Here is a 446834-nt window from a genome sequence, read left to right on the forward strand (position 1 = left end):
TGTGGCCGGCTCAAAAATCGATCTCGAGCTTGTAGCGCCCACTCTGGCCCTGCCGGTCGAGCTCGAGCTTGAAGCGCTCGGCCCCCCGCCGGTACTCGGCCTCGAGTTTGCTTGCGGGGCCTTTGTACTCGAGGCGGGTGCGCACCCAGCCCCGGTTGGTGAGCCAGTTGTGGAAGAAGGCGTAGACCTGCTCGAGGGGGTCGCGGGTCTCGAACTCGGCCTCGCTCGAGCCGCCCCGCTCCTCGCGCTTGAGGGCCACGCTGTCGGGATAGGGCGGCAGGCCCAGCCGGGCGTTCAGCACGAAACCGGAGCTTGAGCGCACCGGCGGGGGAGGGGCGGGTTCGGGCCGCACGCCCACCACACAGGCCGAAAGCAGCAAGGGTAAGAGCCAGAGCAAAGCACGCATACCTTAGCTAGCTTAAACCGCCCGGATAAGTAAATTGAGACATGGAAATGAAGGTCGGCTATAAAAAGCTGCTCGAGCAGGCCCTGGCCGAGATCGAGACCATCTCGGTGGAGGAGGCCAAAGGCTACCTGGGCCACCCCGACTACGTGTTTGTGGACTTGCGGGATATCCGCGAGCTCCAGCGCGAGGGTAAAATCCCCGGCGCTTTTCACGCCCCCAGGGGCATGCTGGAGTTCTGGATAGACCCCGAAAGCCCCTACCACAAGCCCATCTTTGCCTCGGGGAAAAAGTTCGTCTTTTACTGCGCGGGGGGCTGGCGCTCGGCTTTGGCCGCCCAGACTGCCCAGCGGATGGGCCTGGAGCCGGTCTGTCACATCGAGGGCGGCTTCAAGGCCTGGGCCTGTGCCGGGGGGGCGGTCGAGCGGCTCGAGGGGCCCAAAAATCAAACCTAAGGGAGCGGCCGGGATGCCAACCCTACGAGAGCTTTTTGGACTATTCGGTGTGGCCGCCCCAGCCCTGGAGGTGCGGGGGGTGACCCACGACTCGCGCCTCGTGCAGCCCGGTTTTGTGTTTGTGGCGATGCCCGGTGTGCCCCTGCCGAGCCGCAGGCCTCTCGATGGGCACGAGTACATCCCCCAGGCCCTGGCGAACGGGGCGGTGGCGGTGGTGGGGATGCGCGAGCTGCACCTGAACGTGCCCTACCTGCGGGTTGCGGATGCGCGCGCGGCCCTGGCCGATCTCGCGGCGGCCTTCTGGGGGTATCCGGCTAAGCGGCTGGAGCTTTTTGGGGTGACCGGCTCCAAGGGCAAGACCACCGTTGCGGTGCTGCTCCACCACCTGCTGCAAAGGGCCCGTCCGCCGGTGGGGCGGCTCTCCACGGTGGGCATCAAAATCGGCGAGGAAGAGCTTTTCTTGCCCGGCCACTTCACCACCCCCGAGGCCCCGCAGGTGCAGGAGATGCTGCACCGCTTCGTACAGGCGGGCTGCCGGCAGGCGGTGCTCGAGGTCAGCAGCCACGCCCTGGCCCTGGATCGGGTGCGGGGGCTGGAGTACCGGGTGGGCATCTTCACCAACCTCTACCAAGACCACCTCGACCTGCACGGGAGCATGGAGAACTACTTTGCCGAGAAAAAGAAGCTCCTGGAGCGCTCGAGCTTCGCCATCGTGAACAGCGACAACCCCTGGACCCAGACCCTGCTGGGCCGCCCCAACACCTGGAGCTACGGCCAGAGGGGGGAGTGGCAGGCCCAGAACCTGGTGGAAAGCCCCACGGGCCTCGAGTTTGAGGTGGCCTCGCCCCTCGGCCGCTTTGAGGTGCGGCTTCCCATGGTGGGCCGCTTCAACGCCGAGAACGCCCTGGCCGCCATGGCCGCTGCGGCACGGGCGGGCCTCTCGGTGGAGCAGCTCCAGGAGGGCCTGGCCAGCTTCCCGGGCGTGCCGGGCCGGATGCAGCTTGTACAGAGCGAGCCCTTCCGGGTGGTGGTGGACTTTGCCCACACCGGGGCCAGCCTCGAGGCCGCCCTGCAGACCCTGCGCCCCACCACCCAGGGCCGCCTGGTGGTGGTGATCGGGGCGGCCGGGAATCAGGATCCCAGCCGGCGGGTGGGCATCGGCCAGGTGGCGGCGCGGCTGGCCGATCTGGCCATCTTTACCGAGGAGGACCACCGCACCGAGCCGCTGGAGGCCATTTTGGAGACCATGGCCCAGGCCCACGGCGACCCCCGCCGCTACGTCCTGGTGCCGGACCGGCGCGAGGCCATCCGCTTTGCCATCCAACAAGCCCGGCCGGGCGATACCCTGCTCTTTAGCGGCAAGGGCCACGAGCGGACGCTCGAGCGGGGTACGGAGGCCATTCCCTGGAACGAAGTAGAAGAGGTGCGCAAGGCCCTGGCCCGTTAGACTAGGGCCATGCGGCGCGATGATCTGGTTCGCTGGCTGGATGAGTACCTAAAGATACGGGAGTTCAAAGACCCCTCGCTCAATGGGTTGCAGGTGGAAGGCCGGGAGGAGGTGCGCCGGGTGGGGGCCGCGGTGGACGCCGCCCAGGCCATCTTCGATAAAGCCGCCGAGGCCGGGGTGGATTTTCTTATCACCCACCACGGGCTTTTCTGGGGGCAGCCCTTTGCCATCGTGGGGTATCAGAAGAAGCGCCTCGAGCGGCTTTTCTCGGCGGGTATCAGCCTCTACACGGCCCATCTTCCCCTCGACGCCCACCCCGAGGTGGGCAACAACGCCGTCCTGGCCCGCGAGCTGGGGCTGCAAAGCCTGGAGCCTTTCCCACACCCCAAGTACGGCCACATCGGCTACATCGGCTACTTTGCCGAACCCACGCCGCTGGCCCTGGTGGAAGACCGCATCGGCGAGCTGACCGGTATGCAGCCCCTGGTGGTGCGGGCTGGGCTGGACGAGGTGCGCCGGGTGGGCATTGTCTCGGGGGGCGGGGCCGGGGATGTGGGGCTGGCCAAAGCCCTGGGCTGCGACCTTTTCATCACCGGCGAGCCCTCGCACGCCCACTATCACGAGCCCTTCGAGCTGGGCCTGAACGTGATCTACGCCGGCCACTACGACAGCGAGACCTTCGGGGTCAAGGCCCTGGCCGCCCGGCTGGAGCGCGAGTTTGGCCTGCCCTGGGTGTTTATTGAGCATCCGACCGGGCTGTAGCATGAAAGGTCTTTTTATAACCTTTGAAGGCCCCGAGGGGGCCGGCAAGTCGACCCAGGCCCGGCTTTTGGCGGACTGGTACCGCCAGAAAGGGCGCGAAGTTGTGCTAACCCGAGAGCCAGGAGGTACCGAGCTGGGTGTAGAGCTTCGTCGATTAATTCTGACCCGTCCCATGCAGGCGGAGACGGAGTTTTTGCTTTACAGCGCCGATCGCGCTGAACACGCGGCTACCGTTATACGGCCTGCTCTTGCCAGGGGTGCGGTGGTTATCTGTGATCGTTGGTTGGACTCTTCGCTGGCCTATCAAGGGTATGGTCGGGGATTGCCCTTAAGGTGGCTCGAGGAAGTCTCACGGGGTTTTCTTGGGGAACTGCGGCCCGACCTGACCTTCCTCCTGAGTCTCCCCCCTCGACTGGGGTTATGGCGGGCCAAACATCGGCGGGCCTCGAGTGAACCTGACCGTTTTGAGGCCGAAGAACTGGCCTTTCATCAGAGGGTACTCGATGGATTTCTGGAGCTAGCAGCCAGAGAGCCGCAGCGCTTTGTGGTGATGGATGTTGAGAAGCCTTTTGAAGAGGTGGTTCAGCGGCAAATACGCCGTGAGCTGGAAAGCAGAGGGCTGGTCTGATACCGGATTCAAAAAGATAATCATCCAAAGCAAATATCTCCAGAGGCTATCTTTTTGAATCCTAGAGCACTCCCTTCGGTCGGGTTAGTTCGTCACCATTCGGTGACGAACTAACCGAATCTGGTATGAGCGGGTCTCATTCATCTTTGGGGCCATGCGGTAAGGTAAAGGCGTGGCTCGAGCGTTCCTTGCCCTTTTGGCCCTGCTGGGCCTGGCCCTGGCCCAGCCTTCGGTTCCGGTCTGGGGTTTTCGCATTCTAAACACCTACCCCCACGACCCCCAGGCCTTTACCCAGGGGCTCATCTACCACAACGGTTTTCTCTACGAAGGCACCGGCCTCTACGGCCAGTCCAGCCTGCGCAAGGTGGAGCTCCAGACCGGGCGGGTGCTGCAAAGCCGGTCTTTGCCGCAGAAATACTTTGGCGAGGGTATTACCCTCTTCCAGAACCGCTTGTACCAGCTCACCTGGCAGAACCAGGAGGGCTTTATCTACGACCTGGGCTTCAACCTGGTGGGGCGCTTCACCTACCAGACCGAGGGCTGGGGCCTCACCCACGACGGCCAGCGCCTGATCATGTCGGACGGCTCGGCCCAGCTATTTTTCCTCAACCCCCGCACCCTGCGGCCCGAGCGCACCCTGGTGGTGCGGGCGGCTGGACAACCGGTGCAGCGGCTCAACGAGCTCGAGTACATCCAGGGCCGCATCTGGGCCAATGTCTGGCAGACCAGCCGCATCGCCATCATCAACCCCCAGAGCGGCAACGTGGAGGCCTGGCTCGACCTGAGCGGTCTTTCGCTTTTGGCCCAGGCCCGCAACCCCAACCCCGATGCCGTGCTCAACGGCATCGCCTACGACAGCCAGAACCGGCGTATCTTTGTTACCGGCAAGCTCTGGCCCTTCTTGTTCGAAATTGCAGTGGTAAGCAATCCATGAACCCTTCTGGACATCTGCGTGGCTACGGTCTGGGGCTCATTGCCCTGGCGGTGGCGCTCTCCACCACGGGCTATTTTTGGGCGGGACAGATTCTGAACCGCTCATCGCAACGCACCCCGTCCACACCCAGCGCGGTGGTGAGCATCTCGAGCCCCAAAGGAACGGTGGAGCTGCCAGTGCACAGGCTGTCCAACCCCCGGGCGCTCGACCTACTTACCCGAAAAGCCCACCAGGGCATTCTTTATAGCTTTTTGCAACCCCGCGATCATGCTTGGACAGGAATGGGGCTCGAGAAGCCCGTCTCGGTAGCTTTTCTGGATAGCCGCGGCACCATTCTAGCCATTATGGACATTGAACCCTGCCCCGCTCCCTCCCAGGGTAAAGGCTGCCGCAGCTATGCGCCGGGGGTGGTCTACCGGCAGGTGCTCGAGGTGGGGCAGGGCTGGTTTGCGAAGCGCCAGATCAGGCCCGGTGCTGTGGTGCGGGTGCGGCCGCTCGGGGCCCCCCTCAACTAGCTACCGCGCGGGCTGTGCCGGCTGGGCCTGCTGCAGGCTGCGCAGGTCGAGCAAGAAGTTGCCGGTGGTGGGCACCATGATGGTCTGGATGTTGGGGGCCAGCTTCTCGGCCACCGTGAGCTGGATGACCTGGGGGCTTTGCCGCAGGGCCTCGCCGCGCAGGCGGATGGCCTGGGCCTCGCCCTCGGCCCGCAGGATGGCGGCGTCGCGCTCGCCCTTGGCCTGCACCACCGCCCGCTGGGCGGCGATCTCGGCCTGCTGCCGGCGGTTGATCTCCACCTGCACCTGCTGCTCGGCGGTCTGCTTCTCCTCGATCACCTTGGCCACCGAGGGCGGAATGTCAATCCGGCGCAACAGCACCGAGATGAGCTCGATATGCTGCGCGCCGAGGTCTTCGCGCAGCTCCTTGGTGACGGCGGCCTCGAGCTGGGTTCTTTGGGTACTGATGAGTTCGGCGGCGTTGAACAAACCCACCGCGTCGCGCACCTTGCTACGAATCTGGGGCACGATCAGGGTCTCGAGGTAGCCCGGCCCCAGGTTGCGGTGAAGCTGGGGGGCCTCCTCGCGCTTGATGCGGTACTGCACGGTGACATCCACCCCAATGTCCAGCCCCTCCTTGCTGCGGGCGGTAATGGCATCCTCGCCGGGGGTGCTGGTGCCTGCGGGGGCCGGTCCCTTGGCCAGGGTTACTTCCTTCAGCCGGGCATCGTACAGAACAACGCTTTGAATACCCGGTATCACGATACGAAAGCCCTCGCCCAGCGGGGTGGGCTGCACACCGCCAAACACGTTGAACACCACCCCCACGTGGCCCGCCGGAACCACCACAAAGCTCTGGGAGATGGCCACTATGGCCAGCCCAACGAGCAGGAGCGGCGCGCCCAGCGCCCGCCGCCCACCGGGCTGCGCAAGCAGGACGATGCCCAGGATAGCCACCACGATACCTAAGAGCAGGAACATACACACCTCGTTTCTATGGTCATAGAACCCCAGTATGTAGGATAGAGGCAAAACTAAAAACAAAGAAGCCCGGCCATTGATAAGCCAAGGCCGCGTGCTCTATAGGTTTATTTTTGAGGCTGTCCCCGAAGTTAATCGGCTGCTGCGCTCCCGCTGTCCTTGCTGCCGGACTCGGACTTGTTGTTGGATCCAGCCTTGGAGTCTTTGATGTACCAGCCCGAGCCCTTGAACACCACCGCCGGAGCAAAAATCAGACGCTTGATGGGGGCGCCGGTCTCGGGGTGATGGGTGTAGGCGGGATCGTGAAAACCCTGCTCGAACTCGTATTGTTCACCGGTCTCGAGGTTCTGGTAAACGTATCTGGGCATAGCTGACTCCTATGGGACAAAGGTGTCTCGAGGGGTCACCTCCCTCACCTAAAGGATTTTGACAAACGACACCCTAGACTGTCAACCGGCCCTCCAGTTATACCCCTGATAACTTGCAGTCCCGCCCTGGAATGGAATACTGACGGGTATGGACAAGGCCGAACTCCGGCGCTGGGCCAAGGAGGTGCGCAAAAACCTTCCCACCGGAACGCTATCGCAGGCGGTAAGCCAGCACCTGGCCCGCTTTTTGCAAGAGCATGGGGCCCGGCATATCCTGCTCTACAGTGCTTTTGGCTCCGAGCTCGACCCTGCCCCAGTGCAAGGTCTATACCCTGCTGCCTACTACCTGCCCCGGGCCCGCACCTACCAGCTCGAGGTGCACCCCCTGCCCTGCCGGTTGGTCAAGCACAGGTACGGCTTCTGGGAGCCGGCCCCCGAGACACCCAGGGTGGCGCTCGAGGTGCTGGACGCCGTGCTGGTGCCGGGCCTGGCCTTCGACCCCTGGGGCCACCGGCTGGGCTATGGGCAGGGCTTCTACGACCGCTTTCTGGCCCAGCTACCCCCGCGCACCCTCACGCTGGGCCTGGTGGCCGAGGCGCTGGTGGTGCCCGAGCTGCCCCACGACCCCTGGGACGTGCCGGTGCGGTTTCTGGCCACCGAGCGGGGGGTTCGGCCCGCGCTTTCTTAGGGGGCGTAGAGGAACCAGGGGGCGGGGTTGGTGGGGATGCCCCGCACCCGGATCTCGAAGTGCAGGTGGGGCCCGTTGGACAGGCCGGTGTTGCCCGAGTAGCCGAGCAGGTCGCCGGCCTGCACGGTCTGGCCCGGCTTTACTGCAATGCGCGAGAGGTGCCAGTAGCCGCTGCACACCCCCAGCCCGTGGTCGAGGGTGACGGCGTTCCCTCGCACATCAAGCCGCTCGGCCAGGCCCACCACGCCGGGGGCTGGGGCGTATACCGGGGTGCCTTCGGGTACCCCGTAGTCGAGCCCCTCGTGGTAGGAGTAAGTGCGCCCACCGTCGTAGCTGCGGCGGGTGCCGAAGGGGTCGGTGATGCGGTTGGTCTGGACGGGCTTTCGGAAGGGGCCCCGCCACTGCTGGGGCCGGTTGAAGTCGCAGGAGCCCACCACCTTGAGCCGCTCGGCCCGTAGCCGCTCCGGCACCAGCAGGGCCCGGCGGTCGGGGGGCAGTTGCAGCACAAAGCGCCCAAAGCTTCCGGCCACCACCCGCACCTCGAGGCCCACCTCCGCACCCCCCACCCGCAGCCGGGCGGGGTAGACCCCAGGGGCCTGCAGGGCCGGTACGGGCAGCAGCACGCGGTTTTGCTGGATGGGGTAGGTGCCACCCAGGAAGCGCACCTCGCCCTGTACCGGCACTGGGGCCGTGATGCGAATCACCGCCAGGTGGCCCTGGATGGTCTCCTGGGGCCACTCGAGGGCCTCGATGGGGGCCGGGGCCTGGGTCAGCCGGCGCAGGGCTGGACTGGGCTGCCCCGTTACCCGCAGCACCTGCCCCACCCGAAGCTTGGTGGGGTCTGCGATGTTATTCAGCACCTGCAGGGCTTCCACGGTGGTGTTGTACTGCCGGGCGATGCGGTAGAGGGTCTCGCCGGGCCCGACGGTGTGGGTGGTCTGGGCCAGGGCGAGGGAACACAGGACAAGCAACATAGAAAGCACGCGGCGCATAGGGCCAGTTTATCGCTGTCAGGGGTGTGAGCTGGCCACTGATAGCCAAAGACTCCTTCCGGCAGCGAATGAAGGGATACGCTTTCTTCGCCGAGCGTGGCGAGGGGTCTGCTCTAGGATGCAAAAAGCTAGCTCTGGAGGTTTTTGCTGTGGATGACTGTCTTTTTGAATCCGCTATCGGGAGGTGCCTTTCTGAGGAATTTCCCAGAGGTGTGGTAAAATTTACCAGTGGTAAACACCTACTTTAAACTGGAACCCCTCTTACGCCAGCACAAGAAAACCCCCCTGGCGCTGGCCGAGGCCAGCGGACTGTCCAAAACCACCGTCTATAACCTGGTCAACAACAAGGCCAAGGCGGTGGAACTCGAGACCCTCGACAAGCTGATGGCGGGCCTCGAGCAGCTCCTGGGCAGGCCCGTGCGCTTCGACGAAATTATCGAGAAGCGTCCGGCCCCCAAAGAGGCGCGGCTGGCCCGACTGCTAAAGGGTGCCAGGCCCTTCCGCTGGGAGGAGGTACAAAAAGCCCTGCCGCCCCTGACCCCGGAAGAAAAGGCCGAGGGTGAGGCATTCTTGCGGGTGCTCGAGGAGGCCCGCCAGACCGACCTCGAGCAAAGCCCGGCGCGCGACCGGCGGCTGCTCGAGCTGTTTGAGGAGCCCCGGCCCCAAAAACCCCGCAAGAAGGGCCCGGTGACCCGATGAACCTGCTGGTGGACACCAACATCATCGGCTACGCCTACAACGAGCACAGCCTGTGGGGGGTCTACCAGCCGCTTCTGGAGGGCCACCAACTGCTGGTTGCCGCTCAGACCGTAGCCGAGCTGCGCTTTGGGGCTTTGGTCAAGAACTGGGGTGAGCGCAGGCTGCGCCGTCTCGAGGTCTTGCTCTCGCGCTGCACGGTGGTGCATACCGACGACGAGATCTGCACCGCCTGGGCCAGGGTTCGCAGCGAAGCCCTGATCAAGGGCCGGCCCATTAGCGCGGGCGATGCCTGGATTGCCGCTACCGCCCGGGCCCTGGAGATTCCCTTGGTAACCCACAACCGCCGCGATTTCGAGTTTTTGGAGGGCCTCATCCTCATTTCGCGGGGCGGGTGAATGAGGGAGACCCTGGGGCTCGGATAACGATTCCTGGTCTGGGGTGTCTTGCTGAACCCAATTGCTTCCAGCAATTGTGCGGTTAAATGGAGGCATGAAAATCTACACCAAAACCGGCGACGCAGGGGAGACCGGCCTGTACGGCGCCGACCGGGTGGGCAAGGACCACCCCAGGGTGGAGGCCTACGGCACGGTGGACGAGGCTAACAGCGCCATTGGGCTGGCCCGCGCAGCCCTGGGCGCGGCCCATGTCGACATTGAAGCCGACCTCGAGTACCTCCAGAACGCCCTCTTCGACCTGGGGGCCGATCTCGCCACCCGCGCCGGCGGCCCTTACGAGCGCAACCTGGCCCGCATGGACGCCTCGGACGTGGAGCGGCTCGAGGCCCTGATCGACCGCTACCAGGAGGAAGCCCCCCGCTTCACCGGCTTTATCCACCCCGGCGGCCACCCAGCGGCGGCGGCTTTGCACCTGGCCCGCACCATCGTCCGCCGGGCCGAGCGCCGGGTGGTGGAGCTGATGCGCCACGAGGCGGTGAATCCGGAGGCCCTGCGCTACCTCAACCGGCTCTCGGATCTGCTTTTTACCCTGGCCCGGGTGGTCAATAAGCGCGAAGGCTTCGCCGAGGAGAAGTGGCTGGTCAAAAAACGCCGCTGAAGGAGGGCTGGTATGCGCCTGGTGAGCCTTACCTGCTCCAACACCGAGATCGTCTGGGCCCTGGGCTGCTTAGACCGGCTGGTGGGGGTGGACAGCAACTCCGACTTCCCCCCCGAAGTGGCCCGCCTGCCCCGGGTGGGGCCCGACCTGCAGATTGACCTGGACAGGGTAGAGGCCCTGAAGCCCGACCTGGTGCTGGCCAGCCTGAGCGTGCCGGGCATGGAGCGGGTGGTGGAGGGTCTGGAGCGGCGGCAGATCCCCCATGTGGTGCTCGACCCGCAAAGCCTGCAGGACGTCTACAACGATATTATCCGGGTGGCAGATCTGCTGGGGGTGGCCCCGCAGGGCCGGCATGTGGTGCGGGCCATGCAATGGATGATCGCCCAGGCCCGGGGCTCGCTGCCCAACTGGGTGCGCCCGCCCAGGGTGATGGTGGAGTGGTGGCCCCGGCCCATGATTGCCGCCGGAAAGCACAGCTGGGTAACGCAGATGTTGGAGGCGCTGGGGGCGCAAAACGCCTTTGCCCACCTGCCGGTGCGCTCCCAGCCCCTCACCCCCGCCCTGGTGGAGGAGGCCCAGCCCGACCTGATTACGGTCTCGTGGTGCGGGGCGAAAAAACTGCGCCCAGAGGTGGTTTTGCGCCGTAAGCTGGATATCCCCGCCCTGAGGCATAAGCAGGTCTTCGCCCTCGAGGAGGCCTACCTGGGCCGTCCGGGGCCGCGCCTGGCCGAGGGGGTCAAAAAACTCGCCGATCTACTGCGGCAGGTGCCGGTCTGGCAGCATGGAGGCCGGCCATGACCCCCCTCAAGGTGGTGACCTTCTGGGTGCGCCCGCTGGAGGGGCAGCCCCTGCCCGAGGCCAGGGCCTTGCTGGAGGGCCTGCTGGCTATTTTTTACGAGGCTTTTCCGGAATACACCGGGGTGCTCACCTTCAGCCAGTCGCCCCGCCCGCCCGGTTATGTGTTTGTTTACGTGAACCAGGGCTGCACCGGCCTGCTTCCCAGCGCGGGACGGTTCTTGCAGGAACTCTTGCAGCAGGCCTTCCCCCAGGGTGAGGTGCGCCCCTATGGGCGGGTCTGGCTTGAGCTAGGGTCTGAATAAAGCCACGGTTCCAGCCTGCCGCAGGGTGCCGCTGCCCACGGCCAGCCGGCCATCGGGCGCCCAGGCCACCGCGTAGAGGGGCCGCACAAACCCCGAGGTGGTCTGTAAAAGCGGCCCCTGTACGCTCCACAGGCGCAGGGTTTTGTCCCAGCCCACGCTGGCCAGCCGTCGACCGTCGGGCGAGAAGGCCAGGGCCTGGGCGGCCTCGGTGTGCCCTTGCAGGGTTCGGAGCAGCTTACCGGACTGGGCATCCCAGAGCTTGAGGGTCTGGTCGTGGCTGGCGGTGGCCAGGAGGCGTCCGTTGGGGCTCAGGGCCAGGCCATAGATGCCCCTGGCGTGGGCCATGATGCGGCGCTCGAGGCCTACCCCTTCGGGCCGCAGGGCCCACCAGGCCAGGCTCTCGTCGCTGCTGCTGCTGTATAGGGTGCGCCCCTCGGGGCTAAAGGCCAGGCCGGTTACGTGCGACTCGTGGGCGCGGAACTCGAGCACCTTCCGCCCACCCTGCCAGTCCCAGACCCGGATCAAGCGGTCGCGCCCGCCGGTGGCCAGCGCCCGCCCGTTGGGGGTGAAGGCCAGGGCTCCTACCCCGTTGCCGTGGGCCTCGAGGCTCTGCACCAGCCGTCCACTGGTTGTCTGATAGACGCGGGTCAGGCCGTCGCGGCTACCGGCGGCCAGGTGCTGCCCATCCGGGCTGAAGGCCAGGGCGGTAATTTCCAGGGTGGCCTCGCTCAGTCTTCGCACGGGCTGGCCCCGGCGGTTCCACAGCCAGACCTCCCCGTCCCAGCCCCCGCTGGCCAGAAGGCTTCCGTCGGGGCTGTAGGCCAGGGCGCTCACCGAGGCCGCGGGGGGCTCGAGGGTGCGCAACAGCGCCCCTTGCAGGCTCCACAGCCGGGCCCGCCCATCGTCGTGCCCGCTCAGGAGCCGGTTTTCGCTTACGGCCAGGGCCAGCACCGAGGCGGTCTGGAGGGTTTTCTGGGGCCGGCCTGCGTCCCAGAAGATAATCTGGCCGTCCTGCCCCCCGCTGATGAGCTGTTCCTGGCGAGGCCAGACCAGGGCGCTTACTGCGAGGCGGTGGGCGTTCCATTGCTGCACATAACGCCCCTCTGGGCTCCATAGCTGTATCTGTCCTTCGCGGTCACCGGTGGCCAGGAGGCCGTCCGGCCCCCAGGCCAGCGCCCGCACCGAGAAGGGCCCCAAAAGAGGCAGCCGGTGGTCGCGCTGGGGGTTCCATAACAGCACCCCATCCTGGCCCCCCGCTGCCCAGATACGGCCCGCTGGGGAGAGCCCAATGCTGTACACCCAGCCGCGCCCCGCATAAATCGATCGAGATGATCCCAGATCCGACAGATCCCAAAGGTGCAACTCGCCGTCGGCGCTGCCGCTGAGCACCTGACGCGCATCCGGGCGGATCCGGGCCGACCAGACCTGATCGCGGTGGCCCTGCAGCACGCCCTTTAGCAGGCCGTTTCGGGGATTCCAGAGCCGGAGGGTGGTATCGGAGGATGCGCTGAGCAGGGTGCCATCCGACGCGAAATCCAGCGCCCGCACCGTGTCAGCGTGCCCGCTCAGGGTACGTAAAAAACGCCCATCGGCCTGGTAGAGCTGAATATAGGCATCCGCGCCCAGGGCCAGGGTGCCCCCAGGGCCGATCGCCACAGCCCCGACCGGGGCCCGGTGACCTGCAAGAAGCTGTGCCGGTTGCTGGGCTGCCGCCAGCGACAAACATACAATCCAGCCGATCCACCTGTGCACCCCATTAGACTACCGGAGGAACTTGGGCCCAAGGATGAATAGTCCGGCCACCGCCCCCGGGCGTTTTTCTGTTTAGCGGAAATCTTTTCAGCAGTAAAGTGAGGCCATGCCAAACGCATACCAGGTTTATCAACGGGTACTGCAGGCGGGACGGGCGTTCTTGAATTGGCCAGAAGCCGACGACTCACAGATCGCCTCGAGCCTGCTGGAGCTGGACGAGGCCAGGTTTAAGATCTTTACCCACCAGGTGGGGATGAACAGCACCAAGCACCTGCGCTACACGGTGCTGGCGCTGGCCCGTGTGGAGCCGCCGGTGGGCCCGCTTTTGCGGGAACTTCTGGCGGTGGGGGCTAGTTTTGTTGAGGTTCACAAGCTTTTGAGCCTGTATCGAAAAAAGCGACTGGAGCTTGCTCAACTGCAAAAAGCCACCCAGGAGTGCTCCTGGCGAGCGCTATTGACAACGCGCCGGGCCCCGGTGGACTGGGTCAATCGGCCGGTTTGGATATTTCCTGCCGATAAGCGGAACCGTCGGCTCGAGGGCCTTAATCCAGCCATTGCAGAGGTGCTGATCCAGCGCTACAGCGAGCCAGGGGGCCTGGTGGTGGATCCTATGGCGGGCCAGGGAACGGTGGTGCAGAAGGCCCTGGAGCTGGGGCGTAAGGCCTGGGGTAGCGATATTGCCGGGGATGGCCGGCTGGTGCAAAAGATGGAGATCGCCGGTTTGGTGGATGCCCTGGGGGAGGAGGTGGCCGACCTACTGGTGCTGCATCCCCCTACCTTTTCCTGGTTTGCCCGCAACGTCTTCGACCCCAGGATCCACGAGCACCCCGAGACGGATTACACCAACTGGCTCTCGAGGCACCTGGAGTGTGCCCTGCCGGTGCTCAAACCGCGCGGTCGCTTGGTGCTGATTGTGCGGCCCGAGCACAAACCCCGGCGCTTCATCCGGCACCAAGGGCTGGTGCGCTGGGCCTTTGTGGCGCCGCTGGAGCTTTTGCTGAGTGAACAGGATCTCGAGCCCCTGCACTATCACCTGGCTGTGTCGGAGGACGGCGAAGAGGATTGGAGCATTTTTGTGGGCCTGAAGCCCTGAGCCGCCGGAAGCTGGCAAAACCTCCAAGGGCTACCGTTTGGATGGGTGGTTGCGCAGCCGGATCTGGGCCTGGGTCACAGCCGTGGCCTCTGGCTGGCTGTGCAAGGCCAGCTCGAGCCCCTCCACTTCGGGCAGCTCCTCAACCAGGCGCGAAACCCGCAGCAGCAGATCCTGAAGGCTCTCGAGGTGGGCTTTACCAGCCAGGGGCTGTAGCATCTCGAGGGCCTCCCGATCGGTGAGGGGGGTGATGCGCAGGCCCAGCAGCTGCTCTCCGAGGGGCAGCCCGGTAAGGGACAGGCTCAGCACCGGCCCAAACAGGGCATCGTGCCGGATTCGCATGACCATGTGGATGCCCGGGCCGGAGGCTGCTTGCAGTGTAATGCCGAAGTACCCCAGCAGTTCCTGGGTTTGTTTCGGGCTAAGCTGGCCCCGAACTTTCCCGATCAGGGCCCGGGCGGCATCCTCCTGCACCCCGTGGTCGGGGATCTCCCCGGGTGGGGTGGTGCGCCACTGGGCGTACGCATAGGCCGCGGCCAGGGCGCGCCCAGCCGACTCGGGGAAGCGGTACGAAGGCACCAGCTCGCTTCCCAGCCGCACCCGTGGCCGCCCGGCGGTCATAAAGCAGGTGAGCACCGGAATCTGGATGCCCTGGGCTCGAGCTTCACGAAAAGCAGTTTGCAGGGCCTCGGCGACCTCTTCCAGGGTGGCATAGCCCAGCGGTACAAAGAGCGCGATAAAGGCGTGGTAGCCGCCCGAAAGGAGCTCCCGTGCGGCTGCTAGGTACTCTTCGGCGGAAGCCCTCGAGCCTAGGTCGCGGATCTCGGCCTGTAACCCCTCAGCCTCGAGGGCGTCCTTGGCCAGGTCTGCAGGCCCCGAGGCGTTGGTCAGCAGGGCCACGCGGGGGCCTTCGGGCAGGGGTTGGTGGGCCAGAATGGCCGCGATATCGAACATTTCCTCCAGGTTTTCGGCCCGCACCACCCCGGTCTGTTTGAAGAGGGCCTCCACCACCGGATCGCGACCCGGTCGGACGGCCAGGATGGGTTTTTTACGGCCCACCCGCCGGGCCAGCCGGGCGAAGCGCCGGGGGTTGCCGAACGACTCTACGTAAAGCAGGATCAGCCCGGTCTCGGGGTCTTCCTCCCAGTACTGAATCAGATCGTTGGAGGAGATGTCGACTTTGGCCCCCAGTGAAACAAAGTTGGAAAACCCCATGCCCATCTCCCGGGCGTACTCCAGCACCGCCAGGCCCACGGCCCCGCTCTGGCTGGACATGGCGATCCGTCCCCGCAGGGGGAGCCGTGGGGCCAGGCCGGCGCAGAGCTGCACCTCGGGGCTGGTGCTCATCAAGGCCAGTGAACCCGGCCCCAGCAACCGCATACCGTAGTGGCGGCAGGTTTTCACCAGGGCCTTGATTTGCAGTTCTTCCATGTCGGTGGTAACCACCATCAGGGCCCTAACCCCCCGCTGCCCACAGGCTTCGGCGGCTTCCAGCACCTTGTCGCGGGGGGTGGTGATGATTGCCAGGTCGATCGGGCCTGGCACGGCCTTAACCGAGGTGTAGGCCAGCATCGAGCCCACCACCGGTACCTCCCCTGCAGCGGGGGTGGCGGCCGGGTTGACCGGATAGACCGGGCCCTGGAAGCGGTTGAGCACCAGGTGTTCCAGAATTTGGTAGCCAACGCTGCTAGGGTCTCGAGAAGCGCCCACCACGGCCACCCCCCGGGGACGCAAAACCGGCAGCAGCGAGGCCACCGTAGCCACCCGCTCGCGCAACTCAAACCGGGCCACCATCTCCGGGTTGGGCTCGATATCGAAGCTGACCTCTACTTCGCCGGATTCCGCGTGCGACTCCACCCGAAAGCCGCTGGCCTTGAACACGTCCAGCATCTGCTTGTTTTCGGCCAGGGTGAAGGCATGGAACCGCCGGATGCCCCGCTGAACCCCAATCAGGGCCAGCCGCTCGAGCAGCAGCGAGCCCAGGCCCCGCCCCTGATACCAGTCATCCACCAAAAAAGCCACCTCCGCCGAGGTCGATCCGGGCCCCTCCTGCACGTACTCACCGGTGGCGATGATGCGCTCGGGGTCGCCGGTGAGCACCACCAAGGTTACTTTGTCTTCGTCGGGGGGTTTGCGTAAGAGCAGATCGGCAGCGGTTTCGGGGTCAACCTCAGAGAAAAAGCGGAAGGTGCGGGCCTGAGGGGATAGGCGTTGGAGAAACTCCACAAACAAGGCCCGATCCTCGGGCTGGGCCGGGCGCAAGGTGGCGGTTCGGCCATCCTTGAGGAGGATGGGGCCGGACTCGAGGGCGTACTGCGGGGTAGGGGGTGGGATATAGCGCTGCGGCATAACAACCGTCCTAACCAATAGCATATTCGCCATTGGTCAGGAATACCGATCCCTTAAGGTGTACCCACGGCCAGGAACCCCTCCAGCAGTAATTCGGTTGGTTCGGCGCCGGAAGGCGGCCAACCAACCCGTCCGAGGGGATACGCTTTCTTCGCCAAGCGTAGCGAGGGGTGTGCACCAGGATTCAAAAAGATGGCCTCAGGAGGTCTTTGCTTTGGATGATTATCTTTTTGAATCCGCTGTAACCCGGGCCTAGGCCTGGATGCGCACGGGGGGTGCGGTTGGTATCGGTTCGCTACGAGCGCCCTGCTGTACGCCGATTAAGAAGCCCATTTTTATGATGGCGATGATCTGCTCCGTCTGGCCTGTGCGCACCAGCTCCTCTACGTACTCGGCCATCCCAGGTGGGAAGGGCATCTGCCGAAGGGCCTCGCGGTTGGCTTCGACCATTTGTTGAATCCACTCAACCGGTGTCATACCTACTTGCTAATATAGCACTCAACTTTTCTAACATTCGGTCTTTTGACACTATCTGCGGGTGGCGGCACCCGGCCCGGGCCTAGCGGTTTTCTTGGCGCTCATTGGCGGATAGCTCGCTCTGCAGCCAGGCCAGCACGGCTTCAGCAGCGGTGAGGTTGGTGGCCAGGGGGACGTTATGCACATCGCATACCCGCATCAGGGCTTGCACGTCGGGTTCGTGTGGCTGGGCCTGTAAGGGGTCACGCAGGAAAATGACCGCCAGCACCTTGTCCTCTGCTACCATAGCCCCGATCTGCTGATCGCCGCCCAGAGGCCCTGAAAGCAGGCGGGTGACGGCCAGGCCGGCTTTTTCCTGTAGCATGCGTCCGGTTGTGCCGGTGGCTACCAGCGGAAAGCGCGCCAGGAGGTCTTTGTGATCCTTGGCAAACGAGACCATATCGGCTTTCTTGCCGTCGTGTGCAATAAGGGCCAGTGCTTTCATCGGCTTTATATTAGCCCGCCCCGATCAGCCGCTGTCATACCGGATTTGAAGATAGCCACCCGAAGCAAAGCCTCCTTCGATCGGGCTGGTTCGCTGCCGGAAGGCGGCGAACCAAGAGAATCGGGTATCAGGTGGCACGGACGAGTGCTTAGGGGTTGGTGCTAGTTGAGCGTCCGGCTACCGTCCATCAGGTTTCGGGCGCGCTCGAGGTAGCTGCTCAGGGTGTGGTGCCATTCATCGGCAGGGTGCAGGTAGGGCAGCACAGCCTCGCTGCGGCGGATGATCTCGCTGGGACGGCGAAAGCCTAGCTGGGCTAGGGTATCCACCACCATTTGCTGGGCTGTGACCCAGTCGCGGCTGCCTTCGGCGGCCGTCTCGCAGGCCCGGGTGTAGTGTTCGAGGGCCTCTTCCAGGTGCAGCAGGTCGTAGGCCAGGTTGCCCAGGATCAGGTATCCGGCGCTTGGGCTTCCTTGCTGGATGGCCTCGCGGGCGGCCAGATCGGCTTCATCGTAGCGGCCCAGGCGGTAGAGCACCTCGGCCAGGTCGCCGTAGGCATCGCCCAGGTGGCCGTACTCGGGGTCGCGCAGCACCTCCCGCAAGGTGGCCTCGGCCTCGGCCAGCTCACCGGCCTCGAGGTATGCAACGGCCAGCTCATGCAAAGCGTAGCTTTTGTCCTGTTCCTCAGCCCGCCGCACCGCCTCCCGGAAGGCCTCGATGGCCTCGTGGGGCTGGCCAAGCTGCATGAGCGCTTGCCCCTGCACCAGGGGTGTGCCGTGGGCCGGCTCTGCGCCCTCACGTTCGATCTTCAAGGCCCGCTGGATGGCCTCGAGGGCCAGGTTGGGGTTGCCGAGCAGGAGGTGGCTGCGTGCGATCAGATAGTAGCGGGTGGCGGCCTCCTCGGGGTCTTCCAGCTCCGGGGCCTCGAGCTCGGCTTCTTGCAGGGCTTGCAGGGCCTCCAGGCCCATGCCCGCTTCTACAAACATCGCCGCAGCGTCGATCAGGTTCCAGTAATGCTCCATACCCACCGCCAGCCGCGAAGCTTCTTTGTAAGCCGCGGCGGCCTCGGCGGGTTGTCCGAGGCGTTCCAGGGCCTTGCCGCGCAAGGTATGCGCTCGCCAGGCCAGAAAAGCGGGGAGCTCGAGGGGGCGGTTTAAGATTTCCAGGGCCTCTTCCGGCAGGCCCAGGTACATCAGCGCCTGGGCCTGGTGGTAGAGGGCGCGAGGGTCGGTGGTGCGGGGCAGTATCTGGCGCACCTCGTCTTCTGAAGCGCCTTCCAGTGCACGCATCTCGCCTAGGATGGAGCGATAGCGTGGGTGGGCCTCGAGGGAAGGCACGCTGCTCAGCCCCTCTTCCAGGGCCCGGTTGGCACCCTCGATGCCCCCCTCGCCGTACAGTGAGTAGGCCTCGGCCAATAGCAGGGCGGCCTCTGCCGCTTCCTGCCCTTGCGCCAGTGCCAAGGTGCGTATCAGCGTTTCGAACGCCGTGTCGTAGTCGCCTTGGTGGAGGGCCTCGAGTACCACTTGCATTACCCCCTATCATAAGGCCCAAAGCTTAGAGCGATAAGAACCAGGCTGGTTTGGTTGGTGGGGCGGGTGATGGCAGCGGCCGGGCTTGCGTTTCGACCCTAGGACTCATTCATTGCGCCAGGATTGAGTACCATAATCTAGTGCACCGCGCTGCCGTTATATAATCGGCAGAATGTGGGCTGCCTGCACCACAGGCACTCAATGGAGGTTCTGGTTTGCCTACGCGTATCAATCCTTGGAGCTTGCTTGTTGTCTTCATCCTGGCCTACTGGCTCTTCACTCTATTTGGTGGTGGTAACAACGCCCGCACCAGCATTCCGTACAGCGACTTCATCACCTACATTGAACAGGGCAAGGTGGCCCGGGTTATTTTGCAGGAAGGCCGGATCAACGGTTTTTTCAAGGCACCTGAGCGCATCCGGGTGGGCAACAACACCGAGACCACCGATCGCTTCACTGTGATTGCCCTTCCGGCGGGCTACAGCGATCCCCAGTTCACCAACCTCCTCCGCCAGAATGGCGTGGTCATCGAAAACCGGCTGCCCAGTATCTGGCCCCAGCTGCTCTACACCCTGCTGCCCATCGCGGCCCTGATTGGTTTCTGGTGGTTTTTTTTCATGCGTTCGCAGGGGGGGGCGGGGCAGGTTATGCAGTTCGGCCAGAGCCGGGCGCGCCAGTATGGCAAGGAGCGCCGGGTCAATACCACTTTCAAGGATGTGGCCGGCCACCACGAGGCCAAACGCGAGCTGATGGAAGTGGTGGACTTCCTTAAGAACCCCCAAAAATACATCGCCATCGGGGCCGAGATTCCCAAAGGGGTGCTTCTGGTGGGGCCGCCCGGTACCGGTAAGACCCTGCTGACCCGTGCGGTGGCCGGGGAAGCTGGGGTGCCGTTTTTCTCGGTATCGGCCTCAGAGTTTATGGAGATGTTTGTGGGTGTGGGGGCCAGCCGGGTACGCACCCTGTTTGACGAGGCCCGCCGCAATGCGCCGGCCATTATCTTTATTGACGAGCTCGACTCGATTGGCCGCAAGCGTGGGGCTGGTATTGGGGGCGGCCACGACGAGCGGGAGCAGACCCTCAACCAGATCCTCTCCGAGATGGACGGTTTTGAGAAGGATACCAGCGTCATCGTACTGGCTGCGACCAACCGCCCGGATATCCTCGACCCCGCCCTTCTGCGCCCCGGACGCTTTGACCGGCAGGTGGTAATTGGGCTGCCCACCCTGGAGGAGCGCAAGGAAATCCTGCAGGTGCACATGCGGGGTAAGAAATTCGCCCCGGACGTTGACGTAAACAACCTGGCCCGCCTGACCCCGCAGTTCAGCGGAGCCGACCTGAAAAACCTGGTCAACGAGGCCGCCTTGCAGGCAGCCCGGGAGAACGCCAGCGAAATTACCAATGCCCACTTCCAGGCAGCGCTCGACAAAATCATGCTGGGCCTGGAGCGCGGAACCCTCAAGCTCAACGAACAGGAGAAGCGCGCTGTAGCCTACCACGAGGCCGGCCATGCCATTGTGGGTGAAGAGCTACCTTATGCCGATAAAACCGAAAAGGTTTCGATTGTGCCGCGCGGCATGGCCCTGGGGGTGCGTTGGAGCAGACCAGAGGAGCGCATCCTGATGAGTAAGGAGCACCTCGAGGACACCCTGGCCATGACCCTGGCCGGTCGGGCTGCTGAAGAGCTGTTTGTGGGCACCATCACCACCGGGGCTGCCAACGATTTCAAGCAGGCCACCAGCCTGGCTAAGCAGATGGTGCTGGACTGGGGGATGGGCGACCACTTTAAAAACGTGGCCTGGGGTTCCAACACGGGCCCCATCTTCCTAGGCGAGGAAATCGCCAAAAAGCAAGACCACTCCGAGGAGACCAGCCGCCTGATCGATGCGGACATCCGGGCCATCCTGGATCGGGCCTACGAGCGGGCTAAACAGGTTCTGTCCGAAAACGCCAAGGCCGTGCATCAACTGGCCGCTGAACTTCTGGATACCGAAATTGTACAGGGCGAGCGCGTGCTGGAAATTATCGCTCAGAGCAAGCAGCCCGAAGCTGTTGCCCCCACCGCTTTCAAGCCCGAGGTCTGAACCACGGGCGCTGGGTGCTGGGTTTGAAATCTTCCCGAAGCGTTGTTCCCAACCCCGAAGGGGGATCTGGTGGGTAGAGCGTTTGTGGTAAACGCGATAAAAACCAACACCCATGACGCAACCGGAGTGCCCGCCGGTACAACCTCGGGCGGGGAGGGGCGCGGTGTGGGCCATCCGATGAGAATTTGAAACACCCCATTCTAGATGAATGGGGTGTTGTCATGCCATGTTCGGTTAGTTATACCGGATTCAAAAAGATAACCTTCAAACAAAAAACATTCAGAGGCTATCTTTTTGAATCCAAGAGCACTCCCTTCGGTCGGGTTGGTTCGGCGCCGGAAGGCGGCTAGATGCCTAGGCTTGACTAATACCGCCGCTTACGCTGGGGCAGTAGTAGCAGAAATGCACCCACCACCACGCATGCGTCGGCCAGGTTCCAGATGGGGAAGTTGTCCAAAATAGACAGCCCCGTGCGGTTGATGTCCACGTAGTCAACCACCCAGCCGTGCCCCAGCCGATCGATTGCGTTGCCCAGGGCACCCGCAGCGATCAGAGATAAGGCCAGCTGTTGCGACAGCGGGGTTCGGCGGTGATGTAGGCTCAGATATGCGAGGATGCCGAGGCCTATTAGCAGGCTTATCCAGACCAAGATGCGAGCCCCACCCTGGAATATGCCAAAGGCTGCACCGGTATTTTTCACGAAGGTGGCATCCACAACCCAAAACAAGTTGCTCAAAAAAACCGCGCCCACCTCACCTTCGAAAACACGCGGCCCGACCGCCCATAGCACCGTAAGTTTGATGGCCTGATCGGCAACCAGCAGGGCAGGAACCAGCCAGGTGGCGATATTCATAACCGCTGGAAGTCTAGCATGCTCCCATGAAGGTATGCTATACTCCTTGCTGTTGCCCTGAAGCAAGGGGGGCAGCCCCTTGCATTGGCAGTTAGGAGTCCTGCAATGTCGAAGATTTGCGAAATTAGCGGCAAGCGCCCCACGGTGGCCTACAGCATCATTACCCGTGGTAAGGCCAAACGTGAAGGTGGGGTGGGTAAGAAGATCACCGGCTATACCAAGCGCTGGCAGGAACCCAACCTACGCAAGGTGACCGTTACCGTTGCCGGACAGGCCATTACCTTTCGCGTAGCCACCAGCCATGTCCACAAGGTGTACGAACTGGTGGAGCGCTCCAAAGGTATGAAGCTCGAGGGCCTCACCGCCAAGCAGATCAAAGCCCGTCTGCTGAGCTTGCTCTAGGTAACTACCACAGGCCGAGGCACAGCCCGCTGTGCCTCTTTACTTTTGGCATAAAATAGGCCCATGCCGATCAAGCCCGGCTGGATTGTGCTCGCCCTGGTAACCCTGCTGGCCTTGTGGCAGAGTGCGCAACTGACCGGCGCGCGTCGGCAGATTGCGCTTCTGCAATCGGAAATTTCCCAACTCAAAGAGCGCCTCGAGCAAGGCCCTGGGGGCTTTATGCTGCCCCTGCCCGGTGCTTGCCTGCCCAAAACCGATGGCAACCTGCCCGGTGCCCCCCGTGCGTACCGCAAGGGCACCAACCCCGGTTTTGTCTTTATCAACGGGGATGCTTGCGTACCGGTGCAGTATGGCATGGGGGTGGTGGCCGCCGCCGGGGGCGAGGTGATCAAAGCCGAGACCAGCTACAAAGAGTTGACCCGCGCCGAGTTCGAGGCCCTGGTGCGGGCGGTGGCCGATGGGGCCGGGCCCGAGCAGATGGACAAACTGCGGGGGCGCGAGGTCTGGATTCGCCACCCAGGTGGTTTTACCACTGTGTACGCCCACCTTTCCGAGATTGCGCCGGGTTTGAAGGTGGGTAGCAGGGTGCACAAGGGCCAGTGGATTGGCCGGGTGGGCAACAGCGGAACCGAGGCCGCCTTGCGAGGCACCCGTGAAGGTGCGCGACTGCTGTTCGAATTGTGGGATGGTGAGCCCGATCGGGACAGGTACTTTGGTCAGGGGCTCGTACCCGAGGCGCTGCGGGCTAGGGCCAGGCTCGAGTTCGCCCTTCCCTGAAGGGTGCGGTATTGTAATCCCCATGCGCCGTGACCTTGCCGAGATCTGGAAGCTATTGTGGGTTCGAATCGCTGTCTATGCGGTTGCCATATACCTGCTACTCCAGCTTTTGGGAATGGTGCTGGGGGGGGCCCGGGGGGCGCTGGGTACGCTGGCCCTGGCCTTTATTTTTGCCTATCTAACCTCCCCCATCGTGCGGGCTTTGGAAAAGCGCCGGGTGCCGCGCTTTGTGGGGGTGCTTCTGGTATACCTGGGGCTGGGGCTGTTTTTGGGGCTGGCCTCGTTTCTGATTGCCGAGATGGTGAATGTGCTGGCCCGCTATGCGACCGAACTCCCCCGCATCCTGACACCACTATTAACCTGGATTGAGAACCTACCTTCGCAGGTGGGGCAGATTGAAATTCCCCCGGCCTTCGAAGGGGCCTTTGCCCAGGCGGCCCAGGCTTTGCAGACCTTGCTCGAGGGCTTTACCCAGACCCTTTTGCAGGGTTTGCGTGCGCTGCTGGCCCAGGGGGGGAGCCTGGTGGGCTTCTTTGCCTCGCTGGTGGGGGGGGTGCTGCAGCTTTTTGCCGCGCTGATCATCTCGATCTACCTGCTCTACGACCTGCCCCAGATATCCAAAACCCTTTTCCAGGCGGTTCCCTTGCCTTACCAACCCTTTGTTGCCGATATGGCCGCCAAGCTGGATCGGGCGGTGGGAGGGTACATCCGGGGGCAGCTTCTGGTGGCTATCGGTGTAGGTCTGATTGTGACCGTGGGCTTTTGGATATCTGGAGTGCCGCTGGCGGGTTCGTTGGGGTTCCTGGCAGCGGTGTTCAACTTAATTCCATATGTAGGGGTGATTGTTTCGACGGTGCCGGCCCTGCTCCTGGCCCTCACCGTGGGCTGGCCGCAGGTGCTGGCGGTCTTGGGGGTGGTGGTGCTAGCCAACCAGGTGGAGGCACATCTCCTGAGCCCGCGCATCCTGGGACAGACCACCAGCCTGCACCCGGTGAGCGTGATTGCAGCCATTCTGGTGGGCTCGAGCCTCTACGGGCTGGTGGGGGCTTTGCTGGCGGTGCCGCTCTTGGCCTTTTTCAAAGTGCTCTATGTCGAGTTTTATTTGAACAGCCGGTTCTACCGTGAGGGATGAAAGTATGAGCGCAACCCTGAGCTGGGCCTGGCAGAATCCCTGGGTGCGGATTGCAGTATACGCACTGCTGGCGGGGCTGGTGTTTGGGCTGTTGAGCAGGGTGCTGAACGGTGCGCGCACGGCCATCGGGATTGTTTTGGCGGCGTTTGTGTTTTCGTATTTGGCAGGCCCGGTGGTGCGCTGGTTTGAGCAACGGCGCCTGACAAGGGCCTTGGGTGTGGTGGTGGTGTTCGTGGGTATGCTCTTTTTCCTGGGGCTGGCCACGGTGCTGCTGGCCGGCATGACCGCGCAGCTCGCCCGTTTTCTCAACAACCTGCCCAGTCTGTTGGAGCCCCTGGTGGGCTGGGCGCGGGGCCTGCCTGAGCAGATTGGGCGGATTGAGCTACCGCCGGTTCTGCTCGAGGCCCTCAACCAGGCCACCCTTAACCTGCAAACCCTGCTACAGGCCTTCACCCAGACCCTGTTGCGTGGCCTGCAAAGCTTGCTGGCGCAGGGAGGCAACCTGCTGGGTTTTTTCACAGGGCTTTTGGGCGGTGTCTTTCAGCTTTTGACGGTCATAACCATCTCGATCTACCTGCTCTACGACCTGCCCCGCGTGGGGGCGGCGCTGTTCCGTGCGGTTCCACTGCCCTACCAGCCCAGGGTGCGGGAGCTGGCCCAAAAAGCCGATGCCGCTTTTGGGGGATATGTGCGCGGTACCATCCTGGGCGCCTTGTTCAACGGGGTGCTGGTCGGCCTGGCCATGTACCTGTCGTTCGGAGCTTTCCAGGGCTTTGGGGTGGGGGTACTCACCCAGGCCATGTCGCTGGGCTTTCTGGCCTTCATTTTTAGCTTTGTGCCGGTGCTGGGGGTGATCATCTCGGCCATACCGGCCCTGCTGCTGGCTTTGCCACTGGGCTGGCTGGCTTTTGCGGTGGTGGCGTTGGTGCTTTGGGTCTGCAATCAGATCCAGGGGGTGGTCTGGCCGATCATTATGGGCCACACTACCAGCCTGCACCCGGTTACGGGCATTGCCGCGGTGCTGATCGGAGCCTCGCTGTTTGGGGTGGCCGGGGCCTTGCTGGCCGTGCCCCTGATGGCCTTCGTCAAAATCCTGTACACCGACTATTACCTGAATAGCCGCTTCTACCGGGAAGGCTAAAGCTGTAGTAATACCAAACCACTCAAGATAGTTTCACTTCGGCAGCCACTGGAAACCCGCCCGACCCCGCACCACCTCCGGATGCTCCATCAGGTACGCACACCGCCGCACCAGCACCTCCTCCAGCTCATCCAGCCCCTCAAAGCTCCGGTTGGCCACCGCCTCCCGGATCAGCGGTATTACCGGCTCTGCAGGTGAAAGCTCCGGCGTATAGGCCGGCAGGTGCATGAGCACCAGCCCCGGTGGTACTTGAAGGTTCTTCGCACGGTGCCACCCCGCGTTGTCCAAAAGCAGCACCACCACCTTCCTTCCCTCCGGTCTACCTCCCGCTGGAACTCCTGCAGGGCCAGGCTCATCAGCTCAGTATTCACCGTGGGCAGGATCAGAAAGGTGCTCCGCCCGCTTTTCGGATGCACGAAGAGGTAGACGTAGAGCCACTCGTAGCGGGTGTGATGAAAGGCCAGAGGCCGCTTTCCCTTGAGCGACCAGACCCGACGCACGATCGGCTTCAACCCCAGGCGGGCCTCTCGGTGCACGGGCTTCTGCCCGTCCCGATAGGGGATCGTCCGTGTCCTGGGCCCAGACCTCCACCTGTTTATCTGGGTGCTGCCGCTGTAGCTCGGCTACCGTCTCCTGAACTTTTTTTTGAAGGCGGCCTGTTCTTCTGGATCGGCTGCCTTCTGGTGCCGGGGCCTTGGTCTTTGCAGGGTGAAGCCCAGGCGGTAGAGGTAGCGCAGAGCGGAGTAGTCGCACAGGGTCTTGCCGGTATTTGCCTGAATCCAGGCCGCCACCTTGGGGGCGGTCCATACGCCACCGTCTGAGGGTGGGTTTTGCAAGGCTTGCCAGAGGGCCTGTTGTTCTTCTTGGGTCAGGAGGGGTTTCTGGCCGCCGGGGTTGGTTTTGTGTCCATCCTCCAGTCCGGCTAGGCCCTGTTGGTTGTAGCGGTGAATCAGCTCACGCACCCAGGCCCCGCTGAAGCTTGTGGCCTCGGCGGCCTCCTGGGCCTTGCGGCCCTGGGCTATGAGCCAGATGGCCTGGATGCGGGTCTTCTGCTTGGCGTCTTAGCAGGTGCGGTAGGCCTGTTCCAGTTCCTGCAGGGTGTGGTGGGGTTCGAGGGCGAGTCTTGGCCTTGGCATGGGTGCATTGTAAAAGAAACCAACTAGGGTGGTTTGGTATTACTTGTTTAGTACTACCAGACAAGAGCCCCGGAGGGCACCTCCGGGGCTGTCCAGGTTTAGAAGCTAGGGCGAGACTCTTTGAAGCTCGAGGCGGTACTTGTTGAAGGGGCTGTTGTCCTGCCCGCCTTGGGCAATGGTGTAGCTGGTTACTACCAGATAGTACGTTCCATTGGCGGGCAGAGTGTAGACGATCTCGGAGTCCGTGATCTGCCCGCTCACCATGTCATCGTTCTCGGCTAGCACGGTGCCGCTTCCGTCCAGAAGATAGAGGTAAGAGTCCAAAGTGCCCCCCAGGCTTGAGCGGGCGTGCACCCGGGCCCGAATTTGGTCGCCTGCACTCCCCGTGAAGGTGAAGAAATCGCGATCCTGGGGCTGGCCGAAGATGTAGGCCACCTGGGTGGTCTGACCGTAGGTGATGGGTTTAGCCTGCGCCAAGACGTCGTTGGGCTCATAGGGATCCGTGGGGTTGAGGTTCACTTCCGTGGCCAGGAGTCGCACCAGCTTGTAGTCCGGCTGCCCTGCGCTGGAACCAGGGCTAGCCACCAGGGTTCCCACAAAGGTCCCCCGCTCCTCAGGCCGCCCACCGGTCAGGGCCAGGTCGGCCCCCGCCACGTATATCTCGTAGGTACCAGGGGTGATTTCGTAGAACCAGGCCTCCCCGCTGGCGTCCGTCCGGGCCCAGTACATAGGGGTGGAATCGGTGGGATCCCCAGGGCGGAGGCCCTGGCCCCGGAGGATGACGTCCGCAAAGAGCCCCGGGAAGGTGCCCCGCTCATTCTGGTACTCTACCTTCACCTGCACCACCGAGCCCTTTTGGGGCAGGGCGCTACACCCCTGGGCTAGGAGATCGGCCAGCTTCCGGGCGTTCAGGTGGCCCCAGCCCTTCTCACGGGTGAAACTTCTCTCCCAGGTGGTGGTTTCCAGAGCCCGGCGAACCTGGTAAGGGGTGGCTGCGGGACAGGCGGACTTAACCAGGGCTGCGGCGGCGGCGGTGTAGGGGCCAGAAAAGGAGGTGCCGGAGATCAGGCCGTACCCACCCCCAAGCCAGGTGGGGTTGGCTAGAAGGACGTCCAGGCCAGGGGCGGCGCTGGAGATGTGGCGGCCATAGGTGGAGAAGTCCGTCTTGTTGCGGTTGCCGTCTGCGGCCGCGGAGGCGATGATGCCAGGGTAGCCGGCGGGGGTGCGTATCTCGTCCTTGTAGGAGTTCCCGGCGCTGGCCACCACCACCACGCCGTTGGCCAGGGCATAATCAAAGGCCTCCTTAACCAGGTTGCCGTACCCCAGACCGCCCCAGGAGTTATTGAGTACCTGGGCCCCTTGATTGACCGCCCAGACCACACCCCGGGCCACATAAAAGTCGCCCACATAGTTTGGCTGGAAAATCGCCACCGGTAGGAACGCAGTCTTGGGGGCCAGGCCAGCAATCCCCCGGCCGTCCCTGGGCGCACTCACAGTGGAAGCCACGAAAGTGCCGTGGGAGATGTTGCTCGGTGCTCCCAAGCCCTGGATAAAGTTCAGCCAATCCTGGGCTGAGGTGTAGGTGGTGCCGGTTACCGGGTTGTAGGCCTTCCCTGCCCAGTTGGCTGCCAGATCGGGGTGGGTGACGTCTGCGGGATCATCGATGATGGCCACGGTCACTCCCTCCCCCATGAACCCCCGATCCCAGGCCCCCTTGGCGTCTAGGTGCCGGGGGTCAAGGGCATACTGCGGAAGCTCATCAAAAATCTGATCGGCAGGGTTGCCTAAGGACGCCAAACCCCCGCCAAGCCGTTCTACTGGGTCATCTTTAGGAGCCTGAACCATCGCGAAGTTGGGCTCAGCATAGCGGAGGCCAGGAAGCCCCTTGAGAGCCTGGCTGGCCTTCAGGGCATCCCCAGGTACCTGGAGCAGGGCTGCCTTGAGCTCAGGGATCCGGGCCATCTCCTTGGCCCCCAGCCTGCGAATGGCTTCTTGAAGGGCTTCCTCCCCCTGATAGGCCACCACCACCTGGCCCTGAACGTAGGTCACGTTCTCGCGGGAAGCAAGCTCAGGCGGCTGGGCCGGCCCCTGTGGGGCCTGAACGGCAGGCTGGGTGCAGGCCCCAAGAAGAACTGACAGGCTGAGGGTTAGGAGCCAAGTCCACCCGTTAGGGCGAAGATTCAACTTCCTCATCGTCTCACTCTCCCGTGGTGAACTCAAAGACCTGGGTTCCAGGACGGCTCAAGCGAATGAAAGAGGTGGAGCTGGGCCAGGTCTGGACGCTGTACGCAGCAATTCGATTTTCGGAAAGGTTGTACTTGTAGGCGTAGCTTACATAGAGCTGCCAGGCGTAGGTTCTAAGGGCTTGAAGTTCTGCTAGGCTAGCATAGCCATCAAAGTTGTAGGGTAGGGTCACGTTCCCCTGGGTCACGTTTACGGGCACGCGGTTGGGGCGGCTGGGATCCAGAAGCCCCGCGGTGTCGGTGTAAACAACCAGGTTGTTTCCCGGAAAACCGTACACCAGCGACTCGCCCTGGGGGATTCCATTCCCTTCATTGCCGGTGCCAAGCTCTACGAAGATCAACCCGCCGCCCAGGGTCTGCCAGGCCACATTATCCCCCGTAAGAGTGTCCCAAAGGACGATATTGTAGGCTGCTCCGTCCGCCCCGAGGCTCAACTGTGGATGTCCAATGACAAAGTCCGGCTTCTTGGAAACGTTCTTGATCTCATCCGCAGGGGCCTGGAGGGGGGCGGAGAAAGACGGCAGGGGTGTGGTGGAGCTTGAGGCGCTCTCCGCCCGGTTGGCTCCCCGGGCCACCACCCGGTAGAAGTAGGTCTGGCCGGGGGTAAGGTCTGGAGAAGCATCCCTGAAGAAGAAGGGGCGGTCAAAGGTGCTGGTCGGACAGCTAGCGCTTCGATTCCCGCCCACCGTGCCCACCCGAACCCAATTCTGGCCGTCTGTGGAGCGTTCTATGTCAAAGGCAAAGGGGACAGCGGTAGCCGTGTAGCACCAGCGCACCTCCACATAGAGGTTGCTCCCCTCAGGGGCGGCCAGGGGCATATCCCCCACCCGGCCCTTGCCCAGGGGCACGGTGAGGGTGAAGGGGGTCTTGATGTCGTAGAAGCCCACGGCCTGGGTCAGGGTGATGGCTGTAGCTGCCACCTGGGTGGGGGCGCTTACCGTGTTGTTCTGGGTAGAAGCGGTGTTCAAAAAGGTCACGGGGAGGATGTAGTGGCTACGGTTGTTATTGAAGTCGTAGGCCACGACCTCCAGGTAAACCCTCTCCCCATCGGTGTCTCCCAAGCCCGCCACTTGGGAGCCGGTAAGGGTCTGGTTACCGGTATCCTCTGTGTTGGCAAATAATCTCCGGCTGGAAGTGGTTGTTTGACTCAGGAAGGCTGAACCTGGGGTGCGGCCCAGAGCCACATATATAAAGCGCATGGGCTTCACGTAGTCCTTGGAGGTGTCCACCTGCACCCGGAAGGGAATAGTATCGGTGAAGGTCTGGCCCTCCAGGGAAGCAGTGCCGTTTTGGGTGATTATCAGCGTAGGAGGTGTGGTAGTGGCGCTCTGGTCAAAGGCTGGCCTTTGGATCACGGTGACGCTGGGCATGTCCGGTACGCGGATGCCCTCCAACACACTCCCCGCCATACCGGGCTTTTGAACCTCGAGGCGGTAGACCCCCTCAGGAAGCCGATCCAGGGCAAAGCGACCTTCTGCATTTGAGGTAGCAGTGTGTATCAGGGTACCCTGGAAGTAAAGGCGTAGGGTGGCCCCTTGCACCGGAGCCCCGGCCCCCTCGCTCAGAATTATCCCGCTCAGGTTATGAGATCCCGTAGGAAGCACTTCTAGCGTAAAGTTCACCGACTTGATGATGGAACCTGCAGTCCCCTTGAGCGTGATGGGGTAGTTCCTCGCTTCGACCGAACTACCCACAGCGATGGTCAGGGTTTGGGTTACCGGAACCGTCCCCGTCACCCGCACGCTGGTAGGGGAAAGGCTGATACCCTCTGGGGCACCCTCCAGGGAGAGGCCAACCTCCCCTGTGAAGCCGTTTTTCGGGGTAATGGTGAGCTGGAGGGTTTTGCTACCTCCCTGCTGCGCCACCAGGGTGGGGGTGGTGGAATCCAAGCTCAGGGTAAAGTCAGAGGAAAGGTCATTCCTCGGGCCCGAGCACGCCGCAAGTAGCAAGACCAACCCCATCAGAAGGGGGAAAAACAGATCTCTCACAAGAAAACCTCCCCAAACGAACTGGGCTTACCCAAGCTGTTACACTTCTGTCCTTCTCTCTAGCCTCTGAAAGAACCTTACCCGGGTTCAGCGTTACGCCCTGGCCAGCCAATAGGTTCACTTCCACAGCTCGAGGATCCACCTCCTGGCGGACGACACAAGATCAGGCCTGGGCTTATTTGGAAGCAGGCCTCCAGGCAGCATTTGCCCTGGTGTTAGCACCCTGCCATCGTGATGCGGAGATGTGTGGAGACGGTAGGAAGCAGGCTCCACACCTGACTCTCCTAGCAGATCCACAGGGTGACCATGGAGGGACTTGCCTTGAAGATCCGCTTCTTTGCTCTGGCCCACAACCTGATGCTCTTGCCGAAGGACGCCATTTAGGCAACAACTCGGGTTCGCATAGCTCTCGGCCATTACTGAGCCTCTCTGTTTGGCGTATTCGCCGGACGCTTTGTACCATCACTTTAGTCTTCTTGTCAAGGCTCTGTAATCGGTCAATACATTTGAGACTCCAGGGGAACCGACACCTCCTGTAGCTTAGCCAGGTACTCCACCGGCGCCAACCCCCCCAGGGCCATGTGCGGCCGGTGCAGGTTGTAGTGCTCCAGATAACCCTCCAGCTCCCCTTGAATAGCCTCTATCCCCAGCGGTAAAGCCCGCGTGTAAAACTCATCCCGAAACGTCCGCTGCAGCCGCTCTACCATCCCGTTCAGCTTCGGACTCCTCGGCGGCAAAACAAAAAGCTCTATCCCCAATACCCGACAACCCTCCTCAAACTCCGCCATGAACTCGCTGCCCCCATCCACCTGGATCGCACGGATGACACAAGGACATCGCCGCACCAGCTGCTGCAGAAAATCCAGCGCCGTCTTAGCACTCGCCCGGCTGTACACCCCCGCCGTCCCCCAGCGGCTTACCGTGTCCACCGCCGTAAACTGCCGCAGACCCGTCCCGTCCCCCAGATCCACCCACAGCGTATCCACCTGTACCAGATCCCCAGGCCGCAGCGCCGTGTACTCCGCGGGCTTCCTCCGGGCATAGGGCCGCTGGCTCTTCCTGCGCAAACGGGCCTTACGGTTTCTGGCCAGGAAAGCGCTCACCGGCTCCACCCGGCCGCTTCGCTCCAGGTAGCTCAGGATGCGTCCTACCGTGCGTTCGCTTAGGGTGTAGCCCTCTCTGTGCAGTCTCTGCCCGATGCGCCAGCGGCCCCAGGTGGGGTTTTGTTTGCGCAGCCGCTCTATGCGTATGAGGACATCGGGTTTCCAGTGTACCTTCCGGCGCAGCTTCCTGGGTTTGCGGCTTTTGGGTTTGAGGCCGGCAAGGTCTTGTTCTTCGAGTCTTTTTTTCCAGCGGTGGTAGGTGGCCTTGCTGATGCCTACCAGCTTTTGGACTTCGTCCCAGGGAACTTTCTTTTTTCTGAGGGTCTCTACCAGTTTGAGCTTCCGCAGGCGCTCGGCCACGACGGGGTCGCCGGCGCCTGCTTGTTCGAGCTGGCTGGCTTGGTTGGCGGCTTTGAGCAGGGGTTTTCCAACTGTAGTAAGCTGCATCTGGGGGAACCTCCTTTCCAGAGTCGGTTCCCCCTATTCTCTTTCGCTCAGAGTCTCACATGTATCCGGCCGAGCACAGGCTCTGTAATTGATTAACTATTCGCTACATGCTGTAGCTCTACTTGAAAATTACGCTACCACCCTGCCTTCCTGAACCGGAAACAGGCTGTAACGTCGGATCATCTCCGGCAGGCTCGAGGTGTTTTAGATCGAGCTACAACGATTACTTGTGGCGCGGGATTTCAACCACACATAACCCGATGTACTTCAAGGCTTCTACAGCGAATTTTAGCGCTCGATAACCGGTGAAAACCCATCTGTTGCAGCACTTTGCTGTGCTGTGTTGCTTCGCGCGACTGTCAGCAGCTTCTCCTCGAATGATCGCAGGGTGCAGACGGTCATTGAAAACAGCGCTGAGAGTGCCTCGCAGCGATCATCGGGTACATCTGCCAGCACCATGAAGCAATGATCGGTATCAAGCCCCAGAAGGCGTGCAAACTTCGAATACTTGGCTACATGCTGCTGGTAGTCACCAGACTTGGCCTCAATCCAGTAGATGGCCGATCCCATGGCGGCCAGGATGTCGAGTTCGAAGTCGTCGCCGTTGGGTAGGATGATCTGGGGATTGATAAGATACTCGAATGCCAGTTTCCCACTGACCTCCGAGCTAACCTGGGCATAAACAGCTTTGACTTTCTGCAGAATAAAGCGCTCGAGCCATTGTCCACCGAAAAAGCGCTGGGCTTTTGGCAGGGTGGTGGTCTTTGCCTTAATCAGGTAAGTGGGCGATCGGAAGTATTGATATTGCTCTAGGAAGGCAACCTCGTAAAGCCGTGTGCAGAATTGGCAAGCGGAACTGATATCCTGCTGCGGGCGATCTTTCAGGCTTTCGGTGATTTGCGCCCCAGTCTGCATGGCCCGTTTGATCTTGCCAAGAAGACCTGCAAGGGCGTCGTAGCGTTCCCCGAGGAACAGCGACAGACTATCAATAACCTGGTCAGCTGCATCTTCGGCAGGGCGAACTTTGATCTGGATTCCTCGAGCCTTAAGGAAAGGCTCCAGGATTGGGAGCGATGGGGCATTGGAGTTACGGCTCGGTGGTTCCAGGCTACCCTTTTCTATGTCGCTGTGACTCTGGGAGTAAGCAAGGTTAGTGGTGCGCTGTTGACTAGCCTGCGCGACCATTTGTTCCAGTGCAAGGGCAATCCGTTCAAGCAGAGCCTCGATTCGATCGTTGTTCATTGTTCTATCTGCAAAACGACGACTTTGCGACTGGTGTCTGAAACGCTACTCGCAAAGCCGCCAAACCTCGTCTTTCTCGAGCCGGATGGTTTTGAAAAGCGCGGGGCTGTTGCCCAGCACCGGTGTGGCCTTGAAGTCGGCACTACTGGCAGGCAGCGAGAGGAAGGTGCGGGGTTCGCCCTGTACCTGGCCCAGGATTACGTTGTTGCGGTAGACGTATACCGTGCGGTAGGTGCCCTGGCAGCGGCTGTTATCCACCGTCAGGTTGAAGGTGGCCGGGCGCAGGGCGTTGGGGGCGCAGGCGCAGAGCAAAGCCGTGAGGGTCAGCAGGGCGTACACTCCAGTGGTTCGCATCGCTCCTAGTATGGCACAGGCCGGTTTGTCAGGGGCACGGGGGCAAGCGTACACTGAGCCCATGTTGTTTGAACGCAGCCGCCTCGAGGCCCTCGAGGCCCAGAACCTTGCACCCTATGCGGTTAAGTCGGGCCAGAGCCGGGGCCGTGAATACCCCGAGCCCGAGTCGCGCTACCGCACCCCCTTCCAGAAAGACCGCGACCGGGTCAACCACACCACCGCCTTCCGGCGCTTGCAGTACAAGACCCAGGTGTTTGTGAACTTCGAGGGGGATTACTACCGCACCCGCCTCACCCACACCCTCGAGGTAGCCCAGGTGGCCCGCTCCATTGCCCGCGCCCTGGGGCTGAACCCCGAACTCACCGAGACCATCGCCTTTGCCCACGACCTCGGCCATCCGCCCTTTGGACACTCCGGCGAGGCGGTGCTGGACGGCCTGATGCAAGGGCACGGCGGCTTCGACCACAACAAGCAGTCCATGCGCATCGTGACCTACCTCGAGCAGCGCTACCCCGGTTTTCGCGGTCTGAATCTGTGCTGGGAGACCCGCGAGGGCATCGTCAAGCACGAGACCCGCTACGACCTGCCCGATGCCGAGGGCTACGAGCCGCACCTGCGCCCCAGCCTCGAGGCCCAGATTGTGAACCTTGCCGACGAGATCGCCTACAACGCCCACGACCTCGACGACGGCCTGCGCTCGGGGCTTTTAGTGCCCGGCCAGCTCTGGGAGGTCGAGCTTCTGCGGGACTTGCTGGGGGAACTGAGTATGCACCCCGACCGCTTCGACGAGATGAGCCGCCGAATTTTTATCCGCGAGCTGCTGGGCCTGATCATCACCGACACCATCACCGCCACCCATGCCCTGCTCGAGCAGCACCGGATCGATAGCCTCGAGGCCGTTCGCCAGCACCCGGCCCCCCTGGCGGTTTATTCCCAGACCCTCACCCGGCAACTGGAGGAGCTGCGCGACTTCCTGTATGCCAACCTGTACCACCACTACTACGTGGTACGGCAGGTGGGCAAGTCGCGCTTTGTGCTGGAAAAGCTCTTTGAGGCCTACACCCAGGATCCCCGCCTCCTGCCTCCCCAGGTGCAAAAAGCCGCCGAGAGCGAGGGCATCCACCGCGCCGCCTGCGACTACATCGCCGGCATGACCGACCGCTTTGCCCTGGACGAGTACGCCCGGCTCTTCGAGCCGGAGTTTCACCGCTGAGCTTTTCTAACGCCTTTGCGGCACGAGCTATACAAAACGTCATATGTGCGGGGTAGACTGGAAGGGTGGAAAACCTAGAAGCCAGCTTTGAAGACCGCTTTGCGGCCCGCACTCAGCGCATCCAGGCCTCGACCATCCGCGAGATTCTGAAGCTCACCACCCAGCCGGGTTTCATCAGCTTTGCCGGGGGGCTGCCGGCGGCCGACCTGTTCCCCATAGATCGCATCGGCGAGGCCACCCAGCGCATCCTGCGCGAGCAGGGGGCCCAGGCTTTGCAGTACAGCACCACCGAGGGCTACCTACCCCTGCGGGAGTGGATTGCCAGCCGCGTGCCCGGGGCCACCCCCGAGAATGTGCAGATTGTCTCGGGCTCCCAGCAGGGCCTCGACCTCATCGGCAAGGTTCTGATTGACCCCGGCTCGAGGGTGCTGGTGGAGGCCCCCACCTACCTGGGGGCGCTGAGCGCTTTCAACCCCTACGAGCCCGAGTATGTCTCGGTTTCCATGGACGACGAGGGGCTGGAGCTGGGGGCGCTCGAGGCCGCCCTCAAGGCCCGCCCCGTCAAGTTTATGTACGTGCTGCCCACCTTCCAGAACCCCTCGGGCCGGCTGATGGGCCTGGAGCGGCGCAGGGCCCTCGTCGAACTGGCCCGCAAGTACCAGACCCCCATCCTGGAAGACGACGCCTACGCCGAGCTGTACTTCGACGGGAAGCCCCTGCCCACCCTGTATGCCCTCGACCACGCGCTGGGCGGCGGCAACGTGATCTATCTCAGCACCACCTCCAAGACCCTGGCCCCCGGCCTGCGGGTGGCCTGGGTGGTGGGGCCCCGGCCGCTGATTCAAAAAATCACCTTTGCCAAGCAGGGCGCCGACCTGCACTCGCCCACCCTGAACCAGATGCTGGTTTACGAACTGGTGCGGGATGGGGCCTGGTACGGGGCGCAGATTGATAGAATCCGCCAGACCTACCAGACCCGCTGCCACTGGATGCTTGAGGCCCTGCAACAGTACATGCCCGAGGACATCGGCTGGATTGTGCCCAGAGGGGGGATGTTCTTCTGGCTCACGGCCCCCGCGGGGCTGGATAGCCTCGAGCTTCTCAAAAGGGCTGTGGAGGAGAAGACGGCCTTTGTGCCGGGGCAGCCCTTCTTTGCCGATGGCAGCGGCAAGAACACCCTGCGGCTTTCGTACTCGAGCGCCTCGCGCGAACAGATCGAGGAAGGCCTCCAGCGCCTGGGCCGGGCCATCCACCGGATGCTGGGCCGGGCCCCGGTGTAGCCCAGGCTGCATTTGACCGGCGTGGGCCAGCCCGGCCCCACCCGGTATAATGCGCCCTGGAAAACCAAAGCTGCCTGCAGGCGGCGTTTTATGGTGGAGACTGTCAAAGGTCTCTGCCGTTTGTTATGTTGTGGGGGGGTTTATACCGGAGCAATCTATGGTGGTCGCTATCATCGTCGCTTTTGTGGGAGCTCTTACCGCACCCTGGCTCCACCGCTGGCTGGGCCATGCGGCGGGCTGGGTGCTGGCCCTGCTGCCGCTGGGCCTTGCGTTCTACTTTGCCAGCCTGCTGCCGGAGGTGGTGGGGGGCCAGACCCTGCGGCACAGCCTGGCCTGGGTGCCCAGCCTGGGGGTCAACTTTTCCTTCTACCTGGATGGGCTTTCGCTGCTGTTCGCCCTGCTCATCACCGGCATCGGCACCTTTATTGTGATCTACTCGGGCGGTTACCTGAAGGGCCATCCCGACCTGGGCCGGTTCTACCTGGTCATCCTGCTCTTCATGGCCTCCATGCTGGGGCTGGTGCTGGCCGACAACATCGTGACCCTGTTTGTGATGTGGGAGCTGACCAGCCTCACCTCGTACCTGCTGATCGGCTTCCACCATAGCGAGTTCAGGTCGCGCCGGGCCGCCACCCAGGCTTTGCTGGTGACGGCGGGTGGGGGGCTGGCCCTGCTGGCCGGGCTGATTCTTCTGGCCCTCATGGGCGGTTCGCTGGAGATCTCCGAGCTGCTGGGGCAGGGCCAGCTCCTGCGCGAGCATCCGCTCTATCTGCCCGCCCTCATCCTGGTACTTTTGGGGGCCTTTACCAAGTCGGCGCAGTTCCCCTTCCACTTCTGGCTGCCCAATGCCATGGAGGCCCCCACCCCGGTCTCGGCCTACCTGCACTCGGCCACCATGGTCAAGGCCGGGGTCTACCTGCTGGCCCGGCTGCAGCCGGCCCTGGGCGGCAGCGAGGTCTGGAGCAGTACCCTGATGCTCTTCGGGCTGGCCACCCTGCTCACCGGGGCCACCCTCACCTTCCGCCACACCGACCTCAAGCGCCTGCTGGCCTACTCCACGGTGGCCGCGCTGGGGGCGCTGGTCTTCCTGATCGGGCTGGTGCCGCTTACCGACTACTACGCGGCCATGGGCTTTGCCACCTTTTTGCTGGCCCACTCGCTCTACAAGGGCGGGCTCTTTATGGCCGCGGGCGCGGTGGACCACGAGGCCGGCACCCGCGACATCACCCAGCTCGGGGGCCTTTTCCGGGTGATGCCCCTTACCGGGGTGGCGGTGGTGCTGGCCGGGCTTTCGCTGGCCGGGCTGCCGCCGGTGCTGGGCTTTATCGGCAAGGAAGTGCTGTATGTGGCCGCGCTGCAGGCGGCCCCGGCCTGGGTGGTGGGGCTGGCGGTGCTGGGCTTTGCCGTGGGGGCCATGCTGGCGCTGCTGCTGGTGGTGCCTTTCTTCCGCGGCCAGCCGCCGCAAAAGGTGCACGAGGGGCCACCCAGCCTGTGGCTGGGGCCCTTGGTGCTGGCGGGCCTGGGGCTGTTGCTGGGCTTGTTTCCGGGGCTCTACAACCCCCTGGCCGATGCGGTCGCCAGCGCGGTCAAGGGAAAGACCGTGGCCTACCACCTGAAGCTCTGGCCCGGCTTCAATCTGGCCTTGCTGCTGAGCCTCCTGACGGTGCTCTTAGGGGTGGGGTTTTACTTCCTCTACCCCCGCTTGCAGGCCTGGATGGCACAGGAGCCCATCCCTGGCCCGGAAAACGCCTATGTGGCCCTCCTGCGCGGGCTGATGCGGCTGGCGGCAGGGGTCGAGCGCCTGCTGCAGAGCGGTTCGCTGCGGGCTTACCTGGCCTGGATCTTTGCGGGGCTGGTGGGCCTGGTGGGGCTGGCCCTCTTTCGCGGCGGCGCGCTCTTCTGGCCGGCGGGGGCCTCGAGCCCCAGGCTCGAGCAGGTGCTGCTATTAGCCCTGATGTTCCTGGGGGCCATCGGGGCGCTGCGGCTGCGCTCGCACCTGGCCATGGTGGTGGTGCTGGGCCTGGTAGGGGCGGGGGTGGCCCTGGTCTTTTTGCTGCAAAACGCCCCCGACCTCTCCATCACCCAGTTTTTGGTGGAGACCCTGACCGCCATCCTGATCGCTTTGGTGCTGTTGCAGATCCGAAGCATCGGGCCGGTGCCCCGTGGGCGCTGGCTGGACAAGGGGCTGGCCCTGGGCCTGGGGGGGGTGGTGACCCTGCTGATGCTGGGGATGCTGGCCCAGCCGTTTGAACCCCACCTGAGCCAGTTTTTTGCCCAGAAAAGCCTGCCCGAAGGCTTTGGGCGCAACATCGTGAACGTGATTCTGGTAGATTTCCGTGGCCTGGACACCTTCGGCGAGATTACCGTGGTGGGGCTGGCCGGCCTGGGGGTCTGGGCTCTTTTGAAACGCCGGCGGCGGGAGGAGCAGCCATGAACACCCTGATACTCAAGACCACCTCGAGGTTCCTCTTCACCCTTCTGCTTCTGCTCTCGGTCTTTTTGCTCCTGCGCGGCCACAACGAGCCGGGTGGGGGCTTTATCGGGGCCCTGGTAGCGGTGGGGGCCTATGCGCTGTTTGCCCTGGCGCATGGGGTTTCGGCCGCCCGTAAGCTTCTGCCCCTGCCCCCTTTGCGGCTGGTGGGCTGGGGTCTGCTGGTGGCCCTTCTGAGCGCCTTGCCGGCCTTGCTGCTGGGCCGCCCCCTCATGACCGGGCAGTGGTTCAGCCTGCTGGGTGTGAAGCTGGGCACCCCGATCCTCTTCGACATCGGGGTCTACCTGACCGTGTTTGGGGCGCTGCTCTCGGCCATTTTTGGGCTCGAGGAGGCTGCACACCATCCTTCGGAGGATGCCTGATGGAGATCTTGCTGGCATTTTTGGTGGGGGGCCTGGCTGCGGTAGGGGTTTATCTGATGCTCCGGCCCCACCTGATACAGTTTCTGATCGGTTTTCTGGTGCTGGGCAACGCCGCCAACCTGCTGATCTTTACCGCAGGCCGCTTGGGCAGCCAGTTCCCGCCCTTGGTGCAGCCCAGCGGTGCGGTGCTGGAGCCCTACGCCAACCCCCTGCCCCAGGCCCTGATCCTCACCGCCATCGTGATCGGCTTTGCCCTGGCGGCCTTTGGCATCGTGCTGTTCTACCGGGCCCAGCAGGCCCTGGGCACCCTGAACGCCGAGACCATCCTCGAGGCACCTGATGTGTCCCCGGCCCCCTCACCGGTGGACGAGCTGCCCACAGAGGGGGTGCGCCGATGAGCTGGCTCCTGGTGCTGCCCTTGCTGGTGCCGCTCACCACCGGCATCCTGTGCCTGGTGCTGCCGGGCCGCACCGCCCAGCGGGTGCTGGGCCTGGCGGGGGCCCTGGGCCTGCTGGCTGCGGGCCTGGCCCTGCTGGCCCAGGTTCAGCGCCAGGGCATCCAGGCCGTACAGATTGGCAACTGGCCCGCCCCCTTCGGCATCACCTTTGTGGCCGACCACCTCTCGGCTTTGATGGTGCTGATCAGCGGGGTGGTGGCGGTGGCGGTGGCCCTTTTTGCCCTGGCCGAAAACGACCAGGCGCGTGAGGGGCTGGGCTACTACGCCCTGGGCCATCTGCTATTGTTTGGGGTGAACGGGGCCTTCCTGACCGGCGACCTATTTAACCTCTACGTATGGTTCGAGGTGCTTTTGCTGGCCTCCTTTGTGCTGATGATTCTGGGGGGCAGCAAGGCCCAGCTCGCGGGCGGGGTCAAGTACTTCGCGGTCTCGCTTCTGTCCTCGATCCTCTTCCTGGTGGCGGTGGGCCTGCTGTACGGGGCGACCGGGGCCCTGAACATGGCCGACCTGGCCCTCCGGGTGGAAAGGGTTCATCCGGGGCTGCTCACGGCTTTGTCCATGCTGTTTTTGGTGGCCTTTGGGCTGAAAGCCGCGGTTTTCCCCTTTTTCTTCTGGCTACCGGCCTCCTATCCGGCCCCACCCGCCATGATCTCGGCCCTTTTTGCCGGGCTTCTGACCAAGGTGGGGGTGTACGCCCTGATCCGGGTCTTCACCCTTATCTTTACCCACGACACCGGGTTTACCCATAGCCTGATCCTCTGGGTTGCCGGTTTTACCTTGCTCCTGGGGGCGCTGATGGCGCTGGCCCAGGGGGAGCTAAGGCGGCTTTTGTCGTTCCAGCTGGTGAGCCACATCGGCTACATGCTGATGGGCCTGGGTATTCTGACCCCGCTGGCCCTGGCCGGCTCGGTGTTTTATGCGCTCAACCACATGATTGTGATTGCCGCGCTCTTTTTGTTAGCGGGCCTCTTGCAGCGCTTGCAGGGCACCACGGTGCTGGTGCGGATGGGCGGGCTGTACGGGCCTTATCCCTGGCTGGCGGTCTTGTTCTTGCTGCCGGGGCTCTCGCTGGCCGGGCTGCCGCCTTTTTCCGGCTTCTGGGCCAAATATACGCTGGTGGCCGCCGGACTGCAGGCCGGGCAGTACGGGATTGTGGCGGTGGCCCTGCTGGTGGGCCTGCTGACCCTGCTCTCGATGGGGCTGGTCTTCGCCGAGGTGTTTTGGAAGAAGGCCCCGGAGGGGGCCAGGGCGGCCCCAGGGGGCCTGGGTGGGCGGGTGCTGCCGGTGGGCCTGCTGGCGGTTCTGACCCTGGCGATTGGGCTGTGGGCCGAGCCGCTTCTGAGCCTCTCGCAGGCCGCCGCGCGAGAACTTCTGGAGCCGGCCGGGTACATCCAGGCGGTGCTGGGGGTGAGCCGATGAGGGCTTTTGTCTACAACGTGGTGCTGACCATCTTCTGGATGGCCGTGACCGAAGCCTTTACCCTCGAGAACTTTCTGGTGGGCTTTGTCATTAGCTTTCTGATCCTGCTCCTGGCCCGCCCGCTCTTCGATGCCCCCTCGAGGCGCTACTTCACCCTGGCCTGGAAGCTGCCCCGCTTCGTCCTCCTGATGCTGTGGGAGATCGTGCTCTCGAGCCTGCGGGTGGCCCAGGCGGTGCTCTCACCCCGGATGCCCATCCAGCCCGGCATTATCGCCTACCCGCTGGAAGTCAAAAGCGACCTCGAGATCACCCTGCTGGCCAACCTGATCACCCTCACCCCGGGCACCCTGAGCCTGGACGTCTCCTCCGACCGCAAGGTGCTCTATGTGCACGGGATGTTTGTGGACGATGCGCAAAAGGTGATCGAGTCTACCCGCGAGAGCCTGGAAAAAGCTGTCCTGGAGGTGACCCGATGAGTTTTCTGGAGGTCATGCTGCTGGCCCTGATGCTAACCCTGCCCTTCGCTCTGTACCGCCTGGTGAAAGGGCCGACCCTGCCCGACCGGGTGGTGGGCCTCGACCTGATCACCACACTATCGGTGGCGCTGGCTGCGCTGTATGCCCTGGTGAGCGGCCAGACCGCTTTTTTGGACGTGGCCATTGCGCTGGCCCTGTTTGCCTTTTTAGCCACATTGGGGCTGGCCCGCTACATCGAGTACCGGGGCCACAAGGGGGACTGAGATGCTTGAATGGCTGGTGTATATCCTTGTGCTGGTTGGGGTGTTCTTTCTGTTCATCGCGGCCATCGGGGTGGTGCGGATGCCCGACCTCTACAACCGTATGCACGCCACCTCCAAGGCCGGCACCCTGGGGGTGGGCCTGATTCTGGTGGCGGTGGCGGTGTTCTATCAGGAGCTTTCAGTGGCGGCCCGCGCGCTTTCGACCCTGGCCTTTATTGTCCTGACCGCGCCGGTGGCCGCCCACGCCCTGGGCCGCGCGGCCTACCTCTCGGGGGTCAAGCCCTGTGAGGACACCTACATCGACGAGCTGGCCGGGCACTACCAGGCCAACCACAAGCTCGAGTCGGTGGATACGGAGGCTACGCAGAGAAGGATCTAGTCTCCCCGCCCCGGGTGGGAACGGGATGTGACTGATTGGCAAGCCCTCATGCAATTTGGGGTGGCTCGAGGTATCACGGTCTGGATGATGCGCGTTCTATTCTGCTGCCTGGTGGCCTTGCTGGCCCTGTCGGCCTGTGCGCCCAGCCTTACCGAGGTGCGGCGCTTCGATTTGATCGTGCAGAACCAGTGCACCGGCCCCAACCAGACGGTGTTTTTTTACATCAACGGAGAGTTTATCGGAACCGTGCGAGGCTCAAAGCTCTTTCCCAGTCTGCGCGAAGGCCGCTACGAGCTACGGGCCGAGGGCACCCAGCCCGGCCAGCCCGGCCATCTGCGCTTCAGCCGCACGCTGGTGCTCAACAAAGACACCGTCTGGACGCTGTGCCCGTAGCGCCGGTTCAGTCCTATTGCGTTTCCAACAACTGCCTGCCCCATGATGGCATGGCAATTTACCCAGTACAGCAAAACACGCTGTACCGGGTATTCGCGCGAAACGCTCTACACCCGAATAAAGGCAGCCACCTGGGGGTTCGTGCGGAGCCGCTCCAGATCTTCTGGGCCGGGCAGCTCGGGTCGGTCGCGCTCGGCGTTGACCAGGCATAAAAAGCCCAGCGGCTCCTCCCCAGTGGCACGGAACTGGTGCCAGGTAAGGGGTGGCACATAAACCAGATCGTGCAGCGCAATGGAAAACACCTCGTTCCCCACCAGGCAGGCCCCCCGCCCCCGGATGACCATCACCGCGTGTACGTGCCGGTGGCGCTCGAGGGTGGTATGACCGCCCGGTGCTACCTCGAAGTAACGCCACTGGGCGGCCAGGTGGGGGTCGTCAAACAGCACCTGGCGGGTCACGTCCTTGAAGGGGGCTGTTCCTTCCGATTTGTAGGCCCGCACCTCCACACCCTCCCAGGTGTATTGCTGCGCGGCTCGTTTGGTTTTGCTCGAGGCCATACCGCCTCATTCTAACGGCTATACCTTCCCCGCACCGACCGCTACTTTTTGCACAAACTGGCGGGTGCGCTCCAGCAGATTATCCTTGGCGGCCAGCAGATCACCGCCAATCAAGAGCATGGTGTCGGGCCCATATAATTCCAGCATTTCCTCCACCCGCTCCACGGTCATACCCCCCGCCGGCACCGGCAGGGCCGGGCGGATGTGGGCCCAGGGGGCTCGAGCGGCCTGGGCCAGCGCCAGGCAGGTCTGCGGGCTGTAGGCAAAGCGCCCGCCGTGGTTGGGAAAGATCACCGCGTCGGCGCCTAAGAGCCTAAAGAGCTTGCCAAACATCAAAGGCGGACTAATACGAAGTCCAGCAAAAGCCGGGTGGGCCAGTACCGCCAGGCCCAGGTCGTCAACCAGCTCCTGAAAGGTCGCCAGGCCCAGCAGCATGGGGGCGGTGAGGATCACCCTAACCCCGGCTTGGCGGGCGATGTCCAGATGGCGATGCAGGGTTTTGGGGCTGCCGGTCAGCATGGGGGCGTACAGGGTCTGGCCGCCGGTCTCGGCGTTGGCCCGGGCAATGGCCTCTTGAATGACCCGCACCCGCTCGGCAAAAGGCGCGGTGGGCTGGTTGGTGAGGCCGTGGTCGTCCTTGACGATGTCAATGCCCCCCAGGGCAAAGGTATAGGCCAGTTCGGCGAGCTGGGCAGGGGAGAGGCCCTGGGGCTTGAGGGCGGTGCAGGTCAGGGGGCGGCCTTCTACCTGGGCCAGCCGACGCAGCCCGGCGATGCCAAAGCGCGGCCCCGCAAACACCGAGAGCAGGCCGGGCGGCAGTTTTAGGTCTAGCAGCTCGATATCTTCCTGCAAAGCACAGTTGCCAAAAAGCACGTTGAGCAGGCCGGTTGTCTCAAACGCCGTGGTTTGTTCGGCAAAATGCAGCACAACCTGGAAATACCCCGCCCCGGCCTCCTGGATGGCAGCCACCCGGGCCAGCACCTTTTGCAGCAGCTCGGGCTGGCGCACGGCGCTGGGGGGCATCTCGATGCTTTGTTCGATGGCCAGGGCCTGGGCCCTGGCTTCGATCTGTGCTTTGGTGGATTTGATGCGGTAGGTGGCCTCGAGTCCGTACATTGCACAGGATTGTAAACAAAAAACACCCCGCCAGCACGGCGGGGTGTGGTGTGCTTATGACTATAAAGCCTCGCCGTTATAGGTGACGGTTACGTTGCCACAGCCGTTATATACCACATCCAGGCGGTTGCCCTGGCTATCGGTCAGGCTAAAGCTGCCACCCACAAAGGTGGAGGTGCAGCTCCGAAGGTACCTCAGGTTGGTGGCGAGGCCCTGGAGCAGGTAGTAGCGGCTGGGGGTGCGGTACTCGAGCGCCCCGCGGTAGTTGAAGGTACCACCCACAAAAGGACGCTCTGGATCGTCGGGCACGTATTCAGCGGTGTAGTTGTAGCGCTGGCTGTAGCGCTTGCCTGGTTTGTAGGCTTCAAAGTAGAAGTTGTAGCGAATATCGTAGTTTGGGTTTCTCCAGTTGAGATCAACGTCTAGATCGAGCTTGAGGCCCGACTGGTTGGCCGTACCGGTATTGAAGCTCAGCTCGTACTGGTCGGTATCTAGGGCGTAGCCACTTTTGCGGTTGTTGTCGTCCTGGTCCCGTAGCGTTATTTTTCCCTTCAAATAAGTGCTTTCGACCCTGCAATCCACCGAAAAAGTAGCCTGTAAGGGGATGCCATCGCCATCTAGATCCTGTGGATTGGAAGGAGAGGTGCTGGCGTTGCAGCTGATGCTTTGCGCATCGAGCCCCGAGGCTAGAATCAGACTGGCCACAGGAGCAGGGAAGACCTGGCCCCCAACTGTGCTGGTGGTTACTATGTTGGTGGGATTGCCAAGGGCGGCTACCAAGTACTTATTGGCTTCTAGGATATTGCTTTTGAGCTCCTGGGCGTCTTCTCGGCTGAGGGGTTCGCGGGTGGGCTGGTCGCCGCAAGCGGTAAGCACGGCCAGTAGGCTTAACAGCAGCAAAGGTCTGAGCAATGCTTTGTGCATACGGTAGCTCCTCGAGTGGTAACCAATCACCACATCAACAAAATGATAGCTCAATCATTTATTGGCCGCCAACCGGTTCAGTATTACGTTAAACGTATATTAAGATTGAACCGTTGTATGACGGTGCCACGTAAAAAACGCCAAAAACGCCCTCATGGCGAGGCCACCCGCGAAAAGCTGATCGAGGCCACGGTGCGTATTTTGAGCCAGGAAGGTCTGGACGCGCTCTCTACGGCCCGGTTGGCCCGTGAGGTGGGTATTGTGCAGTCGGGCTTTTATGCTCACTTCGATAGCCTCGAGGCTTGCATCTCGGTGGCAGCTGAGCGAATAGGAGAGAAGATATGGGCCAGTCTGGCCGAGGGCTTAGAGGTGCTGGGTTCCCAGGGCGCTGGTGATTACCACCTGGTAAAGGCGCAGTACCATAGGCTGCTCACCGAACTGCAGCAGCAGTGGGTGTTTGTGGAACTGCTGATCCGCTACTTCCGCGATCCCTCACCCCTGGGCCGGGCGCTGTCTCGTGTGCAGCAAGGTTTACGCAACGACCTTGTTAACTATCTCACACGGTTTGTTGAGCCGCTTAATTGGCCCAAAGGCGGACGCCCCCAGGCCGGCTTCATGGCCGACCTAATGGTCAGTATGACCCTCAGCGCAGTGGAAAGCCTTCGCTGGGAGCCCGACCTGGATCAGGAGCTGGTAGCCCATCTTTTGGCCCTGCAAACCTTGAATACGGGTAAACACCTGGTGGAGTGGATGATGATAAATAAAACACCCCCCTCACATGAGTGAGGGGGTTTTACAGGTGGAGCGGGAAACGGGACTCGAACCCGCGACCCCAACCTTGGCAAGGTTGTGCTCTACCAACTGAGCTATTCCCGCAAAGAAAAAAACCTCTGCGCTGCCCTACTCTCCCAGGCCCCTTCGAGCCAAGTACCATCGGCGCAGGCACGTTTCACTTCCGTGTTCGGAATGGGAACGGGTGGTACCATGCCGCTATGAGCACAGAGGTTTCCAATGTTTTACTTTTCAAAGTTGGATTGAAAAAGGGGTAGAGGAGGGAAGGGGTATCCAGATCAGTGCATAAAGGTCAAGACCTCGGACGATTCGCACGGGTCGGCTCAACGCATCGCTGCGCGTACACCTCCCGCCGATCCACCCGGTATTCTACCGGGGTCCTTACCGGATTGACTCCGTGAGAAGGCTCATCTTGGGGCAAGTTTCCCGCTTAGATGCTTTCAGCGGTTATCTCTCCCGTACTTGGCTACCCTGCTTATGCCCTTGGAAGAACAGCAGGAAAACCAGCGGTACGTCCACTCCGGTCCTCTCGTACTAGGAGCAGCCCCCCTCAACCTTCTTGCGCTCGTGACGGATAGAGACCGAACTGTCTCACGACGTTCTGAACCCAGCTCGCGTGCCACTTTAATGGGCGAACAGCCCAACCCTTGGGACCTTCTTCAGCCCCAGGATGTGACGAGCCGACATCGAGGTGCCAAACGATTCCGCCGCTATGGACGCTCGGGAATCATCAGCCTGTTATCCCCAGGGTAACTTTTATCCGTTGATCTATGGCCCTTCCACACAGAACCACAGGTTCACTAGGCCCCGCTTTCGCGTCTGCTCGGCTTGCAGGCCTCACAGTCAGGCTCCCTTCTACCCTTGCGCTCTCTGGTGGGTTTCCGTCCCACCTGAGGGAACCTTTGGGCGCCTCCGTTACCTTTTGGGAGGCGACCACCCCAGTCAAACTGCCCATCAAGCCCTGTCCCCGTCAACGGGTTAGAAATCCAGACGTCTCAGGGTGGTATCTCACCGTCGCCTCCACCGAGACCAAAGCCCCGGCTTCATAGGCTCCCACCTATCCTGCGCAGAAACGGCCGAATCTCAAGGCCAGACTACAGTAAAGCTCCATGGGGTCTTTTCGTCCTGCCACGAGTAGGCTGCATCTTCACAGCCAGTTCAATTTCACCGGGTCCCTCGCTGAGACAGCGCGCTGATCGTTACGCTTTTCGTGCAGGTCGGAACTTACCCGACAAGGAATTTCGCTACCTTAGGACCGTTATAGTTACGGCCGCCGTTCACTGGGGCTTCGGATCAGGGCTTGCACCCCTCCCCTTGACCTTCCAGCACCGGGCAAGCGTCGCTCCGTATACTTCCACTTACGTGTTCGCACAGAGCTGAGTTTTTGGTAAACAGTCGCCAGCGCCTATTCACTGCGGCTCGCTCATCGCGAGCACCCCTTCTCCCGAAGTTACGGGGCTAGATTGCAAAGTTCCTTAGCGAGGGTTCTCCCGCGCGCCTTGGTGCATTCACACCCACCCACCTGTGTCGGTTTACGGTACGGGTACTGCGCAGTTATGCTTAGAGGCTTTTCTCGGCTCCATGGCTTCAGCGAGTTGTCACCTTGCGGCTTCCACACCACCCACCGGTAACGGACTACGGATTTGCCTGTAGTCCCCTTTGGGCTTCTGTCCGGGCTCGTCCATGGCTCCGGTTCGCCTAGCCTAAAGCGTCCCCCCATCGCACTGCGCAGTAGGACTGGAATATTAACCAGTTGTCCGTCGGCCTCGCCTCTCGGCTTATCCTTAGGCCCCGCCTAACCCTACGATGACGACCATCGCGTAGGAAACCTTGGGTTTACGGCGAAGGGGATTCCCACCCCTTTTATCGTTACTCATGCTGGCATTCGCACTTCCCGTACCTCCACCACTCCTCACGGTATGGCTTCATCGGCATAGGGAACGCTCCTCTACCACTCAACCAGGCAAAGCCCGGCTAAGTCCGCGAATTCGGTGACAGGTTTAAGCCCCGATCATTTTCAGCGCAGGGTCACTCGACTAGTGAGCTATTACGCACTCTTTAAAGGATGGCTGCTTCTAAGCCAACCTCCTAGCTGTCTGGGCAACCCCACATCTTTATCCACTTAACCTGTACTTGGGGACCTTATTCGGCGGTCTCTGTTGTTCCAGCGCTCGGACACGGATGTTAGCACTCGTGCCCTCACTCCCGGACTCCATTTCGGACCCTTCAGAGTTTGAAAGGGTTTGGTAGGCTGGTAGGCCCCCTAGCCCTATCAGTGCTTTACAGGCCCAAATAAGCATCCGAGGCTGACCCTAAAGTCATTTCGAGGAGAACCAGCTATCTCCCAGATCGGTTAGCTTTTCACTCCTAACCCCAGCTCATCCGAAGGATTTGCATCTCCCACCGGTTCGGCCCTCCACGCGGTGTCACCCGCGCTTCAGCCTGGCCAGGACTAGCTCTCTGGGTTTCGGGTCTACGGCAGCCGACTATGCGCCCTGTTCGGACTCGCTTTCGCTACGCCTCCGCCTTCCGGCTTAAGCTCGCCGACTACCGTAAGTCGCCAGCTCATGCTTCAATAGGCACACCAAAAGACCGCTACTCGCGTAGATAGTCCTTTGATTGCTTGTAAGCACACGGTTTCAGGTTCTATTTCACTCCCCTCCCGGGGTTCTTTTCACCTTTCCCTCACGGTACTGGTCCGCTATCGGTCACCTAGAGTATTTAGCCTTACGCGGTGGGCCGCGCAGATTCACCCATAGCTCCACGAACCACAGGCTACTCGGGTACTGGCTACTAGCCTCCGCCTTTCGTCTACAGGACTTTCACCTTCTCTGGTGGGCTTTCCCAAAACCCTTCGACTAGACTTCCGCTTCGATATCGCCAGCCCCACAACCCCGCTGAGCACGCTCAACGGTTTAGGCTCCTCCCCTTTCGCTCGCCGCTACTCAGGGAATCGATTCCTCTTTCTTCTCCTCTGGGTACTTAGATGTTTCAGTTCCCCAGGTTCCCCCCACCCGTAGGTGGTGACCTGTGTTCCCACAGGCCGGGTTCCCCCATTCGGACATCCCGGTATCAACGCTTACTACCAGCTCCACCGGGCTTTTCGCAGGTAATCACGTCCTTCATCGGCTTAGGTGCCAGGGCATCCACCGTGTGCCCGTTCTATCTTGACCTTACTCTCCTCCTCAGGGATTCCCCCCGAAGATAAAGGCCTATTCACACCACCCTGCAACGCCCCCATCGCTCACGCATATGAAAGCGCCCAGAATGGACTTCCTTCCTACTCCTTACTACCCCTTTTTCATGATCCTCGCGCCTGCTTCCTATCGCGGCGCAACGAAGAGAGTACCGAATACCCTGAAATCTGTCAACACCCCTGGGTAAAAAAAGCAGGGGGCGGCCGGCCCCCTGCGGGAGAAAAACCCGTCTAGCTGCCCAAAGCGGCTTTTAGCTGGGGCATTTGCTTTAGTACCAGGTAGCGAATGACGCCCGTCCCGCCGGTTCCGCGTAGCAAGAGCACCAGCGAGGCCTTATCGCTGATGCGGCTGACAATGACGGTTTTGCCCAGGTACTCGAGGTTCAGGCTTTGCACCGTGGAGAGGTGGTATTTTTCACCCATGACGCTGCTGATGGAGAGCAGGGTGTGTATGTAGGTGGCTAGCAGATCGGCTTCATCCAGGGTTTGCCCCAGCCAGGCCAGCAGCTGGCCGCCGTTGCCCACAACAAACACACTCTCAATCTCCGGTTTATCCAGAAAAGGCTGCAGTTCGTTGAGCAGGGTTTGCGGCGAAGAGGTGGGCTGTGGGTCTGTTTGTACCGCTGGTGTCGGCGATGGGGGAGAGGATACGGGAGCCTGGCTGACTGCTGCAGTGATGGGTGGCGGCGGTGTTGAAGGCTCGCTGACAACCGGGACGACCTCGTCTTTAGCTTGCTGTGACTGCTTGGCAGCGTTAAGGGCGCGCTCAATTTTGGGAAAGAGGTCGTCGGGTGTAAAAGGCTTAGAGACCACGTCGAAGGCCCCTGCTTGTTGGGCTTGGGTGACAACACCTTCGTTGATGATGCCGGAGATTAGGATGACTGGGATGCTTTTAGTTGAGGCCTGCGTTTTGAGCATCTGGCATAGCTCAAAGCCGCTCATGCCGGGCATTACCACATCGGCGATAACCAGGTTAGGGGCGTGGTGATTGATTGCATCAAGGCCTTGCTCGGCCGACTCGCTGGTGGTGACCACCAGGCCACGCGACGATAAAAGCTTCTCAAGCACCTTTCGCACGCTGGTGCTGTCGTCAACAACTAGGACTTTGGCTCCTTGCATAACTAACCTAATGGTAGAGCTATCTGGAATGGGGTTTGGTGATGTGTGACCATCACGCCGCGCTTAGGGTAAGCCGTTTGGTGTACCGGCATGGTGAGTTCTAGAGGAGGCTACCCGGCCAATTTATGGTGTTTCCCACAATTGCCTGCCCCATGATGTTGGGCAATTTGCCCAGTACAGTAAAATACGCCCGTACTGGGTATTCGCGGGAAACGCCCTATTGCAGTTTTGCTCATTTTGCCGCAGCGCGAAAATGCCCCTAGGCCGTTCCTTAACTTGATCCGGTATCAGAGGGCTCGAGCCCCCGGCAAAAGCGCCTGCTCGAAGGCGGGCACCGGGCTGGCCTTTATGCAGCAATCAGTTGATGCCTTGCTGGCGGTGATCCATCTCGACGGCCATTGAGAGCAGCAGTTGGTCGGTGCTTTTGCGAATGGTGATGGGTTCCAAGAAAAAATCGGCTTCGGTGAGGGGTTCGAAGTGGAAGTGGCCGCTGGGCCGGTTTTCAACCTGAAGCAGCAGGTGCAGCACAGCATCTTCGCCGCTCTTGCCGGCGTACTCGGCGTGGATGAGCTGTCCTTTGCTGAAGAGCCAACTGGCACTCTCCCCCTCGACTTCGACCCGAAGCCGGCCGGTTTTGGCCGATTTAGCCAGCCATTGGGCCAGTTCAAACAGGCTCATGTCCCCCAGACGTCCCTGTATACCTTGTTGGGCGGCTGGGTTGGTGGCTTCGGGGGCGTGAGTTTTACGGGTTAGCTCGAGGATAAGCTTGTAGGCGCTGCGCACCACTTCAGCCGCCGGTGTGTCGGGGGGCAGCACCAGGTCGAGGTCGCCCACTTTGGCTGGGGTGGTGTGATCGAGCAACACAAAAGGAACCAAAGCAAGCTGTGGGTCGGAGCGCACCATCTCGAAGAACTCTGCACCTGCCAGGTCGCTCAGCGAGGCTGTGCTGACAATAACGTCGGGGCGGTGGCGTTCCAGAAGGGTCATGGCGTAGAGGGCGCTGTCCTCAACCTGGACATCAAACCCCGACAGCACAAAGCTGTCTTTGAGCGCGACACCACGCTTGGGTTGACCGGTCAGGATCAGGGCTTTCATCGATAAATCTCCTTTTTCAAACGAGCCTCTTGGAGCATATGACTATATCTCTTGCAAGAACCGGCCCAATTCTACCTCGTCGGCAGGCTTGGTTAGATAGGCATTTGCACCGAGTTCAACGGCCAGATCGCGGTGTTTAGTGGAGGCTCGAGTGGTCAGCACCGCAATGGGCAGGTGGGCCAGGTTGGGGCGGCGTCGCACCTCTTCTAGCAGCTCGAAACCCGACATGCGGGGCATCTCGAGGTCGGTTACCACGGCCTGGAAGGGTTGTTGCTCCAGAAGCTCGAGGGCTTCCTGCCCGTCCGCAGCCGTGACCACCTGATGGCCGGCCTTGCGCAGCATCTGAGCCACCACTTTCCGCACCGAGAGTGAGTCATCAACCAGCAGAACCGGCAGGCGCCGGCTGGCCGAGGCTTTGATGGGGGTTTGGGTGGGCAGGGTGGTGTTCAGGCTGAGGAGACCGCTGGGGCTCAGCACCAGAATCACCTGACCGGTAGGCGAGACGGTGGCACCGATGAGGTGGGGTAGTTCGGAAAGAGGGCCTGGGAGGGGTTTGACCAGGGCCTGTTGCAGGCCTATAAAACGCTCAGCGGCCAGGGCAACCAAGTTGCCACCGCGGCTCTCCACCACGGCCAGCGCGTACTCTTCCGATTCAGCCGGGGATAGCCGCAGCAGCTCGTTCAGGTGCTTGATGGGAACAGCCTTCCCTTCGTAGGCCACCTCATCCTGGCCAGCAGGCGCGGTGAGCAGGGTGACCAGGCTTTCGCGGGGCAGGGCGAGGGTCTGCCCACCGGTTTGCAGCAGCAGGATGTCCGAGACCACCAGGCTTTGCGGTATGCGTAGGCGAAAGGTCGTGCCCAGGCCGCTGTGGGTTTCTACGCTTAGGTCGCCACGCAAGCGACGGATGGTGGTTGCGACCACGTCCATGCCTACCCCGCGTCCAGCCACATCCGAAACCACCGGAGCAGTAGAAAGACCGGGGAGGAAGATGAGCTCCAGGGCTTCCTCTGGGCGCATGTTCTCTACCTGGGCCTGTGTGCGCAGGCCCTTTTCCACAGCTTTTTGCTTGACGGCCTCGAGGTCGATACCCCGTCCGTCGTCGCTAATCTCCAGCACCAGGGCACCGCGCTGCGGCTGGGTGCGGATGGTGAGGGTGCCCTTGGGTGTTTTGCCAGCGGCCAGGCGTTCTGTGGGGCTTTCTATCCCGTGAATGACGGCGTTGTTGATCAGGTGAAGCAGCGCTTCCGAAAGGCCATCGAGCAGCACGGAGTCGATCTCGACCTGTTCGCCTTGAAAGAGGAGCTGCACCTGTTTTTCACCGGCAATTTGTTGTACCTGGCGGGTGAGGCGCTGGTAAAAGCGGCCGATGGGGATCAGCCGGGCCCGGCCCACCTCGTTGCGCAGCTCTTGCGAGAGTTTAGCGAATGTCTCGGTTTCCTGGCGGAAGGCTTTGATCTGCTCACTGAGGCTGTTGCGCACCTCGGCCAGGTCGCTGGTCATCTCTTGGATGGAGCGGGCCAGGATGTTGAGGTCGTCGTAGCGGTCGAACTCGAGCTCGGTAAACAGCTCCTGAACGGTTTTGCCCAGGGTGCTCTGGGGCTGGGGTGCCTGGGTTTCCTGGGCCAGCGAGAGCCGGGGGTTGAGGTAGCGGGCTTCGAAGTCGCTGGTGGTGCGCACCAGCCGCTGCCGGGCCATTTCAAGGAGCTGATCCATCTCCTCGAAGCGCTGGGCCAGCAGCTCCAAACGCGACCGGGCGACCAGGGTCTCACCGGCCAGATTGAGCAGGGCGTCGAGGCGCTCGAGGCTCACCCGCACCGATGTCGTGTTGCTAGGACGGGTTTGCGGAGCGGGGGTGCTGGGTGGGGTTGGCGGGGCCGGGGCCGGGGTGGGGGTGGGAGGTTCCCGGTTCAGCAGCAGGGCCAGCCGGTTTTGCAGGTCGGTAAGCTGTTGGTGGAGGGTTAGGGCGGCCTGGGGATCTTTGCCCTCGGCCACCGCGAGCATCTGGCTCAGCACCTGCGAGCCTTCCAGTACCAGGTGGGCGATTCTTTCGCTCCAAGCGGTCTGGCCTTCGCGCACCGCCACCAAGAGATCCTCGAGCTGGTGGGCCAGGGCCCCAATCGGTTTGCAGCCCACCGAGTAGGCCGCTCCTTTGACGGTGTGCATGGCCCTGAACAAGGCGCGCAGGTGCTCGCCGCTTTCGTCGCCGACTTGCAGGCTGGCCAGCGCATTGGTTACGTGGTCGAGGTTCTCGAGGGTTTCGGGAGCAAAGAACTCCCAGAACTCGGCGTTTTGCCGATAGAATTGCTGCAACTCTTCCACCACCCCCCCGGGGGTCTGGGGAGGGGCTGGCGGGGCCTCCTCAGGCTCATCGCTAGCAAAGGCCTCGGGGTTGAGCGCGGCAAGCTCCTGGATCAGAGCAGCCGCTCCTAGACGACCGAGCTCGAGGCCCACGCGACCTTCCTGGCCGTGAATGGCAATGTTCTCCAGCGCAGTGGTGAGCACCGCCGTAAGCTGGCTTACAAACTCGATGACCTTGGCCTGCTGCTGCTCGGTATAGCGGGGGGCGGCCTCCAGGATGCGTTCGGCCAGGGCGCCCAGGTTGGCGATCTGGGGAAAACCGTACAACCCCGCCGAGCCTTTGAGGCGATGGGCCATAACCATCAGGGGTTCGTGGCGCTTAATGGCCAGAAACTCGGCGGCCTGCTCGAAGACTGCTACAGTCTCCCAGGCCTCTTCCAGAAAGCTTTGCAGCAGATCGGGTACGGTTGCGGCAGACATGGCAGCTCCTAGTCGGGCAGGCGGAAGCGGCCCAGGCTTCTAGAGAGTTCCTGGGCCAACACCCGCATGGCCTCCGCGGATTGGCGGCCTTCCTGGCTTTCGATCCCGGTTTTTTGTGCAGTCTGGGTGATTTTTTGCACGGCCTGATCGACCCGTTCCACCACGGCCACCTGGTTCTGGGCCAGGCCCGAGATTTCCTGGGCCAGGCTGGCCGATTGCTCAGCCAGTCGGGCGATTTCCTCGAGGCGGCTCCCGGCGCTGTTGGCCGTGTCATAGCCGGTCTCCACCTCGCGCACCCCTTCACGCACCAGCTCCACCACCCGGCTGATATCGGCCTGCACCTGCTGCACCAGGTTGTTGACCCGGCTGGTCTCGCGGGCGGAGTCTTCGGCCAGTTTACGGATTTCTTCGGCTACGATGGCGAAGCGGCGGCCAGCGGCCCCGGCCCCTGCGGCCTCGAAGGCAGCGTTGAGGGCCAGCAGGTTGGTTTGCGAGGCAAAGTCCTCGAGCACCCTGGTGATGCTTTCGATCTCGGCCGAGCGTGCGGCCAGCGCGGCGATGTTCTCGGCGATGGCCTGCATCTCCCTGCGGATATCGCTCATGCCTGAGAGGGTCTGGGTCACGGCCTGGCGGCCCAGCTGGGCTGACTCGAGGGTGCGAAGGGCAGCCTCCGCGGTGATGCTTGCGCTTTGGGCCATCTGTCGGATGTTTTTGGCGGCAATCTGGGTCTGTTGCTGTACCTGGCTTACCTCCTGGGCTTGTAAGAGGGCCCCGGAAGCGATAGAAGCCGTTAGCTGATCCATCTGCATGGCGCTCTGGCTGACCGATTCGGCTGCTTGCTTGACCTCCTTGAGCAGGTGCGCAATTTCCTCAACGGTCAGGTTTACCGCATCCACCACGTTGCCCAGCACATCGTCGGTGACCTCGCCGCGCTCGGTAAGATCGCCCTGGGCGATTTTGGTAGCCACATCCAAGAAGCGTTGCACGTTTTCCTGAAGCCGCAAGCCGCGCTGGCGCTCTGCTTCTTGCTGCTCCAGCAGGGTGCGCAGGGTAAGGATGGACTGGTTCAGGGTTCTACTGACCAGCCCCAGCTCGTCGTTGGAGCGCAGATGGGCCAGGGTGGAGAGGTTGCCCTGTCCGATGTGCTGGGCGACCCGTGTGAGCTCCTGTACCGGGGCCAGAATCGAGCGCAAAACCCCAATGATCAGCCAGAGGGATAGCATCAGGGTGGCGACCACGATGAACAGGCTCAACACCTGCCGGTTGACCAGCTGCCCCAAGCGATTATCGAGCAGGTTGTTGAGCTGGTTCAGAGCAGCGGTCTGCACGGTAAAGTAGGCCTCGATGGGGCGGCTTAGCTGGTCGAAGTAAAAGGCGGGCTCGAGGCTAAAGCGCCTGCTTAGCACCTCCCGGCGGGTAAGCTCTACTGCCGACTCGGTGATGGCCCGGGCCGTGCCTACCTGCTCCTGCAGGCTTTCGCTCAGCGAGGGGTTGGTGGCCAGGGCGTTCTGCACCGAACGCTCGAGGGCCGCGGTTACCGAGGCCACCTCGCCAAAGCCGGTGCCCCGATTGACCAGCGAGGCCAGAAGCCCGCTCAGCCGCCTTTCTTGCTCTGCGGTGAGCTGCTTGGACTGCAACGCCGCGACCCCAATGCCCTGTATCTGGCTCAGGGTTTCCATGACCGGCGGCAGGCGGTAGACCACCGAATCCACCAGCCAGTAGCTCTGCACGGTTGGATCCAGAATCAGGTTGGAGCCAATGGCCATTTGTTCGTATAGCTCCAGTAGCTGCCCAATGAGCTGGGTATGTGCCTGAAAGCTTTGTGCGGGGCTATAGCGCACGGCTAGCAGGGTGTCCCAATTGGTTCGGATGGCCGCAAGCCTTTCTCCAACGCCGTAAGGGTCGCCCTCGGTGCGGTTTAACCTGTCGAGCAACTGCAGGCTGCGACTGATCTCCTCTGCTTTCTGAGAACGTGGCAAGACCAGTTCCTGGTTGCCCGAGAGGGTGGCTGTGCTCATGTTGCGGTGCTCGGCCATGGCTTTGATCAGGCTGCCCGTGCTTTGCAGGAAGAGCACCCCTTGTTTTTCGGCTCGCACAAAGTTGATGTCGTTGCGCTGCTCAAACATCAGGGCGAACAGCAGATAGAAAATGGGCAGCAGCAGAGGAACGACCAGCAGCGCCAGCTTATAAGGGACGCGAAGGTTGCCAAAGAACCCGGTGTAGGGGGCCTCGAGGGCCTCCGCATCCACCCGCACCTTGCGGCTATGGGCACCTAGGAGGCCCACCTGCTTGATTTCTACCTCGCGGAGCTCGCGTTGAAGCGCCATAGTGCATCCCTTTAGGCAGGCAGCCGGAAGCGGGTCAGGCTTTGGCTGAGCCGCTGGGCCAGGGCCTGTAGTTCCTCGGCGGTCTGACGGCCTTTACGGCTTTCCTGGTCGGTTTGCAGGGCGGTGTCGTAGATGTCCTGCACCACACTGGTTACTTCTTCCACGCGGGCCACCTGTTCTTGGGCGGCCTGGGCTACGTAGCGGGCTGCTTCGGCGGATTGCTGGGCCAGGGCTGCGATCTGCTCGAGCTTGCTCCCGGCCTCGGTCGCGATGCGGTAGCCTTGCTCCACCTCGCGGGTACCACCTTCTACCGAGATCACCACGCCCTGAATCTCGGTTTGAATACCCTTGACCAGCAGGCCTACCCGCTGGGCGGCCCGGGCTGAGTCCTCTGCCAGCTTGCGCACCTGGTCGGCCACCACCGCGAAACGGGCCCCGGCCTCGCCTGCGCCGGCGGCCTCGATGGCGGCGTTAAGGGCCAGCAGGTTGGTTTGCTTGGCGATGCGCGAAATGGTATCCACCACCTCGGAAATCTCCAACGAGCGGTCGGAAAGAGCCTTAATGCTCTTGGAAATGCTCTGCACCTCACGCCGGATGTTTTGCATACCGCTGAGGGTGTTTTGCACAGCTCCCTGACCCTCCAGGGCGGCTTCTTTAGCCTGCATAACCAGCTCGGAACCCTGCACAATCTGCTCGGCCATGCTGCGGATGGATTCGGTGGTATCGAGCGCCTCGATGCGGGCCCGGGCCGAAAGCTCGGCCTGTGACTCGGCTTTTTCCTGCACACTTGCGGAACTCTGGGCCATCTGGGCAGCGCCCTGGTTAACCATCTCGGCAGCGGCCTGCACCTGCTTGAGCAGATAGGCGATCTCCTCGACCGTCAGGTTTACCGCGTCGACCACGTTGCCCAGCACATCCTCGGTAACCCGTCCGCGCTTGGTCAGGTCGCCCTGGGCAATGTCCATGGCTACGTTGAGGAAAGCGGCGATGTTTTCTTGCAGGAGCTGGCTCTGGCGGAGCTGCTCGGCGTCGGCCTCGGCTTTGGCTTTAAGCTGCAACACCGTGTCGTTAAAGGTGCGGGCCAGTGAGCCCAGCTCGTCGGAGGAGAGCACGGGTACCTGCACCCCCAGGTCGCCCTTGCGCAGGCGCATAGAGGCATTGAACAACTGCCCCAACGGGCGGGTGATAGAACGCACCACAGCCCCCACAATCCCCAGCACCAGTGTTACGGCCAGCGCAATGGTCACGAACAGCAGGGTTTGTTCATGTTGGAGCTCTTGCCAGGTTCGCAGGGTGTTGTTTTGCAGCACCTGCAGGGCGTTTTGCTGGAGCTGTGCCACGTTGGCATCGATCTGGTTGAAGGTGCTGGCGTACTCGCTGGGGCGCAGGGTGGGCCGGGCGGTGGCCAGAATTGCGTTGGTTACAAAGGAGTTAATGAAGCCGGTCTCGGTGAAAACCTGTTCAATCTCCTGGGTGATGGTTTCCATGCCCCGCACCTGCCCTGACCGGCTCTGGGCCAGGCTGAGCAGGGTGTTTTCAGTTTGCTTGGATATCTGCTCGAGCAGGTTGATGATCTGCTCCCGCTCGTAGATGAGCGCGGAGCCTCGAGCCAGCACCTCCATACCCAGGAAACGCAGCTCGGCCAGGGTCTCGCGCAACTCGGGCAGGTGTCGTAGGGCAGTTTCCGCCAGGAGGAAGGACTCCTCCCCAATGTTAAGCAGCATCCCAGAGGATAGGCTCAGTTTTTCGAGGGTCTGCTGTAGTTGCAGCACCATCTGGTGATGCATATCAAAGATAGCGTTGTTGCCGGCCGCCTGGCTCTGGTTTTTAATTGCTGCCCATCTCTGATTGAGCTCGGCGATTGACTCGCCAATACCAAAGCGATCCCGCATGGTCTCATTGAGCTGAGCCAGTTGGGCCAGGGCGTCATCCACGTCGGCGGCTTCTTTGGCCAGGTTGCCTCTGAGGCCCAGGCGCCGGTCGTCCAGGAGGTAGCGCCGGTGTTCGTGTACTTGCTGGAATACCGCATCAAGGGCCTGCGCAAGCTGGTAACCCTGTAGCTGGCTATACAGCCTTTCGTTTTGGCGTTGCTCGAGGGAAAAAATGATGACGACGGGCACAGCACCCACCGATGTGAAAGCCAGCACGATCAGGAACAGCTTTTGCCAGATTTTGAGCGAACCCAGCAATCCACCGGTTGGCAGGAACTGTGTGGGGGCGGCCGGCCTGGGGCGGCGCGCGGGACGCACAGCAGCTTTTGAGCCACGCTGGGTCATGCTTCAGCCTCCTGGGCCTGCTCTGTGGGGGCCTCGAGCAGGGATGAGATAAACACTGGCAGCCCTAGGACTGCTACCGCAAACAGCACAAAAATGTTGAGCGTGACCAGACTGCCGCTAGCGATCATGTTGTGGATTTGGGTGGTGCCGGTGTCGGTGAATCGCACGGCCAGCATGGCGGTGTAGTGCATGAAGGGGATGGCCAGGCCGGTGACGGTGGCGGTGGCCAGATTGCTGAATGGAACCTGGCTCAAGACCGGGCTGACCAGCATCCACATACCGAAGGCACCCAGAACCATTGCTACCAGAACCGAAAGCACCACCAGGGGCGGGCTGAAGGTGAGCTGGGCATCGAGGCGCATGGCAAGCATGCCCACGTAGTGCATGGTTCCGATACCCGCTCCCAGGAAAAAGCCGGAGCCCAGGATCTGAAGCGGGCCCACGTTGGGCCGGCTGACCATCTGGAACGCGGCGGCAGCCCCCAGGACGGCAAAAAACCAGGAGACTAGAGTGATGAGCGGGTCGTAGGATACCAGCTTGTTGATCTGCAGGGCGGTCATGGCGGTGAAGTGCATGGCCCAGACCCCCAGCCCATAGGTAGCGGCCCCCAGCCACAGCCAATTCTTGCTGCTGCTGCTTTGCCGCAGACGACTGATAATAGTCAGTGCCGCATACGATGCGAAGATCGCGATAAGGAACGAGGCCCCGACCAGCCAGGGGTCGTGGCTTATGGGAAGGTGGGTTTGTTCCATATGGGACTCCTTTAGTAGGTGCTCTCAGGGGATGGCCGGTTTAGGTGAACGGGGTGGTTCGAATTGCAGAGGTGGGTGCGGGGGCTGTGGCCGATATCCGGGCGGTGAGGTGGGCCAGCAGGCTGCTGGGGTTCAGGATGCGGATGTTTTTACCAGCGTCCTCCAGCACTGCGCTGAACAGGGGTTCTTGGCTTGGGGTGGCCCAGACACCACCCAGGTTGGTGCGAAGCCCGCTCACCTCGTCGATTGTAAAAGCAATGGACTGACCCTCGACCTCGAGCAAAGCCGCCAGATCCGAACCTGTGGGCGGAAGCTGCAACACCTGGCTCAGATCAAACACCGACACAATCTGGCCCTGTTTGCTCAGGAGTCCCAGCAGGGGTGGAGGAGCCAACGGAATGGGCGTGAGCTGCGTTATTTCCAGCACTTCTTTCAGGGCTTTGGGCTCAACACCCAAAAAGACGCTACCAAGCCGCAGCACCCAGATTTTGTCGATGCTGATCTTACTCATAACGCAAGCCGTTCGCAGATAGCTGCAGATGCCATTTCAACTGGAACCAGCAGGCCGGCTAGAGGATTTCCTGGACAGCTTTGCGCAGGTCTTCAGGGGTATAGGGCTTGGTCAGATAGCCACTGGCTCCCTGGCGCTTGCCCCATTCGATATCGGTGGGGGCGCTCTTGGAGCTGATGATCAAGACCGGAATGTGCTTGGTGGACTCATTGCGCCGGAGGGCGCGAAGCACCTCGTAGCCGTTGCGGCCAGGCATGACCACATCGAGCAGAACCGCATCAGGTTTTTCGGCTTCGATGCGTTGTTCGACATTCTCGCTGCCCTGGTACAAGATCACCTGGTGGTAGGGTGCAAGCGACTGCTCGATGAGCTTAAGGTCTGCCATGGAATCGTCTACGGCTATAAGCTTTGCCATTTTTACCTCCAGATTTGCGGGCAAGGTGGCGATGACAGGATGAATACTACCACCCGCAACATAACCTAAAGTTACGTGAAGCGTAACCCCCTGGATGTGACGAATGCACAAGCGTAAAGCAAGCGGGCGTTACGCTGGCATGTTTTTGCGATAACACCGGAGACATTTGATTAAATTTAGGTCGTCCAGTCAACCTGTTGGGGTGGAGGAGGAGATTATGTTCAAAAACATCCTGCTGGCCTTTGACGGCTCAGTTCATGCTCAGAAGGCAGCCCAGATGGCTGCCGACCTGGCCCGGCAGCACCGCGCTTCGCTGTGCCTGGTTCATACCTACGACCCTGTACCCGATTATCTGGGGGAACCCTTTTTGCAAGAGGCCATCTCCAGGCGAACCCAGGCAGCCGACCAGGTAGTAGCCCAGGCCCGGGCTTTGCTGGGTGAGGTGCCCGAGCTCGAGACCGAGGTGCTAGAAGGGCCGCCGGCAGAGGCCATTTTGCGGGTGGCCGAGGTTCGCCAGGTAGACCTGATCGTAATGGGCACCCGGGGCTTGAGCCAGCTGCAGGGCCTGCTGCTGGGCAGCCAGAGCCAGAAGGTGCTCATGCATGCCCGGTGTCCGGTGCTGCTGGTGCGCTGATGACGGATCGGTCGGCTTGCATCCCTCAACTTTGATTGCGCATGGTGGTGAGGGATGCAAGCGGAAACGATCTGATGCCGGTTTCAAAAAGATAGCCTCTCAATGTTTTTTGTTTGAAGATTATCTTTTTGAATCCGGGATTAGTTCAGACGGGTACGCAGCTCGAGCGCCCTTTGTTTTAGCTCCTCAACCTTTAGCAGGTTGGCCAGGGTGGCCTCGCGGGTGCTTTCCAGGCGCGTGCAAGGGGCGCGGTACAGGCTGTTGAAGCGCTCGCGGGTGAGGCGCATCTCGGTATTTAGGGTTTCGTTGAGGGCTTGCTCGAGGGTATCTTTGAGCTCGTTTAATCGCTCGCGCAGACGGGTTTTAGCTAGCTCTTTGCGGCGGGGGAGGATGGAGGTGGCCAGGATGGCCCCAAACACTGTAGCAAAGATGCCCAGGATATCGAAGGCGATTTTCTGAGCTACCAGCAGGATGGTCAGGCCCAGGCCCATGACCCCTACCTCCGCCAGGGCGGTGCCGCGCAGGCTCTCTTGGATAAAGTCGCGTAGCTGGTTGGCCTCGGCCTCGGCGTCAAAGGAGCGCAGGGCTTCCTCCAGGTTGCCTGCAATGGTACGCTCTTCGGGGCCAGCTTGCTCAGCATGCCGGAGGCCAGGAGCCTCCCGTAGCAGCACGAGGGCGTCTTCCAGCAACTCGCGGTCGCGCCTGGCCAGCCAGTTCATGGCCTCGAGCACCCGGCGTTCGATTTCCTGGTTGGCTCCTCTGACCACCTCGTCTATAAAGCTTTGCTTGAGCTTGCTGGACTGCATGAGCTCGAGGAACCTGGAGAATCGCACCTTTTCGTCCAGCCAGCGCTCGCCCCGGGCGCGCACCTCGTCGATGGCCCGGAGGGCCAGGGCGACCTGCCCGTTGAAGTCGCGGCGGGTGCGCTCTTCGTGCCGCTGGAGCAGGTGATCCAGCTCGCGGCAGGTGGCAAGCTGCTTCTCAGTTTCCTCAAGCCGGGCCTCCAAAGCAGGCCTGGCTCCATCGACAAGATGGATCAGCACACCCAAAGGGGAACCGAGTTTAATGGAGGCCGCCTCGTGATTGAGCACCTGCCGGATATGGGCTTCTAGCTCGGGAATGCGGCTGGCATCAACCTGGCCCTGTCTGGCCCGGCGGGCCGAGACTGCAAAGAGCGGGGGGGTCTGCCCCAGGGTTTGATCGGCTGCTTTCTTGACAAACTCGAGCACCTGCTGCAGCTCGGGCTCGCTGAGCAGGTCAATTTTGTTTATGACCAGTACTACCTTTTTCCCCCAGGCGCGGATTAGACGAAGAAAATCGGCCTCGGACTGGGTGAAGGGCCGGTCGGCGCTGGTGACGAACAAAATAAGATCGGCGCGGGGGAGAAACTGCTCGGTCAAGACCTGGTGATGCTGCAAAATAGCATTGGTACCGGGGGTGTCGACCAGGTGCAAGTCCTTGAGCAGGGGGTGTGGCAGTTGAACCAACACCAGTTCCGGCGACTGGGGCTGTAGTTTGGGTTCAGGGCCATAGCCGATCAGGTTGATGCGATCGGTGGTGGGGGTGACCCCCTCCTTTAGAAAGTCTTCGCCCAGCAAGGCATTGAGCAGCGAAGACTTCCCGCTGTTGTACTCACCGATAACCACTAGCAAAAATGGGCCTTCCAGATCCAACAAAGCCTGCTTGAGCGCTTCGGTGTCGAGGCCCACTCGAGCCAGGGCATCCAGCCCTTGGGTGAGCAGTGCGCGCACGTCCTGGGCCAGGGCTTGGGTTTTTGAATCCAGCATACGGAGATTGTATCGCAGGGTTTTACAAACGCTTTTTTGCTAAACAAAGCCAGGCGGCGATCCTCGGGGTGTTTTGATTAAGATGGGCCGGCTGGGTTTGGGCAGCGGAAAAGTGCCGATAAGAAAGGGAAAAGCTGGCAATGGCGATCCGGCTCGCGCCGATTGGCAATTCAACAACTGGTTGTATTACGCGTATCAAAAGCATACAAGATGTTGTATAGTGAGGTTTAGTGGAGAAACAATCTAAAAGCACCGCTCGCCTGCAGTGCACAAGATGCTTTTGGGTTTTGTGCAACGGGCGAATCATCCGCTGGATAGCGCATGGTTTGGGAGCTGGGGCCTAGATATCTCCACACTGGACTGCGAGGAGGTATACACATGCCCGAAAAAGCCAAATCCGAAACAAGCAAAAAGCCCGCTGCCAAGACCACGGAGAAGAAGTCCGCGAGCAAAACTGCTAGCAAGGCTCCAGCCAAGAAAACTACGGCCAAGGCAGCAGAAAAACCCACGGCTAAAGCCACCGCTAAACCTGCTGAAAAGAAGGCTGCTAAGACCACTACCAGGAAGACTGCTAGCAAAACCGCCGCGAAAACCACCGAGACCGCAGCTAGAGCCACGGCCAAATCGGCGGCTAAAAAGACCGCCGCTACCAAAAAGTCGACGGCCAAGAAGTAGGGGTTTCTGGGTTGACCGGCCTCGTTATGGGGCCGGTTTTTGTGGGTTGTGCCAGGCTTGCAACGACCTGACCGGCAGGCTGGAGTTGCGTGCGCGCAGGATGGCCTCGAGGCTCCACCTAGCCCCCTCGAGCGTGGTGATGAAGGGCTTGCCGCTCTCCACAGCGCGGCGCAGCTCGGGGTGGGGGGTGAGGGCAATCAGCAGGTCGTAGTCCTCTTCAGAGACCGCAAAACCCGCGGCCTCCCAGTCGGGCTTGAGTTGCTCGGCCTCGATGAAACGCACCTTGCCGGAAAGCGGCAGCCGCTGGCCCACCCCCAGCTCGGCCCGGTAGTAGGCCAGGTAGGGGTCGGTGTCTATGCCCATGCTCTCGCCGGTCGAGCGCATCTCGGGCCCCAGCACCGGGATGACCCCAGGGAACTTGAGCCAGGGAATCAAGACCTCCTTGACCGAGTAGAAGCCGGGGGTGGGATCCTCGGTGAAGCCCAGCTCCTCCAGGGTGCGGCCCACTGCAATCAGGGCCGCGTACTTGGCCAGGGGATGGCCGATGGCCTTGGAAACGAACGGCACCGTGCGGGAGGCGCGGGGGTTGGCCTCCAGGATGTAGACCGCGCCGTCTTTGATGGCGTACTGCACATTGATCAGGCCCTTGACCCCCACCGCCAGGGCCAGCTTGCGGGTGTAGGCCTTGACGGTCTCGAGCTGCTCGGGGGTGAGGGAGATGGGGGGCAGGATGGTGGCCGAGTCGCCGGAGTGCACCCCGGCCCGCTCGATGTGCTCCATGATGCCGGCCACCACCACCCGCTCTCCATCGCAGAGCGCGTCTACGTCTAGCTCGAGGGCGTTTTCCAGGTACTGATCCAGCAGAATCGAGGGCCGCTCGGCCAGGGCTGCGTAGATGCCGCTCAGATACCAGCGCAGCTCCTCGGGGTTGCGCACCACCTGCATGGCCCGCCCCCCCAGCACGTAGCTGGGCCGCACCATCAGGGGATAGCCCAGGGCCTCGGCCAGCTTGAGGGCTTCCTCGGGGGTGCGGGCCACTGCGCCTTTGGGCTGGGGGATGCCCAGCGCGGCGCAGAGCTGGTTGAACTCGGCCCGGTCTTCGGCTTTGTGGATGGCTTCCCAGCTTGTCCCCAGCAGCGGGACACCGGCCTCGGCCAGCTTTCTAGCGAGCTTTAGGGGGGTCTGGCCGCCCAGGGTGGCGATGGCCCCGATGGGTTTCTCGTGCTCGGCCAGGTTGAGCACATCCTCCAGGGTCAGGGGCTCGAAGTAGAGCCGGTCGGCGGTGTCGTAGTCGGTGGAGACGGTCTCGGGGTTGGAGTTGACCATGATGGTCTCGTAGCCTGCCGCCCTAAGGGCCCAGACTGCGTGCACGGTGGCATAGTCGAACTCCACCCCCTGCCCGATGCGGATGGGGCCGCTACCCAGAATGACCACCTTGGGCTTGGCCGTCTGGCGCACCTCGTCCTCTAGCTCGTAGGTGCTGTAGTGGTAGGGGGTGTAGGCCTCGAACTCGGCGGCGCAGGTGTCCACGGTCTTATAAACCGGTCTGCAACCCGCTGCCAGGCGTTGTTTGCGGGCCGCAGCCTCGGAAACCCCCAGCAGCTCGCCCACTCGAGCGTCCGAAAGGCCCAGGCCCTTGACGTAGCGCCAGTCCTCGAGGTCTTCCAGGCGGTGCGGCTCGGTCTCGAGGTCGTGTTCGGCCTCCACCACCTCCTTGAGCTGGGTCAGGAACCAGGGCTCAATTCGGGTCTTTTCGTACAGACGATCCACGGGCGCACCCCGCCGCAGCAATTCCAGGACTGCATAAATTCGCGTGGGGTTGGGGTAGAGCCGGGCCTCCAGCTCCTCGGTGGTAAGCCCCGAGAACTCTGCGCGCACATCGGCCTCGAGGCTCCGGAGGGCCTTGCCAAAAGATTCCTTGAAGGTGCGGCCAATGGCCATCACCTCGCCCACGCTTTTCATCTGGGTGCCCAGCCGGTCGGAGAAGCCGCCGGGGTTGGTGTTGGGCAGGGTGCTGAACTTCTCAAAGGCGAAGCGGGGGATCTTGGTCACCACGTAGTCGATGGTGGGCTCAAAGCTGGCCGGGGTCTTCTGGGTGATGTCGTTGGGGATCTCGTCCAGGGTGTAGCCCACCGCCAGCAGGGCGGCAATTTTGGCGATGGGGAAGCCGGTGGCCTTGGAAGCCAGGGCGCTGGAGCGAGAAACCCGCGGGTTCATCTCGATCACGATCATCCGCCCGCTTCTGGGGTCGATGGCGAACTGGATGTTGGAGCCCCCGGTCTCCACCCCAATCTCGCGGATGATAGCGATGGCCGCGTCGCGCATTTTCTGGTACTCCACGTCCGAGAGGGTCTGGGCCGGGGCCACGGTGATGGAGTCGCCGGTATGCACGCCCATGGGATCCACGTTCTCGATGGAGGTAATGATCACCACGGTGTCGTTCTTGTCGCGCATGACCTCGAGCTCGTACTCCTTCCAGCCCACGATGCTCTCCTCCACCAGGGCGGAGTGGGTGGGGGAGAGGGAGAGCCCGCGGGTCAGGATTTCCACGAACTCGGCCTCGTTTTCAGCAATCCCACCCCCGGTGCCCCCCAGGGTGAAGCTGGGCCGCACCACCACCGGATAGCCGGTCACCTCGCGGGCGAAGGCCAGCCCCTCTTCCAGGCTGTGCACCATCTTGCCCCTGGGCACGTCCACGCCAATCTTGAGCATGGCTCTCTGGAACTCCTCGCGGTCTTCGCCTTTTTTGATGGCGGCGGCGTTGGCCCCAATCAGCTCGACACCGTACTTTTCCAGAATGCCCTGCTCGTAGAGGGCCATCGAGAGGTTGAGCGCGGTCTGGCCGCCCAGGGTGGGCAGGAGGGCATCCGGGCGTTCAGCAGCGATAATTTTTTCCAGGAACTCCACCGTGAGGGGCTCCAGGTAGGTGCCCTCCGCGAGCTCGGGGTCGGTCATGATGGTGGCCGGGTTGGAATTCACCAGCACCACCTGGTAGCCCACGCTGCGCAGGGCCTTGACAGCCTGGGTTCCCGAGTAATCGAATTCTGCCGCCTGGCCGATGGTGATAGGGCCGGAGCCGATAATCATAATCTTTTTCAGGTCGGTGCGAGCAGGCATACCAAGGGGAGAGCATAACACTTATTGGGGCCGGTGACTACCCGGTTTTTGCATAGTGTTGCGTGATTTGAGTATAAACACGCAAAGGCCCGGCCTGGGGGTTGGCTTACTTTAGAACCCGGCAAGCGTGCTAAGCTCGAACTGGGTAGTTGCGTACAGCAAAACTACTGTCGGGCCATCTCAAACAAAAGGAGTCGAACATGCCAAAGGCCGTGCAAACCATGATCTCGAGCAAGCTCGCCCAGAAACTCCAGGAGCAGGTCGGCCACGAACTCGGTGCGCACCAGCAGTACCTGGCCATCGGCACCTACTTCGCCCAGCAAAACCTGGACAAGTGGGCCGCACTCTTTTACCAGCAGGCCGCGGAGGAAAAAGAGCATGCCATGAAGATTGTGCGCTTTCTGACCGATGTGGGGGAGGTGGTGCACTTCCCGGCCATCCCGGCAGCCTCCACCGGCTTCAAGAGTGCGGCCGATGCGGTGGCGCAGGCCCTCAAGTGGGAACGCACCGTGACCGAGCAGTTCCAGACCATGGCCAAAATAGCCCTGGCTGAAAGCGACTACGTGGGCTTTCAGTTCTTGCAGTGGTTCTTAGAAGAGCAGGTCGAGGAAGTGAGCAGCATGGAGAAGTACCTGGCCCTGGTTGAGAGCGGCATCAACCTCTTCCAGGCCGAGGCGCTGCTGGAAATCGAGGACTAGGAGGCCGCTCCGTCCTTGGGCTGGGGTGGTGCGCATTTTGCTTTGATAAGCCGAAGCGGTACTGGCGAAATGCTGTTCCCCTCCCTTCGGTCGGGCTGGTTCGCCGCCGGAAGGCTGCAAACCAGCCGAGTCTGGCATGAGAGCCCCAGCCTTTTGTTTTATTGTGGAAGCCATGCGGACCCTCAAGCCCGAGCTGCTCAAAAGCTTTCTTCAGGAGAACCCGGTGGTGGTGGATGTGCGGCCGCCTGGGCAGTACAAACCAGGTGACCTCGAGGGTGCCTTGCATATTCCTCTGTCCGAGATCCAGCAGGGCAGCCACAACCTGCCCAAAGACCGCCCCCTGCTGCTCGTCTGCGAGCGGGGGGTGCTGAGCGAGCTGGCCGGGCTCTACCTGGAAGCGGCGGGTTATGAGCAGGTCTACAACCTCGAGGGCGGGCTGCAAAAGCTGCGCAAGGTGGCCGAAGGGCAGTAGCCCAGACCGGGCAGCCGTGTTTATCGCGTCTCCCACAATTGCCTGCCCCACGGTGGCAGGCAATTTGCCCAGTACAGCAAAATACGCTGTACTGGGTATTCGTGGGAAACGCTCTATTCGGTGCGCCTGGGTAGCTCATCCAGCCGCAGGCCGTGCCAGGTTTCCAGGTGTTCTTTGTGGGTTTGCAAATAGGCCCCCGGCTCGAAGAAGCGGTCGTAGTACTCGGGGTCGAGGTGGTGGGTTTGCAAAAACATCAGGCTGTAGATGGTGGGGACAGTGGCGGGGAACTTCCCAAAGGTATCGAAGAGGTACTGGGCCTGGGTAGCCACCACCTCTACCAGCCATTCTTCATGTGGGAAAGCCCGGGCGCGTACCGCCGGGGTGTCTTTCCAGGGGCCGGGGGTTTCGGGGTTGAAGGGGCCGCCTGGCTGGTATTTGCGGGCCACCACGGCCTCCACTGCCTGGCGCATGCTGGGGTAGTGCCCCTCAAAAACGCCCTCAAGGCCGGTGAGGTTGGGCCGCGACCAGCCGGGCTTGAAATCGTAGCGGAAGGCCTCAGCAGCGCCTCGAGGGCCCTTCGCTCGTGCGGGTGAATGATGGGCTCAGACTCGGCGTGTGGCATTTTCTCCAGTCTATCCCGGATTTGCAAAGCAAAACCCCCTGCTCGAGACTCGGCAGGGGGCATCCAGTGCTCCAGGCTACTTTTCCGGGCCTTTCTCGATGGGCACCCCCACCGCATTGCCCCACTCGGTCCAGCTCCCGTCGTAGTTTTTGACGTTGGGGAAGCCCAGCAGGTGCTTGAGCACGAACCAGCTATGGCTGCTGCGCTCGGCGATGCGGCAGTAGGCGATCACCTCCTTATCGGGGGTGATGCCCTTGGTTTCGTAGATGGCCCGCAGCTCTTCGGCGCTTTTGAAGGTGCCGTCGGGGTTCACGGTGGTGGCCCAGGGGATGTTCTTGGCGCCGGGGATGTGGCCGCCGCGCAGCACCCCTTCCTGGGGGTACTCGGGCATGTGGGTCTTCTCACCGGTGAACTCGGCGGGGCTGCGCACGTCCACCAGGGCACCCTTGCCGGCCTTGACCTTTTCCAGGTGGGCCAGCACCTCATCGCGGAAGGCCCGCAGATTGGGGTCGCGCCGGCCGGGGGTATAGGAGCCTTTGGGGTAGCTGGGTACCTCGGTGGTGAGGGGCTTGTTCTCCTGAATCCACTTAATGCGCCCCCCGTTCATCAGCTTGAGTTTCTGGTGGCCGTTGTAGCTAAAAAACCAGAAGGCATAGGCCGCCCACCAGTTGTTCTTGTCCCCATACAGCACAATGGTGGTGTCGTTGGAGATGCCCAGCCGCTCGAACAGGGCGGCCAGCTCGTGGGGTTGGATGAACTCGCGGATGGTGTCGTCCCACAGGTCGGCCTGCCAGTCTATTTTTTGGCTGCCGGGAATATGGCCGGTGTCGTAGAGCAGGATATCTTCGTTGACCTCGAGGATGCGCACCTCGGGGTTGTTAAGGTTTTCCAGCACCCAGTCGGTTGAAACCAGCACGTCGGGGTTGGCGTAGCTCATATTAGGTTCCTCCTTTGCACGGCATCAGTTAACCCAAAACAGCTTAGGGTAAAGATGTTCGAGGTTACGCTGATATAGATTACAAAAAATGTAATCTATAAGCGGCATCATACCCAAGACCAGCGGTTGATTCAAGCTTTTTGCTCTGCTGGGCTATTTTTGAGTCTACCCCGTCTTCGCTCGAGGGCCGGCGCCGGCCTTGCTGGGGCGGCGGGTGAGCAGCTCGCTCGAGGGCAGCAGGTGCCCCAGGCACTCGGTGTAATCCACCCCTTGTCGGAAATCGGCGGCCAGGTCGGCCACGCTCACCTGGCTCAGGATTTGCAACGCTGCATCCCGCACCTTGAGCCAGACCACGCTGCGCGCGTGGCAGCGGCGCTCCTCCGTGCAGGCTTTGGGCCAGTTGAGGCTCACGCAGGCCAGGGGGGCGATGGGGCCATCCACCGCCCGGATCACGTCGCGCAGATTGATCTCTTCAGGGGGGCGCGGGAGGGCATACCCCCCACCCTGGCCTTTTTTGGAAAGCACCAGGTTGTGTCCTACCAAGGCGGCCAGAATGCGTGCTAGGTAGGTGTGCGGTACGCCGGTGGCCTTGCTGAGTTCCTCGCTTCCAACAAGGCGATCTGGGGCCTGGGCACCGAGATAACCCAGGATTTTAAAGGCGTAGATATCGGTTTTGGAGAGGCGCATGGCCCCAATTTAGCCCAACGTCCGTGCCTCTGGCAGTTCTACCACCGCGTGCACGAAAGCATGGCCCACCGCACGATCGGCCAAGGCCAGCGGGCCACCGGCCTGATAGACGCCGCTTCGGCCCTCGAAGTACAGGTCGTAGAGGTGTCCGTTGAGCATGGGGTTAAGGCCAAAGCGTAGGTGCTCCCGGTTTTGCAGCTTTTTGCCCAGCCCTTCGCGCAGCCAGACCTGCCCCTCTACCTGGTTTGGGTCGGTGCTCCAGGGGCCATCCCAGCGGGCGGCGTTGGCCGAGGGCTGTACCACCAGCCAGGCCCCGGCGGCATCGGCCTGCTCGAGCAGGCTTTCATGAAAGGCATCCAGGCAGATCAGGTTGGCGATAACGCCCAGGCGGGTTTTTAGGATCTGTCTACCGGGCCATCCCCCCGACAAAAAAGCCCTGCGTTCGTGGGCGGTGAGATGAACCTTGGGCACCCGCCCCAGGATGGTACCCTGGGGTGAAACAACCAGTGACAGGTTGTACACCCGTCGGCCCAGGGCGTGTAGTTGCTGTGCGGGTTCCCAGTCCATGAAGGGGCTGAAGATGCTGCCAGCTACCACATAAGCCCCGGCGGCCTGGGCGGCCTCTCGGAAAGCCTGTTCGTACACCGGCCAGACCTTCCGGGCCCGCAGATGATAGAACGCGGCAGGGCTCAAAACCCCCAGCCCCAGGGCCGCTCGCCACTCTTCCCGTAGCAGCACCAGCGCTGCTTGTAGACTGGTTCTGGCCTCACGAATGGCCCTGGGTGTGCCCATCCAGAACAACAGCGGCAGCGCGAAAGCCTCGGGGAAGGCAATGAGGCGGGGTTCGTGTTCCGGGAGCCCGTGGATGGCGGCTTGAGCGAGCTCCCGCACGTACTGCCTGAAGCCCTCGGGGCTGGTGTAGGGCTGGGGGTGTAGCTCAGTTTGCACCGCAAGCAGGTGTACCTGCATGGAGCCCACCTTACTACAGGCGGATCATAAAAGAGGCCTTAACGTCCCTCACACACAGCCGCGGATACCCGGGGTTAGGGTAACGGCATGCGTGGTGTGATGGTTTTGCTGGTTTTAAGTTCTATGGCCTTTGCCCAGATCAGGGTGACGCTCGAGGCCCCGCCCCCACCCACCCTCACCATCAGTGCCGACATCCGCATTGCCTTGGTTCCGGGCCTTGTGGTGGTGGAGCGGGTGCCAGAACCCCAGGGGATTGTGGTGGTGTACCGCAGCAGCCGGGCGGCTGAGGTGTACGCCCACCACCACCGCGACCTGGTGGCCCGCGGCTGGACAAGGGTCAAGTATCAAGCCGGCGGGGGTCATTACAAGTCCGAGTACCGCAAGGGCCGGGCAAAAGCCAAGCTGGAAGTGCGCGACCGCCGGGGCCGGATTGAGGTGCGGGTCAAGGAAGGCTAGACAGCCGAACGGCTCCGGGCTACACTAAACAACGCTTGGGGCCGTGGCGCAGTTGGGAGCGCGCTTGAATCGCACTCAAGAGGTCGGGGGTTCGAGTCCCCTCGGCTCCACCAGGCTATAATCCGAGGGTATACACCCTCGGATTCTGTTTTGACAGCGGTTATCCAGGGTTCCATCAAGCGATTTCTACCGCTTGTGCAGTTGTGGGAACCTGTGCCTGGTTTGCTGGAACGGGGTTCGATCGCCCAGGGCGTTTGCCGTTCAAAAGCAGTGCGATGTTTAGCCCACCACCCAAGCGCTCCACAATGTGCCACCCAGCCCGAAAATCCCCAGTAAGGGAATAAGGGGAAATTGGCGTAGCAGGAGCCCAAGTGCCAGCAATGCCGCAAGTAGCTCTGCCCAGCCCACCAGGGTTTCGCGTCCCAATAGCCACAAGGCCCAGGCGATGAGGCCTAGGGCTGCTCCAGAGGCTCCCTGAAAAATAGCTTCGGCAATGGGATGCTCCTGCCAGCGGTGCAGGAGGCCGGCCACAAAAAAGGCAAATATGAACGAGGGTAAAAAAATGCCAACGGTTGAGAGTACCGCTCCAGGAATGCCTGCTGCTGTGGCTGTGGTTAGCAGGGGCCCCGGTGTGATCTGACCCAGGGCCAGGGTGTTCAGGAGGTCGCCTGGACTTAGCCAGCTCCGACTCACCATCTCCTGCATCAGCCCAATCAACACATAGCCCGAGCCGAACAAAGTGGAGCCCACCAGCAAAAAAACCAGAACAGACCGAGGGGTTCCACGCTCAGCATTTTTGTGCTTTTGCCCAGCACCATCAGTAAGCCCACCAGCAACACCACCGCCCACTCCACCACACCCAGCCCCGCCATCGCCAGCCCGGCCAGGGCCAGCGTCCAGGTCTGGGGCTGTTTTTTGGGGTGGGGCAGCAGATCCCATAAAGCCTGGGCGATCAAGGCCGCCAAGGCCAGCTTGAGTCCTAGAAAGGTCCCCTGTACCAAGGGCAGCGCGGCCACCTCCCGGTAGAGGGCCACCAAGGCCAGCGTGACTGCCGCTGCCGGAACGATAAACCCCAGCCCTGCCAGCAGCAGCCCCCAGTGGCCCGCTCTTGCGTACCCCAAAAGCATGGCTGTCTCGGTGGAGTTGGGGCCCGGAATCAGATTGACGGCGGCCAGCATCCTCAAGTACTGCGCTTTACTCACCCACTTTCCTTCTCCCACCAGCAGCCGCTGGAAAATGGCAAAGTGGGCTGCCGGGCCGCCAAAAGCGGTCAGACCCAGCCAGAAAAAGGTTTTCAGTACTTGCCAGGACATCGGGCGTAGTATATGCCCGTACGTCATTGCAATGTCTTGACCTGCCGTGTGTTTATCGGTATTGTTTCGACGTATCGAAAGGAGGCTTCATGAGGCTAGTAAAAGCAGTTGGGCTCATTGCGGCTTTGAGCCTTGGGGGTGCCCTGGCCCAAGACCGCACCCAGACCCTGATTTACGGTGGGGACTGGTCCGACCTGATCACCCTGGATCCCCAGGTTTCCTACGAGTTTTCTGGTGGCCTGATCACCGACAACCTGTACGAGACCCTGGTCAAGTACGAGGGCACCGATCTCTCAACCCTAAAGCCGGGTCTGGCCGAGAGCTGGAAGGTGGAGCGGGGCCGGGATACCTGGGAGATCACCTTCCGCCTGCGCCGGGGTAGCAAGTTCTCCAGCGGCAACGAGGTGACCGCCAAAGATGTGGTCTATACCTTTGAACGGGCGCTGGCCATCAAGGGGCCGGGTTCTTTCTTGTTCACCGAGATTGCCCAGCTTAAGCCGGGGGCCACCAAGGCCGTGGATAACTACACGGTGGTGGTGAGCCTTCCCAAAACCGCCTCTCCGGGCTCCTTCCTTTCGATTCTGACCTTTAACATCGGCGGCATTGTGGACTCCGAGACCGTGCAGAAAAACGCCAAGGGCAACGACTTTGGCAAAGAATGGCTCACCAACAACTCGGCTGGCTCGGGGCCCTTCCGGCTGGTGCGCTGGGATCGGGGTTCGCAGGTGTTGCTGGAGGCCAACCCCAACGCCCGCGTCAAGCCCAAACTGCAGCGCGTCATTTTGCGCGAGATCAAAGAACCGGCGGTGCTGCGCACGGCCCTCGAGTCGGGCGAGATTGACATCGCCGAGGGGCTTACCCCAGAAGCCTTGCGGGCGTTGGCTGGCAACCCCCGCTTCAAGACCCTCAAGGCCGACAGCCTGCGCCTGAACTACCTGGGCATGAACGTCAAGGAAGGCAGCCCCTTCGCCAACAAGCTGGTGCGCGATGCGGTGCGTTACAGCATCAACCAGGACGAGCTGGTGAGCGGGCTGGTGCAGGGCAACGGCACCAAGATCCAGACCCTCATCCCTAAAGGGCTGCTGGGCTACGACCCCCGCACCCCCTACACCTTTGACCCGGCCCGGGCCCGGCGCCTGCTGGCCCAGGCGGGGTATCCGAACGGCCTCGAGTTCGAACTTCTGGTAAGCACCGGGATCTGCGGCGGGGGTATCCCCTGCGCAGACATTGCCGCCAAGATCCAGTCCGACCTGGCCAAGGGCGGCTTCAAAGCCAACGTCAAGGCCATCGCCAACGCCGAGGTGCTGCGCACCTACCGCGCCCAGAACCACCAGATGGTCTTGGTGGGTTGGAGCCCCGACTTCCCCGACCCTGATGGCAACGCCACCCCCTGGGCCAACTTCGAGGCCCGCAGCCTGGCCTGGCGCAACGTCTGGAACGATCCCACCGCCATTCGGCTGACCAACCAGGCGGCCCTCGAGACCGACCCCGCCAAGCGGGTGGCACTGTACCGGATTCTCACCGATTATGTGCTGAAAAATGGCCCCTACGCCGTGCTCTACCAGCCGGCGGTGCCCATCGGCCTGTCGGCCAAGGTGGAAGGCTACGTGCGCAACGCCCAGGGCCAGGTGCGCTTCGAGAACATCAGCAAACTTCCATAAGCAGCCCAGGGTTCGGGGCTCAGGGTATGGCCTAGGACACCCTGGGCTCCGAACCCTAAATCATGACTATGTTTCCTTACCTTTTACGACGACTTTTTTTTGTGATTTTTGTGGTCTGGGGGGTTACCTTTGCCACCTTCTTCATCGCCAATGTGGTGCCGATTGACCCTGCCATTGCGGCCCTGGGGGATAACGCCCGCGAGGAGCAGATTAGGGAATTCCGGGAGCGCTACGGTTTGGACAAACCCATCTGGCAGCAGTACCTGATTTACATGGGCCGCCTGCTCTCCGGCGATCTGGGCAACTCGCTGCGCACCCAGCGGGCCGTGGCTGAAGACCTGAAGGAGTTTTTCCCCGCGACCCTCGAGCTCTCGGTAGCGGCCTTTTTGGTGACGCTCTTGCTGGGTGTGCCGGCCGGCATTCTGGCCGCTTTGCGACAGAACAAGGCCACCGACGTTACGGTGCGCATCCTGGCCCTCATCGGCGGGGCCACCCCGGTGTTTTTTCTGGCGGTTCTGCTGCAGTACGTGTTTGCCCGGCAGCTAGATCTGTTACCTGTGCAGGGGCGCCTAGACGGATTTACCTTTCCACCGCCCAGGGTTACCGGTATGGTGGGCGTTGATGCCCTGCTGGCCAGGGACTGGGGGGTCTTCCTGGACTCGCTGCGCCACCTGGTGCTGCCGGCGTTTGTGCTGGGCTTGTTTTCGGCAGCCATTCTGGCCCGCATGACCCGTGCCGCCATGCTCGAGGTGCTCTCGCAGGACTACATCCGCACCGCTCGAGCCAAGGGGGTGCCCGGCCGGGCCGTGGTCTTTCGCCACGCCCTCAAAAACGCCTCGCTGCCGGTGCTCACGTTGCTGGGGGGTCTGCTGGGCGGCCTGCTCTCCGGTGCGGTGCTGACCGAGACCATTTTTAGCTGGCCCGGTATCGGGCGCTATGTAACCCAGTCGGCTACCAGCCTGGACTTCCCCGCCGTCATGGGGGTGACGCTTCTGGTGGGGCTGGTGTATGCCCTCATTAACCTGATCGTGGATCTGCTGTATGCCTTTCTCGACCCTCGTATCCGCTATGCCTAACCCGACGGAGTACCCATGGCTGTTGTAGTTCCTGCTGGACGCCCATCCCGCCCCCTTCGGCGCTTTTTGCGCAACCCTGGGGGCCTGATTGGCCTATTTTTGCTGGTCTTGCTGGTGCTGGTGGCCCTGCTGGCACCGGTCATCGCCCCTGACCCCATCAGCCAGAACATCGCCCAGCGCTTGCAGCCGCCCTCCGCAGAACACTGGCTCGGCACCGACCAGCTGGGCCGCGATGTCTGGGCCCGGGTGGCCCACGGCGCGGGCATCTCCCTGCGGGTGGGGTTTGGTGTGGTGATTCTGGCGGTGTTGATTGGGGTGGCGGTGGGACTCCTGGCCGGTACCCTGGGCGGGGCCTGGGACAACCTGCTGATGCGCGTGACCGATATCTTTTTTGCCTTCCCCTCGCTCATTCTGGCCATGGCCATTGCCGCGGCGTTAGGGCCCAACCTCAACAACACCATCCTTGCGGTGGCCCTGGTGAGCTGGCCCATCTACGCCCGGCTGGTGCGGGCCAATGTGCTGGCTTTGCGGGAGCGTGAGTTTGTGGAGGCGGCGCGGGCCTTGGGCTCCTCCCAGGGGCGCCTGATGCTGCGCCACCTGCTGCCCAACACCCTCACGCCGGTGTTTGTACAGGCCAGCTTCGATGTGGGCGGGGCCATCCTGACCGCCGCGGGCCTGTCGTTTATCGGTTTTGGGGCCCAGCCCCCCACCCCGGAGTGGGGGGCCATGGTCTCTGAGACCCGCAGCTACATCGCCGAGGCCATCTGGGCCCCCACCGCGCCGGCCATGGGCATTCTGCTCACGGTGCTGGCCTTCAACCTGCTGGGCGATGCCCTGCGGGATGTGCTCGACCCCAGGGGGCGGGATTGAGGGTGGAGGTGCGGCCCGCCTCGGTGGAGGAAGCTGGGGTTGCTTCCGATATCCTCAGCGAAGCCGCCCGCTGGCTGATGGCGCGGGGCGAGACGCTCTGGCACCTCGAGGATCTCACCCCCGAGATACTCCGCCCGGTGGCCCAGCAGGGCGAGCTGTTCCTGGCCTACTGGCAGGGGCAGGCGGTGGGCACCCTCATCTACCAGCACGCCGACCCCCTCTTCTGGCCTGAGATTCCGACGGGAACCTCGGCTTTTGTGCACAAGGTGGCGGTGCGGCGGGCGGTGGCGGGGCAGGGGGTGGCCGCCGCCATGCTGGCCTGGGCCCAGGAGCGGGCCAGGGCCGAAGGTCTGGCCTTTCTGCGCCTGGACACCGACTTCAACCGCCCCAAACTGCGCAGCTTCTACGAGGGCCTGGGTTTTGTGTGCGTGGGGGAGAAGCGGGTGATTCGCATGGGCTACCCCCTGCACGTGGCGCTCTACGAGTTAAGGCTCTAGCTCTACAAACCCCCGCAGCCCCGGGGGGCCGAGGGACTGCCCAGCATGCGCCACTCGCCACCCGGCCCCTGCCCGGCCTGGTAGTAGATGTGGCGGGGGCTTTCCGGGTCTTCACGCTCACCTGACGAGGCCAGCGCAACCTCGAGGGTCAGGCACTGCTCAGGGGTAGCGCCAAGGGTGTAGAGCTGGCCCCGCTGCGGCATCTCGGCCAGGGTAAAGCCATCGCTCAAGGACACCCACTGGTGCAGCCTAACCTGCACCATGCAACCCTCGTTTCCCAGGGCTTTTAGGTTCACGACCTGTCCGGTGGCGGTGTAGGTACGGTAGGGGGCGGGGGGCCGGGCCTGTGCTGCCTGGCGGCTTTGTACCCACAGGCCGCTGCCGACCCCAAGGGCTGCCAGCGCAAGAGCCCCTCCTAGTATCCAGCAAAGTTTCGGCCAGGTCATCCTTACCATTATTAGGTATTAGGCTCGATGGGAAGATCCTCGGGTATGAGGGCAGGCTTCTATCGTATACGCTGCGTATTGTACCCGAGTTGGGATATATGCTACCCGTTTATCCTACCAGTTTGTAGCATGAGTTACTTTTGTGTGAACCCCAAGCAGGTGGCAAAACCCAGGGGGTTCGCGCAAACCGATAAACCGGCTAGAGGACGTCGAAAACTCGATTTTCCCCTACCCTCTCTCACCCTGCGTCGGAGGCCTTTTTGGGGAGTTGCGCAAAAAAGGCCTCTTGAAACCCCTCTAGGACGAGTGCCAAAGTGAGATTGTTGTGCTCGGGTGAGAGCCCGAGTGAGGATTGAAACCAGTGTGCTATACTGGGGTCAACCCACCGGGGTGGGCCTGGACTCCTGATACCCCGGTGCAGGGCGCCCGGCTTGCCAGGAGGCCGAGGTCAGTTTTTTTTCCGCTTGAAGCGCAGAAAGCCAACCCGCTGGGCATTCAGGTAACTGGCCTGGCGACTTTCGTTACGCTCGGGTGAGAGCCCGAGGATTGAAAGAAACTAGTAAGAGGGCTGGTACTCGCCCCATTCCTCGCGCAGCACGCCGCAGATCTCGCCCAGGGTGGCCCGGCGCCGGAAGGCCTCGAGGATATAGGGCATCAGATTCTCCGAACCCCGGGCGGCTTTTCGCAGGGCCTCGAGGGCATTGGCAGTGGCCTGGCCGTCGCGCCCTGCCCGGAAGGCCTGAATCTGGGCCTTGCGGCGGTTGGCCAGGGCATCGCTGATTTTTTGCACCGGGGTGTGCTCGTTGAGGGGGGAGTCGGGGTTGTTGAAGCGGTTGACCCCCACGATAATCCGCTGGCCGCTTTCCACCTGGCGCTGGAATTCCCAGGCCGCTTCCTCGATTTCCCGCTGGAAGAAACCGGCCTCGACCGCTGCCACCGCACCCCCCAGCTTGGCAATCTGATCGAGGTAGGCCTGCGCCTGGGCCTCGAGCGCATCGGTCAGGTGCTCCACGTAAAAGCTACCCCCCAAGGGGTCTACCGCCCGGGTGATGCCCGACTCGTAGGCCAGAATCTGCTGGGTGCGCAGGGCCAGCAGGGCGCTTTTTTCGGTGGGCAGGCCCAGCGCCTCGTCGTAGGCGTTGGTGTGCAGGCTCTGGGTGCCGCCCAGCACCGCTGCCAGGGCCTGGTAAGCGGTGCGCACCACGTTGTTCAGGGGTTCCTGGGCGGTGAGGGTGGAGCCGCCGGTCTGGGTGTGGAAGCGCAGCGTCCAGCTTTTGGGGTCTTGGGCCTTGAACTCATGGCGCATGATGCGGGCCCACATGCGCCGGGCTGCGCGGAACTTGGCGGCCTCCTCGAGGATGTCGTTATGCGAAGCAAAGAAGAACGAAAGCCGGGGCGCAAAGGCATCCACATCCAGTCCGGCCTCTATGGCCGCCTGCACATAGGCCTTGCCGTTGGCGAGCGTAAAGGCAATTTCCTGCGCGGCGGTGGAGCCGGCTTCGCGGATGTGATACCCCGAGATGCTGATGGTGTTCCACTTGGGCACCTTCTCGCTGCAGAAAGCAAACACATCGGTGATAAGGCGCATGGAGGAGCCGGGGGGAAAGATGTAGGTGCCGCGGGCGATGTACTCCTTCAGGATGTCGTTCTGGATGGTGCCGCCCAGCTTATCCCAGCTCACGCCCTGCTCCTCGGCCACCAGCAGGTACAGGGCCAGCAGCATGTTGGCGGGGGCGTTGATGGTCATGCTGGTGGTGACCTTGTCCAACGGGATGCCGTCCAGCAGGGTGCGCATGTCCTCGAGGCAGGCGATCGAGACCCCCACCTTGCCCACCTCGCCCACGCTCAGGGGGTGGTCGGGGTCCAGGCCGAGCTGGGTGGGTAGGTCGAAGGCCACCGAGAGCCCGGTCTGGCCCTGCGAAAGCAGGTAGCGGTAGCGGGCGTTGGACTCCTCGGCGCTGCTAAAACCGGCGTACTGCCGCATGGTCCAGGGGCGGTCGGTGTACATCCGGGGGTAGACCCCCCGCGTAAAGGGATACTCCCCGGGGCGGCCCAGGCGTTCCCTGTAGCCCTCGGGGAGCGATTCGAACAGGTATTCAACTGTGACAGGCATGGGTTCTCCTTTCAACAACTCGGCCCTTATGTGGGGTTTGCAAGGGCTGTCAAGGTTTGGCATTGCTCAACCGGCTCAGAAGACCACATACAGCAGCAGCAACACCAGCGCGGCGGCGCCGAAAATCAGGAGGAGCGGGGGCAGTAGAATGGAGTAGGCTGCAATAACCAGGGCTATAAAATCCTTCCAGTCGGGTTTGATCTCCCCTTGAGGCCCATCTTGGTTTTTAGGGTCGTGCATACCCTGATTGTAAACCTTCCTGAGGCCCCATTCAGTCCCGGCCCATTCAGTCCCGGCGATCCGGCTGGGCGGAGGCCTGCCCTGACCTGTGCCTGACACATCGTCCTGGTTGACCGTATACTAAAGCGAGCTTTTACCCAAGCCAGCCTGGCTTGAATCTCTGGAGGATTGAGCGTGAATGCCCGTGCAATTGTGGTGACATCGGGGAAAGGTGGGGTAGGGAAGACCACCACCACGGCCAACGTGGGCGCTGCACTGGCCCGCCTGGGCGAGAAGGTGGCGGTGGTGGATGTGGATGTGGGGCTTCGCAACCTGGATGTGGTGATGGGTCTGGAAGGCCGGGTGGTCTACGACCTGATTGACGTGATCGAGGGCAAGTGCAAACTGCGGCAGGCCCTTATCCGTGACAAGCGCATCGAGGGGCTGGCCCTGCTGGCGGCCTCGCAAACCCGGGACAAGGAGGCGCTCGATCCCGAGAAGTTCCGCCAGATTGTGCGGGCCTTGCTGGAAGAGGAGGGCTTCGACCGGGTGCTCATCGACTCACCCGCCGGCATCGAGAAGGGCTTCCAGACCGCTGCCACCCCCGCCGAGGGGGCCTTGGTGGTGGTGAACCCGGAGGTCTCGAGCGTGCGCGACGCTGACCGGATTATCGGGATGCTGGAGGCCCGCGAGATCCGCGAGAACTTCCTGGTGATCAACCGCCTGCGCCCCAAGATGGTGCAGCGCGGCGACATGCTCTCGGTGGAGGATGTGGTGGAGATCCTGGGCATCAAGCCCATCGGCATCGTGCCCGAGGACGAAGGGGTGCTCATCTCCTCCAACCAGGGGGAGCCTTTGGTGCTCAAGAACGGCAGCGGGGCGGCCAGGGCCTTTGTCGAGATTGCTCAGCGGGTGCGGGGTGAGGACGTACCCTTTGCCTCCCTGAACGATGCACCGGGTTTTCTGGGCACCCTGCGGCGGCTGTTTGGGGGTAGATGATGTGGCCCTGGCAGCGCAAAAGCAAAGACACCCTGAAAGAACGCCTCAAGGTGGTGCTGGCCTACGACCGGGCCCACCTGAGCCCGGGCATGGTGGAGCAGCTCAAGCAAGACCTGCTGGCCGTGCTGAAGCGGTATTTCCCCGATGAGGAGAACCTGGAAATCCACGTCGAAACCATGGACGACAAAATGAAGCTCCAGGCCGATGTGCCGATTCCCAAATGATGGATTGGGCAGCCATTGGCTAGTGATCGGCCTTGAGTTCGACCTCGAGCGCCCCGAAATTCTCCTGCTGGTGTAGCTCCACCTGGCCCTGCTTTTTGGCTTCCAGAAGGGCGGCAAAGGCCACGGTCTGCTCCTTCCAGCCGCGAAGCGGCAACTGTCCAAACAGGGCCCGGCGCAGGCCCCACAAAAAGCCCTTGATACGATCCCAGGCCTCCTTAAGCCCGAAAGTCTCGGGCTCGAGGTGCAGCTCAGCCCGCCGCGCGAAGGGTTCGACCGCCCGCACCAGCAGTTGCAGGGGCATGGGGCGCAGGCGACGGTCCTTGGGGAGCGGGGGCGGTGGCACCGGCAGCACCCGGGCCCGCTCGCGGGAGCGCTGCTCGAGGAAGGCGATGGCCTCTTCCAGGGCCACCAGGGTCTCGAGGAAAGCCGGATCGCTCTCCTCGAGGTAATCTTCATCCTCGGCCGGCACAACCTCGGGCCGCCTGGCGAAGGCCCGCAGCTTGAAGAGCACCAGCTCGGCCAGGATGGGCAGCAGCTCGCTGCGCTCGGCAAGCCCCAGGGCCTGCACCTGGGCCAGGGCCTGCTCGGTGAGGGCCAGCACCGGCAGGTCTTTGGCGGCAATCCTGCCCTTGCGTACCTGCTCGTAAAGCTCTCTGGGTGTTCCGCTAAATTGCTCGAGGCGCAGGGTAATCACGGTTTACTTGGAGGCCACTTTTACCGGCGCGGGTGTTCCGGAAGTCTGGCTTTTGGGCCGGAGCAGCCCGAACTTTTCCCGCACCTCTTCCATGGTGGCCTGGGCGATGCGGCGGGCTTTGGCGGCGCCCTCCTCGAGGGCCCCCAGCACCTGCTCGGGGTGGGCCCGCAGCTCCTCGGCGCGTTCGCGGATGGGCCGCAGGGTTTTCATCATCTCCTGCATCAGAAGCTGCTTGACCACTAAGGTGCCGATACCCCGCCGGCGGTACTCCTCGCGCAGCACCTGCACCAGCTCGGGCGGGGCAAAGTACTGCAAAAACTTGAAAACCACGCTGCGCTCGGGGTCGCCGGGGTCAGAGAGCCGGATGCGGGCCGGGTCGTCGGGCATGGTGCGGATCTTGGCCCAGATGCTTTCCTCGTCCTCTAGCAGGCCTATGGTGTTGCCCACGCTTTTGGACATCTTGGCCTTGCCGTCGATGCCGGGCACGCGGGGGGCATGGGGGTTCAGGTAGCCCTGGGGTTCGGGGAAGGTTTCGCCGTACTCCAGGTTCCAGCGGCGGGCAATCTCGCGGGTGAGCTCCAGGTGCTGGATCTGGTCGTCGCCCACCGGCACGGTATCGGCTTTGTACAGCAGGATGTCGGCGGCCATCAGTACCGGGTACATCAGCAGGCCCGCCGGAACCGATTGGAGCTTGGCCGCCTTGTCCTTGAACTGGGTCATGCGGGTCAGGTCGCCGTAGGGGGTCTGGGTGCTGAAAACCCAGGCCAGCTCGATGTGCTCGGGCACGTGCGACTGCACGAAAAGAATCACCTTGCTGGGGTCGAGCCCTGCAGCCATGTTGACCAGCGCCGCATCGAAGGTGCGTTGGGCCAGCAAGTCTTTGTCGTAGGCCGCCGGGTTGGTGGGGGCGTGGTAGTCCACAATGCAGTAGATGGCGTCCTGCCCCAGCTTCTCACCCAGGGCGATGTAGTTGACCATCGCGCCTAGGTAGTTGCCAATGTGCAGGTCGCCGGTGGGTTGAAAGCCAGAAAAAACCCGTTTCACGCTGGATAGGATAGCAGGCCGGAGGGCTTCGTGCACCCTTTGAAAACCAAAACCCGAGCCAGATACGTATGCTAACATAGGCCGAGCATGAGCCTCGAGGCCTTCTCAGACGAAGCTTTGCTGGCTTTGGCGGCCAGGGGAGAAGAGGCCGCCTTGCAGCAGATCTTTCGGCGCTATGCAGGGGCTTTCCTGGGCCTGGCGCGCCGTCTGGGCCTCGACTCAGCCAGCCAAGAGGATGTGGTGCAGGAAGTTTTTAGCAAGATCTGGAGAAACGCCCGCGAGTTTGACCCCCGGCGGGCCTCGGCACGGGCCTGGCTTTTAGCCATCGCCCACCACACCACGGTGGATCACCTTCGGCGCCTCGAGGCCCGTCCCCAGGCCCTCGAGCCCACCGAGGAGGAGCCCGAGGCCTTCGATCTGCCCGGCCCGGGCCTGGATGAAGAGCACCACCTGGATCGCATCCGGCTGCGCAGGGCCCTGGCCTGTCTGGAGCCCGAGGAGCGGGAGGTGATCGAGGTGCTGTTCTACCAGGGGTATGCCCACCAGGAGGCGGCCCTCAAACTCAACATCCCCCTCGGCACCCTCAAGACCCGGGCCCGCCGGGCCCTCTCCCGCCTGAAGGAGGAGCTGCGTGAAGCCTGAGGAAGTGCGTGAACTTCTGCCGCTGTACGCCCTGGGGGCCCTGGAGCCTGCGGAGCGGGAGCGGCTCGAGGCCGCCCTGAAGCGCTACCCCGAGCTCTGGGCGGAAGCCCGCGCCCTGCAGGAAACCGCCGCCGATCTGGCCGAACTCGTCCCCCCGGCCCCGGTGCCCGAGGGGCTGGAGCAAAAGGTGATGGCCGGCCTGCAGCCCCGCCGCCGCCTTATGCTTGCGGGCTGGCTGGCCCGGGCAGCGGCGCTGCTGCTCCTGCTGGGGCTGGGCTACACCGGGGGGTGGGGTGCTTTCTGGCTGCTCTCGCTGCGCGACCCGGCGACCCGGGTGGTTGCCCTGGCCAGTCCCAGGGGCGAGGTGGTGGGACGGGTGATCCAGCGCAAGGACAATATGGCCCTGGTGCTGCTGGATCGCTGGCCCCCGCAGGGCCAGGTCTTCCAGGCTTGGGGGCTGGTTCAGGGCGGGCCCGTCCCCCTTCCCACCTTCCGCACCCCGCTCAAAAGCCTGCGGCTGCCTGCCCAGGCCCAGGCCGTGGCGGTCTCGCTCGAGCCCCCCGGCGGCAGCCGGCAACCTACCACCCTGTTTGGGCTTCCGCAGTAAGGGGCCGCTGACGGACTGCGCAGGCATCGCCTTGCGATGCCCGGCCCTGCATGCTTCCCGGCGCTCCTGCCCTGACCTGCTTAATCCAAACGCCGCCTCTCCTGCGAATGGCAGGGTGGAGGTGCAAAATGCAAACGCAACCCCAAAATCTGGCCCGTAGGAAGTTCGTTAAGGTTTTGACCGCCGCCGGCCTCTCCACGGCCCTGGCGCATAGCCTGGTGGGGCAGGCCCTGGCCCAGTCGCAGGGTGTGAGCGACCTGGACGTGCTCAACCTGGCCCTCACCGCCGAGTACCTGGCCACCGACGCCTATACCCGCGCCCTCACGGTGAGCTTCCCCGGCGAGATCCGGGACTACCTGGCCGAGGCCCTGAAGCACGAGGAGGCCCACGTCAAGGCCCTGACCGACACCATCCGGGGCCCCTTCAACGCCACGCCCGTGGCCCGTCCGCAGTTTACCTACGGCGACCTGCAGTTCAATGCCGCCAACCGGCTGAAGGTGCTGGAAACCCTGGTGGCCCTCGAGACCGCCTTTACCGGGGCCTACCTGGGGGCCATTCCCCTGATTCAGAACAAAGCCGTGCTCTCCGCAGCGGCCAGCATCGCCATGAACGAGGAGGCCCACCTGGCCATCCTGCGCGACGCCGTGCTGACTCTGGGCGGGCGGGTGGAAGGGCCGCAGACCCCGGTGGGCCGGGCAGTGGCCGTCGCCATCACCCCCCAGCAGGCCACCCAGGCTGTGCAGGGGTTCATTCGTAAGTAAGGGAGGGGTTTATGCAGCGGCGTACGTTCGTAAGTGGCATGGGGGCCAGCCTGCTGTTGCTGGGCCTGGGCAGCGCCCGGGCCCAGGGGATGGGCGGGGGTGTGGTACGGGCGGTGCTGCTGAGCGGGGCCGAGGTGGTGCCCAACGCGGCCAACACCCCGGCCCTGGCGGTGGTGCGCCTCGAGCTCATGGGCTCCACCCTGAGCATCCAGGGTGCGGTGGCCAACCTGGCCGGGCCTTTCCGCGACTACACCCGCGACCCGGTGGACGACCCGGCGCTAAACGCCCGGCTGACCAGCGCCGTACACCTGCACCGCGGCCCCAAGGGGCAGAACGGCCCCCTGTTGCAGGCCCTCAAGGTGATGCCGGCGCCCGATGGTCGCAGCGCCACCTTTATGGATCGCCTCGAGCTGAGCCTGGATGATTTGAACCGCCTGTACCGGGGAGAACTTTATTTCGACATCCACACCGCGGCCTTCCGGGCGGGTGAGCTGCGCGGACAGATTCAGATCATGTAGCCGGAGGTAAACTATGAACCGTAGGGAGATGCTGAAGCAGACTGGCCTGATGGGCACGGGCCTGGTGCTGGGGGGTGTGATAGGCGCTTGCGGCACCACCCCCGGTATGAGCCAGAGCCCCAACCAGGACGTGGCCATTCTCAATTTTGCCCTCAACCTGGAGTACCTGGAGGCGGCCTTTTACCTGGCTGCGGTGGGGCGCATTAGCGAGATCAAGAGCATCGGTGGCACGGCCGAGATCCGCCTGCCTGCGGGCTTCGATGGTACCAGCCCGGTTCCCGGACTGAGCTCGGATGTGCTCGAGTACGCCCAGGAAATTGCCGAGGACGAGCTGGCCCACGTCAAGTTCCTGCGCCAGGCCCTGGGGTCGGCGGCGGTAGACCGCCCGGTGATCGACCTCGACCAGGCTTTCCGGGCTGCCGGGAACGCGGCCAGCAATGGGGCCATCACCAACTTCAATCCCTTCGCCAACGAACTCTTCTTCATTCACGGGGCCTTTGTCTTCGAAGATGTGGGTGTGACGGCGTATAAGGGCGCGGCCAAGCTGATTACCGACAAGAACAATGTATTGGATCCGGCCGCAGGGATTCTGGCGGTGGAGGCCTACCACGCCGGGCTCATCCGGCTGCTGCTGCACGAGCGCAAGGACATGATGGTGACCCCCAGTCTCACCGTTGAACAGGTGGTGCAGGCCATCAGCAACCTGCGCGGCAGCGTGGGTGGGGGCAAGGACGAGGGCATTACCAAAATGGGTAAAGCCAACCTGGTGGCCGCCGATGCCAACGCCGTGGCCTACGGGCGCACCACCAGCGAGGTGCTCAAGATCGTGTATCTCACCGGCAACGCCGGCGTGAGCATGGGGGGCTTCTTCCCCATGGGGCTCAACGGCAGCATCAAGACCACCTGAGCCCACAGCACTCAACCGGGCGGGGCACCCGCCCGGTTTTTTATGTTCGCCTACCAGGTTCGGTTGGTTCGGCGCTGCAAGGTGGCATGTCCTAGCTCAGTGCCTCTATGCCTGGCAGGGTGCCGAGTTCCAGAAGCTCGAGGCTGGCCCCCCCGCCGGTGGACACATGGCTAAACTTATCGGCCATGCCCAGTTTGTTGGCTGCCGCCACCGAGTCGCCTCCACCAATCACGGTAAAGGCACCCTCGAGGCGGGCGATGGCCTCGCCCACGGCCAGGGTGCCCTTGGCAAAGTCGTCTATCTCAAAGACCCCCATGGGGCCGTTCCAGAGCACCGTCTTTGCACCTTGCAGCGCTGCGGCAAAGGCTTTGGCGCTCTCGGGCCCAATATCCAGCCCCATCCAGCCGTCCTCGATGGCGTTCGCGGGCATGATTCGGGTGGGCACCCCGGCCTCGATTTTTTGCGCCGCCACCACATCGGTAGGCAGCAGCAACTGAACCCCCAGGTCGGAAGCCCTTTTGAGCAGGTCACGGGCCAGATCCAGCTTGTCGTCTTCCACCAGGCTCTTGCCCACCTGCCCCCCCTGGGCCTTGATAAAGGTGAAGGCCATAGCCCCGCCAATCACCATTCCGGTCACCTTGGGCAGCAGGTTCTCGATCACCCCGATCTTGTCCGAGACCTTGGCCCCGCCCAGCACCACCCAGTAGGGCTTTTCGGGGTTGTGCAGCACCTTACCGATGCTGCTGACCTCTTTTTCCATCAGAAAGCCCGCATAGCTGGGCAAAAACCGGGCCACCCCGGTCACCGAGGCATGGGCCCGGTGGGCCGAACCAAAAGCATCGAGTACAAAGGCATCGCCAAGCCGGGCAAACTTCTTCGCCAGCGCTTCGTCGTTCTTTTCCTCGCCGGGCTCGAAGCGCACGTTGTCCAGCAAAATGACCGAGCCAGGGGCTGCGGCCTGGACACGCTCTAAGGTGGCCTCGCTGGCCGGGGTCAGCTCCGGCGAGCCCCCGATGAAGATCACAGGCCGGCCCAGGTGCTTTTCCAGAACCGGGGCCACAGGGGCCAGGCTGCTGGCCTCCTCGTAGCCGCCCTTGGGACGCCCAAGGTGCGAGAACAACACCAGCGTAGCCCCCTGATCCAACAGGTGTTTTAGCGTGGGGATGGCCGCCGCCACCCGGGTCTCGTCCTTGACCTTCCCATCCTTGATGGGCACGTTGAAGTCTACCCGCACCAGCACGCGTTTACCGCGGGCGTTGAAGTCTCTGAGTGTTCGCATGGTTGGCCTCCCAGGCAAATGCCCCCTCCCACCGGGAGAGGGGTTGGGGTGGGGCCAAGGTGAAACGGCTCACCCCGTGCGCCCCCTCCAAAGGTGCGAGCTTATAGCTTTTTACCGATGTACTGGGCCAGGTCGGCCACGCGGCAGCTATAGCCCCACTCGTTGTCGTACCAGCTCACCACCTTGACCAGGTTGCCCACCACCAGGGTGTCCAGGGCGCTGAAGATGGAGGAGTGGGGGTCGCCCTTGAGATCGCTGCTCACCAGGGGCTCCTCGGTGTAGGCCAGGATGCCCTTCATGGGGCCTTCGGCGGCCGCTTTCATGGCGGCGTTGATCTCTTCCTTGCTGGCTTCCCTGCTCAGGATGGCGGTGAAGTCCACCACCGAGACAGTGCTGGTCGGAACGCGGAAGGCCATCCCGCCAAACTTGCCCTTGAGCTCGGGGATCACCAACCCCACCGCCTTGGCCGCGCCGGTCTCGCTGGGCACGATGTTGAGGGCCGCCGCCCGGGCATCGCGGGGGTCGTCCTTGACGGCGTCTACCAGGCTCTGGCTGGCGGTGTAGGCGTGCACGGTGGTCAGGAGGCCCCTCTCGATACCGAAGTGGTCGTTGAGCACCTTGGCCACCGGGGCCAGGCCGTTGGTGGTGCAGCTGGCGTTGGAGATGACGTGGTGCTTGGCCGGGTCGTACATATGCTCGTTCACGCCCATCACCACCGTGAGCATATCGCCCTTGCCCGGTGCGCTGATGATGACCTTTTTGGCCCCCGCCTTGAGGTGGGCTTCGGCGGCCTCGAGCTTGGTAAAGCGCCCGGTAGACTCGATGACGATATCGGCCCCAATCTCACCCCAGGGGATGTTGGCCGGATCCTTCTCTTCGTATACCCGGATGGTCTTGCCGTTGACGGTAATGTTTTTCTCGTCGTAGCTGACAGTGCCCGGGAAACGGCCGTAGTTGGAGTCATACTTGAATAGATGGGCCAGGATGGCGTTGTCCGAAAGGTCGTTGATGCCGACCACTTCCACCCCGCGTTCCTGTAAAATCCGGAACACCTGACGGCCAATGCGTCCGAAACCGTTGATGCCTATTTTCATGTGATCCTCCTGTTGGGATTAAACGCTGGATAGCCTCCGCGTTCCGCAGGACACTATAACGCCTCCATCCCAGAACGCCTAGACGCAAGGATACCCTTTGCGCGCTGCATGCGACGAAAAATCCAGCAACACTGCCTTTCGCTGAGGTTTGTGGGGCCGACGGCTCTGCTACAGGCCAATGTAGCTCAGGTACCACTGCACAAGGGCGGTTCCGTAGAAGAACGCGACCAGTCCGCCAATAGCCAGGTACGGCCCGAAGGGAATTTGATTGTCGCCGCCATACCTTCGCATGACCAGGCCGATGACAGCGCCAGCAAAAACAGCGATAAAAACGGCCACCAGCAGGTTGGCGAAGCCCAGCCAGACCCCTAGAAATCCGGCCAGCACCACATCGCCGTAGCCCATTACGGTCACGTATCCTTCCGGTTTTTCTTCGCTGGATGGAGGCTCCACCTTGTCGGATGGGTTGCGGAGCCACCAGTACAACATGCCGGCCAGGGCCATGCCCCCTGCGCTGACCAGCAAACCCCGAAGGCTCTCCAGAGGGGAAAGATCCAGCGCCCAGGCAGCAAGTGGGGCCAGGGCCGCGAGGCCAAGGGTCAGGCTGTCGTGCAGCGCCCATACCTTACCCGTGCGGGCGTTGAGTGAGGCATTCAAGAGGCCCACCAGGATACCCAGGCTGCCCAGCCAAAGGCCTCCCATCGTGCCGAACATCCCACCCCAGGCCCCGAGCATGGCAGCTAGGTGCACCAGGTGCACGCCGAATGGGCCTTCGCGGGGGGCATCCTTGAAACGGTTGTACAGCCACCCACCATAGCCGGCGAACAACGCGACCAGCCCGGCGCCCATCAAACCGCCTTCCAGGGCCGTCTGGAAGCTATGTGGGAAACCCAGCGCACCCGCCCCCAGCAGGCCCAGGAAGAACCCGGTGAAATTGAGGGAATTGGGCAGGGTTTTGGTGTCGATGTCAATAAATGACAGTGCGATTAGCAGGGCGATGAAGGCCCATATAAAGACCAGATCGGGGAAAACGGGGTGCAAAATTGCGGATAGGCTAAACAGGGCTGCTGTCAGGGCTTCTACCAGCGGGTAACGCACCGAGATGGCAGCCTTACAGTTTCTGCACCGGCCACCCTGCAGAACCCAGGAGGCAATTGGCACCAGCTCGGCTGGGGAAAGGGTGTGCTCACAATGGGGGCAGCGCGATCGCGGCCAGACCACCGAAAGACCAGCCGGAAGGCGATAAATGACCACGTTCAAAAAAGAGCCAATCAGGCTGCCCAGTATAAACGCTAAAGCGGCCAGCGCAGGTAGAGGAAAGACATCCACCCTGTTATTGTAGGCTCTGAGCGCCGGGCTGCTTGTGATGACAGTGTGAACCTGGCTGGCCCGGTTTTCGCCTGTGTTTGGCTGGGGGGGTGGCCCGGCGATGCCAGGGTTGGCAGTGAGATTTGTTTGGTGGAGCTTTTGTTGGTGTTGAATGGCTGCTAGGAGGTGTTGGGTTCTTGCAGTTGCTTACCAGTCCTTTGCTAGAGGTGCCCCATGGCTTCACCACCCGCCAGGGTGGTGTGTCGCCAGCCCCGTTCGACAGCCTCAACCTGGGTCTGTCCACGGCAGATCATCCAGGGCATGTGCTGGAAAACCGGCGCAGGGTGCTGGCGGCTTTCGGGAACCCGCCGGTGGTAGCCCTAAGTCAAGTTCATGGCAACCGGGTGCATGTGGTTGAGACGGCTGGGGAGTGGGAAGGGGACGGGGTGTTGACCGCCACCCCCGGACTGTTGCTGCGGGTTACTGTGGCCGACTGCTACCCCATCCTGCTCCACGATCCTGTTAGGCGTGTGGTGGGGGCGTTGCACGCAGGCTGGCGGGGGGTGGTTTCGGGTATTTTGCCGCGGGCCCTGGAACTGATGCAGTCCCGGTATGGCTCGAGCCCCGAGAACATTCGACTGGCGGTGGGCCCTGGCATCAGCGGCCCCAACTTCCAGGTGGGCCCGGAGGTGCTGGAGCAGTTTGAGCGGGTGGGCCTGGCTTTTGCTTGGCCCGATCCAAAGCATCCAGGCAGATACCGGCTCGACCTCGAGCGGGCCATCCACGCCCAGGCCCTGCAAGGTGGGATTGACCCCCGGCATTACTGGGCGTTGGGACGCTGCACCTATGCCGATACGGCCTTCTTTTCGCACCGCAGGGATCGGGGTCAGACCGGCCGTATGTGGGCTGTCATAATGCTGCCCAACCATTAGCCCTGTTCTTCCTTATAGAAGTTTTCGTTACACTGGAATGGTGCTCAAGCCAAGGGCCCAGCTTAACTCGGTGACCGAAGTGACCCCCGCCTGGCTTCAGGAGCGGGGCTTGCGGGCAGTGCTGCTCGACCTGGACAACACCTTGGTGCCCTATAGAACCTATGGCGAGGTTCCCGAGGCCTTGCAGGCCTGGCTACAGACCCAGAAGCAAGCGGGTATCCCGGTGATGCTGGTTTCCAACGCCACTTCCCGGCGGGTGCGCTATTGGTGCGAGAAGCTGGGAATTCCGGGCTTTGGGCTGGCAGGTAAACCCTGGTTTGGTTTTCGTGAGGCCCTGCGGCGGCTGGGTCTACGCCCTGAAGAGGTGGCGGTGGTTGGCGATCAGCTCTTTACCGACGTGCTGGGGGGCAACCTGGTGGGGATGTATACCGTGCTGGTACCGCCGCTGGCCCAGCAGGAACTGGGATACACCCGCCTGGTACGGAGGCTCGAGCGCTGGATACTGCGCAATGCCAACCGCCAACCGCCAACGAGGGCCCAAGAGGAATTTGACCCAAAAGATTTGGCGCCAAACCCCAGAATAAGCAAAGACTAGGAGGAAGCCGCGTGATGCCCTGTAGCTATACAACCATCGCCTTGTTCACTGGCTCGTTGGTTTTGGGTATCCGTTGCGTGGTGCAGGAGGACTGGTTGAATGGCTAACGTCTTAACGATTGGAGACAAACGGCTGGGGGCCGCCCTGTTGGACATGGGGCTGCTGGGCGATGAGGAACTGCAGCGAGCCCTCGAGCAGCACCGTGAGGTGGGGGGTAACCTCTCAGAGATTATCGTCGAATTGGGCTTGCTTTCTGAGCGGCGCATCGCCCAGGCCATTGAGCAAGCTTTTGGTATCCCGCTGGTGGAGTTGGCCGAAATGGAAATTTCACCCGAGGCCAAGTCGCTCATTCCAGCAGAGCGGGCGCGTGACCTGGGTGCCATTCCCTTTAGCGTGGAGGGGGGTACCCTGCGGGTGGCCCTGCTCAACCCGCTGGACAACCTGGTGCTCGAGGAGCTTGAAGATCTCACCAATCAAATCATTGAGCCCTACCTGGCCACCCAGTCCTCTTTTCGCTACGCCCTGGCAGTGCACTACCCCGAGCTGGGCCTGCCGGTGCCCCCGCCGCCCTCGGCTGCCTCGCCGGGCGAGATGCAACTGGGTGAAATCCTGGTCAGCAAAGGCTGGCTGAGCCGGGAGGATCTCGAGGCTGCTTTAGTCGAGCAGGAGAAGACCGGTGAGCTACTAGGTCGGCTGCTTGTCAACAAATTCGGCCTGGCTGAGGAGCGGCTCTACCAGGCCCTGGCCGAACAGGCCGGCATCGAGTTTAGAGCAGAACTGGACGACCTCGAGCTGCAACCCGAGGTCTCGGCCTTTTTGTTGCGCCCCGATGCGCTGCGCTACCATGCCATACCAGCCCGTCAGGATGGGCAGCAGGTGCTGGTGGTGCTGGCCGATCCGCGCCACCGACACACCGTGGCCCGGTTGATTGAACACCCTACCAAGTTCATCCTCACCCTGCCCAAGGTTTGGGAAACCCTGTTTAGCAAGGCCTACCCTGAAAAAAGCCGCCTGGGGGAAGCGCTGGTGCAGGAAGGCAAGCTGGGGCGCGCTGCTTTGCAGGATGCGCTTTCGGTGCAGCGCCGCATGGGAAAAACCCGGCCTCTGGGTGAGGTTTTGGTGGAGCTGGGCTACGTGAGTGCCCAGGATGTGGAAGAAGCCCTGGCGAAACAGCGGCAGGGTGGGGGTCGCCTCGAGGATACCCTGGTGCAGTCGGGCAAAATCAAGCCGGAGATGCTGGCCAAGAGCCTGGCTACCCAGCTTGGCTACCCCTACATCGACCCCACCGACTTCCCCCCCGACCCTTCGGTGCTCACCATGGTGCCCGAGTCCACCGTGCGGCGCTACACCATCTTCCCGCACCACCTCGAGGGCAACACCCTGGTGGTCTTGATGAAAGACCCCCGCAACATCCTGGCTATCGACGACCTGCGCATGATCACCAAGCGCGATGTGATGCCGGCGGTCTCGGCGGAAGCGGCCATCACCAAGCTCATCGAGCGGTTCTATGGCAGCACCACCGGGGTGGAGGAGCTGGCCCGCGAGTTCGAGGGCAAGAAGAAAGAGGAGGAGTCCACCGATACCAGCGCCCTCGACGATAACGCGGTGGTCAAGCTGGTCAACAGCATTATTCGCGAGGCTTTCTTGCAGGATGCTTCGGACATCCACATCGAGCCCCGCCAGTCGGATATCCTGGTGCGCATCCGAATCGACGGCACCCTGCGGGAGTACATGCGTTTGCCCAAGGGGGCCGGGCCGGCGATTGCCTCGAGGATCAAGATTATGGCCAACCTGGACATCGCCGAGCGGCGCTTGCCCCAGGACGGCCGGGTGCGCTACCGCGACCGTTCCATTGACCTGGATCTGCGCCTTTCCACCCTGCCCACCGTATACGGCGAAAAAATTGTAATGCGCCTGCTGCGCAAGGCCGCCGATATTCCCGAAATTGAGCAGCTCGGATTTGCGCCGGACGTGTTTCAACGCTTCGAAGACGTGATTTCCAAGCCGTATGGCATCTTCCTGATTACCGGGCCTACGGGCTCGGGTAAGTCCTTCACCACCTTCAGCATCCTGAAGCGCATCGCCACCCCCGATAAAAACACCACCACCATCGAAGACCCGGTGGAGTACGAGATTCCCGGGATTAACCAAACCCAGGTGAACCCGGTGGCGGGCTTGACCTTCGCCAAGGCCCTGCGGAGCTTTCTGCGGCAAGACCCCGATATCATTATGGTGGGTGAGATCCGCGACTCTGAAACGGCCAAAATTGCCACCGAGGCGGCCCTGACCGGCCACCTGGTGATCGCCACCCTGCACACCAACGACGCCGCAGGGGCCGTTACCCGCCTGGATGAGATGGGGGTGGAGCTTTTCAACATCTCGGCGGCCCTGGTGGGGGTGCTGGCCCAGCGCTTGGTGCGGAAGATCTGCGAGCACTGCAAAATTCAGATCGAGCCCGACCCAACCGTGCTGCGCCGACTGGATCTGTCTAAAGAGGATCTGCGCGGCAAAACCCTCTACAAAGGTACGGGGTGTGATAAGTGCAACGGCACAGGTTATAAGGGCCGCACCGCCATCCACGAGCTAATGGTGCTCGACGATGAGATCCGGCGGGCGATTGTGGAGGGGCAGTCGGCCACCCAGATTAAGGAGATCGCCCGTAGGGGTGGTATGAAAACCCTGCGCGAGGACGGTATTCAAAAAGCCTTCCTGGGGCTGACCACCCTGGAAGAAGTAATGGCCCGTACCAATGAGTAGTGCAGGTGGTTGTAGAGGGCGCTACCAAGGGTTTTTTCTGGAAGGGTTTGAGGGCGCTGCGCTCGAGCCAACCCCAGATGGGGCGCAAAGGGGTAGAATCGCTATGCTATGAGCTGGCTCGATTACCTGAAACAACACCAAGCGGCTCACCTCGAAGACTTCCGTGCCTTTTTGGCCATCCCCAGCATCTCGGCCCAGCCTGCCCGACAGGCCGATGTGCGGCGGGCTGCTGAGTGGCTGGCCGGGCGGTTTCGTCAGGCTGGCTTTGCTGCCGAGGTGTGTTCTACCGCCGGGCATCCGGTGGTGCTGGCCGAGTACTGCCCCTACCCCGACCGGCCTACGGTGCTTTTCTACGGCCATTACGACGTGCAGCCCGCCGACAACCCCGAGCGCTGGAACTCCCCGCCTTTTGAACCCACCGTGGTGGACGGGCGCATTGTGGCCCGCGGGGCCTCGGATATGAAGGGGCAGGTGATGGCCTTTCTGCTGGCCGCCGAGGCCCTCATCGCTACTGGAAACCTCAATCTTAACGTGAAGGCCCTCATCGAGGGGGAGGAGGAGATCAGCAGCCCCAGCCTGCCTGCATTTATCGAGCAGAATCGGGAGCGGTTGCGCTGTGACATGATCATCAACGGAGACAGCGGCCAGCTTTCCGAGACCACCCCGCTCCTAAGCCTGGGGGCGCGGGGCATATGCGGCCTCGAGTTCGACCTGATTGGCCCCAGCCACGACCTGCACTCGGGTTCCTGGGGCGGCCAGGTGCAAAACCCCCTGCACGCGATGGCCGAACTGATCGCCTCGTTGCACAATCCCGATGGCAGCGTGGCGGTCGAGGGCTTTTATGACGATGTAGAACCCCTGAGCCCCGAGCTCCGCGAGTGGTACAAGCAGATTCCCTGGAACGAAGCGGAGATGAAGCAGAAACTGGGGGTGCCTGAGTTTTATGGCGAGGCGGGCTACACCCCCTGGGAGCGCATCACCGGACGCCCCACCCTCGAGGTCAACGGGATGTGGGGTGGCTACATGGGGCCGGGGGGCATGACGGTAATTCCGTCCACCGCGCATGCCAAAATCACCTGCCGCCTGGTGCCTCACCAAGACCCCGATAAGATCGTGGCCCTGATCAGGTCGCACCTGGAGGCCCACCTGCCCAAAGGCGTGCGTCTGGAGGTGCGGGTCAAGGAGTCGGGGGCCCCGGCGTTTCGCATGCGGGCCGACCACCCGGTGGCCCAGGTGGCCCGGGAAGTCCTCACCGAGCTGTATGGGGTGCCGCCGGTGGAGACCATGTTTGGTGGCTCGGTGCCCATCCTGAGTACGCTCAAGCAGCAGCTAGGCCACGACCCGGTTAGCTTTGGTTTTGGTCTCGAGGATGAGCTGATTCACTCCCCCAATGAGTTTTTCAGGCTCTCGAGCTTCGAAAAGGGCAAGCAGGGTTATGCCCGCCTGCTCGTGCGGCTGGCTTCTTAAACCAGATGCGGTTGGTTCGGCGCTGGAAGGCGGCGCACCAACCCAACCGAAGTTATCCGCTTAGCGGAGGGCGATACCACCCCTTGGAAGGGAGTGCTCTAGGATTCAAAAAGATAGCCTCTGAATGCTTTTTGTTTGAAGATTATCCGCTATTAGCCCTTGCCGGCCCGCTGTCAGAGAGTCGCTCCAAACAGGCTGGCTGTGTTGGGGACTGGCAGCCCACTAAAGAATTGCTCAACGCCAAAGTTAATTTTGGCTGAATGGGTTCTCACGACGCTTGATCCCAGTATCCTACGCTGGGGGTGGAGGAGGCCATACATGAAGCGAATCATCTCAACGACCCTCGGACTCTTGCTAGCCGGCTCGGCCCTGGCCGCACCCGAACTGAGCCCGCAGGGCATCATCGTCAACCCGGTGCCCACCGACCTACAGGTGCGGGTCTGGGTTAACAAAGACCCCAGCAAAACCGGCAACCCGGTCTACCAGATTGGCGAACGCATCCAGGTCTCGGTGCAGGTTAACCAGGACGCCCACGTCTACATCTTTAGCGTCAAGTCTACCGGCGAAATCGGTCTGATTCTGCCCAACGCCTTTGACCAGAACAACTTCCTGCGGGCCGGTGAAACCCGCACCTTCCCGCCCGCTACCGGTGCGCGCTACGCGCTCGAGGTGGCCGGCCCCGAAGGGCAGGATCGGGTGCTGGCCGTAGCCAGCCGCCAGCCCCTGTCCCTGGCCCAGATCGCCGACATTCAGACCGGGCGGGTAAACCTGCAGGGTGCGGACAACCTGGCCCGGGCCCTCTCGATTGTGGTAACCCCGCTGCCCCAGCAGGACTGGGTTTCCAACGTGGCGTTTTTTATCGTGGGGCGGGCGGCCGTAACCCCTGTCCAGCCCGTGCAACCGGCCACCGGCACCCTTAGTGTGAACTCGAGCCCCGCGGGGGCCCAGGTGTTGGTGGAAGGCCGGGTGGTGGGCAGCACCCCCCTCAACCTGGTGCTGCGTCCGGGGCGGGTGGATATCGAGCTGCGCTTAGGGGGCTACCAGAACTTTCGCACCACAGCCCAGATCCGGCCCGGCGAGACCACGGCGGTCAACGCCAACCTGGTGCCGGTGGTACAGAACGGGCTGCTGCAAATTAACTCCAACCCCCCGGGGGCCCAGGTGCTGCTGAATGGCCGGGTGGTGGGGAACACCCCCCTCAACCTGACCGTACCGCCGGGCCGCTACGACCTCGAGCTGCGCCTGGGCGGCTACCAGAGCTTCCGGGCCAGCCTGAGCGTGGGCAGCGGCCAGACCGTGCCGGTGAATGCAACCCTGCAGGCCCTGCGCGGGGCGCTCGAGGTTTACACCAATGTGGAGGCCCGTATCTTCCTGGATGGCCGCGAGGTGGGCCAGACCCGGGGGGGCTTCCTGCGCCTGGATGAGCTCGAGGGCGGTAGTGTCCAGGTGGTGGCGCTGGCCCCAGGTTACCGTGCAGCGCTTAGGGATGTTCGGGTTGAAGCCGGACGTACACAACAGGTGCGCCTCGAGCTGCCGCGGGCTCGATAGTCAAAACCCACCAGCAGTCCTCCCCTCGCAGCGCAGGGGAGGATTTTCTGCTGGGATCCTAATACCAGAGGTGGTTGGTTTGGCGCCAGAGGCGGTGCACTGGCCCAACCAAAGGGAGTAGAAAAGCATTTCGGTGCTAGCGTTTGGGCTTGTAACACCAACAACCCACAATGGGCAGTGCAGCATGCACTGCCCATTTAGCAAGCCTGTATTTTGGTACTACTTGGCCTTCTCGTAGAGCTTCTTGGCGATCTCGTAAAGCTCCGCGGGGTGGAACTCGGGGGCAAACTCCGCCGCGTCGTGGCCGGCGTCAAACACGGGGCCGCCCTGGGGAGGCCCATCCACCACCACCACTTCGCTCCCATCTTCGGGGGAGGCACCCCGCCAGATCAGGCCGAGGTCTTTGTAGTCCTCGGGGCTAAAGCGGTAGAGGTTGCGGTGGAAGCCCTGCTCCATGAACTTCTTGGCCTCGGGGAACTGGCTGTTGTCAATGCGGGGGATGGGCAGGAGCTTGGTCATCTCCACCCCGGTGAGGGTCTCCAGGGCCTTGCCGTAGGCGGCGGCGTGCACCCCACCCCGCACCAACAGGTAGCCGATCATCTCCCGGGCCACGGGGTTATCCGTCATCTCGTAGACCCGGAGCTTGTGGGTGCGGGCGGCCACCTCCAGGAAGAAGTTGTGCAGGAGATCCAGGATGAGGTTGCCGCTGGTGAAGACGTACTCCCCGTGCCAGTGCTCCCCCATGGCCCCCATGACCAGGCTGTTGCTCCCACCGGCGATGAAGTGGGCGGCGTTGCGGGCGTCCTTGGCAAAGCCCAGGGGTGCACTGACCGGATTCACCCCCTCTTCCTGGTTCTTCCCGGGGTTCTTGGCTAGAAGGGCATTGATGGTGGCGGCCACCAGCTCGATGTGCCCCAGCTCCTCCGTGGCGATGTTGGCGATGAGGTCGTAGTAGGGCTTCAGGGCTTGCTTCCCCCGGAAGTTGAAGGACTGGTACATGTAGTTCATCAGGGTGGACATCTCCCCGAACCGCCCACCCAGAAGAGCTTGTACGGCGCTGGCCGCATTGGGGTCTTGCTCCTTGGGGGCGGGAAGTTCAATCTGCAACCGGTCGATCCTCAGGAACATCCTTGTCACCTCCTTGCCGGAGATTTGCTCCGGACGGTTTTAGGGTAGGATGCCAGGAAAAATAAGTCCAATAGATTATGGGCTGTGCTATTATAAATTGGATTTATGAATCTGGATCAGCTCCGCTATCTGGTGGCCCTGGACGAGGAGCGTCACTTTACCCGGGCGGCCGAGCGGGTTTTCCTTACCCAGCCGGCTTTGAGCATTCAGATTAAACGCCTGGAGGAGGAGCTTGGGGTGGTGCTTTTCCACCGGAAAAAGCGCCCCTTGGAGCCCACCGAGGTGGGCGAGCAGGTTATTGTCCAGGCCCGCAAGGTGCTGGAAGAGGTGGAGCGCCTCAAGGCCCTGGCCCGGGGGGAGGAGGGGTTCTTTCAGGGGCCTTTTCGGCTGGGGGTCATCCCGACGCTGGCCCCTTATCTTCTGCCGCGGCTCCTACCCCGGCTGCGAGCACGCTTCCCCAGCCTCGAGCTCTCCGTTCGGGAAGAACCAACCCCCAGCATCCTGCAGGGGCTGGTGGAAGGTCGCCTGGACGCAGGCCTTATTGCCACCGAAGAGGAGGCGCCAGGCCTCGAGGTGCACCCCCTCTTTCGGGAGGCCTTTCTGGCCTATGTCTCCCCAGAGCACCCCCTTTATGCCCGAACGACCATCCATCCCCTTGAAATTCCCCTGGAAGACACCTGGGTTCTGGCTGAAGGACACTGTTTTCGGGAACAGGTGCTGGCTGCCTGCAGGCCAGGCCAGGGTTCGAAAGGCGTGGAGTTCCAGAGCGGAGACCTGGAAACCCTCATCCGACTGGTAGAGGAGGTAGGGGGGCTTACCCTCCTGCCGGAGGTGGCCCTATGGACCCTGCCCAAGGCCAAGAGAACCCATCTGCGCCCCCTAAGCCCCCCTGGAGCCGGGCGCACAGTCTACTTAATTTTGCGCCAGGGAGCCCTCAGGCGAGCTGTGGCCCTGAGGCTGGGTGAGGAGGGCAAGGCGCTGGCCCTGGCCTTGCAGCGGAGTGAGCACGGGGAACAACTGCTGGCTGAGGGCTAGAGAACCTCCAGGATGGCAAACTTCAGATACTGGGTCTCGGGCACGTTGAGCAACACCGGGTGATCCCAGCCCTGACCGCGCTTTTCTACCACCCGCACAGCGCGGTGGGCATCGGCGGCAGCCTCAGCGAGCATCTGATAAAAGAGGGCTTCGCTCAGGTGGTGGCTGCACGAGGCGGTAGCTAGGATGCCCCCGCTGGGCAAGAGCTTCATGGCCCGCAGGTTAATCTCTTTGTAAGCAGCGTAGGCCCGCTCTATGTCGCGTTTGCTCTTGGCGAAAGCCGGGGGGTCGAGCACAATCAGGTCGTACCGGGCTTTACGCCGCTCCTCTTCGCGCAGAAACTCAAACGCGTTGGCCTCTCGGAAGGTGATGTTGGCCAGGCCGTTGGCCCGGGCGTTCTCGGCGGCTCTTTGCAGGGCGGCTGCCGAACTATCCACCGCTGTAACCTGTTTGAAGCTTTGAGCGAGGTGGAGGGCAAAGGAGCCGTGGTAACTAAACACGTCCAGGGCGCTTTCCCCCCTAAAGGTTTTTAGGCGGATGCGGTTGTCGCGCTGGTCAATGAAGGCCCCGGTTTTCTGGCCTTCCATCAGGTCAACGCGGTACACGATGCCGCCTTCCTGCACCATAACCGCGCTGGGCACCTGGCCTAGCAGGGGCTTGACCTCCAGGGGCAGGCCCTCGAGGCTGCGGGTTTTCTGGTCGTTTTTGGCTAGCAGACTTTGCAGGGGTAGCTCATCCTGCAGCACTTCTACCAGGGCGGGGGTCAGCGGCTCGAGGGCGGCCGAGCCTATCTGCAAGACCCCATGACCGGCGTAATAATCGAGCACCAGTGCCGGCAGGAGGTCGCCTTCGGCGTGCACCAGCCGGAAAGCCCCCTGGGGTTCTTGGGCGATGGCCTCTTTACGCCGCTGCAGGGCTTTACGCAGGTTTTCAAGCAAGGCCCCCTGGGGATCTTTGGCTGCGCCGAAGTGAAAAACTCGCACACTGATCTCCGAGGCTGGGTTGTACAGTGCCCAGCCCAACACCCTGGGGCCAGCCTGCACCGGGTAGAGGCCGGGCTGTTGGGGCCCTTCCAGCACATCGCTTCGATATACCCAAGGGTGACGGGACAGCAGCCGGGCTGCGCCTCTGGCATTCACGCGGACACTCATCCCGTGAGTCTATCGCTTTTTGCTGCCGTATCAATCGCTCTATGCTTTTTGCCCTCGCGGCACCTTAATGTGTGCTTCTATGCCGTGTGTTCTTCAAGCCAACTAGTGTATGCTATCTCGCGTTGACACGAATCCTGAGAAACCGCTATGATTCTTGGGGTTCATCTTTGAGCAAGTTTTCACTTGCTCGCTTTTTCGATGTGCCGAGCAAAGCGATGGCGACCAGAAAGGAGGGAACGTGGCTGGATCAGGACTCATAAAAAGCCTAGCGGAGCGCGAGCAGGCCCTAGCCAAGCAGCTCGAAGAGGCCAAGCGGGCCGCCGCTGCCAAAGTCCAGGAAGCCGAAGCCAAGGCCGCCCAGATTTTGGCCGAGGCCGAGCAGGCTGCACGGGACTTGGAGGCGCAGTACCGCGCCCGCACCACCGAAGCCGTGGCTAAAGTTGAGAGCGAAGCCAAGGCCAGGGCCGAAGCGGAGGCAAAGGCCATTGGTGAAGCGGCCGCAGCAAAGGTGGCCGAGGCGGTTCAGGCGGTACTGAAGGAGGTACTGCCTTGATCGCTCCTATGGAGAAGTTGATTGTGGCTGGCCCTAAGCGGCTGGCCCGGGAGCTTTTGGCCGAGCTGCAAAAGGCTGGGGTGGTGCACATCGACCCCCTGCGCCCGGATGAGCTGGGCGAGTATCGTCTATCCCCAACCGAAGAAGCCGAACTCAAGCGCTGGGAGGCGGTGGTTTCGCAAGCCGAACAGTCGCTGACGGTGGTTGGTCTGGCGACGGTGCCCAGCAGCAAACCGTTTACGGGCTCCCTCGAGGAGGCCGAGGCTGTGCTGCGTCCGGTGGCCAGCCGGGCCGAGGTGCTGGGCAAAGAGCGGGCGGCCCTGGAGGAGGAAATCCAGACCATCGAGCTGTTCGGCAAGGCCGCCGAAAAGCTGGCCGCGCTGGCGCATGGGCTCGACGAGAGCCCCCGCCTGGGGGTCATTCCCTTCCTGGTAGCCAAGCCCGAGGAGCTCGAGGCCGTGCGCAAGGCCCTGCAAGAGACCCTGGCCGATCGCTTTGTGCTCGAGGCCGAGCCCCTGGAGAACCAGCTGGCCGCCGTGGTGGTGGTCAGGCGGGGCGAGCTCGAGGCCGCGCGCTCGAGCCTTTCCCGCCTGGGTTTGGCCGAGCTGCGCTTTCCGGGGGCTTACGGAGCCATGTCCCTTGGGAAGGCAGCGGCCCGCATGAAGGAACGGGCCAAGCTGGCCCCCGAAGAGCTGGTGGGGATCCGCGAGGAGGTCGCCAAGCTTTCACGGGAGTCTGGGGAAGCCCTCATAGCCCTGTGGACCCGGGCCAAAGACGAAGTGGCCCGCTACAAAGCTGTTGCTGATATGGCTGCTGGGAAGTATGGGGCTGCCCTGATGGGCTGGGTGCCCCAAAAGGCCAAGGGAAAGGTAGAAGAAGCCCTGGGCCGTCTGCGCGACCAGATTGTCTACACCTTTGAACCCGTAGACGAGCACCACGAGGGCCACCAGGTGCCGGTAACCCTGGAAAACCCGTCCTGGGCCAAGCCCTTCGAGCTGATGCACGGCTTCCTCAACACCCCAGCTTATGGCAGCCACGATCCCACCGTGATGATCGCTATCTTCTTCCCGCTTTTCTTCGGGATTGTGGTGGGTGATATCGGCATTGGGCTGCTGTTCTTACTGGTCGCCCTGTGGCTGGCCGGGAAATCCCGTCGAGGGGAGACCCTGCGCATCGATTTTCTAGGGGCCGCTTTTGGGCCGGATGTGCTGGGCAAACTGGCCACCATTGGTAAATGGATGGCGGGCTGGGCAATCTTCTGGGGGTTTTTGTACGGGGAGTTCTTCGGCACCTTTCTGGAGAAGTTGCGGCTGCCGGGCATTTTTGGTCTCAAAGACGGCTGGCGGGTGTTTTATCCAACCGGCCCCAGCTTCGATCCCGACACCTACTATGGGCTAATTCCCATCATCATCAACCGCCTGGATTTTGCCCAAACCGCCAATGGGCTGATGGTCTTTGCTATCCTGTTTGGGGTATTTCAGGTTCTCTATGCCTTCTTCCTGCGAATGCGCCTGGGCCTCAAACATGGGCACATGAAGCATTTCTGGGAAGGCTTTGGCTATTTCTCGGGCCTGGTGGGTCTGGTGGCCTTTGCCTACAACTTCCTCACCCAGGCCAACATCCCCATCCTCAACATCATCTTTGGGGTGGGCATCATTTTATTTTTCGTCGGGGTAGCCCTCTCGCGTGAGGTGCTGATGATCGCTGAGCTGCCGGGTAAAGGTGGGCAGATTCTTAGCTATATCCGTTTGTACGCCGTGGGTGTGGCGGGGGGTGTGCTGGCCAGCCTGGCCAACCAGGTGGGTTTTGGCCTGGCGGAGCGCTTTGGCTTTATTGGCGGGGTGTTGGGATTTTTGGTGGGCTTGCTGCTAATCCTGGCGATTATCGTCATCACCACCCTGGGCCACGTGATCCAGCCCATCCGTCTCTTGTGGATCGAGTTTTCCACCAACTTTGGCTTTTTCGAGGAAACCGGGAGGCCGTACAGGCCCTTTCGCTCGGTCAGGTCAGATTAAAATGCCTGGGTGCGCCCTTATGATGTAAGGGTGCCCTTTCGTCGCCAGGCGACACAAAGTCTCATCCAGTCTAGTTCACTAACGTGCTGTAGCGCGTGAAACCAGTGAAGGAGAGAATCAGTATGAAGAACATGAAGCTTACCAAGACTCTGTTGATCGTCGCTATCGTTATTCTGGCTACGGTGGCCTTTGCTGCTGAAGAAGGCGCGGCAACCGGTACTTCGTTTGCTGCTATCGGCAAGGGGCTGGCCATCGGTCTGGGTCTGCTGGGCACGGGTATGGCCCAGAGCGCCATCGGTGCAGCGGCTGTGGGTGCGGTGGCCGAGGATCGCCGTAACTTTGGTACGGCCCTGATCTTCTTCCTCATTCCCGAAACGCTGGCTATTTTCGGTCTGGCCTTCTCGTTCCTCATCAACTAGCGCCGATGCCAGATAGCCAGTGGTGTACCCGCCATTGGCTATCTGCAAGAAGCTTATAGAGGAGCCCAATGTCAAAACTCGAGGACATTCTTCAAAGTGAAGTGGCCGCCGAGATCAGCGCCATCGCTGCCGAAGCCGAGGCAAAGGCTCAGTCGATTCTGAGCCAGGCTGCGCAGCAGGCCGAGGCCCTCAAGGCCAGCAAAGAACGCCAGCTCGAGGCCGAACACGCCGCGGCTTTGCGCCGGGCCGAGAGTGCGGCGGAGCTGCTGGTCAACCAGGCCCGAATTGCGGCCAAGGGGCGGGTGGTGGAGCAGGTTAAAGCCGAAGCGCTGCGGGCCCTGCAAAACCTGGCCGTGCAGCCGGGCTTCGCCGATACGCTCCAAAAGCTGGCTGAAGAGGCGCTGGCCGAGCTGGGGCAGGCCGAGGCGGTGGTGGTCAATCCTGCCCATACCGCTCTGCTGGCCGACTGGGCCAGGGCGCGGGGGTTGGAACTCAGGGCCGATGAGGCCATCCGGGATGGGGTGCGCCTGGTGGCCCAGGGCGGGCGGTCTTACGTGCAGAACACGCTGACCGAACGCCTCGAGCGGGCCTGGGATGCGCTTTCCGCCAAGGCGGCCAAGGCCATTTGGGGGTAGTGTGCTGACCCGTAACGCCTTTGCCTATCTCAACGCTCGGGTGCGCTCGAGGCGAAGCCAGATGGTTCCGGAGTCTTTTTTTCAGCAAGCCTTGGGCCGACCCTTCCCCGAATTCATACGTTTGTTGTCGGAAACGGTCTATGGCGCCGATTTGCTGGGCGATACCCTGGACGATGTGGATCGGGCGGTTTCCAATCACCTCGCCCGTACAGTGGGCGACCTGCCAACCCTGGTATCGGGCGAGCTGCGCGAGCTGGTGAGTCTGCCACTGCTGCGGGCCGATCTGATCAACCTCAAGGCCATTCTGCGCGGTAAGCAGAGCGGCAAGGCCCCGGAGGAGATCAAGGCTGGGCTGGTAGGGGGAACCCTCAAGGAACCCATCCTTAACGCCATGTTGCAGGCACCCGATGTTGCCAGCATGGCTCAGGTGTTGCAGGTTCCCGGACATCCTTTAGCCAAAGCGCTGCGCAATGCCCTGATTGGCAACCCCGAACCGCTGGCCCTCGAGGTCGCGCTGGATCGCGAGTTTTTTGCCGCTACCTTCAAAAAGGCCAAGAAGCTGCGCCAGAACTTTATCGCTTCCTTCTACGCTTTAGAAGCGGATGTCACCAACCTGTCCACCGCTTTCAAGCTGCAGGCCCTGGGCGCGGCCAACCTCAACCTGGACAACTACTTTGTGCCAGGCGGTAAGCACCTGAGCCGGGCGGTTTTTGGTCGGGTTGCGGCAGGGGATCTGGCTGCCCTGGAAGCGCTGAATGGTACCCCTCTGGCACCTGTGGTGGGGGTGCGTACCCTGGGGGATCTCGAGCGCATCTCGCGGAGGGTTTTACTCGCCAAAGCCAGCACGGGTGCCACCGATAGCCTGGGGGGTGGATTGGTGCTCGACTACATCCAGAAAAAGCTGTGGGAGGGCGCGCGCATCCGCCTCCTGGCCCGGCGGGCCTACTACAACCTGCCGGCCGATGCGGTGGCGAAGGAGGTCGCATGAAAATTGGGGTGCTGACCGATGCCGAAACCGCTTCCGGCTATCGTATGGCCGGCCTCGAGGCCGTGGTTGCGGCTCCCGAGGAGGCCGCCCTCAGGCTGGTCGAGATGATTCAGTCCAACCAGTACGCGCTGGTGGCGGTAGACCAGCGCCTGCTGCCCGATCCCAACAAGGCCGCCGAGCGGGCTATGCGCGGGCGCAGCGCGCCGGTGTTGCTTTCCCTGCCCAACCTGCTCGATACCTTCAGCGGGGGGGGCGATGCCAAGGCCTACATGCGCCAGCTGGTACGCGAGACCATCGGGTTTGACATCAAGCTATGAGCCCATAGCGTGGGAGCGTTTAGCCAAACTATAGAAGGCTGCTGGCAAACGGTTCTACGCATCCGACAAAGGAGGATAGATGGGAACCATCAAAAAAATCGCAGGGCCGGCGGTGATCGCCGAGAACCTGCAAGGCGCCAAGATGTACGACATCGTGCGCGTCGGGAACGAAAAATTGGTGGGTGAGATCATCCGTCTGGATGGCAACACCTGCTTTATTCAAGTCTACGAAGACACCAACGGCCTCAAGGTGGGCGAGCCGGTGGTCACCACCGGCCTGCCGCTGGCCCTCGAGCTGGGCCCCGGCTTGCTGAACGGCATCTTCGACGGGATTTTGCGCCCGCTGGACAAGATCCAGGCGGTGTCGGGCATCTTCATCAGCCGGGGTATCGAGGTTTCCTCCCTGGATCGCACCCGCAAATGGGACTTCACCCCCTTGAAGAAAGTGGGCGACGAGGTCAAAGGGGGCGACATCCTAGGCACCGTGCCGGAGTACAGCTTCACCCACAAGATTCTGGTGCCACCTGACAAGGCCGGCCGTATTAAGTACATTGTGGAGGCCGGGCAGTACACCATCGACGATACCATCGCGGAGCTCGAGGACGGCACCAAGCTGCGTCTGGCCCACTTCTGGCCGGTGCGCAAGCCCCGCCCCTTCACCCGCAAGCTCGACCCCAACCAGCCCTTCCTGACCGGGATGCGCATCCTGGACGTGCTCTTCCCCCTGGCTGCCGGGGGTACGGCGGCCATCCCCGGCCCCTTCGGCTCGGGTAAGACCGTTACCCAGCAGTCCATTGCCAAGTACGGGGATGCCAACATCGTGGTGTATGTGGGCTGTGGTGAGCGCGGCAACGAGATGACCGACGTGCTGGTGGAGTTTCCCGAGCTGGAAGACCCCCAGACCGGCCGCCCCCTGATGGAGCGCACCATCCTGGTGGCCAACACCTCCAACATGCCGGTGGCGGCCCGCGAGGCCAGCCTTTACACCGGCATCACCCTGGCCGAGTACTTCCGCGACCAGGGCTACAAGGTCTCGCTGATGGCCGACTCCACCAGCCGCTGGGCCGAGGCGCTGCGCGAGATCGCCTCACGCCTGGAAGAGATGCCCGCCGAGGAAGGCTACCCGCCCTACCTGGCCTCGCGCCTGTCCAGCTTCTACGAGCGGGCTGGCAAGGTGATCACCCTGGCCGGTGAGCAGGGCGCGGTCTCGGTGATCGGCGCGGTCTCGCCGGCGGGCGGTGACTTCTCCGAGCCCGTCACCCAGTCCACCCTGCGCATTACCGGTGGTTTCTGGGCCCTGGATGCCCAGCTGGCTCGAGCCCGCCACTTCCCGGCCATCAACTGGGCCCGCTCGTACTCCCTGTTCCTGAACATCCTCGAGCCCTGGTACCGCGAGAACGTGGCCCCAGACTACCCCGAGGTGCGCACCCAGATTATCACCCTGCTGCAGCGCGAGGCTGAACTGCAACAGGTGGTGCAGCTCGTGGGCCCCGACGCCTTGCAGGATGCCGAGCGGCTGGCCCTGGAAATCGGTCGCATCGCCCGCGAGGACTTCCTGCAGCAAAACGGCTTTGACCCGGTGGACGCGAGCTGCTCAATGGCCAAGGCCTACGGCATCATGCAGATGATCCTGGCGGCCTACAAGCAGGGCGAGCTGGCCCTGGCCAAGGGGGCGACCATCGCGGACTTCCTGAACGACCCGGTGATCGAGAAAATCGGGCGGGCCCGCTACGTGCCCGAGGAGGAGTTCCCCGCCTACAAGGCCGAGTTCGACCAGATGATCAAGACCGCTTTCCTGGGTGCGGTCAAGGCGTAAGGAGGTTTTGATGCTCAAGAAAGAATACAACGCCGTAACTTACGTCTCCGGCCCGCTTTTGTTCCTGGAGGGGGCCGCCGATCTGGCCTACGGCGCCATCGTAAACATCGACGACGGCACCGGCCGCATCCGTGGCGGTCAGGTGATTGAAGTCTCCGACCAGTACACGGTTTTGCAGGTCTTCGAGGAGACCTCGGGGCTGAACCTCGAGCGCACCACGGTATCGCTGGTGGAAGACGTGGCCCGCCTGGGCGTTTCCAAGGAGATGGTGGGCCGGGCCTTCAACGGGATTGGTAAGCCCATTGACGGCCTGCCCCCGGTGGTGGCCGACAAGCGCCTGCCCATCAACGGTGCGCCCATCAACCCGGTGGCCCGCGAGAAGCCCGAGGAGTTCATCCAGACCGGGATCAGCGCCATTGACGTCAACATGACCCTGGTGCGCGGCCAGAAGCTGCCCATCTTCTCGGGCTCGGGCCTGCCCCACAACGAGCTGGCCGCCCAGATCGCCCGCCAGGCCAAGGTGCTGGGCGAGGGCGAGGGCTTCGCGGTGGTGTTCGCAGCGATGGGGATTACCCAGCGCGAGGTGAGCTACTTCATGCAGGAGTTCGAGCGCACCGGGGCTCTCTCCCGCTCGGTACTCTTCCTCAACAAAGCCGACGACCCCACCGTGGAGCGCCTGCTCACTCCCCGCATGGCCCTGACCGCCGCCGAGTACCTGGCCTTCGAGCACGACTACCACGTGCTGGTCATCCTCACCGACATGACCAACTACTGCGAGGCCCTGCGCGAGATCGGTGGGGCCCGTGAGGAGATCCCGGGCCGCCGCGGCTACCCCGGCTACATGTACACCGACCTGGCCTCGCTCTACGAGCGCGCCGGCGTGGTGCACGGCAAGAAGGGCTCGGTCACGCAAATTCCCATCCTCTCCATGCCCGGTGACGACATCACCCACCCCATCCCCGACCTCACCGGCTACATCACCGAGGGGCAGATCTTCATCGCCCGCGACCTGGCCCAGCAGGGCATCTTCCCACCCATCAACGTGCAGCCCTCGCTCTCGCGTCTGATGAACAACGGCATCGGCAAGGGCAAGACCCGCGCCGACCACAAGGAGCTGGCCGACCAGCTCTTCAGCTCCTACGCCCGTGGGGTGAACCTGCGCCGTCTGGTGGCCATCACCGGTGAGGACGCCCTCACCGAGATGGACAAGAAGTACCTGCGCTTTGCCGAAAACTTCGAGAAGAAGTTCATCAACCAGGGCCAGAAGGAGCGCTCCATCGAGGAGAGCCTCAACATCGGCTGGGCTTTGCTTGCAGACTTCCCGCCCTCCGAGCTCAAGCGCATCCGTCGCGAGTACATCGAGCAGTACCACCAGAAGACCGGCAAGCTGGAAGAGCTGGTGGGGGCCTAAGATCCTTTGCCCCTAGAGGGGAATTGCCATGGCTGAACAAGTCTCACCGACACGCTCAACCCTGCTGGCCAAGCGCGATCAGAAGCGGCTGGCCTTGCAAGGCGTGGAACTGCTCAAAAATAAGCGGGATGCTCTGATCGGCGAGTTTTTTGCCCTGGTGCAGGACTCCCTCAAAGCCCGCGAGGCCCTCAACAACGCGGCCAAGGAGGCCTACTTCAGCCTGCTGATCGCCAAGGCCTTTGACACCCCCGAGGCGGTGGAGTCGCTCTCCAGCACCCCCCTGGAGGTGCGCATGGAGGTGGAGAGCCTTTATGGGGTCAAGGTGCCCCGCATCTCGGCCCCCGAGGCCGGGGCTGGGCTGTCCTTCAGTCCCATTGGGGTGGGGGCCAAGACCCTCGAGGCCGCCACAGCCTTCCGCCGCCTGGCCGAGGCCATTGTCGCGGTGGCCAACACCGAGAACCGCCTGCGCAAGATCGGTGAGGAGATCAAGAAAACCAACCGCCGGGTGAACGCCCTGGAGCAGATCTCCATCCCCGAGATCAACGAGCAGATCAAGTTCATCACCGATACCCTCGACCAGCGCGCCCTGGAAGAGGTGACCACCCTCAAGCGCATCAAAGCTGCCATCCTGGCCCGCGAAGCCGAGGAGCAGGGCATCGTTTCGGCGCATATCGAGAAGGGCGCAGGGCTTTAGTCGAGGCAGCGTGGCAGGGCCTCGAGCAGGGCTTCCTGAGCCTCGGGGGGCTGGGCCGAAAGCCGGAGCCATTCCGGTAAACCAAACGAGGTGCAGTCACGCACCCGGATGCCCTCCTCTCTCAACCGCCGGGCTACTTTGGTAGCCCGGCCTACTTTTACCATCAGAAAATTGGCGGGGCTTTCCTGCACCTCGAGGCCCAGCGTTTGCAGCCCGCTGGCAAGCTGCTTGCGCAGACTCCAGAGTTCTTCGCGGGTGCGGGCCAGCCAGTCCTGGGAGCTGGGTTGCAGGGTGGCCTGTAAGAAGGCCTCGCCATGCACCCCCACCACCCAGGAGGGCGCCAGGTTGCGGAAGTGTACCAGGCTTTGCGGCGCAACCAGATACCCAGCCCGCACCCCGGTAAGGCCGTGGGCCTTGTTGGGGCTGTACATCCGCCAGGCGCTGGGCGGCAGGGCGGGTGGATCGGGCAGCAGGTGGTAGTAGGCCAGGTCGAGCACCAGGGCAATGTGGTACAGTTCCGCGATGTGGGCGGCTTCCTCGATAAAAGTGTAGATCTCGCCGGTAGGGTTGTTGGGTACGCATAAAAAGGCCAGGGTGGCCTTAGGAAGCAGACTCAAAAAGCTCTCGGCGTCGGTAGCCCGCAGCAAGGGCAGCTCAGCCGGCTGGGCCGCACGGGCATACTCGCTGAAGGTGGGGGGGAGGATGAGCATGGGCCCGCGCAGATAGCGCCAGCGCGTTAGACGATGGATGATCTCGCTGGTGCCTCCTCCTACCGCAACCTGCTCAGGGGTCACCCCATGAAACGCGGCCAGGGCCTGGTGCAGTTGGGTGTAGAGGGGATCGGGGTACCGGCTGGGATCCACGGCCTGGATGGCGGCCAGGGCGTAGGGATCGGGGCCCAGGCTGTTGGCGTTGGTGGAGAAGTCGTAGCGGGGGGTGGGGCCGGCATCGGTGCCCCCATGGATGGGCGTGAGTACGTCATCGATCATGTGCCACGATTATGGAGGATGGCCGGGGTGGTTTATGTGGGCTATCCTCAAGTCGTATCTAGAACATTCCCAGAATACCCCTACCTGCCATCCAAGTGCCCAGGCCGGCCAGGAGCCCTGTGCTCCAGCCGACCCAGGCGGCCCGGCGCAGCCCGGCCCGCACGTCATCGGTGGTAGGAACGCGCCCGTTGGGGTGCAGGGTGTACGCGCCAGGCTTAGACAGGCGCAGATTCAGCCGGAGGGCCAGGCCGGCCATGGGCCAGCCGCTGTTGGGTGAGGGGGTTTTGTGGGCTTCCCTGGACAGGGTTTTCCAGGGGCAAGCCAGGCCGCACAGCAACAGGCCGGTGAGGCGGGCTGGGATGTAGTTGAGGAGGTCGTCGGCCCTGGCGGCGAACTTACCCGCCCATTCCCATCGGCCCCGGTACCCCCACAGGGCGTCGGCGGTGTTGGCAAAGCGGTATAGAGCAGCCCCTGGCAGGCCCAGCAGCACGAACCAGAAAAGCGGGGCCACCAGGGAGTCGTTGAGGTTTTCGGCCAGGCTTTCCAGGGCGCTTTCGCGTACCTCACTTTCCGATAAGGACTCTGTGGGGCGGCTGACCAGGTTGCGCAGGCGCAGCCGGGCGGCCTCGAGGTTTCTTTGCAAAGCCTCCTCCACCGCAACCACCTCATCCAGAAGCATTCGAAAGGCGAAAAGGGGTTTGAGCAGGAGGGCGGCCAGGACAGCTTCAACCCCACCGCTTGCCCTGCCGATCAGGGCCTCGAGGCCGGTATACACCCCGACGACCGCGCCACATCCCAGGAGCCAGTAACAGCCACCCAACAGAAAGGCTTTTGTGGGGGGATTGGCGGTGAGGCCGCTGCCCACCGCCTTCAGGTAAGTCCCCATCCAAACCACCGGGTGCAGACGGGCCGGGGGTTCGCGGAAAAACCAGTCCAGGAGTAGGGCCAGGACAACCGCCATGCGATCCTGGAGGCTATGCGAGGGCGTCCTGATCGCGAATGGTTTTGGGCCGCCCGTCCTCACCCAGGGCCACCATGACGAAGCCGGCCCGGCAGGCCAGAATCCGCTCTTCTTTGTCGATGGGTTCTACCCACATCTCCACCTCGAGCCGCATGGAACTGCGCCCCACCGAGGTGACCCAGGCCACCAGCTCCACAATCGAGCCTTGAGGAACCGGATGATGAAAGTCGATGGCGTCGGTGTGTACCGTAACCACCTTGCAGCGCGCATAGCGGGTGGCGGCCACAAACGCAGCTTCGTCCATCCAGGCCATGGCCGTACCCCCGTACAGGTTGCCGTAGTGGTTGCAGTCGGGGGGGCGCACCAGGTGAACCGTGCGGGTTTTGGGCTTCATGCCAGACCTCGCCGCCGCGCCCGCTCCTCCCGGTAGAGGATGTAAGCCCGTGCCACCGCCGGGTAGCTCTGCATCAGCCCCTCCTCCACCAGATCCTGAATCTCTTCGATATGTAGCCCTTGCCGCTGGGCTTTGCGCTTGATGGGGTTCAGGATATGCCGTTCGATCACCCCTGGATCCAGGGCCACACCGCAGGCATCCCCGGCCCGCTCCACCGCCCGCACGATGCGCAGCTCGTCGAAGGGCACCACCCGCCCATCCCGCTTGGTGACGGGCTGGTACTCCGGCTGGAGGCCCTCAAAGATAAAGTCCTCGTCGGTGATGGGTTCCACCCGGATGGCCTTCACGTAGCCGTTGCCTTTGGTGGAAAAGAAGTCGTGGTTTTTGGTCTCGGTGCGGAGCCCCGCCAGCACCACCGGGTTAACCGCATCGGCCGCAACACCAAAGTAAGGCTCCAGTCCTAGATTCATCAGGGCCTTGTCGGCGTTATAACGGGAGAAAGTAATGACTGCTTCCTCCAGTCCTAAAGGGGTGTAGAGCATCCGGCTGTAGCGCTCCTCCAGCCCCGCGAGATGCTCCAGCATCCGGTAGACCCCCTCGCGCGCGGCCCGCTGGGTTGCTTCAGGCAGCCGGGCGTACACCTCCTGCGCCAGCAGGCCCACATACACCCCGTGAATGCTCTCGTCACGGATGATCAGGTTGATGATCTCGCCCGAGTTGGTCATCCGGCCCTGCCCGGCCAGGAGCAGGGGATAGAAAAAGCCGGAGTAGAACAGAAACGACTCCAGCAGCACGCTGGCCGCTAGGCCCAGGTATAGGCTTGAATCGTCCTGCACCCCCAGGTAGCGGCGGTGCACGAAGACCTGCTTCTCCTGCAAAACCGGCTCGCTTCGTACCCAGTCAAAAAGCTCGCCGATGCGCTCGCTGGTGCATAGGGTGGAGAAGATGCTGCTGTAGCTCTTGGCGTGCATGTGCTCCATGGCCCCCATGAAGCCCATCACCGCTTTGGCCTGGAGGCTTTCGATGTGTTGCGACAAGAGGGGCATGCCCACGCTGCCCTGCACGGTGTCCAGCAGGGTGAGACCGGCCAGCACCTGCTCGTAGACCCGCTGCTCCTCTTTGGAGAGGGTTATCCAGGTGAGCTTGTCGTCGGCCAGGGGGATCTCCTCGTCCACCCAGAACTGCCGCACGTTCTGATCCCAGAACATCTTGGTGTAGGCATCGTCCGGGCGGTTCCAGTTGACCGCCTGCAGAACCGATAAAGTTGGTGACATCCTAAGCTCCTTTCTAAACTGCGCAGGATAAGCACTCCTCCACGCTGAGGTTTTTGGTGCGGGTGTAGTACAGGCTCTTGAGGCCCTTCTTGGCCGCGTACACGTACAGCCGGGCCAGCTCACGGGTGCTGGTCTCGCTGGTCACGAATAAAACCGTGCTGATGCCCTGATCCACGTGCTGCTGCGCCTCGGCCACCAGGTCGATCACCCGGTACATGTTCATGTGATACGCCGACTTGTAAAACCAGTAGGTCTCCTCGGAGAGGAAGGGCATGGGGTAGTAGGTGGTGGCGTTGCCGTAGGTGCGGGTCTCCACGTGCTCCACGATGGGCTGGATGGAGGGGGTGGCGTTCTGGATGTAGCTGATCGAGGCGGTGGGGGCCACCGCCAGCCGGTAGGCGTGGTAAAGGCCGTGCCGCTGCACCTCTTCTTTCAATTGGGCCCAGTCCGCTGGGCTGGGTAGGGGAATGCCCTCGAAGAGTTTCTGCACCCTTTCGCTCTGAGGCCGGAAATCCTCGTGTAGATACTTTTCGAAGTACTGCCCGCTGGCGTACTCGCTTTGTTCGAAGCCGAAGAAGGTCTGGCCGCGCTCGCGGGCGATCTCCTTGGAGCGCTCCAGGCTGTAATAGTTCATTGCCGCAAAGAAGCTGCGCACGAAGTCGCGGGCCTCTTCGGACTCGTAGCGGATCTGGTTTTTGGCGAAGAAGCCGTGCAGGTTCATCACCCCCAGGCCCACCGAGTGGAAGGCCTGGTTGGCCCGGTAGACCCCCGGCACCTGCCGCACCGCGCTGGCGTCGCTTACCGCGGTGAGGGCATCCATCGCGGTGTACACGCTTTCGGCTAGCTTCCTCTGCTCCATTACGTTGACGATGTTCAGGCTGCCCAGGTTGCAGCTGATGTCGAAGCCCGCCTCCACCACCTCCCCGGCGTCCCCCACCAGGGTAGGGGTCTGGAGCTGGAAGATCTCGGTGCAGAGGTTGGACATCTTGATCTGGCCGAGGGCTTTTAGCGCGTGCTGGCGGTTGGCGTTGCTGCGGTAGACGATGTAGGGGTAGCCCGACTCGAACTGGGTCTGAGCGATCCGGGTGAGCATCTGACGGGCCGAAAGGGGCCGCTTTTTGACCTCGGGGTGGGCGAGCAGGGCCTCGTACATCCGGTCGATGTCCATATCGTCGAGGTGTTCCCCAAAGGCCCGGTAGACCGAGTAGGGTGCGAAGACGTAAAAATCTTCTCCGGCCTCGGCCAGGTCGAAGAACTTTTGTGGCACGATCAGCCCCAGCGAGAGGGTTTGCAGGCGGCTTTTCTCATCGGCGTTGATCTTTTTGGTATCCAGAAACTCCTCCACATCCCAGTGGAAGATGTTCAGGTAAACCGCCCCGGCCCCTTTGCGCTGGCCCATCTGGTCGGCGTAGTTGAAGGCGTCTTCCAGCAGCTTGGCCACCGGCACCACCCCCTTAGCGGCGTGGGCCACCCCCTTGATGGGTTCCCCCCGTGCGCGCAGCTTGGAGAGGTTGAGGGCCACCCCACCGCCGATCTTGGAGAGCTGCATGGCGGCGTTCAGGTTATAGCCGATGGAATTGAGCGAGTCGTCGAGCTCTAGCAGAAAGCAGGATACCAGCTCGCCCCGCCGGGCCCGGCCCGCGTTCAGGAAGGTGGGGGTGGCGGGCTGGTAGCGCTGCTCCATCATGGCCCGCAGATAGCTTTCGGCCTTGTGCACATTTCCCTGCCCCAGGTGCAGGGCCACCGCCAGCACCCGGTCAGGGTAGCGCTCCAGGTAGAGCTTTTTGTCGTCGCTTTTGAGGGCATAGTCCTTGTAAAACTTGGAAACCGCCATGAAGCTCTGGAAGCGGAAGGGGTAGCTGTGGGCCAGGTGGTAAAGCCGCAGGAGATCGGCGGCCTCGTAGCGGGCGAAGAAGTCCTCGTAGTAGCCCTCTCGGATCAGCGTTTGCAGACGTTCCAGGGGATCGGCAAAACGCCGGAGCCGCAGCGAAACTTCCTCCTCGAAGGCCTGGGCCGCATCGAGGTCTTTCTCGAGCTGGAAAAAGCCGTTTTTCTTATATAGCAGCGCACTGTTCAGTTCCAGATAGCGCATGGATGGCCTCCTGGACGATCTCTAGATCCTTTGGGGTTCCGGATAGTTCAAACTTGTGGATGACTTTAATGCCGTAACGTTCAGCCAGCATGTCGGCAGCGCGGGCGAAGTTCTGCCCCCAGTTGCGGTTGCCGCTGGCCGCCACCCCCAGCACATAAGGCCGGTTGCCCTCCACGAAGCGCAGCACCTCCGGGGGGGCCTGGCCGAAGCCGGTGGTGTAGGTGATGAGCAGGCAGGGCTCAGCGATTTTTTCCGTTCCATCGCTAAGGCGCTGGCTCTTCAGGCCCAGCCGAGCGGCAAAGCGGGCTACGTTACCGGTTTTGGAGGCATAGATGATCAGCAAAAGAACCCCCTTTGTCGACACAAAGAACGCCTTGCAAGACAAACAACTCTGTCCTGGAAAGGTCGAACAGCGGGGCAGGTGCTCGAGGTCTAGCCGCTACCTTTTTGTGCAGGGAGATTCATTCAGACCATCCTTTCCGCCCCTTGCGCGGAGGCGAGCGATGAGGACTCAAAGCAGGCATTCGGGCTATAACCGTTGCGCGACAGCGGCGGAATTGCACCGCACTTCCCCTGTCTTTGAACCCAGAAACCACATTTTGTGGTTTCTGCGAAGGAAAATACTATATATTGTTGATTTCGTCTAGGGGGGTGGGCGTAGAATAACCCCTCGATGTTGGATGGATTGATTGGTCTGGGGCTGTGGTGGGCAGGTGCTGCCTGGGTGCGCCGCTTTGGCTGGGCCTGGGGGGTGGTGGGGGTCTGGCTCAACCTGCTGTGGTTCATCTACCAAAACGAGCTGGGGCAGGGCTGGCTGTTCTACCTGCGGGGGGTGGGGCTGGCCTTTCTGCTGGCGGTGGGCTACCGGCAGTACGGGCTGGCCTGGGCCCTGCTGCCCTGGCCGCTGCTTTTTGCGGGGCGCTTCGAGCTGCCCATGCTATGGCCCTACCTTCCGGCCTGGGGTGAGGGCTTGATGCTGGGGGCGGTGGTTTATTTGCTGGTGGGGCTTTTTAGAAGGCCCTGATACAGCTCGGGGCGGCGCTGGGGGAAGACCGGGAACTCCTGGCGCAGCCGGGCCGGGAAGGCCGGGTCTAGTTCGATAAGCCCAAAACCCTCGGATTCGACCCGTAGCAGCTCCTGGCCCAGGGGGTCTACGGCCAGGCTGGGCGCGCCGAAGGGCTCTTCGGCATGGTTGACGGCCACCAGGTAGGCCTGGTTTTCGGCGGCGCGGGATTTGCAGAAAAGCTCCCAGGCGTAGCTGCGGCTTCTGGGCCAGGCTGAGGGAATCAGGAATAGGTTGACACCTTGCAAGGCATAGGTGCGGAAAAGCTCGGGAAAGCGCAGGTCGAAGCAGATGGCGATGCCCACCTTAAAGCCCTCCAGCTCGAGCGTAACCAACTCCTGCCCCGGAACCATGGTCTCGGGCTCGCCAAAAGCCGGAATCAGGTGGGTTTTGGTGTAGCTGGCCTGTACCCCGGCCGGCCCCACCACCTTGGCCCGGTTGGCGTGGCGCGGGCCGGCTTGCTCGAGCACCCCTGCTACCAGGGTCAGGCCGGTCTGGGCGCAGAACTGCTCGAGCCGGGCCAGCACGCTGGGGGTAGAGGCGGCATCGGCGAAGCGGTAGCCGCTGGAAAACAGCTCGGGCAGTACCGCTACCTTGGCCCCTTGCTGGTGGGCTTGCAAAAGGAGCTCGAGGGCCTTTCCCAGCGTGGCCTCGGGGGTTTCACGGGTGGCCAGATGAATCAGCGCAACTTTCATTTGCTCTCCTGTAAGCGGTAGGCCAGGTAGGGCAGGCCCAGCCCTAGCGCACTGCCCAGGAGGGCCGCGCCAGGCTGGCTATCCACGCCCAGGGCCAGCCCGGCCAGTTGTACCAGAATCAGGGCTGCCAGCACGTAGACGTACAGAGGGATTACAAAGGGCTTACCGCTGCCGTACTGCACCAGCCCAGCCCCCACCAGGGTAGTTACGGAAAGAGTTGCACCGAAGGGGCTGGGTTGAAGGAAAAAAAACCAGATAAAGCCGGCGATTCCGGCGTAGATGAGGGTGCGGGCCAGCCGGTCGGGGGCTAGCAGGCGTGATGGAAATCCGCGCAACCCACCCTCCAGCCGCTAGGACTTAATAAAGCGCCAGACAATCAGGCTGGACAGGATAAGCCCCAGGCCACCCCAGGCCACCTGCGGCTCCTGCCCGGCAAATCCCAGGAGGGTTGCCAGCACCCCGGCGCTCAGAAAGCCCAGGGCATACCTGGGGTTTACCGTCAGACCCAGCAGCAGGGCCACCAGAAAGCCCGAGAGCGCCGGCGGTATGCCGGCCCCAACCGCGACGACCACGATCAGCAAGCCCAGGGTGATGATCAGACCTAAGAAGTAAGCGCCTGGAAAGGGCTCCTTGCTGGGTTTATCCGTTGCTTTGTTCGCCATATTTGCACCTATCCTCGGGGTTGCTGCAGTTTGACGCACAAACCGTTTTTTGCTTGGGGTAAGACCACCCCGGGGTACCCTAGCTTACCGCTTTTGGTGGTGTTTTGCCGGGGGCTTTCTCTAAAAACCTGCCGGGAGGCTTTTTACTATTGGCTATCGGCATGGGGCATGTTAGCATTCTTTGCTAGCTATGGCCCTTATCGTGCAAAAATACGGCGGAACCAGCGTGGGCGACCTCGAGCGCATCCACAAGGTGGCCCAGCGCATCCACCACTACCTCGAGAAGGGGCATCGGATTGCTGTGGTGGTCTCGGCCATGGGCCGCACCACCGACGAACTGATCGCCCTGGCCAGGCGGGTCAATAAACGCCCGCCCCAGCGCGAGCTCGACATGCTCACCACCATCGGCGAGCAGCAGTCGGTGGCCCTGCTCTCGATGCAGCTCCACGCCATGGGCATCCCTGCGCGGGGTTTTACCCAGCACCAGATTGGCATCACCACCGATGGACGCTACGGAGATGCCCGAATCCTGCGGGTGGAGCCCACCCTCATCCAGCAGGCCCTGGATAGAGGGGAAGTGGCAGTGGTGGCGGGCTTCATGGGCACCACCCCAGAAGGTGAACTAACCACCTTGGGGCGGGGCGGCTCCGATACCACCGCGGTGGCCCTGGCCGCGGCCCTGGGGGCGCAGGAGTGCGAAATTTTTACCGACACCGAAGGGGTCTACACCACCGACCCCCACACCATTCCCGAGGCCCAGAAGCTGAGCCGCATCGGCTACGATCAGATGCTGGAGATGGCCGCCCTGGGGGCGCGGGTGCTGCACCCCCGGTCGGTCTACTACGGTAAGCGTTACGGGGTGAGAATCCACGTGCGCAGCAGCTTTTCCTACAACCCTGGCACCATTGTTACGGAGGATGGAATGGAACTCGATCGCCCAGTGACGGGGGTGGCCCTCGACGACGAAATCGCCCAGATCGGCCTGGTGGGTATCCCTGACCGGCCCGGTATTGCCGCACGGGTCTTTGAGGCCCTGGCCCGCAAGGGGGTGGCGGTGGACATGATTATCCAGGGCGTGCCCGGCCACGAGGCCAGCCGCACCCAGATGGCCTTCACGGTCAACCAGGACTTTGCCGAGGAGGCCATGGAGGCCCTCGAGCCCGTCCTGGCTGAGATTGGCGGCGAGGCCCAGCTGCGCCGGGACATCTGCAAAATCTCCATCGTAGGCGTGGCCCTGGCCTCGACCCCCGGCATTCCGGCCCGCATGTTCCAGGCCCTCTCGAGCGTGGGGGCCAACATCGAGATGATCGCCACCAGCGAGGTGCGCATCTCCGCCATCATTCCCCTGCAGTTTGCCGAGGCCGCCCTGCGCGCGGTGCACAGCGCCTTTGAGCTCGATAAACCGCTGGCCTGAGCGGCGGTGTTGCGGATGTTATAGCAGTGCGCCAAGTCCGGCCTTTCCGCCCCCAGGAGTGCCCATGAGCGAAGCCCAAGGCTATTCCGGCAAACAATACCTGAGCTGGCAGGACATCACCAACCTGGTCTCCAGGCTGCTGGGCCAGCTCAACCCCAACGACTTCGACTGCATTCTGGCGGTTACGCGGGGCGGTATGATTCCGGCCTGTCTGGTCTCGGAAGCCACCGACCAGCGCAATATCCTGACCGCTGCGGTGATGTTTTACACCGATGTGGGTGAGACCATCAAAGACCCCGTGTTTTTGCAGTTTCCTTCGGATAGCCTGCTCTATGGCAAGCGGATCTTGATTGTGGACGATGTGTGGGACTCGGGCAAAACCGCTGTAGCGGTACGCGAGCGCGTCAGGCTGGCCGGGGGACACCCCCAGGTGGCGGTGTTGCACTACAAGCCCCAAAAAAGCCAGTTCCCTGGCGATGCCCCCGACTACTACGCAGCCGAGACCGACGCCTGGATTGTGTACCCCTGGGATCCGGCCCAGGGCTGGACGGCGCTGGGGCAGGGGGTCAGCCAGGCCTGAGCCTGGCTCCACTCATACCAGATTCGGTTAGTTCGGCGCCGGAAGGCGGCGAACTAACCCGACCGAAGTTATCCGCGTAGCGGAGGGCGATACCGCCCCTTGGAAGGGATACGCTTTCTTCGCCGAGCGTAGCGAGGGGTGTGCTCTAGGATTCAAAAAGATAGCCTCTGAATGTTTTTTGTTTGAAGATTATCTTTTTGAATCCGGTATCACCAAGCAGCGCCCGGATTTAATGTGTGCTCGAGGCCCTACTCGAGCACGCTTTTTGCAAAGCCTCATAGCAGAACGGGTTGGTTCAGCGCTGGCAGGCGGCGAACCAACCCGACCGAGATGACCATCTTTTTGAACCCGCTACTACTTGATGAGCCCCAGCTGCAACACCGCGTCGCGCTCATCGGCCAGCTCCTTGGCGCTGGCGTCCATCTTGCTGCGGCTGAACTCGTTGATCTCCAGACCTTGCACAATTTCAAAGTCGCCGTCTTTGCAGATACAGGGGTAGCTGTACACCAGCCCCTCGGGGATGCCATAGGAGCCATCGGAGGGGATGGCCATGCTGACCCAGTCGCCCGCCGGGGTGCCCAGGGCCCAGTTGCGCATATGGTCAATGGCGGCGCTGGCCGCCGAGGCCGCCGAGGAAGCCCCACGGGCTTCGATAATCTCCGCCCCGCGCTTGGCCACTTTAGGGATGTAGGTGTTGACGTACCAGTCGTGGTCGCCTACCAGCTCGTAGGCATTTTTGCCGCCCACCTCGCAGTGGAACAGGTCGGGGTACTGGGTGAGGGAGTGGTTGCCCCAGATGGTCATTTTCTTGATATCGCTGACCGGCACCTTAAGCCGGGCGGCGAGCTGGGAGATGGCCCGGTTGTGGTCGAGGCGGGTCATGGCGTGGATCTGGCGCGGCGAGAGGTTGGGGGCGTTTTTGTAGGTGATGAGGGCGTTGGTGTTGGCAGGGTTGCCCACCACCAGCACTTTGACGTGCTTGCGGGCGTTGTCCGAAAGGGCCCGGCCCTGGGTGGTAAAGATGGCGCCGTTGGCCTGCAGCAGGTCGGCGCGCTCCATACCTTGCTTGCGGGGCATGGCCCCGACCAGCAGGGCATAATCGGCATCACCGAACGCGATGTTGGGGTCATCGGTAGCAACGATGCCGGCCAGGGTGGGGAAGGCGCAGTCCTCGAGCTCCATAATCACCCCACCCAGGGCCTTGAGGGCGGGGGTGATCTCCAGCAGTTGCAGAATCACCGGTTGATCCTTGCCCAGCATCTCTCCCGCAGCAATGCGGAACAGCAGACTATAGCCAATCTGACCGGCTGCACCGGTAACCGCCACACGTACAGGGGATTTCATCTGAAAACTCCTTTCGTTGGGCCGCAGCCCATTTCTACCGCCCACGATAATAACGCGACAAAAGCCGAATGTCGAAGGACAGCGGTTGGGGGTAGTTACACCGATTGGGGGAGGGTTTCACCAAAGAAGCGCTCTAGACCGCAAATACCCTGTGGGCGTAACATTGCCTACATGACCGTCAGTCGCTACTACGATGTGAAGCGTGATGAGCGAGGCAAGCGCTATCTGGAGCCTTTTATCGAGGGTTCGCTCTTGCTGGGGCTGCCCCTGCTGAACAAGGGCACCGCTTTCACCCATGAAGAGCGCAAAGCCCTCAAGCTCGAGGGCCTCTTGCCGCCCCACGTGACCAGCCTCGAGGAGCAAAAGCAACGCAACTACCGGCGCTACCGCCTGATCGAAAACGACCTGGAAAAGCACATCTTCCTGCGCAACCTGCAAGATCGCAACGAGGTGCTGTTCTATGCGCTGTTTGTGGATCACATGAGCGAGATGCTGCCCATCCTGTATACGCCTACGGTGGGCGAGGCGGTTAAGCAGTTTTCGCACATCTACCGTTACCCGCGGGGCTTTACCGCCTCCACTGACAACATCCACGAAATTGATGAGGCCCTCGCCAACGTACCCCTCAACGATGTGCGTCTGGCCGTGGCCACCGACTCCTCGGCCATACTGGGCATCGGCGACCAGGGCTTTGGGGGCATGGCTATTGCCATCGGCAAGCTCTCCATCTACACCGCTGCGGGCGGCCTGGGCCCCGACAAGGCCCTGCCCATCGAGCTGGATGTGGGCACCAACCGCGCCGACCTCATCAACGACCCGCTCTACCTGGGGGTGCGGCACCGCCGGCTCTCCGGCGAGGAGTACTACGCCTTTATGGATCGTTTTGTGGAGGCTTTTTGCAAGCGCTACCCCAACGCGGTTATGCAGTGGGAAGACTTCGGCAAGGACACGGCTTTTGCGGTGCTCGAGCGCTACCGCAAGGTGCTTCCCTCCTTCAACGACGACATCCAGGGCACCGGGGCGGTCACGCTGGCGGGGGTGCTATCGGCCTGCCGGATCAAGGGCCAGAACCTGTCCGACCAGCGCATCCTGGTCTACGGGGCCGGGGCCGGGGGCATCGGGGTGGCCCAGGCCCTGCTCGACGGCCTGATGCGCGAGGGCCTGACCGAGGCCGAGGCCCTGGAACGCCTGTTTGTGCTGGACTCCAAGGGCTTGCTGCTCAGCAACCGCAGCATGGAGGCCTACAAGCGAAAGTTTGCCAAAGACCCAGCCCTGATTAAGGACTGGCGCATCGCCGGGGAGGCCCCCAACCTGTACGAAACGGTGGTGAACGGCCGGATTACAGTTTTGTTGGGGCTGTCGGGCCAGGCCGGGTCGTTTACCGAGCCCGTCGTGCAGGCGGTGCAGGCCAACACCGAGCAGCCCGTTATCTTCCCGCTCTCCAACCCCACCAGCGCCTCGGAGGCCATCCCCGAGGAAATCCTGCGCTGGACAGGCGGCAAGGCCCTGGTGGCTGCCGGGAGCCCCTTTGCGCCGGTGGAGCTGGATGGCCGGATCTATCCCATCGGCCAGGGGAACAACGCCTTTGTGTTCCCCGGCCTGGGCTTTGGTACGGTGCTTGCCAAAGCTAAAGAAGTCTCCGATGGGATGGTGCTCGAGGCGGCCTACGCCCTCTACGACTACACCCGCCAGCACCACCCCGACCGCATATACCCCCCCACCTCGGAGCTGCGCGAGGTGAGCCAGCTGGTGGCCTCGAGGGTGATCCGCCAGGCCATGAAGGAGGGTCTGGCCCGCGAGGAGCGCCTGAAAGGGCTGGGTATGGAGGCCATCCAGGCCTATGTGGCTGAGCGCTTCTGGCAGCCCCGCTACCTGCCCTATAAGCCCGCCGCCCACAACAGATAACCCAGGCTACTGTCCATTGCCCAAGCGCAAGGCTTGCCTGCCCTTTGCGCGGATTGCTTGGCAGGGCGCTAACCCAATCTGGTATAAAACCTGGCAGATTTTCGTATACTTAAAACGTCAAGGGCTTTTAGCCCTGTTTATATATGGACAAGAAAGACCGTCCGGTGTACATCATTTCGGTTGCCGCCGAACTGGTGGATATGCATCCCCAGACGTTGCGCCTGTATGAGCGTAAGGGCCTCATTCAGCCCAAGCGCTCGGGGGGCAAGACCCGGCTGTACTCCGAACGGGACGTGGAGAAGCTGCGGGAGATTCGCCGGCTGACCCAGGAGCTGGGGGTGAACCTGGCCGGGGTGGAGGAGATTATGAAACTGCGCGACGAGCTATGGGCGCTCGAGCAGCGGTTTCGTGAGGAGGCCGAGCGACTCAAGCAGGAGCTGGGCGAGAAGCTCGAGGCCCTCAAGACACCCCCGGCCCTACCACCCCCCGGCGAGTCCAAAAGCAAGAAGACCGATGATAAAGAACGGCCGGTTTATATCATCTCGGTGGCGGCAGAGCTGGTGGGCATGCACCCCCAGACCCTGCGCCTGTATGAGCGGGAGGGCCTGGTCACGCCCAGCCGTACCTCTGGCAAAACCCGCCTCTACTCCGAACGCGACGTGGAGAAGCTGCGGGAGATTCGCCGGCTGACCCAGGAGCTGGGGGTGAACCTGGCGGGGGTGGAGGAGATCATCCGCCTGCGCGATGAGCTGGACATTCAGCAGAACCGGCTCGAGTCCGAGATCGCCCGGCTGCGCCTGGCGCTTTTGCGCGAGCTAAAACCGGAAAAAAGCGACCAGAAGAAGGTCAAGTCTTCGGCGGGCTAGCGCAGCTTGAGCGGCAGCCGCAGGGCATAGGCCAGCCCCACAAACACCAGCAAGCCCGCCAGCCCCCCCAGCGCAAGGGGCAAAATGTTGTGCAGAAAGAAGGCCGGGACTCCAAACTGAACTGCCACCAGGTAGGCCACCCCGCCCGCGGGGGCGGCGGCCAGCGCGGCCCTGGCGGTTATGCCCCATACCTGGGCCGGCCGTACCATCTGGAAAACCTGTAGCCGCAGGGCATAAATTGCCAGGCCCAGCCAGCCGGCCACCCCGGTGGCCAGGTTGAGCACGAACAAACCCTGCTCCCGCAGCAGCCAGTAGCCCAGGGTGTTGAGCAGGGCCACCAGCACCGTCACGCCAACCGCCTGGCTGACCTGGCCCACGGCATAGAAACCCCGCAGCAGCAGCTGGTTCAGGCCCCAGGGGAGCAAGGCCAGGCCCAGGGCCATCACGGTCTGGGTGGTATAGGCCCGGTTGGCCTCGGAGAAGTTGTCGGTGAAAGCATAGAGCGTGCCCACCATCCAGGGGGCCAGGGCGACCAGCATGGCCGAGGCAAAGGCCAGCGGCACTGCCAGCCGTGCCATGATGCGGAAGAGCAGCTCGCGGGCGGCGGCCACCTCGCCGTTGCCGGCCAGGGCGGAGAGCCGGGGAAAGGCGGCCATGGCCGGTGAGACCGCCAGCAGGCCCAGCGCAGTGGTAAAGAGCAGCTCGCCGTTCTGAAAGCCGGTCACGGCGGCGGTGGGGTAGGCGGCCAGAATGCTCAGCAGTATCAGGTTCAAAAACTGCCGCACCGAGGTGGTGAAGGCGAAGGGGCCAATCCGGCCCAGGGCGGCGCGGAAGGCCGGGTGCCACCTGAACTCGAGGCCATAGCCCTTGAGGGCAGGTAGCTGCACCAGGGCCTGCAACGCACCCCCCAGCGCCACCGACAACCCAAGGGCCACCACGCTGCTCGGAAACAACAGCATCAGGGCAATGGAACCCACATTGAAGGCGATGGGGCTGAAGCTGGCCACGCCGAAGCGCTCGCCCGACTGCAGCATGGAAGAAAACAGCGAGGCCATGGAGATCGAGAGCAAAAACGGCATCACCAGACGAACCAGCAGCACCAGCTGCTCGAATACCGCCGGGTCGCGCAGGGGGCTGGGCTGGGCCAGGGAGAGCTCGGCCAGCCAGAGCAGGGCGCTGGCAATCTGGGGGGCGAAAAGCAGACCCAGACCCAAAATCACCAAATTTACTCCCAGCAGAAAGGCCCCGAAGCGCCGGGCAAATACACGGGCTTCCTCGGGTGGAAGGCCGGTTAGCACTGGAATCAGGGCGTTTTGGATGGCCCCCTCGGCCAGCAGCTCGCGCAGCAGATTGGGAATGCGGTAGGCCACCCAGAAGGCATCTTTTATAACGTCTGGGAGGGGTAAATTGGTCAGAATGGTCTGACGCACCTGGCCCAGCAGGCGGCTGGCGAGGGTGCCGGCCATGACCAAAAAGGTGTTGCGAAGGATGCGTGACATAGGGAAGGGACTCGAGCCCTAAATGCTTTCAGGGTTATACCAGATTCCTTGGGTTTGTTGCGGAGTGCCGACCAAGCCACTCACCGGGGCAGCGGAGACAGCACCGCTCGCCCAGAGCGAGCAGGAGGATGTTGGTTGATCCTCCCCGGTTTTCCCCTTGCCCTCCTGGGGCCCCGGTGGGAAGCGCAAGCAGGTGCTCGAGCCGCAGCAGCGACGGGCCGGGCGAAGCTGCTCGTGGGGCGCCGATAAAGGCTCAATCCCTCCAGCGCACACGGCTCCCCGCAGGCGACTTGAAGACCTCCAAACGCGCGGGCATTCGCTCGGCCAGGGCTTCGACGTGGGTGACAATGCCCACCAGGCGGCCCTGGCTTGGCAGGGCTTCCAGTATCCCGGCCACCTGTTCCAGCGTTTCGGCATCCAGGGTGCCGAAGCCTTCGTCCAGAAACAGCGCGCCGATTCTGCCGCGCGAGAGGTGCTCGGAGAGCGAGAGTGCTAGGCACAGGCTGGCCATGAAACTTTCCCCGCCCGAAAGGGTGCGCACCGGCCGCAGGGCCTCGGTCCAGCGGTCGAATACGAAATAATCGCCGTCCTCGAGCCGCAAGGTATAGCGGTTGTGCGAGAGCGACTGGATGAGTTCGGAAGCCCTGGAGAGCAAGCCCGACTGATAGCGCTCCAGTAAGAAGTCCTGGAAGCGGTGGCCCTTGAGATCCTGCTCGAGCTGCTCCCAGAGGTCGATTTGTCTGTCCAGGTCTGCTTTTTCTTTCTGGGCCTGGCGCCTGCGCTCGAGCTGCTTTTGCAGGCGCTCGAGCTCGGACTTCTTGCCGCCCAGGTCTTGCTGGGCCGTCTCGAGGGCCCTTTTTAGCTCGGCCAGGCGCTGCTTTTGTTCGGCCACCTGGGCTGTGTCCACCGGCTGCTGGCCCTGCAGCTTGGCTTCCAACTCCTCCAGCTCGCGGGCGATCTGGGCACCCTCGAGCGCATGATCCTGTACCCGTTTGCGCAGGGCCGCCGCCTCGGCCGGGCTCAGGCGGGCCGCCCGGACGGCCTCGAGGCCATCGAACCCGGCCTCGCGCCAGAGGTTCTCCACCATCTCCTGCTGCCGGGCCCGGTTGCTTTCCAGCACCCGCACCACCTCGCTCTGGCTCTGGACTTTGCCCCTGGCTTCGGTCAGGCTGGCCTCGGCCTCAGCGATCTGATCGGCCCGATCCTGAGCGGCTTTGAGCTCTTTCAGAAGCTGCTGCTCGTAGGCCGCTGGGGCCAGGCCGCCGGTGATGGCGCGGATTTCCTGTGCCAGTCCGGCCAGACGTTGGGTACGCTCTTCCCGAACCTGCTCGAGGCTGCCCAGCGCCTGGCACTTTGCTTCCAGGTCTGCATAGGCTTTGCTGGCTTCATCGGCCTCGGCTTGCAGGGTTTGCACCTGCGTTTGTAGCTTTGGCAGCTGCTCGTTCAGGTCGTCGAGGCGCTTCTGGGTGGCCCTGTAGTCGGCCCGCAGCTCGGTGACGGTGGCCTCGAGGGTGTCTACCTGGGCCTGCAAACCCTGCAGGTCGGACAGGGGCTGGGCCGGGGGCAGGGCGGCGACCGGATGGCCGCAGAGGGGGCAGGGCTCGCCCACCTTGAGGTGGGGGTGGTAGTGCGCGATGCCCTGCCGGAGTTTTTCGCGATCGAGGGCCGCTTTGGCTTTTTCCAGCTCGGTTTTTTTGCCCTGGCCCAGGTCTTTGAGGCTCTTTAGCTTATTTTCCAGTTCTGCCCGCTCGGCCTGGGCTTTTTCCACTTCCCCCACAGCGGCTTGCAGGCGGGCCTGGGCCCGCTCGGCCTGGGTGCGGGCCTTGGTGTGGTCGGCAAACAGCCGCTCGGCCTCGCGCAGCTGCTCGAGGCGGTCTTCGTCGAAGGGCAGCGGGCTGGGGTGGTGCAGCTCGAGCCGGCCCCCATAGCGGCTGAGGCGGGCTTCCTGGCTCTTGAGCAGGGGCATCTGGGCCAGGCTGCGCTTGAGCCCCTCGAGGCGCGCGGGATCGAAGCCCTGGCGCAGGTTCTCGAGCAGGGCCTCGAGCTTGGCCAGCGCCGACCGGTGGGCGCTCAGGGCTTGCTGGGCCCGCTCGAGCTCGCCCTGGACAGCCAGAAGGGCCTCAACCTGGGGCCAGATCCGCTCGGCCTGCTCGGCGCGCGCCAGTTTGGCGGTGGTTTCGGCGATGCGGGGCTGCTCGTTTTCCCAGGTTCGTTGGCGGCGCTGCAAGGCCTCGAGGGCTGTAAAAAGCTCCAGACGTGTTTCCAGGGTTTTTAGGTTCAGCTCGGCGCTTTTCTCCTGTTGTGACAGCTCCTTGACCCTCTCCTCCAGCAAGCTAATCTCCTCTTGCAGCGCCGTAATGCGCCCCTCTTCGGCCTCGGCTAAAGCAGTCAGCTCCCCTTCCAGACGGGCTTTTTGCCCGTTCAGGTCAGCGAGGTGGGCTGCTGCTCGTTCCCGCATGGCCTTGAGGTTTTCCAAACCGTACAGCTTGATGAGGGTCTCGCGGCGCTCCCTGGGCGAGCCGCGCAAGAACAGGTCGAACTGGCCCTGGGGCAGCAGGATGGCCCGGGTAAAGGTCTCGTAGTCCATGCCCAGAATCTCGGCCAGCTTGGCATCGAGCTCCCGCACCTTCTCGGAGGCGGGGTGGGTTTTCCACTGGTCTTGCTGGAGGTACTCGAGGCGGTTCTGGTTCTCCCTGCCCACCACCCGCACCACCCGCCAAACCTGCTCGCCCATGGCAAAGGTCAGCTCCACCTTGGCCGAGTCGGCCTGGGGGTGTTTGAGGTCTTTGAGGCCGCTCGCGCCGAGGCGCGGGGTGGCTTTGTAGAGGGCGTAGGTGATGGCATCGAGCAGGGTGCTTTTACCCGATCCGGTGGGGCCGGTAATGGCAAAAAGGCTCACGTCGTGGTCGAAGTGGATGGTTTGCGCTTCGGCATAGGGGCCAAAGCCATCGAGGAGCAGTTCCAGGGGTCTCATGGCAAGGTTCAGTGCGTGGGGGCGTGGGCTTCTTCGTAGATCTGTCGGAAAGCCTGCAGCAGTTCGGGGCTGGCTTCCCTGGCGGTGACGGTTCGGCGGTACTCGGCGTAGGCCTCCACCCAGTCCAGGTTTTCGGTGTCTACCACGGCGGGGCCTTTTACCTCTACTTCTGGGGTGTGAAACTCCACCTCGAGCAGATCCGGCAGCTCCTTGAACAATCGCTCGCGCAGGGCGGCGTTGCCGGGGCCCTCGATCACAATTTTGCTGTAGCCAGGAAAAGTCCGGATCTCCTCCCAGCGGCGATCCAGGGTCTCGCGGCTCAGCCGGAAGGTTTTGAGCGGCCTGCCCCAGCGCGCCCGGATCGGATGAATCTGGGGCTGCTGGCCCGGCTCGAGCTCCACAATCAGGGCCCCCTGGTTGCTGTTCTCGCTTTCGCCAAAGTCGAGCTGGATCAAAGAGCCCGCATACCAGGCCACCGGGGCCTCGCAGACCTGCTGCTGGCGGTGCAGGTGGCCCAGGGCCACGTAGCTCAGGCTCAGGGGGAAGGCGCTTTTGGGGATGGCATAGCTGTTGGTGGTGTGGAAGGTGAACTCGCCGCCCCCCAGCTGGCCGCCCTCCACGGTCAGGTGGGCCATCAGCAGATTGAGGTCGGCGCTGAAGCCGGTCGCCAGGTTCTTCAGGATGAGTTCCAGGCTGTGGCCGTAGGTTCTTTTCCAATCCGCGCTATCGCCCTTTAGCAGGTCGCCGGCCCGAACCAGCCGGCGCTCCGACAAAAAGGGCAGCAGGGCCACTTTGGCCCCCAGGGCCTCCACCACCCCGCCATCCTCGGCAAAGCGCAGGTTGCCAAACACGGTGGCCCCGGTCAGGGAGAGCAGGGGCGAGAGGGCCTCGAGGCGGTCGCGGCTGTCGTGGTTGCCGGCGATCACCAGGGCCGGAACCTGCAGCTCGCGCAGGCCCACAAAAAACTCGAAGGCGGCAGCTTCGGCCTCGGTGGATACCACGCTGCGGTCGAACAGATCGCCCGCGACCAGCACCAGCTCGATGCGCTCCGAGCGCACCAGCTTGAGTAGCTCCTGCAAGGCCTGCCGAATTTCCGGGGTGCGTTCCCGTCCTTTGAGCACCTTGCCCAGGTGCCAGTCTGCTGTGTGCAGAATACGCATGGGCTGATTGTACTTTTACCGGCCCGTTTTGGGTATGGCATTTGCTGACCTCAGGTTTCCGCCTATCCCAAGATGCCTGCTAAAAAGCCGCGCTTACCGGAACGACCCCATCGTTCACTTTTGAATGGAGCGGCTGATGCACAGGCCGTTAGCCTGCCGGGTTATTAACTCCACCCACAAATACCCCCCATAGGGGGCAATGCCCCCAGCGGTAAAGACCCTCGAGCGCCCTCCTCGAGTCCAGCACCACGAAATCCGCCACCGCCCCTACTTCAACCCTTCCCAAATCCGCGCGACCCAGTGCCAGCGCCGCGTTCTCGGTGTGGGCGATCAGGGCTTCCTCTGCCGATAGCCTGCCAAGGCTGATGGCGAGCTGCATCCCCAGCCAGGGGCTAAAAAGCGGGCTGGAGCCGGGGTTGTGGTCGGTGGCGATGGCAACCCTCACACCCGCGTCCCACATGGCCCGAACGTTCGGAAACGGCTTGCGGAGGATGACCGCTGCGCCCGGTAGCACCGTCCCGATAGTGCCGCGCTGGGCCAGGGCCTGCCAGTCTTCCGGGGTGGACTGCTCCAGGTGGTCCGCCGACAAAGCCCCCAGTTCCGCTGCCAGCCGGGTGGCCCCGGTGTGGGCGATCTGCTCGGCGTGGAGCTTGATCTTTAGGCCATGGGACAGGGCGGCCTCGAGGATTTTCCGGGCTTCCCCCAGGGTAAAAGCGCCCTGGTCGCAAAACACGTCCACCGCCCCGGCCAGGCCAGTGCGGGCCACCTCGGGGATGAGTTCCTGACAGAACATCTCCAGGTACTCCCCGCGCGCCCAGCCTTTGGGAATGACGTGGGCCAGCAGGGTGGGGAAGACCCGCTGGGGCAGGGTTTCCCCGAGCCGCCGGATTACCCGCAGCATCTTGAGCTCGGCCTCGGGCAGCAGGCCGTAGCCGCTCTTGATTTCCAGGGTGGTGACCCCCTGGGCCAGAAAGAGGTGTGCTCGAGCCCGCGCCTGTTCGTAAAGCTCATCTTCCGATGTTGCATGGGTTGCCTGCACCGTTGCGTAGATGCCCCCGCCTGCGGCCAGGATGTCCTCGTAGCTTTCGCCCCGTGCGCGCTGTAAGTACTCGCCCAGCCGGTCGCCGCCGTACACCAGGTGGGTGTGGGCGTCCACGAGGCCGGGCACCACCCCGCGCCCGCCCAGGTCGGTACGGGGCCAGCTTCGATATTCGCTGGGTAGATTGGACGCAGCCCCCACCCAGACAAACCGTCCGTCCTGCACGGCGAATGCGGCCTGCTCGAGCCTTTCTTTGGGCGTGTACAGCTCGGTGATGCCGGTAAATACCCGTTTCATTCTGCCCGTTCCCACCCTGCCAGGTCGAGCCCGCGCTCCCGCGCCACTTTTTTGGCCTGCTCGTAGCCGGCGTGGGCGTGGCGCATCACCCCGGTGCCGGGGTCGTTGGTCAGGACGCGCTCCAAACGATAGGCAGCTTCCTCCGAGCCATCCGCCACCGTGACCTGCCCGGCGTGGAGGCTGTAGCCCATCCCCACCCCGCCGCCGTGGTGGAAGCTGACCCAGGCTGCCCCGCTCACAGCGTTCAGGGCGAAGTTCAGAATGGGCCAGTCGGCCACCGCGTCGGAGGTGTCCAGCATGGCCTCGGTCTCGCGGTAGGGCGAGGCCACGCTACCGGCATCGAGGTGGTCGCGCCCAATCACGATGGGGGCCCCCACCTCGCCCTTGCGTACCATCTCGTTGAACAAGAGGCCGGCTTTGTCGCGCTCCCGGTAGCCCAGCCAGCAGATGCGCGCCGGGAGGCCCTGGAACCTGAACTTCTTCACGCCCTCGGTGAGCCAGCGGCGCAGCCCGGCATCCTCAGGGAAGAGCTTCAGCAGGGCCTGGTCGGTTTTGTAGATGTCCTCCGGCTTGCCCGAGAGCGCCACCCAGCGAAAAGGCCCCCGCCCCTCGCAGAACTGGTCGCGGATAAAGGCCGGTACAAAGCCGGGGTAGCTGAAGGCGTCCTCGAAGCCCCCCAGCCGGGCGAAGGCCCGCAGGTTGTTGCCGTAGTCGAAGGCCACCGCGCCGTTCTTTTGCATCTCCACCATGGCCCGGCAGTGGGCGGCCATATCGGAGAGCACGCGCTTTTTGTAGCCCTCGGGGTCGCGCTGGCGCAGCAGGGCCGGGTCTTCGTCGGCTTTGAGGATCGGAATGTAGCCGTAGAGGGGGTCGTGGGCGCTGGTCTGGTCGGTGACCAGCTCGGGGGTGAAGCCCCGGCGCACCATCTCGGGCAGCACCTCGGCAGCGTTGCCCAGCAGGCCAATAGAGAGGGGCTCGCCTTTGTGTTTGGCTTCCTCGGCCAGCTTCAGGGCTTCGTCCAGCGAATCGGCCCGCACGTCCAGGTAGGCGGTGTCCAGGCGGCGCTGGATGCGCTCGGGGTCGATCTCCACGCAGATCGCCACCCCCCCGTTGAGCGTCACCGCCAGCGGCTGGGCCCCGCCCATGCCGCCCAGCCCCCCCGTCACGGTGATGGTGCCCTTCAACGAGCCGCCAAAGTGCTTGCGGGCCGCGGCGGCGAAGGTCTCGTAGGTGCCCTGTAGAATGCCCTGGGTGCCGATGTAGATCCAGCTTCCGGCGGTCATCTGGCCGTACATCATCAGGCCCAGGCGGTCGAGCCGGTCGAACTCCTCCCAGGTGGCCCAGTTGGGCACCAGGTTGGAGTTGGCGATGATGATGCGGGGGGCCAGGGGCTGGGTCTTGAAGACCCCCACCGCCCGGCCCGACTGCACCAGCAGGGTCTCGTCGTTTTGCAGGCGCTCGAGCACCGCCAGGATGCGCTGCAAGTCCTCGTGGCTGCGGGCCGCCTTGCCGCGCCCGCCGTAGACGATCAGCTCTTCGGGCTTTTCGGCCACCTCGGGGTCGAGGTTGTTTAAAAGCATGCGTTTGGCGGCTTCCTGAATCCAGCCTGGGGCCGTGCGTTGGTTTCCTCGAGGGGCTTTGTAACTCATGGGCGTTCTCCTTGGGGGATGAAGCTGTCTTCCAGGTAGTAGCGGTCGGCCCGCATCAGATACTCCACCCAGGTCACGGGCTGAAGGAGGGTGTAGGTGACCCGCTCGAGGCGCAGGGCCGGTGCGCCCTGGGGCTGCTGGAGCAGGCGGGCGACTTCCTGCTCCAAAGCCACCGCCTCCAGCCGCTGCCAGACCTTGGTCAGGGGCAGGCCCAGGGTGTGGACGAGCAGATCGTGGATGGACTCGCTGGTGAGGTCGTGCTCGAGGATTTCCCCGCACAGCTCGGCGTTCAGATACCGCGCTTCGCGCTGCACCGGCTCCTCGTCCAGAAAGCGCAGCCGTTCCACATAAACCGCCTGCTTCACCCCCAGCCGGGCCTGTACCTCTGGGGGGGTGGGGCGCAGCTCGGCGGCCATCACCTGGGTTTTGGGCCTGGCCCCCTGGGCCTGGGCGAACTCGTAGAAGGGGCGCACCCGCAGGAAGCCCTGGCTAAAGCGCCGGGGGGCGGGGGTGCTGCTGCGGCCCTGGGCACGCCGGAGCCACCCCTCCTGCTCGAGCTCCTGCAAGGCCCGGCGGGCGGTCATGCGGCTCACCCCAAAGCGGCGGGCCAGGCTGTTCTCCGAGAGGGGGAAGCCGGGGCTGGGCTTGCGCAGCTCCTGCAACACGGCTTCCTTGACGCGCAGGTATTTCAACGTTTATCCTCTCGCTTGTATATACAACCTTGCCCGGCGATGGGTCAAGCGAGGAAGCGATGCTAGAACTGGATACAGAACTGAGCCTGGCCTATTTTCGCCGGGTAGTGCGGGAAAAGACGCCGGTGCGTCTGAGCCAGGCCGCGCGGGGGCGCCTGCTGCGCTGCCGGGCCTTTGTGGAACAACTCGTCGAGCAAAACCAGCCGGTCTATGGCCTCAATACCGGCTTTGGCAAGCTGGCCACGGTGCGTATCGAGGCCAAAGACCTGCGGCTGTTGCAGCGCAACCTGTTGCTCTCGCACGCCATTGGGGTGGGGGAGCCGTTCCCCCCAGAGGTGGTGCGGGGGATGCTTTTGCTGCGGGCCCAGAGCCTGGCCCTGGGCTACTCCGGGGTGCGGGTGGAGGTGGTGGAGCGGCTTCTGGATTTTCTGAACCACGACCTGGTTCCGGTGGTGCCCTCGCAGGGCTCGGTGGGAGCCTCGGGCGACCTGGCCCCCCTGGCCCACATGTGCCTGCCGCTTATTGGCGAGGGTGAGCTGACCTACCAGGGCCGGGTGCGGCCCGCGGCGGAGGTGCTGCAGGCGGTGGGTCTGGTGCCGCTGGAGCTGCAGGCCAAGGAAGGTTTGGCCCTCATCAACGGCACCCAGGCCATGGCCTCGCTGCTGGCCTTGCTGCTCCTGGACAGCGAAGTCCTGCTCAAAACCGCCGATATTGCAGTGGCCATGAGCGTGGAGGCCCTCAAGGCCAGCCACCGGCCCTTTGATGAGGCGGTGGCCCGCCTGCGCCCCCACCCCGGCCTGCGGGCCACCTGCGCCAACGTGCGCAAACTCTTGGAAGACTCGGAAATTATGCGCTCGCATATAGACTGCGACAAGGTGCAGGATGCCTACAGCCTGCGGGCCGCCCCCCAGGTGCACGGGGCCAGCCGCGATGCCCTCGAGCACGTGCGGGCGGTGCTGCTGCGGGAGCTCCAGAGCGTCACCGACAACCCCCTGGTTCTACCCGAGGAAGGCCGCACCCTCTCGGCCGGCAACTTCCACGGCCAGCCCCTGGCCCTGGCCGCCGACTACGCCGGCATGGCCCTGGCCGAAATCGCCAGCATCTCCGAGCGCCGCATCGAGCAGATGCTGAACCCGGCCCTTTCGGGCCTGCCGGCCTTCCTGGCCGAGGGCAGCGGCCTCAACTCCGGCCTGATGATCAGCCAGTACACCGCCGCGGCTTTGGTGAGCGAGAACAAGGTGCTGGCCCACCCGGCCTCGGTGGACTCCATTCCCACCAGCGCCAACCAGGAAGACCACGTCTCGATGGGCACCATTGCCTGCCGCAAGGCCCGCAGCATTTTCGAAAACACCCTCTGGGTGCTGGCCATCGAGCTGGCCTCGGCGGCCCAGGCCCTCGACTTTCACGCCCCGCTGCGCCCAGGCCGGGGGGTGGAGGCAGTCTACCGCCGCATCCGGCAAGAGATCCCCCACCTCGACCGCGACCGCTACCTCAAGCCTGAGCTGGCCCGCCTGTGCGAGCTGATTCGTTCCGGCGAGCTGGTGCGGGTGGCCGAGCAGGTGGTGGGGGGGCTGGAGTAGGGTTTGTGTTGTGATTTGCAGGCTAATACCCAAATAGAAGCCCCCGCCGCTTGGCCGCACGTACTGCCCGGCCAAAGATCAGCAGGCCCAGCCCCAGGTAGCAGAGCCCGTTCAAAAAGGCCAGGCCCAGCAGGCCCCAGTCCAGGCTGGCGCCGGCGCTCATCATCTGCCGGGCCAGGTGGGCACCGGGGGCCAGGGGTAGGAAGTAGCCCAGTTTAGCCAGCCAGCCGCTGCTATCGAGCGGCACCTGCAACAAGAAGATCAGCAGAAACTGACTGATCCCCAGGATCTGCTGCACCCGCTTGAACAGCAGGGCCAGGCTGGCCATGGCAAAGCCCAGACCATACCCCCCGACGAGCACCGCCAGGATGGGGAGCAGCACCAGTGGTGGAAAGCTCAGGCGAGCCCCGGTCAGGAGCATTAGCACCAGGGCAATGCTACCCAGTATCAGGAGCTGGGTTCCCAGACCGGCCAGATTACGCACCAAAAACAGAGGAATGGGGCCATAGGGGGTGAGGAAGAGCTGCTCGAGGGTGCCGGTCTGGGCCTCTTCCGAAAGACCAAAGGAAAGCGAGTTGTAGGCGAAGAGGGTGAGCGTCCAGAGCAAAAACCCCACCAGGAGGGCCTCGGTTCGCTCGCCGAAGTCGGCCCCGGGCCCGGCCAGGAACCGGGCCCCCAGAAACAACAGCAAGAAAAGGATGCTCAGGCTTACCACAGCCCCCACAAACTCGCTGGGGTAACGGCGCAGATAAAGCCAGCTGCGTTTGAACTCCACCCAGAACAGATCAAGCACGGCCCACCACCTTCAGGAAAACATCGAGCAGATCGGCCTCGGCTCGCGCCACCTTCTTGAGGGGCGTGGGCTTGAGGGCCTCGAGCAGCCGCCACAGCCCATCGCTATCGCCGTGGTACACATACGGCGGTTCCTCGCCCTCGAGGCCCAGCGAGCGCAGGTGGCTGAGCTGTGCGGGTGAGAGCGGGGTCTCCGTTTCGATCAGGTAGTGCTCCCCGGCAAACCGGCCCAGCACCTCGGGCGTTCTTCCCTCCAGCACGATGTGCCCCTGCTGGATGATGGCGATGCGGCTGGCCAGGCGCTGGGCGACCTCGAGCTGGTGGGTGGTCAGGAGGATGGCCTTGCCGGCCTGGGCCAGCTCCCGCACCATGGCCTCGACCCGCAGGGCGCTCTCCACGTCCAGCCCCAGGGTGGGCTCGTCCAGGAGCAAAAGTTCGGGGTCGTGCATCAGGGCCACCGCCAGGGAGAGCTTTTGTTGCATCCCGCGCGAAAGGTGGCGTACCTCGGTGTGGCTTTTGCTGCCAAGCTCGAGCTGCTCGAGCAAAGCCTGCGCCCGGCGCTGGGCCGCCTGGTAGCGCAGCCCACGGGCCACCCCAAAATAGACCAGGTTCTCCAGTGCGGTCATGCGCCAGTAGACGTTGCGGTTGCCCTCCAGCACGGCCCCCAGGTGGCGCAGGGCCCAGGGGTTCTGGTGGGGGCTCTTGCCCAGCAGGTGCACCTGGCCCCCATCGGGCCAGAGCAGCCCGGCCAGCATCTTGATGGTGGTGGTCTTGCCGGCCCCGTTGGGGCCTAAGAAGGCCAGCACCTCCCCCGCGGCCAGATGCAGGCTCACCCCATCCACCGCGACCAGATTGCCAAAGCGTTTGCGCAGGCCGGTGGCCTCGAGCACAGCGTTCATCAGGCTCTAGATTATCACCAGACGTTTATCCAAGCCCACCAGAACCCTGCACGGCCCCTGTTCGGGTGCGCCATGGATTTTCCCTCGCAGGCTACTCCAGGTGCTTGGCAAATTCCAGGCCTAACGCAACACCCCCTGCAAAACCTGCACCACCGGCTGATTCAGGATGCCCGGAATGCGGGCCGTAAGCCCCAGGTCTACGCTCACACCCCCCAGCCCCGGCAGCCCCGACAGACCCAGGCGCAGCTCGCCCCGGTTCCGCCCATTGGGCCCGAGCCCCAGGTTGAACGCGCTCTCGGCCACGCTCCGCCCGCCAATCAAAAGGCGCAGCGGGCCTTCCAAGGTAAACCCGATGGGGTTGGGGTTCTCTACTTCCAGCACCAGCCGGATGGCCAGCCCATCCAGCCGGATCTCGGCCAGGCGGATGGTGGGGAGCCGGAAGGTAAACTGGAGGCGCACCTCACGGTCTACCAGCGTCACGGGCCCAATCGGCACCACCGCCGGGCCTAGCTGCACCCGTAGCTCGCCCAGGAGGCGGAAGCGGGTGCTCTGGCCGCTCACCAGGCTGGCCAGGGCGCGGGTGCCCTCCACCAGGGGCACCACCAGGCGGGTCTGGGCCTCGCGGCTGGCCCCGGCAGGGATTTCCACAGCGGGCAGGGTCAGGCGGAACTGCGAGCCGCCCAGCTCGGCGGTAAGGGTGCTGTCCAGCAGGGGTAGGGTAAAGGAGTTGATATTGGTCAGGCGCAGGCGCACGTCAAACTCGCCCCGCCCGCTAAAGGGGTCTATGGAGACCAGGTTAAACTGCAACAGCTCAACCTGCGGGGGCTGGGGCCGCACCGCCTGGGGTACGCAAGCGCTTAGTAGCAAAGCCAGTCCGAACAAGAGCCACCGTGCGTATCGCTTCATGGTTGCCTCCCAGTTGAGCTTACCCAATCCGCAGCCGCTCAACTCCGATTTTTTCACCAAGGGCGCCTTAACCCACCGTCCAGCCCCGTTCTTTGAAGGCTTCCAGAAGGGGCTTGAAGCTGGGCCAGACTGGGCTCTCGGCGGGGTAGGGGGGGCGGGGGTAGCCTCCCGGCAGGCCCAGGTGGCGCAGGGCTTGCTTCAGGAGCACAAAGCCCCCCTGGGCCAGCACCCGGCCAAAGGGCTCGAGCTCGGCTTGCAGAGCCTGGGCCTCGGAGATCTGGCCGGCGCGCCAGAGCTCGAGCAGCCTTTTATAGGGTTTGGGGGCCAGGTTCGAGACCGCCAGGATGCCCCCCTGGGCTCCCAGCGCCAAAGCGCCCAGAAAGGTGGGGGCGTGGCCGGTATAAAGCTTTATGCCCAGGTTCTGCGAAGCGTAGAAGGCCATGCGGGCCAGTTCTCCACTGGAGTCCTTGAGGCCACCGATATTGGGGTGCTTGGCCAGCTCAGCCACCACCGGCAGGGGCAGCTGGGCTTTGGTGTTGGCCGGCACATGGTAGAGCCAGACCTCGGCTTTGCCCAGGTCGGCAATCCCGCTGAAATAGCGCAACAAGCCTTCATTGCCCAGATTGGCCTCGTAGTAGCGGGGGGGCGTGACCAGCACTTTGGCCCCCAGGCGGGCGGCCTCCTCGAGGGCGATGGCGGCCTGGGCCAGGGTCTCTTCCATCAAGCCCACCATGGCGGGCTTCTGGGGGGTCTGGACGGCCAGGCCCGCCGCTCGTTCCTCGCGGGTCAGATGAACGCCCTCGCCGTTGGAGCCGTAGAACAGCAGGCCGTCCACATGGGGTTCGATGGCCTGGGCCAGTGCGCGAAAGGCTTCGCTGTCGAGGCGGCCGTTTTGATCGAAGGGGGTGGGTAGGGGTGGGATGATCATAGCGATTGGCCAGGCGATTGTATCGCAAGAAGCGGCTTAACAGAGAAAGCCGGTTCTACCTAGAGGGTTTTAGGCCCGATATACTGGGCTTTATGCAGCGCTTGCTTGACCAGGCCGCGGTGTTGATACGCGATGCCCGCGAGGTTTCGCCCGAACAGGCGGTGGACGCGCTCAAAGAAGCGGTGGCCTTGCTGGAAGCAGCCCGCCCCTCCAGGGAGCGCGACGGTATGATGGCCCTGGCCTACCTGCGATTGGCGCAGCTACAACGCCAACTGGACAAGCGCAACGAGGCCGAGCGGTTTTTTATGCTGGGGTATAGCTATGCGAGAAGCTCGAGGCAGGAACGGGTGCGCCGGCTGGCCGAGAAGCTCAACCGTGAATTTGTGAGCCAGCGCCAGGGATAAGAAGCCGACGAGCCGATACACTGCTCGAGGGCTGGTAAAGCCCCGACCAAAGATGCTGAACGCGCTGGTGCGCTGTGGGGTAGACAGCCGCCCGGCCGCGCCTGGGGTTGAATGTAGGCAGACTGGGACGGTGCGTTTTCTGCCGGACGCATCAAGGGCGCAGACCAAGACGCTAAAGGAGGGTTTTTTAGATGGGAGAGTTGCTGGGAGACATTGCCGCTACGCTCATAGCGCTTTCGGGGCTGGCGGTGGTGGTGGGGGTTGTTTTCATCAAGCGCGGGGATCGGGTCTGGCATCCCCGGATGATGCTGCTGGCTACCGTGCTGGCCGCGCTGTTCTTGGTGTTTTATCTGCTTAAATGGGGGCTGTATGGCACCACCCGCTACGTCGGGCCCGAGGAGTGGCGCGGTGCGTACTACGCCTTGCTAATCAGCCACACCATCCTGGCCGCCCTGAACGGCCCACTGGTCTTGTGGCTGCTCTACAATGCCTTCAAGCAGCGCTTTGCTATCCATAAGGCCTGGGCCCGCTGGACGGTGCCGGTCTGGTTGTATGTGGCGGTGACGGGCTGGGTGATTGACCTGGTGCTCAAGCGCTACGGGGAGTCGGCGGGGGGGATTGGCTTTTAGGGCCCCCTGGCCCGTTGCGCTCAGCCGTGTATCTATACCTGGGGTGAGGGAAAATTGCTTGTGCCTAGCGCCTGCCCCAGGCTTCCAGCACAATCTGACCATTCACAACCCGCGCCCGCTCGGGGTTGCGTGCGGTGGCCTCGCCGGCAGGGGCCTGGGCCACATGGTGGGCGATGCGGATCTGCTTGGCCTCCAGGCTCATGGCCCAGATGGCGGCCTCTTCCTGGCCGGCCGCCCCGGCGTGGGCCAGCCCGCGCAGCTTGCCCACCACGATGATGTCGCCGGCGGCCACCACTTCGGCCCCGGCGTTGACGTCGCCCAGGATGACCACCGTGCCCGGCGACTCGATGCGCACCCCCGAGCGAACGGTCTGGTCGATCACCTCGGTGTAGGGGATGTACTTCTCGCCCCGCGGCGGCCTGAGCTGGAGGCCCCGCTCACGCCCAAGCTCGAGCAGGGTCTCCAGCACCCCCTGGCCCACCACCCCGGCCACCTCGACCTCGAGGGGCAGCGGGGGCAGGTCGGCCAGGGCTTTGTGTAGCAGCTCAGGGGTTTCGTTGCCGTCGAGCCGCAGGGCCAGGGCGTTGAGCGTTGCACGAATCCGCATGCAAAGCAGTTATACCAGAAAGCCTAGCGGTTGGCGATGTGGATGGCCCGCCGGTGCAGGTGCTCGGCGGCCTCCATGATGCCCTCGGAGAGCGTGGGGTGGGCGTGCACGGTCAGGGCCACGTCGGTCACGGTGGCGCCCATCTCCAGGGCCAGGGCGATCTCGGCGATCATGTCGGAGGCGCCCGGGCCTACGATGTGCCCCCCCAGCAGCAGATCGGTCTCGGCGTCGCCGATGAGCTTGATCAGGCCGTCGGTGGCTTCCAGGGTCATGGCCCGGCCCGAGGCCGAGAGCGGGAACTTGCCCACCTTGACCTTGTAGCCGGCTTTGCTGGCTTCTTCCTCGGTCAGGCCCACGGCGGCCCACTCGGGGCTGGTGTAGACCACGCTGGGAATCTGGTAGTCCATCACCGCATTGCCCCCGGCGGCGTTCTCGGCGGCAATCAGGCCCTCCTTCATGGCCTTGTGGGCCAGCAGGGGCGGGCGGGTGACATCCCCGATGGCGTAGATGCCGGGTACGCTCGTCTCCATTTTTTCGTTGGTGGGGATGTAACCGCGCTCGTCTACCACCACCCCGATGGCCTCGAGGCCCAGCCCCTTGCCCCGCGGCCGGCGCCCGGTGGCCACCAGAATCTTATCCACCACCAGCGTTTCCTGCTGGCCGGTCTGGGTGTGCTCGAGGGTGACGTGGAGGCCGTCTTTCTTGCGCTCGACCTTCACGCCTTTGGTGTGGGTTTTGATCTGGATGCCCTGCTTGCCCAGGATTTTGGCCAGGAGGCCCGCCGTCTCGGGGTCGGCGGCGGGCAGAATCTGGCCCATGAACTCAATCACCGTGACCTCGGCCCCCATGCGCTTGTAGACCTGGGCGAACTCCAGCCCAATGGCCCCCCCGCCGATGCAGAGCATCCGCTTGGGGAACTTATCCTCCACGCGCAGGGCCCCGGTGGAGTCCACAATGTCTTTCTGGTCCACCTCGAAGCCGGGCAGGGTGTTGGGCTCCGAGCCGGTAGCCACGATGAAGGTCTTGCCCTGGATGCGCTCGCCCCCTACCTCGATGGTGTTTTTATCCACAAACTTGGCAAAGCCGGTTTTCAGATCTACCTTGTTGCCCTTCAAAAGCTGCGAGACCCCACCGGTCAGCTTCTTGACGATGCCATCGCGCCAGCCGCCCAGCTTTTTCAGGTCGAGCCTGGCCTCTTTGACTTCCAGACCGAAGGCGCTGGCATGCTTGGTGCCCTCCAACTCCTCTGCCGCGTGCAGCAGGGCTTTGGTGGGAATACAGCCCACGTTCAGGCAGACCCCCCCCACATGCTCGGCCTCTACCGCCAGCACCCTCTTGCCGAGCTGGGCGGCCCGGATGGCCGCATGGTAGCCGCCGGGGCCGGTTCCGATCACGATTACGTCGTAGATGGTGGACATAGATACCCCATTCTAGTCGGGCTAGGTGTGAAAAACAAAATCCGCAGAGCGAAAAAGCTACAGCGCCTCCAGGAAGAGCCGCTCGGGTTTTTCCAAAAGCCGGATGACCTCTTTGGTAAAGCGGGCCGCCTCGGCCCCGTCCACCAGCCGGTGGTCGAAGGAGAGCGAGAGATACATCATCTGCCGCACCACAATCTCGTCGTTCTCGCCCACCACCGGGCGCTTCTGGATGGAGTGCACGCCCAGGATGGCGGCGTCGGGCACGTTGATGATAGGAAAACTGAACAGCGCCCCAATCGAGCCGATGTTGGTGATGCTGAAAGTAGAGCCGCTCACCTCCTCCGGGGCCAGCTTGCCGCTGCGGGCTTTCTCGGCCAGATCGCCCACCTCGCGGGCGATCTGCAGCAGGCTTTTGCGCTCCACGTCCCGCACCACCGGCACAATCAGGCCGTTTTCGGCGGCCACGGCCATGCCGATATTGACGTAGTGCTTGAGCACCACCTCCTGCCTTGCCTCGTCCAGCGAGCTGTTCAGGGCCGGGAATTTCTTGAGGGCCACCGCCACCGCCTTGAAGATAAAGGGCAGGTAGCTGAGCCTGACCCCCTGGGCCTCGGCCTCGGGCTTGAGCCGGTTGCGCAGGGCCACCAGCTCGGTCATGTCCACTTCGTCCACCGAGAGGGTGCGCACCGTGTAGAGGTGCGAGGCCATCATCTGCTGGGCAATGGCCCGCCGCAGGCCGCGCAGGGGTACGCGGGTCTCGAGCCCCTCGTAGCCCTTGGGGGTCTTGTACTGCACCGGCGCCAGGCCCAGCAAGGGCGCAGCGCGCTCGGGGGCCGAAGGTGCGGCAGCGGGCGGTGTGGCACGGCTTGTTTGCTCGGCGTAGGCTTTCACGTCCTCCACCCGCACCCGCCCGTTGGGCCCCGAGCCCGGTATCTGGGCGATGTCCAGCCCCAACTCGCGGGCCAGCTTGCGGGCCGCCGGCACCGCGATCACCCGTCCGTGGGCCTGAACCGTTGCGGTGCTTGGCCCGGATACCGCCAGCGGCGCGGCTTTGACAAAGGGGTTTTTGACCTGCTCTGGCTTGTTATCCGGCTTGAACAGCGAGAGGCTGGCCCCGTCGTCTTCTGCTACCTGGCCCGGCTCCACGATGGAGCGCTCCTCCTGGGCTTGCAGGCTGGGGGCCGGGGCGGGCTTTTGATCGCCAACCGCTGCGGCCACCTCGCCCGGCTCGGCAATCAGGGCGATGGGGGCGTGCACCGGTACCACCTGCCCCTCCTTGACCAGCTTTTGCAGCAGCACCCCTTCGTAGGGGCTCGGTAGCTCCACCGTGACCTTGTCGGTCATGACCTCCACGAAGGGCTGGTCTTTTTTCAAAAAATCGCCTTCGTTCACCAGCCACCGGAGAATTTCACCTTCCACCACCGACTCTGCCAGCTCGGGCAACACCACTTCTTTCGGCATGATTCCTCCCTAGTAGTCCAGTAGACGTTTGGCCGCATTGAGGATACGGGTTACGGTCGGCATGTAGAGCTTATCCTGGGCCAGCGGGTAGGGGGTGTCGAACCCGGTAACCCGCAGGGGTGGGGCCAGCAGCTGGTCGAAGAGCTCTTCCGAAACGGTGGCGGCGACCTCCGAGGCGATGCTGGCCGTGCGAGGAGCTTCGGAGATCACGAGCAGGCGGCCGGTTTTGGCCGCCGAGCTCAAGACCGTTTCTTTGTCCCAGGGCATCACCGTGCGCAGGTCAATGACCTCGGGCTCGAGGCCGGCGGCCACCATCTCCTCGGCGGCCTTGAGGGTTTCCACCATGCTTCCCCCGTAGGAGACCAAAGTGATGTCGCGGCCCTGCCGGCGAACCGCCGCCTTGCCGATGGGCAGCAGAAACTCGTCGGTGGGCACCTCTTCTTTTACCGCCCGGTACAGGCGCTTGGGCTCCATGAAGACCACCGGGTCGTCGTCGCGGATGGCCGCCTTAAGGAGCCCCTTGGCGTCGTAGGGGGTCGAGACCACAATCACCTTCAGGCCGGCGGTGTGGGCAAAGTGGGCTTCCGGGCTTTGCGAGTGATGGTGCCCGCCCTTCACGCCGCCACCGGTGGGCATGCGCACCACCATGGGCGCGCTGAACTGGCCGCCCGAGCGGTAGCGCAGCTTGGCGGCCTGGGAAAAAAGCTGGTCTATGCCGGGGAAGACGTAGTCGGCAAACTGAATTTCCGCCACCGGGCGCATCCCGTGCGCGGCCAGCCCCACCGCCGCCCCGATGATGGCGGCCTCCGAAAGGGGGGTGTCCATTACCCGGTCGGGGCCGTATTTTTGCTGCAGGCCCTCGGTGGCCAAAAAGACCCCGCCCCGCCTGCCCACGTCTTCGCCCAGCAACATCACGCGTTCATCCCGCTTCATCTCTTCGTCCAGGGCCGCATTTATGGCCTGGATTAGGGTCATGGTTGGCATATATCCTCCCTCAGGACTGCAGTTCCTCTGCAAGCAGGCGCCGCTGTTCCTCCAGGTGCCAGGGCCGGGCCGCGTAGACATCGTCGAACATCTCGAGCGGGTCGGGTTCACCGGCCTGCAAGGCTTCTTGCAGGGCGGCCTCGAGGGCCTTGGAGATCTCCAGCCGTAGCTCGTTGGCCCACTGGGCGTCCCACAGGCCTTGTTGCTCCAAGAACCGCTGGTAGCGCGGCAAGGGGTCTTGCTGGCGCTCGGTGGCCAGCTCCTCGCGCGAACGGTAGCGGCTGTCGTCGTCGGCGGAGGAATGCGCCCCAAAGCGGTGTACCACCAGCTCCACCAGGCTGGGGCCCTCACCGGCCCGGGCCCGCTCGATGGCCTCCTGCATCACGAAGTAGCTGGCCAGCACGTCCAGGCCGTCCACGTAGTAGCCGGGTATGCCGTAGGCCTGGGCCTTGATGGCGATGTTTTCTGAAGCGGTCTGCTTGGAGATGTTCACGCTGATGGCGTAGCGGTTGTTTTCACAGACAAACACCGCCGGGGCCTGCTGCACGGCGGCAAAGTTGAGGCCGGCGTGCCAGTCCCCCTCGCTGGTGGCCCCGTCGCCGAAGGTGCAGACCGCCACCTGGCCGGTGCGGCGCAGCTTCATGCTCAAAGCCGCCCCGGTCGCGGGCGGGATGTGCGAGGCAATGGCCGAACAGACCGTGAAGACATTGAGGGCCTTGCTGCCGGGGTGCGAGGGCATCTGGCGGGCTTTGGCAGGGTCGGCGGCGTTGCCCAGGGTCTGGCCGAAAATTTCCACCAGCGGCACCCCCAGGGCCAGCACCAGGCCCATATCGCGGTAGTAGGGGAAGAGCCAGTCGTGGCCTTTGCGCAGGGCATGGGCGATGCCCACCTGGGCGGCCTCGTGGCCGGCGTGGGGGGCGATAAAGCTGGTTTTGCCGGTGCGAATCAGGATGACCAGTTTTTCGTCCAGCAGCCGGGCGGCCAGCATATCGCGGTAGAAGCGCCGCAGCTGCTCGGGCGGCAGCCCGTGCTCAAACGGGGCGATCCAGCGGCCCTGCTCGTCTACCAAGCGGATGGGCTCGCTGCTGAAGGGTTGGAAGCGTACTTTTTCCTGAACCATGCTGCCTCCTGGCTTACCGGGGTGGCCGGCTCGCCTCTATTGCGGGGCCTTGGGTAAAGGCCCTCGAGCGCGGGTCGCCCTGGGTAAGGGCTTCCGCAGGGAACCACCCGGCCCAAGCAAAAGACCCCCTGGATGGGAGGTCGCTGTAAAGGCTTTGGTATACCGGGCCAAAGGTTTTGGGTGCGCCCAATCCTGCCAGCGGTTCTAGGCGCGTCTCCATAGGAACCTCTTGGTACCCAAGATTATAGCCGGTTTCGAGCTATCGCAATTTGGATGGGGTCAAGAAATGGGCACCTACAGCCCTGCTCGTACCGTTGATGGAACCTCGAGGCCAACCTATAGACTGGCCCCTGGAGGGTGTGGGTACCGAATATGAAGCTGAGGATCTGTGTAATCGGCAAACCCAGGCTGCCGTACGCCAAAGCGGGTCTGGCCGAGTACGCCGGGCGGCTGGAGCGGTATACGCGGCTCGAGCTCCTCTACCTCAAAGAAGGCCCCCAGGCCCAGGAGGCCCGGCGCCTGCTGGAAGCCTCCGAGGGCTACAAGCGGGTGGTGCTGGACGAGCGGGGGCAGATGGTGGACACCCCGGCCCTCAGGGCCCGCCTGGAAAGCTGGGAGATGCAGGCCGAGAAAGGGGTGGCCTTCTTAATTGGGGGCGCCGAGGGCCACGCCCAGGTGGTGCGCGACCAGGCCGACTGGGTTCTGGCCCTGTCCAGGCTCACCCTGCAGCACGAGCTGGCCCTGGTGGTTTTGCTCGAGCAGCTTTACCGCATCGAAACGCTCAAGCGGGGGGAGCCTTACCACCGCTAACGGGCCGGGTAGCCCATCTGCCGCAGCCACTTCTCGCGGGTGAGGGTGGTGGAAAGGATGGGCTCGAGGACGATGTTGATGTTGCTGGCATCGGGCATTACCGTGGCGATCTGGCCACCCACCCTGTACCACCCGAACAGGTCGCCCTCGTCCTGGGTGCCGTTGTTGTTGACATCCTTCCAGGCCGAGATGCGGTAGCCCACCAGGCCGGTGGTTGAGAGGTTGGCGCGGGTATAGGGGGCCTGGGTGCCGGTCTGGGTGATGGTGGTGGGGTTGAAATCGAGAAGCAGGCTTAGCGTGGGGGTCTCACGCAGCACCGCGTCGAAGTAGATGCGGGTGTTCTGGATGTTCTGGGCGGGGGGAGGGGTGGTCGGGGGCTGCTGCACGGTGAGGGTGATGCGGGTCTCGGCTTCAATGGTCTGCCCGCCTGCGCTGGCGCTGCCCCGCACCACCAGGGTGTAGGTGCCAGGATTGTTGCCGGCCTGGATGGTCAGGGTGGTGCTGTCTTTTGTGACCGGGCTGGGCGGATTAAAGCTTGGGGTGGTGCCGGCTGGCTGCCCGGTTACGCTGAGGGCAACCGCCTCTGTAAAGTTGGTGCGGGCAATGCTCAGGGTGACCTGGGCGCTCTGGCCGGTGTTCAGGCTCAGGGCGTTGGGGCTGGCCGAGAGCACCAGCGAACGGGGGGGTGGGGTGTTGAGCCGCTGCAGGGCTGCTCTGGCATCCACCAGGCCAGCGCCGCAATCGCCAGCGCTGGGCCGGTTGCACTGGGCCGCGCTCAAGCGCCTGGCGGTCTCCTTCAGTAGGCTGATGGCTTCGGCGGCGGTGAGGCTGGGCTTCTTGCTTTTCATCAGGGCCAGCACGCCCGCCACGTGGGGGGCGGCCATTGATGTGCCGGCTTTGCCGCCGTACTGGCCGCTCGCCAGGGTGCTCACCACCTGCAGCCCACCCGGTTCACCCCCCGGTGCCATCAGGTCGATGCGGCTGCCGTAGTTGGAGTACGAGGCGCGGTTGCCCTCAGCATTGGTCGCCCCCACCGTAACCACCCCGCTGCACCCCGCAGGGCTGAAGGTGCTGGCCTCCACATTGGAGTTGCCCGCCGCCACCACGATGATGGCCCCTCTGCTATTTGCCACGTTGATGGCCTGCTGGAGGGCCGGGGCGTGGCTGCAGGGCACCGGCCCCCCCAGCGACATGTTGATGACCTGGGCCGGGTTTTGGTTGTCAGGAACCCCGGCCACGCTCAGACCGGCGGCCCAGCGCAGGGCGTCGGCTACGTCGGCCAGGGTACCGCTGCCCGCACTCAGGGCGCGGACGGGAAGCAGCCTGGCCCCCCAGCTGACCCCTGCGACCCCCAGGCCGTTGTTGGTTGCCGCCGCGACCGTGCCGGTGACGTGGTTGCCGTGGTAGTCGCTGCCCGGCGCGGTGTCTTCAGGGTTGTTGTCCCGCCCGTCGCCGTCGCCCGAATCGGCGGCGTTGGAGTAAAAATCGTAGCCGGGGAGCAGTTTTCCGGCCAGATCGGGGTGGCCGGCCACCACCCCCCCGTCAATCACCGCCACCGTGACCGGGTTGGAGCTGCCGGTCTCGATATCCCAGGCCTGGGGCAGCCCGATGGCCTCGTAGTGCCAGCGCTGGTTGTTGTACTGGGGGTCGTTGGGCGTGGCCTGGCTGAAAAGGAGGTAGTTGGGGTGGGCAAAGGCCACATCGTTGCGGCGTTGCAGCTCGGCCAGCACAGCCAGGGTGTCGGTCCGGTTCAGGCTGGCGCGGTACAGGAAGGTGCGCTCCAGGCCCAGCAGCCTGACCTGCTGAAGCTCCACCCCCGCTGCCGAAAGCCTGCCCAGCGATTGCAGGCTCACCTGCGGCTTAAACTGCACGATCAGCTCCCCCTCCACGAAAGGTGCTACCGGGTCGGCGGATGGCAGCGCGGTTTGCAGGGCGATGCGCACGCTTCCGCTGATCACCCCGTTGCCGGGGGTGCGGGGGGCTGGTTTGGACAGGCGGTGAGTACAAGCGCGAGCAGGACAAGCCAGAGAATACGCGACATGCCCTTAGCGTATCTGTTCGGTCTTGGGTAGTTAGGTGAGATTATCTCTGACAGGCCTGGGGAAAACCTGATGAAGAAGGATTTCTCGGATCGTCCAAATGCGTTCCGTGAGACCTGCTGCCATAGCCGGAGAACAAGGCTGGTAGCGCCGCCTGCCGATGGGCTCTGGTAGGGGAAGTCGGAGGGAGCGGTGGGGGCGGGCAAAGTTGTAGACCGTCATCCGCCAGTCACCGCGGTGCTCCCGGGACTCAGGCCTGCGGGCAAAGGCCAGGGTCTTGCGCACGGAGAAGGCGTCCATACGCCGGGCCGTGGCGTTGAGCCGCTCAATGGCAGAGGTGTTAGGGGTGGTGTAGCCCAGACGCTCTAACTCCAGGTCAATGCGCTTGCGACTGCCATGGGCCATGCGCAGTCTGACCTCCACCACCCGCCGGCCCTCACGCCGTTTGAGCACCTGGACATGGGCCTGTCGGCGGGTCAGGCGATAGCGCTCTCGCGGCCTCCTGCCGCGAGCCCCTCGCCGCTTGGGCTGGTAGGGGGTTCCGAAGACTTGCGGGAACAGGGTGGCGTAGCATTCCCAGCCATCGCTGAAGAAGGCCAGATCCTGGAAGTCTCTCAGCCGGGCCTTCCCCCCGCGCAGAAGGCGGCGGGCCAGATCCTCGTTGCGCTCGCCCTGCACCCGCTCCACGATCAGGCGGCTTTTGGGTTCGAGCAGCTCCGCCTCCCAGCAGGGCCGATCCTTGCTCCCGGCGTACCCGTGCCGCTCGTCGGCCTGCAGGCTGCTGCACACCAGGCTCTGCACCTGCTGGTCATGAAACAACCGCCCATGCGAACCCAGGCAGCGTTCCAGTCTACGCACGCTCTCCCGGCTCACCTTGAGCAGGCGAGCGGTGGCGGCCTGACTGCTGCCCTCGCTCAGTTGCTCTGCGACCGCTACGGCCTTGGATTCGGGCAGTTTACAGTTCCAGAGGGCCGTTCCCTTCCTTTCGCTGAACTCCTGCCCGCAGCTCTTGCAACGCAGGTATCGTATCTTTTCTGCGCTGTACACTTTGCGTACCTTGAGATTGCCTTGTCCGGTTTTCCCGTACAGCTTGCATCCTTCTATCGGGCATGCCAGACTTGAGAGGGGAGGTTTGTTTGTTTTCACACAACGCAATCTGCGTTGAAAACGGCCTCCCCTTCAACCCCTGTCTGGGATAATCTCACTCTACTACCCGGTCTTGCACAGGCTATGAAAACAGATTAAAGGGCGCTTTTCCTTTGCCCAAGAGCCAGGGGTAAATATCCCACAATCGCCAGGGCGATGAGGGTCGCCCAGACGAGCAAAGCGGTGCTGTAATCGCTCAGGCCCAGCACCACCCCCATTCCCCACTGGAGCAAGAACACCCCCATGAAGCCCATAAAGTTGATGGCCGTAACGGCCCGTCCGGTGAGTTCGGTGGGGAAGGCCAGGCGGGCCTGGGCCAGGCTCAGGATGTTAAAGGCGCCGGTGAAGCCCATCAGCCCGTAGATCAGGTAAAGGCCCCAGGCGGGCATCTGGGGCCACAGGGCCAGCAGCAGGGGCCCCAGGGTAAACCCGAGGCTGGCCGAGAGCAACACCCGCGGCAGACCCCAGCGGTCGGCCAGGGGGCCGCACAGCAAAAAGCCCAGCAGCGCGGCCAGTGAGAAGGTGAAGAGCACGCTGCCGACCTCGAGGCTCCCCAACCCCCGCACCTTGAACAAAAAGTCGCCGCCCCACAGGGTCTGCCAGGCCAGAAACCCGCCCCCCACCATAAAGTTGAGCCAGCCCATGCGCCAGAACTGGCTGCTTCGCCAGATCAGGCTGGCGTTGCCGGCCTGGGTGCTCCGGGGCAGCGCCATGCCCTTGGGGGCGTTGCGTACCCCCAGGGCCACCACCAGCGCCACCAGCACAATCACCAGGGCCCCCCACTCGAAGACCCCGCGCCAGCCGATCTGCTCCTTGAGCCAGGCCAGGGGGCTCGAGGCCGCAATGGCCCCCGAGGCCCCCAGGGCCACATACAGGCTGCTGATGCTGGCGTAGCGGTGGGCAGGGAACCACAGCGAAAAGGCCTTCAAAGCGCCCATCAGGGCCGCTGCAAAGCCAATCCCCAGTAGCGCCCGCCCCGCCGAAAGGGTCACAAAGTCCTGGGCCGAGGCAAATATCAGGGCCCCTGCGGCCCCCAACAGCATGAGCGCCGGGTGCACAAAGCGCGGGCCAAAGCGATCCAGGAGCGCGCCTAAGGGCAACTGCGCCATGGCAAAGGTCAGGTAAAACAGACTGGTCATCAGGCCCAGCTCGGCCGAGGTGAGGCCCAGGTCGCGCCGTAGGTCGGGCGAGATGACCGCGTTGGTCGCGCGGAAAAAGTAGGAGAGGAAGTAGGCCAACAACAGGATTGCAAAAATCCGAAAAGCCGCCGGCATGTTCTGTATCCTACCCCCATGAACTCCAATACGGCGTCTGTTTTGTGGCTCGAGCTCCTGGGCGGGCTTTTGGTGGTGTTGGGAGCGCTGCTCGCGTGGCTGGCCTTCACCCTGGCCAACCAGACCATTGACCCCAGCCTGGAGAAAAACCTGCTGCGCATCCGGCTCGACCTGCCGGGTTTTCTGGATGGGCTGGCCCGCCACCTGGCCACCGCCGGGGCCTGGATGGCCGGGGTGGGCGGGCTGCTCTTTTTTGGAGCCGCTCACCTGGTGCGGCTCTTCCGGCTCGTGCTGGGCCTGGCGGCCTTATTTGCGCTGGGGGTGTGGGTCTGGCTAGCGTTTTAGGCTCAGGAGTTCGGTGGTGCCGCCTTCAAACTGGCTCTTAACCAGCCCCACCCCCTGGGCATACCAGGCATAGGTCTTGAGGGTAGTGCTGAGCGGGATGCTGTGTTCCCCCATTTTCATGCTCCCACGGATGGTTGTGGTGCTCTCGACTTTGAGGGCGGTGAAATGCCCGGCGGGTACCGTCACGCTTTCCTGCCCAAGCACCTTGTTGGTGGTACTGATGCTTTGTTCGATCTGCATGGTCATGCCTTGTTGTTTCATCTCTCCGCTGACTTCGTAGCTGTAGCTCCAGGTGGTTCCAACCTGCATAACTTGTGGAATGGTCACCCCGTCGGCCTTGCGGGTTTTGAGGTTCATCTGTACCCCTCGGTTGTTGAGCGGCTGGATGTACTCGGGCTGGATAAGGCCGCTGCTTTCGCAACTCCAGCGGCTCTCGATAACGATGTCTTTGAGGGTCTGGCGCTGGGTAAAACCCCTGGCGCTGACGTTGGTGAAGCTGACTGTATAGGTTGAGTTATCCACACTCAACCGGTAGCTCCAGACCCAGCCCTCGCGCACCGGGAAGAAGGGGTGATCGCACTGGGCCCAGGCTAGAGCGGCTAGCATCAGTATTGAGGTTACAAGCAATGGGCGCATACACGGCTCCTTCTTCTTAAAGATATGCTGCCCGGCGTTATTCTGGCGTTAATTTTGGCGATACCCCGCCCCGGCCTCCTGGCTCGAGGCCCCCAGCGCAGCGTGTGGCAGGGGAAATGAATCCTCTGCCCTAAATACCCGGCTCCAGATGGGCTACCCTGGTCACATGGCTATCGTTACGCCACAGACCCTTCGCCAGGACTTTCCCCTGCTCGTGCACCATCCCGAGCTGGTCTACCTCAACTCGGCGGCCACCAGCCAGAAGCCCCAAGCGGTTATCGAAGCGGTGTCCCGCTACTACCGGGAGCTCAATGCCAGCGTGCACCGGGGGGCCTACACCCTCTCGGCGCAGGCCAGCGAGGCCTACGAGCAGGCCCGCCGTACCCTGGCCCGCTTTATTGGGGCCGAGGAGCGTGAGATTATCTTCGTGCGCAACACCACCGAGGCCCTCAACCTGGTGGCCTACGCCTGGGGGCTGCGTAACTTGCAGCCCGGCGATGAAATTCTCCTGACCGAGATGGAGCACCACGCCAACCTGGTGCCCTGGCACCTGGTCTGCGAGCGCACGGGGGCCAGGATCAAAGCCATACCGCTTGGGGATGATGGGCGCTTGGAATTGGAGCACCTCGGCACCCTCCTCACCGAGCGGGTCAGGCTGGTGAGCGTGATGCACGTCTCCAATGTGCTGGGAACCGTTAACCCGGTGGCCCAGATTGCCCAGGCGGCCAGGGCCGTGGGGGCTTTGGTGCTGGTGGATGGGGCGCAGTCGGCCCCGCATATGCCGGTGGATGTACGGGCTCTGGGGGCCGATTTCTATGCGTTTTCCGGGCACAAGATGCTGGGGCCTACCGGCATCGGGGTGCTCTGGGGGCGCTACGAGGTGCTGGAAACCCTGGCCCCTTTTTTGGGGGGCGGCAGCATGATTCGCGAAGTTTACGTAGACCGCTCCACCTATGCCCAGCCGCCCCAGCGCTTCGAGGCCGGAACCCCGGCGGTGGCTGAGGCCGTTGGGCTGGCTGCGGCGGTGGAATACCTCGAGCGCCTGGGTATGGCGAACGTATGGCAACACGAGCTCGAGCTTGCCGCCTACGCCCTCGCGCGCCTCGACGAGGAGCTGCCCGAAGTGCGCACCTTTGGCCCCCGCGGCCAGGATCGCAGCGGGGTGATTCCCTTTGTGCTGGGCAGTATCCACGCCCACGACGTGGCCACCGCCCTCGACCAGTACGGCATTGCGGTGCGGGCCGGGCACCACTGCGCCCAGCCCCTGCACCGCAAGCTGGGGGTTGCCGCTACGGTGCGGGCCAGCTTTTACGTCTACACCACCCGAGAAGATGTGGATCGCTTCATCGAGGCCCTGAAGAAGGTACGCGACTTTTTCAAAGACTGGCTATAGCACAGGGACTTACAATAAACCGTATGAACCTCCTGGAGGATCTGTACAAAGACATCATCCTGCGCCACTACAAGTCGCCCCACAACTACGGCCCGCTGGAATCGGCCAATGTGCGGGTCGTGGGCGATAACCCCTCCTGTGGCGATCAGATCGAGCTACAGGTCGAGACCGATGGCGAGCAGATTGCCGATGTGCGTTTTCGCGGGCAGGGCTGTGCCATCTCGCAGGCCTCGGCCTCTTTGATGACCGACCTGGTCAAGGGCAAGACCTGGGCCGAGGCCCTCGAGCTCGAGCGCAAGTTCAAGTCCATGATTCTGGACGGTGCGCCGCCCGCACCTGAGCTGGGCGACTTAGCGGCCTTGTCGGGGGTGCACAAGCTGGCGGCCCGGGTCAAGTGCGCCACCCTGGCCTGGAACGCCCTCGAGCAAGCGGCCCAGGAAGCCCGAACCAAGGCCCAGGGCACCTAGCACAAGAGGGTGCTGAAGTCGTTGAAATCGGCACGGAAGCCGCCGGGCAGGCCCTTGGCAATGACCGAGACCGCGTCGTGGGAGTGCAGGCTCTCGAGGTGCGAGCAGGCCACCTGGAAGTCGTGGATGCGCCGGTCGGCAATGAGCTGCTCGTAGAGCAGCCGGGCGGCATCCTCCACAAACTTCACGTAGGCCCCGTTCAGCTCGGCAAAGGCCTGCTCGTCCTCGCGCTTGACCATCACCTGGGTCTCGGTTTTGAGGGCCGCGCGGGCGTGGTGGATCAGGTCTTCCAGGTGCAGCGAGGTATCCGGCGCCACCTCCACCTTGATGCGGGCCTTGGAGCGCTGGCTGTGGGGGATGGCGTACACCCCCCGCACATCGCGGGCGTGCTCGGCCAGCTCGGCGGAGCAGGGGCAGGCCGAGGAGTAGACGAAGTCGAGCTCGACAAAGCGGCGCAAGGTGCCGTTTTCTTCCAAAACCGCCTCGTAGCTGCCGCTGTAGTACTGGTAGCCCTCGAGGCCGGAGCGCAGGGCCGGAACCAGCATGGGGTAGCTGAAGGCCACCTTGACCCGGGCGCTCATGCTCTCGAGGTCGCGGCGGTAGTCCTGCACCACCCGGGCCAGGGTATCCAGGCTAAAAACCTCGTCTTTGTGGGCATAAAAGGTACGGATGATCCGGCTCATGTTGATGCCCTTGAGGTTGGCCTGAAGCGATACCGTGCCGGTAACACGGGCCTCGAGGGTCAGGGCTTCACCCGCGGGGGTGGCAAACTTGAGCGGGAGCCGGAAGCCCGAGATGCCCACCTGCTGGATGGCGACGTTGGCCCCTTCGATCGAGTCCACGGTCTCGGTCATGTCGGGCAGGCTGGCCTTGTAGGCCGCATCGGGCCGGAACTGGTGGTCGTAGTGGCGGGTGATGACGGGTTCGGCGCCGTCGGTGTTGCGGAACAGGTAGGCTTTTTTGCCACCGTTTTTTTCGATTTTGAGAGGGGGTGTATCGAGGATTTGCTTATTGTCGAAGCTAAGCAAGGGCGTCTCCTTTTTCGTCAGCAACCTCGAGCAGTCTGACGAGTAGGTATGCGAAGGGAATCTATTGTGTGGTGTCCTGAGCTGCTTCCCTTCAAACCGGCTCCGGAACCAATCGCAGTCTAGCCTAACTGCACCCTCATAGCATGCCACCTTATACACAAACTGAACGTAACCTGGACGCTAGTTTTCTTAAAGTGGGGTACCACCACCATCGGCCCAGCGACCCGGCGGGGCGATTTTGTGTCAAAGAGGGCTTTTTCTCGCCAATGGCCTGGGTTGTTTGCTACAGATTCCACCCGCCCGAAACCTCCATCACTTGGCCGGTAATGTAGCTGCTCTGCTCATCCACAAAGAAGAGCACGGCCCGGGCCAGCTCCTCCAGCTGGGCCAGCCGGCCCATGGGAATCTCGTTGATTGGTTTGGAAAGGGAGTTTTCGGCCACCCCCGGCGCGACCACATTCACCGTGATGCCCCGGGGGGCGAGGCGCTGGGCCAGGGCCTTGCTGTACAGAATCAGGCCGGTTTTGGCGATCACGTAGGGGGTAATCTCTGGGCGGGCCAGCAGGTTTTGCGCGCCGGCAAACCCGATGTTCACCACCCGCCCATAGCCGGTCTGGCTCAGGTAGGGGAGGGCGGCCTGGGTCAGATAAAAAGGCGCGTTCAGGTTGGAGTCCAGTATGGAGTGCCATTCCTCGGGGGTGGTCTGTTCGATGGGTTTTTTGAGGTAGTTTCCAACGTTATTGACCAGTACCTGTAAACCCCCGAGCTGTTCGGCTACCTCTTCGATGAGCCCCTGGGCCTCCTTGACCCGTGTGACATCGGCCTGCACCCGGATGGCCCGCACCCCGTGCTGAAGGGCCTCCTGGCGGGTTTGTTCGGCCTCGAGGGCGCTTTGGTGGTAGTGCACGGCCACATCGAACCCCTGCCGGGCCAGCGCCAGCACAATGGCCCGCCCGATGCCCCTGGCCGAGCCGGTGACCAGGGCCACCCGGCTCATACCGCCCCCCTTCCCAGGTAGGCCTCCAGCAGGGTGCGGGTGATGCGGTTCAGGGGATACCGGAGCGCCTCCTCCGGGTTGACCCAGGCCCACTCCAGGATCTCCTGGTTGGGGCGGATGGTCTCATCCGGGCTTTCGGCGAAGTAGTTGATGAACAGAAAGTGCATGGGCTTGTAAAACTGGGGGTCGAACACCCCCTCCAGCAGCAGGGCAAAGCGGATCTGGGTGAGCTCGAGGCCCACCTCTTCGCGAAACTCCCTCTGTAAAGCGGCCTCCAGAGATTCGCCCCATTCAATCTTGCCCCCCGGCACCCCCCACCAACCCTGCCACTTGCCGGTCTTGACGATCAGCACCCGGCCCGAAGGCCCTTTCACCAAAGCGCCCACGGTGGGAATCGGATATCTTGGCTCCATACCGGGCTTTAGGCTACGCCGCCGGGCCCCGGCAGAAGGTGCCGAAGGCTAGTTTTGCAACACCTTGTAGACCGCATAGACCCGCCCATTTTTGGGATAGGCCTCGAGGCCATACAGCACCCCGTGATTGGGCAAGCGCGCGGTGGTCTTTTGTGGCAGGCCGGTTTCAAAGGCCACCACCAGGGGGTCATCGCGGCGGAAGCCTGCCCCGCGGCTCACCCAGCCCGCAACCTGCGGGTGCTTGGCGCTGAAGTAAACCCGCAGGGGTTTGCTACCGGCCATCAGTACGATGGAAGGAACCGGGCCCCGCTCGGCCAAAGCGATCATCACCACTTCCTCCGAAACCTGGTAGAGCTCGGCCAGCTCGGGTATCAGCCGGGGGGTCTGGCCCTTCTGGGCGATGGCCGCCTGCACTGCCTGGCCGGGCAGCAGCATCTCGGCGGCCCCCAGGTTGCACAGGGCCTCGAGCTCCTTTTCCAGGGCCTGGCCTTCGTAGGTTTCGTGCAGGTCGGAGAGCAGGTCGTCGTCCTGCTGGATCAGTATGTGCATGACCTCGTGGGCCAGGGTAAACCGCTGGCGTTTGGGCGGGGAGTCCTGGTCAATCAGGATATGATTCTGCCCTGGCATCCAGGCCCCAAACTTGCCCTCTGGCAATCGGCCGTAAGAGAGGCTGGCGCCGATGCCCGCAGCCAAGCGCTCGGGGGTTAGGGGGGCGTGGGCCTTGCGGTACCGCTCAGCCAGGGCAATCACCCTCAACCTGAGATCGTTGGACATCTTCCCGCCAGATTACTGGATGGCTACAAAAAGCGAAACCCGCTGGGTGTTTTCGTAGACCTCGTAATCGAAGGTGAAAGCCCTCTTGGGCGCGCCGGGCTGCCGGAAATAGGCCCGGACTTGCTGCCAGGCCTCTTTTACCGAGTCTGGTTTGGCGCTGGGCACACTAAACATCAGATACCGGCCCCCAGGGACGTTCAGGCCGCTCAGGCCGGGTGGCACGTCGTCCGGCCCCATCACCTGGTAGCCCAGCAGCACCGAGAAGGGGCCCTGCTCGCTTTCGTAGTTGAAATAAACCACAAAAGGCTTTCCCCTGGCCCGGCGCTTGGGGATGAGCAGCTCGAGCGCCCCGCTTTCTATCTTGTGCCAGAGCGGAGGAATCCGGGCGGTCTGGGGGTCTTGCTCCAGGGCCAGGCTGGTACGCAGCTCGTACCCTGCGACAAAAAAGCCGGACTCGAGGGTGTGGACAGGGCGCTCCATACACTCATTATGGCCGGGGGATCGGGTTTGCGACCACACGGCGTGCAAAACAAGCCACAGCGCTTCTCTGTGGCGGAACACCTCGAGGCCGATCCTTTCAGGGTAAAGACCATTTTTGCAACGCCTTCGGGGCTTTGCCTGTATGTACAAAAAAGATGATGACCAGCGGCCACCATCTTTGGGAGTTTTCTAAAGATGTCCTAGCCCTCCAGCACCCGCTTGAGGTGCAGGAAGATCTCGTACCAGTCGCGCTTGGACTCCGGGCGCTTGCCCCGTAGCTCGATGCGGGCTAGGGTGCGCTGCCACTCGGGGGTGATCTCGGCCCCCAGGATGGGGTCGGCGATGAGTTCGGCCAGGCCCTTGGGCAGCGAGGCTTCGGTGCGCTCGCCGTAGAAGTCTACCGGGGCCAGCAGGTCGTTGACCGATAGGTTGTAGGAAGTCGCCAGGGTTTGCAGGGTGTCGAGGGAAGGGTTGGTGCGGCCCCGCTCGAGGTCAGACAGGTAGGGCACCGAGAGCCCGCTTTTCTCGGAGAGGTCTTTGAGGCGCCAGCCCTGCTGGGTGCGCAGCTCACGAAGGCGTTCGGCTAGTGTCATGGTTCTGACGGTAGCATAAAAATTTTCTACGGTCAAGACGTAATGTTCTGCTTGGATATTGCGTTATGCAGATAGATTATGCTAATATCATAACAGGAGGCGGACATATGAACGTTAGCGAAATCATCTGGAAGTCCGTAGGGCGTGGTGCAGCACACCCCAGCGAGGTGCTCAATGCCCTTATCGAGCTGGATAACCGCAAAGGCCAGATTGGGCTGTGGGCTCTGGAGAACGAACTGCGCGCCAAAATGCCCCTGCTTCGCCCGGCGGCCCGGCCTCTGGCCCAGGCCTGGCTCGAGGCCACCGTCCTCTACCGCACCACCTTCTACTCCGAGGGCCGCCTATCCAGGCTGTTTCACCGTTTCGTTCAGCCCGAACAACGGCCCCTTCCCTTCGCAAGTTAGCCCCGCGGGGTGACCATGTTTTCTACTTTTTTTGCAGAAATAGAAGCCCGCTATCGGCACGAGCGTCTGCTCGAGGAAACCTTGGGGGTTGGCCCCGCTATCCACCAAACAGTACAGGAGGCCCGCATGATGCAACTCGCCCAGCAAACCCAGGCTCCGGCTATGGAGCATGTCCGTCGTGTTTCGGCATATGTGTTCGTTTCCTGCGCCCAACCCAAACGCCTTGCACGGGCCCTGCGCCGCCTGCCAGGGGTGATCAAGGCCGATGCCCTGCTGGGGGCCTCCGAGGCGGTGCTGGTGGTGGAGCGGCACAATTTTGAGGCCTTGCAGTCACTGCTGACCGAAGTGCAATCCACCCCCGGTGTTCGTAAGATTTCAGTCAAACTCGCGGCCTGAAGGGCGTCCTGTAAGCGCACCAGGAGGTGCTGAATGTTCAAGATCGTGCCCAATCTCTGGTTCGACAAAGAGGCCGCGGAGGCCGCTCGGTTTTATTGCGATGCAATTCCGGGTTCCAGGATAAATAGTTTGGTTGTTTTGCGCGATACGCCCTCGGGGGACTGCGATCTGGTCTCGTTTGAGCTGGCCGGCCAGCCCTTCATGGCCATCAGCGCGGGGCCGCTTTTCAAGTTCAATCCCTCCATCTCGTTTATCCTCAACTTCGACCCCTCCCAGGGGCGCACCCGACAAGACCTCGAGGCCCTGTGGAACAAGTTGCTGCCAGGGGGTAGCGTGCTGATGCCATTACAGGCCTATCCCTTTGCGCCCCTCTACGGCTGGATTCAAGACCGCTACGGCCTTTCCTGGCAGCTTAACCTCTCCGACCCCGGTGGCGAGGCGCGTCCTTTTATCACGCCCGCGCTATTGTTTGTGGGCGAGGTATGCGGCAAGGCCGAGGAGGCCCAGGACTTCTATACCTCGGTGTTCCCCAACGCTCGACGGGGAGCGACGATGCGCTATCCGGCGGGCATGGCGCCCGAGCGCGAAGGTACCTTGATGTACAGCGAGTTCATGCTGGCGGGCCAGTGGTTTGCCGCCATGGACAGCGCCTACCCGCACAACTTCGCTTTCAACGAGGCCATCTCGTTCATGATTTACTGCGACACCCAGGCCGAAATTGACCATTACTGGACGAAGCTCTCAGCGGTACCGGAGGCCGAGCAGTGTGGCTGGCTCAAAGACAGGTATGGTCTGAGCTGGCAGGTAGTGCCCCGGGCGTTGGAGCAGATGCTGCAAGACCCCGACCCAGAACGGGTCAACCGGATTAACCAGGCGGTGCTTCAGATGAAAAAGCTTGACCTGGCCGAGTTGCAAAAGGCCTATGCCTGAACGGTTGTGGAAGCAACTTCGAGGTAGATTATGACGATAAAAGTATCGGCGTGTATACCGGTGATCCCCAGCCGCGACGTGCAGGAATCGCTGCGGTTTTATCAGACCCACCTGGGCTTCCAGGATGCTTTTACCTGGGGCGAGAACCCGGTGGAGTACGGCGGGGTGAGCCGGGACGGGCTGCGGTTGCACTTCTACCTCGAGCCCAACCCCGAAATCAGCCGTAACTATGCCTTCCGGCTCGAGGTGGACGAGGTAGACCTGCTGTATGTGGCCTGCGAGGCCGCCGGCATCGTGCACCCCAATGGCAGGCTGGAAAACAAGCCCTGGGCCACCCGCGAGTTCACCCTCCTCGACCCCTCTGGGGTGGCTATACGGGTTTACCAGGAGCTTAGGGTATAACCCGCTCCCGGGGTGCCTGTAGCAAGGCTTTGCCTAAAGCCTCGCCGGGCTTGCCGTCGCCCCGGTAGGCCTCGGGTTCTTTCTCGATCCAGGCGTAGCCCTGGTGGTGGAACTGCAGGCTGCGGAAGCCCTGGGCAAAGGCCGCCTCGATGAGCTGGCCCAGCGAGCCGGCCTCGAGGCCCTTTTCTTTGAGCGCCTCGAGCAGGTCGGGCGGTAGATCCGGCTCGAAGCCCTGCTGGGCGGAAAGCTGCTGATAGGCCGGCTCACGCTGCTCCATGGTGCCGCCTTGGGCGAAATAGCGCTCCAGCACCCTGTACCAGTCGCCGCTGCGGGTGATGGGGGCCATGGCGGTATAGGCCTGCTCGAGGGCCTCCGGGGAATAGTCGTGGTAGCGGTTCTCGTGGACTACCATCTCCCGGGGCAGGCGGGGCCTCGGGGCCGGGCTTTCGTCCGGCACCCCCACGCACAGGCCGGCCACCGGTATCACCCCCTGCGGCAGTCCACACAGCGCCTTAATTTCCTTTATGCCGTTCAGCACCCCGCCAATCCACACGATGCCATAGCCCAGGCTCTCGGCCATGGTGGCCAGGGCGCTTCCGGCCAGCACCGCATCGGTGATGGCAAAGTGCAGGGCGGTGCGGGGCCAGTGCCCGAACACCCCGCCCCGGTGCTCCACCAGCCGGCGCAGGCGGTAGACGTCGGCCAGAATCAGGAAAAACTCGGCGCAGGTCTCGATGTGGGGGTTGTGGCCGGAGTGGCTTGAAACCTTGCGGCGTAGCTCAGGGTCGCTGATGCGCAGCAGGCTGTACATCTGCGCGGTGGCGTCGGTGGGGGCCCGCTGGGCGGCAAAGAGTATCTTTTCCAGGTCGCCTTCGCGCAGGGGCTCGGGCTTGAACTTGCGCACGCTGGCGCGGCGCTGGTATAGCGTGTGTAGATCGTTCATAACAGTAGCCTACCGTGTTGGCGGGCTATAGAGCCATGGCTGCGATCTTTTGAGCTCAGGCCTGCTCGAGCGCCTCTTTGCGCACCTCTTCCTCGGGCTGGCCGGCCGGGTACTGCCCGTTGAAGCAGGCCAGGCAGACCGGCCCCCCGATGGCCTGGCGCACCCCGGACTCGCTCAAAAAAGCCAGCGAGTCGGCCCCGATAAGCTGGCGGATCTCTTCAACGCTGTGCGTTGAGGCCACCAGCTCCTTGCGGGCCGCGGTGTCGATGCCGTAGTAGCAGGGGAACTTGATGGGCGGGGAGGAGATGCGCACGTGCACCTCGGCGGCCCCGGCCTCGCGCAGCAGTTGCACGATGCGCCCGGAGGTGGTGCCCCGCACAATGGAGTCGTCCACCAGCACCACCCGCCGGCCCGCCACCACCGGGGTGGCGGCCAGTTTGAGCCGCACCTTCAGGTCGCGCATCTCCTGGGTGGGCTGGATAAAGGTGCGGCCTGTGTAGGGGTTTTTGTGCAGGCCGTAGTCCAGAGGAATCCCCGAGGCCCGGCTGTAGCCGATGGCCGCCCCAATCCCGGAGTCGGGCACCGGTACTACCAGGTCGGCCTCGGCGGGGGCTTCCTGGGCCAGCACCTCGCCCATGCGGATGCGGGCGGGGTGGGTGGCGATACCGTCCAGGGTTGCATCGGCCCGGGCAAAGTAGATCCACTCAAAGGCGCAGGGGGTGGGACGGGGCTCGAGCACCTGCATGGAGCAGAGCTCCCCCGACTCCACCCAGACCAGCTCGCCGGGCCGCACGTCGCGCACGAAGCGGGCCCCCATCAGGGCCAGGGCCGGGGTCTCCGAAGCAAAGACCCAGCCGCCATTTTCCAGTCGCCCGATCACCAGGGGTCGCACCCCGTTGCCGTCGCGCAGTGCCAGCACCGTCTGCCGATCCATCAGCACCACGCTAAAGCCCCCCTTTAGCTCCCGCATGGCCCGGGCGGTGGCCTCCACCAGGCTGAGCCTGGCGTAGCGGGCGATCAGGTTGATCATCACCTCGGTGTCGTTGGTGGTCTGGAAGACCGCGCCGTGCTCGAGGAGCTGCTGGCGGATCTGCAGGGCGTTCACAAAGTTGCCGTTGTGGGCAATGGCCAGAATCCCCTTGGAGCTGCGCACGCTCAAGGGCTGGGCGTTGAAGCGCAGGTTGGAACCGGTGGTGGAGTAGCGGGTGTGCCCGATGCCCAGGTTGGCCCCCTGGATGCGCAGACGCTGCATCCGGGTCTCGTCGAAGACCTGGCTGACCAGGCCCAGGTCTTTTTCGATCACCAGGTCTTTCCCGTTTGAAACGCAAATTCCCGCAGCTTCCTGCCCCCGGTGTTGCAGGGCGAAGAGCCCCAGCTGCAAGAGCTCGGCCACCGGCAGGGGCTCGGGCGACCACAGGCCCAGCACCCCGCACTCTTCCCGGGGTTTGTCCATCATGGCAACACCTCCCGCAAGGGCGCTTCCCAGGCCTGCCGCAAAGCCGCCACGGGCCACTCCAGGCGCGCTTTGGGGGTCAGGATGGTGAGGGTTGAGCCGCCCACCTGCCCCAGGACGTGGTAGGGCAGGCCGTGGTTCTCCAGCAGTTTAACCGCGGCCTGCAAGTGGGCCTGGTTCACGCTGAACAGGATGCGGCTGGGGGCTTCCCCAAACAGCACAGCATCGGGCCGGGCCGGGCTGCGCAGCTCGAGGGTGGCCCCCAGGCCATAAGGCAGGCACATCTCGGCCAGGGCCACCGCCAGGCCCCCCTCGGCCACGTCGTGCGCGGTGCTGACCCAGCCCCGCCCGATCAGCTCGCGGATGGCGGCCTGGGCCCTGGCTTCCAGGGCCAGATCCAAAGGCGGCGGGCTCCCGGCCTCCTGGCCGTGCACCACCCAGAGGTACTCCGAGGCCCCCAGATGCCCCTCCAGCGCGCCGATGAGCACGATAAAATCGCCCGCATGCTGGAAGCCCTGCTGGGCGCGCTGCTCGAGGTTCTGCAAAAGCCCCACCACCCCCACCATGGGCGTGGGCGGGATGCGGTAGTTGGGCCCTTCGTTGTAGAGCGAGACGTTCCCCGAGACCACCGGAAGCCCCAGGGCCCTCGAGGCCTCTGCCAGGCCCTGGATGGTCTCGGACAGCTCGAAGTAGCCCTCGGGGGTCTCGGGGTTGCCGCAGTTGAGACCGTCGGTGTAGGCCAGGGGCTGGGCGCCCACCACGCTCACGTTGCGGCTGGCCTCGGCCAGGGCGTGCATGGCCCCTAAGCGGGGTGAGAGCTTGCTGTAGCGGGGGTTGGCATCCACCTTGACGGCCAGCCCCCGCCGGGTGCCCTTGATGCGCAGGATGGCCGCGTCGCCCGAGCCGGGTACCAGCACGGTGTTGGTGCCCACCTGGTGGTCGTAGCGCTGGTAGATGGGGGCCCGGCTGCACAGGTTGGGCGAGGCCAGCAGCCGGGGCAGAATATCTTGCAGGTCGGAAGGAAGCGGTAGGGCACCCAGATCCACCGCCCTCAGCCGGGCGATGGCCGGGTCTTCCTGCCCTTCGCGGGTGTAGGTGGGGCTGTCGGCCAGGGCTGCGGTGGGCACCTCGGCCACCACCTGGCCCGCGTGCACCACCCGGAAGACCGGCTCGGCGATGGTATGGGCCACCGGGACGGCGTCCAGCCCGTAGCGGGCCGCCAGGGCCTCCAGCGCCTGCTCCTTACCGGGCCGGGGCACCAGCACCATGCGCTCCTGCGACTCCGAGAGCATCAGCTCGATGGGGTTCATGCCCGCCTCGCGCTGCGGTACCCGGTCGAGGTTGAGCTCGAGGCCCAGCCCCGACTTGTGGGCCAGCTCGGAAAGCGAGGAGGTAAGCCCGGCCGCCCCCATGTCCTGCACCCCTTCGACCAGATCCTGCCGGATGGCTTCCAGGGTCAGCTCCATGGTCAGCTTGCCCAGGAAGGGGTCGCCCACCTGCACGCTAGGCCGTTTGGACTCGTTCTCTTCCGAGAGCTCCTCCGAGGCAAAGGCCGCCCCGCCAATGCCGTCGCGGCCGGTCTTGGAGCCCACGTAGTAGACCGGCCGCCCCAGGGAGGCCCGGCTCTTCTTGAGTTCTTCTATACGCAAAAGGCCCACGCACATGGCGTTTACCAGGGGGTTTTCCTGATAGTCGGGGTGGAAGTAGACCTCGCCCCCCACCGTGGGCACGCCGATGGCGTTGCCGTAGTGGGCGATGCCCTCCACCACCCCCCGCACCAGGTAGCGCGTGCGGGGGTCGTCGGGCCGGCCGAAGCGCAGCGAGTTTAAGAGGGCGATGGGCCGGGCCCCCATGGCCACGATGTCGCGGATGATGCCCCCCACCCCGGTGGCCGCGCCCTGCACCGGCTCCACCGCCGAAGGGTGGTTGTGGCTCTCGATTTTGAAGGCCACCGCCCAGCCCTCCCCAATCTCCACCACCCCGGCGTTCTCGCCGGGGCCCTGCAGCACGGCAGGGCCCTCCTTGGGCAGCAGCCGCAGCAGCGGGCGGGAGTTCTTGTAGGAGCAGTGCTCGCTCCACATCACCTTGAACAAGTAGAGCTCGAGCCGGTTGGGCTCGCGCCCCAGCAGGCGCACAATCGCCTGGTACTCACCCAGCGGAATGCCGGTCTCCTGGAGGAAAGGGGGTTGGGTTTCTTGGGTCATAAACCGATCATCTCTAAAGCACAGTCTTCTGGTCCACGCGAGGGTTCACAGGGCCCGCGGTGGATGCCCAAAAACCTTCTCGAGCAGCGGGAAAAGCTCGAGGTGGCTAGCGATGCGGGCGCTGGGCTCGGGCGGCCCGTTGCGGTGGGTGTGTCCGGTGTAGAGCACCGCGTAGGGGTAGCCGGTCTGGAAGGCCCCGGCGATGTCGGTGCGGGGGATATCCCCGATGTGCAGGGCTTCCTGGGGTTTGGCCCCCATCTCGTCCAGGGCGGCCAGGAAGGCTTCGGGGTGGGGCTTGACCACCCCGGTTTCGTCGGAGAAGGAAAAGCCGCTAAAGAGGTCGTGCAGCTTGTGGCGCATGAGCTGCTCGCGCAGGATGCGCCCGGTGGAGACGCTGGTATCGGAGACGATGCCCAGGGTGTAGTGCTGGGCCAGTTTGGGCAGGGCCTCGAGCACCCCCGGCAGCGGCAGCAGGCTCCCCTGCAGGGCCGCCTCCACGATGCGCTGGGTGGTGAGGGCCACCAGACCCTCGTCGTAGGGCAGGCCCAGGTAGGCAAAGATGCGGGTGACCCGCTCGAAGGGGGTCATGGCCTGACCGGCGTTCCAGGCTGCCTCGAAGTCCAGCGCGGCCTGCCGCCAGGCCTCCATCACCGCGGCGGGCTCGGCGGGCACGCCGGCCTCGGAGGCCGCATCCAGCAGGATCTCGTTGCGCAGGTTCTTGACCTGCCCGGCATACTCCGGGCCTTCGATGAAAAGGGTGCCCCAAAAATCGAAGGTGATTGCCTTTACCATGCCCATACCTCCTGCTCAATTGTTGCTGTTGCCCGGCTTAGACCACGACCTCGAGGGCCTGCTTGAGGCTCTGGAAAAACGGCAACCCATCGGCAGAGCCCAGGACGCTTTCCACCGCCCGTTCGGGGTGGGGCATCAGGCCCAGCACATTGCCCGCTGGGTTCACAATACCCGCAATGTCGTTCAGGGAGCCGTTGGGGTTGTAGCCCTCCTGCGAGGGCGCTTCTTGAGGGGCGGTGTAGCGGAAGACCACCTGGTGGTTTTGCTCGAGCCGTTCCAAGGTTTCTGCGTCGGCATAGTAGCGGCCCTCGCCGTGGGCGATGGGAATCCGCAGCACCTGCCCTGGGGTATACGCGCGGGTAAAGGGCAGGTCGGTGCGCTCGACCCGCAAAAACACCTCCTTGCAGGTGAAGTGGAGGTTGGTGTTGGCCAGGAGGGCCCCCGGCAGCAGCCCGGCCTCGGTGAGCACCTGGAAGCCGTTGCAGATCCCCACCACCGGGTAGCCGCGCAGCGCCAGCCGCCGCACCTCCTGCATCACCGGCGAGAACTTGGCCAGCGCCCCCGCCCGCAAATAGTCCCCATAGGAGAACCCCCCCGGCAGCAGGGCGGCCTGGAAGCCCTCCAGGTTTCGCTCGGTGTGCCAGACCAGCTCGGCCTCTAGCCCCACCAGCCGCAGGGCCCACAGGGCGTCCTGGTCGCAGTTGGAGCCAGGGAACTGAATCACCGCCACCTTCATGCCAGCTCCTTCACCGCCTCCACCACAAACACTTCCATCACCGGGTTGGACAGCGCCTTGCCGATGTTATGCGCGGTGGTTCTGGCCTCCGCCTCGCTCTGGGCCTCCACTTCCATCTCCAGCACCCGCCCCACCCGCACGTTCTCGACCGGGTACCCGAGGCCCTGCAAAACCCCTTCCACGGCCCGCCCCTGGGGGTCGAGGATGCCGTCTTTGAGCTCGATTAGGAGGGTAATGTGGTATTTCATAGCCCTTGCACCCGCCGCAGCACTTCCTGATAGGCTTCCTCCACCCCGCCTAGGTCGCGGCGGAAGCGGTCTTTGTCCATTTTTTCGCCGGTTCCCATCTCCCACAGGCGCATGGTGTCGGGCGAAATTTCGTCGGCCAGCACCAGCCGGCCGTCCGGTAGGCGGCCAAACTCCAGCTTGAAGTCGACGAGCTCGAGGTTGCGCTGGGCGAAATAGTCTTTTAGCAGGGTGTTGATCTGCAGGGCCAGGGTGCGGATGCGCTCCAGCTCGGCCTCGCTCAAAAGCCCCAGGGCCAGAGCCGCTTCCGGGTAGATGAGGGGGTCGCCCAGGGCATCGTTTTTGTAGGAGAACTCCAGCAGGGGCTTGGGGAGCACCCGGCCTTCCTCCACTCCGTAGCGCCGGGCAAAGGTACCGGCGGTGCGGTTGCGCACGATGACCTCGAGCGGCACGATCTCTACCTGTCGCACCAGCATCTCCCGCTCGGATAGCTGCCGCACAAAGTGCGTGGGGATGCCGTGGCCTTCCAGATAGCCAAACAGGGCCGAAGCAATCTGGTTGTTCACCGACCCCTTACCGGCGATCTGGGCCCGCTTCTGCCCGTTGAAGGCGGTGGCATCGTCCTTGAAATAGACCCGCACCATCCCCGCCTCGGAACTGGGATAGATAATTTTGGCTTTACCCTCGTAGAGTTTCTCCATCCGAATCTCTTCCATACTACCCCTCTACAGCCCAAAGCGGGCATAGATGGTATCCACATGGCGCAAGAAGTAGCCGGGGTCGAAGGCCTGGGCCAGCGCCGCGCCCTTGAGGGGGCAGGCCGGGTCGGCCTCGAGCAGGGCCCGGAAGTCCTGCCCCTCGGCCCAGCTTTTTAAGGCGTTGCGCTGGACGATCTCGTAGGCCGCCGTGCGATCCAGGCCGGCCTCGATCAGCAGGCTTAGCACCCGCTGGGAGTAGACCAGGCCGCGGGTGCGCTCGAGGTTGCGCTGGATGTTTTCCTCAAACACCACCAGCCCCTCCAGCACCCGCAAAAGCCGGCGCAGCATGTAGTGGGCCAGGGTGGTGGTGTCGGGCAGGATCACCCGCTCCACCGAGCTGTGCGAGATGTCCCGCTCGTGCCAGAGGGCCACGTTTTCCAGTTCGGCCTGCAGGTTGCTGCGCAGCAGCCGGGCCAGCCCCGAGATGTTCTCCAGGGCCACCGGGTTTTTCTTGTGCGGCATGGAGGAGGAGCCGGTCTGCTTGTAGCTAAAGGGTTCCTGGGCCTCCAGCACCTCGGTGCGCTGCAGGTGGCGCAGCTCCACCGCGATGCGCTCGAGGTCGGCCCCCAGGATGGCCAGCGCGCCCATCAGCTCGGCGTGGCGGTCGCGCGGTACCACCTGGCTCGAGGCCGGCTCAATCTGAAAGCCCAGCTTCTGGGCCACCCAGGCCTCGACGGCGGGCTCCACGTGGGCGTAATTCCCCACCGAGCCCGAGATCATGGCCACCCGGATGCCCTCGCGGGCCCTATTCAGGCGCTCCCTGTCGCGCAGCAAAGCCGCATAGAAGGCCAGAAAACGCAGGCCAAAGCTGGTGGGCTCGGCGTGCACCCCGTGGGTGCGCCCCACCGCCGGCAGGTGCTTGTACCGCACCGCCAGGTGCTTCAGGGCGGCCAGAACCTTATCCAGCTCCTGTTCGATCAGACCCAGGGCCTCGTCCAACAGCAGGTTCTGGGCGGTGTCCACCACATCGGTGCTGGTCAGGCCCAGGTGCAGCCAGCGGGCCACCTCGAGGCTACCCACCCACTCGGTAAGGGCACGGGTAAAAGCCACAATGTCGTGCCGGGTCTCGGCCTCGATTTCCTCGACGCGCCGGGCGAAGCTCGCATCCAGCGGCTTTTGCTGCAGGGCCTGGCGCAACTGCTGGGCCGTGCCGATGGGCACCTGCCCCAGGCTTTCCCAGGCTTCCATCACCAGAATTTCCACCTCGGCCCAGACCTGGTACTTGCGGGCCTCGCTCCAAAGCGCACGCATCTCGGGGGTCTGATAACGCTCAATCATGGCCCCATTACCCCCTTCGCCGTCCGATCAAAGAACGTAGGATTGGTTTTTTCCACGCGGGATCACTTGTTGTTCTTCATTGCCTCGCTGGACAATCTGGTGAACAACGTCATGAGCCTATCATGCTCCGGGGGTGGGGGCAACCGCGGGCCTCGAGTTGTTTTCATCCTGGCGGGTTAGTATTGGGGCCATGATCCGTGCAGTGTTGTTCGACGTGGGTGATACGCTCATTCTGGGGCACCCCAAATACTGGCTATGGCCCATTCTGGAGGCCAAGGGCATCGCCCACCAGGCCGACCTCAAGCGCCTTCCTCAGGCCATCCAGGACGCCTATGCCCACTACTCCGACCACCATATGAGCGCCACCGACGAGGCCACGGCCCTTTCGTTTTGGCGGGCCTTTCACCGGGAGGTCATGAACGGCATTGGGCTGGGGGCCTACGCCGACGAGGTGGCCGACTACCTAAGAGAACACTGGCAGAGCCCCCACATCTGGCCGCTCACACCGGGGGCCAAAGAGGTGCTGGGCGAGCTTAAGAGCCTGGGCTTCAAGCTGGGGGTGGTCTCCAACTGGGACTGGACGCTGCCGGGGGTTTTGCGGGCCACAGGCCTGGCCGATTTCTTCGACTATGTGGGGGTCTCGGCGCTGGAGGGGGTGGCCAAGCCCGACCCGCGCTTTTTCCAGATCGTGCTAGGCCATCTGGGCGTGGAGCCGCAGCAAGCGATTCACGTAGGCGACTCGGAGGACGATATCGCCGGGGCCAGGGCCGCCGGGGTACGGCCCATCCTGTTCGACCCGTACCGCCAGAACCCCAATGCGGTGGGCGATCTGGCCTGGGTGATCGAGTACGCCACAGGCCGGGTGGACTGGTTGTAGCGCCAAGCCCTTGACGCCCGGCCCATAGAACCTAGAAACTGACCTTCATGAGCGTTCGCAAGGCCATCTGGGGGGATAACTTCGAAGCCATCGAGCAAAACCTGGGCGAGGTCGACCCCGACCTGTATGCCTACATCCGCGACTTCGCCTACGAAGAGGTGCTGGCCCGCCCCGGCCTGGACTTGAAGACCCGCGAACTGCTGGCCATCACCAGCCTGATTGCCCTGGGCGCACCCAAGGAGATTGCCACCCACCTAGAAGGGGCTTTGCGCAACGGCGCGACCGAGCAAGAAGTGCGCGAGACCATCATCCAGTCGGCGCTGTTTGTGGGATTTCCCAACGCGCTGGCGGCTATGAAAACCTTTCGGGCCCTGCTGCGCAAGGAAGGGCGGGCCTCGAGCCGAACCTCCAGCGGGGAGTGATGACCCACGGTCTTGATTGTGCTCGGCCGGATACATGTGAGACTCTGAGCGAAAGAGAATAGGGGGAACCGACTCTGGAAAGGAGGTTCCCCCAGATGCAGCTTACTACAGTTGGAAAACCCCTGCTCAAAGCCGCCAACCAAGCCAGCCAGCTCGAACAAGCAGGCGCCGGCGACCCCGTCGTGGCCGAGCGCCTGCGGAAGCTCAAACTGGTAGAGACCCTCAGAAAAAAGAAAGTTCCCTGGGACGAAGTCCAAAAGCTGGTAGGCATCAGCAAGGCCACCTACCACCGCTGGAAAAAAAGACTCGAAGAACAAGACCTTGCCGGCCTCAAACCCAAAAGCCGCAAACCCAGGAAGCTGCGCCGGAAGGTACACTGGAAACCCGATGTCCTCATACGCATAGAGCGGCTGCGCAAACAAAACCCCACCTGGGGCCGCTGGCGCATCGGGCAGAGACTGCACAGAGAGGGCTACACCCTAAGCGAACGCACGGTAGGACGCATCCTGAGCTACCTGGAGCGAAGCGGCCGGGTGGAGCCGGTGAGCGCTTTCCTGGCCAGAAACCGTAAGGCCCGTTTGCGCAGGAAGAGCCAGCGGCCCTATGCCCGGAGGAAGCCCGCGGAGTACACGGCGCTGCGGCCTGGGGATCTGGTACAGGTGGATACGCTGTGGGTGGATCTGGGGGACGGGACGGGTCTGCGGCAGTTTACGGCGGTGGACACGGTAAGCCGCTGGGGGACGGCGGGGGTGTACAGCCGGGCGAGTGCTAAGACGGCGCTGGATTTTCTGCAGCAGCTGGTGCGGCGATGTCCTTGTGTCATCCGTGCGATCCAGGTGGATGGGGGCAGCGAGTTCATGGCGGAGTTTGAGGAGGGTTGTCGGGTATTGGGGATAGAGCTTTTTGTTTTGCCGCCGAGGAGTCCGAAGCTGAACGGGATGGTAGAGCGGCTGCAGCGGACGTTTCGGGATGAGTTTTACACGCGGGCTTTACCGCTGGGGATAGAGGCTATTCAAGGGGAGCTGGAGGGTTATCTGGAGCACTACAACCTGCACCGGCCGCACATGGCCCTGGGGGGGTTGGCGCCGGTGGAGTACCTGGCTAAGCTACAGGAGGTGTCGGTTCCCCTGGAGTCTCAAATGTATTGACCGATTACATTGATTTGACTTTGCCGGTTTCCCGTGCTAACATCTGGTGTCCCCTAAAACCAGCCGGTTTCAGCAGGACATCAGGAGTAGTAGATGAACAAAGGTACTGTTAAGTGGTTCAACGCGGAAAAAGGCTATGGCTTCATCGCTCAAGAAAGTGGCCCCGATGTGTTCGTGCACTTTACCGCCATCCAGGGCCAGGGCTTCAAAAGCCTCAACGAGGGCGATCGCGTAGAGTTCGAGATCGAGCCTGGCAAGAATGGCAAGGGCCCCCAGGCCAAGAATGTGAAGCTGGCCTAAGCATCGCACCGTTCAAAGCTCCCCAAACCAGGGGAGCTTTTTTGTATAGCGCCAGGCCCAGGTTGGTGTGCGCTGATTTTCCTCAGATGCTGCTTCCAAATAAAAATTGAAGCAGTCGCTGGAAACGTAAGTTGCCGGAGCACTGGCGACCGCAAGAGGGGTTCTCGTATACTGCCGCAAACCCTAAGCCCTCGAGGAGCACTTTATGACTGAAGAACAACACCTGCGTGAGTACACCAAAGCCCTTAAAGCCCGGCTACCACGCCACTTTTTTGAGCCGGTTCCGGCCCGCCTGGTCTATTTGCCGGTGTTTCTGGCCTTGTTTGGCCTGTGCGCCTGGGGCATTGTGGCGACGCCCTATATCTGGCTCAAGCTACTGCTTTCGTTTGGGATTGGGTATGCCTTCATCGGGCTGGGTTTTCTGGCCCATGAGATTCTGCATGGTGCGGTCATCAAACACCCCATCGTGCGCTCGGTGGCCGGAACCATTGCTTTTATGCCGTTGCTGGTAGGGGCCCGGCTCTGGCGCAAATGGCACAACGTTGAGCACCACGGCCATACCCAGCACCCGCACGACGACCCCGATGCCATGGGAGCCCTGGAATCGGCCATTCAGAAACCTTTTGTGAAGTGGATGTTCCGCCAGGTGCCGGCGCTGCGGAGTTTTCTCCTGTTTTTCTCCTTCACCTTCTGGTTCAGTTTGCACGCCCACATGATGCTCCGGCGATTCCTGCCCGAGTTCAAACCGGGCGAGCGGCCTGTTGTAATTTTCCAGGCGGTTCTGCCGGTGCTGGTCTGGTTGTTGGTGCTTTTCTGGGTTGGGCCCCTCAACTTTTTGTTTATATACCTCCTGCCCTGGTTGATGGCCAACTTCATCGCCATGAGCTTTATTGCCACCAACCACCTGCTCAACCCCATCACCGAGACCAACGACCCCTTGCTTAACAGCCTCACGGTGCGGAACCCCAGGTGGCTCGAGTGGCTCACCCTGGGCTTTGGCTACCATATCGAACATCATGTGTTTCCGGCGCTTTCGCCCAAGTATGCCCATGTGGTGGCACAAAAAATCAAAGAGCTCTGGCCCGAGCGCTACAACGAACTGCCCCACTGGAAAGCCCTGTTCTACCTCTGGAAGACCCCCCGCCTCTACCGTGACCACCGGAACCTGATCGAGCCCACCACCGGGCAGGTGTTTGGTACCTTGGGCTTTGGCCTCGAGGACAGCAAGTTCCGGCGACCCAAACCAGCCCGTCGCAAGTTGGGCAAAAAGGGCTTTGGGCCATAAGCAATGGGTAATAGCCATGCAGTGCCAGACTTTTACTCTTCGCTTGGATAACCCTCGAGACCTTGAGCGCCTCAACCGCTTTTTAGCCCAGGTGATGCCCATTCAGGTGTCCAGCAGCCTGGTTCCGGGTGATAGGCCTTTCTGGAGCGTGCTGGTGTTCTACGAGGGGGCGGCCCCGCAGCCCAAACCCACAGAGGCTGTGCGGATCCCCAGCGATCCGGGGTTTGAAGCCCTGCGCGCCTGGCGTAGCCATAAAGCCAAAGAGGAGGGTGTTCCTCCCTATGTGATTGCGACCAACGCTGAATTAAAGGCGATTCTCGAGAGGCAGCCCAAGACCCTCGAGGAGCTTGCCCAGGTAAAGGGCTTTGCCAAAACTAAAGCAGCCAAATATGGCCGAGAAATTTTGCGACTGCTGGGTAGGGAATAGCTTCGGACGGGTTCTGGCCCACGAAAAGGCACCTTACCTTGACCAAGCGAGGTTGGGCACGTAAGATGCGGGTCAGGATGTTACGGGCGGACGACAATTTATAGTGGGGGTGCGATTCCAACCCCCGATACCTCGTTGTATCGGGGGTTTTTCGTTGAACCCAGGCCCGCCTGTCCTAAGGAGAACGCATGTCGAGAACCCTTGCCAGTCAGATTGCAGCACACGTAGGCCAGACCGTTACCCTGCAGGGCTTCCTGCACTGGAAGCGCGACCTCGGTGGGATTCAGTTTGCCCTTCTGCGCGACCGCAGCGGCATTGTTCAGGTGGTGGTGGACAAGCGGTTTGAGCTTCCGCTGGCCGAATCCTCGATGCGGGTGGTGGGGGAGGTGGTGGCCAATGCCAAGGCGCCCGGCGGCTACGAGGTGGTGGCCCAGGAGATCGAGTTCTATGCCAAAGCCAGCGAGCCCAGCCCCATCGAGATTCCCAAGGAAGAGTGGCGGGTCAACCCCGAGACCCTGCTGGAGTACCGCTATGTGAGCCTGCGTGGAGAGAAAGCCCGCGCGCCCCTCAAGATTCAAGCGGCCCTGGTGCGGGGGTTCCGCAACTACCTGGACAGCCAGGGCTTCACCGAGATTTTTACCCCCAAGATCGTTTCGGCGGGGGCCGAAGGGGGCAGCAACCTGTTTGGCATTGACTACTTTGAGCACCGGGCTTACCTGGCCCAGTCGCCCCAGCTTTACAAGCAGATTATGGTGGGGGTTTTTGAGCGGGTCTACGAAGTCGCCCCGGTTTTTCGGGCCGAGCAGCACGCCACCAGCCGCCACCTCAACGAGTATTTGTCGCTGGACGTGGAGATGGGGTTCATCGAGTCGGAGCAGGATGTGATGAACCTCGAGGAGGATCTGATCCGGGCCATGCTGGATGAGGCTCGCCACACCGCCGCCCCCGAGTGCGAGCTCTTGGGGGTGGAGTGGCCCAACCTGGCCGAGATGCCCCGCCTCGAGCACCCCGAGGCCCGCCGCATCCTGCGCGAAGAGCTGGGGATGCCTGTAGGGGCCGACTTCAACGAGGAAGCCGAGCGGGCCCTGGGGGCCTGGGCCAAGGAGAAGTGGGGTGTGGACTTCCTGTTCATCTCCAAGTACCCCGAGTCTGCCCGGCCCTTTTACGCCTACCCCGAGGGGGACGGCTCTACGCGGGGTTTCGACCTGCTCTTTAGGGGCCTCGAGATCACCTCGGGGGGGCAGCGCATCCACCAGTACGAGGTGCTGGTGGAGCAACTCAAGAAAAAGGGCCACGACCCGGCCCACTTTGCCGGCTACCTCGAGGTCTTCAAGTACGGGATGCCCCCCCACGGCGGCTTTGCCATCGGGGCCGAGCGCCTCACCCAGAAGCTGGTGGGGCTGCCCAACGTGCGCTATGCCCGGGCCTTCCCGCGCGACCGCCACCGCCTGACGCCCTAGCCTTACTTTTTCAGCTTGAGCACACCCTTGGTGATCTCCTGCTCGATGCCGAGCTCGAGGCGCATCTTCTCCAGGCGTTCCAGCAGGCCCTCGGGGGAAACCCCCAGGCGCTTGGCCATAGCGACGATCTTCTGCTCGTTGTACAGGGTGCCGAGCGTAACAGCCATGGCCTCGCGGTACTTAGGCCCCAGCATCACCTCGATGGTCTTGATGCGCAGCTGGATTTCGAACCACTCGAGCTTCTCTACTTCGTTCTGCATAGCTTTCCTTTCTTTCTGCTGGCCCGCAGGCCAGAACAACCCTACCATCCTACCAGCCCCAGGCCCTGTGGAGGGCGGCGCGCTTTCTGTTGGCAACCGAACGGGGGTAGAATATATGGGTGGAGCAACCTCTCTTGTTTTCCAATGAACCATCCGCGTCCGAGCAGCCCAGGCCGGAGCGCATCTGGCTGGTAGACGGGCATCACCTGGCCTACCGCAGCTATTTTGCCTTCGAAAAGCTCAGCACCTCGAGGGGTGAACCCACCCAGGCTATTTTTGGCTTTCTGCGCACCCTGCTCAAACTTCTCAAGGAAGATGGCGACTGCGTGATTGTGGTCTTCGACCCGCCCACCCGAACCTTCCGGCACGAGGCTTTTGAAGAGTACAAAGCTGGGCGGGCGGCCACCCCCGACGACTTTCATCCGCAGCTAGAGAAAATCAAAGAACTGGTGGATCTGATGGGCCTAGAGCGGCTGGAAGTGCCAGGCTACGAGGCCGACGATGTGATCGGTACGCTGGCTAAAAAGGGGGAGCGCGAGGGCTATCCGGTGCGTATTCTCACCGGCGACCGCGACAGCTTTCAGCTGCTCTCCGAAAGCGTGCAGGTGATGCTGCCGGATGGGCGGCTGATGCACCCCCAGGCGGTGCAGGAGAAGTATGGCGTTTCGGTTGCACAGTGGGTGGATTACCGCGCGCTGGTGGGGGATTCTTCCGACAACCTGCCGGGTGCTAAGGGCATCGGGGAGAAGACCGCGGCCCGGCTCTTACAGGAGTGGGGGTCGTTGGAAGGTCTGTATGCGAACCTGGAGGCCCTGTCCCCCAAAATTCGCGCCAGCCTCGAGGAGAGCCGGGACAACGTTCGGCTCTCCCGGGCGCTTTCGCTAATCCACACCGATCTTCCCATCGAGCTCGACTTCCGCGGCTGCCACCGCCGCGAGCCCGACCGCAGGGCCCTGCGTGAAGCCCTGGAAAGGCTCGAGTTCGGCTCCATTCTGCGCGAGCTTAACCTCCTGGCCGCGCCCCCTGCTGCTGAGGAGGCCCCCTGGCCCCCCCCGCCCGAGGCTTTTCTGGGCTATACCCTCGACCGCGCCCAGCCCATGTGGGCCAACTGGCTGGGTCTGGCCGCTTATACCGAGGGCCGGGTGTACCGGGGCCAGCCCAGCCTGCAGGAGCTTAAAAAGTTCCCCGAGATTCGCAGCATGGTAGCCAAAGACCTCTCGGTGCTGGCCCTCAAGGAAGGGGTCTGGGTGCCGCCCGGCGATGACCCCATGCTGCTGGCCTACCTCTACGATCCCTCCAACTCCGACCCCGCCAGCACCGTGCGGCGCTACGGAGCGGGCGACTGGAACCCCGACCCGGCTGAGCGGGCCCAGGCCGCCCACGCCCTGTGGCAGACCCTGCAGGGTCGCATGGCCGAGAACCCCCGCATCGGGTGGTTATACCACGAGATTGAAAAGCCGCTTTCGGCGGTGCTGGCCCGGATGGAGGCCCGGGGTATCTCCCTCGATGCCGAGTATCTAATGCAGCTTTCGGAGGAACTCGCCAGGGAGATCTCCTACCTCGAGGCCGAGATCCACCGGCTGGCCGGGCGTTCTTTTAACGTGAACTCGCGGGATCAGCTCGAGGTGGTGCTCTACGACGAACTCCGGCTGAGCGCCCCGGGCCGCAAGACCCAGACCGGCAAGCGCTCCACCGCCGCCAGCGCGCTCGAGGAGCTTTTAGGCCAGCACCCCATCATCGAACGTATCCTGACCTACCGTGAGCTGACCAAGCTCAAAAGCACGTACCTAGATCCCCTGCCCAAGCTGATCCACCCCAAGACGGGCCGCCTGCACACCCGCTTCAACCAGACCGGCACCGCCACCGGGCGGCTTTCCTCGGTAGACCCCAACCTGCAAAACATCCCCGTGCGCACCGAGATTGGTCGCCGCATCCGCAAGGCCTTCCGGGCTGCGCCGGGCATGCGGCTGGTGGTGGCCGACTACTCCCAGATTGAGCTGCGGGTGCTGGCCCACCTCTCGGGCGACGAGAACCTTATCAAAGTCTTCCGTGAGGGCAAGGACATTCACACCCAGACCGCAGCCTGGATGTTCGGACTGGAGCTGGACAGGGTGACAAGTGAGCAGCGCCGGGCTGCAAAAACCATCAATTTTGGCGTGCTCTATGGCATGTCGGCCCATCGCCTGTCCAACGAGCTTTCCATTTCCTACGCTGAGGCTGAGGCCTTTATCGAGCGCTACTTCGCTTCTTACCCCAAGGTGCGGGAATGGATCGAAGGGGTGCTGGCCGAAGCCCGGCAGACCGGCTACGTGGAAACCCTGTTTGGCCGCCGCCGCTTCGTGGCCGATCTCGACTCACGCGTGCGCAGCGTGCGGGAGGCCGCCGAGCGCATGGCCTTCAATATGCCGGTGCAGGGCACCGCCGCCGATCTGATGAAACTGGCTATGGTCAAGCTCCAGCCGGAGTTGGAGCCGCTGGAAGCCCATCTGGTGCTGCAGGTGCACGACGAGCTACTGGTTGAGGCCCCGGCCGATAAAGCGGAGGCGGTGGCCGGGGTGGTGCGCGAGATCATGCAACAGGCCTGGGCCTTGGCGGTGCCCCTCGAGGTCGGCACCGGCATAGGGGAGAACTGGCTCGAGGCCAAGTAGGTTGGTGTGCGGCTGCAACCAGGCCCACCAGGGCTTCTGCTATGCTGGGCAGGCACGGCCCCTGCACACGGCGCCAGGGAGCCTCATGGAGGTGTAGAGTGGCACAGACCTTTGAACTTGAGATGCCCGAATTCGAGTACCTGACCTACCGGGTCGAGGACGGGATGGGCATTGTCACCATCAACCGCCCCCAGGCCCTCAATGCCCTCAACCAGGATCTGCTCATCGAACTGGCGGGTGTGACCGAGGTGATCACCCAAGACCCCGAGGTAAAAGTAGCCATCTTTACCGGAGAAGGCAAGGCTTTTGTGGCGGGGGCCGATATCGCCCAGATTGCCAGCCTGCAGGATGTGTTTGCTGCGCGGGAGTTCGCCATTATGGGCCAGTCGGTCTTCAACGAGATTGCGGCCCTGCCGGTGCCCAGCATCGCGGCCATCAACGGCTACGCCCTGGGGGGCGGGCTCGAGCTGGCCCTGGCCTGCGACCTGCGGGTGGCCAGCCGGAACGCCAAGCTGGGCCTCCCTGAGGTGGGGCTGGGCATCATACCCGGCTTCGGTGGAACCCAGCGCCTGCCCCGCCTGGTGGGCCGGGGCCGTGCCCTGGATCTCATTTTTACCGGGCGGCACGTACCTGCCGACGAAGCCTTGAGCCTGGGCCTGGTCAACCGGGTGGGCGAGGATGCCCTGCAAACCGCCAAGGAGCTGGCCGCAGCCATTCTGAAAAACGGCCCGGTGGCCCTGGCCTTGGCCAAAGAAGCGGTGGGGCGGGGTGAGAACCTGGATTTACAGGAGGCCCTCGAGGTCGAGGCCGACCTGTTTGGTCTGGCCTGTGCAACCCAGGATATGCGCGAAGGCACCAGGGCTTTTCTGGAAAAACGCCCGGCGCAGTTTAAAGGGGAGTGAAAGGCCAAGGGATCGAAAGGGCCTGTGGCTTTTATCACGACGTGTTGAACCCTTAAGCCCTACCATCAGGGTATGAGCGATGGCGGCACGGTTATGAACGAACGCACGGTTCAGGTCACCCAGCCCAAGGCCAAGCTCTACGTCGAGGCCGACCTGGCCATCCGCGAGGGCCTGCAGCGCTACCCCAAGGCGCTGTCCGCCTACGAGATGCTCACCGCGGACTCCGAGGCCCGGGGCCACTGGGATATGGCCAACTACATCACCGTGCGCAAACTGGGCTACAACGACCACGGAAGGGTGCACGCCCTGCTGACCGGCGCGGCCAGCGTGACCATCCTGCAGCTACTGGTTGACCACGGGGTCAGGCCCGATGTGATGGAGAGTGGCGTGGGCGATCTGGACGACACCTTTCTTACCGTGCTGCTCTCCACCATGCTGCATGACATCGGAAACCAGGTGCACCGGGTGCGCCATGAGTCCTTTAGCGTGATGCTGGCGATTCCCATCCTGGACAGGATATTAGAAAAAATCTACCGCGACCCCGAACAGCGCGTTGAGCTGCGGGCCTTTATGCTGCACTCCATCTATAGCCACGACCTCGAGCCCGAGCCCCTGACCATCGAGGCCGGTATCACCGCGGTGGCCGACGGTACCGATATTACCAAAGGCCGGGGGCGCAAAGCCTTTGCCCTGGGCTCGGTGGACATCCACTCCATCAGCGCCCTGGCCGTCGACGAGGTGCAGATTTTAAAGGGGGAGCAGGTGCCGGTCGAGATTCGGGTGATCATGAACAACTCTGCGGGCATCTTTCAGGTAGAAGAGGTGCTAACCAAAAAGGTGTTGCGCAGCCCCATCCGCGACTACGTTACGGTTATCGCCAGCACCCACGATGCCGAGCATGACCAGCGCATCATCCGCCGGGTGCGCCTGCACGAGACAGAACCCCGCTTCACCCTGGACTAGTCGTGCTAGGTTTGGTTGGTTCCGCGCCAGAAGGGCGAACCAACCCGACCGAGGAAGTGCGCTAGGATGCAAAAAGATAGCCTCTGGAGGTCTTTTCTTCGGATGACCGTCTTTTTGAATCCGGTATCGCCACCTTGGCAGGTCGGTTTTTCTCACCCTTGTTGGGCTAAACTAGCAAGGATATGCGGCGTGTCGTCCTCTTTCTGGTTCTGCTTCTCCTGGCAGCGGCGGCCTGGTGGGCCTATCCCTTGCTTCAACCCTTGCTGCGTTACGGCACTTTGCCGCGTAACCTGGATCGCCCCCTCAACGTCCTGGTTCTGGGGGTGGCGCCCGAGTACAAGTACTACCACCAGCGCGCACCCGAGAACTTCCGTGGCCTGTCGGATGTGAACCTGTTGGTGCGCTTCGACCCCACGGCCAAGCGCATAGTGGTGCTCTCGATTCCCAGGGATGTGCATGTGCAGATCCCCGGTTATGGTTGGTACATCATCAACCACGCCAACAAGTTTGGCGGCCCCGATCTAGCTAAACAGGTGGTGAGCGGCCTGACAGGGGTTGAGATCGATGCCTATGTGGCGGTGAGCGTAGAGGCCATCCGCAACGGGGTAGATGCCTTGGGGGGCGTAACTGTTTGCGTGGAAAAGCCCATGAAATATAAGGACACTGCCGCCAAGCTGGATATCGACCTCGAGCCTGGCTGCCAGCTTCTAAACGGTGCACAAGCCGAAGGGTATCTGCGCTTTCGCCACGATGCTTTGGGTGATATCGGTCGCATTCAGCGCCAGCAGAACTTCTTTCATGCGCTGAAGCAGCAGGTTCTCACGCCCAGTGGCTTGCTGCGCCTGCCACAGGCCATCGCCAGCGTGGAGCAGAACATCCGCACCGACCTGACCCGCACACAGATTGCCAGCCTGATGGGTTTTGCCATACAGCAGCCCCAGTTGGTTTCCTTCCTGGCGCCGGGCCGGTTCGGCCAGGGCTGGGAGGTAGACCGTGCCGAGCTGCAAAAACTGATCCAGCGCTACTTTGCCGATGCGCCGGAACCGACCAAAGCAACCCTGGAGGATTTACGGGGTCGCCAAGCTGCGGTGCTCTATGCGGCGCCGCAGGAATCCACAGCCATGGAGATGCGGGATAAGCTGCGGGCGCTGGGGTTACGGGTGCTGTTGCGGGAGATAGAGACTGCACCCCCGCACAGCGAGGTGCTGACCAACGGAGAGGCCGGGCTGGCCGAGGCCCTGGGTGAGGCCATTGGGTTGCCTGCACGCGTTTCGGGCGAGGCGGCTTTATACGCCGATCTGACGGTGCGCATCGGGGCCGATGATGCCAACCCCAATGAACAGGGCCCGTAGAGGGGCTCAGTCGCTAGCGCAGAAGGCGGCCCTGGCCTGCAAGCGTGCAAGGAACCTTCTGGATGCGCTACAGGTGCAGGTCGTAACCCGCCCGGCACCAAGCAGCAGGTACCCTGCTCGACCTTCACCGCCATGCGCAGTCATACCGGATTCAAAAAGATCGTCATCCATGCAAAAGAGGCTATCTTTTTGAATCACGGGCTATTTTGCCACTTTCCGTCGCCGAAATAGCCGAATCTGGCATCAGGTGCGGTGGGCGTTTTAAAAGACCGCTCTCAAGCGGCGGTCTTCCTTGAATGCGGCAAACCCCTGATGTGGCGGTTTGTGCAAAAAGCGGTTTATGTAAAGAGGCTCGAGACCGACTCCCCCCGGTGTATGCGCCAGATGGCCTCGGCAAAGAGAGGCCCTACGCTGAGCTGCTTGATTTTACTGCTGGGCCGGGCTCTGTAGGTGCAGGTGTTGGTGGCCGCCACCTCCACAATGGGGGCTTTGTCGATCCGGTCGATGGCGGGGCCCACGTATACGCCGTGGGTGAAGGCGGCGTAAACCGCCTGGGCTCCGTTTTGTACCAGGGATTCGGCGGCCTGCACCAGGGTTCCGGCTGTTGAGACCTCGTCGTCTATGATCAGGGCGGTTTTGCCCCGCACGTCGCCAACCAGCCCCCTCGAGGTTACCTCGGTATCGGACAGCCGCTGCTTATCGATGAAGGCAATGGGCAGGGCCAGACGGCGTGCCAGCGAACTGGCCCGTTTGATATCGCCGGCGTCGGGTGCTACCACCACGGCATTTTCCAGCTTTTCTACGCGGGTGGCAAAATAGTTGGCGATCACCGGTTCAGCGGAAAGGTGATCCACAGGAACCTTGAAAAACCCGTGCACCTGGGCCGAGTGGAGCGTCATGGTCAGCACCCGGTCGGCCCCAGCGGCCTGGATCAGGTCGGCGACCAACCTTGCCGCAATCGAGATGCGGGGGGCATCTTTTTTGTCGCTGCGGGCATAGGAGTAATAGGGGATGACCGCAGTGACCCGGGCCGCGCTGCTGCTTTTGGCCGCGTCGATCATCATCAGAAGTTCTACCAGGTGATCCTGCACCGGGGGGGTGAGCGATTGAATGATGAAAATATCGCCCTCGCGGAGGCTTTGTTCGTATCGGACGAAGAGACAGTCGTTGGCAAAGCGCTCGGTGATGCTTTTGCCGAGAGGAACCCCCAGGTTGTCGGCTATCTCCTGGGCCAGGGGTAGGTTGGACTGTCCGCTAAACACCATCAGGGGTCGTTCCATAACCGCCTGAAAGCATACAACGACCCGAGCGGTAGACTGTAGCTGCAGTTCCCGCCTGTTGTTTAAAGCCGCTCCATTTCCTGTTGCACGCCGGTGGTCACCTCGGGGCCGTTTGGGTGCAGGTAGACATTAATTTCGCTGCGGATGCCGAAAGGCCCCGGATACACCCCCGGTTCGATGGTAAAGGCCAGGCCGGGGATCAGCGGGCGGGTGTCGTGGGTCTCGAGGTCGTCGAGGTGGGTGCCGTTGCCGTGGGTGGAGCTGAAGCCCAGGTGATGGCCGGTGCGGTGCAGCACATAAGCCCCCAGGCCGGCCTGCTCGATCACCTGCCGGGCTGCCCGGTCGAGTTCGAACCCCCGGGGCCGCCGCCCGGCGGCATAGGCCTGTCGGCAGGACTCGAGCGCGGCATCCCGCGCATTGCGCACCACCGTCCAGGCACGCTGAATTTCCTCGGACACATCCCAGCCAGCCATCCAGGTCACGTCGGCGTAGGGGCCGCCGGGCTCCTTACACCACAGGTCGATCAACATCACCTGACCCCGTTGCAAGCGGCTTTCCCCCACGCTGTGATGAGGGTTGGCGGCGTTGGGGCCGTAGGCTACCATGGCCGGATGATCGAAGACCAGGCCCCTGGCTTCCAGAACCTTGCAGATCTCGGCTTGTACCTCGAGCTCGCTGGGCGGGTGGTCGAGCCGGGCCCGCACAAAGCCCAGGGCGTGTTCTAGAGCAGCGATGATGCCAGCGGCGGCGCGTTTGTGGGCGGCCAGGTCGGCGGATGTCCAGGTCTGGAATTGCAACAGGATTTCCGCCGACGAGACCACCTCGAGCCCCATACCCCGCAGCAGCTCCAGGGTTCCAGCGTCTACGCGGGAAAGATAGGGGATGCTGCCGCCCGGAAGGTACTCCATGGCGATGCGGCCTAGTGGGGCCACGTGTTTTTGCAGGGCTTGCACGAACTGCTGGTGGCTCGAGAACGCCACCCACTGCCCGGGCAGAGGGGGAAAGCTGGTCTTCTCGATGGCATGAACGATCAACACTGGCTCGCCCTGGGCTGGAATCAGATAAGCAAACCGTCGGCTGAGCATCCGCCCCTGTAGGCCCAGGGCTTCCAGCGCCAGCGCGTTGCTACCCTGAAAACTGTAGAGCAACCAACCGGGGATGCGGGCTTCCTGCAAGGCTCTTTGGGCTTGGGCAATGTCCATGTGCACATACTACCGGGTGGACTGCGGTGCTCTTGCTTACGTTTTGGCTTGGCTGAAGTGCTAGTCTTGGGTTAGGAGGTTGTTTGTGGTTCAGGAGCAGACGGTGCTTTCCATTACACCCCTGGCGGCTGAACGCGCCAAGGAGATTCTCCACCGCTATAACAAACCCGATGCGGCGATTCGGGTGTTCATCAAGTCGGGCGGCTGTAGTGGCTATCAGTACGGCATGGCGGTAGATGAGCGGCAGCTCGAGGGCGACACGGTTGTGGAGATGCACGGGGTGCGCCTGGTGGTGGATCGCATGTCTTTGCCGTTGCTGGTAGGCTCCGAAGTAGACTGGGTGGAAAATCTTATGGGGGGGGGCTTTAGTGTAAACAACCCCAACGCCACCTCTTCGTGCGGCTGCGGCCACTCATTCCGTACCGACGGGGCCAAAGCACCTGCGGGTGAGGGTAGCAGCGGCTGCTGCGGTGGTTGATCGTCAAACAGCCCCTGCACCGCGTGGCGCCTGCTGTTCAGGGCGGGCGCAATTTTTTTCACACCACACCATCAAAAGCCAGCGGGTTGGACAAACCCCAGCGGCTGCAGGGGGCCTCCAACTTTCTCAGCAGTGGGATGGAGCAGGTGTCCACCAACCGGTGGATGCGACTGAGACCAGTGGCTAGAATGGCGTGCCTGTCTAAACAGAGGCTCAATGGCTGGATGACCAGGGCTCACCCAAGCGATATTTGACGGGCTGAACAGGATGGCTATAATAGGGACGGCAAAATGCCATAGTTAAACGATTCTGTGTAAACACAGAATCCCAAAGGAGGCTAGATGAATCGTTATAGCAAGATTGTTGCACTTGGTCTAACTTTGGTGGCCGGTGCAGCGCTGGCGGGCCCAGCCGACAACAGCCTGGTGATCGGGGCTTCCCAGGAACCACGGGTGCTGGGGGGTGACTTCCTCAATGTGATCTCCAACCAGTCGATCAAGACGGAGATTGAAAACTACCTCTTCGCACCCCTGATCGTACAGAACCTGCGGGCTGAGAACGAGGCCGTGCTGGCCACCGAGGTACCCACCCTGGCCAACCGCCGCCTGCGGGTGACCGATATCGGTGGGGGTAAGCGTCGCCTGGAGATTGACATCACCCTTAAGCCCAACCTGCGCTGGTCGGACGGCGATCCGCTGGACACCGACGACTTTGCTTTCTACTACGAGGTGGGTAAAGCCAAGGGTATGGCCGTGATCAACCCGGACTACTGGGAACGGGTCAGCCTGCGGGTGCGCGACAAGCAGAACATGACCGTCATCTTTGAGCCGGCCTACTACTATGACACCTACGGCTCGCCCATTGGGTATGCCCCTGTGCACAAGATGGGCGCTGAGTGGGAAAAGGTAAAAGCGGCGGCCGCCCCCCTCAACCCTGATCGCGATGCCCAGCGTCTGAACGAGCTGTATCGCAACTTCTTCCAGCAGTTTGGCTCTGTGCAGGCCATCAACTCCGGGCGTATGGCCTACAGCGGCCCATTCCGTGTGCAGCGCTGGAATGCTAACAGCTCTATCGAGCTGGTGCGCAACCCCAACTTCACCGCCATCGTGCCCCAGGGTGGGGCCGATAAGTACGTACAGCGCGTAACCTACCGCATCATCCAGAACACCAACTCGCTGTTGGTGGCGATCCTGGGCGGTGGTATTGACGCCACCTCGACCGTGGGTATCTCGGCCGACCAGGCCCGCAGCAAGCAGCTCACCAGCCGCGCGCCGGGTCGCTTTGATATCTGGGCCATTCCGGGGGCTATCTGGGAGCACATTGACATCAACAAGTTCACCAACGTGCAGCGCGTGCGCGATCTTACCCTGGACGACAAGCGCACCCGCCAGGCCCTGCTCCACGCTATCAACCGCGATGCCTGGGTGCAGGCCTTCTTCGATGGGGCCGAGCCGGTTTCCCACACCTGGGTGGCTCCTTCCAACCCGCTCTTCAACCCCAACGTGAAGAAGTACGAGTACAACCCGGCCCGCGCCCGCGAGCTGCTGGCCCAGGTGGGCTGGCGCCCTGGCCCCGACGGCATTCTGCAGCGCACCGTGGACGGCCGTACCGTGCGCTTTGAGCTCGAGTGGGTCACCACCGCCGGCAACGCCATCCGTGAGCGCACGCAACAGCTCTTCATCGAGCAGTGGCGGCAGGTTGGTATTGCCGTCAAGACTGCCAACGCCCCCAGCTCGGTGGTCTTTGCCGACGACTTCATCCAGCGGGGTGAGGAAGGTAAGTGGTTGATGTTCATGTTCGCCTGGGTGAGCAGCCTGGCCGAGGATGGCAGCCTCTTCCAACACAGGAACCTCAACACCGGTGCGGTGCAGATTCCCACCAAGGACAACAACTACGCCGGCCAGAACATCGGTAACTGGCGCAACGATGAGTTCGACCGCCTGACCAGCCAGGGTGTGCTCGAGTTCGACGAAGCCCGCCGCAAGCAGCTCTTTGCCCGTGCGCAGGAGATCTGGGCTGATGAGTTGCCCGCCCTGCCCTTGCGCTTCCGCTCCAACTTCCTGGTGGTGCGCAATGGTCTGGTCAACTATGTGGCCTCGACCTACTCGGGCGGCAACGGCTACCCTGGCTGGAACTCCTGGGAAATTGGCTGGGCCAGCCGCGGGGCTGTCAAGCGCCACGACCAGGCCCAGGCCGGTGGTATCGCCATCAAGTAAAACAGCTGCTTGTAAGAAAGCCAGGGGAAACCCTGGCTTTCTTCTTTTCTAAACTAAAGCGCAATACTGCTGCCAAGGGTACACAAAACGCATTCCGCACAATAAAATCTAGCCCAGCCAATCAATGGCTACGCGAGGAGGCGTCATGAAACGAGCGTTTGCAACCCTGCTGCTAATTGGTGGATTGGCCCTCGCCGGTCCTCAGGACAACAGCCTGATTATCGGTGCGGCTCAGGAACCCCGGGTGTTGGCGGGGGACGTGGTTAATGTTATTTCCAACCAGGCCATCAAGTTTGAAATCGAGAACTTTTTGTTTGCTCCGATAGTCCAGACCAACCGCGACTTGGAGCAAATTCCAGTGGTGGTGACCGAGGTGCCAACGCAGCAGAACGGACGCCTGCGTTTTGCCAACATCAGGCCGGGGGTACGGCGCCTCGAGCTCGACTACACCATCCGGCCCGATGCGGTTTGGTCGGATGGGCGGCCCATCACCACCGACGATGTGGCCCTGTACTTTGAGATGGGCAAGACCAAAGGTGTGCCCTCCACCAACGTGGACTTTTTTGACCGGGCCACCCTGCGGGTGCGGGATGCCCGCAACTTTACAGTGATTCTCGAGCCAGCCTACTTCTACGACCTGGACATTAACCAGATTTACTACGCCCCCAACCACATCATGCGCGCAGAGTGGGATAAGGCCAAAGCTGCGGCGGCCCAGGTTGGTGATACTGCACGGCAGGCCGAGATTTTCCGCAACTTCTTTACCCAGTTTTCCTCCCCTCAGTATCTGAACAGCGGAAAGATGGTCTACTCGGGCCCTTTTACCCTGACCCGCTGGGTGCCCGGTAGCAGTATTGAGATGCGGCGCAACCCGCGCTTCTGGATCAAGCCGCCAGGTGGCGAGGATAAGTATGTGCAGCGCGTAATCTACCGCATTATCCAGAACACCAACTCGCTCTTGGTAGCCATCCTGGGTGGTGGGATAGATGCAACCTCGAGCGTCTCGATCTCCTTCGATCAGGGCCGCAGCAAGCAGCTTACCAGCCGTGCGCCGGGGCGCTTCGAGATATGGGCGATAGAAACTCCATTTTTCGAGCACCTAGAGATCAACCAGTTCACCAACGTACAACGGGTGCGCGACCTAATGCTGGATAACGTCAAGACCCGCCAGGCCCTGATTTACGCTATGAACCGTGAAGGCATTACCAAGGCCTTCTTTGACGGGCTGTACACGGTCGCCCCCACCTGGGTTTCTCCAAGAAACCCCATGTTTAACCCCAACGTTGCCAAATACCCCTACAACCCGGAACGGGCCCGCCAACTCCTGGCCGAGCTGGGCTGGCGGCCAGGGCCCGACGGCATTCTGCAGCGCACCGTGGATGGTCGTACCGTGCGCTTTGAGATCGAGTGGGCCACCACCGCCGGCAACCAGGTGCGCGAGCGTATCCAGCAGTTTGTAGCGGAGAACTACCGCCAGGTGGGGATTGCGGTGCGCATTAACAACGCGCCCAGCGCGGTGGTTCTGGGGGCGCAGTACCGCTCGAGGGCCCAGGAAGGAAGCTGGACGGGTTTCCTGCAGTACGCCTTTAGCCTGGGCCTGGCCGATGACGGGGTGCGTTCGGCCTGCCGGGACGAGGAGGGTAAGGTGGTCTATATACCCACCCGTGAAAACGGATTCCGCGGCCTCAACTTCGGCGGCTGGTGTAACGAGGAGTACGATCGTCTGCGTAACCAGGCGGTTACCGAGTTCGATGTAAACCGGCGCAAGCAGTTGTTTGCCCGTATGCAGGAGATCTGGGCCAATGAAGTGGCTATGATCCCGCTGTACTTCCAGTCCGATGCCCGCGTGTACAAGGTGGGCCTGCTCAACTATGTCTCCTCGACCTTTGCTAGCTCGGCCTACCCAACCATCGAGCCCTGGCTCATCGGCTGGCAGTCGCGCGGAGCCCAGAAGGTCTACGACCAGGCCAAGTACGGCCAGCCCATCAAGTAAGCGCGGTTTTTAGCCAAGAAAGATGCCCCCGCTCAGGGGGCATCTTTCTTATGCCAGATTCGGTTAGTTCGGCGCCGGAAGGCGGCAAACCGGCCCGACCAAGGGATACGCTTTCCTCGCTGAGTGTAGCGAGGGGTGGGCTTTGGGATGCAAAAAGATAGCCTCTGTTAGAGTCCGGTATAAAGCCCTGCGCTTGGGCGATATGCCCGCTTGTTGCCTTCAGAGGACTGCACTGGCTAGCGCATCCATCGATTGGTGGATACGCCGGCTAAAGAACGCAACATGCATGTCCTGGACGAGAGAACATGCCATCTTGCTAGGTAGATGGCGGTTGTGACGGTCTTTGAAAACCTGGAACATGCATTCACAAGGCATCTTGAAACAGTATTATGTAGGGCGTGTTTGCTTACACGGTTCGCCGACTGCTGCAAATGATTCCCTTGTTGTTTGCAGCCTCAGTAGTGATTTTCACCTTGTTGGCCCTACAACCCGGAGACCCGCTGGACGAGCTGCGCCAGCAGAACCCACGGATCACCGCAGAACAGCTAGAGCAATTGCGCCGTGCTTATGGTCTCGATCAGCCCATCTATGTGCGCTACTTCAAGTGGCTGGGCCGGGCCTTGCAGGGTGACTTTGGCCAGTCCCGCACCTACGCCACACCGGCTGCTCAGATTATCTTCGTGGAGCGCCTGCCCCGTACGCTCATCCTCTCGGGGGCGGCCCTTACCCTGGCCTTGCTGGTGGCTATTCCGGTGGGCATCTTCTCAGCGGTGCGGCAGTACAGCCGGGCCGACTACATCATCACCTTCTTCTCGTTCGTGGGCTTCTCGATGCCCATCTTCTTCTTGGGCATTTTGCTCTTGTTCCTGTTCGCGGTGTGGATACCGGAACGGGTACCGTGGTTTCCTAAGTTTCCCGTGCAGAGCATCTCCGACTTTCAGTGGTCGCAGGTGCTGAGCGGTGAAATTACCTTCTTCCAGTTTATTGGCGACTGGGCTTTCAAGCTGGTGCTGCCGGTGCTGGCCCTCTCCACCATCCAGATGGCCTCCTGGACGCGCTATATGCGGGCGAGTCTGCTCGAGGTTCTAAACCAGGATTATGTGCGCACGGCTCGAGCCAAGGGCCTGAGCGAACGCGTTGTGCTGTATAAACACGCCTTGCGCAACGCGCTCATTCCCATTGTGACACTGGTGGGTCTGGCGATCCCTGGGGTTTTTGGGGGTGCGGTTATCACCGAGACGATCTTCTCCTACCCGGGCATGGGCCGGGCTATCCTAGACTCGCTTACCGATAAGGACTACAACGTCGCTATGGCGGCCCTGGCATTTCTGGCTTTGCTAACGGCGGTCTTCAACCTGCTGGCCGACTTGATGTATGCGGTGGTAGACCCGCGTATCCGCTATAGTTAGGGGGCTTTATGGCTGCTGTTGCAACCGCTTCTCAACAAAAATCCCAGTCCACGTGGGCGCTGGCCTGGCGCCGTTTCCGTAAGCACAAGGCGGCAATGTTTTCCTTAGGGGTGGTCATTGCCCTGGTTCTGATGGCAATTTTTGCTCCCTGGATTGCGCCGTACAGCCCCACTGCGCAACCCACGGGTGATAACCTGGCCGACTACTACTTCCAAGGCCCGAGCCGTGCGCACTGGTTGGGCACCGACGAGCTGGGTCGGGATGTGTTGTCACGCATCATCTACGGTGCTCGCATATCGCTTCTCGTGGGTTTTGTGGCCGCCTTTGCCGCGGCTTTGCTGGGTACGACCCTGGGGGTGATTGCGGGCTACTACTCGGGCCGGCCCCTTCGTTTTTACATGGGGCCCCTGGCCAAGGCTACGGGTGGCTGGAGCCCGTGGCCTTTTGCGGTGTGGCGGGTGGTTTCGTGGCTGCTGTTGTACACGCTACTCTTCCTGGCAGCCGATCTGGCCTGGACGCTATCGGGGGCCAATGTGCAGGCCCTGTTCTCGGGGACCGTTACCCTCAACAACCTCCTTTCGTTGCTGGGACTGGCCCTGGTCTGGGGCGTGATTTTGTTGATTGGCATCTGGGGGTTGTTTGGTCAGGGGAAGCTAGATCTGGATGTGGTCATCTCGCGCTTCATGGACTTCATGCTGACCATCCCGGAGCTACCCCTATTGCTGGTGCTCTCGGCACTGCTGCGGGATACCCAGGGGGTAGTGGGTCAGTGGGCGCAGGGGGTGTTTGGCGAGTCGGCCTCGGTGTTCATCATCATCACCATCATCGTGTTGTTTGGCTGGATCGGAACGGGCCGGCTGATCCGGGGGGCGGTACTGAGCCTGCGGGAGCAGGAATTCACCACGGCGGCCCAGGCCCTGGGGGCCGGGGAGGCCCGCATCATGTTCCGGCACCTGGTGCCCAACACCCTGGCCCCCCTCATCGTGAATGCCACCCTGGCCATCGGCGGGGCCATTCTGACTGAGGCTGCTCTTTCGTTCCTGGGATTCGGCATTCAGCCACCGGTGGCGACCTGGGGTAACATGCTCACCAAGGCCCAGGAATACATCTTTACTGCACCCTGGCTGGCCCTGGCACCGGGCTTTATGATCTTCCTAACGGTGCTGGCCTTCAACTACCTGGGTGACGGGCTGCGGGATGCCCTTGACCCACGCAGCCGCCTATAGGTGAATGTAGTGGAATCGGTAGGGTAAACCGGCCCTACCGATTTTTTGTGTGCGGGTGTTTGGCCTGGGTTTTGACCGGAAGAGCGGTATTGTAGGGGAATGCGTGCTCTGGCTATTGCTTTGTGGGCCTTGCTCCCGTTGGCTTTTGCCCAGGAGGAGGGCGTGTTCCAGGTTTCCTGGGACTGCTTGATTCCAGAAGAAAAGGTGATTTGCCTCCGGCCCGCTGGACTGCTGCAGGGGGGGCTGGTCTACTCGAGCCCCCCGGGATCCAGCGGGATAGGCTGGGCGCTGGGAGCGCGTCTGCAAGCCCAGACCCAGCAGGCGGGTGTGCGCTACCAGGCCGAGTTTGGCCTGTGGTACGAGGCAGTGCTGCAGTGGGGCCTCCTCGAGGCTTTTATTGAGCGGGACTGGGGTGCGTTCGGGCTGAGCCTGGGCAAGCGCCGTGATTACAGCGGCCCCTGGGACGATACCCTGATGGGGCGGGACGGGCGCTGGGGGTTGTTCGCCCGTTACAACCCCACCGAGCTACCCTGGCTGGGCCTCGAGCTGGCCTACTTACCCCATGCGGGGCTGGCGGGGGGACAGGGTTTTGTGGGGGGCAGGGTGGATATCTTCCAGGTGGGTGCTTTTGTGGAAGTTGTGCAGCTACCCGAGCCCTCCATTCGCCTCATTCCCCGGCTGGGGCTGCAGGGCCGGGAGGTGGGGCTCTTCTGGCAGTGGGATCGGGGTTTTTGGAGTACCTTTTCCCTGCCGCTCTTCTTGGGCCAGGCGCTGGCTTTTGTGCTGCAATGTCCCTGCGAGGCCGAGACCCAGGCCTGGGTGGAAGCCCTGGATAAAAGCCGGTTGGAAGGGCTCTTGTGGTGGAACCCGGTGTGGGACTACTTAGGCGAGAACAGCCCCTATCTGCCCGAGGATCGCCTTGGAGCCTGGTTACAGGAGCCGCGCAAGCTGCTGGTGGGGGTTGCCTATAGCTGGAACGATCGGCTGCGGCTGGGGGTAGACCTGTCCAGGGCCCCGGTGGAGGCCGTACGGGTCTATGGGCAGCTCTACTGGCGGTAGGGTTGGTAGCCGGCCCGCACGAAGTACAGGCCCTGGGCGGGGGCGGTGGGGCCGGCGTCCTTGCGTGCGCCGTTTGCGAGCAGGGCCTGGATGCTGCTCGATTCCCGTTTGCCCAGCCCAATCTCTACCAGGGTGCCCACCATGCTGCGCACCTGGCCGCGCAAAAAGCCCGAACCCACGAACTCCAGCCAGATCTCCCGCCCGCCTTCGGTGGGCCAGACCTCGAGGTGGGCGCGGTAGATCTCGCGTACCGTGGAGCGCTCCTCCTTCACAGCAAAAGCCCGGAAGTCGTGGGTGCCTACCAGGTACTCCAGGGCGTGCCGCATAGGGATTAGATTCAGCGAGTGCGGAATCCACCAGACCCGGTGACGGTCCAAGGCCGGGGGCATGCGGCGCTGCAGGATGCGGTAGCGGTACTCGCGCCAGTGGCAGCTTTTGCGGGCATGGAAATCCAGCGGAACCTCCTCTGCGGCAAGGGCCCGGATATCGGGGGGCAGGAGGGTATTGAGGGCGTGGGGGATTTTCTCTGTGGGGATGTTATCCAGGGTGTCGTAATGCACCGGCATGGCCAGGGCGTGCACCCCGGCATCGGTGCGGCCGCAGGGCCAGATCTTGGGCCTGGCCCCAGGGATTTTGCTAAGGGCCGCCTCGAGCTCTTGCTGCACGGTACGCTCGCCCTGGGCCTGGGTTTGCAGGCCGGCGAAACCGCTGCCGTCGTACTCGAGGGTGAGCAGGATGCGCCTGTGGTTGGTTGGTGTGGATAGCTCGAGGTCTTCCAAGGCGATTGATATTGTATCGGCAAGGCTTCAGGGATGTTCTACCGGCCCCGCCCCACCACCACGGCCCTGGCCCGCACCAGCACCCGTACCTTGTCGCCGGGGCGGAAGGGGCTTTCGGGGCTTTCCTGTACGATGAGCTCACGGTTGCCGAGCTGGACGCGGTAGGTCATGTCGTGGCCCTTGAACTCTCGAGCCAGCACGGTGCCCTCGAGCTGCTTGCCATCAATGCCCAGATGCCCCAACGGCATGGCCAGGCCCAACCCCTCGGGCCGCAGGGAGAGCAGCACCGCGCCCTGGGCCTCCTCCGAAAGCAGCAGGCGCCCCAGCGGGGTCTCGGCCTCGAGGCCCCGGGCTTCACCGGGAATCAGGTTGGTGCGGCCTAAAAACTGGGCCACAAAGGGGGTGCGGGGGTGGTGGTACACCTCCTCGGGGGTGCCGATCTGCTCGAGCTGCCCGCTGCGCATGACCGCCAGCCGGTCGGCGAAGGAAAGGGCCTCCTCCTGGTCGTGGGTGACCAGGATGGCCCCGATGCCGGCCTGCTTCAAAAGCGCCCGCACCTCGTCGCGGGTGGACTGGCGTAAAGCAGCATCCAGACTGCTAAAGGGCTCGTCGAGCAGCACCAGCTTGGGGCCGGGGGCGATGGCCCGGGCCAGGGCCACGCGCTGCTGCTGACCCCCGGAAAGCTCGCCGGGCTTGCGGTCTTTGAAGACGGTCAGGCCCACCAGCCCCAGCACCTCCAGGACACGGGCCTGTCGCGCTTTACCCCGCAGACGGCGCAGACCAAAGGCCACGTTCTCAAACACGCTCAGGTGCGGAAACAGGGCGTAGTCCTGAAAGACAAAGCCGATGCCCCGCTCCTCTGGGGGCAGCCTGGTAATTTCCCGCCCTTCCAGCCAGATCTGGCCGCTGTCCGGCTGCTCGAAACCGGCAATAAGCCGCAGGGTGGTGGTCTTACCACAACCCGAGGGGCCCAGCAGGGCAAACACCTCGCCCTGCTCTACTGTAAAACCCACGTTTTCTACCACAGGGGGTAGGCTGGGGTGGAAGCGTTTGCTCAGGCCCTGCACCCGCAGGATGGGGGTGTGGGCCTGGATGGGGGTGGTGGGTCGTTCGGCGTGTTGGGTGTTCATTGTCGTTCCTGGGAAAGCAGCAGGCCCACCAGTCCAGCCGAGAATAGTACGATCAGCAGGGCATAGGGGGCGGCCTCTGCAAACATCGCTTCTGAAGTGTAGCCCCAGATGCGGGTCGAGAGCGTGGAGTAGCCCACCGGGGCTAGCAAGAAGGTGAGGGGCAGTTCCTTGACCGCTGACAAGAAGACCAGGGCCATGCTGGCCAGCAGGCCCCGCCGCAGCAGGGGAAAGGTGGCCCTAAGGAAAGCCTGCAAGGGGTTGTAGCCCAGGCTGCGGGCGGCCTCCTCGAGCCGGGGCGGGGCCTGGTAGAGCGCGCTGCGGATGGGGCCGATGGCCTCGGCCAGGAAGTGCAGCGCATAGGCCAGGATCAGCAAGGCCAGGGTTTGATAGAGAAAGGGCACCCCGCGCAGGCTGAAGAAGATCAGGGCCAGGGCAAAAGCCAGTGGGGGGGTGGCGTAGCCGATGTAGGCGGCGCGCTCCAGGAGCCTCGAGAGCCGGCTGGGGTAGCGCACCCCCAGGTAGGCCAGCGGCAGCGCCAGAAAGGCTGCCAAAAACGCGGCCGGTGCCGCGGCCTGCACGGAGTTGCGCAGGGCTTCCAGAACGGCCTCAAAACTGCGGCTGTGGGGGCTGCTGGGGTACTGGGCCAGCCAGTACACGATGGAGGTGAGGGGCACCACCAGGGCTCCTACGATGGGCAGCGCCATCAGGCCCAGCGAGGGCAGCCGCCAGACCCCCAGACGCACCGGCTGGGATTTGCGCGCGCTGCCCAGCCCCACCCGGCTCAGGGAGAGGTTTTTGAGCAGACGGGCCTCGAGCCAGAGCAGGCTCCCGGTGAGCAGAATTAGCATCAGCGAGAGCCAGGCCGCATAGATCCGGTCAAAGGAGGCCGAGTACTGCAGGTAAATGGCATAACTGAAGGTCTCGAAACGCACCAGGCTGACCACCCCAAAGTCGCCCAGCACGTGCAGGCCAATCAGAAGCCAGCCGGCAAACAGGGCGGGCCTGAGCTGGGGCAGCACCACCCGCCAGAAGACCTCGAGGCCCCTGTAGCCCAGGCTACGGGCCGACTCCTCGAGGCTCGCGTCCAGCCCCAGAAGGGCGGCCCGCAGGTTCAAAAACAGATAGGGGTAGGTGAAAAGGGTCAGCACCCCCAAGGCCCCCAGGTAGCCGGTGGGCCGGGGCCAGGGGAAGCCCAGAAGGTGTTCGAGCCAGCCACCGGCCCCGGTGGCGCCAAAAAAGCCAAACACCCCCACATACCCCGGCACTGCCAGCGGCAGAACCAACAAAACCGTCCAGAAGCGCTTGCCCCATAGGTCGGTGCGGCTGGTAACCCAGGCCAGCGGCAGGGCCAGCGCGGTGGTGAGGGCGATCACCCCTACCAGTAGCGCCACGGTGTTGCCCAAGAGCTGCAGGTTGCGCTCCCGCAGGACAATCTCGACGAGCTGATGAGGTTCGGCCTGGGCCGCCCGCAGTACCAGGTACAAAAGCGGCAACAGCACCGCCGCGCCGACCAGCAGCGCTACCGCCAGCAAGGGCTTGGGAATGGGTTTGGGCAGACTGTAGACCATGGGCGTAGCGGACACAGGCCGCCATGGGGCCGTGCACCCCCAAAGCTAGCAAGCTATAGAATATAAATCAAGTATCTTTGTCGGTTTTTGGTTGTTTTAACCAGGGCTTCCGCCGGGCCTCGAGGGTTCCATGTTGTGTGGGTCGAAAGTTCCTTGAATCGTAATCCATGCTGAGCAAACCCAACCCCTAGGGGCTTTTCCGACTTGGGGCCTTGGCAAGAGCACCTGGGGGGCCAGCGTGTGGCTACATTTGTTATTACAGGTTCAATAGCCAGCGGGCTACGCTCAGGTACACCACCAGACCGGTAACGTCGGTGACGGTAGCGATCAGGGGGTTGGAAATTAGGGCCGGGTCGAGCTTCAGCCGGCGTAGCAGCAGGGGCAGCATGGCCCCTACCACGTTGGCCAGCAGCACCACCAGGCCCAGCGAGAGGCCCACCACCCACAGCAGCTGTACCTGTCCATCGATCAGAACCTTGATGCTGAGCAGGCAGGCCAGGGTCAGGCCCAGGAGCATACCCACCCCCAGTTCTTTGCGCATGATGCGAAGCCAGTCGCCCAGGGCCACATCGCGGGTGGCCAGTGCCCGCACGATCAGGGTGCTGGACTGGTTGCCGGTGTTGCCCCCGGTGCCCACAAGCACCGGTACGTAAAAAGCCAGGGCGGTGACGGCCTCGAGCACCGACTCAAAGCCCTGCAGAATGGTGCTGGTAATGCTGCCGGTGATGATCAAAATAATCAACCAGCGCACCCGGGCGCTCCACAGCTTTAAAACGCTCGACTTGCTGTACACCAGCTCGGGCGACTCCACCGCACCCAGCCGGTAGATATCCTCGGTGGCCTCCTCCTCGATCACATCAATCACGTCGTCGATGGTGACAATCCCGACCAGTTTTTTATCTTCGTCCACCACCGGCAGCACCGTGAAGTTGTAGTCGGCCATCAGCCGGGCCACTTCCTCCTGGTCGGTGTCGTCGCGCACGTAAATCACGTCGGGGTTCATGATCTCCGCAACGCGGGTCTTGGGGTCGGCCACAATCAGATCGCGTAAAGTGAGCACCCCTTGCAGGTGCCCCTCGGCGTCCACCACGTAAATCACGTAAATTTGCTCCGCGTCGGGGGCCTCGCGCCGCAAGAAGCGGAATACCTCTTCCACCCGCATGGAGTCCCGCACCGCGATGTACTCCGAGGTCATGATGCCGCCGGCCTCGTCCTCGTCGTACTCGGCCAGTTCTTCTACTTCGGCCCGGGTCTCGGGGTCGAGCTGGCGTAAAAGGGCCTCGGCGGCCTCGGGGCTGTTTTCCTCCTCAACCGCGTTGATGGCGTCGGCCAGGTCGTCCAGCGACAGCTCCTCCAGCAGCTCCTTAACCCGCCAGGGGGGCAGGGCCTCGAGCAGCTCGGCCTGCTCAGCCTCCTCGAGGTGGCTGAAGACCTCCGCTGCCTCGGCCGGGGAGAGCAGGGTCAGGATGGGCAGACGGTGTTCGGGGGCAAACTCCGACCAGTGCTCCAGAATTTGCGCTGGGTATAGCTCCTCCAGGGCTGCCTTGACCTTGAAAGCATCGCTCTCGCGCAGAGCGTTCTTGAGGGCCTCGAGCCCAAGCAAGGTTTCAGCATCGTACATATGCGGCCTCCTTCGGTTTTCGGCCAGAGCCGAATCTTGGAAGGAAGCTCCGCAGGGTACACGGTTTGTCGAGGATTACTCGGTGTGGGAGCACACCGGGTAAAATCTTCGACTAGAACTGTGATCTTCCACGGTGCCTCCTATGCGCTTGCCACCTGCAGGTAAACCCGAGCGTTTCCTGCTTGGCAAACCTAAAGTAGCCTAGCACCCCAGGGCAGCTAAAGCAAGCAAATAAGACCTTGCTCACGGGGTAGGAAGACGCAGGCCGAGCCAGCGGCTCGAGAGCCGCAACCCAATGGTGACCAGGGCCCCCAGGATCACCGCCAGGGCCGCGTAGGAGGGCAAGAAGGTGTAGATCAAAAACACCACCGCAGCCCCCCCGCTGGCCGCCGAGGCGTACAGGTCGCGGTTGCGATAGAAGATGCCGGGAATCTCCCCAGCCAGCACATCGCGCAGAACCCCACCCCCCACCCCTGAGACCGTGCCCACGAACACACAGCCCCAAAACCCGAGCCCAAATGCCAAAGCCCGCTCGGCCCCCAGCGCGGCAAACAACCCCAAGCCGATGGTGTCGAGGTAGTAGATGGGGCGCTCGAGCCGGCCCAGCCGCTGGTTGAAGCGCCATACCGCCAGGGCCACCACAAACACCAGCCACAGCACCGCCTCATTGCGAAGCGAGCCGGCGGGCAGGGAGCCCACCAGCACATCCCGGATGGCACCCCCGCCAATGGCGGTAACCCCGGTCAGCACGATAATGCCCACCAGATCGAAGCGTTTTTGTACGGCCACCAGTGCGCCCGAGACCCCAAAAGCCAGGAGACCGGCCCAGGAAAGAACATCGAGCAACTGCCCGTGCTGCATAAAGAAGGCTAGCTTTTATCGGGGAGGGGCTCGAGGTAAACCACCACCCGGCACTGGACGTGGTTGGGGGCCAGCCCCTCGGAGGTTTTGAAGGTGAGGCCCACCCGCTTTTCGGGCAGGCCGGTCAGCAGGGCCAGGTGCTGCTGGATGTCTGTGCGGTGCGGCCCCAGCTTGGGCCGGTCGAGCGTCACCACCGCCGAAAGCTGGCTGAGCCGGTAGCCGCTCTCGCGCACCTTTTGCAAGACCACCTCGAGGATCACCCGGCTTTCCAGGCCCTTCCACTTGGGGTCGTGGTCGGGGAAATAACTGCCGATATCACCCAGCGCAAAGGCCGATAGCAGGGCATCGGAAAGGGCATGCAGCAGAACATCCCCGTCGGAATGCGCTATGGCACCCCGGTCGCTCTCGATGCGAACACCCCCCAGCCATAGCTCGCGCCCCTCACCCAAGCGGTGCGCGTCTTCACCATAACCCACGAGCAGTTGTGACCAAGTAGAAGGCTTCTCTGCCACGCAGATATCCTAACGCGTTTGAGGGCAGGGAGCCATTCGCGTAGAACCCAACGTTTGGCTGGGCAGACTTGAAGCCAGAAGCGCTTTGCCATAAACTTTGACTCAGTATAACTTTTAAGGAGCAGCCATGAAGGAAGCGGTTATCGTCAGTGCGGTTCGCAGCGCCGTTGCGCGCGGCAAAAGCGATGGTTCTTTGGCCAGCGTACACCCCATCGACCTCTCGGCCGAAGTGATGAAGGCAGCAGTGACCAGGGTTGGTGTAGACCCGGCCCTCATCGAAGACATTCAGTGGGGGTGTGCGATGCCCGAGGCCAGCCAGGGCCTGAACGTGGCCCGGCTTTCCATGCTGCGGGCCGGCTTCCCCGTAGAGGTTTCGGCTGCAACCATCAACCGGTTCTGTTCCTCGGGCCTGCAAAGCGTGGCCTATGCAGCCCAGGCCATCATCTCGGGTATGAACGAGGTGGTGCTGGCTGGGGGCGTGGAGATGATGAGCCAGGTGCCGATGTCGGGGTATCATACCCAGCTCCACCCCGAACTGACCGAGGCTTACATCGGCATGGGTTTCACCGCCGAGCGGGTGGCCGAGCGCTGGGGCATTAGCCGCGCCGACCAGGACGCCTGGGCCCTGCGGAGCCACCAGAAAGCCCTGGAGGCCCAGGCCCGGGGTGCTTTCGATGAGCAAATTGTGCCCATACCGGTCAAAAAGGTGCACTGGAGAGGAAGCAAAAAGCAGGTGGAGGAAGTGCTGTTCGCCAAAGACGAGCTTCCCCGTGCCGATACCAGCCTCGAGCGCCTCGCCAAGCTCAAACCCGCCTTCAAAGAAGGGGGTACTGTGACCGCCGGTAATGCCTCCCCCTACTCCGATGGGGCCGCGGCTGTGCTGTTGATGAGCGCGGACAAAGCCAAGGAGCTGGGCCTGAAGCCGCTGGCCCGGTTTATCTCTTTCGCTACAGGCGGGGTAGATCCGGACATCATGGGCGTAGGCCCCATCAAGGCCGTGCCCAAAGCCCTGGCGAAAGCCGGCATTGCCCTCGATGACCTTAAGCTCATCGAGTTCAACGAAGCTTTCGCAGCCCAGGTGCTTGCGGTGATGCGGGAGCTGCAGATGGATCCCGAAAAGGTCAACGTCAACGGTGGGGCCATCGCTTTAGGGCACCCCCTGGGCGCTACTGGGGCCAAGCTCACCACCCAGCTCATCCACGAGCTGGGCAAGCGCGGGGGCGGGCTGGGCATGGTGACCATGTGTATTGGCGGTGGGATGGGGGCGGCCGGGGTGTTTGAAGTGTACCCACAGGCCTGAGAGCGGCCTGCGCGGGCCCTATCCCAACAATTGGGCCGATGAGCGGATTCTTTTCGTGAACCGATGGGGTGTGTATGTTTGAACCTGGGCTTCTAAAGGATAAGGTGGTGCTGGTTACAGGGGGCGGTACGGGCCTTGGCCGCTCGATGAGTACGCGTTTTCTAGAGCTGGGGGCTAAGGTAGCCATCACCAGCCGCCGGGCCGAGACCATTGCCCAGGCCGCCCAGGAGATGATGGAGCAAACCGGCGGGGAGGTTTTCGCTACACCGGTGGATGTGCGCGACCCCGAGGCGGTGCGGGCCATGATAGACGCGGTGGAGGCCCATTTTGGCCGGATCGATGTGCTGATCAACAACGCCGCAGGCAACTTTATATCGCCTACCGAGCGGCTGTCCTACCGGGCCTTCGATGCGGTTCTGAATATCGTGCTGCACGGTACGGTGTACTGCACCCTGGAGGTGGGTAAGCGCTGGATTGCCAGAGGACATAAAGGCACCATGCTCAACATCGCCACCACCTACGCCCAGACCGGCTCGGGGTATGTGGTGCCTTCGGCCACCGCCAAGGCCGGGGTGGTGGCCCTGACCAAATCGCTGGCCGCGGAGTGGGGCAAGTACGGCATCCGCCTCAACGCCATAGCCCCGGGGCCTTTCCCCACCGAGGGGGCCTGGACGCGCCTGATGCCCACCCCAGAGATTGCCCAGATGTTCGAGAAGAAGATTCCCCTGGGGCGGGTGGGCCAGCACATCGAGCTCGCCAACCTGGCTGCGTACTTAATCTCGGACTATGCCGGTTTTATCACCGGCGACGTTATTACCATTGACGGGGGCGAGACGGTCTGGAACGCCGGGGAGTTCAACGTGCTGGACGCGGTGACCAAGGAACAGTGGGACATGCTCGAGGCCATGCGTAAAAAAGGCTGACCCTTCTGTTCAGCCTGAGCGTGGCACAATAGAAACGTGGAACTGATACAACCGTACATCGGCCAGCTCACCTTTGGGGGGCTGGCAGGTTTTGCCGTAGGCTACGCCATCAAGACCGTGGGGCGCTGGGTGGCTATCATCCTGGGCCTGATCTTTGTGGTGGTGCAGGTGCTGGCCTCGATGGGTTACATCAACGTCGACTGGACGCGCATCCAGCGCGATGTGGAACCTCTGCTGCAACAGGAACAGATCAAGGGCGCCTGGGATGCCTTGGTGCAGGTGCTCACCACCAACCTGCCCTTCGGGGGGGCCTTTGTGGCAGGTTTGCTGCTGGGCCTGCGGCGGGGCTAGGCGTACTGGGTTCTGAGCGCAAGGGCCCGGCTGGAGAGTTCCCTTAAGCGATGCAGGTCAACCCCGGTGGCCCGGCCTTGCTGGGCCAGATAGGGCAAGACCTGCTCGGTGGCCAGGTTGCCCACCAACTCGTCGCCGGCAAAAGGACAGCCGCCAATCCCGCCCAGGGCCCCCTCGAGCCAGCCCACCCCAAACCCCAGGGCCACCCGCACCTTGTCCAGGGTGTGTTCCGGGCGGCTGTGCAGGTGCAGCCCCAGGCGCTCGTCCAGCGCCCCCACCCGAGCCACGGCCTGTAGGGTCTGGGCGATGGTCTGGGCCGAGGCCACCCCGTAGGTATCGGCCAGCACGATGCCGCTCAGTCCGGGTAGCGTTCGCATGCGCTGTACAAACTGCGCGGTCAGGCCGGGTGTCCAGGTATCGCCGTAGGGGTTGCCAAAGGCCATGGAGAGATAGACCACAAACCTGAGCCCCTGGGCCTCGGCCAAGAGCTGTTGCAGCACCGGCCAGGACTCCTCGATACCCAGGTTGAGGTTTTTGCGCTGGAAGGTCTCGCAGATGGAAAAAGGGTAGCCTACCGTGGTCAGGTGGGTGGCCTGCCGGGCCCGCTCGAGGCCCTTCAGGTTGCCGATAATTGCCAGGTACTCCCGCCCTTGCGGTGCGGGCAGGGCGGCCAGCACCGCCTCGGCATCGGCGTGCTGGGGCACCCATTTAGGTGAGACAAAGCTGGTGAGGTCGAGGCTCAAAAAACCGGCCTCGAGCAGCCCCAACAGATAGCGCACCTTTTCTTCGGTCGGGATGAACCGGGCAAAGCCCTGCCAGGAATCCCGTGGACACTCCACCCACCTCACAGTTCCTCACTATACCGGGCGATGCCCTCCGGCTGTACCACGTAGAGTTCGCCCCAGAGCGGAAAGCCCAGGCGAAACACATCGCGCAGGCTTTCCCGCATCACCTCGGGGTCGATCACCCCGGGGCGCAGCACGATGCGGGGAAAGCTCAGGGGAAAGCGCACGGGGTCGGAAAAGTCCAGGTCGAGCGTGACCAGCACGTAATTGTGGCGCTCGGCGTAGTCGTACAAGATCTGATCGGAGCGCCCCGTAAGGCCCACCTCCCGGGCTGTGACCACCTCGTGGCCCTCGCCGATCAACCACCACAAGACCCGCTGGGGGATGTTTTCGTCCAGCAGAATTCGCATTACTCTTCGTGCAGGGCGATCCACTCGTAGTTGGTCGAACGGGCCCCGTACAGCAAGGCCGCCTGGATATCCTGACGGGTAAGTTCCGGCCACTGCAACAGCACCTCTTCAATGGACATCTGCGCGGCCAGGGCTTCCAGCACCATGTGAACCGCGATGCGGGTTCCCCTGAGGCGGGGCCTGCCACGCAGAACGTCGGGGTTGGCGCTGATGCGGGAGAGGAGTTGGTTTCGAGCCTTTGCACCCAGCTTCATCCGATTGGGGTCTGGGGCGCTAGAACCCCTGGGCAAGTACCGACAGGGGATTGCCCCCAGGCCGCCCCCAGGCGGCCACACCCACTCACCTCCTTTGCGGTAAAACCTTTGATGGGAACGCTTTTTCCGTGTACCCTGACAGCCGCTGTAGGGGGTTCCTGGCACGACCTGAAGGGTCTGCTTCCAGCGCAGGCCTTGGGAGCAGATACATTCTCCAAAACCCAGGCGCCAGGGGTCTGGCCGCCGGGGGCTGTGCGCCCGACCTGTACAGAGCGGCCCGGATTCGGAGTCTGCATGGTCTTTCCTTGGGAAGCCCTAACGTGGCTGGGGTGGTTTACAGAGTGCCTCCCTCGAGGCGGGGTTTAATACCGGATTCAAAAAGATAATCTTCAAACAAAAAACATTCAGAGGCTATCTTTATTGAATCCTAGAGCGCGTTCCTTGGTCAGGTTGAGCCGAACTAACCAAATCCGGTATCAGAAACTCACACCGGGTACTTGCCGGGTGGCCTCGTCGACTTCGAAGAAGGGCTTGGGTTTCTTGCCCATGAGCTGGGCGACGAATACGCCGGGAATGGTGGTGACGGTGTTGTTGAAGTCCAGCACGGTGTCGTTGAAGAACTGGCGGGCGTAGGCGATCTTGTTTTCGGTTTCCTCGAGCTGCCCTTGCAACTCCCGGAAGTTGGCATCAGCCTTGAGCGCGGGGTAGGCTTCGGCAATGGCAAATACGCTACGCAGGGCCTGGGTAAGTTGATTGGAGGCTGCCGATTTTTCCTCGATGCTTCCAGCCGATAGCATCCGCTCGCGGGCCTGGGTGACCCGATCGAAGACCCCGGTCTCGTGGGCGGCGTACCCCTTGACTGTATTGACCAGGTTTGGAATCAGGTCGTTGCGCCGTTTGAGCTGCACATCTACTTGCGAGAGTGCATTGTTCACCCGATTTTCCAGGGTGATGATGCGGTTGTAGTAGAAGACGAATAAAGCCGCCACCAGCAGAACCAGGATCAACAGGATTTCCATACCTTATTCCTCCCCAGGCTTCATTATCGAGCCCCGCTCGAACCACCACCACCAGAAGAACCGCCCCCCGAGCTGCCCCCAAAGCCTCCACCGGAGCCGCCTGAGGAGGGCCTGAGGGCCCGCTCGAGGCCCTCGAGGTTGCGGGCGATCTGCTCGAGGCCCCCCGTCATCCGGCTGATCTGCTGTAGCACCTCGCTCGAGGCCATCGCCGTGTTCACTTGGCCCAGGTTCGACCCTGGATAGGACTTACGCAGTTGGGTGAAGGATGTGTATGGGATTGGCCAGGTAACTTCGTATCGCCTCGCGGATAATACTTGCCTTGGACTCATACCAACTCACCCCCGTTCGCAAGCGGTACACCTCCAGCCTCAGAAAAGCACGTAGGGACAGAAGAAGGTGGCCCAGGATAGAGGCCCTCTTTCTCACCTGGGCCCGCTCCACCCCGCAACACCCCTTGAGCCCCCGGTGGTAGACCTCGATACCCCAGCCTGCCCGCTCCAACTCCCCCCGCCGACCTTCAGTCATCCCCAGGTCGTTGGTCGCCCAGTGCTCCGCGTCCCCGTCTTTCGAAACCGTCCGGAACACCCTGACCAGACCAAAACCCCTCAGGTGCACCACCCGCCCCTCCGGCGGTATCTCCACCTCGCTCACCGGCCGAAGCCCCTCCCTATCCGGGTTCACCTGCCGGTTCCCCTTCAGCCGCGTGAGGAAGCGCCAGCCCAGGCGAGCAATCTCCTTCAGGTTCTCCAGCGAAGCGTACCAGCTATCCATTAGCACGTACGCTGGAGCAAACCCCCGTCCCTTGGCTACCCGCAGCATCTCCATAAAGTGCTCGTTCTTGGTCTTCCCTTCCCAGGGCTTGTCATAAATCCTGAAGTCGCAGGGGATGAGGGCCTGGCCCTCCGTCCACAGCAGGGTCATGAGGGCGATCCCCTTGACCACCCGCTGGTGCTTGCCGCTCCAGTGGTAGGTCACCAGCTCCATCCGCTGGGCATAGGGTTTATCCAGGGTGGTGTCGTCCAGGATCAGAAGCCCCCGGGTGGGCTCCACCACGGCCCTGGCCTCCTGCCACAGCGCCTCCGTGTCGGGAGGCTGTCGCTGGAGCAGGCGGGTGAAGGCGTCGTGGGCGGGAGCGCTGGGTTCCTCGGGTTGGCAGCGGGCGGCTTCGGTACAGGTGAAGACCTTCTGGGCGGCGATGAGGAAGTGGATATAGTCCAGGTCGGTGCACTTTGGGGGGTTCATAGCAGCTAACTCCTCTTGGCCTGTTTGCTTTGCAGAAAAGGGTAGCCGAGTAGAGGGGTGAGAGGCAACTGCGTAACTCCTACCTGGAATCCAGCGCGGCAGGGCTACCATCTCGGGTCGTTGCTGGGCTACCTGGCGCAGGTTGCGCAGGTAGCGCTCGGCCACGCCCAGGGCCGCGGCGTACACGAAGTGATAATCCCAGATCTTGAAGTGCTCGGCAGGGGCTCTTTCCATCTGGGAGAAGTCGGCGAGGAAGTTGCGGTAGGCCTGCCAGCGTTTGGCGTTCAGCAGCTTGTCCGGCATCCAGCGGGCCAGGGATCCAAAGGCCAGAAAGCCCAGCGCCAGAAGGCCCAGCCCCCCCAGCACGCCGTTTAGCATCAGCACCCCAACCCACAAGGCCCCGTTCCAGGCTTCCAGCAGGTGAGGCCCGGTGATAAGGGCGAGGAGGAAGCATAAAAAGCCCAGCCCCACCAACCAGCCCCCCCATTGAGCTGCGACCTTGCCGCTCCTGGGATCGAGCAGCGGGCCGTAGATGGCCTCGTAAACGGCCCTGGGGCGGCGGCTCAGGCTGGCTAGGAGGCTGGGGCGCTGCCGGAAAAATAGCTTGAGTTCGCTGGGCTTAAGCACGCCGTCCGGGCCCGCGGCGGTTCTGAGCAGGTGCCAGACCTCGCTTTCCAGGGGGTTGGCCTGCTCCGGTGGGGAGACCAGCCGGAAGTGGGTCTCGCTGCCCCCGAACCAAGCAAACAAGCCTCGATTCTCGTGCTGGATAAGTTCCACCGAACCCCGCCGGGCCCAGTCCAGTAAGGTGGCAGCGATCATCCGGCCCAGCATGCGCTGGCCGGGGTCGGTCTGGGTCATCACGTAAGGCACCAGGCCGGGCGGAATTTCTTCGGGGGGTTCCCGGTAGTAACGGCCCACTTCCTCGGTGCGGGGTTCACGGCCAAAGCGCGCATAGGCCCGCAGAAACAGGCCAAAGAGTACAACCGGCAGCACCAGCGGCCCGACGGCCAGGGCCCAGGCCCAGGTGGGCGTCGGCCGGCCGTCGATCAGCTGTCGGGAGCGCTCCCTAAAGCTTTGGGTTTCCTCCTCGGTTTCTTGCAGCCATTGCTCGAGCCGGGGCGCGTTCAGGGTGCGAAAGTTAAAGGCCCCGGCCTCGAGGATGACCCGGGCCCGCACAAACTCGTTCTGGCTGACCGGGGCCAGTTGCACGGTGGCAACCTGCCGGGCCGGGTCGAACTCGAGCGTCCCTATGCGCCCTCTCCCGGTAAAGATAAACACCCGGAACAGCCCCGGCACGGGCTTGGGGGCGTGTAGTCGTAGTAGATAAGTGCCCACAGCGGCGTGTTCGGGCTCCAGCACCTGCCGGTCGAAGAGGGCCGCATCCGCGGCCACGGCGATCTCGTTGCTGAGGGTATAGCTGATTTGGAAGGTGCGGCTCTGGTTTTCGGCCAGCACCGGTAGATTGCCCGATCGGTCGGGGGGGCCTGCGGTCAGGCTGATGCGGTTGCCCTCCACAGCGTATTGGATGGGCGGGCCCCCGTCCAGCGCGCGGGCCTCCTCGAAGCGCACCTGCCCGCCTCGGCGGGGGTCGATTTCCAGGAAGACCTCCCGGAAGGTGCCCGAAAAGCGCCAGGTGCGCACGTCCACCACCCGCACCAGCCCACTGGGTAGGAAATACACATCCTGCTCGACCTGTTCGAGGCTGTAGCTCTTTCCCCAGGCCAGCGCCAGAAAAACCAGTGCCGCCAGGGTGTGGCGCAGGGGGTTCACCCCACCAGCCTACCTCGAGCCGGGTTGCTTGTAGGCGGTAGGTGCACCAGATTAGCCCAGTCCCAGCCGCGCAGCATCGGCTTTCATGGCCTCGAGCACAAAGGCCATGTGCTCGTCGAGGTCGACCCCCAGCTCCTGTGCGCCGCGCACGATGCCCTCCCGATCCACTTTAGCGGCAAAGGCTTTGTCTTTGAATTTCTTTTTGAGGCTGGGCAGCTCGAGGCTCTGGATGCGTTTGTCGGGCCGCACATACACCGCCGCCGTAATCAGGCCCACCAGCTCATCCACGGCAAAAAGCGCCTTGGACATCAGGGAGGTGCGGGGGTGCTGGGGGCTGTCCACGTGACCCAGGATGGCCTCGAGCACGTCCTCGGGGTAGCCCATCTCGCGCAGCATCTCCACCCCTTTGTAGGGGTGCTCCTCGGGGAACCGCTCGTAGTCAAAGTCGTGGAGAATGCCAGTAATGGCCCACTTTTCCTCGGGCTGCCCATATTTTCTGGCGTAGGCCCGCATGGCGGTCTCGACGGCCATCATGTGCTTTTGCAGGCTCTCCGAGGGGGTAAACCGCTTCATGAGGGCCAGGGCATCTTCGTACACCATGTAGATAGCCATATGCGCCCATTCTCGGGAGCTCTACTACCGGGGTCAAGGGTCTCATCCCAGGTTCGGTTAGTTCGGCGCCGGAAGACGGCGAACCAACCCGGCCGAAGTTATCCGCGTAGCAGAGCGCGATATCGCCCCTTGGAAGGGATACGCTTTCTTTGCCGAGCGTAGCGAGGGGTGGGCTCTAGGATTCAATTGGATCTTTGTTGAATCCGGTATCAAAGCCTTGTTCGGCGGGCGCCGCTGCTCCAGGCCAGGTGCTCAGCGATACGCGGGAACCAGTGGGCCAGCCGGTCAAAGGCGTATAGCTGCCACGGTACAAACATCACCCGGGCCTCGAGTTCGATGGCCCGCACAATGCCCAGGGCCGCTTGCCGGGCGGTGATGGATGGGATAAACCGTCCTATCCTGGGAATGCGCCCCTCGGTGTCGCTGTGGCGCACAAAATACTCGCTATCGCTGATTTTTCCGGGAAAGAAGGCGCATACCCGAAGCCTGCTGTGGTACAGGTCGGCCCGTAGGGCTTCGGTCAGGCCGTGCAGGGCCCAGCGGGCCGCCACATAGCCGGTTGCACCGGGCCAGACCAGTCGGCTGGCGGGCGAACACACCGAAAGAATAAAGCCCCGGTTGCGTTCCAGCATGGCGGGCAGAAAAACCCGGGTGAGGTAGGCGGCGCTGAAATAGGGGGTGTCCATCAAGCGCTGAAGGTCTTCCAGGGGGGTCTCATCTAAAAAGCGCCACTCCCCGGCCCCAGCGCTGTGCACCAGCACATCCGGCGGGCCCATCTGATCCAGCACCCACCCCCCCAGGCGGGCGGCTTCCTGTGGCCGGCTCAGGTCAGCGGCAAAGGCCCAGGCCTGCCCACCCTGGGCCCGGATTTGATCGGCAATCTCCGCTAAAACCTGTGCCCGGCGGGCCACCAGCACCACCCGGGCCCCTCGTGCAGCCAGCTCGAGGGCTGTGGCTTTACCTATTCCGCTGCTGGCTCCGCTGATTACACACAGGCTTCCTGCAATCTTCATCCGATTGGGGTCTGGGGCGCTAGAACCCCTGGGCAAGTCCCAGCCGGGGATTGCCCCCAGGCCGCCCCCAGGCGGCCACACCCACTCACCTCCTTTGCGGTAAAACCTTTGATGGGAACGCTTTTTCCATGTACCCTGACAGCCGCTGTAGGGGGTTCCTGGCACGACCTGAAGGGTCTGCTTCCAGCGCAGGCCTTGGGAGCAGATACATTCTCCAAAACCCAGGCGCCAGGGGCCTGGCCGCCGGGGGCTGTGCGCCCGACCTGTACAGAGCGGCCCGGATTCGGAGTCTGCATGGTCTTTCCTCGGAAAGCCCGCACCAGAGCACGCTGGCGCTGGGTTGGGCGGTTTACAGCTCTATCAGAGTGTACTCAAAGGCGTTGATTACCCGTACCCCTTCCGGGCTGATGTACTCGCGCCGGGGTTGGGCTTCGTAGAGATGGATGTGGCCGTGAACGTGTATCTTCGGGCGGTACAGACGGTGGAACAGGCCCAGCGCTGTGCTGCCGCGGTGAGCAAAGTCGGATCCGGCATGGGCACCAGGTGGGGGGGCATGGCTGAGCAGGATATCGACACCGTGGCCCGTACGCCAGCGGCGCTGTATGAGCCGCGGATACCAGCTCAGGAAACGGGCTTGGGCATCTATTTCGTTGTACTGCCCTATATCGCGGTCGTTGTAGCGTGGACACCCCCCCCAGCCCGCAATCCGAACCCCGGCCACATCCACAATGCGCCCGTGGGCCTTGATGGCGCCGCCTGGAGGGGTGAGGTTGCCGAGGTAATCCTGGACGTACTCCTCCTGGTGATTGCCGTGCACGTACACCACCGGCACCTGCACCTTGGTTGCCACAAACTCGATATAACTGCCGGGTAAATCCCCGGCCAGCAACACCAGATCGAAAGCCGGCAGGTTATGCGGAAAGCGCTCCTGGTAAATAAATGGATGAATCTGGTCGGAGAGCGCTAATATACGCATGGTGGGAAATCCCTATGGCTGTTGGGCCCATATCGGCCGTATATGACAGTTGCCGTATGGCTGGCGCTCCACCGGGGCCTTACGGTGCTTATCACAACCTGGTGGTTGGGCTTCAAACAGTCCCACAAGCAGTTCTAGATCAGGGACAACACCCCAACTGGGTATAGTCTAAGCGGCGCTGGCTCGAGTTTGTCAAATCGGCCGGGCCGGTCGCACCGTTTGGGTTGTGGGGCCTGGGGGCCTTAATATCGAGCCCATGAGACCGACCCTTTCGGTGGTGAACCTCGAGGCCCGCCCGGTGCCACGGGTCTGGGGTGGTACGCGCCTTGCGAAGCACCTGGGCTTGCAGGCCCAGGAACCCATCGGCGAACTCTGGCTTGCTTACGACCAAAATCGGATTCGTTCGGGGCCGCTGGCCGGCCGGACTTTGGCGGAAGCGCTGCCCGAGCTGGGGCTGGGTTTTATCGGCCGGGCTGCCTATAGCCGCTATGGCCTCGAGCTGCCCCTGCTGGTTAAGCTGCTCGACACCGCCGAGTGGCTCTCGGTGCAGGTGCACCCCGACGATGCATATGCTCACACGGTAGAAGCGGCCACCGGTTTTCACGGCAAAACCGAGGCCTGGTACATCCTCGAGGGTGAGGGCGAGATCGTCTACGGGCTGCGTGCGCCGATGGAGCGCGAAAGCCTGGCCCGGGCAGCCCAGGACGGCACCCTCTGGGACTGGCTGCAGCGCGAGTGGGTGGTACCGGGGCAGGTGATCCCGGTGCCTGCAGGAACCATTCATGCCCTGGGGCCGGGTTTGCTGCTTTATGAGGTGCAGCAGCGCTCCGATCTGACCTACCGCCTTTACGATCACGGGCGTCCCCGCGAACTGCATCTGGACAAAGGGCTGGATGTGGCCCGGCTCGAGCCCACCCCGCTGCCACGTCCGACCCCGCTGCCAGCACACCAGAAAGAGATCCTGTTGGCTGGTGAAGCTTTTGTGCTCGAGCGCTACCAGCTCCGTGGGCGGCGGGTTATACAGGCACCTGCAGACAGCTTCTTACTGCTCACCCTGGTGGCCGGGGAGGCTGAGTGGCTGGAAGGCCCGCTCGCTTGGGGCGATACCCTGCTGATTGGGGCGGGGGAGGGGCTCGAGCTGGGCGGACAGGCCTGGCTGCTGGGTGCTTTTGTGCCCTCCCCCGAGGCGCTGCAGGGGTACCCCGGCCCGCTGCAAATGCCTCGCTAGGCGCCTATTATTTCCTGGCCGGGAAGTCTGCTAGCATTAAGCCATGCTGCAGTACGATCAACTACCCCTGGGCGCCGATCTGATCGATGCGGAACTGCCCGATCTCTCGGGGCAGGCTGTGCGGCTCTCAGCCTTCAGTGAGCCGTTTCTGGTGGTCATCTTCATCTGCAACCACTGCCCTTACGTCAAGGGCTCCATCCAGGAAATCGTAGCCCTGGCCGATAAGTACCGGGGTAAGGTGGCTTTTGTGGGCATCAATGCCAACGACTACGAGCGCTATCCAGAGGATTCCCCCGAGGGGATGCGGGCCTTTGCTGCAGCCCACAACCTCAACTTCCCTTACCTGCTCGACGAGACCCAGGCCACCGCAAGGGCCTACAAAGCCCTGCGCACCCCCGAGGCGTTTGTGTTCGACCAGGGCCGCAAACTGCGCTACCACGGCCGGGTCAACGATGCGCCCAAGGATCCCACCGGGGTGCGGGAACATACCCTGGACAGGGTGCTGGCGGCCCTGACGCAGGGGCAGGAGCCCCCGATTGCCGAGGCCGATGCGATCGGCTGCACCATCAAGTGGAAGCCCGGCTACGAGCCCACGGTGCGTATTGGATAATGCCAGGCCTTGAACAACGACGGCGGGTTTGGCCCGCCGTGTGTGTACCTACTCGTGGGGCAGGTCGTAGGTTTCCAGCACCTCACCCCAGGCCTTGCTGAGGCGGAAGCCATCCCAGATGGCTTTGACCGAGCCCTTGGCTGGTGGGCGGCGGAGAATCAGGGAAGCGGGGCGGATCAGGCGGCCCGAACTCGGATACTGCCCCAGCGGGTTATTGTTGCTTGGCATCAGGGTGGTCTCCATAAGGTTCCCTCCTCAGGAGACCAGGATAGGGTGAATGGTGTTGTTTTTGTTGATCCGATTCCGACAACTTATACACACAATGCTAAATATACACACAAAATATCACACCACATCCAATGTACTTGCAGAATGCTTACACAAAAATCATCCTTGGTCGGTGTAATTCGATACATAACTACTCGAAACCCGGCTGGGGGCACCGCGCCACAGAACCGTGTTAGCTAAGAACGGGCTCTGCTGGATGCCCCGTTTTCAACCAAAGCTTTGACGGCCGCTGCCACCTCTGGGTAGGGGGGCTCCTGGGCTGGCACCTCGGCCACCCAGGCCCAGGTAATCTGGCCGGATGCATCCACTACATAGGCGGCCCGCTGGGCAAAACCGGGCAGGCCCCGCAGGCTGATCTCGAGGCCAAAGACCCGGGTGGCCTCCCGGTTGTAATCGGAGAGCAGCGGGAAGGCCAGCCCCAGCGACCGTGCGTAAGCGGCCAGGGTCCAGGGGGTATCCACGCTCAGGCCGTAGACCTCTGCCCCGAGCTGGTTGTACTCTGCCAAGCTGTCGCGCACCGTGCAGAGTTCCTTTTCGCACACGCGGGTGTGGGCGGCGGGGAAGAAGAGCAGTACCAAGGGTCTTCCTTTAGCAAGGGTTGGTAACGAAATGGGTTCAGCAGCGGTGTTGAACACGGTCACATCGGGCAGGTGATCGCCAACTTGTATTGCCATAGCACACCCAGGTTAACCCAAAATGGCCTGGGCGCGCCGCTGCCCTTGCCGGATGGATGTTGTGCACCTGAGCCAGCGTGGAACCCCCACCCCGTCCACTATCTACCTGACCAAAGGATATTAGACTCATGGGTATGACAGTGCGACGTCGCAAAACGCCAACGGTCTGGGTTGGCAAAGTACCCAAGGGGGGCGACCATCCGGTGGTGGTACAGTCGATGACCAACACCGACACCGCCGATGTCGAGGCCACAGTGGGGCAGGTCTGGGCCCTGGCCCGTGCCGGCTCCGAGGTCGTACGCATGACCGTTAACAACGATGAAGCTGCCAAGGCCGTACCGGAGATCAAGCGCCGCTTGGCCGACCTGGGGGTGGATGTGCCTCTGGTGGGTGATTTTCACTTCAACGGCCATATCTTGTTGCGCAAATACCCCGAGATGGCCCTGGCCCTGGACAAATACCGCATCAACCCTGGCACGGTAGGGAAGGGTAAACAGCAGGATCCCAACTTCCGCACCATGTGCGAAGTGGCTGTGGAGTTCGGTAAGCCGGTGCGGATTGGTGTGAACTGGGGTTCGCTGGATGCGGGGTTGCTCGACGAGATGATGGAGGCCAATGCGGCCCGCCCTGAGCCCAAGGATGCCCACCAGGTTACGCTCGAGACCATTGTGGAGTCGGCGGTGCGCAGCTACGAATGGGCCCTCAAATACGGTCTTGGCGAGGACAAAATCATCCTCTCGGCCAAGGTCTCCAACGCCCCAGACTTGTGGTGGGTCTACCGCGAGCTAGCCAAGCGCACCAATGCCCCGTTGCACCTAGGCCTCACCGAGGCCGGTATGGGGGTGAGCGGTATTGTCGCCAGCACTGCCGGCCTGGTGCCCCTGCTGGTTGAGGGCATTGGCGATACCATACGGGTCTCCATCACCCCAGCCCCGGGGGAGCCCCGCACCAAGGAGGTGGAGGTGGCCTTGGAAATCCTCCAGTCCATTGGGCTGCGGCAGTTTACCCCCAGCGTGGCTAGCTGCCCTGGCTGCGGCCGTACTACCAGCACCTTCTTCCAGGAGCTGGCCCTCCAGGTCTCAACGCGCCTTAACGCGCAGATGCCGATCTGGCGCACCCAGTACCCGGGTGTTGAGAACCTGAAGGTTGCGGTTATGGGATGTGTGGTCAACGGCCCCGGTGAGTCCAAGCACGCCGATATTGGTATCTCGCTGCCCGGCACGGGCGAGGCGCCGCGTGCCCCGGTCTACATCGATGGCCAGCTGGCCGCGACCCTCAAGGGTGATCGCATTGCTGAAGAGTTTATGGGAATGGTGGAGGAGTACATCCAAAAGCGCTTTGGCAAGCAGCCGGCTTAGCGCCCTTAGAGCAGCTCGAGCTTGGGCCAGCCCAGAAGCAGATCCTGTTCGGTTAGGGCTTCACCCTCGGCCTCGGGCGTCCAGGCCACATAAGCAGCCAGGGTGTTGATGGGGCTCGAGGTCGCCAGGGCCATGAGGGCCTGCCGTGCACCCTCGCGGCGCAAAGGGCTTGGTATGGGGGGCAGGCTACCGCTTACGGCCAGCAACAGGGTCACCAGGATATAACGGCCGTCGGGCTCAACGTTCGGCCGGTACCCTGGCTGCACCTCTTCCTTGCCTTCAAAGTGCCGGTAGGTCTCGATGAACTCAGCGCGGGTCTCGGTCATCCAGGCATCAAACTGCCCTTCGGCTTTTTCTAGGCTGCCTGTCCAGACTTCGTACATGCCAAAGCGCCAGCCATCTTGTGCACGCAGTAGAAGTACCGCGGTGTTGTCTATCAGATCGGCCAGCCCTCGAGGGCTTTCCGTCTCGGCTGTCTGGGCGGTGTGGCGCAGGCTGGCCTGTAGCTCAGGGGTATACAGAACTGCTAGCCGTAGCCGGGCTACGCTGCTTTCGACCTCTCCTTCCTTGTCGCGGCCCGCCTGTTGAAGGCCGCGCATCATTGAGATGCTAACCAGCACGATGCCGCCAATGAACAGCAACGCGATAAGGTCGGTGCCATAGCCAGCACCTGGGGCCACGTAAATGGGTGGACGGGCGCTGGGGTAAGGAGGGTAGTAGTCGCGTGGGTAGGTGGGGTAACTGGGGTAGCTGCGGGGGGTGGGTAGGGGCAGCGATGGGGATGGTGAGGGGTTGACCCGGGGAATGGAGGGACTGGGGCGTGGTGTGGAAAACCCCCCCCGGCCTCCCACGCCGCCGCCGCTGCGTTGTGCTAGGGCCGAATCCCAGCCAGGCTCGACTAAAATGCTGGGGCAGGCCACCACGGCCCAGAGCAACAGTAGAACCCCAATCCGGGTAAGCCTCATCTACTTCAGCATACGGTATTGTGGTGTGGGTTCTTATTGTTATTGATACAATCACTAAACTTGATAATAATAGACTCAGGGTGTTGACTCACACACCCGTCCACACAAAGCCTGCGCTGCCTGTACACTTGCGATAGATAGGGAGTTATTTATGGACAAAACCGAAAAAGGCAACATGCATCTTCCCGAGAGGCTCCCGGTCTGTCCGGTACGAGGCTCGGTGATTTATCCCAGCATGGTGATGCCCATCGATGCGGGGCGTCCCATCTCCATACGGGCTATTGAAGCGGCCCTGTCCCAGGAACGGGTTATCCTGATTGTTAGCCAGCGGGATAAAGAGATTGAGGAGCCTGGGGCCAGCGATCTTTACGATGTGGGCACGGCGTGCAACATTCTGAGAATGCGCAAAAATGCCGATGGCTCGGTGCAGATGCTGGTGCAGGCCTTCGCTCGAGTGCAGGTGCAGCAATACCACCCGGCCAGCGGGTATCTGGAAGCCAGCGTGGCCCGGTTGCCAGAGGTGGAAGGCAAGGCCACTGAGGTGACCGCGCTTTTCCGCGAGGTTAAGGAGCGCTTCGAGACCCTGCTACGGGAAGGTAAGTATGTATCGCCTGAGGTGGCCCAGTTTGTGCTCAACCTAGAAGATCCCTCGCAACTGGCCGACTACATCGCCTTCCACCTCGATTTCAAACTGGAGGTTAAGCAGCAAATTCTAGCGACCCCTTCAGTGGTGGATCGCCTTAAGCGCATTGCTGTTTTGCTGGATGCCGAGCTTGATCTGGTGGAGACCCAGCGCCGTATTCAGCAGCAGGTTAAAGAGGAAATTGACAAGAATCAGCGGGAGTTCTTCCTGCGTGAGCAGATGAAGGCCATCCAGCGCGAGCTTCACGGCGAAGAGGGCGAGATGGAGGTGGAGGAGTTCCGCCAGAAAATTGCTGCGCTGAACCTGCCTCCAAGCGTTTTGCCCGAGGTGGAGCGGGAGCTTTCGCGCTTTGCCCGCATGCACCCCGACTCCGCTGAGGCCAGCGTGGTGCGCACCTACCTGGACTGGATTATCAACCTGCCCTGGAATACCCGTACGGAAGACCAGATTGATCTTCAGGAGGCCAAGAAAATCCTGGATGAAGATCACTATGGCCTGGAAAAGGTCAAGGATCGGGTGCTGGAGTATCTGGCGGTGCGTAAACTGAAGCTCGAGCGCCAGAAAAAAGGCGAAATTCCCCCTGAGGAGGTCTCCAAAGGCCCCATCCTGCTCTTTGTGGGGCCGCCGGGGGTGGGCAAAACCTCCATTGCCAAGTCCATCGCCAAGAGCCTGGGCCGCAAATACCACCGCATCTCGCTGGGGGGCGCCCGCGACGAGTCGGACATTCGCGGCCACCGCCGCACCTACATTGGGGCCATGCCGGGCCGGATCATTCAGGGGATGCGCCAGGCTGGTAGCAAGAACCCCGTTATCCTGCTGGACGAGGTGGACAAGCTGGGGGTTTCCTACCAGGGCGACCCTGCGGCGGCTTTGCTCGAGCTATTGGATCCGGCGCAGAACAAAGAATTTACCGACCACTACCTGGGGGTTCCTTTCGATATGAGCGAGGTGCTGTTTATCTGCACCGCCAACTTCCCAGAGCATATCCCTGGGCCGCTGTTCGACCGCATGGAGCAGATCGAGTTCACCAGCTACATCGAACAGGAGAAGCTCGAGATCGCCAAGCGGTATCTGCTGCCCCGGCAGATGAGCGAGAACGGGCTCAAGGAAAACCAGGTGCATATCACCGAGGCAGCCCTGATGCGCCTGATTACCCACTACACCCGCGAGGCGGGGGTGCGCAACCTCGAGCGCGAGATCGGTACCTTGCTGCGCAAGGCGGCCCGCGCCATCTTGGAAGGCGGTAAGAAACGGGTGCGTATCGGCGAGGGCGATCTGGAAAAATACCTGGGGCCGGCCCGCTTCCAGCCCGAGTCCGAGGCCCGGGTGCCCCAGATTGGGGTGGCTACGGGAATGTTCTACACCCCGGTGGGGGGCGACATCATGTTTATCGAGGTCTCGGTGATGCCGGGCAAGGGCAACCTGATCCTGACCGGGCAGCTTGGGGAGGTGATGAAGGAATCGGCCCGGGCGGCGCTTTCTTACGCCAAGAAAAATGCGGCCCGCTTTGGTATACCCCTCGAGCGCTTCGATAACTCGGATGTACACGTTCACGTTCCAGCCGGGGCGGTGCCCAAAGAAGGCCCCTCGGCAGGCATTGCTATTACAGTGGCCTTGGTCTCGGCCCTGGCCGAGGTACCTGTTCGCAACGACGTAGCCATGACCGGCGAGATCACCCTTACCGGACGGGTGCTGCCCATTGGGGGTGTCAAGGAAAAAATTCTGGGTGCCCGGCGGGCTGGGATTCGTGAGGTGATCCTGCCTAAGCAAAACCAGCCCGATCTTTCAGATATCCCCGTCTACCTGCGGCAAAACCTGCGTTTTCACTTTGCCGAGTCGCTGGATGATGCGTTGAACTGGGCGTTGGTGGGAGGCTTGGGGGCCCTCCAGCAAAAAACAACCCTCCCCGTGAAGAAGAGCCGACGCAGTAAGGAACAGCCTGTAGCCAGGGCCTAGTCTAAAGAGCACAGCACAGCGGAACCCTGAATAGGGTGGGCGGTCTTGAGGGGATTGCCCACCCCATGTCCTGAGGGTGCTTCCCACGCATATCCAGTACAGCGTATTTTGCTGTACTGGGTAAATTGCCCGCCACCGTGGGGCAGGCAATTGCTGGGAAACGCGATGAGGGTGGGTTTCTGCTGCTAGAAAACCGGGCTAGACGGCCTTGGAGGCGGCTTTGGACTTGGCCCCCACGTAACGCAGGGCTGTCCAGATGAGCACCACCGAGAAGGTTAGCCTAAGCCAGAACTCGGGGAGCTGATTGGCGACCAGCCCCCCAGCAAAGGCCCCTGCCAGAATGCCCACCACCAGCCCCGGCACATGCTCCTGGGCTAGGTTGCCGTGGCGGTAGTGGGTGTACGACCCCACCAGGGCCGAGGGAATCATGGCCAGCAGTGAGGTGCCCTGGGCGGTGTGTTGCTCGAGGCCCACCAGCAAAACCATAATCGGCACTGTAATGGTGCCGCCGCCCACCCCCAGCAAGCCCGAGGCAAAGCCGGCGGCGGCCCCGGTAAGGATGAGCGGGATGATGCGCAGCCAGCCTTGCAGGGGCTCTTCCACATGCGGAATATAGGGCTTGAGGATCAGGCTCAGGGCTACCACCACCAGGTACCAGCCAAAAACCCGCTTGAGCTTCCATTCCGGCAAGCGATTGGCAAAGCGGGCCCCCCAGTTGGCCGTGAGCATGGCGCTGGGAAAGATCAGCAGGGCTGCCAGCCAGTCCACGGTACCATGGGTGGCGTAGGTCAGGGCCCCTACCAAGCCGGTAAAAACCACCATCACCAGGCTGGTTGCGACCGCTTTGTGTTGAGATAACTTGAGAAAGGCCGACATCAGCGGAACCGCCACAATGCCGCCCCCGAGACCCACCAGACCCCCGAACACCCCTGCCAGTAAGCCGATCCACAAACTAGAAAGATTCACGCCTTGTTATACCACGCCCTGTGAGATTTTAGATTTAAAATATTGTTTGTAGCCAGCGCAGCCAGTTTTCCCCAAGCACACCGGCCTGGAAGGATTCGGGGACACACAGGGCAATTTTCTGTAGGTCGGCGGGCGCGTCGAGGCCGCGGGGGTTTTCGTTCATTCCAAAGCCGCCGTCGAAGTCGGAGCCGAGGCCCACCTTGTCCCAGCCGATCAGGCCGGCGGTATGGGCCATGTGCCTGCCTACCACGCCCAGTTCCACCCGTTCCATGCCCCGCTTCCAGGTGTGCTCGAGGAAGAAGCTATACAACACCGTGCCGATCACCCCATTCCGTGCACCAATGGCCCGGATCATGGCATCGCTCAGGTGGCGGTTGGAGAACTCGAGCCCCTCCCCCCCCAGCAGGGCCCGGGGGTTGCTGTGGGTGGCACAGACCGGGCCTTGGAAGACCTCCAAGGCCTGCCAGAAGGCCTGCTCGTCCATGTGGGAAAAGTCCAGGGCCAGCCCCTGCTCGTCCATGGCTTGCAACAGCTCCACCCCCAGCGCACTCAGGCCGCCGGGCTCGCGGGTGCCGCCGCAGTAGCGGGTGCGGTTCCAGGCGGGGCCGATCAGCCGCACCCCCTGGGCTTTCCAGAACGCCACCTCGCCGGGCTCGCGGATGCACTCGGCACCTTCAATCAGGATCACCAGGGCCGGGGTTTTGTCCTGTGGCCACAAGGCCCGATGCCGGGCCAGGTCGGCCTGGCTGCGCAGGATGCGCACCCAGCCTTGCTCTTCCCAGCGCAGGTACACCTCCAGCTGCCGGAGGGCCTGGGCATGGGCCTCCTGGGGCCCGGGGTAGCGGCGGGGGTCTACCCATAGGGTGGCAAAGCATACCCCAACCTTCCCTTCACGCAGGGCCGGTAGGGTTACGACGGGGATGTCGCTGTGCGTATCGCGCTGGCGTAACTCTGCAAGCGGCAGGGTCAGGTCGCGCCCTAGATCCACTACGTTGTGGGCGAGGTCGAGGTGGGCATCTACGATCACGCCACCATACTACCGCTAACAACCCTAGGCCCGGCCAAACAGGAACCCGGAGGCCCGCAGTCGGCGGGCCAGGACTCCTACCGCCAGAGGGATCAGCAACGAGAGGGCCACATAGATGGTGAAGGCTGGAGAAACCCCTAGGGGTTCGGGGAACTGGGGGATGCGCTCGAGCAGCCGAATCACCAGAGGATGAATCAGGTAGATGTGCAACGAATAACGGCCCAGGAACTGCAAGGCTGTGCTCAGGCGGGTGCGTGAGAGCCAGATGGCGACAGAGATCAGCACAAAAGAAATTGCACTGCTGTAGACCCAGTAGCCCACCTGGTACTGGAAGGTGTTGACCGGGATGTTGCGGATGGCATCGTAGGCCAGGGGTAGGTAGAGGCTCATTCCAAGGCCCAAAAGCACCAGTCCCCAGACGCGATAACGCGGCAGGATTTGATCCAGCCGGTGCATCTCGTTAACCAACGTCAGCGCCACTGCCAGGGTGGGCAGATACCAGATGAGGGTACTGCCAGGGAAGGGAATTTGCCAGTGTAGGCGATTGATCCAGTAGAAGGCCAGCGTGAGGCCGATGCTGGTTAGCAGGACTGCCCAGGCGGGTACCTTGCGGCGCAAAACCGGCAGCAGCAAGGGCATCAGCAGCACAAGTTGAATTGCCAGCACCATGTAGTAGAGGTGAAAGTAGCTTTTACCCCACAGCAGGTAGATGCTGATGCGCTCGAGGGTGAGCGGGGGCAGGTTGCCTTCGTATAGGCGGAAAAGCAGGTAAATTCCCGTCCAGACCAGGTAGGGCACCACCACAGGGCGTAGTCGGGCCCACGAATATGGCTGGTTGCTGCGTAGCAGGCTGTTGCCGATCAGGATGGTCGAAAGAAAAAGAAAAGCCGGAACCACCCAGGCCAGAAGCCGATTGGCCGTAGCGATGAGCCACCAGTGCTCGGAGTCCTGGGGTACTTCGCGTAAAAAGCGCCCACCAACGTGGGCTACCAGGACTCCCAGAATGGCGATACCCCGGTATATGTCCACCCAGGGTAGTGGGTTGTGGGTGGCTGTGGAAAGACTCGAGCTCATAACGCAACAAATAGCTGGCTTCGATTAGAAGAGCCCCACAAATAGGGTGTGAAAATTTGTTTTCTAGAGCCAATTGGTGATAGGTATAAGCCTCAATGTCCCATATCAGCGTAAAAATACTGGTAATGTAGAAATATTTCCATCTTAATGTTCAGTGTTTCAACCAGGTTACAAGGGCCTGGTTGACCAGTTGCCAGATGGCTGGGGTGGTGGTGTGCTCCAGGTCGGGGTAGAGCACCAGGTGATCCTGGGTGAACTGGCCCAGGCCAGCAAACGAACCCAGGCAGGCACGTTCCTTAGTGAGCGGTGCTGTCCATAACCGGCCTTCACGGCTCAACGCTACCCGGCGTATGCTTCGCCCGCTGGCTTCGCGCACCCTGGCTAGGGCGCAGTATTGCAGCGGTGAGACGATGGGATCGTTCCCCGCCGCAATTAGCAGCAGCGGCGCGGCGACCTCGTGGGCCCAGGTGAGCGGGCTGCGCTGACGATAACACGCAGGGCAGGCTTGGGGCGAGGCGCCGATCAGCTCCTGCCAGCGCTGGTATGCCTCGGTGCGCCCGTAGCGCTCGAGGCGCTCCATCATGGCCTCAAAGTCGGTGGCGCCCAGCAGGAACGCCACCCCTTTGGCCTGTGGGTCGTTGCGGGCGGCGCTCAGGGCCACGCAGGCCCCCAAAGAAATCCCCACATATGCGCGCTGGGCGGTGCCCCCTACCCGTGGCAGCCCATCGGCCAGTTGCCGCACATCGCTTCCTTCCTTCCCGCAGATTTCAGCGCGGCCCTGGCTCCGGCCCTGGCCGCGCAGGTGGGGCAAGGCCACCAGATAGCCGGCCTGAGCCCAGGTTTGGCAGAGTGCCTGGGTGCTCTCGTTGGGGCCGACAAAACCTCCATGCACCAGCACAACGCTGGGGAAGGGGCCCGGGCCCCTGGGTTTACAGATTTCAGCGAACAGGGGCACATCGCTTTTGAAGTGCACAGCCAGCCGGACAAGGGTTTTATCGGGAAGTTGCTGGATTTTCCAGTTGTTGCTAGAGCGCGTTTGCAGTAGCACCAAGCTGCCCAGAGTTAAGTTAAGCGCCACCAGAGCAAAAAACAGCACCTGTATTCCGTTGCGCACTTCTTCAGTATGCCAGCGGTTGCTGAGAAGCAAGCGAGGCCTGGATGCTAGAAATTGGGGCCAGTGCATACTTTCGCGCACTGCTTCGCGGCATCATAGCGCCTGTGAACCTAGTCTGGCACCGTGCCGACCTTCGCTTGCACGACAACCCCGCCCTGGCCGAGGCCTTGCGAACCGGCCCTGCTTTGGGGCTGGTGGTTTTGGATCCCAATATTCTGCAAAACACTACACCCCGGCGGCGGGCCTGGTTTTATCAGAACACCCTGGCCCTGCGCGAGGCCTATGCGCTGCGGGGAGGGCTTTTGCTGGTGCGCAGCGGCCGGCCCTGGGAGGTTTTGCCCCGGGTGGTGACCGAGCTGGGCATCCAGCGGGTGTTTGCTGTGCGGAACTCGACCCCCTATGCCCGGTTTCGTGACCAAAAGGTGGGCGAGGCCCTGCCGGGGCGCATCCGTTGGGTGCCGGGTCAGTACATCCATGAGCCGGGAAGCATCGTCAAGCCGGACGGGGGGGCCTACACGGTGTTTACGCCCTATTCCAAGCGCTGGTGGGCGGCCCCTGCGCCGGTTCTGCTCGAGGCCCCCGACCGCTTTCCACCCCTCCACCTGCCACCCGATTACAACCCAGGGAGCGTTCCCCAGGAGGCCTCGGACGTGCCCCTGCCGCCGGCGGGCGAGGCAGCGGCCCTGAAGGCGCTCGAGGTCTTCCTGCACGACAAACTGCCCCACTACCACCAGGCCCGCGACGGGCTGGCCGGGGAGGGGGTCTCGAGGCTCTCCTACTACTTCACCCTGGGGGTGCTTTCCCCCCGGCTGGCCGCCCGGAAGGCGCTGCAGGTGGGGGGTGAGGGGGCCCACAAATGGGTCAACGAGCTGTGCTGGCGCGACTTCAGCGGCGACCTGCTCTACCACCGCCCGCAGATGATGACCCAGGCCTTCGACCCGCGCTGGGAAAGCCTGCCCTGGAACGACGATAGCGAGCTGTTTGCGGCCTGGCTGCACGGCCAGACCGGCATTCCGGTGGTGGACGCTTGCATGCGCGAGCTACAGGCCACCGGCTTTTTGTCCAACCGGGGGCGCATGGTGGTGGCGCAGTTTGCGGTCAAGCTGGCTTTGCTGCCCTGGCAGAGATGCGAGCGGGCCTTCCGCAACCTGCTTTTAGATGGCGACAACGCCTCCAACCTGCAGGGCTGGCACTGGGCGGGGGGGCTGGGAGTGGACGCGGCCCCCTACTTCCGGGTCTTCAACCTGATCACCCAGGCCCAGACCCACGACCCCCAGGGATTGTGGCTAAAGCGCTGGGTGCCCGAGTCGGGGGGCCGGGCCCAGCCTTACAAAACCCCGGTTATTGACCTGGAGGTGGCCCGCAGGCGGTATCTGGCGGCTGCGGAGAGGATTGCCAGGGGCTAGGTGGGCTCGAGCATGCACCGTAAAGGCTTCAAATCCCAGCTGCCCACCAAGCTCTGCCCCGTCTGCGGCCTGCCCTTTCAGTGGCGCAAAAAATGGGCCAGGAGCTGGGATGCGGTCAGGTACTGCTCGCAGCGCTGCAAGCGTCAGGCCAAAGGGAGGCTGGCATGAGCGAACTGGCAGGGGAGCGGATCGCCCAGCAGCTCATGCTGTGGGCGCTTTTATGCTTGGCTGGCGCAGTATTGGGTCTGTGGCGTACCGGCCAGGTCTTCTGGAGGGCCTTCTGGTTCATGAACGGGGTCTGGGCGCTGGTCAACGCCGCCATCGCCTATGCGGGCTGGCTGGGGGCCGAGCCTGAGCCGGACGGCCTGCGCCGCTTGATCTGGATTAATGCCGGTCTGGATGTTTTGTACGTGGCGGCGGGTCTGGTTTTATGGACGCGCCCAGGGCCGATGCACAAGGGTTTTGGCCTTGCTATCGCAATTCAGGGCTTATTCCTGTTTTTCTTCGATCTGTTGCACGCCCTACAAATCTAAACGTATCTTAGACAAATATTGTACTAATACTGAACGGATATCCTTAGCCCCAAGGTTGAAGGGCAGGTTGGTCTGGCGGTTGCTGACATCTCAAGGGCCTGCCATTCAACTTTTTTAGGGAGGGCACGTATGAAGCTAAGAACCCTGCTGGTAGTCGGTAGTCTAGCCCTGGCCGCCCTGGGCCTTACCCTGACCAACGCCCAGAGCACCACCCAGAACCAGACCATTGCCCAGATAGTGGCCACCAACCCCAACTTCAGCACCCTGCTGGCCGCGGTGCAGGCGGCGGGTTTGGTGGAGACCCTCTCGGGCCCGGGCCCCTTCACGGTGTTTGCGCCCACCAACGCAGCCTTTGCCAAGATCCCCAAGGCCGACTTAGACAAGCTCCTCGCCGACAAAGCCGCCCTTACCAAGGTGCTGACCTACCACGTGGTGGCGGGGCGGGTGCCCTCGAGCCAGGTGGTTACGCTTAAGGAAGCCAAGACTGTAGAGGGCCAGAACGTAACCATCGAGGTCAAAGATGGTAAGGTGATCCTGAACGGCAACTCGACCGTTACTGCGGTGGACATTCAGGCCAGCAATGGGATCATTCATGTGATCGATACGGTGCTGCTGCCCAAGTAGTACGGCCGATTTTTTTAGCCCCTGCCGGCTGGCGGGGGCCTTACTTTTGTTCGGGGATTGTTGCTTTGTAATCCAGGTTGGTTTTTGAATCATCCGCTGCGCGATACCATTCCCATGAAGAAAGTCCAGCAGGAAGAAAGGAGCACGCTATGCTTTGGACAAGATGGATCGCAGGCTTGGTGCTGGTACTTGGTTTTGCCCTGGCCCAGGAGGGTACCGCCTACGTGCGCTTTGCCCACCTAGTACCGGATGCACCGGCGGTGGACATCCTATCGGGTGGAAACAAGGTGTTTGAAGCCCAGGCCTTCAAAGATGTCACCTACTACGCCGAGGTGCCCGCAGGCAGCCTAACCCTGACTGTGCAGACCACCGGGCAGAACCCCGCCAAGGTGGCCGATGTGAACATCCGGGTGCAGGCGGGCAAGTATTACACGGTGATGGCGCTCGGTACCGCCTCCACACTCAAGGCTCGCCTGGTGGAAGACCGCATCGCCCCCGCCGAGGGGGTGGCGAAGGTTCGTGTGATCCATGCCTCGCCGGACGCGCCTGCGGTGGACGTAGCCCTCAAGGAGGGGCCGGTGCTGTTCCGCAACCTGGCTTTCAACCAGCTCTCGGGCTATGGCACGGTTCCGGCGGGGGTGTACAACCTCGAGGTGCGCCCCACCGGCACCCGCACCGTTGCGCTGCCGCTCGAGGGGGTGGGGTTTGAGGGCGGCAAGGTCTACAGTGTGTTTGCGGTGGGCTTGCTGGCCGGCGAGACCCTCGAGGTCATCGTCGTGGAGGACAGCTTCGCGAGTCCATAGCCTGGGAAGCCCTTCGACCGGGTGGGCTTCGGCCCACCTTTTTGTGTGCTCCGGCCATGTCACAAATCCCCGGCGGCAGCAGGATAAGAGCTATGCGTGCATGGATTGTGTTGATGGTGGGGCTGCTGGGGCTGGGCCAGGCCCAGTCCGCCCGCTGGGAGGGCCAGCCCGAGTACCGGGCCATTCCGGGGGCCACCACTTCCGCCGGAGCGGCCCTGGACAAAAGCTACGTGCTGGTCTACCCGGCCCAGGGCACCCCCCGCGGCACCGTGATCTTTGTGCCGGGTTTTTTGGGGGGTGCCACCAACTTTGATATTCTGGCCCGGCGGCTGGTGCTGGCCGCGCCGGGCTGGGCGGTATGGGCCTGGGATCGGCGGGCCAACGGCCTCGAGGATCGCCGGGGCTTCACCACCCCCGACCCCTGGGCGTACTACCAGAACTACCCACTGCCCGACTTCCCCTTCCTCAAGGACTGGGGCCTGCGGGTACACCTGGAGGATCTCGAGCGCGTGGTGAACCAGGCCCGCCTAAGCGGCCCGGTGGTGCTGGCCGGGCACTCGCTGGGGGCCAGCCTGGCCTCGCTTTATGCCCTGTACCGGGGCGATACCATCCGCGGCCTGATCTTGCTCGACGGGGCACCCCGCCTGATTACCCTCACGCGCGAGCAGTACCTGGGCGGTACCGAAGGGGGGTTTGGCCGGCTGGCCGGGCTCAATGAGCTGCTGGAGGGTAAGGCACCCCCCTACATCAACGCCTTTGGGCTGAACCCGGTGGGCTTTGCCCAGGCCGAGGCCCAGGCCTTCATGACGGCACAGAACCCCCAGGCCGACGCCCCGCCCGGCTGGGCGCCCTTCCGGGCCAGCCGGCTGGCCGCAGCCCTGTACCGCGTGGACGAGCGCTACGCCCTCTCGCCCATCTTTGCAGTCTCGGTGGGGCAGGCCACCGGGCGCGAGGGCATCAACCTGCTGAGCCTGGCGGTGGGCCGCCTGGTTTACACCATCCGGGGCCCGCGCGGTGGGCGGGTGGAGTGGCGCGACACCGGCGAGGCCACCGACCCGCTGGAGTTCATAAACGCCTACGCCAACCCGGTTACGGGCTTCTCGGAGTGGTTTTTTCCCTACCGGCTTTCGCTGGATATCTCGGCCTACGACACCGCCATGCCCGAGCTTCGGCCGCGCTTGCTGCCGTATCCGGTGCTGGCCCTGGGCGCGGGGCGGGGCCTGCTGCCCCGGGTGAGCGATTTTCGCAGCGTGGGGGAGGTATTCCCCAACGCCAACCCGGAGATTCGCATCCTGCCCGGCCTGACCCACCTGGACATCCTCACCAGCCGCCGGGGGGATGCGGTCGGCCCCATCGCCCAGTACCTGCAGGGGGTGCGCTAGACCGTGACGCTCTGGGTGCTGGGCGACCAGCTCAACCACGCAGCGGTGCGGCGGCTGGCCCCCAGGCGGGTCTTGCTGATCGAAGCCTACGAACTGGGGCGCACCCCGCCCATGCACCCGCAGAAGCTGGTGCTGTTCTTCAGCGCCATGCGTCATTTTGCTCAGGAACTGCGCGAAGGCGGCCTCGAGGTCGCCTATCTACAGGCTGGGACCCTGGCGGAAGCCCTGGCCGCCTTCTTCCGTGCCCACCCCGGCGAGACCCTGGTGCAGATGCAGCCTGCCGACTACGGTTTTGCCGAGCGGGTGCGGGCCTTGGTGGAGGGGCTGGGGGGCGTGTACCGGCCGGTGCCCAACCGGCTGTGGCTGTTGCAGCCGGAGGACTTCGACCGCTGGGCGGGCAGCCGCAAAACCTACCGCCTCGAGCACTTCTACCGCTTTATGCGCCGGCGCACCGGCTACCTGATGCAGGGGAACCAGCCGTTGGGCGGGGCCTGGAACTACGACGCCGAGAACCGCAAAACCCCCCCACCGGGCTACCGGCCCCCACCCCCCCTGCGCTTCAGCCCGGATGCCCTCACCCGGCAGGCCATGGCCACGGTGCAGGAGAAATTCAACGGCCACTTCGGGGCGCTGGAGGGCTTCGACTGGCCGGTGACGCGCCGGGAGGCCCTGCAAGCCCTGGAGGATTTCGTGCTGCACCGGCTGGCCCGGTTTGGCCCCTACCAGGATGCCCTGGTGGAGCAGAGCTGGAGCCTGCACCACTCCTTGCTCTCGCCGGTTATCAACCTGGGGCTGCTGCACCCCCAGGAGGTGGTGGAGCGGGCGCTGGCCGAGTACGAGAAAGGGGGCATCCCGCTGGCGAGCATCGAGGGTTTCCTGCGGCAGATTATCGGCTGGCGGGAGTACGTCTACCACGTCTACCGCCGCGAGATGCCGGGGCTGGGGCAGGCCAACCAGCTGGATGCCCACCGGCCCCTGCCCCCGCTTTTCTGGGGGGCCCCCACCCGGATGCGCTGCCTGTCTGTGGTCGTCGAGCGGGTGCGGCAGCGCGGCTACGCCCACCACATCGAGCGGCTGATGGTGCTGGCCAACTTTGCCCTGCTGTACGGGGTTAATCCGCAGGAACTCAACGCCTGGTTTATTGCGGCCTTCGTGGACTCCGCCGACTGGGTGATGGTTCCCAACGTGTTGGGGATGGGGGTGTTTGCTTCGCCGGTGCTTTCCTCCAAGCCCTACGCGGCCAGCGGGAAGTACATCGCCCGCATGGGCAACCACTGCCAGCGCTGCAGCTTTCGGGTAGAGGAGACCCTGGGCACTCGGGCCTGCCCCTTCAACAGCCTGTACTGGGACTTTATGGCCCAGCACCGTGCAAGGCTCGAGGCCAACCCCCGCTTAGGGGTGTTGTACAAAAGCTGGGACAAACGCAAACCAAAAGAGCAGGCGGCGGTTCGCCAGCGGGCAGAGGCGCTGCGCCGCTGGATTGCTCGAGGGGAGCTTTAAGCCATGCCCCGGCTTCATCAGCGGGCGTTACCTGTCCCGTGTCCGAAGAGGTGCTGCAGGCCATCAAGTCTGCTGAGGTTGGGCTTCGGCCGGCGTAAACTGCCCAGGGGTATGGGCGTAACGAGGGGTGGCTGTGTGATTAACGTTACAGAGAAGCCCCATTGTAGGTACAATCACCGAGTACGGAAGTAACTTCGGCAGGGCTGTTCTGGCCCGCTGGGGTTTGTTCTGCCGAGCTGGAGCACGGGCAGATGTGGGAGGTTGGCACTTGTACGCGCAGATAAATGCCTGGTTGAAGCCACGCAGGCTCGAGCTGCTGGTGGGTGTGGGCTTTGTGCTGGTTTACGCGCTGACCTTTCCCCTGATGTATCAAAGCCTCAGCCACGGGGCGCTGCACCTGGTTCTGCCGGGGGTGGCCTTGCTGAGCTGGGGGCTGGGCCTTTGGGGTGCGTTGGGGGTGGGTCTGTTTCTGCCCCTCTTTCACATTGCGCTGCTCAGCCTGGTGGGCGTGCCGTGGAATGCAAGCCAGGATGTGGTGCTGGTGGTAGGGGCGGTGGATCTGCTGACTTGTCTGGTGGTGGGCCTGTTTCGGTTTCAGTACGACCGCCGCTGGGCTGCCGAGGCGGCCATGCGGGAGAGCCAGGCCCAGGCCGAGGCGCGCAACCTCGAGCTGGCCCTCTTCTCCAAGGTGCGCGACGGGCTGGCCCGCGACCTCGAGCCGCTGGCCCTGATGCGCGGGGTGGTGGAGGCCCTGCAGGAACACCCGCGCTTCGACAGCATTGCCGTCTATCAGCCCGAGGCTGCCTGTTTGCGGCTGCTCTGGGCCGGGGGGCGGCAAACCCTGCCCGAACACTTCGAGCCCACCCACGAGATCGTGCACCGGGCGGCCCACCTGGCCGAAACGGTGGTGATGCATAGCACCGAGGAGCGCAGCAAAGCCGGACTGCTGGGCGAGCGCAGCCTGGTGGCGGTTCCGCTGCCGGTCAAGGGCAAGGTGGTGGGGGTGCTGGTGGTGGTCAGTGCCCATACCGACCTCGAGCCGCGCGACGTGCGTTTTCTGGAGGGGGTGGCGGGGCAGCTTAGCCTGGCCATTGACCGGGCCCAGGTCTACGAGGCCCTGCGCGAACAGGAGGTCATCTACCGCACCCTGATGGAGACCCTGCCTGATGCAGTGGCCCTCTACGATGGTTCCAGGCTGCTGTACCTCAACCCGGTGGGCCTGCGCGGGCTTGGCTACGAGCGCCTGGAGGAGGTGGTGGGCCAGCCCCTCACCAAGTTTGTTCATCCCGACTCGCTGCCGCGCGTGGCGGAGCGGGTGCAGCGCATTCTGGGGGGCGAGCGCGATGCCCTCGAGGAGGTTCGCCTTGTCACCCGCGATGGCCGTGCGCTCGAGGTTGAAGCCCAGGGGGTGCGGGTGCAGATCGCAGGCCACGAGCAGGTCTTGATCTCCATCCGCGATGTGGGCGAGCGCAAACGCCAGCAGGCCCGCATCGAGTACCTGGCCTACCACGACCCCCTCACCGACCTCCCCAACCGCCGCAAGCTGTGGGAGGTGGCCGAGGGTATTTTCGTGGCCGACCGACGCAAGCGCGAGACCCCGGCCCTGATCTACCTCGATCTCGACAACTTTAAGCTGGTCAATGACACCCTGGGCCACCAGATGGGCGACGAACTCTTGCGCCAACTGGCCTTGCGTATCAAAGGCACCTTGCGCCAGGACGACCTGCTGGCCCGCATGGGTGGGGACGAGTTCGCGGTGCTGCTGCCCTCTGCCGACCGCAGTTCGGCAATGGCCGCTGCAAGGCGCATTGTCGAAGTTTTTCAACACCCCTTCAACCTGGGGGAACACGTCCTTCACGCGCAGGCCAGCCTGGGGGTGGCGCTCTACCCCGAGCACGGCCAGACCCTGGACGAGCTGGCCCGCGCCGCCGATGTGGCCATGTACCAGGCCAAGCAAGCCCAGACCCAGGTGGCCGTTTACGACCCTGCCCAGGACGTCAATTCCCTCGAGCGCCTCGAGACCATTCAGCAGCTCAGAAAAACCATTCAAGAAGGCCGCTTCCTCATCCAGTACCAGCCCATCCTGAACATCGCCGAGCGCTACATCAACAAGTGGGAAGCCCTGGTGCGCTGGGAGCACCCCACCCGCGGCCTGCTGCGCCCGGCTGAGTTCGTGCCGCTGGCCGAGGAGTCGGGCCTGATTGGCGAGCTGGATCTGGCGGTGCTCAAACAGGCCGTGCAGGATCAGAAACGCCTGGGCGGTGAGCTGGCGATTAACTTTTCAGCCGTCACACTGGCCCATCCCAACTGGGTGCGGGAGGTGGTGCGCTCGCTGGTGGACGAGGCCTTACAGCCCAGCATGTTGTGGCTCGAGATCACCGAGTCGGCCCTGCTGCCCGAGCGGCAAAAGTGGCTGGGGGGGCTGGTGGCGCTGCGCGGCCTGGGCGTGCGGGTGGCCCTGGACGACTTTGGCATGGGCTACTCCTCGCTGGCCCACCTCAAGCAGGTGCCGGTAGACCTGATCAAGATTGATAAAAGCTTTGTGGCCGAGATTGGCAAAAGCCAGACCTCGGAAGACATCCTGCGGGCCATGCTGCAACTGGCCAGCGCCTTTGGCCTCAAGACCCTGGCCGAGGGGGTGGAGAACCGAACCCAGCTCGAGTGGCTGGCCCGCCACGGCTGCCACTATGCCCAGGGCTACTACATTGGCCTGCCGGTCGCGGTGGAGCAGGCGGTCGAGACTGCTTTTACCAAAGCGTATTGAGATCAGATTTGGCTATTTCGTCACCATTTTGTGATGAAATAGCCCGACCGATGGGTTGACTTGCCCCTGGGGCCAGGAAGAGCTTTGGCCCTAAAAGGGTGGCGTCTTGCGGGATTTGCTTCTGCCTCACGGTGTTTGGCAGCAAACAAACGTACCTTGGGGCCATGAATACCTTGCTGTTGGGCGCGACGGGGGGCATCGGGCAGGCCCTGGCGCGGGGGCTGGCCGGGCGGGTGGGCCGGTTGTGGCTTTCGGGCCGCAATGGCGCGGTTCTGGCGGGGCTGGCTCGAGATCTGGGGGCCCTGGCCGTGCCTACCGAGCTGGCCCACGAGCTCGAGGTGCAGGCGCTGGCCCAGGAGGTAGGGCCGCTGGACTTGCTCATCTATGCAGCGGGTGCGGTGCAGAAAGCCAGCCTGCGCGAGCAGGGGCTGGGCGACCTCGAGCGCCTCTCCACCGCCAACCTTACCGGCCTGGCCCTGGTGCTCAAATACGCCGCCTTCAACCCCCAGGCCCGGGGGGTGGTGCTGGGGGTTTACCCGGAGCTGATTGCCGTGCCGGGCTTGTCGGGGTATGTGGCGACCAAGCTGGGGGCCGAGGGGCTTTTGAACGTGGCCCGCAAGGAATTCCGCCGCGAAGGGGTGCGCTTTTGCCTGGTGCGGCTGCCGGCGGTGGCCACCGGCCTCTGGGCCCCCCTGGGGGGTGCGCCCAAACATGCTCTGCATCCAGACGAGGCCGCGGCGCGTATCTTAGAAGGTGTCCTGAGCGAGCCCATGCCGGAGGTGCTCGAGGTCAGGTAAGAGGGGGAAGATGCGCAATTGGCTGGTGTTGCTCTGGCTGGCTTGGCTGTCGGGCGGTGTTCAGGCCCAGATCAGCCAGTTCACCATCGAGGGGCGTGTGACCTACGCGGCCAGCTACACCCTGGGGCGCTGGGAGGGCAGCAACACCAGCGTGCGCGGTACGGTGCGCTGGAACCCCCAGACCGGCGAGGCTTCGGGCCAGGTGTGTGTGGAGCTGGGCCGCTTCGATTCGGGCAACCCCCTGCGCGACGCCGACGCGCGGGGGGTCTTCGATGTCAACCGTTTTCCCCTGAGCTGCTTAGACCTGGAGCGCCTGACCCAGACCGGCGAGGACGTCGTGCTGCTAGGAACGCTGGAAATCAGCGGAACCCGTCGCCCGGTGCGCATCGCCGGCAGACTCACCCGCGAGGGCAGCGCCTACCGCTTTGTGGGGGGGTTCAACACCAGCTTCTCGGAGTGGGGGTTGAAGCGCCCCAGCTTTCTCTTCCTGCAGGTCAACGACCCGGTGGAGGTGCGCCTGGAGGCTCGAGCACTCCCACGTTAAATAAAGCAAAGTTAAAGAACCTTCTGCACCTGGGGCCGGGGGGCCTTGCTAACCTTAAAACCTGGAGGGATTCCATGCAGAAACGAACCGCCCTGCTCCCGGTTCTGCTCTGGTTGCTGCTGGCCTGCAACGCCCTCGAGGCCGCATCCCCCGTCGTACCCCCCAACCAACCCACCCCCGTTGCGGGGCAGGCCTGCCCCGACTGGGTGCACAACCGCCACGTGGTCAAAGGCCCCGATGGCGAGCTGTACCCCACCTGGCACCCCCAGGTAGACCCTGAGTACAGGTGCTACTTCGACCACGACCACGGCGACGACCCCCGCACCAGCCTGGCCAACCCCGAGCTGCCCCCCTTTGGCTATGTGGGCAAGCTGGCGCGTATGCCGGAGGCCCACGAGGGGTTCAAGGTCTTTGTGGCCAACCGCGGCACCCGCAACGACGAAGACCGGGTGGCCCTGACCAGCACCCGCATCGTGGCCCATATGGGCACCGGCGGGGTGCGCCGTTACAGCGTGCGCCAGCACTCCTTGATGTTCGATCTGGTGGCCCCCAGCGGGCACCGGGTGAGCGTGCAGGGGATGGCCGACACCGGCCTGGTGGGCTCCATCTGCGAGCGCGACCGCACCCTGGGCGACGCCGACCCCGGCAACGACATTGGCCGCACCGTCATGACCCTTCCGGGAACCGGCTGCCATAGCAACAGCCCCGGCTCGCTCTACGAGATCTGGGCCTTCAAGCTCCGCCTGGCCGATAAGGTCGAGGTGGTGGCCTCCACCGCCGTCTTCGACCCCATCACCACCATGAACCCTGCCAACCTCTCCGAGCTGCACTACACCGAGCAGGTCTTTAGGGGCTTTAGCGGGCTGCGCGGCTGCGACCGCGAGGCCTACCACGGCCCGGTCTACTGGTACAACCGCAACGGCCCCGAGGTCTTCTACACCGATGCCTTTGGGCAGCCCGGCGGCCCCATCCGGCAGCTGGTCTCGCGCCACGATGATGTGGGCATCTGGATGTCGCAGCGTTCGGACGGCTTCCAGAACCAGTTCAAGCTGATCAGTAAACACTGTGCGCCTGGGCTGGGGTTGAAAAACTAATCCAGCCGCGCCCTAGTCGAAGATTTTGCCGGGGTTGAGCAGGTTTTGGGGGTCGAAGAGCTGCTTGATCTGGCGCATCCAGGCCAGGGCCGGGCCGTGCTCTTTGGGCAGGTACTTCTTTTTGCGCAGGCCCACCCCGTGCTCGCCGGTGCAGGTGCCGCCCAGGGCCAAAGCGTGCTCCACCAGCCGAAGGGAAAACTCCTCGGCCCGCGGGTCGCCCGGCTCGCAAACCACCAGGGTGTGAAAGTTGCCGTCGCCCACATGCCCCAGGATGTTTCCGGTCAGGCCCAGCTCGCGCAGCAAGCGGCTGGAATAGGCCACCAGATCGGGCATTTTGGAGATGGGCACGGCGGTGTCGGTGGAGAGGTACTCCTTGCCGGGAAACAGGTTGACCAGGGCCCAGTAGGACTGGTGCCGGGCCTCCCACTGGGCGGTGCGTTCTTCCTGGGTGCGGGCGGCGTCTATGCTAACGGCTCCGGCCTCTCGCATCAGCTCGAGGGCCAGGTGGGACTCGGCCTCGAGGGCTGCGCGGGTGGAGGAGTGGAACTCCAGGAACAGGACGGGTTTTTCCGGGTAACTGCGGCCCAGATAGCGGTTGATGGCTTTGATGCCGATCTCATCCACGAGCTCGAGGCGGGCTACCGGCAGCCCGCTGGCCATCACGGCGTAAGCAGCCTGGGCGGTGTCGTTCAGGTTTTCGAAGAAGACCCGCAAGGTGTGGATGTGCTCGGGGATGGGGTGCAGTTTCAGGGTGAGGCGGGTGATGATGCCCAGGGTGCCCTCGGAGCCGATGAAGAGGTCTTTCAGGTCGTAGCCGGCGCTGGTCTTGCGCACCCCCCGGCCCAGCTCCAGCACCTCGCCATTGGCCAGCACCACCTGCAAGGCCAGCACGTTCTGGCGCATGCCCCCATAGCGCACGGTGGTGGTGCCCGAGGCGTTGGTGGCGGCCATCCCGCCCAGCGAGGCATCGGCCCCGGGGTCTACCGGGAAGAACAGACCGGTGCCTTTGAGGGCCTCGTTCAGGGCCTTGCGGGTTACGCCGGGCTCCACCACCGCCAGGAAATCCTCGGGGCGCACTTCCAGCACCCGGTTCATGCGCGAGAGATCCAGCGAGAGGGCCGGCCCCTGGGGAATAACCTGGCCTTCGATGCTGGTTCCGGCTCCAAAGGGCACCACCGGGATGCGGTGCTCGCGGGCCCAGGCCAGGGTGGTTTGAATGTCCTCGAGGCCTTCGGCGTAGACCACCGCCATGGGCGGGTGGTGGGCTGGGTAGCCCTCATCCTTGCTGTGGATTTCCAGATCGGCGGGGGCGGTGCTGACTTTTTGGGGTAAGCGGCGTTGGAGGCTTTCCACCATGGCTCTAGCCTACCCGAAGGAAATGGAAAGTGGACAGGATGCCCAGAGCGCGGTGATTTTTGCACCCATGAAGGGCCGATGAGCGTTAAGTGAAAACCACTGGTGACGGATGTGCCGAACAGGTTCGCACAAACTGATACCCTGGCGGGTAGTGATGAGCGCTTTGACGAACACATACCAACCCACCGTACGCGAGAACCTACAACGGCTGCTGTGCGAAGCCTGGCACAAGCTAGAACAACAACCGCTGGAGTCCGGCGCACTGGCACAGCGCGCCGAGCATCTGGCGCGCTGTACGGGAGAGAACCGGGCCTGGGCCCAGAGCCTGTTTGTGTGGGGGGTGGCCAGCCTATACGAGGGCCAAACCCATCAAGCCATCACCCTGCTGTCGAGGGCTTTGGCTGTCTACCGCTTTTTGGGCGACGAAGAAGGCCAATGGTCTTGCCTCAAGGCCATTGCTCTAGCCTGGCACCACGCCGGTGACACTGTCCAGGCCCTCGAGACCCACGCGGTGGCGGGCCGCTTCAAGCGCCAGGCTGAGTTTTTGGCCCGGGCAACCTGGTTGCGCTGGTTTGCCGATTGACGCTATACGCTCTTAACTGTCAGACGGTTTTTGCTCGTTTTGCTGTCTGGAACGGGTTATTTGCGCTTGACCTGAGGGCTTTGCTTGTTGCAAGCTGAGGTATGGCGAGTGCTGCTAGACGGGAAGTGTGGCAGGACGTAGAGGTAAACCTGGAGCTCTCGCTGGAGTTTGACCCCGAGGAGTTCTTGCGGCGCTATCCGGGGCTTTCGCTGGTGCTGGCCGAGCTTTTGGTAGGGCCGCCGCGGCGCTGGCGCGACCCCGCCGAGCTGCTGCCCTATGCCGGTTGCAAGAGCCTCGAGGCCAGGCTGCCCCGCCTGCGCTTTAGCCCGCTGGAGACCCGCTCGCTGGGGCGGGCCCTCGACCGGCTGTTCACGGCGATTGAGTTCAGCATTGTGGGGCACAAGGTTTTGGCGGTGCCGCCGCCCAGCCGGTTTATCGAGCTGCCCGAGGGCTGGCGGGCCAAAAGCGAGGTCTGGCTCTGCCACCGGCCGCTGGCCTGAGCCGATGGTAGGGGCATTCGCCCGCATTCGTCATTTGTCGCAAAATGCCCTAAGCTGGAGTGGCGCAGCCCTGCGCTGCGCGGGTTATGCCACAACGAATTTTGCTGGTCTACACAAAAGCCGGGGGTGGGCACTTTGCCCTGGCGCAGAACCTACACAAACTGCTGACCGAGCTCGAGCCCACCTCCGAGGTTCGCCTGTTCAACTTTTTCGATGTGGGGCCGCGCTGGATCGCCCAGGCCATCCAGGACGGCTACAACTTTGCCGTCAACAAGCAGCGCTGGCTCTTTACGGTTTTTCAGGCCTTCTACCAGACCCGCCCGGCCATCCAGACCTTTGCCCGGGTGCTGGGGATGCGCCTGGCCCCGGCCATCAACGCTTACCTGGAGGAGTTCCGCCCCGACAAAATCATCTACTGTTACCCGGTGAACCACGGTTTTCGCCGGCTGCCCTACGTGCGCAAGCACAAGCCCAAAACCCTCACGGTGGTGAGCGATATTTTCAGCCCGCACCTGTACTGGTTCATCGATACCAAAGACCAGTACGTGGTGGCCAGCCCCGAAGCCTACAGCATCGCCCGCCGCCACCGGGTGCCCCCGGAAAATTTGCACTATTTTCAAACCCTGATTGATCCCAGATACAACAAACCGCTAGATCCTGGCGAAATTGTCAGATTGCGCGAGGAGTGGGGCCTGAGCCAGCCCTACACCGTCTTGGTAACAGGGGGTGGGGCCGGCCTCAAAATCAGCTTCAAGCTGGTACGGGAGCTGGTAAAAATCGAGGGGATCAACGTGGTGGTGGTCTGCGGATACAACCAGAAGCTTTACCGGCAGCTCGAGGCCTTCAAGCAAAAGCACCGGCTATCCAACCTGGTTGTGTTTGGCTTCACCCACCAGATGTACGAGCTCATCAATGTGTCCAATGTGGTGGTCTCCAAGGCCGGCCCTGCGACCATCGCCGAGGTGCTCTCCCAGGGCAAGGATCTGATCATCTGCGACTACGTATGGCCGCAGGAGCACGGCAACGTCGAACTAATCCGGCACGAGAAGCTGGGGTACTACATCCGCCAGCCTCGCAAAATTGCCGACAAAATCCGCGATCTCAAAGACCGGCCCCCCGAACGCAAAACCCTCAACCTGCAAAACGATATCGTGCGGCTGGCCGAGTATATCCTCAGGCTTTAGGCTCTTCGCCCAGAATCTTTTCGATTTTCTCCAGCGCCTCCTGGGGCAGGTCTACCCCAGCGGCGCCCAGGCTCTCCTCGAGCTGCTCGGGCCTGGTCGCGCCGGTGATGGCGCTGCTCACGCCTTTTTGCCGCAAGACCCAGGCCAGGGCCAGCTGGGTGCGGGTGAGGCCCAGCTCATCGGCCACTTCCTTCAGAGCCTTGACCTTCCTCACGTTTTCCTCGGTCAGGAAGCGGTTGCCAAACTGCGGGTAGCGCTCGAAGCGGCTGTCCTTGGGGATGCCCTTGTCGTAGCGCCCGGTGAGCATGCCCATGGCCAGCGGGCTCCAGACCACCATACCCATCCCAAAGCGCTCGGTCTCGGGCAGAATCTCCTGCTCCACGCGCTCGCGGTAGAGCATCGAGTACTGCGGCTGCTCCACGGCGGGCGGGTGCAGGCCGTTGTTGCGGGCAAACTGTACGGCCTCCACGATGCGGGCCGCCGGCCACTCGGAAGTACCCCAGTACAGCACCAGACCCCGGTCGACCAGGTTGCTCATGGTGCTGACAATTTCCTCCATGGGCACCTCGGGGTCGTAGCGGTGGCAGAAGTACAGGTCGAGGTAGTCGGTGCCCATGCGCTTGAGGCTGCGCTCGAGGCTTTCCCGCACGTGCTTGCGCGAGAGGCCCCGGCCGTTGGCGTCGTCGCTGGTGGGCCAGAAGACCTTGCTGGAGAGCACCAGCTCGTGGCGGGGGAACTGCTCCAGCAGGGCTTTGCTCATCAGCTCCTCGGCCAGCCCCTTGGCGTAGACATCTGCGTTGTCGAAAAAGTTAATCCCGCCCTCGTAGGCGATGCGGGTGATGGCCTTGATGCGCTCGAGATCCTGCACTGCGTCACCGTAAGTGACCCAGGCCCCCAGCGAAATTTCCGAAACCTTCAAGCCCCACTGACCAAGTTTGCGATAGCGCATGGGCATAGTAACCTCCGCCCGTCATCTTATCGCGGGTCACACCGGTGATTGGGACCTGGGTTACCTCGGCTCCTCGAGCTCGATCACCGCAGCCGGGGCCACAAAGCCCACCGACTTGTGGCTGCCGTCGCAGAAAGGCTTGTTGGCCGAATGCCCGCAGCGGCACAGCGAGACCCGGGGCTTCTCGATGACCACCTCCTGGTCGCCCTGACGAAAGACGTACTTGCCGCCGGTTTCGATACCGATGGAGCCATTCTCGCGGAACTCGATTTTCATGGAAGCCATTCTAACCGTGCCTGCTACGCGGCAGAAATGGGTAAGCCAACACATCGGTTGGGTTTGACCTGGAGGCTCGGTCGCTCCAGAATACTCTGGATGTACACCACCCGTCTGGCCTATGTACACCTGACCGTGCGGCACCTCGAGGCCGCCGTTACCTTTTACACCCGTTTCCTGGATTTGCAGCTTTCCGAGCGCTTCGCCAAGACCGCGCTCTTGGTTTCCTCCGAGAACCTGGCCCACTACGAGCTGGCCCTGAGCGAGGGGGTTCCTGCAGGCTCGGTTGTGCTGGGTTTTGCTTGCGCCTCCGAGGAGGACTTCCGGGCGGCCCAGGATTTTGTGCGGCTCGAGGGGGTGCCCTTCCGGCTGGAGGATCGCGGGATCGCCTGGGTGCTGAGCCTGCAAGACCCCGATGGCAACACGGTAGAACTATTCCTGGATCGCCGCGCAGCGGGGGGGCGGGCTTTCTGGCGGGGTGAGAGTACCCCTCTGTGATTTTTCCATCGCCTGGGCGTTTTTCCGAGATCGGTGGGCAAAGGGTGCACCGCCTACCGGGGTCTTATACTAGGGCTAAAGCAAGGAGGAAGTGTGCGCTTACTGCGTTTTCTGGGGCGTTTATTGCTGGTGGTGATCGGGCTGGCGCTGGTTTTGGCGGTGGGGGGCTGGTTCTGGCTGCGGGCGGCCACCCTCCCGCAGCACACGGGGCGGCTGGCCCTGAAAGGCCTCTCGGCGCCGGTTGAAATGAGCCGCACCGCCGAGGGGGTGCTGCACATCAAAGCCCAGACCGATGAGGATGCCTTCTTTGCCCTGGGTGTGGCCCATGCCCAGGATCGGCTGTGGCAGATGGAGTTCCAGCGCCGCATTGGGGCCGGGCGGCTTTCCGAGGTGCTCGGGAAGGCCACCCTGGAGCAGGATCGCTTTCTGCGCACCTGGGGCTTCTACCGGGCCGCCGAGCAGGCCTATGGGAGCCTATCGCCCCAGGCCAGGGCGGTGGTGGACGCCTACGTGGCGGGCATCAACGCCTACCTGGCTACCAACCCGCCGCTGCCGCTGGAGTTCCGCCTGCTGGGCTTTAGGCCCGAGCCCTGGAAGCCCGCGGATGTGCTGGTCTGGGCCAAGATGATGTCCTACGACCTTTCGGGTAACTGGCGCAGCGAGCTACAGCGCCTGCAGTGGGCGGCCAAAGGCATGTCCACGGCGCGCATGATGCAGCTCAGGCCCCCATACCCTGCCGATGCGCCCACCGTGCTGCAGGCCGAGGATCTACAACTTCCTCCGCCGGCCAAGCCGGATGGGGAGTCGGCCCGTTCCCTCCTCAGCCTGGCGGCCCGGCTGCCCCAGGCTTTGCACCTGCCGGGCGAGCCGATGGCCCGGGCCTCCAACAACTGGGTGATCGGCCCGGCGCGCACCGTGAGCGGAAAACCCCTGCTGGCCAACGACCCGCATTTGGGGCTGGGCGCCCCCTCGATCTGGTACCTGGTGCATATCGAAGCCCCCACCTACAAGGCCATCGGCAGCAGCTTTCCGGGGCTTCCGGCGGTGGTGATTGGCCGCAACGAGCGCATCGGCTGGGGGGTGACGACGGTCGGGGCCGACGTGCAGGATCTGTACATCATGGAGGAGGTTCCAGGCGGCTACCGCTACAAGGGGCGGACTGAGCCCTGGCGCACCCGCACCGAGGTGATCAAGGTCAAGGGAGAGCCCGACGTAACCCTGCGGGTGCGGGAGAGCCGCTATGGGCCCGTCATCAACGATGTGGTCAGCAACCCCGGTGCAAAGCCGCTTTCGTTGCGCTGGACCAGCCTCGACCCCACCGACCGCACCATCGAGGCCTTTTTGGGGATCGCCCGCGCGCAGAACTGGGAGGAGTTCAAGGCCGCCCTGGCCCTCTACAACGCGCCCAGCCAAAACTTCGTCTATGCCGATGTGGACGGCAACATCGGCTATATGGCCCCGGCCCGCTTCCCCATCCGCCGCCCCGGCCACTCCGGCCTGATGCCGGTGCCGGGCGATGGCAACTGGGACTGGCAGGGCTATCTGCCCCAGGATCAGTGGCCGCAAGTCTATAACCCCAAAGAGGGCTTTATCGTTACCGCCAACAACAAGGTGACCGCCCCCAACTACCCGCACACCATCTCGCTGGAGTGGGAGGAACCCTACCGGGCCCAGCGCATCCGCGAGCTGATCCTGGTCAAGGAAAAGCTCTCCCTGGAAGACATGGTGGCCATGCAGCAGGACATCACCAGCCTGCTGTTCAGGGAATTCAAGCCAGTTCTGGAAATGCTCAACCCGCTCTCGGAGAACGCCCGCCAGTGGAAGGCCCGTTTGCTGGCCTGGGATGGGGTGATGCGGGCCGAGCAGGTGGAGCCCACGGTCTTCCAGGCCTGGTACACCGAGCTGACCCGCCTGCCCAGCCGGGAGGTGGAGCAGGAGTTCTGGGAGCAGCCCCGCTACCTGCTGGCCGCCATGCGCCAGGGCGACCCGGCCTGCCAGACGCCCGATACCCAAACCTGCCTGGACTACGCCGCCCTCGCGCTCGATAAGGCTCTGGATCGCTTTGGCAACAACCCCCCGCGCTGGGGCGAGGTGCACCGGGCCACCTTCCCCCACGCCATCCTGACCAACGTCTCGCCGCTCAACCGCCTGGCCGACCGGGCTGTGCCCCACGGGGGCGACCGCTACACCCTGAACCGGGCTTCCTACGACCCCAGCACCTTCCGCATGACCGTGGGGAGCAGCTACCGGCACATCCTGGATTTTGCCGATCTGGAGAACTCGAGGTTCATTCACCCCATGGGCCAGTCCGGCGCGCTCCTGTCCGGTGGGTACGACAACCTGCTGGCCAGGTGGGCCAGCGGGCAGTACCTGCCCATGCGGATGGGGGAGACCAGTTTCAGGACGCGCCAGACCCTCGAGCCCCTGCGTTAGGGCAGCAGGGTTTGGGGCTTGACATATTGTTGCTTGAGTTTTAGTGTACTAGATAGCTAGTGCACTAAGGAGGTGGCTCGATTGTGGGACTTGGACGTGGAAGCAGGGCCGATTTATGCGCAGATCGTGCGGGGGGTGGAGCGGATGCTGGCTAGTGGGAAGATGAAGCCAGGGGATAAGCTGCCCTCGGCGCGGGAGCTGGCGGCGGCCTTGAAGGTCAACCCCAACACGGTGATACACGCCTACAGCCAGCTCGAGATGGCCCAGATCACCGAGACCCGGCGGGGCCTGGGTACTTTTGTGCGGGAGGATGTAAACGTGGAGGGCATCCGGCTTCGCATTCTGCAAGAGGCCGCCCAGCGCTTCTGGTCGGAGGTACAGAGCCTGGGGCTGGGCCTCGAGGAGGCCCTAAAAGCCCTTAGAAGCCTGGGCGCCAACAGCGGCGGGGAGGTGCGGTGATGTTGGCCCGACTCATTGGCGTGACCAAGCGCTACGGTAAAACCGAGGGGGTGCACGACCTGAGCCTCGAGCTCTACCCAGGGCAGGCGGTGGGGCTCTTGGGCCTGAACGGCTCGGGCAAGACCACCACCCTCAAGCTCCTGGCCGGGATGCTCTTTCCCACCCAGGGCCGGGTGGAAGTGCTGGGAAAAAGCCCACGCGAGAACCGGGGCCAGATTGCTTATCTCTCCGACGCCGACAACCTGTACGCCTGGATGACCCCCGGCGATGCCGAACGTTTTATGCGGGGGCTGTACCCCGACTTCAACCCCAGGCGCTACCGCGAACTGCTGGCCTTCCTGGAGGTGCCGCAGCAGAGCTACCGCGCGATGTCGCGGGGGCAACGGGCCCGTCTGCGACTGGCCATGGTGCTGGCCCGCGACGCCCGGCTGTTCTTACTCGACGAACCGCTCTCGGGCATAGACGTGATCTCGCGCGACCGCATCCTCAAAAGCCTGGTGCTGGAGTGGCGGGAGGAGGCCTGCTTGGTGCTCTCAACCCACGAGGTGAGCGAGGCCGAGGGGATTTTTGAGCGGGTGCTGCTCTTGAAGGAGGGCCGCCTGGCCCTGGATGCCCTGGCCGAGGACTTGCGGGCCCGGGGGCAGAGCGTGAAGGACGCCTTTATCGAGGTGCTGGCCTGACGGAGCTGCCAAGAATGAGCTTGAGGGTGTGGAAGACGCGGATTGGCGCATGGGCGGGGCCTAACCCCAACCTTAGGAGGAGGTTCACTTGATCAACACGTTTTCGACTCTGATCTGGCTCGAGCTGCGTAAGTTTGGTGTATTTGGACTGGGGCTCTTGCTGGGGGTGGCGGCCTGGTTTTTGCTGGCCCGCCAGATCTTTGCCTGGACAGGGAGCAACCTCGAGTCGGCCATCGCCGTGGTCTCTACGACGGCGTTTTTTGCTATGTGTGTAAACACTGTGCTGCTGGTGGGGCTGGCCCAGGATTTTTGGCGTGAATACCGCGCGGGTCGCTGGTCGTTGTTGCTGGGCTCGCCTCAGCCGGCCTGGCTGCACCTGGCCGCCAAGGCGGTTTTTGGTGGGGCCGTACTGAGCCTCTTTAACGGGGCGGTGTGGCTCATTATGACTTTCTGGCTGGCCCAGGTGGGGATGGGCCTGCCCCTGGGCCTGGGGGCTAGCCTCTGGCTTTACGCTTTGGGGGGGCTGGCGCTGGTGGTTCCGGCGCTTTTCCTGGGGCTCTGGGTGACGGCCTATACCCCGGGTAAAGCCACCCTGATCGCTTTGGTGATGGGTGTGGTGGGTATGGGCCAGGTGCTGGAGTGGAGTGTGCGGCTTTTTGGCGACCTGTTTTACAAGCTTTTGCCACCGTGGCGGCTGCCGGCGCCCACCTTCGAGCAGAACCCCGCGGTGCGGGGGTTGTGGGAGAGCTTTCCCGGTCTGCCGACCGAAGGCTTTGTGCTTTCGTTGGCGCTGATGGTGCCGCTCTTTTGGGCGGCCAGCCGCTTGTGGCAGGAAGTGGAGGCCTGAGATGCCCAATGCGCATTTTGGAACTTTCGAACGGGTGGTGTTTGGGCTGGTATTCGCCTGGCTGGCCTATGCGGGCTATCGCCTGTGGACGGGCACCTTCAGCCCCACGGCCCGCTGGGTAGGGGTTGGTTTTGTGGCCCTGGCAGCCTTGGGGCTGACCCAGGATCTGTTCGATCTGAACCGCCGGTCGGTGGACGCCGGGGTGGTTTCAGCCACCACCGAGGTGGTGCGTGGGGTGGTGGAGGTGAGCGGCGGTGGGGTCTGTATTGGGTGCGAGCGCAGCCTGGAAGGAGGCAAGTACCGCTTGCACGGGCGCTGGGTCGCTGGCCAGTACACCCTGCGCCCCCAGGGAACCCAGCCCTATGCCCTTGGGTACCAAGGCGGTGAGGCGCGCCTCGAGGACACCCCCTTGAAGCCCGGCTGCACCAGGGGTTTTATCTCCGAAGAAACCCGGCTGGAATTCGACGGCGCCAGCGGGGTGGTGCTCGAGGTGGGCCCAGGGGCTAGCTGCACGAACTAGCTGGGGCCGACGGCGCAACCCACCCAGTGGTTTTGATGCAGGCTTAGACTGTGAGGTGAGGTGATTATGCTGGACGTCCTGTTGCAACCCACCCACTTTTTTCGAGCCCTGGCCGAGCGCAAGCCCAACCTGGTAGCCCCCTTTTTCATTGTGATTGCGGCCACCACGGCGGCCTCGCTGGGGCAGGTGTTGCTACTCCGATTACTGCCCGGCCTGCTGCCTGGGGGCTGGGTGGTGCAGATGGTGCTGGCCCTGGTGGGCGGGGTGGTGGTTGGCATGATCCTCTGGGGGCTGGGCGGGCTTATTGTGCGCCTGCTGGCCGGGCCGGATAGCCGGGCCTGGGAGGTGTATGGCTGGGCCAATGTTCCAGCCTTGCTGGTAGGGCTGGTGCTGATACCCTTTGGGGCTTTGTTCCCGGTAACCGCCGATCTGCCCCCGGTGCCGCCCATGACCGATGCCGAAGCGGTGCGGGCCTGGCAGCGGGAGTACCAGCAGGTGGTGGGTTCTGCGGTGGGCACCCGTGTGCTGCAGGGTCTGGGAATGCTAGGTTCCATCTGGTCGTTCTGGATTATCTGGTCGGGCCTGCGGGTGCTGGCCCCGGCTCGAGCCCTCTGGGCCACGCTGGCAGTGGCTGCTGTTTCGCTGGCTTTTACCTTGTGGGGTATCCTGGCCCAGGGTTAGGGCTATAACTGGAGGCAATAAGCATGAAACGTTGGTTCTGGGCTCTTGTGGTGGCCCTGTCGCTGGGTTTGACCCTGCTCGGTTTGCTGCGCCCGAGGGCTGAGCAGGGCCTTGCAGTCAATGTGGTACGGGTGGAGCAGGGTGAGTTTATTCGGGAGGTAAGGGCTAGTGGGACGGTGGAGGCGCGGGTTTATACCCTCACCTTCCCTAGGCCGGGCCGGGTGGCCGAGGTGCGGGTGCGGGAGGGCCAGGCTGTGCAGGCCGGGCAGGTGCTGGCGGTGCTCGAGACCGTCAACGAGACCGCGCAACGCCGGGTCGCCGCCGAGAATTTGCAAGCCCTGCGGGCGCGGATCCAGGCCCAGGAGGCCGAGTTTGCCAGCAACCGCACCCGTTTGCAAAACCAGCTCCAGGAGGCCCGGCGCAACCTGAGTCTGCTGCAAGCGCTGCTGGCCACCGGTGGGGTGGCCGCCAACGAGGTACGCCAGGCCGAACGCCAGGTGAAAGACCTCGAGGCCCAGTTGACCAGCCTGCTGCAAAACCGCCTCAGCACCCAGCGCGAACTGCAAGCCCAGCTTCAGGCCCGGCAGAACGAGCTTGCGGCCCTGGAGCGAACCATTGCCCAGTCCACGCTGCGGGCCCCGGTGGCCGGCGTGGTCTCGAGCGTGGGCTTCCTGGTGGGGGTCGAGACCACCGCGCCCGGCGGCAGTGGAACCTCGCCCAGCGCCCCGGCCATCCGCCTGGTGGAGGCTGGGAGCCTGCGTGTACAGGCCCGCTTATCCGAGGCCGAGATTCCCTTCGTGCGCCCCGGTCAGCCGGTGCGGATCGAACTCGACGCCGCCCCGGAGCAGCCCTTGCAGGGCAAGGTGGATCGCCTGGGGGTGCAGGCCGAGGTGGCCGCTGGCGGGGGGAGCGCGGTCTTGCCGGTGTTTATACGGTTTTTAGACCCGCAGGCCGAGGCGCTGGCCCGGCCCGGCCTGACCGCTACCGCCAACATCACCACCCTGCGCCTGCCCAGCGCGCTCAAGATTCCCCTCGAGGCCCTGGTCGAGGAGCAGGGGCAGCGCTTTGTCTGGGTGGTGGACACCCAGAGCCGCACAGTGCGCAAACAGCCCATCGTGCTCAAGGCCCGCAACCTGACCCAGGCCGCGGTGGAGGGGCTGGCCGAGGACAGCCTGCTGGTCTCGCTGCCGCCTGAAACCCTTAAAGAGGGTAGCAAGGTCAGCTACCGCCTGCCCGGGGCCGGGGGGCGCTGATGCCAGGCGGCAGGAGTGAGGTTAGAGATGGCTGCTTCCCAGCGTGAAAAAGTGCCGGTGGTGGAGATGCGGGGCGTAACCAAGGTCTACCGCTCGGGCTCGAGCACCCGCACGGTGGAGGTGCGCGCACTTTCGGGCGTCGACCTGACCATCTACCCCGGCGAGTATGTGGCCCTGATGGGGCCTTCGGGCTCGGGCAAGTCTACCCTGATGCACATCATCGGCCTGCTCGACACGCCCACCGAGGGCGAGTACCGCCTGGGGGGCGAGCCGGTGCGCGGCCTGAGCGAGGCCCAACTGGCCCGCATCCGCAACCAGCGGGTGGGGTTTGTGTTCCAGGCGTTTTTCCTGCTGCCGCGCCTGACCGCCCTGCACAACGTGGCCCTGCCCTTGGTTTACCGGGGGCTGCCCCTGGCGGAGCGGCTTAAGCGGGCCAAAGCGGCGCTCGAGGCGGTGGGTTTGGGCGACCGTCTCGACCACCTGCCCTCCGAGCTTTCGGGTGGGCAGAAGCAGCGGGTGGCCATTGCCCGGGCCCTGGTGCAGGAGCCCGACCTGCTCCTGGCCGACGAGCCCACCGGTAACCTCGACTCCAGGTCTTCCGACGAGATTCTGGGGCTGTTCGATGCCCTGCATCGCCAGGGCAAAACCATTGTGATGGTGACCCACGAGCCCGATGTGGGGGCCCGGGCCCAGCGCATCGTGCGGCTGCGCGATGGCCGGGTGGCCGATGGAGGTATGGTATGAGTCCAGCCAGGGACACCCCCCTCAGGTCGGTGCGTGGAGGCCAGCCCGGTATGAACCCGCTCGAGAACTTCCGCATGGCCTTCGAGTCGCTGTGGGGCAACAAGCTGCGCAGCTTTCTGGCTTTGCTGGGCATTGTGATTGGGGTTTTTGCCGTTACAGCCATGATCTCGCTGGGTCAGATGGCTACCGCCGGCATCACCCAGGATTTAGAGGCCATCGCGGGCCGTTCGATTTTCGTACAGCCCAACTTCAATGAGGGCCAGGACTTCAGTACCGCGCCTATCCGCGAGGAGGACATCCTGGCTTTGCAAACCCTGCCGGCCTCGGTTATTCCGCAGCTTTTCACCAGTGCGCAGTACGAGGCCCGGCCCGGCACACGGCGCTCCATCCAGCTCCAGGGCACGCCCGGCGACCTGCCCCGGCTCGATCCCACCAACAAGCTGGCCAGGGGACGCTACTTCAGCCAGGCTGAAGCGCGGGGAGGGCTGGCGGTGGCGGTGCTGTCCGACCGGGCCGCCCGGGATCTGTTCCCTGGTCGCGAGGCGGTGGGCCAGGTGGCCCGGCTCTTCTACCCGAATGGAGCCCGCCTCGAGCTCACCGTGGTGGGGGTCTTGCAACCCCCCGGGGGGCTTTTTGGCGGGCTGGGGGCGGCGGCGACCGTTTACGTTCCCAACGAGCTCATCTGGAACACCTCGCCCACTGCCCGCAAGGGCCAGTACGATTTTGTGGTGCTCTCCCTCAAAAAAGGAGCTGATGCCAGGCAGGTGACCCGCCAGGTGCAGCGCATCTTCGAGGGCCGCTACGGCAAGGGCAAGTATCAGATTGCCTCCACCGAGAGCTTCCAGGATACCCTGCGCTCCATCACCCTAATTTTGCAGGCGCTGCTGGGGGCCATCGCCGGGCTTTCGCTCCTGGTGGGCGGCATTGGCATCATGAACATCATGCTGGTAAGCGTAACCGAGCGCACCCGCGAGATTGGCCTGCGCAAAGCCCTGGGGGCGACCTCGAGCCAGATCCGCCAGCAGTTTCTGATCGAAGCGGTGGTGCTCACCCTGGTGGGGGGACTGCTGGGCGTGGTGCTGGCAGCGGGGCTGCTGCTTTTGATCACCGCGACGGTGCCGTTCTTCAAAGTTTTCATCCTCAACCCGGCGACGGTGCTGCTGGCCCTGGCGGTGAGCGCACTGGTGGGTCTGTTCTTTGGGGTCTGGCCCGCAGCGCGGGCGGCGGCGCTCGACCCCATCGAGGCCCTGCGCTACGAATAAGAAAACCAGGGATTGGGAATCCCTGGTTATGGGTCTGGTGTTTGGGTTTAGCGGAAGTACACCCGCGGCCCGACCTCCACGCCAAGGGCAAACTGGCTGTTGCCACCGGCAAAATAAAGTTCGGGCTTCAGCTCAACAAGGAAGTTGATGTTGCCGCTTACGGGGAGCTCGAGGCCGGCCGCGCCGGAGAGAACAAATACGGTGCTGCCCCCAGCTAGCAGGCCCAGCCCACCCCCGAAGTAGAAGTCCATCCCGGGGTTGCGAAGGAAGTAGAGCGCGTCTGCGCTAATGCCAAAAGCAGTGCCCGCGTTGCTGGTTTGCAGCTCGAACCCACCCCGCAGGGCCAGCGGGCCTAGCACGTTCTCGGCCCCCATACGGGCAGCGGCGCTCAGGCTAAAGTTGGGCACCAGGTTTACATTTCCGCTGGCCACTTCGCCGAAGAAGCGTCCCTGGGCAAAAGCCCCACCTAAGACCATGGCTACCAACAATACTAGCAGTTTTTTCATCTTTCACCTCCGGACGGCCTAAGTTGAAGGCCGCCCTTGCAGAGTTTAAAGCATTTCAGAGAAATTGCTATAAGCTTATACCAAGGAGGCAGTATGCAACGTTGGTTGACGGCGCTGGTTGTGGTTTTTGCTTTTGCCCTGGCCCAGGCTCCGGCAGGCTGGCAGGAGGTTCGCCCCGGGGGGCGGCGGTTTGCTCGGATGGCTCCCCCTGGCGTTTTTACGTGTCCCCGGGGGCCGCCGACAAGGTGGTTGTCAATTTTCAGGGGGGTGGGGCCTGCTGGGATGCTGCTACCTGCAACCCCCAGTCCCGCCTTTATACCACCCGCCTGCAGCTTCAGGACTTGCAGGCCGGCCAGGGGATTTTCAACCGCAGTAACCCCGAAAACCCCTTCCGTGACTGGACGCACGTCTTCGTGCCCTACTGCACTGCCGATCTGCACTGGGGCAACAACACGGCCCGCTACGGCGATCTGACCATTCAGCACAAAGGGGCTGTCAACGCCCGCCAGGCGGTGCTCTGGGTCTTCAACAACATCCCCAATCCGCAGAACATATTTGTTACCGGTTGCAGCGCGGGCGGCTACGGCTCGATTATGTGGGCCCCCTACTTCATGCGCCGGTATCCCCAGGCCCAGGTGGCGCAGCTCGGGGATGCCGCCCTGGGTGTGGCCCCGGCCTCGTTCTTCCCGGTGGCCTCGAGGGCCTGGGGGATCCAGGGTGCGCTTCCAGGCTGGATCGGGGGCCTCGAGCCCGCCCAGCTAGGCTCCACCGATCTGTACCGGATCTTTGCCAGGGCCTACCCCAACCGCAGTTTTGCTCAGTACAGCACCCTGGCCGATGAGGTACAGATCTTCTTCTACAGCCTGATTGTGGGCCAGCCGCGCCCCACCCCGGAAATTGCCCAACAATGGGTACAGGGCGCCCTGGCCAACCTGGCTTCCATCAAACAATCGGCCCCCAACTTCTACAGCTACCTGGCCCCGGGCAACCAGCACTGCATCATCGGGCGGCCTGAGTTCTACACCACCAGGGTAGGGGATGTGCGCTTTGTCGACTGGGTGCGCAAGCTGGTATCGGATGGCAAACCCGGCGACGTGGCCCCGCCCAGATAAATTGCTGACCGGTGCGGGGTGGGTTGCTCAGGAGCCCACCTCCTCCCACCCCAGCCCCTTGGTTACAGGCCTCTTTGGAGGCGCAAAGCTGGCAAACCAGTCGCGCAGATGGGGCTCGAGGCCCACCAGCAGCTTGTGCACCGTGGATTTCTTGAGCGGGGCGGCCTCTAGCAAACCGCACAGCAAGGCATCGCCCTTTTCCTCCACCAGCCGCGCGGCCTCGGTGGTAAACTGGCCCTGGAACCAGAGCTGATCGGAAAGCCGCTTGGGTTTGCGCTCATAGCTGCCCAGACTGGGCTCGCTGGGGGTGAGCTGGGCCAGCAGCAGGCCCCACTGCTTGGCCTTGGGGTACAGCTCCGGCAAGGCCCCTTGAAGCGCTAAGAGGTAAAGGTAATTGGCCAGAAACTCGTCCACCCAGCGAACCCGGGTGCGCAGCTTCCAGGCCACGGCCACGGCGTGGGCATACTCGTGGCCCAGGTTGAGGTCGAGGAAATCACCCGGCTGGCCCGGCGGTCGGCCGGCCCGCTGGATGGCCGGAACCAGGGCCTCGCGCAGCCGCCAGATCAGGCGCTCGGGGTAGCGGGCTGGAAGGAACAGGTACAGCCCTTCTCGCAGGCTGGTGCGCTGGAAGGGGAAGCCGTAGGGGTGTCTGACCCGGGCTGCCCAGTCGGCCTCGTCCAGCACCATCAGGTGCACGGGCGGTATCGGGGCGTAGTCCGCCAGGCCCTTACGCAGGTCCAGCAGATAGCTTTGCATGGCCCTGGCCCGCAGCACCGAGCCTTCGGAGGCCTGGGCGGGGATGTAGGGGTGCGGTAGGGACTGCACGCCTCGATTGTACGGGAGGGGCCTACGGCCTCAGCTCGAGCGTCCAGGTGCGCCCCCAGTCGGCCGGGCGGGTGCTGAGGGGGATGTACTGCTTGTCGCGCCAGAGCCACAGCAGGTCGTCGAAGTGCGGGCTGAACAGGTCGGCGGACTGGCCCATGGGGTAGACGATGCGGCTGTTGTCGGGATCGGAAAGGTCGAAGAGGGTGCGCAGGCTGGCCCCCGAGGTGTGCAGGAAGGTGTCCTGGTTGTAGTTGGCAACGTTCACAGTGTGCATCGAGCCGGGGGTGGGGAGGGTGCGGTTGAACAGGCCGCCAATAAGGGGTGTGGAGGCCAGGGGGGAGGTTAGGCTGGCCTGGTGCAGCCGGCCCCACTGCCAGCCGGAGGGGTCGGGGCCCAGGCGGCGCTCGAGCTCGGCCCCGGCTTTCTCCAGGGCCTGGGCCATAAACTGCGCGCAGTTTTGAATGCCCGCGCTTTCATTCCGGCACCAGCGGCCATCCTCGCGCAGGGTTTTGACAAAGGTATAGGGCACCGGCGGGTAGCGCAGGCCCAGCTCGTCTTCCAGCATCCGGGAAATCTCGCGGTAGTAGAAGGCAAAGGCCGTGGCCCCCACCGAGTCCAGCTCGGCCCGCAGGTCCCAGTTGCGCACGGCGTTTTGCAGGCGCCGGGCCGCCTCGCTCTGGGGCTGTAGGGCCAGCAGGCCCGGCAATAGCTCGCGGGCGATGATGGAGTAGGTATCGCCCTGCCAGCGGGCCATCTCCTCGAGGCTGGCTTTGGGCGTGGCCAGGATCAGCTCTCGGATGCGCTGGGCGCGGAAGACCTCGGTGGTGTAGCTGGAGATGTCCGGCCCCCCGTGCGGCAGCACCCGGTTGTTGGCGCTCGAGACAAACCCTTCCCTGGGATTGACCACCTGGGGCAGCCGTTCAAAGGGCAGGTAGCCCTTCCACCGCTGCCCCTTGCTGGCGCTGGCCGGGAAGCGCCCATCCCAGTCGCGCACCGGAATCCAGCCCGGCGCAAAATAGCCGATGTTACCCTCCACATCGGCATACACAAAGTTCTGCATGGGGGCCACGTAGCGCCTCAGGGCCTGGCGAAACTCCTCGGCGTTTTGTGCGCGGTTCATGCCCAGGTAGGCGTCCAGGGTGGTGTCCTGGGGCTCGAGGCCCGTCCAGCGCACCGAAACCGCCTGATGTTCCGCAGCGATGGCGGCACCCGCCGTGAGGCCGGGCCGCCGGAAGGCCGGGCCCAGGTCGGAGATCACCGGGCCGTACTCGCTTTCCCGCACGGTGATGGTCACCGGGTCGGCCCCCCGCACCCGGATGGTCTCCTGCCGAACCCGTAGCGGAACCAGGCCCAGCGGGGTGCGGTACGACTCCCCCTCCAGATCCAGCACAAACAGATCCATCACATCGGGCCGCACGTTGGTGGCCCCCCAGGCCACCCGGTCGTTGCGCCCCAGAAACACCCCCGGCACGCCCGGAATGGTGGCCCCAATAGCGTTGTAACTGGGGCCGCGCAGGTCGGCGATGTACCACAGCGCGGGGTTTTGCAGCCGCAGGTGGGGGTCGTTGGCCAGCATCGGCTTGCCGGTGGTGGTGCGCGCACCGCTCAGCACCCAGTTGTTGGAGCCCTGGTCGGGGTTCCGCGGAGCAATGCTGAGCTGCGCGGAAAACTCGGCCAGCCGCTGCAGTGAGGCCAGCAGGGGCTCGGGTAGGGTGGTCTGCGCTGGGGGCGAGGGTGGTAGACGGCCCTGCACATCCTCGGGCTGCAGGATGGTGGGCCAGCCCTGCGGATAGGCCCCGCGCAGGTCGTTGAAGCCCTCGAGGCCCACCTTGTTCAGGATGAAGGTGTTGTCGATCTCGTCCTGCCAGACCTGCCCCAAGTCGTAGGACTGCAGCTTGCCCCAGGCCAGGGTGTCGGCGGGGGTCCAGGGCTCGGGGGTGAAGCCCAGCAGGGCAAAGGGAAGGGGCAGGCGGCCCTCGCGGATGAACTGATTGACCCCTGCGGCGTAGGCCTCCAAGGCCCGGCGGGTGAACTCGCTGTGGTGGGGGAGGGCGGCCAGGGCGGCCCGGTAGAAGCCCCAGGTGCGGAAGAAGCGATCCTGCTCGATGGCCCCACTGCCTAGAATTTCAGCCAGCCGCCCCTGCGCGGCCCGGCGGCCCAGCTCCATCTGAAAAAGCCGGTCGCGCGCGTGCACATAGCCCTGCGCGAAAAACACGTCCATATCGCTGGCCTGGGCCCGGATGTGCGGAACCCCCCACTGGTCGAAGGTAATGCGCACCGGCCCCGAGAGCCCCTGCACCTGCTGTACCTGGTTGACCGGCACGCAGGAGGCCAGAATCAGCAAACCCATAAGCCACAAAAGTCGCCTGTACATAGTTCCGCCTCAGTATACGGAACCGCCGCGGTGTTGGCTGGGCCTGCTGGGCTACCCTCGGTGGGTCTTGACCACCCCGGCGGCTTCCAGCTCGCTTATCTCCTCAAAAGAAAGATTCAGGGCCGTGTGCAGCACTTCCTGGGTGTGCTCGCCCAGAAGCGGTGGGTGTCCCCGGACCCCGGCGGGGGTGCGGGAGAAGTGGGCCAGCGGGGAGCCGAGCAGGGGAAGCGAGCCCAGGGTGGGGTGCTCGACGTTCTGGACCATACCCCGGGCCTGGGCCTGGGGCTCGGCCAGCGCCTCGGCCAGATTGTTCACCGGCGTGACCGGAACCCCGGCCTGGGTGAAGCGCTCGAGCCACTCCTTGCGGGGGCGGGTGCGCAGGATGGCCTCGAGTCTGGGCAACAGCTCGGCGCGGTGGGTGACCCGGCCGGCGTTGGTCTGAAAGCGCGGGTCTTCCCACAGCTCCGGATGCCCTATGGCCTCGCAGACCCGCCGGTACTGCTCGTCGTTGCCGATGGTCAGCATAAACCAGCCGTCCGCCGCGGCAAACGCACCATAGGGGACAATCTGGGGGTGGGCGTTGCCCAGCCGCTCGGGCAGCCGGCCGGTGAGCAGGTAGCTCTGGGCCAGGTTGACCATGGCCGAAAGCCCCACGTCGAACAAGGCCAGGTCGATGTGCTGCCCCAGCCCGCTTCTGGCCCGTTCCTGCAAGGCGGCCAGCACCGCCACCGCCCCATATAGCCCGGTCATCAGGTCGATCCAGGCCACCGGCACCCGCATGGGCGGGCCCTCCGGCTCCCCCGTAACCGACATGATGCCGCACAGGCCCTGCACCGCCACGTCGTAGCCGGGTTCCTGGGCACGCGGGCCGGTCTGGCCGTAGCCGGTGATGGAAAGGTAGACGAGCCCTGGGTTCAGCCGGGAGAGGCTCGGGTAGTCCAGGCCGTAGCGGGCCAGGTCGCCGGTCTTGTAGTTCTCCACCAACACATCGGCCTGCCGGGCCAGGTCTTGCACCAGCCGCTGGCCCCTGGGGTCTTTGAGGTTGACCACCAGGCTCTTCTTGCCCCGGTTGCAGGAGAGGTAGTACGCACTCTCCCCCTCGGCGGCCACCTCCCAGCCCTCGCCCCCCGGGCGTACAAAAGGCGGGCCCCAGTGCCGGGTCTCATCCCCTTTGGGGGGTTCGATCTTCCAAACCTCGGCCCCCAGGTCGGCCAGCATCTGGGTACAGAAAGGGCCGGCCAGCACCCGGGAGAGATCGAGAATCTTGATACCGTCCAGCGCACCCATAGTTACAGATACTAAGGCTTTTACCGGTAGAATCGGCAGCATGAAGGTTCTGATTACAGGCGGAGCAGGGTATATCGGCAGCACCATCGCCCACGCACTCCTCGATACCGGCCATACCCCGGTCATCCTGGACTCGCTGGTCACCGGGCCTAGGGCCTTTACCGAGGGCAAAATTTTCTACGAGGGCGACATCGCCGACCGGGGCCTTTTAGAACGCATCTTCCGCGAGCACCCCGAGATCCACAGCACCATCCACTGCGCCGCGCGGATTGTGGTGCCGGAGTCGGTGGAAAAGCCCTACCTCTACTACCGCGAAAACGTCTGCAAGAGCCTCGAGCTCTTCAAAAACCTGGAGGAGCTCGGCTACCCCCGGGTGGTCTTCAGCTCCTCGGCCTCCATCTACGACGCGGTGCCGGGGTTCAAGGTCACCGAGACCTCGCCGCTCAAGCCCAGCTCCCCCTACGCCCGCACCAAGTACATGATGGAGATGGTGCTGGAGGATCTCTCCAGGGCCACCCGTCTGCGCGGCATTGCCCTGCGCTACTTCAACCCCATCGGGGCCGACCCCAGGCTGCGCTCGGGCATCCACGTGCGCGAACCCAGCCACGTGCTGGGCCGGATGGTGGACGTGGCCCTGGGCAAGCTGCCCGAGTTCACCATCACCGGCGTAAACTGGCCCACCCGCGACGGCTCGGGCATCCGCGACTACATCCACGTGTGGGATCTGGCCATGGCCCACGTCAAAGCGGTGGAGCGGTTCGACGAGGTCATCGAGAAGGTGGGCAGCCCTTACGTGGCCATCAACCTGGGCACCGGCCACGGCGTCACCGTCAAGGAGCTGGTGGCCGCCTTCGAACGGGTCTACGGGCAGCCCATCCCCAAGCGCGAGGCCCCACCCCGCCCCGGCGATGTGGCCGGGGCCTACGCCAACGCCGACCGGGCCCTGGAGCTCCTGGGCTGGAAGGCCGAACACTCGATTGACGAGGGCATCGCCAGCGCCCTGGCCTGGGGCCAGAAACGCAAAGAAATTCTGGGATACGCCTAACCCATGCTTATGGGCTTTCCAGGGCCAGAGCGTTGAACAGATCGAACAGCAACAACCAGGCCCCCTGCAAGGCGATGGCCCACCCGGCCCCCTGGCTGCGGGGGTCGGGCTGTAGGGCCAGCGCGACGCCACCGGCGATGTAAAGCAGATCGAGACCGGCATTGATATACAGCAGGTTGCGTAGCTGGCTTTTTTCGGGCTCAGGCCCTAGCAGCCCCACCAGGGCAATCCCGGAGTTCACCGCCGCCCAGACCGAGTGGGTGAGCCAGAACGAGCGCTGCCAGGGGTCCTCGCTCGTAAGCCCAACGATGGAGCCCACCAGGCTCCAGGGCACGCTCCAGGCCAGAAGCCGGGCGGAGATCGCCAGACCCCGGTAGCCCTCCGGGGCCGGGCCAAAGAGCAGCCGATCCCAGGGGGGTCGTTCGGGTTGCAGGCCCGGCTGCTGGGTCTCTGCCGCATAGGCCATTCCCACCGAAAAGGGGTTTTGCGCCTGGGCCAGCCCCAGAAAGGCAAAGCAGGCCAAGAGTAAAAACCAGGGGCCTCTGCGCATGCCTCCAGCTTCGCCGCTCAGTCTTCTGGCGAGTGGGGCTCGGGCAACACTTTGCCAGGATTCAAGCGGTTGTGCGGGTCGAAGGCGGCCTTGACCCGCCGCAGGGCCCCCAGGGTCCCGGGGTCTACCGCTTCGCGCATAAAGTCGCGCTTCATGAGGCCGATGCCGTGCTCACCGGAGAGCACACCCCCGTGCCGCAAGGCCACCCGGGCGATCTCGTGCAGGAGTTCCCAGACCTTCTCCTCGGAGTCCACCCTGGGGTCGAAGAGGACGTTGGGGTGCAGGTTGCCGTCGCCGATGTGTCCAAACTGCACCACCTGCAGGCCGTACTGCCGGCCCAGCGCCTCGATGGCCCGCACCACCGCGGGCAGGCTCGAGCGCGGTACGGCTATATCCTCGTTCAGACGCTTGGGCTTGATGGCGCCAATCGCCGGCGAGACCGAGCGGCGGGCTTTCCAGAGCACTTCGCTCTCGGCGGAATCCTGGGCCACCCGCACGCCAGCCCCGTGCTTCTGGCAGGCCTCGGCCACCCACGCCAGCTCCTCCTCCACCACGATGGGATCGTCGCCGTCGGTGTCCACCAGCAGAATGGCCGCGGCCTCGCGGGGCAGGCCCAGCCTCAGGTAGTCTTCCACCGCGTTGATGCAGCCGTTGTCCATGAACTCGAGCTTGCTCGGCACCGCCCCCGCCGCAATGGCTTCCGAGACCGCTTCGGCGGCCTGCCCCACCTCACCAAAGATGGCCATCAGGGTGCGGGTGTAGCGGGGGATGGGCTCCAAGCGCAGCCGGGCCTCGGTGATCAGGCCCAGCGTCCCCTCGGAGCCCACCAGCAGGCCCGCCAGGTCGTAGGCCTTGCGCTCCAGGCGGTGCACCTGGCCGGCAAAGTCTACGAACTCGAGGGCCTCCACATAATCCCCGGTCACCCCCCACTTGAAGCACAGGGGTCCCCCGGCGTTCTCGGCCAGGTTGCCCCCGATGGTGCTGGTGCGAAGCGAGGCCGGATCGGGGGGGTACCAAAGGCCATAGGGCCGGGCCTGCTCGGTAATCTGCTGGGTGACCACCCCCGGCTGCACGGTGGCGGTGCGGGCCTGGGGGTCAATCGAGAGCCCGGTCATGCGGGTAAAGGAGAGCACAATGGATTCCTGAATGGGCACCGCCCCCCCCGAGAGCCCGCTGGCCGCCCCCCGGGCCACAATGGGCAGCCCCACCCGCTGGGCGAAGCGCACCACCTCCACCACATCGGCGGTATGGGTGGGCAGCACCACCAGGGCCGGGGTTACGCCCATGGCGATGCCGTCGTAGGAGTAGTTGCGCCGCTGGGCGAGCTCGAGCAGCACCTTCTCCCGGCCCAGCCGCTCCTGCAACTCCTGGATGGACCGGGCAGGCTGGGTGTAGGTGGGGCGGGGCGAGGACTTGAAGGGCTTTTTCCCCAGGTTTAAGTTCACGCTTATAGCTTATCAAGCTGGCCTCAGGGGCAGTTATCGATCACCGGAATACCGGGAAACACCAGCCGGGCCGCACTGCCGTTGGTTGCAAAGACGGTGAGCTCGAGGCGGGTGGCCCCAATCTGGCGGGGCTGGGGCACCGGGGTGACTACAATGCTCTGCGGCGCCAGGCTCAAGGGGGCGGTGCCCGGGCTCAAAACCCAGTTCACCGTAATGCGGTTGTTCTGGTTGGTGTAACCGCCGCTGTCGCGGTTCATGCTGAGGGTGTGGGTGGCCTGGCCGGTCGCCTCGCCCACCAACCTTGAATCCCAGCGGGCCATCCGGGCAAAGTCGTTGTAGCGGAAGCTGTAGGTGAGGGTGGTGGGTTTGTTGTCGCAGATGTACGAGCGCCCGCTGACATCGCGGAAGTTGCTCTCGTAGCGCAGGTCGGAGATGAATAGCGCGTCGGAGGGATTGGTGCCGATGGGGATGCAGCCTGCCAGGGCCGTTGCCAGCATAGAAGCCAGGAACCATCTTTTCATGATTGAATCTTGGCTTAAGCGCCTCCCACGCGCATAAGGGCAGCCTAAATAGGGGTTTAGTTTGGTGGCCCGGACAGCAAAATCTAAAGTCTGGCTAAAGATAGACTATCCCGGTATGAACCACTGGCTGCTCAAGTCCGAACCCGCGGTGTTTAGCATCGACGACCTGGAAAAGCAAAAAACCACCCTCTGGGACGGGGTGCGCAACTACCAGGCGCGCAACTTCCTAAAAGCTATGCAGGTGGGAGACCTGGCTTTTTTCTATCACTCCAGCACCGAGCCGCCCGGTATTGTGGGGCTGTGCCGGGTGCTCGAGACGGGCCTTGTGGATCCCAGCCAGTTCGACCCAAACTCGCCCTATTTCGACCCCAGGAGCTCCGCCGAAAATCCGCGCTGGTGGACGGTGCGGGTGGGTTTCGTGGAGAAGTTCAAGTGCCCGCTCACACTGGATCTCCTACGGAAAAACTTTAGCCCCGACGAGCTTATTTTGCTTCGCCGGGGCAACCGATTGTCGGTCATGCCGGTGGCAGCCGAGGTCGCAGAGAGGATTACTGCGATGAGAGCGTCCCAATAATTTTGAAGAGCGGCAGGAACATCCCGGCCACAATCACGCCCACGACCAGGCCCAGGAAGATAATCATCAGGGGCTCGATGGCTGCTGTGAGCGCGCTGACAGCTTCGTCCACCTCGCGCTCGTAGAAGTCCGCGATTTTTTGCAACATGGTATCCAGGGCACCGGTCTCTTCCCCAATGGCAATCATCGAGCTGACCATGGGAGGGAAGACCTGCGGGTGGGCCTGGATGGTGGTGAAGACCGGCTCGCCGGCCTGAATGGCGATTTTGGTCTGCTCGAGGATATCTTCCACAATGGCGTTGCCCGCTGTGCCTTTGGTGATGTCGAGGGCCTCCACGATGTTTACGCCGCTCGAGATCAGCAGGCCAAAGGTGCGGGAAAAGCGGGCCAGGGCGCTTTTTTTCATCAGGTTGCCAAATACTGGCAGCTTGAGCTTGATCTGGTCGATCTGGTGCCGGCCTTTGTCGGTTCGGTAGTAGGATCGGTAAGCAAAGTACAGCGCCACCGCCATTAAGGCGATAAAGATAGTGCTCTGGCGCAAAAAGTCGGAGATGCCCATCAGGGCCCGGGTCAGGAGCGGCAGCTCGGAGCCCAGGCCGGTCAGAATCTGGGCGAACTGCGGCACAATGCCAGTCAGAAGGAAGTAGGTCACCCCGATGGCAAACACAAATACGATGGCTGGGTAGGTCATGGCCGAGCGTATTTTTCCGCGCAGGGCCAGCTCGTTTTCCAGGAAGGTGGCTAACCTGTCCAGAATGGCATCCAGCGTACCCGAGGTCTCGCCGGCCCGCACCAGGTTGATGTAAAGGCGGGTAAACAAACTGTGCTTGCTCAGGGCCTCGCTGAAATTGGCCCCCCCCTCCACCTCAGTGCGGATTTCTTTGAGAATGCTCTGGAATTTTTTCTTTTCGGTTTGCCGTTCCAGAATAGCCAGGGCCTGCACAATGGGCAGACCGGCGTTGAGCATGGTGGCGAGCTGGCGGCTGAAGATGGCCAGATCCTTAAGCCCCGGCTTGGGATCCAGCCCTGGCAGCTTAATCTCGGCCTGCAGGCCCTTACCAGGCTCCTTGATCTCGGCGATGAACAGACCTTTTTCGCGCAAATTGCGGGCTGCTGTGCGGATGTCATCGGCTTCGATGACGGCATTGATCAACCGCCCTTGGCGATCCCTGGCCTTGTATTGATAGGTTGGCATACTGGGCCTAGTATAGCCTTTGCGGGGCCGGAGGAAGGTGAATTAACCACATCCCCTGTGGTGCCTGGTGTTACACATAGCGTCTCTAGTATGGATCTGCAGCAACTTAAAGCCCAGCTTCTAGCGGTTTTGTTTGCGGCCGGGCGGCCGCTTTCCCTGCAGGATCTGAGCCCGCTGGGGAGCGAGGAGGCCCTAACCCGGGCGGTGGTGGCCCTCGAGCGCGATCTGGCCGATGGGCACCTAGGAGTACAGCTCGAGCGGGTGGCTGGTGGGTGGCGCCTGGTGGTACACCCCCTACACCTGGGCGCGGTTGAGCAGGTGTTGCGCCCCAACCCGCCGCGAATCTCCAAGGCTGCGCTGGAAGTGCTGGCCTTGATTGCTTACCAGCAGCCCCTGACCAGGGCCGAGCTGGAAGCCTTGCGCGGCAAGAGTGTGGAGGGGGTGCTCGAGGGCCTGCTGGAACGGGAGCTGGTGCGGGTGGTGGGGGAGAAAGAGGCCATCGGGCGACCCAAGCTGTATGGAACCACCGACCGGTTTCTGGAGCTTTTCGGGCTGGAAAGCCTGGCCGACCTGCCCCCGCTGGGGGAAGGCCCGGTGCTGCTGCTGCGCAGCTAGGGTATTGGTTCGCGGCAAAACTGCGGACTTTTACCGGCCCGTTATAATGCCGCAGGTAGGGCTTAGGCCCTGAGGGAGGCTTTTTTGCTGTGACGCTTCGGGTAGATTTGATTCCCAGTCCCCCGTATCCCCAGCCGGTGCTTGTGGTGGATGTTTTTTTTGGCAGTCTGGTGGGTGCGTTGCTATCGGCCGGTGCCCGGGAGGTCTGGGTTGTCAAAAGTGTGCGAGCAGCGCGTCTGCTGGCTGAAGGTGGTGCGCTGCTTTTGGGTGAACAGGAGGGGGTTCCACCAGAGGGCTTTCACGGGGGACTCTCGCTGCAGGCTTTGCCGGGGCTTCAGGTGGAGGGAAAAACCTGTGTGTTGCTGGCCCCGCCGTTGGCCGAGTCGCTGGAGCGGATGCCGTTGGAAACAGGGCTGGCCTACTTCCGCAACGCTAAAGCGGTGGTGGCCCAGGCCCTCGAGCGCAAGATTGATACGGTGGTCGCGGCCATCCAGGGCCGGCTCGAGCCCAGTCTGGCTAACACGGTGGCCGCCGGCTTTATAGCCAAACGCCTGTACCAGGCCCTGGGTAAGGTGGGGGTCTTGCGGGAGGGCGCGCACCTGGCCACGGCCCTGCTGAGATCCTTCCCGGATCCGCAAGAGTCGCTTTTCCAGTCCGAGATGGGTAGGCAGCTTTATCTTTTGGGGCGCAGCGAAGAGCTGGCCCTGGCCAGCCTGGTGAGCGCGGAAGGGGTGGTGCCGAGGCTGAAACAGGTGCGCGTGCTCGAAGCGAAGGTCTACGGTCTGACCAAGGATAGGTTTGGGTTTTGTTTCCAGGCGGGGTAGGGATGCAGCGGGTAGAGATCCTGGGAACGCCGGTGGATCTGGTTGACCTCGAGCAGACTCTGGACTGGATCGAAAACCGCATAGCCCAGCCGGGCCCCCATTGCGCCCAGATCATCACCACCAACCCGGAGGCGGTGGTGCGGGCCCAGGCCGAGCCGGCCCTCCAGCAAGCCCTGCGGGAGTGCGAGCTGATCACGGCGGATGGGGTTGGGATTGTCTGGGCTGTGCGCCTGCTCACCGGACACCGCCTGCGCGACCGGGTGCCCGGTTCAGAGATTCTGCCAGCGGTTTTTGAGCGCTTTGGCTCGAGGTTGCGGGTCTACTTTCTGGGGGCAGCCCCCGGCGTAGCCGGCCGGGCCGCCCAAAACGCCCGGGCCCGCTGGGGCATCCAGGTGTGTGGGGTTCAGGACGGCTATTTTTCCGATGAAGAGGCGGTGCTGGAGGCCATCCGGCAGGCCCAGCCCGACCTCTTGGTGGTGGGGATGGGGGAGCGGCAGGATACCTTTATTCATCGCAACAAGGCCCGCCTGGCGGCCAAGGTCGCTATCGGCGTGGGGGGCATGATCGATGTGCTGGCCGGGGAGGTCAAGCGGGCGCCGCTCTGGGCCCAGCGGCTCAAGATCGAGTGGTTGGTGCGAATTGCCCTGGATCGACGGCGCTGGGGGCGCTTCCCAAGGCTGCTGCATTTCGTGCGCCTGGTGTTGCTGGAAAAGCGATCAAAGACTTTGAAAAACAGGGGCGGGTGATACCGGATTCAAAAAGATAATCTGCAAACAAAAAACATTCAGAGGCTATCTTTTTGAATCCTAGAGGACTCCCTTCCAAGGGGCAGTATCGCCCTCCGGCGCCGAACTAACCAAGTCTTACAGGTTTTCCGGAAAGAGCTGGATGGGGGTGCCCTTCTCTATCCACAGAAGCAGCTTGTGCATTGCGCTGTTTCGGACGGTTTGATCTAGATCGGCCCTAACCTCCTCAAAACTCTGGAAGCCAGCGGCCTCGACCCGCTTAAGCAGGATGATGTGGTAGCCGAACTCGGTTTTGACCGGCACCTTGGAGCTCTCGCCCGGTTGCAGCGCGATGAGGGCTCGTTCGAAAGGAGCAACAAAGGTGCCCCTGGGTTCGCAGCCGAGGTCGCCACCCTCCTCTTTACTGCCGGGGTCTTTTGAAAGCGCCTTGGCCAGATCGGCAAACTTTTCACCCTTGCCCAGCCGGGCGATGACCTGACGGGCCTCCTGGGCGGTGTCGACCAGAATGTGGGCGGAGCAGTATCGCTTGGGTAAAGCAAACTCCGATTTGGACACGAGATAAAGCAGGCGCAGCGCTGGATCGCTGGTTTTTAGCTGCTTGAGGAGGTGCTCGAAATAGGCGTTGTAGGTCAGTGCCTCGTATACCAAGGTGTGGTAGACCTCGAGGCTCGGAATGCCCGCCTCTTCCAAGGCCTGGGCAAACTCCTCTTCGCTGTCAAAGTCGGCTTTGACCTCTGCAACGGCTGCTTGCACCTCTTCTTTGGAGGCGGCGAAGCCCGCCGCTTCCGCCCTAAGAATAATGGCCCGTTCGCGGGCCACAAGCTCCAGAAAGCGCTTTTTGAGTACGGCCAGCACTTCTTCGTTATAAGAAAGGCCGTGCTGCCGCTCGGAATCGCGTATGTAGATGCCAAAACGCAGCTCCAGCTGGCTTTTGGTGATGGTGGTGTTGGCAACGGTGGCGACCACGGGGTCGGACTGTGCCACACCCAGCGATCCGAGGGTTGTTATCAGGAATAGCAGGTGTTTTAGTTTCATGCAGACTCCTCTGGGGCAGCTTACGTCCAAACGGTGGTCGCAAAACTGCTGGTGGGTCTATGCTAGCACGCTTTGCACCTATCATGGCTGGCGTCCCGCCTATTATGTTTTGCCGCGGATTCGAAGTTGGATTGGTGGCAGTATAAAATCGGCGGGTGTGCAAGGGTTTGACTGCGGTGTGCGAAGGTTTGCGGGGCAATGAAGCTAGGTATGGAGGGCGGCCCGTCCACCGGGCGCTGGCCCAGGTGGGCTGTGGATGCGAGGTTGCAAGATGAGCCGGGTGGTCGTCGTGGGTGGGGGGCTTTCGGGGCTGGCTGTGGCCTACTGGGTGGCCGAGGCCGGGCTCGAGGTGAGCCTGCTCGAGGCCACCCATCGCCTGGGGGGCTACAACCAAACGGCGCAGCTGGAGGGCCAGGCCCTCGAGCTGGGGGATGAATACTTCGAGGAAGAACCGGATACCCTGCTGGGGTTGTGCAGGCACCTGGGCCTCGAGCCCCGGCCCCAGCCCCACCGGCCACAGGTAGTGCGCTGTCGGGGTCGGGACTGGGTGCTGCCCCCGGGCCTCAACCCGGCCACAGGCTTCGGCCTGCACCAGCTTTCGACGCTACCTTTTAGCCGCAGAACCAAGTGGCGGCTGGCTACCGAACGCTGGGTGGCCCCGGCTGCGCTCAGGGATGAGCCGGTGGATGCCTTTTTTTGCCGGAGGCTGGGCCCGGAAGTCTGGGAGGTGCTGGCCCCCTATATGGAAGCGATGCTGGGTGGGCCGGCTGGGGAGGCTGCGACCGTGGAGGCCTGCCCGGCCCTGCCGCAGCTCGAGCTGCAGGGGGGGGTGATGGCTGGCAGCCGGAGGCTCCGGGCCCAGGGGCAGTGGCACCTGCTTGATGGGATGGGTGGCCTGGTGCAGGCGCTGGCTACCCGCTTGCAACAAAAAGCCCGCATATTTGTTGGGCAGGAAGCCCTGGCCGTCACCCACCAGGCCGGCCGCTGGGTGGTGCATGTGCCGGGGGGTCGGCTCGAGGCTGAGGCGGTGGTGGTTGCGCTCCCAGCACCCCAGGCAGCCAGGGTGTTTCGGCCTTCATCCCCTCAGCTAACCACCTGGCTCAATCAGTTTCCCTATCAGCACAGCGCGAAGGTGTTTCTGCTTTACCGCCCCGCCCAGCCCATGGAAGGGCCGGTTGATTACTACTGGGCCAAAGCCGAAGGCTACACCGGAACCGCCCTCCGGCAGACCCCGCTCGATTCCGGGCTGGTGCTGGCCCGTGTGCAGTTTGCTGGGGAGGTGGCCCGTCGCGCCGACACCGAACTTTCACGTTTAGCGCAGCAGGATTTGTCCAGGTTTCTACAGGCCCCAGCCCACCCCTTGGCCGCCTGGGTGTTCCGCCAGCCCTTCTCCCGGCCGCAGTTTGCGCCGGGCCACACCCGCCGGGTTGCAGCCCTTGAGCAGGCCCTGGTGCACGCCCCCGGCCTCTTCCTCAGCGGCGGCTACCTGGCCGGCCCCGGCCTGGCCCGCCAGGTTGCACATAGCCACCAGGTGACCCAGCGCCTGCTTAACTTTATGGCCCTTTCTGAGCCCCGATCAGACTAATACCGGATTCAAAAAGATAATCTCCAAACACAAAAACATTAAGAGGCTATCTTTTTGAATCCTAGAGCACTCCCTTCGGTCGGGTTAGTTCGCCACCATTCGGTGACGAACTAACCGAATCTGGTATAAATCCGGTTGGTTCACCGCTGGAAGGCGGCAGATCAACCCGACCAAGGGGACACGCTTTTTTCACCGAGTGTAGCGGGTAGGCTTCAAAAAGCCTCTTGCGGTATTTGCTTTCTCCGGTATATACCGTGCTTTGGGCAACCTCACGCCCCTGCACCCTTGAAAAGCCGCCTGGGGTTTGTTGGTGACGGTTATTCACATCCAGTATCAGCCCAGGCGTAGCTCGGGGAGCCCCCGTACCAGGTGCTCGTCGTGCGTGGCGACGATCACCGCCGTGCCCAGATCCTGGGCCAGGCTCAGCATCAGCTCCCAGATTCGCTCGGCGTTGCGCCGATCCAGGCTGCCTGTGGGCTCGTCGGCGAGGAGCAGCTTGGGCCGGTTGTAGAGGGCCCGGGCCACCGCAATCCGCTGCCGCTCACCACCCGAGAGGGCTTGGGGGCGCAGGTGGGCCCGCTCGAGCAGCCCAATTCGCTGCAGCAGCTCCCGGCCCCAGGCAATATCCACCGCCCCGGCCAGGTACCCTGGCACCAGGATGTTCTCCAGTGCGGTGAGCTCGGCCTGCAGGTAGTGGTGTTGAAAGACCAGACCGGTGAAGCGTAGCCTGCGCTGGGCCAGGGCCTCCTCGCTCTGGCCGCGAATGCTCTGTCCCTGCCAGCGGATGTCGCCCTGCTGGATGTGCAACAGGCCCGCCAGCAGGTGTAGAAGGGTGGTTTTGCCGCTGCCCGAGGGGCCTAGGATTACCCGAACCTGTCCTGTATCAAGCGTGAAGCTGAGATTTTGAAAAAGGCCGACTTCATCGTAGGAAAAGCTCAAATTGCTGACTTCCAGCACCGGTGTGTTATCTACTATTGGCAAAGCGTTACGCACCCTTGTAGAGTGTACCTGATGCTGGCAGACACACAGGTACTTGCCAAGACCCCGCTTTTCCAGGGGGTGCCTCCCCAGGCCATCGAGGTGGCCCGAGAGGCCTTTGTGACCCGCAACTACCCCGCGGGTAAGCTGATATTTGAAGCAGGGGATATGGGGGCTGCGCTTTATATTGTGCAAAGCGGTCAGGTTCGCATTTTTCGCACCTATCTGGATGGCCGGGAACGGATGTTCGCTTACCTGGGCCCCGGGGAGGTCTTCGGCGAGATGAGCCTGCTGGACGATCAGCCCCGCAGTGCCTCGGCTGAAACCACCGTTGACTCAGTCCTCTTGGTGCTGTACCAGGATGCCTACTGGAGTCTGGTGCGCAAGTGGCCGGAGATCCTGCACAACCTGGCCACCATACTGGCCCGCCGCCTGCGCGAGGCCGACCTCGAGCTCGAGGTGCTCTCCTTCGAGGAGGCGCGGGGCCGGGTGGCCTACGCCCTGACCAAGCTCCGCAAGCAGCGCTACGGCGACGGGCTCAGGATGAAACTCACCCACCAGGAGCTGGCCCAGCTTTCTGGAACCAGCCGCGAAACCGTGACCCGCGTACTACATGCCCTTCGCGAGGAGCAGCTGGTTAAGGTGGGCTCTGGTTTTGTGGAAATCCTCGATCCAGCGGGGCTGGAAGAGGTTTTGTTTGGTCTGCGATAAAGATCATCGCGTGCGACCCGGTCTGCACCGTTCTGCCGCTGTTGTGTCCGTCACCTGGGATCAGCTTCTGGCATGTCAATCCTCGAGGTCACTTTCATAACCGCGGGGTTATCCCTTATGATGCCCCTCGTTCTCATGGATGCCTCAGCCAACAACCCCCCACTTCCGGAATGGGTGGCTCCTTCTGGTCGCCAAGCGGCGTCAGTTGATGAGGAAAAAATATGCGTTTGCGGGCTGATCTAGTTCCCCAGGAAAACCTGAGCTATACCGATGTGGTTTTGGTGGTGGATGTGATTCGGGCCACCACCACCGCCACGGCCTTTTTGGAAGCAGGGGCCGAGGCTTTGTACCTTACCCCCAACCTGGAGAGCGCCCGGGCTTTTCGCGATACCGACGTGGTGCTGGCCGGGGAGGAAGGGGGGCTAAAACCCGCGGGCTTTGACTATGGCAACTCGCCGCGGGAGGCCCTGGAAGCACCGGTGGGCGGCAAAATTGTGGTGATGAGCACCACCAACGGCACCCGCACCGCGCACCTGGCGGCCAAGAGCGCCAAGCACGTGCTGCTGGCCTCGCTCTTCAACGCCCATGCTGCGGCCCGCCTGGCCCACCAGCTGGCCACCGAGGAAGTGGCTATTCTGTGTGCTGGCAAGGAAGGCCGGATTGGCCTGGACGACGTCTACACAGCGGGGGTGCTGGCCGAGTTCTTGCAGATTATGGGCTCATACGATCTCGAGGACGGGGCCCTGACAGCCCTCACCACGCGCCGGGCCTACCCCGACCCCCTCGAGCCCCTCCACTTATCCGGCGCGGCCCAGGCCCTGCGCCAGGTGGGCCTCGAGGCCGACGTGCCTTTTTGTGCCCAGATTGCCGCCTCGCCGGCGGTGGGGATGCTCGAGGGCCGGGTGGGGGAGGCCCTGATCTTCAAGCGCGCCCAGCGGCCCAACAACAGCGGCTAGGGCTAGGGCCGCATCCGGGTGTACATGCGCGGGAAGGGGATGGCCTCGCGGATGTGCTCAATTCCGCAGATCCAGCGCACGGTGCGCTCGAGGCCAATCCCAAACCCGGCGTGGGGCACCGTCCCAAAGAGCCTTAAATCCATGTACCAGTCGAAAACCTCTTCGGGCAGGTGGTGCTCCCGGATCTTCTGGCGCAAGAGCTCGGGGTCGTGGATGCGCTCCGAGCCCCCAATGATCTCGCCCACCCCTTCGGGGGCCAGCATATCGGCGTTTTTGACCAGGCGGGGGTCGTCGGGGTCGGGCTGCATGTAGAAGGCCTTGATGGCCGCCGGGTACTTCTCTACGAAAATGGGCCGGTCGAACTGCGCGGTGAGGGCGGCTTCGTGGGGGGCCCCGAAGTCGTCGCCCCACTGCAGGGGGGTAAGCCCCAGCTCGGGCTTGCTCTGGGCGATCTGGTTGACCATTTCCACGGCCTGGGTGTAGGGGATGCGGGGGTAATGGCCCTGGGTGGTGGTTTCCAGCACCCTGGTGTCGCGCTCAAGCATCTCGAGCTCGAGCTTTCTGTTTTCCAGCACCCGCCCCACCAGGTAGGCCACCAGCTCTTCCTGGAGCTGCATATTCTCCTCGTGGGTCATGAAGGCCACCTCCGGCTCAATCATCCAGAACTCTAAAAGGTGCCGCCGGGTTTTGCTGCGCTCGGCGCGGAAGGTGGGGCCAAAGGTATACACCTTGCCAAAGGCCATGGCCCCGGCCTCGGCGTAGAGCTGGCCCGACTGCGAGAGGTAGGCTTTTTCCCCGTCGAACAGATCCACCTCGAACAGGTCGGTGGTGCCCTCCACGGCGTTGGGGGTCAGGATGGGGGCATCCAGCCGGACAAAGCCCCGCGCGTGGAAGAAGTCGTGGATGGCCCGCTCGAGCTCGTCGCGCACCCGCAGCACCGCCCAGGCCCGCCGGTGGCGCAGGTAGAGGTGGCGGTGATCCATCAGGAAGTCCACCCCGTGTTCCTTGGGGGTAATGGGGTATTCCCGGCTGGGCCGGGAGATCACCTTGAGTCCCCGCACCGAAAGCTCATAGCCGCCGGGGGCCCGGCTATCGGCCCGCACCAGCCCGCGCACTTCCAGGGCGGTTTCCTGGGGTAGGTGGTCGGCCTCCTCGAACTCGGCCTCGGGCAGCTCGCCCTTGAAGGCGGTGGCCTGCATGAAGCCGGTGCCGTCGCGCAGCTGCAAAAAGTGAATCTTGCCCTTGGAGCGCCGGCCGGTCAGCCAGCCCCGGATGATGACCTCTTGCCCGTCGTACTTTGCGATTTCCTCAATAAAAACCCTTTGCACCCGATGATTGTAACCATAAAAGCCCGCTCAGGTTAATCGCGGGCACCGCCGGCCCCTTCGCAAGGTTTGCTCGGTTGCGTCCGAGTTCATGCAATGAGGGTAGGGGGACTTGCCCGGCTTCACCATTGGGTTCCCGATTTGCGTTATGATGCCCGCAGAATGGCGAGCGAGCTTAATTCATCCGGGCAAAAGCACGATCCCAAAACCTGTCCAACCTGTAAATTCGCCCACCTGCACCAGCACACCCAGTTTAGCCTGCTGGACGGGGCGGCCCGGCTCAAAGACCTCTTGCACTGGGTCAAGCAGGTCTCGCCCGAGGAGCCCATGCTGGCCATGACCGACCACGGCAACATGTTCGGGGCGGTGCAGTTTTACAAGTACGCCACCGAGCTGGGGGTCAAGCCGATCATCGGCTACGAGGCCTATGTGGCGGCGGAGTCGCGCTTCGACCGCAAGCAGGGCAAGGGGCTGGATGGCGGTTACTTTCACCTTACGCTGCTGGCGCAGAACATGGAGGGCTACCAGAACCTCTCCCGCCTGGCCAGCCGGGCCTACCTCGAGGGCTTCTACGGCAAACCCCGCATCGACCGCGAGATTTTGCGCGAACACAACGCCGGTATCATCGCGCTTTCGGGCTGCCTGGGGGCCGAGATTCCCCAGTTCATCCTGCAGGAGCGCTTTGAGGAAGCCGAAAAGCGCCTGCAGGAGTACCTTGCGATCTTCGGCCCGGAACGCTACTTTATCGAAATACAGAACCACGGCCTGGCCGAGCAGCACAAGGTGAACAGGGTGCTGAAGGAGTTCGCCGATAAGTACGGCCTGGGCCTGGTGGCTACCAACGACGGGCACTACGTCAGGAAAGAAGACGCCGAGGCCCACGCGGTGTTGCTGGCGGTGCAGTCCAAGGCCACCTGGGACGACCCGGACCGCTGGAAGTTTCCCTGCGACGAGTTCTACGTCAAGAGCCCCGAGGAGATGCGCCGAACCTTTGAGGACGAAAAAACCCTCTGGGGCAGCCGCATGGATGAGCTGTTCGACAACTCGGTGAACATTGGGCGGATGTGCAATGTGGAGCTGGTGCCCAAGAAGGTGCAGTACCGCATCCCCAAGTACCCCTTGCCCGAGGGCCGTACCGAGGTGGTTTATTTCCGCGAGCTTACCTTCAACGGACTGCTCAAGCGCTACCCCGACCGGGTGACCCCCGAGCTGTACCGGGAGTTCCTACGCAAGCTGGGCCGGCCGGTGCCGCATGGGGACGGGGAGGTGCTGGCCCTCGAGCTGGCCCGCATCGAGGATCTCGAGGCCACCCGGGCCCACCTGCCCGAACTCCGGGAAGGCATCCAGTGGGACGGCTGGGCCATCCTGTCCCGCGCCATCTACGAACTGACCGTGGTGGAGCGCATGGGCTTTCCGGGCTACTTGCTCATCGTGAGCGATTTCATCAACTGGGCCAAGAACAACGGCATCTCGGTGGGGCCGGGCCGCGGCTCGGCGGCGGGCTCGCTGGTGACCTATGCCACCCGCATTACCAACATCGACCCCCTGGAGTACAACCTGCTCTTCGAGCGCTTCCTCAACCCGGCCCGGGTCTCCATGCCCGACATCGACACCGACTTCTCGGACGTGCGCCGGGGTGAGGTGATCGAGTACGTGCGCCAGCGCTACGGCGACGAGATGGTGGCCCAGATCGGCACCTTCGGCACGCTGGCCTCCAAGGCGGCCATCAAGGATGCGGCGCGGGTGTTTGGCCTCCCGGTCAAAAAAGCCGACGAGCTGGCCAAGCTCATCCCGGTGACCTTCGGCAAGCCGATGCCGCTGGACAAGGCGATTGAAACCATCCCCGACCTGCGGGCCGAGATGGAAAAAGACCCCCTGGTGAAGCGGGTGCTCGAGGTGGCCCAGAAGCTCGAGGGCCTCTCGCGCCAGAGCAGCGTGCACGCCGCCGGGGTGGTCATCGCGGACGTGCCCTTGCGCGACTACATCCCCCTGATGCGGGCCGGGGACACCGGGGCCAAGGTCACCCAGTACGACATGGGCTCGGTGGAGGCCCTGGGCTTCCTCAAGATGGACTTTCTGGGTCTGCGCACGCTCTCGTTTTTGGACGAGTGCAAGCGCATCATCAAGGAGTCCAAGGGGGTCGAGCTCGACTACGACAACCTGCCCATCGACGACGCCAAAACCTTCGAGCTGCTGGGCCGGGGGGAGACCAAAGGGGTCTTCCAGCTCGACTCGGCCGGCATGACCAGCGCGGTGCGGGGGCTCAAGCCGCGCCGCATCCAGGACATCATCGCCCTGGGGGCGCTGTACCGGCCCGGCCCCATGGAGAACATCCCCACCTACATCCGCCGCCACCACGGGCGGGAGGAGGTGAGCTACCCGCAATTCCCCAACGCCGAGAAGTTCATTCGGCCCATCCTGGAGGAGACCTACGGGATTCCGGTTTACCAGGAGCAGATCATGCAGATTGCCACCGCGGTGGCCGGCTACAGCCTGGGGGAGGCCGACCTGCTGCGCCGGGCCATGGGCAAGAAGAAGATGGAGGAGATGGTCAAGCAGCGGGCGCAGTTCAAGGAGGGGGCGGCCAAGAACGGCATCCCCGCCGAGGAAGCCGACCGGCTGTTCGACCTGCTCGAGGCCTTCGCCAACTACGGCTTCAACAAGAGCCACGCCGCGGCCTATGCCATCCTGACCTACCAGACCGCCTACGTGAAAGCCCACTTCCCGGTGGAGTTCTTCGCTGCGGTGCTCACGGTGGAACGCCACGACTCCGACAAGGTGGCCGAGTACATCCGGGCGGCTAGAGCGGCCGGGGTGGAGGTGCTGCCCCCCGATATCAACCAGTCGGGTTTTAGCTTCCGGGCCCTGGAAAAGAGCGTGCTGTTTGGGTTGTCGGCGGTTAAGAACGTGGGCGAGACCCCAACCGAGCTCATTTTGCGGGAACGCGAGCGGGGCGGGCCGTACAAATCGCTGGCGGACTTCCTGCGGCGGCTCGATGGCACCGTGGCCAACAAGCGGGTGGTGGAGTCCTTGATCAAGGCCGGGGCCTTCGATGCCTTTGGGCCTCGAGGCCCCATGCTGGCCGCCCTCGACGACCTGCTGAAGTGGGCCCAGGCCGAGCGCGAGCAGGCCCAGTCGGGGATGATGGGCCTGTTTGGCGAGTCGCTCGAGCCGGTGATTCCGGCAGCTCCTCAGCTGGACGCCATCACCCAGCTTCGCATGGAGAAAGAGGCCCTGGGCATCTACGTGACCGGGCACCCCCTCTCGCGCTACGAGGGCCTGCGCGAAGCCGCGAGCTGCACGTTGGAGGAGCTGCCCCAGGCCTTTGCCGAACACAAGGGCAACCGCAACCGCGCGCGGCTGCTGCTGGCCGGTATGGTGGAGGGCATTGTGCGCAAGCCCACCAAATCGGGGGGGATGCTGGTGCGCTTCACCCTGGCCGACGAGACCGGCGCGGTGGAGGTGGTGGCCTTTGGCCGGGCCTACGAGACCATATCCCCGCGCATTGCCGAGGATGCCGCGGTGCTGGTGGCGGTGGAGGTGGAGCCCGACGGCGAGGGTGAGACCCTGCGGGTGGTGGCCCAGGAGGTGTTTCCCTACCACGAGCTCGAGGGCCTGCCCAAGGTGCTGGAGCTCGAGCTCGACCTGGCCCTGCTGGACGAGGAAAAACTCCTGGACTTGCGCAGCCGGCTCGACGAGGTGGCCGGGCCGTTGCCGGTGCAGCTCAAGGTGCGGGGGCCGGGCGGCTGGGCGCTGGTGGAGGCCCGGGAGGTGCGGGCCGCGGAGGAGGCCCTGCCGGTTCTGCGGGAGCTGGACTGGCTCGAGGCCCGGCTGATTCCCGACCGCGAGATGCTGCTGGGCTATGGCAAACCGGCCGAGGGCAACGGCTTCAAAAACCAAAGGGGGTCTGATCAGGGGCCGGTGGTGCCGTTCTGATTCCCGGCCGGGCCCGGCAGGCCGGCAGATGGGGGTGGTTCACCTTTCCTGCGCTCGAGCTAGAGCGCGGTACGCACCTGCCATAGCTCGGGGAAGAGTACGATTTCCAGCGCTCGTTTGAGATAGGGAACCCCTGCGGTGCCGCCGGTGCCTTGCTTGTAGCCGATGATGCGCTCTACCGCGGTCAGATGGTTGAAGCGCCAGCGGCGGAAGTTGTCCTCCACGTCCAGCAGTTTCTCGGCCAGGTAGTACAAGTCCCAGTAGAGGGCGGTCTGGCGGTAGACTTGCAGCCAGGCATTGCGGACGGCCTCGCTGGGCTGGTAAGGCTGGCTGTAGTCGCGCTCCAGCACCTCGGCGGGAACTGCCAGGCCTCGAGCCGCCACCAGGCGCAAGGCCAGGTCGTAGAGGCTGGGGGCTTTTAGGGCCTCTTCCAGCCGGTGGTGGTGTTCGGGTTTGTGCTGGTGGGGCTTCATCATGAAGGGTTCTTTGTTGCCCAGCAGGAACTCGATCAGGCGGTACTGGTACGACTGAAACCCCGAGGCCCGGCCAAAGGCCGAGCGGAACTCGAGGTAATCGGCGGGGGTCATGGTCTTGAGCACCTCCCAGCTCGAGCTCATCTGCTCCTGGGCGCGGCAGACCCGGGTCAGCATCTTCAGCGCCGGGTCGATGATCCCCTGTGCCAGAAGGCCCATGGCGCTTTGCAGCTCGTGGATGATCAGCTTCATCCACAGCTCCTGTACCTGGTGGATGACGATGAAGAGCATCTCGTCGTGGGCCTTGGTAAGGGGCTGCTGGGCCGCCAGAACTTCTTCCAGGTGCAGGTAGTCGCCATAGGAGAGGTCGTGGCGGAAGTCGGTGTGGGCGGTGTGGTAGGTGGGGTCTTTCATCAGGTCACCTTGGCCCTTTCCTGGAAGCGCGCCTCCTGCCATAGCCCGCTTTGCATGACCTGGGCCAGCCTTTGCACCGCGTGGTAGACATCCTCGTAGCGCAGGTACAGCGGGGTAAAGCCGAAACGCAGGATGTCGGGGGCGCGGAAGTCGCCGATCACGCCCTGGCTGATCAGGGCCTGCATAATGGCGTAGCCCTCAGGGTGCCGGTAGGCCACCTGGCTGCCGCGCCGGTCGTGCTCACGCGGCGTGACCAGTTGGAAGCCATAACGGGCGGCCAGCGGCTCCATCAGCTCGATGAAGAAATCGGTGAGCTGTAGCGACTTTTGCCGCACCTGCTCCATGTCCACGCCATCGAAGACCTCGAGCGCTGCGTCCAGCGCGCTCATCGAGAGCACACCGGGCGTCCCCACCGTCAGGCGCCGGATGTCCTCGGCGGCCACGTACCCGGGCACAAAAGCGAAGGGGGCCTGGTGCCCCATCCAGCCGGAGAGGAAGGGGGTGGTCACCGGCTGATGCCGCCGCGCCACGAACACGAAGGCGGGCGCCCCCGGGCCGCCATTGAGGTACTTGTAGCCGCAACCCACGGCAAAATCCACCCCGTGCCGGTTGAGGTGCACCGGAAGGGCCCCCGCGCTGTGGGCCAGATCCCAGATGACCAGCGCACCTTTTTGCTGGGCCAGCCCGGTGAGCCGGGCCATGTCGTAGAGGTAGCCGGTGCGGTAGTCCACCTCGGTCAGCATGAGTACCGCGGTCTGCTCGTCGAGGGCCTCCTCGAGCCGGTCTTTTGTTACAAAGCGCAGCTCATACCCACCCAGAAGCTCGGCGATGCCCTGGGCGATGTAGAGGTCGGTGGGGAAGTTGTCGATGTCCGAAACGATAACCCTACGTCCGGGGCGCAGCTTGAGGGCGGCCAGCAGCACCTTGAACAGGTTGACCGAGGTCGAGTCGGCGGCGATTACCTCGTCGGGCTCGGCCCCAATCAGCCGGGCGATCCTGGCCCCGACCCGCTGGGGCAGGTCAATCCAGCCGTGCAGGTTCCAGCTTTTGATCAGGCTCTGGCCCCACTCGGCCTGTACTACCTGTTCCATGCGGGCCACCACCCGCTTGGGCAGGGCCCCCAGCGAGTTGCCGTCGAGGTAGATGACCCCTTCGGGTAGCAGGAACTCCGCCCGTTTGGGGGCCAGGGGGTCGGTGCGGTCGAGGGCTTGCAGCTCGGCTAAGGTCATAGGTCTCCTTACTCGGGGATCATGTCAGTGGCTTCAATCTCAACCCTGGCCCGGCTCTTCATCGGGGCCTTGCCGGCATGGCGGGGTGGGCAAGGGCCCGCCAGACCTTTTCGGGCGTGAGCGGCATGTCCAGATGAGCGATGCCCAGCGCGTCCAGCACCGCGTTCACCACCGCCGGGGTGGCGGCGATGGCCCCGGCCTCGCCCACGCCCTTCACCCCCAGGGGGTTGGTGGGGGAGGGGGTCTGGTGGCGGTGGGGCTCCAGCGGGGGCATCTGGTCGGCTTTGGGCAGGGCGTACTCCAGGTAGTTGGCGGTGCGGTTCTGCCCTTCCTGGTCGTAGACGATGCCCTCGTAGAGGGCCTGCCCGATGCCCTGGGCGATGCCGCCGTGCTGCTGGCCCTCGAAGAGCAGGGGGTTGATCACCACCCCGCAGTCGTCCACCGCGATGTAGCGCAGAATACGCACCTGGCCGGTCTCGGGGTCTACCTCCACCAAGGCCAGGTGGGCCCCAAAGGGGTAGTTGGCGTCTCTGAGGGCAAAGCTGGCGTGGCCCTCGAGGCCCGGCTCCAGGCCGGGTGGCAGCTTGCGGGGGCTGAAGGCGGTGGCGATCACCTGCTCCATGGGCACGGCTCTGTCGGTGCCGCGCACCCCCCAGCCCTGCTCGAGCAGCTCGATGTCCTCGGGGGCAGCCTCCAGGAGGTGGGCGGCAATGCGGGTCACCTTGTCACGAACTATATCGGCGGCCTTCAGCACGGCCGAGCCCCCTACCGAGAGGGTGCGGCTGCCGGCGGTGCCCATGCCGTAGGGAACCGCCAGGGTATCGCCCTGCACCACGCTTATGCGCTCAGGCGGCAGGCCCAGCCGCTCGGCCACGATCTGCACAAAGGCGTTCTGGGTGCCCTGGCCGTGGGGCGAGGTGCCGGTGAAGATCACCGCGCTGCCGTCGGGGTTGATGCGCACGCCGCCGGTCTCCCAGCCATACCCCGTGATCTCCACGTAGCTGCAAAGCCCGATGCCCAGCAGCCGGCCCTGCTGGCGGGCCTGGGCCTGTTCTGCCCGGAGCTGCGGGTAGTTGCTTACCTCCAGCAGCTTTTGCAACACCTCGCCGTAGGCCCCGGAGTCGTACCTGGCGCCGGTGCGGGTTTTGTAGGGGAAGGGCCCGGTGATGAAGTTCCTGCGGCGGATCTCGGCGGGGTCGAGGCCCAGCGCCCGCGCGCCCATGTCCATCAGGCGCTCGAGGTAGTAGGTGGCCTCGGGCCGCCCGGCCCCCCGGTAGGCCCCGGTGGGGGTGGCGTTGGTGTAGACACCCACCATCTCGAGCTCCACCGCCGGAATCTCGTAGGGGCCCTGCAGCATCAGGATGGTGCCGGGGGCGTTGCCCAGGGTGGTCTCGAGGGCATAGGCCCCCAGGTCGGCCACCACCCGCCCGCGCAGCCCCAGGATTTTTCCCTCGGCGTCGAAGGCCATCTCCAGCTCGGCCACCTGGGCCCGCCCGTGGATGGTGGCCCCAAAGCTTTCGCTGCGCCCCTCCAGCCAGCGCACGCTTCGCCCCAGGCGACGGGCCAGGTAGGCCACCAGAATTTCCTCGGGGTAAACGTTAATTTTGGCCCCAAAGGCCCCGCCCACGTCGGGGGTGATCACCCGTACCTGGTTCTCGGCCAGTCCCAGCCGCTCGGCTATTGCGCTGCGCAGGTCGTGGGGCATCTGGGTGCTCGACCATACCGTGAGGGCCTCGCGGATGCCGTCCCAGCTGGCCAGAACCCCCCGGGGCTCCAGGGGGCTGGGGGCCACCCGCTGTTGCACCATGCGGGCGCTCACCACCGCGTGAGCCTGGGCAAAGGCCGGGGCTACCTCGCCCGAAGTGGTCTTGCGGGCCAGGGCCACGTTGCTCGGGAGCTGGGGGTGGATGGGGGGAGCCTGCTCGGCTTGCCGTACATCGGCATAGGCCGGGAGCGGCTCGTACTCCACCCAGACATTCTGGGCGGCGTCGTGGGCCAGGGCCTCGGAGGTCGCCAGCACCGCCACCACCGGCTCCCCCGCGTAGCGCACCCGCTCGCGGGCCAAGAGGGGGTGCAAAGCCCCCTGGGCATCGCGCGGCACCGAGGCCGGGGCGTACAGCTCGGGGAGGTCGCTCGAGGTGTAAACCCCCACCACGCCGGGGCACTGCCGGGCCTCGGTGGTGTCCACCGAGACCAGCCGGGCGTGCGCGTAGGGGCTGCGCACCAGCACCAGGTGCAGCAGGTTTTCGGAGGGTAGGTCGGCCAGGTACTGCCCCTGGCCCCGCACCAGCTTGCCATCCTCGAGGCGCTTCATGGGTTGACCGATGTAGCGGTTCGACATAGGGCTATGTTACCCAAAGGTGCGGTGGGTCGTATGCTGGGGGGGCTATGCCAACCCACACCTTCGAACCCACCCACTACCACCACACCCTGGGCACCCACCCGCCGGTCTTGCGCATTGCGCCGGGCGATACGGTGCAAACCACCTGCGTGGATGCGGCCGGCCAGGATCGGGATTTACGGCCGGTCACCCCCCGGGGGAACCCCATGACCGGGCCTTTTTACATCGAGGGCGCCGAGGTGGGCGATACCCTGGTGGTTCGGCTGGAGAAGCTCAGGCCCAACCGCCGCCAGGGGTGGTCGGGGGTGGTGCTGGCCGCCAACGTGGTGGACCCCGAGGACGTGCCCCGCCTGGCCCAGGCCCAGGGTTCTCAGCGCTGGCTGGACTGGGAGGTAGACCTGGAAAAGCAGACCGCCCGGCTGGCCTCGCCTCTGAGGGGCCTGGAGGGGCTCGAGCTGCCCCTCGAGCCCATGCTGGGCTGCTTTGGGGTGGCCCCCAGCCGGGGCGAGGCCATCTCCACCGCCACTTCGGGGCCGCACGGGGGCAATATGGACTACCGGGGCTTCAAAGAGGGGGTCACGGTCTATTTTCCGGTAGGGGTGGAGGGGGCTTTGTTCTTCCTGGGCGATGGGCACGCTTTGCAAGGGGATGGCGAAATCGCCGGGACTGGCATTGAAATTTCCATGGACGTGCAGTTTTCCGTCGACCTCATCAAGGGCCAAACCATCCGCTGGCCCCGGGGCGAGGACGCGGAGTACATCTTTACCGTGGGCAACGCCCGGCCCCTCGACCAGTGCGTCCAGCACGCTACCAGCGAGATGCTACGCTGGCTAACCGAATCCTACGGCCTGGACATCCAGAGCGCCTCACAGCTGATGGGGCAGTGTGTCCGCTACGATCTGGGCAACATCTTCGACCCGGCCTACACCATGGTCTGCAAGATGCCCAAGAAACTCCTGGAGCGCCTGGGCCCTACTTCGGCATCGTGCGGCGCAGCAGGTCCTGGATAATCTGTTCTATCCGCAGGCCCTCGAACTGGGCCTCCTCGGTCAGGAGCAGCCGGTGCGAGAGGGCCGGCCTGGCCGCGCTGCGCAGGTCGTCCCAGTCGAGGTGGGCCCGGCCCGAGAGGTAGGCCAGGGCTTTGGCCAGGTTGAGCCAGGCCTTGGCCCCGCGGGGTGAGAGGCCCATGCGCAGGTGCTTTTCCTCGCTGGCCAGCTGGGCGGTGTTGGCGATGGCCTCGAGGGCGGGCTGGCTCACCACCACCTGCTGGGACTGGCGACGGGCCTCGAGCAAATCCAGCCCCTCTACGGGCTGGGGGGCGGCGGGCTCTTCCGAAAGAATCCGCATCCAGGTGGCCCGGGGGGGTGCCTGGACGGCAATCTTGGACATAAAGCGGTCGAGCTGGGCCTCGGGCAGGGGGTAGGTGCCCTCGAGCTCCAAAGGGTTCTGCGTGGCCAGCACCAGAAAGGGCTCGGGCAGGGCGTAGCGGGTTCCCCCCACCGTGACCCCCCGTTCCTGCATGGCCTCCAGCAGCGCCGACTGGGTCTTGGGGGTGGCGCGGTTGATCTCGTCGGCCAGCACCACCTGGGCGAAGATAGGCCCCGGGCGAAAAACAAACCGCCCATCCTCCAGGATCTCGGTTCCGGTCACATCCGCCGGAAGCAGGTCGGGGGTGAACTGAATTCTCCGGTAGGAAAGCCCGCTGGCCTCGGCAAAGGCCCTGGCCAGCAGGGTTTTGCCCAGCCCCGGCAGCCCCTCCAGCAGGGCGTGCCCGCCCGCTACGGCGGTGGCCAGCAGCTCGCGGATGACCTGCTCCTGCCCAAACAGAACCGCCCTAAGGGAGGCTTCCAGGGCTTCTAAGGTAGCTTTCACAAGCCAAATATACCCTGCTTCCTACCGGTTAGAACTCATCTTCGTCCTCATCTTCATAATCGGGGTACTGCTTGGGGGACTCGCCCACCCGCTCCAGCACCTTCGGGTATCTAACCCCCTTCTGGCGCGGTTCTGTACGCACCAGCTGCACCTCAAAGCGCCAGTCATCGCCATAGTCGAAGACAAACAGCATTTTCTGCTTGAGTTTGGTAAAAGCCTCGGATATACGGGTGTTTTTCACGCTGCGGGGCCGGGGCTCCTCGTCCTGCAGGAACGGCAGCGGCCCGCCCGAGTCCAGCCCGAACATCTTGAGCAGTTCCCTATCGGCCTGGGTGCGGGCCTTGATATCCTCCACCTCCTCCTCGATCATGCGCTCGACCTCTTTGTGCAGATGCGGGGGGATGCGGGGCAGAAGGGTGTCCTTCATCGCCTGAAGGGTAACCCTGTACATTTGCTCTATGATCTCATCCCGGGCTTCTTCAAGGGCTTGGCGGTAGGCTTTCTCGGCCTCGCCCATCCCGATCTCTTCGTCTTCCTCGTCGGCAAACAGCTCGTACTGCACCTTGGAGCGGAAGGGGTTCCTGAGGTTGTCGTAGAAGCCAAAGGCATGATCGAAGTAAAAGTCAAAGCTTTTTACAATGGCCTCGGCCAGGTCGTAGAGGGTATCGTCGGACTTGATGGCGATGAGCCGGTGTGGTTTACCCTCGGCCCGTTTGAAGACGTCCTTCAGCGTCACCTTGAAGACCATGATGGGGTTTTCCATAGCGGAGATTATTCTTGACCCCGGCGGGTAGTGCAAGAGAAAATCGGGCTGTGTGGATTCTGGGCATAGACACCTCCTGCGACGATACCGGGGTGGGCCTGGTGCGCGATGGGGCGGTGGTGGTCAACCGGGTGGCCTCCCAAACCCTCTTGCACCAGCGCTACGGGGGGGTGGTGCCCGAGCTGGCCTCGAGGGAACACATCCAGCTGATCGACGGCCTGGTGCAGCAAGCCCTGGACGAGGCCGGTCTGAAGGCCGCCGATCTCGACCTGATCGCAGCCACCCGTGGGCCCGGCCTGATCGGGGCCTTGCTGGTGGGCTACACCTACGGCAAGGGGCTGGCTTTTGCCCTGGGCAGGCCCTTTGTGCCGGTGCACCACCTCGAGGGCCACATCTACGCCGCGCTGGCCGAACACCCCGAGGTCGAACCGCCGTTCCTGGCCCTGATCGCCTCCGGCGGCCACACCCACCTGTTCGAGGTGCCCGCCTGGGGCACCTACAGGCTCCTGGGGGCCACCCTGGACGACGCCGCCGGTGAGGCTTTCGACAAGGCCGCGCGGCTTTTGGGCCTGGGCTATCCGGGCGGGCCGGAGATCGAGCGACTGGCCGGGCAGGGCGATCCCGGCAAGGTGCCGCTGGCAGCGCCGCTCCAGGGCCAGGAAGGGTTTGCTTTCAGCTTCTCGGGCCTCAAAACGGCGGTGGCCCGGGCCCTGGAGAAAGGCTACGCGCCCGCCGATATCGCCGCCCGGTTTCAGCAGGTGGCAGTGGGGCACATCGTGCAGGTGGTGACCCGCGCCGCCCGGCACACCGGCCTCTCGACGGTGCTGGTGACCGGCGGGGTGGCGCAGAACACCCCGCTAAAAGCCCAGTTACAGGCGGCGGGCCTTCGGCTTATGTTCCCCCCCAGGGGCCTCGCCACCGACAACGGGGCCATGATCGCCCTGGCGGCCTGGCGCACCCACACGCGCAACCTGCACAACCCCATGGCCCTTCCGGCGGCGGCCTACCTGCCCCTGGACGCTGGCTAACCGTCCTTGCGCAAAGCCACCAGCTCGGTTACGTTTTCCCCGTCGCGGGTTTTCTGGATGCTCTTCACCAGGCCCACGTTTTCGGCGTACCAGCTCGTACCCTGGCTTTCAAAGTTGAAGGGGATGCTCAGGGGGCCGGCGTTGGCGCGGAGGCGGGTGGCAAAGGTGGTTTGCAGCTTGTAGGCCACAAAACGGCCCGCTGGGGTGGTAACGGTCTCCTGCGCCACCACCCGGTAGGTGGTCTCGAGGGTTCCGCTGATGTTGAAGCGCAATGGCCCCTGCTGTCCGGTGCCCTGCACCTCCAGCACCAGCTTCCAGCTACCGCCCACAGCCCAGCGGTCGTAGTCTGGGACGGCCACGCCCGTTACCTTGACCACCTTCAGGTCGTAGCTCAGCGGCTGGGCCCCACCCTCCACCCGGCCACCCCCCTGGGTGCCGAAGTCCACCGGGGCGATGCCCTCGGGGGTACAGCGGTAGGTGGTCTCTTCCTTACCGCTGGCGCTCTGGCGTACCTGCACAAAGCTGTTCTCGGTAATGTTGGTTTTACGAATCGAGTAGGCGCCGGAGCGTTCTCCCGTCACCCGGTACTGCCATTCCCAGCCAGGCCGGGCGGGGGCGAAGGGCTGGTCGCAGAGCTGGGCCAGCGCCGGGCTGCCGAGCAGCAAAACCCACAACAGGGTGCGCATACCTCCTAGTGTATATGCCACCGCGCTATTCTCATCCGGACAGGGTACAATCGCATTTGGTTATGTTGGCCTGGATTAATAAGCTGTTGGATAACAACGAACGCAAGGTGGCCCGCTACTGGAAAGAGGTGGTGGCCCCTGTCAATGCCCTCGAGGACGAGGTCTCAAAAATCGAAAACCTCGCCGCCGAGTACGCCAAGCTGCGCGAACAGCACGCCCAGGGCGCGAGCCTCGACGAACTGCTGCCCAGGGCCTTTGCCCTGACCCGCGAGGCCTCCAAGCGCTTTTTGGGTCTGCGCCACTACGACGTGCAGCTTATCGGGGGGGCGGTGCTGCATGAGGGCAAGATCGCCGAGATGAAAACCGGGGAGGGCAAAACCCTGGTCGCCACCCTGGCCGTTGCGCTCAACGCCATCGCGGGCAAAGGGGTGCACCTGGTTACGGTCAACGACTACCTGGCCCGGCGCGACGCCGAGTGGATGGGGCCCATCTACAAGGGGCTGGGCCTCTCGGTGGGGGTGGTGCAGAACCACTCCAGCCCCGAGGAGCGCCGCAAGGCCTACCTTTGCGATGTGACCTACGTGACCAACAGCGAGCTGGGCTTCGACTACCTGCGTGACAACATGGCGGTGGCCCCCGAGCAACTGGTGCTGCGGCACGACACCCCCCTGCACTACGCCATCATCGACGAGGTGGACTCCATCCTGATCGACGAGGCCCGCACCCCCCTGATCATCAGCGGCCCCGCCGAGAAGGCCACCGACATTTACTACCGCATGGCCGAGATCGCCAAGAAGCTCGAGCGCGGCGAGAAACCGCCGGTGGGCACCAAGGGCGAACCCACCGGCGACTACACCATCGAAGAGAAGCAGAAAGCGGTGCACCTCACCCTGCAGGGCATCGCCAAGGCCGAGAAGCTCCTGGGGGTGGAGGGGCTTTTCAACACCGAGCACATGGAGCTGGCCCACATGCTGACCCAGGCCATCCGGGCCAAGGAGCTCTACCACAAAGACCGCGAATACATCGTCCAGGACGGCCAGGTTATCATCGTGGATGAGTTTACGGGCCGTCTGCAGCCGGGCCGCCGCTTTGGCGAGGGGCTGCACCAGGCCATCGAGGCCAAAGAGGGCGTAAAAATCGAGCGCGAGAACCAGACCCTGGCCACCGTGACCTACCAGAACTTCTTCCGCCTCTTCGAGAAGACCGCCGGCATGACCGGCACCGCCAAGACCGAAGAGAAAGAGTTCCAGGAAATCTACGGCATGGATGTGGTGAGCATTCCCACCAACCGCCCGGTGATCCGCCAGGACTACCCCGATGTGGTCTACCGCTCGGAGAAGGGCAAGTTTTTCGCGGTGGTCGAAGAAATTGCCGAAAAATATGAGAAGGGCCAGCCGGTGCTGGTGGGCACCATCTCGGTGGAGAAGTCCGAGCGGCTTTCGGCCATGCTCAAAGACCCCCGCCACTACCTGCCCCGCCTCGAGGCCCGCGCCCAGGCCCTGGCCAAGGCTATCGAGAAGCAGAGCGGCCCCGAGTGGGATCGCCTGAAGAAGGCCCTCGAGCGGCCTGCTTCGCTGCGGGATGCTGAACTCGAGCAGCACGAATCCACCATCCCTCCCAAGGGCAATATCCGCACCGCCTGGGAGTACCTGAAAAAGGCCGTGCACACCCTCGAGCTCATCCGCAAGGGCATCCCCCACCAGGTGCTGAACGCCAAATACCACGAAAAAGAGTCCGAGATCGTGGCCCAGGCCGGCCGCAGCAAGACCATCACCATCTCCACCAACATGGCCGGGCGCGGCACCGACATCAAGCTGGGGGGCAACGCCGAGTACCTGGCCGCCGACCTCTTGCGCAAGGAGGGCTTCGAGCCTCGCGCGGAGTGGCGCGTGGAGCTTTTCATCAAGAAGCTGGTGCAGGGCGCCGAAGAAGAGGCCCTCAGGCTGGCCGCCGAGATCGGGGTGAAGCAATCGGTCATCGACGAGATCCGCCGCCTGCGCGATACCTGCGCCGCCGACGAGGTGCGGGTCAAGGAGCTGGGGGGGCTGCACATCATCGGCACCGAGCGCCACGAGTCGCGCCGCATCGATAACCAGTTGCGCGGCCGTTCGGGCCGCCAGGGCGACCCCGGCAGCAGCCGCTTTTACGTCTCCTTCGACGACGACCTGATGCGCCTGTTCGCCTCCGAGCGCATCATCGCCATGCTCGACCGGATGGGCTTCGACGACTCCGAGCCCATCGAGAACCAGATGGTCACCCGCTCCATCGAGCGGGCCCAGAAGCGGGTGGAAGACCGCAACTTCGATATCCGCAAGCAGCTGTTGCGCCTCGACGAGGTGATGGCCCGCCAGCGCGAGGTGGTCTACGCCCAGCGCCGCAACGTGCTCCTGGGCAGCGACGAGGTGGTGCGCGAGGGTGCTTTGGCCATGATCGAGGACACCGTGGATGCGGTGGCCTCCAACTATCTCAACCCCCAGCAGCACCCCGACGACTGGGATATCGAAGGGCTGCGCGCAAGCATGGTGGACTACATCCCGGCCCTCCAGGACTTCGACTTTGAGGCGCTGCGCAAGCTCAAGGCCGAGGAGGGTGTCGAGCGCCTGATTGAGGTGGCCCGCACCGCCTACGAGGCCCGCGAGGCCGAACTCAACCGCCAGGGCCCGGGCCTGATGCGGGCGGTGGAGCGCTTTGTGACCCTGCAGGTGGTGGACAACGCCTGGAAGGAGCACCTGCACAGCATGGACGTGCTCAAGCAGGGCATCTTCCTGCGCGGCTACGGCCAGCGCGACCCCTTCCAGGAGTACAAGCTCGAGGGTACCCGCTTCTTCAACGAGATGATCGCCAGCATCAAGAGCGAGGTGACCAAATTCCTCTTCCGCTTACAGGTGGAGGTGAACCAACAGCCTGCCCCAGCGCCTTTGGCCGAGGGGGTCGAGTATAGCAGCTCCGCCGCCCCCCAGCCCAGCCGCGACCCCTTCACCGTGCGCCGCCAGCAAAAAGCCGCCTCGGCCTACTCCGGCCTGAGCCGCGCCGAACGCAGAAGGCTCGAGCGCGAAGAGAGAAAGAAAAATAAGGGATAGCTGCACAGTAGCGTGGTTTCACACAGGGGCCGCTCCTCGGGTGGTTTTTGCCTCGTGCGCCAAAAATGCTTTAGGTTAGGATAGCGGGGTGATCTTCGGGTATAGCTTTGTGATTCAACACCACCGCCGGCCCTTACGGGGCTTGCAGGTGCCTGTGCGGGTGGCCCACCTCTCCGATCTGCATATCGGCTTTTTTATACGCCAGGGTTCAGTCCGGCGCTGGGTGGAAGCCACTTTGGCCCAGCAGCCCGACCTCATTGTGATTACGGGCGATCTGACCGACTCGGAGCGGAGCCATCAGGTGCTGCCCACCCTAACCGAGTTGCAAAAGCTCAAGGCCCCCCTGGGCACCTGGGCGGTCTGGGGCAACCACGACTACCGCTTTAATGGCTACCAGCCCAGGTACCCCACACCGCTCGACGGCCGATCAAAGGTCAACCCCCCACGGGTGCCTATGCTGTCTCCGGTACAACTGGAAGAGCGTCTGCGGGCGCTGGGCATTGGTTTTTTGCACAACGCCGGTGTCCAGCTACGGGACGACCTCTTCCTGGCGGGCGTAGAAGACCTGTGGCACGGCGAGCCCAATATCGAGCAGGCGCTGGCGGGTTACTCCAGCCCTGGGGCCTGCCTGCTCCTCTGCCACAACCCGGACTATCTGTACCAGGTGCCCAGGTCGGTTGACCTCACGCTGTGCGGCCACACCCACGGGGGGCAGATCGTGCTGCCCTGGTATGGCCCGGTCTTTACCTCCTCGCTGTACGGGCAGAAGTTCGCCGGGGGCTGGGTAGAAGACCCGGTGCCTGCGTTCATCTCGAGGGGCCTGGGGGTCTCCACCGCCCCCTTGCGGGTGGCCTGCCCCGCCGAGCTGGTGATTCATGATCTTGTTCCGCTCGAGCGCTAGCATTAAACCTATGCAAAGCAGTGCGGGATGGATCGGGGCAGGGGTTCTGCTCGCGGGGCTGTGGTGGTTTTCAGCGGCCCTGTATGCTGGCCTGCCGCAGCGCATCCCAGGGCATTTCGGCTTCGACGGTGGTGTAACCCGTTGGGCCAGCCGTGAGGAGTTCTGGTGGCTTCCGGCGGTGGCCACGGGCCTGGCCTTGTTGGTGTTTGGCCTTACGCGGCTGGCCTTTCGCTATCCAGCCATTTTGAACCTGCCGCAAAAAGAGCTGTTTTTGTCGCTCCCAGAAGAACAGCGAAATAAGGTGGTGCGTGGGCTGGACTTCCATCTGGCTCTTTTGATGGGCTTGGTGTGCGCCTTATTTGGCTACCTTCAGTGGAAGACTTATCTGGTTGCGCTGGGCGCAGCTAAAGGCCTGGGCTGGGAGATATGGCTGTTTTTGGCGGCGGTTTTTTTGCTGATAGCTTGGATGTACTGGGACACCAACCACAGGCTGCGGCAAATTCAGCGCACCTTATAGCCGATGCCCTCCAGAATCCGGCGGGCCTGCTCGCGTTCTTCGGGGGTGGCAAAGCCCATACGGATGGCTCCCCCTTCATCGCGGATGGCCAGCACCTCGAAGTTTTTGATGTTGATCCCGGCGTTACCCAGGGCGGTGGACACGGTGGCAATCTGGCCCGGCTTGTCGGGCACCTGTACCACCAGTTCGTTCATTACCGGCAGCAGGCTGCGCTTGACGATGGGCAGCGAGTCGCGGGTGCGCTTGGCCTCCAGGGCTGCCTCGAGCAGGCCCTCGGGCTGCTCGAGCAGGTTTTCCAGCTCCAGCATCACCGCCCGCAGATCCTCGATGGCCTCGCGCAGGGCCTCTTTGTTGGCCACCACCATGTCCCGGCTCATGCGGGGCGAGCCCGAGGCCACCCGGGTCAGGTCGCGGAAGCCCCCCGCGGCCAGGAACATCAAGAGATCCTGGTGGGGATCCTGGGCCACCAGCCGGTTCAGCCCCACTGCCAGCAGGTAGGGCAGGTGCGAGATGCGGGCCACCAGCCGGTCGTGCAGCGCGGGGGCCATCTCCAAAGGATAGGCCCCCAGGTTCTGCACCAGGCTGCGCACGACCTCGAGGGCGCCGGGGGCTGTGCCGGTGGTTGGGGTAATGACCCAGACAGCGTTTTGCAGCAAGCCGGCATGGGCGGCCTCGACCCCGGCCTTCTCGCTGCCGGCCATGGGGTGGGAGCCCACAAAGTTGGGCAGAACCCCGGTCAGCGCCTCCACCACCGGCTGCTTAACGCTACCCACATCGAACCAAACGGTGTGTGGGCTGGCCAGCTGCGCCAGCTTCTGGCCCTCGCTGACCAGCACCCCTACCGGGGCGGCCAGCACCCCGAGCTCGAGCTCGCCCACCCAGCCGCCCAGCGAGGCGTGTACCCTGTCCACCACCTGCAGGGCCAGGGCGTCCTCGAGGGCCGCAGGGTCGGGGTCATAGGCGTGAATTTCCTCGGCTAAAAAGCGTTCGCGCAGCCCCAGGGCCACACTGCCCCCCAAAAGACCAATACCGAAAATGCCGACTTTGCCAAACAAAGGCTTCATCATAAAGCGACGGACTCAGGCGGGCTCGAGGGCGCGGGTTAGCCGGCGTCCCAGGGCGGGCAAAAGGGCCTTTACCCGGCTCATCATATCGGCAAACTGGGCTTCGTTGAGCTGCTGGGCCGCATCGGACTGGGCCTTTTCGGGGTCGGGGTGGGTTTCCACAATGAGACCGTCGGCCCCGGCGGCCAGGCCTGCCAGCGCCAGGGCGGTCACCCAGTCGCGCTTGCCGGCAGCGTGCGAGGGGTCGATCCAGACCGGCAGGTGGGTCAGGCTTTTCAGCACCGGTACGGCCGAGACATCCAGGGTGAAGCGGGTAGATTTCTCGAAGGTGCGTATGCCGCGCTCCACCAGAATCACCCGCATATTGCCTTGGGCCAGTATGTACTCGGCCGACATCAGCAGCTCCTCCAGGGTCATGCTCATACCCCGCTTGAGTAAAACCGCCCGTCCGGACTGCCCGGCGGCCTGCAAAAGGGCAAAGTTTTGTGCGTTGCGCGCGCCAATTTGCAGCACATCGGCGTAGGCGGCCACCAGGTCGACCTGCTCGGGTGAAACCACCTCGGTTACCACGGGAAGGCCGGTCTGCCGCCGGGCCTCGGCCAGAATTTCCAGCCCTTCCTGGCCCATACCCTGGAAGCTGTAGGGTGAGGTGCGGGGTTTGAAGGCCCCGCCCCGAAGCATCTGGGCCCCGTGCTTCTTCACATAGTGGGCAGCGGTCAGGGTCTGCTCGAGGCTCTCCACCCCGCAAGGCCCTGCGGCAATCATCACCTCGCCGCCGCCGGTGGCCCCGGTATCCCAGCGCAAAACGGTGGGTTTGGGGGAGATTTCCAGCGAGGCCAGCTTGTAGGGTTTGGAGATGGGGATAACGTCTTGCACGGCAGATAGTGCGCGGAAATGCTCGATCAGCTCTGGAGTTGGCCCCTTCCCGATAGCTCCGATCAGTGTGGTGTGCTCTCCCTCGGAGACGTGGGCCCGGTAACCAACCCGGCGCACCTCGGCCACCACCGACTCCACTTCTTGAGGCCCCGAACCGCGTTTCAAGATGATTAGCATTGCCTGACCTCCTTGCACACAAAAAACTTCCGGGGATTTTGGAGATCCCCGGAAGCATTGGTGCGACAAACGCCTACACAGGCCTCACGGGGACCACAGGCCAATAAAAATACCCGTAAAAGTGGGTATTTTGGCTTGCGAAACCCCTCGAGGTCTGCATATGCCAGTGAGCATATTGGCCCGGCCTGGGGTTTGTCAACTCGCACGCATGGGGGTGATGGCCAGGGTGCAGCGGGAGATGCAGACTAAACGCCCTTGCTCATCACGAATCTCCACGTTCCAAACGGCTGTGGTGCGGCCGCTGTGCAGGGGTGTACCGGTGGCTGTGACCTTGCCGGACTGCATGGAGCGCAGGTGGTTGGCGTTGATTTCCATGCCAAAGCTGGTATGGCCCTCGGGGGCGGCCAGGTACGCGCCGATGCTGGCTACCGTCTCGGCCAGCGCCACCGAGGCCCCGCCGTGCAGGTAGCCAAAGGGCTGGTGTAGCTTGGGGGTTACTTCCATCTCGGCCACCACTTTTTGGGGGGTGGCCTCTAGGATGCGGATGCCCAGGGTCTTGACCAGCGAGTCGCGCTCGAGCTGGGTTGGGTCGATCTTGCTCATGGCTTATAGCCTACCGTACTTTGCAAAAAGCAAGAAACCTGCTACAATCTACATTCGCCTGGGGGCGTTCCGGTTTCGACAGGGGCGCTTGAAGGCAGTACGGCGTGTCGAGGTAGCCCATGGCCTCGTAAAAATGGGCAAAGCCATAACTGGCAACGTCCGTAGCAACAGCTACGCCCTCGCTGCTTAAGCCAGCGACGTTCTTCAGAAGCCCAGCCGATGGCGTACTGAATGAACGACCCAAAGTCGGCTAGCTCGAGGCAAGGCTCCGTAGCCAAGAGCGAATTCCTAACGGGGCTTGGTTCAGGCCCGCTGTTGGTGGCGCAAGCCTGAACGACAAGCAAACACCAACTACACACGTAGATGTCTGCTGGATGGGTCTCTGGACGCGAGTTCGACTCTCGCCGCCTCCACCAAACACCGCCCGTGCGAATGCGCGGGCGTTTTTCCTTTAGGGGTGCTGCGCTACAGGGGCCTGCAACTGCCCACGCAGCTGTCGGTACTGGAAAAGATAAAACTCCGCTGCCAACACCAGCGCGGCCAGCAGGGCCAGCCAGGGGGCCAGGTGTGCCGTGAGCGCAGGGGGTAAGGGCCGGTCGGGCCTGGGGCGGGGCAGCAGGGTTTCGTTGGGGTTAAGGAGCCCCCGCCGGAGCTCGCCCCGGGGGGCGATCAGGTTGTAGAGCAGCACCGGGAAGGCCGGTAGGTCTTGCAGGCTTTCGATGGGGGGCAAGTACAGCCCATTGGGGTGGTACCAGGCCAGGGCCAGGCCGGTCTCGCTGGAGGCCAGGGGCTGCCAGCCAGGGGCCTCTGGGCGGGGTGGGACGCGCAGGCTGTAACCCACCAGCTCGACCCCACGCAGGTAGGGGAGGGTGCGCTCCACATCGAAAACCGGGGCCTGTCCGCGGGCCTGTTCAGCAAAAAACACCGTGAAACGGCTGGGTGAACGGCGGGGTGTGCCGATCTCGAACACGACCTCGCCAGGGCTGCCCCGGCTGGTGCCCAGCAGGGCCAGGAGGCGCTCGAGGGCGGGTGAGCGGCCCGATACCTCAACCCGTACCAGCCGCCGGGAAAAACTGGCCTCGTTGTCTAGAACCAGGGCATCGCTTCCAATGATGCGCGCCGAGGGCGCGCTCGAGGGCACCTCGAGGCTGGCGTAACCGTTGGCTGGCACCTCGAGGGCATAGCGCTGCCCATCTACCAGCACCTCGCCCCGCCACACCCCCGGCCCTGCATTGGCCAGCGCCACAAAGCCGGGCCCTATGGCGGTGATGCCCACATTGCTGCCGTGGCCGGCCACGTTTAGATAGCCGTCGGTCTGGGGTGGGGGGGCTTGATCCGTAATGGTCAGCACCGGGGCATTGGGCAGCCAGGCCCGGCCCCTGGCTATGGCCGCTGGCAGGTCGGTGCCGGTTGCAGTCGGCTGGAGGCTGGCCAGCTGGTTTAGCAGGCTGCGCCCTGGGGCGGGGCCAAAAGTCTGCACCTGGCTGCCGGCCACGACCAGAACCGCTCGCGGTGAGGCCGCCAGGCGTTCGCGGGCCAGGGCTTTCGCGCGCTCGAGGCGGCTGGGGGCTACGTCGGTGGCCGCCATCGAGGCTGAGGCGTCCAGCACCAGCACCAGCTCACCCGGCCGATCCAGCAAGACCCTGGGGGCGGTCAGGGCAAGCCCAGCCAGCAGGGTCGCCAACAGGAGCATGAAGAGCCGCAGGTCGAAGCGGCGGCGGGCCCGGCCTTTGCGGATGGCTTTTTGCCAGAGCCATAGCCCGGCGGCCTGGCGCACCGGGGGCTGCCGGCGCCGGTACCACAACCACACCAGCCCCAGCGCTGGGGGTAGCAACAGCAAGAACCAGGGCAATCCAAATACAACCTGCACCCTCTCAGCATAGGGCGATGGGGACAATTGGTCGACTAAGCTGGCTTACCAACGCACCTCGTAGAAGCCGCGGTTCACCAGGGTGTTGCCTTCGACCACCGCATAGGAAAGCCCCAGCCCAAAGCGCTGACCTAACCGCTCGAGGAAGTTGGTAAAGGAACTAACTATTTCGCGCTCGAGCGCGTCGTTCTGGGCACCAATGGTAAGCGGCAGCAGCTCGCCTAGTGACCCAAACTGCTGCTGCAGGATGGCCCCCTGGTTGGTGAAGGTGTAGCCCACCGCATTGGCGGGTATGCGCACGCGGAAACGCTGGAAGCCCGGATCTGTACGCCAGGTGGGGTTTTTGACGGCGGCCAGGGCGCTTTTGCTGGTGGCTAGAATCAGCCGGTTGGCATCTAGCTTGTAGTACAGCACCCCACCCAGGCCCACCTCCACGGCTTTGAAGTCGCCCTCGTTGCCCAGCACCTTGAAACCGCCTTGGCCGTCGGGGCTCGAGAAGGCTGCCAGGCTTTGCAGCAGCGCCAGCAGATTGGCCTCGGCGGTGGGGGGATCGCGCAGCTCCCAGTAGATCAGGCTATGACCCAGCAGGCCCTCACCCAGCCCATCCCGCGCGGGGGGCGGCCCTTGCACCGTTACGGTTGCGAAGCGGGCCCCAAACGCCCTGAGGTCGAGGTTGAGGCGCAGGTCAAACTCGCGCAGCAAGCCGGGCAGGTAGGCCCCCAGCTGGCTGAGGTCAAACACCCCAGTTGAGACCGAGAGGCCCCTGGGCAGATCGGCTGCGTTGTAGGGCTGCGTTTTGGGCAACAACAGTTTGGCCAGGGCGGGATCGGCGCTGGGGTTTAGCTCCAGGCGGGCCTCATCGGTGTAACCGCCGGCTGTGAGCTGGATGGCATAGCTAAAGCGACGGAAGGTTTGGACGGCCCCCAGGGCTCGAGGGGGCAGACCCAGGCCACGAACAAGGTTTTGTGGGAGGGTGCCCCACAGCACGAGATCCCCCCGCACCGGGGCTTGCAGACCCCGCTGGTTCTGCAGGAACAGGCGGGCGTACTTGGGAGAGGCCATGAAGATCAGCTCGCGGCTGAAGCCCATCTCGATCTCGCGATCCCTCCCCACCAGCCAGCCGCCCAGGGCCCGCAGGCCTTTGGTCTCGCGGCGCAGGGCCTGCATGGCTTCGCTGCTGGGGCGGGCAATCAGAAAAAAGCCATCGGTATAAAGTGCGGCCGCTAGACCCCCGGCGGCAATTCCCAGGAGTGCCGCTTCGGAGCCGGCCTGTCGCCGCAGTTCACGGTTGAGCAGGGCTTCCATCCCACTCTGCTTCCAGTCCGAGGCCAGCCCGTTCAGGTAACGGCTACCGCGCAGGTCGTTCAGGTAAAAGCCGGCCACTGCCCCTGGGGGGGCCAGCGTGATGAGGTTCTGGGCTAGGGCCGGGCCGAGCAGCAACAACAGAAAAATCGTCAAGCGGGCCATGGTTCCCATGTTACTAGACGACACCCCAAAGCGATGTGGTCTTTTGCCCTTGTAGCAGGCCCTAGGCTTCAGCCTTCTGTCGTTCGGCGATCACCTTCTGGGCCAGGTTGGGGGGTACCTCGGCGTAGTGGGAGAACTCGAGGCTATAAGCGCCGGTGCCCTGGGTGAGCCCCGATAGGGTGCGGCTGTACTCGAGCAACTCAACCAGGGGGGCTTCGGCGCTCACCACGGCCAGGGCCCCCTCCTGATCCAGGCCCAGGATGCGTCCACGCCGGGACTGCATATCCGACAAAATATCGCCCACGCGGTCCTGGGGAACAAAAATCTTCAAGGTGTAGATGGGCTCGAGCAGGGTGGGGCTGGCCTGGGTGACCACGTTTCGGAAGGCCAGCTGGGCGGCCAGTTGGAAAGCCATATCCGAGCTATCCACCTCGTGGTAGGAGCCGTGGTACACCACTGCCCGGAAGCCGATGACCGGATAACCCGCCAGCGGCCCGGTTTTGGCGGCCTCTTTGATGCCCATCTCCACCGCTTCCATGTACTTGGTGGGGATCACCCCGCCGGTAATCTCCCAGACAAACTCGTAGTCGGGGTGGGGCTCCAGCCGCAGCCATACATCGCCGTACTGCCCGTGCCCGCCGGTTTGTTTTTTGTGCTTGCCCTGTCCTTCGGCCTTCTTGCGGATGGTCTCCCGGTAGGGGATTTTGGGGGGGCGGCTGATAATTTTGACCCCATAGTCGGCCAGGCGTTCCTTGGCGGTCTCGAGGTGCAGGTCGCCCATGCCCCACAGGATCTGTTCGCCGGTCTCGGGGTTGCGCTCGAACCTTAGGCTGGGGTCTTCTTCCAGCAGCTTGCGTAAAGCGTCGCCAAGTTTAGCCTCGTCGGCGCGCGACTCGGGTGTGATGGCCACCATCGCTACCGGGTCGGGCAGGCGGGCCGAGGGAAACTCCAGGCGCTCCCCCTGCCAAAGCTCCATACCCTTGTGCAGGCCATCGGCTTTGGGCAGGGCCAGGATGGTGCCCGCCTCGGCCTCCTCGAGTTCGATCAAGTCCTTGCCTTTGGCGGTGTAGAGGTGGGCCAGCCGAACCGTGCCATTATCGGACTGCAAGGTGTCGCCGGCCTTGAGCCTGCCGCGATACAGCCGGGCAAAAGCCACCTGCCCCATGAAGGGGTCTACCTGCACTTTAAACACTTTCGCCGCCGGACTGCCCTGGCCCCAGCGTTCTTCGGGGGAGGGAAGGGCCTCGAGGAACAGGTCGAGCAGCATATCCAGCCCGATCAGAGCCGCGGAGGAGCCGATGGCCACCGGGAAAACCTGGCCTTTACGCACCGCCTCGTGGAAGGCCCGCGAGAGGGCCACCTCCTCCACTTCGCCGCCCTCGAGGTACTTTTCCAGCAGGCTTTCATCGGTCTCGATGATGGCCTCGCGGGCTTCGTTACGGTATTTTTCCACCTGGGCTTGCTGGCCTTCGGGGATGCTGGTAATCACCGGGCGGCCCTTGTCGTAGCGGAAGGCCCGGTCGTGCAGCACATCAATCAGCCCAATCCACTGGCCGTTCTCGTAGAGGGGCAGGTGGGCTGGGAGGATGGGGCCTAGGGTGGAGCGCAGATCCTCGAGCAGGGCAAAAAAATCGCCCCCTTTTTCCAGCTTGGTGACCACCACCATTCGGGGTAGCTCCAGCCGCTCGGCCACCGTCCAGGCCCGCTCGGTGCCAATCTGCACCCCCGCCTCTGCCGAAACCGCCACCACCGCTGCGTCGGCGGCCTCCATGGCGCCCCGAATTTCGCCCACAAAATCGGTATAGCCGGGGGCGTCGAGCAGGTAAATGCGGTGCCCTTGGTAGGTCAGGGGCAGCACCGCTGTGCGAACCGAGACCCGGTGGGCTTTTTCCTCCGGGGTGTAGTCCGAGGTGGTGCTGCCCTCTTCTACCTTGCCCATGCGATCCTTGCCCCCGGTGAAGTACAGGAGCGCCTCACCGAGGGTGGTTTTACCGCTGCCGCTGTGCCCTACGAGGGCGACAGTGCGAATCATGGTTGACCTCCTTGTGGCCTTTAGTATAAGGCTTTGGTGGAGACAAAAGTACCTCGAGCGGGTGCCCAGTACCTGGGAACGTATGCTAAACTTGCTTTTTGTTGTAGGGATTGCAGGATCCCGGAGGAAACCCCCTGTCCATGATTGAGTTCGCTATCAAGGCCTTTCTGACCCTTTTTGTGCTGATAGACCCCATTGGCTTGATCCCGCTTTTTTTGGGGTTGGTCGGCGTTCGTAGCTACCAGGAGCAGAAGAAAATCGCCCTGCGCTCTACCCTGGTTGCCGGGCTCCTGATACTGGGCTTTGCCATACTGGGTGGGATGATCCTCCGCCACCTGGGCATCAGCCTCGAGGCCTTCAAGGTGGCCGGGGGGCTGCTGCTGTTCAAAATCGCCCTGGACATGATCAATGCTCAGCTCGAGCGCGAGACCGACGAAGAGCACGCCGAGTCACAAGCCCGAACCGATATCTCGGTCTTTCCCCTGGCCATCCCCCTCATCGCTGGGCCTGGCACCCTGGCCGGGGTACTGATTCTGACTGGGTCGGCCCCGGCGGGAATATGGGGGTTCGTGGTGGTGCTGGCTATGGCCGCGTTGGTGCTGTTTCTGACCTACTGGTCGCTCAGGGCTGCGCTCAAGTTCTCGAGCTCGCTGGGCCGCACCGGTATCAACGTGATCACCCGGGTGCTGGGTATCCTGCTGGCCGCGCTGGCCGTGCAGTACGTGGCGGATGGGGTGCGGGTTTTGCTCAAGCTCGGCTAGCTTGTAGCGGCTGTCTTTTTGTAGCCTAGAGCACGCCCTTCCAAGGGGCGGTATCGCCCTCGGTTATGCGGATAACTTCGGTCGGGTTGGTTCGCCGTCGGAAGGCGCCGAACCTGGCATCACCCCCAGCAGCAGTTCGCGCGCGTGCTCGAGGGCTGCCTCGGAGTAGCTGCCCGAGAGCATCCGGGCTAGCTCGCGCACCCGCTCTTCATCCTGCACCTGCTGAATTTCTACACTGCTACCGCGCTTGACCACCCGGTAGTGGTTCTGGGCTCGAGCGGCGATTTGTGGAAGGTGGGTTACCACCAGCACCTGGCGTTCCTGGGCCAGCCGCGCCAGCCGCTCGGCCACCTGCCAGGCGGCCTCGCCCCCCACCCCGGCGTCTATCTCGTCGAACACCACCGTTTCGGCCCCGGTTCCGGTCAACAGGGCCAGGGCCAGCATGACCCGCGAAAGCTCACCGCCCGAGGCGGCCTTTTCCAGCGGGGCCAGGCCCAGGCCGGGGTTGGCCGAAAAAAGCAGCTGTACCTCCTCGAGCCCCTCGGGGCCTGGCTGCTCCAAAGGCACCAGACCTACTTGAAACTGGGCAGCCGGCATGCCCAGGGCCTGTATTTCTTCACCGGCCCGGCGCGACAGATTCTCTGCGGCCTGGGCGCGGGCTGCGGTGAGCTGCTGCCCTGCTTCCAGGAGCGCCTTCCAGGCATTTTCTTTTTGGCTATAGAGCTGGCTTAGCCGATCCTCGGCCCCCTCGAGCTCCGCCAGCTCCCGTCGGGCGGCCTCGGCAAACTCCAGGATGGCCGGGATGCCTTCACCGTACTTGCGCCCCAGTTTCTCGATCAGGGCCAGCCGGGCCTCCACCTCGTCGAGGCGTTGGGGGTCGGCCTCGAGGTTTTCCAGATAATCTTCCAGCTCGCGGCTCACTGCCCGAAGTGCATCCAGGGCATTCTCGAGGTCGCGGCTCAGGCTCTCCAGATGAGCATCAAAGCGGCCCCCTGCCCTGACCTCCCTCGAGGCCAGCGCAACCAGCCCCAGGGCGTCGCCTTCCCCACTCAGCGCGCCTATCGCTGCCGAAACCCGCTCGCGCAGGGCCTCGAGGTGCCGCAAGCGCTCCGCCTCTTGCCTGAGCTGCTCCTCTTCTCCTACCACCAGCCGGGCCTGATCTATTTCCGCAATCTGAAAACGCAGGATGTCCAGCCTCCGCTCGCGTTCGCGCGCCGCAGTTTCCAGGCGCTCCGTCTCGCGCAAAATGGACTGGTACTGCTCGTAGGCGTCCTGGTAGCGCAGCAGCAAGTCGGGCTTGACCTGAGAATCCAGCAGTTTGCGCTGGGCTTTGCGACTAAAGAGGGCCAGCGAGGCGTGCTGGGCATGGATAGTTAGGTGCTGGGCGGCCTCCTCGCTTAACTCTCGCAGGCTTACCACCTCCCCATCGATGCGGGCGGTGCTGCGTCCCTGGGCCACCTTGCGCGAGAGGCTTTTCCCGTTGAAAAAGGCCGTTACCAGGAGGGTTTCGGCCCCAGGGCGTACCAGCCCCTCGGCTCTCTCCCCCAGCAGAAGCGATAAGGCATCTACCAGCACACTTTTGCCGGCACCGGTTTCGCCGGTAAGCACGGTGAGCCCAGGGCTGAAATCGAGCGCCACCTGCTCCAGAACAGCCAAGTTTTGCACCTCGAGGCGCTCTAGCATACCAAGAACAGGGTATCACATTCGTTTTGCTGTTAGCAGAACGAAGGCCGGGTGCGGGGCCGTACCGGTTTTAGAAGAGCATTTCGGTGGTATCGCTGAGGCTTGTCACATCGTATCAGATCCTTGGGTTAGGAGCGCCTCAAACTCCTCTTGCAGGGCCTCGGCAGCCTGAATGGTGCGGCCAACTACCAGAATCGAATCCTCGCCGGCAATGGTGCCCACGATGTCGTCGCGCCGAAGCCGGTCGATCAGGAGTGCAATACCCGAAGCGTGCCCCTCCGAGACCTTCAATACCACGATGTTCTCCCCACGGTCTACATCCCGCACGAAGGTGGGGAAGATGCGCCGCAATTCATCCATAACATCTTCGGAGAGCTCGAGGTGGGCCAGGGCATATTTGTGTTTCCCCCGCCCTAGCGGAACCCGCACCAGGCGCAACTCACTGATATCCCGGCTGACGGTGGCCTGGGTTACGTCGAAGTTCATGTTGCGCAGCCGCTCCACCAACTGGGCCTGGGTGGAAATGCTCTCGCGGCTGATAATTTCCTGGATAGCGCGGTGCCTCTGTTCCTTGCTTGCCATAGCAACTCCCTGAATACCGAATTGAGATTATACAGGGCTCCGCAGCAATGTTCCAAGAAATATAGGCGACGCAAAAGGCTTTCTTGGTTTTGGCTCAATGCATGAAGATGCGGACTGTGCAGGGCAGCCCACACCCTACAAAGGCGCGTTTCAGTCGGCGGGCTCGATGACCTCGCGCGGGTACATCTGGTCGAGGAATTTGGTGAGCCGATCTTCCGCGATGAGGTTTTCACCGATGAGAAGCCGCCCGGTTTTGAGTTCTTGCATAGCCCAGGTGACAGCGTTGGGGTCGGGCTTGTCGCCTTCCAGGGTGTGCATCCGGGGGTACTCGTCGGGGCTCAGAACGGTGTTCTTGAAGTCGTAACGCAAAAGCTGTTGAGCCCGCTTGGCCGTCACCACGGTCAAGCGGTACTTTGAATCGGTCAGGGTTAGAAGGGTGTCGATGCCGGGTTCTGCCATAGGTATACCTCTACAACCAAGTTTCGATTGTACATCAAAGACCAGAACCGATACTTGAGTTTCCAGAGCAAAGCAATGGTTTCAACGTGCAAACCGACCTTTCTTGCTGAGGCCTATGAACCAGCCTCGCCTGCCTCGAGCCGTTTGCGCTCGAGCTCGTCAAGCTCTTTTTCCAGGGCGGGGTCTATGGAGAGCGCCCGCTCGATGGCCTCGCGCATACGGGGCTGCAACAGCCGCTCGGCCTGGATGATGGCGGCGAAGTCGGAGACCGCCTTATCGAGCTGGTCGTTGACCAGTACGTACTTAAAGCGGTCGGCCATGCGGATCTCCTCTATGGCCCGCTCGAGCCGCTTGCGAATCTTGGGCAGGCTGTCGGTGCCGCGTACCAACAAGCGCCGCCGTAACTCTGAGAGGGAGGGCGGGATGATGAAAACCAGGATGGCTTCGGGTAGGGCTTGCTTGACCTGCAAAGCCCCCTGCACCTCGATTTCCAGGAGCACATCCTGCCCCTTGCTCAGGGCTTCTTCAACGGGTTCTTTGGGGGTGCCATAGTAGTCGTCGACATACTGGGCCCACTCGAGAAAACCGTTCTGCGCTATCCGACTTTCAAACTCGGCCTTGCTCACGAAGTAATAGTCCACCCCATTGCGCTCACCCGGCCTGGGCGGGCGGGTGGTCATGGAGATGGAATAGTACATACGGTGGTACTCCAGCAGCCGTCCCCGTATGGTGCCTTTGCCCACCCCTGAAGCCCCAGTCATGACAAAAAGATTCCCACGCGGCATAACTTTGGCATCCTATCAGAGCCGGGCTTTTAGCGCCACTTGAGATTTAGCCCGTAGGGTTTAGACTAACCCCTGGTAACGTGCGGGAGTTTGGATGACACCAGATTGGGTCAAAGACGCGGTTTTCTACCAGATATTTCCAGATCGCTTTTACATAGGGCAGGGGCCTGCGGGCCAACCTGCACCGGTGCAAAGTGCTTTTGAAGCCTGGGAGGCGCCCCCTACCCTGCGCGGCTTCAAGGGGGGCAACCTTTGGGGGGTCATCGAGAAGCTGGACTATATCAAGCAGCAGGGCTTCAACGCCCTGTACTTCTGCCCCATCTTTGCCTCAACGGCCAACCACCGCTACCACACCAGCGACTACTTCCAGGTAGACCCCATCCTGGGGGGCAACGAGGCCCTGCGGTGTCTGGTGGAAGAGGCCCACCGGCGCGATATGCGGGTGGTGCTGGACGGGGTCTTCAATCACTGCGGCCGGGCCCACTTTGCTTTTCAGCACATCATGGAAAACGAGGCGGCCTCGCCCTACCTGGACTGGTTTCACATCTACAAGTTTCCCCTGAACGCTTACAGCAAACACCCCAACTACGCGGCCTGGTGGAACAACCCCGAGCTGCCTAAGTTCAACACCGCCAACCCCGAGTGCCGTGAGTATCTGCTCTCGGTGGCGGAATACTGGCTTCAGTACGGCATCGATGGCTGGCGTCTGGACGTGCCCAACGAGATCGACGACGACGATTTTTGGCGTGAGTTCCGCCGGCGGGTTAAGGCCCGGAACCCCGAGGCCTACATCGTGGGTGAGATCTGGGACGACGCCAGCCGCTGGTTGCAGGGTGATCAATTCGATGCGGTGATGAACTATCCCCTGGGACGGGCCATCCTGGGTTTTGTGGGGGCCGATGCGCTGGACAAAGACCTGGCGGCCAAGAGCGGCCTGGGGCGGCTGGAAAGTTTGGGGGCCATGGCCTGCCACCACCGCCTCGAGGATCTCTTCCGCCGCTACGACTGGGAGATCGTGACCGCGCAGATGAACATCATGACCTCGCACGACACCCCCAGAATCTTCAGTATTTTGCGCGGTCAGACTGAGCGGGTGCGGCTGGCCTTTGCCATGCTTTTCACCCTTCCGGGTGCACCCACGGTCTACTACGGCGACGAGATCGGCATGGCCGGAGGCCACGACCCCGACAACCGCCGGGGCATGATCTGGGATGAGTCTCGCTGGCACAAATCCATTCAGCAGATCATCCAGCAGATGTCGGCCTTGCGCCGGTCGTTGCCAGCGCTGCGCCGGGGGCGCTACCAGTATCTGTATGCCCAGGACGGCCACCTGGCCTTTGCCCGCACCCTCGAGCAGTCCAGCGTGGTGGTAACGATTAATGCCTCCCCGGAACCCTGGCGCGTCAACATTCCCCTACATGGGGTGTGGCCGCGGGGCGGGCAGGCGGTTGACCTGCTGTCGGGTAAATCGGGCCGGTGTGCAGGGGGGTATTTAGAAGACGGTGTTCTGGAGCCCTTTACTCTAGCGGTATGGCAGGCCCACGAATAAAAGTAGGAGTTACGCAGTTGCCCCTCACCCCTCTACTCGGCTACCCTTTTCTGCAAAGCAAACAGGCCAAGAGGAGTTAGCTGCCATGAACCCCCCAAAGTGCACCGACCTGGACTATATCCACTTCCTCATCGCCGCCCAGAGGGTCTTCACCTGTACCGAGGCCGCCCGCTGCCAACCCGAGGAACCCAGCGCTCCCGCCCACGACGCCTTCACCCGCCTGCTCCAGCGACAGCCTCCCGACACGGAGGCGCTGTGGCAGGAGGCCAGGGCCGTGGTGGAGCCCAGCCGGGGGCTTCTGATCCTGGACGACACCACCCTGGATAAACCCTACGCCCAGCGGATGGAGCTGGTGACCTACCACTGGAGCGGCAAGCACCAGCGGGTGGTCAAGGGGATCGCCCTCATGACCCTGCTGTGGACGGAGGGCCAGGCCCTCATCCCCTGCGACTTCAGGATTTATGACAAGCCCTGGGAAGGGAAGACCAAGAACGAGCACTTTATGGAGATGCTGCGGGTAGCCAAGGGACGGGGGTTTGCTCCAGCGTACGTGCTAATGGATAGCTGGTACGCTTCGCTGGAGAACCTGAAGGAGATTGCTCGCCTGGGCTGGCGCTTCCTCACGCGGCTGAAGGGGAACCGGCAGGTGAACCCGGATAGGGAGGGGCTTCGGCCGGTGAGCGAGGTGGAGATACCGCCGGAGGGGCGGGTGGTGCACCTGAGGGGTTTTGGTCTGGTCAGGGTGTTCCGGACGGTTTCGAAAGACGGGGACGCGGAGCACTGGGCGACCAACGACCTGGGGATGACTGAAGGTCGGCGGGGGGAGTTGGAGCGGGCAGGCTGGGGTATCGAGGTCTACCACCGGGGGCTCAAGGGGTGTTGCGGGGTGGAGCGGGCCCAGGTGAGAAAGAGGGCCTCTATCCTGGGCCACCTTCTTCTGTCCCTACGTGCTTTTCTGAGGCTGGAGGTGTACCGCTTGCGAACGGGGGTGAGTTGGTATGAGTCCAAGGCAAGCATTATCCGCGAGGCGATACGAAGTTACCTGGCCAATCCCATACACATCCTTCACCCAACTGCGTAAGTCCTAAAAAGGTTTGCCGGGGTCTTCTGTCTACAACAGACATTTCTTAGATTGAACCACTGCAAGTAGTGGTAAAACATGCATAAATCCACAACATATGAATGTTGCCTTTGCACCGGCCTTGATGTATTATGCTCACATCATACCACCCGCTTAATGGTTTCCCGGCTACTTGCCACGGATATACAACCAGTAGTAGCATTTAGCGCGGAAGCCCCTATATGTAGTGCCACCAGGGTGGCTGGGGGGTTCTTGTTCGAAAATTTTGGAGGAGTCCATGAATGGCTTTGAACCTGCACTGTTTGATGATCATGCTCAAGCCATTGCCAAACGCCAGTACATGCAGCCAGGCGATGGGGATGTGTTTGGCATGTTTCGCCGGGTGGCTACCTGGGTGGCCTCGCCGGAAAAATCCGAGCAGGATAAGCAGTACTGGAGCGAGCAGTTTTACCGGTTGATGGCTTCCAAACGCTTTTGCCCGGGCGGGCGGGTGTTGGCGGGTGCAGGAACCCAACACGGGAATGTGCTCAACTGCTTTGTACAGGGTGCCACTGAACACGACCCCAGCAGTTTTGATGGGGTGATGGAGGTGGCAACCAAGCTGGCCTTGGTAACCAAGGTAGGTGGGGGCAACGGCGTCAACCTTGACCCATACGTTTCGCGCAAACATGCCGGCCCTCGTGGCACGGTGCGCGGCTTCGCTTACATTGCCGCCAACCATGCCGACGTCGAGGATTTCATCAAAGGCATGATGCGCCCCCCCATCAACCCCGATGGTGATAAAGAGCCCATCACCGTGCGCAACTGGACGCGGGTGGTGTATGGCCTCTTGAAGCCCGAGCTGGCCGCGCTGGCCCGGCGCAACGGGGTGATGACCGTGCGCGAGAAGCCCAGCGACGCGCTGGTGGTGCCCGACGATATGCGCGGCATTATCGAGGCGGCCAAATCGGCTTTGAGCCTGGCTGTAAAGGGCCAGGAACCCCATGTGGACTTTAGCAGCCTGCGGCCCGAAGGGGCGCCCATCCGAGGCAGCGGCGGCACCAGCAGCGGCCCGGTGAGCTTTTTGGTGGAGATCTTCGATAACTTTTTGGAATGGGCCAACCTAGGGGCCGAAAAAGCCGGCCCCGTGGCCACCCTGCGCTATGTGTACGCGCCGGTGCTGCGGGTGGTGAGGCAAGGCGGAACCCGGCGCGGCGCTGGGATGGCCACAATTGCCATCGACCACCCCGACCTGCTGGACTTCCTTACCGCCAAGGATCTCGACCGCGAGGCCAGCGAGGGCGATATCTCAACTTTTAACATCTCGATTCTGGTCACCGAAGCTTTCTGGCAAACTCTACAGGCTGATGGACTATGGGCAGTTGAACCTTCGGAGGTGCCAGGCAAATACTACCCCTACCCGGTACAGGGGCCCTACACGGGCGTGCTGCCCGACCTGCCCGAGCGCACCCAGGACGGCGCCCGTCCCATTCCAGTCTACGGAGGTAAAGTGCCGGCCAAATGGCTCTGGCACGAGATCGCCTGGCACGCCTGGGCCACTGGTGAGCCGGGCCTGATCTTTGTGGATCGCATCAACGAGCTTTCGGCGCTGAAAAACCTAGGAGAAAGGTATGTGATAAAAAGCACAAACCCGTGCGGGGAGATCCCGCTCACCGTAGGCGAGCCCTGCGACCTGGGAGCCATCAACCTGGCCGCTTATGTGGAGAAGGGGGAGTTCAACTTTGCCGAGTTCCGCAAAGATGTGCGCACCGCGATCCGCTTTTTGGACAACGTGCTGGACGTGAACGTGTTTGCCCTCGAGGACAACCGCGTTGCCAGCCAGAGCCTGCGCCGCCTGGGCCTGGGGGTGATGGGCCTGGCCGACATGCTCATCAAGATGGGGCTGCCCTACTCCTCCGAGGCGGGCCGCCGGGTGGTGGCCGAGGTGATGAACGCCATGCGCGAGGAGGCCATCGCGGAGTCGGAGCGGCTGGGCCAGGAGCGTGGGGTTTTCCCGGTGTACGAACAGAACCGGGCCGCTTTCGAGGCGCTGGGCATCCGCCCCCGGCGCAACGTGGCAGTGCTGACGGTGGCCCCCACCGGCACCACCAGCATGCTGATGGGGGTCTCGAGCGGCATCGAGCCCATGTTCTCGCCCTTCATGTGGCGGCGCATCGGCGGACAGTACAAAGCCCTGCTACACCCCTTATTCGTGGAGATGATGGAGCAGTTCCCGGCCACCGGGCCCTTCGAGAAAGACGGGGCCTGGAACTGGGACGCCATCATCGAGGCCATCCAGGCCAACCACGGCAGCGTGAAGGGTCTGGAGGGCATCCCCGCCCCCATCGCCTCGGTGTTTGAAGGGGCCCACGACGTGCCCCCGCTGGATCACGTGCGTATGCAGGGCGTGGTGCAGACCGCCTTCGACGCCGAGGGCTACGCGGCCAACTCGCTCTCCAAGACCATCAACCTGCCCAACCAGGCCACTGTAGAAGACGTAGAGGCGGCCTACACCGAGGCCTACAGAACCGGCTGCAAGGGCATTACGGTTTACCGTGATGGCAGCCGCGAGTTCCAGGTGCTCTCGGTTAGCAAAGAAGAAAAGAAAGAGGAGAAGACCGGGGCCAAGAGCCAGGAGACGGTGGCCGTACAGCCGGCCCTTCTGGAGGTTCCGCCCAGCCCGGAACGCACCGCCCGCCCCATCTTCGAGCGCACCGGCCGGCTGGTGGGCTACACCGATATGGTCAAGCTGACTGCCGCCGATGGCACCCGCCGGAGCTTCCTGGTTACGGTGAATATGCAGGGTGAGCACCCGGTGGAGGTAATTCTGACCTCGGGCAAGGCCGGCGACGAGGCCAACGCCGATAGCGAGGCGCTGGGCCGCATCATCTCCAAGGCCCTGCAATACGGTGTGCCGGTGGCCGAACTGGTCAAAACCCTGCGCGGCATCAATGGTGGGTTGTACGGCAGCTACCAGGGCCGCTTCGTGACCAGCAAGGCCGACCTGATTGCGGTGGCCCTCGAGACCAGCGGCAAAGTCCAGATTGCCGAGGCCGAGCGTAAAGCCGCCCAGATGCCCCTCGACGACCAGATGGTGCCCCAGGCCATGCAACGGGCCATGACCGCACCCATCCAGAACATCCAGCCAAAAACCGGCCTGGGCAAGTGTCCGGAGTGCGGCGATACCAGCCTGGTGCGCGAGGAGGGCTGCGTCAAGTGCTATAGCTGCGGGTATAGCAAGTGCGGATGAGCTAAGGCGTGGCTTGCTGACCCAAAAGCCCATACCGGGTAGGGGTGCTCTGGAAGCGGGGCACTCCACCCCTCATACCAGATTCGGTTAGTTCGGCGCCGGAAGGCGGCGAACTAACCCGACCAAAGGGAGTGCTCTAGGATTCAAAAAGATAGCCTCTGGAGGTCTTTGCTTTGGATGACTATCTTTTTGAATCCGGTATCACCTCGAGCAAAGAGCGCTGCTGGCTGTTGGAGCATCATGCTGGCCGTGAGCTAAAACGAGGGTGTCTTATGATGCTGGATTCAAAAGATAGACATCCTTTCAGTGCTGAACCAACCGAATCTGGTATTAGACGGCCTTCAAACACGCGCAGTGGCCGCGTTGGTTTTTTGCTGTTCCTGTGCCACTTGTTGGGCAATTTGCCGAGTGTGCTCGGCCGGATACATGTGAGACTCTGAGCGAAAGAGAATAGGGGGAACCGACTCTGGAAAGGAGGTTCCCCCAGATGCAGCTTACTACAGTTGGAAAACCCCTGCTCAAAGCCGCCAACCAAGCCAGCCAGCTCGAACAAGCAGGCGCCGGCGACCCCGTCGTGGCCGAGCGCCTGCGGAAGCTCAAACTGGTAGAGACCCTCAGAAAAAAGAAAGTTCCCTGGGACGAAGTCCAAAAGCTGGTAGGCATCAGCAAGGCCACCTACCACCGCTGGAAAAAAAGACTCGAAGAACAAGACCTTGCCGGCCTCAAACCCAAAAGCCGCAAACCCAGGAAGCTGCGCCGGAAGGTACACTGGAAACCCGATGTCCTCATACGCATAGAGCGGCTGCGCAAACAAAACCCCACCTGGGGCCGCTGGCGCATCGGGCAGAGACTGCACAGAGAGGGCTACACCCTAAGCGAACGCACGGTAGGACGCATCCTGAGCTACCTGGAGCGAAGCGGCCGGGTGGAGCCGGTGAGCGCTTTCCTGGCCAGAAACCGTAAGGCCCGTTTGCGCAGGAAGAGCCAGCGGCCCTATGCCCGGAGGAAGCCCGCGGAGTACACGGCGCTGCGGCCTGGGGATCTGGTACAGGTGGATACGCTGTGGGTGGATCTGGGGGACGGGACGGGTCTGCGGCAGTTTACGGCGGTGGACACGGTAAGCCGCTGGGGGACGGCGGGGGTGTACAGCCGGGCGAGTGCTAAGACGGCGCTGGATTTTCTGCAGCAGCTGGTGCGGCGATGTCCTTGTGTCATCCGTGCGATCCAGGTGGATGGGGGCAGCGAGTTCATGGCGGAGTTTGAGGAGGGTTGTCGGGTATTGGGGATAGAGCTTTTTGTTTTGCCGCCGAGGAGTCCGAAGCTGAACGGGATGGTAGAGCGGCTGCAGCGGACGTTTCGGGATGAGTTTTACACGCGGGCTTTACCGCTGGGGATAGAGGCTATTCAAGGGGAGCTGGAGGGTTATCTGGAGCACTACAACCTGCACCGGCCGCACATGGCCCTGGGGGGGTTGGCGCCGGTGGAGTACCTGGCTAAGCTACAGGAGGTGTCGGTTCCCCTGGAGTCTCAAATGTATTGACCGATTACACCGAGTTGACAGTATGGGGTGGCTGGTATAGACTTCACGCAGGAAGTTCTTCTAAAAAACAGAATATCGCCAATCTTGCTTTTTGGTTGGCCTGTTTTGGAAGCACTTCCAACGAAATAGGAGGAGACATGAAGAAGTGGCTTTTAGGCGCATTGGCCCTGACCCTTACGCTGGGGGGTCTGGCCTTCGCCCAGGGGGTAACCATCCGTGTTGCAGGCGACTCGACCGCGGTGGGTGAGGGCGGCCGTTGGATGAAGGCCAAAGCGGAAGAGTGGGCCCAGAAAACCGGCAACAAAATCGAGTACATTGATTCCCCCGCTGATACCAACGACCGCCTGGCCCTGTATCAGCAGTACTGGGCAGCCCGCAGCCCCGATGTAGATGTCTACATGATCGACGTGATCTGGCCCGGTATTGTGGCACCCCACGCGGCGGATCTTAAGCAGTTCTTCACTGAAGCCGAGCTGGGCCAGTTCTTCCCCCGCATCGTGGAGAACAACACCATCCGGGGCAAGCTAACCTCGATTCCTTTCTTCACAGATGCGGGCTTGCTCTACTACCGCACCGACCTGCTGCAAAAGTACGGGTATCAACGCCCGCCCCAGACCTGGACCGAGCTTGACCAGATGGCCACCAGGATTCAGGCCGGTGAGCGTCAGGCCGGTAACCGCGACTTCTGGGGTTTTGTCTGGCAGGGCAAGGCTTATGAAGGCCTGACCTGCGATGCCCTGGAGTGGATCTACTCCATGGGCGGCGGCCGCATCATCGAGCCCGATGGCCGCATCACCATCAACAACCCCCAAGCCATTGCCGCTCTCAACATGGTACGGAGCTGGGTGGGCCGTATCTCCCCCCCAGGGGTGACCAGCTATGCTGAAGAGGAAGCCCGCAATGCCTTCCAATCGGGTAATGCTGCCTTCATGCGCAACTGGCCCTACGCTTATAGCCTGGGCCAGAGCGAGGGCAGTGCGGTGCGGGGCAAAATCGGTGTGACCGTGCTGCCCCGTGGCGCGGGTTCGGGTGGTCGCAACGCTGCTACCCTGGGCGGCTGGCAGTTGATGGTCTCGGCCTACTCGCGCAACCAGCGGGTTGCTGCTGATCTGGTCAAGTACCTGACCAGCGTGGAAGTCCAGAAAGACAACGCCATCAGCCTTTCGCGCCTGCCCACCCGGCCTGCCCTCTACAACGACCCCCAGGTGCTGGCTAAGAACGCCTTCTTCAAAGATCTGCTGCCGGTCTTCCAGAACGCCGTGGGCCGTCCTTCGGGCGTAGCGGGGGCCCGCTACAACCAGGTCTCCGAGGCCTTCTGGACGGGCGTACACGAAGCCATCACCGGACGTAAGCCCGCAGCCCAGGCTGTGCGGGATATGGAAGCCGCTTTCCGGCGCATTCTGCGCTAAAGTTTGCGGTGGTGCTTTGATAAGGAGTGGGGTCGGTTCTCCGGCCCCATTTCTTTATATAGCGAAGACTGCATCGAACGGTAATGCTGGAAAGTGGTCATATAAAGCGATATAGTAGCGGCATCTAGAAAAATAGCCAGCTCCTGAGGGCTAACTTGAATGGAGGTGTGTCATAGATGCTTACTATTCGGCAAACCCGCCTAGCCTGGCTGCTGGTACTGCCCACGCTCTTGGTGGTGGCGTTTGTGGCGGGCTACCCCCTGGCGCAGGTGTTCTACTACTCGTTTCACCGGGCCGATATCTCATTTGTAGAGCCCACGGAGTTTGTGGGATTAAAGAACTATATTTTCTTGCTGCAAGACCCCGACTTTAGGGGTGCGCTCTGGAACACGCTGCGCTTTACGGTGGTTTCGGTTTTTCTCGAGACCGTTTTGGGGCTGGCCATTGCCCTGGTGATTCACTCCAACTTCAGGGGCCGCGGTATTGTGCGGGCGGCCATCCTGATTCCCTGGGCCATCCCCACGGTGGTCTCGGCCAAGATGTGGCAGTGGATGCTCAACGACATCTACGGGGTGATCAACGTCATCCTGGTCAATACCGGCCTGGTAGCCAACAAAATCGCCTTCCTGGCCAACCCCAACACCGTGCTGTGGGCCATGGTGGCGGTGGATGTGTGGAAGACCACCCCCTTCATGGCCTTGCTGCTTTTGGCCGGGCTGCAACTGATTCCGTCCGACATCTACGAGGCCGCCGACATTGACGGGGCCAGTAAGTGGCAACAGTTCTGGACGCTCACGCTCCCGCTGCTAACCCCGGCCCTGGTGGTGGCCCTTATTTTCCGCACCCTGGATGCCCTGCGGGTTTTCGACGTGATTTTCGTGATGGTGGGGGTCAACACCGCTACCCGCAGCCTGGCCATCTACAACCGCCAGACCCTGATTGATTTTCAGGATCTGGGTTACGGTTCTGCGATATCGGTGGCGATTTTGGTGATTATCTTCATCTTTGTAGTGCTGTACATGCGTGTGGCCGGGAAGGGGGTGCGCGGTGAGGACTAGAGGCCTGGGTTATTACGCTGGGCGGGTGCTGTTTTATGTGTTGGTGGTGTTCATTGTGGTCTACAGCGTGTTTCCTTTTTACTGGGCGGTGATTAGCAGCTTCAAGACCAGTGACGCGCTGTTTAGCTCGAACCCCAGCTTTTTGCCGGTGCCCTTCACCCTTACGCATTACCAAAATGTCTTTAGCGGAGCGGAGTTTGGTCGCAACCTGCTCAACTCCCTGATTGTGGCAGGGGGGGCTACCCTGATCTGCCTGGTGCTGGGGGTCATGGCCGCCTATGCCCTGGGCCGGCTGCGTTTTCCGCCCAAAAACGCGGTTCTCTACATCGTGCTGGCCATGACCATGTTCCCCCAGGTGTCGGTGCTCTCGGGTATGTTTGTGCTGCTGCGGGAGACGGGCTTGTTTAATACCCATGCGGGTCTGATTCTCTCGTATATGCTTTTCACCCTGCCTTTTACCGTGTGGGTGCTGACCGGCTACTTTCGGGGCTTGCCGCGGGAGCTCGAGGAGGCCGCTTATGTAGACGGGGCCACGCCCATGCAGACTCTGATCAAAGTAATGTTGCCCCTCACCGGCCCTGGGCTGGTGACCACCGGCCTGCTGGCTTTTATCGCCGCCTGGAACGAGTACCTCTTCGCCCTGACTTTTACCATTGGCAACAACGTGCGCACGGTGCCGGTGGCCATTGCTTCGTTTGGTGGGGCCACCCCCTTTGAGATTCCCTGGGGCTCGATTATGGCGGCCTCGGTGGTGGTGACGGTGCCGCTGGTGATCCTGGTGCTGATCTTCCAGCAGCGCATCGTGGCCGGGCTGACCGCAGGGGCTGTGAAGGGCTGAACCATCCTTTTGCGCGGGCGTACACCGGAAGCCTCGAGGTTTTGGGGGTGCTGATACCAGATTCGGTTAGTTCGGCGCCGGAAGGCGGCGAACTAACCCGACCGAAGGGAGTGAGAAGCCTGCGGCCCGGTTGTGGGTGTCTGGGATTCTTGAGCGAGCTAGGTTGGGAGGCTTTTTGAACGAACTGCTGAACTGGGACATTCCCTTTGACCGGATGGAGCGGCTGGCCCTCGAGGGGGGGCTGGTACAGGCCAGGGTGGAACAGGTCGAGCACGAGGGGCTGCGGGCCTGGCGGCTCCTGCTGACCCAGCGGCCCCGCGACGCTGCCAAGGAAGGCCCGGCGGTGCAGGGGGTGGTGCGCCGGCAACCCGAGAAGAAGGCGGAAAGTTACCTCGCTGAAGGGCTTTCGCCGCTGGTGCTGGGGGAGGAAGGGCTGGGGTGGGGGGGCCTCGAGCTGGCCTTTTGGGGCTGCCCGCACCGCGAGGTTCCACCGGTGCTGCGCCTGCTTGCCGACGGGGTACCTTACCCCCTGCTGGCCCTGAGCTTTCCGCTGGGTGCGGCCCGCTACCTGGGCCTGGGCGAGCGGGTGGGGGGGCTCGAGCGCCGGGGTGGCCGTTACTGGAACTTTACCGCCGACCAGCCCCCCCGGCCGGGCCGCGACCCCCTTTACCAGGCCAGCCCTCTTTTGCTGCGGGTTGAAGGCGCGCGGGCCTGGGGGCTGCTCCTGGACGAAAGCTACCCCAGCCTGTTTGACTTAGGCTACTCCCACCCCGCCGAGGCCCGCCTGGCGGTGGCCGGGCCCACACTTGACCTGTACCTGCTGGAAGGCAGCCTGCTGGAGGTGGTGGCCGGCCTGACCCGCCTGACCGGGAGGCCGCCCATGCCCCCTTTGTGGGCCCTGGGCTACCACCAGTGCCGCTACAGCTACGCCGACGAAGCATCGGTGCGGGAGGTGGTGGAGCAGTTCGCCGCCCACGGGCTGCCCCTGGAGGCGGTCTGGCTCGATATCCACTACATGGACGGGTACAAGGTCTTTACCGCCAGCCCCCAGCGCTTCCCCCGGCTGGCGCTCCTGGCCGAGGAGTTGTCGGATCGGGGGGTGCGGCTGGTGCCCATCGTGGATCCTGGGGTGAAGGTCGAGGAGGGGTACAGCGTCTTCGAGGAAGGCATGCGCCGGCAGGCCTTTATTCGCGACGACCGCGACGAACTGCTGGTAGGGGGGGTCTGGCCCCGGCGGGCGGTCTGGCCCGACTTTAGCCGCGAGGAGGTTCGCGCCTTCTGGGCCGAAGAGGTGGAGAAGTTTGCACGAACATACGGGTTCGCGGGCATCTGGAACGACATGAACGAGCCCGCGGTGCTGGAGCTAGGGGGCGCTGAACCCCCCGACAAGGCCCTGCCCCTCACAGCCCGGCAGGGGGCCAAGAGCCACCTCGAGGCCCGCAACCTGTACGCCCTGGGCATGGCCGAGGCCACCTACCGGGGCCTGCAAGCCCTGGGGCGGCGGCCCTTCATCCTGACCCGCAGCGGCTTCCCCGGCATCCAGCGCTACGCTTTTGTGTGGACGGGCGACAACGAAAGCCGCTACGAGGATCTGGCCCTCTCGGTGCCGATGCTGCTCTCCCTGGGGCTTTCGGGGATACCCCTGGCCGGCAGCGATGTGGGCGGGTTTGGCCTGGATGCCGAGCCGGAACTGCTGCTGCGCTGGATGTGGCTGGGGGCCCTGTACCCCTTCTTCCGCAACCACAGCGCCCTGGGTACCCGCCGCCAGGAGCCCTACGCTTTTGGCGAGCCCTGGACCACCCGGATGCGCGAGGCCCTGCACTTCCGCTACCGGCTGCTGCCCTACCTCTACAGCCTGGCCCGCACCGCCCACGAGGAGGGGCTGCCGCTGTTGCGCCCGCTTGGGTTGTACTGGCCCGAGGATGCAGCGGCCTGGCGCGACGACCAGTTTCTGCTGGGCGAGGCCCTGTTGGCGGCCCCGGTGCTCCGGAAGGGGGCGCGGGCCCGCGAGATTTACTTGCCGCCTGGGGGCTGGCAGGACTTCTGGAACGGTGAGCGGCTGGAGGGTGCCTCTCTTCACCGGGTCGCGGCCCCGCTGGAGCGCCTGCCGCTTTTTCAGCGGGCCGGCACGGCCATTCCCCTGACCGAAGCCCGCTACCCAACCCGCACCGCCCGCTGGCCCTTCCTCTGTTTCCGGGTGGCGCTGGGGCCAAAGGTGCGGGGCCGGGTCTTCGAGGACGCGGGCGAGGGTGGGGATGAAGGGGCCTGGAGTGAGCTCGAGGGCGGCTTCGATGGACGGCGGCTCGAGCTCCTCTTTACCGACCGCTCCGGCCACGCCCGCCAGGGGGTGCTGGCCGAAGTCTGGGGGGTTGCGCCCCCCACGCGGGGCCAGGGGTATGCGTACCACAACGGCCTCCTGCGGCTTGATGTGCAAGGGGGTGGGGCCTGGGTGGCCTGGGACTGAACCGCTATGATGGGCGGGTATGACGCCGCAAGAAGCATACCGTTGGCTTTTGGAACATAGCCGTGAAACCGCCTGCCTGGCCTCTTTTGCCCGACTGGCCGGCTGGGATCAGGCCACCTACACCCCTAAAAAGGGCCATGCCCACCGGGCCCAGATGCAGGCTGCACTGGCCAAGGTGCTGCACCAGCGGGCCACCGACCCTCGCATCGGTGAGATGCTGGCGGTGGTGGAGGGTTCGGACTGGCTGGGGGCGCCCGAATCGGTCGAGGCGGTCAACGTGCGGGAGTGGCGCCGGGCCTACGACCTGCATACCAAGGTGCCCGAGCGCCTGGCGGTGGAGCTGGCCCAGGCCACCAGCGAGGGCGAGGCCATCTGGCAGGAGGCCCGGCCTAAAAACGACTGGGCCGGCTTCAAGCCGGCGCTGAAGAAAATCTTCGGCCTCACCCGCGAGCTGGCCGAGGCCATCGGCTACCAGGACGAGCCTTACGACGCTTTGCTCGATCAGTACGAGCCGGGGGCTACGGCCAGGCAGATCGAGCCGGTCTTTGCCCAGCTGCGCCAGGCCACTGTGAAGCTGCTGGAGCAGCTCGAGGGCAGCGCGCGCAAACCCAACACCGCAATTCTGCGCCGCTTTTTCCCCCTGGCCGCGCAAGAGGCCTTTGGACGTGAGGTTCTGGCGGCCCTGGGCTTTGACCTCGAGGCGGGGCGGCTGGATGTGGTGGCCCACCCCTTCATGCAGGGCATTGGCCCCGGCGATGTGCGCCTGACCACCCGCTACGACGAGGGCTACTTCAACACTGGCTTTTTTAGCATCGTGCACGAGATGGGGCACGGCCTGTACGGACAGGGGCTTCTGCCGGAGCACTTCGGAACGCCCATGGGCACCGAGATCTCGTTGGGGGTGCACGAGTCCCAGAGCCGCACCTGGGAGAACCTGGTGGGGCGCAGCCTGGGATTCTGGCGCTTTTTCTGGCCCAAAGCCCAGCAGTACTTCGAATCGCTGCGGGATGTGCGCCTGGAAGACTTCCACTTTGCCGTCAATGCGGTGGAGCCGAGCCTTATCCGGGTGGAGGCCGACGAGGTGACCTACAACCTGCACATCATGATCCGCTTCGAGATTGAGCTGGCCCTGCTGCGGGGCAGCCTAAGCCTGGACGAGGCCCCCGAGGCCTGGGATGCCAAATACCAGGCCTATCTGGGAATAAAGGCTCCGGAAATCAAGGATGGCCTGATGCAGGATGTGCACTGGTCGGCGGGGCTTATTGGCTACTTCCCCACCTACACCCTGGGCAACCTCTACGCGGCGCAGTTTTTTGCCCAGGCCGAGAAGGATTTGGGCAACTTGGAGGCCCAGTTCGAGCGCGGCGAGTTTGCGCCGCTGCTTAACTGGACACGGGAGAAAATCCACCATCAGGGCAGCCGTTACTGGCCCCGTGACCTGCTCCGGCATGTGACCGGCCAGGATCTGAATCCGCAGTTTTTGATAGACTACCTGAACCGCAAGTACACGGCGCTTTACGGTGTGTAGCGGCTTCAGCTTACAGAGCCGGGCAATGGCCTATGCTAAGGTAGGCTTTCGGTATGGTCGAGCAAATTTATCTGGCCAAGCCCCGGGGTTTTTGCGCCGGGGTGGTCATGGCGATTGAGGCGGTGGAAAAAGCGGCCCGAGAATTGCGCGAGGAGGGTGAACTGGTGGTGTACCACGCCATCGTGCACAACGAGGTGGTGGTCAGACGCCTGCAAGAGCAGCACAGGGTGCATTTTGTCGAAGACCTATCCGAGGTGGAAGCGCTGCGCGAGGAGCTGGCGAAAGCGGGCAGAAAGCTGAACGAAACCGTGGTTTTCTCGGCCCACGGCATCCCCCCCTGGCTGCGCACCGAGGCGGCTCGGCGCAACCTGCACCAGATTGATGCGACCTGCCCCCTGGTCACCAAAGTCCACAGCGAGGCCAAGCGCTACGCCCGGGAGGGCTACTGGATTCTGCTGATTGGCGACTCCGCCGACCACCAAGAGATTAAGGGCACCCGTGGTGAAGCACCGGAAAACACCATCCTGGTGGCGGTGCACACCCACGTGGGGCGCGATCCCCGCCTGGCCGATCCCCGCACCGTCGAGGTGCCCGACCCCGAAAAGGTGGTGGTGCTGACCCAGACCACCCTCTCGGTGGACGACACCCTCGCCACCATCGAGATCCTCAAGCAGCGCTTCCCCAAGCTGGTGGTGCCCAGCCGCCACGACCTGTGCTACGCCACCAAAAACCGCCAGGATGCTGTTAAGCGGATCGCGCCCAACGTGGATATGTTTCTGGTGCTGACCAGCCTGGCTTCTTCCAATGGGATGCGGCTGTTGGAGCTGGCGAGGAGCCTGGTGGGCCGGGCCGAGCGCATCAATACCGTGCAGGACATCAAGTCGGAGTGGCTTCAGGGGGTGCGCAGGGTGGGCATCACCTCGGCGGCCTCCACCCCGGACGACCTGGTGCAGGAGGTGGTGGCCTATTTCCGTGAGCTAAATCCCAGCCTCGAGGTCATCGAGGAAGGCGAGTGGGAGGATATCGAGTTCCGCGAGCCCAAACGCTTATCCCCCCAGGAGGTTCTGGCCGGGGCCTAAAAGATGTCCAACGCTGTGATTAGTCCTTACCGGCTGTCTGTCGCGCCGATGCTGGACTGGACCGACCGGCATTTTCGCTATCTGGTGCGGCTTATCTCCAGGCGGGTGCGCCTGTATACCGAGATGGTGGTGGATCAGTCCATCCTGCTGGGCAACCGCCCCAAACTGCTGGACTTTAGCCCCGAGGAGCACCCGGTGGCCCTGCAGCTGGGGGGTTCGGTGCCGGAAAAGCTGGCCGAGGCAGCCCGGATTGGCGAACTGTGGGGCTACGACGAGATCAACCTGAACCTGGGCTGCCCTTCGGAGCGGGTGCAGGGGGGTGGGTTTGGGGCCTGCCTGATGCTCGAGCCCGATCTTGTGGCCGAGAGCATGGCGGCCATGCGCCAGGCCGTGCAAATTCCGGTCACGGCCAAGCACCGCCTGGGGGTCGACGAGGTGGAGGACTACCGCTACCTGGCCCGCTTCGTGGAGAAACTGGCCGGGGTGGGGGTGGAGGTCTTTATCGTCCATGCTCGCAAGGCCTACCTTAAAGGGCTTTCACCCGCCGAGAACCGCACCATCCCCCCGCTGCGCTACGACTGGGTCTACCGGCTCAAGCAGGACTTCCCCCACCTGACCATCGTGCTGAACGGGGGGGTGCGCACCCTGGAGGAGGCCCGGGCCCATCTGGCCAAGGTGGACGGGGTGATGCTGGGGCGGGCCGTTTACGAGGACCCTTTTGTGCTCGAGCCAGCGGATCGGATGCTGTTTGCAGAGGCCCGCTCCACCACCCGCCTCGAGGTGGCCCAGGCCATGCTGCGCTACAGCGAGGCCCAGCTCGAGCAGGGCACCCCGCTATGGGCCATCGCCCGGCACATGCTCAACCTGTTCAAGGGACAGCCCCGTGGCCGCCTGTGGCGGAGAATCCTCTCCGAGCGGGCCTGCCGGCGGGGGGCGGGGGTGGAGGTGCTGCAAGAGGCCCTCGAGCGGGTGGGGTTTCCTGAGCCAGCCCATCACGCCGGGCTGTAGCGCCCTGCGCTGCTCTGCACCAACCCCTTGAGCTCGAGCATCATCAGCACCGAGAGAACCTCGCCGGTGGAGAGGCCGGTGGACTGTGCGAGGTCGTCGGGCAGGGCCTCGGGGAGCTCGAGCAAAGCCCGGTAGACTTTAGCTTCGCTGCCCTCCAGCTGCACGGCCTGCTTTTTGGGGGCCCGCACCCCCAGGGCATTCAGCACGTCCTCGGTATTCAGCACCAGCCCGGCCCCGTCCTGAATCAGCCGGTTGCAGCCCAGCGAAAAAGTATCGCCGGGTCGGCCCGGTACAGCCAGCACATCGCGGCCCAGCTCGGCGGCAAACTTGGCGGTAATCAGGCTGCCGCTTTTCTCCCCGGCCTCCACCACCAGCACCGCCCTGGAGAAGGCCGCCACGATCCGGTTGCGCCGGGGAAACAGTCCCGCCTGTGGAGGGGTGCCCAGCGGGAACTCCGAGAGTACGCTCATCCTCTCGGCCAGGGCGCGGTTCTGGATCGGATAGAAGCGGTCTATGGCGCTGCCCAGCACCCCCAGGGTATAACCGCCCCCGTCCAGGGCCCCCTTGTGTGCGGCGGCGTCGATCCCCAGGGCCAGCCCCGAAACGATGCCGATGCCAGCTTCGGCCAGCTCGCGGGCTACTCTCTGCGTCCAGGCGGTGGCCCAGGGGCTGGCCTGGCGGGTGCCTACGATGGCGATGGTGTGGGGTGAGGGGGGCAGCTCTCCTCTGAGGTAGAGCACCATGGGGGGGCTGTCCAGATGCCGCAAGGCTTCGGGGTAGCCCTCCTCCCAAAGGCCAATCAGCCGGATGCCTAGCTTGGCGGCCTGTGCGCGCTCTTTTTCAGCCAGGCCGCTTTGCAGGGTTTTGCTGTAAGCTGCTGCAATTTCGGGGCCTAGCTGGTCTGCGATGGCCTCCACGCTCAGGTCGGTTGCGAGGGTTTGCTGCAGGCGCCGGGGGCCGATCTGGGGGGTGAGCGCGAGGGCCAGGGGGTCGGGCATAGCTCGCTACAGGATAACGGATGCCTTCATGTGCTACCGGGTAGATGACCGGCGCAAAGCCCAGGGTGCCGATGCGCTGCTGGCGGGAACCTTCTAGCCTGGGTACCATGCTGCTATGCGGGTTTATGCACTACAGCTCTTCCACGACGAGGACACGGGGTGTGCGCGCTGGCCCTGGCTCTCCATGCCCGACCGCGAGGCGCAAGAGGAGTTCTGTACTGCAATCCATCGGTCAATAATCGCAAGCCGCCCCCCCCAGCTGCACCCCTGGCGGCCGCTGCCGGTGGTGGTCGTCCGCCAGGGCAGCCTGCACCCCCACGAACCCCCCGCCGACCTCTCGACCCTTGGGCTTGAAAGGCTGTACACCCCCCTCACCCTGAGCCAGCGGGCGGTGGAGGCCCTGGGCGACCTGCTGGCCCCGGACGCCGAGCTGCTGCCGCTGGACTGCCAGGAGGGCCGCTACTACCTGCTCAACGTCACCCGGTTGCTGCGCCCCCTCGACCTGCCCAACTCCCTGGTGAAGTGGGAGGAGGGCCCCTTCGGCCCGAAGCTGTCGTCGGCCTACATCCTCAGCTTCCGGGAGGACCTGCTGCAGGGGGTAAACATCTTTGCCATGCCCGAGTACCCTATGGGCGGCTACTACATCACCGATGCCCTCAAGGAGCGGATCGAGGCGGCGGGTCTGCGCAGCAACCTGCAGCCCTTGCTGGTCTGGGACAGCCAGGACCCCGAGTACTTCGACGAGCGCTACCGGCACAACCCCGCCCAGTGGCAGCGCTTCCGGCAGATGCTGCTGGTGCAGCAGGGGCTGGCCGAACCACCCCCACCCCCGCCGCCCCCCCCGCCCAGGGAGGTGGTGGAGGAGCCCCTGAGCCAGGAGGATCGGCAGAGCATCCTGAACATCCTGCAGGCAGCGGTGAAGTTCATCAACCGGGCGGAGCGCCTGAAGCTGCAACTGAGCAGCGAGCCCAAGCTTCTGGTGCAGCAGGTCTTCTTCCAGTGCGAGAAGCTGCGCAGGCGGCGCGATCTTTCGCAGGATGAGCGGGAGAACCGGGCCATTGAGCTGGGGCTGCTGTGGGGCGAGCAGGTCTGCCGGGCCTATGGCTGGGAGTGGGTCAAGCTGGACGGCGATCATGTGGTGGTGGCCCCGGACCGCTCGGCCTACGTCTCGCCGGTGGTGTACATGTACGGGTTCTTCTACGACCCCGAGCGGGAGAACAACACCCTGCTTTTGTTCAACATGATCGGGGCCAAGGGCAAGATACCGGCGCAGCCGGGGGATTACCTGCACATCGGTTGAGGGCTGGGGTAACCCGCAGCAGGGTGCGAAGGGAACCCCTATACTAGGGGGTGTGACTGAAGGCACGACCTATTCCGGATTTGTAGCCGTGGTGGGCAAGCCCAACGTGGGCAAGTCTACCCTGGTCAACACCATGCTGGGCGTGAAAATCGCCCCCATCAGCCCCAAACCGCAGACCACCCGCAAGCGGGTGCGCGGCATTCACACCGAGGGTAACCGCCAGATTGTATTTGTGGACACGCCAGGCTGGCATGAAGCTGCCGATGCCCTGAGCGAGTACATGATCCGACAGATTACCGAGGCCTTGGCTGAGGTCAACCTGGTGCTCTGGCTGGTGGATTTACGCCATCCCCCTACCCACGAGGATGAGCTGGTTGCGCGGGCTTTGCGGCCTCTGAAAGGTCAGGTGCCCATTATTCTGGTTGGTAACAAGGCCGATGCGGCCAAATATCCCGAGGCTGCAATGCAAGCCTACGCCGAGCTTTTGCCGGGCTTGGAAAGCCGCATGATCTCGGCGCAGAACGAACGCGACGCCAAGGCCCTGCGGGACGAGGTGCTGGCCCTGCTGCCCGAAGGCCCCTTCTTTTTCCCTGAAGACTACGCCAAAGGCGACCAGACCCCCGAGGAGTGGGCGGCCGAGATCGTGCGCGAAGAGGCCATGAAGCGCCTCAAGGAAGAGATCCCCTACTCGATTGCCACCAAAACTGAAGCGTTTGAGCTGCGCGACAATGGAACTTTCTACATCCAGGTGAACATCTACGTTGAGCGAGAGAACCACAAGCCCATCCTGATTGGGGCAGGGGGGCGCAAGCTCAAGGAAATTGGAGCGGCAGCCCGCAAGCAGCTCGAGGTCTTTCTAGCCCGTAAGGTGTACCTGGACTTGCAGGTCAAGGTCTACCCCAACTGGCGCAAAGACCCCGAGGCCCTGCGCGAACTGGGCTACCATTGAAGCATGGAGATCGGGCGGGCGTTGGTGGCCCTGGGCCTGGTGCTGGTGCTCTTGGGCCTGGTGTGGCTGTATGCCCCGGGGCTCTTGGCCTGGTTTGGCCGCCTGCCGGGCGACATTCGCATCGAGCGCGAGGGGTTTCGTTTTTACCTTCCCCTCACCTCCATGCTGCTGGTGAGTCTGGCGCTGAGCCTGTTGCTTAATCTGCTTTTGCGCTGGTTTCGCTAGGGGTATCCCGAACGCCGAGCGGGAGGCTGTTTTGTTGGGAGACCCGGGCGTAGATGGTGCGGGCTATCGAGTAGGCGGCCTGCTTCATGGCGAGGGCGTTTTCGCCTTGGTAGTGCTCGTCGATGGTCTGGGTGAAGAGCTCGAGCCAGCGCTGGAAGTGCTCGAGCTTTAGGGGTTTGCGGCTATGGAGCAGCAGGTGCTTGTACATCATGCCCCCTTTGTAGGCTCCGGTGCGCCACAGGATGTTCTCCCAAAAGTCGTAGATGACCGGTAGGTGCTTCATCAGGTCGAGGCCTTCGAATAGGTAGCCGATCTGCTCGTCCTGGACGGCTCTGGCATAAAACCTGTCTACCACAACGGCAATGTCGGCTCGAGACTCGAGCTCTTTCACAGGCCCCACCATACGCCGAGCGGGCGTTTGGGGGTAGTGAGCAAAGCCCCTATTTTTGACTGCCTGCACAACCCCAGGTACACTTTTCAGATGGAGCTCGGCGGGGCGGCTTCGTCCCGAGAGCGCCGTGGCGCTAGGTCGAAGACCAAAGGGGGGAGCCACCATCGCCCACCCCGCGAGGATGGAGCTTGTATGCCTGGTGGAGAAATTTCAAAGTTTCTAAAGCACCATTTTCGTCATTTCAACGCTGCCACGCTGGTGGAGGCCGCCGAAGCCTACCGCGCCCACCTCGAGCAGGGGGGGGTGATGATGGTTACGCTGGCTGGGGCCATGAGCACGGCCGAGCTGGGCCTCTCGCTGGCCGAGATGATCCGGCAGGACAAGGTGCAGGCCATAAGCTGCACCGGGGCCAACCTGGAAGAAGACCTCTTCAACCTGGTGGCCCACAACCACTACGAACGCATCCCCAACTGGCGCGAACTCACCGCCTTGGATGAGCAAAGGCTCCTGGAGCGCCACCTCAACCGGGTGACCGATACCTGCATCCCCGAGATGGAGGCCATGCGGCGGCTCGAGCAGGCCCTGCTGGAGGAGTGGGAGGCGGCCGATAGGGCAGGGGAGCGCTACTTCCCGCACGAGTTTTTGTACCGGATTATCCGCTCGGGGAAGCTCGAGGCCTACTACCAGATTGACCCCAAGGATAGCTGGATGGTAGCGGCGGCGGAAAAGAACCTGCCCATCGTGGTGCCGGGCTGGGAGGACTCCACCACCGGAAACATGTACGCCGGCCACTGCCTCAATGGGCACATCAAAAACGTTCACACCGTGCGCACCGGCATCGAGTACATGATGATGCTGGCCGAGTGGTACGTGGAAACCTCCAGGCAACACTCCATCGGATTCTTCCAGATCGGCGGGGGTATCGCGGGCGACTTCCCCATCTGCGTGGTGCCCATGCTGCACCAGGATATGCAGCGCCCCGATATCCCGGTCTGGGGCTACTTCTGCCAGATCTCCGACTCCACTACCAGCTATGGCTCCTACTCGGGGGCGGTGCCCAACGAGAAAATCACCTGGGGCAAGCTGGCCGTGGACACGCCCAAGTTCATCATCGAGTCGGATGCCTCGATTGTGGCCCCGCTGATGTTTGCCATGGTGCTGGGCTGGTAGGGCGCCCTCGCGCTTGACAGGTAGGGGGCTGGGGGATACCATAGCCCCCAAAGTTTCATTTATTGGTTAGGCGGTTCATTCAATGAAACCAACGGAAGCCATTCCCACCCTCGAGCGTCCCCTATACCTGCTGGGTTTCTTCAGCGAGGAGCGGCCTTTCTGGGGGCTTTCCGAGCTGGCCAGGGCCAGCGGTTTAGCCAAGGCCACCTGTCTGCGCAGCCTGCGGGCCCTGGAAAACCACGGGCTGGTGGTGCGGGAGGGTGAGCGCTACCGGCTGGGCACCCGACTTTTGCACCTGGGGGCGCTGGTCAAGGCGGCCTACCCGGCCCGGCAGGTGGCCTTGCCCGCCATGACGGAGCTGCGTGAGGCCACCGGGCAGTCGGTGCAGTGGGTGGTGCGCGACGGGCAGGAGGGGGTGTATCTGGAGGTGCTCGAGGCCCGCAGCCGGGTGCGGCTATACATTGCGCCGGGCCGGCGGGCCCCGCTCTATGCCGGGGCCTCGACCCGGCTTTTGCTGGCCTTTGCCCCGCCTGCGGTGCAGCAAGCGGTGCTGGAGGGCGCGCGCAGGCGCTACACCCCGGCCACCCCGGTGTCACGGCCCCGGCTTCAGGAACTGCTGCGCCAAACCCAGCAGTGCGGCTTTGCGGCGAGTTTTGGGGAGCTCGAGCCCCACTCCGCCGAGCTGGCCGCACCGGTGCGGGGGGCCTCGGGCGAGGTGCTGGCAGCCATCAGCCTGGCCGGGGCCGAGGCCCACTACCGTGAGGAAGCGGTGTTGCACAACTACCTACAACAGCTCGACCGGGCCGCCCACGAGGTCTCCCGGCGGCTGGGTTATGTGGGGGTCTGGAAGGCCGATATAGAAGGCTTTCTGGGGTCGCTTTTTGCAGTGCGATAGGAGGAGGACATGAGAAAAGCAATCGGTGTCTTGCTGGGTTTGTTGCTGGCTGGGCTGGGGTGGGCCCAGAACCAGGTCTGGAACATGGCCACCCCTTACCCCGACGGCAACTTCCACACCATCAACATCCGTGAGTTCGCTAAAGAGGTCGAGGCAGCAACCCAGGGCCGCCTGACCATCCGGGTTAGCAGCGGGGGCTCCTTGCTGCCGCACCCGCAGATTCTGCCGGGGGTGCGCAACGGCCAGATTCAGATGGGCGAGGTGCTCATCTCCCTATTAGCCAACGAGAACCCGGTCTTTGCCCTGGACGCGATTCCTTTTTTGGTGGGCAGCTATGAGGATGCCCAAAGGCTTTACCGGGCTTCCCGTGCCGAGATCGAGAACTGGCTCAACCGGCGTGGCATGACCCTGTTGTTCTCGGTGCCCTGGCCGGGGCAGGGGCTCTATACCAAGCAGCCGATCAACAGCGTGGCCGATCTCAAGGGACTTCGCTTCCGCGCTTATAACCCGGCGACGGCCCGCATCGCCGAGCTCACCGGCATGATTCCGACCCAGGTAGAGGCCGCCGATATTCCCCAGGCCTTTGCCACCGGTATTGTGGCCGCCATGATCACCTCCCCCTCGACCGGGGTGGACAGCCAGGCCTGGGACTTCACCCGCTACTATTACGACCTCAAGGCCTGGATTCCCAAGAACATGGTCTTTGTGAGCCGCCGGGCCCTGGACAGCCTGAGCCCCGCCGACCGCGAGGCTGTGCTGGCGGCTGCCCGCCGGGCTGAGCAGCGTGGCTGGCAGGCCAGCCAGCAGGAGGCCGCCAGCAAGACTGCCATCCTGGCCCAGCGGGGGATGCAGGTCTTGCAGCCCAGCCCCCAGCTGCTCTCCGGCCTCAAAAAGGTGGGCGAGACCATGACCAACGAATGGCTCAAGCGGGCCGGGGCCACCGGGGTCAACATCTACCGAACCTACCTGGGCCGCTAGGGCGGAAGGCTCGAGCACCAGAAGCGTGGATCCCTCACCCGCAATAGCCTGTGGGTGAGGGTTCTCGAGAAGGGGTCGTATGCGCAAGATCCTGGATGGTTTGTACCACCTTTCGGGCTTTTTGGCCGGGTTGTTGGTGGTTTTTATCTTCCTGATCATCCTGGCCCAGATTGTGGGGCGGCGGTTTGGGGTGGTCATCCCCTCGGCCAACGAACTTTCCGGCTTTGCCATGGCCGGGGCGGTCTTTCTGGCGCTGGCCCCCACTTTGCGGGCGGGGGCCCATATCCGGGTGGGGGTGCTGGTTCGGCGGCTACAGGGTAAGGCCCGGCGGAGGCTGGAACTGGGGGTGGGCGGGTTCTCGCTGCTGGCCTCGAGCTATGCCGCCCTGCAGCTTTGGCGGCTGGTGCTGGACTCCTATCGCTACGGCGACCTGGCCCCCGGGCTTTTGCCGCTGCCCATCTGGATCCCGCAAAGCCTGCTGGCGGTGGGTATCTCTATCTTTGTCGTGGCCCTGGCCGACACCCTGGTGGCGCTGTGGCGAGGGGAGTTCCCGTCCTATCTTGCCGAGGGCGGGGGGCAGGAGTAGCCGTGGAACTCACGCAGATTGCGCTTTTTCTGGTTTTGCTGCTGCTGGTCTTGCTGGGCAGCGGGGTCTGGATCGCCCTGGCGCTCTTGGGGGTGGGCTGGGCGGGGTTGCAGTTCTTTACCAACACCCCCCCAGGGGCCAGCGTGGCCAGTAGCTTGTGGGGTTCGGTCTCGAGCTGGTCGCTGGCGGCGCTGCCCATGTTTATCTGGATGGGCGAGATCCTCTACCGCACCCGCCTGGCCGCCGACCTGTTTGAGGGGCTTTCCCCCTGGCTGCGCTGGATTCCAGGCCGCCTGCTGCACATCAACGTGCTGGCCTCGGGTATTTTTGCAGCGGTGATCGGCTCTTCGGCGGCCACCACCGCCACCGTGGGCAAGATCGCTCTGCCTGAACTCCTGCGAAGGGGTTATCCCGAGCGCCTGGTGCTGGGTTCGCTGGCCGGCTCGGGCACCCTGGGCCTCTTGATTCCCCCCTCGGTGATGATGATCGTGTACGGGGTGGCGGCCGAGGTCTCGGTGGCCCGGCTTTTTATTGCCGGCCTCCTGCCGGGCCTGCTGGTGATGCTGCTCTTTATGGGCTGGGTGATGCTTGCGGGGCTTTTGAACGCAAAGGAGATGCCCCCACCCGACCCTCCGCTGCCCCTGGGAGCGCGCCTGCACGGCCTGCTCAAAATCCTGCCGGTGCTGCTTTTGATGGTGGCCGTGATTGGCTCCATCTACACGGGGGTGGCCACCCCCACCGAGGCGGCCAGCCTGGGGGTGCTGGGGGCCCTTATCATTGCCCTTTGGACCCGCAGCCTGAGCTGGCAGGGCCTGCTCGAGAGCCTGATGGGCGCGGTGCGCACCAGCAGCATGATCGGCTTCATCCTGGCCGGGGCGGCGGTGCTCTCCATCGCCATGGGCTTTACCGGCATCCCGGCGGCCCTGGCGGCCTGGGTGGCGGGGCTGGGGCTTTCCAAGTACGCTCTGCTGGCCGTTTTAATGCTTTTGTTCTTGGTGCTGGGAGCTTTTCTGGACGGCATCTCCATCATCGTGCTGACCACCTCGGTGATCCTCCCGCTGGCCAAGGCGGTGGGGATTGACCTTTTGTGGTTTGGTATTTTCTTGGTGATTGCAGTGGAGCTGGCCCAGATCACCCCGCCGGTAGGCTTCAACCTGTTCGTGCTGCAGGGCCTCTCGGGGCGGGATATCTTCACCATCGCCCGCTCGGCCCTGCCTTTTCTGGCTATGCTGCTACTGGCGGCAGCCTTGATCACCGTTTTTCCCCAGATCGTGACCTGGCTGCCGGCCCGGATGACCGGTGGATAGGGGTGTTATGAAGATCGACCTGAATGCCGATGCAGGCGAATCCTTTGGCAACTGGAAGCTGGGGCGGGACGAGGAGCTGTTTCCCCTGCTGAGCTCGGTGAATGTGGCCTGCGGGTTTCACGCCGGCGATCCCCTTACCATGGGGCGCACCCTCGAGCTTGCCCAAAAGACGGGCCTGGCGGTGGGGGCCCACCCTGGTTTTCCAGACCTGGTGGGCTTTGGGCGGCGGGAGATGGCCGCTACACCGGAGGAGATATACGCCGATGTGCTTTATCAGGTGGGGGCCCTGAGCGCTTTCCTAAAGGTGCGGGGCCTGGCTTTGCACCACGTCAAGGCCCACGGGGCGCTGTACAACCGGGCTACCAGGGACCCCGAGACCGCCCGGGCCATTGCCCAGGCGGTGCGGGATTTTGACCCAGCGGTGCCGCTGGTGGTGCTGCCCAACACCCCGCTGGAGCAGGAGGCCCAGCGCCTGGGCCTGCGCACCGTGGCGGAGGCCTTCCCCGAGCGGGGCTACAGCCGCGACGGTCGGCTGGCCCCACGGGGAACCCCAGGGGCCTGGATCCACGAGCCCGAGGTAGCGGCCCGCCGGGCGGTGCAGATGGTGGTGGAGGGCCGGGTGGCGGCGGTGGACGGGGGCTGGGTGGAGGTGCGGGCCCAGACCCTGTGCATCCACGGCGATAACCCCAGTGCGGTGGAGATTGCCCGGGCCGTGCGGGAGGCGCTCTGGGCCGAAGGGGTGAGCATCGAGACCTACGCATGACCCTGACCGGCTTCTACCTGCCTTTTTCTGAACAGCTCGACCTCGAGGCCAACGCCCGGATGCTGGCCCTGGCCCGGGCTCTGCTGGCCGATCCGCTGCCGGGCCTGACCGACGTGGTGCCCGGTTATGTGAAGCTCTACCTCGAGTACGACGCCGAGCGGGTCTCGAGGGCCCGGGTGGAGCGCTGGGTTCGCCGGCATTTGCAGAAGCTATCCGATGCGCCCACAGGCCGGGAGGTGGAGATTCCCGTGCGCTACGATGGGCCCGACCTGGCCTGGGTGGCCGAGCAGACCGGCCTTTCGGTAGAGGAGGTGATACGGCTGCACAGCCAGGCCCCCTACCGGGTGTTTGCCACCGGTTTCACACCGGGCTTTCCCTTCCTGGGCCCCCTACCCGAGCCCCTGCGCCTGCCCCGCCGGGGGACGCCCAGGGCCCTGGTGCCGGCCCACGCGGTGGCGATTGCCGGCAGCCAGACCGGTATCTATCCGCTGCCCTCGCCCGGCGGGTGGCACCTGATCGGCACCGCGCTCACCCAGATCTACAACCCCCACCGCGCGCCGGTGTTTTTGCTGGAAGCCGGCGACCGGGTGCGGTTTGTGCCGTCTGAAGGCCCCACCCCGGCGGTGCCTGCCCTAAAGCCCTTGCTGCCAGCGGCACCGCGGTATCCAGCGCTGCGGGTGGAGGAGCCGGGCCTGCTGGATCTGGTGATGGATAGCGGGCGACGCATGGCCGGGCGCCTGGGGCTGGCGGCCTCGGGGGCGCTGGATGGGCGGCTGGCGGGCCTGGCCAACCGGCTGGTGGGCAACCCCCCGGATGCGCCGCTGCTGGAACTGACCCTCAAGGGCCCTGTGCTGAGCGCGTTAAGGCCGGTGGTGGCGGCCTTTGTGGGCTACGGGATGCGGCCCCTGGTGGGCGGCGCGCCGGTGGAGGTGGCCCAGACCTTTGTTTTGCGCACCGGCGATAAGCTGCACTTTGCCTCGGCCCCCGACGGCGCGCGGGGCTACCTGGCCCTGGCAGGGGGTATCGAGAGCGATCGCTTCTATGGGAGCGCCAGCACCGACTTTAGGGGGCTGATCGGGCGGCCTTTGCAGGCCGGCGATCTGCTGGGGGTGTCGGAGGTGCGGGGGGCTCGAGCGGGCTTCGGCCTGGCCCTCCCCCCCCTGGGAGAGCGGCGGGTTCGCCTGCTGCCGGGGCCGCAGTACAGCCCGGAAGCGATGCGGGCCTTGTGCAGCGCCCCTTTCGAGCTGGCCTCGGGGGATCGGATGGGGCTCCGGCTTTTGGGGCCCGAGGTGCCGGGGGGCGAACTCATCAGCGAGGCCACCCCGCTGGGGGCGGTGCAGATTACCACCGAGGGCCAGCCCATCGTGCTGCTCAACGACCGGGGTCGCATTGGCGGCTACGCCAAGCCGGCCATCGTGCACCCGGCCGACCTGCCCTGGCTGGCCCAGCTCCGCCCTGGTCAGACGGTTCGCTTTGTGCCTGCTGCCCTCGAGTAGCCCACCGCCTCACACCGGTCACGGCCTGAACCCGAGGGGCATACCCACAGGGGGTAGTGAGCTGGGTGGTTTACAGCCTGGGCCGAACTTGCCACAATACCCCTCAACGGCTTCCGTTGAGCGAGGTGGTCTGTGGACACCGTGAACACCCAAGTCAAGCGCTATTTTCGCAGCCAGTTTCACCTCGAGGCCCCCCTTTCACCGGGCCGCTTCGAGGCGGTGCTGGCCAAACGCATCGGCAGCCCGGGCCGACGAAAACCCATCCTGGACGCCTGGAAGGCCTACCTGGAGGCCCGGGGGGGCGATCTGGAGGCGGTGCGAAGTTTTTACACCGCGGTGCTCAGCCACCCGCGGGAGCGGCTGGAGGCCCTGGTGTACGCCATGCACCTGCCGTTCGTGGAGTTTTATGTGCGGGTGCTGCCCCCGCTTTTGCCAGCTCGGGGGCGGGTGCTGGAGGTGGGGGCCTTTACCGGTGCCTTGCTGACGTTGCTGCGTGAGGCCCGGCCCGAACTGGAGTGGCACGCCCTGGAGGGGGTGCGCCAGGCGGTGGAGATCGGTCGGGCCCGCACCGGCGAGGGGGTGCAGTGGCACGAGGGCTGGTTTCCGGGCCAGCCGGGCCTGCCGGAGATGGACGCGGTGCTGCTGCTCTCCTGCCTGCCCGAGGGGTATCTGGGGGGCTTGCCGGACACCCTCGAGGCCCCCCGCTACCTCGAGCACTTCGACTTTGTGCAGCGCCTGCAGGGCCTCGAGGGGCTGCTCAAGCCGGGCGGCCTGCTGGCCTACGCCCACGGGCCGTTTCTGGGCAAGAACCCCCAGGCCGCCGAGCAGGCCTTGGTGCAGATGGGGTTTGAGGCGGTGCAGGTGGTGGGCGAGGGGGACTACACCCTGATCACCGCCCGGATGCCGGTGGCCTTGGTACGGCCCGACCCCTCCCCGGTGCCGGGCCCGGCTCAGCACCCCGGCCCAGGCGCACCAAGCCCCCTGCCCTCGAGCGACGAGGTCTGGGCTTTGCTCGAGGGGGGTGCGTATGCCGAGGTTCTGGGCCGTGTGCCAGAGGGCACGACCGGCGAGCTGGCCTACCTGCGGGGCCGGGCCTTGTTTGCCCTGGCGCGCTACACCGAAGCCGAGGCGGCCCTGGCCCTGGCCCACCACCCCGAGGCCGAAAACCTGCGGGTGCTGTGCTGGGCCGAGCAGGAGGATTACCCGCGGGCCCTGCCCCGCCTGGAAGCGCTGTCCAGCCGGGGGGGCCGGTTCAAGCTGGCCTTGGGGAAGGTTTACCTGGGCTTGGGACGGCTCTCGGAGGCCCTGCGCCAGTTACACGAGTGTGGCTTGCCCGAGGCCGAGGTCTACCTCAAAACCACCCTCGAGCGCATCGAGGAGCGCGTGGTGCGCCTGTGCCGCGAGGGCGACTGGAGCGAGGCCAGCCGCCGGGTGGAGTTCGTGGAAGACCTCTCGCCCGACCTGCTGACGCGGGGTCTGCTGCGGGTGGGTTTGCAGGCCGCTTTGCAGCAGGGCCTGTGGGGCCGGGCGGCCCGCTACGCCCAGCGCTTGTACGTGCTGGGGGAGTCGCACGGGGCCTTGGGGCTGGCCCTGGCGGGCCTGAAGGTGCGGGGCCCCGAGGCCCTGGACAGGGTGCCGCTGGCCGACCTGAAGCAGGTGGAACCCTACCTGACCGATGCGGTGGCCCGGGCCGAGGATGCCACCGCGCTACTGGCCCTGGGCCTGCTGCGGCACCGGGAGGGGCGGCACACCGAGGCGGTGCGCTACCTCGAGCGGGCCGCGCGGGAATCCAGGGGTGAGGCGGCGGGCCTGGCCTACCACCTGCTGGCCCTGTCCAAGCGGGCCCTGGGCGCCCCTGTGCTCGAGGTGCTGGGCGACCACAAGCGGGCCCACGCCCACCGGGCCTACCCGGTAACCCAACTGTTTGAGCTGGCCCTGGAGGCGCGGGAAGCCGGGGAGCCGGTGCTGGCCCGGGAGTTTCTGGGCCGGGTGCGGGAAGCAGGGCTGCAGCCCTTTGGTCAGATTGAGCCCGTGCTCAAGCTGGTGGAGGAGCTGGAGGGGCCCTGGGAGGCCTTCCGGATGCTCACCCAGAGCCTGGAACAGTCCGCCGAGCCGCCTTTGGAGCACCTCGAGCTGGCCTACCGCCTCTCGCGGGGCTTCTCCCAGAGCCAGGAGGCCGAGGCGGTGCGGGGGCGCTACCTGGCCGCCTTGTACAACGCCGGGCAGGCCCTGGGGGCCGAGGGGCTCTTGCTTTCCGAGCTGGCCCGCAACCCCGAGGCCCTGGAGGTGCTCTACGACCTGGCCGAGCACCACGAGCGCACCGGGGCCTACCAGAAGGCCACCGAGACCTGGCGCAAAGCCCTGGACATCGCCTATTACCGGGAAAAAGACCTCGAGCTCTCGCGCGAGATCCTGCGCAACCTGCTTTTTCTGAACCCCACCGACCCCGAGCTGCAGCTCTACCTGGAGGAGCTCAAGGCCACCTCGCGGGCCCTGGCCACCCTCGAGGGCGGCCCCGATACCCTGGCCGGGGTTACCCCCGAGGCCCTGATGCGCGAGGGGCTGCCCCGCTTCCACGGGGAGTACCTGATTGTGGTGGGGGGGCATACCCAGCTCCGCAGCCGCCTGACCCCCATCCTGCAACACCAGGGCCTCGAGCTCGACTGGTTCGACTCCGACAGTTATACCGCTGGGCGGGAGGTCATCCGGCGCATTCATAGCCGGCTCGAGCGGGCCCACGGCCTGATGATCATCAGCAGCTACGTGGGCCACGACCTTTCCGAGCCGGTGCGGTTGGAAGCCGAAAACCTGGGGGTACCGGTCTACATCACCCCCGGCCGGGCCCGCGGGGTGACCGGTTTTCTGCGGGCGGTGGCCGAGTTCGCCCCGCAGATTTTCAGGCGGGCGCTCAAAGGGGGCTGAACCGGCCGCTAGCGCAGCGCGGCCAGATATTCCTCCGCCTGGCGAACGGCTGCTTCCAGGTCGGGCTCGCCACCGGGGTAATACAGCGCCCGGCTGGCCGAGTTGAGCAGCCCCGGCCCCTTGATGGCCTCGCCCCCCTGGGCCCCCAGGCCGGGCAAGAGCAGCAAGGAGTGGGGCAGACGCTGGCGTATCTCGGCAACCTGCTGGGGGTAGGTAACCCCAACCACCGCCGCCACCCGCGACCAATCGCCCACCCGCTGCTCTTCGGCCTGCCGGGCCAGATAGTCGGCCACGGCCAGGTACAGCCGCCCCCCCTGTTCCAGGGGTAGGTTCTGAAAAAGCCCCGAGCCGGGGTTGGAGGTTTTGACCAGCACGAAAACCGCACCCCCCGAGGCCCGGGCCGCTTTGAAAAAGGGCTCCAGGGCGTCGCTGCCCAGGTAGGGGTTGACCGTCAGGGCCGCGCCGGGATAGGCCTGCAGGTAGGCTTTGGCATAGGCCTCGGCGGTGGAGCCGATATCGCCCCGCTTGGCATCCACAATCACCGGCAGCGAGAGCACCCGGGCCCCCACGATCAGCTTGTGCATCAGGGTGAAGCCCTGGGGGCCCAGGGCCTCGAAAAAGGCGGCCTGGAACTTGACGGCGCAGATTCTGCTGGCCAAGGCTTCCATAAGCTCGAGGGTGTAGCGGCGGATGTGATCCAGCGGGCTGGGGCCGTGTAGCTCGGGCCGGGGATCCACCCCCAGCACCAGGGGTGGACGGGAGGCTACTTCGTGAACGAACTCAGCTTGCATTGGGGTTAGATTACCGTACGGGGTGCGCCTGTTGCGGCCCCTAGCATTTTTGTCCTGGCGACCAAAGAACGAGTCCGGAACAGCTTTTTGACTTTGAGCATGGCGGGTTTTTTGCGAGAGCCGATCTAGATCCAGCAGAGCTCGAGCCTCGCCTCCAGATGCCCCACCTCGAGCCGTCGTACATTCCGAACCGGGGGCCGGCGCCACTCCAGCTCCACTTCCGGCGAGAGCAGGCCCAGCTCCTCCAGCAGCTTTATCACCATGGGCTCCCGGGCCTCGTTGGAGCCGCTTTCCACCTTGAGGGCGATGCCCAGGGGGCCCCAGCGGGTATCCCGCAGGGCCAGCCCGTAGTAGCCGTCGGCCCCGCGCTTGGCGACGAGCCCCGGTAGCTTTTGCATCAGCGCGGTGTCGATGCTCCTGGGGCCGGCCACCAGGTCGGGGTGCTGCCGCATGGCCCGGAAAACCGCCTCCAGGCCGGCCTGGTACTTTGCAGGGGCGGCCTCGGGCTGGGCCAGCAGGGCAAACATCCGGGCGGCGGGGGCCAGGGGCAGGGCAAAGGTGGGTACGCTGCACCCGTCCACGCCGTAGGGGATGTGGGGCTGGCCCGATAGATCGCGCAGGGTCTGCAGGTTAAGTTGCTGCACCGGGTGCTCGGGCTGCTCGTAACCGCGGGGGCTCACCCCCAGCGCCAGGGCCGCCGCCAGCATGCCGGTGTGTTTGCCCGAGCAGTTGTTGTGCAGCGGGGTGGGGGCCTGCTGCAGGGCCTTGCGTGCCTCGCTGTCGAAGGGGGGATGGGTGCCGCAGGCCAGATAGCTTTCGTCCAGGCCGATTTTGCGCAGGTAATTGGCGGCCACCGCGACGTGCTGCTCGGTTCCATCGTGGGAAGCACAGGTCAGGGCGACCTCGGCGGGGTTGATGCCAAAGCGTTGGATGGCGCCGCTCAGGTAGAGGGCCAGGGCCTGGAAGGGCTTGGCCGAGGAGCGCAGGGGGGCCTGAAGGTAGGGGTTGCCGCAGTAGGCCAGCACCCGGCCAGAGGGCTCCACAATAGCCAGCGAAACCTTGTGGCGGTTTTCCAGCAGACCGCCGCGGTAGGCGTAGGTGTAAGCGTTCATCGCCCATAGCCTATTGCATGAGGCCCCGGCTGGTAAGCCTCGAGGGGGCCGTGGAGTGTAGCCCAGCCCTCCTTGTGTGTTGACCAAGGCATGACAGGACTTGTTAAGCATATGAACCGGAGGTACAGGTATGAAACGCAGAGACCTGATTAAAGCCGGTGTGGTAGCCGGAGCCGCCGCGGCCCTCTCGGCCCAGGCCCAGAGCGCCCAGGCCAACCAGCCAGGCATTCTGACCCGCGCCCGCAACCTGATTTTCTTCGCCTACGATGGGATGGGTTGGGAAGACTACGCCATCGCCCAGTTCTACGCCCGGCGGGTGCTGGGCCGGCCCATGGCCCTGGAACGCTTCCTGGCTACCGGCGTGAGCGGGTTGCAGAACACCAACAGCCTGACCAGCTTTGTCACCGAGTCCAGTGCAGCCTCCAATGCCTGGAGCACCGGGGTCAAGACCGTGAACGGCGGGCTGGCTATTCACATAGATGGGCGCAAGCTCACCCCCATCTTTGCCCTGGCCAAGCAGCAGGGCAAGGCCGTAGGGCTGGTCTCCACCGCCACCATCACCCACGCCACCCCGGCGGGCTTCGTGATCTCCAACCCCGATCGCAACGCCGAGGATCAGATCGCCGAGCAGTACCTCGAGTTCGGTGCCGAGGTCTACCTGGGTGGGGGCCAGCGTTTCTTCGACCCGGCGGTGCGGCGCGATAAGAAGGATCTTTACGCCGCGTTCGCGGCCAAGGGCTATGGGGTGGTGAAGAACCTGCGGGAGCTCGAGGCCTCCAACGCCTCCAAGCTGCTGGGCGTGTTCAGCAGCAGCCACATCCCCTACGAGGCCGACCGGCGCTTCCAGGGCGTAGACACCCCCAGCCTGGCCCAGATGACCCGCGCGGCCCTGCCCCGCCTGGCCGCCTCTTCCAAGGGCTTTGTGCTCCAGGTCGAGGCTGCCCGCATTGACCATGCCAACCACCTCAACGACCCCGCGGGCACGCTGTGGGACATCCTGGCCGCCGATGAGGCTTTGGAAGTGGTGATGAACTTCGTGGATCAGAACCCCGATACCCTGCTGATCATCGGCTCCGACCACGTCTGCGGGGCACCTGCGCTGTATGGCGCCGGTTCCTCCTACCGCGAGAGCAGCGCCGGGGTGCTGATGCTCGAGAGCCAGAAAGGCACCTTCGAGTTTATGCTGGGCCGCCTCGGCAACAACCCCAGCCCTGAGCAGGTGGTGGAAATCTTCCGCAGCGTAAAGGGTGTGACCCTCCAGCCCGAGCAGGCCCAGGTGGTGGTGGACGCCATCACCAAGCGGGCCTACCTGCCCGATGCGGTGCGCTATAGTGTGCAGCCCGCCAACACCCTCTCCTGGGTGATGCGCCAGACCAACGCTAGCAAGCCCGACCTGCCCAACATCGGCTGGAACTCGGGCCAGCACACCGCCAGCCCCACCCTGTTTGGGGTGTATGGCCGGGGGATTGGGGCCGCCCGGATTGGCCTGATCGATAACACCTACAACTTCACCCTGATGACCCGGGCCCTGGGCATCCGCTTCCAGAACCCGGTGATGAGCGAGCAGGAGGCCCTCGAGGTGCTCAAGAGCCGGGCTGAAGTGCCCTGGAACCACCCCGAGGACACCCTGGCGCTGGTCTAAACACCCCCCCGGAGCAGGAGGCCCCGCGCCTCCTGCTCGAATTGCAGAAGGCTGCCATGAACCGACGCGACGCCGGTAAGACCCTGCTGGCCGGCCTTCTGGCGCTGGGTGCAGCAGGGCGGGGCCAGACGCTGGCGCCCACCCCGGTGCGGATCGCCGAACCCAGCCGCCTGCCCGAGATCTGGGCCGACCTCGAGTTCCGCTTTGCCGGCCAGCCCTGCTTGCTGGTGCGGGTGCCGCCCCCGGCCCGGCCCAGCCCGCGGGTGCTGGAGGCACAGGGGATGTATCTGACCGCTTTTTCCCGGGTCTGTCCCCACGCGGGTTGTACGGTGCCCCTGCCGGATCAGCAGCGCTCCATCGAGTGCGGTTGTCATGGCAGCCGCTTTCAGGCCGATGGCCTCAGGGTTGCGGGGCCTGCACCCACCGACCTGCCGGGGGTCCGGCTCGAGCTGCGCGAAGGGGCGGTCTGGGCGGTGGGGTGGCTGTAAACCAAGTGCAATCTTCACTTGCAAAGCCCCAAACGCCTTCCAGGGACGCCGTTTTTGTAACCTATAGCAAAGGGAAGGGTGGTACCTGGCCGGGGCCTTTTTCTAGGGCCTGGCGGGTAGCCTCGATCAAGGCTGCCACCCGGATCCCCCGGTAGGTTGCGGGCAGGCCCTCCAGATGCTTCAAAGCCTTGTGGAAGTTGCGCCAGCCACCCCTGGGGTTGTCTTTGGCTTTGTGCAGTGCAGCGGCCAGCAGGATAACCCCATGGGTCAGCTCCCGATCTGCGCCCGAAAGCTGCTGCCAGAGAGGCTCCAGGGCTTCGTGAACCTCCCAGAACCGCCCCTGACGCCAAAGCTCGAGCGCCTCGACGTATTCGGGCCTATTCAATAGACCGGCCTCTTGCACTATAAAAAGTGTATCGGCTTCCCCTGCGGCCGGCCAGCCGTGCTAGAGTGTGGAGCCTAGAGGGCCTATACCTGGGCCCGGTTTGCGAGGTAAACAGACATGTCCAAACCTATCGAAGTCAACGATGCCAACTTTGATGCTACCTTGAAGGAAAATAAGTATGTGCTGGTGGACTTCTGGGCCGAGTGGTGCGGCCCCTGCCGCATGGTAGCGCCGGTGATGGAGGAGCTGGCTAAGGAATACGAGGGCAAGGTAACGGTCGCCAAGCTGGATGTGGATGCCAACCCCCAGACCGCCATGAAGTTCCGGGTGATGAGCATCCCTACCATCATCCTCTTCAAGGATGGGCAGCCGGTGGAGGTCATGGTGGGGGCAGCCCCCAAGAGCAACTTCGTGGCCCGGCTCAATAAGCACGTGCAGGTCAGCGCTTAAGCCTGCTCTAAAAGCTCGCAGCCCCCTTACCTGGATGGCTAAGGGGGCTTATGCTTTGGATTGATGCACAGCTACCACCTCAACATCAACGACCCGGCTTTCATCTACGACCCTTACCCCACCCTGGCGCACCTGCGGGAGACCCTGCCGGTCTTCTACGACGAGGTCTGGAACAAGATTTTTTTCCTGCGCTACGAGGATATCGCCCACCTGCTGCGCGATAAGCGCCTGGGCCGCTCGATTACCCATATCCTCTCCCGCGACGAGCTGGGCTGGCCGCCGCCCAACCCGCTGACCCGCGACTTCGACCATTTTCAGGAAAACCACATGCTCGACAACGAGCCGCCCAAGCACACCCGGCTCAAGGGCCTGATGATGAAGGCCTTTACCCCGGCCCGGGTGGAGGGGTTGCGCGGAAAGATTCAGGGCATCGTCAATGAGCTGCTCGACCGGGCCGAAGACATGGGCCAGATGGATCTCCTGCGGGACTACGCCGAACCGCTGCCGGTTACGGTGATCGCCGAGCTTTTGGGCGTGCCCAAGGAGGATCGGCCCCTTTTGCGCCCCTGGTCAGCCAAAATCGTCAAGCTGTACGAGCTGGGCTTCACCGACGAGCAGGCCAGGGAGGCCAACCAGGCGGTGGTGGAGTTTTCGGCTTATATTCGCCAACTGGCCGATGAACGCCGGCGCAAGCCGGGCGACGACCTGATCTCGGCCCTGGTACAGGTGGAGGAACAGGGCGACAAACTCACCCCCGACGAGCTGGTGGCCAACTGCATCCTGCTCCTGAACGCCGGCCACGAGGCCACGGTCAACGGCACCACCGCCGGCTTTCTGGCCCTTGCACGCAACCCCGAACAGATGGAGCAGGCCAAGGAGGCAGCGGCCAGGAACCACCCGGAGTTTTTCAAGCTGGCCGTGGAAGAGCTGCTGCGCTACGACACCCCTTTACCGATGTTCGAGCGCTGGGTGCTGGAAGATTTCGAGTACAAGGGCATCCCGCTGCGGCGCGGCCAGGAGGTGGCCCTTATGTACGCCTCGGGCAACCGCGACCCGCGTAAGTTTCCCGACCCCGACCGGCTCTGCCTGACACGCACGGAGAACTACCATCTGACCTTTGGCCTGGGCATCCACTACTGCATCGGCGCGCCGCTGGCGCGGCTCGAGCTCCAGACCTCCTTCCAAACCCTGCTCAAGCGCCTGCCCAACATCCACCTGGCCACCGACCGGATCGAGTACGCCGGTGGGTTCGTGATCCGGGGCCACAAGGCCATGCCGGTGGCGTTCTAGGCCAGTAACAGCACCTTGAGGGCCTGGTCTCGCTGCAGCGCAGCCGCAAAGGCTGCTTGAACCTGCTTCAGGGCAAAGCGGTGGGTGATAAGGGGGTGGGCTTGTACCCTCTGCTCGGCCAGCAGCCGGATGGCTTCCTGAAAGTCGGAAAAGGTGTACATCAGGCTTCCTTTCAGGGTCAGCTCCCAGTCCTGGATGAGGCCAGCAGATAGGGTGGCCGGCTGGCCGTATACCCCCACCACCACGACCGTGCCGCCTTTACGGGCTCCTTGAATGGCCGCCTCGAAGGCTTTTTCGTTGCCCACGCACTCAAAGATCACCTCGTACTTTGCCGTGTCTGGTGCTTTGGCCACCAGCCCAAGCCCTTCGGCCACCCGGCGACGAACCTCGAGCACATCCACCACCACTACCCCGGCTGCACCGTAGGCCCGGGCTACCTGGGCTACCAGCAGCCCGATGGTACCTGCACCCAGAACCGCCACCTGCTTGCCCTGTACGGGGGTAAGGGCGACCGCGTGAACGGCTACCGCCAGCGGTTCGATCATGGCCCCCAACTCGACATCAAATCCCTGGGGTAAGCGATGCAGGTTCTGGACGGGGCTCACAAAGTGTTCGGCCATGGCCCCTGGGGCCTGGAAGCCCATGACCCTGAGCTGCTCGCAGATGTTGTAGCGGCCGCTTCGGCACGGGACGCACTGTCCGCAGGTAAGGGAGGGCTCGAGCGCTACCAAAGCCCCGTGCCAGGAGGGGTCTACCCCCGAACCCACCTCCACCACCTGGGCGGCCACCTCGTGACCGGGGAAGACCGGGTAGCGGACAAATGGATGCTGGCCTTCGTATACGTGCAGATCCGATCCACACACCCCAATGGCCAGAGGCTTGAGAAGCACCTCGCCGCTTTGAAGCTGAGTTGGGGGGGCCTCTATCCAGTCGATCTTGTGAGGGGCAGCGATCACCGCACGCATATCTCACCAGACCGTGTACCCACCATCCACCACCAGCTCACTGCCGGTCATATAACTGCTGGCCTCCGAGGCCAAAAACACCGCGCAGGTAGCCACCTCCCAGGGCTCACCCAGGCGTCCCATGGGGGTCAGGCCCAGCCAGTCCCTGCGCCACTCAGGGGTCTCGAGACCCCGCCGGGTCATCTCGGTGCCAATGTAACCCGGCGAGATGGCGTTGACCCGTACCCCGAAGGGGGCCAGCTCGGCGGCCAGCGAGCGGGTGAGGTGGGCAACGGCGGCTTTGGAGGCGTTGTAGGCGGCCTGGGGCTGGGGTTTGTTCACGATCAGACCCGACATCGAGGCGATGTTGATGATGCTGCCGCGGCCCTGGGCCACCATCACTTTGCCAAAGGCCCGGCTGCACCAGAAAACCCCGTGAAGATTGATATCGAAGATCTGCAACCACTCGGCATCGGGGGTTTCCAGGGCCGGGGTATTGCGGCAGATGCCGGCATTGTTGACCAGGATGTCCACATGCCCGTAAGCCTGATAAAGGCTTTGGGCCAGTGCTTCGCTCTGGGCCGACTGGGTTACGTCCAGGGGGCGGTACTCGGCCCGCAACCCCTGGCTTTGTAGGTTTTGTGCTGCCCGGTGGCCTGCCTCCGCATCCAGCTCGGCGATGACCACCTGGGCCCCGGCCTCGGCCAGGGCGGTGCTGATGGCCAGGCCAATGCCCCGACCACCCCCGGTAACCACGGCCAGGCGATCCTCGAGTTTGAACTTATCCAGTATCATGGGTGCACCTACACTTCAGGAATGATGAGCACCTTGAGCGCCCGACCCTGCCCCGGCTGCTCCTTGTAGGCCAGGGCCTGGCCCAGCGCCTCCAGCGGCAGGCGGTGGCTGATGAGCGGCTTCACCTGCACCCGGCCTGTTTCCAGCCAGTTCAGGGCGATGGGCAGGGTGCCGTTGAGGGAGAAGCTGCCTATCAGGCTGAGGTCGCGCTGGAAGAGATCGTAGGGGCTGATCTGTATCCGGGCCTCCTCCGGGGCCACACCGAAGACGAGCAGTTTGCCGCCTACCGCCGCGTAACCGGGCATGGCCTCCACCACCTGGGGATGGCCGGTGGCCTCGGCCACAATGTCGAAGCCGTGGGGGGCTAGTTCGCGCAAGGTTTGTTCGAGTCGGGGCCCGCTTTGCACGGTGTGGGTTGCGCCGAGCTGCTGGGCCAGAGCAAGCCGCTCGGCCACCGGGTCTACCACCGTAACCGTGCTGGCCCCTGAGATGAGCAAGGCCTGCATCAACAGCAGGCCAATGGGCCCCGCACCAAAGAGCAGGGCGCTGCTTCCGGGCTGTGGTTGCAGGCGTATAAGGCCCCAGGCCACGCACCCCAGCGGTTCGGCGAAGGCGGCTTCTTCGGCGCTCAAGTTCTTGACCGGATAGGCGTTTTCGGCTGGCGCCAGCACATACTGCGCGAACCCACCAGCCTGGGTAACCCCCAGGGCCTGGAAGTGCAGACAGTGCTGCCGTTGGCCCCGGCGGCAAGCCCAGCACTGCTTGCAGGCGATTACCGGATCCAGAGCCACCAGCTGTCCCTCTTGCAGTTGGGTCACTCCAGGGCCCACTTGCTCGATCACCCCGGCAATTTCATGGCCGGGCACCAGGGGAAGCTTAGCGTGGAAGTGTCCCTCAAAAAGATGAAGATCGGTACCGCAGACCCCGGTAGCGCCTACCCGTACCAGCACCTGGTTGGGGCCTGGGGACGGGGGGGCGAGGTCTTGAACCTCGAGGTTCCGGGGACGGGTAATCACGGCGGCTTTCATAACAATTTCTCCTGGGTTGAGTTATTTGATGGCACCAAAAGTTAGACCCCGCACCAGTTGCCGCTGGGCCAGCCAGCCCATCACCATTACGGGCAGGATGGCAATCATCGAGGCGGCCGACATCTTGGCCCAGAACAGGCCCTCTGCGGTTTTGAAGGAGGCCACATACACCGAGAGGGGGGAGGCCTGGGCCGCGGTGAGGTTGAGGCTCCAAAACGTTTCGTTCCAGGCCAGGATGATGCTTAGCAAGGCTGCTGAGGCAATGGCCGGGACCGAAAGTGGCAACAGCACCCGCAAGAGCTCCTGGGGTATGCTGGCCCCGTCGACCCGAGCAGCCTCCATAATCTCGTGGGGTACCTCGCGGAAAAAGGCGTATAGGGTCCAGATGACCACCGGCAGGTTCATCACCGTATAAATCAGGGCCAGCGCCCAGACGTTGTCCAGCCAGCGCAGGTCGCGGAAGATCAGATAGACCGGGATAATCACGCCTACCGGCGGCATCATTTTTGTACTGATCATCCAAAGCAGCAAGCCCTGGGTTCGCTGGGTGGGGTAGAAGGCCATGGAGTAGGCGGCCGGAATGGCCAGGATCAAGGCCAGGGCAGTGGAGCCCAGAGCCGAGATGATCGAGTTGAGAAAGTGCAGGCCGTAGTCGCTGCGGGTCAGGGCCTCCTGTATGCTCTCGAGGGTGAGGGTAAAGACCAGCTTGGGAGGGATGGCGATGGCATCGCCCTCGCTCTTGAAGCCGGTGAGGAAGAGCCAGAAGATGGGAAAGAACATGATGCCTGCGGCCAGGTAGGCCAGCAAGGTCAGCTCCCAGCGGATGCGTTGGCCCTGGCTCATGTCCGTCCTCCTTGCAGGTTGCGCCCAATCATGCGCAAAACGAAGATAGCTACGATATTGGCCAGAATTACTGCAAACACCGCCCCCGCGGCGGCCACCCCAATGCGGTACTCGCCAAAGGCCTTGAGGTAGATGAGGTAAGGCAGGGTGGTGGTGGCAAGGCCCGGCCCGCCAGAGGTCGAAGCGTAGATCTCGGCAAAAATGGTGAGCAAGAAGATAGTCTCCAGCATCACCACCACGCTCAGGGTCTGGGCCAGGTGAGGCACCACGATGTAGCGGAACTCCTGCCAGGCGTTGGCGCCATCGATTTTGGCGGCCTCGAGCTGCTCTTTGGATAGTGATTGCAGGCCGGTGAGGATTAGTAGCATGGCAAAGGGAATCCACTGCCAGGAGACCATCATCACGATGGATGGCATGGGGTAGGTGGCCAGCCAGTCGATGGGCCGCTGTCCCAGGCTTTCGGCCATCCAGGCAAAGAGCCCATATACGGGGTGCATCAGCATGTTTTTCCAGATCAGGGCCGAGACCACCGGCATCACAAAGAAAGGCGAGATGGCCAGGGTGCGCGCCAGAGCCCGACCCGGAAACTCTTGATAAAAAAGAACTGCCAGCAGCAGCCCTACGGCCACCGTAATCAGCAGTACCGAACCCACCAGTACCAAGGTGTTCAGGATGGCTGTCCAGAAGATGGGGTCGGTCAGCAAGGAGGCGAAGTTCTCGAGACCCACAAAGCCCTGGCGTTCGGGGTTGAGCAGATTGAAGCGACGGAAGGAGTGGTAAAGGGTGAGAGCAAAAGGAATCTGCGTCCAGACGATCAGCAAAAGAACGGCCGGGCCGAGCAGCCAGAAGGAATTGGGCCGCAGAGCCTGTGGACGTGTCTTGGTTAGGACGCGATGGTGTGTCATGGTTACCTTTTAGGGGGCGGGTTTGGAAGACCCGCCCCCGACTGGCTTTACTTGATGTAGCCTGCTTCTTTCATCAGCTTCTCGACAGCGGCCTGGGCCTGGGCCAGTCCGTTGTCCAGGCTGCTTCGCCCGGCCACGATTCCGGCGATAAACTGCCCGACCTGGGTACCGATGGCCTGGAACTCGGGGATGCCCACAAACTGTATGCCGGTGTAGGGTACAGGCTTGAGGGTGGGCCTGGTGGGGTCGGCCGTGTTAATGGAGTCCAGCACCACCTTGGCGAAGGGAGCGGCCCGCTGGTAGTTGGGGTTGTTGTAAGTGGAGTAGCGGGTGCCGGGAGGTGCGCTAACCCAGCCCTGGGTGCGGCCTACGAGCTCGATGTACTCCTTGGAGGTGGCCCAGGCGATGAAGGTTTTGGCGGCCTCCACTTTCTTGCTGGACTTGGGAATGGCCAGGGCCCAGCTCCACAGCCAGTGCGAGCCGTTGGGGGTGACGGCTACCGGGGCTTTGGCAAAGCCGATTTTGTCAGCTACCTTGGAGGTCTTGGGGTTAGACAGGTAGCCGGCCGCCACGGTGGCGTCAATCCACATGGCGCACTTGCCCTCCGACATCAGGGTTAGATTCTCGGTGAAGCCGTTGCCGGTGACACCCGGAGGGCCGTACTTAGTGACCAGCTCCACGTACTGCCCAATAGCCCGCTTCCACTCAGGGCTGGTGAGCTGGGGTCTCCAGTTTTCGTCGAACCAGCGCCCCCCGTAAGTATTGACCAAGGTGGTGATAAAGGCCATATTCTCGCCCCACCCCGGCAGACCCCGCAGGCAGATGCCGTAAACCCCCCCGCTGGGATTATGCAATTGCCGGGCCCAGTTGATGGCCTGGGTCCAGGTGGGTTGAGCTGGAACGGTGAGCCTCTTGGCGGCAAACAGGTCTTTGCGATAGTACAGCATGGAGCTCTCGGCGTAGAAGGGCAATGCATAAAGCTTGCCCTGGTAGGAGAGCCCGGCCCGTACCGGCTTGAGCACGTCCTCGAGGTCGTACGAGGCTGGCAGTCCGCTTATCTCCACCAACCAGCCGTTCTTACCCCACAGAGGGGCTTCGTAGGTACCGATGGTCAGTACATCGTAGGAGCCGGCGTTGGTGGCGATATCCGTGGTCACCTTCTGGCGCAGCTCGTTTTCCGGCAATACCACCCAGTTGAGCTTGATGCCTGGGTTGGCTTTCTCGAACTCTGGGGTGAGCTTTTGCATGGTGATCATGTCGGGGTTGTTGACGGTGGCGATGGTGATGGTGGTTTGGGCCAGGGCCGTGGAGAGCCAGAGGCCTGTACTGGCTAGAAAAACTTGCCAAAAGCGCATGGGTACCTCCCTTGGGTTTGGGCTGCTTTGTGCCGATACCGATGTTGGGTTTGAGCTAGTTTCTCACCTCCTTGGTTTGAACAAAGCCGAAGTATTCAGCCAGCGATCGGTAGGAAGGGTAGAGATCCAGGTAGGCCATGGAGTTGGGGATAAAGCTATGCGCAGGAGGCGCAGGGGGCAGAGGAAATCCTGCAGCCATGGCGGCATACAAAGCGGCTCCACGGGCCGAGGCATGGGAGGTAGAACTGGCTTCTACCTCGCAACCCAGCACGTTGGCCAGGATCTGTACGATGGCGGGAATTTTGGACAATCCCCCGGTGACCACTACCCTGGGCAAGGAACCTACCGCGCGCTCCAGGGTTTCCTTGACCCATCGGGTGCCCAGGGCCGTGGCTTCTATGAGAGCCTGGTAGATTTGAGGGGGGTCGGTGGCCAGATCAAGTCCGCTTAGTGCGCCTTTCAGGCTTGCATTCATCAAGGGGGTGCGGCAGCCGTTCCACCAGTCCAGGGCCAAGAGGCCCGAAGGCCGGGCTGTGCGCTGGGCGAGCTCGAGGTTTAGCTGTTCGAAAATCTGATTCTCGGGCACCTGGCCGGCCCAGGCCAGGGTGCGCACCCACCAGGCCAGCATGTCCCCCGAGGCTGGCTGGCCGCACTCGTAGCCGTACAGGCCGGGAAGAATCCCATCCGCAACAATACCGGCAATGCCCGGGACGGGGGTGGCGGCTCTACTCAGGGTTAGATGGCAGCTCGAGGTTCCCAGAATCGCCACCAGAACCCCGCTTTCTTGAACGCCCACCCCCAGCACGGCGGCGTGGGCGTCAATGCTGGCGGTGGCCACCGGAATTCCCGCGGGGAGTCCGGTGTGTTGGGCCCAGGCCTGGCTCAAGCCACCCGCTTTCTGGCCTACCGGATGGGGCCAGGCCAGCTTATCCAGCCAGCTTTCCAGGCCAGGCCGCAAGGCTCGGAGCTGGGCCGCCTCGGGGTAGCCTGTGGGCTGCCAGTGGGCTTTGTAGCCTGCCTGGCAGCTCGAGCGCACCTCCTGGCCGGTGAACTGCCATACCAGCCAGTCCCCCACCTCGATCCAGCGGGCCGTGGCTTCCCAAACCTCAGGGGCCTCCTCCAGCACCTGCCAGGCTTTGGCCAGTGACCATTCCGCGCTGGTTGTGCCGCCGTACATCTGCAAGAACCCTGGATGGGCCAGGTTGATGGCCTGGGCATAAGGTTCAGCGGCGTGATGTTTCCAGAGTTTCAAGTAAGCGTGCGGTTGATGCTCGAAGCCCTCTTTGAGGGCCAGGGGAGTGCCCAGAGCATCGGTGGGGAGGGGGCTGGAGGCGGTGGTATCGATGCCAAGCCCCACTATCTCGCCGTCCGATTTGTAGGCCTCAAACCGCATCTTTTGCAGAAGAACCTGGCTCACCTGCAAATAATCGGCGGGATGATGCAACGCCCACAGCTCGGGCAGAGGCTGCCCGGAGGGAAGGCGGTGGGTCAAGACCCCGTGGGGATAAGGCTCAACCGCAACGGCCAGCTCCAGACCGCTATCAAGGTCGAGCAGCAAAGCCCGTGCCGACTCGGTGCCAAAATCTAAGCCAATCACCAGTGGTTTCATGATTGATGTATCGTTCCAGAGCTGATGGTCACGTGTCCATTTTTAGCAAAAAGAACATCCAAAAGAGATAGCACTTTTCTCTTCTGACTGCTTATGGTCTCGTGTCCATAAGAGTAAATGTCGAATGCACTTTTGTCAAGGCCTGATTTTGTTATAATGGTCACGTGGCCAATATCCTGGATGTCGCCAAGCGGGCGGGTGTGGCTCCTACCACGGCCAAGCGCGCGATCCACGAGCCCCATCGACTAGCCCCCGAGACCCTGGCGCGGGTGCGCAAGGCCATCGAGGAACTGGGTTACGAACCGGATCAAGTAGCGGGCAGCCTACGGCGGGGCCGTACCCAGACCCTAGGGCTGATGGTCGGCAACATCATCGAGCCTTTTTTTGCTGCACTCATCCGCAGCATTGCCCGTCAAGCGCGGGCTAGGGGTTACGCTCTGATGGTTGCCGACAGCGAGTACGATTCCGGTATCGAACTCCAGCACCTCAAGATGTTTCGTGGGCAACGGGTGAGCGGCCTTATCATTCGCTCGGCTTTTGGCTCGCCCAACCTGGACTACCTGGTGCAGATGCACCAACGGGGCATCTATATTCTGGAAATCGACCATTTTTATCCCAATAGCCCCTTCAGCTATGTAATGCTGGATGGGCGGCAGTGTGTGTTTACCGGGGTGAAGTACCTATATGACCTGGGTCACCGCCGCATTGCTACGCTGGGCGATTACCATCCCGTAATCACCCCCGATGAGCGCTCGAGGGTTTTTCCAGAGGCTATGCGTGCGGTAGGGCTGGCCCCTATCCCCGAGTACCAGCGGGTGATTGAGCGCAGTGAGGAGGCGGCTTACCACCTCACACTGGAGCTGATGCGGCTGCCCGAACCCCCTACAGCGTTGTTTTCACTTACTGGGAGCGAGGCGGCCGGGGCTTTTCGAGCCCTGAAGGAGCTGGGGCTGCGTATACCGCAGGATGTTTCCTTGCTTACTTTCGATAACTACTCCTGGACGGCTCTGGTCACACCTCCCCTGGATGTGATTGAGCAGCCGGTCGAGGCCATGGGGCAGGTTGCGGTAGAGATTGTGCTGGAAGCCATTGAGAACCAAAGCCTGGATAGGGTGGTGCGCAAGCGCTTTCCAGGACGCCTGATCAGGCGGGGTAGTTGTGCTCCGCCCCCAGCAGAGAGCGTAAAATCCAGGTTGTGAAACCGATTGCCCTCGACGCCATGGGGGGCGACCATGCCCCCAAAGTTACGGTAGAAGGTGCCCTGCTGGCCCACAGACAGGGAATCCCGGTGGTGCTGGTAGGCCCCACGGCTGTTTTGCAGCAGGAACTCCGAAAGCAGGGGGGGGATCTGCCCATTGTGGAGGCCCCCGAGTACATCACCATGCACGACCAGGCCACCGACGTGCGCAAAAAGCGCCGGGCTTCCATCAACGTCTGCATGGAGCTGGTCAAGCAGGGCGAGGCCTCGGCGGTGGTGGCCATGGGGCACACCGGGGCCACGCTGGCCTCGGCCCTGTTCAACCTGGGGCGCATCCGGGGGGTGGATCGGCCCACCCTGCTGATCGAGCTGCCCAGCGAAAAAGGGCGCACCTTTCTGACCGACGGCGGGGCCAACGTGGACTGCAAGCCCGAGTGGCTGGTGCAGTTTGCGGTGATGGCCACGGCCTATGCCCAGGCCCAGGGGATTGCGGAGCCCAGCGTGGGGCTGCTTTCCATTGGGGAGGAGGAGCACAAGGGCAACGAACTCACCCTGCAAACCTTTCCCCTGCTCAAGGCCGCGCCGGGCCTGCGCTTCTACGGCAACGTGGAGGGGCGCGACATCTTCAAAGGCACCACCGATATCGTGGTGAGCGATGGCTACACCGGTAACGTGGTGCTCAAGCTCTCCGAAGGTGAGGCCCGCACCATCTTTAAGTGGATTCGCGAGGCTTTGAGCGGGGGTTCGCTCTTGACCCGGTTGGGGGCCTTGCTGGTGCGCCCGGCCCTGCAAAGCCTGCGGGCCAAAATGGACCCCGCCGAGTACGGGGCTATGCCCCTGCTGGGGGTGGAGGGCCCGGTGTTTATCGGGCATGGCTCCGCCGATGGGCGGGCGGTGCTGAGCGCGATTCGCAAAGCCAGGGGTGTGGTGGAGGCCGGCCTGGTGGAGCGGGTGCGGGCCGGCATGGCCCGCTTGGCTGGATAGGAGGGGGAAGCGTGGAGATATCGAGTCTCTGGCTGCGTGTTTTGATCAGTGTTGGCTTGCTAATTCTGGGTTTCTGGGTAGGGCGGGCCGGGGCCGGCCTGGTGGGCTGGCTGGCCCGACTGACCCCCGACACCCGCGACGACCGCTACCTGCGCTACATCGGCTGGCTGTGGTGGGGCTTCACCGCCGCCATGATAGCGGCCCTGGGGGCCCAGGTCTGGCAGGTGCGCCTCGAGCCCTTCTACGCCTGGGGCCAGGTGCTCTTCGGCTGGCTGGGGGAGCGCGGGCTGGCCGTGCTGCTGATCCTGGGCGCGACCTCGCTGGCTTTGCGCCTGGTGCCCCGGCTGTTGCAACGGGTTCCGGTGGGGTCGGGGGAGTTTAGCCGGGAGCAGGTGCGGCTACAAACCCTCAAGAGCGTGCTCGAGTCGGTCTTGAAGGTGCTGATTATCGCCCTAGGGGTGCTGTTTGCCCTGTCCAACCTAGGCCTGAACGTCACGGCGTTGCTGGCTGGGGCCGGGGTGGTGGGGCTGGGCATCTCGCTGGCCGCCCAGAACCTGATCCGCGATGTGATCAACGGCTTTTTTATCCTGCTGGAAGACCAGTACGGGGTGGGCGACGTGATTACCGTGGGCCAGCTTTCCGGGGGGGTGGAGCGTTTCAACCTGCGCATTACGGTGCTGCGCGACCTGGAGGGCCGGGTGCACTTCATCCCCAACTCCACCATCCAGCAGGTTACGGTGATGAGCCGCGACTGGGCCCGCGCGGTGGTGGACGTCTCGGTGGCCTACGAGACGCCGGTTGACAGGGCCCTCGAGGTGGTGCGCTCGGAAGCCGAGGCCTTTTACGCCGACCCCGCGTGGCGCGACAAGTTCACCGACCAGCCGCCCGAGACCCTGGGCATCCAGCAACTGGCCGACTCGGGCATCCTGATCCGGGTTTTGTTCAACACCAAGCCCAAGGAGCAGTGGGCCGTCGGGAGGGAGTTCCGCCGGCGCATCAAGCTGCGGCTCGACGCCGAAGGGATCGCCATTCCCTACCCCACGCGGCGCATCGTCAATTCATAAGCCCCACCAACCCTCGAGGCGGCCCTGTGGCTCGCAGGGTTCGACTTTGCAGCGGGATAGAATGCAAAGGGATGAGAACCTGCGACTACCTGATCATCGGTGGGGGTATCGTGGGCCTGACCATTGCCCTGGAGATCAAGAAGCGCGATGCTCAGGCCCGCGTGGTGGTGCTGGAGAAAGAGAAAGAGCTGGCCCAGCACGGCTCCGGGCGCAACTCCGGGGTGCTGCACGCCGGTTTTTACTACACCGCCGACTCGCTCAAGGCCCGCTTCACCCGCGAGGGCAACGCCCGCTGGAAGGAGTTTATAGAGGCCCGGGGCCTCAAAATCAACCGCTGCGGCAAGCTGGTGGTGGCTAAAAACCAGCAGGAGGTGGAGGGGCTAAAGGAACTCAAGCGCCGGGGCGACCTGAACGGGGTGGAGACCTATCTGATCCCCCTCGAGGAGGCCAAAAAAATCGAGCCGCGGGTAAAATCCACCGAACTGGCCCTGTGGTCGCCCAACACCGCCACCGTGGATCCCCGGGAGTGCATGGCCGCCATCGCCGCCGAGTGTAAGGCCCAGGGCATCGAGATTTGCCTGGACAGCCCCTACCAAAGCCGGCGGGGCCGGGACATCATCACGCCCCAGGAGGTCTATAGCGCGGGCTTTGTGGTCAACGCCGCGGGGCTGCACGCCGACCGGGTGGCGCACGATTTTGGCGTGGGGCTGCGCTACCGCATCCTGCCCTTCAAGGGGCTGTACCTCTACGGCTCGGAGCCGGTGGGCGCGCTCAGAACCAACATCTACCCGGTGCCCGACCTGCGCAACACCTTTTTGGGCGTCCACTTTACGGTGACGGTGGACGGCCGGGCCAAAATTGGCCCCACCGCCATTCCGGCTTTCTGGCGCGAGAACTACCAGGGGCTCCGGGGCTTCGATGCGCTCGAGGCCCTCTCGATCCTGCGCGACGAGGCCATGCTGTTCTTGCGCAACGACTTCAACTTCCGCGGCCTGGCCCTGGAAGAGATCAAAAAGTACTCCAGGGCCTATCTCGTACAGCAGGCCGCGGCCCTCCTGGAAGGGGTGAAGCTGGAAAACTACCGCACCTGGGGCCGCCCCGGCATCCGCGCCCAGCTCTACGACCACCAGGAAAAAAAGCTGGTGATGGACTTTTTGCTCGAGGGCAACCGTGAGGGCCTGCACGTGCTCAACGCCATCTCACCGGCCTGGACGGCCGCCATGCCCTTTGCCGAGTATGTGGTGGACAGGATCGAAGCCCTGCACAGGGGCCAGGAGATAGCCCAGGCCTGATCCTTTCGCATTGACAAACCAACCCTACCCATGCGTAGACTCCTGGCAGAAGGAGGCGTTATGAGCCTACACCCCCTGGCCGGCCAACCCGCGCCCCACAGTTTTCTGGTCAACATTCCCCGGCTGGTGAGCAGCTACTATGCTATAAAACCCGACCCCCACAACCCGGCCCAGCAGGTGGCCTTTGGTACCAGCGGCCACCGGGGCACCTCCCTGGCCGGCACCTTCAACGAGGCCCACATCCTGGCCATCGCCCAGGCGGTGGCGGAGTACCGGGCCGGGCAAGGAATTACCGGGCCGCTCTTTATGGGCATGGATACCCACGCGCTTTCCGAGGCGGCCTGGATTACCGCGGTGGAGGTGCTCACCGCCAACGGGGTGGAGGTCTGGGTGGAGGAGGGGCGGGGCTACACCCCCACCCCCCTGGTCTCGCACGCCATCCTGGAGTACAACCGCCATCGGAGCGGCGGCCTGGCCGACGGCATCGTGATCACCCCCAGCCACAACCCCCCCCAGGACGGCGGCTTCAAATACAACCCCCCGAGCGGCGGCCCCGCCGATACCGGCGTGACCCGGGCGATCCAGGAACGGGCCAACCAGATTTTGCAGGGCGGCCTGGCCGAGGTAAAACGCTGGCCCCTCAGCCGGGCCCTGGAGGCGGTGCGGGCCTTCGATTTTGTCACGCCCTATGTGCGCCAGCTGGAAAGCATTGTGGATATCGCCTCCATCAAGGCCGCGGGTGTCCGGATTGGGGTAGACCCGCTGGGCGGTTCCTCGCTACGGGTCTGGCAGCGCATCGCCGAGGAGCATGGCCTCGAGCTGACGGTGGTGAACGAACGGATCGACCCCAGCTTTGCCTTCATGACCCTGGATAAAGACGGGAAGATCCGCATGGACTGCTCCTCGCCCTACGCCATGGCCTCGCTGATCGGCCTCAAGGACAGGTTCGACGTGGCCGTTGGCAACGACCCCGACGCCGACCGGCACGGCATCGTGACCCCGGACGGCCTGATGAACCCCAACCACTACCTGGCGGTCTCTATCCACTACCTGTATCAAAACCGCCCCGGCTGGCCCGCCGGTATGGGGGTGGGGAAGACCCTGGTCAGCAGCAGCATGATTGACCGGGTGGTGCAGGGCCTGGGCCGCCGGCTGGTGGAGGTGCCGGTGGGCTTCAAATACTTTGTGGAAGGGCTCCTGAATGGAAGCCTGGGGTTTGGGGGGGAGGAGAGCGCCGGGGCCTCCTTCGTGCGCATGGACGGCTCGGCCTGGAGCACCGACAAGGACGGCATCCTCCTGGGCCTGCTGGCCGCCGAGATGCTGGCCAGAACCGGCCAATCCCCCAGCCAGCACTACCGCGCCCTCGAGGCCCGCTTTGGCACCTCTGTGTATACCCGCATCGATGCCGAGGCCAACAGCGCCCAGAAAAAGGTGCTGGCCAACCTTTCGCCTGAGCTGGTGACCGCTACCGAGCTGGCCGGCGAGCCCATCCTGGCCAAGCTCACCCGGGCCCCCGGGAATGGCGAGCCCATCGGGGGCCTCAAGGTGGTCACCGAGAACGCCTGGTTTGCGGCCCGGCCCTCCGGCACCGAGGACGTGTACAAGATCTATGCCGAAAGCTTCCGCGGGGAGGCGCACCTCGAGCGCGTGGTGCAGGAGGCCAAGGCCCTGGTTGGGGAGGCTTTTCGCAGGGCCGGGGTTTGAGGGAACCCCGCTACTTCTGGGCGGCCTGTTCGGCCTCGATCTCCCAGAGCAGGTCGCGTAGGATCCAGCCCCTACCCGGAACCTCGAGTTCCCCGTTGGCGATACGCTCGAGCAGGTAGGCCCGAACCTTGGCGATGGGGAGACCGGCCTGAATGAGCTCGCCCAGGTTGCGGCTGCCGTCGAGTAGCACGGTCATGTCGTTGGGATTGCGTATACCGGCCTGGGTGCGCCGGGCCGAAGGGTGGCGGATGCGTAGCGCGAACCAGGCATACTTGCGCAGCTTGGTGAGGTCGCCCTCCCGCAGCCCTCGCCAAGCCCGTTCGGCGGCAATGATCAGCGGAACCCCCCAGGTTTTGGCAGCCGCCCGGACGCTCTTGCCCCCCACAAAGACGGCAAAAGGTTCCACAGGCCGGGGTGTCTCCAGCACCCGGCTAGGGGAGTCCAGCACGCTGCGGAAGCGGGCCCACTGGTCGTTCATACGGGCCCACTCGCCCACAAAAACTTTGAACGGCATAAGCGGAACCCCCTGCACCCGACCGCCTTCAAACCTGAACTGGCCCTGCTCAGGGTGGAGTGGAAAGGTGGTGATGGCCTCAAAGCCCTCCCAGTCCAGGATGCTGCCCCCGACCACCTCGCCGAGCATAAAATGCAGTTTCAAGGGAAGAAGCTGCTGGGTTTTGAGGTGCAAAACCCCCGTTCCACGGCTGGCGTGGATCATCTGAAGCACGTCGCTTAGCGGGATGGTATCGAAGCTACCTTCCATCGCAACCCTTCTCCCAGGCCGAGCACCAGCGTGAAGCCCTGCCCCACATAGTCTTGCATGGCCTGCCGAATGGCCTCGATATGCTGCGCCTCGCTCAGGGCGGCCAGGGTAGGCCCAGCCCCGCCCACAAAGGCGGCCAGGGCCCCCGCGGCATAGATCCGCTCGAGGGCGGCCTCGAGGCCCGGCATCAGATGTGCGCGGTAGGGCTGGTGCAGGCGGTCTTTGGCGGCTTCCCGCAAGGCCTCCCAACGCCCCGTGTGGAGGGCTGCAGGCCAGAGCGCGCTGCGGGCCAGGTTATAGATGGCATCGGCGTAGGGAATGGTTTTAGGCAGAGCGGCCCGGGCCAGCGGTGTCGGCACCTCGTAGGGGGGAACACCCAGCACAAAGCGCAGCCCCTTGGGCGAAGGCATGGGCAGGGCCAGGGGGGGGTCGGCCAGCGCGGCCACAAAGCCGCCGTAGACCGCCGGGGCCACATTGTCGGGGTGGCCTTCCAGGCTGGCAGTTACCCGAAAGATGCCATCCAGCCCGAGCCGCCCCCCTGAAAAGGCATCGGCCAGGGCTGCACCCGCAACCAGGGCTGCTGAACTGCTGCCCATGCCCCGGGCCAGGGGAATCGGATTGTGGGCCCAGACCGCCAGGGGCGGCGGGTCAGGCTCGCCCAGGGACTGCCAGGCGGCCCGGTAGCCTTGGTGGATAAGATTATCCGGGGTGTTGGGCACCTGTCCCTGGCCGGTGTAGTGCAGCTCGTTGGTACGGGCAGGGGTGGCGTGAACCTCGAGGTACAGATCGAGCGCCACCCCTAGCGCATCAAAGCCCGAACCGAGATTCGCCAGAGTTGCCGGAACTTGAACATATACGGTATCGCCAGACATAGTGCTCCCGCCGTGGCGGTGGTCCTCGTCATCATACCCTCATGTTGGGCGGAGGGAGGGGTCTTAGCGGCAAAAACCGCCGGATCAGGCTATACTACTGGCGAGTGGCCGACTCCATTCTTTGGGCTTTGCTTAGCGCTTTGACCCCACCTGAGGATGCCGGTCTTTGGGTAGGATCGTGGCGGCCTCCTGACGTATGCGGTGGTGTTTTCTGCTAACCTGCTCCAGGCATGCCCTTAGGTTTACAGGCCTGTTGTGGGCTGGGTGCGCAGCCAATTGGGGAAGGTTTGCTGGTCTGTCGAAGCCGCCGGGGCAGGGGATGCTGTGAGCGCGCACCGGGGTTTGCTCGAGTGCATCTCGCCCTCTTTGATGGGTTCTCTGCTCGATGCGCTGTGGCCCCATGATCCTCTGGTCGAGCGCGTGCCGGGTGGCTTGTTAGCCCCAGCGCTGATTGAGCGGCTGCGGGAGGATGGCTTTTCCGGTTACCTGCTGGCCCGCTTCTCCGGCGAGGAACGGGGCTGGCTGGTTTTTTATCGGGGGCGGCTCCTGGAGGCCTGGCGGCAGGCCACCTACGGCCACCTTACCGGCACCGTGGCCTACCGGGCTTTGCAGCGTGAGCTGAACCTGGCCACCATTTCCATCTACCGGCTGCAGCCCGATGACCTGCCCCCCCTGGTGGCCCTTACCCAGGGGTCGTTGCGCATGAGCGGGGTGGCGGCCCGTGGTATGGCGGCTGAAGACCTGACGCGTTTGCTGGTGCAGGAGCAGTTTACTGGTGCGCTGGTGCACGAGGACGGCCTGGTGGGCCGGGCCTGGTTTTTAGCTCGGGGGCGGTATCTTTTTGATGCGCTGCTTCCGGAGCACTTCGCCGAGGGGGTTCTGCACCTGGTGCAGGCCCCCAGCCAGGCGCCGCTTGATCTGCTCGAGCTGGCCCGGCAGGAGGATGAGACCCAACGAAGCCTTCGGCTGAACGTGATCTGGCATGCGGCGCAGGAGGTGCTTAAGGAATACATGGGACGCGGGGCTGCCTCAGCCCTCGAGCGCTTGCAGCACATCTACGCGATCGATGACCCGCCTGTTCTGGAGAAAACCCTGCGCCGCTGGATGACCGAAAGCCTCGAGCCCCACGCGGCTGTGCTTTTTGATCGCCTGCTGCGTCCGACCCTGTAGCGGGTGCGGTCAAAACTGGCCGTAGGGGGTAATATCTATCAGGATGTTCATCGCCTGTAGGCAGGTTATCCAGGGCCACCCTTCAGCACGGTTGGGGGCCCGCTCCGGTAAAAATCGTCTAATCGGTAAAGCGATCTTCTAATACCAGTTTCGCTTGAATCCTTCACCGGTGGACGCAGTCGGATAGGCTTGTCTGAGAGGAGGTTTTATGCTGCTAGCCATCGACATTGGCAACACCAACATTACCCTGGGCCTCTACCAGGGCGAGCAACTGGGGCCGCGCTGGCGCATCTCCACCGATACCCAGCGCATGCCCGACGAGTACGGCATCACCCTGGTCAACCTGCTTGCCTTTAGCGGGTACAAGCCTACCCAGGTGGACGCGGTGGTGCTGGCCTCGGTGGTACCGCCCCTGACCGCGACGCTGGTTCAGGCCGTGCAGGACTACCTGGGGCAGAAGCCTTTGGTGGTGGACTCGAGCCTCCAGACCGGGGTGCGGGTGCGCTACGACGACCCCTCGCAGGTGGGCGCCGATCGCATCGTGGATGCCGCCGCGGTGCACAAGCTTTACGGTGGCCCGGCCTGCGTGGTGGATTTTGGCACGGCCACCACCTTCGATGCCATCACCGCCGAGGGGGATTACCTGGGGGGTGCCATCGCGCCGGGCATCGGGATCGCCTCGGAGGCCCTGTTCCAGCGGGCCGCCAAGCTGCCCAAGGTTGAACTCAAGCGGCCTCCTACGGCCATTGGGCGCAACACCGTGCACTCGATGCAGTCGGGGTTGCTGTTTGGCTACGTGGGCCTGGTTGAGGGTATGGTGGCCCGCTTCCGCGCCGAACTCGGCCCCCAGATGAAGGTCATCGGGACGGGCGGCCTGGCCGAACTCATCGCGCAGGAAACGCCGGTTATCGAGATTATCGCCCCCTGGCTGACCCTCGATGGCTTGCGCATCATCTGGGAGCTCAACCGATGAACCCCCTGCAGGGCAAGCGCATCGTTCTGGGTGTGAGCGGCTCCATCGCCGCCTACAAGGCCGCCGACCTGGCCAGCAAGCTCACCCAGGCTGGGGCCCTGGTGGATGTAATTCTGAGCGAGGGGGCCGAGCGCTTCATCACGCCGCTCACCTTTGCCTCTCTTACCGGGCGCAAGACCCACACCAGCCTGTGGGAGGACGATGCCCACGTGCTCCATGTGGGGTTGGGGGAGGGTGCCGACCTGCTGGTGATCGCCCCCTGCACCGCCCACACCCTGGCCAAGCTGGCCCAGGGCCAGGCCGACAACCTGCTCACCCTGACTGCCCTGGCTGCGCGTTGTCCCGTGCTGGTGGCCCCTGCCATGGACGGTGGCATGTTTGAGCACCCCGCCACCCAGGCCAATCTCGAGACCCTGCGCCGCCGGGGCGTGCAGATCCTGGGCCCCGCTCAAGGCCGCATGGCCTCGGGTCTGGTGGGGCTGGGGCGGATGCTCGAGCCGGCCGAGATCCTGGGGCACATCCGCCTAACCCTGGGCCGTGCTGGCCCTCTGGCGGGGAAACACGTGGTGGTAAGCGCGGGTGGCACCCAGGAGCCCCTCGACCCGGTGCGCTATCTCACCAACCGCTCCTCGGGCAAGCAGGGTTTTGCCCTGGCCCAGGCTGCGCTGGATCTGGGGGCCCGGGTCAGCCTGGTGGTGGGGGCTACGGCCGCCGCCCTGCCCACCCCCATCGGGGCCGAGCGCACCGACGTGGAAACCGCCGCTCAGATGGCCGAGGCGGTTTTGAGGCTGTGCCAGGAGGCCGACGTGCTGATCATGGCGGCCGCGGTGGCCGACTTCCGGCCCCGCCAGGTGCGGGCCCACAAGATCAAGAAGGAGCGGGAGACCCCACCCCCGCTCGAACTCGAGCCCACCACCGACATCCTGCTGGCTGTGGCTGAGGCGCGCCGGCGGTTGGGCCGGCCAGCGGTGGTGGTGGGTTTTGCCGCCGAGAGCGAGCAGCTTCTGGCAAACGCGCAGGACAAGCTCGAGCGCAAAAATCTCTCCATGATCGTTGCCAACGATATCAGCGCCCCCGATGCCGGTTTCGCTGTGGACACCAACCGCGTCCTCCTGCTGCTACCCGGCGGGGTGGTTGAGCCCCTGCCCCTCATGACCAAGGGCGAGGTGGCCGCAGCCGTCCTGGCCCGGGTGGTTCGACTCCTCGTAGAAGGCGCTGGTAGCTAATCCGGCCACTCCCCCGCCCAGTGGTTGAGCGGCCCAATGCCCTGTCCGATGCCCGGGGCCGTGGCAATGGCCCGGGATACGAAGCGCTTGGCTCGAGCCACGGCCTCGAGCAGCCCGACCCCTTTCGCCAGCAACGCGGTAATTGCGGCGGAAAGGGTGCAGCCGGTTCCGTGGGTGTGGCTCGAGGGAATTTTCTGGGCGGTAAAGAGGTGTAGCTCGTGGCCGTCCCATAGCACATCGGTGGACTCTTCCCCTGCTAGGTGACCGCCTTTGAGCAGCACGGCCTTAGGCCCCAGGCGCCCCAGCAGCCGGGCGGCTTCGCGGGCCTCGGCCAGATCGCGGATGGGCTGGCCCAGCAAGGCCCGGGCCTCGGGCAGGTTGGGGGTGAGCAGCGTGGCGAGGGGGAATAGCTCGGCTTTGAGGGCCTCGAGGGCCTGCTCTGTTAGCAGCCGGTCGCCGCTTTTGGCCACCAGCACAGGGTCTACCACCAGCGGCAGGTTGGCCTGGGCCAGGAGCGGGGCAATGCTCTGCACGATGGCGGCATCCCCCAAGGCCCCTGTTTTGATGGCCTGGGCCCCCGGGTCTTGCAGCACGGCCTCGAGCTGCCGCACGACCAGGCCGGGCTCCAGGGGCACCACCTCGCGCACCCCCAGGGTGTTCTGCACGGTCAGCACGGTGACCACGCTCATGCCGTAGACCCCAAAGCGCTGGAAGGTTTTGAGGTCGGCCTGGAGGCCGGCCCCCCCGCTGGGGTCGCTGCCGGCGATGGTGAGGGCGATGGGAAAGGACACCGGGGCCTCCAGGGGTTCAGGCCGGCTCGAGGTCGCGCGCGCGGGCCTGGCCGCGCAGCACCGCCTCGACCAGGTTCATCGGGCAGAAGGGGCCGCACATACTGCAAGCCTTGGTGCGGGTGGCGCGGGTCTCGTAGAGCCGGCGGGCCTCCTGGGGGAAGAGGCACAGCTCGAACTGGCGTTCCCAGTCCAGGGCGTAGCGGGCCTGGCTCATCTGACGGTTGCGCAGGAGGGCCCCTGGGTGCCCCCGGGCCACATCCGCAGCATGGGCGGCGATCTTGAAGGCGATCACCCCTTCGCGCACCTGCTGGACGGTGGGCAGGCCCAGGTGCTCGGCCGGGGTCAGGTAGCACAGCATGTCGGCACCGTGCCAGCCTGCAACCGCCCCACCGATGGCCCCGGCGATGTGGTCGTAGCCTGCGGCGGTATCCACGGGGAGCATCCCCAGGATGTAGAAGGGGGCGTGATTGGTCAGTTTCTTCTGGATCTGTACGTTGGTCTGGATCTCGTTCAGGGGAATATGCCCCGGCCCCTCCACCATTACCTGCACCCCGGCCCGGTGCGCGCGTTCGACCAGCTCGCCTACCAGCAGCAGCTCCTGGATCTGGGGGCGATCGGTGGCATCAGCCAGCGAGCCGGGGCGCAGTCCATCGCCCAGCGAAAGGGTCATGTCGTAGGTGCGGGCGATCTCCAGCACATCGTCGAAGCGCTCCCACAAGGGGTTTTCTCGCTCGTTGCGCAGCATCCAGGCCGCCAGCAGCCCGCCCCCCCGCGAGACGATGCCGGTGACCCTCGAGCTATTCCGGTAACGGCGCAGGCTTTCCTGGGTCACCCCCGCGTGAATGGTGATGTAGTCCACCCCCGAGCGGCCGTGCTCTTCGATTACCGTCAGCAGCTCGTCGGGGGTCATGTCGAAGACGCTCTTGCGCCGGGCTGCCCGGAACTCGGCCTCGTAGATCGGCACGGTGCCCAGCGGGACGCTGCTGGCCTCCAGGGTCATCTTGCGGATCTGGGCCAGGTCGCCCCCGGTGGAGAGATCCATCACGGCATCGGCCCCCGCCTCGATGGCGGCCCGGACTTTCTGCACCTCCTGCTCGGGGTCGACGAAGTCGTAGGAGGTGCCCAGGTTGGCGTTGACCTTTACCCGCATCCCCTCGCCAATGGCGGTGAAATGTGTCAGGGTGCGGTGGTTGGGGTTGGCGGGGATGACCACCCGCCCGGCGGCTACGCGCTCTCGCACGAACTCCGGCTCGAGCCCCTCGGACTGGGCCACATAGGCCATGGCTTCGGTAACGATGCCCTTGCGGGCGGCTTCCAGTTGGGTCATGTTGGCTCCTTTGGCTATCTATCGGGGTGTCTTCCACAAGTCCAGTACCATCTCGGCCACCCGGCGGGCGGTGGCCGGGGCCAGCAGGATGCCGTTGCGCCGGTGCCCCACAGCCGCCAGCACACCCGGTGCAACCGGCCCCACCGTAAGCCGGCCCGCCGGACGGTAGCCCCAGTAACTCTCCAGGATGGGGGCCCCTCTGAGGGGTGGGAAGGCCTCGGCCCGGTAGCGCTCGAGCCAGGCCAGCCCCTCCGGCTCCACCCCGGGCCGCCAGGTCTCCCGCTGGGTAGCCCCCAGGTAGGTCTGTCCGTTCCGTGGCAGGGCGTATCCTTCTCCTACAAAGACCGGGCCCGGCGGGGGTGGGGCGGCCAGGCGGAGGGCCTCCCCTTTGAGGGGGTGGATCTCCAGCCCGAACCGCCCCGCCCAGGCCCCGCAGGCGATGACCACCCAGCGGGCCGGGAGGCGCCGGCTGGCAGTCTCGACCCAACCCTCTGAGAGGCCCGTGACCTCCTTCCGCTCGATCCGCCCTCCCAGGCGCAAAAAGGCCTTCTGGGCCGCCTCCAAAAGCCGAACCGGGTCGGTGTACCCCCCCGGCTGGGGGCGGTGGTGGGCCAGGGCTTCCCAGCCCGCGGGGGGGTGCTCGAGCGGCCAGACCCCTCCCAGGATCAGGGGAACCTCCACCCCACTTTTCTCGCGGAGCTCCGCGACCAGACTGGGGTACTCGGCCAGGCCCTCCTCGGCCCAGGCCCGCACCTCCCCAGAGAGCCCTTCAGCGTCGGGGGCCAGCATCCCTGCCGAGGCCCGGGTGGCCTGGCCCTCCTTGCCCGCCTCGAAGAGGGTGACCTCGAGGCCCGCCCGCACCAGCCGGTATGCGATAAGGCTGCCGATGATGCCACCCCCCACCACCGCCACCTCGCTCATAGGGGCAGCTCCGGTTGTGGCAGGGGCACGCCCTGGGCTGGGCTGGAGGGGCTGGCGGTAGGGCGCTCGGGCATGGGCCCGGCCTCGTAGGCCCGGCGCCCCGCCTCAACAGCCAGCCGGAAGGCGGCGGCCATCGCCACGGGATCCTGGGCCTCGGCGATGGCGGTGTTGACCAGCACTGCGTCGGCTCCCAGCTCTATGGCCCCGGCAGCCTCCGAGGGCCAGCGCAGCCCGGCGTCCACCACGATGGGTGGTAAGTGGGCGCGCTGCTGGGCGAAAATCTCCAGCATGGCCCGGTTCCTGAGGCCCTGCCCCGAGCCGATGGGGGCGGCCAGGGGCATCACGGTGGCGCAACCGAGCCGGGCCAGCCGCTGCGCCAGCACCGGATCGGGGGCGATATAGGGCAGCACCACGAAGCCCTCCTGCACCAGAATTTCTGCGGCGTGCCAGGTTTCCACTGGGTCGGGCAGCAGGTAGGTGGGATCGGGGATGACCTCCAGCTTGACCCAGTCGCTGCCTGTAAGCGCCCGCCCCAGCCGTGCCAGGCGCAGGGCTTCGGCTGCGGTGCGGGCCCCGGCGGTGTTGGGCAGCACTCGGTAGCGCTGCCAGTCCAGGGCTTCCAGCAGACCCTGGTGCCCGGGGGCCTTTGCCTCGACGCGCCGGATGGAGACGGTCACCACCTCGGCCCCGGAGGCCTCGAGGGCCTCCCGCATCAGTGTGAAGTCGCGGTACTTGCCCGTGCCTACGAGCAAGCGACTGTTCAGGCGCTGCCCTGCGATTATCAGTGCGTTCATGGTTAGCCCCCCTGCATCAAGGTCACGATCTCCACCACGTCCCCCGTCACCAGGGTGCGATCCGGCCAGCGGCCTTTGCCCCAGATCTCTTCGTTGAGCAAGACCACGACCGCCTCGGGGTTAACTCCCTGTTGGCGGCATACCGCCTCCACCATCTCACCAAGGCTCTTTCCTTCGGCCTCCACGGCCCTGCCGTTAATCCAGACCATCCAGCCACCTCCGCATCTGCCTTGCGGCTCTCTCGGGATCGGGCGCATCCAAGATGCTCCGCACCACCGCCACCCGGCGGGCGCCGGCCTCCAGCACCCTGGGTAAGGTGTGCTCGTCGATGCCGCCTATGGCGAACCAGGGCAGCCGGAGGTTTTGCGCGGCCCACCGCACGTAGGCCAGGCCCGCCGCCGGCCGCCCTGGCTTGGTGGGGGTTTCCCAGACCGGCCCCACCGAAAGGTAGCCCGGGCTGCCCTCGAGCGCAGCCTGCTCCCGCAGGGCCTGCGCGGGCTCATGGGTGCTGCGCCCGATCCAGCCCGCAAAAAAGCGCCGGGCCTGGGCCACGCTCAGATCCCCCTGCCCCAGGTGCACCCCGTCGGCTTCCAGCAGAGCCGCCAGATCGGGGCGGTCGTTGATGACCAGCGGCACCCGGTAACGCACGCACAGCGCTCGTAACCTCTCCCCCAGGGCCAGGATGGCCTGGGCCTCGAGGTTCTTGGCCCGTAGCTGCAACAGATCCACCCCGCCCTCCAGGGCCGCCTCGAGGCGGTGCAGCAGCTCCGTCTGGGTTTGACCGGGGCGTGGGGTCGCTACCAGATATAGTTTCCCGTGCAAAAAACCACCTCCTGAACCGGCCAAGGGTCAGGAGCAAGGCGCACATCAGGTTGTAGGGATTTCTCCATGGGCTTCCCTCCGCCGGTACTAACCGGATCAGGTTCCAAGGGTTACAGGGTTTTCCCTGCTCTCAGCCCCTACAGGGGCACCCCTAGCCGATCAACTCGATGATACTGGGCTGCCAGCGGCCAGGTCAAGGTGATGTAATCGGTCAATACATTTGAGACTCCAGGGGAACCGACACCTCCTGTAGCTTAGCCAGGTACTCCACCGGCGCCAACCCCCCCAGGGCCATGTGCGGCCGGTGCAGGTTGTAGTGCTCCAGATAACCCTCCAGCTCCCCTTGAATAGCCTCTATCCCCAGCGGTAAAGCCCGCGTGTAAAACTCATCCCGAAACGTCCGCTGCAGCCGCTCTACCATCCCGTTCAGCTTCGGACTCCTCGGCGGCAAAACAAAAAGCTCTATCCCCAATACCCGACAACCCTCCTCAAACTCCGCCATGAACTCGCTGCCCCCATCCACCTGGATCGCACGGATGACACAAGGACATCGCCGCACCAGCTGCTGCAGAAAATCCAGCGCCGTCTTAGCACTCGCCCGGCTGTACACCCCCGCCGTCCCCCAGCGGCTTACCGTGTCCACCGCCGTAAACTGCCGCAGACCCGTCCCGTCCCCCAGATCCACCCACAGCGTATCCACCTGTACCAGATCCCCAGGCCGCAGCGCCGTGTACTCCGCGGGCTTCCTCCGGGCATAGGGCCGCTGGCTCTTCCTGCGCAAACGGGCCTTACGGTTTCTGGCCAGGAAAGCGCTCACCGGCTCCACCCGGCCGCTTCGCTCCAGGTAGCTCAGGATGCGTCCTACCGTGCGTTCGCTTAGGGTGTAGCCCTCTCTGTGCAGTCTCTGCCCGATGCGCCAGCGGCCCCAGGTGGGGTTTTGTTTGCGCAGCCGCTCTATGCGTATGAGGACATCGGGTTTCCAGTGTACCTTCCGGCGCAGCTTCCTGGGTTTGCGGCTTTTGGGTTTGAGGCCGGCAAGGTCTTGTTCTTCGAGTCTTTTTTTCCAGCGGTGGTAGGTGGCCTTGCTGATGCCTACCAGCTTTTGGACTTCGTCCCAGGGAACTTTCTTTTTTCTGAGGGTCTCTACCAGTTTGAGCTTCCGCAGGCGCTCGGCCACGACGGGGTCGCCGGCGCCTGCTTGTTCGAGCTGGCTGGCTTGGTTGGCGGCTTTGAGCAGGGGTTTTCCAACTGTAGTAAGCTGCATCTGGGGGAACCTCCTTTCCAGAGTCGGTTCCCCCTATTCTCTTTCGCTCAGAGTCTCACATGTATCCGGCCGAGCACAGGTGATGCGGGCTATTTTTGACGCAAGGCTTTAGCAAAAGGCGTATGATGACAGGGTTCGGATATGACCTACCTTTGGCTGGGCCTTCTATGGTTGCTCTGGGGGGCGGGCTTGCTGGGCGACTCCTTTGCCCGTAGCCTGGCCGTAAGCCTCTCCAACTTTGTGGGGGCCTATGCGCTGTGGTGGGGGGCGGCCCGCTCGCCAACCATCCTGCGTGGGGCCTTATCCGGTCTGGCGGTAGGTCTGCTGGTGCTGGGTGTGGGGGATCTGCTGTACACCTATAACCTGGCCTCCGGTCTGGACACCCGGGCCCTGCGTGAGGGCATCTACCTCGTCGGTGCGGTTCTCCTGTTGTTGATGGGTGGTCTGCTTCCTTTCCGCATGGAGCGCCAGGGTTTGTACCCCCTTGGTTTTGCCCAGCGGCTGGCCTTGCTGGCTGGGCTGGGAGGGGTGCTGCTTTCGGCCCTTGCTACCCTAATCCGTCCTCTGAGCCTGCTCGAGCTGATCTATGCAGGGGTGGCCTTCTCCCTGACCTTGCTGTTTGTTCAACAAACCCCGGTGTTGGCTGGTGGACGCATTGGGCGTTACCTGCGAGGCGTGGTCTGGGCGCTGGTGCTGGGCAGCCTGGCGCGATTGGTTTATATCTTGGGAGGTGCGCCGCCGGCGCTGTGGTCTGTTGTGGCCTACGATGTTTTGTGGATGCTGGCTATGAGCGTTCTGTTGCTGGGTGTTATCAAGGCTCCCAAAAATCCCTGACGCGATCTAGCTGCAACCGTTTCATGGCCGATGGCAAGGCTTCGGCGACCTCATGGGCTAGCAAACCCGGCTTGCGGGCGAGGTCACCGGCCAGCCCGTGTAGATAGACCCCCAGCCGGGCGGCCTCCCAGGCCGACAATCCAGCGGCCAGCAGGGCAGCGACCACCCCGGAAAGCACATCGCCCATCCCGCCGCTGGCCATATGGGGGTTGCCGGTGCTGTTAACAGCCAGCAGGGGCGATGAAGTGGGGGCTCCTGGGGGTTGCCAGGCCAGCACTGTGGGGCCGCCCTTGAGCACCACCACCAGCCCTGGGTACCGTTCGGCCAGGGCTTGGGCGGCCTCGAGGGGGGCACGGGCGATCTGTTCGCTGGGGATGTCCAACAGGCGGCTGGCCTCGCCGGGGTGGGGGGTTAGCACGGTGGGGAGGCCCGCTTTTGCATAGGCCGACAGCACCTGTTTATGCAGTGCGTCGGCGTCCAGCACCGTGGGTTTGCCCAGCTGCAGAGCGGCCAGTGCGGCCTTAACCCCCCCTGCCCCGGCCCCCATACCCACCGCCACTGCTTCGGCACGGACAGCCTGTAACTCGGCGTGACCCCACTCGAGCAGGGGCAGCCGCACGGCTTCTGGTGGAGGGCTGATTGCACAATCGGCGGGGTAGGCCACCGTAACCAGCCCAGCCCCGGTTCGATACGCCCCCAGGGCTGCCAGGCTGGGCGCGCCCGTATAGTTGCGATACCCGCCGGCCACCAGCACCCGGCCCACCGAGCCTTTGTGAGCGTTGCCGGGGCGGGTGGGCAGGAGCGGGCGCATTGCGGTCTTGCACAACACCTCGGGGAGGTGGGGGTTGTGCAGGGCCCTGGGGGGCATCCCAATGGACTCGAGCACAATCCGACCGCAGGCGGCCCGGTGGGGATAGAACAGGTGCTCGTTCTTCAGCCCGGCCAGGGCCACGGTCAGGTCGGCCCGGATGTGGGGCTGGTAGGGTAGGCCCGAGGGAAGATCCACGGCCACCACCGGCAGGCCGGACTGATTAACCTTCTCTACCAGATCGGCATAAAACCCCCCTAAAGGCCCCCGCAGACCGGTGCCAAACAGCGCATCCAGCAGCACGCTGTGGGGTGCAGGCTCCCAGGCCGACAGGGGGGCTATCTCCAGGCCATGGGCCTGCAGCGCCTGTCGAGCGATGGCTGCGTCGCCTGTATGGCCCTCGTCGGCATACACCCTTACCGGATGCCCCCAGTGGGCCAGCCAGCGGGCAGCCACCAGACCGTCGCCCCCGTTGTTGCCCTTGCCGCAGAGCACGGCGATTGAACGCCCCTCGAAGTGCTGCAAAAGCCGGCTGGCTGCCTGCTTTCCGGCGGCTTCCATCAGAACCAGGCTGGGATAGCCCAGCGCAACGGCCCTTTGGTCGGCTTCGCGCATGGCCTGGGCGGTGTAGAGGTACATATTCGCAATACAGCCTAGCATCCCTCGAACCTACGTACACTATGAGCATGGAGTTAGAAACCGCTCGCAAACGATTGCTGGCCGCCCGTCGGGTTGCAGTGCTTACTGGAGCCGGTATCTCCCAGCCTTCAGGCATTCCCACCTTTCGCGATGCCGCGGGTTTGTGGCAGGATTTCGATATCGAAGAATACGCCACCCCGGGAGCCTACGCCCGCAACCCCCAGAAGGTCTGGGAGTGGTACGCCTGGCGTTATCGAAAAGTGATGCAGGCAGAGCCCAACCGGGCCCACAACCTGCTGGTCAGGCTGGAGCAGCGGGTGGGGGAGGGTTTCTTGCTGGTGACCCAGAATGTGGATGGTTTGCATGCTCGAGCCGGCTCCCAACGCCTGGTCGAGCTGCACGGCAACATTGCCAGGGGCCGCTGTGAGCGCTGTGGAGAGCGGTTTCCGCTCCCCGACCCGGCCCATTTTGTGCCGCCGCCCTACTGCCCAGGCTGCAAGGCCCGGGGCCGCCCGGATGTGGTGTGGTTTGGGGAGCTGCTGCCAGCGGGCGCTTTTGAGCGGGCTCAGCAGGCCTTTGCAGCAGCCGAGGTGGCTTTGGTAATAGGCACCAGCGCCGAGGTCGAACCCGCGGCCAGCCTGGGGTGGCTGGCGCGCTCGAGCGGCGCCTATCTGATCGAGATCAACCCCAACCCCACCCCGCTCTCGAGCCAGGCCGACTGCTCCCTCCGGATGGGCGCGGTGGAGGGGATGGAAGCCCTGATGGAGGGTTCAGGATGACTTGCGCCGCCGGGCCCGGTCGTAGAGGATCCAGCCCCCCAGAACCGCCAAGCCCACGAGGGAGGCCGCCAGCAGGAAGGGCCCCAGCCGGGAGAAGTCGGCGCCCAGCCAGGCGATCACCACAGCAACCGGCAGGGCCCCGAGCGCAGTAGCCAACAAGAACTTAAGGGGGTGCATGCGCACCAGCCCGGCCACAAAGTTCACGCTGTCGGTGGGTACCACGAAGGAGAGCCGCAGGGCGATGATGGCCCAGGGGCCGTAGCGCTCGACCTGGGCCTCCACCTTGCGGCGGATATTCTCGCTAACGAAGCGATCCACCACCACCGGCCCCAGCAGCCTGGCGAGGCTATAGCCCACCATGGCGGCGATAACCGCCCCGACCCAACCCAGAAGGCCGCCCAACACCGGCCCAAACGCCAGCACCGAGACCAGCATCACCAGGGACATGGGCACCACCGAGACCAGGGTCTGGGCGATCATCAGGCCGATAATGCTCAAGGGGCCCAGCCAGCCCAGCCCGGCCACCCAGGCCTGAATGGCTTGCTGATTCCCGCTGGAGAGCAAGGCATAGATGCCATCCACGCGCTCTTTGAAGCCAGGGAAGGTGAAATAGATACCAGTTAGTACACCCGCCAGCAGCAAGGCCAGCAGTATCGGCAGTACGGGCAGGGTTCGGGATGGGGGGAGCCGTTCCATATTCAAGATTTAGGGTAATGCAAAGCATGAGAATCACCTTTGTTACCTGTCACACTCCAGAGGTAAGCATTTGGCAGGCCAGAACCAGGGTGTACCCCACGGATTTCCCGGCTTCTGGCCGCTAACATAAACCTATGAGCCTGCGTGAACGGGTTTTTCCCCTCCGAACGCCCGAGGATGTGGACGCTTTTCTGGAGCGCTTCGAGCTGACGGCCATCTTCAAAGCCAGCACCAGCGACAAAACCCTCGAGGCCATGCGCTACGTGCAGAAGTACCTCGAGCCCCGCCCCGACGTGGCCATCGGCATCATCCGCATCCCCGAAGACCGCCCGGCCTCGAACCACGTCGAGGCCCGCACCGGCATCCAGCACCAGAGCCCGCAGTTCATTCTTTTCCGCCAGGCCCGGCCCCTCTTCGACCTCGACAACTGGAAGATCAACCCCGAGCAGCTCGAGCCTTTGCTGCTGCAGCACCTGCCGGTTCACACTGGCAAACCCGTGCGCAACCCCGCGGTGGTGGGGCTTCAGGCCTACCTCGATCTGCTCGAGCGCTTTATCGCAGGGCAGCTCAGCGAGGAGCGCTTCCAGTGGGGCTACCTGGATCGCCTCAAAAAAGAGGCTGAATGGCGCTCAGACGAAGACTTCAACCTGCTGAACAGCCTGTTCCCCAACCCCGACGGACGGGCCTTTACCCCCGGCAAGGTGGTGGCGCTGGAGTTTCAGGCCCAGCTGGCCGGCCAGGCCGAGCCGCTTGTGGAGCGGGCCCGACGTTTGCGTGCTCGAGTAGAGGCCCTGCAAGCAACCAAAGTGGATGCGCTCTAGTCGCGTTTCCCACAATTACCTGCCCCCCGGTGGCAGGTAATTTACCCAGTACAGCAAAATACGCTGTACTGGGTATTCGTGGGAAACGCTCTAGGACATGGGTACCTGGCGCAAAAGCCGGCCCTCGATGCGTTCCAGAATCTCCTCGAGGCTGTGCCCGGTAATGGTCAGGCCGTGGTTTTTGAGACCCACCACCGCCCGGCTGGGGTCGGGGGCTTCGCGCACTTTTTCGGCCACTGCGCTGGCCAGCTCGTAGGTGCCGCAGGGGTAGTTGAACTGGGTGGAGGGGATGTTCTCCATCCAGGCGTGCACGTGGATGATGGCCCCTACCTGGGGGTGTTCGCGGTAGATCATCCAGTGCTCGATGGCGTCCACACTCACCCGGCGGGGCTCGATCCCCGGTGGCACCGAGAGGCGCATGGCGTTCTGGATGGGGTCGTAGTCGGTGACCATCAGGATGTCCCGCCCCACCTCGCGCAGGCTGGCCTTGTCCACCCCGCTGGCCGACATCCAGAAGCGCCGCTCATCCTTGCGCACCGAAAGGTTGCCATAGGATAGCCCGCCAATGCCATACAGCCGCTTGACGTGGCGTAGGTCTTCGGGGGGCAGAATTTCCTCGATGGGAAAAGCAGCCGGGAGCAGATCCCACTCGGCCAGCTTGCGGCCTGCGGCGCTCAGGCTCTGGGTCAGGGCATCGCCCTGCCAGAGCTGGGGCTCGAGGTCGGCTTCAAAGATGTTCTGCACCACCAGCACCGAGGAGGCGATGGGGTGGATCCGCTCGAAGACGCGCTCAGCAAAGCCAGGCCCCTCGGGTTCGTGGTACTGGCCGAGCTCGAGGGTCAGAAAATAGGCCCCCTGGCCCGGCACATACACCACCAGCATGTTGGAAAGGGCCCGTACCAGGTAGCTGTACAGCCCGGCGATGGGGTCGGGGGGCATCTGGGGCAGCTCGAGGAAGGAGATCACCATGGTGCCCTGGGCCTTGCGCCGGTAGGGGATGGGTTTTTCGGCCTGGATAAAATTGAGAACAGCCCGCGGCGCCTCGGCCTGCGGGTCTAGGATGTAACCTTTGGCCTCGAGTACCGCACTCAACGCCTGGGCTAAGTTGGCTAGACCTGGGGTGGGCGCGCCGTGGAGGGCAAAACGGGGAGGGGTAGCCTCGAGGCCGAAGGGCATGCTGCTACTGGACTGAACCATATCGCAACCTCCGGAAGTTCGACTGTCGGTAGCCAAAAGCGCAGAACAGGTCGTTGAAGGGTACTCGGGCAGTCGCAGCCTGGCCTCGATTCTACAACATGCAGGGAAAGGACTTGCGAATGGGGCGTTCGTATTGGATAGACTGAGCAGGCTTATGGAACTCAAGGGACTGGTTCTCTCTGGAGGTAAAGGCACTCGCCTGCGCCCCCTAACCCACACCCGGGCCAAGCAGCTTATTCCCATCGCAGGTAAGCCCAACCTGTTTTATGCGATCGAGGATCTGCTCGAGGCCGGCATCCGCGACATAGGGGTCATCCTCAGCCCGGAGACCGGCGACGAGGTGCGGGCGGCGCTGGGCGATGGCTCGCGCTGGGGGGTTCGCCTGACCTACATCGTGCAGGAAGCGCCGCTGGGCATCGCCCACGCAGTCAAGACCGCCCAGGGTTTTCTGGCCGATAGCCCGTTCGTGCTCTACCTGGGCGACAACCTGCTTTCGGGCGGCATTAAGCACCTGGTGGAAGAGTATCTGCAAACCCGCCCGGAGGCCATCGTCTTGCTGACCCCGGTCGAAGACCCCCGGGCCTTCGGGGTGGTGGTGCTGGACGAGTCTGGCAAGGTGATGCGGCTCTTGGAGAAGCCCCAGAACCCCCCGTCCAACCTGGCCCTGGTGGGGGTGTATCTGTTTAGCCCGGCGATTCACGCCGTTATTAATCAACTAAAGCCCTCGGGTCGGGGCGAGTACGAGATCACCGAGGCCATCCAGGGCCTGGTGGACGGTGGGAAGCGGGTGGTGGCCCACCAGGTGCGCGGCTGGTGGAAGGACACCGGCAAGCCCGAAGACCTGCTGGATGCCAACCGGCTGGTGCTCTCGAGCCTTGTGCGCCGGGTGGAAGGCGAGCTGGCCGATTCCCAGGTGGTGGGCGAGGTGGTGGTGGAGCCGGGGGCCCGCATTGTGCGCAGCACCGTGCGGGGCCCGGCCTACATCGGGGCCGGGGCGCTGGTGGAGGATGGGTTTATTGGCCCCTACACGGCCATTGGCAAGAACGCCAAAGTGATCTCCAGCGAGGTTGAGTACTCGATTCTGATGGATGAGGCCCAGGTTTACCGGCTGCCCTACCGTTTGGACAGCAGCGTGCTGGGGCAGGGGGTGGTGGTGGATGGGCAGGGCAACGCCCGCCGCCATACCCTGCAGCTGGTGCTGGGCGATCGCAGCCGGGTGCGGCTTTAGGAGTGCGTATGGTAGGTGTAATTCTTTCGGGCGGTGCGGGAACCCGGCTATGGCCGGTCTCGAGGGAGCTTTATCCCAAGCCCTTTATGAAGCTCCCCGATGGCCAAAGCTTACTGCAAAAGACATTTCTGCGAGCTTTGAGGGCCGGGGCCAATAGGCTGCTTACTGTTACGGGTAAGGAATACTACTTCAGCACACTGGGTGAATACCAGGCCCTGGAAACCACAGTGCAGAGTTCTTTTATTGTTGAACCTCAGCGGCGCAATACTGCACCTGCGATTGCAATGGCTGCATTGTGGGTTGCTGAGCAGAATCCTAAAGAGTTGATGCTGGTATTGCCTGCCGACCAACTGATTTCCCCTGATGTAGCTTTTGCTGAGGCTGTAGAGCAAGCTCAGCGCCTGGCACAGCAAGGTTACATGGTTACTTTTGGTATTCAGCCCAGCTACCCCGCAACGAGCTTTGGTTACATACAGCGGGGTGAAACTCTACAAGAAAACGCTTATAAGGTGAGTCGTTTTGTAGAGAAGCCAGATAAGGCCACTGCGGAGGATTATCTAAAAAGTGGATGTTACTTCTGGAATGCTGGGATATTTTGCTTTCGGGCGGATGTATACCTGCAAACGCTTAAGCAACTCCAGCCCCACATGTACGAGGCAGTACTGGCGTGCTGGCAGGCTACCAAGAAAGAAGACCCGATCTACTTGGATGCCGCGCTTTATAAGCAGGTACCCAGTGACTCAATAGATTATGCAGTGATGGAAAAAGCCCAGCACGTAGCTGTAATAGCCGCTGGCTTTGATTGGAGTGACCTGGGTTCTTGGGATGCGGCATTGCAAATGGTGCCACCCGATGCAGACGGCAACCGGGTGTTGGGTGAAGTGGTGCTACTTGAGACCAGCAACACCTTTGTGCAAAGTGAAGACCGGGTTGTAGCGGTTATTGGGGTGAGCGATTTAGTAATTGTAGATACCCGAGACGCTTTACTGGTAGCCCGGCGGGATAAGGCTCAAGATGTAAAAAAAGTGGTGGAGAAACTCACGCACATAAATCACGAGACCATCCGCCGACACAGAACAATCCGGAGGCCTTGGGGTACGTATGTAACCCTAGAAGAGGCCAGCAGCTTCAAGATACGCCGGGTGACCGTCAAACCTGGCCACACCCTCTCTCACCACTTGCATCATCACAGAAGTGAGCACTGGACGGTGTTAAAGGGAACTGCTCAGATTTGGCTAAACGGTCAGATACAGATGCTTCGTTCAAACGAATCGATTGGCGCACTGGCCGGGGTGTCCCATCAAATTTACAATCCGGGCTTACTTGACCTAGTCTTAATTGAGGTACAGACAGGGGAATATCTAGGAGAAGATGATGTCAAGCTACTAGATAGCCTTGTCTGATACCTGACGGGTCGTTTCAAATACCGAAGCCTCCATGTTTCCCCCGCTCAACATTTTTGCAATCTCCCGGTACCCCTCCCGGAGCACGAGATTGGGATCGAGCCACTGACGCAGATGGGCCTCGAGCCAGACCGCTTTTCGGTGCAGCCCATGCAGGTGTGGGTAGTAATCCTGTGTGAACAGCAGGCCGCCCCGGTAGCCCTCGGCGATAAAGCGGGGGTCTTTGGGGGTGGAGCTGCCCCCCAGGTGGAGCACCCGGCGGGGAACTAAAAGCACCTGCCAGCCCTTGCGCCGGGCCCGGGTGCACCACTCGAGGTCTTCGTTGTAGAAGAAAAAGCGCTCGTCCATCCCGCCAATCTCCTGCAAGGCCGATTTTCTAACCATGATGAGCGCACCGGACACCCAACCGACGGCCCTGGGGCGGCGCAGGTTCCAGTAGTTGGGGGCATACAGTGGGCCAAACGACTGTAGCCGCCCCTGGGGTGTGTAGAGGGTAGGCCCGGCCATCGCAGCCCTGGGGTGGGCCTCTAAGGCTGCTTGTAGGGCCTCGAGGTCGCCCGGCTCCAGGTACACGTCGCTGTTCATCTCCACCACCCAGGGCCTCTGGGCCACCTCGAGGCCCCGGTTGACCGCATAGGCGTAGCCGCGGTTGGGTAGGCGCAGCAGCCGAACCTCGGGGTAAGAGGCCGCTACCCAGTCGGGGCTGCCGTCGGTAGAACCTGAGTCAGCCACAATCAGCTCGGCTTGCGGGTAGTAGGCCTTGAGCCTTTGCAGGCACTCGCTAAGGATGCCCTGGGTGTTGTGCGATACGATGATGATGGAAAGTTCTTTGCTCATTTTGTGCATAGAAGTTTGGCCCGTGATTTAGTATAAGGAGCGGTATGACCCTGGACGAGCAAGTTCGGATAGCCATAAGTTACCAAAATTACTCAGCCCCACCTCCCATAGAGGGAGTGGTGTCTTTTTCTCTCAAAAAGCACCGGGCCCTCGAGGGGGCCTTCATGGAGTACCTGCGCCTGAAAGATGGGCGGGTAGAGGGCTTTCCAACCCCCTTCGAAGCCCGCCAAATATCGCTTTCCTGGGCAGTCCCGGGTCGCATTAATGCCTTTCACCTGCACCCCAAGCGCACCCAGGACGAACTCTGGTGCGTGGTGCAGGGGGCCTTGCTGGTGTGGTTGGTGGATGTGCGGGCCGACTCCCCAACCAAAGGAACCAAGCGCTCCTTCCTGCTTTCTGGCGAGGCGCCCTCGCTTCTGTACATTCCTTCGGGTGTAGCCCACGGCTACCGTGCGGGCCACCAGGGTGCGCTGCTGCTGTATGCCATGAACGACCAGTTCAACCCCTCCGACCCCAACGAGGGCCGCCTGCCCTGGGATTTTTTTGGGGCTGAGCTGTGGGCTGAAGATCGGGGTTAGCTCAAACTTTGGTGTGAAGCATGGATAAGACCGTTCAAAAAAAGTTTAAGCGGGTTGTGGTTACCGGAGGAGCCGGGTTTATTGGGGCCAACTACGTGCGCTATGCGCTCTCAGCCCACCCCGATTGGCAGATTGTGGTGCTGGACAAGCTCACCTATGCGGGCAATCTGGAGAACCTGGAAGCCGTGATGCACCGGATTGAGTTCATCCAGGGCGACATCGCCAACCCCGCCGATGCCCACAAAGCCCTGCAAGGGGCCGATGCGGTGCTCAACTTTGCCGCTGAGAGCCATGTAGACCGTAGTTTGCTGGATGCACGAGCATTTGTTCGTACCAACATCGAGGGTACTTTGGTGCTCCTCGAGGCCGCCCGCCAGGCGGGGGTGCGCCGCTTTTTACAGGTATCCACCGACGAGGTATATGGCGATTTGAGCGGTACCGAGCGGCACTCCCTCGAGACCGATCCCTTCCGGCCCCGCTCGCCCTACGCGGCTTCCAAGGCCGGGGCCGAACACCTGGTGCTGGCCTACGGTATCTCGCACGGCCTGGACGTAGTAATTACGCGCGGCTCCAACACCTATGGCCCCTACCAGTACCCCGAGAAAATCATCCCCTTGTTCATCACCAACGCCCTGGAAGACCGGCCCCTGCCCATCTACGGCGACGGCTCGGCGGTGCGCGACTATATGCACGCCTTGGATCATGCCGCCGGTATAGACCTGGTTCTGCACAGGGGCGCCAGCGGCGAGGCCTACAACCTGGGAGCGCGGGAGCAGGTCAGCGGCGTTCAAGTGGCAGAGGCCATCCTGCAAGCCCTGGGCAAGCCCCTGTCTCTCAAACAATTTGTGACCGACCGGCCCGGTCACGACTACCGCTACTCGGTAGACCCTTCCAAGGCCGAGGCCCTGGGCTGGGTGCGCCGCTACAGCTTTAGCCAGGGTTTGGCAGAGACCATCGAATGGTACGTGCAAAACCCCGGCTGGTGGCAGCGGGCGCGTGCAAAAAAAGAACACCAGAGCCTCATGCAGACCTGGTATGAGCGGCGCTGAAGCTGGAGGGGTACTGCTGACCGGCGGAACGGGCCGCCTGGGTACGGCGCTGCGGGGTCTTTTGCCCGGGCTTGTCGCGCCCAGTCGGGCCGAGCTGGACATCACAGACCTGTCCAGCGTTGAGCGGGCTTTTGCAAAGTACCAGCCAAAGGCCGTGGTACATGCGGCAGCTTACACCAACGTTGCCCAGGCCGAGATCGAAAAAACCCTTTGCTGGAGGGTGAATGTGGAGGGTACCCGGAATCTGGTTCGGGTTGCTATGGGGTACGACCTGCACTTTGTCCACATCTCAACCGATTATGTGTTTTGGGGGGATGTGGGGGGATACCGGGAGGACGACCCGGTGGGGCCGGTGCGCAACTATTACGCTCTTTCCAAACTGGTGGCCGAGGAACTGGTGCGGCTGCTTCCACGCCACCTGATTATCCGCACCTCTTTCCGTCCTTCGCCCTGGCCTTATCCTACGGCCTATACCGATCTCTTCACCAGCCAGGACTACCTCGAGGTCATCGCCCCGCAGATTGCCCTGGCCCTGCAAAACCTCCAGCGCATTCCGTATAACACCCTCCACATCGCCACCGAGCGCAAATCGGCCTACGAGTTGGCCCTGCGCACCCGCCCGGACGTTCAGCCAGCTTGCCGCCAAGAGGCCTTGGTGGCGCTACCTGAAGACGTATCGCTGGACATTGGCCGCTGGCAAAATCTACTCAGTAGCTGGAATCTTACATGAGATCTGCGGCCCGTTCTTCGAGGCTATGATTTTTCTAACCGAAGAAAATTGTACTTGGTATAAACTATAGCACACTTCAATTGCGATTCGGGGTAAACTTTTAGTGGGCGGGTACATACCTCCACTCAACAAGAAAAGCTGAACATCCGGACATCTGAGATGGTGGGTTGGTATGAAGCATCTAGAAGACGAGATATCCCTTAGAGCCTGCTAACTAGCTGTTCGTAAAAGCTCCACAGTTTTCGCTGTCATCAGAATCGAAAAAGCCAACCAGTGCCAACCTCGCAAGGTCTCAGCCAGCCGCTCATAGTCTCGCGCCAGCCTGCGAAACCGGGATGTCCAGGCAAACGAACGTTCCACCACCCAACGCTTCGGCAGCAGCACGAATCCTCGTTTGGCCCCTTCCACCTTGACCACACACAGGGCGATGCCTTCCGCCTCTGCCGCTTGTGCCGCTTCCTCCCCAGTGTAACCCTGATCCACAAAGGCCACTTCCACCTGCTCCCCCGTCACTTCCTGCACCTGTTGACTGAGGGCTCCCACCTGGGCCCGTTCCTGTTCACTGGCCGCCGTTACTACCAGGGCCAGCAGATGCCCCAGGGTATCTACCGCCAGGTGAACTTTGCTTCCCTTGCGTCGTTTGTACCCATCGTATCCGGCCCGCTCCCCACTTTGCGGGGTGGACTGTAGGGTGCGAGCATCGTAGATGGCAGCGCTGGGATGGGCGGCTTTGCCCTGGAGCATTCGCAGGGTCATGCGCAGGTCGTGTACCAGGTCTTCGAAGACCCCCCGGTTCATCCAGCGGTAGGCTTGCGCCTGAACGATATGGGGGGGTGGGAAGTCGTGGGGCAGGTAGTCCCACTGAGCACCGGTTCGAACCATCCAGCGCAGGGCGTTGAACACTTCGCGCAGGTCGTACTTGCGCTGGGGTGCTTCCAGCGGGGCGAGGGTCAAATAGGGCAGCACCAGAGCCCATTCCTCATCACGGACGTCCGATGGGTAAGCACGGCGGTTCATGCTCTAAACATAACTGCAGTGCCTGATTTGGGTAAGGTGGTTTGTAGATTCTAGGGAAATTTGGCTGATATTGAAACGCAGATGGCAGATCTTGCTTACAGCGCCACTGATCGCTTTGGCTGGAGCTTTGTTGTACTCCTTATTTCTTGCTACACCGCTTTATGCCTCTTCGGCTACTGTGAGTGCCACTTCACTGCAGGTGCAGTCTCAGCTAGAGCAAAAAATACAGGTGCAACAGACCAACCTCCTGCCGGGGTTCGATGCCTTTCGCGCAGTGGCTTTTTCTGAGGAGGTGTTGCGAGAGGTATGGGTAGCTTTGGAGAGGGAAGGTAAGCTGCCTGATGCCTGGCGGGACAGAGACACACGGCCTGGCTTTGAGCCGATGTCTCGCTTCTTTGAACTCAAGGATCGCAGCCCTAAGCAGGGGCAAGGCCAGGCGCTGTTGCCGCAGGGGCTGGTAGTGGAAATGAGCGTCAAGGCACCTGCACCTGCTACAGCGGCTCAAGCAGCCAACCTATGGGCCTCGGCCACGATCAAGCGGGTCAACGAACTGCCTTTGGGCAGGCTCAAGGCCAGTTTGGGGGCTTTGGATGAGCAGATAGCCCCGGCTGAGAGAGCCTATCGGCAAGCCCAGGCTCGTTGGGAAGCCTTCAACCGTGCTGCCAGCCTACCCCAGGACAAAGCTGAGCTCGAGGCCAAAACCCTTGAACGAGTAAACCTAGATACCGAGCGAGCGGGCCTCGAGCGCGACCTAGCCGCAGTGGCGGGGCGCATTGCTTACCTGCGGGCGGAGACAGCCAGGCAAGCCCGCATAGTTCCTAGCAACGCTTCACCGGATCAGATTGTTACCTTGAACCAGCAGCTTGAGGGGGCCAAGGCACAGCTCAGACAGGAAACCGAACGAATGCGCCAGGTTTATATCCAGGCTGCTCGTGCGCTGGAAGACTTCCGGAAGAAGGAGCGCATCCCCCAGTGGGATGCCGAGCTAGCTGCTTACACCCAGGCCTATGCTGATGCCCAGGCTCGTATTCTCACCCTAGAAGTGGAGCGCAGCGCTAAGGAAGCCCGATTGCGATCGGTTGAGGCGGAGCTTTCCCAGGTACCCAGTCTGCTTACCCTCGAGCGGGAGGTGGGGGCCGATCCCGCGGTGCTAGCAGCGGTGCAGGGAGGTGGCCTGCAGGCTGTGGTGGGGCTCAAGCTCAAAAACCAGGAACTGAACCCGGCACATCAGGCCTTGCTATCACAGGCTTTGGGCCTGCGGGCGGATCTGGCCTTTTTAGCCAAGGAGCAGGAGGCGTTGGGGCAAAAAATGGCCGCTTTGCAAGCCAACATAGCCCGGATCAAATCTCAGATCGCTACCCAGGAGCGTGAAAGAGATGCGCTGGCCCTCGAGTTTGCCAGCAAGAAAGCAGCCTATGAGGCTCTACGCGTTCGCTTTGATCAGATAGGGCAGCTATCAGCCCGTGAAGTCGGCTTTGACAGCCTTAGCCCTGAATACCAGCGCCTGCGCTCGGCTCTTATCGATGCCCAAGCGGAAGAGGCTCGCCTTTTGGCGCGCAGATCGATCCTTGAGACCCGCATTGCACAAGTAGATGCGCGCATAGCAGTGCTCAAAACCCGCCTGGCTAAAGCCCAGATGGAGTCTGATGAGGCCAACCAGGCCCTCGAGCTAGCTAAGAACACCTACCTAGCCTTGGTACAGAAGAAAACCGACTTGCAAATTGAGCTAGCCAGCACGAGAGATTCCCTTACTCAGGTGATTGCTCCAGCTTATCCTGTCTACCAACCGATATCACCCAAACGACTATTGATTTCGGTGGGCGCAGTAGTACTGGGTTTCCTTGCAGCCCTCCTATGGGTCTTCCTGGCAGAGGCTTTGCGAGGGGAGCCCCGTCTCGAGCCAGGGGTTGCTGGGGGTGAGGTACGAATACAGTAAGCGCAAGCTGTCTACAGAATGAACATAGGAACTTTTAGAGTGCTGTTACAATGCGCTGGTGCAGTTTAGGGTCACTAATCCACTTTGCCGGGCAGAACCAATTGATTTTTTGCAGTATTCACCGCAGCTAGCGTTAGTTTGAGCTTCAGGAGTGTTTTGAAATGGTTGCTAGGCTGAGCCAGGTTTTCCGGGGGCGCACAGCGCAGAACTTGCTAGCTCTTTACGGTGTGCAATTTGCTAACTACCTGCTGCCGCTTATTACACTTCCTTACCTGACTCGAGTGCTGGGGCCGGAAAGCTGGGGCTCTTTAGTAGTAGTACAGTCGTTTGCGCAGTATTTGAGCCTACTTGTTGAGTATGGCTTTAACCTTTCAGCTACGCGCGAGGTGGCTAGACGCCGTACCGATAAGCAAAGTTTGTCTGGTTTTTTGGTGGCTGTTTCTGGAGCCAAGCTAATTTTAGCTACGCTAGCTGTTGGCCTGGCATTCATTTTGAGTCAATGGGTAGATAATTTGAGTCAAGATCCACGCCTTTTGTGGTGCGGTGTATATTGGGCCATAGCCTTTGGGTTTAGCCCGATATGGTTTTTTCAGGGCCTGGAGCGCCTACCATTGGTGGCGGGTCTCGAGGTTGGTGCGAAGCTCGCAGTGCTTTTACCTATCTTCATTTTGGTGCGTACACCCGATGATGCATGGATTGTTTTGCTTTTGCAAGGCATGGCCTCAACATTGACGGCCGGTCTGGGCCTTTGGCTTGCAGGTCGCGAGGTGAGCTTTCGCCTGCCGAGCTTACATGAATTAAAAGAGGCTTTTCACTTGGGCTGGACTATGTTTTTATTTCGTAGTGTTGTGAGCTTGTACACGGTAGGTAATGTATTTATCCTTGCATTTTTCCTGCCTCCCCAGCAAGTTGCCCTTTACGCTGGAGCCGAGCGGTTGACCAAGGCCCTTTTAGGGATGCTTGAACCGATAAACCGGGCATTCTTTCCGCGCTTAATTCACCTGGCATCTCAATCGACTAAGGATGCAGCCTATCTGGCACGCCGCGTTGTGTTGGTAATGGGATTAGGAAGTTTAGGCGCTGCCTTATTATTGTTTGGGGCTGCACCCTTGATTGTGCGCTTGCTGTTGGGCGCAGGCTACGAGGGAGCGGTAGAGGTGATGCGTGTGTTGGTACTGCTATTTCCAATTGTTGCCTTGTCTAATGCGTTGGGAATCCAGTGGATGTTGGTTTTGGGTAAAGATCGGGCATTCAATGTAATAATCTCATCTGCGGGCTTATTGAACTTGCTCCTGGCTTTGTTCTTGATACCTCGAATGGGGCATGTGGGTATGGCCTGTGCGGTTGTTTTAGTGGAGGTTTTCGTGACAGGAACAATTTGGCTCTATCTGTGGCAAAGAGGAAAAACACCCTGGCAGGTGCGGACATGAAGGTGGATTGGCTTATTGTTGGTGCTGGTTTTACAGGTGCTGTTCTAGCCGAGCGGATAGCCTCGCAGATGGGTCAAAAAGTTTTAGTGGTTGAAAGAAGAAATCATATAGGTGGAAATGCTTATGACTATTATAACGAGCATGGAGTCCTTGTACATAAGTACGGCCCCCACATCTTTCACACCAACAGCAAAAAAGTTTGGGACTATCTATCACAATTTACTGAGTGGCGCCCCTACTACCATCGGGTGTTGGCTTCGGTAGATGGTAAGTTGGTTCCTGTACCTTTCAACCTTAACTCTCTATACGCGCTTTTCCCTCCCAAGTACGCAGAGCGCCTAGAAGAAAAGCTAATTTGTAGCTACGGTTTTGGTGTAAAAGTACCCATCCTAAGGATGAGGGAAGCAGAAGATGCCGAACTGCGCTTTCTGGCCGAGTACATCTACAAGAACGTATTTTATGGCTATACCCTTAAACAGTGGGAGTTGAAGCCGGAGGAACTAGATCCTAGTGTGACAGGTAGGGTGCCGGTATATATTTCCCGAGATGACCGTTACTTCCAGGATACTTACCAGGCTATGCCTAAGCATGGTTATACACTAATGTTTAATCGTATGTTATTTCACAAAAACATCAAGGTTTTGCTCAACACAAGTTACCGTGAAATAGTGACTGAAATTCACTTCAATCGCATGATTTATACTGGCCCTATAGATGCATACTTTGACTATATGTACGGTCCCTTGCCTTACCGGAGTCTCCAGTTCAAGTTTGTGACTCTTGAAGAGGAGTGGCATCAGTCGGTTGGCACAATTAACTATCCTAACGAATACGACTTTACCCGTATCACAGAACAAAAATACCTTACTGGACAACGGTTACCGCGAACGACCCTAGTCGTAGAATACCCTCAAGCTTACCAACCAACAAACAACCACTGTGAACCATATTACCCAATACCCAGAGAAGACAACCGCGCAATACATGCCCTCTATGAAAGGGAAGTAAAAAAGTTGCGAGGTACAGTGCTCTTTGCAGGCCGGCTCGCGGATTATAAGTACTACAATATGGATCAAGCAGTGGCTAGAGCCTTAAAACTTTTTGAAGAAGAAATCTTGACTAAAGAGAGATAAGTATGGCAACTGTAAACATATTCGTCCCAGCTTTTCATGGCAAGAAGTTTAGTGGGGGCTTATTAACAGTTTTTGAGTATGCCAATGGGCTTGTTGAAAAGGGGCACATTGTTAGGGTTATTCCAATAGAGCCTTCTCCCCGCCCTGAATGGTTTCAAGCAAAGTTTGAGATGGTCTCGTCAAGAATATCCATAGCGCAACTACTCAGCTCTTTAATAGAATTTCCGCTTGCTGCGCTTAGGAAAGACAAAAGAGGAATAAAAGAGGCCGTGGGTAAAGTAATGATTCATTTTGCCCGAGGTGCATCTTACAGCTTTCGTCGAGCTAGACAGATTGAGATGTTGAGAGATCAAGTACCCTCGGCTGATGTAACCTTGGCCACGTCCTATCTTACAGCTCTGCCGGTCTACTTATATGGTTCAGGACGGAAATATTACTTTGCTCAACACTACGAACCTCTTTTCTCAATAGACGAAGAATTCCCTGATTTGGCATTTATAGATGCTTATGTTACCTATTATTTACCGAATATGCAGATTATTGCTAACTCAACCTGGCTGGCCAAGAAGCTTTCTGAACAAACGAGTAAAGAAATACCCGTTTGTCTGAATGCAATTGATCATTCAGTATTTTTTCCAGATGGTAACCCACCTGATCCCAAAGAAAAGTTTGTAGTTATTAGCTATGGTGGACGTTTGGCAAAATGGAAAGGGTTTCAGGAGGCGGCTGAGGCCATTCGAATAGCTAAAAGGCGTATACCGCATCTAGAATGGCGAGTCTTCGGAGACGCTTTATTGCCTCCAAATAATTCCATAGCGCCTTATATCCCATTGGGTTTTATAACCGGAGAAAAGCTAAGACGAGCCTATTCGACTTCTCATGTACTACTTGCTAGTTCTTGGTATGAGAGTTTCCCCCTTTTCCCTTTAGAAGCAATGGCCTGTGGTACTGCGGTAATAACCACTTCATATGGTACCGAAGATTATGCCGAGCATATGTACAATGCTCTTATAGTGCCTTCCCGTGAACCTCAAAAAATGGCTGAGGCCATAATCCGACTATATGAGGACGATACTCTGCGCAGGTCTTTGGTTGATAAGGGAAAGAAGAGTGCGAAAAAATACAATTGGGAACATTCAGTTGCAAGGATGGCGGAGTTGTTGGAGCTAAACTAATGAAAGTAGTGTATGTGATTATTCTAAACTGGAATGGTTGGCAAGATACAGTCAAATGTATTGACTCGCTAAAATCCCTTACATATCCCAACTATAAAATAGTAGTCTTGGACAATGCCTCTACAAACGACTCTGTGGTGCGTATTCGTGAGGCACACCCCGACATTACCGTTATTGAAACGGGAGCTAACCTTGGTTTTGCTGGAGGAAATAATGTTGGCATTCGATATGCGCTTGAGCATGGAGCAGGTTACATATGGCTTCTCAACAACGACACTATTGCTAGCCCCGGTGCCCTAGCAGCAATGATAGAAGTTGCAGAAAGCGACCCAAAGATTGGGGCAGTTGGATCGGTGTTGTACTACATGAATCAACCCGAAAAGGTACAGGCCTGGGGTGGAGGCCAGGTAAACCTGCTTACCGGGCGCTCTCGCCACCTCTTGGCTCCAGGCGACCTTCACTATATTACGGGGGCTAGTATGCTTTTGCGCAGAGAAGCCCTCGAGCAGGTGGGTTTGCTAGATGAGGGGTTTTTTATGTACTGGGAAGACACTGATTTGAGCTTTCGCTTGCGGCAAAAGGGGTGGATGATAACGGTGGCTCCAAATTCGCGAGTGCTGCATAAAGAGTCTGCTAGCGCGAAAAAGGGTAGCTCCCAACAGGATATCTGGTACAATGCCTCAGCGGTGCGCTTTTTTCGCCGACACGCTATGTTTCCTTTTCTTCCGATCACACTTGGCGTTGGGGGGCGTATTCTCAAGCGGTTACTGCTGGGGGATTGGAGGAGAGTACGTTCTGTGTGGCTAGGCTATAAAAGGGGAATGGAGGCTACTCGGTTTACAACACGAGGGTGAGTACTGCGAGTGCATCGGAATCCACTGGTTAAGGTTTTAATCCGGTAAATGGTTAGTTTTTTGTACGCCTTTTAGAGCATCTAAATTATGTTACTTACTGCAACTGGTGCATTAGTGTTGGTAACAGCCATTGTGCTTTTTTTTCGCTCTTCGTTTGCTCTACTCTTATTTGTTTTAGTTTCGATACCGTTTTCGGCTACAGCTGTTTTCAACCTGCAATCTGAGGATGGAGCCAGCATAAGCGCAACACTGGTTTTAGTAATCATGTATATCTTTAGAAGAACTTTGACAACGTTGCTAGAAGGACGCATTCGCCTAGTAGGACGAACACCCTTAGCATTATTAGCTGTGTTTATAGGAGCGCTGGGATTGTCACTTGCCACGCCTTTATTAAGTCCGGGAATAACATTTACAGGTGTTGATCCTAAGGGAGCACTTGAGGCAACTTTCACTCTTTACTTTAGTGTGGAACATCTAAAAAATCTGGCATATTTTTTAGTTTGGGGCTTGTTTATCTTATTTGCAACATCAGATGTAACTACCTTGGATCGTTTGAAGGTTGTGCTAAGAGTTCTTCTGTACACGGGAGTCTTTGTTAGCTTGTGGGGATGGATGCAGGTAATTCTAAGTATACTAGGTATGCCCTATCCCTTCTATATTTTTAATAACTCCACAAACGGTTTTCTTCAAGGCTACAAACAAGTTATTGAGGAACTCAACATTAGCCGAATGTCATCAGTGTCTGCTGAGCCTTCAGTATTTGCTGCATACATTTTAGTGCTTCTCTCCTTGCTCCTGGGTTTTTTGCTCGTTGGTGTGCCTGTGTTGGATATCCACAGAGATCGTTGGTTGGCGTTGTTTTTTGCATTGACCGCCATGGCATCAACCGCGGCTACTGCCTATACTGGCTTATTGCTTTTAATCTTTTTTATTGTAGTTTCCTTGCCATATGTGCGGGCCAAGACACTAGCCCTCTTTGCTTTGATACTGGCAGCTTTGCTGCTCACTTCAACTGTGCTGGCTGTTCTTTATTGGAGTGTTCCCCTGGTTCAACAAGTAGTTGATAGTGTGATATTCAGTCGAAAGGATTCCTTTTCTTTTAGCCAAAGATTTTTGTCGATAATATATGCTCTGCAAAACTTCGCTGATTTCCCTGTTTTGGGCATGGGTATTAACTCGGTTACCGTGTATAGCTTACCTTTTTGGTTGCTGGCCAACACCGGTGTTCTTGGTTTTTTTACATTTTACATGTTTTACTCATCGCTTTTTCGAGCGCCTTTAGCTCTATTGCGGAATCCGGGTATGCCGAACTGGCTAAGGGGTTTAGCATTAGGAAACTTATTCGCCCTTTCTTTGCTCTTGTTTATAACTGCTTTGACTGGTTTTCCCTACGTCTTTGGCTATTTTTGGCTTCCTATATTTCTTGCCATCAGTCAAGAACACTTTCTTACCAAGAGCAAAAAAACTCTTGGTTCAGTGCTTGCGGGGTAGATGGATGATGCGAATAGCTATGGTCAGTCCCACGCCTCCTGTTAATTGCGGTGTGGTCGACTACACTGCTAGGTTAATCAAGTACCTAAGAGCAGAGGGGCACGAGGTTTTGCCTGTAGACAGCCCTCATTGGGGCTTAGTTTACAGCCGTTCTATTTATAAAAAGATAGTCAATTACAATCCCGATATCTTACACATTCAATATCCTACAGTACCTTATGGAAGGGGTTTGGCGCCTCAGGCCTTGGTCTTTTTATCCCGTGCCTACCCTACTGTAGTTACAATCCACGAGTTTAGCCAAAGCCATCTCTTAAGGCGTGTTGCTATTACCCCCTTTGCTATCGCTGCTCGGCGTCTAATTTTTACCAACCTTTATGAGCAAACTGCTCTAAGTAAGTGGTTCCCTCTAATAAAGGTTCGATCTGAGGTTATACCAATAGGAAGCAATATACCGTTCTTAGATGATGAAATTCCGCGCGATCCTAATATAGTAGTCTTCTTTGGTTTAATAAGGCCCAATCGAGGATTGGAGGAATTTATTGCTCTGGTGCGCCAGGCAATTGTGCATAAGAAACCTTATAGTTTTAAGATTATTGGTAGCCCTCAAGAAGGTGTAGAGGGATACTTTCTGGCTCTAAAACAACAAACCCAGGAATTGCCCAATTTAGCTTGGAACGTAGGTTTAGACCCTGAAAGTGTGGCTCGGGAGTTGGCGAAGGCCACTTTTGCTTACCTCCACTTCCCAGATGGTGCCTCGGAACGCCGCGCCTCCTTACTAGCTGCTATAGGAAACGGAGTGGTAGTGCTCACTACCAAGGGTTTACAAACCCCTCCGATATTTAGTGGCGCAGTTGAGTTTGTTGAAAGTCCAGCTCAGGCATTGAAAGTTTTAGACGAGCTGAGGTTCGCGCGCGAAAGACTCAATTTGATGTCGCAGAGAGCACGAGAGATAGCAGGTTTATTTTCGTGGGATATGATTGCACGATTACACATTCAGGTGTATAAACAGATGACTAATTCGGGGAAGAACCTGACGCCCAGTAGCAAATAAGGGACGGGGTGGGCAACATTACCCGTCCCTGCCAGAGATTGCCACTGCCCAGAGACAAGCACCTTAAGAAGGTAAGCCCTAGCGATAAGCGCAGCATCGCCCGAGCCACTCTCTTCAACCCCACCCGTGTCTGCACATGGACTCCAGGAAGCCGCCACAGCAACCCGGTCGCGATCATGCTAGCCAGGGAAAAGGGCCCTCAAAGCACGGGCATCAGCGGAAGATGAGGCCCCAACGGTACTCTTTGCCACTCGAGGGCATCTTTTCCGGCCTGCAGGGACGGGTCTTTCCAGGCGGTGGCCTGCTCAAGATGATGGAGCACAACCCCGCCGGGTGCCTCCTGTGGGCGCAGTTTGGGGGAATATGGTTGGTGGCTTTTCCGAATTGGGATGGTATAAGTAATCTAAGGCATGTAAATTGCTAGTGGCTTGGAGGGTTCTATATCTTTATGCTTTGATAAAGGGGTAAAGAGGAGAGGCAGGATGCAGACCGCCTGACGGGGAAAATAGCAGTGTGGGTTAACCCTCTAGTTTTACTGACGTAGACTTGCTTCGTCGGAATCTGGAAAAGGGCCAGAGCTGGCTGGGATGGAGTCCTAGGATAGAGTTTGAGGCCCTGGTGCAAATGATAGTCGAGCGAGCGGTGAAAGGTGTTTTGAGGTACTAAATGCGGATTGCCCTTGTGCACGATTGGTTTACCGTTTATGCGGGAGCTGAGCGGGTTGTCGAGCAACTGCTTCAAGTATTTCCGCAGGCGGAGCTATATGCGGTGGTGGATTTCTTGGAAGACAGACACCGGGAGTTCTTACGGGGCAAGAAAATCCATACCTCTTTTATTCAAAAGCTTCCTGGAGCACGTAAATACTACCGTACATACCTACCGCTTATGCCCTTGGCAATCGAACAATTTGACTTGCATGGTTACGACTTAATCATCTCCAGCTCCCATGCGGTGGCTAAAGGAGTGATCACCGGCCCAGACACGTTGCATGTGAGCTATGTGCACTCGCCACCTCGTTACGCCTGGGATCTACAGCACCAGTACCTTGAGGGAGCCGGTTTGTCTAAAGGCCTCAAGAGTAGCTTAGCTCAAGGCCTTCTGCATTATTTGCGCCTTTGGGATGGCCTTGCAGGGCAGCGCCCTGATATTCTAGTGGCTAATTCTCAATATATTGCCCGCCGCATTCAAAAGGCCTACCGTAGAAAAGCCGAGGTTATTTACCCTCCGGTAGATACGGGGGCTTTCACGCTACAAAAGAACAAGGAAGATTTCTATTTAGCTGCGAGTCGCATGGTACCGTATAAACGCATAGATCTGATTGTGGAGGCCTTCGCCCAGATGCCAGACCGCAAGCTTGTGGTGATTGGAGATGGCCCGGAGTTTCCTAAAGTACAGGCTAAGGCAAAAGGTGCTTCTAACGTGCAATTACTGGGCCACCAACCGTTTGAGGTACTTCGGGACTATATGCAAAAGGCTAGGGCTTTTGTGTTTGCTGCAGAAGAAGACTTTGGTATTGCTCCGGTAGAAGCACAGGCTTGCGGTACTCCGGTCATTGCCTTTGGCAAAGGTGGGACTGTAGAAACCGTCATTTCAGGTGAAACAGGGGTTTTCTTCCGTGAGCAAAACGTTAGAAGTCTAATTGCGGCTATAGAGGAGTTTGAAAGCCTAAGTTTTGATCCCTTACAAATCCGCAAAAATGCCGAGCGCTTTTCCACGGAGCGCTTCCAGAGGGAGTTCATTAGCTTGATTGAGCGAGAATGGAATAACTTTAGAGCGAAGCTGTCCCAGGGGTAGTTTCGATGAATAACTTGGTTGCTTCGCAGACTTCTCTAGTGAGCAATTTGCCCTCCCCTAGACGAACAGCAATAACACTGTTGGCCGTAGATGCCTTGGCGGTTTTGGCTTCTATGCTGCTGTCCATTTGGCTGCGCTATCTCTGGGATCGGAGCTTAATTTGGGATTTGTACCTTGATCTGTGGCCTGCTTTGCTGCTTTTTCCCCTGGCTTATGCCCTGGCGGGGCTTTATGGGGTGGGGATCGCTCCTCCGGAAGAGCTGCGCCGCCTTTCCTACTCTACAAGCTTAGTTTTTGTGGTTCTGGGGGCGGCCACCTTCATGTACAAGGCTGGTGCCGACTACTCACGGGGAGCGTTTGTGTTTGCCTGGGGGCTGGCCCTGGTGCTGGTGCCGCTGGGTCGGGCGCTGGTGCGTGAGCTTTTTGCCCGCAAGCCATGGTGGGGGGCGGCGGTGCTGGTGCTGGGCGCAGGTAAAACTGGGGAAGAAGTCGTGCGAGCATTGCAGAAGCAGCCAGGTTTGGGTCTAAAGCCCATAGCCCTGCTGGACGACGACCCAGCCAAGCAAGGAAGGGAAATAGGTGGGGTGCCGGTGCTGGGGGGCCTCGAGCGGGCCTGGGAATTTGCCCAGATGGGAGTTCAGCACGCAATTATAGCTATGCCGGGGGTTCCTCGAGACCGCTTACTGCAACTCCTGGAAGCCCATGGGGGCACCTTCCCCCATTTGATTTTGATTCCGGATCTCTTCGGTTTTTCCAGCCTGTGGCTGACTACGCGGGATTTGGGTGGGGTGTTGGGGCTCGAGCTTCGCCAGAGGCTTCTTTTGCCGGGCCCCCGCCTGGTCAAACGGGTTATAGATATTGCCTTAGTGATAGCTTTTGCTCTACCCGTGGCTTTGTTGCTTGCCATAATTGGCTTGCTGATTCGTTTGGACTCACCTGGCTCGGTGTTTTATGGCCAGTGGCGGGTTGGGCTGTCTGGGAATCGTTTTAGGGCTTGGAAATTTCGCTCCATGGTGCGGGATGCGGATCGCTTATTGGCAGAATACTTGCAGCGACACCCCGAACTGAAAGCCGAGTGGGAGCACGATCAAAAATTGAAGAATGACCCCAGGGTTACCCGCGTGGGAAGATTTTTGCGCAAAACCAGCCTGGATGAGTTGCCCCAGTTATGGAATGTTTTGAAAGGTGAGATGAGCTTGGTGGGGCCGCGACCTATCGTGGATGAGGAGATTAAGCGGTATGGCTCCCACTTCAGCTTGTATGCCAAGGTTCGCCCCGGTCTGACTGGCTTATGGCAAGTTTCTGGACGCAACGATACGACATATGCTGAACGGGTGGCGATGGATGTGTACTACGTGCGCAACTGGTCGCCCTGGCTTGATCTTTATATCCTAGCCCGTACAGTCTGGGTGGTGTTGTTTGGTAAGGGGGCCTATTGAACAGGTGGTTTTTATATCTACCGCTGCTTCTCATGCCCTTGTGGCCTGCCGCGGCGGCGGTTTTCTTTGGGCTGTTGGGTGCTGGATTGGTGCTAAAGCGGCAGGGTGTGGGCGGTGGGCGGTTGTTTTTGATATTCATGCTATTAGGCGGGGCAGGGCAGGTTTTTGCTCCGCAGAACTTGTTTAAGCTTCCACAGCAACCGTCTTATATCGAAGCAACTTCAGACCCTGTTGCAGCAAACTTGCTTAGGGTGGATGCGCTAGATAACTTGTTTGGTTGGAACCACCAAGATGGCGCAGGTGGGTGGGCCCAACGAGTGGGGGAGGGTTTTTGGCGCTTGCCTCGCTCGAACCCTGCCTCGGGCCTAGAGCAAAGCGAGTTTTTAAATGATCACTGGTACCCTATAACACCCGGTCAGACTTATACCCAAAGCTTCTACCTACGGCACGACGGTAGGGAAGCGCGCTTTCAAATAACTTTTTTTACTAATACAGGCCACCACTCGGTACCCACCCAGATGGAACCGGTGGCACCAGGGGTGTGGCGGCTATGGGCCAGCTACACAGCCCAAGAAGGGGATCACTCGTTGCGTGCAATTGATTTTTTCAATGCAGGCGGCGATTGGCGCTATATAGAAGTGGGTTGGGCCAAGCTCGAGGTGGGTTCGCGCCCCAGTGCCTTTTCCTGGGGACCAACGGGTGAGCGGAGCCTGGGCTGGCGACTGCAGTGGTGGCTGGGAATGATGTTGTTGGGTTTTTTAGTGCTGCAAGGGGGAAGTGTATTAAAGCAGCTCGCACCATCCTGGATGGCTGGTGCGCTTTTGTTGGGCATGGGCATACACCTTGGATATGCCCTATGGCAGCTTGAATCGCCCCCTTACGAGGGTTTTCGGCCCTCAGGCCTAACCCCTCAGCCCAACCTGCTGGGTCATACCTCCGTTATGCTGGCTGGTTTGGTCTGGCTGCTGGGGGGGAGCCGCTGGGGTGGAGCGGCTCTAGCCGTCTCGGGTTTGCTGATTTGGGTAACGGGTAGCCGGGCGGCTTTTTGGGGCTGGTTGCTGCTACTAGTGGTTTGGTGGTGGGGACTGGGGCGCTGGCGCTGGAGCATGCTAGGGGTACTTGTGGGGGGAGCCTTCTTGCTGGCCTGGCAACCTGAGTGGTTGGGGCGGCTAAGCCAAGCCACGACACTGGACTCGAGCGCACAGTCTCGCTTGGTTATCTGGCAGGTGGCGATGCGGGCTTTTCTCGAGTACCCCTGGACTGGGGTGGGTTTTGGCAATTTTCCTGTTTACTATCAGATTCACCGGCCCCAAGGTGCCCTCGAGGCCATCACGGGGCATGCTCATAATTTGTGGCTTCACCTGGTGGCTGAGGGAGGTGGGTTGGCCTTACTGGGGTTTTTGCTGTGGCTGGGTGGATTGTTAGGGTGGTTGATAAGGCTTCAAGCTGGGCGGGTTCTGGCCTTGGTCGCTGTGGTGTTGGTGCTGGGTCTGTTTGATTTTAGCTTTTTCTTTGCGGGGGTTTACTATACGCTTTTGCTGGCTCTGGGCGTTTGTATTTCTCGATTTGACAGTTCACCCCAAGGTAGACATAGAATACCTGGATGAGCTTAGATACTACGCAATCAAGAGACGAGATTTCTTTACGAGATATATACCTAATCCTTAAGCGATGGAGCCGCTTTATTTTTTTTGTCAGTGCAGGGTTGACGCTTGCTACTCTTATTTTTAGCCTCCTATGGCCCAAAACCTACACCAGCCAGGTGGTAGTGAGCCTGAGTCTGGCCAACCAGTCCAACCAGGGCCTGCTGAGCAACCTACCTTCCCTGCCCGGGCTGGCCCAGGGGTTTGTGGACTTGCAGCAGACCAAGCTACTAGCCAACCAGCTTGGCGTGGACGACCCCACGCGTTTTTATAAGGCCCGCTTTGACGAGAAGCGGGGGCTACTGTTCCTAACCGCAGAAGGGCGCAGCGCTGCCGAGGCCAGTGAACGGGCCGAGCGGATTCTCGAGGTGGCGCGCAAGTACCTCCAGCGCAACCTGCTCGAGGGTGCTCAGGCCAATCTGCGGGCTGCCATGGCCCAGACGCGGCTCGACCTTCAGGCTGCCCAGGATGCGCTTAAGAGCATCCAGGCTGAGCTTGCCCGGGCACCCGACCGGGCGGCCTCGAGTCCTACCATTGCTGCTGCCCTCGAGGCCCGCGGCAGCGACCCCCAGATCGCCCGGGCGACCAACCCCGCTTACACCAGCCTGAGCCTTGACGAGTCGCGCCTGCGCTCACAGATTGCCCAGCTCGAGGCCCGCATCAACACTCTCAACGACTTATTGATGCAGCCCCAATCAACCAGCCAACTGGTGAATCAGACTTTGTTGGTGCAGGTTCTGGTGCCCCCGGCTGAGCCGTTGCGCCCCAGTTTCCCCAGGCCAGCGCTCTTTACCGTCGTTGCTGGTGTGCTGGGGCTTCTGATGGGCGTGTTGTGGGCCTTCATCGCCGAGGCCGTCCGGTCGCCCGATTCTGAAGGTGGTTCGCCCTGATCTCTACCGAGCCGGCGACCGGGGGGCTGGGTCGAAAAAAAGCCTGCGGTTCTCGGGCCAGAGCAGCCAGATGAGCCCGAGCAACGGCTGGATGAGGGGCAGGAAGCCGTAGTCGATGCCAAAGTCGTGCCAGACGGTGCGGCCTATCACCTCTGGCATGAGCAGGCTTAGGGTGCCCACCAGCAAAACCCCTGCCATCTCGAAGCTCAGGGCACCGACTGAAACCCACCAGGCCCAGGGTTTTCGTATAACAAAAGCAACGGTGGCTACCAGATAGACCGTCGCCGCGATGGCTGAGAGGATAGGGGGTAGGTAGTCGGTCACACCGGGCTTGAAGAATAGCTGGTAGATTGAGCGAGCTCCAGCGGAAAGCGCCAGCAAAGGGTAGGAAACTGCCAGGATCTGGCCGATGGCCCGAATTACAGGGGGTGTGAAGAACCTACGCATTGCTCCAGTTTACCTTGAGCACCAGGGCATGCGCTGGAGAACGGGCTTGTTGAGAATGAATACCATTTCTAACTACATAAATCCGACTGGAATACTTGACATTTTGCCCGCTCGTTCATAGACTCACCCTCGAGCCGAAGACGGCTTAAATAACTGCAGGAGGAGTACAGTGCGTAAAAAAGCTGTTCTTGTAACCGCCCTTCTAACCTTGCTAGGTTTGGCGCAGGCTCAGCAGCAAAGCCTTACTGTTTACACGGGCCGTGGACAGGGGTTGGTGGAGCCGTTGGTAAAACAGTTCGAAGCCGAGACCGGTATTAAGGTCAATGTGCGCTATGGGCGCGATGCCGAGATTCTGGCTGCGCTACAGGAAGAGGGCAGCCGCAGTCCGGCCGATATTTTCTGGGCCAACACGGCGGGTGCGCTGGGCGTGGCTTCTGAGCGAGGGTTGCTGGTGCGCCTGGGTGATACCATCACGCGCACGCCGGCCTATTTTGTGCCGGCCAGCCGCCTGTGGGTGCCTCTGACCGTTCGTTTGCGGGTGCTGGCCTATGAACCCAGCCGGGTCAAGCCCGAAGACCTGCCCAAAAGCATTATGGATCTGCCTAAGCTGACCCAGTACAAAGGGCGCATTGGCTGGACGCCGACCTACAGCAGCTTCCAGGACATGATTGCGGCTATGGTGGCACAGCATGGTGAGGCCCGCACTCGGCAGTGGATAGCCGATATGAAGGCCCTCGAGCCCAAAGCCTACGCCTCCAACCCAGCCATGATGGAAGCCATCCGGGCTGGTGAGATCGACCTGGGCACGACCAACCACTACTACATTCAGCGCGTCGCCCGGGCGGGGCAGCGTATTGCCACCTACTACTTTGCCGATGGGGATGTGGGCGGCCTGGCCCTGGTGACCGGGGCTGGCATTCTCAAAACCAGCAAAAACCCAGCGGCGGCCAACCGTTTCTTGCTGTGGTTGCTTTCGCCCAAGGGTCAGCAGTTCTTTGCTAGCGAGATCATCGAGTATCCGGTGACCCAGGGGGTTGTGCTCAGCTCGAGCCTGCTGCCCATCAACCAGGCAGTGGCCAAGAGCCCCAAAGTGGATTTTGAGAAGCTCCCCCTCGATACTGCGCTCAGGCTGCTGCGTGAGGCCGGTTTGCTCTAAAGCCTCCTAGCTCTCAAACCGTTCAGGGGTCAGCCGATACGTCACGTGTCGGCTGATTACTTTTGAGGGTCGCGGGTACATTTATCCCCGTGGGGGTTTTGTCATACTATTTAGAGGTTATGCGATCGCCCCTTGATCCTCTGCGACCCCTCTGGCTTTCCCTTGGGTTTTTCTTTGCCGGTCTGGGTTTTGTCGGCACGGTGGTGCCTGGGATGCCCTCGACGGTTTTTTTTATTCTGGCCGCGTATTTTTTCTCTAGAAGCAGCCAGCGCTTTCTCAACTGGATACTCAACCTGCCCAAGGTAGGGCCCATCGTGCGGGACTACCGCAATGGCCTGGGGATGTCACGCCGGGCCAAGATACTCGCGCTTTGCATGTTGAGCTTCTTTGCCCTGACCAGCGCCATCTTCTTTATCCCGGTTTTCTGGGTTAAGGTGCTGGTCTTGCTGGTGGGGCTGGTGGGTTTCTGGTTTATTCACAGCCGCATTCCCACCAAGGAAATTGTGCTGGCCCGTCGCCAGTTGGGTGAGGTTCAGTAGGTATGTCTGATACCAGATTCGCTTAGTTCGGCACTGGAAGGCGGCGAACCAACCCGACCGCAGGTATACGCTTTCTTCTCCGAGCTTTGCAAGAGACCTTTGGCTTTGGATGACTATCTTTTTGAATCCGGCATGAAGCAAGAAGTTGTGCGACCCCCGGAACGGAGGCCGCACGTCTAGGAACGGGAAGCGGGCTACTTGATTAGGGCAAATGGGCGCCCGATGACTGTGACCTGGGCAGTGGTGAGATTGAAGCGGCCACCGTTGCTGTTGACTTCTACCCGGATGGCGATTCGGAACGAGCCCGACTTGATGATGTTAAACGCCGCGCTGTTATCGGTGGCACTGAGATTAACCGAGGTGGCGATCGACTGACTTTGCCCGGCGGCGACGTTGAAGCTGTTGCTGCCCAGACCCACATCCCCGCCCGAGTTGTCGTTGAGGTTGTTGTCGCTTTCCGGAGCCAGACGGATTTCGTAGCTTCCGGTCATAGGGATGCTTCCGTTGTTGACAAGGCTGCCTTGGATGGTTAGCTGGCCGCGCTCGAGGATGTCCAAGGTAATGGGCAGGGGTACCCGTTGCCCCTCGAGGCCGGGATATACCGCTAGGTAGTAACCGCTGGGGATGTTCAGGCTGCGCTGGTTTTCTGGGATAAAGCTAAGGATATTAAACTGAAAGGTGTAACGGGTGCTGGCACTGCACCCGGCCAGCAGCAGAAGCAGTAGAGCGAAGGCGAGTCTGGGCATGGTTCACCTCAAAAGTTAAGACCAAGGCTCAGGGCGATGCCAAACACAGTGTGGCCTACGATGGGAGCGCGGTGGGTGGTGAGGGCGGTATCTAGGCTGAACCCAGGCCCCACAAAGCCAGCACCCAATCCAAAGCGGAAGCCGTTGTCGAAGCCCAGTCCAGCGCGGAAGCGGGCCGGGCCCAGGCTGTACTCACCGCCGATGCGGCCGAACAGGCTATCCTCGTAGCCCAGGTCGCCTCCTACCAGCAGCGTACCGGTCTCGAGGGGTACCTGGGTGGCCGCGTTCAGATAAAAGGCCGGTACGAAGCCGAAGCTGCTGCGTTCGCTTGGGGTTGAGGTGGGGCTCGCGGATGAGCCGTTCCATTGCAATTCGGTGCCGCTCCAGCGGGCAAAGCCCAGTGCGTTGCGGATGCCCAGCCCCACCGTGGTGCCCTGCGCCTCCATCACCACACCCAGATCGGCCCGGGCTCCAAAGCCGTTGCCGTTGCCGGGGATGGTGTAAAAGGCGGTACCCCTGTACACCGGCGGCTGGTTGGGGTCTATTCGTCCCTGGGCGTCGCTTTGTAAACCAACGCTAAAGCTGCCCTCGAGGTAGGCCAGCCCATAGAAAGCCTCGCCCCGTGCGCCCACATACACCTTGGTGGGGCCCACCTCGGGGATGGGTAGATCGGGTAGCTGCGTGGCATACCCAAACCCCAGGCTGAGGCCGGCCTGGGCGCTGGCATTCGTGATCAGGGCATACTCGGTGTTGGGCTGAAGCTGGTTGCTTTGCAGGGCCTGCCGCAGGTTGGCGTTGGGCGAAAGACCCAGGCCGAAGCCCCCGGCGTACAGGCCGAAATCCAGGTAAAGGTTGTTCTCCAGGGCCAGCGGCACCCGAAAAAGCGGGGCAGGTGTGAGGGCTTTGGTGCTGCTGATGGAGGCCTGGCTTCCCAGCCCCAGGTCGAGCGGGATGGGTTTGCCCTGGTAATCGGTGACCTGGATGCCGTTGGCTGCTACATTGATCTGGATTTCAGGATAACCCGTGTTGGGGTTGATAAAGGCCCTCGAGGAGGCGGGGTTGATCAGAAACTCGTTCAGATGGGTGAGCTGATCGTAAAAGGTCAGCAGGTCAAAGGGGCTGTTCTCGTTGGTGAGGTTGGAAAGACCCGAGAGGGCGGGCAGTGGGCTGCTTTCGGGGCGCAACAGCAGGCCCAGCAGCCCTATGGGTAAGCGGAAGCCTGGGTCGCTGCCATACCGACCGGCGGGATAGGCGGCGTAGGCCGGGTTGAGGTACGCGGCCTCGGGGCCGGGCAAGACCAGGCCGGCCATGCCCAGGCTGCGCACGCCCTGTGACCAAGAAAAACCGCACATCAAGATCAAGATAAAGACCATGACGCCGACTGGACGATTCATAGCAAAAGTCATTGTAGAGCGAAGTGGTTTCCGGCCAGGTTCATATCTGCACCCTAAGTCACCGGCTGGCCTGGGGAAAGCGGTTGATAGAAGCAGTGGGTGAGGGCAATAGCCAGGGCATCGGCCAGGTGGGTGGGTTTGGGTAGGCTCTTTAGGCCCAGCAAAGCCCGCACCATGTAGGCCACCTGGTGCTTGTCGGCCTGGCCAGTCCCCACCAGGGCCTGCTTAACTTTGGGGGGGCCATAGCCATAGACCGGGATATTGAGCTGGTCGGCCACCAAAAACACCACCCCCATGGCCCAGCCCACCTTGTAGGCCAGCTCGTTTTGCCGGTAAAAGAACTGCTCTTCTACCGCAATGGCCTGGGGGCGGTAGGTGGCGGCCACCTGGTAGACCGCCCGGTAAAGCCTGCCCACCCGCTCGGGCGCGGTCTCACCGTGGCTGGTTTTGACCACCTCGGCGTGCAGCATCCGGGCTTGCTTTCCGACCTGCTCCACCACACCCAGGCCCAGGTTGGTGATACCGGGGTCGATGCCTAAGACGATCATTGGGCGTGGAGCCTGGACGCTTGGGGATCGCTTCTATGGACTAATTGCCTCGCTTGGGTGGGTAGTCGCCATCGCCATAGCGTATAAACGCCGGGATGTCGAAGTTGCTGATGTCCACATTGCTGGTGGGAAAGTCGATGAGGGGGCGCCCGCCGGGCTTGGCGACCACGGCGCTTTCGTTGAAGCCCGCGGCGATCAGGATGACGCGCATCTCGTCCTGGGCCCGGTTGTCGTAGGTCAGACCGTATAGCACGTCCACGTCCTCCACACCGGTGGCTTCCCGGATCTGCTCGACCACGCTGCTGGCCTCCATCAGCGAGATGTCTTCATCGCCCACCACATTGATCAGCAGCTTGCGAGCCCCCTCTACCGAGCGGTCGAGCAAAGGGCTCTGGATGGCCGACTGGGCGGCTTCCTGCACTTTGTTTTCGCCCCGGCCCGCTCCTATGCCCATCAAGACCTGACCGGCCCCGGTGAGCAGGGTGCGCACGTCGGCAAAGTCGAGGTTGATCTGGCCGGGCAGGTTGATGACGTCGGTGATGCCCTTGACCCCGTGGTAGAGCACCCGGTCGGCGATCATGAAGGCGTCCTTGGCCGAGACCTTTTTGTCCAGCGCTCCGAGCAGACGGTCGTTGGAGATGACCACCATGGCATCGACCTGTTCGCGCAGGCGCCGGATGCCCTCCTCAGCGGCCCGTAGACGGCGGGGGCCCTCCCAGGAGAATGGGCGGGTCACCACCCCCACGGTAAGGGCGCCCAGGTTTTTAGCAATCTGCGCGACCACCGGGGCGCTGCCAGTACCGGTGCCACCGCCCATGCCGGCGGTGATGAAGATCATATCGGCGCCCTCGAGGTACTCGCTAATCAGCTCTTCGGCTTCCTGGGCTGCTTTTTCGCCAATCTCCGGGTTGGCCCCAGCTCCCAGCCCCCTGGTGAGTTTGTCGCCTAGCTGGATGCGTACCTCGGCCAGGCTGTTGGCCAGAACCTGTGCATCGGTGTTGGCTGCGATAAACTCAACGCCGGTAAGGCCCGATTCGATCATGCGGTTGACCGCATTGTTGCCTGCGCCGCCAAGCCCGATCACTTTAATCTGTACGTCACCCATAATCTCTCCCGGTTATATTGCACTAGATTACTGCACCGACACGAAAATGACTAAAAGAAGTTCTTGAACATTCCCTTAATGCGCTCCCAAAGGCCGCTGGCTGCGTTGGTTGCGCCCTCACTGTTCAGCAGCGGCTTGCTGTTCTGACCGGCCTTGCTGCGGCTGGGCCGGTGGCTGCGGACAGGGTGGGATTGAGCAGCCAGGCTGGCGGCGTGGCGCACCAGGCCCACAGCGGTGGCGTGGGTGGGGGAGGCCACCACGTCGATGAGGCCCTGCACGCCGATGGGTTTGCCCAGCCGCACCGGCAGGTTGAACTGCTTACGGGCCAGCTCCTCCAGGCCGCGCACCATGCTGGTACCGCCGGTCAGGATGACCTTGCCCACGGTAATTTCCAGTGGTCCCAGGGCTTCATCCACGCTCTGGCGGGCCAGGTGCAGAATCTCCCGCAGGCGGGGCCGGATGATGCGGGCCAGGTCGGGGGCCTGGTAGGAGATCTGGGCGGTGCCCTCCTGGCTGACCTCGAGCACCAGCTCCGGATCGGCGAGCTCGGGCAGGGCCGCGCCATACTTCTTAGCGACCCGCTCGGCCTCCTCCACTGGGATCTGCAGCAGCTTGGCGATGTCCTGCGAGACATGGTCGCCGCCCAGGGGAATCACCGCTGAGTGGGCCAGCCGCCCCTGGCGGAAGACCGCCACGTCGGTGGTGCCTCCGCCGATGTCTACCAGCATGACGGTCATGGAGAGTTCCTCGGGTGAGAGCACCGCCAGCCCCGAGGCGTAGGCCTGCAGCACCAGGCCCTGTAGCTCCAGGCCCGCATCCTCCACGGCCTTGCGCAGGTTGGTGAGGGGGCCTCTGCTGCCCGCGACCAGGTGGACATCGACCTCGAGCCGCACCCCAGCCATGCCGATGGGGTCGCGGATGCCTTCCTGGCCGTCCACGCGGAACTCCAGCGGGAGGGCGTGGATGAGCTCGAAATCGCCTTCGAAGGGGTAGGCTTTGGCCTGTTCGATGGCCCGCTCTACGTCGGTGATGGTAATTTGCTGGCCCCGCCGGATGGCGGCCAGGCCGTGGCTGGTCACGCTGCGCACATGGGCCCCGGCCACCCCCACCCAGACCTGCTCGGCCTTGACCCCGGCCACCCGCTCGGCCTGGAAGACGGCCTGGCGGATGGACTCGGTGGTGCGCTCGAGGTTGGTGACGACCCCGCGCCTGAGCCCCTGGGAAGGAACGGTGCCCTCCCCGATGATGTCTAGGATGCCATCCGGGGACAGTTCACCGATGACCGCTGTTACTTTGGTGGTTCCAACGTCTAGGCCTACGAGAATCATCGGCGAGCACTCACCCCCCAAGAATACACATATATACGGCCGTTTGACCACGTGGCGGGGTGCGCAAGAACCGCGCTTGCGTCACTTTTGCCTATTCTGCTGAGTTTAGCCCAATCTTGCAACTCTTTGACGCTCTTGCCCCAAACATTAAGCCCATCGGTCGAGATCTGATAACCGCCCACATCGTAGCGGATGTGCTTTGCCTTGGGGAAGGCCTGCACCAGCAGCAGCAGATCGCCAATGGGCAGGTCACCCCGACCCTCAATCAGCGGGGTCTGGACGGGGGGGTTGGGCAGCAGCACGCCGTCTGGGCTCAGACCCATTCGGGTTTTATTGATCAGAAGGTTGGCTATCGAGGTGCGCTCTTGCAAGACGATGCGGATCTGCCCAGGTGCGGGGCGCTCGAGGGTGGCCGAGCGCACCCAGGGGTTGTCCAGCAGGGGCTTTAGCCTGTAAGGCCAGGCCCACAGCCAGGGCGCACCGGGCTCGAGGCCGGTGATCTGCTGGACTTGGGTGGGGGAGAGCTGCCGGTGGCCGACCACCTCGACCTGCTCGATGGGCAGCACCACCAGCGAGCCCACCCCCAGGGAGGCCAGCAGCAGGATGAGAAGCCCCGCCCGGATCACGCCAACCTCCCTCGGGCGGGCGCGCCCATGAACTGCGAGCGGGGGCGGGAGGGTGCCAACGCTCGCTGCAAGCCGCCGGGGGCGACCGGCTTCCATTGTGGCCTTGACCGCTTACCTCTCCTCATCGGCTCACCTCTGTCTCAGCGGGTGCAATCTCACCCCAGATATCCCACTCCACCTCGAGGGGCAGAACCGCCTGTACCTTGCGGATCAGGGCGTACATCTCGGCGGCGGTGGCCCCGCCCAGGTTGACCAGGAAGTTGCCGTGCTCGAGGCTGATCATGGCCCGGCCTATGGTGGTTCCTTTGAGCCCGCTCACGTCGATCAAACGGCCCGCCGAGTCGCCGGGGGGGTTTTTGAAGGCACAGCCCGCGCTTTTCTTCTTGGGCTGGCCCTTGCGGGCCGCGTCGACCAGGGCGATTTTGGCCCGCACAGCTTCTTGGGTGGAAGGGGTCAGGCGCAGCTTAACGCGGGTGACGATGCTGCCCTGGGGCAGCTCGGAATGCCGGTAGCGGAAGCCCAGCTCCGAAGGGTGGTAGACCTGCAGGCCGCCGTCGTGGTAGAGCTCGACGAGCTCGAGGGCGTCGGCCATCTCGCCGAAGCGGGTGCCGGCGTTCATCTTGACCGCACCCCCCACCTGGGCCGGAACCCCGTGCAGACCCTCGAGGCCGCTCAGGCCCAGCCGGGCCGAGGCCTGCAGGAGCGTGGGCAGCAAAACGCCCGCGCCCACCCAGCCCGCGAGGTCGGGGCGCCATTCGGCAAACTCCCCTGCGAGCCGGATGACCCGTTCCGGGACGCCCGCGTCCGAGACCAGCAGGTTGGAGCCGTTGCCCAGCACCCGGTAAGGGGCCTGGGTGGCTGTTTTGAGGTCATCCAGCGTCTCCACCGTCCAGACCTCAGCCTCACCCCCGACCCCGATGGTGGTGAGCTTGGCGAGTGGCAGGCGTGCAATTTTCATAGGTTTCTACCTCGGATCGGTGGTCTTTCCCCAACCCCTCACACGGCCTCCTTTTCCGCTGCCAGCAGCCGCCCCAGCCTGGAGACGTTGCCGGCCCCGATGGTCAGAATCAGATCGCCCGGTGCGGCGCTCTGGCGCAGGTAGTTGAGGGTATCGTCCCAGCTTTGGTACGAAGCCCGGCAGCCTTTGGCGATGAGGTGCTCGAGCATACGCTGGGCGATCTGGGCGCTGGTGAGCCGGAGGGGGGCTTCCCCGGCGGCGTAGACATCCAGGAGGAGGGTCTCGTCGGCTTGCTCGAGGGCCTGGGCGTACAGGGGCCATTCCTGCTCGCTGCGGCCATAGCGGTGGGGCTGGAAGACCGCCCGCACCCGCAGGCCGGTGTTGCGAGCCGCTTTGAGCAGCGCGAATAGCTTGGTGGCGTTGTGGGCGTAGTCGTCCACGATCAAAGCCCCGTTCAGTTCGCCCACCTTTTCAAAGCGGCGGCTGGCCCCGGTGTACTGGTAGAGGCCCTGCTGGATGGCCTCGAAGGGGATTCCGGCCACCAGCGCCGCCGCCGAGGCGGCCAGGGCGTTGGTGATGTTGTGCTCGCCGGGGACCTGCAGGCGCACCGGCCCCAGCACCCGGCCCTGCCAGACCAGCTCGAAGCGGCTGCCGAAGGGCTCGAGGGCAATCTCTTGGGCGTGGCAGTCGCCTGCCAAAAGCCCAAAGCTGCTGCGGGGGCGGCCCTGGGTGAGTGTGTCCAGCAGCTGCCAGCGGGGCTCGCCGTTGTAGATGATGTGCCCGGCCCGGCCTGCGAAGGAGCGCACCGCCTCCTGCAGGGCCTCGAAGGAGGCGTGGTAGTTGGGGCGGGCCTGTCCATCGGGCGATACGTGGTCAGGCTCGAGGTTGGTAATCACCGCCACATCCAGCTGCAAAAAGCGAAACAGCGGGTCGGACTCGTCCACCTCGGCAATCCGATACCGGCCCGAGCCCACCCTGGCGCTGCCGCCAATCAGGCCCAGCTCGGCCCCCAGCAGCACGGTGGGGTCGGTCTGGGCAGCGATGAAAATACTGGTCAGCATCGAGGTGGTGCTGGTTTTACCGTGGGAGCCGGTGACGCCCAGGCTGTAGCCGCCCTGCAGAATCTCGGCCACCACCTGGATCCGCCGCCAGACCGGGATGCCCAGGGTCTGGGCAGTGCTGAGCTCGGGCTCGCTGTCCGGGATGGCGGTGGAGGCCACCAGCACGTCCACCCCTTGCAGATGCGCTGGGTTGTGGCCCTGGTAGACCCGGATGCCCTCACGCTCGAGCTGCCGGGTCAGGTCGGAAAGCTGGCTGTCGCAGCCGCTCACCACGTGCCCGTCTTTGCGCAGGAGGCGGGCCAGCCCGCTCATGCTAATTCCACCAATGCCCATCAGGTGATAATGCTTCACACTACCTCCAAAACGATCTGGGCCAGCCGTTCGGCGGCTCCCGCTGGCGACAACCTCTTGAGTCTATCGCGGATCTGGGCCCGCGTGGAGGGGTCGAGCAAAGCATTAAGCTCGGTTTCGAACTGATCCCAGGAGTGAAGCAGCCGGGCCGCGCCCCGCTCGGCATAAAAGCCCACGTTGGCCCACTGCGCGCCCCCGTCCAGGTTGCGGGGCAGCGGTACGCCCAGCACCGGCACCTGGTGGAAGGCAGCCTCCGATAGGGTGCCGGCCCCCCCGCGGGTGATGGCAAAATCCGCGGCGCTCCAGGCCAGCGCGCTATCCACATAGCCGCGCACAAAGTAGTGCGGTCGCTCCAGGGCCTTGAGATCACCCTCCCAGCGCACCCCGCACTGGTGCAGAACCTGCCATTCGCCCAGGAGGGGGTAGAGCCGCTGGGGCAGCTGCTCGTTGAGTTCCTTGCTGCCCTGGCTTCCGCCCAGAATCAGAATGGTGGGGCGTGTGGGATCCAGCCCCAGGGCCGCTCGAGCCTCGGCAGGGCTGTGTTTTTCCTCGCGCACCGGGTATCCCACCACCTGGGTTTTGGCGGCCAGCCGGGGTTCTAGTTGTATGGGTGTGGCGAGGGTGACCCGGCGGGCCAGCCGGGCCAGAATCCGGTTGGCCAGCCCCAGCTTGGCATTCTGCTCGTGGATCACCATGGGAATGCCCAGCAGCGCAGCCACGAAGGCCACCGGAAAACCGGCATAGCCGCCCATGCTCAGTACCGCCCTGGGCCGCAGCTCCCGCACGACCTGCCGGGCCTCCAAAAGGCCCCGCAGCACCTTCACCCCTTCGCCCGGGCGCAGGGCCTCGCGCGAGAGTTTGCCGGCCGGGATGAGCCGATACGGCAGCCTGGTCTCGGGAAGCACCCGCTCCTCGAGGCCCCCCAAAGCCCCTACGTAGGTTACCGGCTCGCCAGCGGCCAGCAGCGCCCGCGCCGCCGCCAGCCCCGGATAGAGGTGGCCGCCGGTGCCGCCGCCGGTAACGATCACCATGCGCCTCCTTTGGGGAGGGCGCAGAAGCTGGGCGTGGAAGCCAGAACTGTGCCCTCCTGCCTGTACAGGCCAGATGCGCGCTTGCCATTTTCGAGCCAAAGGAATCCGGCAGGGCCTGGTACATTGCTGCGCGCTGATTTTCGCCTCATTGCTGGGCCTCCTGTGTGGGCCTTTTTTCTCTCTTGCCAAAGGCCTCGCGTGAGAGGGCTTGCAGCAGGCCCATGGCGATCCCGGCCATCATCATCGAGTTGCCACCCATGCTGACCATGGGCAACGGCGAGCCTCCGATGGGTACCGTTCCGATGACGGCAGCGATGTTGAGGGCGGCTTGCAATACCAGGTACAGCGTCAGACCCAGGGCCAGCACGCTTTGGGCGCCTTCTAGGTTGGCGGCAATTTGCAGACCTCGAGCCAGAATAAGCCACCAGGCCAGCAAAACCATAAAGCCTGCCAACCAACCCCCCGACCAGATGATGGAGGCCAGGATAAAGTCGTTGTGCGACTCCGGTAGGTTGGGCATGCGCGAGCCCACCCCCTGCCCAAACGGCCCAGCGTTGACGATAATCTTGTGGGCCTGGGTGATCTGGTATAGGGGGCCACGGATGACCTCTGGGCTCAGCTCATCGACCCGTCCGCTGATGTACGTGCTCCAGCCCTCGAAGCGATCCCGCACCTTCTCGAAACGGTGCAGGTACAGCCCCGAGACCGAGAGGGCCAGCACCCAGGCCGCCAGCCCAATAGCCAGCAAGCGCCGCCAGGGCACTCCGATGACGATCAGCAAAAAGCCCGATAGGAGCAGCACGAACAGGCCGGTATCCAGGTCGGGGGAGGCGATGATCAGCCCGGCTGCCAGGCTGATGGCCAGGATAGGGCCGATGATGGGGTAGTCGGTGGGTTTGTTGTGGAAGAAGGCGGCCAGGTAGAGCACCACCGCCAGCTTGGCCAGCTCCGAGGCCTGGATGTTGAAGGAGGTGAAGGGAAGGTCGATAAAGCGACGCTCGCTGCCCGGCCCAAAGCCTATCAGTAGGTTGGCTAGCAAGAGCCCCAGCGATAGCAGAAAGATGGGCCGAGCGGCCTGCAGGGCCCAGCGGGGGTGCAGGCGCGAGACCATCAGCATCAGGGCCAGCGAGAGGGCGATGTTGCGCAGATTCTCCAGGCTGTGCTGCTCGGGGGCGGCCCGCATCCAGTCGGAGGTGGCCACCCCCAGGGCCGAGAGGGCAAACAGCAGGAGCTGGGCCAGAAGCAGGATGCTATCCATGAACCCCTCCTAACTCCATGACCACTTCCCGGAATACCCGGGAGCGTTCCTTGTAGTCTTTGAACTGGTCGAAGGAGGCGGCCAGGGGGGCCAGCAGCACGCTGCCCGTGGTGAGCCGCTGGAGGGCCTCGAGCACCGCTTCACGCAGGGCCTTGCGCCCGTCGGGCTCGCTGATTTCCAGCACCTCCACCCGCCCTCGAAACGGCGCGGCCAGGCGGGGGCCATCCCGGCCCAGCGCCAGAATCAACCGCACCTTGCGCTCCACCACCTCCAGGAGCTCGGCGGAGGGTGCCCCTTTGTCCACACCCCCCAGGATCCAGGCCACCGGCCCGGGGGCCGCTTCCAGGGCCGTGCGCACCGAGTCGAGGCGGGTGGCGATGGAGTCGTCGATGAAATGCAAACCGCCCATGCGGGCAAACACCTCGTAGCGGGCCTCGGGCTGGGGGGCGGTGTCCCGGTACGGGGCCAGGGCCTGGGCGCTGGGCTCGACCGCCCAGGTTCGGCCGGGCTGTTCGCGCTGGACGATGTGGGCATAGGCCAGGGCTGCTTGCAGGGCGGCGTTCAGGTTGGTTTCGCGGGGGCTAGGGGCCGGCTCAAAGGGGTAGCGACGGGCCGGGCTTCCCGCGATGCCCGCCAGGATCCGGGGGTCTTGGGCGTTGTAGACCAGGGCATCCTCGGCGGTGAGGTTCTTGATTAGATTGAGCTTCGCTGCGTGGTAGGCCTCGAGGCTGCCGTGGCGATCGAGGTGATCCACGCCCAGCAGCAGGAGTACCGCCACCCTGGGCCTAAAGTGCACGACGCGCTCGAGTTGGAAGCTGCTCATCTCGGCTGCAACCACCTCGGCCTCGTCCACCACGGCGGCCAGAGGGGGGTCGATGTTGCCTCCTTCGACCGCCTTGAAGCCCAGCGCCCGCAAAAAGTGCCCGGTGAATAGGGTGCAGCTGGTTTTGCCGGCGGTGCCGGTGATGCCGATGAGCGGGGTTTGCGAATGCCGGTAGACCAGCTCGGCCTCGCCGATTACCTCGGCCCCTCCCTCCCGGAGCGCGGCCAGCCGGGGGTGCTGGATGGGGACGCCAGGAGCGGCGATGACCTGGTCGTAAAGACCGGGGGTGGGGTTGGGCTCGAGGGCAAACCCCAGCTTTAGAGCCTGCTCGGCTTCCTCGGGTTTGAGCTTGTCGTCGTAGAAGGCGGCTGGGAGGCCATGCCGCTGCAGGTAGGCCAGCACCCCCAGCCCGCTGCGACCAAGCCCGTATACCAGCCGCCTCATCCCATCCCCCCCCACAGATGCACCGCCAGGGCTGTGCACAGTGCGGTAACGGCCACAAAGCGAAAGACCACCTTGCTCTCGGGCCAGCCGGAAAGTTCAAAGTGATGGTGCAGCGGGCTCATGCGGAAAAAGCGCTTCCCAGTGCGGCGGAAATAGCTGACCTGGACGATCACCGAGAGCGCCTCCAACACCGGAATCAAGGCCGCCAGCGGCAGCCACCACAGCTTGCCCTCGAGGATGAAGAGCCCCGCCGTCAGCGCGCCCAGGGCCATGCTGCCGGTGTCGCCCATGAAGACCGTGGCCTTGGGGGCATTGTGCCACAAAAAGCCCAGCAGCGCCCCCACCATGGCCTGGGCGGTGGGTAAGCCCACAAAGGGTAGCAGGATGACTGCGGTAACACTGGCGAGCAGCCCATCCACCCCATCGGTAAAGTTGAAGGCGTTGCAGGCGGCTATCACCACCAGCGTGAAGAGCAAAACATCCAGTGCGGGATAGGGGGTGTAGTGTACCTGGCGCGCGGCCCATATGGCGAAAATCAGGCTCATCAGCGCCTGCACCACCAGCTTCTCCCGGGCCCTCAGGGGGCGGCGCAGTGAACCCGCCAGGTCGTCGGCCAGACCCAGCAGGGCCATGCCCAGCACCAAGAGCCAGAGCCCCGCCCACTGATCGCCGCCCGAGAGGCCGTACACCACCCCAGCCGCCAGCAGAAACGCCACCCCGCCCATGCTGGGGGTGCCCATCTTGACCAGGTGGCTTTGCGGCCCATCGGCCCGCACCTGCTTGCCAAGCCTCAGCGACTGCATCAGGGTAATCCAAAGCCCCACCAGGAACCAGCTCAGGAGCAGGGCTGCAGCAAGGGTGTTCATGGTACCTCCAAACGGAGAAGGGGTCGGGGGTTTACAGCCATAACTGCTTGGGGTTCCAACCGACGAACGGTATCCAGGTTGAGCTGCAGGGTGCGAAGGCGGCCCCCCTCGAGGGTGTAGAGGTAGGTGCCGTCGGTCTCGAGGCCCTTGTAGGCCCCGGGCCGGAAGCCCAGGCGCAGCCCCTCCGGGCTTAGCCGGTAAATTCCTTCGGAGGTGAGCACGTAGAGGTCGTCCTGCACCACGGCAGCCTGCACGCCGGCGGGCAAAGGAACCCGCAGGTTGTCGGGCAGGCGGAAGGCTTCGCGCCCAAAAGCGTACACGTAGCGCTCGCTGGCGGCCAGAAGGCTAAACCGCCCTTCGGCCAGCAGGCGGCGCCCAAGGTAGAGGCCCTGCCCGTCGATCCAGTAGACACCCTCTTTGGTGTAGAGCGCATCCTTGGCCTTGTAGGGGAGGCTGCCCAGCCCCGGTACGAAGAGGCGGTCTTCCAGGCCCACCAGGGGAAGGGGTTTAGCCCGCAGGAATGTGGGAACCCCCGGCAACGGCTGGCTATCCTGTATGAGGCCATCTTGATAGATCAGAAGCTGGAAGGGGTAGGCGGCCAGGAGGGTTGAGCCGTTGCGGGCCACCCAGGGGGTGGGGCTGGGCAGGGCCAGCTGTAGCGCCCCGGCCCGCACCACCCGCCCTTCCACCACCCCCCCTTCGATCAGGAGGGTCGTGCTGGTGGATGGGGTGGTTGGCTGGGGTGCGCAGGCGGCCAGCCAGAGGCCGCAGACGACCAGTCCGGCCCTCATGCCCCCTCCTTTTCGGCCGGTGTCGAATGGTTGTTTTCTCTGGGCCAGAGCTCCAGGAGGCGCTCGAGGCCCACGCTGCGCGAAGCCTTGAGGTAGACCAGGTCGCCGGGCTGCACCCGGTGGGAGAGGAACTGCACCGTCTCCTCGATGGTCTCGAGGGCGGTTCCACCAGCCTCTGCGGCCTGCTGCTTTGCAAAGGGGCCAACGAAAACCAGGTTGGGGCTGACGGTGGCAGCCAGGCGGGCGGCCTCGAGGTGGTGCTTTAGGGCCTCCTGGCCCAGCTCGGCCATACGCCCCAGCACCAGCCACTTGCGGCCGGGCTGTGCCTGTAAAAACGCCATCCCGGCCCTGAACGACAGGGGGTTGGCGTTGTAGGCGTCGTGGATAAAGTCGATACCGCCCAGCCGCAGGCGCTGCATCCGGCCTGGGGGCAGCCGGAGGTGGGCCAGCCGCTCAATGGTCAGGCTGAGGGGCTTGTCCAGCATCCGGGCAATGGCCAGGGCCGCCACCGCCCCCAGCACCGGCCCCACGCCAGGGTAGGGGAGGTGGACAACCTTCCCCTCGAAGCGGAAGCGGGTGGCCTCGAGGCCCATCTCGACCCCTTCCGCGCGAAAGTCGCCGGCCTCGAGGCCATAGGTGATCAGGTTGGGCAGGTTCAGCAGTTCAGCGGCCTGCACGCTGGCCAGTCGCAAAGGGCTGACCTGCAGCAGCCAGCTCTCTTCTCGAACGATGTTCTCGAGGTCGCCCAGCCCTTCCAGGTGCTCCGCGCCCAGGCTGGTGAGCACCCCGATATCGGGTCGGGCCAGGTAGGCCAGCTCGGCCATTTCCAGCAAGCGGTCGATGCCCAGCTCTACCACGCAGCCTTCGGCCTGCTCTAGATGGAAAAAGAAACGCGTGAGGCCGGGGGCGTTGTTGAGGTTGCCTTCCGGAGCCGGCCAGCCCAGCCCCTGGGACAGGCATTCCTTGGTGGTGGTTTTGCCCGAGCTGCCGCCCACTGCCAGCACGGTTCCCCTGAACTGATCCCGCAAGGCCCGGCCCACCGCTAGCAGGGCCCGCTCGGGCCTGGTCACCTGCACCGTGCCGGGGTGGTTTAGGTCGCTGACCACGAAAGCTGCGCCAGCCTGTAGGGCCTGCTGTCCGAACTCACGACCGTGCGTTCGAGACCCCGGTAGGGCAAAAAAAGCCACCCCAGGCCCAACCTGGCGGGAGTCCCAGTGCAGGTCGTGGGCCACCGAGACACCGGGATGTATATGGCCGCCAGTCAGGCGGGCTACCCATTCAGGGTGGAGTTCCTTGGGGGTCTTGCTCGGTACCATAAGCTCATATGAGTGTTTTGCTCAACATACACAAAATGCTCATCAACGAACCAGTTTACCGGTTTTTGATGAGGGTTCCAACTGCGGCTGGGGCGGTATCCCCCAGAGCGCAAAGAGCCGGGCTGCAATCTCGCGGTAGATGGGGGCGGCTACCTGGGATCCATGGATGCGGCTGCCCTTGGGATGGTACAGCGTGACCACCACGGTCACACGCGGGGTATCGGAGGGAATGAAGCCAGCGAACAGGGCCGTGTACACGCTGCTGCTGTAGCGGCCATTCACCACTACCTGAGCGGTACCGGTCTTGCCGCCTAGGGTGTAGCCGCGAAGCTTGGCGTTCTCAGTTATGCCCTGGGTGAGGGCCTGGCGGATTGCACGGGCCACCTGCGGCCGGAAGACCGCCTTGCTTTGCGAGGTGTTGCCCTCGAACAGGATGGGCTGGCGGTAGACCCCATCGGCGGCCAGGGCGTTGTAGGCAGCGGTCAGGTGCAGGGGGGTGATCAGAAAACCCTGCCCAAAGGTGGCATTGGCGTACTCGGCGGGCCCCCAGCGCTGGATGGGCCGTACCTGGGGAGCGGCTACCTGCACCGCAATTGGGGGCTGGTAGGACAGCGGTGGAAGAAGCTGGTCATCCAGAAAGTGTAGCTGCTTGAAGAAATCGAACAGGGTCTTGGGTGGAATTCGCTCGGCCAGGGTGGTGATGCCCACATTCGAGGAGTACTTGAGCACCTCGCTCAGGGTGAGGGTTTCGGGATGCCGTACCACGTCGTTGATCGTCCAGCCAGCCACGCGCCGGCTCATGGGGGCATAGACCTTGGTGTCCAGCCGGGCCACGTTTTCTTCCAGCAGCACGGCAGCGGTCAGGGCTTTGATGGTTGAGCCCGGCTCGAGGGCATACATAAAAGCGTGGTTGCGCCAGGCGATGTCTTTGCGAATATCGCCCCGGGGCGCGGTGGGGTCGAAGGCCGGGCCATTGGCCACTGCCAGGAGTCGGCCGGTCTGGCTCTCCATAATCACCGCCGTGCCCCAGTCGGCTTTGGCCGCCTCGAGCCCCTTCCACAAGGCCTGCTCGGCGATGGCCTGCACCTGTGGGTCAATGGTCAGGCGCAGGCTCTGGCCTTTAGCCAGCAGGGGTTCCAGATCGAGCTCGAGGCCCGAGAGACCTTTGCCGCTGCTGCGCTCGCCAAAACCGATGAGCTGGGTTGCCGAGAGGCCCAGCGGATGCAGCCGCGCATCCTCAGGGGTGCTCAGGGCCAGGGGGGTGCCATCGGCGGCCTCCAGACGGCCCCGCACAACAGGCGTTTCAGAGACCTGGCTGGCCCGCAGCGATAGGCTGGGTGCGTTGTGCCACAGGATGTAGAAACCATAGCCCAGACCCAGGACGAAAGCGACCAGGGCCAGAAGCACCACCCAGCCGCGGTTCAGGGTGGCCTGTTGTTGGGTGTTGAGGTGGTTCATGGCCTGCTCCTTTCCGGCACCGGGCCTGGGTGGGCCCAGCGGCCCAGGCTCATGGGGATATAGCCGTTGGCCTCAGCCCAGGCCCGCAAGGCCAGGGGGGCGGTAAGCTGATAGCGCTGCAACAGGAGCCGGGTCTCCTTTTGCCGCAAGTCTGTTTCTTTCGCTTCTAGAGCAGTTAGGTTCGCGTTGAGCTGTTGATTGTAATGCCCCAATGCGGTTAGCCCGGTCAACAGCAGCAAATACAAAAGGCCCCATCGCAATACCGTTTTCATGGGTTGTCTCCGTCTACACGCTCGGCCACACGCATCTTGGCACTTCGGGCCCGGGGGTTTTCCCGTTGCTCGGCCTCAGAAGGCACGATGGGTTTTTTGCTAAGGGAGCGCAGGGCTGCTGACCCACGCAGGAAATGCTTGACCAGGCGGTCTTCCAGCGAGTGAAAGCTGATGATAACCAGCCTGCCGCCGGGCTTGAGCACCGTCTCGGCGCTGCGTAAGAGCTGCTCCAGGGCACCCAGCTCGTCGTTGACGTAAATTCGCAGCGCCTGAAAGCTTTTGCGGGCCGGGTGGCCGGCTGAGCGAAAACCGGTGGCCTGGCGGATTACCTCGGCCAACTGGGTGGTGGTGTGGATGGGGCGGTGCTCCACAATAAAGCGAGCGATACGGCGGGCGCGGGGTTCTTCGCCATAGCGGAACAAAATCTCGGCCAGGGCTTCTTCTGGGTAGGTATTAACCACCTCATGGGCGGTGAGCTCGCCCTCGCCCATGCGCATATCCAGAGGGCCTTCGCGCTGGTAGCTAAAACCCCGGCCTGCATCGTCGAGGTGGAAGCTCGAGACCCCCAGGTCGGCCAGGAGGCCGTCCACCTGCGGGATGCCGCGCTGGGCAAGTTCGGGCACCAGCTCACGGAAATTGGCCTGAATGAGGGTCAGGTGGGGCAAGCCCAGAGCCTGTGCCCGGGCGATGGCTGCTGGATCTTGATCAAAGGCCACCACCCGGCCGCCCCGCTCCAGAATGCCGCGGGTGTGGCCGGCCCCTCCGAGGGTGGCGTCCACATAGAGGCCACCCGGCCGAACCGAAAGCCAGTCCAGGGCTTCGTGGTAGAGCACCGGGGTGTGGTTCATGCTGCTGCCCTCCGACCGGGTGCTGGGCCGGATAGAGGAGGTTTGGCAAAGGTTCGCATACATGGTTCATCCGATCAGGCCGCGCAGGGCTTCGGGGGTGGTGGGGTTCTCCACGAACTTGGTGATGGCAGCCCACCAACGTTGCTCGCTCCAAAGCTCCAGGCGGGTGGGTGCGCCCACCACCACGGCTTCGTTGGTATCCTCGAGGCCGGCAAACTTGCGCAAGGGCGGAGGAATGGTCACCCTCGAGGCGTTGTCCATCTGGGTTTTATGAGCCCCCGAATATAAAAAGCGCACCAGCTCCTGGGCTTCCCGGTCGATGAGTGGAACGTTCTGCAGCTGGCGCTCGATATTGCTCCAGGCCAGCAGGGGGTACATGTACAAGCAGCCCTCGAGGCCCCGGGTGATCACCACCCCATCCTCGATAAACGAGCGGAAGGATTGGGGTATTACCACCCTACCCTTGTCATCGAGGCTATACTGGTACTCACCGAAGGGCATTCCGCTTTCTCCCGCGCTGTTTCGACTGTTGGGCCCATCTCCCCACGAGCGCTTCCCACCGGAGGTGCTGTTCTAGACCGTAATGTACCACGCAATCCCCACTTTTTACCACCACCTCCCACTTGTCTCCCACTTTTTCCCACCTTCGATGTGCAAAATGGGCGGGATTCCCACCCGGCACATCTCGCCGAGGCCATGGCCTGCAGATGCTGTTCTGGATAATAAAAATGCTATGATCCAGCCACACAAATGTATTGCTACGAGTGTTACGCGCCACGCTAAATGTCACCAGTGGAAGAACCGGAATGAAGCGGAATGAAGCGGAAAAATGCCGTATGGAACTGCAAAAAAGTGAGATCGAGGTGGAAGCGCCTGAAAACTGGGGCGCGCCATGCTAAATGTCACTAACGCCCATTTTGCGCCACGCTAAATGTCAAAACGAAACGCGCTATTTTTCACTATGTGGGTATTATGAAAACAATGAGTACAATAAATTTAGCAAAAAACAGAAATGAGAGTCACTAATACAAAAATAAAAAATCAAACGAAGCAGCCCAACACACTAGAATAATGCGATAAACGTGGCAAAAATAAATAAAATAGCATTGCGTGTACTAAGTATATAATGTAGTGCTAGCCACTCCGCCATTTTGTACTAAGTCAAGAAAATTTCTCATAAAGCCACTCCGCCAAAATAGACTAAGTCAAATAAAACCAAATGGCGGAGTGGAAAAAACAACGTCCAGCAGCCTAAAAAGTTATAACCTTATTACTTAAAACGCCACTCCGCCATGACGGAGTGGGTGAAACATACAAAAATAAGCTAAAAAACCTGTGTGCAACAGATAAAAATCGTGAAACATAATTTTCCACTCCGCCAAAAGTGAGCAATGCTACATTGGCGGAGTGGGTGAAACATCAAAAAGTTGCTGTTTTTGCGATAACAAAAGCAACCCGGCGTGAAACATATTGCGTAAAAGTAACCAAAGCCACAGTGAAATAGCTGCACTCATAAATAGGCCAAAACTATCATGAGATTCTAATACGATAAAGGGCAATTATGAGAGAAAAAGATTAAGATTTGACCCCCACCCGGGTCAGGGTGGGGGTTTGAGGTAGCGCTTCTCGAGCCACAGCGCCCGGCGCACCTGGCTGCGCAGCTCGTCTATGTCCTGGCTGGCTGGCTGGTGCAACCAGTATTCGACCAGGGCGGCGTACTGCTCGAGGGGACTCGGGGCCTCATCTACGATCAGCCCCTGATCGGAAAACCCAGCTTCTCCATGACGGCCTCGACCACCTCGGTGGCATAGCCCGGCTTGTCGGAAAGCAGGGCCTCCCACTCGGCCCGCTGCGCGGGCTCGATGATGGCCAGGGTGAAAAACGCGGTGGCCTGGGTGGGGCTTTTGCGGGTGCGGGCCACCAGGGCGTCGATCTGGGCGGTGGTGGGTTTCTGGAAGGCAAACTTCCTGCCCTCCGGGGTCTCAAAAACGTGATAGGCGTTGGATTTGTCGGCCATTTATCTCACTCCACCAGGGCGTCCTGGTCGTTGGACTTCAGGCTCAGGTACTGGAAGCTCAGGGTAACGGTCAGTTCGTCGCCGTCTTCTTCGATGTTGTCGAAGCTGCGCTCGGTAAAGATGCAGTCCTGCAGTACGTCGGTCTTGGGGTTCCCATCCCCCTTGTCGTAGCTGACCACGATCTCGAAGGGGTCGATGTTGTACAGGCCCTTCTGCTGGATTTCGGAATCCTCCAGCATGCGGTCGTACTCCTCCCGCAGCAAGACCACCTGCCCATCCTTGCCGCTGTAGCGCTTCAGGCGGTATCCGCGCGGGCGCAATCCCTTGCCGTACACCTTTTCGGCCCCTCGCTCGTCGCCGTAACTGATGGACTTCACATCCACCAGGGTGCGGCCCTTCAGGTTGAGGGTGATGTGTTCCCAGTCGTAGTATCTGCCGTTAATCACGATTCACCTCCTAGGCCGCCAGAAAGGGGTTCTCGAAGCCGATGTCCAGGGTGATCTCCCGCAGATAGCCCAGCGGGACGATGCGCACCTGCACCCGCAGGGACGAGCTGGCCAGGATGTCCTGGCCGGGGGGAATGATGACCCGGCCCCGCACGATCTCGCCCTTGCTCTGCATGATGCGCAAGGGGGTATTGGCGCGGGCCACCAGGGTAGCCAGGGAGGCATTGAGATCGAGCGGATCCACCCCCTGCTGCACGAAATCGAGCAGGGCCTGGCGCACCTGGGTGGTGGCCTTGTTCATCACCCGCCGGTTGGGCACGATCTTGTAGTCGCTGGTGGGGGCGGCGGCCATTCGGTCGTCCACCACGAACCAGCCGTCCCGGCCAATCAACTTATAGATGGTGGTGAAGCCAGCATTGTCCAGGGCCAGGGCGTGGGCGTTGTTGAAGCTGGTGGCCTTGCCGTACTGGCCCGTGGTGAAGGGTGCGGGCACCACCAGCCCCGCCAGGGGGCCCTGCTGCACCCAGGAGGTTTTGATGTGCACGGGGTTGCGGCTGCTGCGGGCAGCGATCCGCGAGGCCAGACTCTGCACCTCGAGGCGACCGCTCAGGGTATCCACCACCTCGCCCCAGGCGGCCACGATCTGCACATGCTTGGAGGCGAAGCTGGCCTTTTCCGCCAGCCGGGCGTTGACCCAGGCATCTGCATCGCTGCCCGGAGGAACGGTTTCGGCCACGAAGTAGATGTAACGGAATTGGTTTTCCGCCTCCAGGGCCAGCGCATCCAGGGCCGCCCACATGGCGGCGTCGCTGGGCTGGGCCAGCTGGATGTACTCGTAGAGCAGGGCCGAGCCGAGCGCGGCCCGGATGGCGGTCTGGGCCGCCGATACGCTACACCTGGGCGCTGTCACCGCAAACTTGTAAACATCGCCCAGCACGTAGCTGCCCGCCGCGAAGTTGAGGCTCAGGCCGGTGCCGGGGATGACGTAGGTGGCCGCGGTGGCGATCTCCAGGCTGAGGCTGTCGCCCCCGTCCAGGCTGTACACGAACGCCGATGTGCCCAGTGCCCCGGCGCGGGTGATCCGCACCTGCAAATCGTAGGCATCCAGCGGGCTGCCCGTGATGGTGACCGCAGGGCTGGCGGGGTTGCCCGCGTCGGGGGTCACGGTGCCAGCCACATCCGCGCTGGCCCGCACCGCGTAGACCTGGCCCCCGCCATAGGCGAGCTGGTCGGCCACCGCCCGCGCCAGCGGGCCCGTGCCCAGGGTGGAGGGCACCGCGCCCAGGTCGGAAAGGCCAATCACCTGGTTGAGGGGCCCCGCGCTGGAAACCCCCACCACCACCCGAGCCCCATCCCCGGACGGGGCCACTGCGCCCAGGCCGCCATCCTGAATAATCGGATAAACACCCGGCAGGCTCATCTACTTCCTCCATCGGTGGGGCCTTTCAAAAAGCGCTCCACCGCCTTCAAAAACACCTCTTCTTTGACCCGAAACCCGATGGGCCAGCGCTCGCGCACCCGCACACCGGCCAGGGCCCAGGCCTCCACGCCGTGCTGAGCTGCCAGCTCCTCCACCGTGGGCAGCTCCAGCGGTTCTTTATCCTTCTCACTCGCCACTTGCGCCTCCTTCAATTTCGCGCTCGATCTCGACCGTGATCGGGGTCCAGGCGTTGTCGCGGTAGATGCCGATTTCGACCGGGATCTCGAGCCAGATACCGTTCTGGGCAATGAGCACCCCCTCCTCGTCCTGGTAGCTGAAGCGGATGCGCTCCGCCGGAACCTTGAAGCGCACCCCCGCGCTGTCCACCAGGGTGTGATCGAACAGCCAGGTCAGAAAGCCCTGGAGAATCTGGTTTAGCTCCGGCTCGTTGCGGGCGTACAGCTCACAGCGCATATTGGCCCCGCCCAGCCACAGCCAGCGGCGGGAGCGCACAGGGGTCTGCTCTACCGACAGCCGTTTGCCGGCCCGGTTTAGCTCGCCCTGCAGCGGGTAGAGCCAGGCCGACAGGTCTGTGGGATACGCCTCCCCCCGATTTCGCTGTTCCTGACGGATATACCGCTCCGGCAGCCCGGTGGAGACCAGGCCGCGGGTCAGGTGCTGGCGAACCAGGCTAACCACCCAGGGCCTCCTTCAGGATGCGCTCGATCTCAGCCTCATCCGCTTTCGAGATGCCCAGGTAGGGGCGGGCCGGAATGCGCACCCCGCGCCCGCGGCCCGCCAGACCGCCGAACTGGTGGATGGCGGCGTAGACCAGGTTGGTGCCGACGGCCACTTTGCTGCCGTCCCGCCTGGCGGTGATGGAGTTGCGCAGGCGGCCCGATTGAATCAGGATTTTTCGCTTCTCCATTCGCTCCAGTGCCTGCTTTCGCAGCCCACCAGACTTCTTGAAATCTTTTTTGCGCGGGGCCACGGTGGCCGCAGCCAGGGGCTCCCAGGGCCGCCCATCGGGGCCCTTCTGCTCGTTGAAGCGCTGGATGGTGGAGGAGACCAGGGCCTCCCCCACGCTGGCCGCCGCGCGATCCAGCCGGGTAGCGGCCAGTTTGCGCAGCGCGCGGTTGAGTCGGGTTACATCCCCCACGATCCGCACGCCCATCAGAAGTCCTCCAGTTTCTCGCGGGAAAATACCCGCCTGGCCGCGCGTATGCGGGGCAGTACCCCCTGGGGCACCGCAGGCCCGTCGGAGCCGCTGAAGGTCAGGCTGGTTTTGCCCAGGGCCAGGTCGCGCAGCCAGCGCAGGGCGTCCTCGTAGTTCTGGCGGATGGTCTCGTCGGCGGTGCCGGGACGGATGCCCCGGCGGGAAAAGAGCTTGTACTTGACCACGTCCATCGCTTTATCGCGCAGCACATCCGGGATTTCCGGCAGGGGCAGGGTGTAGCGCTGGGCCACGTAGGAGTTGACCTCGGCCACCGCCTTGCGGATGTCCTCCTGGATGCGGGCCTCTGCGGCGGGGGTGATGGCCTTCTCATTCTCGTCGTCCACGAGATAGATCAGCACATCCTCCGCCAGGTTGGCCCGTACATCCGCGATGGTGAACATGGTCTAACCTCTTAATTAAGCGCCGGTGCTGCCGTAGGCCAGCTGCCAGAAGGCGTACCCGGCATTTTTACGGTCATCGAATCCGTAGACGTACTCCTTGCGCTTGAAGACGTTCTCGTCGGTGGGGCGATCCAGCGCGGTGAATCGCGGCTCCTGCCGCACCTGCAGGATCAGGGGCTTGACCGCCCGGCTGGTCTCGAGCAGGAACCAGTAGGCCGAAGCAGCGCCCGACAGCTCGGGCACCACCAGCAACCTCGCCTTCTGGTAGTTGGGGTTTTCCCCGCCACCGGAGAGGGTGCGCAGCGCCACGATGCTCTCGGCGGTGGCCCGCAGGTCGGGCCCCACCACCAGCAGCGGGGCCCGCTCGCCGGTGCCCATGAACAGGCGCATGGGCCGCCCGGCGGCGTTGGGAATCTTCTGCATCTGGGCCAGGGCGGCCTCGAAGTTGGCCGCGGTCAGGGGCACGTTGCCCCGGTTGCTGACGGTCTGCTTGCCCACCTTGTGGTCGGTGGCGAAGAAGGTCTTGCCGTCGTAGCAGGTCTGGGTGAAGCCGGCCTTGAGCACATCGAATACCAGCTGATCGCGGTGATAGGCCACCTCCTCGCCCAGCATGCGGAACATGGGGGTGTACACACCCAGGTTGTCGTCCTCGATGTCGTTTTGTTTGACCGCTACGGTCAGCTCGAAGTCTCGGTTCTTGATGGTGTAGCTGGACTCGCTCAGGTTTTTGACGTCCCGTTCGTCCAGCCATTCCTTCATTCCTGGAACGTCCGCCAGCCAGCCATAGGTGTTGGCGCTGGTGTTGCTGGGCGCCTGCATGGCGATCTGGTTCCATTGCAGATCGACCTGGGCGAGGGCCTCATAGGCCAGCGCGCGGAAGCTGCGACGCAGGCTGGCAAGGTTGGCATCAGTGATGATCACGCACTACCTCCATTAGCGGGTATCCACCCAGACCCCATCGGGTTCAATATCCACAACGCGGCCTGCCCGGGATTTGGTGTTGCTACCGTTGGTGCGGCAAACAGTCTGGTCGTCGGTGATGAAGCAATCGGCCCAGAGGTCGGCCTGGGTGATGGCGTCGGCAGAGTCGTTATCGAACTTAAACACGCCGCGACGCACCAGCACGCTGACCGCGCCGTTGGCCCCGCCCGTGTTGTCCGCGGTTTCCTCTGCGCGGCCTACTACCCGCAGGTTTAGGGCGGTGCGGCCAGGGGCGGCGTAGCCCGCATCCACCACGACCAGGGTGCCCTGGAAAATCTTGGTGTTAGCCTTTACTGGGATCAGAAATAAATCCCCTTCACGCATGAAGGTGTCGCGCGGGGTGGTAGCAGCAGGCATTACTCATCACCTCCGTATTTAAGTAGAGCTTCCTTAGAAACGCCCACCAGCTGCGCAACGGCCAGATCGTTGTCGCTCAGCGCGGCGCGCTCCTGCTTCTGGGCAGGCTGCAACTGCGGTAGCTGGGTGGGCACGCGGGGGGGCAGGGCTTCCAGGGCCATGCGGGTGGCCTCGAAGTCGCTGGCGGCCAGGCGCAGGAATAACTCACGCTGGTCGGGCAGGATGCGCCCGTCCTCCAGCGCGGCCTCCACCAGGGCCTGGATGCGCTGCTGCTCGCGTTGACGGGCCTCCTGCTCCAACTGTTGGCGCAGGCGGCTGACCTCGTCGAGCACCTGCTCGTTGGCGGCCAACCGGATGACCCGGGCCCGCAGCTCGGGGGTCACGGTGGCGTCGCTGAGGCCGAGCGATTGCACCAGTAGATCGCCCAGCTGGGCTCGGGCTTGCAGAGCCTCCAGCGCGGCGCGCACCTGCTCCTCCCCGGCATCCGGGGGGAGTCCTACCATCTGTCTTAACCAGTCCATTTTTTCCTCCATACCGATCCGGCGTTGCCACTGCGTGCCGGGGCGGTTTGTTAGTGCATGCGAGTGGTAGCCGACGACGTGCCCGTCCTCGGTGTGGAGCAGCACCGGGGAGATGAAGGCGAAGGCCCCCTTCATCACATCCGCCGCCCCTTCCGGGGTCCACTCAACCAGGCCATACACATAACCCTCTTCGACCACCACATCCTGAATAAAGCCAGCGGCTGGGGCTTTGTCCCGCTTGCCAGCCTCCACATCCAGCGTGGCGTGGTGCCAGTCGAGCACCCAGGGCCGGCCATTCTGGCGCAGCTGCTCCCGCACTGCCGCCAGACTGGCCTCATCGAACACAAACCGGCGGCCATTGCCGAAAAACTCACCGAACGGATGCAGCGGAATCCGATTAGGGACGCCACCGTCCTGCAAGGATATCTGCGAAGTGACGCCGGAAGAGGTCAGGGTGTGCAAACTGAACCTCCCAGGGGAGCCGCTCGAACAACTCCAAAGGCAAACCCGTTTTCAACCGCCAATAGCTGCGGTTTTCTAATCGTGCGGTCTGTGGCGAAAGCGGCCATGCGTCAGGATGCGGCTGGGGTGCTGGTCTGAGGGCCAGAGCTTTATAGGGAGCAGGGTCTACCCCCGCCTCAAAAACGGTTTTAGAGGCAAGGAGTGAAAACAATCACAAACTATGAGCAAGGTTGCCCAGATTGCCCTCCAGGCCGTGCGGCGGGAGCTGCCCGGCTTCCCCACCAGCGCGGGCTGGTGCGTGGCGTTCGCCTTTGAGGCCATCGCCCGGGCCTACCAGACCAACCGCTGGCTGCTCTACAGCCGCCTCCTGGACTCGGTGCGGGCCGACCCCGACCGCAGCCGCTGGGCGGTGGCGGTGGAGCGGGCCATAGACCGGCTCGACTGGGATGTGTCCGCCGTGGATCGAGACCCGGCCAAAACCGCCGACCGGGCGGCCCTCCTCAAAATCATCAAGCCCGGCGACCTGCTATTCAGCAGCGCGCCCTTCGACGAGGCGCCCCGCTCTTCCCGCACCGCCCCAGACCGCGAGGGGCACATCGGCATATACCTGGGCGAGGTGGAAGGGGTGCCCAGCGTGGCGGAAAACACCCGCGCCGAGCGGGGCCGCTGGTGGGGGCGCAAAACCGCCCTCCGGCTCACCCCGCTGCAGCAGTGGGACGCCGTCACGACCCTGGGCCGGATTCCGGCCCGGTGGAAGCCGTGAGCGTCACCGGCTCCTTCCGCAAGCTGGATCGGCTGATCCGCTTCGCCGACAGGCTGCGCCAGCCCCAGTTCGCGGCGGGATTGGTGAAGAACCTGGGCCAGGCCGCGCTGAACCAGATTGACGAGTCCTTCGCGGGCCAGAAAGACCCCTGGGATCGGCCCTGGAAGCCCAGCGCCCGGGCCGAGGCCACCGGCGGCCAGACCCTGCGCAAATCCGCCCGGCTGCAGCGCTCCATGACCTCACAGTCGGCCCTCAAGACCGACCCCCAGGGCTTCGAGATTGGCACCAACGTGCGCTATGCGGCCACCCACCAGTACGGCGCCACCATCACCCCCAAGCGCAAGCAAACCCTGCGCTTCCGGGTGGGCAAGGACTGGGTGCAGGCCCGGCGGGTGGAGATTCCGGCCCGCCCTTTCATCCCAGAGCCCGAGCTTTCGCCCCGCTGGGAGCAGGCGCTGGAGGAGGCGGCCCGGGCCTACCTGGAAAAGGAGATTCGATGAACCGAACCGAACTGATCGAGCACATCCACGCGCAGACCGGCCTGAGCAAGAAGCAGGCCCAGGCGGCCCTGAAGGCTGCCCTGACGGCCATCGAATACGCCCTGGCGGACGGCAAGGAGGTGCAGCTCACCGGCTTTGGCACCTTCGTGACCGCCCGCCGTGCGGCCCGCAAGGGCACCCGGCCCGGCAGCGGGGAGGCGATTCAGATCCCCGCCAAGACGGTGGTGCGCTTCCGTCCCGGCAAATACCTGCGGGAGGCGGTGAGCTAGGTTGACCCAGGCCCTGTTCGAGCGGCTCAAGGCCGAGCTGCCCCGGCAGGTGAAGCTCGAGCTGGGTCCCGAGGCCCTGAACCAGCTCGAGGCCCCCCTCAAGCTGGTGCTGGTGCCGGGCCAGGACACCTTCACCGCGCCGGATGGCCGGGCTATCTCGAGCGAGGCCCTGGCCCAGGAGCCACCCCCCGAGCCCAAACCCAAACCCCCCTACACCCGGCTGGCCGGCTATACCCTGCACATCTGGGGCAAGGACTACGCCACCGTGGAGGGCATCCTTTCCGACTGCGTGGCGGCGCTGCGGCGCATCTGCGGAAGCGCCCTGGAGCTCTTCCCCAGCGGCTGGGACGAGGACGAGACCGGCCAGGCGGCGGCCCTGCCCGCCGACAAGCGCCGCTATCAGCTCCGCTTCCGGGTGTTCCTGGAGGTGGGGGCGGCAGAGCCGGGGGTGTATGTGAGGCTCGAGCGGGCCCTGCTCGACCAGACCGAGGTGCTCCCCTAGGAGGAAACACATGGCGAAAAACGACACGACTGCGGAACTCCGCAAACTGCAAACCGTAGAGGAGCTGGCCGCCGAAGCCGGCACCCCGGACTGGCTGCTGGCGGCAGCCCGGGCCAAGCACCGCTGGGTGGTGGGCCAGGAGCTGACCAAGGCGGCCTTTGAGCGGGGTATTGCCGAGGCGGCGAATGAGCCCATCGGAGGTGCGCGATGACCGGCCTGCCCCGGGTAGAGGTCAAACCCCAGGACTTTGGCATCGGCTCGGTGCCGGGTAGCGGGGAGGGAGTACACGTCAAAATTGGGGTGGCCACGGTATTGGCCCCAAATACCCTGGTGACCGTGACCAGCCCCCAGGGCGCCAAGGAACAGGTGGGTGGCAAGCTGGCCGAGGCCGCCGCCCTGGCCTTTGGCGAGGGCACCCAGGCGGTGATCTGCCTGGCTGCCAATCCCAGCGTGGCCGGGGTCGCCGGGGCCGTCACCAAGACCGGCACCGGCACCGCCACGCTGACCCTGACCGGCAGCACCCCCCGCGACGATTACAAGCTCCGGGTGCGCATCACGCGGGCGGCGGCCAACCTCGCAGCGGCCCAGGCCGCTTTCGAATACAGCCTGGATGACGGCAACACCTACAGCCCGGAGACCGCCGTGCCGGTCTCGGGGGTCTACATCATCCCGGACACCGGCCTGACCCTGACCTGGACCGACGGCACCTTCGTGGTGGGGGATACCTACACCGCCACCTGCACCGCCCCCGGCTACACCCTGACCGACCTGATCAACGCCCTGAACGTGCTGTTTGCCCGCACCGAGCTGTCGTATCGGTTCATCCACGTGGTGGGGGCGGCCACCCCCACGGTGGCCGCGGGCGTCAACACCGCCCTGGAAACCCGGGCCAACGACGCCAACAACCCCCGCTTCATTCACGCGATTCTGGACACCGCCGACGACACCGACGCCAACCTGATTGCTGCGTTTGCCAGCTTCACCAGCGTGCGGGTGGGGGCCGGGGGGCGCTACGCGGATGTGGTCAGCCCCATCACCGGCCTGGTGATGAAGCGGCCCTCGGCCTGGGTCATTGCGGGCCGCTACAGCGGGCGACCGGTGGAGGAGCACCCAGGGCGCTACGCCTCTGGGGCGCTCAAAACGGTGGCCAAGCTGCACGGGGACGAATCGGTCACCCCGGCGCTGGACGCGGCTCGCTTCGCCACCTTGCGCACCATCCAGGGCGGCTTCTACATCACCCGGGGCCGGCTGTTCGCCCCGCCCGGCAGCGACTACGAGCAGGTGCAGCTCCGCGAGGTGATGGACGTGGCCTGCGAGACGGCCTACCGGGCCTGGCTGCGCTGGCTCAACGAGCAGATCCAGGTCTCGGCCCAGACCGGGCGGATCCTGGAGCGGGAGGCCCTGCGCATCGAGGCCTACGTGCAGGGGCTGGTTCGCACTGCCTTGCGCGGCAAGGTCTCGATTGACGAGACCACCGACCAGCCGGCGGTATATGTGCGCATTGACCGGGCCGAAAACATCCTCAGCACCAAGACCATCCCCTACGACATCAGCATCGTCCCGCTGGGCTACGCCGAGCGGATCACCGGCAAGGTGCGGTTCTTCAACCCGCAACTGCAGCCGGTAGCGGCCTAGGAGGTGGCGCGTGGCGATTACCGTACGCAACGGCAAGGTCTACGACAACTCCAGCATCCAGCTCGACCTGGACGGGGAGCGCATCCCGGTGAACGTCGAGCTGGAATACAACACCGGCGAGGTTTCGGAGGAGTACATCTACGCCGGGGGCAAGCCGGTGGGCCGCACCCCCGGCCAGATGGCCCCGGCGGATGTGACCATCAAGATGCCGGTGGATCAGTGGCACCAGTTCCGCGCCAAGTTGGGGGCCAAGTACAAGCGCAAATCCTTCAACGCGGTGGTCACCTTCGTGGACGCCGAGGAGAACGTCATTATCGACAAGCTCAACGACCTGCGCATCCTGAACGACGCCCTCTCGGCCACCCCGGGCGCGGAGGCCCTAATGGCCGAGCTGACCTGCAAGGCGCTGGACGTGGTGCCCGGCGACCTGGCCACTTTCTGATATTGCTTTGAGCCGGCCCTGCCCCTGGCGGGGCCGGAACCTTTTTGAGGCATAACATGGGAAAGCCCGAAATTTTGACGGACGACCTCGAGGGCCTTTTGCCCCCCACCACCCTTGCCACGCTGATTGAATCGCACGGCGACCGCCTGTTTGCCCTGGTGCGCCAGGGCCGTGCGCTGGTTTTTCGTCCTCTATCCAAGGGCGAATACCGCCTCATGCGGGCCGACCTGGACAAGGCCGCCAGCGGGCAGAAGCTGGCCCTGGATACCTACGCCATCGGCGAGAAATACGCCAAGGCGACCCTGGTATTCCCCGACAAAGCCGAGTTTGAGCAGATGTTGGAGGACTACCCCGGCCTGGCCGACGTTATCAGCCAGGACTTGGCGGCCATCGCCCAGATGGCCGAGACGGAGTTTCTTCAAAAAATCCGCCGACTTGCTGAATGAGGCCCTGAAGCACCGCGACCGGCCCCTGTTTGCGGGCCAGCTTTTGCTGGCCTACCGGCAGGGGCAGGACAGCCCTGAGGCCCTAGCCGGGGCTGCACTGGAGGCGGCGGTGCTCCTGAGCCACTTTGAGGAGAAACCATGAGGCGCCTGACCTGGTACTTTGGCCTGCGCAACAACTTTGTGACCCAGTCGCGGGCCATGTCGGCGGGCCTGGGCCGCATCCGCACCCAACTGCAGGGCTCCGGACGGGACAGCGCAGCGGCGGCGCGGGCCATCGCCAATAGCTTCGGGATTTCCACCGCTGCCGCCCGCCGCCTGGTGGGGGCCCTATCGGCGGTGGGGGCGGCCAGCCGCCACCTGGGCAGCATCCGTACACAGGCCCAGAATGCTTATAAATCCCTGAGCGGCCTGATTGGCCGCCTGACCAGCCTGCCCAACCTGCTCATCGCCGGGGCCGCCGGGCTGGCCACCAAGAGCGTGTTTGACGCCCTGGGCTTCAAGGAGCAGCAGCTCATCAGCCTGCGGGTGATGCTGCGGCCCCAGTTCGGCGCAGAGGCCGGGCGCATGGCCAAGGAAACCTATGCCATGCTGGCCCGGTTTGCGGCCCAGACGCCCTTCGAGACCCAGGAGGTGCTGGCCGGCGGCAAGCAACTGCTGGCCGCCGGGGTGAATGTCAAGAACCTGCAAGGGCTGCTTAAGGACGCCGGCGACCTGGCCTCGGCGATGGGGGTGCGGCTGGAGGACGCCATCAGTCCCCTGACCCGGCTGCGCTCGGGCAACTTCGGCGAGGCCTTCGAGCGGCTGCGGGAGCTGGGCATCAGCCGGGAGCTGCTGGAGGCCCAGGGGCTCAGGTTCGACAAGAGCGGGAGCTACGTGGGCACGGTCAACAAGGCCATGCTGGCGGTGCGCCAGATCATCCAGAAGCGCTTCGGCGGGCTGATGGAGGAGCAGAGCACCAGCATCTTCGGCCTGATCTCCACGCTCAAGAGCCGCCCCTTCGAGCTCTTCAGCCAGATGGACGTGGGCGACGGCGGGCCGCTCAAGCCCTTCAAGCAAATGCTCGGCAACCTGGCCGCCCTGACCGACTTCAGCCAGGGTCCCGGCGCCGCCATCGCCCGCCGCTTCCAGGCCAGCCTGGCCCGGCTGATGCAGGCGGTGTTCGGGCCGCTGGCCAGCGCCACCGAGCCGAAAAAGGCGGGGGAGGCCATCCTGGGCTTCCTCGACCGGGCCGCCCTGCTGGCGCAGAAAGCCCGGCAGTATTTCCCGGTGGCCCTGGGGTATGCGCGGCAGTTTTGGGCGGGGGTTCAGGCCGGGCTGGGGACGTTGCAGGGGGTATGGAAGGCGCTGGAGCCGGGCCTGGCCCTGTTGGGCCAGCTCGCCAAAGGCTTCGCGGCCAATCAGGCCGGCCTGACCGGAACCAACGCCGGGGGGCTGGCCCTGGTGGGCACCCTCCTGGTGCTCACCACCGGATTCCGCCTGCTCAACACCCTGACCTTCGGCCTGGCCGGCACCCTACTGCGCCTGGGCTTGGTCTGGGTAGCTACCGCAGCCCGCATGGCAGGCGGCTGGCTGCTGGCGATGGGGCCGGTGGGCTGGGTGATCGCGTTGGTAGGGGGCCTGGTGGCCGCCGTGGTGGTGGCCTATAAGCGGCTGGGCTGGTTCCGCGACGGCGTGAATGGGGTGTGGCAGGCCATTATCACCAAGGGCGGGGAGCTGATTGTCTGGGCTAAAGGGTTGCCCGAGACCATCCGCAGCGCCCTGGCCAACCTGCCGGGGCTGATGCTGGAGATTGGCCGCAACGCCATTACCGGCCTGTGGAACGGCCTCAAGGCCGCGCCCGGCAAAATCTGGGAGGCAGCCAAGGGGCTGGCTGTGCAGGCAGTAGGCGGGGCCCGGGAGGGCCTCGAGGTGCGCTCCCCCAGCCGGGCCCTGGCCCGCATCGGGGAGCAGGGCGGGTTGGGCCTGCAGCGCGGCCTGCTGGCCATGCGCGGGGCAGTGGCCAGCACGGGCCTGGCCCTGGCCACGGCGGCCATCCCGGCGGCGCCCCAGATGCCGGTAGCGGCCATCGCAGCGGGCGCAGGGGCTACGGCTAACCCCACCCGCGAGGTGCATGTTCACATCGGCCACATCGTGCTGCAGCAAGCCCAGACCCCCGGCGAGGCCAAGGCCCTGGTGGTGGAGGCCATCCTGGAGGCCCTCGAGCGGGCCGCCATCGAGGAGGGTGCCTGATGGAGCGCGACCAGATCGTATTTGTGGGGCCAGGCGGCCAGCGTTTCGCCATCAAGCCCTCGGCCCGGGGCCAGGACGAGATTCAGGGTGTGGTGCAGGTATCGGTGCGCCGCACCCTGAAGGAAGAAACCACCGAGATTCCCAAGAAAGGGGTGGAATACACCTACCTCGGCTATGACTACGCCGAGGTCACGGTGGAGATCCGGGTCTGGAAGGAGAGCGAGTTCACCAAGCTCCAGCGGCTGATCCAGCTCTTCCGCCCCAAAGCCAAGGAGCAGAAGGCCCCCGACGTGTACCAGCCGGTGCACCCCACCCTGCGCCGGCACGGCATCACCCACCTGTACATCTTCGGCCTCGAGGAGCCGCCCTACGACCCGGTGAAGGGCTGGACGGCTACCCTGCAGATGCGGGAGTGGCGGCCCAGCTACAAGAAGGTAAAAACCGAAGCCACGCAGGTGGGCAAGAAGAGCGGCAGCACCGACACCGGCGGGGCTGACCGGGACGGCACCCCCACCACCCAGCAGCGGGCCCAGGCCAACCCGCCCAGCGCCCGTGGGGTGCGACCATGAGCTACCTAACCGCCAACGGTATCCCGGTCAGCAGCGGCGTTGTTACAATCCCCCGCATAGGCCGGCCGCTGGCCGAGCTGCGGCTGGGGGAGGAGGTGCCACTGGCCCCCGGGGAGGCGGTAATCCTGCGCTTCGAGGACGGCACCACCTACCGCACCACCGCGCGGCGCGGCGGCCCCAGCGCAGGTATAACCGAGGTGTTTTTGGTCGGCGGCTACGATGGGCTATCCAAAATCCTGCCCCCTAAGGATTACGAAGGCGTGCCGGCCTCACTGGTGGTGCGGGATCTGCTAACCGAAGCAGGGGAGCAGCCGGGGGAACTGGATCTGCCCACCGTATTCGTGCGCTGGGCTCGTCGCGGCGGTACTGCCGCAGAGGCCCTGAAAGCCGTCATGGCGCGCCTGCCCGACCGAGCCTGGCGGGTGCTGCCCGACGGCACGACCTGGGCCGGGGCCGAGCCCTGGCCGCAGGGGCCCGAGGGGGCGGTGGTCTCCGAGGCCGCCCCCCAGCGGGGCTGGTTTTCACTATTACCGACGCCCGCGCTCCGGCCCGGAGTCGTGCTCAAGGGCCTCTGGGACGGCCAGGTGCGGGAGTTGGGCCGGGTGGAGCGGGTGATTCACCAGATTGGGGCCAAGCTGCGCACCGCCATCTATATAGGTTAAGGAGGGTAGATGCAAGAACGACTGACCAACGCCATCAAACAACTGGCTCGCCCGGCGCACCTCGACTACCTGGCCCTGTACCCCGGCAGCATCCTTAAAGACTACGAGGACATGCACGTGGATGTGCAGGTAGACGATCCCCGCCTGGGCGCCCTGACCCGGGTGCCGATCTGGACGGGGCTGCCCGGGGTAACCGTAAAGGTCGCCCCCGGGGCGCGGGTGCTGGTGGGCTTCCACCAGGGCGATCCCGAGCTGCGCTACTGCGACCTGTGGCGGGGCGAGGGGCTCCGGGAACTGCGGCTCACCGCCAGCATCAAGGTGACAGTGGATGCGCCCCTGGTGGAGCTTGGAGGAGTGGGGGGCTCTAATGTGCTGCTCCAGGGCCAGCCGCTGACATTTGTTTTCAGCACCACCCCGGTTGCAAATGTGCCCACCACCGGCACCGTGCAATCTGGCGGCTCCAGCAAAGTGAAAGGGGTGCAGTAATGGCGGATTTTGGCACCGATCTATCGGCATTTCCCGATCTATCCTGGACGATCAAACGCGGACTGGATAATCTGGCCGAGGCGGCGGCCCGCTGCCTCATTACCCCGCCCGGGAGCCTGTTTTATGCCCCCGAGTACCGGCTTGACCTCAAGCAGTTCCTGAACCGGGAAATCACCCCCGAGACGCTATTTGAGATCGAGGTGCGGGCAACAAATGCCCTCGAGGCTGACCCCCGCATCCTGAGCGCCGAAGTGACCGCCAGCCAGCCGCAGTGGAACCAGCTCGACCTGGATATCGTGCTGCAAACCGAGGAAGGCCCCTTCAGCCTGGTGGTGCGGGTCAGCGATCTGAGCGTGGAGGTGCTGCGTGCCTAACCTGAACCAACTGCTGCAGCCCCGCAGCCGCGACCAGGTGCTGGCCGCGCTGATTGCCTTCCTGCAGGCCAAGGGCTACCCCCCCACCGACTGGGTAGAAGGAAGCATCCAGCGAACTCTGGTGGAGTTGCAGGCTGCCGGGATTGCCGACCTCGAGGCCCTCCGCCTGGAAATCGCCAAAGGCGGGTTTCTCGACACCGCAACCGGGGATTACCTGGATTTGCTGGGCCAGAGCGCCTATGCCCTGACCCGCAAGCAGGCCACCTTCGCCCGGCAGACCTTCCGCCTTACCGCCCAGGCGGGGTTTGGCCCCTACAGCATCCAGCCCGGTCAGCTATGGGCGGGCAATGCCGCCGGGTTGCGCTTCAACAACCTGAACGGCGGCACCCTCCCCCTGGGCGGCACGCTGGATCTGGAGTTTCGGGCCGAGAGCCCGGGCGCGGCCTACAACCTGCCCATCGGCTCCGGCACCGTCATGTTCACGCCGCTCCCAGGAGTGACCATCGTGAACACGGGGGTGCTGGAGGCCGCCATTGACAAAGAGAGCGACGCCGCCTACCGCGAGCGTTGCCGGCTGCGCTGGGGGGAGCTGGGCTATGGCGCTACCCGCGCTGCATATGAAAGCTGGGCCCTATCCAGCACGCCGTCAATTACCAAGGTGCGGGTGCTAGATAACAACCCCCGCGGCCAGGGCACGGTGGACGTGGTGGTGTGGGGGGAGGGGGGCCTGGGGCCGGGGGCTGTGGCGGCTGCGGATGCCTACATCCAGCAGCGCAAGCCCCTGACCGCCAATGTGCAGGTGTACGCCGCCACCCAGGTAAACATCGCCATAACCGCCACCATCCGCCTACGGGCCGGCTTCCTCACCGAGGTGCAGGCCGAGGTAACTTCCCGACTGGCTGCCTTCCAGCAAAGCCTTGCTATTGGGACAATGGTTTACCGCTCGGCGCTGATTGAGGCGCTATTCGTGACCAATGTCCTCGATGTAGTGCTAACCGCCCCCTCTGCCGACCAGACCCTGACCCCCACCCAGGTGGCCAGCTTTACGCTGAGCGCCACCTATCAGGAGATTTAGATGCCGGGCCAGGAGATTGATTTAGTCCCAGTCCAGCTCTACGAGGACTGGCTGCCCGAGCTGGCCCCACCCTGGCTGCAAAAAGACCGTGGTTGGGCGCTCCTGGCCGGCTGGGGTCGTGCGCTGGACGAGTACAGCTCTTTGGTTGCTACCGGCTTATTGGCCCGCTGGGCGCAGTTGGCGCCGGAGGATGCGCTCAACCGCCTCGGCGCTGAGCGTGGGCTAACGCGGTATCCGGGGGAGAGCCTCGAGGCCTGGCGCACGCGGGTGCTCGGGGCCTGGGAATTTTGGCAATGGGCCGGCACCGAGTACGGGCTTTCCGTGGCCCTGTCGCAGCTTGGGTATGCCTCCGCGATTGTGCCCGTTTGGACCTACGACACCACGCGGTGGAGTGAGTTCAACGTATACCTGTACCCAAATACCCGGAGCTACGATGGCACCCCGGAGGAGCGGGCCCGCATCCTGGCCATCATCAACAAAATCAAACCCGCCCACACGAGGCTTGCGGCGGCCTACTATGTTGGATATGGCCCGATCACCTGGAACCCTTCGGGCCTGACCTGGGATCCCTCAGGCCAGGTGTGGGAGGCGCCCCCTATCCAACTGTGGCCAGAGCAAGCCTTTTACCCAAACCCGACCGGATTACGAACCTTTTACGTATCCCCGGCGGGCAGCAACAGCAATCCCGGTACTCAGTCCCAGCCCTGGCAAACCATTACCTACGCTATTAGCCAGTTGGTTGCGGGGGATGTGTTGCGGGTTATGGACGGGGTTTATAACGAGTATGTCCACATCAACCGAAGCGGTACTCCGGCCAACCGGATTGTGGTAATGTCCCACAACAAATGGGGCGCCAAGATCAACGCGGCAGGAAATAACTATGGCATCACGTTCGGGGGCAGCTATATCGATGTGATTGGGTTTGAGGTATACGGAGCAGCAAGGGTGGGGATAATGTCCTGGACGTATAACCCGGCCAACGTGTACCAGAGCAACCGGGTGCTCTGGTGCTATGTGCACGATATCATCCCGCCCTGCGACTCGGATGGCGGCGCAGGGATTGTGTTTTCCACCTACTCGGAAAACTGCGAGGCGGCCTACAACGTGGTGCGGGATATTGGGGATTATGCCGCCGGGCACTGCACCTGGATTCATGGCATCTACGCCCAGGGGCAGGGGGCCATCATCCGAGGCAACTTCGTGCAGCGCGTGCGGGGGTACGGCTTGGATAACTGGCACAGGCCGAAGAATGGGTACATCATCAACAACACCGTGGTGAACTGCCGGTATGGAGGCCTCTCGCTCGGTACCGATGTGGATGGGCACACGGTGGATGGATACCTAATTGCCAACAACATCTTTGCCCTCAACGGCAGCTACGGGGTGCAGGAGGTGGCCCAGACCGGGGTCAACCAATTTTTGAATAACCTCAACTGGGGCAACCCCACCAACTGGGCGCTGGCAACCAGCACCCATCAAAACAGCCTCAACGCCGATCCAAAGTTCGTAGACTATCAGGCCGGCGGCAACGGCAACTATCGCCTGCTCCAAAGCAGCCCGGCCATCAACGCAGGGGCGCTGGTGAGCCAGCTCCCCGAATACGATCTGGATGGATTGCCCAGGCTGCGCGGGGCGCCCGACATTGGCGCCTACGAACTACAGGAGGCCTAAATGCCAAAAACACTCAACCCCACCAACGCTTTTCCTACCAGCATCCCAAACTTCCCACAGGCCGGGAACAACGAGCCGGTGGCCATCGGCCCACTGGAAGCCGCCATCCAGGCGGTGCTCGACCGCACGGAAAATCTGCACCAATCTCGCCTGGTCGTCGAAGGGGCCGGCATCAAGCGCATCCAGCGCCTGGGGTCTCTTTCGGCCCTGGCTGCAGCGACCGGGTTCAATGATGGCGATACGGTGGATGTGGAAGGATACGGGCGTTACCGGTTATACAATCCATCGGCTCTCGGTGTCGACGGACTGTGGGTGCTAAACGCTGCTGGAGGGGGGCGGTGGGTACACACACTGAATGGGTTACGAGGAGATACTCGGGGACTCGTAACCAAAAATTACCAAACCCACTCCGGCTGCATAGGAGGAAGTAGCAATATAGTGCTGGCGCCGCAAACGAACAGATCAGTGTATGGGCTGCCAATAGCACTCCAAAACCAGAGGATCCTATTACGCCGAGTTCAGACCAGCAGTGCGAACGGTGGCAAGATAATCGTAAATAGCGTGAACGCGTGGATTGCTCCCGCGTCCACAGGCGATTGGGTTGTAAACCACGAGTTGTCCCCCCCGTCTACCGCGCTAAGGACTTTGATAGTATCGTTTTTCAACGATAGCACCGAACAAAATGCTGTACTAACTCCAGAAACGAGCTGGCGTATCGAGATTGAAATAACATAGGAGGCCACATGCCTACAGAACGGGGAAAGCTGACCGCCTTTCCCACCATCCATCGTGGTGTGTTGGGTTACGCCTACCGGGTGGTGTTCACCCGCAGCTACCGCGCCCCCAACGGCGAGCGGATTCCGGCGAACTTCAACGGCCTCGAGGCCCGCCTGACCATCTACCCGGCCAACAAGCAGGGCCCCCCGCTCCTGGACGTGAGCACCACCCCGGCCAACTCCAACCTGTATTTCACCCTGAACGGGCCGGATCGGGTGGCACTGACCTGGTTCATGCCCCACACCGAGGTGGCGGCCCTGACCTGGAAGCAGGGTTGGGGTGAGCTGGCCCTGATTGAAGGGGCCCACCGCTGGAAGTGGCTGGAAGGGAAGGTGGTGGTGGGTGATTGAGGTTATAGAGGTTAGGGAGCACTACGAGACCACGCTCGAGACCACTCAGATCGAGGTGGTGGAGCTGGGCGTGGATGTGCAGACGGTGCTAGCGTACCCCGAAGTGGAGCTGGTGGAGCAGGGCATCATCGTGGTGCAGACGGGGGAAGCAGGGGGCATAGCCCCAGTGCTCCGCACCTTCACCTCTGGTGTCCCCTCGCCCATGCTGCTGCACACGGTGCAGGCACCAACCCTCCTGGCCGGTGCAGAGCTCGATGTTCGCACCCCCTTCAACGGGGCAGGCGCCCAGCTATCCATCGGCCAGCCCGGCCAGCCGGGCCGGTTCATGTCGGCAAGCGAGAATGACCCCGCCTTTGCCGCCCAGTACGAGGTATTCCCAAACCTCGAGCTGGCCCCCGGTGAAGGCATTTACCTATTCATCACCCCCGGAGCGGGCACCACCCAGGGCGCGGGCGTGGTGATTCTCAACCTGGTCCCGCTATAGGAGATGATATGAGCAACCCCCTGAAGGAACTTTTTGGCACCCTGCGCGACCAGTTCCAGATCGGCCTGGCCAGCGCCACGGCTGCCTTGTTAAAAACCGCCTCCGGGCGGTTGGATTTCCGCAACCGGGCCGACAGCGCCCACATCGATATCCGGGTCAAGGCCCTTCAGCTCAACGATGGGGATACCAACCAGATCACCATCCAGAGCCCCGCCATCAGCGCCGACTATACCCTAACTTTGCCGACAGCGCAGGGTGCGGCCAACCAGGTGCTGGCGCAAAGCAGCACCCCAGGGGTGCTCGAGTGGGCCAACGTGGCTGTGGCCAACGATACGGTCAAGACCGATACCACCAGCCTGGCGTTCAACTCCGCCGCCACCGTCAGCATGTTCGCCCTGCCGGCCAATGCCAGGGTGCTGCGGGTACGGCTCATCATAGATACGCCCTTCACGGGCGGTACGGGGGCGCAAGTCTCGGTGGGCATATCGGGCAATACGGCGAAATACATGGGGGCTACCGAGAACGACCTCAGCTACCCGGCCCTGACCAGCTTTGAGGTGGAACCCAACCTGACGCCGGTCGGCTCGGTGGAAAACATCATCGCCACCTACGCCGCCAACGGCGCCACGGCAGGCGCGGCCCGCATCGAAGTGGATTACGTCCTGCCCGGATAGGGGGTAGGGCATGAGCAAGATTGAGAGCAGGCTGGCCGGTACGCGGGTTCCCTTCGGTCTGCCCGTGTTTACGCTGGCGACTCGCCCGAACCTGTCGGCCAACGATACGGGCCGCCAAATCTATGTAGCCGATGCCCCAACCGGCCAGCGCATACAGGTCTGGACGGGCACGACCTGGGAGGCCCCCATCGCGGGGGCCTCCTTTCGTGCATATAGGGCTACCTGGTCTACCGGCCAGAGCACCATCAACCTACCTTGGACACCGAGGGGCGACGTAGCTGTGTTTGTGGTGGCCAAGGCCGAGTTTCTGGTCGAGGGCGGGGGCAACGACTACACGGTCGCCGGGGCTGTGCTCACGCTGACCGCCGCAGGTCAGGCAAAGCTGGCCAACAACGATGTGCTGCTCATTGTGGGGGCGGAGAGCGCCTCCGGCGGCAGCCTCAACAGCATCCAGAGTTTCGTAATTGCTGCCAGCGACGAGACCAGCAACCTGACCACCGGTACGGCTAAGGTGACTTTCCGCATGCCGTATGCGTTTACCCCGACAGCAGTTCGGGCCAGCTTGAGTACGGCCTCGAGCAGCGGGCCGGTGGTGGTGGATATTCGCAAGAACGGAGCGTCTATCATGGGCAGCAACAAGCTGTCCATCGATGACAACGAGCGCACCAGCACCACGGCGGCCACCCAGCCCAACCTGGTCGATACCAACCTGGGGGACGATGCCGAAATCAGCATAGACATCACCTCGGCAGGCACCGGGGCCAAGGGGCTCAAGGTGACACTGATTGGGTACCCGACATGAGCAAGATAATCATTAATCCATTCGCATTTGGGGCAAAGGTAAGTGGACTGTCGGCAACCTAGTACGATGGGTACGCAGTCGTAGGTTGGAACGCGCTGGCCGCTGACAGCTATGAGATAGGAATCGCCTCGGTATCGGGAGGCCCCTATACCTTTTTTGCTGTAGGCAACAACACGTCCTTTGAGGTAGGGGGGCTGCTAAACGGCACGACCTACTATCTTGTGGTCAGGGCAATCATTGCCGGTGTTCCACAGCCCACGAGCGACGAGGTCAGCGGAAGCCCGAGTAATACAGCCGGCTACAGTCAAACGGACGCCGATGCAGGCTGGCGGAATGCCGGAGGGGGCATCCAGAGTATTAATACAGCGGCAAACCGTTCCTGGCAGGGCGATGCGGGAATATCCAGGCAGACCGTAGGTTTTTACAATCAAAATGGGCAAGATTACGATACTCCCACACTTCAGCTTCTTAACCCCGCAAGAAGGATCCGACTCCGGATAGCTGACGTTGCCACCCCAGATTCCCCGATTGCGCTGTGGATTCGCAGCCAGACCCAGTGGTATGGCGATCAGTGGCAGGTGTTTTGGGACCCCAGCAGCAACTTCATTTCTCTCGGGGAAATCACAGGCGGCACATACACGTATGTCACCGGCGCCAGCGGCCCCAGCCGTTCCAACGCGCAAGCGCACACCCTGGAAGTGCGGGATACGGGATCAATCATCAGTGTTTACGTGAACGGGTCGATGTTGTTAAGCCATCCGACCACCAGTAAGGCGTCTAACCAGTATTGCGGATTCCAAATCGGGCCGGGTAGTTCCGGGCGCGTGCGGTGGCTAAGCATAGATAACGCAGCTTAGGAGGGGATACATGCACAGAGGCATGGCCGTCGGACTAGTGTTAATATTGGCTATCGTGCTGGCCCAGGCCATTGATGGCTCGAGGGCTTTGATTAACAACAGCGTGCCGCTAGGTAAGCTTCAGATCGTTAACAGTGGCACCCTTCTAGGTAGGTCTAGCGCCGGTTCCGGGAATGTCGAATCCATAACGGTGGGTTCCGGGCTATCCCTATCAGGGGGCACGCTATCGGCCAGTGGGGGTGGATCCCCCGGCGGCAGTAGCGGCCAGGTGCAATACAACAGCGCCGGGAGCTTCGGTGGTGCATCGCATGCCACCGTCAACGGTTCGGGCCAGATTGTAATCGGTACCTCAGGCGTGCAGCTAACTGCCCGCACCGATGCAGCGCCCGCGTCCGTAAGTGGGCAACTCACGTTATATGCGCGTTCCAGAGCCGGGCGGATTCTGCCGCAGTTTGTGGGCCCTTCTGGGGTGGATAGCGATATTCAACCAGCGCTATTTGGTAACCGGATTATGATGTGGGTTCCCGGAAGTGGAACCGCGCTCGGCTCATTCGGGCTTACCCCTACAACTGCCGCCACTTTGAGCCATCCGACCCCTGCTATAACTACTTTGGCAGAGAGTATATACCGCACTCGGTTTAGCACGAGCACCACAGCAGGCAACGCCAGCGGAGTGCGGGACAACGTTAACACATTCTGGCGCGGCAACAGCGCCGGGCGAGGTGGTTTTTTCCATCACGTTCGCTTTGCCACGGGGAGCATCAGCCTGACGGGGGGGCAAAAATGTATTTGCCTGAGCAGCCAGACCGGCATTCTGGCGGGAGAGCCCTCTGCGCTACCAGACGTGGTTGGCATGGTAAAAGACTCGACCGACACCAATTGGTTTTTTGCCAGGCGCACAGGCACCGGCACAGTGCAGAAGGTTAATTTGGGGGTGGCGGTTGCCAACAACCAAGTATTTGACATGACTCTCTTCTCGAGGCCCAACGGCACAGACCTGGGTGTTCTAATAGTCCAGCAGAACTTCGATGGCACCTCAACCGTGCTCCTAGATACGACCTATAACACCGACCTTCCGGCCCAGACCACCCTGCTGAGCAGACACTTTGAAGTCCGCAACGGCTCCACGGCTGCAGCAGATAATCTAGACCTAATACGTTGGTACTCGGAATCAGAATTTTGAAGTTTCACGCGAATAGTGCAAAACTATACAAAATAGGTGGATAATTGTGCATAGTTATACATGAGAAATTTACCTTTATGTCGTTTCTCATTTTCACCTTTATGTCGTCGCGTGACAACAAAGCTGCTGCGGCCGCCTAGAAGCGAGCCTCTGGGGCGCTGTCTTAATACTCGAGGGGGGCCTTGGCCCGTAGCAAAAAAGCCAGCCCCTAACCCAATAGAGGTCAGGGGTCGGCCAGAAACGTCGAGGTTGGGAAGAGGCGTAAGCCGGGTTCTGTTTCCGCAGCCATCTCTCTGGGATGAGCGTCGCCGCTCACCTCAAGCGTCCCTACCGCAGGTTGTAGCGAACCGGGCCAGTTCTCCCTGGCGTGTCGCCCCGCCTGAGCGGGACGTGGGACTTGCAGCAGATGGGGTTTGCCTAGCTGCCCCTGTTGCCAGGGGCACTGGTGCGCTCTTACCGCACCGTTTCACCTTGACCGGGTTGACCCGGCCGTCTGCTTTCTGTTGCACTATTCCGTCGGGTTACCCCGCCCAGCCGTTAGCTGGCATCCTGCCCTGTGCTGCCCGGACTTTCCTCTGGTGTTGCCACCAGCGGCTGCGCCCTCTTCCCAAAACCTTATTGTAGCAGATGGGCGGTTATGGCTGGGCTGCTATTTTCTCCACCACCTTTCTTACCCGATCTCCCGGAGCAGCGGGGCCCAGGGCCTTGGTGACGATGCCGATGGCGGCCATGGGCGACTTGAGCGATGCAAAGTCTACGTTGGCCCTGATCCAGGCTTCAATTTCAGCCTCGCTCATCTCCTGTGGCAGGTATCTGTCCAGGAAGGCCAGCTCGAAGGCGTTCTGGTTTTCCTCGGCGGTAACCCGCAGGGCCTTGAGAATTTTGACCGCGTCGGCATCGGGCAGCGGCCTGCCATCGCCCTTGCGGTCGAGCTCGGCCTTGACCACCCGGGCGTAGTCGCGGGTGGCGGTGTCGCCACGTTTCATGGCTTCGACAATTTCTTTCTTGATGGCTTCGTAAATGGATGTGCTCATGCGTTAAGTTTAGCCCCTGCCGGGCCAGCGGACCGTTGCAAAGGTGCCCATTACCCCGGTGGGTTTCAAAAGGGGGCTTTGCGAAGGGTATGATTCTGCCGTATGCGTGCGCTTTTATCGGTATCGGACAAGGCGGGTTTGGTGGAGTTTGCGCGGGGCCTGGCGGAGCTGGGCTTTGAGCTGGTCTCCACCGGCGGAACCCACAAAACCCTACAGGCGGCGGGGCTGGACGTGATTTATGTCTCCGAGGTGACGGGCTTTCCCGAGATTCTGGACGGGCGGGTCAAGACCCTGCACCCCCGCATCCATGCCGGCTTGCTGGCAACCAGGCGCCCTGAGCACGAGGCCGAGCTGCAGGCCCAGGGCATTCCTCGGATTGACCTGCTCTGTGTCAACCTGTATCCGTTCCGGGAGACCCTGGCACGGGGGGCTTCGTTTGAGGAGTGCCTCGAGAACATCGACATCGGGGGGCCGGCCATGCTGCGGGCCGCAGCCAAGAACCACCAGGCGGTGTTGCCGGTGTGTGACCCGGCCGACTACCCCGAGGTATTGCAGGCCTTGCGCACCGGCGTTAGCAGTGAGTTTCGCCGCAGGCTGGCATATAAAGCCTTTGCCCACACCGCGGTCTACGACGCGGCCATCGCCGACTTTTTGGCCTACGAGAAGTTCCCCCAGACCCGGCTTTTGAGCCTCGAGCGCCTGCCGGTGGAGCTGCGCTACGGGGAGAACCCGCACCAGGAAGCGGCTCTGTACGCCCTCGAGGGCCAGCGAGGCCCGGTGCTCCACGCCCGGGTGCTGGCCGGCAAGCCCATGGGCTTCAACAACTACGCCGACGCCGACGCGGCCTGGGGCCTGGTGAGCGAGTTCGAGCTGCCGGCCTGCGTGGCCGTCAAGCACGCCAACCCCTGTGGGGTGGCCCTGGCCGACGACCCCAAAACCGCCTGGGAGCGCGCCCGCGATGCCGATACCCTCTCGGTGTTTGGCGGGGTGGTGGCCTTCAACCGCCCGGTGGACCTCGAGACCGCCATGGCCACCCGTGGAACCTTCCTCGAGGTGCTCATCGCCCCCGAGGTAAGCCCGGAGGCCCTCGAGTGGTTCCGCAGCAAAAAGCCCGACCTGCGGGTGCTGGTAGCCGCTCCACAAGACGCTGACCAAAGGGAAGTCCGCCCGCTGGTGGGTGGTTTTCTGGTGCAGGATCGGGACATGCGGCGCTGGGAAGAACTCAGCCTGCACTACGTGACTGAGCGCATCCCCACGGCGCAGGAACTCTTAGATCTCAAGTTCGCCTGGTACGTGGGCAAGCACACCCGCTCCAACAACGTGGTGCTGGCCAAGGATGGGGTCACGGTGGGGCTGGGCACGGGGGCGGTGAGCCGCATCTGGGCCGCCGAACGCGCCATCCAGAACGCGGGTGAGCGGGCCAAGGGGGCGGTGCTGGCCTCCGAGGCCTTCTTCCCCTTCGACGATGTGGTGCGGGCCGCGGCTGCTGCAGGGGTTACGGCCATCGTGCAGCCCGGCGGTGCCAAGCGCGACAAAGAGGTGATCGCTGCCTGCAACGAGCTGGGCATCGCTATGGTCTTTACCGGCTCGCGCCACTTTAAGCACTGATCCTATTTCACGAACAGGTATAGTGATAAAAATCACTAAAAGGCCGCTCGGCCAGATCCAGCGGCGGGGCGGCCATAGAGCCTCTGGGATGGAGGAAACTGGGTGGGCGGGCACTTTGTTTGTGAGGAGAAAGCCCGAAGCGTGCTGTGTTCAAACAACGGGTTAAACGGCGGGCTTCATACGGCTGCGGAAAACCAGCCCTACCCCCAGCAGCACCAGGGCCCCGCCAACCCAGGTCCAGATGCCCAGGGGTTCCCGCAGGAAGACCCAGCCCAGCAGCAGGGCGATTACCGGGTTGATGTAGGCATAGGTGGTTACCAGGCTCAGAGGTAGCAGCCGCACCGCCTGGATGTACGAGGTATAGGCAATCAGGGAGCCAAAGACGATCAGGTACAGGTTGCTGGCCCAGCCCAGGGGGGTGGGGGTGTGCCAGGGTTCACCCAGCACGATGGAGATGAGCAGGAAGCCCAGCCCACCAAAGAGCTGCTGGTAGCTCGAGACCACCACCGGTTCCACGCTGGCAATGTAGCGCTGGGTGTAGATGGTGCCGCTGGACCACATCAGCGGCGAAATCAGGAGCAGCGAGAAGGCCAGCAGATTGGTGGGGGTGCCGGTGCTTAGCTTGGGCACGTTGAGGGCCAGGATGCCCAGCAGACCTGTAAGCAGCCCCAGCACCAGGAGTCCCGAGGGCCGCTTTCGATCCAGCAAACCCTCGAGCGTGGCCGCCCAGATGGGGGTGGTGGCGATCATCAAGGCGACGTATCCCGATGGGACATGCTGGGTCGCCACGAGAATCAGGCCGTTGCCGCCCAACCAAAGCAGGCTGCCCGAGAGCGCCAGCTTGCCCAGCATTTGGCGACTTGGCCGTATTTGCCAGCCGCGCCAGCGGGCGTACAGGAGCAGTAACAAAGCCGCCGGGATAAACCGGGTAGCGCCCATCCAGAAGGGCTCAAATCCATTCAGGAGGCCTATTTTGAAAGCCAGGTAGGTGCTGCTCCAGACCAGGTACACCACCAGGAGGTGAAGAAAGCCGGTTCGCGAAAAAGGCATCGGTAGGGGGTGGTGAGGGGCTGGGTGCTGTTAAAAAAGCGACTCCTGGCTAACAGTTTTGATCTCGATCCCCTGTTTTGGCCCGAGCTCGTCCAGGGTTTTTTTGACCAGTTGGATGTCCTGCCAGGTGAGGTGTTTGGGGCTGCCGGCTTCGCGGGAGGGGTTGCGCAGCAGGTAAGCCGGGTGGAACATGGGAAAAATTTTGATGCCCTGCCACTCGAAAAACTTGCCGCGGGCTTTGGTGATGGAAAGTTTTTCGCCCGCAAAAAACTCCAGCGCGGTTGCGCCCAGCGGGATGATGATCTGGGGCTTGACGAGCTGGACCTGCTTGACCAGCCAGAGCGAGGTGCAGGTCTTGGCTTCAAGCGGCTCGGGCGCACGGTTCCCCGGTGGGCGGCACTTGACGATGTTGGCGATGTAGACGCTGGCTCGAGGAATACCGGCGGCCTCGAGGATTTTATCGAGCAGCTGACCGCTGCGCCCCACAAAAGGCCGCCCCTGCAAGTCTTCGTCTTCACCCGGCCCCTCGCCCACAATCATGAGCTTGGCATCGGGGTTGCCCTCCCCAAAGACGACGTGGGTGCGGTTCCTGGCCAGGCCGCAGGCCGTGCAGGCTTTGGCTTGAGCAGCGAGCAGTTCGAGGTTCATGGCAAGAAGAAAGACAGAGATATAGAAAACCGGGGCACAGGTATTCCCCGCACCCCTACCCAGAGCCGTTATTGTAAGGGTTTGCGTGCCTTGCGGGCTTCCCGGCGAATTTTGGGATCCAAGCCGATCATCAGAAAGAAGTTCTCTAGGGCATTTTCCTGGCCCTTAATCTCCGGGTGCATATCTTCAGCCGTGCCGGTTACAAAAGGAAGCTGCTGGTACAGCTCGAGCGCCTGACTTACAACCGCATCCGGGCCTTCATTTTCGGCCACCTCGGCCAGTTTGGCGTAGATTTCGCGCCGGGCTTCGGCGTGCAGACGGAAGATATCGGGGTTCGGTGTCTCCGGGGCCCGAAGAACATCCTGCTTGGCAATACGACGGTAGTGTTTCAGACCACGCACTATTTCTTCGGTGGAGAGGGTCACCTTGTACTCCATCCTAGCTCCTTTCAACGCAGAACCCTTGGGGGGTAACGGTTGATTTTTCCTACATGATTATAGGATTGCAAAAAATATGGTGTCAACGCGAGGTTGTTTGATTAAAATCCACGCTTCGTGTACTGACATGCTCGATGTGGCGGACGATCCCCTTCGGGACGGGCTGATGCCGGTACACCGGAAGGCTGAAACCCAGCCCTCGAGGCTGAGCAGCCCGGCCAGCAGGCAAGATATACTGCGAGCTATGGAAAGCCTAGGGCACTACTTGTTACGGGAGCGCATTGCGCTGCCGGGGGTAGGTGCAGTCGAGGCCTTCGAAGGCCAGGATGTACGAACGGGCATAGATGTGCTGGCCTTTAGACCCATATCGGAACCGCTTCCAGCATTGTCCATGCCGCACATCCTTCCCTGGATAGACCAGGAAGGGGAGGCCTGGATTGCCGAGATTCCGGTGGGCGCAGTAAGGACAGCCTGGCTGGCTGAGCGGATTGATCTAGACCGCCTGGCGCAATGGTGCAAACAGCTGGCAACGGTGCTGCACTGGGCGCAAGAACAGAATATTCCGGTGGGCTACGTAATTCCCGAGCTGGTCTGGGCCAGGGGTAGCCGGGTCTGGCTGGGTGGGGTAGGGGTGTCCAACCCTGGGCATGTGCGCGATTTCCCGGGTCTGCTCAACACCATAAAGGTGCTTGCAGGTGAAGCCTATCCGGCCCTGCCCTGGAGGGAAGCCCTTGAAGACTATGTGGTCGGCCACATCGACTATTCAGCTTTGGTGCAGCAGCTCGAGGTCGGGAGCGAGCCCCTGGCATCGAAACCGAGCCCGCCCAATCCACAGACCGCACCCAACCCCCCTCGCGTCGATGCCCTCGAGGCCCACAGCGCGCGGGCTGGCGCTGAAGGGACGGAGGATGCAGTGCAAGATGAAACGACCGCTTCCTCGCTCGAGGCTTCTGATAAAAGCCCTGCGAAAGCCGCGGCTGCGCCGGGGGCCGAGAGGCAAGCCCATAGCAAAAGCCTCAATGTCGAGGTAAACCAGCCAACCTCACCACCTGCAACCAGCACGCCGCCGCGTCGCATCCGCATTGAAGAGCGGCTCGAGCCCCCCTTCGAGGTGCTGGAGCCGCCCTTGCCCAGCCGTCGCGCTGTTGCGCTCTGGATATGGCTGATCCCGTTGGTGCTGCTACTGGCCGGCCTGGGCTGGTGGGTGCGCTCGAGAACGCCTTCATCAACCCCGGTCACAGTCTATCCGGTGGAGTTTCGTCTGCAGCCGCCGGGCCCGGGTGCAAGCCTGATAATCCTGGAGGCACCCGAGGGCTCCCAGATGCCGCTGAATATTGAAGTGGCCCAGCTGCCTGGGCGTGTGGACTTCGACCGGCCTGGCATTTATCGCATTCGTGTGCGGGTGCAGGGACGGGTACCGGTGGAATCGCTTATCGAAGTGCCCAACCCCGGTGGGGTCACCATCAGCCTGAGGTAGCCGTGCGGACGTAGCTGGCCTATGGTTTGGAGCCTATCGCCTTGAGCGATATGCTTTTTGCATGAGCGTCGTTATCCTCGACTATGGTTCCCAGTACACCCGTTTGATCGCCCGACGCATCCGCGAACTGCGGGCCTATTCGGTTATTCTGCCAGGAACGGCCAGCCTGGAGCGCATTCAGGCTGAACAACCGCAGGCCCTCATCCTTTCGGGGGGGCCGGCCTCGGTGTTCGAGCCCAACAGCCCCCGGCCCGCACCCGGGGTGCTCGAGCAGGGCTGGCCCGTCCTGGGCATCTGCTATGGAATGCAATACCTGGCCCAGCATTTTGGGGGCAGGGTTGAGCGGGCTGGGCGGCGCGAGTACGGCAAGGCCAACCTGGTGCACCACACCGGCCCTTTGTTTGCTGGCCTGGAGGGGGAACTGCAGATGTGGATGTCCCACTCCGATGCTGTTACCGAACTGCCCCCGGGCTGGCAGGTGGTCGCCAGCACCGAAGAGAACCCGGTGGCCGCCATTGCCGCTCCCGATGGCCGAACCTTTGGGGTGCAGTTTCACCCCGAGGTGGTGCATAGCCCCAAAGGGATGCAAGTTCTGGAAAACTTCCTCGAGCTTGCGGGGGTGGCCCGCAACTGGACAGCCCAGCACACCCTGGAGCACCTGATTGCCGATATCCGGGCCAAAGTGGGGGATGAAAAAGTGCTGCTGGCTGTTTCAGGTGGGGTGGACTCATCGACCCTGGCCCTGCTTCTGGCTCGAGCCATTGGCGACCGGATGACCGCGGTGTTTGTAGACCATGGCCTGTTGCGCCTGGGTGAGCGCCAGGAGGTCGAGCAGGCCCTGCGCCCCCTGGGGAAAGCCCTGCGGGTTGTAGAGGCTTCCGAGCAGTTCCTCTCGGCCTTGCAGGGGGTAACCGATCCCGAACAGAAGCGTAAGATTGTGGGGCGCGAGTTTATCCGGGTCTTTGAGCGAGAAGCCCGGCAGTTGTCGGCCCAGGGCTATAGGTGGCTGGCCCAGGGCACCCTGTACCCCGATGTCATCGAGTCGGCGGGCAGCGGCGAGGGCAGCGCCAATATCAAGAGCCACCACAACGTGGGCGGCTTGCCCGAGGATCTGCAGTTTGAGCTGCTCGAGCCTTTCCGCTACTTGTTCAAGGATGAGGTGCGCGAGCTGGCCCTGCTGCTGGGCCTGCCCGAGCCTATTCGGATGCGCCATCCTTTCCCGGGGCCGGGCCTGGCAATCCGCATACTGGGGGAGGTGACCCCACAAAAACTGGAGATTCTGCGCCGAGCCGACGACATTTTTATCTCCAGCCTGCGCGACTGGAACCTTTACGACCAGGTCTCGCAGGCAGCCGCTATCCTGACCCCCATGCAAAGCGTGGGGGTGGTGGGCGATGAGCGCAGCTACGGCTATGTACTGGGGTTGCGGGCGGTCTCCACCATAGACTTTATGACCGCCGACTGGGCCCGGCTTCCTCTGGAGTTCTTAGATGAGGTGGCCCGCAAGATCACCCGCCAGGTGCCGGAGATTGGACGGGTGGTGTACGACATCACCAGCAAACCGCCGGCTACCATCGAGTGGGAATAAACCCCCAATTACCTGCCCCACCGTAGCTAAATACCCAGTACAGCAAAATACGCTGTACTGGGTATTTATGGGAAACGCTCCGAGAGCACACCCCCCGTATCCGGTATGTGCGGTTGGCTCAGGCCGAGCGGGCTTTCACGGCGGCTTTGCGACGCTGCTCGAGGGTTTTGTACCAGACCACCAGGGCCGAAACCACGTAGATGGAAGAGTACGTACCCACCACAAAGCCCACGAAGATAGCCAGCGAGAAGTCGCGCAGCACCGGCCCGCCCAAGAAGAGCAGCGCCAGGATGGGCAGCATGGTGGAGAGGGAGGTCATGAGGGTGCGGGAGAGGGTCTGGTTGATGGAAGCGTTTACAATCTCGTAGTAACTCCTGCCCCGCATGATCTTGAGGTTTTCGCGTATACGATCCGAGATAATCACCGAGTCGTTGATGGAAAAGCCGACGATGGTGAGCAAAACCGCCACGGTTGGAATCGAGAACTCCAGCCCCAGCAGGCTGTACATGCCGGCCACAATTGCCACGTCGTGGCCCACCGCAATCACACTAGCGACACCGAACACCCAGTCGAAGCGGAAGGCCACATAGACTAGAATCAGCGCCAGACCTATCAGCACCGCAAAAATGGTATTCCGGCGCAGCTCCGAACCAATGGCCGGGCCTACGGTTTCGGACTGGAGGATGGTGGCCTGCAGACTTTCCTGGAATTTTTTCTCCAGCTCGATGCGCTGCTCTTCGCTGATCTGCCGCACCCGCACCGAGAATTCGTTGCCGTTCACGCTGGAAAGCGAGGTGATAACCGATTCGGCCCCACGGAGCTCAGCGATACCAGCGTTATCGAGAAAGCTGCGGATTTGCTCGGCCCGGGTCGCATCGGGTACGCGGATGGTAAAGGCCGTGCCGCCGGTAAAGTCGATGCCGAAGTTGAAGCCTTTGACAAACACGATACCAGTCGCGATGACCGCCAGCGTGAGGGAAGCCGCTGTAACATAGCGCGAGATGCTCAGGAAGTCGATTTTGGTACCCCACAGCCAGTAAGGGGGCCTGATCTCGCGGCGGTCGCCGATGAGCTCTAAAAGCCAGCGGCTGAAGACCAGGTTGGAGAAGACCGAGGTCACCACCCCCAAGGCCAGCATGACCGCAAAACCCCGCACCGGCCCGGTGCTGTACTGGTAGAGGGCGGCTGCGGCCAGCAGATGGCACATATTGACGTCGAGGATGGTAATGATCGAATGGGAGAAGCCGCCCGGTATGGCCTGACGGAACTTCTTACCCATTTTGATCTCTTCCTTGATGCGCTCAAAGGAGAGCACGTTGCCGTCTACCGCAGCACCCAGGGTGAGAATCAGGCCGGCGATGCCCGGCAGGGTAAGGGTGGCCCCCAGCAGCGAGATGGAGGCCAGCAGCAGGATAGCGGTGTAGATGAGGCCCAGGGCCGCCACCAGGCCCATCCAGAAGCCGTAGTAAGCGAAAATCAGGATAAACAGCAGAATTGTGCCGATTACCCCTGCCTGGATACCCGCATTGATGGCGTCCTGGCCGAGGGTGGGGCCGATGGCACGGGTCTCGGCCACTTCCAGCTTGACCGGCAGCGAGCCGGAGCGCAGCACCAGGGCGATGTCGGAGGCTTCCTGCACCCCAGAAAGCCCTTCGATTACGGCCCGTCCACCGGCGATGGCCTGGCGGATGCTGGGGGCAGTATAGACCTTGCCGTCGAGTACCACGGCGAGTTGGCGGCCCACGTTGGCCCGGGTGACCTCCTCGAACTTTTTGGCCCCCTCGGGGGTGAACTCCATATCCACCTGAGGGCGTCCAAACTGGTCAAAAGAGGCATTGGCGGTACGAAGGTCGCTACCGGTGAGCAGGGGAGGGCCCAGATCCTCGAGCCTGTAGAGGTTTTTCTCGAGCTCGGCCCGGCGGGCAGCCAGGGCAGCACCGCTGAGGCCAGAAATGCGTAGCTGCTCGTTAATTTGTGCCACAGTGGTGCCAGTAGCCCCTTGGTTGACGATGCGAAACTCGAGCCGGGCGGTCTGGCCGATCAGGCCCAGGGCGCGCTCCTGCTGATCCTGTTGCAGGCCCGGCAGCTCCACGATGATGCGGTCGTTGCCCTGTACCTGCACCAAAGGCTCGGCCACCCCAATGGCGTTGACCCGGTTCTCGATAACGGTGCGGGCCACATCCAGCTCGGTTTTGGCCACGGAGGGATCGGGGTTGGGCTCGGCCACCCTGAGGGTGATGCGCAAGCCCCCTTGCAGGTCGAGGCCCAGCCGGATCAGACCATCGGCGGGTAACAAGGGTTTTTGTGGGTTACGGGCCTCCCAGGGGCGGAATAGCCCCACAATGGCGGCCAGGAGTAGCCCGATCAGAAAAACTGCTTTCCACGTGCGGTTGGTCATATCCGTTCCCGTTGCTACTTTTCAGGTGAGCCCAGCGACAGGCAGCGCTGCTTCATCGTCCAGGCTCAGTGAGGAGGGTGGAGGGTCGTATGGTTTAGTAAAGGGGTGCGCAACGAGTGGGCTATCCGCCATCGGTTTGCAAGCGGGCATAGGTTAAATACAGCCGTCGTTTGGGGAATGGAGCTGGGTGTGAAGGGGTTTCCTGCCCCGACGGGGGGGTGCGGCTGCGAAGGGTCGGTTCCAGGGCGTTCAGCACCAGCCCCAGCCCCAGGGGATTGTACTTGGCCTTGGCCTCGAGCAGCGGCTGGGGCAGGGGAACGGCCATCCAGCCCTGGCTCAGCCCACTGCCGGTTTTGGCCTTGCTGGGCGACCAGAAGAGCCCTGGCCCCAGGGCGATCAAGGCCAGGGTAGCCAGGGTGAACCAGTGTTGCCAGCGTTGCATAACCTGTAGCCCAATCACTGTATACCGGAAGCGCTTGGTTTAGCCAGCGCGGTCGGGCCAGATTGAACAAGCCTCTCCGGCGCAACTCTACTGGCCGGGGGTGTTGTAGGCCCCTAGCCAGCATAGGGCGGGTTCGCGACGGGCCTTGACCTCAATCCGTAGCCACCTCGACCTGCTGGCTGGCCTCGAGGATATCCCCTTCCTGAAAGTCGGCAAAGCCATCCAGTAGAATGCCGCATTCAAAGCCCTGGGCCACCTCACGCACGTCATCCTTGAGGCGCTTGAGCCCTGCGATCTTGCCTTTCCAGATCTCCTTACCCTTGCGCAGCACCCGGATATCGGCGCTGCGGGTAATCTTGCCTGAGGTGACCATACAACCCGCAATAACCCCACGGCTTAGCTTAAAGATGGCCCGAACTTCAGCGGTTCCCAGGATTTCCTCTTTGTAAACCGGCTCCCGCTGCCCTTTGACCATCTTGCGGATCTCATCGATCAGGTCGTAAATGATGCGGAAGCTCTGTAAGGGCACACCTTTCTGTTCGGCGGCCTTCTTGACCGAGCTGCTGGGGTTGACGCTGAAGGAGAGAATGGCCCCGTTGGCGGTGGAGGCCAGCAGCACGTCCGATTCGGTGGGCGCGCCCACGGCGGCCAGGAGCACGTTGATTTTGACTTCCTCGGTGGCTTCTTTAGCCAGGATGTTTTGAATGGCCTCGAGGGACCCCTGGGTGTCGGCCCGCAGAATCAGGTTGATTTCTTTTTGCTCGTCCTGCTGCACCTTGCGCATCAGGTCGGCCAGGCTGCGGGCACGCTGAAAATCGCCTCGAGCCTCGGAGGCTTTGCGCTCTTCGATGCGCTCCTCGGTAATCTCCTTGGCGGCCACCTGGTCGGGAACCCAGGTAAAGGTTTCGCCGGCAGAGGGTAGCTCCGAGAAACCCAGCACCTGCACGGCGCTTCCGGGGCCGGCCTCGGTGCGGCGGTTGCCGTCGGCATCGGACATGGCCTTGATCTTGCCCCAGCACTCGCCTGCCACCACATAGTCACCGATTTTGAGGGTGCCCTGCTGCACCAGCAGGCTTACCAGAACCCCAGCCTGCTTATCTACTCGAGCCTCCAGAATCACCCCCTGGGCCTCGGCTTTGGGGTCGGCCCGCAGGTCTTCTAGCTCGGCCATTAGCAGGATGGTCTCGAGCAGATCGGCCACGCCCTGACCGGTCTTGGCTGAGATGGGTAGCACCTCGACATCGCCCCCGTAGGCCACCGGCACCAGGCCAAGCTGCATCAAGTCCTGGTAGACCTTGTTGATGTCAGCACCGGGTAGATCCATCTTGTTGGCTGCAAAGATGATCTTGGCCCCGGAAGCCTTGGCGTGGGCGATGGCTTCCTTGGTCTGGGGCATCACCCCTTCGGTGGCTGCAATCACGATAACGGCTATATCGGCAACCTTGGCGCCGCGCTGGCGGATGGTGGTGAAGGCCTCGTGGCCTGGGGTATCGATGAACACCACGGTGCCGCCAGCGGTTTTTACCTCAAAGGCCCCCACGTGCTGGGTGATGCCCCCGGCCTCTTTCTCAGCGATGCGGCTTTTGCGCAGGTAGTCCAGCAGGCTGGTCTTGCCGTGGTCCACGTGGCCCATGATCACCACCACTGGAGGACGGTGGGGGATGGACTTACGGGCTTCCTCGGCTTTTCGGGCAGCCTCGGCCACCTTTTGCTCGCCGATGAGCTCCTTGACTGCCAGCGCGGTGTCTTCCTCGAGGGTGCTGGCATGGGACTTGTAGGTGACCCCCATATCGTCGAGGATTTTTAGCAGCTCGTCGTTGGACATCTCGAGTTCTTTAGCGAGCTGATAGATTCTGATTTTTGCCATGCTGACCTCCGGTTCTAATATGCCTAGAGTCACTGCGGTGATGGCTGCTCATTCTGCGAAGCCGGACGCGCTGCGTTTCCCAAAACCATCTGTAGTGCCAAGGCAAGTTCTGCTGCTTTCGCTCCGGCGAGACGACGCAGTTTTTTTTCGGCCCAGCATTCAGGGCGATCGGGGCACACGTAAGCACCGCGCCCTGGCTTGCGGCCGGTGGGATCGAGTACGGGGCCTCCCTCGGTCATCACAATCCGCAACAATTCGCGTTTGGGCCTGCGTTCTCGGCAGGCAATGCACTGGCGGATGGGGATGTGTTTGGCCCTGGACATTACCACTCCGTGCTGGACTGTAGAGGGTTATTCGTCGTCCTTGAACAGGCTTTCAAAGCGGCTCTTGGCATCGCTGGAGACCCTGGACGACTCATCCCTTTCGGCAGCTTTCAAGATGGCTGCGTCAAGGTCGGTAATTTCTTCGGCTTCCTCGAAATTGATCTCGTAGCCGGTCAGCTTGGAAGCCAGGCGCACGTTTTGTCCAGCCTTGCCGATGGCCAGGGAGTGCTGATCTTTGGCAACCACCACGCTGGCGCGGTTCTGCCCGTTCTCGCTGTTTTCTATGGTGATTTCACCAACGGTAGCGGGAGAGAGCGCATTGCGGATGAACTCTTTGGGGTTGGGGCTCCACTGAATGATATCGATCCGCTCGCGCCCCAGCTCGGCAGAAACCGCCTGAATGCGCTGGCCCTTATGCCCGATGCAGGCACCAATGGGATCCACGTTGGGGTTGTGGCTTACCACAGCCACTTTGGAGCGGCTGCCGGGTTCACGGGCGACCGCTTTGACCTCCACAATGCCTTCGGCGATCTCGGGTACTTCCTGGCGTAACAGGTAGCGCAGCAGCTCTTCGTGGGCACGAGACACCACCAGGCTGGGCCCTTTGTTCGAGCGCTGCACCTGCTTTAGATAAACTTTGATGCGCTGGCCGGGATGATAACGCTCGGTAGGGATTTGTTCCTTTTGTGGCATCAGGGCTTCACCGCGTCCGAGCTCCACGTAGACGTTGCCACGGTTATCTACACGGGCTACGCTGCCGGTGACCACCTCGCCTTCTTTGTCTTTGTACTCGTTGTGCACGCGGGTGCGCTCGGCCTCTTTGAGGCGCTGGGTGAGCACCTGCTTGGCAATCTGTACGGCGATGCGGCTGAACTCCTCGGGATCTACCGGGAACTCCATCTCCTCGTTGAGCTCGACCTCGGGGTCATACTTTTTGGCAGTCTCGAGGTCGATCTCTTTATCGGGGTCTTTGACCTCCTCGACCACCCGCCGTATCTCCAGCACCTCGAGGTGGCCCTCCTGGGGGTCTAGGTGCACCTCGATGATGGGCCCTTTGCCCTCTTCTTCCACATCCTTAGGGCGGAAGCCTTTTTGCCTGAGGTAGGCCAGCCTCAAGGCCTCCTCAAAGTTGGAGATCAGTTCTTCTGCGGTGACCCCACGCTCGTGGGCTACCTGGGATAGAGCGTCTACAAAATCTTTGTTCACAGATGTTCCTCCTCTTGCCTAATGCTCCGATAGCCCACTCTACCTGGGCTTATCCGGCCACTCTGCGAGGGTGGCCTTAAAGGTGCCGATTTGCAGGCTGCGCGTCTCGTCTTTTTCCAGTAGAAACTCGACCATCTCACCCCTGACCGCCCCGATTCGCCCGGTAAAGTTGCCTTGTGGGCTGCGTACCCGTACTTTCAGCCCGGCAAAGCGCTCAAAATGCCGGGCTGTGAAGAGCGGGCGGTCGGCACCTGGCGACTCCACCTGGAGCAGGTAACGCGCTGGCAGCAGGGCCTCGAGGGTGTCTAGGTGAGCACTGAGCGCGCGGTTGGCCCGCTCGAGGTCGGCAAGCGAGATGGGCACTTCGTCTTTCCGCTCGATGCGCACCAAGAGCACTGGGTTTTTACCGCTCTTGAGGCCCGCCTCGAGCACCTCGTAACCCAGCGGGGCCAGCACACTTTCGGCCACCTGGCTCCATTGGGGGGTGCCGCCTGCCTGCAAGGGATGTTCTGGCTCCACTCCTTCACCTCCTCCCCCAAGCAAGAAGGGTGGGTTGATAACCCACCCCCTCGGAATCTCGGGAGAACTTCAACAGTATACTTTAGCACCCATTGCTAAGAAGGCAATGTGAGGCAAACCGCCATACCAGCGTAAGCGGTGCTCCAAGGGCGATCCCCTGCTTGTGCACAGGAATGGCCTCAAAAGCATTACCCCCCTCGATGAGGGGGGTGGTTGGTGCCGGGAACAGGACTTGAACCTGCACACCCTTGCGGGCGCATGACCCTGAATCATGTGCGTCTACCAATTCCGCCATCCCGGCGCACAGCAAGGAGAATATTAGCTAGTTAGATGGATTTCGTCAAGGGGGTGTAATCGGGGCCTCCTCCCTGCCGCGAGCGGGTGGTGGCGAAGCTCGGGAAACTGCTTCAGGAGCTGGGGGAGAGAAAGTGGTGAGTGTTCAGGGTGGGGGCGGTTGTCGCTGGGCTCCATCAAAGATTAGACTCTGCCTTGTGGGGCCGACACTTTTTCGCAGCCGACGCGAGCGAAAGCTAGGTGAGCACATTGCGGTGCGCCTCGAGGGGGTCACCAAGCGCTTTGGCGACCAGAAGGCGGTAGAAGATGTGAACCTCGAGGTTCGCGACGGTGAGTTTTTCAGCTTGCTGGGACCCTCGGGCTGTGGTAAGACCACGCTGCTGCGTATGATTGCGGGGTTTGAAACCCCCGACGAAGGCCGGGTTATCATCGGGGGCAGGGACATGACCCAGGTACCGCCTTACCTGCGCCCGGTCAACACGGTTTTCCAAAACTACGCCCTCTTCCCACACATGACCGTGGAGCAGAATATCGCTTTTGGGCTCAGGATGAAAAAAATGCCCCGTGATGAGATCGCCCGGCGGGTGCAGTGGGCGCTCGAGCTTATCAACCTGCCGGGCTATGAGAAGCGCCGCCCGGATCAGATGTCGGGGGGGCAGCGGCAACGGATCGCCCTGGCCCGGGCCCTGGTGAATGAGCCGGAGGTGTTGCTGCTCGATGAGCCGCTCTCAGCCCTCGATCTGAAGCTGCGCCAGGAGCTACGGGTCGACCTGATGAACCTGCAGGAGCGTCTGGGCATCACCTTCATTTTCGTGACCCACGATCAGGAAGAAGCCCTGGTGATGTCGGATCGCATCGCGGTTATGAATAAAGGCCGCATCGAGCAGCTGGGCCCCACCGAGGAGATTTACGAGCTGCCGCAAACCGCTTTTGTAGCCAGGTTTATCGGCGACTCCAACTTGATTCCGGCCCAGGCCATTGAGCCGCGCAAGGTTAAGACAGCGCTGGGTGAGTTTGTGCTCGACGACGAGGATGCCCTGACCCCTGGTCAGGAGGTGCTGCTCTCGATTCGCCCCGAAAAAATTCGCCTTTTTCGCGAAAAGCCGAACCTGCCCAACGTATTCCGGGCCAGGGTGGACGACATCATTTACACCGGCTCGGAGAACCAGTATGTGTTGGTGGCGGGTGGCCAGCGGTTGATGTGTGAGACCCTCAACCACGACATTCAGGAGCCCGGCCATGAGGAGTTTGCCTACGACGAGGAGGTCTGGGTGGCCCTTACCCCGGAAAAACTGGTAGTTATTCAGGGCGGGAGCGAAGGGAGCAACCCCTATGCGTGAAGCCGCCACCCCTTGGGAACGCCTGCGACAGGTGCTGGTAACGGTGGGGCCGGGGGGCTTGTGGTTGGTGCTGTTTGTTTTGATTCCAACCCTGGTTATGCTGGTGGCCTCGCTGATGAGCCGGGGAAGCCTGGGCCAGCTGGTGCCGCCCCTGGGCCTTCACAACTACGTGCGTTTCTTTTCCGACCCACTTTTCATCGAGATCATCGGGCGTAGCCTCTGGATTGGCTTTTGGTCAACAGTCTTGATCATGCTGCTGGGCTACCCACTGGCTTTTTACATCGCCCAGAGCCGCTACAAAGAGGTGCTCCTGCTGCTGGTGGTCATACCGTTCTTCACCAACTTCCTGATCCGGGTTTACGCCTGGATTGTGGTCTTCCAGAAAGAGGGCCTTTTGAACGGACTCATCACGGCTTTTGGCCTGCCACCTCTCGAGCTGCTGCCCTCTACCTTTGCGGTGTACGTGGCTACGGTGTACACCTACCTGCCTTTTTTCGTGCTGCCGCTCTATGCGGCTGTTGAGCGCATTGATTGGAGCCAGCTCGAGGCGGCCTACGACCTGGGGGCCAGGCCCATCCGGGCTTTTTGGGAGGCCATCTTTCCCCAGACGGTGCCGGGCTTGTTTGCCGGTTTCCTGCTGGTGTTCATTCCGGCGGTGGGCACCTTTGTCATTGCCGATCTGCTGGGTGGGGGCAAGGTGATCCTGGTGGGCAACCTGATTCAGCTTCAGTTTGGCTCCGCCCAGAACTGGGCTTTTGGCAGCGCAGTCAGCATGGTGCTGATGGCTATGGTGCTGCTGGGCTTGTGGCTTTACGCGCGAACCCAGGGCGAGAAAGGGCTGGACAGGCTGGTATGAAACGCTGGCTGGCTGTGCACGCTTGGTTGGTTTTTGCCTTTTTGTACCTGCCCATAGCGGTGATCGTGGCGCTCTCCTTCAACCAAAGCCGTTTTGGGGTGCGTTTTACCGGCTTTACCTTTGACTGGTATATCCGTTTGTTCAACAACGAAAGAATCCTCGAGTACCTCACCAACACCCTGATTGTGGCGGTGGTCTCCACCGCAGTCTCAACCATTCTGGGAACCCTGCTGGCGGTGGGGTTGGTGCGCTACCGGTTCCGCTGGCAAAACGCCCTGCGCTACTTGCTGTACGTGCCGGTGGTGGTGCCGGATGTGGTGATGGGGATCTCGCTGCTTTTGCTGTTTGATGTGGTGCGCGACGCTATTGGCTGGCCCCGGCTGTCCTTGTTTACCATCATCCTGGCCCACATCAGCTTCCAGATCGCCTATGTGACCCTGGTGGTGCGGGCGCGGCTGATGCTGCTCGACCCTACCCTGGAAGAGGCCGCCAAAGACCTGGGCGCGACCCCCTGGCTCACCTTCCGCGAGGTTACGCTGCCCCTGATCATGCCGGGGGTGATCTCCGGGGCTTTGCTGGCCTTTAGCCTGTCTCTCGACGACTTTGTGGTGACCTTCTTCACCGCGGGCCCGGGTTCCACCACGCTGCCGCTGTACATTTACTCTTCGGTTAAGCTGGGAATAAGCCCGGAAATACATGCGCTCTCTACTCTGATGGTAGGGATTACAATTCTGGTGTTGTTGCTTGGGGCACTCTTCTGGAAGAGGCGTGTCTGATATAGAGGGAGGTTGAGAGTGAACAGAGTGTGGGTAGTGGCTTTGTTGGGGCTGTTGGTCGCCGGCTGTGGGCAGAAGAAGCAAGAGCTGCGCCTGTTGAACTGGTCGGATTACATGCCCAAGGAGGTGCTTGAAGAGTTCGAAAGGCGCGAGGGCATCAAGGTGGTGGAGGACACCTACGACTCCCCCGAGGCCATGCTCTCCAAGCTGCAAGCCGGGGGCGATGCCGAGTACGACGTGCTGATTACCGCCGACTACACGGTGGGGTCGCTGGCTCGAGCCGGTAGCCTGCAGGAACTCGACAAGAGCAAAATTCCCAATCTGCAGAACCTCGATCCCCAGTTCGCCAGCCCGGCCTTCGATCCGGGGGGCAGGTACAGTGTGGTCTACCAGTGGGGCACCACCGGGCTGGCCTACCGCGAAGACCTGGTAAAGGGGCCAGTAGAAAGCTGGGCGGTGATCTTTGATCCGGCCAAACAGGTGGGGCCTTTCCTGCTGCTGGACGAGATGCGCGAGATGATGGGGGCGGCCCTCAAATACCAGGGGGAGTCGGTTAACACCACCGACCCAGAGAAGCTCGCCAAGGTGCAGGAGCTTCTGCTCGGGGCCAAGCGGCGCTCGCAGGGCTTTGCCGGTGGAACCAGCATCCGCGACCGCCTGATTGCCGGCGATATCGCTGTGGGGCCTGCCTACTCGGGTGATATCCTGGCGGCCCAGGCCGAGAACCCCCAGCTCAAATATGTGATTCCCGTTGAAGGGGCCACCCTCTGGACGGACAACCTGGTGGTGCTTAAGAAGAGCCCCAACCATGAGCTGGCCTATAAGTTCATCAACTTCCTGCTGGAGCCCCAGATTGCCGCGCAGATCTCCAACTCGATTGGCTATGCCACACCGGTGGCAGCGGCCATGGATCAAATTGCAGAAAAGGACAACCCCATCATTTACCCCAGCCCGGAGATAAGGGAACGCCTCGAGCTGCTCGCCGACCTTGGGGAGCAGGCCGATGCCTTCAACAAAGTCTGGGCGGAGGTGAAATCCCGTTAGCGCTGGGTTGCCTTGAGCTTGGCTTAACGTAAGGGTCGCTAAGGACGCAAACTTACTTTTGCTGGGCGGTGCGGGGCTATACTCGAGGTGTGAGATACCTCTTTGGGCTTCTAGCAGTTCTCAGCCTGGCGCTGGCCCAGCCGGGGCCCCAGCTTTACCAGCAGAACTGTGCGTTTTGCCACGGCGACAACGGGCAGGGGCGTCTGGGCGCATTCCCGCCCCTGGCAGCCCACGCCAGCGAGCTGGCGAAAACCCCCGAGGGCCGGGCCCACCTGATTAATGTGATGCTATTCGGTATGCAAGGCCCGGTGCGGGTTAAAGGCACTACCTACAACGGTGTGATGCCAGCTTTTGCACAGCTATCCGATGAACAGATTGCCAG

General features: G+C 62.9%; 429 protein-coding genes, 3 tRNA genes, 2 rRNA genes, 2 other RNA genes, 6 pseudogenes and 2 riboswitches (1 of these 444 running past the window's edge). Of the genes and pseudogenes, 227 read left to right on the forward strand and 215 right to left on the reverse strand.

The features are described 5' to 3' along the window. Nucleotides 1-10: 10 nt before the first annotated feature. A complete protein-coding gene (locus MTAI_RS03105; RefSeq protein WP_027887408.1) occupies nucleotides 11-406 on the reverse strand; it encodes a hypothetical protein in 396 nt (131 codons plus the stop codon). A 41-nt stretch (nucleotides 407-447) separates the two neighbouring features. Between MTAI_RS03105 and MTAI_RS03110 the strand changes: the two genes are divergently transcribed. The 6 genes from MTAI_RS03110 (at nucleotide 448) to MTAI_RS03135 (ending at nucleotide 5144) form a co-directional block, all read left to right on the forward strand. Then, on the forward strand, nucleotides 448-858 hold the full coding sequence (locus tag MTAI_RS03110; RefSeq protein ID WP_223299598.1) for a rhodanese-like domain-containing protein: 411 nt from the start codon (nucleotides 448-450) through the stop codon (nucleotides 856-858). 13 nt (nucleotides 859-871) lie between these two features. Continuing rightward, nucleotides 872-2305, forward strand: coding sequence for a UDP-N-acetylmuramoyl-L-alanyl-D-glutamate--2,6-diaminopimelate ligase (locus MTAI_RS03115; protein WP_027887410.1), 1434 nt, complete (start codon nucleotides 872-874; stop codon nucleotides 2303-2305). A gap of 9 nt (nucleotides 2306-2314) precedes the next feature. Then, on the forward strand, nucleotides 2315-3067 hold the full coding sequence (locus MTAI_RS03120; protein ID WP_027887411.1) for a Nif3-like dinuclear metal center hexameric protein: 753 nt from the start codon (nucleotides 2315-2317) through the stop codon (nucleotides 3065-3067). A gap of 1 nt (nucleotide 3068) precedes the next feature. Further along, nucleotides 3069-3695 carry a dTMP kinase gene (gene tmk, locus MTAI_RS03125; RefSeq protein WP_027887412.1) on the forward strand — a complete coding sequence of 209 codons (627 nt, stop codon included), beginning with the start codon at nucleotides 3069-3071 and terminating at the stop codon, nucleotides 3693-3695. 172 nt (nucleotides 3696-3867) lie between these two features. Then, a complete protein-coding gene (locus tag MTAI_RS03130; protein ID WP_027887413.1) occupies nucleotides 3868-4629 on the forward strand; it encodes a glutaminyl-peptide cyclotransferase in 762 nt (253 codons plus the stop codon). Continuing rightward, on the forward strand, nucleotides 4626-5144 hold the full coding sequence (locus MTAI_RS03135) for a DUF192 domain-containing protein (protein WP_027887414.1): 519 nt from the start codon (nucleotides 4626-4628) through the stop codon (nucleotides 5142-5144). Before MTAI_RS03130 ends, MTAI_RS03135 begins: the two co-directional genes overlap by 4 nt. Here MTAI_RS03135 and MTAI_RS03140 read toward each other — a convergent pair whose 3' ends face one another. Together MTAI_RS03140 and MTAI_RS03145 are read right to left on the reverse strand one after the other, a co-directional pair. After that, the gene (locus MTAI_RS03140; RefSeq protein ID WP_027887415.1) at nucleotides 5145-6104 is read right to left on the reverse strand and encodes a prohibitin family protein; all 960 of its coding nucleotides are present in this window, start codon (nucleotides 6102-6104) and stop codon (nucleotides 5145-5147) included. A 131-nt stretch (nucleotides 6105-6235) separates the two neighbouring features. Further along, on the reverse strand, nucleotides 6236-6472 hold the full coding sequence (locus MTAI_RS03145; RefSeq protein WP_027887416.1) for an FmdB family zinc ribbon protein: 237 nt from the start codon (nucleotides 6470-6472) through the stop codon (nucleotides 6236-6238). Between the two features lie 148 nt (nucleotides 6473-6620). Between MTAI_RS03145 and MTAI_RS03150 the strand changes: the two genes are divergently transcribed. Continuing rightward, complete coding sequence (locus MTAI_RS03150) at nucleotides 6621-7160, forward strand: 5-formyltetrahydrofolate cyclo-ligase (RefSeq protein ID WP_027887417.1); 540 nt, start codon at nucleotides 6621-6623, stop codon at nucleotides 7158-7160. On the opposite strand, the gene MTAI_RS03155 is transcribed toward MTAI_RS03150, so the two are convergent. Continuing rightward, nucleotides 7157-8152 (reverse strand): M23 family metallopeptidase, encoded by a 996-nt coding sequence (locus MTAI_RS03155; protein ID WP_027887418.1) that lies wholly within the window; start codon nucleotides 8150-8152, stop codon nucleotides 7157-7159. The genes MTAI_RS03150 and MTAI_RS03155 overlap by 4 nt on opposite strands. 228 nt (nucleotides 8153-8380) lie before the next feature. On the opposite strand from MTAI_RS03155, the gene MTAI_RS03160 reads away from it, so the two are divergent. The 5 genes from MTAI_RS03160 (at nucleotide 8381) to MTAI_RS03180 (ending at nucleotide 11004) form a co-directional block, all read left to right on the forward strand. Then, the gene (locus MTAI_RS03160) at nucleotides 8381-8851 is read left to right on the forward strand and encodes a helix-turn-helix domain-containing protein (protein WP_027887419.1); all 471 of its coding nucleotides are present in this window, start codon (nucleotides 8381-8383) and stop codon (nucleotides 8849-8851) included. After that, on the forward strand, nucleotides 8848-9246 hold the full coding sequence (locus MTAI_RS03165; protein ID WP_027887420.1) for a type II toxin-antitoxin system VapC family toxin: 399 nt from the start codon (nucleotides 8848-8850) through the stop codon (nucleotides 9244-9246). Before MTAI_RS03160 ends, MTAI_RS03165 begins: the two co-directional genes overlap by 4 nt. A gap of 94 nt (nucleotides 9247-9340) precedes the next feature. Next, nucleotides 9341-9904 carry a cob(I)yrinic acid a,c-diamide adenosyltransferase gene (locus tag MTAI_RS03170; protein WP_027887421.1) on the forward strand — a complete coding sequence of 188 codons (564 nt, stop codon included), beginning with the start codon at nucleotides 9341-9343 and terminating at the stop codon, nucleotides 9902-9904. A gap of 12 nt (nucleotides 9905-9916) precedes the next feature. Continuing rightward, nucleotides 9917-10702, forward strand: coding sequence for a cobalamin-binding protein (locus MTAI_RS03175; RefSeq protein WP_027887422.1), 786 nt, complete (start codon nucleotides 9917-9919; stop codon nucleotides 10700-10702). Further along, on the forward strand, nucleotides 10699-11004 hold the full coding sequence (locus MTAI_RS03180) for a hypothetical protein (protein WP_027887423.1): 306 nt from the start codon (nucleotides 10699-10701) through the stop codon (nucleotides 11002-11004). Before MTAI_RS03175 ends, MTAI_RS03180 begins: the two co-directional genes overlap by 4 nt. On the opposite strand, the gene MTAI_RS03185 is transcribed toward MTAI_RS03180, so the two are convergent. After that, nucleotides 10990-12756 (reverse strand): WD40 repeat domain-containing protein, encoded by a 1767-nt coding sequence (locus tag MTAI_RS03185; RefSeq protein WP_241768746.1) that lies wholly within the window; start codon nucleotides 12754-12756, stop codon nucleotides 10990-10992. The two genes, MTAI_RS03180 and MTAI_RS03185, sit on opposite strands and share 15 nt — an antisense overlap. Before the next feature lie 160 nt (nucleotides 12757-12916). Between MTAI_RS03185 and MTAI_RS03190 the strand changes: the two genes are divergently transcribed. Continuing rightward, the gene (locus MTAI_RS03190; RefSeq protein WP_241768747.1) at nucleotides 12917-13849 is read left to right on the forward strand and encodes a DNA methyltransferase; all 933 of its coding nucleotides are present in this window, start codon (nucleotides 12917-12919) and stop codon (nucleotides 13847-13849) included. 30 nt (nucleotides 13850-13879) lie between these two features. Here MTAI_RS03190 and MTAI_RS03195 read toward each other — a convergent pair whose 3' ends face one another. From MTAI_RS03195 to MTAI_RS03210, 4 genes are all read right to left on the reverse strand, one after another. Continuing rightward, nucleotides 13880-16195, reverse strand: a complete 2316-nt coding sequence (locus tag MTAI_RS03195) for a bifunctional acetate--CoA ligase family protein/GNAT family N-acetyltransferase (RefSeq protein ID WP_027887426.1) — start codon at nucleotides 16193-16195, stop codon at nucleotides 13880-13882. A 252-nt stretch (nucleotides 16196-16447) separates the two neighbouring features. Then, on the reverse strand, nucleotides 16448-16672 hold the full coding sequence (locus MTAI_RS03200) for a hypothetical protein (RefSeq protein WP_013014734.1): 225 nt from the start codon (nucleotides 16670-16672) through the stop codon (nucleotides 16448-16450). Nucleotides 16673-16754: 82 nt separating this feature from the next. After that, entirely contained in the window at nucleotides 16755-17156 is a 402-nt protein-coding gene (mgsA, locus tag MTAI_RS03205; protein WP_027887427.1) for a methylglyoxal synthase, read from the reverse strand. Between the two features lie 161 nt (nucleotides 17157-17317). Beyond that, a complete protein-coding gene (locus MTAI_RS03210; RefSeq protein WP_027887428.1) occupies nucleotides 17318-18682 on the reverse strand; it encodes a tetratricopeptide repeat protein in 1365 nt (454 codons plus the stop codon). A gap of 215 nt (nucleotides 18683-18897) precedes the next feature. Here MTAI_RS03210 and ftsH point away from each other — a divergent pair, with 215 nt between their 5' ends. Beyond that, nucleotides 18898-20766: an ATP-dependent zinc metalloprotease FtsH gene (gene ftsH / locus MTAI_RS03215; RefSeq protein ID WP_027887429.1), complete on the forward strand. Its 1869-nt coding sequence runs from the start codon at nucleotides 18898-18900 to the stop codon at nucleotides 20764-20766. A 364-nt stretch (nucleotides 20767-21130) separates the two neighbouring features. On the opposite strand, the gene lspA is transcribed toward ftsH, so the two are convergent. After that, on the reverse strand, nucleotides 21131-21619 hold the full coding sequence (gene lspA / locus MTAI_RS03220) for a signal peptidase II (protein WP_051349807.1): 489 nt from the start codon (nucleotides 21617-21619) through the stop codon (nucleotides 21131-21133). Nucleotides 21620-21724: 105 nt separating this feature from the next. Between lspA and MTAI_RS03225 the strand changes: the two genes are divergently transcribed. The 4 genes from MTAI_RS03225 (at nucleotide 21725) to MTAI_RS03240 (ending at nucleotide 25071) form a co-directional block, all read left to right on the forward strand. Further along, nucleotides 21725-22021, forward strand: a complete 297-nt coding sequence (locus tag MTAI_RS03225) for a large ribosomal subunit protein bL28 (protein ID WP_027887431.1) — start codon at nucleotides 21725-21727, stop codon at nucleotides 22019-22021. Nucleotides 22022-22084: 63 nt separating this feature from the next. Next, nucleotides 22085-22798, forward strand: coding sequence for a M23 family metallopeptidase (locus MTAI_RS03230; protein ID WP_027887432.1), 714 nt, complete (start codon nucleotides 22085-22087; stop codon nucleotides 22796-22798). A gap of 22 nt (nucleotides 22799-22820) precedes the next feature. Continuing rightward, complete coding sequence (locus MTAI_RS03235; RefSeq protein WP_027887433.1) at nucleotides 22821-23930, forward strand: AI-2E family transporter; 1110 nt, start codon at nucleotides 22821-22823, stop codon at nucleotides 23928-23930. A gap of 4 nt (nucleotides 23931-23934) precedes the next feature. Beyond that, complete coding sequence (locus tag MTAI_RS03240) at nucleotides 23935-25071, forward strand: AI-2E family transporter (RefSeq protein ID WP_027887434.1); 1137 nt, start codon at nucleotides 23935-23937, stop codon at nucleotides 25069-25071. Between the two features lie 33 nt (nucleotides 25072-25104). Here MTAI_RS03240 and MTAI_RS03245 read toward each other — a convergent pair. The 6 genes and pseudogenes from MTAI_RS03245 to MTAI_RS03270 all read right to left on the reverse strand — a co-directional run bounded on the left by MTAI_RS03245 (nucleotide 25105) and on the right by MTAI_RS03270 (nucleotide 33584). Further along, nucleotides 25105-26207: pseudogene (locus tag MTAI_RS03245) on the reverse strand (IS630 family transposase). A gap of 105 nt (nucleotides 26208-26312) precedes the next feature. Next, nucleotides 26313-28400 (reverse strand): S8 family serine peptidase, encoded by a 2088-nt coding sequence (locus MTAI_RS03250; RefSeq protein WP_027887435.1) that lies wholly within the window; start codon nucleotides 28398-28400, stop codon nucleotides 26313-26315. A 4-nt stretch (nucleotides 28401-28404) separates the two neighbouring features. After that, nucleotides 28405-30411 carry a carboxypeptidase-like regulatory domain-containing protein gene (locus MTAI_RS03255; protein ID WP_223299729.1) on the reverse strand — a complete coding sequence of 669 codons (2007 nt, stop codon included), beginning with the start codon at nucleotides 30409-30411 and terminating at the stop codon, nucleotides 28405-28407. 489 nt (nucleotides 30412-30900) lie between these two features. Next, a pseudogene (locus MTAI_RS03260) lies at nucleotides 30901-31988 on the reverse strand (integrase core domain-containing protein). Nucleotides 31989-32276: 288 nt separating this feature from the next. Further along, nucleotides 32277-33230, reverse strand: a complete 954-nt coding sequence (locus MTAI_RS03265) for a hypothetical protein (RefSeq protein WP_027887437.1) — start codon at nucleotides 33228-33230, stop codon at nucleotides 32277-32279. A gap of 45 nt (nucleotides 33231-33275) precedes the next feature. Further along, entirely contained in the window at nucleotides 33276-33584 is a 309-nt protein-coding gene (locus tag MTAI_RS03270) for a hypothetical protein (RefSeq protein ID WP_155915724.1), read from the reverse strand. 61 nt (nucleotides 33585-33645) lie between these two features. Between MTAI_RS03270 and MTAI_RS03275 the strand changes: the two genes are divergently transcribed. From MTAI_RS03275 to MTAI_RS03320, 10 genes are all read left to right on the forward strand, one after another. Then, nucleotides 33646-34797 carry a deoxyguanosinetriphosphate triphosphohydrolase gene (locus tag MTAI_RS03275; protein ID WP_027887439.1) on the forward strand — a complete coding sequence of 384 codons (1152 nt, stop codon included), beginning with the start codon at nucleotides 33646-33648 and terminating at the stop codon, nucleotides 34795-34797. A 65-nt stretch (nucleotides 34798-34862) separates the two neighbouring features. Next, nucleotides 34863-36077, forward strand: a complete 1215-nt coding sequence (locus MTAI_RS03280; protein ID WP_027887440.1) for an aminotransferase-like domain-containing protein — start codon at nucleotides 34863-34865, stop codon at nucleotides 36075-36077. Nucleotides 36078-36234: 157 nt separating this feature from the next. Next, nucleotides 36235-38511: a putative monovalent cation/H+ antiporter subunit A gene (locus tag MTAI_RS03285; RefSeq protein WP_027887441.1), complete on the forward strand. Its 2277-nt coding sequence runs from the start codon at nucleotides 36235-36237 to the stop codon at nucleotides 38509-38511. Further along, entirely contained in the window at nucleotides 38508-38930 is a 423-nt protein-coding gene (locus MTAI_RS03290) for a Na+/H+ antiporter subunit B (protein ID WP_027887442.1), read from the forward strand. Before MTAI_RS03285 ends, MTAI_RS03290 begins: the two co-directional genes overlap by 4 nt. Continuing rightward, on the forward strand, nucleotides 38930-39328 hold the full coding sequence (locus MTAI_RS03295) for a sodium:proton antiporter (RefSeq protein ID WP_027887443.1): 399 nt from the start codon (nucleotides 38930-38932) through the stop codon (nucleotides 39326-39328). Before MTAI_RS03290 ends, MTAI_RS03295 begins: the two co-directional genes overlap by 1 nt. Beyond that, on the forward strand, nucleotides 39325-40806 hold the full coding sequence (locus MTAI_RS03300) for a Na+/H+ antiporter subunit D (RefSeq protein ID WP_027887444.1): 1482 nt from the start codon (nucleotides 39325-39327) through the stop codon (nucleotides 40804-40806). The genes MTAI_RS03295 and MTAI_RS03300 overlap by 4 nt, the downstream gene beginning before the upstream one ends. Then, complete coding sequence (locus MTAI_RS03305; RefSeq protein WP_027887445.1) at nucleotides 40803-41282, forward strand: Na+/H+ antiporter subunit E; 480 nt, start codon at nucleotides 40803-40805, stop codon at nucleotides 41280-41282. The genes MTAI_RS03300 and MTAI_RS03305 overlap by 4 nt, the downstream gene beginning before the upstream one ends. Then, nucleotides 41279-41545: an MrpF/PhaF family protein gene (locus MTAI_RS03310; protein WP_013013149.1), complete on the forward strand. Its 267-nt coding sequence runs from the start codon at nucleotides 41279-41281 to the stop codon at nucleotides 41543-41545. Before MTAI_RS03305 ends, MTAI_RS03310 begins: the two co-directional genes overlap by 4 nt. Before the next feature lies 1 nt (nucleotide 41546). Further along, nucleotides 41547-41924: a monovalent cation/H(+) antiporter subunit G gene (gene mnhG, locus MTAI_RS03315; RefSeq protein ID WP_027887446.1), complete on the forward strand. Its 378-nt coding sequence runs from the start codon at nucleotides 41547-41549 to the stop codon at nucleotides 41922-41924. 27 nt (nucleotides 41925-41951) lie between these two features. Beyond that, nucleotides 41952-42317, forward strand: coding sequence for a hypothetical protein (locus tag MTAI_RS03320; RefSeq protein ID WP_223299784.1), 366 nt, complete (start codon nucleotides 41952-41954; stop codon nucleotides 42315-42317). A 107-nt stretch (nucleotides 42318-42424) separates the two neighbouring features. Here MTAI_RS03320 and MTAI_RS03325 read toward each other — a convergent pair whose 3' ends face one another. From MTAI_RS03325 to MTAI_RS03335, 3 genes are read right to left on the reverse strand one after another with little or no spacing between them, the layout of a single operon-like run. Further along, nucleotides 42425-42874: a cupin domain-containing protein gene (locus tag MTAI_RS03325; protein ID WP_027887448.1), complete on the reverse strand. Its 450-nt coding sequence runs from the start codon at nucleotides 42872-42874 to the stop codon at nucleotides 42425-42427. A gap of 18 nt (nucleotides 42875-42892) precedes the next feature. Continuing rightward, on the reverse strand, nucleotides 42893-43990 hold the full coding sequence (locus MTAI_RS03330) for a RuBisCO large subunit C-terminal-like domain-containing protein (protein ID WP_027887449.1): 1098 nt from the start codon (nucleotides 43988-43990) through the stop codon (nucleotides 42893-42895). Between the two features lie 60 nt (nucleotides 43991-44050). After that, the gene (locus MTAI_RS03335; RefSeq protein ID WP_027887450.1) at nucleotides 44051-44914 is read right to left on the reverse strand and encodes a hypothetical protein; all 864 of its coding nucleotides are present in this window, start codon (nucleotides 44912-44914) and stop codon (nucleotides 44051-44053) included. 117 nt (nucleotides 44915-45031) lie between these two features. Here MTAI_RS03335 and MTAI_RS03340 point away from each other — a divergent pair, with 117 nt between their 5' ends. Continuing rightward, on the forward strand, nucleotides 45032-45700 hold the full coding sequence (locus MTAI_RS03340; protein ID WP_036196927.1) for a TetR/AcrR family transcriptional regulator: 669 nt from the start codon (nucleotides 45032-45034) through the stop codon (nucleotides 45698-45700). Between the two features lie 14 nt (nucleotides 45701-45714). Here MTAI_RS03340 and MTAI_RS03345 read toward each other — a convergent pair. The 11 genes from MTAI_RS03345 to MTAI_RS03395 form a co-directional block, all read right to left on the reverse strand. Further along, nucleotides 45715-45790 (reverse strand) — tRNA-Gly (locus MTAI_RS03345). Nucleotides 45791-45801: 11 nt separating this feature from the next. Next, nucleotides 45802-45918, reverse strand: a 5S ribosomal RNA gene (rrf, locus tag MTAI_RS03350). A 76-nt stretch (nucleotides 45919-45994) separates the two neighbouring features. Then, nucleotides 45995-48879 (reverse strand): 23S ribosomal RNA (locus MTAI_RS03355). A gap of 254 nt (nucleotides 48880-49133) precedes the next feature. Continuing rightward, nucleotides 49134-50021, reverse strand: coding sequence for a response regulator (locus MTAI_RS03360; RefSeq protein WP_027887259.1), 888 nt, complete (start codon nucleotides 50019-50021; stop codon nucleotides 49134-49136). A gap of 357 nt (nucleotides 50022-50378) precedes the next feature. After that, the gene (locus tag MTAI_RS03365; RefSeq protein WP_027887258.1) at nucleotides 50379-51116 is read right to left on the reverse strand and encodes a DUF4388 domain-containing protein; all 738 of its coding nucleotides are present in this window, start codon (nucleotides 51114-51116) and stop codon (nucleotides 50379-50381) included. 42 nt (nucleotides 51117-51158) lie between these two features. Beyond that, a complete protein-coding gene (locus tag MTAI_RS03370; protein WP_027887257.1) occupies nucleotides 51159-53894 on the reverse strand; it encodes a hybrid sensor histidine kinase/response regulator in 2736 nt (911 codons plus the stop codon). Between the two features lie 8 nt (nucleotides 53895-53902). Further along, nucleotides 53903-56221 (reverse strand): methyl-accepting chemotaxis protein, encoded by a 2319-nt coding sequence (locus tag MTAI_RS03375; protein WP_027887256.1) that lies wholly within the window; start codon nucleotides 56219-56221, stop codon nucleotides 53903-53905. An 11-nt stretch (nucleotides 56222-56232) separates the two neighbouring features. After that, nucleotides 56233-58497, reverse strand: a complete 2265-nt coding sequence (locus MTAI_RS03380) for a methyl-accepting chemotaxis protein (RefSeq protein WP_027887255.1) — start codon at nucleotides 58495-58497, stop codon at nucleotides 56233-56235. Next, nucleotides 58494-59249: an MHYT domain-containing protein gene (locus tag MTAI_RS03385; protein ID WP_027887254.1), complete on the reverse strand. Its 756-nt coding sequence runs from the start codon at nucleotides 59247-59249 to the stop codon at nucleotides 58494-58496. The genes MTAI_RS03380 and MTAI_RS03385 overlap by 4 nt, the downstream gene beginning before the upstream one ends. A 40-nt stretch (nucleotides 59250-59289) precedes the next feature. Continuing rightward, a complete protein-coding gene (locus tag MTAI_RS03390) occupies nucleotides 59290-59760 on the reverse strand; it encodes a chemotaxis protein CheW (RefSeq protein WP_027887253.1) in 471 nt (156 codons plus the stop codon). Between the two features lie 58 nt (nucleotides 59761-59818). Then, on the reverse strand, nucleotides 59819-60175 hold the full coding sequence (locus MTAI_RS03395) for a response regulator (protein ID WP_027887252.1): 357 nt from the start codon (nucleotides 60173-60175) through the stop codon (nucleotides 59819-59821). A 217-nt stretch (nucleotides 60176-60392) separates the two neighbouring features. Here MTAI_RS03395 and MTAI_RS03400 point away from each other — a divergent pair, with 217 nt between their 5' ends. Further along, nucleotides 60393-60809: a universal stress protein gene (locus tag MTAI_RS03400; protein ID WP_027887251.1), complete on the forward strand. Its 417-nt coding sequence runs from the start codon at nucleotides 60393-60395 to the stop codon at nucleotides 60807-60809. A gap of 140 nt (nucleotides 60810-60949) precedes the next feature. Here MTAI_RS03400 and MTAI_RS03405 read toward each other — a convergent pair whose 3' ends face one another. Then, complete coding sequence (locus MTAI_RS03405; RefSeq protein WP_027887250.1) at nucleotides 60950-62596, reverse strand: dynamin family protein; 1647 nt, start codon at nucleotides 62594-62596, stop codon at nucleotides 60950-60952. Nucleotides 62597-62974: 378 nt separating this feature from the next. Between MTAI_RS03405 and MTAI_RS03410 the strand changes: the two genes are divergently transcribed. Then, nucleotides 62975-63271: a hypothetical protein gene (locus tag MTAI_RS03410; protein ID WP_027887249.1), complete on the forward strand. Its 297-nt coding sequence runs from the start codon at nucleotides 62975-62977 to the stop codon at nucleotides 63269-63271. Nucleotides 63272-63295: 24 nt separating this feature from the next. Here the strand turns inward: MTAI_RS03410 and carB are convergent, their stop codons facing one another. Continuing rightward, nucleotides 63296-66388, reverse strand: coding sequence for a carbamoyl-phosphate synthase large subunit (carB, locus tag MTAI_RS03415; protein ID WP_027887248.1), 3093 nt, complete (start codon nucleotides 66386-66388; stop codon nucleotides 63296-63298). A gap of 200 nt (nucleotides 66389-66588) precedes the next feature. On the opposite strand from carB, the gene MTAI_RS03420 reads away from it, so the two are divergent. Further along, on the forward strand, nucleotides 66589-67086 hold the full coding sequence (locus MTAI_RS03420; protein ID WP_036196911.1) for a ferritin: 498 nt from the start codon (nucleotides 66589-66591) through the stop codon (nucleotides 67084-67086). Nucleotides 67087-67258: 172 nt separating this feature from the next. Further along, a complete protein-coding gene (locus tag MTAI_RS03425; RefSeq protein ID WP_027887246.1) occupies nucleotides 67259-67558 on the forward strand; it encodes a rhodanese-like domain-containing protein in 300 nt (99 codons plus the stop codon). Nucleotides 67559-67671: 113 nt separating this feature from the next. On the opposite strand, the gene MTAI_RS03430 is transcribed toward MTAI_RS03425, so the two are convergent. The 4 genes from MTAI_RS03430 to MTAI_RS03445 form a co-directional block, all read right to left on the reverse strand. Next, nucleotides 67672-68028 carry a hypothetical protein gene (locus MTAI_RS03430; RefSeq protein ID WP_223299741.1) on the reverse strand — a complete coding sequence of 119 codons (357 nt, stop codon included), beginning with the start codon at nucleotides 68026-68028 and terminating at the stop codon, nucleotides 67672-67674. Between the two features lie 228 nt (nucleotides 68029-68256). Continuing rightward, nucleotides 68257-69117, reverse strand: a complete 861-nt coding sequence (locus MTAI_RS03435) for a sulfurtransferase (protein WP_027887244.1) — start codon at nucleotides 69115-69117, stop codon at nucleotides 68257-68259. Between the two features lie 165 nt (nucleotides 69118-69282). Continuing rightward, complete coding sequence (locus MTAI_RS03440) at nucleotides 69283-69804, reverse strand: RrF2 family transcriptional regulator (RefSeq protein ID WP_027887243.1); 522 nt, start codon at nucleotides 69802-69804, stop codon at nucleotides 69283-69285. A gap of 9 nt (nucleotides 69805-69813) precedes the next feature. Continuing rightward, nucleotides 69814-70773 carry a nitrilase-related carbon-nitrogen hydrolase gene (locus MTAI_RS03445; protein WP_027887242.1) on the reverse strand — a complete coding sequence of 320 codons (960 nt, stop codon included), beginning with the start codon at nucleotides 70771-70773 and terminating at the stop codon, nucleotides 69814-69816. An 87-nt stretch (nucleotides 70774-70860) separates the two neighbouring features. Here MTAI_RS03445 and MTAI_RS03450 point away from each other — a divergent pair, with 87 nt between their 5' ends. Together MTAI_RS03450 and MTAI_RS03455 are read left to right on the forward strand one after the other, a co-directional pair. After that, complete coding sequence (locus tag MTAI_RS03450) at nucleotides 70861-71229, forward strand: hypothetical protein (RefSeq protein WP_027887241.1); 369 nt, start codon at nucleotides 70861-70863, stop codon at nucleotides 71227-71229. Between the two features lie 37 nt (nucleotides 71230-71266). Further along, nucleotides 71267-71342 (forward strand) — tRNA-Ala (locus MTAI_RS03455). A gap of 166 nt (nucleotides 71343-71508) precedes the next feature. On the opposite strand, the gene MTAI_RS15220 is transcribed toward MTAI_RS03455, so the two are convergent. Beyond that, nucleotides 71509-71967: a chromate transporter gene (locus MTAI_RS15220; RefSeq protein WP_241768741.1), complete on the reverse strand. Its 459-nt coding sequence runs from the start codon at nucleotides 71965-71967 to the stop codon at nucleotides 71509-71511. Then, nucleotides 71943-72542, reverse strand: a complete 600-nt coding sequence (locus tag MTAI_RS15225; RefSeq protein ID WP_223299739.1) for a chromate transporter — start codon at nucleotides 72540-72542, stop codon at nucleotides 71943-71945. The genes MTAI_RS15220 and MTAI_RS15225 overlap by 25 nt, the downstream gene beginning before the upstream one ends. Before the next feature lie 89 nt (nucleotides 72543-72631). Here MTAI_RS15225 and MTAI_RS03465 point away from each other — a divergent pair, with 89 nt between their 5' ends. The 4 genes from MTAI_RS03465 to MTAI_RS03480 all read left to right on the forward strand — a co-directional run bounded on the left by MTAI_RS03465 (nucleotide 72632) and on the right by MTAI_RS03480 (nucleotide 76646). Beyond that, complete coding sequence (locus MTAI_RS03465; protein WP_027887240.1) at nucleotides 72632-74203, forward strand: ABC transporter substrate-binding protein; 1572 nt, start codon at nucleotides 72632-72634, stop codon at nucleotides 74201-74203. Nucleotides 74204-74271: 68 nt separating this feature from the next. After that, nucleotides 74272-75279, forward strand: coding sequence for an ABC transporter permease (locus MTAI_RS03470; RefSeq protein ID WP_027887239.1), 1008 nt, complete (start codon nucleotides 74272-74274; stop codon nucleotides 75277-75279). Nucleotides 75280-75294: 15 nt separating this feature from the next. Continuing rightward, nucleotides 75295-76149, forward strand: a complete 855-nt coding sequence (nikC, locus tag MTAI_RS03475; protein WP_027887238.1) for a nickel transporter permease — start codon at nucleotides 75295-75297, stop codon at nucleotides 76147-76149. Nucleotides 76150-76151: 2 nt separating this feature from the next. Then, nucleotides 76152-76646: a GNAT family N-acetyltransferase gene (locus tag MTAI_RS03480; protein ID WP_223299742.1), complete on the forward strand. Its 495-nt coding sequence runs from the start codon at nucleotides 76152-76154 to the stop codon at nucleotides 76644-76646. A 2-nt stretch (nucleotides 76647-76648) separates the two neighbouring features. Here the strand turns inward: MTAI_RS03480 and MTAI_RS03485 are convergent, their stop codons facing one another. From MTAI_RS03485 to MTAI_RS03495, 3 genes are all read right to left on the reverse strand, one after another. Continuing rightward, nucleotides 76649-77092 carry a hypothetical protein gene (locus tag MTAI_RS03485; protein WP_036196910.1) on the reverse strand — a complete coding sequence of 148 codons (444 nt, stop codon included), beginning with the start codon at nucleotides 77090-77092 and terminating at the stop codon, nucleotides 76649-76651. 556 nt (nucleotides 77093-77648) lie between these two features. Then, nucleotides 77649-79205 (reverse strand): acyl-CoA mutase large subunit family protein, encoded by a 1557-nt coding sequence (locus tag MTAI_RS03490; RefSeq protein ID WP_187388586.1) that lies wholly within the window; start codon nucleotides 79203-79205, stop codon nucleotides 77649-77651. Nucleotides 79206-79280: 75 nt separating this feature from the next. Next, nucleotides 79281-79445 carry a hypothetical protein gene (locus tag MTAI_RS03495; RefSeq protein ID WP_187388587.1) on the reverse strand — a complete coding sequence of 55 codons (165 nt, stop codon included), beginning with the start codon at nucleotides 79443-79445 and terminating at the stop codon, nucleotides 79281-79283. A gap of 174 nt (nucleotides 79446-79619) precedes the next feature. Here MTAI_RS03495 and minD point away from each other — a divergent pair, with 174 nt between their 5' ends. Then, the gene (minD, locus tag MTAI_RS03500; protein ID WP_013013216.1) at nucleotides 79620-80423 is read left to right on the forward strand and encodes a septum site-determining protein MinD; all 804 of its coding nucleotides are present in this window, start codon (nucleotides 79620-79622) and stop codon (nucleotides 80421-80423) included. Further along, complete coding sequence (gene minE, locus MTAI_RS03505; protein ID WP_027887234.1) at nucleotides 80423-80647, forward strand: cell division topological specificity factor MinE; 225 nt, start codon at nucleotides 80423-80425, stop codon at nucleotides 80645-80647. Before minD ends, minE begins: the two co-directional genes overlap by 1 nt. A 19-nt stretch (nucleotides 80648-80666) precedes the next feature. Here minE and MTAI_RS03510 read toward each other — a convergent pair whose 3' ends face one another. Together MTAI_RS03510 and trpS are read right to left on the reverse strand one after the other, a co-directional pair. After that, complete coding sequence (locus MTAI_RS03510) at nucleotides 80667-81341, reverse strand: chromosome segregation protein ScpA (RefSeq protein WP_027887233.1); 675 nt, start codon at nucleotides 81339-81341, stop codon at nucleotides 80667-80669. Between the two features lie 3 nt (nucleotides 81342-81344). Beyond that, complete coding sequence (gene trpS / locus MTAI_RS03515; protein WP_187388588.1) at nucleotides 81345-82385, reverse strand: tryptophan--tRNA ligase; 1041 nt, start codon at nucleotides 82383-82385, stop codon at nucleotides 81345-81347. 87 nt (nucleotides 82386-82472) lie between these two features. Between trpS and MTAI_RS03520 the strand changes: the two genes are divergently transcribed. The 5 genes from MTAI_RS03520 (at nucleotide 82473) to MTAI_RS03540 (ending at nucleotide 85820) form a co-directional block, all read left to right on the forward strand. Further along, nucleotides 82473-83027, forward strand: a complete 555-nt coding sequence (locus tag MTAI_RS03520) for a sigma-70 family RNA polymerase sigma factor (protein WP_187388589.1) — start codon at nucleotides 82473-82475, stop codon at nucleotides 83025-83027. Then, nucleotides 83017-83634 carry an anti-sigma factor gene (locus MTAI_RS03525; RefSeq protein ID WP_187388590.1) on the forward strand — a complete coding sequence of 206 codons (618 nt, stop codon included), beginning with the start codon at nucleotides 83017-83019 and terminating at the stop codon, nucleotides 83632-83634. Before MTAI_RS03520 ends, MTAI_RS03525 begins: the two co-directional genes overlap by 11 nt. 128 nt (nucleotides 83635-83762) lie before the next feature. Further along, the gene (locus MTAI_RS03530; protein ID WP_063843401.1) at nucleotides 83763-84395 is read left to right on the forward strand and encodes a ferritin-like domain-containing protein; all 633 of its coding nucleotides are present in this window, start codon (nucleotides 83763-83765) and stop codon (nucleotides 84393-84395) included. Between the two features lie 11 nt (nucleotides 84396-84406). After that, nucleotides 84407-84913, forward strand: a complete 507-nt coding sequence (locus tag MTAI_RS03535; RefSeq protein WP_063843400.1) for a CHRD domain-containing protein — start codon at nucleotides 84407-84409, stop codon at nucleotides 84911-84913. A 13-nt stretch (nucleotides 84914-84926) separates the two neighbouring features. Next, nucleotides 84927-85820 (forward strand): ferritin-like domain-containing protein, encoded by an 894-nt coding sequence (locus MTAI_RS03540; protein WP_063843399.1) that lies wholly within the window; start codon nucleotides 84927-84929, stop codon nucleotides 85818-85820. Between the two features lie 91 nt (nucleotides 85821-85911). Here the strand turns inward: MTAI_RS03540 and MTAI_RS03545 are convergent, their stop codons facing one another. From MTAI_RS03545 to MTAI_RS03555, 3 genes are all read right to left on the reverse strand, one after another. After that, nucleotides 85912-87099 carry a phosphoglycerate kinase gene (locus tag MTAI_RS03545; RefSeq protein WP_043983062.1) on the reverse strand — a complete coding sequence of 396 codons (1188 nt, stop codon included), beginning with the start codon at nucleotides 87097-87099 and terminating at the stop codon, nucleotides 85912-85914. Between the two features lie 101 nt (nucleotides 87100-87200). Then, the gene (gene gap / locus MTAI_RS03550; RefSeq protein WP_043983065.1) at nucleotides 87201-88193 is read right to left on the reverse strand and encodes a type I glyceraldehyde-3-phosphate dehydrogenase; all 993 of its coding nucleotides are present in this window, start codon (nucleotides 88191-88193) and stop codon (nucleotides 87201-87203) included. A gap of 168 nt (nucleotides 88194-88361) precedes the next feature. After that, entirely contained in the window at nucleotides 88362-89522 is a 1161-nt protein-coding gene (locus tag MTAI_RS03555; RefSeq protein WP_187388591.1) for a prepilin peptidase, read from the reverse strand. 176 nt (nucleotides 89523-89698) lie between these two features. Between MTAI_RS03555 and pgeF the strand changes: the two genes are divergently transcribed. The 5 genes from pgeF (at nucleotide 89699) to MTAI_RS03580 (ending at nucleotide 96800) form a co-directional block, all read left to right on the forward strand. After that, nucleotides 89699-90433 carry a peptidoglycan editing factor PgeF gene (gene pgeF / locus MTAI_RS03560; protein WP_013013231.1) on the forward strand — a complete coding sequence of 245 codons (735 nt, stop codon included), beginning with the start codon at nucleotides 89699-89701 and terminating at the stop codon, nucleotides 90431-90433. 37 nt (nucleotides 90434-90470) lie between these two features. Further along, nucleotides 90471-91028 (forward strand): YqeG family HAD IIIA-type phosphatase, encoded by a 558-nt coding sequence (locus MTAI_RS03565; protein ID WP_187388592.1) that lies wholly within the window; start codon nucleotides 90471-90473, stop codon nucleotides 91026-91028. A 99-nt stretch (nucleotides 91029-91127) separates the two neighbouring features. Beyond that, nucleotides 91128-93785: an ATPase, T2SS/T4P/T4SS family gene (locus tag MTAI_RS03570; RefSeq protein WP_043983074.1), complete on the forward strand. Its 2658-nt coding sequence runs from the start codon at nucleotides 91128-91130 to the stop codon at nucleotides 93783-93785. 108 nt (nucleotides 93786-93893) lie between these two features. After that, nucleotides 93894-95252, forward strand: a complete 1359-nt coding sequence (locus tag MTAI_RS03575) for a dipeptidase (protein WP_043983076.1) — start codon at nucleotides 93894-93896, stop codon at nucleotides 95250-95252. 318 nt (nucleotides 95253-95570) lie between these two features. Next, the gene (locus tag MTAI_RS03580) at nucleotides 95571-96800 is read left to right on the forward strand and encodes a PEGA domain-containing protein (RefSeq protein ID WP_043983078.1); all 1230 of its coding nucleotides are present in this window, start codon (nucleotides 95571-95573) and stop codon (nucleotides 96798-96800) included. Nucleotides 96801-97019: 219 nt separating this feature from the next. Here MTAI_RS03580 and MTAI_RS03585 read toward each other — a convergent pair whose 3' ends face one another. Beyond that, nucleotides 97020-97928: a manganese catalase family protein gene (locus MTAI_RS03585; protein WP_027887222.1), complete on the reverse strand. Its 909-nt coding sequence runs from the start codon at nucleotides 97926-97928 to the stop codon at nucleotides 97020-97022. A gap of 105 nt (nucleotides 97929-98033) precedes the next feature. Between MTAI_RS03585 and MTAI_RS03590 the strand changes: the two genes are divergently transcribed. Further along, nucleotides 98034-98963 (forward strand): hydrogen peroxide-inducible genes activator, encoded by a 930-nt coding sequence (locus tag MTAI_RS03590; RefSeq protein ID WP_027887221.1) that lies wholly within the window; start codon nucleotides 98034-98036, stop codon nucleotides 98961-98963. Here MTAI_RS03590 and MTAI_RS03595 read toward each other — a convergent pair. Next, the gene (locus MTAI_RS03595; RefSeq protein WP_027887220.1) at nucleotides 98960-100114 is read right to left on the reverse strand and encodes a 23S rRNA (cytosine(1962)-C(5))-methyltransferase; all 1155 of its coding nucleotides are present in this window, start codon (nucleotides 100112-100114) and stop codon (nucleotides 98960-98962) included. The genes MTAI_RS03590 and MTAI_RS03595 overlap by 4 nt on opposite strands. A gap of 238 nt (nucleotides 100115-100352) precedes the next feature. Between MTAI_RS03595 and MTAI_RS03600 the strand changes: the two genes are divergently transcribed. From MTAI_RS03600 to MTAI_RS03640, 9 genes are all read left to right on the forward strand, one after another. Further along, the gene (locus MTAI_RS03600; RefSeq protein ID WP_013013239.1) at nucleotides 100353-100667 is read left to right on the forward strand and encodes a V-type ATPase subunit subunit G family protein; all 315 of its coding nucleotides are present in this window, start codon (nucleotides 100353-100355) and stop codon (nucleotides 100665-100667) included. A gap of 8 nt (nucleotides 100668-100675) precedes the next feature. Further along, nucleotides 100676-102682 (forward strand): V-type ATP synthase subunit I, encoded by a 2007-nt coding sequence (locus tag MTAI_RS03605; RefSeq protein ID WP_081698361.1) that lies wholly within the window; start codon nucleotides 100676-100678, stop codon nucleotides 102680-102682. Between the two features lie 122 nt (nucleotides 102683-102804). After that, the gene (locus MTAI_RS03610; protein WP_027887218.1) at nucleotides 102805-103101 is read left to right on the forward strand and encodes an ATP synthase subunit K; all 297 of its coding nucleotides are present in this window, start codon (nucleotides 102805-102807) and stop codon (nucleotides 103099-103101) included. A gap of 68 nt (nucleotides 103102-103169) precedes the next feature. Beyond that, a complete protein-coding gene (locus MTAI_RS03615) occupies nucleotides 103170-103736 on the forward strand; it encodes a V-type ATP synthase subunit E (RefSeq protein ID WP_027887217.1) in 567 nt (188 codons plus the stop codon). Continuing rightward, on the forward strand, nucleotides 103696-104724 hold the full coding sequence (locus MTAI_RS03620; RefSeq protein WP_043983360.1) for a V-type ATPase subunit: 1029 nt from the start codon (nucleotides 103696-103698) through the stop codon (nucleotides 104722-104724). Before MTAI_RS03615 ends, MTAI_RS03620 begins: the two co-directional genes overlap by 41 nt. Then, the gene (locus MTAI_RS03625) at nucleotides 104721-105041 is read left to right on the forward strand and encodes a V-type ATP synthase subunit F (RefSeq protein WP_027887215.1); all 321 of its coding nucleotides are present in this window, start codon (nucleotides 104721-104723) and stop codon (nucleotides 105039-105041) included. Before MTAI_RS03620 ends, MTAI_RS03625 begins: the two co-directional genes overlap by 4 nt. Nucleotides 105042-105120: 79 nt before the next feature. Beyond that, nucleotides 105121-106857, forward strand: coding sequence for a V-type ATP synthase subunit A (locus MTAI_RS03630; protein ID WP_027887214.1), 1737 nt, complete (start codon nucleotides 105121-105123; stop codon nucleotides 106855-106857). A gap of 10 nt (nucleotides 106858-106867) precedes the next feature. Continuing rightward, nucleotides 106868-108268, forward strand: a complete 1401-nt coding sequence (locus MTAI_RS03635) for a V-type ATP synthase subunit B (protein WP_027887213.1) — start codon at nucleotides 106868-106870, stop codon at nucleotides 108266-108268. A 28-nt stretch (nucleotides 108269-108296) separates the two neighbouring features. Further along, nucleotides 108297-108962, forward strand: a complete 666-nt coding sequence (locus tag MTAI_RS03640) for a V-type ATP synthase subunit D (protein WP_027887212.1) — start codon at nucleotides 108297-108299, stop codon at nucleotides 108960-108962. Here the strand turns inward: MTAI_RS03640 and MTAI_RS03645 are convergent. Genes MTAI_RS03645 through nrdI form a run of 6 tightly spaced genes read right to left on the reverse strand, consistent with a single transcriptional unit; the run spans nucleotide 108959 to nucleotide 115015 of the window. Further along, nucleotides 108959-109951 carry a pyridoxal phosphate-dependent aminotransferase gene (locus MTAI_RS03645; protein ID WP_063843398.1) on the reverse strand — a complete coding sequence of 331 codons (993 nt, stop codon included), beginning with the start codon at nucleotides 109949-109951 and terminating at the stop codon, nucleotides 108959-108961. The genes MTAI_RS03640 and MTAI_RS03645 overlap by 4 nt on opposite strands. 58 nt (nucleotides 109952-110009) lie before the next feature. Further along, a complete protein-coding gene (gene cbiB / locus MTAI_RS03650; protein ID WP_027887211.1) occupies nucleotides 110010-110912 on the reverse strand; it encodes an adenosylcobinamide-phosphate synthase CbiB in 903 nt (300 codons plus the stop codon). Between the two features lie 13 nt (nucleotides 110913-110925). Next, complete coding sequence (locus tag MTAI_RS03655; RefSeq protein ID WP_027887210.1) at nucleotides 110926-111306, reverse strand: acyl-CoA thioesterase; 381 nt, start codon at nucleotides 111304-111306, stop codon at nucleotides 110926-110928. Beyond that, the gene (gene nrdF, locus MTAI_RS03660) at nucleotides 111303-112580 is read right to left on the reverse strand and encodes a class 1b ribonucleoside-diphosphate reductase subunit beta (RefSeq protein WP_027887209.1); all 1278 of its coding nucleotides are present in this window, start codon (nucleotides 112578-112580) and stop codon (nucleotides 111303-111305) included. Before nrdF ends, MTAI_RS03655 begins: the two co-directional genes overlap by 4 nt. Before the next feature lie 13 nt (nucleotides 112581-112593). After that, entirely contained in the window at nucleotides 112594-114672 is a 2079-nt protein-coding gene (nrdE, locus tag MTAI_RS03665; RefSeq protein ID WP_027887208.1) for a class 1b ribonucleoside-diphosphate reductase subunit alpha, read from the reverse strand. Further along, nucleotides 114635-115015 carry a class Ib ribonucleoside-diphosphate reductase assembly flavoprotein NrdI gene (gene nrdI / locus MTAI_RS03670; RefSeq protein ID WP_027887207.1) on the reverse strand — a complete coding sequence of 127 codons (381 nt, stop codon included), beginning with the start codon at nucleotides 115013-115015 and terminating at the stop codon, nucleotides 114635-114637. The genes nrdE and nrdI overlap by 38 nt, the downstream gene beginning before the upstream one ends. A gap of 168 nt (nucleotides 115016-115183) precedes the next feature. Then, nucleotides 115184-115255, reverse strand: a riboswitch (adenosylcobalamin-variant (AdoCbl-variant) riboswitch). Between the two features lie 90 nt (nucleotides 115256-115345). Between nrdI and MTAI_RS03675 the strand changes: the two genes are divergently transcribed. Continuing rightward, nucleotides 115346-115696: a hypothetical protein gene (locus tag MTAI_RS03675; protein ID WP_027887206.1), complete on the forward strand. Its 351-nt coding sequence runs from the start codon at nucleotides 115346-115348 to the stop codon at nucleotides 115694-115696. On the opposite strand, the gene MTAI_RS03680 is transcribed toward MTAI_RS03675, so the two are convergent. The 3 genes from MTAI_RS03680 to MTAI_RS03690 are packed head-to-tail and all read right to left on the reverse strand — an operon-like array spanning nucleotide 115663 to nucleotide 117092. Beyond that, a complete protein-coding gene (locus MTAI_RS03680; protein ID WP_027887205.1) occupies nucleotides 115663-116430 on the reverse strand; it encodes a carbon-nitrogen hydrolase family protein in 768 nt (255 codons plus the stop codon). The genes MTAI_RS03675 and MTAI_RS03680 overlap by 34 nt on opposite strands. Further along, nucleotides 116427-116765: a hypothetical protein gene (locus MTAI_RS03685; protein WP_027887204.1), complete on the reverse strand. Its 339-nt coding sequence runs from the start codon at nucleotides 116763-116765 to the stop codon at nucleotides 116427-116429. Before MTAI_RS03685 ends, MTAI_RS03680 begins: the two co-directional genes overlap by 4 nt. A gap of 15 nt (nucleotides 116766-116780) precedes the next feature. Continuing rightward, on the reverse strand, nucleotides 116781-117092 hold the full coding sequence (locus MTAI_RS03690) for a hypothetical protein (protein ID WP_027887203.1): 312 nt from the start codon (nucleotides 117090-117092) through the stop codon (nucleotides 116781-116783). A gap of 190 nt (nucleotides 117093-117282) precedes the next feature. On the opposite strand from MTAI_RS03690, the gene MTAI_RS03695 reads away from it, so the two are divergent. Together MTAI_RS03695 and MTAI_RS03700 are read left to right on the forward strand one after the other, a co-directional pair. Then, nucleotides 117283-118506: an aspartate kinase gene (locus MTAI_RS03695; protein ID WP_027887202.1), complete on the forward strand. Its 1224-nt coding sequence runs from the start codon at nucleotides 117283-117285 to the stop codon at nucleotides 118504-118506. Between the two features lie 64 nt (nucleotides 118507-118570). After that, a complete protein-coding gene (locus MTAI_RS03700; RefSeq protein WP_027887201.1) occupies nucleotides 118571-119086 on the forward strand; it encodes a phosphoribosyltransferase in 516 nt (171 codons plus the stop codon). Nucleotides 119087-119440: 354 nt separating this feature from the next. On the opposite strand, the gene MTAI_RS03705 is transcribed toward MTAI_RS03700, so the two are convergent. Next, complete coding sequence (locus MTAI_RS03705; RefSeq protein WP_027887200.1) at nucleotides 119441-120430, reverse strand: malate dehydrogenase; 990 nt, start codon at nucleotides 120428-120430, stop codon at nucleotides 119441-119443. Between the two features lie 171 nt (nucleotides 120431-120601). Between MTAI_RS03705 and MTAI_RS03710 the strand changes: the two genes are divergently transcribed. After that, entirely contained in the window at nucleotides 120602-122335 is a 1734-nt protein-coding gene (locus MTAI_RS03710; RefSeq protein WP_027887199.1) for an NAD-dependent malic enzyme, read from the forward strand. Nucleotides 122336-122478: 143 nt separating this feature from the next. Next, complete coding sequence (gene hspR, locus MTAI_RS03715; RefSeq protein ID WP_027887198.1) at nucleotides 122479-123201, forward strand: heat shock protein transcriptional repressor HspR, fused homodimer type; 723 nt, start codon at nucleotides 122479-122481, stop codon at nucleotides 123199-123201. Here the strand turns inward: hspR and murJ are convergent. From murJ to MTAI_RS03745, 6 genes are all read right to left on the reverse strand, one after another. Next, nucleotides 123198-124700 (reverse strand): murein biosynthesis integral membrane protein MurJ, encoded by a 1503-nt coding sequence (gene murJ, locus MTAI_RS03720; protein WP_081698360.1) that lies wholly within the window; start codon nucleotides 124698-124700, stop codon nucleotides 123198-123200. The two genes, hspR and murJ, sit on opposite strands and share 4 nt — an antisense overlap. A gap of 253 nt (nucleotides 124701-124953) precedes the next feature. Continuing rightward, complete coding sequence (locus tag MTAI_RS03725) at nucleotides 124954-127674, reverse strand: AAA family ATPase (protein ID WP_027887196.1); 2721 nt, start codon at nucleotides 127672-127674, stop codon at nucleotides 124954-124956. A gap of 8 nt (nucleotides 127675-127682) precedes the next feature. After that, nucleotides 127683-128834 carry a metallophosphoesterase family protein gene (locus MTAI_RS03730; protein ID WP_027887195.1) on the reverse strand — a complete coding sequence of 384 codons (1152 nt, stop codon included), beginning with the start codon at nucleotides 128832-128834 and terminating at the stop codon, nucleotides 127683-127685. A 148-nt stretch (nucleotides 128835-128982) separates the two neighbouring features. Beyond that, nucleotides 128983-130170 (reverse strand): imidazolonepropionase, encoded by a 1188-nt coding sequence (hutI, locus tag MTAI_RS03735; RefSeq protein WP_027887194.1) that lies wholly within the window; start codon nucleotides 130168-130170, stop codon nucleotides 128983-128985. After that, nucleotides 130167-131819, reverse strand: a complete 1653-nt coding sequence (gene hutU / locus MTAI_RS03740) for a urocanate hydratase (protein WP_027887193.1) — start codon at nucleotides 131817-131819, stop codon at nucleotides 130167-130169. The genes hutI and hutU overlap by 4 nt, the downstream gene beginning before the upstream one ends. After that, nucleotides 131816-132511, reverse strand: coding sequence for a GntR family transcriptional regulator (locus tag MTAI_RS03745; RefSeq protein ID WP_027887192.1), 696 nt, complete (start codon nucleotides 132509-132511; stop codon nucleotides 131816-131818). The genes hutU and MTAI_RS03745 overlap by 4 nt, the downstream gene beginning before the upstream one ends. Nucleotides 132512-132570: 59 nt before the next feature. Between MTAI_RS03745 and hutH the strand changes: the two genes are divergently transcribed. Then, the gene (gene hutH / locus MTAI_RS03750) at nucleotides 132571-134091 is read left to right on the forward strand and encodes a histidine ammonia-lyase (RefSeq protein ID WP_027887191.1); all 1521 of its coding nucleotides are present in this window, start codon (nucleotides 132571-132573) and stop codon (nucleotides 134089-134091) included. 22 nt (nucleotides 134092-134113) lie between these two features. On the opposite strand, the gene MTAI_RS03755 is transcribed toward hutH, so the two are convergent. From MTAI_RS03755 to MTAI_RS03770, 4 genes are all read right to left on the reverse strand, one after another. After that, the gene (locus MTAI_RS03755; protein WP_027887190.1) at nucleotides 134114-134884 is read right to left on the reverse strand and encodes an ABC transporter permease; all 771 of its coding nucleotides are present in this window, start codon (nucleotides 134882-134884) and stop codon (nucleotides 134114-134116) included. Next, nucleotides 134877-135782: an ABC transporter ATP-binding protein gene (locus MTAI_RS03760; RefSeq protein WP_027887189.1), complete on the reverse strand. Its 906-nt coding sequence runs from the start codon at nucleotides 135780-135782 to the stop codon at nucleotides 134877-134879. The genes MTAI_RS03755 and MTAI_RS03760 overlap by 8 nt, the downstream gene beginning before the upstream one ends. 120 nt (nucleotides 135783-135902) lie before the next feature. Further along, nucleotides 135903-136688, reverse strand: a complete 786-nt coding sequence (locus MTAI_RS03765; RefSeq protein ID WP_027887188.1) for a hypothetical protein — start codon at nucleotides 136686-136688, stop codon at nucleotides 135903-135905. Nucleotides 136689-136755: 67 nt separating this feature from the next. After that, nucleotides 136756-137616 carry a dihydrodipicolinate synthase family protein gene (locus MTAI_RS03770; protein WP_036196909.1) on the reverse strand — a complete coding sequence of 287 codons (861 nt, stop codon included), beginning with the start codon at nucleotides 137614-137616 and terminating at the stop codon, nucleotides 136756-136758. Nucleotides 137617-137708: 92 nt separating this feature from the next. Here MTAI_RS03770 and MTAI_RS03775 point away from each other — a divergent pair, with 92 nt between their 5' ends. Together MTAI_RS03775 and MTAI_RS03780 are read left to right on the forward strand one after the other, a co-directional pair. Next, complete coding sequence (locus tag MTAI_RS03775; protein ID WP_036196908.1) at nucleotides 137709-138020, forward strand: hypothetical protein; 312 nt, start codon at nucleotides 137709-137711, stop codon at nucleotides 138018-138020. A 191-nt stretch (nucleotides 138021-138211) separates the two neighbouring features. Further along, a complete protein-coding gene (locus MTAI_RS03780; protein ID WP_027887186.1) occupies nucleotides 138212-138649 on the forward strand; it encodes a DUF420 domain-containing protein in 438 nt (145 codons plus the stop codon). A 64-nt stretch (nucleotides 138650-138713) separates the two neighbouring features. Here MTAI_RS03780 and minC read toward each other — a convergent pair whose 3' ends face one another. The 5 genes from minC to MTAI_RS03805 are packed head-to-tail and all read right to left on the reverse strand — an operon-like array spanning nucleotide 138714 to nucleotide 144239. Continuing rightward, complete coding sequence (gene minC / locus MTAI_RS03785) at nucleotides 138714-139256, reverse strand: septum site-determining protein MinC (RefSeq protein ID WP_027887185.1); 543 nt, start codon at nucleotides 139254-139256, stop codon at nucleotides 138714-138716. A gap of 23 nt (nucleotides 139257-139279) precedes the next feature. After that, entirely contained in the window at nucleotides 139280-140674 is a 1395-nt protein-coding gene (lpdA, locus tag MTAI_RS03790; RefSeq protein ID WP_027887184.1) for a dihydrolipoyl dehydrogenase, read from the reverse strand. 57 nt (nucleotides 140675-140731) lie between these two features. Then, on the reverse strand, nucleotides 140732-142135 hold the full coding sequence (locus MTAI_RS03795; protein WP_027887183.1) for a dihydrolipoamide acetyltransferase family protein: 1404 nt from the start codon (nucleotides 142133-142135) through the stop codon (nucleotides 140732-140734). Between the two features lie 9 nt (nucleotides 142136-142144). Continuing rightward, nucleotides 142145-143119, reverse strand: a complete 975-nt coding sequence (locus MTAI_RS03800) for an alpha-ketoacid dehydrogenase subunit beta (RefSeq protein ID WP_027887182.1) — start codon at nucleotides 143117-143119, stop codon at nucleotides 142145-142147. Between the two features lie 10 nt (nucleotides 143120-143129). After that, nucleotides 143130-144239 carry a thiamine pyrophosphate-dependent dehydrogenase E1 component subunit alpha gene (locus MTAI_RS03805; protein ID WP_027887181.1) on the reverse strand — a complete coding sequence of 370 codons (1110 nt, stop codon included), beginning with the start codon at nucleotides 144237-144239 and terminating at the stop codon, nucleotides 143130-143132. A gap of 372 nt (nucleotides 144240-144611) precedes the next feature. On the opposite strand from MTAI_RS03805, the gene MTAI_RS03810 reads away from it, so the two are divergent. Further along, on the forward strand, nucleotides 144612-145049 hold the full coding sequence (locus tag MTAI_RS03810; RefSeq protein ID WP_027887180.1) for a 23S rRNA (pseudouridine(1915)-N(3))-methyltransferase RlmH: 438 nt from the start codon (nucleotides 144612-144614) through the stop codon (nucleotides 145047-145049). Here the strand turns inward: MTAI_RS03810 and MTAI_RS03815 are convergent. From MTAI_RS03815 to MTAI_RS03825, 3 genes are all read right to left on the reverse strand, one after another. After that, nucleotides 145046-146992, reverse strand: a complete 1947-nt coding sequence (locus MTAI_RS03815) for a S8 family peptidase (RefSeq protein WP_245453129.1) — start codon at nucleotides 146990-146992, stop codon at nucleotides 145046-145048. The genes MTAI_RS03810 and MTAI_RS03815 overlap by 4 nt on opposite strands. Before the next feature lie 129 nt (nucleotides 146993-147121). Next, the gene (locus tag MTAI_RS15085; RefSeq protein ID WP_210210036.1) at nucleotides 147122-148135 is read right to left on the reverse strand and encodes a hypothetical protein; all 1014 of its coding nucleotides are present in this window, start codon (nucleotides 148133-148135) and stop codon (nucleotides 147122-147124) included. Between the two features lie 194 nt (nucleotides 148136-148329). After that, nucleotides 148330-149508, reverse strand: coding sequence for an MFS transporter (locus tag MTAI_RS03825; RefSeq protein WP_027888718.1), 1179 nt, complete (start codon nucleotides 149506-149508; stop codon nucleotides 148330-148332). A gap of 18 nt (nucleotides 149509-149526) precedes the next feature. Between MTAI_RS03825 and MTAI_RS03830 the strand changes: the two genes are divergently transcribed. After that, a complete protein-coding gene (locus tag MTAI_RS03830) occupies nucleotides 149527-149853 on the forward strand; it encodes a hypothetical protein (protein WP_027888717.1) in 327 nt (108 codons plus the stop codon). Here the strand turns inward: MTAI_RS03830 and MTAI_RS03835 are convergent. After that, nucleotides 149842-150459 carry a TapB family protein gene (locus tag MTAI_RS03835; protein ID WP_223299736.1) on the reverse strand — a complete coding sequence of 206 codons (618 nt, stop codon included), beginning with the start codon at nucleotides 150457-150459 and terminating at the stop codon, nucleotides 149842-149844. The two genes, MTAI_RS03830 and MTAI_RS03835, sit on opposite strands and share 12 nt — an antisense overlap. 178 nt (nucleotides 150460-150637) lie before the next feature. On the opposite strand from MTAI_RS03835, the gene MTAI_RS03840 reads away from it, so the two are divergent. Together MTAI_RS03840 and sufU are read left to right on the forward strand one after the other, a co-directional pair. Further along, nucleotides 150638-151882: an aminotransferase class V-fold PLP-dependent enzyme gene (locus MTAI_RS03840; protein WP_081698429.1), complete on the forward strand. Its 1245-nt coding sequence runs from the start codon at nucleotides 150638-150640 to the stop codon at nucleotides 151880-151882. A 23-nt stretch (nucleotides 151883-151905) separates the two neighbouring features. Beyond that, on the forward strand, nucleotides 151906-152349 hold the full coding sequence (sufU, locus tag MTAI_RS03845) for a Fe-S cluster assembly sulfur transfer protein SufU (RefSeq protein ID WP_027888714.1): 444 nt from the start codon (nucleotides 151906-151908) through the stop codon (nucleotides 152347-152349). Here the strand turns inward: sufU and folE2 are convergent. The 6 genes from folE2 to MTAI_RS03875 form a co-directional block, all read right to left on the reverse strand. Then, nucleotides 152346-153377, reverse strand: a complete 1032-nt coding sequence (folE2, locus tag MTAI_RS03850) for a GTP cyclohydrolase FolE2 (protein ID WP_245453130.1) — start codon at nucleotides 153375-153377, stop codon at nucleotides 152346-152348. The two genes, sufU and folE2, sit on opposite strands and share 4 nt — an antisense overlap. 283 nt (nucleotides 153378-153660) lie before the next feature. After that, nucleotides 153661-154374, reverse strand: a complete 714-nt coding sequence (gene tmpR / locus MTAI_RS03855; RefSeq protein WP_027888712.1) for a bifunctional dihydropteridine reductase/dihydrofolate reductase TmpR — start codon at nucleotides 154372-154374, stop codon at nucleotides 153661-153663. Then, nucleotides 154371-154787 (reverse strand): NUDIX domain-containing protein, encoded by a 417-nt coding sequence (locus MTAI_RS03860; protein WP_027888711.1) that lies wholly within the window; start codon nucleotides 154785-154787, stop codon nucleotides 154371-154373. The genes tmpR and MTAI_RS03860 overlap by 4 nt, the downstream gene beginning before the upstream one ends. 48 nt (nucleotides 154788-154835) lie before the next feature. Then, complete coding sequence (locus MTAI_RS03865; protein ID WP_027888710.1) at nucleotides 154836-155561, reverse strand: ImmA/IrrE family metallo-endopeptidase; 726 nt, start codon at nucleotides 155559-155561, stop codon at nucleotides 154836-154838. Nucleotides 155562-155573: 12 nt separating this feature from the next. Next, the gene (locus MTAI_RS03870) at nucleotides 155574-156041 is read right to left on the reverse strand and encodes a GyrI-like domain-containing protein (RefSeq protein WP_027888709.1); all 468 of its coding nucleotides are present in this window, start codon (nucleotides 156039-156041) and stop codon (nucleotides 155574-155576) included. A 200-nt stretch (nucleotides 156042-156241) separates the two neighbouring features. Further along, the gene (locus MTAI_RS03875; RefSeq protein ID WP_027888708.1) at nucleotides 156242-156634 is read right to left on the reverse strand and encodes a helix-turn-helix domain-containing protein; all 393 of its coding nucleotides are present in this window, start codon (nucleotides 156632-156634) and stop codon (nucleotides 156242-156244) included. A gap of 107 nt (nucleotides 156635-156741) precedes the next feature. Between MTAI_RS03875 and MTAI_RS03880 the strand changes: the two genes are divergently transcribed. The 4 genes from MTAI_RS03880 to MTAI_RS03895 all read left to right on the forward strand — a co-directional run bounded on the left by MTAI_RS03880 (nucleotide 156742) and on the right by MTAI_RS03895 (nucleotide 158766). Next, the gene (locus MTAI_RS03880; RefSeq protein ID WP_013014553.1) at nucleotides 156742-157038 is read left to right on the forward strand and encodes a hypothetical protein; all 297 of its coding nucleotides are present in this window, start codon (nucleotides 156742-156744) and stop codon (nucleotides 157036-157038) included. 126 nt (nucleotides 157039-157164) lie between these two features. After that, nucleotides 157165-157434, forward strand: coding sequence for an Lrp/AsnC ligand binding domain-containing protein (locus tag MTAI_RS03885; protein WP_245453131.1), 270 nt, complete (start codon nucleotides 157165-157167; stop codon nucleotides 157432-157434). Between the two features lie 33 nt (nucleotides 157435-157467). Then, the gene (locus MTAI_RS03890; RefSeq protein ID WP_027888706.1) at nucleotides 157468-158364 is read left to right on the forward strand and encodes a VOC family protein; all 897 of its coding nucleotides are present in this window, start codon (nucleotides 157468-157470) and stop codon (nucleotides 158362-158364) included. Between the two features lie 30 nt (nucleotides 158365-158394). After that, entirely contained in the window at nucleotides 158395-158766 is a 372-nt protein-coding gene (locus MTAI_RS03895) for a bleomycin resistance protein (protein ID WP_027888705.1), read from the forward strand. Here the strand turns inward: MTAI_RS03895 and MTAI_RS03900 are convergent. The 8 genes from MTAI_RS03900 to purB are packed head-to-tail and all read right to left on the reverse strand — an operon-like array spanning nucleotide 158756 to nucleotide 167175. Beyond that, nucleotides 158756-159709, reverse strand: a complete 954-nt coding sequence (locus MTAI_RS03900; protein ID WP_027888704.1) for a nitroreductase family protein — start codon at nucleotides 159707-159709, stop codon at nucleotides 158756-158758. The genes MTAI_RS03895 and MTAI_RS03900 overlap by 11 nt on opposite strands. 55 nt (nucleotides 159710-159764) lie before the next feature. Next, on the reverse strand, nucleotides 159765-161162 hold the full coding sequence (gene purF / locus MTAI_RS03905; protein ID WP_027888703.1) for an amidophosphoribosyltransferase: 1398 nt from the start codon (nucleotides 161160-161162) through the stop codon (nucleotides 159765-159767). Further along, on the reverse strand, nucleotides 161162-163366 hold the full coding sequence (gene purL, locus MTAI_RS03910) for a phosphoribosylformylglycinamidine synthase subunit PurL (RefSeq protein WP_027888702.1): 2205 nt from the start codon (nucleotides 163364-163366) through the stop codon (nucleotides 161162-161164). The genes purF and purL overlap by 1 nt, the downstream gene beginning before the upstream one ends. A gap of 45 nt (nucleotides 163367-163411) precedes the next feature. Next, the gene (locus MTAI_RS03915) at nucleotides 163412-164158 is read right to left on the reverse strand and encodes an HAD family hydrolase (protein WP_036197452.1); all 747 of its coding nucleotides are present in this window, start codon (nucleotides 164156-164158) and stop codon (nucleotides 163412-163414) included. Nucleotides 164159-164195: 37 nt separating this feature from the next. Then, nucleotides 164196-164894, reverse strand: a complete 699-nt coding sequence (gene purQ / locus MTAI_RS03920) for a phosphoribosylformylglycinamidine synthase subunit PurQ (protein WP_027888701.1) — start codon at nucleotides 164892-164894, stop codon at nucleotides 164196-164198. Then, complete coding sequence (gene purS / locus MTAI_RS03925; protein WP_027888700.1) at nucleotides 164891-165142, reverse strand: phosphoribosylformylglycinamidine synthase subunit PurS; 252 nt, start codon at nucleotides 165140-165142, stop codon at nucleotides 164891-164893. Before purS ends, purQ begins: the two co-directional genes overlap by 4 nt. Continuing rightward, on the reverse strand, nucleotides 165139-165840 hold the full coding sequence (purC, locus tag MTAI_RS03930) for a phosphoribosylaminoimidazolesuccinocarboxamide synthase (RefSeq protein ID WP_027888699.1): 702 nt from the start codon (nucleotides 165838-165840) through the stop codon (nucleotides 165139-165141). The genes purS and purC overlap by 4 nt, the downstream gene beginning before the upstream one ends. 24 nt (nucleotides 165841-165864) lie before the next feature. Beyond that, the gene (gene purB / locus MTAI_RS03935; protein ID WP_027888698.1) at nucleotides 165865-167175 is read right to left on the reverse strand and encodes an adenylosuccinate lyase; all 1311 of its coding nucleotides are present in this window, start codon (nucleotides 167173-167175) and stop codon (nucleotides 165865-165867) included. Between the two features lie 190 nt (nucleotides 167176-167365). Between purB and MTAI_RS03940 the strand changes: the two genes are divergently transcribed. The 7 genes and pseudogenes from MTAI_RS03940 to aspS all read left to right on the forward strand — a co-directional run bounded on the left by MTAI_RS03940 (nucleotide 167366) and on the right by aspS (nucleotide 173094). Then, nucleotides 167366-168052, forward strand: coding sequence for an HAD family hydrolase (locus MTAI_RS03940; RefSeq protein ID WP_027888697.1), 687 nt, complete (start codon nucleotides 167366-167368; stop codon nucleotides 168050-168052). Between the two features lie 47 nt (nucleotides 168053-168099). Then, nucleotides 168100-168474 (forward strand): carboxymuconolactone decarboxylase family protein, encoded by a 375-nt coding sequence (locus tag MTAI_RS03945; RefSeq protein WP_027888696.1) that lies wholly within the window; start codon nucleotides 168100-168102, stop codon nucleotides 168472-168474. A 95-nt stretch (nucleotides 168475-168569) separates the two neighbouring features. Beyond that, nucleotides 168570-169735 (forward strand): annotated as a pseudogene (locus MTAI_RS03950) (integrase core domain-containing protein). Continuing rightward, on the forward strand, nucleotides 169716-169922 hold the full coding sequence (locus tag MTAI_RS03955; RefSeq protein WP_013014539.1) for a cold-shock protein: 207 nt from the start codon (nucleotides 169716-169718) through the stop codon (nucleotides 169920-169922). The pseudogene MTAI_RS03950 and the gene MTAI_RS03955 overlap by 20 nt, the downstream one beginning before the upstream one ends. Nucleotides 169923-170127: 205 nt before the next feature. Continuing rightward, nucleotides 170128-171207, forward strand: a complete 1080-nt coding sequence (locus MTAI_RS03960; protein ID WP_027887069.1) for a fatty acid desaturase family protein — start codon at nucleotides 170128-170130, stop codon at nucleotides 171205-171207. A 43-nt stretch (nucleotides 171208-171250) separates the two neighbouring features. Then, complete coding sequence (locus MTAI_RS03965; protein ID WP_223299725.1) at nucleotides 171251-171634, forward strand: HRDC domain-containing protein; 384 nt, start codon at nucleotides 171251-171253, stop codon at nucleotides 171632-171634. 188 nt (nucleotides 171635-171822) lie between these two features. Beyond that, nucleotides 171823-173094: an aspartate--tRNA(Asn) ligase gene (gene aspS / locus MTAI_RS03970; protein WP_027887071.1), complete on the forward strand. Its 1272-nt coding sequence runs from the start codon at nucleotides 171823-171825 to the stop codon at nucleotides 173092-173094. 2 nt (nucleotides 173095-173096) lie between these two features. On the opposite strand, the gene MTAI_RS03975 is transcribed toward aspS, so the two are convergent. Continuing rightward, nucleotides 173097-173354, reverse strand: coding sequence for a hypothetical protein (locus MTAI_RS03975; RefSeq protein WP_027887072.1), 258 nt, complete (start codon nucleotides 173352-173354; stop codon nucleotides 173097-173099). Nucleotides 173355-173473: 119 nt separating this feature from the next. Between MTAI_RS03975 and polA the strand changes: the two genes are divergently transcribed. The 4 genes from polA to MTAI_RS03995 all read left to right on the forward strand — a co-directional run bounded on the left by polA (nucleotide 173474) and on the right by MTAI_RS03995 (nucleotide 179219). Next, nucleotides 173474-176002, forward strand: coding sequence for a DNA polymerase I (gene polA / locus MTAI_RS03980; RefSeq protein ID WP_027887073.1), 2529 nt, complete (start codon nucleotides 173474-173476; stop codon nucleotides 176000-176002). Nucleotides 176003-176124: 122 nt separating this feature from the next. Beyond that, complete coding sequence (locus MTAI_RS03985; RefSeq protein WP_051349799.1) at nucleotides 176125-176904, forward strand: enoyl-CoA hydratase/isomerase family protein; 780 nt, start codon at nucleotides 176125-176127, stop codon at nucleotides 176902-176904. Nucleotides 176905-176976: 72 nt separating this feature from the next. Continuing rightward, nucleotides 176977-177867 (forward strand): phosphohydrolase, encoded by an 891-nt coding sequence (locus MTAI_RS03990; protein ID WP_081698355.1) that lies wholly within the window; start codon nucleotides 176977-176979, stop codon nucleotides 177865-177867. A 182-nt stretch (nucleotides 177868-178049) separates the two neighbouring features. Next, entirely contained in the window at nucleotides 178050-179219 is a 1170-nt protein-coding gene (locus tag MTAI_RS03995; protein WP_027887076.1) for an LCP family protein, read from the forward strand. A gap of 338 nt (nucleotides 179220-179557) precedes the next feature. On the opposite strand, the gene MTAI_RS04000 is transcribed toward MTAI_RS03995, so the two are convergent. Continuing rightward, nucleotides 179558-180499: a ribose-phosphate diphosphokinase gene (locus MTAI_RS04000; RefSeq protein ID WP_027887077.1), complete on the reverse strand. Its 942-nt coding sequence runs from the start codon at nucleotides 180497-180499 to the stop codon at nucleotides 179558-179560. A 62-nt stretch (nucleotides 180500-180561) separates the two neighbouring features. After that, on the reverse strand, nucleotides 180562-181701 hold the full coding sequence (locus MTAI_RS04005; RefSeq protein ID WP_027887078.1) for a M24 family metallopeptidase: 1140 nt from the start codon (nucleotides 181699-181701) through the stop codon (nucleotides 180562-180564). Nucleotides 181702-181786: 85 nt separating this feature from the next. Between MTAI_RS04005 and erpA the strand changes: the two genes are divergently transcribed. From erpA to MTAI_RS04035, 6 genes are all read left to right on the forward strand, one after another. Next, nucleotides 181787-182179, forward strand: a complete 393-nt coding sequence (erpA, locus tag MTAI_RS04010) for an iron-sulfur cluster insertion protein ErpA (protein ID WP_036196896.1) — start codon at nucleotides 181787-181789, stop codon at nucleotides 182177-182179. Nucleotides 182180-182520: 341 nt separating this feature from the next. Next, nucleotides 182521-184395 carry a peptide ABC transporter substrate-binding protein gene (locus MTAI_RS04015; protein ID WP_027887080.1) on the forward strand — a complete coding sequence of 625 codons (1875 nt, stop codon included), beginning with the start codon at nucleotides 182521-182523 and terminating at the stop codon, nucleotides 184393-184395. 145 nt (nucleotides 184396-184540) lie between these two features. Continuing rightward, entirely contained in the window at nucleotides 184541-186388 is a 1848-nt protein-coding gene (locus MTAI_RS04020; protein ID WP_027887081.1) for a peptide ABC transporter substrate-binding protein, read from the forward strand. Nucleotides 186389-186786: 398 nt separating this feature from the next. Next, nucleotides 186787-187797: an ABC transporter permease gene (locus MTAI_RS04025; RefSeq protein WP_027887082.1), complete on the forward strand. Its 1011-nt coding sequence runs from the start codon at nucleotides 186787-186789 to the stop codon at nucleotides 187795-187797. Between the two features lie 8 nt (nucleotides 187798-187805). Continuing rightward, nucleotides 187806-189023, forward strand: coding sequence for an ABC transporter permease (locus MTAI_RS04030; protein ID WP_027887083.1), 1218 nt, complete (start codon nucleotides 187806-187808; stop codon nucleotides 189021-189023). 99 nt (nucleotides 189024-189122) lie between these two features. Continuing rightward, nucleotides 189123-190082 (forward strand): hypothetical protein, encoded by a 960-nt coding sequence (locus tag MTAI_RS04035; RefSeq protein ID WP_027887084.1) that lies wholly within the window; start codon nucleotides 189123-189125, stop codon nucleotides 190080-190082. On the opposite strand, the gene truA is transcribed toward MTAI_RS04035, so the two are convergent. From truA to ispF, 6 genes are all read right to left on the reverse strand, one after another. Then, complete coding sequence (truA, locus tag MTAI_RS04040) at nucleotides 190070-190861, reverse strand: tRNA pseudouridine(38-40) synthase TruA (RefSeq protein WP_036196887.1); 792 nt, start codon at nucleotides 190859-190861, stop codon at nucleotides 190070-190072. The two genes, MTAI_RS04035 and truA, sit on opposite strands and share 13 nt — an antisense overlap. Nucleotides 190862-190899: 38 nt before the next feature. Beyond that, on the reverse strand, nucleotides 190900-191991 hold the full coding sequence (locus MTAI_RS04045; protein ID WP_051349800.1) for an ABC transporter ATP-binding protein: 1092 nt from the start codon (nucleotides 191989-191991) through the stop codon (nucleotides 190900-190902). Then, nucleotides 191988-193559, reverse strand: coding sequence for an ABC transporter permease (locus MTAI_RS04050; protein WP_027887087.1), 1572 nt, complete (start codon nucleotides 193557-193559; stop codon nucleotides 191988-191990). The genes MTAI_RS04045 and MTAI_RS04050 overlap by 4 nt, the downstream gene beginning before the upstream one ends. A gap of 256 nt (nucleotides 193560-193815) precedes the next feature. Further along, entirely contained in the window at nucleotides 193816-195180 is a 1365-nt protein-coding gene (gene mgtE, locus MTAI_RS04055; protein WP_027887088.1) for a magnesium transporter, read from the reverse strand. 243 nt (nucleotides 195181-195423) lie between these two features. After that, nucleotides 195424-196041, reverse strand: coding sequence for a trimeric intracellular cation channel family protein (locus MTAI_RS04060; protein ID WP_081698356.1), 618 nt, complete (start codon nucleotides 196039-196041; stop codon nucleotides 195424-195426). 8 nt (nucleotides 196042-196049) lie between these two features. Then, entirely contained in the window at nucleotides 196050-196523 is a 474-nt protein-coding gene (gene ispF, locus MTAI_RS04065; protein ID WP_027887090.1) for a 2-C-methyl-D-erythritol 2,4-cyclodiphosphate synthase, read from the reverse strand. A 157-nt stretch (nucleotides 196524-196680) separates the two neighbouring features. On the opposite strand from ispF, the gene MTAI_RS04070 reads away from it, so the two are divergent. The 3 genes from MTAI_RS04070 (at nucleotide 196681) to MTAI_RS04080 (ending at nucleotide 199127) form a co-directional block, all read left to right on the forward strand. Beyond that, nucleotides 196681-197853 (forward strand): thiolase family protein, encoded by a 1173-nt coding sequence (locus tag MTAI_RS04070; protein WP_027887091.1) that lies wholly within the window; start codon nucleotides 196681-196683, stop codon nucleotides 197851-197853. 74 nt (nucleotides 197854-197927) lie between these two features. Beyond that, the gene (locus MTAI_RS04075) at nucleotides 197928-198776 is read left to right on the forward strand and encodes an SDR family oxidoreductase (RefSeq protein ID WP_027887092.1); all 849 of its coding nucleotides are present in this window, start codon (nucleotides 197928-197930) and stop codon (nucleotides 198774-198776) included. 36 nt (nucleotides 198777-198812) lie between these two features. Then, nucleotides 198813-199127: an FUN14 domain-containing protein gene (locus MTAI_RS04080; protein ID WP_027887093.1), complete on the forward strand. Its 315-nt coding sequence runs from the start codon at nucleotides 198813-198815 to the stop codon at nucleotides 199125-199127. On the opposite strand, the gene MTAI_RS04085 is transcribed toward MTAI_RS04080, so the two are convergent. The 10 genes and pseudogenes from MTAI_RS04085 to MTAI_RS04130 all read right to left on the reverse strand — a co-directional run bounded on the left by MTAI_RS04085 (nucleotide 199124) and on the right by MTAI_RS04130 (nucleotide 207208). After that, the gene (locus MTAI_RS04085) at nucleotides 199124-199975 is read right to left on the reverse strand and encodes a hydroxymethylglutaryl-CoA lyase (protein WP_027887094.1); all 852 of its coding nucleotides are present in this window, start codon (nucleotides 199973-199975) and stop codon (nucleotides 199124-199126) included. The two genes, MTAI_RS04080 and MTAI_RS04085, sit on opposite strands and share 4 nt — an antisense overlap. Further along, on the reverse strand, nucleotides 199972-200322 hold the full coding sequence (locus MTAI_RS04090) for a DUF5615 family PIN-like protein (RefSeq protein ID WP_027887095.1): 351 nt from the start codon (nucleotides 200320-200322) through the stop codon (nucleotides 199972-199974). The genes MTAI_RS04085 and MTAI_RS04090 overlap by 4 nt, the downstream gene beginning before the upstream one ends. Next, a complete protein-coding gene (locus MTAI_RS04095) occupies nucleotides 200322-200576 on the reverse strand; it encodes a DUF433 domain-containing protein (protein WP_027887096.1) in 255 nt (84 codons plus the stop codon). Before MTAI_RS04095 ends, MTAI_RS04090 begins: the two co-directional genes overlap by 1 nt. 476 nt (nucleotides 200577-201052) lie before the next feature. Beyond that, nucleotides 201053-201595: a LemA family protein gene (locus MTAI_RS04100; RefSeq protein WP_027887097.1), complete on the reverse strand. Its 543-nt coding sequence runs from the start codon at nucleotides 201593-201595 to the stop codon at nucleotides 201053-201055. A gap of 23 nt (nucleotides 201596-201618) precedes the next feature. Further along, nucleotides 201619-201813, reverse strand: coding sequence for a hypothetical protein (locus tag MTAI_RS04105; protein WP_245453132.1), 195 nt, complete (start codon nucleotides 201811-201813; stop codon nucleotides 201619-201621). Between the two features lie 28 nt (nucleotides 201814-201841). Next, on the reverse strand, nucleotides 201842-202837 hold the full coding sequence (locus MTAI_RS04110; RefSeq protein ID WP_187388538.1) for an IS701 family transposase: 996 nt from the start codon (nucleotides 202835-202837) through the stop codon (nucleotides 201842-201844). 150 nt (nucleotides 202838-202987) lie between these two features. Further along, nucleotides 202988-204607 (reverse strand): annotated as a pseudogene (locus MTAI_RS04115) (DUF2207 family protein); the annotation flags it as partial. 51 nt (nucleotides 204608-204658) lie between these two features. After that, nucleotides 204659-205219, reverse strand: a complete 561-nt coding sequence (locus MTAI_RS04120) for an HD domain-containing protein (protein WP_027887099.1) — start codon at nucleotides 205217-205219, stop codon at nucleotides 204659-204661. 209 nt (nucleotides 205220-205428) lie between these two features. Next, nucleotides 205429-206232 carry an SDR family NAD(P)-dependent oxidoreductase gene (locus MTAI_RS04125; protein WP_027887100.1) on the reverse strand — a complete coding sequence of 268 codons (804 nt, stop codon included), beginning with the start codon at nucleotides 206230-206232 and terminating at the stop codon, nucleotides 205429-205431. Between the two features lie 349 nt (nucleotides 206233-206581). Next, nucleotides 206582-207208: a metallophosphoesterase gene (locus MTAI_RS04130; RefSeq protein WP_027887101.1), complete on the reverse strand. Its 627-nt coding sequence runs from the start codon at nucleotides 207206-207208 to the stop codon at nucleotides 206582-206584. 256 nt (nucleotides 207209-207464) lie between these two features. Here MTAI_RS04130 and MTAI_RS04135 point away from each other — a divergent pair, with 256 nt between their 5' ends. Continuing rightward, on the forward strand, nucleotides 207465-208436 hold the full coding sequence (locus tag MTAI_RS04135; RefSeq protein WP_027887102.1) for a type I phosphomannose isomerase catalytic subunit: 972 nt from the start codon (nucleotides 207465-207467) through the stop codon (nucleotides 208434-208436). 43 nt (nucleotides 208437-208479) lie between these two features. Next, a complete protein-coding gene (locus MTAI_RS04140; protein WP_027887103.1) occupies nucleotides 208480-209046 on the forward strand; it encodes a thioredoxin family protein in 567 nt (188 codons plus the stop codon). Nucleotides 209047-209094: 48 nt separating this feature from the next. Here the strand turns inward: MTAI_RS04140 and MTAI_RS04145 are convergent, their stop codons facing one another. Beyond that, a complete protein-coding gene (locus tag MTAI_RS04145) occupies nucleotides 209095-209289 on the reverse strand; it encodes a hypothetical protein (protein WP_027887104.1) in 195 nt (64 codons plus the stop codon). A gap of 221 nt (nucleotides 209290-209510) precedes the next feature. Further along, nucleotides 209511-210008, reverse strand: coding sequence for a redoxin domain-containing protein (locus tag MTAI_RS04150; protein ID WP_027887105.1), 498 nt, complete (start codon nucleotides 210006-210008; stop codon nucleotides 209511-209513). Between the two features lie 134 nt (nucleotides 210009-210142). Between MTAI_RS04150 and ispG the strand changes: the two genes are divergently transcribed. Then, the gene (ispG, locus tag MTAI_RS04155; protein WP_027887106.1) at nucleotides 210143-211366 is read left to right on the forward strand and encodes a flavodoxin-dependent (E)-4-hydroxy-3-methylbut-2-enyl-diphosphate synthase; all 1224 of its coding nucleotides are present in this window, start codon (nucleotides 210143-210145) and stop codon (nucleotides 211364-211366) included. 5 nt (nucleotides 211367-211371) lie between these two features. On the opposite strand, the gene MTAI_RS04160 is transcribed toward ispG, so the two are convergent. Next, the gene (locus MTAI_RS04160; protein ID WP_027887107.1) at nucleotides 211372-212331 is read right to left on the reverse strand and encodes a DUF1517 domain-containing protein; all 960 of its coding nucleotides are present in this window, start codon (nucleotides 212329-212331) and stop codon (nucleotides 211372-211374) included. Between the two features lie 151 nt (nucleotides 212332-212482). Here MTAI_RS04160 and lon point away from each other — a divergent pair, with 151 nt between their 5' ends. Then, on the forward strand, nucleotides 212483-214930 hold the full coding sequence (lon, locus tag MTAI_RS04165; RefSeq protein WP_027887108.1) for an endopeptidase La: 2448 nt from the start codon (nucleotides 212483-212485) through the stop codon (nucleotides 214928-214930). 198 nt (nucleotides 214931-215128) lie between these two features. On the opposite strand, the gene MTAI_RS04170 is transcribed toward lon, so the two are convergent. The 4 genes from MTAI_RS04170 to MTAI_RS04185 all read right to left on the reverse strand — a co-directional run bounded on the left by MTAI_RS04170 (nucleotide 215129) and on the right by MTAI_RS04185 (nucleotide 219111). Beyond that, nucleotides 215129-215896, reverse strand: coding sequence for a sulfite exporter TauE/SafE family protein (locus tag MTAI_RS04170; RefSeq protein ID WP_027887109.1), 768 nt, complete (start codon nucleotides 215894-215896; stop codon nucleotides 215129-215131). A 34-nt stretch (nucleotides 215897-215930) separates the two neighbouring features. Beyond that, on the reverse strand, nucleotides 215931-216923 hold the full coding sequence (locus MTAI_RS04175) for a dipeptidase (RefSeq protein ID WP_027887110.1): 993 nt from the start codon (nucleotides 216921-216923) through the stop codon (nucleotides 215931-215933). Between the two features lie 24 nt (nucleotides 216924-216947). Then, nucleotides 216948-217997 carry an acyltransferase gene (locus MTAI_RS04180; RefSeq protein ID WP_043982113.1) on the reverse strand — a complete coding sequence of 350 codons (1050 nt, stop codon included), beginning with the start codon at nucleotides 217995-217997 and terminating at the stop codon, nucleotides 216948-216950. Between the two features lie 151 nt (nucleotides 217998-218148). Next, nucleotides 218149-219111, reverse strand: coding sequence for an alpha/beta hydrolase family protein (locus tag MTAI_RS04185; protein WP_027887112.1), 963 nt, complete (start codon nucleotides 219109-219111; stop codon nucleotides 218149-218151). Between the two features lie 104 nt (nucleotides 219112-219215). On the opposite strand from MTAI_RS04185, the gene MTAI_RS04190 reads away from it, so the two are divergent. The 11 genes from MTAI_RS04190 (at nucleotide 219216) to MTAI_RS04240 (ending at nucleotide 230558) form a co-directional block, all read left to right on the forward strand. Next, nucleotides 219216-220517: a cryptochrome/photolyase family protein gene (locus MTAI_RS04190; protein ID WP_027887113.1), complete on the forward strand. Its 1302-nt coding sequence runs from the start codon at nucleotides 219216-219218 to the stop codon at nucleotides 220515-220517. Between the two features lie 12 nt (nucleotides 220518-220529). Continuing rightward, complete coding sequence (locus tag MTAI_RS15695) at nucleotides 220530-220685, forward strand: DUF2256 domain-containing protein (protein WP_081698357.1); 156 nt, start codon at nucleotides 220530-220532, stop codon at nucleotides 220683-220685. Continuing rightward, the gene (locus MTAI_RS04200) at nucleotides 220682-221050 is read left to right on the forward strand and encodes a DUF6992 family protein (protein WP_223299749.1); all 369 of its coding nucleotides are present in this window, start codon (nucleotides 220682-220684) and stop codon (nucleotides 221048-221050) included. Before MTAI_RS15695 ends, MTAI_RS04200 begins: the two co-directional genes overlap by 4 nt. 129 nt (nucleotides 221051-221179) lie before the next feature. Next, nucleotides 221180-221674 carry a fasciclin domain-containing protein gene (locus tag MTAI_RS04205; protein ID WP_027887115.1) on the forward strand — a complete coding sequence of 165 codons (495 nt, stop codon included), beginning with the start codon at nucleotides 221180-221182 and terminating at the stop codon, nucleotides 221672-221674. A gap of 149 nt (nucleotides 221675-221823) precedes the next feature. Continuing rightward, complete coding sequence (locus MTAI_RS04210; RefSeq protein WP_027887116.1) at nucleotides 221824-222477, forward strand: DUF4397 domain-containing protein; 654 nt, start codon at nucleotides 221824-221826, stop codon at nucleotides 222475-222477. 92 nt (nucleotides 222478-222569) lie between these two features. Continuing rightward, on the forward strand, nucleotides 222570-223859 hold the full coding sequence (locus MTAI_RS04215) for an alpha/beta hydrolase (protein WP_027887117.1): 1290 nt from the start codon (nucleotides 222570-222572) through the stop codon (nucleotides 223857-223859). A 3-nt stretch (nucleotides 223860-223862) separates the two neighbouring features. Next, the gene (locus MTAI_RS04220) at nucleotides 223863-225359 is read left to right on the forward strand and encodes a cryptochrome/photolyase family protein (protein ID WP_027887118.1); all 1497 of its coding nucleotides are present in this window, start codon (nucleotides 223863-223865) and stop codon (nucleotides 225357-225359) included. A gap of 268 nt (nucleotides 225360-225627) precedes the next feature. Beyond that, nucleotides 225628-228123 (forward strand): putative bifunctional diguanylate cyclase/phosphodiesterase, encoded by a 2496-nt coding sequence (locus MTAI_RS04225; protein ID WP_027887119.1) that lies wholly within the window; start codon nucleotides 225628-225630, stop codon nucleotides 228121-228123. Nucleotides 228124-228287: 164 nt separating this feature from the next. Then, nucleotides 228288-228920, forward strand: coding sequence for an SDR family NAD(P)-dependent oxidoreductase (locus MTAI_RS04230; RefSeq protein WP_027887120.1), 633 nt, complete (start codon nucleotides 228288-228290; stop codon nucleotides 228918-228920). 10 nt (nucleotides 228921-228930) lie between these two features. Further along, complete coding sequence (locus tag MTAI_RS04235; RefSeq protein WP_027887121.1) at nucleotides 228931-229464, forward strand: YceI family protein; 534 nt, start codon at nucleotides 228931-228933, stop codon at nucleotides 229462-229464. A 74-nt stretch (nucleotides 229465-229538) separates the two neighbouring features. Next, entirely contained in the window at nucleotides 229539-230558 is a 1020-nt protein-coding gene (locus MTAI_RS04240) for a hypothetical protein (protein WP_027887122.1), read from the forward strand. Nucleotides 230559-230570: 12 nt separating this feature from the next. Here MTAI_RS04240 and MTAI_RS04245 read toward each other — a convergent pair whose 3' ends face one another. After that, nucleotides 230571-231914, reverse strand: coding sequence for an FAD-binding oxidoreductase (locus tag MTAI_RS04245; protein ID WP_027887123.1), 1344 nt, complete (start codon nucleotides 231912-231914; stop codon nucleotides 230571-230573). Between the two features lie 154 nt (nucleotides 231915-232068). Between MTAI_RS04245 and MTAI_RS04250 the strand changes: the two genes are divergently transcribed. The 3 genes from MTAI_RS04250 (at nucleotide 232069) to MTAI_RS04260 (ending at nucleotide 234181) form a co-directional block, all read left to right on the forward strand. Continuing rightward, complete coding sequence (locus MTAI_RS04250; protein WP_027887124.1) at nucleotides 232069-232497, forward strand: hypothetical protein; 429 nt, start codon at nucleotides 232069-232071, stop codon at nucleotides 232495-232497. Nucleotides 232498-232598: 101 nt separating this feature from the next. Beyond that, nucleotides 232599-232997 (forward strand): hypothetical protein, encoded by a 399-nt coding sequence (locus tag MTAI_RS04255; protein WP_027887125.1) that lies wholly within the window; start codon nucleotides 232599-232601, stop codon nucleotides 232995-232997. Between the two features lie 86 nt (nucleotides 232998-233083). Continuing rightward, the gene (locus tag MTAI_RS04260) at nucleotides 233084-234181 is read left to right on the forward strand and encodes a glycosyltransferase (RefSeq protein WP_027887126.1); all 1098 of its coding nucleotides are present in this window, start codon (nucleotides 233084-233086) and stop codon (nucleotides 234179-234181) included. Here MTAI_RS04260 and MTAI_RS04265 read toward each other — a convergent pair. Both MTAI_RS04265 and MTAI_RS04270 read right to left on the reverse strand, forming a co-directional pair. Continuing rightward, a complete protein-coding gene (locus tag MTAI_RS04265) occupies nucleotides 234171-235130 on the reverse strand; it encodes an aldo/keto reductase family protein (protein ID WP_027887127.1) in 960 nt (319 codons plus the stop codon). The two genes, MTAI_RS04260 and MTAI_RS04265, sit on opposite strands and share 11 nt — an antisense overlap. 60 nt (nucleotides 235131-235190) lie before the next feature. After that, a complete protein-coding gene (locus MTAI_RS04270; RefSeq protein WP_027887128.1) occupies nucleotides 235191-235406 on the reverse strand; it encodes a CDGSH iron-sulfur domain-containing protein in 216 nt (71 codons plus the stop codon). Between the two features lie 99 nt (nucleotides 235407-235505). On the opposite strand from MTAI_RS04270, the gene MTAI_RS04275 reads away from it, so the two are divergent. The 10 genes from MTAI_RS04275 to MTAI_RS04320 all read left to right on the forward strand — a co-directional run bounded on the left by MTAI_RS04275 (nucleotide 235506) and on the right by MTAI_RS04320 (nucleotide 244783). Then, nucleotides 235506-235904 carry a VOC family protein gene (locus MTAI_RS04275; RefSeq protein ID WP_027887129.1) on the forward strand — a complete coding sequence of 133 codons (399 nt, stop codon included), beginning with the start codon at nucleotides 235506-235508 and terminating at the stop codon, nucleotides 235902-235904. A gap of 93 nt (nucleotides 235905-235997) precedes the next feature. After that, nucleotides 235998-238337: a penicillin acylase family protein gene (locus tag MTAI_RS04280; RefSeq protein WP_187388593.1), complete on the forward strand. Its 2340-nt coding sequence runs from the start codon at nucleotides 235998-236000 to the stop codon at nucleotides 238335-238337. Between the two features lie 72 nt (nucleotides 238338-238409). After that, on the forward strand, nucleotides 238410-238796 hold the full coding sequence (locus tag MTAI_RS04285) for a GntR family transcriptional regulator (protein WP_235438215.1): 387 nt from the start codon (nucleotides 238410-238412) through the stop codon (nucleotides 238794-238796). Next, nucleotides 238796-239476 carry an ABC transporter ATP-binding protein gene (locus MTAI_RS04290; protein ID WP_013014405.1) on the forward strand — a complete coding sequence of 227 codons (681 nt, stop codon included), beginning with the start codon at nucleotides 238796-238798 and terminating at the stop codon, nucleotides 239474-239476. Before MTAI_RS04285 ends, MTAI_RS04290 begins: the two co-directional genes overlap by 1 nt. An 88-nt stretch (nucleotides 239477-239564) precedes the next feature. Beyond that, nucleotides 239565-240323, forward strand: a complete 759-nt coding sequence (locus MTAI_RS04295) for a hypothetical protein (RefSeq protein ID WP_013014404.1) — start codon at nucleotides 239565-239567, stop codon at nucleotides 240321-240323. Between the two features lies 1 nt (nucleotide 240324). Continuing rightward, nucleotides 240325-240843: a hypothetical protein gene (locus MTAI_RS04300; RefSeq protein ID WP_013014403.1), complete on the forward strand. Its 519-nt coding sequence runs from the start codon at nucleotides 240325-240327 to the stop codon at nucleotides 240841-240843. A 66-nt stretch (nucleotides 240844-240909) separates the two neighbouring features. Further along, entirely contained in the window at nucleotides 240910-241524 is a 615-nt protein-coding gene (locus tag MTAI_RS04305; RefSeq protein WP_013014402.1) for a YIP1 family protein, read from the forward strand. A 23-nt stretch (nucleotides 241525-241547) separates the two neighbouring features. After that, entirely contained in the window at nucleotides 241548-242777 is a 1230-nt protein-coding gene (locus MTAI_RS04310) for an efflux RND transporter periplasmic adaptor subunit (RefSeq protein WP_013014401.1), read from the forward strand. A 27-nt stretch (nucleotides 242778-242804) separates the two neighbouring features. Beyond that, complete coding sequence (locus MTAI_RS04315; RefSeq protein WP_187388594.1) at nucleotides 242805-243521, forward strand: ABC transporter ATP-binding protein; 717 nt, start codon at nucleotides 242805-242807, stop codon at nucleotides 243519-243521. Then, on the forward strand, nucleotides 243518-244783 hold the full coding sequence (locus MTAI_RS04320; protein WP_027887138.1) for an ABC transporter permease: 1266 nt from the start codon (nucleotides 243518-243520) through the stop codon (nucleotides 244781-244783). Before MTAI_RS04315 ends, MTAI_RS04320 begins: the two co-directional genes overlap by 4 nt. Before the next feature lie 47 nt (nucleotides 244784-244830). Here MTAI_RS04320 and MTAI_RS04325 read toward each other — a convergent pair whose 3' ends face one another. Beyond that, on the reverse strand, nucleotides 244831-245289 hold the full coding sequence (locus MTAI_RS04325; RefSeq protein ID WP_027887139.1) for a hypothetical protein: 459 nt from the start codon (nucleotides 245287-245289) through the stop codon (nucleotides 244831-244833). Between the two features lie 221 nt (nucleotides 245290-245510). On the opposite strand from MTAI_RS04325, the gene MTAI_RS04330 reads away from it, so the two are divergent. Further along, nucleotides 245511-246401, forward strand: coding sequence for a pectin acetylesterase-family hydrolase (locus tag MTAI_RS04330; protein ID WP_241768715.1), 891 nt, complete (start codon nucleotides 245511-245513; stop codon nucleotides 246399-246401). Between the two features lie 27 nt (nucleotides 246402-246428). On the opposite strand, the gene MTAI_RS04335 is transcribed toward MTAI_RS04330, so the two are convergent. From MTAI_RS04335 to MTAI_RS04345, 3 genes are read right to left on the reverse strand one after another with little or no spacing between them, the layout of a single operon-like run. After that, nucleotides 246429-247226, reverse strand: a complete 798-nt coding sequence (locus MTAI_RS04335; RefSeq protein ID WP_027887140.1) for a hypothetical protein — start codon at nucleotides 247224-247226, stop codon at nucleotides 246429-246431. A 22-nt stretch (nucleotides 247227-247248) separates the two neighbouring features. Further along, nucleotides 247249-249600 (reverse strand): penicillin acylase family protein, encoded by a 2352-nt coding sequence (locus MTAI_RS04340; RefSeq protein ID WP_027887141.1) that lies wholly within the window; start codon nucleotides 249598-249600, stop codon nucleotides 247249-247251. Between the two features lie 51 nt (nucleotides 249601-249651). After that, complete coding sequence (locus MTAI_RS04345; RefSeq protein WP_027887142.1) at nucleotides 249652-250887, reverse strand: CaiB/BaiF CoA transferase family protein; 1236 nt, start codon at nucleotides 250885-250887, stop codon at nucleotides 249652-249654. 40 nt (nucleotides 250888-250927) lie between these two features. Here MTAI_RS04345 and galE point away from each other — a divergent pair, with 40 nt between their 5' ends. Beyond that, complete coding sequence (gene galE, locus MTAI_RS04350) at nucleotides 250928-251932, forward strand: UDP-glucose 4-epimerase GalE (RefSeq protein WP_027887143.1); 1005 nt, start codon at nucleotides 250928-250930, stop codon at nucleotides 251930-251932. A 7-nt stretch (nucleotides 251933-251939) separates the two neighbouring features. Here galE and MTAI_RS04355 read toward each other — a convergent pair whose 3' ends face one another. Genes MTAI_RS04355 through MTAI_RS04365 form a run of 3 tightly spaced genes read right to left on the reverse strand, consistent with a single transcriptional unit; the run spans nucleotide 251940 to nucleotide 254448 of the window. Then, nucleotides 251940-252482: a DUF6992 family protein gene (locus MTAI_RS04355; RefSeq protein ID WP_027887144.1), complete on the reverse strand. Its 543-nt coding sequence runs from the start codon at nucleotides 252480-252482 to the stop codon at nucleotides 251940-251942. A gap of 17 nt (nucleotides 252483-252499) precedes the next feature. Continuing rightward, nucleotides 252500-253927, reverse strand: a complete 1428-nt coding sequence (locus tag MTAI_RS04360; RefSeq protein ID WP_027887145.1) for an FAD-binding oxidoreductase — start codon at nucleotides 253925-253927, stop codon at nucleotides 252500-252502. A gap of 23 nt (nucleotides 253928-253950) precedes the next feature. Continuing rightward, a complete protein-coding gene (locus MTAI_RS04365; RefSeq protein WP_223299791.1) occupies nucleotides 253951-254448 on the reverse strand; it encodes a hypothetical protein in 498 nt (165 codons plus the stop codon). A 115-nt stretch (nucleotides 254449-254563) separates the two neighbouring features. Between MTAI_RS04365 and MTAI_RS04370 the strand changes: the two genes are divergently transcribed. Further along, on the forward strand, nucleotides 254564-255022 hold the full coding sequence (locus MTAI_RS04370; protein WP_027887147.1) for an EVE domain-containing protein: 459 nt from the start codon (nucleotides 254564-254566) through the stop codon (nucleotides 255020-255022). Here the strand turns inward: MTAI_RS04370 and pilC are convergent. Then, nucleotides 254997-256217 (reverse strand): type IV pilus assembly protein PilC, encoded by a 1221-nt coding sequence (gene pilC, locus MTAI_RS04375; RefSeq protein WP_027887148.1) that lies wholly within the window; start codon nucleotides 256215-256217, stop codon nucleotides 254997-254999. The two genes, MTAI_RS04370 and pilC, sit on opposite strands and share 26 nt — an antisense overlap. A 90-nt stretch (nucleotides 256218-256307) precedes the next feature. On the opposite strand from pilC, the gene scpB reads away from it, so the two are divergent. The 3 genes from scpB (at nucleotide 256308) to MTAI_RS04390 (ending at nucleotide 258402) form a co-directional block, all read left to right on the forward strand. Further along, a complete protein-coding gene (gene scpB, locus MTAI_RS04380) occupies nucleotides 256308-256832 on the forward strand; it encodes an SMC-Scp complex subunit ScpB (protein WP_027887149.1) in 525 nt (174 codons plus the stop codon). Nucleotides 256833-256921: 89 nt separating this feature from the next. After that, a complete protein-coding gene (locus MTAI_RS04385) occupies nucleotides 256922-257656 on the forward strand; it encodes a 2-phosphosulfolactate phosphatase (RefSeq protein ID WP_043982090.1) in 735 nt (244 codons plus the stop codon). A 2-nt stretch (nucleotides 257657-257658) separates the two neighbouring features. After that, nucleotides 257659-258402, forward strand: coding sequence for a WecB/TagA/CpsF family glycosyltransferase (locus MTAI_RS04390; protein WP_027887151.1), 744 nt, complete (start codon nucleotides 257659-257661; stop codon nucleotides 258400-258402). Nucleotides 258403-258519: 117 nt separating this feature from the next. On the opposite strand, the gene MTAI_RS04395 is transcribed toward MTAI_RS04390, so the two are convergent. Next, entirely contained in the window at nucleotides 258520-259437 is a 918-nt protein-coding gene (locus tag MTAI_RS04395) for a peptidylprolyl isomerase (RefSeq protein WP_027887152.1), read from the reverse strand. Between the two features lie 271 nt (nucleotides 259438-259708). Here MTAI_RS04395 and MTAI_RS04400 point away from each other — a divergent pair, with 271 nt between their 5' ends. Next, nucleotides 259709-261022, forward strand: a complete 1314-nt coding sequence (locus MTAI_RS04400; protein ID WP_027887153.1) for a protoporphyrinogen/coproporphyrinogen oxidase — start codon at nucleotides 259709-259711, stop codon at nucleotides 261020-261022. Nucleotides 261023-261355: 333 nt separating this feature from the next. Here MTAI_RS04400 and MTAI_RS04405 read toward each other — a convergent pair whose 3' ends face one another. Continuing rightward, entirely contained in the window at nucleotides 261356-262015 is a 660-nt protein-coding gene (locus MTAI_RS04405) for an ABC transporter ATP-binding protein (protein WP_223299790.1), read from the reverse strand. An 18-nt stretch (nucleotides 262016-262033) separates the two neighbouring features. Here MTAI_RS04405 and MTAI_RS04410 point away from each other — a divergent pair, with 18 nt between their 5' ends. Both MTAI_RS04410 and MTAI_RS04415 read left to right on the forward strand, forming a co-directional pair. Beyond that, nucleotides 262034-262711, forward strand: a complete 678-nt coding sequence (locus tag MTAI_RS04410) for a Crp/Fnr family transcriptional regulator (protein WP_027887155.1) — start codon at nucleotides 262034-262036, stop codon at nucleotides 262709-262711. A 221-nt stretch (nucleotides 262712-262932) separates the two neighbouring features. Then, nucleotides 262933-263667 carry a 2-phosphosulfolactate phosphatase gene (locus MTAI_RS04415; RefSeq protein ID WP_027887156.1) on the forward strand — a complete coding sequence of 245 codons (735 nt, stop codon included), beginning with the start codon at nucleotides 262933-262935 and terminating at the stop codon, nucleotides 263665-263667. A 2-nt stretch (nucleotides 263668-263669) separates the two neighbouring features. Here the strand turns inward: MTAI_RS04415 and asnS are convergent, their stop codons facing one another. After that, nucleotides 263670-264995, reverse strand: a complete 1326-nt coding sequence (gene asnS, locus MTAI_RS04420; protein WP_027887157.1) for an asparagine--tRNA ligase — start codon at nucleotides 264993-264995, stop codon at nucleotides 263670-263672. Nucleotides 264996-265154: 159 nt separating this feature from the next. Here asnS and dnaE point away from each other — a divergent pair, with 159 nt between their 5' ends. Beyond that, nucleotides 265155-268928 (forward strand): DNA polymerase III subunit alpha, encoded by a 3774-nt coding sequence (gene dnaE / locus MTAI_RS04425; protein WP_027887158.1) that lies wholly within the window; start codon nucleotides 265155-265157, stop codon nucleotides 268926-268928. Nucleotides 268929-268987: 59 nt separating this feature from the next. On the opposite strand, the gene kynA is transcribed toward dnaE, so the two are convergent. Genes kynA through MTAI_RS04440 form a run of 3 tightly spaced genes read right to left on the reverse strand, consistent with a single transcriptional unit; the run spans nucleotide 268988 to nucleotide 273385 of the window. Then, nucleotides 268988-269815 carry a tryptophan 2,3-dioxygenase gene (gene kynA, locus MTAI_RS04430; RefSeq protein ID WP_027887159.1) on the reverse strand — a complete coding sequence of 276 codons (828 nt, stop codon included), beginning with the start codon at nucleotides 269813-269815 and terminating at the stop codon, nucleotides 268988-268990. Further along, a complete protein-coding gene (gene kynU, locus MTAI_RS04435; protein WP_027887160.1) occupies nucleotides 269815-271044 on the reverse strand; it encodes a kynureninase in 1230 nt (409 codons plus the stop codon). Before kynU ends, kynA begins: the two co-directional genes overlap by 1 nt. A 58-nt stretch (nucleotides 271045-271102) precedes the next feature. Then, on the reverse strand, nucleotides 271103-273385 hold the full coding sequence (locus tag MTAI_RS04440; protein WP_027887161.1) for a xanthine dehydrogenase family protein molybdopterin-binding subunit: 2283 nt from the start codon (nucleotides 273383-273385) through the stop codon (nucleotides 271103-271105). A 47-nt stretch (nucleotides 273386-273432) separates the two neighbouring features. On the opposite strand from MTAI_RS04440, the gene MTAI_RS04445 reads away from it, so the two are divergent. Beyond that, the gene (locus tag MTAI_RS04445) at nucleotides 273433-274395 is read left to right on the forward strand and encodes an acetamidase/formamidase family protein (protein ID WP_027887162.1); all 963 of its coding nucleotides are present in this window, start codon (nucleotides 273433-273435) and stop codon (nucleotides 274393-274395) included. On the opposite strand, the gene MTAI_RS04450 is transcribed toward MTAI_RS04445, so the two are convergent. Both MTAI_RS04450 and MTAI_RS04455 read right to left on the reverse strand, forming a co-directional pair. Then, nucleotides 274358-275257, reverse strand: coding sequence for an AAA family ATPase (locus MTAI_RS04450; RefSeq protein WP_043982085.1), 900 nt, complete (start codon nucleotides 275255-275257; stop codon nucleotides 274358-274360). The genes MTAI_RS04445 and MTAI_RS04450 overlap by 38 nt on opposite strands. Before the next feature lie 28 nt (nucleotides 275258-275285). Beyond that, a complete protein-coding gene (locus MTAI_RS04455; RefSeq protein ID WP_051349801.1) occupies nucleotides 275286-276020 on the reverse strand; it encodes an IS1096 element passenger TnpR family protein in 735 nt (244 codons plus the stop codon). 50 nt (nucleotides 276021-276070) lie between these two features. Between MTAI_RS04455 and tsaD the strand changes: the two genes are divergently transcribed. Further along, nucleotides 276071-277048, forward strand: a complete 978-nt coding sequence (gene tsaD, locus MTAI_RS04460; protein ID WP_027887164.1) for a tRNA (adenosine(37)-N6)-threonylcarbamoyltransferase complex transferase subunit TsaD — start codon at nucleotides 276071-276073, stop codon at nucleotides 277046-277048. Here the strand turns inward: tsaD and MTAI_RS04465 are convergent. Then, complete coding sequence (locus tag MTAI_RS04465) at nucleotides 277045-277734, reverse strand: TapB family protein (protein WP_027887165.1); 690 nt, start codon at nucleotides 277732-277734, stop codon at nucleotides 277045-277047. The genes tsaD and MTAI_RS04465 overlap by 4 nt on opposite strands. A gap of 62 nt (nucleotides 277735-277796) precedes the next feature. On the opposite strand from MTAI_RS04465, the gene secA reads away from it, so the two are divergent. The 3 genes from secA (at nucleotide 277797) to MTAI_RS04480 (ending at nucleotide 282232) form a co-directional block, all read left to right on the forward strand. Then, on the forward strand, nucleotides 277797-280814 hold the full coding sequence (gene secA, locus MTAI_RS04470) for a preprotein translocase subunit SecA (protein ID WP_027887166.1): 3018 nt from the start codon (nucleotides 277797-277799) through the stop codon (nucleotides 280812-280814). 88 nt (nucleotides 280815-280902) lie between these two features. Further along, the gene (locus MTAI_RS04475) at nucleotides 280903-281715 is read left to right on the forward strand and encodes a metallophosphoesterase (protein WP_027887167.1); all 813 of its coding nucleotides are present in this window, start codon (nucleotides 280903-280905) and stop codon (nucleotides 281713-281715) included. Between the two features lie 10 nt (nucleotides 281716-281725). Further along, on the forward strand, nucleotides 281726-282232 hold the full coding sequence (locus MTAI_RS04480) for a DUF1648 domain-containing protein (RefSeq protein ID WP_027887168.1): 507 nt from the start codon (nucleotides 281726-281728) through the stop codon (nucleotides 282230-282232). Here the strand turns inward: MTAI_RS04480 and MTAI_RS04485 are convergent. The 3 genes from MTAI_RS04485 to MTAI_RS04495 form a co-directional block, all read right to left on the reverse strand. Then, nucleotides 282217-283296 carry a prephenate dehydrogenase/arogenate dehydrogenase family protein gene (locus MTAI_RS04485; protein WP_027887169.1) on the reverse strand — a complete coding sequence of 360 codons (1080 nt, stop codon included), beginning with the start codon at nucleotides 283294-283296 and terminating at the stop codon, nucleotides 282217-282219. The genes MTAI_RS04480 and MTAI_RS04485 overlap by 16 nt on opposite strands. Before the next feature lie 15 nt (nucleotides 283297-283311). Next, nucleotides 283312-284349 carry a 3-deoxy-7-phosphoheptulonate synthase gene (gene aroF, locus MTAI_RS04490; RefSeq protein ID WP_027887170.1) on the reverse strand — a complete coding sequence of 346 codons (1038 nt, stop codon included), beginning with the start codon at nucleotides 284347-284349 and terminating at the stop codon, nucleotides 283312-283314. A gap of 195 nt (nucleotides 284350-284544) precedes the next feature. Then, the gene (locus tag MTAI_RS04495; protein WP_027887171.1) at nucleotides 284545-284952 is read right to left on the reverse strand and encodes a hotdog fold thioesterase; all 408 of its coding nucleotides are present in this window, start codon (nucleotides 284950-284952) and stop codon (nucleotides 284545-284547) included. Nucleotides 284953-285012: 60 nt separating this feature from the next. On the opposite strand from MTAI_RS04495, the gene ssrA reads away from it, so the two are divergent. Beyond that, nucleotides 285013-285368, forward strand: a transfer-messenger RNA (tmRNA) gene (ssrA, locus tag MTAI_RS04500). 35 nt (nucleotides 285369-285403) lie between these two features. Here the strand turns inward: ssrA and MTAI_RS04505 are convergent. From MTAI_RS04505 to MTAI_RS04515, 3 genes are all read right to left on the reverse strand, one after another. Next, nucleotides 285404-286822: a vWA domain-containing protein gene (locus MTAI_RS04505; RefSeq protein ID WP_027887172.1), complete on the reverse strand. Its 1419-nt coding sequence runs from the start codon at nucleotides 286820-286822 to the stop codon at nucleotides 285404-285406. A 45-nt stretch (nucleotides 286823-286867) separates the two neighbouring features. Further along, the gene (locus tag MTAI_RS04510) at nucleotides 286868-288289 is read right to left on the reverse strand and encodes a hypothetical protein (RefSeq protein ID WP_223299789.1); all 1422 of its coding nucleotides are present in this window, start codon (nucleotides 288287-288289) and stop codon (nucleotides 286868-286870) included. 61 nt (nucleotides 288290-288350) lie between these two features. Next, nucleotides 288351-290321, reverse strand: a complete 1971-nt coding sequence (locus MTAI_RS04515) for an elongation factor G (protein WP_187388595.1) — start codon at nucleotides 290319-290321, stop codon at nucleotides 288351-288353. Between the two features lie 140 nt (nucleotides 290322-290461). Here MTAI_RS04515 and MTAI_RS04520 point away from each other — a divergent pair, with 140 nt between their 5' ends. After that, nucleotides 290462-291082 carry a MarC family protein gene (locus tag MTAI_RS04520; protein ID WP_027887175.1) on the forward strand — a complete coding sequence of 207 codons (621 nt, stop codon included), beginning with the start codon at nucleotides 290462-290464 and terminating at the stop codon, nucleotides 291080-291082. Nucleotides 291083-291145: 63 nt separating this feature from the next. Here the strand turns inward: MTAI_RS04520 and MTAI_RS04525 are convergent, their stop codons facing one another. From MTAI_RS04525 to gmk, 4 genes are all read right to left on the reverse strand, one after another. After that, nucleotides 291146-292765, reverse strand: a complete 1620-nt coding sequence (locus MTAI_RS04525; RefSeq protein ID WP_043983320.1) for a DNA repair protein RecN — start codon at nucleotides 292763-292765, stop codon at nucleotides 291146-291148. Nucleotides 292766-292870: 105 nt separating this feature from the next. After that, nucleotides 292871-293347, reverse strand: coding sequence for an arginine repressor (argR, locus tag MTAI_RS04530; RefSeq protein WP_027887176.1), 477 nt, complete (start codon nucleotides 293345-293347; stop codon nucleotides 292871-292873). A 150-nt stretch (nucleotides 293348-293497) separates the two neighbouring features. Further along, a complete protein-coding gene (rpoZ, locus tag MTAI_RS04535; protein ID WP_027887177.1) occupies nucleotides 293498-293806 on the reverse strand; it encodes a DNA-directed RNA polymerase subunit omega in 309 nt (102 codons plus the stop codon). A gap of 113 nt (nucleotides 293807-293919) precedes the next feature. Beyond that, complete coding sequence (gene gmk, locus MTAI_RS04540; RefSeq protein WP_027887178.1) at nucleotides 293920-294591, reverse strand: guanylate kinase; 672 nt, start codon at nucleotides 294589-294591, stop codon at nucleotides 293920-293922. 94 nt (nucleotides 294592-294685) lie between these two features. Here gmk and MTAI_RS04545 point away from each other — a divergent pair, with 94 nt between their 5' ends. The 11 genes and pseudogenes from MTAI_RS04545 to dusA all read left to right on the forward strand — a co-directional run bounded on the left by MTAI_RS04545 (nucleotide 294686) and on the right by dusA (nucleotide 311374). Continuing rightward, nucleotides 294686-296140 (forward strand): glycoside hydrolase family 13 protein, encoded by a 1455-nt coding sequence (locus MTAI_RS04545; protein ID WP_027887179.1) that lies wholly within the window; start codon nucleotides 294686-294688, stop codon nucleotides 296138-296140. Nucleotides 296141-296225: 85 nt separating this feature from the next. Beyond that, nucleotides 296226-297221: an IS701 family transposase gene (locus tag MTAI_RS04550; protein WP_187388537.1), complete on the forward strand. Its 996-nt coding sequence runs from the start codon at nucleotides 296226-296228 to the stop codon at nucleotides 297219-297221. A gap of 277 nt (nucleotides 297222-297498) precedes the next feature. Further along, on the forward strand, nucleotides 297499-300450 hold the full coding sequence (locus MTAI_RS04555; RefSeq protein ID WP_027888841.1) for an adenosylcobalamin-dependent ribonucleoside-diphosphate reductase: 2952 nt from the start codon (nucleotides 297499-297501) through the stop codon (nucleotides 300448-300450). A 487-nt stretch (nucleotides 300451-300937) separates the two neighbouring features. Then, a pseudogene (locus MTAI_RS04560) lies at nucleotides 300938-302007 on the forward strand (integrase core domain-containing protein); the annotation flags it as partial. A 120-nt stretch (nucleotides 302008-302127) separates the two neighbouring features. Next, nucleotides 302128-303399 carry an ABC transporter substrate-binding protein gene (locus tag MTAI_RS04565; protein ID WP_027888840.1) on the forward strand — a complete coding sequence of 424 codons (1272 nt, stop codon included), beginning with the start codon at nucleotides 302128-302130 and terminating at the stop codon, nucleotides 303397-303399. A gap of 176 nt (nucleotides 303400-303575) precedes the next feature. Continuing rightward, a complete protein-coding gene (locus tag MTAI_RS04570) occupies nucleotides 303576-304457 on the forward strand; it encodes a carbohydrate ABC transporter permease (RefSeq protein ID WP_027888839.1) in 882 nt (293 codons plus the stop codon). Beyond that, nucleotides 304447-305295: a carbohydrate ABC transporter permease gene (locus MTAI_RS04575; protein ID WP_187388596.1), complete on the forward strand. Its 849-nt coding sequence runs from the start codon at nucleotides 304447-304449 to the stop codon at nucleotides 305293-305295. Before MTAI_RS04570 ends, MTAI_RS04575 begins: the two co-directional genes overlap by 11 nt. Nucleotides 305296-305470: 175 nt before the next feature. Continuing rightward, nucleotides 305471-307759, forward strand: coding sequence for a glycoside hydrolase family 31 protein (locus tag MTAI_RS04580; RefSeq protein WP_027888837.1), 2289 nt, complete (start codon nucleotides 305471-305473; stop codon nucleotides 307757-307759). A 19-nt stretch (nucleotides 307760-307778) separates the two neighbouring features. Then, nucleotides 307779-309287, forward strand: a complete 1509-nt coding sequence (locus MTAI_RS04585; RefSeq protein ID WP_027888836.1) for a carboxypeptidase M32 — start codon at nucleotides 307779-307781, stop codon at nucleotides 309285-309287. A 53-nt stretch (nucleotides 309288-309340) separates the two neighbouring features. Then, nucleotides 309341-310366 (forward strand): 4-hydroxy-3-methylbut-2-enyl diphosphate reductase, encoded by a 1026-nt coding sequence (gene ispH, locus MTAI_RS04590; RefSeq protein ID WP_027888835.1) that lies wholly within the window; start codon nucleotides 309341-309343, stop codon nucleotides 310364-310366. A 3-nt stretch (nucleotides 310367-310369) separates the two neighbouring features. Then, nucleotides 310370-311374 (forward strand): tRNA dihydrouridine(20/20a) synthase DusA, encoded by a 1005-nt coding sequence (dusA, locus tag MTAI_RS04595; RefSeq protein ID WP_027888834.1) that lies wholly within the window; start codon nucleotides 310370-310372, stop codon nucleotides 311372-311374. Here dusA and dprA read toward each other — a convergent pair. Beyond that, on the reverse strand, nucleotides 311359-312372 hold the full coding sequence (gene dprA, locus MTAI_RS04600; protein ID WP_027888833.1) for a DNA-processing protein DprA: 1014 nt from the start codon (nucleotides 312370-312372) through the stop codon (nucleotides 311359-311361). The two genes, dusA and dprA, sit on opposite strands and share 16 nt — an antisense overlap. A 115-nt stretch (nucleotides 312373-312487) precedes the next feature. Here dprA and MTAI_RS04605 point away from each other — a divergent pair, with 115 nt between their 5' ends. Genes MTAI_RS04605 through MTAI_RS04615 form a run of 3 tightly spaced genes read left to right on the forward strand, consistent with a single transcriptional unit; the run spans nucleotide 312488 to nucleotide 314846 of the window. Beyond that, nucleotides 312488-313672 (forward strand): imm11 family protein, encoded by a 1185-nt coding sequence (locus MTAI_RS04605; RefSeq protein WP_187388597.1) that lies wholly within the window; start codon nucleotides 312488-312490, stop codon nucleotides 313670-313672. A gap of 52 nt (nucleotides 313673-313724) precedes the next feature. Then, on the forward strand, nucleotides 313725-314621 hold the full coding sequence (gene era, locus MTAI_RS04610; RefSeq protein WP_027888348.1) for a GTPase Era: 897 nt from the start codon (nucleotides 313725-313727) through the stop codon (nucleotides 314619-314621). Between the two features lie 3 nt (nucleotides 314622-314624). Continuing rightward, nucleotides 314625-314846, forward strand: a complete 222-nt coding sequence (locus MTAI_RS04615; RefSeq protein WP_027888349.1) for a DUF2905 domain-containing protein — start codon at nucleotides 314625-314627, stop codon at nucleotides 314844-314846. On the opposite strand, the gene MTAI_RS04620 is transcribed toward MTAI_RS04615, so the two are convergent. Further along, on the reverse strand, nucleotides 314818-315237 hold the full coding sequence (locus MTAI_RS04620; RefSeq protein WP_027888350.1) for a group III truncated hemoglobin: 420 nt from the start codon (nucleotides 315235-315237) through the stop codon (nucleotides 314818-314820). The genes MTAI_RS04615 and MTAI_RS04620 overlap by 29 nt on opposite strands. A 192-nt stretch (nucleotides 315238-315429) precedes the next feature. On the opposite strand from MTAI_RS04620, the gene MTAI_RS04625 reads away from it, so the two are divergent. The 8 genes from MTAI_RS04625 (at nucleotide 315430) to MTAI_RS04660 (ending at nucleotide 325354) form a co-directional block, all read left to right on the forward strand. Further along, entirely contained in the window at nucleotides 315430-316407 is a 978-nt protein-coding gene (locus MTAI_RS04625) for a deoxyhypusine synthase family protein (RefSeq protein WP_027888351.1), read from the forward strand. 82 nt (nucleotides 316408-316489) lie between these two features. Beyond that, the gene (locus MTAI_RS04630; protein WP_027888352.1) at nucleotides 316490-317302 is read left to right on the forward strand and encodes an IclR family transcriptional regulator; all 813 of its coding nucleotides are present in this window, start codon (nucleotides 316490-316492) and stop codon (nucleotides 317300-317302) included. Nucleotides 317303-317311: 9 nt separating this feature from the next. Then, nucleotides 317312-318280 (forward strand): TRAP transporter substrate-binding protein, encoded by a 969-nt coding sequence (locus MTAI_RS04635; RefSeq protein ID WP_027888353.1) that lies wholly within the window; start codon nucleotides 317312-317314, stop codon nucleotides 318278-318280. Between the two features lie 79 nt (nucleotides 318281-318359). Then, complete coding sequence (locus tag MTAI_RS04640; RefSeq protein WP_027888354.1) at nucleotides 318360-318866, forward strand: TRAP transporter small permease; 507 nt, start codon at nucleotides 318360-318362, stop codon at nucleotides 318864-318866. 2 nt (nucleotides 318867-318868) lie between these two features. Beyond that, entirely contained in the window at nucleotides 318869-320173 is a 1305-nt protein-coding gene (locus MTAI_RS04645) for a TRAP transporter large permease (RefSeq protein ID WP_027888355.1), read from the forward strand. 7 nt (nucleotides 320174-320180) lie between these two features. Further along, nucleotides 320181-320936, forward strand: coding sequence for a LamB/YcsF family protein (locus MTAI_RS04650; protein ID WP_027888356.1), 756 nt, complete (start codon nucleotides 320181-320183; stop codon nucleotides 320934-320936). Beyond that, the gene (pxpB, locus tag MTAI_RS04655) at nucleotides 320933-322432 is read left to right on the forward strand and encodes a 5-oxoprolinase subunit PxpB (protein ID WP_027888357.1); all 1500 of its coding nucleotides are present in this window, start codon (nucleotides 320933-320935) and stop codon (nucleotides 322430-322432) included. Before MTAI_RS04650 ends, pxpB begins: the two co-directional genes overlap by 4 nt. A gap of 141 nt (nucleotides 322433-322573) precedes the next feature. Next, nucleotides 322574-325354: a tetratricopeptide repeat protein gene (locus MTAI_RS04660; protein ID WP_027888358.1), complete on the forward strand. Its 2781-nt coding sequence runs from the start codon at nucleotides 322574-322576 to the stop codon at nucleotides 325352-325354. Between the two features lie 8 nt (nucleotides 325355-325362). Here MTAI_RS04660 and pyrF read toward each other — a convergent pair whose 3' ends face one another. Continuing rightward, entirely contained in the window at nucleotides 325363-326145 is a 783-nt protein-coding gene (pyrF, locus tag MTAI_RS04665) for an orotidine-5'-phosphate decarboxylase (protein ID WP_027888359.1), read from the reverse strand. Nucleotides 326146-326270: 125 nt separating this feature from the next. Next, nucleotides 326271-327257 carry an asparaginase gene (locus MTAI_RS04670; RefSeq protein WP_027888360.1) on the reverse strand — a complete coding sequence of 329 codons (987 nt, stop codon included), beginning with the start codon at nucleotides 327255-327257 and terminating at the stop codon, nucleotides 326271-326273. A gap of 130 nt (nucleotides 327258-327387) precedes the next feature. On the opposite strand from MTAI_RS04670, the gene MTAI_RS04675 reads away from it, so the two are divergent. Together MTAI_RS04675 and MTAI_RS04680 are read left to right on the forward strand one after the other, a co-directional pair. Next, nucleotides 327388-328899, forward strand: coding sequence for an alkaline phosphatase (locus MTAI_RS04675; RefSeq protein WP_027888361.1), 1512 nt, complete (start codon nucleotides 327388-327390; stop codon nucleotides 328897-328899). A gap of 56 nt (nucleotides 328900-328955) precedes the next feature. Beyond that, nucleotides 328956-329387: a QcrA and Rieske domain-containing protein gene (locus tag MTAI_RS04680; protein WP_027888362.1), complete on the forward strand. Its 432-nt coding sequence runs from the start codon at nucleotides 328956-328958 to the stop codon at nucleotides 329385-329387. Nucleotides 329388-329448: 61 nt separating this feature from the next. Here MTAI_RS04680 and MTAI_RS04685 read toward each other — a convergent pair whose 3' ends face one another. Continuing rightward, nucleotides 329449-329772, reverse strand: a complete 324-nt coding sequence (locus MTAI_RS04685) for a DUF309 domain-containing protein (RefSeq protein WP_223299706.1) — start codon at nucleotides 329770-329772, stop codon at nucleotides 329449-329451. A gap of 117 nt (nucleotides 329773-329889) precedes the next feature. On the opposite strand from MTAI_RS04685, the gene trxA reads away from it, so the two are divergent. Both trxA and MTAI_RS04695 read left to right on the forward strand, forming a co-directional pair. Beyond that, nucleotides 329890-330222 (forward strand): thioredoxin, encoded by a 333-nt coding sequence (trxA, locus tag MTAI_RS04690; RefSeq protein WP_027888364.1) that lies wholly within the window; start codon nucleotides 329890-329892, stop codon nucleotides 330220-330222. Between the two features lie 63 nt (nucleotides 330223-330285). Next, on the forward strand, nucleotides 330286-331512 hold the full coding sequence (locus MTAI_RS04695) for a cytochrome P450 (protein ID WP_027888365.1): 1227 nt from the start codon (nucleotides 330286-330288) through the stop codon (nucleotides 331510-331512). On the opposite strand, the gene MTAI_RS04700 is transcribed toward MTAI_RS04695, so the two are convergent. Genes MTAI_RS04700 through MTAI_RS04730 form a run of 7 tightly spaced genes read right to left on the reverse strand, consistent with a single transcriptional unit; the run spans nucleotide 331509 to nucleotide 338991 of the window. After that, nucleotides 331509-332477 (reverse strand): zinc-dependent alcohol dehydrogenase, encoded by a 969-nt coding sequence (locus tag MTAI_RS04700; RefSeq protein WP_027888366.1) that lies wholly within the window; start codon nucleotides 332475-332477, stop codon nucleotides 331509-331511. The genes MTAI_RS04695 and MTAI_RS04700 overlap by 4 nt on opposite strands. 3 nt (nucleotides 332478-332480) lie before the next feature. Next, the gene (locus tag MTAI_RS04705) at nucleotides 332481-333251 is read right to left on the reverse strand and encodes an SDR family NAD(P)-dependent oxidoreductase (protein ID WP_027888367.1); all 771 of its coding nucleotides are present in this window, start codon (nucleotides 333249-333251) and stop codon (nucleotides 332481-332483) included. Between the two features lie 8 nt (nucleotides 333252-333259). Further along, nucleotides 333260-334279, reverse strand: a complete 1020-nt coding sequence (locus MTAI_RS04710) for a zinc-dependent alcohol dehydrogenase family protein (protein WP_027888368.1) — start codon at nucleotides 334277-334279, stop codon at nucleotides 333260-333262. 21 nt (nucleotides 334280-334300) lie between these two features. Further along, complete coding sequence (locus MTAI_RS04715; protein WP_027888369.1) at nucleotides 334301-335122, reverse strand: carbohydrate ABC transporter permease; 822 nt, start codon at nucleotides 335120-335122, stop codon at nucleotides 334301-334303. Beyond that, nucleotides 335119-336027, reverse strand: a complete 909-nt coding sequence (locus MTAI_RS04720) for a carbohydrate ABC transporter permease (RefSeq protein WP_027888370.1) — start codon at nucleotides 336025-336027, stop codon at nucleotides 335119-335121. Before MTAI_RS04720 ends, MTAI_RS04715 begins: the two co-directional genes overlap by 4 nt. A 47-nt stretch (nucleotides 336028-336074) precedes the next feature. Next, the gene (locus MTAI_RS04725) at nucleotides 336075-337382 is read right to left on the reverse strand and encodes an ABC transporter substrate-binding protein (protein ID WP_027888371.1); all 1308 of its coding nucleotides are present in this window, start codon (nucleotides 337380-337382) and stop codon (nucleotides 336075-336077) included. 55 nt (nucleotides 337383-337437) lie between these two features. Next, nucleotides 337438-338991: a ribulokinase gene (locus MTAI_RS04730; protein ID WP_187388598.1), complete on the reverse strand. Its 1554-nt coding sequence runs from the start codon at nucleotides 338989-338991 to the stop codon at nucleotides 337438-337440. Between the two features lie 164 nt (nucleotides 338992-339155). Here MTAI_RS04730 and MTAI_RS04735 point away from each other — a divergent pair, with 164 nt between their 5' ends. The 5 genes from MTAI_RS04735 (at nucleotide 339156) to pgm (ending at nucleotide 345233) form a co-directional block, all read left to right on the forward strand. Next, nucleotides 339156-340190 (forward strand): LacI family DNA-binding transcriptional regulator, encoded by a 1035-nt coding sequence (locus MTAI_RS04735; RefSeq protein ID WP_043983010.1) that lies wholly within the window; start codon nucleotides 339156-339158, stop codon nucleotides 340188-340190. After that, the gene (gene plsX, locus MTAI_RS04740) at nucleotides 340187-341173 is read left to right on the forward strand and encodes a phosphate acyltransferase PlsX (protein ID WP_187388599.1); all 987 of its coding nucleotides are present in this window, start codon (nucleotides 340187-340189) and stop codon (nucleotides 341171-341173) included. The genes MTAI_RS04735 and plsX overlap by 4 nt, the downstream gene beginning before the upstream one ends. 11 nt (nucleotides 341174-341184) lie before the next feature. Next, nucleotides 341185-342237 (forward strand): mechanosensitive ion channel family protein, encoded by a 1053-nt coding sequence (locus tag MTAI_RS04745; RefSeq protein WP_027888374.1) that lies wholly within the window; start codon nucleotides 341185-341187, stop codon nucleotides 342235-342237. A gap of 71 nt (nucleotides 342238-342308) precedes the next feature. Further along, nucleotides 342309-343529 (forward strand): L-2-hydroxyglutarate oxidase, encoded by a 1221-nt coding sequence (gene lhgO, locus MTAI_RS04750; RefSeq protein WP_027888375.1) that lies wholly within the window; start codon nucleotides 342309-342311, stop codon nucleotides 343527-343529. A 60-nt stretch (nucleotides 343530-343589) separates the two neighbouring features. After that, complete coding sequence (gene pgm / locus MTAI_RS04755) at nucleotides 343590-345233, forward strand: phosphoglucomutase (alpha-D-glucose-1,6-bisphosphate-dependent) (protein ID WP_027888376.1); 1644 nt, start codon at nucleotides 343590-343592, stop codon at nucleotides 345231-345233. 10 nt (nucleotides 345234-345243) lie between these two features. On the opposite strand, the gene MTAI_RS04760 is transcribed toward pgm, so the two are convergent. Both MTAI_RS04760 and thrB read right to left on the reverse strand, forming a co-directional pair. After that, nucleotides 345244-345996 (reverse strand): DUF4388 domain-containing protein, encoded by a 753-nt coding sequence (locus MTAI_RS04760; RefSeq protein ID WP_043983005.1) that lies wholly within the window; start codon nucleotides 345994-345996, stop codon nucleotides 345244-345246. After that, a complete protein-coding gene (gene thrB / locus MTAI_RS04765; protein WP_187388600.1) occupies nucleotides 345966-346868 on the reverse strand; it encodes a homoserine kinase in 903 nt (300 codons plus the stop codon). Before thrB ends, MTAI_RS04760 begins: the two co-directional genes overlap by 31 nt. 324 nt (nucleotides 346869-347192) lie before the next feature. On the opposite strand from thrB, the gene MTAI_RS04770 reads away from it, so the two are divergent. The 3 genes from MTAI_RS04770 (at nucleotide 347193) to coaBC (ending at nucleotide 350237) form a co-directional block, all read left to right on the forward strand. Next, entirely contained in the window at nucleotides 347193-348038 is an 846-nt protein-coding gene (locus tag MTAI_RS04770) for a hypothetical protein (protein ID WP_027888379.1), read from the forward strand. Between the two features lie 208 nt (nucleotides 348039-348246). After that, a complete protein-coding gene (locus MTAI_RS04775; RefSeq protein ID WP_027888380.1) occupies nucleotides 348247-349011 on the forward strand; it encodes a type III pantothenate kinase in 765 nt (254 codons plus the stop codon). Further along, nucleotides 349008-350237, forward strand: coding sequence for a bifunctional phosphopantothenoylcysteine decarboxylase/phosphopantothenate--cysteine ligase CoaBC (gene coaBC, locus MTAI_RS04780; RefSeq protein ID WP_027888381.1), 1230 nt, complete (start codon nucleotides 349008-349010; stop codon nucleotides 350235-350237). The genes MTAI_RS04775 and coaBC overlap by 4 nt, the downstream gene beginning before the upstream one ends. On the opposite strand, the gene thiD is transcribed toward coaBC, so the two are convergent. The 7 genes and pseudogenes from thiD to MTAI_RS04815 all read right to left on the reverse strand — a co-directional run bounded on the left by thiD (nucleotide 350234) and on the right by MTAI_RS04815 (nucleotide 356156). Further along, nucleotides 350234-351028 (reverse strand): bifunctional hydroxymethylpyrimidine kinase/phosphomethylpyrimidine kinase, encoded by a 795-nt coding sequence (gene thiD / locus MTAI_RS04785; protein ID WP_027888382.1) that lies wholly within the window; start codon nucleotides 351026-351028, stop codon nucleotides 350234-350236. The genes coaBC and thiD overlap by 4 nt on opposite strands. 16 nt (nucleotides 351029-351044) lie before the next feature. Further along, nucleotides 351045-352355 carry a phosphomethylpyrimidine synthase ThiC gene (gene thiC / locus MTAI_RS04790; RefSeq protein WP_027888383.1) on the reverse strand — a complete coding sequence of 437 codons (1311 nt, stop codon included), beginning with the start codon at nucleotides 352353-352355 and terminating at the stop codon, nucleotides 351045-351047. 18 nt (nucleotides 352356-352373) lie between these two features. After that, a complete protein-coding gene (locus MTAI_RS04795) occupies nucleotides 352374-353276 on the reverse strand; it encodes an NAD(P)/FAD-dependent oxidoreductase (RefSeq protein ID WP_027888384.1) in 903 nt (300 codons plus the stop codon). Further along, nucleotides 353273-354070: a thiazole synthase gene (locus tag MTAI_RS04800; RefSeq protein ID WP_027888385.1), complete on the reverse strand. Its 798-nt coding sequence runs from the start codon at nucleotides 354068-354070 to the stop codon at nucleotides 353273-353275. The genes MTAI_RS04795 and MTAI_RS04800 overlap by 4 nt, the downstream gene beginning before the upstream one ends. A gap of 2 nt (nucleotides 354071-354072) precedes the next feature. Then, a complete protein-coding gene (gene thiS, locus MTAI_RS04805) occupies nucleotides 354073-354279 on the reverse strand; it encodes a sulfur carrier protein ThiS (RefSeq protein WP_027888386.1) in 207 nt (68 codons plus the stop codon). Further along, nucleotides 354266-354892 (reverse strand): thiamine phosphate synthase, encoded by a 627-nt coding sequence (thiE, locus tag MTAI_RS04810; protein WP_027888387.1) that lies wholly within the window; start codon nucleotides 354890-354892, stop codon nucleotides 354266-354268. The genes thiS and thiE overlap by 14 nt, the downstream gene beginning before the upstream one ends. Before the next feature lie 56 nt (nucleotides 354893-354948). Further along, nucleotides 354949-355055, reverse strand: a riboswitch (TPP riboswitch). Further along, nucleotides 355030-356156 (reverse strand): annotated as a pseudogene (locus MTAI_RS04815) (integrase core domain-containing protein). (Overlaps the previous riboswitch by 26 nt.) 141 nt (nucleotides 356157-356297) lie before the next feature. Between MTAI_RS04815 and MTAI_RS04820 the strand changes: the two are divergent. Further along, nucleotides 356298-356990 carry a hypothetical protein gene (locus tag MTAI_RS04820; RefSeq protein WP_027888875.1) on the forward strand — a complete coding sequence of 231 codons (693 nt, stop codon included), beginning with the start codon at nucleotides 356298-356300 and terminating at the stop codon, nucleotides 356988-356990. On the opposite strand, the gene MTAI_RS04825 is transcribed toward MTAI_RS04820, so the two are convergent. Continuing rightward, nucleotides 356968-358437 (reverse strand): bifunctional ADP-dependent NAD(P)H-hydrate dehydratase/NAD(P)H-hydrate epimerase, encoded by a 1470-nt coding sequence (locus MTAI_RS04825; RefSeq protein ID WP_027888874.1) that lies wholly within the window; start codon nucleotides 358435-358437, stop codon nucleotides 356968-356970. The genes MTAI_RS04820 and MTAI_RS04825 overlap by 23 nt on opposite strands. Nucleotides 358438-358484: 47 nt before the next feature. On the opposite strand from MTAI_RS04825, the gene MTAI_RS04830 reads away from it, so the two are divergent. Then, on the forward strand, nucleotides 358485-359216 hold the full coding sequence (locus MTAI_RS04830) for an SIR2 family NAD-dependent protein deacylase (RefSeq protein ID WP_027888873.1): 732 nt from the start codon (nucleotides 358485-358487) through the stop codon (nucleotides 359214-359216). Here the strand turns inward: MTAI_RS04830 and MTAI_RS04835 are convergent. Further along, complete coding sequence (locus MTAI_RS04835) at nucleotides 359208-359912, reverse strand: TVP38/TMEM64 family protein (protein WP_027888872.1); 705 nt, start codon at nucleotides 359910-359912, stop codon at nucleotides 359208-359210. The genes MTAI_RS04830 and MTAI_RS04835 overlap by 9 nt on opposite strands. Nucleotides 359913-360046: 134 nt before the next feature. Between MTAI_RS04835 and MTAI_RS04840 the strand changes: the two genes are divergently transcribed. Continuing rightward, entirely contained in the window at nucleotides 360047-360733 is a 687-nt protein-coding gene (locus MTAI_RS04840) for a monothiol bacilliredoxin BrxC family protein (protein ID WP_027888871.1), read from the forward strand. Between the two features lie 90 nt (nucleotides 360734-360823). Here the strand turns inward: MTAI_RS04840 and MTAI_RS04845 are convergent, their stop codons facing one another. After that, the gene (locus MTAI_RS04845) at nucleotides 360824-361930 is read right to left on the reverse strand and encodes a class II aldolase/adducin family protein (RefSeq protein ID WP_223299807.1); all 1107 of its coding nucleotides are present in this window, start codon (nucleotides 361928-361930) and stop codon (nucleotides 360824-360826) included. A gap of 154 nt (nucleotides 361931-362084) precedes the next feature. Between MTAI_RS04845 and MTAI_RS04850 the strand changes: the two genes are divergently transcribed. Together MTAI_RS04850 and MTAI_RS04855 are read left to right on the forward strand one after the other, a co-directional pair. Then, a complete protein-coding gene (locus MTAI_RS04850; protein WP_027888869.1) occupies nucleotides 362085-363158 on the forward strand; it encodes a glucose-1-phosphate thymidylyltransferase in 1074 nt (357 codons plus the stop codon). 8 nt (nucleotides 363159-363166) lie between these two features. Beyond that, nucleotides 363167-364561, forward strand: a complete 1395-nt coding sequence (locus MTAI_RS04855) for a mannose-1-phosphate guanylyltransferase/mannose-6-phosphate isomerase (protein ID WP_027888868.1) — start codon at nucleotides 363167-363169, stop codon at nucleotides 364559-364561. Here the strand turns inward: MTAI_RS04855 and MTAI_RS04860 are convergent. Beyond that, entirely contained in the window at nucleotides 364544-365398 is an 855-nt protein-coding gene (locus MTAI_RS04860; RefSeq protein WP_043982057.1) for a glycosyltransferase family 2 protein, read from the reverse strand. The two genes, MTAI_RS04855 and MTAI_RS04860, sit on opposite strands and share 18 nt — an antisense overlap. Before the next feature lie 44 nt (nucleotides 365399-365442). Here MTAI_RS04860 and MTAI_RS04865 point away from each other — a divergent pair, with 44 nt between their 5' ends. Genes MTAI_RS04865 through MTAI_RS04875 form a run of 3 tightly spaced genes read left to right on the forward strand, consistent with a single transcriptional unit; the run spans nucleotide 365443 to nucleotide 367755 of the window. Then, nucleotides 365443-365976, forward strand: coding sequence for a dTDP-4-dehydrorhamnose 3,5-epimerase family protein (locus MTAI_RS04865; RefSeq protein ID WP_027888867.1), 534 nt, complete (start codon nucleotides 365443-365445; stop codon nucleotides 365974-365976). Nucleotides 365977-365996: 20 nt separating this feature from the next. Continuing rightward, entirely contained in the window at nucleotides 365997-367025 is a 1029-nt protein-coding gene (rfbB, locus tag MTAI_RS04870; protein WP_027888866.1) for a dTDP-glucose 4,6-dehydratase, read from the forward strand. Next, nucleotides 367012-367755, forward strand: coding sequence for an SDR family oxidoreductase (locus MTAI_RS04875; RefSeq protein ID WP_027888865.1), 744 nt, complete (start codon nucleotides 367012-367014; stop codon nucleotides 367753-367755). Before rfbB ends, MTAI_RS04875 begins: the two co-directional genes overlap by 14 nt. 210 nt (nucleotides 367756-367965) lie before the next feature. On the opposite strand, the gene MTAI_RS04880 is transcribed toward MTAI_RS04875, so the two are convergent. Next, nucleotides 367966-368772 carry an IS5 family transposase gene (locus MTAI_RS04880; RefSeq protein ID WP_119342530.1) on the reverse strand — a complete coding sequence of 269 codons (807 nt, stop codon included), beginning with the start codon at nucleotides 368770-368772 and terminating at the stop codon, nucleotides 367966-367968. A 64-nt stretch (nucleotides 368773-368836) separates the two neighbouring features. Here MTAI_RS04880 and MTAI_RS04885 point away from each other — a divergent pair, with 64 nt between their 5' ends. The 7 genes from MTAI_RS04885 (at nucleotide 368837) to MTAI_RS04915 (ending at nucleotide 377842) form a co-directional block, all read left to right on the forward strand. Next, entirely contained in the window at nucleotides 368837-370708 is a 1872-nt protein-coding gene (locus MTAI_RS04885; RefSeq protein ID WP_281004670.1) for a Wzz/FepE/Etk N-terminal domain-containing protein, read from the forward strand. Nucleotides 370709-370869: 161 nt separating this feature from the next. After that, a complete protein-coding gene (locus MTAI_RS04890) occupies nucleotides 370870-372138 on the forward strand; it encodes an oligosaccharide flippase family protein (RefSeq protein WP_027887260.1) in 1269 nt (422 codons plus the stop codon). After that, nucleotides 372135-373271, forward strand: coding sequence for a UDP-galactopyranose mutase (gene glf / locus MTAI_RS04895; protein WP_027887261.1), 1137 nt, complete (start codon nucleotides 372135-372137; stop codon nucleotides 373269-373271). The genes MTAI_RS04890 and glf overlap by 4 nt, the downstream gene beginning before the upstream one ends. A 2-nt stretch (nucleotides 373272-373273) precedes the next feature. Then, nucleotides 373274-374446 (forward strand): glycosyltransferase family 4 protein, encoded by a 1173-nt coding sequence (locus MTAI_RS04900; protein ID WP_081698362.1) that lies wholly within the window; start codon nucleotides 373274-373276, stop codon nucleotides 374444-374446. Beyond that, nucleotides 374446-375300 (forward strand): glycosyltransferase family 2 protein, encoded by an 855-nt coding sequence (locus MTAI_RS04905; protein ID WP_063843446.1) that lies wholly within the window; start codon nucleotides 374446-374448, stop codon nucleotides 375298-375300. The genes MTAI_RS04900 and MTAI_RS04905 overlap by 1 nt, the downstream gene beginning before the upstream one ends. An 87-nt stretch (nucleotides 375301-375387) precedes the next feature. Then, nucleotides 375388-376791 (forward strand): hypothetical protein, encoded by a 1404-nt coding sequence (locus MTAI_RS04910; RefSeq protein ID WP_131455645.1) that lies wholly within the window; start codon nucleotides 375388-375390, stop codon nucleotides 376789-376791. A gap of 19 nt (nucleotides 376792-376810) precedes the next feature. Next, nucleotides 376811-377842 (forward strand): glycosyltransferase family protein, encoded by a 1032-nt coding sequence (locus MTAI_RS04915; RefSeq protein WP_155915710.1) that lies wholly within the window; start codon nucleotides 376811-376813, stop codon nucleotides 377840-377842. Nucleotides 377843-378041: 199 nt separating this feature from the next. On the opposite strand, the gene MTAI_RS15570 is transcribed toward MTAI_RS04915, so the two are convergent. Next, nucleotides 378042-378164 carry a hypothetical protein gene (locus MTAI_RS15570; RefSeq protein WP_280938737.1) on the reverse strand — a complete coding sequence of 41 codons (123 nt, stop codon included), beginning with the start codon at nucleotides 378162-378164 and terminating at the stop codon, nucleotides 378042-378044. Nucleotides 378165-378508: 344 nt separating this feature from the next. Here MTAI_RS15570 and MTAI_RS04920 point away from each other — a divergent pair, with 344 nt between their 5' ends. The 4 genes from MTAI_RS04920 (at nucleotide 378509) to MTAI_RS04935 (ending at nucleotide 383608) form a co-directional block, all read left to right on the forward strand. Further along, nucleotides 378509-379636: a glycosyltransferase family 4 protein gene (locus tag MTAI_RS04920; protein WP_027887263.1), complete on the forward strand. Its 1128-nt coding sequence runs from the start codon at nucleotides 378509-378511 to the stop codon at nucleotides 379634-379636. A 113-nt stretch (nucleotides 379637-379749) separates the two neighbouring features. After that, the gene (wbaP, locus tag MTAI_RS04925) at nucleotides 379750-381075 is read left to right on the forward strand and encodes an undecaprenyl-phosphate galactose phosphotransferase WbaP (protein WP_027887264.1); all 1326 of its coding nucleotides are present in this window, start codon (nucleotides 379750-379752) and stop codon (nucleotides 381073-381075) included. Next, complete coding sequence (locus MTAI_RS04930; protein ID WP_241768711.1) at nucleotides 381072-382682, forward strand: O-antigen ligase family protein; 1611 nt, start codon at nucleotides 381072-381074, stop codon at nucleotides 382680-382682. Before wbaP ends, MTAI_RS04930 begins: the two co-directional genes overlap by 4 nt. Further along, complete coding sequence (locus MTAI_RS04935; RefSeq protein WP_027887266.1) at nucleotides 382679-383608, forward strand: Wzz/FepE/Etk N-terminal domain-containing protein; 930 nt, start codon at nucleotides 382679-382681, stop codon at nucleotides 383606-383608. The genes MTAI_RS04930 and MTAI_RS04935 overlap by 4 nt, the downstream gene beginning before the upstream one ends. Before the next feature lie 3 nt (nucleotides 383609-383611). On the opposite strand, the gene MTAI_RS04940 is transcribed toward MTAI_RS04935, so the two are convergent. Further along, the gene (locus MTAI_RS04940; RefSeq protein WP_027887267.1) at nucleotides 383612-384055 is read right to left on the reverse strand and encodes a hypothetical protein; all 444 of its coding nucleotides are present in this window, start codon (nucleotides 384053-384055) and stop codon (nucleotides 383612-383614) included. Nucleotides 384056-384224: 169 nt separating this feature from the next. Here MTAI_RS04940 and MTAI_RS04945 point away from each other — a divergent pair, with 169 nt between their 5' ends. Both MTAI_RS04945 and MTAI_RS04950 read left to right on the forward strand, forming a co-directional pair. After that, on the forward strand, nucleotides 384225-385211 hold the full coding sequence (locus tag MTAI_RS04945; RefSeq protein ID WP_027887268.1) for an iron ABC transporter substrate-binding protein: 987 nt from the start codon (nucleotides 384225-384227) through the stop codon (nucleotides 385209-385211). 119 nt (nucleotides 385212-385330) lie between these two features. After that, the gene (locus tag MTAI_RS04950) at nucleotides 385331-385750 is read left to right on the forward strand and encodes a YbaN family protein (RefSeq protein WP_027887269.1); all 420 of its coding nucleotides are present in this window, start codon (nucleotides 385331-385333) and stop codon (nucleotides 385748-385750) included. A 194-nt stretch (nucleotides 385751-385944) separates the two neighbouring features. Here the strand turns inward: MTAI_RS04950 and MTAI_RS04955 are convergent, their stop codons facing one another. The 28 genes from MTAI_RS04955 to MTAI_RS05090 form a co-directional block, all read right to left on the reverse strand. Further along, entirely contained in the window at nucleotides 385945-386496 is a 552-nt protein-coding gene (locus MTAI_RS04955; RefSeq protein ID WP_027887270.1) for a hypothetical protein, read from the reverse strand. 8 nt (nucleotides 386497-386504) lie between these two features. Continuing rightward, entirely contained in the window at nucleotides 386505-387890 is a 1386-nt protein-coding gene (locus MTAI_RS04960) for a TetR family transcriptional regulator (RefSeq protein ID WP_223299804.1), read from the reverse strand. 53 nt (nucleotides 387891-387943) lie between these two features. Continuing rightward, nucleotides 387944-388438, reverse strand: a complete 495-nt coding sequence (gene ruvC, locus MTAI_RS04965) for a crossover junction endodeoxyribonuclease RuvC (protein WP_027887272.1) — start codon at nucleotides 388436-388438, stop codon at nucleotides 387944-387946. 40 nt (nucleotides 388439-388478) lie between these two features. Next, the gene (ftsZ, locus tag MTAI_RS04970) at nucleotides 388479-389543 is read right to left on the reverse strand and encodes a cell division protein FtsZ (protein ID WP_027887273.1); all 1065 of its coding nucleotides are present in this window, start codon (nucleotides 389541-389543) and stop codon (nucleotides 388479-388481) included. Between the two features lie 50 nt (nucleotides 389544-389593). Beyond that, on the reverse strand, nucleotides 389594-390871 hold the full coding sequence (ftsA, locus tag MTAI_RS04975) for a cell division protein FtsA (protein ID WP_027887274.1): 1278 nt from the start codon (nucleotides 390869-390871) through the stop codon (nucleotides 389594-389596). Next, nucleotides 390868-391497: an FtsQ-type POTRA domain-containing protein gene (locus MTAI_RS04980; protein ID WP_027887275.1), complete on the reverse strand. Its 630-nt coding sequence runs from the start codon at nucleotides 391495-391497 to the stop codon at nucleotides 390868-390870. Before MTAI_RS04980 ends, ftsA begins: the two co-directional genes overlap by 4 nt. Nucleotides 391498-391618: 121 nt before the next feature. Beyond that, nucleotides 391619-392455, reverse strand: coding sequence for a UDP-N-acetylmuramate dehydrogenase (locus MTAI_RS04985; RefSeq protein WP_027887276.1), 837 nt, complete (start codon nucleotides 392453-392455; stop codon nucleotides 391619-391621). Between the two features lie 38 nt (nucleotides 392456-392493). Next, nucleotides 392494-393867: a UDP-N-acetylmuramate--L-alanine ligase gene (gene murC, locus MTAI_RS04990; RefSeq protein ID WP_027887277.1), complete on the reverse strand. Its 1374-nt coding sequence runs from the start codon at nucleotides 393865-393867 to the stop codon at nucleotides 392494-392496. Further along, on the reverse strand, nucleotides 393864-394898 hold the full coding sequence (locus MTAI_RS04995; RefSeq protein WP_027887278.1) for a UDP-N-acetylglucosamine--N-acetylmuramyl-(pentapeptide) pyrophosphoryl-undecaprenol N-acetylglucosamine transferase: 1035 nt from the start codon (nucleotides 394896-394898) through the stop codon (nucleotides 393864-393866). Before MTAI_RS04995 ends, murC begins: the two co-directional genes overlap by 4 nt. A 145-nt stretch (nucleotides 394899-395043) precedes the next feature. Then, nucleotides 395044-396156, reverse strand: coding sequence for an FtsW/RodA/SpoVE family cell cycle protein (locus MTAI_RS05000; RefSeq protein ID WP_027887279.1), 1113 nt, complete (start codon nucleotides 396154-396156; stop codon nucleotides 395044-395046). Continuing rightward, nucleotides 396149-397423: a Mur ligase family protein gene (locus MTAI_RS05005; protein ID WP_027887280.1), complete on the reverse strand. Its 1275-nt coding sequence runs from the start codon at nucleotides 397421-397423 to the stop codon at nucleotides 396149-396151. The genes MTAI_RS05000 and MTAI_RS05005 overlap by 8 nt, the downstream gene beginning before the upstream one ends. Beyond that, entirely contained in the window at nucleotides 397420-398289 is an 870-nt protein-coding gene (locus tag MTAI_RS05010) for a phospho-N-acetylmuramoyl-pentapeptide-transferase (protein WP_027887281.1), read from the reverse strand. Before MTAI_RS05010 ends, MTAI_RS05005 begins: the two co-directional genes overlap by 4 nt. Next, complete coding sequence (locus MTAI_RS05015; RefSeq protein ID WP_027887282.1) at nucleotides 398286-399080, reverse strand: hypothetical protein; 795 nt, start codon at nucleotides 399078-399080, stop codon at nucleotides 398286-398288. The genes MTAI_RS05010 and MTAI_RS05015 overlap by 4 nt, the downstream gene beginning before the upstream one ends. After that, on the reverse strand, nucleotides 399077-400396 hold the full coding sequence (locus MTAI_RS05020) for a UDP-N-acetylmuramoyl-tripeptide--D-alanyl-D-alanine ligase (RefSeq protein ID WP_027887283.1): 1320 nt from the start codon (nucleotides 400394-400396) through the stop codon (nucleotides 399077-399079). The genes MTAI_RS05015 and MTAI_RS05020 overlap by 4 nt, the downstream gene beginning before the upstream one ends. A 42-nt stretch (nucleotides 400397-400438) precedes the next feature. Further along, nucleotides 400439-401854 carry a peptidoglycan D,D-transpeptidase FtsI family protein gene (locus MTAI_RS05025; protein WP_036196915.1) on the reverse strand — a complete coding sequence of 472 codons (1416 nt, stop codon included), beginning with the start codon at nucleotides 401852-401854 and terminating at the stop codon, nucleotides 400439-400441. Beyond that, nucleotides 401851-402126: a hypothetical protein gene (locus MTAI_RS05030; RefSeq protein WP_027887285.1), complete on the reverse strand. Its 276-nt coding sequence runs from the start codon at nucleotides 402124-402126 to the stop codon at nucleotides 401851-401853. Before MTAI_RS05030 ends, MTAI_RS05025 begins: the two co-directional genes overlap by 4 nt. Further along, nucleotides 402123-402974 carry a 16S rRNA (cytosine(1402)-N(4))-methyltransferase RsmH gene (rsmH, locus tag MTAI_RS05035; protein WP_027887286.1) on the reverse strand — a complete coding sequence of 284 codons (852 nt, stop codon included), beginning with the start codon at nucleotides 402972-402974 and terminating at the stop codon, nucleotides 402123-402125. Before rsmH ends, MTAI_RS05030 begins: the two co-directional genes overlap by 4 nt. Nucleotides 402975-403040: 66 nt before the next feature. Next, nucleotides 403041-403475 (reverse strand): division/cell wall cluster transcriptional repressor MraZ, encoded by a 435-nt coding sequence (gene mraZ / locus MTAI_RS05040; RefSeq protein WP_024050297.1) that lies wholly within the window; start codon nucleotides 403473-403475, stop codon nucleotides 403041-403043. Between the two features lie 1249 nt (nucleotides 403476-404724). Further along, the gene (locus MTAI_RS05045; protein WP_027877655.1) at nucleotides 404725-404991 is read right to left on the reverse strand and encodes a DUF6848 family protein; all 267 of its coding nucleotides are present in this window, start codon (nucleotides 404989-404991) and stop codon (nucleotides 404725-404727) included. 5 nt (nucleotides 404992-404996) lie between these two features. Continuing rightward, nucleotides 404997-405437, reverse strand: a complete 441-nt coding sequence (locus tag MTAI_RS05050) for a hypothetical protein (RefSeq protein ID WP_027877654.1) — start codon at nucleotides 405435-405437, stop codon at nucleotides 404997-404999. Between the two features lie 10 nt (nucleotides 405438-405447). After that, complete coding sequence (locus MTAI_RS05055) at nucleotides 405448-406857, reverse strand: DUF2586 family protein (protein ID WP_187388601.1); 1410 nt, start codon at nucleotides 406855-406857, stop codon at nucleotides 405448-405450. Beyond that, the gene (locus MTAI_RS05060; protein WP_043982033.1) at nucleotides 406854-407054 is read right to left on the reverse strand and encodes a hypothetical protein; all 201 of its coding nucleotides are present in this window, start codon (nucleotides 407052-407054) and stop codon (nucleotides 406854-406856) included. Before MTAI_RS05060 ends, MTAI_RS05055 begins: the two co-directional genes overlap by 4 nt. After that, on the reverse strand, nucleotides 407044-407556 hold the full coding sequence (locus MTAI_RS05065) for a hypothetical protein (protein WP_043982031.1): 513 nt from the start codon (nucleotides 407554-407556) through the stop codon (nucleotides 407044-407046). Before MTAI_RS05065 ends, MTAI_RS05060 begins: the two co-directional genes overlap by 11 nt. Then, on the reverse strand, nucleotides 407549-408031 hold the full coding sequence (locus MTAI_RS05070) for a phage virion morphogenesis protein (protein WP_187388602.1): 483 nt from the start codon (nucleotides 408029-408031) through the stop codon (nucleotides 407549-407551). The genes MTAI_RS05065 and MTAI_RS05070 overlap by 8 nt, the downstream gene beginning before the upstream one ends. Then, nucleotides 408031-408474, reverse strand: a complete 444-nt coding sequence (locus MTAI_RS05075) for a gp436 family protein (protein WP_187388603.1) — start codon at nucleotides 408472-408474, stop codon at nucleotides 408031-408033. The genes MTAI_RS05070 and MTAI_RS05075 overlap by 1 nt, the downstream gene beginning before the upstream one ends. A 15-nt stretch (nucleotides 408475-408489) precedes the next feature. Next, nucleotides 408490-409395, reverse strand: a complete 906-nt coding sequence (locus MTAI_RS05080; RefSeq protein WP_187388604.1) for a Mu-like prophage major head subunit gpT family protein — start codon at nucleotides 409393-409395, stop codon at nucleotides 408490-408492. 12 nt (nucleotides 409396-409407) lie between these two features. Further along, the gene (locus MTAI_RS05085) at nucleotides 409408-409812 is read right to left on the reverse strand and encodes a hypothetical protein (RefSeq protein WP_119340514.1); all 405 of its coding nucleotides are present in this window, start codon (nucleotides 409810-409812) and stop codon (nucleotides 409408-409410) included. After that, the gene (locus MTAI_RS05090) at nucleotides 409812-410795 is read right to left on the reverse strand and encodes a phage protease (protein WP_119340515.1); all 984 of its coding nucleotides are present in this window, start codon (nucleotides 410793-410795) and stop codon (nucleotides 409812-409814) included. Before MTAI_RS05090 ends, MTAI_RS05085 begins: the two co-directional genes overlap by 1 nt. A 220-nt stretch (nucleotides 410796-411015) precedes the next feature. Between MTAI_RS05090 and MTAI_RS05095 the strand changes: the two genes are divergently transcribed. The 22 genes from MTAI_RS05095 (at nucleotide 411016) to MTAI_RS05200 (ending at nucleotide 427545) form a co-directional block, all read left to right on the forward strand. Beyond that, nucleotides 411016-411558, forward strand: coding sequence for a hypothetical protein (locus MTAI_RS05095; protein ID WP_027887317.1), 543 nt, complete (start codon nucleotides 411016-411018; stop codon nucleotides 411556-411558). Beyond that, a complete protein-coding gene (locus MTAI_RS05100) occupies nucleotides 411555-412058 on the forward strand; it encodes a phage virion morphogenesis family protein (protein WP_027887318.1) in 504 nt (167 codons plus the stop codon). Before MTAI_RS05095 ends, MTAI_RS05100 begins: the two co-directional genes overlap by 4 nt. After that, the gene (locus MTAI_RS05105; protein WP_027887319.1) at nucleotides 412055-412327 is read left to right on the forward strand and encodes an HU family DNA-binding protein; all 273 of its coding nucleotides are present in this window, start codon (nucleotides 412055-412057) and stop codon (nucleotides 412325-412327) included. The genes MTAI_RS05100 and MTAI_RS05105 overlap by 4 nt, the downstream gene beginning before the upstream one ends. A gap of 1 nt (nucleotide 412328) precedes the next feature. Further along, nucleotides 412329-412829, forward strand: coding sequence for a hypothetical protein (locus MTAI_RS05110; RefSeq protein ID WP_027887320.1), 501 nt, complete (start codon nucleotides 412329-412331; stop codon nucleotides 412827-412829). A 10-nt stretch (nucleotides 412830-412839) separates the two neighbouring features. Beyond that, the gene (locus MTAI_RS05115) at nucleotides 412840-413040 is read left to right on the forward strand and encodes a hypothetical protein (RefSeq protein WP_027887321.1); all 201 of its coding nucleotides are present in this window, start codon (nucleotides 412840-412842) and stop codon (nucleotides 413038-413040) included. Then, nucleotides 413037-414464, forward strand: a complete 1428-nt coding sequence (locus tag MTAI_RS05120) for a DUF2586 family protein (RefSeq protein WP_027887322.1) — start codon at nucleotides 413037-413039, stop codon at nucleotides 414462-414464. The genes MTAI_RS05115 and MTAI_RS05120 overlap by 4 nt, the downstream gene beginning before the upstream one ends. A 10-nt stretch (nucleotides 414465-414474) precedes the next feature. Further along, nucleotides 414475-414906, forward strand: a complete 432-nt coding sequence (locus MTAI_RS05125; protein WP_027887323.1) for a hypothetical protein — start codon at nucleotides 414475-414477, stop codon at nucleotides 414904-414906. A gap of 56 nt (nucleotides 414907-414962) precedes the next feature. Beyond that, nucleotides 414963-415352: a hypothetical protein gene (locus MTAI_RS05130; protein WP_027887324.1), complete on the forward strand. Its 390-nt coding sequence runs from the start codon at nucleotides 414963-414965 to the stop codon at nucleotides 415350-415352. Next, nucleotides 415342-415494: a hypothetical protein gene (locus tag MTAI_RS05135; RefSeq protein WP_155915719.1), complete on the forward strand. Its 153-nt coding sequence runs from the start codon at nucleotides 415342-415344 to the stop codon at nucleotides 415492-415494. The genes MTAI_RS05130 and MTAI_RS05135 overlap by 11 nt, the downstream gene beginning before the upstream one ends. Beyond that, nucleotides 415491-417581 carry a tape measure protein gene (locus tag MTAI_RS05140; RefSeq protein WP_027887325.1) on the forward strand — a complete coding sequence of 697 codons (2091 nt, stop codon included), beginning with the start codon at nucleotides 415491-415493 and terminating at the stop codon, nucleotides 417579-417581. The genes MTAI_RS05135 and MTAI_RS05140 overlap by 4 nt, the downstream gene beginning before the upstream one ends. Further along, nucleotides 417581-418150, forward strand: coding sequence for a hypothetical protein (locus tag MTAI_RS05145; protein ID WP_027887326.1), 570 nt, complete (start codon nucleotides 417581-417583; stop codon nucleotides 418148-418150). The genes MTAI_RS05140 and MTAI_RS05145 overlap by 1 nt, the downstream gene beginning before the upstream one ends. Next, the gene (locus MTAI_RS05150; protein ID WP_027887327.1) at nucleotides 418147-418812 is read left to right on the forward strand and encodes a hypothetical protein; all 666 of its coding nucleotides are present in this window, start codon (nucleotides 418147-418149) and stop codon (nucleotides 418810-418812) included. Before MTAI_RS05145 ends, MTAI_RS05150 begins: the two co-directional genes overlap by 4 nt. Nucleotides 418813-418821: 9 nt before the next feature. After that, nucleotides 418822-419298, forward strand: a complete 477-nt coding sequence (locus MTAI_RS05155) for a hypothetical protein (RefSeq protein ID WP_027887328.1) — start codon at nucleotides 418822-418824, stop codon at nucleotides 419296-419298. Further along, the gene (locus MTAI_RS05160; protein WP_027887329.1) at nucleotides 419298-419672 is read left to right on the forward strand and encodes a hypothetical protein; all 375 of its coding nucleotides are present in this window, start codon (nucleotides 419298-419300) and stop codon (nucleotides 419670-419672) included. The genes MTAI_RS05155 and MTAI_RS05160 overlap by 1 nt, the downstream gene beginning before the upstream one ends. After that, the gene (locus tag MTAI_RS05165) at nucleotides 419665-420747 is read left to right on the forward strand and encodes a baseplate J/gp47 family protein (RefSeq protein ID WP_027887330.1); all 1083 of its coding nucleotides are present in this window, start codon (nucleotides 419665-419667) and stop codon (nucleotides 420745-420747) included. The genes MTAI_RS05160 and MTAI_RS05165 overlap by 8 nt, the downstream gene beginning before the upstream one ends. Continuing rightward, nucleotides 420748-422418, forward strand: a complete 1671-nt coding sequence (locus MTAI_RS05170; protein WP_162147913.1) for a choice-of-anchor Q domain-containing protein — start codon at nucleotides 420748-420750, stop codon at nucleotides 422416-422418. It begins immediately after the preceding gene. Then, nucleotides 422419-423153, forward strand: a complete 735-nt coding sequence (locus MTAI_RS05175; protein WP_187388605.1) for a hypothetical protein — start codon at nucleotides 422419-422421, stop codon at nucleotides 423151-423153. An 8-nt stretch (nucleotides 423154-423161) separates the two neighbouring features. Beyond that, complete coding sequence (locus tag MTAI_RS05180; protein WP_027887331.1) at nucleotides 423162-423545, forward strand: hypothetical protein; 384 nt, start codon at nucleotides 423162-423164, stop codon at nucleotides 423543-423545. After that, nucleotides 423538-424029 (forward strand): hypothetical protein, encoded by a 492-nt coding sequence (locus MTAI_RS05185; RefSeq protein WP_027887332.1) that lies wholly within the window; start codon nucleotides 423538-423540, stop codon nucleotides 424027-424029. Before MTAI_RS05180 ends, MTAI_RS05185 begins: the two co-directional genes overlap by 8 nt. A gap of 8 nt (nucleotides 424030-424037) precedes the next feature. Next, nucleotides 424038-424703 carry a hypothetical protein gene (locus MTAI_RS05190; protein ID WP_027887333.1) on the forward strand — a complete coding sequence of 222 codons (666 nt, stop codon included), beginning with the start codon at nucleotides 424038-424040 and terminating at the stop codon, nucleotides 424701-424703. A gap of 10 nt (nucleotides 424704-424713) precedes the next feature. Further along, nucleotides 424714-425505, forward strand: a complete 792-nt coding sequence (locus tag MTAI_RS05195) for a hypothetical protein (RefSeq protein WP_027887334.1) — start codon at nucleotides 424714-424716, stop codon at nucleotides 425503-425505. An 867-nt stretch (nucleotides 425506-426372) separates the two neighbouring features. Further along, on the forward strand, nucleotides 426373-427545 hold the full coding sequence (locus MTAI_RS05200) for a hypothetical protein (protein WP_187388606.1): 1173 nt from the start codon (nucleotides 426373-426375) through the stop codon (nucleotides 427543-427545). A 246-nt stretch (nucleotides 427546-427791) separates the two neighbouring features. Here the strand turns inward: MTAI_RS05200 and rnpB are convergent. After that, nucleotides 427792-428155: RNase P RNA component class A (rnpB, locus tag MTAI_RS05205), an RNA gene on the reverse strand. 25 nt (nucleotides 428156-428180) lie between these two features. After that, nucleotides 428181-428579: a GatB/YqeY domain-containing protein gene (locus MTAI_RS05210; RefSeq protein WP_027887336.1), complete on the reverse strand. Its 399-nt coding sequence runs from the start codon at nucleotides 428577-428579 to the stop codon at nucleotides 428181-428183. A 102-nt stretch (nucleotides 428580-428681) separates the two neighbouring features. Here MTAI_RS05210 and purH point away from each other — a divergent pair, with 102 nt between their 5' ends. Next, nucleotides 428682-430187, forward strand: a complete 1506-nt coding sequence (gene purH / locus MTAI_RS05215; protein ID WP_187388607.1) for a bifunctional phosphoribosylaminoimidazolecarboxamide formyltransferase/IMP cyclohydrolase — start codon at nucleotides 428682-428684, stop codon at nucleotides 430185-430187. 162 nt (nucleotides 430188-430349) lie between these two features. Here the strand turns inward: purH and MTAI_RS05220 are convergent, their stop codons facing one another. From MTAI_RS05220 to MTAI_RS05230, 3 genes are all read right to left on the reverse strand, one after another. Further along, entirely contained in the window at nucleotides 430350-431237 is an 888-nt protein-coding gene (locus tag MTAI_RS05220) for an EamA family transporter (RefSeq protein WP_027887338.1), read from the reverse strand. A gap of 30 nt (nucleotides 431238-431267) precedes the next feature. Further along, the gene (locus tag MTAI_RS05225) at nucleotides 431268-431885 is read right to left on the reverse strand and encodes a uracil-DNA glycosylase (RefSeq protein ID WP_027887339.1); all 618 of its coding nucleotides are present in this window, start codon (nucleotides 431883-431885) and stop codon (nucleotides 431268-431270) included. Between the two features lie 68 nt (nucleotides 431886-431953). Beyond that, nucleotides 431954-432322 carry a hypothetical protein gene (locus MTAI_RS05230; RefSeq protein WP_013014194.1) on the reverse strand — a complete coding sequence of 123 codons (369 nt, stop codon included), beginning with the start codon at nucleotides 432320-432322 and terminating at the stop codon, nucleotides 431954-431956. 244 nt (nucleotides 432323-432566) lie between these two features. Between MTAI_RS05230 and MTAI_RS05235 the strand changes: the two genes are divergently transcribed. Both MTAI_RS05235 and guaA read left to right on the forward strand, forming a co-directional pair. After that, nucleotides 432567-433799 carry a hypothetical protein gene (locus MTAI_RS05235; RefSeq protein WP_027887340.1) on the forward strand — a complete coding sequence of 411 codons (1233 nt, stop codon included), beginning with the start codon at nucleotides 432567-432569 and terminating at the stop codon, nucleotides 433797-433799. A gap of 61 nt (nucleotides 433800-433860) precedes the next feature. Further along, on the forward strand, nucleotides 433861-435387 hold the full coding sequence (gene guaA, locus MTAI_RS05240; RefSeq protein ID WP_027887341.1) for a glutamine-hydrolyzing GMP synthase: 1527 nt from the start codon (nucleotides 433861-433863) through the stop codon (nucleotides 435385-435387). Nucleotides 435388-435505: 118 nt separating this feature from the next. Here guaA and secD read toward each other — a convergent pair whose 3' ends face one another. From secD to MTAI_RS05275, 7 genes are all read right to left on the reverse strand, one after another. Then, on the reverse strand, nucleotides 435506-437785 hold the full coding sequence (gene secD / locus MTAI_RS05245; protein WP_027887342.1) for a protein translocase subunit SecD: 2280 nt from the start codon (nucleotides 437783-437785) through the stop codon (nucleotides 435506-435508). 121 nt (nucleotides 437786-437906) lie between these two features. Then, a complete protein-coding gene (locus MTAI_RS05250) occupies nucleotides 437907-438227 on the reverse strand; it encodes a hypothetical protein (protein ID WP_027887343.1) in 321 nt (106 codons plus the stop codon). Between the two features lie 151 nt (nucleotides 438228-438378). Then, the gene (gene infB / locus MTAI_RS05255) at nucleotides 438379-440094 is read right to left on the reverse strand and encodes a translation initiation factor IF-2 (protein WP_027887344.1); all 1716 of its coding nucleotides are present in this window, start codon (nucleotides 440092-440094) and stop codon (nucleotides 438379-438381) included. A gap of 29 nt (nucleotides 440095-440123) precedes the next feature. After that, entirely contained in the window at nucleotides 440124-440417 is a 294-nt protein-coding gene (locus MTAI_RS05260) for a YlxR family protein (RefSeq protein ID WP_081698367.1), read from the reverse strand. Nucleotides 440418-440444: 27 nt separating this feature from the next. Next, nucleotides 440445-441623: a transcription termination factor NusA gene (nusA, locus tag MTAI_RS05265; protein ID WP_027887345.1), complete on the reverse strand. Its 1179-nt coding sequence runs from the start codon at nucleotides 441621-441623 to the stop codon at nucleotides 440445-440447. 39 nt (nucleotides 441624-441662) lie between these two features. Further along, on the reverse strand, nucleotides 441663-442142 hold the full coding sequence (gene rimP / locus MTAI_RS05270; RefSeq protein ID WP_119361636.1) for a ribosome maturation factor RimP: 480 nt from the start codon (nucleotides 442140-442142) through the stop codon (nucleotides 441663-441665). 214 nt (nucleotides 442143-442356) lie between these two features. Continuing rightward, nucleotides 442357-442443 (reverse strand) — tRNA-Leu (locus MTAI_RS05275). A 190-nt stretch (nucleotides 442444-442633) separates the two neighbouring features. Between MTAI_RS05275 and MTAI_RS05280 the strand changes: the two genes are divergently transcribed. The 5 genes from MTAI_RS05280 to MTAI_RS05300 form a co-directional block, all read left to right on the forward strand. After that, a complete protein-coding gene (locus tag MTAI_RS05280) occupies nucleotides 442634-443776 on the forward strand; it encodes an ABC transporter ATP-binding protein (protein WP_027887347.1) in 1143 nt (380 codons plus the stop codon). Beyond that, nucleotides 443769-444632, forward strand: coding sequence for an ABC transporter permease (locus tag MTAI_RS05285; protein ID WP_027887348.1), 864 nt, complete (start codon nucleotides 443769-443771; stop codon nucleotides 444630-444632). The genes MTAI_RS05280 and MTAI_RS05285 overlap by 8 nt, the downstream gene beginning before the upstream one ends. Beyond that, on the forward strand, nucleotides 444629-445408 hold the full coding sequence (locus MTAI_RS05290; RefSeq protein WP_027887349.1) for an ABC transporter permease: 780 nt from the start codon (nucleotides 444629-444631) through the stop codon (nucleotides 445406-445408). The genes MTAI_RS05285 and MTAI_RS05290 overlap by 4 nt, the downstream gene beginning before the upstream one ends. 18 nt (nucleotides 445409-445426) lie before the next feature. Continuing rightward, on the forward strand, nucleotides 445427-446452 hold the full coding sequence (locus MTAI_RS05295) for a polyamine ABC transporter substrate-binding protein (protein ID WP_027887350.1): 1026 nt from the start codon (nucleotides 445427-445429) through the stop codon (nucleotides 446450-446452). A gap of 89 nt (nucleotides 446453-446541) precedes the next feature. Then, nucleotides 446542-446834 carry the 5' portion of a c-type cytochrome gene (locus MTAI_RS05300; protein WP_027887351.1) on the forward strand. It continues 160 nt past the right edge of the window, so 293 of the gene's 453 nt are visible here — the first part of the coding sequence; its start codon is at nucleotides 446542-446544; the stop codon falls past the right edge of the window.

Source organism: Meiothermus taiwanensis WR-220 (assembly GCF_003568585.1).
Taxonomy (GTDB): Bacteria; Deinococcota; Deinococci; order Deinococcales; family Thermaceae; genus Meiothermus; species Meiothermus taiwanensis.

What these genes read in the sequence shown, in the direction of transcription:
- MTAI_RS03360 (WP_027887259.1), bottom strand. Translation starts at nt 50,021, where the DNA reads ATGCAAGGAGCCAAAGTCCTAGTTGTTGACGACAGCACCAGCGTGCGA.
- MTAI_RS05070 (WP_187388602.1), bottom strand. Translation starts at nt 408,031, where the DNA reads ATGGGCGTGCGGATCGTGGGGGATGTAACCCGACTCAACCGCGCGCTG.
- MTAI_RS03620 (WP_043983360.1), top strand. Translation starts at nt 103,696, where the DNA reads ATGCGCTTTCCGCCAAGGCGGCCAAGGCCATTTGGGGGTAGTGTGCTG.
- tmpR (WP_027888712.1), bottom strand. Translation starts at nt 154,374, where the DNA reads ATGAGCCGGGTGGCCCTGGTCACCGGCTCGGCCAGGGGCATCGGGCGG.
- MTAI_RS04865 (WP_027888867.1), top strand. Translation starts at nt 365,443, where the DNA reads ATGACCCTGGACGAGCAAGTTCGGATAGCCATAAGTTACCAAAATTAC.
- MTAI_RS03760 (WP_027887189.1), bottom strand. Translation starts at nt 135,782, where the DNA reads ATGAACGCTGTGCTCGAGGCCACCGGCCTGCGCAAACGCTTTGGCAAT.
- mraZ (WP_024050297.1), bottom strand. Translation starts at nt 403,475, where the DNA reads ATGCCCTTCGGTGAGTACCAGTATAGCCTCGATGACAAGGGTAGGGTG.
- MTAI_RS03335 (WP_027887450.1), bottom strand. Translation starts at nt 44,914, where the DNA reads ATGCACAAAGCATTGCTCAGACCTTTGCTGCTGTTAAGCCTACTGGCC.
- MTAI_RS15695 (WP_081698357.1), top strand. Translation starts at nt 220,530, where the DNA reads ATGCACCGTAAAGGCTTCAAATCCCAGCTGCCCACCAAGCTCTGCCCC.
- ftsZ (WP_027887273.1), bottom strand. Translation starts at nt 389,543, where the DNA reads ATGGGTGACGTACAGATTAAAGTGATCGGGCTTGGCGGCGCAGGCAAC.
- MTAI_RS15225 (WP_223299739.1), bottom strand. Translation starts at nt 72,542, where the DNA reads ATGTCCTGGCAAGTACTGAAAACCTTTTTCTGGCTGGGTCTGACCGCT.
- pilC (WP_027887148.1), bottom strand. Translation starts at nt 256,217, where the DNA reads ATGCCAACCTATCAATACAAGGCCAGGGATCGCCAAGGGCGGTTGATC.
- MTAI_RS04030 (WP_027887083.1), top strand. Translation starts at nt 187,806, where the DNA reads ATGGCTGCTGTTGCAACCGCTTCTCAACAAAAATCCCAGTCCACGTGG.
- MTAI_RS04440 (WP_027887161.1), bottom strand. Translation starts at nt 273,385, where the DNA reads ATGTCGAACCGCTACATCGGTCAACCCATGAAGCGCCTCGAGGATGGC.
- MTAI_RS04120 (WP_027887099.1), bottom strand. Translation starts at nt 205,219, where the DNA reads ATGGCTATCTACATGGTGTACGAAGATGCCCTGGCCCTCATGAAGCGG.
- MTAI_RS03490 (WP_187388586.1), bottom strand. Translation starts at nt 79,205, where the DNA reads ATGCCTGTCACAGTTGAATACCTGTTCGAATCGCTCCCCGAGGGCTAC.
- MTAI_RS03590 (WP_027887221.1), top strand. Translation starts at nt 98,034, where the DNA reads ATGAATCTGGATCAGCTCCGCTATCTGGTGGCCCTGGACGAGGAGCGT.
- MTAI_RS04860 (WP_043982057.1), bottom strand. Translation starts at nt 365,398, where the DNA reads ATGAGCAAAGAACTTTCCATCATCATCGTATCGCACAACACCCAGGGC.
- MTAI_RS04680 (WP_027888362.1), top strand. Translation starts at nt 328,956, where the DNA reads ATGAACCGACGCGACGCCGGTAAGACCCTGCTGGCCGGCCTTCTGGCG.
- MTAI_RS03390 (WP_027887253.1), bottom strand. Translation starts at nt 59,760, where the DNA reads ATGAGTAAGATCAGCATCGACAAAATCTGGGTGCTGCGGCTTGGTAGC.
- MTAI_RS04270 (WP_027887128.1), bottom strand. Translation starts at nt 235,406, where the DNA reads ATGAAAATCGAGTTCCGCGAGAATGGCTCCATCGGTATCGAAACCGGC.
- MTAI_RS04320 (WP_027887138.1), top strand. Translation starts at nt 243,518, where the DNA reads ATGAGTCCAGCCAGGGACACCCCCCTCAGGTCGGTGCGTGGAGGCCAG.
- MTAI_RS03165 (WP_027887420.1), top strand. Translation starts at nt 8,848, where the DNA reads ATGAACCTGCTGGTGGACACCAACATCATCGGCTACGCCTACAACGAG.
- MTAI_RS04900 (WP_081698362.1), top strand. Translation starts at nt 373,274, where the DNA reads ATGGCAACTGTAAACATATTCGTCCCAGCTTTTCATGGCAAGAAGTTT.
- purB (WP_027888698.1), bottom strand. Translation starts at nt 167,175, where the DNA reads ATGATTGAGCGTTATCAGACCCCCGAGATGCGTGCGCTTTGGAGCGAG.
- MTAI_RS03440 (WP_027887243.1), bottom strand. Translation starts at nt 69,804, where the DNA reads ATGCGCCTCTCCAAAACCGATATCTACGCCTTTAAAATCCTGGGTTAT.
- MTAI_RS03945 (WP_027888696.1), top strand. Translation starts at nt 168,100, where the DNA reads ATGAGCGTTCGCAAGGCCATCTGGGGGGATAACTTCGAAGCCATCGAG.
- MTAI_RS03105 (WP_027887408.1), bottom strand. Translation starts at nt 406, where the DNA reads ATGCGTGCTTTGCTCTGGCTCTTACCCTTGCTGCTTTCGGCCTGTGTG.
- galE (WP_027887143.1), top strand. Translation starts at nt 250,928, where the DNA reads ATGAAGGTTCTGATTACAGGCGGAGCAGGGTATATCGGCAGCACCATC.
- MTAI_RS03450 (WP_027887241.1), top strand. Translation starts at nt 70,861, where the DNA reads ATGCGTGGTGTGATGGTTTTGCTGGTTTTAAGTTCTATGGCCTTTGCC.
- MTAI_RS05055 (WP_187388601.1), bottom strand. Translation starts at nt 406,857, where the DNA reads ATGAGCCTGCCGGGTGTTTATCCGATTATTCAGGATGGCGGCCTGGGC.
- MTAI_RS04210 (WP_027887116.1), top strand. Translation starts at nt 221,824, where the DNA reads ATGCTTTGGACAAGATGGATCGCAGGCTTGGTGCTGGTACTTGGTTTT.
- MTAI_RS04265 (WP_027887127.1), bottom strand. Translation starts at nt 235,130, where the DNA reads ATGCGCTATCGCAAACTTGGTCAGTGGGGCTTGAAGGTTTCGGAAATT.
- MTAI_RS03765 (WP_027887188.1), bottom strand. Translation starts at nt 136,688, where the DNA reads ATGAAGCGATACGCACGGTGGCTCTTGTTCGGACTGGCTTTGCTACTA.
- MTAI_RS04675 (WP_027888361.1), top strand. Translation starts at nt 327,388, where the DNA reads ATGAAACGCAGAGACCTGATTAAAGCCGGTGTGGTAGCCGGAGCCGCC.
- glf (WP_027887261.1), top strand. Translation starts at nt 372,135, where the DNA reads ATGAAGGTGGATTGGCTTATTGTTGGTGCTGGTTTTACAGGTGCTGTT.
- MTAI_RS04635 (WP_027888353.1), top strand. Translation starts at nt 317,312, where the DNA reads ATGAGAAAAGCAATCGGTGTCTTGCTGGGTTTGTTGCTGGCTGGGCTG.
- MTAI_RS04070 (WP_027887091.1), top strand. Translation starts at nt 196,681, where the DNA reads ATGAAGGAAGCGGTTATCGTCAGTGCGGTTCGCAGCGCCGTTGCGCGC.
- MTAI_RS04640 (WP_027888354.1), top strand. Translation starts at nt 318,360, where the DNA reads ATGCGCAAGATCCTGGATGGTTTGTACCACCTTTCGGGCTTTTTGGCC.
- MTAI_RS04145 (WP_027887104.1), bottom strand. Translation starts at nt 209,289, where the DNA reads ATGGAGACCACCCTGATGCCAAGCAACAATAACCCGCTGGGGCAGTAT.
- MTAI_RS04000 (WP_027887077.1), bottom strand. Translation starts at nt 180,499, where the DNA reads ATGGAACGACCCCTGATGGTGTTTAGCGGACAGTCCAACCTACCCCTG.
- MTAI_RS03270 (WP_155915724.1), bottom strand. Translation starts at nt 33,584, where the DNA reads ATGCGAACCACTGGAGTGTACGCCCTGCTGACCCTCACGGCTTTGCTC.
- MTAI_RS04260 (WP_027887126.1), top strand. Translation starts at nt 233,084, where the DNA reads ATGCCACAACGAATTTTGCTGGTCTACACAAAAGCCGGGGGTGGGCAC.
- MTAI_RS04585 (WP_027888836.1), top strand. Translation starts at nt 307,779, where the DNA reads ATGACGCCGCAAGAAGCATACCGTTGGCTTTTGGAACATAGCCGTGAA.
- MTAI_RS04985 (WP_027887276.1), bottom strand. Translation starts at nt 392,455, where the DNA reads ATGAAAATTGCACGCCTGCCACTCGCCAAGCTCACCACCATCGGGGTC.
- MTAI_RS04955 (WP_027887270.1), bottom strand. Translation starts at nt 386,496, where the DNA reads ATGCCCAGACTCGCCTTCGCTCTACTGCTTCTGCTGCTGGCCGGGTGC.
- MTAI_RS03825 (WP_027888718.1), bottom strand. Translation starts at nt 149,508, where the DNA reads ATGCCGGCGGCTTTTCGGATTTTTGCAATCCTGTTGTTGGCCTACTTC.
- MTAI_RS03380 (WP_027887255.1), bottom strand. Translation starts at nt 58,497, where the DNA reads ATGACCCAGCGTGGCTCAAAAGCTGCTGTGCGTCCCGCGCGCCGCCCC.
- MTAI_RS03695 (WP_027887202.1), top strand. Translation starts at nt 117,283, where the DNA reads ATGGCCCTTATCGTGCAAAAATACGGCGGAACCAGCGTGGGCGACCTC.
- MTAI_RS03580 (WP_043983078.1), top strand. Translation starts at nt 95,571, where the DNA reads ATGAAGCGAATCATCTCAACGACCCTCGGACTCTTGCTAGCCGGCTCG.
- MTAI_RS03230 (WP_027887432.1), top strand. Translation starts at nt 22,085, where the DNA reads ATGCCGATCAAGCCCGGCTGGATTGTGCTCGCCCTGGTAACCCTGCTG.
- MTAI_RS04230 (WP_027887120.1), top strand. Translation starts at nt 228,288, where the DNA reads ATGAATACCTTGCTGTTGGGCGCGACGGGGGGCATCGGGCAGGCCCTG.
- MTAI_RS04625 (WP_027888351.1), top strand. Translation starts at nt 315,430, where the DNA reads ATGCCTGGTGGAGAAATTTCAAAGTTTCTAAAGCACCATTTTCGTCAT.
- MTAI_RS03295 (WP_027887443.1), top strand. Translation starts at nt 38,930, where the DNA reads ATGGAGATCTTGCTGGCATTTTTGGTGGGGGGCCTGGCTGCGGTAGGG.
- rpoZ (WP_027887177.1), bottom strand. Translation starts at nt 293,806, where the DNA reads ATGGCAGAACCCGGCATCGACACCCTTCTAACCCTGACCGATTCAAAG.
- MTAI_RS03940 (WP_027888697.1), top strand. Translation starts at nt 167,366, where the DNA reads ATGATCCGTGCAGTGTTGTTCGACGTGGGTGATACGCTCATTCTGGGG.
- carB (WP_027887248.1), bottom strand. Translation starts at nt 66,388, where the DNA reads ATGCCTGCTCGCACCGACCTGAAAAAGATTATGATTATCGGCTCCGGC.
- MTAI_RS03540 (WP_063843399.1), top strand. Translation starts at nt 84,927, where the DNA reads ATGAACCGTAGGGAGATGCTGAAGCAGACTGGCCTGATGGGCACGGGC.
- secD (WP_027887342.1), bottom strand. Translation starts at nt 437,785, where the DNA reads ATGACCAACCGCACGTGGAAAGCAGTTTTTCTGATCGGGCTACTCCTG.
- MTAI_RS03155 (WP_027887418.1), bottom strand. Translation starts at nt 8,152, where the DNA reads ATGCGCCGCGTGCTTTCTATGTTGCTTGTCCTGTGTTCCCTCGCCCTG.
- MTAI_RS03370 (WP_027887257.1), bottom strand. Translation starts at nt 53,894, where the DNA reads ATGTCTGCCGCAACCGTACCCGATCTGCTGCAAAGCTTTCTGGAAGAG.
- rsmH (WP_027887286.1), bottom strand. Translation starts at nt 402,974, where the DNA reads ATGAACCACACCCCGGTGCTCTACCACGAAGCCCTGGACTGGCTTTCG.
- MTAI_RS04130 (WP_027887101.1), bottom strand. Translation starts at nt 207,208, where the DNA reads ATGCGTATATTAGCGCTCTCCGACCAGATTCATCCATTTATTTACCAG.
- murJ (WP_081698360.1), bottom strand. Translation starts at nt 124,700, where the DNA reads ATGTCACGCATCCTTCGCAACACCTTTTTGGTCATGGCCGGCACCCTC.
- MTAI_RS03445 (WP_027887242.1), bottom strand. Translation starts at nt 70,773, where the DNA reads ATGCAGGTACACCTGCTTGCGGTGCAAACTGAGCTACACCCCCAGCCC.
- guaA (WP_027887341.1), top strand. Translation starts at nt 433,861, where the DNA reads ATGAGCGTCGTTATCCTCGACTATGGTTCCCAGTACACCCGTTTGATC.
- MTAI_RS03140 (WP_027887415.1), bottom strand. Translation starts at nt 6,104, where the DNA reads ATGTTCCTGCTCTTAGGTATCGTGGTGGCTATCCTGGGCATCGTCCTG.
- MTAI_RS04850 (WP_027888869.1), top strand. Translation starts at nt 362,085, where the DNA reads ATGGAACTCAAGGGACTGGTTCTCTCTGGAGGTAAAGGCACTCGCCTG.
- MTAI_RS05230 (WP_013014194.1), bottom strand. Translation starts at nt 432,322, where the DNA reads ATGGAGTACAAGGTGACCCTCTCCACCGAAGAAATAGTGCGTGGTCTG.
- purF (WP_027888703.1), bottom strand. Translation starts at nt 161,162, where the DNA reads ATGGACAAACCCCGGGAAGAGTGCGGGGTGCTGGGCCTGTGGTCGCCC.
- MTAI_RS04005 (WP_027887078.1), bottom strand. Translation starts at nt 181,701, where the DNA reads ATGGACATTGCCCAAGCCCAAAGAGCCTTGCAGGAAGCCCGCATCCCC.
- scpB (WP_027887149.1), top strand. Translation starts at nt 256,308, where the DNA reads ATGGATCTGCAGCAACTTAAAGCCCAGCTTCTAGCGGTTTTGTTTGCG.
- minE (WP_027887234.1), top strand. Translation starts at nt 80,423, where the DNA reads ATGTGGCCCTGGCAGCGCAAAAGCAAAGACACCCTGAAAGAACGCCTC.
- MTAI_RS03225 (WP_027887431.1), top strand. Translation starts at nt 21,725, where the DNA reads ATGTCGAAGATTTGCGAAATTAGCGGCAAGCGCCCCACGGTGGCCTAC.
- MTAI_RS04305 (WP_013014402.1), top strand. Translation starts at nt 240,910, where the DNA reads ATGCTGGACGTCCTGTTGCAACCCACCCACTTTTTTCGAGCCCTGGCC.
- MTAI_RS04855 (WP_027888868.1), top strand. Translation starts at nt 363,167, where the DNA reads ATGGTAGGTGTAATTCTTTCGGGCGGTGCGGGAACCCGGCTATGGCCG.
- MTAI_RS04845 (WP_223299807.1), bottom strand. Translation starts at nt 361,930, where the DNA reads ATGGTTCAGTCCAGTAGCAGCATGCCCTTCGGCCTCGAGGCTACCCCT.
- MTAI_RS05020 (WP_027887283.1), bottom strand. Translation starts at nt 400,396, where the DNA reads ATGGTACCGAGCAAGACCCCCAAGGAACTCCACCCTGAATGGGTAGCC.
- MTAI_RS03235 (WP_027887433.1), top strand. Translation starts at nt 22,821, where the DNA reads ATGCGCCGTGACCTTGCCGAGATCTGGAAGCTATTGTGGGTTCGAATC.
- MTAI_RS04700 (WP_027888366.1), bottom strand. Translation starts at nt 332,477, where the DNA reads ATGCGTGCGGTGATCGCTGCCCCTCACAAGATCGACTGGATAGAGGCC.
- nikC (WP_027887238.1), top strand. Translation starts at nt 75,295, where the DNA reads ATGGCTGTTGTAGTTCCTGCTGGACGCCCATCCCGCCCCCTTCGGCGC.
- coaBC (WP_027888381.1), top strand. Translation starts at nt 349,008, where the DNA reads ATGAACCCCCTGCAGGGCAAGCGCATCGTTCTGGGTGTGAGCGGCTCC.
- lspA (WP_051349807.1), bottom strand. Translation starts at nt 21,619, where the DNA reads ATGAATATCGCCACCTGGCTGGTTCCTGCCCTGCTGGTTGCCGATCAG.
- MTAI_RS04205 (WP_027887115.1), top strand. Translation starts at nt 221,180, where the DNA reads ATGAAGCTAAGAACCCTGCTGGTAGTCGGTAGTCTAGCCCTGGCCGCC.
- tmk (WP_027887412.1), top strand. Translation starts at nt 3,069, where the DNA reads ATGAAAGGTCTTTTTATAACCTTTGAAGGCCCCGAGGGGGCCGGCAAG.
- infB (WP_027887344.1), bottom strand. Translation starts at nt 440,094, where the DNA reads ATGGCAAAAATCAGAATCTATCAGCTCGCTAAAGAACTCGAGATGTCC.
- MTAI_RS04545 (WP_027887179.1), top strand. Translation starts at nt 294,686, where the DNA reads ATGACACCAGATTGGGTCAAAGACGCGGTTTTCTACCAGATATTTCCA.
- MTAI_RS04235 (WP_027887121.1), top strand. Translation starts at nt 228,931, where the DNA reads ATGCGCAATTGGCTGGTGTTGCTCTGGCTGGCTTGGCTGTCGGGCGGT.
- MTAI_RS04910 (WP_131455645.1), top strand. Translation starts at nt 375,388, where the DNA reads ATGTTACTTACTGCAACTGGTGCATTAGTGTTGGTAACAGCCATTGTG.
- MTAI_RS03835 (WP_223299736.1), bottom strand. Translation starts at nt 150,459, where the DNA reads ATGCTAGCCGCTCTAGCCTGGGCCCAGTGCGATCACCCCTTCTTCCCG.
- MTAI_RS04355 (WP_027887144.1), bottom strand. Translation starts at nt 252,482, where the DNA reads ATGCGCAGAGGCCCCTGGTTTTTACTCTTGGCCTGCTTTGCCTTTCTG.
- MTAI_RS03310 (WP_013013149.1), top strand. Translation starts at nt 41,279, where the DNA reads ATGAGTTTTCTGGAGGTCATGCTGCTGGCCCTGATGCTAACCCTGCCC.
- MTAI_RS03615 (WP_027887217.1), top strand. Translation starts at nt 103,170, where the DNA reads ATGTCAAAACTCGAGGACATTCTTCAAAGTGAAGTGGCCGCCGAGATC.
- MTAI_RS03625 (WP_027887215.1), top strand. Translation starts at nt 104,721, where the DNA reads ATGAAAATTGGGGTGCTGACCGATGCCGAAACCGCTTCCGGCTATCGT.
- MTAI_RS03535 (WP_063843400.1), top strand. Translation starts at nt 84,407, where the DNA reads ATGCAGCGGCGTACGTTCGTAAGTGGCATGGGGGCCAGCCTGCTGTTG.
- MTAI_RS04525 (WP_043983320.1), bottom strand. Translation starts at nt 292,765, where the DNA reads ATGCTAGAGCGCCTCGAGGTGCAAAACTTGGCTGTTCTGGAGCAGGTG.
- purL (WP_027888702.1), bottom strand. Translation starts at nt 163,366, where the DNA reads ATGACCCAAGAAACCCAACCCCCTTTCCTCCAGGAGACCGGCATTCCG.
- lhgO (WP_027888375.1), top strand. Translation starts at nt 342,309, where the DNA reads ATGAGAACCTGCGACTACCTGATCATCGGTGGGGGTATCGTGGGCCTG.
- MTAI_RS04275 (WP_027887129.1), top strand. Translation starts at nt 235,506, where the DNA reads ATGTACACCACCCGTCTGGCCTATGTACACCTGACCGTGCGGCACCTC.
- MTAI_RS03250 (WP_027887435.1), bottom strand. Translation starts at nt 28,400, where the DNA reads ATGAGGAAGTTGAATCTTCGCCCTAACGGGTGGACTTGGCTCCTAACC.
- nrdE (WP_027887208.1), bottom strand. Translation starts at nt 114,672, where the DNA reads ATGCGCTATCTGGAACTGAACAGTGCGCTGCTATATAAGAAAAACGGC.
- MTAI_RS03115 (WP_027887410.1), top strand. Translation starts at nt 872, where the DNA reads ATGCCAACCCTACGAGAGCTTTTTGGACTATTCGGTGTGGCCGCCCCA.
- MTAI_RS05000 (WP_027887279.1), bottom strand. Translation starts at nt 396,156, where the DNA reads ATGGATAGCATCCTGCTTCTGGCCCAGCTCCTGCTGTTTGCCCTCTCG.
- MTAI_RS03110 (WP_223299598.1), top strand. Translation starts at nt 448, where the DNA reads ATGGAAATGAAGGTCGGCTATAAAAAGCTGCTCGAGCAGGCCCTGGCC.
- MTAI_RS03900 (WP_027888704.1), bottom strand. Translation starts at nt 159,709, where the DNA reads ATGAACGATCTACACACGCTATACCAGCGCCGCGCCAGCGTGCGCAAG.
- MTAI_RS04125 (WP_027887100.1), bottom strand. Translation starts at nt 206,232, where the DNA reads ATGAAGATTGCAGGAAGCCTGTGTGTAATCAGCGGAGCCAGCAGCGGA.
- pgm (WP_027888376.1), top strand. Translation starts at nt 343,590, where the DNA reads ATGAGCCTACACCCCCTGGCCGGCCAACCCGCGCCCCACAGTTTTCTG.
- MTAI_RS04135 (WP_027887102.1), top strand. Translation starts at nt 207,465, where the DNA reads ATGAGACCGACCCTTTCGGTGGTGAACCTCGAGGCCCGCCCGGTGCCA.
- MTAI_RS04720 (WP_027888370.1), bottom strand. Translation starts at nt 336,027, where the DNA reads ATGACACACCATCGCGTCCTAACCAAGACACGTCCACAGGCTCTGCGG.
- MTAI_RS03400 (WP_027887251.1), top strand. Translation starts at nt 60,393, where the DNA reads ATGTTCAAAAACATCCTGCTGGCCTTTGACGGCTCAGTTCATGCTCAG.
- hutI (WP_027887194.1), bottom strand. Translation starts at nt 130,170, where the DNA reads ATGAAACGGGTATTTACCGGCATCACCGAGCTGTACACGCCCAAAGAA.
- trxA (WP_027888364.1), top strand. Translation starts at nt 329,890, where the DNA reads ATGTCCAAACCTATCGAAGTCAACGATGCCAACTTTGATGCTACCTTG.
- MTAI_RS03420 (WP_036196911.1), top strand. Translation starts at nt 66,589, where the DNA reads ATGCCAAAGGCCGTGCAAACCATGATCTCGAGCAAGCTCGCCCAGAAA.
- MTAI_RS03520 (WP_187388589.1), top strand. Translation starts at nt 82,473, where the DNA reads ATGAGCCTCGAGGCCTTCTCAGACGAAGCTTTGCTGGCTTTGGCGGCC.
- MTAI_RS05225 (WP_027887339.1), bottom strand. Translation starts at nt 431,885, where the DNA reads ATGAACCTCGAACTGCTCGCTGCTCAAGCCAAAGCCTGCACGGCCTGC.
- MTAI_RS03265 (WP_027887437.1), bottom strand. Translation starts at nt 33,230, where the DNA reads ATGAACAACGATCGAATCGAGGCTCTGCTTGAACGGATTGCCCTTGCA.
- hutU (WP_027887193.1), bottom strand. Translation starts at nt 131,819, where the DNA reads ATGAGTTACAAAGCCCCTCGAGGAAACCAACGCACGGCCCCAGGCTGG.
- MTAI_RS04950 (WP_027887269.1), top strand. Translation starts at nt 385,331, where the DNA reads ATGCGATCGCCCCTTGATCCTCTGCGACCCCTCTGGCTTTCCCTTGGG.
- pyrF (WP_027888359.1), bottom strand. Translation starts at nt 326,145, where the DNA reads ATGCAAGCTGAGTTCGTTCACGAAGTAGCCTCCCGTCCACCCCTGGTG.
- MTAI_RS04215 (WP_027887117.1), top strand. Translation starts at nt 222,570, where the DNA reads ATGCGTGCATGGATTGTGTTGATGGTGGGGCTGCTGGGGCTGGGCCAG.
- MTAI_RS03195 (WP_027887426.1), bottom strand. Translation starts at nt 16,195, where the DNA reads ATGCCGCAGCGCTATATCCCACCCCCTACCCCGCAGTACGCCCTCGAG.
- MTAI_RS05030 (WP_027887285.1), bottom strand. Translation starts at nt 402,126, where the DNA reads ATGAAAACGGTATTGCGATGGGGCCTTTTGTATTTGCTGCTGTTGACC.
- MTAI_RS03730 (WP_027887195.1), bottom strand. Translation starts at nt 128,834, where the DNA reads ATGCGTATTCTGCACACAGCAGACTGGCACCTGGGCAAGGTGCTCAAA.
- mgtE (WP_027887088.1), bottom strand. Translation starts at nt 195,180, where the DNA reads ATGTACGATGCTGAAACCTTGCTTGGGCTCGAGGCCCTCAAGAACGCT.
- MTAI_RS04035 (WP_027887084.1), top strand. Translation starts at nt 189,123, where the DNA reads ATGCGTGCTCTGGCTATTGCTTTGTGGGCCTTGCTCCCGTTGGCTTTT.
- MTAI_RS04725 (WP_027888371.1), bottom strand. Translation starts at nt 337,382, where the DNA reads ATGCGCTTTTGGCAAGTTTTTCTAGCCAGTACAGGCCTCTGGCTCTCC.
- purS (WP_027888700.1), bottom strand. Translation starts at nt 165,142, where the DNA reads ATGAAATACCACATTACCCTCCTAATCGAGCTCAAAGACGGCATCCTC.
- MTAI_RS05145 (WP_027887326.1), top strand. Translation starts at nt 417,581, where the DNA reads ATGGAGCGCGACCAGATCGTATTTGTGGGGCCAGGCGGCCAGCGTTTC.
- MTAI_RS04140 (WP_027887103.1), top strand. Translation starts at nt 208,480, where the DNA reads ATGCTGCAGTACGATCAACTACCCCTGGGCGCCGATCTGATCGATGCG.
- MTAI_RS04300 (WP_013014403.1), top strand. Translation starts at nt 240,325, where the DNA reads ATGCCCAATGCGCATTTTGGAACTTTCGAACGGGTGGTGTTTGGGCTG.
- MTAI_RS03700 (WP_027887201.1), top strand. Translation starts at nt 118,571, where the DNA reads ATGAGCGAAGCCCAAGGCTATTCCGGCAAACAATACCTGAGCTGGCAG.
- MTAI_RS03375 (WP_027887256.1), bottom strand. Translation starts at nt 56,221, where the DNA reads ATGGCGCTTCAACGCGAGCTCCGCGAGGTAGAAATCAAGCAGGTGGGC.
- MTAI_RS03585 (WP_027887222.1), bottom strand. Translation starts at nt 97,928, where the DNA reads ATGTTCCTGAGGATCGACCGGTTGCAGATTGAACTTCCCGCCCCCAAG.
- MTAI_RS04310 (WP_013014401.1), top strand. Translation starts at nt 241,548, where the DNA reads ATGAAACGTTGGTTCTGGGCTCTTGTGGTGGCCCTGTCGCTGGGTTTG.
- MTAI_RS03495 (WP_187388587.1), bottom strand. Translation starts at nt 79,445, where the DNA reads ATGCACGACCCTAAAAACCAAGATGGGCCTCAAGGGGAGATCAAACCC.
- MTAI_RS03775 (WP_036196908.1), top strand. Translation starts at nt 137,709, where the DNA reads ATGCAGCGCTTGCTTGACCAGGCCGCGGTGTTGATACGCGATGCCCGC.
- MTAI_RS04710 (WP_027888368.1), bottom strand. Translation starts at nt 334,279, where the DNA reads ATGAAAGCCGCCGTGATTACCCGTCCCCGGAACCTCGAGGTTCAAGAC.
- MTAI_RS04250 (WP_027887124.1), top strand. Translation starts at nt 232,069, where the DNA reads ATGAGCGCTTTGACGAACACATACCAACCCACCGTACGCGAGAACCTA.
- MTAI_RS04670 (WP_027888360.1), bottom strand. Translation starts at nt 327,257, where the DNA reads ATGAACGCTTACACCTACGCCTACCGCGGCGGTCTGCTGGAAAACCGC.
- MTAI_RS03485 (WP_036196910.1), bottom strand. Translation starts at nt 77,092, where the DNA reads ATGACCTGGCCGAAACTTTGCTGGATACTAGGAGGGGCTCTTGCGCTG.
- MTAI_RS05195 (WP_027887334.1), top strand. Translation starts at nt 424,714, where the DNA reads ATGAGCAAGATTGAGAGCAGGCTGGCCGGTACGCGGGTTCCCTTCGGT.
- MTAI_RS03975 (WP_027887072.1), bottom strand. Translation starts at nt 173,354, where the DNA reads ATGCAGAACGAAGTAGAGAAGCTCGAGTGGTTCGAAATCCAGCTGCGC.
- MTAI_RS03255 (WP_223299729.1), bottom strand. Translation starts at nt 30,411, where the DNA reads ATGGGGTTGGTCTTGCTACTTGCGGCGTGCTCGGGCCCGAGGAATGAC.
- MTAI_RS05005 (WP_027887280.1), bottom strand. Translation starts at nt 397,423, where the DNA reads ATGAGGCGGCTGGTATACGGGCTTGGTCGCAGCGGGCTGGGGGTGCTG.
- MTAI_RS04760 (WP_043983005.1), bottom strand. Translation starts at nt 345,996, where the DNA reads ATGGAAGGTAGCTTCGATACCATCCCGCTAAGCGACGTGCTTCAGATG.
- MTAI_RS03880 (WP_013014553.1), top strand. Translation starts at nt 156,742, where the DNA reads ATGAACGTTAGCGAAATCATCTGGAAGTCCGTAGGGCGTGGTGCAGCA.
- MTAI_RS03385 (WP_027887254.1), bottom strand. Translation starts at nt 59,249, where the DNA reads ATGGAACAAACCCACCTTCCCATAAGCCACGACCCCTGGCTGGTCGGG.
- MTAI_RS05190 (WP_027887333.1), top strand. Translation starts at nt 424,038, where the DNA reads ATGAGCAACCCCCTGAAGGAACTTTTTGGCACCCTGCGCGACCAGTTC.
- MTAI_RS04415 (WP_027887156.1), top strand. Translation starts at nt 262,933, where the DNA reads ATGCGTTTGCGGGCTGATCTAGTTCCCCAGGAAAACCTGAGCTATACC.
- MTAI_RS03470 (WP_027887239.1), top strand. Translation starts at nt 74,272, where the DNA reads ATGTTTCCTTACCTTTTACGACGACTTTTTTTTGTGATTTTTGTGGTC.
- MTAI_RS04200 (WP_223299749.1), top strand. Translation starts at nt 220,682, where the DNA reads ATGAGCGAACTGGCAGGGGAGCGGATCGCCCAGCAGCTCATGCTGTGG.
- pxpB (WP_027888357.1), top strand. Translation starts at nt 320,933, where the DNA reads ATGACCCTGACCGGCTTCTACCTGCCTTTTTCTGAACAGCTCGACCTC.
- MTAI_RS03465 (WP_027887240.1), top strand. Translation starts at nt 72,632, where the DNA reads ATGAGGCTAGTAAAAGCAGTTGGGCTCATTGCGGCTTTGAGCCTTGGG.
- MTAI_RS03770 (WP_036196909.1), bottom strand. Translation starts at nt 137,616, where the DNA reads ATGATCATCCCACCCCTACCCACCCCCTTCGATCAAAACGGCCGCCTC.
- MTAI_RS03725 (WP_027887196.1), bottom strand. Translation starts at nt 127,674, where the DNA reads ATGAGACCCCTGGAACTGCTCCTCGATGGCTTTGGCCCCTATGCCGAA.
- MTAI_RS03170 (WP_027887421.1), top strand. Translation starts at nt 9,341, where the DNA reads ATGAAAATCTACACCAAAACCGGCGACGCAGGGGAGACCGGCCTGTAC.
- MTAI_RS03290 (WP_027887442.1), top strand. Translation starts at nt 38,508, where the DNA reads ATGAACACCCTGATACTCAAGACCACCTCGAGGTTCCTCTTCACCCTT.
- MTAI_RS03610 (WP_027887218.1), top strand. Translation starts at nt 102,805, where the DNA reads ATGAAGAACATGAAGCTTACCAAGACTCTGTTGATCGTCGCTATCGTT.
- MTAI_RS05105 (WP_027887319.1), top strand. Translation starts at nt 412,055, where the DNA reads ATGAACCGAACCGAACTGATCGAGCACATCCACGCGCAGACCGGCCTG.
- MTAI_RS03640 (WP_027887212.1), top strand. Translation starts at nt 108,297, where the DNA reads ATGGCTGAACAAGTCTCACCGACACGCTCAACCCTGCTGGCCAAGCGC.
- argR (WP_027887176.1), bottom strand. Translation starts at nt 293,347, where the DNA reads ATGGCAAGCAAGGAACAGAGGCACCGCGCTATCCAGGAAATTATCAGC.
- MTAI_RS04370 (WP_027887147.1), top strand. Translation starts at nt 254,564, where the DNA reads ATGAACCACTGGCTGCTCAAGTCCGAACCCGCGGTGTTTAGCATCGAC.
- MTAI_RS04555 (WP_027888841.1), top strand. Translation starts at nt 297,499, where the DNA reads ATGAATGGCTTTGAACCTGCACTGTTTGATGATCATGCTCAAGCCATT.
- MTAI_RS03405 (WP_027887250.1), bottom strand. Translation starts at nt 62,596, where the DNA reads ATGCTGGATTCAAAAACCCAAGCCCTGGCCCAGGACGTGCGCGCACTG.
- MTAI_RS04515 (WP_187388595.1), bottom strand. Translation starts at nt 290,321, where the DNA reads ATGATTCGCACTGTCGCCCTCGTAGGGCACAGCGGCAGCGGTAAAACC.
- dprA (WP_027888833.1), bottom strand. Translation starts at nt 312,372, where the DNA reads ATGCCCGACCCCCTGGCCCTCGCGCTCACCCCCCAGATCGGCCCCCGG.
- MTAI_RS05120 (WP_027887322.1), top strand. Translation starts at nt 413,037, where the DNA reads ATGACCGGCCTGCCCCGGGTAGAGGTCAAACCCCAGGACTTTGGCATC.
- MTAI_RS03780 (WP_027887186.1), top strand. Translation starts at nt 138,212, where the DNA reads ATGGGAGAGTTGCTGGGAGACATTGCCGCTACGCTCATAGCGCTTTCG.
- MTAI_RS04480 (WP_027887168.1), top strand. Translation starts at nt 281,726, where the DNA reads ATGCAAAGCAGTGCGGGATGGATCGGGGCAGGGGTTCTGCTCGCGGGG.
- MTAI_RS04495 (WP_027887171.1), bottom strand. Translation starts at nt 284,952, where the DNA reads ATGAGCAAGATCGACCCAACCCAGCTCGAGCGCGACTCGCTGGTCAAG.
- MTAI_RS04890 (WP_027887260.1), top strand. Translation starts at nt 370,870, where the DNA reads ATGGTTGCTAGGCTGAGCCAGGTTTTCCGGGGGCGCACAGCGCAGAAC.
- ispG (WP_027887106.1), top strand. Translation starts at nt 210,143, where the DNA reads ATGACAGTGCGACGTCGCAAAACGCCAACGGTCTGGGTTGGCAAAGTA.
- MTAI_RS03915 (WP_036197452.1), bottom strand. Translation starts at nt 164,158, where the DNA reads ATGGTAAAGGCAATCACCTTCGATTTTTGGGGCACCCTTTTCATCGAA.
- MTAI_RS03875 (WP_027888708.1), bottom strand. Translation starts at nt 156,634, where the DNA reads ATGACACTAGCCGAACGCCTTCGTGAGCTGCGCACCCAGCAGGGCTGG.
- MTAI_RS03710 (WP_027887199.1), top strand. Translation starts at nt 120,602, where the DNA reads ATGACCGTCAGTCGCTACTACGATGTGAAGCGTGATGAGCGAGGCAAG.
- MTAI_RS03180 (WP_027887423.1), top strand. Translation starts at nt 10,699, where the DNA reads ATGACCCCCCTCAAGGTGGTGACCTTCTGGGTGCGCCCGCTGGAGGGG.
- thrB (WP_187388600.1), bottom strand. Translation starts at nt 346,868, where the DNA reads ATGTCTGGCGATACCGTATATGTTCAAGTTCCGGCAACTCTGGCGAAT.
- kynA (WP_027887159.1), bottom strand. Translation starts at nt 269,815, where the DNA reads ATGAAAGACCCCACCTACCACACCGCCCACACCGACTTCCGCCACGAC.
- ispH (WP_027888835.1), top strand. Translation starts at nt 309,341, where the DNA reads ATGGTCGAGCAAATTTATCTGGCCAAGCCCCGGGGTTTTTGCGCCGGG.
- MTAI_RS04395 (WP_027887152.1), bottom strand. Translation starts at nt 259,437, where the DNA reads ATGAAACTAAAACACCTGCTATTCCTGATAACAACCCTCGGATCGCTG.
- MTAI_RS03885 (WP_245453131.1), top strand. Translation starts at nt 157,165, where the DNA reads ATGATGCAACTCGCCCAGCAAACCCAGGCTCCGGCTATGGAGCATGTC.
- MTAI_RS03545 (WP_043983062.1), bottom strand. Translation starts at nt 87,099, where the DNA reads ATGCGAACACTCAGAGACTTCAACGCCCGCGGTAAACGCGTGCTGGTG.
- MTAI_RS03275 (WP_027887439.1), top strand. Translation starts at nt 33,646, where the DNA reads ATGTTGTTTGAACGCAGCCGCCTCGAGGCCCTCGAGGCCCAGAACCTT.
- MTAI_RS04800 (WP_027888385.1), bottom strand. Translation starts at nt 354,070, where the DNA reads ATGAACGCACTGATAATCGCAGGGCAGCGCCTGAACAGTCGCTTGCTC.
- MTAI_RS04400 (WP_027887153.1), top strand. Translation starts at nt 259,709, where the DNA reads ATGAGCCGGGTGGTCGTCGTGGGTGGGGGGCTTTCGGGGCTGGCTGTG.
- MTAI_RS04050 (WP_027887087.1), bottom strand. Translation starts at nt 193,559, where the DNA reads ATGGTCTACAGTCTGCCCAAACCCATTCCCAAGCCCTTGCTGGCGGTA.
- MTAI_RS03955 (WP_013014539.1), top strand. Translation starts at nt 169,716, where the DNA reads ATGAACAAAGGTACTGTTAAGTGGTTCAACGCGGAAAAAGGCTATGGC.
- MTAI_RS03425 (WP_027887246.1), top strand. Translation starts at nt 67,259, where the DNA reads ATGCGGACCCTCAAGCCCGAGCTGCTCAAAAGCTTTCTTCAGGAGAAC.
- MTAI_RS04880 (WP_119342530.1), bottom strand. Translation starts at nt 368,772, where the DNA reads ATGAACCGCCGTGCTTACCCATCGGACGTCCGTGATGAGGAATGGGCT.
- MTAI_RS04455 (WP_051349801.1), bottom strand. Translation starts at nt 276,020, where the DNA reads ATGGAAAACCCCATCATGGTCTTCAAGGTGACGCTGAAGGACGTCTTC.
- MTAI_RS04565 (WP_027888840.1), top strand. Translation starts at nt 302,128, where the DNA reads ATGAAGAAGTGGCTTTTAGGCGCATTGGCCCTGACCCTTACGCTGGGG.
- MTAI_RS04015 (WP_027887080.1), top strand. Translation starts at nt 182,521, where the DNA reads ATGAATCGTTATAGCAAGATTGTTGCACTTGGTCTAACTTTGGTGGCC.
- MTAI_RS03800 (WP_027887182.1), bottom strand. Translation starts at nt 143,119, where the DNA reads ATGCCAACCATGACCCTAATCCAGGCCATAAATGCGGCCCTGGACGAA.
- MTAI_RS04390 (WP_027887151.1), top strand. Translation starts at nt 257,659, where the DNA reads ATGCAGCGGGTAGAGATCCTGGGAACGCCGGTGGATCTGGTTGACCTC.
- MTAI_RS03435 (WP_027887244.1), bottom strand. Translation starts at nt 69,117, where the DNA reads ATGAGCTACGCCAACCCCGACGTGCTGGTTTCAACCGACTGGGTGCTG.
- MTAI_RS04570 (WP_027888839.1), top strand. Translation starts at nt 303,576, where the DNA reads ATGCTTACTATTCGGCAAACCCGCCTAGCCTGGCTGCTGGTACTGCCC.
- MTAI_RS04915 (WP_155915710.1), top strand. Translation starts at nt 376,811, where the DNA reads ATGGTCAGTCCCACGCCTCCTGTTAATTGCGGTGTGGTCGACTACACT.
- aroF (WP_027887170.1), bottom strand. Translation starts at nt 284,349, where the DNA reads ATGCTAATCATCTTGAAACGCGGTTCGGGGCCTCAAGAAGTGGAGTCG.
- MTAI_RS03795 (WP_027887183.1), bottom strand. Translation starts at nt 142,135, where the DNA reads ATGCCGAAAGAAGTGGTGTTGCCCGAGCTGGCAGAGTCGGTGGTGGAA.
- MTAI_RS03595 (WP_027887220.1), bottom strand. Translation starts at nt 100,114, where the DNA reads ATGAGTGTCCGCGTGAATGCCAGAGGCGCAGCCCGGCTGCTGTCCCGT.
- MTAI_RS03300 (WP_027887444.1), top strand. Translation starts at nt 39,325, where the DNA reads ATGAGCTGGCTCCTGGTGCTGCCCTTGCTGGTGCCGCTCACCACCGGC.
- MTAI_RS04180 (WP_043982113.1), bottom strand. Translation starts at nt 217,997, where the DNA reads ATGAGCTCGAGTCTTTCCACAGCCACCCACAACCCACTACCCTGGGTG.
- MTAI_RS03325 (WP_027887448.1), bottom strand. Translation starts at nt 42,874, where the DNA reads ATGGCCTCGAGCAAAACCAAACGAGCCGCGCAGCAATACACCTGGGAG.
- MTAI_RS05085 (WP_119340514.1), bottom strand. Translation starts at nt 409,812, where the DNA reads ATGCCTGCTGCTACCACCCCGCGCGACACCTTCATGCGTGAAGGGGAT.
- MTAI_RS05290 (WP_027887349.1), top strand. Translation starts at nt 444,629, where the DNA reads ATGAAACGCTGGCTGGCTGTGCACGCTTGGTTGGTTTTTGCCTTTTTG.
- hspR (WP_027887198.1), top strand. Translation starts at nt 122,479, where the DNA reads ATGGACAAGAAAGACCGTCCGGTGTACATCATTTCGGTTGCCGCCGAA.
- MTAI_RS05220 (WP_027887338.1), bottom strand. Translation starts at nt 431,237, where the DNA reads ATGCCTTTTTCGCGAACCGGCTTTCTTCACCTCCTGGTGGTGTACCTG.
- mgsA (WP_027887427.1), bottom strand. Translation starts at nt 17,156, where the DNA reads ATGAAAGCACTGGCCCTTATTGCACACGACGGCAAGAAAGCCGATATG.
- MTAI_RS03145 (WP_027887416.1), bottom strand. Translation starts at nt 6,472, where the DNA reads ATGCCCAGATACGTTTACCAGAACCTCGAGACCGGTGAACAATACGAG.
- MTAI_RS03150 (WP_027887417.1), top strand. Translation starts at nt 6,621, where the DNA reads ATGGACAAGGCCGAACTCCGGCGCTGGGCCAAGGAGGTGCGCAAAAAC.
- MTAI_RS03200 (WP_013014734.1), bottom strand. Translation starts at nt 16,672, where the DNA reads ATGACACCGGTTGAGTGGATTCAACAAATGGTCGAAGCCAACCGCGAG.
- MTAI_RS04960 (WP_223299804.1), bottom strand. Translation starts at nt 387,890, where the DNA reads ATGAATCGTCCAGTCGGCGTCATGGTCTTTATCTTGATCTTGATGTGC.
- MTAI_RS05045 (WP_027877655.1), bottom strand. Translation starts at nt 404,991, where the DNA reads ATGGCCGACAAATCCAACGCCTATCACGTTTTTGAGACCCCGGAGGGC.
- MTAI_RS03840 (WP_081698429.1), top strand. Translation starts at nt 150,638, where the DNA reads ATGGGCTACCCTGGTCACATGGCTATCGTTACGCCACAGACCCTTCGC.
- MTAI_RS03680 (WP_027887205.1), bottom strand. Translation starts at nt 116,430, where the DNA reads ATGAAAGTTGCGCTGATTCATCTGGCCACCCGTGAAACCCCCGAGGCC.
- MTAI_RS04520 (WP_027887175.1), top strand. Translation starts at nt 290,462, where the DNA reads ATGATTGAGTTCGCTATCAAGGCCTTTCTGACCCTTTTTGTGCTGATA.
- MTAI_RS04100 (WP_027887097.1), bottom strand. Translation starts at nt 201,595, where the DNA reads ATGGAAATCCTGTTGATCCTGGTTCTGCTGGTGGCGGCTTTATTCGTC.
- MTAI_RS05160 (WP_027887329.1), top strand. Translation starts at nt 419,298, where the DNA reads ATGGCGGATTTTGGCACCGATCTATCGGCATTTCCCGATCTATCCTGG.
- ruvC (WP_027887272.1), bottom strand. Translation starts at nt 388,438, where the DNA reads ATGATCGTCTTAGGCATCGACCCCGGTATCACCAACCTGGGCCTGGGT.
- MTAI_RS04365 (WP_223299791.1), bottom strand. Translation starts at nt 254,448, where the DNA reads ATGAAAAGATGGTTCCTGGCTTCTATGCTGGCAACGGCCCTGGCAGGC.
- MTAI_RS03605 (WP_081698361.1), top strand. Translation starts at nt 100,676, where the DNA reads ATGGAGAAGTTGATTGTGGCTGGCCCTAAGCGGCTGGCCCGGGAGCTT.
- MTAI_RS04775 (WP_027888380.1), top strand. Translation starts at nt 348,247, where the DNA reads ATGCTGCTAGCCATCGACATTGGCAACACCAACATTACCCTGGGCCTC.
- MTAI_RS04705 (WP_027888367.1), bottom strand. Translation starts at nt 333,251, where the DNA reads ATGATACTGGATAAGTTCAAACTCGAGGATCGCCTGGCCGTGGTTACC.
- MTAI_RS04095 (WP_027887096.1), bottom strand. Translation starts at nt 200,576, where the DNA reads ATGAAGCTGGGTGCAAAGGCTCGAAACCAACTCCTCTCCCGCATCAGC.
- MTAI_RS05250 (WP_027887343.1), bottom strand. Translation starts at nt 438,227, where the DNA reads ATGCAACGCTGGCAACACTGGTTCACCCTGGCTACCCTGGCCTTGATC.
- MTAI_RS03870 (WP_027888709.1), bottom strand. Translation starts at nt 156,041, where the DNA reads ATGGAGCGCCCTGTCCACACCCTCGAGTCCGGCTTTTTTGTCGCAGGG.
- MTAI_RS05200 (WP_187388606.1), top strand. Translation starts at nt 426,373, where the DNA reads ATGCACAGAGGCATGGCCGTCGGACTAGTGTTAATATTGGCTATCGTG.
- MTAI_RS04445 (WP_027887162.1), top strand. Translation starts at nt 273,433, where the DNA reads ATGCCAACCCACACCTTCGAACCCACCCACTACCACCACACCCTGGGC.
- MTAI_RS03240 (WP_027887434.1), top strand. Translation starts at nt 23,935, where the DNA reads ATGAGCGCAACCCTGAGCTGGGCCTGGCAGAATCCCTGGGTGCGGATT.
- MTAI_RS03705 (WP_027887200.1), bottom strand. Translation starts at nt 120,430, where the DNA reads ATGAAATCCCCTGTACGTGTGGCGGTTACCGGTGCAGCCGGTCAGATT.
- MTAI_RS03960 (WP_027887069.1), top strand. Translation starts at nt 170,128, where the DNA reads ATGACTGAAGAACAACACCTGCGTGAGTACACCAAAGCCCTTAAAGCC.
- MTAI_RS04695 (WP_027888365.1), top strand. Translation starts at nt 330,286, where the DNA reads ATGCACAGCTACCACCTCAACATCAACGACCCGGCTTTCATCTACGAC.
- rfbB (WP_027888866.1), top strand. Translation starts at nt 365,997, where the DNA reads ATGGATAAGACCGTTCAAAAAAAGTTTAAGCGGGTTGTGGTTACCGGA.
- ftsA (WP_027887274.1), bottom strand. Translation starts at nt 390,871, where the DNA reads ATGATTCTCGTAGGCCTAGACGTTGGAACCACCAAAGTAACAGCGGTC.
- MTAI_RS04940 (WP_027887267.1), bottom strand. Translation starts at nt 384,055, where the DNA reads ATGCGTAGGTTCTTCACACCCCCTGTAATTCGGGCCATCGGCCAGATC.
- MTAI_RS04325 (WP_027887139.1), bottom strand. Translation starts at nt 245,289, where the DNA reads ATGAAAAAACTGCTAGTATTGTTGGTAGCCATGGTCTTAGGTGGGGCT.
- dnaE (WP_027887158.1), top strand. Translation starts at nt 265,155, where the DNA reads ATGGCGAGCGAGCTTAATTCATCCGGGCAAAAGCACGATCCCAAAACC.
- MTAI_RS03340 (WP_036196927.1), top strand. Translation starts at nt 45,032, where the DNA reads ATGACGGTGCCACGTAAAAAACGCCAAAAACGCCCTCATGGCGAGGCC.
- MTAI_RS05015 (WP_027887282.1), bottom strand. Translation starts at nt 399,080, where the DNA reads ATGAGGGCCGGACTGGTCGTCTGCGGCCTCTGGCTGGCCGCCTGCGCA.
- MTAI_RS03305 (WP_027887445.1), top strand. Translation starts at nt 40,803, where the DNA reads ATGAGGGCTTTTGTCTACAACGTGGTGCTGACCATCTTCTGGATGGCC.
- MTAI_RS04345 (WP_027887142.1), bottom strand. Translation starts at nt 250,887, where the DNA reads ATGGGTGCGCTGGACGGTATCAAGATTCTCGATCTCTCCCGGGTGCTG.
- MTAI_RS03990 (WP_081698355.1), top strand. Translation starts at nt 176,977, where the DNA reads ATGAGCGATGGCGGCACGGTTATGAACGAACGCACGGTTCAGGTCACC.
- MTAI_RS03810 (WP_027887180.1), top strand. Translation starts at nt 144,612, where the DNA reads ATGAAGCTGAGGATCTGTGTAATCGGCAAACCCAGGCTGCCGTACGCC.
- MTAI_RS04835 (WP_027888872.1), bottom strand. Translation starts at nt 359,912, where the DNA reads ATGGAACGGCTCCCCCCATCCCGAACCCTGCCCGTACTGCCGATACTG.
- MTAI_RS03630 (WP_027887214.1), top strand. Translation starts at nt 105,121, where the DNA reads ATGGGAACCATCAAAAAAATCGCAGGGCCGGCGGTGATCGCCGAGAAC.
- MTAI_RS04245 (WP_027887123.1), bottom strand. Translation starts at nt 231,914, where the DNA reads ATGGTGGAAAGCCTCCAACGCCGCTTACCCCAAAAAGTCAGCACCGCC.
- MTAI_RS04615 (WP_027888349.1), top strand. Translation starts at nt 314,625, where the DNA reads ATGGAGATCGGGCGGGCGTTGGTGGCCCTGGGCCTGGTGCTGGTGCTC.
- sufU (WP_027888714.1), top strand. Translation starts at nt 151,906, where the DNA reads ATGAACCTCCTGGAGGATCTGTACAAAGACATCATCCTGCGCCACTAC.
- MTAI_RS04820 (WP_027888875.1), top strand. Translation starts at nt 356,298, where the DNA reads ATGACCTACCTTTGGCTGGGCCTTCTATGGTTGCTCTGGGGGGCGGGC.
- MTAI_RS03330 (WP_027887449.1), bottom strand. Translation starts at nt 43,990, where the DNA reads ATGTACGGACTCGAGGCCACCTACCGCATCAAATCCACCAAAGCACAG.
- MTAI_RS05025 (WP_036196915.1), bottom strand. Translation starts at nt 401,854, where the DNA reads ATGAACCACCTCAACACCCAACAACAGGCCACCCTGAACCGCGGCTGG.
- MTAI_RS05175 (WP_187388605.1), top strand. Translation starts at nt 422,419, where the DNA reads ATGCCAAAAACACTCAACCCCACCAACGCTTTTCCTACCAGCATCCCA.
- dusA (WP_027888834.1), top strand. Translation starts at nt 310,370, where the DNA reads ATGTCCAACGCTGTGATTAGTCCTTACCGGCTGTCTGTCGCGCCGATG.
- MTAI_RS04060 (WP_081698356.1), bottom strand. Translation starts at nt 196,041, where the DNA reads ATGCAGCACGGGCAGTTGCTCGATGTTCTTTCCTGGGCCGGTCTCCTG.
- MTAI_RS04550 (WP_187388537.1), top strand. Translation starts at nt 296,226, where the DNA reads ATGAACCCCCCAAAGTGCACCGACCTGGACTATATCCACTTCCTCATC.
- MTAI_RS03570 (WP_043983074.1), top strand. Translation starts at nt 91,128, where the DNA reads ATGGCTAACGTCTTAACGATTGGAGACAAACGGCTGGGGGCCGCCCTG.
- MTAI_RS04905 (WP_063843446.1), top strand. Translation starts at nt 374,446, where the DNA reads ATGAAAGTAGTGTATGTGATTATTCTAAACTGGAATGGTTGGCAAGAT.
- MTAI_RS05235 (WP_027887340.1), top strand. Translation starts at nt 432,567, where the DNA reads ATGGAAAGCCTAGGGCACTACTTGTTACGGGAGCGCATTGCGCTGCCG.
- MTAI_RS04090 (WP_027887095.1), bottom strand. Translation starts at nt 200,322, where the DNA reads ATGCGAATTCTGCTGGACGAAAACATCCCCCAGCGGGTCTTGTGGTGG.
- MTAI_RS04795 (WP_027888384.1), bottom strand. Translation starts at nt 353,276, where the DNA reads ATGAGCGAGGTGGCGGTGGTGGGGGGTGGCATCATCGGCAGCCTTATC.
- cbiB (WP_027887211.1), bottom strand. Translation starts at nt 110,912, where the DNA reads ATGGCGGTTGTCCTGGCCCTACTCCTGGACTGGTTTTTCCGCGAACCC.
- MTAI_RS04510 (WP_223299789.1), bottom strand. Translation starts at nt 288,289, where the DNA reads ATGGCCCGCTTGACGATTTTTCTGTTGTTGCTGCTCGGCCCGGCCCTA.
- MTAI_RS03430 (WP_223299741.1), bottom strand. Translation starts at nt 68,028, where the DNA reads ATGCGCCAGGCAGTGGAGGCCGTGGTGGCCCGCAAATACCAGCCAGGC.
- MTAI_RS03120 (WP_027887411.1), top strand. Translation starts at nt 2,315, where the DNA reads ATGCGGCGCGATGATCTGGTTCGCTGGCTGGATGAGTACCTAAAGATA.
- MTAI_RS03860 (WP_027888711.1), bottom strand. Translation starts at nt 154,787, where the DNA reads ATGGAGCCAAGATATCCGATTCCCACCGTGGGCGCTTTGGTGAAAGGG.
- thiS (WP_027888386.1), bottom strand. Translation starts at nt 354,279, where the DNA reads ATGGTCTGGATTAACGGCAGGGCCGTGGAGGCCGAAGGAAAGAGCCTT.
- MTAI_RS03985 (WP_051349799.1), top strand. Translation starts at nt 176,125, where the DNA reads ATGCCCGAATTCGAGTACCTGACCTACCGGGTCGAGGACGGGATGGGC.
- MTAI_RS05095 (WP_027887317.1), top strand. Translation starts at nt 411,016, where the DNA reads ATGAGCAAGGTTGCCCAGATTGCCCTCCAGGCCGTGCGGCGGGAGCTG.
- minC (WP_027887185.1), bottom strand. Translation starts at nt 139,256, where the DNA reads ATGCGGATTCGTGCAACGCTCAACGCCCTGGCCCTGCGGCTCGACGGC.
- MTAI_RS03995 (WP_027887076.1), top strand. Translation starts at nt 178,050, where the DNA reads ATGCGGCGTGTCGTCCTCTTTCTGGTTCTGCTTCTCCTGGCAGCGGCG.
- MTAI_RS04150 (WP_027887105.1), bottom strand. Translation starts at nt 210,008, where the DNA reads ATGGCAATACAAGTTGGCGATCACCTGCCCGATGTGACCGTGTTCAAC.
- MTAI_RS04045 (WP_051349800.1), bottom strand. Translation starts at nt 191,991, where the DNA reads ATGAACACCCAACACGCCGAACGACCCACCACCCCCATCCAGGCCCAC.
- mnhG (WP_027887446.1), top strand. Translation starts at nt 41,547, where the DNA reads ATGCTTGAATGGCTGGTGTATATCCTTGTGCTGGTTGGGGTGTTCTTT.
- secA (WP_027887166.1), top strand. Translation starts at nt 277,797, where the DNA reads ATGTTGGCCTGGATTAATAAGCTGTTGGATAACAACGAACGCAAGGTG.
- MTAI_RS04160 (WP_027887107.1), bottom strand. Translation starts at nt 212,331, where the DNA reads ATGAGGCTTACCCGGATTGGGGTTCTACTGTTGCTCTGGGCCGTGGTG.
- MTAI_RS03285 (WP_027887441.1), top strand. Translation starts at nt 36,235, where the DNA reads ATGGTGGTCGCTATCATCGTCGCTTTTGTGGGAGCTCTTACCGCACCC.
- MTAI_RS04110 (WP_187388538.1), bottom strand. Translation starts at nt 202,837, where the DNA reads ATGAACCCCCCAAAGTGCACCGACCTGGACTATATCCACTTCCTCATC.
- MTAI_RS04715 (WP_027888369.1), bottom strand. Translation starts at nt 335,122, where the DNA reads ATGAGCCAGGGCCAACGCATCCGCTGGGAGCTGACCTTGCTGGCCTAC.
- wbaP (WP_027887264.1), top strand. Translation starts at nt 379,750, where the DNA reads ATGCTGCTGTCCATTTGGCTGCGCTATCTCTGGGATCGGAGCTTAATT.
- MTAI_RS04240 (WP_027887122.1), top strand. Translation starts at nt 229,539, where the DNA reads ATGCAGAAACGAACCGCCCTGCTCCCGGTTCTGCTCTGGTTGCTGCTG.
- lpdA (WP_027887184.1), bottom strand. Translation starts at nt 140,674, where the DNA reads ATGTCCACCATCTACGACGTAATCGTGATCGGAACCGGCCCCGGCGGC.
- MTAI_RS04255 (WP_027887125.1), top strand. Translation starts at nt 232,599, where the DNA reads ATGGCGAGTGCTGCTAGACGGGAAGTGTGGCAGGACGTAGAGGTAAAC.
- thiC (WP_027888383.1), bottom strand. Translation starts at nt 352,355, where the DNA reads ATGACCCAACTGGAAGCCGCCCGCAAGGGCATCGTTACCGAAGCCATG.
- MTAI_RS03895 (WP_027888705.1), top strand. Translation starts at nt 158,395, where the DNA reads ATGACGATAAAAGTATCGGCGTGTATACCGGTGATCCCCAGCCGCGAC.
- MTAI_RS05285 (WP_027887348.1), top strand. Translation starts at nt 443,769, where the DNA reads ATGCGTGAAGCCGCCACCCCTTGGGAACGCCTGCGACAGGTGCTGGTA.
- MTAI_RS03410 (WP_027887249.1), top strand. Translation starts at nt 62,975, where the DNA reads ATGCCCGAAAAAGCCAAATCCGAAACAAGCAAAAAGCCCGCTGCCAAG.
- MTAI_RS04020 (WP_027887081.1), top strand. Translation starts at nt 184,541, where the DNA reads ATGAAACGAGCGTTTGCAACCCTGCTGCTAATTGGTGGATTGGCCCTC.
- MTAI_RS03365 (WP_027887258.1), bottom strand. Translation starts at nt 51,116, where the DNA reads ATGAAAGCCCTGATCCTGACCGGTCAACCCAAGCGTGGTGTCGCGCTC.
- MTAI_RS03565 (WP_187388592.1), top strand. Translation starts at nt 90,471, where the DNA reads ATGGTGCTCAAGCCAAGGGCCCAGCTTAACTCGGTGACCGAAGTGACC.
- aspS (WP_027887071.1), top strand. Translation starts at nt 171,823, where the DNA reads ATGTCGAGAACCCTTGCCAGTCAGATTGCAGCACACGTAGGCCAGACC.
- MTAI_RS05075 (WP_187388603.1), bottom strand. Translation starts at nt 408,474, where the DNA reads ATGTTCACCATCGCGGATGTACGGGCCAACCTGGCGGAGGATGTGCTG.
- MTAI_RS03135 (WP_027887414.1), top strand. Translation starts at nt 4,626, where the DNA reads ATGAACCCTTCTGGACATCTGCGTGGCTACGGTCTGGGGCTCATTGCC.
- MTAI_RS04730 (WP_187388598.1), bottom strand. Translation starts at nt 338,991, where the DNA reads ATGAAACCACTGGTGATTGGCTTAGATTTTGGCACCGAGTCGGCACGG.
- MTAI_RS04840 (WP_027888871.1), top strand. Translation starts at nt 360,047, where the DNA reads ATGAGCCTGCGTGAACGGGTTTTTCCCCTCCGAACGCCCGAGGATGTG.
- MTAI_RS03675 (WP_027887206.1), top strand. Translation starts at nt 115,346, where the DNA reads ATGTTGGATGGATTGATTGGTCTGGGGCTGTGGTGGGCAGGTGCTGCC.
- MTAI_RS03830 (WP_027888717.1), top strand. Translation starts at nt 149,527, where the DNA reads ATGAACTCCAATACGGCGTCTGTTTTGTGGCTCGAGCTCCTGGGCGGG.
- MTAI_RS04605 (WP_187388597.1), top strand. Translation starts at nt 312,488, where the DNA reads ATGCGGGTTTATGCACTACAGCTCTTCCACGACGAGGACACGGGGTGT.
- purC (WP_027888699.1), bottom strand. Translation starts at nt 165,840, where the DNA reads ATGGAGAAACTCTACGAGGGTAAAGCCAAAATTATCTATCCCAGTTCC.
- MTAI_RS04995 (WP_027887278.1), bottom strand. Translation starts at nt 394,898, where the DNA reads ATGGTGATCGTTACCGGCGGCGGCACCGGCGGCCACCTCTATCCGGGG.
- MTAI_RS03890 (WP_027888706.1), top strand. Translation starts at nt 157,468, where the DNA reads ATGTTCAAGATCGTGCCCAATCTCTGGTTCGACAAAGAGGCCGCGGAG.
- MTAI_RS04465 (WP_027887165.1), bottom strand. Translation starts at nt 277,734, where the DNA reads ATGCGCACCCTGTTGTGGGTTTTGCTGCTCGGCAGCCCGGCGCTGGCC.
- MTAI_RS05180 (WP_027887331.1), top strand. Translation starts at nt 423,162, where the DNA reads ATGCCTACAGAACGGGGAAAGCTGACCGCCTTTCCCACCATCCATCGT.
- MTAI_RS05115 (WP_027887321.1), top strand. Translation starts at nt 412,840, where the DNA reads ATGGCGAAAAACGACACGACTGCGGAACTCCGCAAACTGCAAACCGTA.
- MTAI_RS03530 (WP_063843401.1), top strand. Translation starts at nt 83,763, where the DNA reads ATGCAAACGCAACCCCAAAATCTGGCCCGTAGGAAGTTCGTTAAGGTT.
- MTAI_RS03690 (WP_027887203.1), bottom strand. Translation starts at nt 117,092, where the DNA reads ATGGCGAACAAAGCAACGGATAAACCCAGCAAGGAGCCCTTTCCAGGC.
- MTAI_RS04075 (WP_027887092.1), top strand. Translation starts at nt 197,928, where the DNA reads ATGTTTGAACCTGGGCTTCTAAAGGATAAGGTGGTGCTGGTTACAGGG.
- MTAI_RS03805 (WP_027887181.1), bottom strand. Translation starts at nt 144,239, where the DNA reads ATGGTTCAGGAAAAAGTACGCTTCCAACCCTTCAGCAGCGAGCCCATC.
- MTAI_RS05170 (WP_162147913.1), top strand. Translation starts at nt 420,748, where the DNA reads ATGCCGGGCCAGGAGATTGATTTAGTCCCAGTCCAGCTCTACGAGGAC.
- MTAI_RS04630 (WP_027888352.1), top strand. Translation starts at nt 316,490, where the DNA reads ATGAAACCAACGGAAGCCATTCCCACCCTCGAGCGTCCCCTATACCTG.
- gap (WP_043983065.1), bottom strand. Translation starts at nt 88,193, where the DNA reads ATGAAAATAGGCATCAACGGTTTCGGACGCATTGGCCGTCAGGTGTTC.
- MTAI_RS05260 (WP_081698367.1), bottom strand. Translation starts at nt 440,417, where the DNA reads ATGTCCAGGGCCAAACACATCCCCATCCGCCAGTGCATTGCCTGCCGA.
- lon (WP_027887108.1), top strand. Translation starts at nt 212,483, where the DNA reads ATGGACAAAACCGAAAAAGGCAACATGCATCTTCCCGAGAGGCTCCCG.
- MTAI_RS03645 (WP_063843398.1), bottom strand. Translation starts at nt 109,951, where the DNA reads ATGATCGATGACGTACTCACGCCCATCCATGGGGGCACCGATGCCGGC.
- MTAI_RS03655 (WP_027887210.1), bottom strand. Translation starts at nt 111,306, where the DNA reads ATGAAGCCCAAAACCCGCACGGTTCACCTGGTGCGCCCCCCCGACTGC.
- MTAI_RS04830 (WP_027888873.1), top strand. Translation starts at nt 358,485, where the DNA reads ATGGAGTTAGAAACCGCTCGCAAACGATTGCTGGCCGCCCGTCGGGTT.
- MTAI_RS03175 (WP_027887422.1), top strand. Translation starts at nt 9,917, where the DNA reads ATGCGCCTGGTGAGCCTTACCTGCTCCAACACCGAGATCGTCTGGGCC.
- MTAI_RS04935 (WP_027887266.1), top strand. Translation starts at nt 382,679, where the DNA reads ATGAGCTTAGATACTACGCAATCAAGAGACGAGATTTCTTTACGAGAT.
- MTAI_RS04340 (WP_027887141.1), bottom strand. Translation starts at nt 249,600, where the DNA reads ATGTACAGGCGACTTTTGTGGCTTATGGGTTTGCTGATTCTGGCCTCC.
- purQ (WP_027888701.1), bottom strand. Translation starts at nt 164,894, where the DNA reads ATGAAGGTGGCGGTGATTCAGTTCCCTGGCTCCAACTGCGACCAGGAC.
- MTAI_RS03575 (WP_043983076.1), top strand. Translation starts at nt 93,894, where the DNA reads ATGAGCTGGCTCGATTACCTGAAACAACACCAAGCGGCTCACCTCGAA.
- MTAI_RS05130 (WP_027887324.1), top strand. Translation starts at nt 414,963, where the DNA reads ATGGGAAAGCCCGAAATTTTGACGGACGACCTCGAGGGCCTTTTGCCC.
- hutH (WP_027887191.1), top strand. Translation starts at nt 132,571, where the DNA reads ATGCTAGAACTGGATACAGAACTGAGCCTGGCCTATTTTCGCCGGGTA.
- MTAI_RS04290 (WP_013014405.1), top strand. Translation starts at nt 238,796, where the DNA reads ATGTTGGCCCGACTCATTGGCGTGACCAAGCGCTACGGTAAAACCGAG.
- MTAI_RS05010 (WP_027887281.1), bottom strand. Translation starts at nt 398,289, where the DNA reads ATGAACACCCTTGCTGCAGCCCTGCTCCTGAGCTGGTTCCTGGTGGGG.
- kynU (WP_027887160.1), bottom strand. Translation starts at nt 271,044, where the DNA reads ATGACCTTAGCCGAGCTGCAAGCCCTCGACCGCACCGACCCCCTGGCC.
- MTAI_RS04875 (WP_027888865.1), top strand. Translation starts at nt 367,012, where the DNA reads ATGAGCGGCGCTGAAGCTGGAGGGGTACTGCTGACCGGCGGAACGGGC.
- MTAI_RS05140 (WP_027887325.1), top strand. Translation starts at nt 415,491, where the DNA reads ATGAGGCGCCTGACCTGGTACTTTGGCCTGCGCAACAACTTTGTGACC.
- MTAI_RS04485 (WP_027887169.1), bottom strand. Translation starts at nt 283,296, where the DNA reads ATGAAGCCTTTGTTTGGCAAAGTCGGCATTTTCGGTATTGGTCTTTTG.
- MTAI_RS03395 (WP_027887252.1), bottom strand. Translation starts at nt 60,175, where the DNA reads ATGGCAAAGCTTATAGCCGTAGACGATTCCATGGCAGACCTTAAGCTC.
- MTAI_RS03210 (WP_027887428.1), bottom strand. Translation starts at nt 18,682, where the DNA reads ATGCAAGTGGTACTCGAGGCCCTCCACCAAGGCGACTACGACACGGCG.
- MTAI_RS04825 (WP_027888874.1), bottom strand. Translation starts at nt 358,437, where the DNA reads ATGTACCTCTACACCGCCCAGGCCATGCGCGAAGCCGACCAAAGGGCC.
- MTAI_RS05155 (WP_027887328.1), top strand. Translation starts at nt 418,822, where the DNA reads ATGCAAGAACGACTGACCAACGCCATCAAACAACTGGCTCGCCCGGCG.
- MTAI_RS03635 (WP_027887213.1), top strand. Translation starts at nt 106,868, where the DNA reads ATGCTCAAGAAAGAATACAACGCCGTAACTTACGTCTCCGGCCCGCTT.
- nrdF (WP_027887209.1), bottom strand. Translation starts at nt 112,580, where the DNA reads ATGTCACCAACTTTATCGGTTCTGCAGGCGGTCAACTGGAACCGCCCG.
- MTAI_RS04650 (WP_027888356.1), top strand. Translation starts at nt 320,181, where the DNA reads ATGAAGATCGACCTGAATGCCGATGCAGGCGAATCCTTTGGCAACTGG.
- MTAI_RS03865 (WP_027888710.1), bottom strand. Translation starts at nt 155,561, where the DNA reads ATGTCCAACGATCTCAGGTTGAGGGTGATTGCCCTGGCTGAGCGGTAC.
- MTAI_RS05210 (WP_027887336.1), bottom strand. Translation starts at nt 428,579, where the DNA reads ATGAGCACATCCATTTACGAAGCCATCAAGAAAGAAATTGTCGAAGCC.
- MTAI_RS05150 (WP_027887327.1), top strand. Translation starts at nt 418,147, where the DNA reads ATGAGCTACCTAACCGCCAACGGTATCCCGGTCAGCAGCGGCGTTGTT.
- purH (WP_187388607.1), top strand. Translation starts at nt 428,682, where the DNA reads ATGCGTGCGCTTTTATCGGTATCGGACAAGGCGGGTTTGGTGGAGTTT.
- MTAI_RS04410 (WP_027887155.1), top strand. Translation starts at nt 262,034, where the DNA reads ATGCTGGCAGACACACAGGTACTTGCCAAGACCCCGCTTTTCCAGGGG.
- MTAI_RS04315 (WP_187388594.1), top strand. Translation starts at nt 242,805, where the DNA reads ATGGCTGCTTCCCAGCGTGAAAAAGTGCCGGTGGTGGAGATGCGGGGC.
- MTAI_RS04920 (WP_027887263.1), top strand. Translation starts at nt 378,509, where the DNA reads ATGCGGATTGCCCTTGTGCACGATTGGTTTACCGTTTATGCGGGAGCT.
- gmk (WP_027887178.1), bottom strand. Translation starts at nt 294,591, where the DNA reads ATGCCGCGTGGGAATCTTTTTGTCATGACTGGGGCTTCAGGGGTGGGC.